Annotated in this window: 481 protein-coding genes, 9 tRNA genes, 3 rRNA genes and 6 pseudogenes (2 of these 499 running past the window's edge); 162 read left to right on the top strand and 337 right to left on the bottom strand. The window is 44.7% G+C overall.

From position 1 onward, the window contains the following. From lepB to ICN45_RS08750, 11 genes are all read right to left on the bottom strand, one after another. Positions 1-376, bottom strand: partial view of a signal peptidase I gene (gene lepB, locus ICN45_RS08800; protein ID WP_216175293.1) — the 5' end (the start) only. The gene continues 431 nt to the left of window position 1, outside the view; 376 of the gene's 807 nt are visible here — the first part of the coding sequence; it begins with the start codon at positions 374-376; its stop codon lies off the left edge, out of view. Next, positions 376-2,181 (bottom strand): translation elongation factor 4, encoded by a 1,806-nt coding sequence (gene lepA / locus ICN45_RS08795; RefSeq protein WP_216175292.1) that lies wholly within the window; start codon positions 2,179-2,181, stop codon positions 376-378. Before lepA ends, lepB begins: the two co-directional genes overlap by 1 nt. Before the next feature lie 137 nt (positions 2,182-2,318). Continuing rightward, the gene (locus ICN45_RS08790; protein ID WP_216175291.1) at positions 2,319-3,770 is read right to left on the bottom strand and encodes a DegQ family serine endoprotease; all 1,452 of its coding nucleotides are present in this window, start codon (positions 3,768-3,770) and stop codon (positions 2,319-2,321) included. 47 nt (positions 3,771-3,817) lie between these two features. Continuing rightward, positions 3,818-5,065, bottom strand: coding sequence for a beta-ketoacyl-ACP synthase II (fabF, locus tag ICN45_RS08785; RefSeq protein WP_216175290.1), 1,248 nt, complete (start codon positions 5,063-5,065; stop codon positions 3,818-3,820). 21 nt (positions 5,066-5,086) lie between these two features. After that, positions 5,087-5,326 carry an acyl carrier protein gene (acpP, locus tag ICN45_RS08780; protein WP_028819177.1) on the bottom strand — a complete coding sequence of 80 codons (240 nt, stop codon included), beginning with the start codon at positions 5,324-5,326 and terminating at the stop codon, positions 5,087-5,089. A gap of 102 nt (positions 5,327-5,428) precedes the next feature. Further along, the gene (gene fabG / locus ICN45_RS08775; protein WP_216175289.1) at positions 5,429-6,172 is read right to left on the bottom strand and encodes a 3-oxoacyl-ACP reductase FabG; all 744 of its coding nucleotides are present in this window, start codon (positions 6,170-6,172) and stop codon (positions 5,429-5,431) included. Between the two features lie 64 nt (positions 6,173-6,236). Then, the gene (gene fabD, locus ICN45_RS08770; protein WP_216175288.1) at positions 6,237-7,172 is read right to left on the bottom strand and encodes an ACP S-malonyltransferase; all 936 of its coding nucleotides are present in this window, start codon (positions 7,170-7,172) and stop codon (positions 6,237-6,239) included. Positions 7,173-7,202: 30 nt separating this feature from the next. Beyond that, a complete protein-coding gene (locus ICN45_RS08765) occupies positions 7,203-8,189 on the bottom strand; it encodes a beta-ketoacyl-ACP synthase III (protein WP_216175287.1) in 987 nt (328 codons plus the stop codon). Further along, entirely contained in the window at positions 8,186-9,199 is a 1,014-nt protein-coding gene (gene plsX, locus ICN45_RS08760; protein ID WP_216175286.1) for a phosphate acyltransferase PlsX, read from the bottom strand. Before plsX ends, ICN45_RS08765 begins: the two co-directional genes overlap by 4 nt. A gap of 84 nt (positions 9,200-9,283) precedes the next feature. After that, positions 9,284-9,463 (bottom strand): 50S ribosomal protein L32, encoded by a 180-nt coding sequence (gene rpmF / locus ICN45_RS08755; RefSeq protein WP_011902241.1) that lies wholly within the window; start codon positions 9,461-9,463, stop codon positions 9,284-9,286. 102 nt (positions 9,464-9,565) lie between these two features. After that, the gene (locus ICN45_RS08750; protein ID WP_216175285.1) at positions 9,566-10,144 is read right to left on the bottom strand and encodes a YceD family protein; all 579 of its coding nucleotides are present in this window, start codon (positions 10,142-10,144) and stop codon (positions 9,566-9,568) included. Between the two features lie 41 nt (positions 10,145-10,185). Here ICN45_RS08750 and ICN45_RS08745 point away from each other — a divergent pair, with 41 nt between their 5' ends. Next, complete coding sequence (locus ICN45_RS08745) at positions 10,186-10,794, top strand: Maf family nucleotide pyrophosphatase (RefSeq protein ID WP_216175284.1); 609 nt, start codon at positions 10,186-10,188, stop codon at positions 10,792-10,794. A gap of 19 nt (positions 10,795-10,813) precedes the next feature. Further along, positions 10,814-11,584, top strand: a complete 771-nt coding sequence (locus ICN45_RS08740; protein ID WP_216175283.1) for an SAM-dependent methyltransferase — start codon at positions 10,814-10,816, stop codon at positions 11,582-11,584. A gap of 23 nt (positions 11,585-11,607) precedes the next feature. On the opposite strand, the gene sppA is transcribed toward ICN45_RS08740, so the two are convergent. Genes sppA through ICN45_RS08725 form a run of 3 tightly spaced genes read right to left on the bottom strand, consistent with a single transcriptional unit; the run spans position 11,608 to position 14,282 of the window. After that, positions 11,608-12,555, bottom strand: coding sequence for a signal peptide peptidase SppA (sppA, locus tag ICN45_RS08735; RefSeq protein WP_216175282.1), 948 nt, complete (start codon positions 12,553-12,555; stop codon positions 11,608-11,610). 32 nt (positions 12,556-12,587) lie between these two features. Next, positions 12,588-13,274 carry an HAD-IA family hydrolase gene (locus ICN45_RS08730; RefSeq protein ID WP_216175281.1) on the bottom strand — a complete coding sequence of 229 codons (687 nt, stop codon included), beginning with the start codon at positions 13,272-13,274 and terminating at the stop codon, positions 12,588-12,590. A 3-nt stretch (positions 13,275-13,277) separates the two neighbouring features. Next, on the bottom strand, positions 13,278-14,282 hold the full coding sequence (locus tag ICN45_RS08725; protein ID WP_216175280.1) for an RluA family pseudouridine synthase: 1,005 nt from the start codon (positions 14,280-14,282) through the stop codon (positions 13,278-13,280). A 464-nt stretch (positions 14,283-14,746) separates the two neighbouring features. On the opposite strand from ICN45_RS08725, the gene ICN45_RS08720 reads away from it, so the two are divergent. The 5 genes from ICN45_RS08720 (at position 14,747) to ICN45_RS08700 (ending at position 20,771) form a co-directional block, all read left to right on the top strand. Continuing rightward, positions 14,747-17,338 (top strand): ribonuclease E/G, encoded by a 2,592-nt coding sequence (locus tag ICN45_RS08720; RefSeq protein ID WP_216175279.1) that lies wholly within the window; start codon positions 14,747-14,749, stop codon positions 17,336-17,338. 93 nt (positions 17,339-17,431) lie between these two features. Next, positions 17,432-18,547, top strand: a complete 1,116-nt coding sequence (gene moaA / locus ICN45_RS08715; protein WP_216175278.1) for a GTP 3',8-cyclase MoaA — start codon at positions 17,432-17,434, stop codon at positions 18,545-18,547. Then, positions 18,547-19,152 (top strand): molybdenum cofactor guanylyltransferase MobA, encoded by a 606-nt coding sequence (mobA, locus tag ICN45_RS08710; RefSeq protein ID WP_216175277.1) that lies wholly within the window; start codon positions 18,547-18,549, stop codon positions 19,150-19,152. Before moaA ends, mobA begins: the two co-directional genes overlap by 1 nt. After that, positions 19,149-20,465 (top strand): molybdopterin molybdotransferase MoeA, encoded by a 1,317-nt coding sequence (gene moeA, locus ICN45_RS08705; RefSeq protein ID WP_216175276.1) that lies wholly within the window; start codon positions 19,149-19,151, stop codon positions 20,463-20,465. The genes mobA and moeA overlap by 4 nt, the downstream gene beginning before the upstream one ends. A gap of 12 nt (positions 20,466-20,477) precedes the next feature. After that, positions 20,478-20,771 (top strand): hypothetical protein, encoded by a 294-nt coding sequence (locus ICN45_RS08700; RefSeq protein ID WP_216175275.1) that lies wholly within the window; start codon positions 20,478-20,480, stop codon positions 20,769-20,771. Between the two features lie 77 nt (positions 20,772-20,848). On the opposite strand, the gene ICN45_RS08695 is transcribed toward ICN45_RS08700, so the two are convergent. Next, positions 20,849-21,841 carry a 2-hydroxyacid dehydrogenase gene (locus ICN45_RS08695; RefSeq protein WP_216175274.1) on the bottom strand — a complete coding sequence of 331 codons (993 nt, stop codon included), beginning with the start codon at positions 21,839-21,841 and terminating at the stop codon, positions 20,849-20,851. Positions 21,842-21,961: 120 nt separating this feature from the next. Here ICN45_RS08695 and fdxA point away from each other — a divergent pair, with 120 nt between their 5' ends. The 4 genes from fdxA to ICN45_RS08675 are packed head-to-tail and all read left to right on the top strand — an operon-like array spanning position 21,962 to position 24,689. After that, positions 21,962-22,285 (top strand): ferredoxin FdxA, encoded by a 324-nt coding sequence (fdxA, locus tag ICN45_RS08690; protein ID WP_216175273.1) that lies wholly within the window; start codon positions 21,962-21,964, stop codon positions 22,283-22,285. A gap of 26 nt (positions 22,286-22,311) precedes the next feature. Next, positions 22,312-23,358 carry an NAD(P)/FAD-dependent oxidoreductase gene (locus tag ICN45_RS08685; protein WP_216175272.1) on the top strand — a complete coding sequence of 349 codons (1,047 nt, stop codon included), beginning with the start codon at positions 22,312-22,314 and terminating at the stop codon, positions 23,356-23,358. A gap of 36 nt (positions 23,359-23,394) precedes the next feature. Further along, positions 23,395-24,189, top strand: coding sequence for a thymidylate synthase (locus tag ICN45_RS08680; RefSeq protein WP_216175271.1), 795 nt, complete (start codon positions 23,395-23,397; stop codon positions 24,187-24,189). An 11-nt stretch (positions 24,190-24,200) separates the two neighbouring features. Beyond that, complete coding sequence (locus ICN45_RS08675) at positions 24,201-24,689, top strand: dihydrofolate reductase (protein WP_216175270.1); 489 nt, start codon at positions 24,201-24,203, stop codon at positions 24,687-24,689. 75 nt (positions 24,690-24,764) lie between these two features. On the opposite strand, the gene ICN45_RS08670 is transcribed toward ICN45_RS08675, so the two are convergent. The 5 genes from ICN45_RS08670 to ICN45_RS08650 all read right to left on the bottom strand — a co-directional run bounded on the left by ICN45_RS08670 (position 24,765) and on the right by ICN45_RS08650 (position 29,502). Beyond that, entirely contained in the window at positions 24,765-25,607 is an 843-nt protein-coding gene (locus tag ICN45_RS08670) for a peptidylprolyl isomerase (protein WP_216175269.1), read from the bottom strand. 133 nt (positions 25,608-25,740) lie between these two features. After that, positions 25,741-25,980, bottom strand: coding sequence for a hypothetical protein (locus tag ICN45_RS08665; protein ID WP_216175268.1), 240 nt, complete (start codon positions 25,978-25,980; stop codon positions 25,741-25,743). A 113-nt stretch (positions 25,981-26,093) separates the two neighbouring features. Continuing rightward, positions 26,094-26,696: a protein-methionine-sulfoxide reductase heme-binding subunit MsrQ gene (msrQ, locus tag ICN45_RS08660; RefSeq protein WP_216175267.1), complete on the bottom strand. Its 603-nt coding sequence runs from the start codon at positions 26,694-26,696 to the stop codon at positions 26,094-26,096. Positions 26,697-26,762: 66 nt separating this feature from the next. Beyond that, complete coding sequence (locus tag ICN45_RS08655) at positions 26,763-28,994, bottom strand: xanthine dehydrogenase family protein molybdopterin-binding subunit (protein WP_216175266.1); 2,232 nt, start codon at positions 28,992-28,994, stop codon at positions 26,763-26,765. Between the two features lie 10 nt (positions 28,995-29,004). Then, positions 29,005-29,502 carry a (2Fe-2S)-binding protein gene (locus tag ICN45_RS08650; protein ID WP_216175265.1) on the bottom strand — a complete coding sequence of 166 codons (498 nt, stop codon included), beginning with the start codon at positions 29,500-29,502 and terminating at the stop codon, positions 29,005-29,007. A gap of 144 nt (positions 29,503-29,646) precedes the next feature. Here ICN45_RS08650 and ICN45_RS08645 point away from each other — a divergent pair, with 144 nt between their 5' ends. Next, entirely contained in the window at positions 29,647-29,862 is a 216-nt protein-coding gene (locus ICN45_RS08645; RefSeq protein WP_216175264.1) for a hypothetical protein, read from the top strand. A gap of 6 nt (positions 29,863-29,868) precedes the next feature. Here ICN45_RS08645 and ICN45_RS08640 read toward each other — a convergent pair whose 3' ends face one another. Further along, positions 29,869-30,168, bottom strand: a complete 300-nt coding sequence (locus ICN45_RS08640) for a 4a-hydroxytetrahydrobiopterin dehydratase (RefSeq protein WP_216175263.1) — start codon at positions 30,166-30,168, stop codon at positions 29,869-29,871. Further along, positions 30,169-30,894, bottom strand: a complete 726-nt coding sequence (locus ICN45_RS08635; RefSeq protein ID WP_216175262.1) for a pseudouridine synthase — start codon at positions 30,892-30,894, stop codon at positions 30,169-30,171. On the opposite strand from ICN45_RS08635, the gene ICN45_RS08630 reads away from it, so the two are divergent. Then, positions 30,888-31,544 (top strand): DUF2889 domain-containing protein, encoded by a 657-nt coding sequence (locus tag ICN45_RS08630; RefSeq protein ID WP_255531128.1) that lies wholly within the window; start codon positions 30,888-30,890, stop codon positions 31,542-31,544. The two genes, ICN45_RS08635 and ICN45_RS08630, sit on opposite strands and share 7 nt — an antisense overlap. Positions 31,545-31,558: 14 nt before the next feature. Here ICN45_RS08630 and ICN45_RS08625 read toward each other — a convergent pair whose 3' ends face one another. Genes ICN45_RS08625 through ICN45_RS08615 form a run of 3 tightly spaced genes read right to left on the bottom strand, consistent with a single transcriptional unit; the run spans position 31,559 to position 33,576 of the window. Then, a complete protein-coding gene (locus ICN45_RS08625; RefSeq protein WP_216175261.1) occupies positions 31,559-32,329 on the bottom strand; it encodes an SDR family oxidoreductase in 771 nt (256 codons plus the stop codon). Between the two features lie 41 nt (positions 32,330-32,370). After that, entirely contained in the window at positions 32,371-32,913 is a 543-nt protein-coding gene (locus tag ICN45_RS08620) for an isochorismatase family protein (protein WP_216175260.1), read from the bottom strand. Between the two features lie 3 nt (positions 32,914-32,916). Next, a complete protein-coding gene (locus tag ICN45_RS08615) occupies positions 32,917-33,576 on the bottom strand; it encodes a TetR/AcrR family transcriptional regulator (protein WP_216175259.1) in 660 nt (219 codons plus the stop codon). Between the two features lie 95 nt (positions 33,577-33,671). On the opposite strand from ICN45_RS08615, the gene ICN45_RS08610 reads away from it, so the two are divergent. Next, positions 33,672-35,261, top strand: coding sequence for a 4-hydroxyphenylacetate 3-hydroxylase family protein (locus tag ICN45_RS08610; RefSeq protein WP_216175258.1), 1,590 nt, complete (start codon positions 33,672-33,674; stop codon positions 35,259-35,261). Here the strand turns inward: ICN45_RS08610 and ICN45_RS08605 are convergent. From ICN45_RS08605 to ICN45_RS08595, 3 genes are all read right to left on the bottom strand, one after another. After that, entirely contained in the window at positions 35,258-35,824 is a 567-nt protein-coding gene (locus tag ICN45_RS08605) for a lipocalin family protein (RefSeq protein WP_216175257.1), read from the bottom strand. The genes ICN45_RS08610 and ICN45_RS08605 overlap by 4 nt on opposite strands. Continuing rightward, complete coding sequence (gene msrP / locus ICN45_RS08600; RefSeq protein ID WP_216175256.1) at positions 35,825-36,787, bottom strand: protein-methionine-sulfoxide reductase catalytic subunit MsrP; 963 nt, start codon at positions 36,785-36,787, stop codon at positions 35,825-35,827. 120 nt (positions 36,788-36,907) lie between these two features. Further along, positions 36,908-39,142 (bottom strand): NADP-dependent isocitrate dehydrogenase, encoded by a 2,235-nt coding sequence (locus tag ICN45_RS08595; protein WP_216175255.1) that lies wholly within the window; start codon positions 39,140-39,142, stop codon positions 36,908-36,910. Positions 39,143-39,378: 236 nt separating this feature from the next. Between ICN45_RS08595 and ICN45_RS08590 the strand changes: the two genes are divergently transcribed. Further along, entirely contained in the window at positions 39,379-40,578 is a 1,200-nt protein-coding gene (locus ICN45_RS08590; RefSeq protein WP_216175254.1) for an MFS transporter, read from the top strand. Positions 40,579-40,585: 7 nt separating this feature from the next. On the opposite strand, the gene ICN45_RS08585 is transcribed toward ICN45_RS08590, so the two are convergent. After that, entirely contained in the window at positions 40,586-41,602 is a 1,017-nt protein-coding gene (locus tag ICN45_RS08585; RefSeq protein ID WP_216175253.1) for a DUF6352 family protein, read from the bottom strand. Positions 41,603-41,689: 87 nt separating this feature from the next. Between ICN45_RS08585 and ICN45_RS08580 the strand changes: the two genes are divergently transcribed. Beyond that, positions 41,690-42,037, top strand: coding sequence for an FKBP-type peptidyl-prolyl cis-trans isomerase (locus tag ICN45_RS08580; protein ID WP_216175252.1), 348 nt, complete (start codon positions 41,690-41,692; stop codon positions 42,035-42,037). Positions 42,038-42,129: 92 nt separating this feature from the next. Here the strand turns inward: ICN45_RS08580 and ICN45_RS08575 are convergent, their stop codons facing one another. Then, positions 42,130-43,116, bottom strand: a complete 987-nt coding sequence (locus tag ICN45_RS08575; RefSeq protein ID WP_216175251.1) for a transglycosylase SLT domain-containing protein — start codon at positions 43,114-43,116, stop codon at positions 42,130-42,132. A 506-nt stretch (positions 43,117-43,622) separates the two neighbouring features. Between ICN45_RS08575 and ICN45_RS08570 the strand changes: the two genes are divergently transcribed. Further along, the gene (locus ICN45_RS08570; RefSeq protein WP_216175250.1) at positions 43,623-44,639 is read left to right on the top strand and encodes a DNA/RNA non-specific endonuclease; all 1,017 of its coding nucleotides are present in this window, start codon (positions 43,623-43,625) and stop codon (positions 44,637-44,639) included. On the opposite strand, the gene ICN45_RS08565 is transcribed toward ICN45_RS08570, so the two are convergent. Further along, positions 44,631-44,873 carry a DUF3820 family protein gene (locus tag ICN45_RS08565; RefSeq protein WP_216175249.1) on the bottom strand — a complete coding sequence of 81 codons (243 nt, stop codon included), beginning with the start codon at positions 44,871-44,873 and terminating at the stop codon, positions 44,631-44,633. The two genes, ICN45_RS08570 and ICN45_RS08565, sit on opposite strands and share 9 nt — an antisense overlap. Before the next feature lie 152 nt (positions 44,874-45,025). Between ICN45_RS08565 and ICN45_RS08560 the strand changes: the two genes are divergently transcribed. From ICN45_RS08560 to ICN45_RS08545, 4 genes are read left to right on the top strand one after another with little or no spacing between them, the layout of a single operon-like run. Beyond that, entirely contained in the window at positions 45,026-45,940 is a 915-nt protein-coding gene (locus ICN45_RS08560) for a DUF6662 family protein (protein WP_216175248.1), read from the top strand. An 18-nt stretch (positions 45,941-45,958) separates the two neighbouring features. After that, positions 45,959-46,492 (top strand): FMN-binding protein, encoded by a 534-nt coding sequence (locus tag ICN45_RS08555; RefSeq protein ID WP_216175247.1) that lies wholly within the window; start codon positions 45,959-45,961, stop codon positions 46,490-46,492. After that, on the top strand, positions 46,489-47,313 hold the full coding sequence (locus ICN45_RS08550; protein WP_216175246.1) for an FAD:protein FMN transferase: 825 nt from the start codon (positions 46,489-46,491) through the stop codon (positions 47,311-47,313). The genes ICN45_RS08555 and ICN45_RS08550 overlap by 4 nt, the downstream gene beginning before the upstream one ends. Further along, a complete protein-coding gene (locus ICN45_RS08545; RefSeq protein ID WP_216175245.1) occupies positions 47,310-47,840 on the top strand; it encodes a hypothetical protein in 531 nt (176 codons plus the stop codon). Before ICN45_RS08550 ends, ICN45_RS08545 begins: the two co-directional genes overlap by 4 nt. Here the strand turns inward: ICN45_RS08545 and ICN45_RS08540 are convergent. From ICN45_RS08540 to ICN45_RS08530, 3 genes are read right to left on the bottom strand one after another with little or no spacing between them, the layout of a single operon-like run. Continuing rightward, positions 47,743-48,270 carry a DUF6803 family protein gene (locus ICN45_RS08540; protein ID WP_216175244.1) on the bottom strand — a complete coding sequence of 176 codons (528 nt, stop codon included), beginning with the start codon at positions 48,268-48,270 and terminating at the stop codon, positions 47,743-47,745. The genes ICN45_RS08545 and ICN45_RS08540 overlap by 98 nt on opposite strands. A 40-nt stretch (positions 48,271-48,310) precedes the next feature. Beyond that, entirely contained in the window at positions 48,311-48,622 is a 312-nt protein-coding gene (locus ICN45_RS08535) for an ArsR/SmtB family transcription factor (RefSeq protein WP_216175683.1), read from the bottom strand. A gap of 7 nt (positions 48,623-48,629) precedes the next feature. Then, entirely contained in the window at positions 48,630-49,502 is an 873-nt protein-coding gene (locus ICN45_RS08530; RefSeq protein WP_216175243.1) for an MBL fold metallo-hydrolase, read from the bottom strand. An 81-nt stretch (positions 49,503-49,583) separates the two neighbouring features. Between ICN45_RS08530 and ICN45_RS08525 the strand changes: the two genes are divergently transcribed. Then, positions 49,584-50,402 carry a sulfite exporter TauE/SafE family protein gene (locus ICN45_RS08525; protein ID WP_216175242.1) on the top strand — a complete coding sequence of 273 codons (819 nt, stop codon included), beginning with the start codon at positions 49,584-49,586 and terminating at the stop codon, positions 50,400-50,402. A gap of 69 nt (positions 50,403-50,471) precedes the next feature. After that, positions 50,472-50,972 (top strand): hypothetical protein, encoded by a 501-nt coding sequence (locus ICN45_RS08520; protein WP_216175241.1) that lies wholly within the window; start codon positions 50,472-50,474, stop codon positions 50,970-50,972. Positions 50,973-51,064: 92 nt separating this feature from the next. On the opposite strand, the gene ICN45_RS08515 is transcribed toward ICN45_RS08520, so the two are convergent. The 6 genes from ICN45_RS08515 to ICN45_RS08490 all read right to left on the bottom strand — a co-directional run bounded on the left by ICN45_RS08515 (position 51,065) and on the right by ICN45_RS08490 (position 58,685). Then, the gene (locus ICN45_RS08515) at positions 51,065-51,793 is read right to left on the bottom strand and encodes an ABC transporter ATP-binding protein (protein ID WP_216175240.1); all 729 of its coding nucleotides are present in this window, start codon (positions 51,791-51,793) and stop codon (positions 51,065-51,067) included. A 30-nt stretch (positions 51,794-51,823) separates the two neighbouring features. After that, entirely contained in the window at positions 51,824-53,752 is a 1,929-nt protein-coding gene (locus ICN45_RS08510; RefSeq protein ID WP_216175682.1) for a branched-chain amino acid ABC transporter ATP-binding protein/permease, read from the bottom strand. A 2-nt stretch (positions 53,753-53,754) separates the two neighbouring features. Continuing rightward, the gene (locus tag ICN45_RS08505; protein WP_216175239.1) at positions 53,755-54,633 is read right to left on the bottom strand and encodes a branched-chain amino acid ABC transporter permease; all 879 of its coding nucleotides are present in this window, start codon (positions 54,631-54,633) and stop codon (positions 53,755-53,757) included. Between the two features lie 144 nt (positions 54,634-54,777). Then, the gene (locus ICN45_RS08500) at positions 54,778-55,965 is read right to left on the bottom strand and encodes an ABC transporter substrate-binding protein (RefSeq protein ID WP_216175238.1); all 1,188 of its coding nucleotides are present in this window, start codon (positions 55,963-55,965) and stop codon (positions 54,778-54,780) included. A gap of 162 nt (positions 55,966-56,127) precedes the next feature. Next, a complete protein-coding gene (locus tag ICN45_RS08495; protein ID WP_216175681.1) occupies positions 56,128-57,030 on the bottom strand; it encodes an EamA family transporter in 903 nt (300 codons plus the stop codon). A gap of 32 nt (positions 57,031-57,062) precedes the next feature. Further along, the gene (locus ICN45_RS08490; protein WP_216175237.1) at positions 57,063-58,685 is read right to left on the bottom strand and encodes a GMC family oxidoreductase; all 1,623 of its coding nucleotides are present in this window, start codon (positions 58,683-58,685) and stop codon (positions 57,063-57,065) included. Positions 58,686-58,799: 114 nt separating this feature from the next. Here ICN45_RS08490 and yjgA point away from each other — a divergent pair, with 114 nt between their 5' ends. Continuing rightward, on the top strand, positions 58,800-59,327 hold the full coding sequence (gene yjgA, locus ICN45_RS08485) for a ribosome biogenesis factor YjgA (RefSeq protein WP_216175236.1): 528 nt from the start codon (positions 58,800-58,802) through the stop codon (positions 59,325-59,327). Between the two features lie 16 nt (positions 59,328-59,343). Here the strand turns inward: yjgA and ICN45_RS08480 are convergent, their stop codons facing one another. The 4 genes from ICN45_RS08480 to pcaD all read right to left on the bottom strand — a co-directional run bounded on the left by ICN45_RS08480 (position 59,344) and on the right by pcaD (position 62,118). Beyond that, the gene (locus ICN45_RS08480) at positions 59,344-60,408 is read right to left on the bottom strand and encodes an acyltransferase family protein (RefSeq protein WP_216175235.1); all 1,065 of its coding nucleotides are present in this window, start codon (positions 60,406-60,408) and stop codon (positions 59,344-59,346) included. 14 nt (positions 60,409-60,422) lie between these two features. After that, positions 60,423-60,605, bottom strand: coding sequence for a hypothetical protein (locus tag ICN45_RS08475; RefSeq protein WP_216175234.1), 183 nt, complete (start codon positions 60,603-60,605; stop codon positions 60,423-60,425). Positions 60,606-60,641: 36 nt separating this feature from the next. Then, positions 60,642-61,232: an HdeD family acid-resistance protein gene (locus ICN45_RS08470; RefSeq protein ID WP_216175233.1), complete on the bottom strand. Its 591-nt coding sequence runs from the start codon at positions 61,230-61,232 to the stop codon at positions 60,642-60,644. A gap of 70 nt (positions 61,233-61,302) precedes the next feature. Next, positions 61,303-62,118, bottom strand: a complete 816-nt coding sequence (gene pcaD, locus ICN45_RS08465) for a 3-oxoadipate enol-lactonase (RefSeq protein WP_216175232.1) — start codon at positions 62,116-62,118, stop codon at positions 61,303-61,305. 108 nt (positions 62,119-62,226) lie between these two features. On the opposite strand from pcaD, the gene ICN45_RS08460 reads away from it, so the two are divergent. Genes ICN45_RS08460 through ICN45_RS08445 form a run of 4 tightly spaced genes read left to right on the top strand, consistent with a single transcriptional unit; the run spans position 62,227 to position 64,833 of the window. Then, entirely contained in the window at positions 62,227-63,231 is a 1,005-nt protein-coding gene (locus ICN45_RS08460; RefSeq protein ID WP_216175231.1) for a Bug family tripartite tricarboxylate transporter substrate binding protein, read from the top strand. Between the two features lie 15 nt (positions 63,232-63,246). Next, positions 63,247-64,167 (top strand): amidohydrolase family protein, encoded by a 921-nt coding sequence (locus ICN45_RS08455; protein ID WP_216175230.1) that lies wholly within the window; start codon positions 63,247-63,249, stop codon positions 64,165-64,167. A 30-nt stretch (positions 64,168-64,197) separates the two neighbouring features. Beyond that, positions 64,198-64,422, top strand: coding sequence for a hypothetical protein (locus ICN45_RS08450; protein WP_216175229.1), 225 nt, complete (start codon positions 64,198-64,200; stop codon positions 64,420-64,422). Positions 64,423-64,461: 39 nt separating this feature from the next. Continuing rightward, positions 64,462-64,833: a hypothetical protein gene (locus ICN45_RS08445; RefSeq protein ID WP_216175228.1), complete on the top strand. Its 372-nt coding sequence runs from the start codon at positions 64,462-64,464 to the stop codon at positions 64,831-64,833. A gap of 135 nt (positions 64,834-64,968) precedes the next feature. Here the strand turns inward: ICN45_RS08445 and ICN45_RS08440 are convergent, their stop codons facing one another. Both ICN45_RS08440 and ICN45_RS08435 read right to left on the bottom strand, forming a co-directional pair. Continuing rightward, entirely contained in the window at positions 64,969-65,463 is a 495-nt protein-coding gene (locus ICN45_RS08440; RefSeq protein WP_216175227.1) for a helix-turn-helix domain-containing protein, read from the bottom strand. Between the two features lie 544 nt (positions 65,464-66,007). After that, positions 66,008-67,297, bottom strand: a complete 1,290-nt coding sequence (locus ICN45_RS08435; RefSeq protein ID WP_216175226.1) for a serine hydrolase domain-containing protein — start codon at positions 67,295-67,297, stop codon at positions 66,008-66,010. Positions 67,298-67,473: 176 nt separating this feature from the next. On the opposite strand from ICN45_RS08435, the gene ICN45_RS08430 reads away from it, so the two are divergent. From ICN45_RS08430 to cobA, 3 genes are read left to right on the top strand one after another with little or no spacing between them, the layout of a single operon-like run. Then, positions 67,474-69,216 carry a nitrite/sulfite reductase gene (locus ICN45_RS08430; protein ID WP_216175225.1) on the top strand — a complete coding sequence of 581 codons (1,743 nt, stop codon included), beginning with the start codon at positions 67,474-67,476 and terminating at the stop codon, positions 69,214-69,216. After that, positions 69,213-69,785 (top strand): DUF934 domain-containing protein, encoded by a 573-nt coding sequence (locus tag ICN45_RS08425; RefSeq protein ID WP_216175224.1) that lies wholly within the window; start codon positions 69,213-69,215, stop codon positions 69,783-69,785. The genes ICN45_RS08430 and ICN45_RS08425 overlap by 4 nt, the downstream gene beginning before the upstream one ends. Positions 69,786-69,832: 47 nt before the next feature. Next, a complete protein-coding gene (gene cobA / locus ICN45_RS08420) occupies positions 69,833-70,636 on the top strand; it encodes a uroporphyrinogen-III C-methyltransferase (RefSeq protein ID WP_216175223.1) in 804 nt (267 codons plus the stop codon). Positions 70,637-70,726: 90 nt separating this feature from the next. Here cobA and ICN45_RS08415 read toward each other — a convergent pair whose 3' ends face one another. The 3 genes from ICN45_RS08415 to ICN45_RS08405 all read right to left on the bottom strand — a co-directional run bounded on the left by ICN45_RS08415 (position 70,727) and on the right by ICN45_RS08405 (position 72,187). After that, a complete protein-coding gene (locus ICN45_RS08415) occupies positions 70,727-71,047 on the bottom strand; it encodes a helix-turn-helix domain-containing protein (protein WP_216175222.1) in 321 nt (106 codons plus the stop codon). Further along, positions 71,044-71,406, bottom strand: coding sequence for a type II toxin-antitoxin system RelE/ParE family toxin (locus tag ICN45_RS08410; protein WP_216175221.1), 363 nt, complete (start codon positions 71,404-71,406; stop codon positions 71,044-71,046). The genes ICN45_RS08415 and ICN45_RS08410 overlap by 4 nt, the downstream gene beginning before the upstream one ends. Before the next feature lie 418 nt (positions 71,407-71,824). Beyond that, the gene (locus tag ICN45_RS08405; protein WP_216175220.1) at positions 71,825-72,187 is read right to left on the bottom strand and encodes a sirohydrochlorin chelatase; all 363 of its coding nucleotides are present in this window, start codon (positions 72,185-72,187) and stop codon (positions 71,825-71,827) included. 82 nt (positions 72,188-72,269) lie between these two features. Here ICN45_RS08405 and ICN45_RS08400 point away from each other — a divergent pair, with 82 nt between their 5' ends. The 5 genes from ICN45_RS08400 (at position 72,270) to ICN45_RS08380 (ending at position 77,962) form a co-directional block, all read left to right on the top strand. Next, on the top strand, positions 72,270-73,298 hold the full coding sequence (locus tag ICN45_RS08400) for a calcium:cation antiporter (protein WP_216175219.1): 1,029 nt from the start codon (positions 72,270-72,272) through the stop codon (positions 73,296-73,298). Between the two features lie 167 nt (positions 73,299-73,465). Then, the gene (locus ICN45_RS08395) at positions 73,466-74,734 is read left to right on the top strand and encodes a hypothetical protein (RefSeq protein WP_216175218.1); all 1,269 of its coding nucleotides are present in this window, start codon (positions 73,466-73,468) and stop codon (positions 74,732-74,734) included. Beyond that, on the top strand, positions 74,731-75,717 hold the full coding sequence (locus ICN45_RS08390; RefSeq protein ID WP_216175217.1) for a glycosyltransferase: 987 nt from the start codon (positions 74,731-74,733) through the stop codon (positions 75,715-75,717). The genes ICN45_RS08395 and ICN45_RS08390 overlap by 4 nt, the downstream gene beginning before the upstream one ends. A gap of 1 nt (position 75,718) precedes the next feature. Then, positions 75,719-76,666, top strand: coding sequence for an NAD-dependent epimerase/dehydratase family protein (locus ICN45_RS08385; RefSeq protein ID WP_216175216.1), 948 nt, complete (start codon positions 75,719-75,721; stop codon positions 76,664-76,666). Positions 76,667-76,867: 201 nt separating this feature from the next. Continuing rightward, positions 76,868-77,962 (top strand): MraY family glycosyltransferase, encoded by a 1,095-nt coding sequence (locus tag ICN45_RS08380; protein WP_216175215.1) that lies wholly within the window; start codon positions 76,868-76,870, stop codon positions 77,960-77,962. A gap of 25 nt (positions 77,963-77,987) precedes the next feature. Here the strand turns inward: ICN45_RS08380 and ICN45_RS08375 are convergent, their stop codons facing one another. The 13 genes from ICN45_RS08375 to ICN45_RS08315 form a co-directional block, all read right to left on the bottom strand. After that, positions 77,988-78,881 (bottom strand): transketolase family protein, encoded by an 894-nt coding sequence (locus ICN45_RS08375; protein ID WP_216175214.1) that lies wholly within the window; start codon positions 78,879-78,881, stop codon positions 77,988-77,990. Beyond that, a complete protein-coding gene (locus tag ICN45_RS08370; protein WP_216175213.1) occupies positions 78,874-79,674 on the bottom strand; it encodes a transketolase in 801 nt (266 codons plus the stop codon). The genes ICN45_RS08375 and ICN45_RS08370 overlap by 8 nt, the downstream gene beginning before the upstream one ends. Next, positions 79,661-80,692, bottom strand: a complete 1,032-nt coding sequence (locus ICN45_RS08365) for an NAD-dependent epimerase/dehydratase family protein (protein WP_216175212.1) — start codon at positions 80,690-80,692, stop codon at positions 79,661-79,663. Before ICN45_RS08365 ends, ICN45_RS08370 begins: the two co-directional genes overlap by 14 nt. Next, positions 80,692-82,035 (bottom strand): lipopolysaccharide biosynthesis protein RfbH, encoded by a 1,344-nt coding sequence (rfbH, locus tag ICN45_RS08360; RefSeq protein WP_216175211.1) that lies wholly within the window; start codon positions 82,033-82,035, stop codon positions 80,692-80,694. Before rfbH ends, ICN45_RS08365 begins: the two co-directional genes overlap by 1 nt. A 40-nt stretch (positions 82,036-82,075) precedes the next feature. After that, positions 82,076-83,182: a CDP-glucose 4,6-dehydratase gene (rfbG, locus tag ICN45_RS08355; RefSeq protein ID WP_216175210.1), complete on the bottom strand. Its 1,107-nt coding sequence runs from the start codon at positions 83,180-83,182 to the stop codon at positions 82,076-82,078. Continuing rightward, complete coding sequence (gene rfbF / locus ICN45_RS08350; RefSeq protein WP_216175209.1) at positions 83,182-83,946, bottom strand: glucose-1-phosphate cytidylyltransferase; 765 nt, start codon at positions 83,944-83,946, stop codon at positions 83,182-83,184. The genes rfbG and rfbF overlap by 1 nt, the downstream gene beginning before the upstream one ends. Positions 83,947-84,083: 137 nt before the next feature. Further along, positions 84,084-84,992: a glycosyltransferase family 4 protein gene (locus ICN45_RS08345; RefSeq protein ID WP_216175208.1), complete on the bottom strand. Its 909-nt coding sequence runs from the start codon at positions 84,990-84,992 to the stop codon at positions 84,084-84,086. Positions 84,993-84,999: 7 nt separating this feature from the next. Then, positions 85,000-85,194, bottom strand: coding sequence for a hypothetical protein (locus ICN45_RS08340; protein ID WP_216175207.1), 195 nt, complete (start codon positions 85,192-85,194; stop codon positions 85,000-85,002). Next, on the bottom strand, positions 85,194-87,137 hold the full coding sequence (asnB, locus tag ICN45_RS08335) for an asparagine synthase (glutamine-hydrolyzing) (protein ID WP_216175206.1): 1,944 nt from the start codon (positions 87,135-87,137) through the stop codon (positions 85,194-85,196). The genes ICN45_RS08340 and asnB overlap by 1 nt, the downstream gene beginning before the upstream one ends. Before the next feature lie 16 nt (positions 87,138-87,153). Further along, positions 87,154-87,930 carry a class I SAM-dependent methyltransferase gene (locus tag ICN45_RS08330; protein ID WP_216175205.1) on the bottom strand — a complete coding sequence of 259 codons (777 nt, stop codon included), beginning with the start codon at positions 87,928-87,930 and terminating at the stop codon, positions 87,154-87,156. Between the two features lie 195 nt (positions 87,931-88,125). Further along, on the bottom strand, positions 88,126-89,133 hold the full coding sequence (locus ICN45_RS08325) for an NAD-dependent epimerase/dehydratase family protein (RefSeq protein WP_216175204.1): 1,008 nt from the start codon (positions 89,131-89,133) through the stop codon (positions 88,126-88,128). Between the two features lie 4 nt (positions 89,134-89,137). Beyond that, positions 89,138-90,175, bottom strand: a complete 1,038-nt coding sequence (locus ICN45_RS08320) for a glycosyltransferase family 4 protein (RefSeq protein ID WP_216175203.1) — start codon at positions 90,173-90,175, stop codon at positions 89,138-89,140. 22 nt (positions 90,176-90,197) lie between these two features. After that, positions 90,198-91,013 carry a glycosyltransferase gene (locus ICN45_RS08315; protein ID WP_216175202.1) on the bottom strand — a complete coding sequence of 272 codons (816 nt, stop codon included), beginning with the start codon at positions 91,011-91,013 and terminating at the stop codon, positions 90,198-90,200. Between the two features lie 89 nt (positions 91,014-91,102). On the opposite strand from ICN45_RS08315, the gene ICN45_RS08310 reads away from it, so the two are divergent. From ICN45_RS08310 to ICN45_RS08300, 3 genes are all read left to right on the top strand, one after another. Further along, positions 91,103-91,900 carry an FkbM family methyltransferase gene (locus ICN45_RS08310; protein WP_216175201.1) on the top strand — a complete coding sequence of 266 codons (798 nt, stop codon included), beginning with the start codon at positions 91,103-91,105 and terminating at the stop codon, positions 91,898-91,900. 244 nt (positions 91,901-92,144) lie between these two features. Then, complete coding sequence (locus tag ICN45_RS08305; RefSeq protein ID WP_216175200.1) at positions 92,145-92,423, top strand: hypothetical protein; 279 nt, start codon at positions 92,145-92,147, stop codon at positions 92,421-92,423. A 39-nt stretch (positions 92,424-92,462) separates the two neighbouring features. Next, positions 92,463-92,918, top strand: coding sequence for a class I SAM-dependent methyltransferase (locus tag ICN45_RS08300; protein WP_216175199.1), 456 nt, complete (start codon positions 92,463-92,465; stop codon positions 92,916-92,918). A gap of 58 nt (positions 92,919-92,976) precedes the next feature. Here ICN45_RS08300 and ICN45_RS08295 read toward each other — a convergent pair whose 3' ends face one another. From ICN45_RS08295 to ICN45_RS08105, 39 genes are all read right to left on the bottom strand, one after another. Next, positions 92,977-94,242, bottom strand: a complete 1,266-nt coding sequence (locus ICN45_RS08295) for an O-antigen ligase family protein (RefSeq protein ID WP_216175198.1) — start codon at positions 94,240-94,242, stop codon at positions 92,977-92,979. A gap of 6 nt (positions 94,243-94,248) precedes the next feature. Further along, positions 94,249-95,028, bottom strand: a complete 780-nt coding sequence (locus ICN45_RS08290; protein ID WP_216175197.1) for a glycosyltransferase — start codon at positions 95,026-95,028, stop codon at positions 94,249-94,251. Between the two features lie 7 nt (positions 95,029-95,035). Next, on the bottom strand, positions 95,036-95,776 hold the full coding sequence (locus ICN45_RS08285) for a hypothetical protein (RefSeq protein WP_216175196.1): 741 nt from the start codon (positions 95,774-95,776) through the stop codon (positions 95,036-95,038). Continuing rightward, positions 95,733-97,013: a hypothetical protein gene (locus ICN45_RS08280; protein ID WP_216175195.1), complete on the bottom strand. Its 1,281-nt coding sequence runs from the start codon at positions 97,011-97,013 to the stop codon at positions 95,733-95,735. The genes ICN45_RS08285 and ICN45_RS08280 overlap by 44 nt, the downstream gene beginning before the upstream one ends. Further along, on the bottom strand, positions 97,006-97,953 hold the full coding sequence (locus ICN45_RS08275; protein WP_216175194.1) for a GDP-mannose 4,6-dehydratase: 948 nt from the start codon (positions 97,951-97,953) through the stop codon (positions 97,006-97,008). The genes ICN45_RS08280 and ICN45_RS08275 overlap by 8 nt, the downstream gene beginning before the upstream one ends. A 6-nt stretch (positions 97,954-97,959) precedes the next feature. Then, positions 97,960-99,192, bottom strand: coding sequence for a class I SAM-dependent methyltransferase (locus ICN45_RS08270; protein ID WP_216175193.1), 1,233 nt, complete (start codon positions 99,190-99,192; stop codon positions 97,960-97,962). Between the two features lie 47 nt (positions 99,193-99,239). Then, positions 99,240-99,911, bottom strand: a complete 672-nt coding sequence (locus ICN45_RS08265; protein WP_216175192.1) for a class I SAM-dependent methyltransferase — start codon at positions 99,909-99,911, stop codon at positions 99,240-99,242. 44 nt (positions 99,912-99,955) lie between these two features. Then, on the bottom strand, positions 99,956-101,125 hold the full coding sequence (locus ICN45_RS08260) for a glycosyltransferase family protein (protein ID WP_216175191.1): 1,170 nt from the start codon (positions 101,123-101,125) through the stop codon (positions 99,956-99,958). Between the two features lie 120 nt (positions 101,126-101,245). Continuing rightward, positions 101,246-102,007 carry a HisA/HisF-related TIM barrel protein gene (locus ICN45_RS08255; protein ID WP_216175190.1) on the bottom strand — a complete coding sequence of 254 codons (762 nt, stop codon included), beginning with the start codon at positions 102,005-102,007 and terminating at the stop codon, positions 101,246-101,248. 16 nt (positions 102,008-102,023) lie between these two features. Then, the gene (hisH, locus tag ICN45_RS08250; RefSeq protein WP_216175189.1) at positions 102,024-102,680 is read right to left on the bottom strand and encodes an imidazole glycerol phosphate synthase subunit HisH; all 657 of its coding nucleotides are present in this window, start codon (positions 102,678-102,680) and stop codon (positions 102,024-102,026) included. A gap of 31 nt (positions 102,681-102,711) precedes the next feature. Continuing rightward, the gene (locus tag ICN45_RS08245; RefSeq protein ID WP_216175188.1) at positions 102,712-103,419 is read right to left on the bottom strand and encodes a phytanoyl-CoA dioxygenase family protein; all 708 of its coding nucleotides are present in this window, start codon (positions 103,417-103,419) and stop codon (positions 102,712-102,714) included. 14 nt (positions 103,420-103,433) lie between these two features. After that, positions 103,434-104,597, bottom strand: coding sequence for an N-acetyl sugar amidotransferase (locus ICN45_RS08240; RefSeq protein WP_216175187.1), 1,164 nt, complete (start codon positions 104,595-104,597; stop codon positions 103,434-103,436). Positions 104,598-104,609: 12 nt separating this feature from the next. After that, positions 104,610-105,278 carry a PIG-L deacetylase family protein gene (locus ICN45_RS08235; protein WP_216175186.1) on the bottom strand — a complete coding sequence of 223 codons (669 nt, stop codon included), beginning with the start codon at positions 105,276-105,278 and terminating at the stop codon, positions 104,610-104,612. A gap of 167 nt (positions 105,279-105,445) precedes the next feature. Continuing rightward, complete coding sequence (locus ICN45_RS08230; RefSeq protein WP_216175185.1) at positions 105,446-106,411, bottom strand: hypothetical protein; 966 nt, start codon at positions 106,409-106,411, stop codon at positions 105,446-105,448. 87 nt (positions 106,412-106,498) lie between these two features. Beyond that, positions 106,499-107,296: an amidohydrolase family protein gene (locus ICN45_RS08225; protein ID WP_216175184.1), complete on the bottom strand. Its 798-nt coding sequence runs from the start codon at positions 107,294-107,296 to the stop codon at positions 106,499-106,501. Further along, positions 107,293-107,952 (bottom strand): methyltransferase domain-containing protein, encoded by a 660-nt coding sequence (locus ICN45_RS08220; protein WP_216175183.1) that lies wholly within the window; start codon positions 107,950-107,952, stop codon positions 107,293-107,295. The genes ICN45_RS08225 and ICN45_RS08220 overlap by 4 nt, the downstream gene beginning before the upstream one ends. After that, positions 107,942-109,144 carry an ATP-grasp domain-containing protein gene (locus ICN45_RS08215; RefSeq protein WP_216175182.1) on the bottom strand — a complete coding sequence of 401 codons (1,203 nt, stop codon included), beginning with the start codon at positions 109,142-109,144 and terminating at the stop codon, positions 107,942-107,944. Before ICN45_RS08215 ends, ICN45_RS08220 begins: the two co-directional genes overlap by 11 nt. A 52-nt stretch (positions 109,145-109,196) precedes the next feature. Beyond that, positions 109,197-110,231, bottom strand: coding sequence for an N-acetylneuraminate synthase family protein (locus ICN45_RS08210; RefSeq protein ID WP_216175181.1), 1,035 nt, complete (start codon positions 110,229-110,231; stop codon positions 109,197-109,199). A 42-nt stretch (positions 110,232-110,273) separates the two neighbouring features. Then, complete coding sequence (locus ICN45_RS08205; RefSeq protein WP_216175180.1) at positions 110,274-111,416, bottom strand: pyridoxal phosphate-dependent aminotransferase; 1,143 nt, start codon at positions 111,414-111,416, stop codon at positions 110,274-110,276. A gap of 80 nt (positions 111,417-111,496) precedes the next feature. Next, positions 111,497-111,952, bottom strand: coding sequence for a GNAT family N-acetyltransferase (locus tag ICN45_RS08200; RefSeq protein WP_216175179.1), 456 nt, complete (start codon positions 111,950-111,952; stop codon positions 111,497-111,499). Between the two features lie 69 nt (positions 111,953-112,021). Continuing rightward, entirely contained in the window at positions 112,022-113,089 is a 1,068-nt protein-coding gene (locus ICN45_RS08195; RefSeq protein WP_216175178.1) for a hypothetical protein, read from the bottom strand. After that, positions 113,082-113,789 (bottom strand): pseudaminic acid cytidylyltransferase, encoded by a 708-nt coding sequence (gene pseF, locus ICN45_RS08190; RefSeq protein ID WP_216175177.1) that lies wholly within the window; start codon positions 113,787-113,789, stop codon positions 113,082-113,084. Before pseF ends, ICN45_RS08195 begins: the two co-directional genes overlap by 8 nt. Continuing rightward, entirely contained in the window at positions 113,786-114,955 is a 1,170-nt protein-coding gene (gene pseC, locus ICN45_RS08185; RefSeq protein ID WP_216175176.1) for a UDP-4-amino-4,6-dideoxy-N-acetyl-beta-L-altrosamine transaminase, read from the bottom strand. The genes pseF and pseC overlap by 4 nt, the downstream gene beginning before the upstream one ends. Continuing rightward, on the bottom strand, positions 114,952-115,953 hold the full coding sequence (gene pseB / locus ICN45_RS08180) for a UDP-N-acetylglucosamine 4,6-dehydratase (inverting) (RefSeq protein ID WP_216175175.1): 1,002 nt from the start codon (positions 115,951-115,953) through the stop codon (positions 114,952-114,954). Before pseB ends, pseC begins: the two co-directional genes overlap by 4 nt. 29 nt (positions 115,954-115,982) lie before the next feature. Continuing rightward, positions 115,983-117,755 carry an ABC transporter ATP-binding protein gene (locus ICN45_RS08175; protein WP_216175174.1) on the bottom strand — a complete coding sequence of 591 codons (1,773 nt, stop codon included), beginning with the start codon at positions 117,753-117,755 and terminating at the stop codon, positions 115,983-115,985. Between the two features lie 57 nt (positions 117,756-117,812). Next, positions 117,813-118,664 (bottom strand): hypothetical protein, encoded by an 852-nt coding sequence (locus tag ICN45_RS08170; protein WP_216175173.1) that lies wholly within the window; start codon positions 118,662-118,664, stop codon positions 117,813-117,815. Between the two features lie 110 nt (positions 118,665-118,774). Then, entirely contained in the window at positions 118,775-120,124 is a 1,350-nt protein-coding gene (locus ICN45_RS08165) for a hypothetical protein (RefSeq protein ID WP_216175172.1), read from the bottom strand. Positions 120,125-120,282: 158 nt separating this feature from the next. Then, a complete protein-coding gene (locus tag ICN45_RS08160; RefSeq protein ID WP_369411469.1) occupies positions 120,283-122,187 on the bottom strand; it encodes a polysaccharide biosynthesis protein in 1,905 nt (634 codons plus the stop codon). Between the two features lie 24 nt (positions 122,188-122,211). Then, the gene (locus ICN45_RS10520; RefSeq protein ID WP_216175171.1) at positions 122,212-123,930 is read right to left on the bottom strand and encodes a sugar transferase; all 1,719 of its coding nucleotides are present in this window, start codon (positions 123,928-123,930) and stop codon (positions 122,212-122,214) included. A 46-nt stretch (positions 123,931-123,976) separates the two neighbouring features. Continuing rightward, complete coding sequence (locus ICN45_RS08150) at positions 123,977-124,795, bottom strand: glycosyltransferase family 2 protein (RefSeq protein ID WP_216175170.1); 819 nt, start codon at positions 124,793-124,795, stop codon at positions 123,977-123,979. Beyond that, on the bottom strand, positions 124,792-125,940 hold the full coding sequence (locus ICN45_RS08145) for a glycosyltransferase family 4 protein (RefSeq protein WP_216175169.1): 1,149 nt from the start codon (positions 125,938-125,940) through the stop codon (positions 124,792-124,794). The genes ICN45_RS08150 and ICN45_RS08145 overlap by 4 nt, the downstream gene beginning before the upstream one ends. Next, positions 125,937-127,448 carry a lipid II flippase MurJ gene (locus ICN45_RS08140; protein WP_216175168.1) on the bottom strand — a complete coding sequence of 504 codons (1,512 nt, stop codon included), beginning with the start codon at positions 127,446-127,448 and terminating at the stop codon, positions 125,937-125,939. Before ICN45_RS08140 ends, ICN45_RS08145 begins: the two co-directional genes overlap by 4 nt. 31 nt (positions 127,449-127,479) lie before the next feature. Next, on the bottom strand, positions 127,480-128,148 hold the full coding sequence (locus ICN45_RS08135; RefSeq protein ID WP_216175167.1) for a class I SAM-dependent methyltransferase: 669 nt from the start codon (positions 128,146-128,148) through the stop codon (positions 127,480-127,482). Between the two features lie 15 nt (positions 128,149-128,163). Further along, the gene (locus ICN45_RS08130; RefSeq protein ID WP_216175166.1) at positions 128,164-128,925 is read right to left on the bottom strand and encodes a glycosyltransferase family 2 protein; all 762 of its coding nucleotides are present in this window, start codon (positions 128,923-128,925) and stop codon (positions 128,164-128,166) included. Between the two features lie 9 nt (positions 128,926-128,934). Then, positions 128,935-129,714, bottom strand: a complete 780-nt coding sequence (locus ICN45_RS08125; protein ID WP_216175165.1) for a hypothetical protein — start codon at positions 129,712-129,714, stop codon at positions 128,935-128,937. A 41-nt stretch (positions 129,715-129,755) separates the two neighbouring features. Next, complete coding sequence (locus tag ICN45_RS08120; protein WP_216175164.1) at positions 129,756-131,162, bottom strand: O-antigen ligase family protein; 1,407 nt, start codon at positions 131,160-131,162, stop codon at positions 129,756-129,758. Between the two features lie 9 nt (positions 131,163-131,171). Beyond that, positions 131,172-132,149, bottom strand: a complete 978-nt coding sequence (gene fcl / locus ICN45_RS08115; RefSeq protein ID WP_216175163.1) for a GDP-L-fucose synthase — start codon at positions 132,147-132,149, stop codon at positions 131,172-131,174. Between the two features lie 39 nt (positions 132,150-132,188). Further along, on the bottom strand, positions 132,189-133,316 hold the full coding sequence (gene gmd, locus ICN45_RS08110; RefSeq protein ID WP_216175162.1) for a GDP-mannose 4,6-dehydratase: 1,128 nt from the start codon (positions 133,314-133,316) through the stop codon (positions 132,189-132,191). Between the two features lie 55 nt (positions 133,317-133,371). After that, on the bottom strand, positions 133,372-134,883 hold the full coding sequence (locus ICN45_RS08105) for a mannose-1-phosphate guanylyltransferase/mannose-6-phosphate isomerase (protein WP_216175161.1): 1,512 nt from the start codon (positions 134,881-134,883) through the stop codon (positions 133,372-133,374). Between the two features lie 152 nt (positions 134,884-135,035). Here ICN45_RS08105 and ICN45_RS08100 point away from each other — a divergent pair, with 152 nt between their 5' ends. Then, on the top strand, positions 135,036-135,176 hold the full coding sequence (locus tag ICN45_RS08100) for a hypothetical protein (RefSeq protein WP_216175160.1): 141 nt from the start codon (positions 135,036-135,038) through the stop codon (positions 135,174-135,176). Positions 135,177-135,193: 17 nt separating this feature from the next. Here the strand turns inward: ICN45_RS08100 and ICN45_RS08095 are convergent, their stop codons facing one another. Beyond that, positions 135,194-135,736: an HPP family protein gene (locus ICN45_RS08095; protein ID WP_216175159.1), complete on the bottom strand. Its 543-nt coding sequence runs from the start codon at positions 135,734-135,736 to the stop codon at positions 135,194-135,196. A 178-nt stretch (positions 135,737-135,914) separates the two neighbouring features. On the opposite strand from ICN45_RS08095, the gene ICN45_RS08090 reads away from it, so the two are divergent. Next, positions 135,915-136,352: a rubrerythrin family protein gene (locus ICN45_RS08090; protein WP_216175158.1), complete on the top strand. Its 438-nt coding sequence runs from the start codon at positions 135,915-135,917 to the stop codon at positions 136,350-136,352. A 108-nt stretch (positions 136,353-136,460) separates the two neighbouring features. On the opposite strand, the gene ICN45_RS08085 is transcribed toward ICN45_RS08090, so the two are convergent. The 9 genes from ICN45_RS08085 to ICN45_RS08045 form a co-directional block, all read right to left on the bottom strand. Next, a complete protein-coding gene (locus tag ICN45_RS08085; RefSeq protein WP_216175157.1) occupies positions 136,461-136,769 on the bottom strand; it encodes a high-potential iron-sulfur protein in 309 nt (102 codons plus the stop codon). A 285-nt stretch (positions 136,770-137,054) separates the two neighbouring features. Beyond that, positions 137,055-137,456 (bottom strand): type II toxin-antitoxin system tRNA(fMet)-specific endonuclease VapC, encoded by a 402-nt coding sequence (vapC, locus tag ICN45_RS08080; protein ID WP_216175156.1) that lies wholly within the window; start codon positions 137,454-137,456, stop codon positions 137,055-137,057. Next, positions 137,456-137,695: a type II toxin-antitoxin system VapB family antitoxin gene (vapB, locus tag ICN45_RS08075; RefSeq protein WP_216861722.1), complete on the bottom strand. Its 240-nt coding sequence runs from the start codon at positions 137,693-137,695 to the stop codon at positions 137,456-137,458. The genes vapC and vapB overlap by 1 nt, the downstream gene beginning before the upstream one ends. Positions 137,696-137,822: 127 nt before the next feature. After that, positions 137,823-138,071 (bottom strand): hypothetical protein, encoded by a 249-nt coding sequence (locus ICN45_RS08070; protein ID WP_216175155.1) that lies wholly within the window; start codon positions 138,069-138,071, stop codon positions 137,823-137,825. A 1-nt stretch (position 138,072) separates the two neighbouring features. Next, positions 138,073-138,936: a GTP cyclohydrolase I gene (gene folE, locus ICN45_RS08065; RefSeq protein ID WP_255531125.1), complete on the bottom strand. Its 864-nt coding sequence runs from the start codon at positions 138,934-138,936 to the stop codon at positions 138,073-138,075. Between the two features lie 58 nt (positions 138,937-138,994). Beyond that, positions 138,995-139,366, bottom strand: coding sequence for an MAPEG family protein (locus ICN45_RS08060; protein ID WP_216175154.1), 372 nt, complete (start codon positions 139,364-139,366; stop codon positions 138,995-138,997). A 21-nt stretch (positions 139,367-139,387) separates the two neighbouring features. Beyond that, a complete protein-coding gene (gene plsY, locus ICN45_RS08055) occupies positions 139,388-140,023 on the bottom strand; it encodes a glycerol-3-phosphate 1-O-acyltransferase PlsY (protein ID WP_216175153.1) in 636 nt (211 codons plus the stop codon). A 28-nt stretch (positions 140,024-140,051) separates the two neighbouring features. Continuing rightward, entirely contained in the window at positions 140,052-140,975 is a 924-nt protein-coding gene (gene xerD / locus ICN45_RS08050) for a site-specific tyrosine recombinase XerD (RefSeq protein ID WP_216175152.1), read from the bottom strand. Beyond that, complete coding sequence (locus ICN45_RS08045; RefSeq protein WP_216175151.1) at positions 140,968-141,453, bottom strand: YajQ family cyclic di-GMP-binding protein; 486 nt, start codon at positions 141,451-141,453, stop codon at positions 140,968-140,970. Before ICN45_RS08045 ends, xerD begins: the two co-directional genes overlap by 8 nt. Before the next feature lie 123 nt (positions 141,454-141,576). Here ICN45_RS08045 and murB point away from each other — a divergent pair, with 123 nt between their 5' ends. Continuing rightward, the gene (murB, locus tag ICN45_RS08040) at positions 141,577-142,614 is read left to right on the top strand and encodes a UDP-N-acetylmuramate dehydrogenase (RefSeq protein ID WP_216175150.1); all 1,038 of its coding nucleotides are present in this window, start codon (positions 141,577-141,579) and stop codon (positions 142,612-142,614) included. A 4-nt stretch (positions 142,615-142,618) separates the two neighbouring features. On the opposite strand, the gene ICN45_RS08035 is transcribed toward murB, so the two are convergent. Beyond that, complete coding sequence (locus tag ICN45_RS08035; protein ID WP_216175149.1) at positions 142,619-143,668, bottom strand: nucleotidyltransferase family protein; 1,050 nt, start codon at positions 143,666-143,668, stop codon at positions 142,619-142,621. Positions 143,669-143,760: 92 nt separating this feature from the next. Next, entirely contained in the window at positions 143,761-144,978 is a 1,218-nt protein-coding gene (gene xseA, locus ICN45_RS08030; protein WP_216175148.1) for an exodeoxyribonuclease VII large subunit, read from the bottom strand. A gap of 313 nt (positions 144,979-145,291) precedes the next feature. On the opposite strand from xseA, the gene ICN45_RS08025 reads away from it, so the two are divergent. The 7 genes from ICN45_RS08025 to ICN45_RS07995 all read left to right on the top strand — a co-directional run bounded on the left by ICN45_RS08025 (position 145,292) and on the right by ICN45_RS07995 (position 149,806). Then, positions 145,292-145,927, top strand: coding sequence for a MotA/TolQ/ExbB proton channel family protein (locus ICN45_RS08025; protein WP_216175147.1), 636 nt, complete (start codon positions 145,292-145,294; stop codon positions 145,925-145,927). Beyond that, positions 145,924-146,391, top strand: a complete 468-nt coding sequence (locus ICN45_RS08020) for an ExbD/TolR family protein (protein WP_216175146.1) — start codon at positions 145,924-145,926, stop codon at positions 146,389-146,391. Before ICN45_RS08025 ends, ICN45_RS08020 begins: the two co-directional genes overlap by 4 nt. A gap of 23 nt (positions 146,392-146,414) precedes the next feature. Next, positions 146,415-147,500, top strand: coding sequence for a tetraacyldisaccharide 4'-kinase (lpxK, locus tag ICN45_RS08015; protein ID WP_216175145.1), 1,086 nt, complete (start codon positions 146,415-146,417; stop codon positions 147,498-147,500). Positions 147,501-147,535: 35 nt separating this feature from the next. Continuing rightward, positions 147,536-147,715, top strand: a complete 180-nt coding sequence (locus tag ICN45_RS08010; RefSeq protein ID WP_216175144.1) for a Trm112 family protein — start codon at positions 147,536-147,538, stop codon at positions 147,713-147,715. A 24-nt stretch (positions 147,716-147,739) separates the two neighbouring features. Further along, positions 147,740-148,504: a 3-deoxy-manno-octulosonate cytidylyltransferase gene (gene kdsB, locus ICN45_RS08005; RefSeq protein WP_216175143.1), complete on the top strand. Its 765-nt coding sequence runs from the start codon at positions 147,740-147,742 to the stop codon at positions 148,502-148,504. Positions 148,505-148,616: 112 nt separating this feature from the next. Further along, complete coding sequence (gene adk / locus ICN45_RS08000) at positions 148,617-149,282, top strand: adenylate kinase (RefSeq protein ID WP_216175142.1); 666 nt, start codon at positions 148,617-148,619, stop codon at positions 149,280-149,282. A gap of 203 nt (positions 149,283-149,485) precedes the next feature. Next, positions 149,486-149,806 (top strand): helix-turn-helix domain-containing protein, encoded by a 321-nt coding sequence (locus ICN45_RS07995; RefSeq protein WP_255531124.1) that lies wholly within the window; start codon positions 149,486-149,488, stop codon positions 149,804-149,806. A gap of 11 nt (positions 149,807-149,817) precedes the next feature. Here the strand turns inward: ICN45_RS07995 and nrdR are convergent, their stop codons facing one another. Then, entirely contained in the window at positions 149,818-150,264 is a 447-nt protein-coding gene (gene nrdR, locus ICN45_RS07990) for a transcriptional regulator NrdR (protein WP_216175141.1), read from the bottom strand. A 27-nt stretch (positions 150,265-150,291) separates the two neighbouring features. Then, positions 150,292-151,536: a serine hydroxymethyltransferase gene (gene glyA / locus ICN45_RS07985; RefSeq protein WP_216175140.1), complete on the bottom strand. Its 1,245-nt coding sequence runs from the start codon at positions 151,534-151,536 to the stop codon at positions 150,292-150,294. A 76-nt stretch (positions 151,537-151,612) separates the two neighbouring features. Between glyA and tolQ the strand changes: the two genes are divergently transcribed. The 7 genes from tolQ (at position 151,613) to queC (ending at position 156,982) form a co-directional block, all read left to right on the top strand. Continuing rightward, on the top strand, positions 151,613-152,269 hold the full coding sequence (gene tolQ, locus ICN45_RS07980; RefSeq protein WP_216175139.1) for a protein TolQ: 657 nt from the start codon (positions 151,613-151,615) through the stop codon (positions 152,267-152,269). 15 nt (positions 152,270-152,284) lie between these two features. Beyond that, positions 152,285-152,704 carry a protein TolR gene (tolR, locus tag ICN45_RS07975; RefSeq protein WP_216175138.1) on the top strand — a complete coding sequence of 140 codons (420 nt, stop codon included), beginning with the start codon at positions 152,285-152,287 and terminating at the stop codon, positions 152,702-152,704. Between the two features lie 35 nt (positions 152,705-152,739). Beyond that, complete coding sequence (locus tag ICN45_RS07970) at positions 152,740-153,549, top strand: energy transducer TonB (RefSeq protein WP_216175137.1); 810 nt, start codon at positions 152,740-152,742, stop codon at positions 153,547-153,549. Between the two features lie 3 nt (positions 153,550-153,552). Next, on the top strand, positions 153,553-154,851 hold the full coding sequence (tolB, locus tag ICN45_RS07965; RefSeq protein ID WP_216175136.1) for a Tol-Pal system beta propeller repeat protein TolB: 1,299 nt from the start codon (positions 153,553-153,555) through the stop codon (positions 154,849-154,851). Positions 154,852-154,994: 143 nt separating this feature from the next. Then, a complete protein-coding gene (pal, locus tag ICN45_RS07960; protein WP_216175135.1) occupies positions 154,995-155,498 on the top strand; it encodes a peptidoglycan-associated lipoprotein Pal in 504 nt (167 codons plus the stop codon). Further along, positions 155,499-156,230, top strand: a complete 732-nt coding sequence (gene ybgF, locus ICN45_RS07955) for a tol-pal system protein YbgF (RefSeq protein ID WP_216175134.1) — start codon at positions 155,499-155,501, stop codon at positions 156,228-156,230. 8 nt (positions 156,231-156,238) lie between these two features. Beyond that, the gene (gene queC / locus ICN45_RS07950; protein ID WP_216175133.1) at positions 156,239-156,982 is read left to right on the top strand and encodes a 7-cyano-7-deazaguanine synthase QueC; all 744 of its coding nucleotides are present in this window, start codon (positions 156,239-156,241) and stop codon (positions 156,980-156,982) included. 10 nt (positions 156,983-156,992) lie between these two features. Here queC and ICN45_RS07945 read toward each other — a convergent pair whose 3' ends face one another. Genes ICN45_RS07945 through ICN45_RS07920 form a run of 6 tightly spaced genes read right to left on the bottom strand, consistent with a single transcriptional unit; the run spans position 156,993 to position 160,558 of the window. Next, positions 156,993-157,622, bottom strand: coding sequence for a riboflavin synthase (locus tag ICN45_RS07945; protein ID WP_216175132.1), 630 nt, complete (start codon positions 157,620-157,622; stop codon positions 156,993-156,995). Between the two features lie 9 nt (positions 157,623-157,631). After that, on the bottom strand, positions 157,632-158,747 hold the full coding sequence (ribD, locus tag ICN45_RS07940) for a bifunctional diaminohydroxyphosphoribosylaminopyrimidine deaminase/5-amino-6-(5-phosphoribosylamino)uracil reductase RibD (protein ID WP_216175131.1): 1,116 nt from the start codon (positions 158,745-158,747) through the stop codon (positions 157,632-157,634). A 16-nt stretch (positions 158,748-158,763) separates the two neighbouring features. After that, positions 158,764-159,345 carry a pilus assembly FimT family protein gene (locus tag ICN45_RS07935; RefSeq protein WP_255531123.1) on the bottom strand — a complete coding sequence of 194 codons (582 nt, stop codon included), beginning with the start codon at positions 159,343-159,345 and terminating at the stop codon, positions 158,764-158,766. Continuing rightward, on the bottom strand, positions 159,338-159,667 hold the full coding sequence (locus tag ICN45_RS07930) for a hypothetical protein (protein ID WP_216175130.1): 330 nt from the start codon (positions 159,665-159,667) through the stop codon (positions 159,338-159,340). The genes ICN45_RS07935 and ICN45_RS07930 overlap by 8 nt, the downstream gene beginning before the upstream one ends. Continuing rightward, the gene (locus tag ICN45_RS07925; RefSeq protein WP_216175129.1) at positions 159,664-160,305 is read right to left on the bottom strand and encodes a hypothetical protein; all 642 of its coding nucleotides are present in this window, start codon (positions 160,303-160,305) and stop codon (positions 159,664-159,666) included. The genes ICN45_RS07930 and ICN45_RS07925 overlap by 4 nt, the downstream gene beginning before the upstream one ends. Then, on the bottom strand, positions 160,229-160,558 hold the full coding sequence (locus ICN45_RS07920; protein ID WP_216175128.1) for a type IV pilus modification PilV family protein: 330 nt from the start codon (positions 160,556-160,558) through the stop codon (positions 160,229-160,231). The genes ICN45_RS07925 and ICN45_RS07920 overlap by 77 nt, the downstream gene beginning before the upstream one ends. Before the next feature lie 123 nt (positions 160,559-160,681). Here ICN45_RS07920 and ribBA point away from each other — a divergent pair, with 123 nt between their 5' ends. From ribBA to nusB, 3 genes are read left to right on the top strand one after another with little or no spacing between them, the layout of a single operon-like run. After that, the gene (gene ribBA / locus ICN45_RS07915) at positions 160,682-161,818 is read left to right on the top strand and encodes a bifunctional 3,4-dihydroxy-2-butanone-4-phosphate synthase/GTP cyclohydrolase II (RefSeq protein WP_216175127.1); all 1,137 of its coding nucleotides are present in this window, start codon (positions 160,682-160,684) and stop codon (positions 161,816-161,818) included. Between the two features lie 31 nt (positions 161,819-161,849). Further along, on the top strand, positions 161,850-162,356 hold the full coding sequence (ribH, locus tag ICN45_RS07910) for a 6,7-dimethyl-8-ribityllumazine synthase (RefSeq protein WP_439650785.1): 507 nt from the start codon (positions 161,850-161,852) through the stop codon (positions 162,354-162,356). 8 nt (positions 162,357-162,364) lie between these two features. Continuing rightward, positions 162,365-162,877, top strand: coding sequence for a transcription antitermination factor NusB (nusB, locus tag ICN45_RS07905; RefSeq protein WP_216175126.1), 513 nt, complete (start codon positions 162,365-162,367; stop codon positions 162,875-162,877). 30 nt (positions 162,878-162,907) lie between these two features. Here nusB and trmB read toward each other — a convergent pair whose 3' ends face one another. From trmB to ICN45_RS07885, 4 genes are read right to left on the bottom strand one after another with little or no spacing between them, the layout of a single operon-like run. Continuing rightward, complete coding sequence (trmB, locus tag ICN45_RS07900) at positions 162,908-163,705, bottom strand: tRNA (guanosine(46)-N7)-methyltransferase TrmB (RefSeq protein WP_216175124.1); 798 nt, start codon at positions 163,703-163,705, stop codon at positions 162,908-162,910. Between the two features lies 1 nt (position 163,706). Further along, entirely contained in the window at positions 163,707-164,642 is a 936-nt protein-coding gene (locus tag ICN45_RS07895) for a UDP-glucuronic acid decarboxylase family protein (RefSeq protein ID WP_216175122.1), read from the bottom strand. Positions 164,643-164,669: 27 nt separating this feature from the next. Further along, positions 164,670-165,128, bottom strand: a complete 459-nt coding sequence (locus ICN45_RS07890; protein WP_216175120.1) for a DUF2721 domain-containing protein — start codon at positions 165,126-165,128, stop codon at positions 164,670-164,672. Positions 165,129-165,177: 49 nt separating this feature from the next. Continuing rightward, positions 165,178-166,023, bottom strand: coding sequence for an undecaprenyl-diphosphate phosphatase (locus tag ICN45_RS07885; protein ID WP_216175119.1), 846 nt, complete (start codon positions 166,021-166,023; stop codon positions 165,178-165,180). Between the two features lie 119 nt (positions 166,024-166,142). On the opposite strand from ICN45_RS07885, the gene ICN45_RS07880 reads away from it, so the two are divergent. Then, on the top strand, positions 166,143-167,765 hold the full coding sequence (locus ICN45_RS07880; protein ID WP_216175117.1) for a TolC family protein: 1,623 nt from the start codon (positions 166,143-166,145) through the stop codon (positions 167,763-167,765). A 6-nt stretch (positions 167,766-167,771) separates the two neighbouring features. On the opposite strand, the gene waaC is transcribed toward ICN45_RS07880, so the two are convergent. From waaC to ICN45_RS07845, 7 genes are read right to left on the bottom strand one after another with little or no spacing between them, the layout of a single operon-like run. Next, entirely contained in the window at positions 167,772-168,821 is a 1,050-nt protein-coding gene (gene waaC / locus ICN45_RS07875; RefSeq protein ID WP_216175115.1) for a lipopolysaccharide heptosyltransferase I, read from the bottom strand. Between the two features lie 29 nt (positions 168,822-168,850). Further along, complete coding sequence (gene rfbC, locus ICN45_RS07870) at positions 168,851-169,417, bottom strand: dTDP-4-dehydrorhamnose 3,5-epimerase (RefSeq protein WP_216175113.1); 567 nt, start codon at positions 169,415-169,417, stop codon at positions 168,851-168,853. After that, positions 169,417-170,343: a glucose-1-phosphate thymidylyltransferase RfbA gene (rfbA, locus tag ICN45_RS07865; protein ID WP_216175111.1), complete on the bottom strand. Its 927-nt coding sequence runs from the start codon at positions 170,341-170,343 to the stop codon at positions 169,417-169,419. Before rfbA ends, rfbC begins: the two co-directional genes overlap by 1 nt. An 11-nt stretch (positions 170,344-170,354) precedes the next feature. Further along, positions 170,355-171,308 (bottom strand): dTDP-4-dehydrorhamnose reductase, encoded by a 954-nt coding sequence (rfbD, locus tag ICN45_RS07860; protein ID WP_216175109.1) that lies wholly within the window; start codon positions 171,306-171,308, stop codon positions 170,355-170,357. 19 nt (positions 171,309-171,327) lie between these two features. Continuing rightward, entirely contained in the window at positions 171,328-172,386 is a 1,059-nt protein-coding gene (gene rfbB / locus ICN45_RS07855; RefSeq protein WP_216175107.1) for a dTDP-glucose 4,6-dehydratase, read from the bottom strand. 48 nt (positions 172,387-172,434) lie between these two features. Next, a complete protein-coding gene (locus ICN45_RS07850; protein ID WP_216175106.1) occupies positions 172,435-173,430 on the bottom strand; it encodes a hypothetical protein in 996 nt (331 codons plus the stop codon). 18 nt (positions 173,431-173,448) lie between these two features. Further along, positions 173,449-174,216: a glycosyltransferase family 2 protein gene (locus ICN45_RS07845; RefSeq protein WP_216175104.1), complete on the bottom strand. Its 768-nt coding sequence runs from the start codon at positions 174,214-174,216 to the stop codon at positions 173,449-173,451. Positions 174,217-174,238: 22 nt separating this feature from the next. Here ICN45_RS07845 and ICN45_RS07840 point away from each other — a divergent pair, with 22 nt between their 5' ends. Together ICN45_RS07840 and ICN45_RS07835 are read left to right on the top strand one after the other, a co-directional pair. After that, entirely contained in the window at positions 174,239-175,183 is a 945-nt protein-coding gene (locus ICN45_RS07840; protein WP_216175102.1) for a glycosyltransferase family 10 domain-containing protein, read from the top strand. A 3-nt stretch (positions 175,184-175,186) separates the two neighbouring features. After that, on the top strand, positions 175,187-176,245 hold the full coding sequence (locus tag ICN45_RS07835) for a hypothetical protein (RefSeq protein ID WP_216175100.1): 1,059 nt from the start codon (positions 175,187-175,189) through the stop codon (positions 176,243-176,245). 26 nt (positions 176,246-176,271) lie between these two features. Here the strand turns inward: ICN45_RS07835 and ICN45_RS07830 are convergent, their stop codons facing one another. The 7 genes from ICN45_RS07830 to ICN45_RS07800 are packed head-to-tail and all read right to left on the bottom strand — an operon-like array spanning position 176,272 to position 181,752. After that, positions 176,272-176,991: a glycosyltransferase family 25 protein gene (locus tag ICN45_RS07830; protein WP_216175098.1), complete on the bottom strand. Its 720-nt coding sequence runs from the start codon at positions 176,989-176,991 to the stop codon at positions 176,272-176,274. Continuing rightward, positions 176,991-177,893 carry a DUF6492 family protein gene (locus tag ICN45_RS07825; protein ID WP_216175096.1) on the bottom strand — a complete coding sequence of 301 codons (903 nt, stop codon included), beginning with the start codon at positions 177,891-177,893 and terminating at the stop codon, positions 176,991-176,993. Before ICN45_RS07825 ends, ICN45_RS07830 begins: the two co-directional genes overlap by 1 nt. 17 nt (positions 177,894-177,910) lie before the next feature. After that, positions 177,911-179,233, bottom strand: coding sequence for a glycosyltransferase (locus ICN45_RS07820; RefSeq protein WP_216175095.1), 1,323 nt, complete (start codon positions 179,231-179,233; stop codon positions 177,911-177,913). 39 nt (positions 179,234-179,272) lie between these two features. Next, entirely contained in the window at positions 179,273-180,229 is a 957-nt protein-coding gene (locus tag ICN45_RS07815) for an aspartate carbamoyltransferase catalytic subunit (protein WP_216175093.1), read from the bottom strand. Further along, entirely contained in the window at positions 180,226-180,729 is a 504-nt protein-coding gene (gene pyrR / locus ICN45_RS07810) for a bifunctional pyr operon transcriptional regulator/uracil phosphoribosyltransferase PyrR (RefSeq protein WP_216175091.1), read from the bottom strand. Before pyrR ends, ICN45_RS07815 begins: the two co-directional genes overlap by 4 nt. A 32-nt stretch (positions 180,730-180,761) precedes the next feature. Next, positions 180,762-181,175, bottom strand: a complete 414-nt coding sequence (ruvX, locus tag ICN45_RS07805; protein ID WP_216175089.1) for a Holliday junction resolvase RuvX — start codon at positions 181,173-181,175, stop codon at positions 180,762-180,764. Then, positions 181,168-181,752: a YqgE/AlgH family protein gene (locus tag ICN45_RS07800; RefSeq protein WP_216175674.1), complete on the bottom strand. Its 585-nt coding sequence runs from the start codon at positions 181,750-181,752 to the stop codon at positions 181,168-181,170. Before ICN45_RS07800 ends, ruvX begins: the two co-directional genes overlap by 8 nt. Positions 181,753-181,880: 128 nt before the next feature. Between ICN45_RS07800 and ICN45_RS07795 the strand changes: the two genes are divergently transcribed. Continuing rightward, complete coding sequence (locus ICN45_RS07795; RefSeq protein WP_216175088.1) at positions 181,881-183,365, top strand: cryptochrome/photolyase family protein; 1,485 nt, start codon at positions 181,881-181,883, stop codon at positions 183,363-183,365. Between the two features lie 24 nt (positions 183,366-183,389). Further along, on the top strand, positions 183,390-184,229 hold the full coding sequence (locus tag ICN45_RS07790; protein ID WP_216175086.1) for a symmetrical bis(5'-nucleosyl)-tetraphosphatase: 840 nt from the start codon (positions 183,390-183,392) through the stop codon (positions 184,227-184,229). 7 nt (positions 184,230-184,236) lie between these two features. Here ICN45_RS07790 and hemL read toward each other — a convergent pair whose 3' ends face one another. From hemL to ICN45_RS07740, 10 genes are all read right to left on the bottom strand, one after another. Next, on the bottom strand, positions 184,237-185,538 hold the full coding sequence (hemL, locus tag ICN45_RS07785; protein WP_216175084.1) for a glutamate-1-semialdehyde 2,1-aminomutase: 1,302 nt from the start codon (positions 185,536-185,538) through the stop codon (positions 184,237-184,239). A 13-nt stretch (positions 185,539-185,551) separates the two neighbouring features. Continuing rightward, a complete protein-coding gene (locus ICN45_RS07780; RefSeq protein WP_216175082.1) occupies positions 185,552-185,722 on the bottom strand; it encodes a rubredoxin in 171 nt (56 codons plus the stop codon). Positions 185,723-185,760: 38 nt separating this feature from the next. Further along, positions 185,761-187,224: a THUMP domain-containing class I SAM-dependent RNA methyltransferase gene (locus ICN45_RS07775; protein WP_216175080.1), complete on the bottom strand. Its 1,464-nt coding sequence runs from the start codon at positions 187,222-187,224 to the stop codon at positions 185,761-185,763. Between the two features lie 54 nt (positions 187,225-187,278). Continuing rightward, positions 187,279-187,704 (bottom strand): CopD family protein, encoded by a 426-nt coding sequence (locus tag ICN45_RS07770; protein WP_216175079.1) that lies wholly within the window; start codon positions 187,702-187,704, stop codon positions 187,279-187,281. A gap of 34 nt (positions 187,705-187,738) precedes the next feature. Further along, entirely contained in the window at positions 187,739-189,016 is a 1,278-nt protein-coding gene (locus tag ICN45_RS07765; RefSeq protein ID WP_216175077.1) for a glutamate-5-semialdehyde dehydrogenase, read from the bottom strand. A 36-nt stretch (positions 189,017-189,052) separates the two neighbouring features. Then, positions 189,053-190,114 carry a DNA polymerase III subunit delta gene (gene holA, locus ICN45_RS07760; protein WP_216175075.1) on the bottom strand — a complete coding sequence of 354 codons (1,062 nt, stop codon included), beginning with the start codon at positions 190,112-190,114 and terminating at the stop codon, positions 189,053-189,055. An 18-nt stretch (positions 190,115-190,132) separates the two neighbouring features. After that, positions 190,133-190,660, bottom strand: a complete 528-nt coding sequence (locus tag ICN45_RS07755; RefSeq protein ID WP_216175073.1) for an LPS-assembly lipoprotein LptE — start codon at positions 190,658-190,660, stop codon at positions 190,133-190,135. Positions 190,661-190,678: 18 nt separating this feature from the next. Then, complete coding sequence (gene leuS, locus ICN45_RS07750) at positions 190,679-193,351, bottom strand: leucine--tRNA ligase (protein WP_216175071.1); 2,673 nt, start codon at positions 193,349-193,351, stop codon at positions 190,679-190,681. A gap of 55 nt (positions 193,352-193,406) precedes the next feature. Beyond that, entirely contained in the window at positions 193,407-194,207 is an 801-nt protein-coding gene (gene dapB, locus ICN45_RS07745) for a 4-hydroxy-tetrahydrodipicolinate reductase (protein WP_216175673.1), read from the bottom strand. 67 nt (positions 194,208-194,274) lie between these two features. Continuing rightward, entirely contained in the window at positions 194,275-194,916 is a 642-nt protein-coding gene (locus tag ICN45_RS07740; protein ID WP_255531122.1) for an outer membrane protein assembly factor BamE, read from the bottom strand. A gap of 130 nt (positions 194,917-195,046) precedes the next feature. Here ICN45_RS07740 and fur point away from each other — a divergent pair, with 130 nt between their 5' ends. Next, entirely contained in the window at positions 195,047-195,496 is a 450-nt protein-coding gene (fur, locus tag ICN45_RS07735; protein WP_216175069.1) for a ferric iron uptake transcriptional regulator, read from the top strand. 110 nt (positions 195,497-195,606) lie between these two features. Here the strand turns inward: fur and gap are convergent, their stop codons facing one another. Both gap and tkt read right to left on the bottom strand, forming a co-directional pair. Beyond that, positions 195,607-196,635: a type I glyceraldehyde-3-phosphate dehydrogenase gene (gene gap / locus ICN45_RS07730; RefSeq protein WP_216175067.1), complete on the bottom strand. Its 1,029-nt coding sequence runs from the start codon at positions 196,633-196,635 to the stop codon at positions 195,607-195,609. Positions 196,636-196,673: 38 nt separating this feature from the next. Beyond that, positions 196,674-198,668, bottom strand: a complete 1,995-nt coding sequence (tkt, locus tag ICN45_RS07725) for a transketolase (protein WP_223146532.1) — start codon at positions 198,666-198,668, stop codon at positions 196,674-196,676. A gap of 44 nt (positions 198,669-198,712) precedes the next feature. Here tkt and ICN45_RS07720 point away from each other — a divergent pair, with 44 nt between their 5' ends. After that, positions 198,713-199,474, top strand: coding sequence for a 16S rRNA (uracil(1498)-N(3))-methyltransferase (locus ICN45_RS07720; protein ID WP_216175065.1), 762 nt, complete (start codon positions 198,713-198,715; stop codon positions 199,472-199,474). Between the two features lie 33 nt (positions 199,475-199,507). Here the strand turns inward: ICN45_RS07720 and ICN45_RS07715 are convergent, their stop codons facing one another. Further along, a complete protein-coding gene (locus ICN45_RS07715) occupies positions 199,508-200,128 on the bottom strand; it encodes a barstar family protein (RefSeq protein ID WP_216175064.1) in 621 nt (206 codons plus the stop codon). Between the two features lie 129 nt (positions 200,129-200,257). Next, the gene (locus tag ICN45_RS07710) at positions 200,258-202,579 is read right to left on the bottom strand and encodes an NADP-dependent malic enzyme (RefSeq protein ID WP_216175062.1); all 2,322 of its coding nucleotides are present in this window, start codon (positions 202,577-202,579) and stop codon (positions 200,258-200,260) included. 84 nt (positions 202,580-202,663) lie between these two features. Between ICN45_RS07710 and thiL the strand changes: the two genes are divergently transcribed. The 3 genes from thiL to ICN45_RS07695 are packed head-to-tail and all read left to right on the top strand — an operon-like array spanning position 202,664 to position 204,743. After that, positions 202,664-203,689, top strand: a complete 1,026-nt coding sequence (thiL, locus tag ICN45_RS07705) for a thiamine-phosphate kinase (RefSeq protein WP_216175060.1) — start codon at positions 202,664-202,666, stop codon at positions 203,687-203,689. Next, complete coding sequence (locus tag ICN45_RS07700) at positions 203,686-204,246, top strand: phosphatidylglycerophosphatase A family protein (protein ID WP_216175058.1); 561 nt, start codon at positions 203,686-203,688, stop codon at positions 204,244-204,246. Before thiL ends, ICN45_RS07700 begins: the two co-directional genes overlap by 4 nt. Next, on the top strand, positions 204,246-204,743 hold the full coding sequence (locus ICN45_RS07695) for a CinA family protein (RefSeq protein WP_216175670.1): 498 nt from the start codon (positions 204,246-204,248) through the stop codon (positions 204,741-204,743). The genes ICN45_RS07700 and ICN45_RS07695 overlap by 1 nt, the downstream gene beginning before the upstream one ends. 15 nt (positions 204,744-204,758) lie before the next feature. Here the strand turns inward: ICN45_RS07695 and corA are convergent, their stop codons facing one another. Beyond that, complete coding sequence (gene corA / locus ICN45_RS07690) at positions 204,759-205,724, bottom strand: magnesium/cobalt transporter CorA (RefSeq protein WP_216175056.1); 966 nt, start codon at positions 205,722-205,724, stop codon at positions 204,759-204,761. Positions 205,725-205,797: 73 nt separating this feature from the next. Between corA and pyrF the strand changes: the two genes are divergently transcribed. Beyond that, positions 205,798-206,637, top strand: coding sequence for an orotidine-5'-phosphate decarboxylase (gene pyrF / locus ICN45_RS07685; RefSeq protein WP_216175054.1), 840 nt, complete (start codon positions 205,798-205,800; stop codon positions 206,635-206,637). Between the two features lie 19 nt (positions 206,638-206,656). Here the strand turns inward: pyrF and mtgA are convergent, their stop codons facing one another. From mtgA to mpl, 6 genes are read right to left on the bottom strand one after another with little or no spacing between them, the layout of a single operon-like run. Next, positions 206,657-207,394 carry a monofunctional biosynthetic peptidoglycan transglycosylase gene (gene mtgA, locus ICN45_RS07680; RefSeq protein WP_216175052.1) on the bottom strand — a complete coding sequence of 246 codons (738 nt, stop codon included), beginning with the start codon at positions 207,392-207,394 and terminating at the stop codon, positions 206,657-206,659. Positions 207,395-207,402: 8 nt separating this feature from the next. Continuing rightward, the gene (gene aroE / locus ICN45_RS07675; RefSeq protein WP_216175050.1) at positions 207,403-208,308 is read right to left on the bottom strand and encodes a shikimate dehydrogenase; all 906 of its coding nucleotides are present in this window, start codon (positions 208,306-208,308) and stop codon (positions 207,403-207,405) included. A 40-nt stretch (positions 208,309-208,348) separates the two neighbouring features. Next, positions 208,349-209,224 carry an energy transducer TonB family protein gene (locus ICN45_RS07670; protein WP_255531121.1) on the bottom strand — a complete coding sequence of 292 codons (876 nt, stop codon included), beginning with the start codon at positions 209,222-209,224 and terminating at the stop codon, positions 208,349-208,351. Continuing rightward, a complete protein-coding gene (locus ICN45_RS07665; protein WP_216175046.1) occupies positions 209,211-211,253 on the bottom strand; it encodes a ribonuclease catalytic domain-containing protein in 2,043 nt (680 codons plus the stop codon). Before ICN45_RS07665 ends, ICN45_RS07670 begins: the two co-directional genes overlap by 14 nt. A 2-nt stretch (positions 211,254-211,255) precedes the next feature. Further along, on the bottom strand, positions 211,256-211,990 hold the full coding sequence (gene fabG, locus ICN45_RS07660; protein WP_216175044.1) for a 3-oxoacyl-ACP reductase FabG: 735 nt from the start codon (positions 211,988-211,990) through the stop codon (positions 211,256-211,258). 22 nt (positions 211,991-212,012) lie between these two features. Then, positions 212,013-213,410 carry a UDP-N-acetylmuramate:L-alanyl-gamma-D-glutamyl-meso-diaminopimelate ligase gene (gene mpl / locus ICN45_RS07655; protein WP_216175042.1) on the bottom strand — a complete coding sequence of 466 codons (1,398 nt, stop codon included), beginning with the start codon at positions 213,408-213,410 and terminating at the stop codon, positions 212,013-212,015. Positions 213,411-213,436: 26 nt separating this feature from the next. On the opposite strand from mpl, the gene ICN45_RS07650 reads away from it, so the two are divergent. The 7 genes and pseudogenes from ICN45_RS07650 to ICN45_RS07625 all read left to right on the top strand — a co-directional run bounded on the left by ICN45_RS07650 (position 213,437) and on the right by ICN45_RS07625 (position 219,155). Continuing rightward, positions 213,437-213,964 carry a TlpA family protein disulfide reductase gene (locus ICN45_RS07650; protein ID WP_216175040.1) on the top strand — a complete coding sequence of 176 codons (528 nt, stop codon included), beginning with the start codon at positions 213,437-213,439 and terminating at the stop codon, positions 213,962-213,964. A 248-nt stretch (positions 213,965-214,212) separates the two neighbouring features. Beyond that, positions 214,213-214,662, top strand: a complete 450-nt coding sequence (aroQ, locus tag ICN45_RS07645) for a type II 3-dehydroquinate dehydratase (RefSeq protein ID WP_216175038.1) — start codon at positions 214,213-214,215, stop codon at positions 214,660-214,662. 36 nt (positions 214,663-214,698) lie between these two features. Beyond that, entirely contained in the window at positions 214,699-215,160 is a 462-nt protein-coding gene (accB, locus tag ICN45_RS07640; protein WP_216175036.1) for an acetyl-CoA carboxylase biotin carboxyl carrier protein, read from the top strand. A gap of 44 nt (positions 215,161-215,204) precedes the next feature. After that, on the top strand, positions 215,205-216,569 hold the full coding sequence (accC, locus tag ICN45_RS07635) for an acetyl-CoA carboxylase biotin carboxylase subunit (RefSeq protein ID WP_216175034.1): 1,365 nt from the start codon (positions 215,205-215,207) through the stop codon (positions 216,567-216,569). Positions 216,570-216,585: 16 nt separating this feature from the next. Continuing rightward, a pseudogene (gene prmA, locus ICN45_RS10430) lies at positions 216,586-217,506 on the top strand (50S ribosomal protein L11 methyltransferase); the annotation flags it as partial. Between the two features lie 105 nt (positions 217,507-217,611). Next, positions 217,612-218,127 (top strand): DUF3426 domain-containing protein, encoded by a 516-nt coding sequence (locus ICN45_RS10425; RefSeq protein ID WP_500797056.1) that lies wholly within the window; start codon positions 217,612-217,614, stop codon positions 218,125-218,127. Positions 218,128-218,195: 68 nt separating this feature from the next. After that, the gene (locus tag ICN45_RS07625) at positions 218,196-219,155 is read left to right on the top strand and encodes a carbohydrate kinase family protein (protein ID WP_216175030.1); all 960 of its coding nucleotides are present in this window, start codon (positions 218,196-218,198) and stop codon (positions 219,153-219,155) included. A 99-nt stretch (positions 219,156-219,254) separates the two neighbouring features. On the opposite strand, the pseudogene ICN45_RS10355 reads toward ICN45_RS07625, so the two are convergent. The 5 genes and pseudogenes from ICN45_RS10355 to ICN45_RS07600 form a co-directional block, all read right to left on the bottom strand. Further along, a pseudogene (locus ICN45_RS10355) lies at positions 219,255-219,646 on the bottom strand (histone); the annotation flags it as partial. A gap of 340 nt (positions 219,647-219,986) precedes the next feature. Further along, on the bottom strand, positions 219,987-221,171 hold the full coding sequence (locus ICN45_RS07615; protein ID WP_216175028.1) for a ribonucleotide-diphosphate reductase subunit beta: 1,185 nt from the start codon (positions 221,169-221,171) through the stop codon (positions 219,987-219,989). Between the two features lie 45 nt (positions 221,172-221,216). Beyond that, positions 221,217-224,141: a ribonucleoside-diphosphate reductase subunit alpha gene (locus tag ICN45_RS07610; RefSeq protein ID WP_439650796.1), complete on the bottom strand. Its 2,925-nt coding sequence runs from the start codon at positions 224,139-224,141 to the stop codon at positions 221,217-221,219. 330 nt (positions 224,142-224,471) lie between these two features. Continuing rightward, positions 224,472-225,272, bottom strand: coding sequence for a 1,6-anhydro-N-acetylmuramyl-L-alanine amidase AmpD (ampD, locus tag ICN45_RS07605; RefSeq protein ID WP_255531168.1), 801 nt, complete (start codon positions 225,270-225,272; stop codon positions 224,472-224,474). A gap of 21 nt (positions 225,273-225,293) precedes the next feature. Next, complete coding sequence (locus tag ICN45_RS07600) at positions 225,294-226,142, bottom strand: cytochrome C assembly family protein (protein WP_216175024.1); 849 nt, start codon at positions 226,140-226,142, stop codon at positions 225,294-225,296. A gap of 20 nt (positions 226,143-226,162) precedes the next feature. On the opposite strand from ICN45_RS07600, the gene ffh reads away from it, so the two are divergent. Then, positions 226,163-227,545, top strand: coding sequence for a signal recognition particle protein (gene ffh / locus ICN45_RS07595; RefSeq protein ID WP_216175022.1), 1,383 nt, complete (start codon positions 226,163-226,165; stop codon positions 227,543-227,545). A gap of 19 nt (positions 227,546-227,564) precedes the next feature. On the opposite strand, the gene ICN45_RS07590 is transcribed toward ffh, so the two are convergent. Further along, positions 227,565-229,307: a proline--tRNA ligase gene (locus ICN45_RS07590; RefSeq protein WP_216175020.1), complete on the bottom strand. Its 1,743-nt coding sequence runs from the start codon at positions 229,305-229,307 to the stop codon at positions 227,565-227,567. A 48-nt stretch (positions 229,308-229,355) separates the two neighbouring features. On the opposite strand from ICN45_RS07590, the gene ICN45_RS07585 reads away from it, so the two are divergent. Together ICN45_RS07585 and ICN45_RS07580 are read left to right on the top strand one after the other, a co-directional pair. Beyond that, complete coding sequence (locus ICN45_RS07585) at positions 229,356-229,955, top strand: RNA pyrophosphohydrolase (RefSeq protein ID WP_216175018.1); 600 nt, start codon at positions 229,356-229,358, stop codon at positions 229,953-229,955. Then, positions 229,952-230,524, top strand: a complete 573-nt coding sequence (locus ICN45_RS07580) for a CNP1-like family protein (protein WP_216175016.1) — start codon at positions 229,952-229,954, stop codon at positions 230,522-230,524. The genes ICN45_RS07585 and ICN45_RS07580 overlap by 4 nt, the downstream gene beginning before the upstream one ends. A gap of 8 nt (positions 230,525-230,532) precedes the next feature. Here ICN45_RS07580 and proB read toward each other — a convergent pair. The 4 genes and pseudogenes from proB to rplU form a co-directional block, all read right to left on the bottom strand. Beyond that, a pseudogene (gene proB, locus ICN45_RS07575) lies at positions 230,533-231,303 on the bottom strand (glutamate 5-kinase); the annotation flags it as partial. Positions 231,304-231,317: 14 nt separating this feature from the next. Then, a complete protein-coding gene (gene obgE, locus ICN45_RS07570; protein WP_216175013.1) occupies positions 231,318-232,406 on the bottom strand; it encodes a GTPase ObgE in 1,089 nt (362 codons plus the stop codon). Between the two features lie 87 nt (positions 232,407-232,493). Continuing rightward, positions 232,494-232,754 carry a 50S ribosomal protein L27 gene (gene rpmA / locus ICN45_RS07565; RefSeq protein WP_216175011.1) on the bottom strand — a complete coding sequence of 87 codons (261 nt, stop codon included), beginning with the start codon at positions 232,752-232,754 and terminating at the stop codon, positions 232,494-232,496. A gap of 19 nt (positions 232,755-232,773) precedes the next feature. Next, positions 232,774-233,085: a 50S ribosomal protein L21 gene (gene rplU / locus ICN45_RS07560; protein ID WP_011902040.1), complete on the bottom strand. Its 312-nt coding sequence runs from the start codon at positions 233,083-233,085 to the stop codon at positions 232,774-232,776. A 75-nt stretch (positions 233,086-233,160) separates the two neighbouring features. On the opposite strand from rplU, the gene ICN45_RS07555 reads away from it, so the two are divergent. Continuing rightward, positions 233,161-234,165 (top strand): polyprenyl synthetase family protein, encoded by a 1,005-nt coding sequence (locus ICN45_RS07555; RefSeq protein WP_216175009.1) that lies wholly within the window; start codon positions 233,161-233,163, stop codon positions 234,163-234,165. On the opposite strand, the gene ICN45_RS07550 is transcribed toward ICN45_RS07555, so the two are convergent. Then, positions 234,162-235,097: a reductase gene (locus tag ICN45_RS07550; protein ID WP_216175007.1), complete on the bottom strand. Its 936-nt coding sequence runs from the start codon at positions 235,095-235,097 to the stop codon at positions 234,162-234,164. The two genes, ICN45_RS07555 and ICN45_RS07550, sit on opposite strands and share 4 nt — an antisense overlap. 56 nt (positions 235,098-235,153) lie before the next feature. On the opposite strand from ICN45_RS07550, the gene ICN45_RS07545 reads away from it, so the two are divergent. Continuing rightward, on the top strand, positions 235,154-235,921 hold the full coding sequence (locus ICN45_RS07545) for a fumarylacetoacetate hydrolase family protein (RefSeq protein WP_216175005.1): 768 nt from the start codon (positions 235,154-235,156) through the stop codon (positions 235,919-235,921). Positions 235,922-235,999: 78 nt separating this feature from the next. Here the strand turns inward: ICN45_RS07545 and ICN45_RS07540 are convergent, their stop codons facing one another. Further along, positions 236,000-237,019: a 2-dehydropantoate 2-reductase gene (locus tag ICN45_RS07540; protein ID WP_216175004.1), complete on the bottom strand. Its 1,020-nt coding sequence runs from the start codon at positions 237,017-237,019 to the stop codon at positions 236,000-236,002. Between the two features lie 105 nt (positions 237,020-237,124). Then, positions 237,125-238,540 (bottom strand): high affinity choline transporter 1, encoded by a 1,416-nt coding sequence (locus ICN45_RS07535; RefSeq protein WP_216175002.1) that lies wholly within the window; start codon positions 238,538-238,540, stop codon positions 237,125-237,127. Positions 238,541-238,659: 119 nt separating this feature from the next. Between ICN45_RS07535 and ICN45_RS07530 the strand changes: the two genes are divergently transcribed. Next, positions 238,660-239,640, top strand: a complete 981-nt coding sequence (locus ICN45_RS07530; protein WP_216175000.1) for a squalene/phytoene synthase family protein — start codon at positions 238,660-238,662, stop codon at positions 239,638-239,640. 5 nt (positions 239,641-239,645) lie between these two features. On the opposite strand, the gene ICN45_RS07525 is transcribed toward ICN45_RS07530, so the two are convergent. Beyond that, a complete protein-coding gene (locus ICN45_RS07525) occupies positions 239,646-240,158 on the bottom strand; it encodes a methylated-DNA--[protein]-cysteine S-methyltransferase (RefSeq protein ID WP_216174999.1) in 513 nt (170 codons plus the stop codon). A 119-nt stretch (positions 240,159-240,277) separates the two neighbouring features. Between ICN45_RS07525 and ICN45_RS07520 the strand changes: the two genes are divergently transcribed. Genes ICN45_RS07520 through zapD form a run of 6 tightly spaced genes read left to right on the top strand, consistent with a single transcriptional unit; the run spans position 240,278 to position 245,582 of the window. Next, positions 240,278-241,567 (top strand): HlyC/CorC family transporter, encoded by a 1,290-nt coding sequence (locus tag ICN45_RS07520; protein ID WP_216174997.1) that lies wholly within the window; start codon positions 240,278-240,280, stop codon positions 241,565-241,567. Further along, on the top strand, positions 241,564-242,640 hold the full coding sequence (locus ICN45_RS07515; protein ID WP_216174995.1) for a GspE/PulE family protein: 1,077 nt from the start codon (positions 241,564-241,566) through the stop codon (positions 242,638-242,640). Before ICN45_RS07520 ends, ICN45_RS07515 begins: the two co-directional genes overlap by 4 nt. Beyond that, positions 242,631-243,677 (top strand): type II secretion system F family protein, encoded by a 1,047-nt coding sequence (locus ICN45_RS07510; protein ID WP_216174993.1) that lies wholly within the window; start codon positions 242,631-242,633, stop codon positions 243,675-243,677. The genes ICN45_RS07515 and ICN45_RS07510 overlap by 10 nt, the downstream gene beginning before the upstream one ends. Further along, entirely contained in the window at positions 243,677-244,177 is a 501-nt protein-coding gene (locus ICN45_RS07505; protein ID WP_216174991.1) for a prepilin peptidase, read from the top strand. Before ICN45_RS07510 ends, ICN45_RS07505 begins: the two co-directional genes overlap by 1 nt. Continuing rightward, positions 244,132-244,818 carry a dephospho-CoA kinase gene (gene coaE / locus ICN45_RS07500; protein ID WP_216174990.1) on the top strand — a complete coding sequence of 229 codons (687 nt, stop codon included), beginning with the start codon at positions 244,132-244,134 and terminating at the stop codon, positions 244,816-244,818. Before ICN45_RS07505 ends, coaE begins: the two co-directional genes overlap by 46 nt. 11 nt (positions 244,819-244,829) lie before the next feature. Then, positions 244,830-245,582, top strand: coding sequence for a cell division protein ZapD (gene zapD, locus ICN45_RS07495; protein ID WP_216174988.1), 753 nt, complete (start codon positions 244,830-244,832; stop codon positions 245,580-245,582). Here zapD and ICN45_RS07490 read toward each other — a convergent pair. The 4 genes from ICN45_RS07490 to secA are packed head-to-tail and all read right to left on the bottom strand — an operon-like array spanning position 245,579 to position 250,943. Continuing rightward, on the bottom strand, positions 245,579-245,995 hold the full coding sequence (locus ICN45_RS07490) for an NUDIX domain-containing protein (protein ID WP_216174986.1): 417 nt from the start codon (positions 245,993-245,995) through the stop codon (positions 245,579-245,581). The genes zapD and ICN45_RS07490 overlap by 4 nt on opposite strands. A gap of 11 nt (positions 245,996-246,006) precedes the next feature. Further along, positions 246,007-246,867: an ATP-binding protein gene (locus ICN45_RS07485; RefSeq protein ID WP_216174984.1), complete on the bottom strand. Its 861-nt coding sequence runs from the start codon at positions 246,865-246,867 to the stop codon at positions 246,007-246,009. A 14-nt stretch (positions 246,868-246,881) separates the two neighbouring features. After that, positions 246,882-248,117, bottom strand: a complete 1,236-nt coding sequence (gene argJ / locus ICN45_RS07480) for a bifunctional glutamate N-acetyltransferase/amino-acid acetyltransferase ArgJ (RefSeq protein ID WP_216174982.1) — start codon at positions 248,115-248,117, stop codon at positions 246,882-246,884. Between the two features lie 60 nt (positions 248,118-248,177). Continuing rightward, positions 248,178-250,943 (bottom strand): preprotein translocase subunit SecA, encoded by a 2,766-nt coding sequence (gene secA / locus ICN45_RS07475; protein WP_216174980.1) that lies wholly within the window; start codon positions 250,941-250,943, stop codon positions 248,178-248,180. 54 nt (positions 250,944-250,997) lie between these two features. On the opposite strand from secA, the gene ICN45_RS07470 reads away from it, so the two are divergent. Next, a complete protein-coding gene (locus tag ICN45_RS07470) occupies positions 250,998-251,501 on the top strand; it encodes a hypothetical protein (RefSeq protein ID WP_216174978.1) in 504 nt (167 codons plus the stop codon). A 22-nt stretch (positions 251,502-251,523) separates the two neighbouring features. Here ICN45_RS07470 and lpxC read toward each other — a convergent pair whose 3' ends face one another. From lpxC to bioB, 19 genes are all read right to left on the bottom strand, one after another. Further along, positions 251,524-252,438, bottom strand: coding sequence for a UDP-3-O-acyl-N-acetylglucosamine deacetylase (lpxC, locus tag ICN45_RS07465; protein WP_216174976.1), 915 nt, complete (start codon positions 252,436-252,438; stop codon positions 251,524-251,526). A 38-nt stretch (positions 252,439-252,476) separates the two neighbouring features. After that, positions 252,477-252,977 carry a peroxiredoxin gene (locus ICN45_RS07460; RefSeq protein ID WP_216174974.1) on the bottom strand — a complete coding sequence of 167 codons (501 nt, stop codon included), beginning with the start codon at positions 252,975-252,977 and terminating at the stop codon, positions 252,477-252,479. Between the two features lie 112 nt (positions 252,978-253,089). Beyond that, positions 253,090-254,427, bottom strand: a complete 1,338-nt coding sequence (gene ftsZ, locus ICN45_RS07455; protein ID WP_216174972.1) for a cell division protein FtsZ — start codon at positions 254,425-254,427, stop codon at positions 253,090-253,092. 48 nt (positions 254,428-254,475) lie between these two features. Continuing rightward, positions 254,476-255,705 carry a cell division protein FtsA gene (ftsA, locus tag ICN45_RS07450; RefSeq protein WP_216174970.1) on the bottom strand — a complete coding sequence of 410 codons (1,230 nt, stop codon included), beginning with the start codon at positions 255,703-255,705 and terminating at the stop codon, positions 254,476-254,478. 9 nt (positions 255,706-255,714) lie between these two features. Next, positions 255,715-256,572 carry a cell division protein FtsQ/DivIB gene (locus ICN45_RS07445; protein WP_216174968.1) on the bottom strand — a complete coding sequence of 286 codons (858 nt, stop codon included), beginning with the start codon at positions 256,570-256,572 and terminating at the stop codon, positions 255,715-255,717. Continuing rightward, on the bottom strand, positions 256,569-257,582 hold the full coding sequence (locus ICN45_RS07440) for a D-alanine--D-alanine ligase (protein WP_216174966.1): 1,014 nt from the start codon (positions 257,580-257,582) through the stop codon (positions 256,569-256,571). Before ICN45_RS07440 ends, ICN45_RS07445 begins: the two co-directional genes overlap by 4 nt. Continuing rightward, positions 257,575-259,011, bottom strand: a complete 1,437-nt coding sequence (gene murC, locus ICN45_RS07435) for a UDP-N-acetylmuramate--L-alanine ligase (RefSeq protein WP_216174965.1) — start codon at positions 259,009-259,011, stop codon at positions 257,575-257,577. The genes ICN45_RS07440 and murC overlap by 8 nt, the downstream gene beginning before the upstream one ends. Further along, entirely contained in the window at positions 259,008-260,081 is a 1,074-nt protein-coding gene (gene murG, locus ICN45_RS07430; RefSeq protein WP_216174963.1) for an undecaprenyldiphospho-muramoylpentapeptide beta-N-acetylglucosaminyltransferase, read from the bottom strand. The genes murC and murG overlap by 4 nt, the downstream gene beginning before the upstream one ends. Further along, entirely contained in the window at positions 260,078-261,349 is a 1,272-nt protein-coding gene (gene ftsW, locus ICN45_RS07425) for a putative lipid II flippase FtsW (RefSeq protein WP_216174961.1), read from the bottom strand. The genes murG and ftsW overlap by 4 nt, the downstream gene beginning before the upstream one ends. Next, positions 261,346-262,929 carry a UDP-N-acetylmuramoyl-L-alanine--D-glutamate ligase gene (murD, locus tag ICN45_RS07420; RefSeq protein WP_255531167.1) on the bottom strand — a complete coding sequence of 528 codons (1,584 nt, stop codon included), beginning with the start codon at positions 262,927-262,929 and terminating at the stop codon, positions 261,346-261,348. Before murD ends, ftsW begins: the two co-directional genes overlap by 4 nt. 52 nt (positions 262,930-262,981) lie before the next feature. Beyond that, positions 262,982-264,151, bottom strand: coding sequence for a phospho-N-acetylmuramoyl-pentapeptide-transferase (gene mraY, locus ICN45_RS07415; RefSeq protein WP_216174957.1), 1,170 nt, complete (start codon positions 264,149-264,151; stop codon positions 262,982-262,984). Next, positions 264,142-265,590, bottom strand: a complete 1,449-nt coding sequence (locus tag ICN45_RS07410) for a UDP-N-acetylmuramoyl-tripeptide--D-alanyl-D-alanine ligase (RefSeq protein WP_216174955.1) — start codon at positions 265,588-265,590, stop codon at positions 264,142-264,144. The genes mraY and ICN45_RS07410 overlap by 10 nt, the downstream gene beginning before the upstream one ends. Then, on the bottom strand, positions 265,590-267,140 hold the full coding sequence (locus ICN45_RS07405) for a UDP-N-acetylmuramoyl-L-alanyl-D-glutamate--2,6-diaminopimelate ligase (RefSeq protein ID WP_216174953.1): 1,551 nt from the start codon (positions 267,138-267,140) through the stop codon (positions 265,590-265,592). The genes ICN45_RS07410 and ICN45_RS07405 overlap by 1 nt, the downstream gene beginning before the upstream one ends. Next, complete coding sequence (locus ICN45_RS07400; RefSeq protein ID WP_216174951.1) at positions 267,137-268,909, bottom strand: peptidoglycan D,D-transpeptidase FtsI family protein; 1,773 nt, start codon at positions 268,907-268,909, stop codon at positions 267,137-267,139. Before ICN45_RS07400 ends, ICN45_RS07405 begins: the two co-directional genes overlap by 4 nt. Further along, complete coding sequence (gene ftsL, locus ICN45_RS07395; RefSeq protein WP_216174949.1) at positions 268,906-269,172, bottom strand: cell division protein FtsL; 267 nt, start codon at positions 269,170-269,172, stop codon at positions 268,906-268,908. The genes ICN45_RS07400 and ftsL overlap by 4 nt, the downstream gene beginning before the upstream one ends. Further along, positions 269,169-270,119, bottom strand: coding sequence for a 16S rRNA (cytosine(1402)-N(4))-methyltransferase RsmH (gene rsmH, locus ICN45_RS07390; protein WP_216174947.1), 951 nt, complete (start codon positions 270,117-270,119; stop codon positions 269,169-269,171). The genes ftsL and rsmH overlap by 4 nt, the downstream gene beginning before the upstream one ends. A 12-nt stretch (positions 270,120-270,131) precedes the next feature. Continuing rightward, entirely contained in the window at positions 270,132-270,560 is a 429-nt protein-coding gene (gene mraZ / locus ICN45_RS07385; protein ID WP_216174946.1) for a division/cell wall cluster transcriptional repressor MraZ, read from the bottom strand. A 303-nt stretch (positions 270,561-270,863) separates the two neighbouring features. Beyond that, positions 270,864-271,493 (bottom strand): 2-polyprenyl-3-methyl-6-methoxy-1,4-benzoquinone monooxygenase, encoded by a 630-nt coding sequence (gene coq7 / locus ICN45_RS07380; RefSeq protein WP_216174944.1) that lies wholly within the window; start codon positions 271,491-271,493, stop codon positions 270,864-270,866. A 10-nt stretch (positions 271,494-271,503) separates the two neighbouring features. Next, entirely contained in the window at positions 271,504-272,541 is a 1,038-nt protein-coding gene (gene bioB, locus ICN45_RS07375) for a biotin synthase BioB (RefSeq protein ID WP_216174942.1), read from the bottom strand. A 90-nt stretch (positions 272,542-272,631) separates the two neighbouring features. Between bioB and bioA the strand changes: the two genes are divergently transcribed. The 4 genes from bioA to ICN45_RS07355 are packed head-to-tail and all read left to right on the top strand — an operon-like array spanning position 272,632 to position 277,182. Continuing rightward, positions 272,632-273,978, top strand: a complete 1,347-nt coding sequence (gene bioA, locus ICN45_RS07370; protein WP_216174940.1) for an adenosylmethionine--8-amino-7-oxononanoate transaminase — start codon at positions 272,632-272,634, stop codon at positions 273,976-273,978. After that, a complete protein-coding gene (locus ICN45_RS07365; protein WP_216174937.1) occupies positions 273,975-275,210 on the top strand; it encodes an 8-amino-7-oxononanoate synthase in 1,236 nt (411 codons plus the stop codon). Before bioA ends, ICN45_RS07365 begins: the two co-directional genes overlap by 4 nt. Continuing rightward, a complete protein-coding gene (gene bioD, locus ICN45_RS07360) occupies positions 275,207-275,926 on the top strand; it encodes a dethiobiotin synthase (RefSeq protein WP_216174935.1) in 720 nt (239 codons plus the stop codon). Before ICN45_RS07365 ends, bioD begins: the two co-directional genes overlap by 4 nt. A 59-nt stretch (positions 275,927-275,985) precedes the next feature. Continuing rightward, a complete protein-coding gene (locus ICN45_RS07355; protein ID WP_216174933.1) occupies positions 275,986-277,182 on the top strand; it encodes a M20 aminoacylase family protein in 1,197 nt (398 codons plus the stop codon). A gap of 4 nt (positions 277,183-277,186) precedes the next feature. Here ICN45_RS07355 and ICN45_RS07350 read toward each other — a convergent pair whose 3' ends face one another. From ICN45_RS07350 to apaG, 3 genes are all read right to left on the bottom strand, one after another. Further along, positions 277,187-277,963, bottom strand: a complete 777-nt coding sequence (locus ICN45_RS07350) for an enoyl-CoA hydratase (RefSeq protein WP_216174931.1) — start codon at positions 277,961-277,963, stop codon at positions 277,187-277,189. Between the two features lie 24 nt (positions 277,964-277,987). Next, a complete protein-coding gene (gene mltA / locus ICN45_RS07345; RefSeq protein WP_216174929.1) occupies positions 277,988-279,097 on the bottom strand; it encodes a murein transglycosylase A in 1,110 nt (369 codons plus the stop codon). Between the two features lie 130 nt (positions 279,098-279,227). Further along, positions 279,228-279,602: a Co2+/Mg2+ efflux facilitator ApaG/CorD gene (gene apaG, locus ICN45_RS07340; protein WP_216174927.1), complete on the bottom strand. Its 375-nt coding sequence runs from the start codon at positions 279,600-279,602 to the stop codon at positions 279,228-279,230. Between the two features lie 49 nt (positions 279,603-279,651). On the opposite strand from apaG, the gene rpe reads away from it, so the two are divergent. From rpe to trpC, 5 genes are read left to right on the top strand one after another with little or no spacing between them, the layout of a single operon-like run. Continuing rightward, positions 279,652-280,377, top strand: coding sequence for a ribulose-phosphate 3-epimerase (gene rpe / locus ICN45_RS07335; protein ID WP_216174926.1), 726 nt, complete (start codon positions 279,652-279,654; stop codon positions 280,375-280,377). Then, entirely contained in the window at positions 280,377-281,882 is a 1,506-nt protein-coding gene (gene trpE, locus ICN45_RS07330) for an anthranilate synthase component I (RefSeq protein ID WP_216174924.1), read from the top strand. Before rpe ends, trpE begins: the two co-directional genes overlap by 1 nt. Beyond that, entirely contained in the window at positions 281,866-282,432 is a 567-nt protein-coding gene (locus tag ICN45_RS07325; protein WP_216174922.1) for an anthranilate synthase component II, read from the top strand. The genes trpE and ICN45_RS07325 overlap by 17 nt, the downstream gene beginning before the upstream one ends. 20 nt (positions 282,433-282,452) lie before the next feature. Then, positions 282,453-283,478 carry an anthranilate phosphoribosyltransferase gene (gene trpD / locus ICN45_RS07320; RefSeq protein WP_216174919.1) on the top strand — a complete coding sequence of 342 codons (1,026 nt, stop codon included), beginning with the start codon at positions 282,453-282,455 and terminating at the stop codon, positions 283,476-283,478. A 10-nt stretch (positions 283,479-283,488) separates the two neighbouring features. Continuing rightward, a complete protein-coding gene (gene trpC / locus ICN45_RS07315; RefSeq protein ID WP_216174917.1) occupies positions 283,489-284,292 on the top strand; it encodes an indole-3-glycerol phosphate synthase TrpC in 804 nt (267 codons plus the stop codon). An 83-nt stretch (positions 284,293-284,375) separates the two neighbouring features. Here trpC and ychF read toward each other — a convergent pair whose 3' ends face one another. After that, a complete protein-coding gene (gene ychF / locus ICN45_RS07310; RefSeq protein WP_216174915.1) occupies positions 284,376-285,470 on the bottom strand; it encodes a redox-regulated ATPase YchF in 1,095 nt (364 codons plus the stop codon). A 40-nt stretch (positions 285,471-285,510) separates the two neighbouring features. On the opposite strand from ychF, the gene ICN45_RS07305 reads away from it, so the two are divergent. The 4 genes from ICN45_RS07305 to ICN45_RS07290 are packed head-to-tail and all read left to right on the top strand — an operon-like array spanning position 285,511 to position 290,068. Beyond that, positions 285,511-286,785, top strand: coding sequence for an FAD-dependent monooxygenase (locus ICN45_RS07305; RefSeq protein ID WP_216174914.1), 1,275 nt, complete (start codon positions 285,511-285,513; stop codon positions 286,783-286,785). Beyond that, positions 286,778-287,494, top strand: coding sequence for a DsbC family protein (locus tag ICN45_RS07300; RefSeq protein WP_216174912.1), 717 nt, complete (start codon positions 286,778-286,780; stop codon positions 287,492-287,494). Before ICN45_RS07305 ends, ICN45_RS07300 begins: the two co-directional genes overlap by 8 nt. A gap of 5 nt (positions 287,495-287,499) precedes the next feature. After that, the gene (locus ICN45_RS07295; protein WP_216174910.1) at positions 287,500-289,275 is read left to right on the top strand and encodes a M61 family metallopeptidase; all 1,776 of its coding nucleotides are present in this window, start codon (positions 287,500-287,502) and stop codon (positions 289,273-289,275) included. After that, on the top strand, positions 289,253-290,068 hold the full coding sequence (locus ICN45_RS07290; protein WP_255531120.1) for a uracil-DNA glycosylase: 816 nt from the start codon (positions 289,253-289,255) through the stop codon (positions 290,066-290,068). The genes ICN45_RS07295 and ICN45_RS07290 overlap by 23 nt, the downstream gene beginning before the upstream one ends. On the opposite strand, the gene ICN45_RS07285 is transcribed toward ICN45_RS07290, so the two are convergent. After that, positions 290,057-290,335 (bottom strand): hypothetical protein, encoded by a 279-nt coding sequence (locus ICN45_RS07285; protein WP_255531166.1) that lies wholly within the window; start codon positions 290,333-290,335, stop codon positions 290,057-290,059. The genes ICN45_RS07290 and ICN45_RS07285 overlap by 12 nt on opposite strands. Positions 290,336-290,354: 19 nt before the next feature. Between ICN45_RS07285 and hemA the strand changes: the two genes are divergently transcribed. The 5 genes from hemA to ICN45_RS07260 all read left to right on the top strand — a co-directional run bounded on the left by hemA (position 290,355) and on the right by ICN45_RS07260 (position 295,307). Further along, entirely contained in the window at positions 290,355-291,671 is a 1,317-nt protein-coding gene (hemA, locus tag ICN45_RS07280) for a glutamyl-tRNA reductase (protein ID WP_216174908.1), read from the top strand. Continuing rightward, on the top strand, positions 291,672-292,751 hold the full coding sequence (prfA, locus tag ICN45_RS07275; RefSeq protein ID WP_216174906.1) for a peptide chain release factor 1: 1,080 nt from the start codon (positions 291,672-291,674) through the stop codon (positions 292,749-292,751). It begins immediately after the preceding gene. Between the two features lie 5 nt (positions 292,752-292,756). Beyond that, on the top strand, positions 292,757-293,608 hold the full coding sequence (gene prmC / locus ICN45_RS07270) for a peptide chain release factor N(5)-glutamine methyltransferase (RefSeq protein ID WP_216174904.1): 852 nt from the start codon (positions 292,757-292,759) through the stop codon (positions 293,606-293,608). A 97-nt stretch (positions 293,609-293,705) separates the two neighbouring features. Beyond that, the gene (gene grxD, locus ICN45_RS07265; RefSeq protein WP_216174902.1) at positions 293,706-294,014 is read left to right on the top strand and encodes a Grx4 family monothiol glutaredoxin; all 309 of its coding nucleotides are present in this window, start codon (positions 293,706-293,708) and stop codon (positions 294,012-294,014) included. Positions 294,015-294,032: 18 nt separating this feature from the next. Beyond that, a complete protein-coding gene (locus ICN45_RS07260; RefSeq protein WP_216174900.1) occupies positions 294,033-295,307 on the top strand; it encodes a DNA recombination protein RmuC in 1,275 nt (424 codons plus the stop codon). 108 nt (positions 295,308-295,415) lie between these two features. On the opposite strand, the gene ICN45_RS07255 is transcribed toward ICN45_RS07260, so the two are convergent. Beyond that, complete coding sequence (locus tag ICN45_RS07255; RefSeq protein WP_216174899.1) at positions 295,416-296,000, bottom strand: phasin family protein; 585 nt, start codon at positions 295,998-296,000, stop codon at positions 295,416-295,418. Positions 296,001-296,166: 166 nt separating this feature from the next. Here ICN45_RS07255 and ICN45_RS07250 point away from each other — a divergent pair, with 166 nt between their 5' ends. After that, the gene (locus ICN45_RS07250) at positions 296,167-297,516 is read left to right on the top strand and encodes an MFS transporter (protein ID WP_216174897.1); all 1,350 of its coding nucleotides are present in this window, start codon (positions 296,167-296,169) and stop codon (positions 297,514-297,516) included. A gap of 40 nt (positions 297,517-297,556) precedes the next feature. Here the strand turns inward: ICN45_RS07250 and ICN45_RS07245 are convergent, their stop codons facing one another. From ICN45_RS07245 to petA, 7 genes are all read right to left on the bottom strand, one after another. After that, the gene (locus ICN45_RS07245) at positions 297,557-298,345 is read right to left on the bottom strand and encodes a CgeB family protein (protein ID WP_216174895.1); all 789 of its coding nucleotides are present in this window, start codon (positions 298,343-298,345) and stop codon (positions 297,557-297,559) included. Positions 298,346-298,475: 130 nt separating this feature from the next. Then, positions 298,476-298,551, bottom strand: a tRNA-Thr gene (locus ICN45_RS07240). An 18-nt stretch (positions 298,552-298,569) separates the two neighbouring features. Beyond that, complete coding sequence (locus ICN45_RS07235; RefSeq protein ID WP_216174893.1) at positions 298,570-298,977, bottom strand: ClpXP protease specificity-enhancing factor; 408 nt, start codon at positions 298,975-298,977, stop codon at positions 298,570-298,572. Positions 298,978-299,006: 29 nt separating this feature from the next. Next, positions 299,007-299,618, bottom strand: a complete 612-nt coding sequence (locus ICN45_RS07230) for a glutathione S-transferase N-terminal domain-containing protein (RefSeq protein WP_216174891.1) — start codon at positions 299,616-299,618, stop codon at positions 299,007-299,009. Between the two features lie 95 nt (positions 299,619-299,713). Continuing rightward, positions 299,714-300,487 carry a cytochrome c1 gene (locus ICN45_RS07225; RefSeq protein WP_439650784.1) on the bottom strand — a complete coding sequence of 258 codons (774 nt, stop codon included), beginning with the start codon at positions 300,485-300,487 and terminating at the stop codon, positions 299,714-299,716. A gap of 41 nt (positions 300,488-300,528) precedes the next feature. Beyond that, positions 300,529-301,929: a cytochrome b gene (locus ICN45_RS07220; protein ID WP_216174889.1), complete on the bottom strand. Its 1,401-nt coding sequence runs from the start codon at positions 301,927-301,929 to the stop codon at positions 300,529-300,531. A gap of 10 nt (positions 301,930-301,939) precedes the next feature. After that, the gene (gene petA / locus ICN45_RS07215) at positions 301,940-302,542 is read right to left on the bottom strand and encodes a ubiquinol-cytochrome c reductase iron-sulfur subunit (protein WP_216174887.1); all 603 of its coding nucleotides are present in this window, start codon (positions 302,540-302,542) and stop codon (positions 301,940-301,942) included. 136 nt (positions 302,543-302,678) lie between these two features. Between petA and mscL the strand changes: the two genes are divergently transcribed. Together mscL and ICN45_RS07205 are read left to right on the top strand one after the other, a co-directional pair. Beyond that, positions 302,679-303,101, top strand: a complete 423-nt coding sequence (gene mscL, locus ICN45_RS07210) for a large conductance mechanosensitive channel protein MscL (protein WP_216174885.1) — start codon at positions 302,679-302,681, stop codon at positions 303,099-303,101. 19 nt (positions 303,102-303,120) lie between these two features. Further along, positions 303,121-304,302, top strand: coding sequence for a Do family serine endopeptidase (locus ICN45_RS07205; RefSeq protein WP_216174883.1), 1,182 nt, complete (start codon positions 303,121-303,123; stop codon positions 304,300-304,302). Between the two features lie 17 nt (positions 304,303-304,319). Here ICN45_RS07205 and ICN45_RS07200 read toward each other — a convergent pair whose 3' ends face one another. Genes ICN45_RS07200 through ICN45_RS07185 form a run of 4 tightly spaced genes read right to left on the bottom strand, consistent with a single transcriptional unit; the run spans position 304,320 to position 307,511 of the window. Continuing rightward, positions 304,320-305,054, bottom strand: coding sequence for an amino acid ABC transporter ATP-binding protein (locus ICN45_RS07200; RefSeq protein ID WP_216174881.1), 735 nt, complete (start codon positions 305,052-305,054; stop codon positions 304,320-304,322). Between the two features lie 41 nt (positions 305,055-305,095). Continuing rightward, positions 305,096-305,764, bottom strand: a complete 669-nt coding sequence (locus tag ICN45_RS07195; RefSeq protein WP_216174879.1) for an amino acid ABC transporter permease — start codon at positions 305,762-305,764, stop codon at positions 305,096-305,098. Positions 305,765-305,775: 11 nt separating this feature from the next. After that, on the bottom strand, positions 305,776-306,567 hold the full coding sequence (locus tag ICN45_RS07190; RefSeq protein WP_216174877.1) for an amino acid ABC transporter permease: 792 nt from the start codon (positions 306,565-306,567) through the stop codon (positions 305,776-305,778). 23 nt (positions 306,568-306,590) lie between these two features. Next, positions 306,591-307,511, bottom strand: coding sequence for an amino acid ABC transporter substrate-binding protein (locus ICN45_RS07185; RefSeq protein ID WP_216174875.1), 921 nt, complete (start codon positions 307,509-307,511; stop codon positions 306,591-306,593). Between the two features lie 192 nt (positions 307,512-307,703). Here ICN45_RS07185 and ICN45_RS07180 point away from each other — a divergent pair, with 192 nt between their 5' ends. Next, the gene (locus ICN45_RS07180; RefSeq protein ID WP_216174873.1) at positions 307,704-309,419 is read left to right on the top strand and encodes a tetratricopeptide repeat protein; all 1,716 of its coding nucleotides are present in this window, start codon (positions 307,704-307,706) and stop codon (positions 309,417-309,419) included. Here the strand turns inward: ICN45_RS07180 and ICN45_RS07175 are convergent. Next, complete coding sequence (locus ICN45_RS07175; protein ID WP_216174871.1) at positions 309,416-311,395, bottom strand: O-linked N-acetylglucosamine transferase, SPINDLY family protein; 1,980 nt, start codon at positions 311,393-311,395, stop codon at positions 309,416-309,418. The genes ICN45_RS07180 and ICN45_RS07175 overlap by 4 nt on opposite strands. 130 nt (positions 311,396-311,525) lie before the next feature. After that, positions 311,526-312,845, bottom strand: coding sequence for a porin (locus tag ICN45_RS07170; RefSeq protein WP_216174870.1), 1,320 nt, complete (start codon positions 312,843-312,845; stop codon positions 311,526-311,528). 208 nt (positions 312,846-313,053) lie between these two features. On the opposite strand from ICN45_RS07170, the gene ICN45_RS07165 reads away from it, so the two are divergent. Continuing rightward, positions 313,054-314,517 carry a tetratricopeptide repeat protein gene (locus ICN45_RS07165; protein WP_216174868.1) on the top strand — a complete coding sequence of 488 codons (1,464 nt, stop codon included), beginning with the start codon at positions 313,054-313,056 and terminating at the stop codon, positions 314,515-314,517. Here the strand turns inward: ICN45_RS07165 and tatC are convergent. From tatC to hisI, 8 genes are all read right to left on the bottom strand, one after another. Beyond that, on the bottom strand, positions 314,493-315,272 hold the full coding sequence (tatC, locus tag ICN45_RS07160) for a twin-arginine translocase subunit TatC (protein WP_216174866.1): 780 nt from the start codon (positions 315,270-315,272) through the stop codon (positions 314,493-314,495). The genes ICN45_RS07165 and tatC overlap by 25 nt on opposite strands. A 30-nt stretch (positions 315,273-315,302) precedes the next feature. Next, positions 315,303-315,779: a Sec-independent protein translocase protein TatB gene (gene tatB / locus ICN45_RS07155; protein ID WP_216174864.1), complete on the bottom strand. Its 477-nt coding sequence runs from the start codon at positions 315,777-315,779 to the stop codon at positions 315,303-315,305. A 37-nt stretch (positions 315,780-315,816) separates the two neighbouring features. Next, positions 315,817-316,056: a Sec-independent protein translocase subunit TatA gene (gene tatA, locus ICN45_RS07150; protein WP_216174862.1), complete on the bottom strand. Its 240-nt coding sequence runs from the start codon at positions 316,054-316,056 to the stop codon at positions 315,817-315,819. 16 nt (positions 316,057-316,072) lie between these two features. Then, positions 316,073-316,429 carry a histidine triad nucleotide-binding protein gene (locus ICN45_RS07145; protein WP_216174860.1) on the bottom strand — a complete coding sequence of 119 codons (357 nt, stop codon included), beginning with the start codon at positions 316,427-316,429 and terminating at the stop codon, positions 316,073-316,075. Between the two features lie 2 nt (positions 316,430-316,431). Then, positions 316,432-316,821 carry a phosphoribosyl-ATP diphosphatase gene (locus tag ICN45_RS07140; RefSeq protein WP_216174858.1) on the bottom strand — a complete coding sequence of 130 codons (390 nt, stop codon included), beginning with the start codon at positions 316,819-316,821 and terminating at the stop codon, positions 316,432-316,434. A gap of 18 nt (positions 316,822-316,839) precedes the next feature. Next, positions 316,840-317,235 carry a type II toxin-antitoxin system VapC family toxin gene (locus tag ICN45_RS07135; protein ID WP_255531119.1) on the bottom strand — a complete coding sequence of 132 codons (396 nt, stop codon included), beginning with the start codon at positions 317,233-317,235 and terminating at the stop codon, positions 316,840-316,842. Next, positions 317,235-317,498: an antitoxin gene (locus tag ICN45_RS07130; RefSeq protein ID WP_439650783.1), complete on the bottom strand. Its 264-nt coding sequence runs from the start codon at positions 317,496-317,498 to the stop codon at positions 317,235-317,237. The genes ICN45_RS07135 and ICN45_RS07130 overlap by 1 nt, the downstream gene beginning before the upstream one ends. An 83-nt stretch (positions 317,499-317,581) precedes the next feature. Next, positions 317,582-317,971 (bottom strand): phosphoribosyl-AMP cyclohydrolase, encoded by a 390-nt coding sequence (hisI, locus tag ICN45_RS07125; protein ID WP_216174856.1) that lies wholly within the window; start codon positions 317,969-317,971, stop codon positions 317,582-317,584. Positions 317,972-318,105: 134 nt separating this feature from the next. On the opposite strand from hisI, the gene ICN45_RS07120 reads away from it, so the two are divergent. Both ICN45_RS07120 and ICN45_RS07115 read left to right on the top strand, forming a co-directional pair. Next, positions 318,106-318,288 carry a type II toxin-antitoxin system HicA family toxin gene (locus ICN45_RS07120; protein ID WP_216174854.1) on the top strand — a complete coding sequence of 61 codons (183 nt, stop codon included), beginning with the start codon at positions 318,106-318,108 and terminating at the stop codon, positions 318,286-318,288. A gap of 10 nt (positions 318,289-318,298) precedes the next feature. Then, positions 318,299-318,691, top strand: a complete 393-nt coding sequence (locus tag ICN45_RS07115) for a type II toxin-antitoxin system HicB family antitoxin (protein ID WP_216174852.1) — start codon at positions 318,299-318,301, stop codon at positions 318,689-318,691. A gap of 8 nt (positions 318,692-318,699) precedes the next feature. On the opposite strand, the gene hisF is transcribed toward ICN45_RS07115, so the two are convergent. The 4 genes from hisF to hisB are packed head-to-tail and all read right to left on the bottom strand — an operon-like array spanning position 318,700 to position 321,536. After that, positions 318,700-319,458, bottom strand: coding sequence for an imidazole glycerol phosphate synthase subunit HisF (gene hisF / locus ICN45_RS07110; RefSeq protein WP_216174851.1), 759 nt, complete (start codon positions 319,456-319,458; stop codon positions 318,700-318,702). Continuing rightward, a complete protein-coding gene (hisA, locus tag ICN45_RS07105; RefSeq protein WP_216174850.1) occupies positions 319,458-320,219 on the bottom strand; it encodes a 1-(5-phosphoribosyl)-5-[(5-phosphoribosylamino)methylideneamino]imidazole-4-carboxamide isomerase in 762 nt (253 codons plus the stop codon). The genes hisF and hisA overlap by 1 nt, the downstream gene beginning before the upstream one ends. 17 nt (positions 320,220-320,236) lie before the next feature. Continuing rightward, complete coding sequence (hisH, locus tag ICN45_RS07100; RefSeq protein WP_216174848.1) at positions 320,237-320,899, bottom strand: imidazole glycerol phosphate synthase subunit HisH; 663 nt, start codon at positions 320,897-320,899, stop codon at positions 320,237-320,239. A gap of 49 nt (positions 320,900-320,948) precedes the next feature. Then, positions 320,949-321,536 carry an imidazoleglycerol-phosphate dehydratase HisB gene (gene hisB, locus ICN45_RS07095; protein WP_216174846.1) on the bottom strand — a complete coding sequence of 196 codons (588 nt, stop codon included), beginning with the start codon at positions 321,534-321,536 and terminating at the stop codon, positions 320,949-320,951. A gap of 116 nt (positions 321,537-321,652) precedes the next feature. Between hisB and hisC the strand changes: the two genes are divergently transcribed. After that, positions 321,653-322,720 (top strand): histidinol-phosphate transaminase, encoded by a 1,068-nt coding sequence (gene hisC / locus ICN45_RS07090; RefSeq protein ID WP_216174844.1) that lies wholly within the window; start codon positions 321,653-321,655, stop codon positions 322,718-322,720. Between the two features lie 26 nt (positions 322,721-322,746). Here hisC and hisD read toward each other — a convergent pair whose 3' ends face one another. The 16 genes from hisD to ICN45_RS07010 form a co-directional block, all read right to left on the bottom strand. Continuing rightward, complete coding sequence (hisD, locus tag ICN45_RS07085; protein WP_216174842.1) at positions 322,747-324,072, bottom strand: histidinol dehydrogenase; 1,326 nt, start codon at positions 324,070-324,072, stop codon at positions 322,747-322,749. Between the two features lie 30 nt (positions 324,073-324,102). Continuing rightward, positions 324,103-324,729, bottom strand: coding sequence for an ATP phosphoribosyltransferase (hisG, locus tag ICN45_RS07080; RefSeq protein ID WP_216174840.1), 627 nt, complete (start codon positions 324,727-324,729; stop codon positions 324,103-324,105). A gap of 20 nt (positions 324,730-324,749) precedes the next feature. After that, complete coding sequence (gene murA / locus ICN45_RS07075; protein WP_216174838.1) at positions 324,750-326,024, bottom strand: UDP-N-acetylglucosamine 1-carboxyvinyltransferase; 1,275 nt, start codon at positions 326,022-326,024, stop codon at positions 324,750-324,752. Between the two features lie 46 nt (positions 326,025-326,070). Further along, entirely contained in the window at positions 326,071-326,319 is a 249-nt protein-coding gene (locus ICN45_RS07070) for a BolA family protein (RefSeq protein WP_216174836.1), read from the bottom strand. Positions 326,320-326,337: 18 nt separating this feature from the next. Next, a complete protein-coding gene (locus ICN45_RS07065; protein ID WP_216174834.1) occupies positions 326,338-327,126 on the bottom strand; it encodes an ABC transporter permease in 789 nt (262 codons plus the stop codon). Beyond that, positions 327,123-327,875 carry an ABC transporter ATP-binding protein gene (locus ICN45_RS07060; RefSeq protein WP_216174832.1) on the bottom strand — a complete coding sequence of 251 codons (753 nt, stop codon included), beginning with the start codon at positions 327,873-327,875 and terminating at the stop codon, positions 327,123-327,125. Before ICN45_RS07060 ends, ICN45_RS07065 begins: the two co-directional genes overlap by 4 nt. A gap of 4 nt (positions 327,876-327,879) precedes the next feature. Further along, positions 327,880-328,137: an STAS domain-containing protein gene (locus ICN45_RS07055; RefSeq protein WP_216174830.1), complete on the bottom strand. Its 258-nt coding sequence runs from the start codon at positions 328,135-328,137 to the stop codon at positions 327,880-327,882. Between the two features lie 15 nt (positions 328,138-328,152). After that, positions 328,153-328,794, bottom strand: a complete 642-nt coding sequence (locus ICN45_RS07050; RefSeq protein WP_216174828.1) for an MlaC/ttg2D family ABC transporter substrate-binding protein — start codon at positions 328,792-328,794, stop codon at positions 328,153-328,155. 60 nt (positions 328,795-328,854) lie between these two features. After that, positions 328,855-329,616: an MlaA family lipoprotein gene (locus ICN45_RS07045; RefSeq protein ID WP_216174826.1), complete on the bottom strand. Its 762-nt coding sequence runs from the start codon at positions 329,614-329,616 to the stop codon at positions 328,855-328,857. Beyond that, positions 329,613-330,095 carry an outer membrane lipid asymmetry maintenance protein MlaD gene (gene mlaD / locus ICN45_RS07040; protein ID WP_216174824.1) on the bottom strand — a complete coding sequence of 161 codons (483 nt, stop codon included), beginning with the start codon at positions 330,093-330,095 and terminating at the stop codon, positions 329,613-329,615. Before mlaD ends, ICN45_RS07045 begins: the two co-directional genes overlap by 4 nt. A gap of 21 nt (positions 330,096-330,116) precedes the next feature. After that, positions 330,117-330,914 carry a lipid asymmetry maintenance ABC transporter permease subunit MlaE gene (gene mlaE, locus ICN45_RS07035; RefSeq protein WP_216174822.1) on the bottom strand — a complete coding sequence of 266 codons (798 nt, stop codon included), beginning with the start codon at positions 330,912-330,914 and terminating at the stop codon, positions 330,117-330,119. Further along, on the bottom strand, positions 330,914-331,765 hold the full coding sequence (locus ICN45_RS07030) for an ABC transporter ATP-binding protein (protein ID WP_216174820.1): 852 nt from the start codon (positions 331,763-331,765) through the stop codon (positions 330,914-330,916). Before ICN45_RS07030 ends, mlaE begins: the two co-directional genes overlap by 1 nt. Positions 331,766-331,775: 10 nt before the next feature. Beyond that, positions 331,776-333,239: a glutamate synthase subunit beta gene (locus ICN45_RS07025; protein ID WP_216174818.1), complete on the bottom strand. Its 1,464-nt coding sequence runs from the start codon at positions 333,237-333,239 to the stop codon at positions 331,776-331,778. Between the two features lie 56 nt (positions 333,240-333,295). Continuing rightward, positions 333,296-338,041: a glutamate synthase-related protein gene (locus ICN45_RS07020; RefSeq protein WP_216174816.1), complete on the bottom strand. Its 4,746-nt coding sequence runs from the start codon at positions 338,039-338,041 to the stop codon at positions 333,296-333,298. A 193-nt stretch (positions 338,042-338,234) separates the two neighbouring features. After that, positions 338,235-338,939, bottom strand: coding sequence for a transposase (locus tag ICN45_RS07015; protein ID WP_216174814.1), 705 nt, complete (start codon positions 338,937-338,939; stop codon positions 338,235-338,237). 12 nt (positions 338,940-338,951) lie between these two features. Next, on the bottom strand, positions 338,952-341,288 hold the full coding sequence (locus ICN45_RS07010; RefSeq protein ID WP_216174812.1) for a penicillin-binding protein 1A: 2,337 nt from the start codon (positions 341,286-341,288) through the stop codon (positions 338,952-338,954). Positions 341,289-341,429: 141 nt separating this feature from the next. Between ICN45_RS07010 and ICN45_RS07005 the strand changes: the two genes are divergently transcribed. The 4 genes from ICN45_RS07005 to aroB all read left to right on the top strand — a co-directional run bounded on the left by ICN45_RS07005 (position 341,430) and on the right by aroB (position 344,862). Then, positions 341,430-342,122 carry a PilN family protein gene (locus ICN45_RS07005; protein ID WP_216174810.1) on the top strand — a complete coding sequence of 231 codons (693 nt, stop codon included), beginning with the start codon at positions 341,430-341,432 and terminating at the stop codon, positions 342,120-342,122. 74 nt (positions 342,123-342,196) lie between these two features. Continuing rightward, entirely contained in the window at positions 342,197-343,237 is a 1,041-nt protein-coding gene (locus ICN45_RS07000; RefSeq protein ID WP_255531118.1) for a secretin GspD/PilQ domain-containing protein, read from the top strand. A gap of 12 nt (positions 343,238-343,249) precedes the next feature. Next, on the top strand, positions 343,250-343,771 hold the full coding sequence (locus ICN45_RS06995) for a shikimate kinase (RefSeq protein ID WP_369411468.1): 522 nt from the start codon (positions 343,250-343,252) through the stop codon (positions 343,769-343,771). Positions 343,772-343,779: 8 nt separating this feature from the next. Then, on the top strand, positions 343,780-344,862 hold the full coding sequence (gene aroB, locus ICN45_RS06990) for a 3-dehydroquinate synthase (RefSeq protein WP_216174806.1): 1,083 nt from the start codon (positions 343,780-343,782) through the stop codon (positions 344,860-344,862). Positions 344,863-344,867: 5 nt separating this feature from the next. Here the strand turns inward: aroB and cyaY are convergent, their stop codons facing one another. After that, the gene (gene cyaY / locus ICN45_RS06985) at positions 344,868-345,251 is read right to left on the bottom strand and encodes an iron donor protein CyaY (RefSeq protein ID WP_216174789.1); all 384 of its coding nucleotides are present in this window, start codon (positions 345,249-345,251) and stop codon (positions 344,868-344,870) included. Between cyaY and ICN45_RS10545 the strand changes: the two are divergent. Then, a pseudogene (locus tag ICN45_RS10545) lies at positions 345,161-345,346 on the top strand (hypothetical protein); the annotation flags it as partial. The gene cyaY and the pseudogene ICN45_RS10545 sit on opposite strands and share 91 nt — an antisense overlap. A 29-nt stretch (positions 345,347-345,375) precedes the next feature. Here the strand turns inward: ICN45_RS10545 and ICN45_RS10420 are convergent. Further along, positions 345,376-345,501, bottom strand: coding sequence for a hypothetical protein (locus tag ICN45_RS10420; RefSeq protein WP_255531176.1), 126 nt, complete (start codon positions 345,499-345,501; stop codon positions 345,376-345,378). On the opposite strand from ICN45_RS10420, the gene lysA reads away from it, so the two are divergent. Further along, positions 345,490-346,788: a diaminopimelate decarboxylase gene (gene lysA, locus ICN45_RS06980; protein ID WP_216174787.1), complete on the top strand. Its 1,299-nt coding sequence runs from the start codon at positions 345,490-345,492 to the stop codon at positions 346,786-346,788. The two genes, ICN45_RS10420 and lysA, sit on opposite strands and share 12 nt — an antisense overlap. 70 nt (positions 346,789-346,858) lie before the next feature. On the opposite strand, the gene ICN45_RS06975 is transcribed toward lysA, so the two are convergent. Continuing rightward, positions 346,859-347,581, bottom strand: a complete 723-nt coding sequence (locus tag ICN45_RS06975; RefSeq protein ID WP_216174785.1) for a c-type cytochrome — start codon at positions 347,579-347,581, stop codon at positions 346,859-346,861. A gap of 115 nt (positions 347,582-347,696) precedes the next feature. On the opposite strand from ICN45_RS06975, the gene yihA reads away from it, so the two are divergent. Both yihA and hemB read left to right on the top strand, forming a co-directional pair. Then, positions 347,697-348,362, top strand: a complete 666-nt coding sequence (gene yihA / locus ICN45_RS06970; protein ID WP_216174783.1) for a ribosome biogenesis GTP-binding protein YihA/YsxC — start codon at positions 347,697-347,699, stop codon at positions 348,360-348,362. Beyond that, positions 348,346-349,365 carry a porphobilinogen synthase gene (gene hemB / locus ICN45_RS06965; protein ID WP_216174781.1) on the top strand — a complete coding sequence of 340 codons (1,020 nt, stop codon included), beginning with the start codon at positions 348,346-348,348 and terminating at the stop codon, positions 349,363-349,365. The genes yihA and hemB overlap by 17 nt, the downstream gene beginning before the upstream one ends. 8 nt (positions 349,366-349,373) lie before the next feature. Here hemB and dsbD read toward each other — a convergent pair whose 3' ends face one another. The 53 genes and pseudogenes from dsbD to ICN45_RS06700 form a co-directional block, all read right to left on the bottom strand. Next, the gene (gene dsbD / locus ICN45_RS06960) at positions 349,374-351,044 is read right to left on the bottom strand and encodes a protein-disulfide reductase DsbD (protein WP_255531116.1); all 1,671 of its coding nucleotides are present in this window, start codon (positions 351,042-351,044) and stop codon (positions 349,374-349,376) included. Positions 351,045-351,046: 2 nt separating this feature from the next. Further along, the gene (cutA, locus tag ICN45_RS06955; RefSeq protein WP_216174778.1) at positions 351,047-351,397 is read right to left on the bottom strand and encodes a divalent-cation tolerance protein CutA; all 351 of its coding nucleotides are present in this window, start codon (positions 351,395-351,397) and stop codon (positions 351,047-351,049) included. Between the two features lie 68 nt (positions 351,398-351,465). After that, positions 351,466-351,861: a 50S ribosomal protein L17 gene (rplQ, locus tag ICN45_RS06950; protein WP_215384400.1), complete on the bottom strand. Its 396-nt coding sequence runs from the start codon at positions 351,859-351,861 to the stop codon at positions 351,466-351,468. Positions 351,862-351,877: 16 nt separating this feature from the next. After that, positions 351,878-352,858 (bottom strand): DNA-directed RNA polymerase subunit alpha, encoded by a 981-nt coding sequence (locus ICN45_RS06945; protein WP_011901925.1) that lies wholly within the window; start codon positions 352,856-352,858, stop codon positions 351,878-351,880. 24 nt (positions 352,859-352,882) lie between these two features. Further along, positions 352,883-353,506: a 30S ribosomal protein S4 gene (gene rpsD / locus ICN45_RS06940; protein WP_216174776.1), complete on the bottom strand. Its 624-nt coding sequence runs from the start codon at positions 353,504-353,506 to the stop codon at positions 352,883-352,885. Positions 353,507-353,622: 116 nt separating this feature from the next. Continuing rightward, positions 353,623-354,030, bottom strand: coding sequence for a 30S ribosomal protein S11 (gene rpsK, locus ICN45_RS06935; protein ID WP_216174774.1), 408 nt, complete (start codon positions 354,028-354,030; stop codon positions 353,623-353,625). Positions 354,031-354,048: 18 nt separating this feature from the next. Further along, positions 354,049-354,414: a 30S ribosomal protein S13 gene (gene rpsM, locus ICN45_RS06930; RefSeq protein WP_088526685.1), complete on the bottom strand. Its 366-nt coding sequence runs from the start codon at positions 354,412-354,414 to the stop codon at positions 354,049-354,051. A 24-nt stretch (positions 354,415-354,438) separates the two neighbouring features. Then, positions 354,439-354,555, bottom strand: coding sequence for a 50S ribosomal protein L36 (gene rpmJ / locus ICN45_RS06925; protein ID WP_012357167.1), 117 nt, complete (start codon positions 354,553-354,555; stop codon positions 354,439-354,441). 38 nt (positions 354,556-354,593) lie between these two features. Beyond that, positions 354,594-354,812 carry a translation initiation factor IF-1 gene (gene infA, locus ICN45_RS06920; RefSeq protein WP_068320132.1) on the bottom strand — a complete coding sequence of 73 codons (219 nt, stop codon included), beginning with the start codon at positions 354,810-354,812 and terminating at the stop codon, positions 354,594-354,596. 4 nt (positions 354,813-354,816) lie between these two features. Beyond that, positions 354,817-356,154, bottom strand: coding sequence for a preprotein translocase subunit SecY (secY, locus tag ICN45_RS06915; RefSeq protein ID WP_216174772.1), 1,338 nt, complete (start codon positions 356,152-356,154; stop codon positions 354,817-354,819). A gap of 18 nt (positions 356,155-356,172) precedes the next feature. Beyond that, positions 356,173-356,613 (bottom strand): 50S ribosomal protein L15, encoded by a 441-nt coding sequence (gene rplO, locus ICN45_RS06910; protein ID WP_216174770.1) that lies wholly within the window; start codon positions 356,611-356,613, stop codon positions 356,173-356,175. Between the two features lie 24 nt (positions 356,614-356,637). Next, on the bottom strand, positions 356,638-356,826 hold the full coding sequence (gene rpmD / locus ICN45_RS06905; RefSeq protein ID WP_216174768.1) for a 50S ribosomal protein L30: 189 nt from the start codon (positions 356,824-356,826) through the stop codon (positions 356,638-356,640). 24 nt (positions 356,827-356,850) lie between these two features. After that, positions 356,851-357,369 (bottom strand): 30S ribosomal protein S5, encoded by a 519-nt coding sequence (gene rpsE / locus ICN45_RS06900; RefSeq protein WP_011901917.1) that lies wholly within the window; start codon positions 357,367-357,369, stop codon positions 356,851-356,853. An 18-nt stretch (positions 357,370-357,387) separates the two neighbouring features. Then, positions 357,388-357,741 carry a 50S ribosomal protein L18 gene (gene rplR / locus ICN45_RS06895; protein WP_216174766.1) on the bottom strand — a complete coding sequence of 118 codons (354 nt, stop codon included), beginning with the start codon at positions 357,739-357,741 and terminating at the stop codon, positions 357,388-357,390. Positions 357,742-357,754: 13 nt separating this feature from the next. After that, positions 357,755-358,288 (bottom strand): 50S ribosomal protein L6, encoded by a 534-nt coding sequence (gene rplF / locus ICN45_RS06890; RefSeq protein WP_216174764.1) that lies wholly within the window; start codon positions 358,286-358,288, stop codon positions 357,755-357,757. Positions 358,289-358,298: 10 nt separating this feature from the next. Next, positions 358,299-358,694 carry a 30S ribosomal protein S8 gene (gene rpsH, locus ICN45_RS06885; RefSeq protein ID WP_216174762.1) on the bottom strand — a complete coding sequence of 132 codons (396 nt, stop codon included), beginning with the start codon at positions 358,692-358,694 and terminating at the stop codon, positions 358,299-358,301. A gap of 24 nt (positions 358,695-358,718) precedes the next feature. Further along, positions 358,719-359,024 (bottom strand): 30S ribosomal protein S14, encoded by a 306-nt coding sequence (rpsN, locus tag ICN45_RS06880; protein ID WP_011901913.1) that lies wholly within the window; start codon positions 359,022-359,024, stop codon positions 358,719-358,721. Between the two features lie 9 nt (positions 359,025-359,033). Further along, the gene (gene rplE, locus ICN45_RS06875; RefSeq protein ID WP_216174760.1) at positions 359,034-359,576 is read right to left on the bottom strand and encodes a 50S ribosomal protein L5; all 543 of its coding nucleotides are present in this window, start codon (positions 359,574-359,576) and stop codon (positions 359,034-359,036) included. A 16-nt stretch (positions 359,577-359,592) separates the two neighbouring features. Then, positions 359,593-359,901 (bottom strand): 50S ribosomal protein L24, encoded by a 309-nt coding sequence (rplX, locus tag ICN45_RS06870; protein WP_011901911.1) that lies wholly within the window; start codon positions 359,899-359,901, stop codon positions 359,593-359,595. A gap of 9 nt (positions 359,902-359,910) precedes the next feature. Next, the gene (gene rplN / locus ICN45_RS06865; protein WP_011901910.1) at positions 359,911-360,279 is read right to left on the bottom strand and encodes a 50S ribosomal protein L14; all 369 of its coding nucleotides are present in this window, start codon (positions 360,277-360,279) and stop codon (positions 359,911-359,913) included. A 185-nt stretch (positions 360,280-360,464) separates the two neighbouring features. Continuing rightward, positions 360,465-360,734, bottom strand: coding sequence for a 30S ribosomal protein S17 (gene rpsQ, locus ICN45_RS06860; protein WP_216174758.1), 270 nt, complete (start codon positions 360,732-360,734; stop codon positions 360,465-360,467). A 12-nt stretch (positions 360,735-360,746) separates the two neighbouring features. Beyond that, complete coding sequence (gene rpmC / locus ICN45_RS06855; protein ID WP_216174756.1) at positions 360,747-360,941, bottom strand: 50S ribosomal protein L29; 195 nt, start codon at positions 360,939-360,941, stop codon at positions 360,747-360,749. 14 nt (positions 360,942-360,955) lie between these two features. After that, positions 360,956-361,369 (bottom strand): 50S ribosomal protein L16, encoded by a 414-nt coding sequence (rplP, locus tag ICN45_RS06850; RefSeq protein ID WP_071464443.1) that lies wholly within the window; start codon positions 361,367-361,369, stop codon positions 360,956-360,958. A gap of 2 nt (positions 361,370-361,371) precedes the next feature. Beyond that, positions 361,372-362,199, bottom strand: coding sequence for a 30S ribosomal protein S3 (rpsC, locus tag ICN45_RS06845; protein ID WP_216174754.1), 828 nt, complete (start codon positions 362,197-362,199; stop codon positions 361,372-361,374). 8 nt (positions 362,200-362,207) lie between these two features. Continuing rightward, the gene (rplV, locus tag ICN45_RS06840) at positions 362,208-362,540 is read right to left on the bottom strand and encodes a 50S ribosomal protein L22 (RefSeq protein ID WP_216175663.1); all 333 of its coding nucleotides are present in this window, start codon (positions 362,538-362,540) and stop codon (positions 362,208-362,210) included. Between the two features lie 7 nt (positions 362,541-362,547). After that, complete coding sequence (rpsS, locus tag ICN45_RS06835; RefSeq protein ID WP_046329379.1) at positions 362,548-362,826, bottom strand: 30S ribosomal protein S19; 279 nt, start codon at positions 362,824-362,826, stop codon at positions 362,548-362,550. Positions 362,827-362,846: 20 nt separating this feature from the next. Further along, on the bottom strand, positions 362,847-363,677 hold the full coding sequence (rplB, locus tag ICN45_RS06830; RefSeq protein ID WP_216174752.1) for a 50S ribosomal protein L2: 831 nt from the start codon (positions 363,675-363,677) through the stop codon (positions 362,847-362,849). Positions 363,678-363,679: 2 nt separating this feature from the next. After that, positions 363,680-363,994, bottom strand: a complete 315-nt coding sequence (rplW, locus tag ICN45_RS06825) for a 50S ribosomal protein L23 (RefSeq protein ID WP_071464440.1) — start codon at positions 363,992-363,994, stop codon at positions 363,680-363,682. Beyond that, complete coding sequence (rplD, locus tag ICN45_RS06820) at positions 363,991-364,611, bottom strand: 50S ribosomal protein L4 (protein WP_216174750.1); 621 nt, start codon at positions 364,609-364,611, stop codon at positions 363,991-363,993. Before rplD ends, rplW begins: the two co-directional genes overlap by 4 nt. Before the next feature lie 11 nt (positions 364,612-364,622). Continuing rightward, positions 364,623-365,279, bottom strand: a complete 657-nt coding sequence (rplC, locus tag ICN45_RS06815) for a 50S ribosomal protein L3 (RefSeq protein ID WP_216175662.1) — start codon at positions 365,277-365,279, stop codon at positions 364,623-364,625. 196 nt (positions 365,280-365,475) lie between these two features. Beyond that, positions 365,476-365,787, bottom strand: a complete 312-nt coding sequence (gene rpsJ, locus ICN45_RS06810; RefSeq protein ID WP_011901899.1) for a 30S ribosomal protein S10 — start codon at positions 365,785-365,787, stop codon at positions 365,476-365,478. A gap of 123 nt (positions 365,788-365,910) precedes the next feature. Beyond that, positions 365,911-367,101 carry an elongation factor Tu gene (gene tuf, locus ICN45_RS06805; RefSeq protein ID WP_216174734.1) on the bottom strand — a complete coding sequence of 397 codons (1,191 nt, stop codon included), beginning with the start codon at positions 367,099-367,101 and terminating at the stop codon, positions 365,911-365,913. Between the two features lie 50 nt (positions 367,102-367,151). Then, complete coding sequence (fusA, locus tag ICN45_RS06800; RefSeq protein ID WP_216174747.1) at positions 367,152-369,254, bottom strand: elongation factor G; 2,103 nt, start codon at positions 369,252-369,254, stop codon at positions 367,152-367,154. Positions 369,255-369,281: 27 nt separating this feature from the next. Next, positions 369,282-369,752, bottom strand: coding sequence for a 30S ribosomal protein S7 (rpsG, locus tag ICN45_RS06795; RefSeq protein ID WP_015420229.1), 471 nt, complete (start codon positions 369,750-369,752; stop codon positions 369,282-369,284). 189 nt (positions 369,753-369,941) lie between these two features. Beyond that, entirely contained in the window at positions 369,942-370,322 is a 381-nt protein-coding gene (rpsL, locus tag ICN45_RS06790) for a 30S ribosomal protein S12 (protein WP_216174745.1), read from the bottom strand. 176 nt (positions 370,323-370,498) lie between these two features. Further along, entirely contained in the window at positions 370,499-374,761 is a 4,263-nt protein-coding gene (rpoC, locus tag ICN45_RS06785; RefSeq protein WP_216175661.1) for a DNA-directed RNA polymerase subunit beta', read from the bottom strand. A gap of 1 nt (position 374,762) precedes the next feature. Continuing rightward, positions 374,763-378,863: a DNA-directed RNA polymerase subunit beta gene (gene rpoB / locus ICN45_RS06780; protein WP_216174744.1), complete on the bottom strand. Its 4,101-nt coding sequence runs from the start codon at positions 378,861-378,863 to the stop codon at positions 374,763-374,765. Between the two features lie 228 nt (positions 378,864-379,091). Beyond that, positions 379,092-379,469 carry a 50S ribosomal protein L7/L12 gene (rplL, locus tag ICN45_RS06775; RefSeq protein WP_216174742.1) on the bottom strand — a complete coding sequence of 126 codons (378 nt, stop codon included), beginning with the start codon at positions 379,467-379,469 and terminating at the stop codon, positions 379,092-379,094. Positions 379,470-379,637: 168 nt separating this feature from the next. Then, positions 379,638-380,156 (bottom strand): annotated as a pseudogene (gene rplJ / locus ICN45_RS06770) (50S ribosomal protein L10); the annotation flags it as partial. 235 nt (positions 380,157-380,391) lie between these two features. After that, on the bottom strand, positions 380,392-381,093 hold the full coding sequence (gene rplA, locus ICN45_RS06765; protein ID WP_216174738.1) for a 50S ribosomal protein L1: 702 nt from the start codon (positions 381,091-381,093) through the stop codon (positions 380,392-380,394). A 2-nt stretch (positions 381,094-381,095) separates the two neighbouring features. Further along, entirely contained in the window at positions 381,096-381,527 is a 432-nt protein-coding gene (rplK, locus tag ICN45_RS06760; RefSeq protein WP_011901890.1) for a 50S ribosomal protein L11, read from the bottom strand. A 148-nt stretch (positions 381,528-381,675) separates the two neighbouring features. Then, positions 381,676-382,248 carry a transcription termination/antitermination protein NusG gene (nusG, locus tag ICN45_RS06755; protein ID WP_255531114.1) on the bottom strand — a complete coding sequence of 191 codons (573 nt, stop codon included), beginning with the start codon at positions 382,246-382,248 and terminating at the stop codon, positions 381,676-381,678. Positions 382,249-382,258: 10 nt separating this feature from the next. After that, positions 382,259-382,636 carry a preprotein translocase subunit SecE gene (gene secE, locus ICN45_RS06750; protein ID WP_216174736.1) on the bottom strand — a complete coding sequence of 126 codons (378 nt, stop codon included), beginning with the start codon at positions 382,634-382,636 and terminating at the stop codon, positions 382,259-382,261. Positions 382,637-382,656: 20 nt separating this feature from the next. After that, positions 382,657-382,732 (bottom strand) — tRNA-Trp (locus ICN45_RS06745). Between the two features lie 26 nt (positions 382,733-382,758). Then, entirely contained in the window at positions 382,759-383,949 is a 1,191-nt protein-coding gene (gene tuf, locus ICN45_RS06740; protein WP_216174734.1) for an elongation factor Tu, read from the bottom strand. A 64-nt stretch (positions 383,950-384,013) separates the two neighbouring features. After that, positions 384,014-384,088, bottom strand: a tRNA-Thr gene (locus tag ICN45_RS06735). A gap of 21 nt (positions 384,089-384,109) precedes the next feature. Next, positions 384,110-384,183: transfer RNA gene (locus ICN45_RS06730), tRNA-Gly, on the bottom strand. 5 nt (positions 384,184-384,188) lie between these two features. Continuing rightward, positions 384,189-384,273: transfer RNA gene (locus ICN45_RS06725), tRNA-Tyr, on the bottom strand. Between the two features lie 105 nt (positions 384,274-384,378). Further along, positions 384,379-384,492, bottom strand: a 5S ribosomal RNA gene (gene rrf / locus ICN45_RS06720). A gap of 105 nt (positions 384,493-384,597) precedes the next feature. Then, positions 384,598-387,471: ribosomal RNA gene (locus ICN45_RS06715) — 23S ribosomal RNA — on the bottom strand. A gap of 268 nt (positions 387,472-387,739) precedes the next feature. After that, positions 387,740-387,815: transfer RNA gene (locus tag ICN45_RS06710), tRNA-Ala, on the bottom strand. Between the two features lie 29 nt (positions 387,816-387,844). Beyond that, positions 387,845-387,921 (bottom strand) — tRNA-Ile (locus ICN45_RS06705). 58 nt (positions 387,922-387,979) lie between these two features. Then, positions 387,980-389,512: ribosomal RNA gene (locus ICN45_RS06700) — 16S ribosomal RNA — on the bottom strand. Together the 16S, 23S and 5S rRNA genes with 5 tRNA genes alongside form the textbook arrangement of a ribosomal RNA operon. A gap of 478 nt (positions 389,513-389,990) precedes the next feature. On the opposite strand from ICN45_RS06700, the gene ICN45_RS06695 reads away from it, so the two are divergent. Then, positions 389,991-390,647 carry a GNAT family N-acetyltransferase gene (locus ICN45_RS06695; protein WP_216174733.1) on the top strand — a complete coding sequence of 219 codons (657 nt, stop codon included), beginning with the start codon at positions 389,991-389,993 and terminating at the stop codon, positions 390,645-390,647. Here ICN45_RS06695 and ICN45_RS06690 read toward each other — a convergent pair. Genes ICN45_RS06690 through ICN45_RS06680 form a run of 3 tightly spaced genes read right to left on the bottom strand, consistent with a single transcriptional unit; the run spans position 390,644 to position 392,296 of the window. Beyond that, positions 390,644-390,994 carry a c-type cytochrome gene (locus tag ICN45_RS06690; protein ID WP_216174731.1) on the bottom strand — a complete coding sequence of 117 codons (351 nt, stop codon included), beginning with the start codon at positions 390,992-390,994 and terminating at the stop codon, positions 390,644-390,646. The genes ICN45_RS06695 and ICN45_RS06690 overlap by 4 nt on opposite strands. 27 nt (positions 390,995-391,021) lie before the next feature. Continuing rightward, positions 391,022-391,669 carry a BON domain-containing protein gene (locus ICN45_RS06685; RefSeq protein ID WP_216174730.1) on the bottom strand — a complete coding sequence of 216 codons (648 nt, stop codon included), beginning with the start codon at positions 391,667-391,669 and terminating at the stop codon, positions 391,022-391,024. A 24-nt stretch (positions 391,670-391,693) separates the two neighbouring features. After that, positions 391,694-392,296 (bottom strand): phosphoheptose isomerase, encoded by a 603-nt coding sequence (locus ICN45_RS06680; RefSeq protein ID WP_216174728.1) that lies wholly within the window; start codon positions 392,294-392,296, stop codon positions 391,694-391,696. 106 nt (positions 392,297-392,402) lie between these two features. Between ICN45_RS06680 and rsmI the strand changes: the two genes are divergently transcribed. Beyond that, positions 392,403-393,308 (top strand): 16S rRNA (cytidine(1402)-2'-O)-methyltransferase, encoded by a 906-nt coding sequence (gene rsmI / locus ICN45_RS06675; protein ID WP_216174726.1) that lies wholly within the window; start codon positions 392,403-392,405, stop codon positions 393,306-393,308. 45 nt (positions 393,309-393,353) lie between these two features. Here the strand turns inward: rsmI and ICN45_RS06670 are convergent, their stop codons facing one another. Beyond that, the gene (locus ICN45_RS06670; RefSeq protein WP_255531113.1) at positions 393,354-393,584 is read right to left on the bottom strand and encodes a hypothetical protein; all 231 of its coding nucleotides are present in this window, start codon (positions 393,582-393,584) and stop codon (positions 393,354-393,356) included. Positions 393,585-393,688: 104 nt separating this feature from the next. On the opposite strand from ICN45_RS06670, the gene ICN45_RS06665 reads away from it, so the two are divergent. The 4 genes from ICN45_RS06665 to gcvH all read left to right on the top strand — a co-directional run bounded on the left by ICN45_RS06665 (position 393,689) and on the right by gcvH (position 395,789). Continuing rightward, positions 393,689-393,764, top strand: a tRNA-Arg gene (locus ICN45_RS06665). 190 nt (positions 393,765-393,954) lie between these two features. Then, positions 393,955-394,989 (top strand): fatty acid desaturase, encoded by a 1,035-nt coding sequence (locus ICN45_RS06660; RefSeq protein WP_216175659.1) that lies wholly within the window; start codon positions 393,955-393,957, stop codon positions 394,987-394,989. A 42-nt stretch (positions 394,990-395,031) separates the two neighbouring features. Continuing rightward, complete coding sequence (locus ICN45_RS06655; protein ID WP_129560400.1) at positions 395,032-395,217, top strand: hypothetical protein; 186 nt, start codon at positions 395,032-395,034, stop codon at positions 395,215-395,217. Between the two features lie 182 nt (positions 395,218-395,399). Continuing rightward, a complete protein-coding gene (gene gcvH / locus ICN45_RS06650) occupies positions 395,400-395,789 on the top strand; it encodes a glycine cleavage system protein GcvH (protein WP_255531112.1) in 390 nt (129 codons plus the stop codon). Between the two features lie 5 nt (positions 395,790-395,794). On the opposite strand, the gene priA is transcribed toward gcvH, so the two are convergent. The 26 genes from priA to dnaA all read right to left on the bottom strand — a co-directional run bounded on the left by priA (position 395,795) and on the right by dnaA (position 422,454). Continuing rightward, positions 395,795-397,927 (bottom strand): replication restart helicase PriA, encoded by a 2,133-nt coding sequence (gene priA / locus ICN45_RS06645; protein ID WP_216174722.1) that lies wholly within the window; start codon positions 397,925-397,927, stop codon positions 395,795-395,797. Between the two features lie 265 nt (positions 397,928-398,192). Beyond that, positions 398,193-399,311, bottom strand: coding sequence for a uroporphyrinogen decarboxylase (gene hemE / locus ICN45_RS06640; RefSeq protein ID WP_216175658.1), 1,119 nt, complete (start codon positions 399,309-399,311; stop codon positions 398,193-398,195). Positions 399,312-399,320: 9 nt separating this feature from the next. Beyond that, positions 399,321-399,737: a F0F1 ATP synthase subunit epsilon gene (locus ICN45_RS06635; RefSeq protein ID WP_216174720.1), complete on the bottom strand. Its 417-nt coding sequence runs from the start codon at positions 399,735-399,737 to the stop codon at positions 399,321-399,323. Positions 399,738-399,758: 21 nt separating this feature from the next. Continuing rightward, positions 399,759-401,159, bottom strand: a complete 1,401-nt coding sequence (atpD, locus tag ICN45_RS06630) for a F0F1 ATP synthase subunit beta (RefSeq protein ID WP_216174718.1) — start codon at positions 401,157-401,159, stop codon at positions 399,759-399,761. Between the two features lie 54 nt (positions 401,160-401,213). Then, entirely contained in the window at positions 401,214-402,083 is an 870-nt protein-coding gene (gene atpG / locus ICN45_RS06625) for a F0F1 ATP synthase subunit gamma (RefSeq protein WP_216174716.1), read from the bottom strand. 17 nt (positions 402,084-402,100) lie between these two features. Next, on the bottom strand, positions 402,101-403,642 hold the full coding sequence (atpA, locus tag ICN45_RS06620; protein WP_216174714.1) for a F0F1 ATP synthase subunit alpha: 1,542 nt from the start codon (positions 403,640-403,642) through the stop codon (positions 402,101-402,103). 45 nt (positions 403,643-403,687) lie between these two features. After that, positions 403,688-404,224, bottom strand: a complete 537-nt coding sequence (locus ICN45_RS06615; RefSeq protein ID WP_216174712.1) for a F0F1 ATP synthase subunit delta — start codon at positions 404,222-404,224, stop codon at positions 403,688-403,690. A gap of 1 nt (position 404,225) precedes the next feature. Then, entirely contained in the window at positions 404,226-404,696 is a 471-nt protein-coding gene (locus ICN45_RS06610; RefSeq protein WP_216174710.1) for a F0F1 ATP synthase subunit B, read from the bottom strand. A 63-nt stretch (positions 404,697-404,759) separates the two neighbouring features. Beyond that, positions 404,760-405,026: a F0F1 ATP synthase subunit C gene (atpE, locus tag ICN45_RS06605; protein WP_028818346.1), complete on the bottom strand. Its 267-nt coding sequence runs from the start codon at positions 405,024-405,026 to the stop codon at positions 404,760-404,762. Between the two features lie 42 nt (positions 405,027-405,068). Beyond that, positions 405,069-405,953, bottom strand: coding sequence for a F0F1 ATP synthase subunit A (gene atpB, locus ICN45_RS06600; protein WP_216174709.1), 885 nt, complete (start codon positions 405,951-405,953; stop codon positions 405,069-405,071). 34 nt (positions 405,954-405,987) lie between these two features. After that, positions 405,988-406,482: an ATP synthase subunit I gene (locus ICN45_RS06595; protein WP_216174707.1), complete on the bottom strand. Its 495-nt coding sequence runs from the start codon at positions 406,480-406,482 to the stop codon at positions 405,988-405,990. Continuing rightward, positions 406,469-407,362, bottom strand: a complete 894-nt coding sequence (locus tag ICN45_RS06590) for a ParB/RepB/Spo0J family partition protein (RefSeq protein WP_216174705.1) — start codon at positions 407,360-407,362, stop codon at positions 406,469-406,471. Before ICN45_RS06590 ends, ICN45_RS06595 begins: the two co-directional genes overlap by 14 nt. Before the next feature lie 21 nt (positions 407,363-407,383). Continuing rightward, positions 407,384-408,154, bottom strand: a complete 771-nt coding sequence (locus ICN45_RS06585; RefSeq protein WP_216174703.1) for a ParA family protein — start codon at positions 408,152-408,154, stop codon at positions 407,384-407,386. Positions 408,155-408,161: 7 nt separating this feature from the next. Further along, positions 408,162-408,842, bottom strand: a complete 681-nt coding sequence (gene rsmG / locus ICN45_RS06580; protein ID WP_216174701.1) for a 16S rRNA (guanine(527)-N(7))-methyltransferase RsmG — start codon at positions 408,840-408,842, stop codon at positions 408,162-408,164. Then, positions 408,839-410,758 carry a tRNA uridine-5-carboxymethylaminomethyl(34) synthesis enzyme MnmG gene (gene mnmG, locus ICN45_RS06575; RefSeq protein WP_216174699.1) on the bottom strand — a complete coding sequence of 640 codons (1,920 nt, stop codon included), beginning with the start codon at positions 410,756-410,758 and terminating at the stop codon, positions 408,839-408,841. The genes rsmG and mnmG overlap by 4 nt, the downstream gene beginning before the upstream one ends. A 106-nt stretch (positions 410,759-410,864) precedes the next feature. After that, the gene (locus tag ICN45_RS06570; RefSeq protein ID WP_216174697.1) at positions 410,865-411,602 is read right to left on the bottom strand and encodes a TSUP family transporter; all 738 of its coding nucleotides are present in this window, start codon (positions 411,600-411,602) and stop codon (positions 410,865-410,867) included. A gap of 115 nt (positions 411,603-411,717) precedes the next feature. Continuing rightward, complete coding sequence (locus tag ICN45_RS06565) at positions 411,718-412,647, bottom strand: branched-chain amino acid ABC transporter permease (protein ID WP_216174695.1); 930 nt, start codon at positions 412,645-412,647, stop codon at positions 411,718-411,720. A gap of 2 nt (positions 412,648-412,649) precedes the next feature. Beyond that, positions 412,650-413,570 carry a branched-chain amino acid ABC transporter permease gene (locus ICN45_RS06560; protein WP_216174693.1) on the bottom strand — a complete coding sequence of 307 codons (921 nt, stop codon included), beginning with the start codon at positions 413,568-413,570 and terminating at the stop codon, positions 412,650-412,652. Between the two features lie 16 nt (positions 413,571-413,586). Beyond that, positions 413,587-414,813, bottom strand: coding sequence for an ABC transporter substrate-binding protein (locus tag ICN45_RS06555; RefSeq protein ID WP_216174691.1), 1,227 nt, complete (start codon positions 414,811-414,813; stop codon positions 413,587-413,589). Positions 414,814-414,835: 22 nt separating this feature from the next. After that, positions 414,836-415,540: an ABC transporter ATP-binding protein gene (locus ICN45_RS06550; protein WP_216174689.1), complete on the bottom strand. Its 705-nt coding sequence runs from the start codon at positions 415,538-415,540 to the stop codon at positions 414,836-414,838. Then, on the bottom strand, positions 415,537-416,298 hold the full coding sequence (locus tag ICN45_RS06545) for an ABC transporter ATP-binding protein (protein ID WP_216174687.1): 762 nt from the start codon (positions 416,296-416,298) through the stop codon (positions 415,537-415,539). The genes ICN45_RS06550 and ICN45_RS06545 overlap by 4 nt, the downstream gene beginning before the upstream one ends. Positions 416,299-416,409: 111 nt before the next feature. After that, positions 416,410-416,625, bottom strand: a complete 216-nt coding sequence (locus tag ICN45_RS06540; RefSeq protein WP_216174685.1) for a DUF3717 domain-containing protein — start codon at positions 416,623-416,625, stop codon at positions 416,410-416,412. Between the two features lie 14 nt (positions 416,626-416,639). Then, the gene (locus ICN45_RS06535) at positions 416,640-417,134 is read right to left on the bottom strand and encodes an SET domain-containing protein (RefSeq protein ID WP_216174683.1); all 495 of its coding nucleotides are present in this window, start codon (positions 417,132-417,134) and stop codon (positions 416,640-416,642) included. A gap of 3 nt (positions 417,135-417,137) precedes the next feature. Further along, entirely contained in the window at positions 417,138-419,636 is a 2,499-nt protein-coding gene (gene gyrB, locus ICN45_RS06530; protein ID WP_216174682.1) for a DNA topoisomerase (ATP-hydrolyzing) subunit B, read from the bottom strand. Between the two features lie 11 nt (positions 419,637-419,647). Next, entirely contained in the window at positions 419,648-420,763 is a 1,116-nt protein-coding gene (gene dnaN, locus ICN45_RS06525; RefSeq protein WP_216174680.1) for a DNA polymerase III subunit beta, read from the bottom strand. Positions 420,764-421,026: 263 nt separating this feature from the next. Then, positions 421,027-422,454, bottom strand: a complete 1,428-nt coding sequence (dnaA, locus tag ICN45_RS06520) for a chromosomal replication initiator protein DnaA (protein ID WP_216174679.1) — start codon at positions 422,452-422,454, stop codon at positions 421,027-421,029. A 222-nt stretch (positions 422,455-422,676) separates the two neighbouring features. Between dnaA and rpmH the strand changes: the two genes are divergently transcribed. From rpmH to mnmC1, 7 genes and pseudogenes are all read left to right on the top strand, one after another. Next, positions 422,677-422,811 carry a 50S ribosomal protein L34 gene (gene rpmH / locus ICN45_RS06515; protein WP_011903922.1) on the top strand — a complete coding sequence of 45 codons (135 nt, stop codon included), beginning with the start codon at positions 422,677-422,679 and terminating at the stop codon, positions 422,809-422,811. Positions 422,812-422,819: 8 nt separating this feature from the next. Beyond that, complete coding sequence (rnpA, locus tag ICN45_RS06510; protein ID WP_216174677.1) at positions 422,820-423,137, top strand: ribonuclease P protein component; 318 nt, start codon at positions 422,820-422,822, stop codon at positions 423,135-423,137. A gap of 1 nt (position 423,138) precedes the next feature. Continuing rightward, positions 423,139-423,372 carry a membrane protein insertion efficiency factor YidD gene (gene yidD, locus ICN45_RS06505; RefSeq protein ID WP_216174675.1) on the top strand — a complete coding sequence of 78 codons (234 nt, stop codon included), beginning with the start codon at positions 423,139-423,141 and terminating at the stop codon, positions 423,370-423,372. A 17-nt stretch (positions 423,373-423,389) separates the two neighbouring features. Next, positions 423,390-425,102, top strand: coding sequence for a membrane protein insertase YidC (gene yidC, locus ICN45_RS06500; RefSeq protein WP_216174673.1), 1,713 nt, complete (start codon positions 423,390-423,392; stop codon positions 425,100-425,102). A 39-nt stretch (positions 425,103-425,141) separates the two neighbouring features. Then, complete coding sequence (mnmE, locus tag ICN45_RS06495; RefSeq protein WP_216175657.1) at positions 425,142-426,503, top strand: tRNA uridine-5-carboxymethylaminomethyl(34) synthesis GTPase MnmE; 1,362 nt, start codon at positions 425,142-425,144, stop codon at positions 426,501-426,503. Positions 426,504-426,591: 88 nt separating this feature from the next. Continuing rightward, complete coding sequence (locus ICN45_RS06490) at positions 426,592-428,448, top strand: phosphoenolpyruvate carboxykinase (GTP) (RefSeq protein ID WP_216174671.1); 1,857 nt, start codon at positions 426,592-426,594, stop codon at positions 428,446-428,448. Positions 428,449-428,479: 31 nt separating this feature from the next. Next, positions 428,480-429,571 (top strand): annotated as a pseudogene (gene mnmC1 / locus ICN45_RS10415) (FAD-dependent 5-carboxymethylaminomethyl-2-thiouridine(34) oxidoreductase MnmC1); the annotation flags it as partial. Here the strand turns inward: mnmC1 and ICN45_RS06485 are convergent. Beyond that, positions 429,541-432,213 (bottom strand): DNA topoisomerase III, encoded by a 2,673-nt coding sequence (locus ICN45_RS06485; protein ID WP_216174669.1) that lies wholly within the window; start codon positions 432,211-432,213, stop codon positions 429,541-429,543. The pseudogene mnmC1 and the gene ICN45_RS06485 sit on opposite strands and share 31 nt — an antisense overlap. 221 nt (positions 432,214-432,434) lie before the next feature. Next, positions 432,435-433,109, bottom strand: coding sequence for a DNA-processing protein DprA (gene dprA / locus ICN45_RS06480; RefSeq protein WP_216174667.1), 675 nt, complete (start codon positions 433,107-433,109; stop codon positions 432,435-432,437). A 71-nt stretch (positions 433,110-433,180) separates the two neighbouring features. Here dprA and def point away from each other — a divergent pair, with 71 nt between their 5' ends. The 13 genes from def (at position 433,181) to ICN45_RS06415 (ending at position 446,609) form a co-directional block, all read left to right on the top strand. Next, positions 433,181-433,696 carry a peptide deformylase gene (gene def / locus ICN45_RS06475; RefSeq protein WP_216174665.1) on the top strand — a complete coding sequence of 172 codons (516 nt, stop codon included), beginning with the start codon at positions 433,181-433,183 and terminating at the stop codon, positions 433,694-433,696. 9 nt (positions 433,697-433,705) lie between these two features. Next, on the top strand, positions 433,706-434,701 hold the full coding sequence (gene fmt / locus ICN45_RS06470; RefSeq protein WP_216174663.1) for a methionyl-tRNA formyltransferase: 996 nt from the start codon (positions 433,706-433,708) through the stop codon (positions 434,699-434,701). Between the two features lie 2 nt (positions 434,702-434,703). Continuing rightward, positions 434,704-435,570 carry a zinc metalloprotease HtpX gene (gene htpX / locus ICN45_RS06465; protein WP_216174661.1) on the top strand — a complete coding sequence of 289 codons (867 nt, stop codon included), beginning with the start codon at positions 434,704-434,706 and terminating at the stop codon, positions 435,568-435,570. 1 nt (position 435,571) lies between these two features. Continuing rightward, on the top strand, positions 435,572-436,888 hold the full coding sequence (rsmB, locus tag ICN45_RS06460) for a 16S rRNA (cytosine(967)-C(5))-methyltransferase RsmB (protein ID WP_216174659.1): 1,317 nt from the start codon (positions 435,572-435,574) through the stop codon (positions 436,886-436,888). Next, a complete protein-coding gene (locus tag ICN45_RS06455) occupies positions 436,885-437,466 on the top strand; it encodes a DUF4390 domain-containing protein (RefSeq protein WP_216174657.1) in 582 nt (193 codons plus the stop codon). The genes rsmB and ICN45_RS06455 overlap by 4 nt, the downstream gene beginning before the upstream one ends. Then, positions 437,463-439,775, top strand: a complete 2,313-nt coding sequence (locus ICN45_RS06450; protein ID WP_216174655.1) for a sensor histidine kinase — start codon at positions 437,463-437,465, stop codon at positions 439,773-439,775. Before ICN45_RS06455 ends, ICN45_RS06450 begins: the two co-directional genes overlap by 4 nt. Before the next feature lie 2 nt (positions 439,776-439,777). Then, positions 439,778-440,461, top strand: a complete 684-nt coding sequence (locus ICN45_RS06445; protein WP_216174653.1) for a response regulator — start codon at positions 439,778-439,780, stop codon at positions 440,459-440,461. Positions 440,462-440,585: 124 nt separating this feature from the next. Then, positions 440,586-442,790, top strand: a complete 2,205-nt coding sequence (locus ICN45_RS06440) for an OsmC domain/YcaO domain-containing protein (protein WP_216174651.1) — start codon at positions 440,586-440,588, stop codon at positions 442,788-442,790. A 197-nt stretch (positions 442,791-442,987) separates the two neighbouring features. Continuing rightward, a complete protein-coding gene (locus ICN45_RS06435; RefSeq protein WP_216174650.1) occupies positions 442,988-443,386 on the top strand; it encodes an EF-hand domain-containing protein in 399 nt (132 codons plus the stop codon). A gap of 62 nt (positions 443,387-443,448) precedes the next feature. Further along, positions 443,449-443,524 (top strand) — tRNA-Phe (locus ICN45_RS06430). 127 nt (positions 443,525-443,651) lie between these two features. Further along, the gene (locus ICN45_RS06425; protein WP_216174649.1) at positions 443,652-444,065 is read left to right on the top strand and encodes a hypothetical protein; all 414 of its coding nucleotides are present in this window, start codon (positions 443,652-443,654) and stop codon (positions 444,063-444,065) included. A gap of 338 nt (positions 444,066-444,403) precedes the next feature. Then, positions 444,404-445,519 carry an SDR family oxidoreductase gene (locus tag ICN45_RS06420; RefSeq protein ID WP_216174648.1) on the top strand — a complete coding sequence of 372 codons (1,116 nt, stop codon included), beginning with the start codon at positions 444,404-444,406 and terminating at the stop codon, positions 445,517-445,519. Positions 445,520-446,135: 616 nt separating this feature from the next. After that, a complete protein-coding gene (locus ICN45_RS06415) occupies positions 446,136-446,609 on the top strand; it encodes a cupin domain-containing protein (RefSeq protein WP_216174647.1) in 474 nt (157 codons plus the stop codon). 158 nt (positions 446,610-446,767) lie between these two features. On the opposite strand, the gene ICN45_RS06410 is transcribed toward ICN45_RS06415, so the two are convergent. Beyond that, a complete protein-coding gene (locus ICN45_RS06410) occupies positions 446,768-448,096 on the bottom strand; it encodes a carbohydrate porin (protein ID WP_216174646.1) in 1,329 nt (442 codons plus the stop codon). Between the two features lie 230 nt (positions 448,097-448,326). On the opposite strand from ICN45_RS06410, the gene ICN45_RS06405 reads away from it, so the two are divergent. The 10 genes from ICN45_RS06405 (at position 448,327) to ICN45_RS06360 (ending at position 455,372) form a co-directional block, all read left to right on the top strand. Continuing rightward, positions 448,327-448,692: a hypothetical protein gene (locus tag ICN45_RS06405; RefSeq protein WP_216174645.1), complete on the top strand. Its 366-nt coding sequence runs from the start codon at positions 448,327-448,329 to the stop codon at positions 448,690-448,692. 82 nt (positions 448,693-448,774) lie between these two features. Beyond that, positions 448,775-449,179, top strand: coding sequence for a hypothetical protein (locus ICN45_RS06400; RefSeq protein ID WP_216174644.1), 405 nt, complete (start codon positions 448,775-448,777; stop codon positions 449,177-449,179). Between the two features lie 250 nt (positions 449,180-449,429). Next, the gene (locus ICN45_RS06395) at positions 449,430-450,098 is read left to right on the top strand and encodes a glycosyltransferase family 2 protein (RefSeq protein ID WP_216174641.1); all 669 of its coding nucleotides are present in this window, start codon (positions 449,430-449,432) and stop codon (positions 450,096-450,098) included. A 145-nt stretch (positions 450,099-450,243) separates the two neighbouring features. Next, on the top strand, positions 450,244-450,528 hold the full coding sequence (locus tag ICN45_RS06390) for a hypothetical protein (protein WP_216174639.1): 285 nt from the start codon (positions 450,244-450,246) through the stop codon (positions 450,526-450,528). 339 nt (positions 450,529-450,867) lie between these two features. Further along, the gene (locus ICN45_RS06385) at positions 450,868-451,293 is read left to right on the top strand and encodes a hypothetical protein (RefSeq protein ID WP_216174638.1); all 426 of its coding nucleotides are present in this window, start codon (positions 450,868-450,870) and stop codon (positions 451,291-451,293) included. A 157-nt stretch (positions 451,294-451,450) separates the two neighbouring features. Beyond that, positions 451,451-451,900: a DUF1134 domain-containing protein gene (locus tag ICN45_RS06380; protein ID WP_216174636.1), complete on the top strand. Its 450-nt coding sequence runs from the start codon at positions 451,451-451,453 to the stop codon at positions 451,898-451,900. A 143-nt stretch (positions 451,901-452,043) separates the two neighbouring features. Then, entirely contained in the window at positions 452,044-452,727 is a 684-nt protein-coding gene (locus ICN45_RS06375; protein WP_216174634.1) for a haloacid dehalogenase type II, read from the top strand. A 159-nt stretch (positions 452,728-452,886) separates the two neighbouring features. Further along, positions 452,887-453,039 carry a hypothetical protein gene (locus ICN45_RS06370; RefSeq protein WP_216174633.1) on the top strand — a complete coding sequence of 51 codons (153 nt, stop codon included), beginning with the start codon at positions 452,887-452,889 and terminating at the stop codon, positions 453,037-453,039. A 1,001-nt stretch (positions 453,040-454,040) separates the two neighbouring features. After that, the gene (locus ICN45_RS06365; protein WP_216174631.1) at positions 454,041-454,613 is read left to right on the top strand and encodes a peroxiredoxin; all 573 of its coding nucleotides are present in this window, start codon (positions 454,041-454,043) and stop codon (positions 454,611-454,613) included. A gap of 18 nt (positions 454,614-454,631) precedes the next feature. After that, a complete protein-coding gene (locus tag ICN45_RS06360; RefSeq protein WP_216174629.1) occupies positions 454,632-455,372 on the top strand; it encodes a sulfite exporter TauE/SafE family protein in 741 nt (246 codons plus the stop codon). A 97-nt stretch (positions 455,373-455,469) separates the two neighbouring features. Here the strand turns inward: ICN45_RS06360 and ICN45_RS06355 are convergent, their stop codons facing one another. Genes ICN45_RS06355 through ICN45_RS06345 form a run of 3 tightly spaced genes read right to left on the bottom strand, consistent with a single transcriptional unit; the run spans position 455,470 to position 457,051 of the window. Beyond that, the gene (locus ICN45_RS06355; protein ID WP_216174627.1) at positions 455,470-456,114 is read right to left on the bottom strand and encodes a histidine phosphatase family protein; all 645 of its coding nucleotides are present in this window, start codon (positions 456,112-456,114) and stop codon (positions 455,470-455,472) included. 21 nt (positions 456,115-456,135) lie between these two features. Next, a complete protein-coding gene (locus tag ICN45_RS06350; RefSeq protein ID WP_216174625.1) occupies positions 456,136-456,531 on the bottom strand; it encodes a GNAT family N-acetyltransferase in 396 nt (131 codons plus the stop codon). Beyond that, positions 456,524-457,051 carry an MOSC domain-containing protein gene (locus tag ICN45_RS06345; protein WP_255531110.1) on the bottom strand — a complete coding sequence of 176 codons (528 nt, stop codon included), beginning with the start codon at positions 457,049-457,051 and terminating at the stop codon, positions 456,524-456,526. Before ICN45_RS06345 ends, ICN45_RS06350 begins: the two co-directional genes overlap by 8 nt. A 61-nt stretch (positions 457,052-457,112) precedes the next feature. Between ICN45_RS06345 and ICN45_RS06340 the strand changes: the two genes are divergently transcribed. Next, complete coding sequence (locus ICN45_RS06340) at positions 457,113-457,985, top strand: DMT family transporter (RefSeq protein ID WP_216174623.1); 873 nt, start codon at positions 457,113-457,115, stop codon at positions 457,983-457,985. A gap of 49 nt (positions 457,986-458,034) precedes the next feature. Here the strand turns inward: ICN45_RS06340 and ICN45_RS06335 are convergent, their stop codons facing one another. Continuing rightward, a complete protein-coding gene (locus ICN45_RS06335; protein WP_216174621.1) occupies positions 458,035-458,217 on the bottom strand; it encodes a hypothetical protein in 183 nt (60 codons plus the stop codon). A gap of 125 nt (positions 458,218-458,342) precedes the next feature. Between ICN45_RS06335 and ICN45_RS06330 the strand changes: the two genes are divergently transcribed. Next, a protein-coding gene (locus ICN45_RS06330) for a DUF2798 domain-containing protein (protein ID WP_216174619.1) crosses the window boundary here: on the top strand, positions 458,343-458,488 show its 5' portion. Its footprint extends 88 nt past the window's final position; only the first 146 of its 234 coding nucleotides appear in the window; it begins with the start codon at positions 458,343-458,345; its stop codon lies beyond the right edge, outside the window.

The raw sequence follows: 458,488 nt of genomic DNA, 5'->3' as shown, positions 1-458,488 counted from the left end.
TAATATAATCAACCGACTCGTCACGTGGATAGCGGAACACGACTACATCACCACGCTTGGGAGAGCCCAAATCCACTACTTTTTGATTGATCACAGGCAAACGAATTCCATAGGTAAATTTATTTACCAAGATGAAATCACCAATCTGTAAAGTAGGAATCATGGATCCTGAGGGGATCTTAAAAGGCTCAACAATAAAAGAGCGTAATACAAATACTGCGCAGATGACTGGGAAAAAACCTGCTGTGTACTCTAACCACAATGGCATCCGCTCAATACCTGCTAGGCGTCTCTGAGGTGCAAAAAACATCTTGTCAGCGATCCAAGCTAGACCCGAGATCACTACTAAGATAAACAGAATCAGTGCAAAGTTCATTAGCCCTCCACCTGCAAGATAGCCAAGAAAGCTTCTTGTGGGATTTCCACATTACCGACTTGTTTCATACGTTTCTTACCTTCTTTTTGCTTCTCTAATAATTTCCGCTTACGAGAGATATCGCCGCCATAACACTTAGCCAACACGTTTTTACGTAAGGCCTTCACGTTTTCACGGGCAACTATATTGCTACCAATCGCCGCCTGAATCGCTACATCAAACATTTGACGTGGGATGATACTGCGCATCTTAGAAACCACTTCGCGTCCACGATGCTGACTATTACTTCTATGAACAATCACCGAGAGCGCATCCACTCGATCACCATTAATCAAAATATCTACCTTGACCACATCCGCTGGACGATATTCTTTAAACTCATAATCCATTGAGGCATAACCACGCGAGATCGACTTAAGACGATCAAAGAAATCCATCACTATTTCTGCCATCGGTAATTCATATGTCAGTTGCACTTGGCGACCAAGATAGTTCATCCCCGTCTGGACTCCCCGCTTACCGACACACAAGGTGATGATGGAGCCTACATATTCTTGCGGCATGTAGAGATTCACCGTAACAATCGGCTCCATGATCGTATCAACCTTACTGGTCTCGGGTAATTTTGCTGGGTTATCCACCATCAAGATAGTGCCGTCAGATTGCTGCACTTGATATACCACGGTCGGAGCGGTGGTAATCAAGTTCATGTTGTACTGGCGCTCTAAGCGCTCTTGCACAATTTCCATGTGGAGTAAACCTAAGAAGCCACAGCGGAACCCAAAACCTAAAGCTTGAGACACTTCTGGCTCATACAAAAGCGAAGCATCATTCAACTTCAGCTTCTCAAGTGACTCTCGTAGTTGATCGTATTCACTAGCTTCTACAGGATACAAACCCGCAAACACCTGAGACTTCACTTCTTTAAATCCAGGCAAAGGCTCGGTTGCTGGAATACGGCCCTGCTGACCAGTTGTATGGGTAACGGTATCCCCTACTTTGGCAGCTTTTAATTCTTTAATGCCGGCAATGATGAAGCCTACTTGGCCAGCACTTAACTCAGGACGATCTACCGATTTGGGGCTAAAGACCCCGACGTGCTCAACCAAATGGCTTGAACCATTAGCCATCAAAGTAATTTTGTCTTTGGGTTTGAGTGTGCCATTCACAACACGGACTAACATCACCACACCAACGTAATTATCAAACCAAGAGTCAATGATTAAACATTGGAGTGGCGCAGTGGCATTCCCCTTTGGCGGCGGTACCCTCCGAATCATTTCTTCAATGACTTCGTGTACACCCAATCCAGTCTTCGCGGAACAAGTCACTGCACCTGTCGCATCAATACCAATAACATCTTCAATTTCTTGGATAGCGCGTTCAGGATCAGCCTGAGGCAAATCAATCTTATTGAGGACAGGAACGACCTCAACACCCAGCTCAATTGCGGTATAGCAATTGGCTACTGTTTGCGCTTCAACACCTTGGCTCGCATCCACTACCAATAAAGCACCTTCGCAAGCCGATAAAGAACGGCTTACTTCATAAGAGAAGTCGACATGTCCTGGGGTATCAATCAGGTTGAGATTGTAAATCTGGCCATCTTTGGCTTTGTAACTCAAAGCGGCTGTTTGAGCCTTAATTGTGATGCCCCGTTCGCGCTCGATATCCATCGAATCGAGAACTTGGGCTTCCATTTCGCGATCAGACAGACCGCCACAAAGTTGAATAATCCGATCTGCGAGCGTCGATTTGCCGTGATCAATGTGGGCGATAATTGAAAAATTGCGGATTAAATCCATAGCGTCTTAATAGGTCATTCAAGAAAACGCCTTGTCAGAACGCACCACAATGATGCGCTGCAAAAAGTCGTCTTAAGGGGATTGTAATGGGTGGCGCCCCAAAGGCGCTGAACCCCATTTTTTAGGCCTTAAATGGCTTATTTAGGCCTTACTGGGATTACCAGAGTGCTGTCAGAACGGCGTACAAAGACCGGAACGGCCTTATTGACATCAAGGCCTTTAATCAGAGCTTCAAATTGCTTTACCCCAGTGATATCGACGTCTGCAACCCGAATAATCACATCCCCAGGACGTACCCCTGCTTTAGCCAAAGACCCATCCCCTAAACCGGTAACCTCAACACCACCTTTGATATTCAGATCCTTCTTCTTGGCATCCGATGGCTCGCTTACTGTCAGCCCAAGTACATTGACTCCACTGCCATTAGCCGCAGGTGCATCGGGTTTTTTATTAGCCGTTTGAGGGGCATCGGTATCAGCAACCGTAACACTTAAATCGCGCGTGCCGCCTTTGCGCCAAACTTGTACTGTAGCGATGGAGCCGGGTTTTGTTTCTCCAACTACCCGAGGTAAATCAGTTGACTTGGGAATCTCGCGTCCGTTAAAACTCAGAATCACATCGCCCGATTCAATTCCACCAGCAGATGCAGGACCGCCAGGGTCGACATTGCGAACATAAGCACCGCGTGGCTTGCCTAAACCTAAACTCTCAGCAACCTCTTTGGTCATCTCGCCTAAGGCAACCCCAATACGACCACGAGTCATTTTTCCATTAGTGCGCAACTGATCTGCAACCCGCATTGCTTCATCAATTGGAATTGCAAATGAAATTCCCATGTAGCCACCCGAGCGACTAAAGATTTGAGAGTTGATACCAATTGCCTGACCTGCCGTGTTTAATAGTGGCCCACCCGAATTACCCGGGTTGACGGCAACGTCAGTCTGGATAAAGGGTAGATAGTCACCGGTATCCCGGCTCTTGGCAGACACAATGCCTGCGGTAACGGTATTCTCGAGTCCAAATGGCGAGCCAATTGCGAGGACCCACTCACCCACCCTGACTTTAGAAGAGTCGCCTAATGGTAATTTCGGCAAGTCTCGCGCTTCAATTTTGACTACTGCGACATCAGTACGCTTATCCAACCCCAATAACTTCGCTTTGAATTCTCGCTTGTCAGTCAATGTGACGTAGATGGTAGTTGCGCCTTCAACAACGTGCGCATTCGTCAGAATCAAACCATTCGATTCAATAATGAAACCAGAGCCTACGCCACGATCCGCTTCTTGAGGTTTGCCAGGATTAGGCTGCGCTTGTTTTGGTCCGTTTGGAATTCCCGGAATCGGAACACCAAAGAAGCGACGAAAGAACTCTGCTTGGTCTTCTGGCATCCCAGGAATACCACCCGGCGTTTGCTGGGTGATTACTTTTTCTGTAGTCCGAATATTCACAACAGCAGGACTTGCACGCTCGACAAGATCGGCAAAATCCGGGATCGTTACCCGAGGATTTTGCGCAGAGGCAGTGGATATGAATGCAGTTTGCCCAAGGCTAAAAATAGCCACGAGCGTAATTAAGTACTTTTTCAACATGCTATTGACCTACTTGGTGAAAACCAACAATGGAGATAAAGAGAATATTAGGTCAGCTTACCAAAAATCAAGGTGCCGTTAGTACCACCAAAGCCAAAGTTGTTTTTAACCGCATGGTCGATCTTCACGTCCCTAGCGGTATTGGCGCAGTAGTCCAAGTCGCATTCAGGATCTTGATTGAAGATATTGATGGTGGGAGGGGATTTCTGGTGATGCAAGGCCAGAATCGTGAAAACGGACTCCAAGCCACCTGCGCCACCCAAAAGGTGGCCAGTCATTGACTTGGTTGAGTTAATTAAAGCCTTCTTGGCATGATCGCCTAAGGCGGCTTTGATGGCTTCGGTTTCGTTCTTATCACCCAGCGGTGTCGAGGTGCCGTGCGCATTCAAATACTGAATTTGATCTGGATTGAGATGGGCATCGCGCATGGCGTTCACCATACAACGACGAGGACCATCCATATTTGGTGCAGTCATGTGATACGCATCGCCACTCATACCAAATCCCAGTAATTCACAATAGATTTTGGCGCCACGTGCTTTAGCGTGCTCATACTCTTCCAGCACTACGACTCCAGAACCCTCGCCGAGAACAAAGCCATCACGGTCTTTATCCCAAGGGCGTGAAGCTGTAGCAGGATCATCATTGCGGGTAGATAGCGCTCTGGCTGATGCAAAGCCACCAACACCTAAAGCGGAAATAGTTGACTCGGCACCGCCAGCCACCATGACATCAGCGTCGCCATACTGAATTAAGCGTGTAGCCAAACCGATGCTATGCAAACCCGTAGTACATGCGGTTACCGCAGCCACGTTTGGCCCTTTTAGACCAAACAAGATACTGAGGTGTCCAGAAATCATATTAATAATGGATCCTGGCACAAAGAAGGGTGAGATGCGACGAGGGCCACGAGCCAGTAACTCAGCTCCAGTTTCCTCAATCATCGGTAAACCACCAATGCCTGAGCCCACCATCACGCCTACGCGCTCCGCGTTTTGCTCAGTGATCTCTAATCCGCTGTCGCGAATCGCCTGCGTGCCTGCAGCAATACCGTAATGGATAAAGGTATCCATATGGCGTGCCTCTTTGGCAGAAACATATTCTTCCACGTTGAAATCTTTCACCTCTCCAGCGAAATGCACGCTAAGCGGAGTGTGGTCAAACTTCGTGATGGTAGCAATGCCTGATTTGCCCGCGAGCAAATTAGACCAAGCTACATCAACTGAATTACCAACAGGTGAGATGAGGCCAAGGCCGGTGACTACAACCCGGCGTCGGCCATTTGATGCTGACACAGTAATACCTAGGCTAGGGAATTAACCCTGAGCTTTTGATTTAGCAAAGTCGATTGCGAGCTGAACAGTGGTGATCTTTTCAGCTTCCTCATCAGGAATTTCGATGCCGAATTCGTCTTCCAAAGCCATTACTAGCTCAACAGTGTCAAGAGAGTCAGCGCCTAAGTCATTCACAAAAGAAGATTCATTTTTGATATCTCCTTCTGCGACGCCTAACTGCTCAGCGACGATCTTCTTAACGCGTTGTTCGATGTTATCCATTAAGTCCCCCAGGGGTTGTAAAAAAACGATGAAAGGATTTTATCAGCTTGGCGGAGCAAATTAGCAAAACCGCCAAAAAATGATGAAATCCTTGCTTTGCCCTTAGGCTAAATAGAGTCCGCCGTTGACGTGTAGGGTATTACCCGTAATATATCCCGCTGCTGGGGAGGCTAAAAATGCCACTGCCTGGGCTACATCTTCTGGGCTGCCAAGGCGGGCTAGCGGAATGTTCGCTTTTAGGGCATTTTGCTGCTCTTCGCTAAGTGCACGAGTCATATCCGTATCAATAAATCCAGGAGCCACGCAGTTTACGGTAATGTTGCGACTACCAATTTCACGAGCAAGGGCACGGGTCATCCCAGAAACGCCCGCTTTAGCAGCGGCGTAATTTGCCTGCCCAGCATTACCCATATGGCCAACGATGGAAGTAATGTTAATGATGCGGCCACCACGCGCTTTCATCATCGGGCGCAACACTGCTTGAGATAAACGGAATATAGAATTTAGATTGGTGTCGATAACCTCACTCCACTCATCCGCTTTCATGCGCATTGCTAAGTTATCGCGTGTAATGCCCGCGTTATTCACCAAAATATGAATGCCCCCATGATCTTTCACAATCTGATCAATGATTTCTTCACAAGCGTTTGGTGCAGTGACATTCAACACTAAGCCACAACCACCCGCAGCCTGCAAGCGCTCATCAATCGCCTTGGCACCAGCAGCAGAAGTGGCAGTGCCAATGACTTTAGCACCGCATTTCGCTAACTCATCTGCAATCGCTTGGCCAATACCGCGCGATGCACCAGTCACTAAGGCAATTTGTCCGCTTAAGTCGAGATTCATATTGGTCTTCCGCTAGATCGAATGGTTTTAATATTGAGTTTGAAATTCAGATTGATCTTGATATTTATTTTAGAGTAGCCAGCACTTCATTAAGACTAGCTTCATCAAATACGGGTAAGCCAGTTACTTGATCGTTAATCCGTTTAGTAAGTCCTGCTAATACCTTGCCCGGACCGCACTCTACCACCTGAACAACGCCTTGTGCAGCCATTGCTTGAATGGTTTCTTGCCAGCGCACGGGCTTAGCAGCTTGACGTACTAAAGCATCTTTAATTGCAATTGGATCATTCAAGATTTCAACATCTACATTATTAATAACTGCAATGGTTGGGGCTTTAAATTCGATATTCGCTAAGTAGTCTTTTAGTTTTTCTGAGGCGGGCTGCAATAAAGAAGAGTGGAATGGTGCAGAAACCGGAAGTGGTAGTGCGCGCTTTGCACCAGCCGCTTTGAGCAGTTCGCATGCTTTAGCCACAGCATCATTAGCACCAGCAATCACTACTTGACCGGGTGCATTGAAATTGACTGCCTCAACCACTCCACCTGAAGCAATGCTAGCTTCAACGCAAATCTGAACTACAGTTGCATCATCTAAGCCTAAAATAGCAGCCATCCCGCCAGTACCAACAGGCACTGCGCTTTGCATCGCTTCAGCACGAAAGCGTACTAAAGGCACGGCATCCTTAAATGCAATCACGCCAGCAGCAACCAAGGCAGAATATTCACCAAGACTATGCCCAGCCATCACCCGAGGAGCGGAACCGCCAGCAGCCAACCAAGCGCGATGAAAAGCAATGCCTGCTGTCAGCATTACAGGCTGGGTATTCGTAGTTAAGGACAATGCTTCGACTGGACCTTCAGTAATGAGTTTTGCCACATCCTCACCCAAAGCTTCTGAAGCTTCTTCCAAAGTTGCACGCACTTCAGGGCGCTCAGAAATGGAGTTGAGCATTCCAACAGATTGAGAGCCTTGACCAGGGAATACGAATGCAAATGTCATGTGAATAAGTCGCTAAAAATAAAAGATTTCTTAGTACTTGAGTGCAACTGCACCCCAAGCAAAGCCACCACCAACGCCTTCTAGTAGAAGATATTGACCACGCTGAATTTGACCAGAACGCACACCCGCATCTAAAGCCAAGGGAATCGATGCGGCTGAAGTATTACCGTGCTCATGCACTGTCACTATCACCTTATCCATAGACATCCCCATTTTCTTGGCAGTACCTTCCATGATGCGGATATTGGCTTGATGGGGCACTAACCAATCAATTTGTTCTGGCTTGAGATTGGCTTTTTCTAATGCTTCATAAGCTACTTGCTCCAAAACCTTCACGGCCAATTTAAATACGGCTGGCCCATCCATGGTCATAAAAGGAGAGCCGTGCACTTCACCGTTACCGGCACGACCGGGGACACAAAGAATATCGCGTTGGCTACCATCAGCGTGTAAAGCCGTTGACAGAATGCCAGCTTCCGAAGAGGCTTCTAAAATAACTGCGCCGGCACCATCGCCAAACAATACGCACGTACCACGATCTTCAAAATTGAGAATACGTGAAAAGGTTTCAGCGCCAATCACCAATACTTTTTTATAAGAGCCGCAACGAATAAAGGCATCGGCTGTTGCTAAAGCGTAAGTAAAGCCAGCGCATACCGCCTGAATATCAAATGCAGCACAGGCTGTATGTGCACCCAACTTATCCTGCACAACACAAGCGGTACTAGGAAAACCCCCTAAATGATCCGGCGTAGAGGTTGACAAAATAATCAGATCTAAATCTTTAGAAGTAATACCAGCACTATCCAAGGCAGCTTGTGCGGCTTTCACAGCCAAATCACTAGTGAGTTCATTTTCAGCGGCAAAATGGCGCGCAGAAATTCCGCTGCGCGTAGTAATCCACTCATCACTGGTCTCTAAGCCCGTTTTAGCAAGCCGTTCAACCAAGTCTTGGTTAGTGAGTCGCAATTCAGGAAGATAACTTCCAGTACCAGCTACTCTTGCAAAGATGCTCATTCTTTTGTCTCCGCCGCAAAGGCTGCAGCAATACGCTCTACCATACGGTTCTTAGCAGCTTCATACGCACGGTCTAAGGCAAAACCAAATGCAAAACGATCGGCAGAGCCATGGCTCTTAATGACGCAACCGCGCAAACCTAATAATACCGCCCCGTTGTAGCGGCGATGGTCAACACGCTTACGCACACGCAGCAATGGCACCATGGCACAAATTGCCATTAACTTGGTCATGAGTGAGCGATTAAATTCTTCACGAATCATCCCACTCATCATTTTTGCTAACCCTTCGCTAGCTTTTAGAACCACGTTGCCAACGAATCCGTCGCAAACCACGATGTCCGTGGTTCCCTTAAAAATATCATTACCTTCTACATTGCCGTAAAAGTTTAAATTGGTTTGACGCAGTAACTCGCTAGTTTGCTTTACTACTTCATTACCCTTGATGACTTCTTCACCAATATTGAGAAGGCCAATGGAAGGGTTCTGTGTACCATCAACCACCTGCACCATGACATTCGCCATCTGTGCAAACTGCACTAAATGCATTGGCTCACAGTCAGCGTTAGCACCCAGATCTAACATGGTCGTGCCGCGCCCTAATTCATTTGGGATGGCAGTGGCAATCGCTGGGCGATCAACACCCTCAAGGGTTTTTAAGACATAGCGTGAGATAGCCATCAGCGCGCCAGTGTTACCGGAGGAGATGACGGCGTCAGCCTTAGCTTCTTTGACCAGCTCAATTGCTACGCGCATTGAGGAATCTTTTTTGCGACGCAAAGCCACTTCGATGGGGTCATCCATCAACACTACTTCGCTTGCAGGAATAATTTGAATGCGCTCCATCAGCGCTTGGGCAGATTGACTCAAGGCCTGCTTGATTACATCCGGATCACCAACCAAAGCAATCTTGACATCGAGATGTTTTTCTAGAAAATCGCAGGCAGCAGGAACCGTAACCACGACTCCATGATCTCCGCCCATGGCATCAATAGCTAGAGTAACGCTCATAAACTCATTGATTGCTGCAAGTGATTTATCCAAGAAAAAAGCGGCTTTTTCTGGAGCCGCTTCTATCTATTTAGACTAAAAAAATTAATCGTTTTTAGTTTTAACAACTTTACGACCACGATAGTAGCCGTTTGGTGAAATGTGGTGGCGCAAATGAGCCTCACCAGTTGTGGCTTCAACAGCCGTAGCAGGTGCGGTCAAAAAGTCGTGCGCACGGTGCATGCCACGTTTGGAAGGTGATTTTTTATTTTGTTGGACGGCCATATTGAACTCCTAAGCAAGGCAATATTCTAGCATGGAAAAGCGTCTAAATGCTTGATTTTTCTGTGGGGCGCACTCAAAACAACAGGACAACTAAGATCTTGATTAAGGACTTTTCTTCATATTTTTCAATATGTTAAAGGGGTTTTCCTGTTTTGCTGACTCTTCTGCACCCTCCACATCCCCAAAAACAGTGGCATGAGGCGCACAGAAGCCCTCTAGGTGCTTTGGAATCAAGGGTAGGGACAATAAAACCTCATCCTCAATGGTTTCTAGAAGACTGAAATGCTGGCTTGCCACCAAAGGCTCCTGCTCTTCATCCTCAATCGGGTAGTCATCAGCCTCGGCCTCTGTCGCAACCAGCACAAAACGGCGTTTTTCATCTAACTCCACAGTACAGTCTTGCAGGCAACGCTGGCAAATCAAATGGAGACGCCCTTTTAGGCCCAATTCCAGAATTTGACGGGGTTCGCCACCAGGGGCATCCTCAAAATGAGTCTCTACGAGCCATGAAAATCCATCGCCCGCCTTGACTGTGGAAGCCTGACCAGCAAGCCTTGGCAAGTCTGAAATCCCTAAAAATCCAGTCCCTTTATAGGAATGGGGGGCACAAAAGTCGACCTTTTTTAAAGCACTAGGCTCGGTCGATAGCTGGACTTGAGGTAAAACTTGATTACGATTCATAACATCAGTCTAAATCAAGGCCTCTTCGAAAGTCAGTAGCAATGAGTAACTTCAGCAATTCATCCCAAAACCCACCCCTAATTCTGGCGTCCACCTCAGTGTATCGCCGCGAACTTCTTGAGCGCCTGCGTATTCCGTTTGATGTTGTTGCACCCAAAGTAGATGAAACACCCCTCACTGGTGAAAGCACTCTCGACTTGGCATTTCGCCTTGCGCAAGCAAAGGCGGCTGCAGTCGCAAAAGAACATCCCCATGCTTGGGTAATTGGCTCTGATCAAGTCGCCGATCTTTGTGGCGCGGCTCTTGGTAAACCCGGTAATTTTGAAAGGGCGCTGGCGCAACTACAACTGATGCGCGGTCAAACAGTGACCTTTCATACTGCGCTCTGTTTAATGAGGGGTGAATCACAAACGACCTTAAGCGTTCCAACTGAAGTACGCTTTCGCAAACTAGCGGATGATATTTTAGAAAGTTATTTACTGGCTGAAGAGCCCTATGATTGCGCGGGTAGCGCCAAGTCTGAAGGCTTAGGCATTAGTCTTCTGGAGTCTATCCAGAGTAATGATCCTACTGCCTTAATTGGCTTGCCGCTTATTGCTCTAAGCGGTTTATTGCGTGACGCGGGTTTTGTCATTCCCTCTAAAACATAGATTGCAATTGAACTCACCAATGACCACACTAGGCGCACTCTACTTAATCCCCAACACTTTAGGTGACGATGATCGCACTGCACAGTTGCCATGGGTACTTCCGAGTGAAACTATTGCACAAGCTGCCAAACTCAAGCATTGGATTGTTGAAGATGCTAAAACTGCTCGTGCTTTACTAAAAGCCATTGATGCGGTTTCTCCCCTGGCTTGCACTATTCAAGAAATGCAGATGAGTGAGTGGCGTGGCGCAGCCCGCAATGCAAAGTATGGTGATTTAGTAAAACCTGCTGATTTACTCAAGCCCCTGCTTGCTGGTAATGATATGGGTCTGATGTCGGAAGCGGGAGTTCCTGGCGTTGCCGATCCTGGGGCTGAATTAGTGCTCGCTGCACATAAACTGGGTGCGCAAGTAAAGCCTTTGGTAGGCCCTAGCTCCATCTTGCTGGGCCTCATGGCAAGCGGTTTGAATGGTCAAAGCTTTGTTTTCCAGGGCTACTTACCTCAAGAGACTCAAGAGCGCAGCGCCAAACTCAAACAACTTGAAGTGGAGTCGAGGAAAGCACAGCAAACGCAAATTTGGATTGAAACACCCTATCGCAATACTGCGATGTTGATGGCTTGCTTGAACGCTTTAGCACCGCAAACCTTATTGTGTTTAGGCGTTGATCTCAGTCTCCCATCCGAAATGATCACCACACTGTCTATTGCAGACTGGCGTAAGCGCTATCCCAGTGAAGCTGCCTGTGCCTCATTACAAAATAGGCCAACCGTATTTCTACTGTTGGCCTAGCAAGCATTATTTAGTAGATATTTTTACTTCAGGTCTGGCGTCTTCACTAAGGCCTTTCCAGCAGCAGCCCCAGCTTCGGCACCAAAGCGCTTAGCGACACGTTCCGCAAAATTTTCTTTCATGGTGTAGTCCAGAATATCGGGTGCTTTAAAGATATCGCGGGCCACCGATTCAACCGTGCCATAGCCATCAACTAAACCAATCTTGACTGCTTGCTCACCATTCCAAATGCGTCCAGAAAATAGATCAGCAGACTCTTTCAAGCGGGTGCCACGACCCTCCCTCACTACAGCAATAAATTGCTGATGAATTTCATCGATCATCGTTTTCACCATTTCAACTTGCTTTGGATCTTCCTTGCTAAACGGATCCATCATGCCTTTATTAGAGCCTGCGGTAATCATGCGACGAGTGACGCCTAATTTATCCATCAGGCCAGTAAAACCAAAGCCTTCCATAATCACCCCAATGGAGCCAACTAAACTGGCTTTATCTACCAAGATCTGATCGGCTGCTACTGCAACGTAGTAACCACCAGAGGCACAAATATCTTCTACCACTACATAAAAAGGCTTATTGGGATACAGCTTACGTAAGCGATGAATTTCATCATTAATCATTCCTGCTTGCACTGGTGAACCACCTGGGCTATTAATTCTTAAAACCACGCCAACGCTTTGTTCATTCTCAAAAGCAGAAGTCAGTGAAGAGTTGATGTCCAATGCATTCGCCATCGAACTCGATGAAATCTCGCCATCCAAGGTCACCATAGCAGTATGCTTTTCGGCGCCCATACCACGTCCTGGAAGATGAAAGTCAAATACTGAAAGCACTACGCCCACTATGACTATTAAAGTCAGCACACGAAATATGGCTTTCCAACGGCGCGCCTTACGAGTCTCTTTCAGATTCTCCAAAAGCAAGTGCTCAAGGGCTTGACGCTCCCAGTTCGAATTGGGGTTATTTTCCATCTTTTAATTCCTTCGTGTTGCTATAAATAGGGTTAGGCCTGTGCAGTTAAATTATCTTTCAGCCACTGTGACAATTGGGCCACATCATCCACATGGGCTAAAGACTGTGAAGTTTTTAAGGTATCCGGGGGATGAGCGCCATACGTCACTGCGATCGCATCCACGCCTGCATTAGCTGCCATATCTAAATCATGCGTGGTGTCCCCAATCATTAATATCCGTCGAGTAGGTACTTGGGTAGCATCAGAGAGTTCTAGCAACATACCAGGATGGGGTTTTGAGAACGACTCATCTGCAGTGCGTGTCTCATGAAAAAGATGACCGATTTGATGATGCTGCAAAGAACGGTCTAAACCGACCCTGGATTTTCCGGTAGCCACACCTAAAAGATATTTATCAGTTCGTAATTTTTCTAACAACTCCCGAATACCAACAAACAAATCGAGTTCATGGTCTTTAGCTAAGTAGTGATAACGAAAACGATCCGTCAATTTTGGAAAGTGGGCTGGATCAATCCAAGGCACCGCCCTGCGCAAAGAGTCATGAATACCCAAGCCAATCACTGAGCTGGCTAAAGCATCATCAGGCTCCTGAAAGCCCAAGTCACGACATGCCTGCTGTATGCAGTCGACGATTGTCGGTGTGGAATCCATGATGGTTCCATCCCAATCCCACACAATCAGGTCGTAGCGACGATCGGAGTTATTTCCTGGGGCCATTGCTTATGCTTCTAAAGGTTCGAAATTCTTCATCATGGCTGCAAACTCTGCAGGTAAGGGCGATTCAATCCGCATTTTTTCACCAGTACGAGGATGTGTAAAGCCCGCAAGATGAGCATGCAAATACAGTCTTTTGGATTTAATGCGTTTATCTTGGTCTTCAAAGCCATATTTATCGTCACCCAAAATGGCATGTCCCAATTTCTGCAAATGCACTCGAATCTGGTGAGTGCGCCCAGTTTTCAATTGAGCTTCAGCCAAGGTGATCGCCATATCCTCACGCTTCATTATCTTAGTCACCCGCAAAGCGGTATGGCTTGGTAAGCCTTCTGGATCAACGCGGACCCGACGCTCCCCGTTCGGCAATAGATATTTATGCAATGGAAATTTGAGTTGCATGACTTGGGTTCCTTGCTGGATTTCCCCATGTGCAAGTAAGTAATAGCGTTTATCCGTTTGACCTTCACGAATTTGACGATGGAGCTCCACTAGTGCGCTGCGCTTTTTGGCCAGCAATAAAACACCTGAAGTATCTCGATCCAAACGATGAACCAATTCTAAAAAATTTAATTCTGGGCGGGTAATACGTAAAGTCTCAATCACACCCAAGGCAATACCAGATCCACCGTGCACCGCTAAACCAGGAGGCTTATCTATGATTAAGAGTGCTTCATCCTCGAAAAGGATCGGCATCTTGTCTGAGTAGCCTCTTGCACGGGATTTAGTTTGTGCTGTGTTTACTGCTGCCATCTGAGATGGTTCAGCGATTCGGACGGGGGGAACTCGAACGACATCCCCCTCAATGAGCCGAGTGGTCGGTTCTGCCCTCTTCTTATTTACCCGCACTTCGCCAGACCGAATAATTCGATAGACGTGACTTTTAGGGACCCCTTTAGCCCAGCGCAGCAAGTAATTGTCCAGCCGCTGTCCCGCCTCTTCTGGGCCTATGGTCTGCAATTGGACTGCAGCAGGGACTGATTTGGGTGTGCTTACTAGATCGGATTTCATGGTTTATCTCTCTTGCCGCCTCGACAGGGGGCGACAAGGGACTCAACAATACCCCATTGTCATTCAACTTGTGCCGTATAATCAACGCTCTAGCCAATTTATTGGCCCGAGACTAAGCTGATTCAGGTTGGAATCGTGGGGCTTGGAGTCGCCCTTTAAAAGACTCCCGGGGTTGCCCCTCCCCCGTTGTAATGAGGCGCAGGGTTGGTGTGCCGTATGCCGCGACCCGCGATTAGAAGACAGTTTTCAGGCGCGCGCCTGCATTGATGACCTAAAGGAGGTCTCTGCGGCGATCGTCAAGTGTGGCACCGATTTAACCAAGAGTTAAGGAGGTGGACTAGGTAAAAGATGCCTAGATTTGCAGGATCCACACTATTCAGCCGCCTTAAGGTTTCGCCTTAAGCGGCATCGAACTTGTCCCCTAACGCAGCGCGCAACGACGCCCTCCCCCATAGGAGAGTGTTATGAAACGCATGTTATTTAATGCAACTCAACAAGAAGAGTTGCGAGTTGCCATCGTTGATGGTCAAAAACTCATTGATATTGATATCGAAGCTGCCGGTCGTGAACAACGTAAAGGCAATATTTACAAAGGTGTTATTACCCGCATTGAACCCTCTCTAGAGGCTTGCTTTGTCAATTACGGTGAAGAACGCCATGGCTTTTTGCCATTTAAGGAAGTAGCCCGCACTTATTTCAAAGAGGGCATAGACGTCCGCAGCGCTTCCATTAAGGATGCTCTGCGCGAAGGTCAAGAGATCATTGTTCAGGTAGAAAAAGAAGAGCGTGGCCAAAAGGGCGCCGCTTTAACCTCATTCGTTTCCCTGGCAGGCCGTTATTTAGTATTAATGCCTAATAACCCCCGTGGGGGTGGCGTATCCCGCCGCATTGAAGGTGAAGACCGTCAAGAACTCCGTGAAGCAATGGGGCAATTAGAAGTGCCTGATGGCATGAGCATCATTGCCCGTACTGCAGGGATCGGTCGCGATGCCACTGAATTGCAATGGGACTTAAGTTATCTCATGCAATTGTGGAAAGCGATTGATGAGGCTGCTAAAGGTAATTCAGCGCCGCTGTTAATTTATCTCGAATCGAGCTTAGTGATACGTGCAATCCGCGATTACTTCCAACCAGATATCGGTGAGATTCTCATTGATACAGATGACATCTATGAACAAGCTGCTGCATTTATGTCAGTAGTGATGCCGGATAATTTGCCAAGAGTGAAGCGTTATCACGACGATGTACCTTTGTTCTCACGCTTTCAAATCGAACACCAAATTGAAACTGCGTACTCACGTACCGTGCCATTGCCATCTGGTGGCGCAATTGTGATCGACCACACTGAAGCTTTGGTTTCGGTAGACGTCAACTCTGCACGCGCGACCCGTGGTTCTGATATTGAAGAAACCGCAACGCGTACCAACTTAGAAGCCGCCGATGAAATCGCCCGTCAAGCACGTTTACGTGACTTGGGCGGTCTGATCGTGATTGACTTCATTGATATGGAATCAAGCAAAGCACAAAAGGATGTTGAGAATCGCTTGCGCGACGCTCTGCGTCATGACCGTGCCCGCGTTCAAATGGGCAAGATTTCCAAGTTTGGTTTGATGGAAATGTCACGCCAACGTTTGCGCCCAGCGCTATCGGAAGGTAGTCATGTCACTTGCCCTCGTTGTAACGGCACGGGCCATATTCGTGATACTGAGTCTTCAGCATTGCAAGTTCTACGCATCATCCAAGAAGAGGCGATGAAAGAAAACACTGCAGCGATTCATACTCAGGTACCAGTCGAAGTGGCTGCATTCCTCTTGAATGAAAAACGTGCTGAGGTGATTAAGATTGAGACCCGCTTCAAAGTCAATGTCTTGATGGTTCCTAATAAGCATTTAGAAACACCCCATTACAAGTTAGAGCGTTTACGTCATGATGATCCGCGTTTGGATGATCAAAAAGCGAGCTATGTCATGGCAGAAGAAGCTGCTCGAGAACTCGAGACCGACACTACAGTGAGTCGTAAAGATGCTGAGGTGAAAGTTCGTCCGGAAGCGGCAGTTAAAGGCATCACCCCAACGCAACCAGCACCGGTTAGTCAGCCACGTCCAGCACGGACTGAAAAAGTAGTTAGCGAAAGCAGCTCTGGTGGCCTCTTTGGTTTTATCAAGAAACTATTCTCTTCATCTCCTGCAGTTGAAGAAAAGCCTGCCCTAAGCAATGCCCGTGGCCGTAATCAAGGCCGCAATGGTAGCAATAGTGGCAATCGTAATCGTGGCCGTCGTGGTGAGCGTAATGACCGCAATGGTGAACGTACTGAACGTCCAGTAGCTAGCGCTACTGAAGCAACAGCAAGCGAAGGGAATAACCCCCGTAACGCTAACCGTAATAACCGCAACCGCAATCAAAATGGTCCAAAGCCTGAGCGTCAAGCAAATCCAGCTGCAGTAACACCCGCAACTGAAGCTGCTCCAGATAGCGATGCTCCAAGCGCTGAAGGTGATGAGCGTCGTGGTCGTGGTCGCAACCGTCGCGGTCGTAGTCGTGGCCAACGTGGCGAACGCACTGAAACAAATGGTGAAACCCTCAATGCAGCTCCTGTAGCAGCGAGTCCATTTACAGGCCCTCCTGTAGGAATGGCTGGCGCATCTGCTTCAATGCCGATTCAGAATATTGTGAACAGCTTTGGTAATGCAAAACCTGCTGTTGCAAAACAGGAACGTGCGCCGCGCGCTCCACGTCAGTCAAACCGTTCTGCACCAGCTGCGCAAACAAGCACACCAATCCCAGTAGCAGTTGTTGCTGCAGTGGAAGTGATTGTTAAACCAATGCCAGAACTTCCAAAAGTGGCCTTCCAGGCGCTTGAAGAAACTCCCTTGCATAGCGTTGTGCAATCCGCTGGCATGATCTGGGTGGCAACTGATGCTTCTAAGCATGCTGAGGCACAAGGCCAAATTCAGGCTGAACCAGCGAATTTGGGTAGAACACCGAAGCCTGCAGCAATATCGTCAGATGGTCCGATGGTTTTAGTTGAAACTGGCGGCCAAGAAAAAACGGTCTAACGCGTACTAAGCTTTTTCTCCAGACCGCCTTTTATCCCACAAGGATATTGGGCGGCTTGGCAGAAACCCCGTTTCACAGCCATAATCGAGGATATGCTTGAAAAAGTCATTCCCATTCGTATCGATGAAGGCAAAGGCCTGACGCCATCTATTAGCGCCCCTTTAATCGAACCCCATGGCCATACTCAAGATGCTCGTGGGCGTACTCTGCGCGATCTCAGAATTTCTGTAACCGATCGCTGTAACTTCCGCTGCACCTATTGCATGCCCAAGGAAGTGTTTGACCAAAATTATCCCTATCTTTCTCACAAAGAGTTACTCAGCTTTGAAGAAATTACCCGCCTGACATCCATCTTTTCCACGCTGGGCGTAGAGAAGATTCGACTGACGGGTGGTGAGCCTTTACTACGTAAGAATTTAGAAATCCTCATCGAGATGCTTTCCCGGGTTCGCACTCCTGAAGGCAAACCTCTTGACCTCACCTTAACTACGAATGGCAGCATCCTGCGTAAAAAAGCTGCCGCACTGAAAGCTGCTGGCTTACAGAGACTCACGGTGAGTCTCGATGGTTTAAATGACACCATCTTTAAGAAAATGAATGATGTTGATTTTCCAGTAGCCGATGTACTCGATGGCATTAAAGCAGCTCAAGAAGCAGGTTTTGAAAACATCAAAGTCAATATGGTGGTGAAAAAGGGGACAAACGATCAGGAGATCGTACCCATGGCCCAGCATTTCAAAGCTAGCGGTGTCATTCTGCGTTTTATTGAATTTATGGATGTAGGAAGTTCAAATGGCTGGAATATGGCAGAGGTGCTGCCCTCTCAAGAAGTCATTGCCAGAATTAATGAAGTCTTTCCTTTGGAGTCGGCGCAAGCGAACTACTCGGGTGAAGTAGCGCAACGCTGGCGCTATGCGGATGGCTCTGGTGAAATTGGAGTGATTTCTAGTGTGACCCAAACTTTCTGCCATGAATGCACGCGTGCCCGTATCTCAACCGATGGCCAAATGTATCTCTGTCTTTTTGCCAACGAAGGTTTCGATTTCAAAACCCTATTGCGCTCCGGAAAAAGTGATTTAGAAATTGCCAATGCAGTCATGAATACTTGGGCGCTACGCGATGATCATTACTCTGAAATTCGTGGCTCTCACACTGCAAAACCATCAACCGGTAATCGTAAGGTTGAGATGTCTTATATCGGTGGTTAATGATTCACGCTGATCAAATTACTGGACTGATTCTGGCCGGCGGTCGTGCACAGCGCATGGGTGGCATTGATAAAGGCCTAATTCCTTTTCATGGCAAGCCCTTAATTGAATTGGCTATTGCCAGACTCCAGAGTCAAGTGGACTCCATCATCATCAATGCAAACCGCAACATCACTAAATATGCTGCTTATGGCTATCCAGTAATAATGGATGAAACGCCTGACTTCTCAGGACCCTTAGCTGGCTTTTCAGTAGGTCTTCAGGTTTGCAAGACCCCTTACCTCCTGACCTCACCGTGCGATTCACCACTACTCCCAATTGACCTAGCTTCTCAGTTAGCAAGTGAAATGGAGTCAGGCGACTACCAACTGGTTTATGCCTCTAGTAAAGAGCCTGATGGCAAGGTCTGGGCCCAACCGGTTTTTTGCTTAATGCGTTCGAACTTACAAGAATCTTTAGAAGCCTTTCTCCAAAAAGGGGATCTGAAAATTGATCGTTGGTTTAAAGAGTTGCGGAGCAGTACAGTCGTATTTGATGATGCCCAAGCATTTGCAAACGTCAATACCCCTGAAGAATTGAAAACTTTAGAAGAGGCCTCGGTATGAAGCATTCTCCTAATAGTCTGATACCCCTCGCCTCCTCACTCCATGTTGATGAAGCACGCAAAGCAATTTCTGAATTGGTTCAAGAACTGATTCAAGAGTCCAACGCGATTGGTGACCCCAGCGATATTGAAATAGTTTCTTTGGATCAGGCTATCGATCGCATCCTAGCCGAGGATTTGCTCTCCCCAATCGACGTTCCTGCTGCGGATAACTCCGCGATGGATGGCTTTGCCTTTGATGGCTCCTGCCTTGATATCAACACTTCCGAAATCACCTTACGAATCGTCGGTACGGCTTTTGCAGGCAAAGCTTTTAATGGCAAGATTCAACCGGGTGAGTGCGTAAAGATTATGACTGGCGCTCTCATGCCTACTGGCTGTGACACCGTCATTCCTCAAGAGATGACTAGCGCAACAGAAGATCTGAAAATTGGATTTCAGCAAAATCAATTAAAGCGAGGCGAGAACCGTCGTCTTCGTGGTGAAGACTTACAGCAAGGGAAGCCGGCTATTGCGGCAGGTCGCTTATTGCGTCCCTCCGATTTAGGTTTAGCAGCGTCACTTGGCATTGCCTCACTTAAAGTAAAACGCAGGCTCAAGGTAGCCATTTTGTCTTCGGGTGATGAATTGCGTTCATTAGGCCAAGCATTGGATGTTGGCAGTATCTATGACAGTAATCGCTATAGCCTCACTGGTTTACTGAATCGCCTGAATCTAGAAATCATTGATTGCGGAATTGTGCGCGATGAACCCGCTTCCTTAAAAGAGGCCTTCTGTGCTGCAGCTATGAAAGCAGATGTGCTGATTTCTTCTGGGGGCGTTTCCGTTGGTGAGGCAGACTTTACCAAGCAAATCATGCAAGAGCTTGGTGATGTAGGCTTCTGGAAAATTGCCATGCGGCCAGGCCGCCCGATGGCCTTTGGGATCTTAAAGCCAGTAGCAGGAAACCATTCCGCTCGTAAAACCTTATTTTTTGGACTGCCCGGCAATCCCGTTGCCGTCATGGTGACTTTTTATCAATTTGTGCGTGCCGCTCTTTTGCAGCTAAATGGTGCCATCCAAACTGAGCCACCACTCATGCAAGCCATTAGTGAAGCGCCCATACGCAAGAAACCAGGTCGCACCGAGTTCCAGCGCGCCATCCTTGGGAGGAGTCCTGACGGCAAGCCCACGGTCAAGCTGACTGGAAGTCAAGGGGCGGGCATTTTGCGCTCCATGAGTGAAGCCAACTGCTTTGTCATTCTTGGCCACGAGCAAGGAAATATTGCCGCTGGAGACTGGGTAGATGTAGCGCTTTTTGATGGACTGCTTTAAGATTGCGTCATTATGAAACTTAGTAAAAAAGAATTGGTCTTCCTCGACCCGATGCACACAGCCAAAACCTTAGTTTTGGTTTATCTCTGCTTCTCAGTTCCGATCGTCTTGTTGGCACTCTTTGTGGCCTTCATTCGTGACGGTGCGATCCCTGGTTTTACGGTGCTATCCGCCTTGATTCTGAATGCCTTACTAGGCTTTGGTTTACTCTGGATTGCTTGCAAAGTGTATAACTGGGTAGCTGGAAAATTTGGTGGAATTGAATTGGCCTTGCGCGAGTTACCTGAAGAGATTGAAGCCGAGTAAAAACAAAACTTCAGTACACCTAAAGTAATAAAGCCGAGCATATACTCGGCTTTATTTTTTACATCCGCAATACTTTATTAACCGGTAAACAATTCCTGGTTAATTAAACTTGGTGGCTTCTTACCATCGAGAGCAGCACGAAGATTTTCTACTGCTAAATCTACCATCGCCCTGCGGGTTTTCTCAGTAGCACTTGCAATGTGCGGCGCCAGAACAACATTACTTAATTTGAGTAAGTCAGGATGTACGTTTGGCTCACCTTCAAATACGTCTAAGCCTGCTGCAAATAGCTTCCCTTCTTTAAGTGCTTTTGCTAAAGCCACATCATCGACGATTCCTCCCCGCGCAATGTTTATCAGGGTTGCAGTCGGTTTCATATGGGCAATTTCTTTTGCACCGATGGTGTGATGATTATTTGCTGTATAGGGTAATACCAAAACTACATGGTCAGCAGTACGCAGTAATTCTTCCTTAGAAACATGCGTAGCACCGCAAGCTTTTTCTTCAGTTTCAGAAAGACGGCTGCGGTTGTAGTAAATTACCTTCATCCCAAAACCCAAGGCCCGCTTTGCAATGCCTTGACCAATGCGCCCCATGCCAATAATGCCTATTGTGCTGTGATGCAAGTCCATACCTAAGGGATTATTCACAATCGACCACTTATCCCAATGACCTGCTCTCAACCAATGCTCAGATTCAGCAATGCGTCGTGCGGTTGCCATTAACAATGCAAAACCAAAATCTGCGGTGGTATCGGTTAATACATCTGGGGTATTGGTAGCCATCACGCCAGAGCTGGTCATTGCAGGCACATCAAAATTGTTGTAGCCCACAGAAATATTGGCGACTACCTTTAAATTCTTTGCCAGCGCTAAGGCATTTGCGTCAATACGCTCACTTCCTGCGACTAATGCCCCTACAACCATAGAGAGTTCTTTCTGCAACTCCGCAGGGGTAAAGATCTGGTCGGCCTGATTAGACCGAACCTCAAAGGATTCCTCTAATTTGGCCAATGCCTCTGGAAAGATCGCTCGGGCGACTAGAATTTTGGGTTTGGGCTGTGTATTCATAGGAGAAACTTTACCTCAAGTAAATTACCCTTTTTGCCTGAAAAATAGGCTATTTCAGCTAAAATTGATCTTTTATAACTTATCAACCCTCAATTTGAGGGCTCTTGAAATAAAACTACCATGACTTACGTTGTTACCGAATCCTGCATCCGCTGTAAATACACTGACTGTGTTGATGTCTGCCCTGTTGATTGCTTTCGCGAAGGGCCTAACTTTTTAGTCATTGATCCGGATGAGTGCATTGACTGCGCTGTCTGTGTTCCTGAGTGTCCTGTGAATGCGATTTATGCAGAAGATGATGTTCCTAGTGATCAACAAGCCTTCATCAAACTGAATGCTGATCTCTCTCCATCTTGGACTTCGATTACCAAGTCTAAGGCTGCTCTTCCAGATGCAGACGAATGGAAAGATGTCAAAGATAAACTTGATCAGCTCGTAAAGTAATTTCTCTATTCCCTTTTCGAGAATTCGTGTTGCACTCACCCACCCAAACCGACGCTGTCATTATTGGCGCTGGTCCTGTGGGCCTCTTTCAAGTCTTTGAACTTGGTCTACTAGAAATCAAAGCACACGTTATAGATTCACTTCCAGAGATTGGTGGTCAATGTATTGAACTGTATCCAGATAAACCGATCTACGACATTCCTGCAATCCCAGTTTGCACTGGTCGCGAGCTAACCAATAATTTACTCAAACAAATTGCACCTTTTGGCGCCCAGTTTCATCTAGGACAAGAGGTGACGAAGCTTGAGCCACAAGCTGACGGCCGCTTTTTGATCAGCACCTCACGAGACCAACATTTTTTAAGTAAAACCGTATTTATTGCTGCTGGTGTTGGGGCTTTCCAGCCCCGTACCCTGCGCCTTGATGGGATTGAGGCTTTTGACGACAAACAGATTTTTTATCACGTCAAGAATCCCGAGCAATTTATCAACAAAAAAATTGTGATTTGTGGAGGTGGTGACTCGGCACTAGATTGGGCCTTGTATTTTGCTGATAAGGTAACCAGTCTTACCCTAATTCATCGACGCGATGACTTTAAAGCCGCACCAAAATCGATTGCCAAGATGCGTGAGCTATGCGCTAACAATCAAATCCAATTATTGATTGGGCAAATTACGGGGTATGAGCTTGCGCAAGATCGAATTTCACAAATAGCGGTTACTGGTATCGACGGCAATACACAATCTATTCCGGTAGATGATCTGTTGATCTTTTTTGGTCTCTCTCCCAAATTAGGACCGATTGCTGATTGGGGCTTGGATATCGAGCGCAAGCAAGTTGTCGTCGATACCGAGAAATTTCAAACTAGCATCCCTGGGATTTATGCGGTGGGCGATATCAATATTTACCCTGGCAAGAAAAAACTGATTCTTTCTGGGTTCCATGAGGCAGCCTTAGCAGCCTTTGCGGCGGCTCAGTACCTGAACCCTGAAAAATCCATTCAACTCCAGTACACCACCACTTCGCCTAAGCTTCACAAAGTCCTTGGGGTAACACCTCCCATATTCGAGTAAGCTATCTCTCAATAACTCATTTTTGCCAATATTCTTATGCGCCAATATCACGATTTAATGAAAGAAGTCCTTGCTAAGGGCGTCCAAAAATCCGATCGGACTGGCACAGGTACCCTCTCTGTATTTGGCCACCAAATGCGATTTAACCTGGCTGATGGCTTCCCCATGGTCACGACCAAAAAGCTTCACCTAAAGTCCATCATTTATGAATTGCTCTGGTTTCTCAAAGGCAGTACGAACAATAACTGGCTTAAAGAACGTGGCGTATCCATCTGGAATGAATGGGCTGCCCCCGATGGTGAATTAGGCCCCATTTATGGATATCAATGGCGTTCTTGGCCAGCACCTAATGGACAGCATATTGATCAGATTACAGAGGTAGTAAATACCATCAAACAGAATCCGGATTCGCGTCGCATCATTGTTTCGGCATGGAATGTGGCGGATATACCTCGCATGGCCTTAGCACCCTGCCACGCGTTTTTCCAGTTCTATGTTGCCGATGGAAAATTGTCTTGCCAACTATATCAACGTAGTGCAGATATCTTCTTGGGCGTGCCTTTTAATATTGCAAGCTATGCCTTGCTTACCCATATGATGGCGCAGCAGTGTAATTTAGAAGTAGGTGACTTCATTTGGACTGGCGGCGATTGCCACCTGTATAGCAACCATTTAGAGCAAGTCGATCTGCAGTTATCTAGAGATTTTCTGCCATTGCCTAAACTCCATATTTTACGTAAGCCTGACTCTATTTTTGACTATGAGTTTGAGGATTTTGAAATCGTTGGTTACGAATCCCATCCACACATTAAAGCGCCAGTAGCTATTTAAGAAAATAATCAATGACACAGCCTGCTATTTCCATAATCGTTGCCCGTTCGCGTAATCATGTCATTGGTCGCGATAACCAAATGCCTTGGAAGATCTCTGCCGATTTACAGTTCTTTAAACGCGTCACTATGGGACACCCTGTAGTGATGGGACGTAAGACCTGGGAATCGATTGGGCGCCCTTTACCTGGACGCCGCAATCTCGTCGTTAGCCGCAATTCCCAATTACAACTGACAGGTGCTGAAGTGGCTGGTTCATTAGATGAAGCATTAGATCGTTTACGTGAGTCACCCCGTGTTTTTGTAATCGGCGGTGAGCAATTATTTAAGCAAGCTTTTGACAAGGCGGATCGCCTCTACATTACCGAGATAGATATGGATGTAGCTGGTGGTGATACCTTCTTTGAAGTTCCTGATAAGGCCTCTTGGAAAGAAACAGAACGTAGCTCAGGATCTGAAGGTGATATTACTTTTCACTTCGTCACTCTCGAACGTCAATAGCGCACAATCAATTTAGCAGTAAATTAAAAGGGCTCCGAGGAGCCCTTTTAATTGAATTAACTGCTTATTTATTGCTTACTGAATCACAATCTTGGATTCTTTCGCAATCTGAGACACAAACTCAAACTGCTTTCTCTGAGCTAAGCCATTACGAATTGCAGGCTTAGCTTGCTCAAAAGTGGGTGGCTTGCTAGATTTTTTATCATCCAGCTTGACTAAATACCAAGCTTGTTGCATCTGAATAGGCGCTGGGGAGACTTGTCCTTTGGCTAAGGTAGTTAAGACAGCAGCAATTGGAGGGGGTACTTGGCCACTCTGCACCCAACCAGCTGCACCGCCCTGAGCCTTATTGGGAGCCAGTGAAACGCTTTGAGCCACTTTATCAAATGGTTCGCCCTTTTTAATTCTGGCTAGCGCAGCTTTTGCATCTGCTTCACTGGCTACGGCGATGTCGCTAATCTTGTATTCCACAATCATTCCTTGTGGCCCTAGACTTCCTAGTTCTTTGTTGTACTCAGCCTGAACATCTGCATCCGTGATTGGATTTTGTGCCATAAACGTAGCCAGCTCAAGATCGGCTAAATAATTTTGGCGGATAAGCATCAATTGCGTATTGGCTTTTTCAGAATTAGCCAAGCCATCTTTTTCAGCCCGCTGAGATAACAACATTACTTCAATGAATTTCTGAATAACTACCTTACGTAACTCAGGAGAGTCTTTCTGTCCTTGAGAAAGAGCCATTTTGATGCCCTGCTCAACCATATCATTAGTAATAATTGCACCATTTACAGAGGCAGCTGCATTGATTGGCAAACCACTCTGTTGGGCGAGTGCAGCACCCACAAAAGGTCCGGATAACAGACTTACAGCAACAATAGGTGCCACGGCAGATTTAAATAAATAGGATGGGAATTTCATGGATAGTCATCTTTCTAAAATATAGGGCTAATATTACCAGCCCCCTTCGTCTGTAGTATTTTGCGGCGGTAAAACAGTCGTATATGCGTTTAATACCTCACTACGGTTCATGCGAACTGGGGAACACTAAGACTTAAAACGTTAATACCGGTTTCATTGGCTGATAGGGCTCGGCAGACTCTGTTTCCAAAGCCTCTGCCTCTTCTTCGCCCGTAGATTGACGATAGTATTTGGCATCTATGGATTGCCTTTGAGCCGCACGCTGTTGTTCAGCGTTAGGGTTGACCGGGCCAAATGGCCCCTCAACTGGCGAGATCGATTGATTATTAAATTCTCTAATCTGTTCGGGGGTATAGGGCGAATACGTTGTCATACCCGAACTAGTCTGCCCCATTGTTGTAAGTGATACGCCCATTAAGAGCAGGAAATAGCTAGATTTGATTGAGTTGAGTTTCATCTACCTATTTTAGAGTACAAAAAAATGGCTTAAATAAAGTGCCTGCGTAAAAGTGATAAGCGCTTCCTGACCATCGGTAGTCGAAATGCTAAAAGCACCAAAATCACTGCGGCATAGATCATGACGGTATCTAAATCATTTTTACCCGCTTTATGCCACCAGTAATGGATTATGGCCGTACACGCAATCACATAAATTAATTTATGCAATGCAGACCAATGCCTTCCAAGCTTTCGTACTGCCCAATGATTTGAACTTAAGGCTAATGGGATAAGCAATACAAATGATGTAAATCCCATCGTAATAAAAGGGCGCTTGATAACATCAGCCCACATTGCCTGTAGATCAAGATTTTGATCCAACCAAAACCAAATTGAAAAATGGATCGCAGCATAGAAAAAACAAAAGAGACCAAACATACGCCGCAATTTGATCCAGGCAGCCCATCCCGTGATGAGCCTTAAAGGGGTCATTGCTAAAGTAATACATAAAAAGATGAGTGCCCAAGTGCCCGTAGATCGGGTAATCCATTCAATCGGATTGGCGCCAAGATCTCCTTGGTAGCCAAACCAGACTAAGCGCCCTAAAGGTAGTAGAGAGAGTAGAAATACAGCGCTTTTTAAATACGTCATAAACGCATATTAAACGACCCATCAAACATCTGATGGGTCGTGACAGGTTTTAACTTAGCCCTAAAGTTAGGCCAAGCTCAAACCTTCTTTGCTAAGCGGAAAGTTTCGAACAGGTCGCCCAATTGCTGCAGAGATGGCATTAGCCACTGCTGGACCCACGACACAGATTGTGGGCTCACCTACCCCTCCCCAGAAATCGTATGTAGGCACTAAGACACTTTCGATTCTTGGGGTGGAGGCTAACTTGAGTAAGGGATAGGTATCCAGATTTTTTTGCTTAATGCGCCCGTTCTCTACAGTAATCTCTGGGTTAAATATGGCGCCTAATGCCATCGCTACTGAACCCTCAATTTGTTCACGCGTCAAATAGGGATTAACAACATGTCCACAATTTAATGCAAAGACTAAACGGCTAATATTGACTACATTATTGTTGACTGAAACCTCAGCTACACAAGCAGAATAACTGGCGTATCCCATGAATTGAGCTACCCCACGGTATGTTCCAGAAGGTAATGGCTTATCCCAGTTTGCCTTCTTAGCGGCTGCATTTAAGACACCCAAATGCTTGGGGTGACTTTGCATGAGTGCCTGCCTAAATTGCACCGGGTCTTTGCCTGCAGCCTTGGCACATTCGTCCATAAAGCATTCCATAAAAATACCGTTTTGATTGGTATTCACACCACGCCACGGACCAACAGGCACATGGGTATTCTTCATGACATATTCTGTCAGCAGCGTTGGGAATGTATAGCCTAATTGTGCATCAGGACCCTTCTCATAAAAGCCCTGTAGCTGACGCTCATCCTTACCGTTCTTAATTGCTGCTGGGGCAAGCGTGGCATTAATAGATTGCCCAGCTACTTTGATATGCATTCCAGTGAGATTGCCAGCAGTATCTAGACCAGCTGTCATTTTGGCCATGGCGATAGGATGGTAAAAGTCGTGCGTCATATCTTCTTCTCGGCTCCAAATCACCTTTACTGGAACGCCGGGATATTTTTGCGCCACTTTAGCTGCATAAGTCGTGAAATCCTGCGTAGACCCGCGACGACCTAAGCCACAACCAGAGTCCAATTTATAGATTTCACAATTCTCTAAAGGAAAACCAGTGGCTTCAGAGAGTGCTGCATGCGAACCCTCACCATTTTGCGTAGGTACCCAAGCCTCTGCACGATCACCACTAATTTTGACGGTGGCATTCATGGGCTCCATAGTGACGTGAGCGCGATAGGGTGTGTAATAAATGGCCTCGACTTTTTTATTGGAGCCACTGATAGCAGCAGGTGCATCACCTTCTTTGCGCTGCCAAAAATCACCTTCTTCATCTAAGCCACTGCGCAGCATTTTATCGATCCCATCCTGAGAAACGGCTGCATCCTTGCCCTCATTCCAAACTATCGGCATTGCATTTAAAGCGGTATTCGCATGCCACCAGGTATCAGCTACTACTGCCAGAGTGCTGTCATTAATCTTGACTACACCCTTAACGCCTTTATAGGTCATCGCATTGGCTTCGTCATAACTTACCAACTTGCCACCAAATACAGGGCAAGACTTCACAGAGGCGCAAAGCATGCCTGGGAGCTGCAAATCAACACCGTACACTTTTGTGCCATTGACCTTATTAGCGGTATCAATCCGCGCATAAGGCTGGCCAGCGACTCTCCAGTCCCTCGGATCCCTCAAGGTGATGGATTTAGGATCGGGTGGAGTTAAGGTGGACGCTAACTCCGCAACTTTTCCATAAGTGGTTTTGCGCCCTGTTGGAATATGGGTAATGACGCCTTTATCTACCTTCAACTCAGCAACAGGCACATTCCATTGTTTGGCCGCAGCTTCCAAAAGCATGATACGAGCTGCTGCTGCACCACGGCGTACATAATCTTCAGAAATCCGAATGCCACGGCTGCCACCAGTGCCGTGCTCGCCCCATACCCGTTTACGCACCAAACTCTGGCCTGGTGTTGCAGACTGGGTTTTCACTTTCCTCCAGTTGCACTCGAGTTCTTCTGTGACCAGTTGCGCTAAACCAGTCCGCGTTCCCTGCCCCATCTCTGAACGAGCAATTCTGATGATCACGGTTTCATCAGGCTTAATACTGACCCAAGCATTTACCTCAGCATCGCCGTATTTTGTGGGGGAATTGTGATCATATTGACTAGCTGTTTGTGCAAAAACTAGATCCGGCATCGCACCCACACCCAACATTAAGCCACCGCCAACCAACGTGCCCTTGATAATAAAATCTCGACGAGAGGTATTTTCCAATTCCTTGTTTTGCGTATTTGATGTCATATTTATCTCCTTAACCGCGTGTCGCGAGAGTGGCGTCATACTGCGCCAGGACATCTGCTAATTTCTTTTGACCCGAGGCGACATGAATGCCATCTCGTATCTTTTGATAAGTACCGCACCGACACACATTTGACATGGCCTGGTCAATATCTGCATCAGTGGGTTTGGGAACTCTTTTTAATAGAGCGGCGGCTGCCATCACTTGCCCTGACTGGCAGTAGCCACATTGCGGAACATCTAGCGCGATCCACGCCTGTTGCACCGGATGCGTATTATTTTTTGACAGTGCCTCAATCGTCGTAATTTTGGCATTGCCAACAACAGAGACTGGCACAGAACATGAGCGAATCGGCTCGCCATTGAGATAGACAGTGCATGATCCGCATTGTCCGACACCACAACCATACTTCGTACCAGTTAAGCCGACAAGCTCACGAATAGCCCACAATAAGGGCATATTGGGTTCAGCTTCAATATTATGTATTTGACCATTGACGTTTAATTGCATGCTGTCTCCTATCTTTTTATTCTCAAAATACTATAAATCATTCTTGGATTTTTGCAGACGCACATGAATTTCATCTAGATCGGGTGCTGGGTCTATCGAATTGAGCGGTAATTTGCTATCCTAAAGCCTCAATTAAGGATAAATATGACTACCGAAGACCAAACCCAGACCGATGAAGATTTTGACTATGGGTGTGAATGCGCGATGACTTTACTCAACGAGCCTACGGAAGATTGTTTGAACGACTTAATTGATGAGCTCGATGAAGATGGCATGATCTCTACCGAGGTTGTTTACGGTCTACTCGCTACCATCTTGATGAGTATCAACGAAGAAGATTACGAGGGTGATGAGCACTAACTGCTCTTAGGATTTTAGCTTTAAGGCAAAAGTATCCATTGCTTTTGCCATTGCAATATCCAACTCACTTAAGCCATTGAAGGAATGGGTAGTGAGTTGCACCATCACCTTATTCCAAGAATTTGACCAGTCAGGATGATGGTCAATCTCTTCGGCGTACTGCGCACATAGGGTCATAAACTCAAAAGCCTGTTTGAAGTTTTCAAATACAAAGTGTTGTGAAATCGTTTTGCGCCCAGAATCGAGCTGCCACAAAGGGATGTTGTTCTGAAAATCGAAGTTTTCCGCTAGTAATGCATTCTTCATTTAGACCTCAATACGCTTTGAAAGTGCTTTTAAATCATCCGGGTAAAGCCAGCGCCACTCACCTTCCGCCAAATCTAGCGGCATCACATAAGCGCCAATCTCTACACGATGCAATTTTGCAACGTGATTACCTACTGCAGCCATCATGCGCTTTACTTGATGATAACGCCCTTCAACTATGGTCATGGCCAAGCAATTTTCTGACAGAAGTTTGCAGGCTGCAGCGAAGCAAGGCTTCGGATCATCTTCTAACATCACGCCTTTTAGCAAATGGTCTATTTGACTTTGCGTAATAGGATCAGGAGTAGTAATTTCGTAAACCTTGCCAATGTTTTTCTTGGGCGTTGTCATTTTGTGGATAAATTGCCCATCGTCAGAAATGAGCAGCAAGCCTGTCGTGTCGTAATCAAGACGCCCAACACACTGCAAACCCCTCTCCACAAATGGTGCGGGTAGCAAACTATATACACTCGGATGATGGGTAGTTTTATGGGAGCACTCATAATTAGCTGGCTTATTAAAGGCAATGTAAGCCTTTTCGTGATACTCCCAATCCTTGCCTTCGACATTTAAAACGAGGCCCTCAGTAGGAATTCGCTCTTCTGGATCAAGTGCTAGAACACCGTTCACCTTGATGAGATCGGCATACACCAGATCACTACAGTAGCGTCGTGTACCAAAGCCTTGACTAAACAGAATCTTTTCTAATGAAATAGGTTTTGCCATATGCAGGAAAGAATACTACAGAGAACAGCTATTTAGCGGCATCCGCACAAGTTCATAAGCAAGCCATTATGATGAAGGCTTACCCCATTCAAACCAATCACCCAGCGATGCTCTCCAATCCTAAAACCCGCACCCAACTACATACCCGTGAAGTTACTTTTAATGGGTACGCACGAGAGGATGGACTATGGGACATTGAGGGCCACCTGGTCGATATCAAGGCGCACCCGTTTACTACTGGCTCTAAAACGTGGAAGCCGGGCGAAGCGATTCATGATATGTGGATACGCGTAACAGTTGACAGTCATCTGCATATTCAAGACATTGAAGTATCTATGGATAGCCACCCTCATCCAGAATGTCCCGCAGTCATTCCGCCTATGGATGCATTGATTGGTGCGCGTATCGGCAAGGGTTGGCGTAAAACTATTGAAACGCATTTAGGCGGAATTAAAGGCTGCACTCATTTACGTGAGCTTTTAAATAATCTTGCGACTGCAGCTTACCAATCCATTCCTGGGGCTCTATTTGATCCAGATGAAAACAAGCCGCCTCTGTATTTGGGAACTTGTAAATCTTGGGATTTTGACGGCTCCGTTGTCATGCGCGTCTATCCCCAGTTTTATCAGTGGAAAAAATCCACTAACTAACAATCATTGCTAGGCTAAAACTCACCTCGGTGAATATTGAATGGGCTAAAAGCCTGCTGCACTGGCATCACTTCCAAAACATTAATGTTCATATGACTTGGCAGGGTTGCTGACCAATAAATCGTTTCAGCTATCTCATCCGCACTCAATGCCTGGACGCCGCTATACACTTTTCCAGCCTTGTCATCATCCCCCTTAAAGCGTACATTGGAAAATTCTGTACCAGCACACATTCCTGGCTCAATACAAGTGACGCGCACTGGAGTGCCAATCAGATCAGCGCGCAAATTCAAACTAAATTGCTTCACAAATGCTTTGGTACCACCATATACATTGCCGCCTGGGTAGGGATAATTTGCAGCCACTGATCCTAGGTTAATGACATGACCGCATTTACGTTCCACCATACCTGGCAAGAAAGCCCTACTCATATGCACTAAGCCCTTGATGTTGGTATCAATCATCCGATCCCAATCATTTAAATACGCTTTATGGGCTGGCTCTAGACCTAATGCTAATCCTGCGTTGTTTACCAAGATGGTGACCTGAGCAAATTCAGCAGGCAATGCCGCTGCTAAGCTATCTACCCTATCGCTATCGCACACATCCACCACCATAGTCAACAGTTTGCTTTGCTGACTTTCCGGTAGTGATGCCCTTAAGGCATTCAGACGCTCAATTCTTCTGCCAACGGCAATCACTTTATGACCATGAGATAAAAAACGACGCGCGGTTGCCTCACCAAATCCAGCAGTTGCACCAGTAACTAAAACGGTATGTTCCATACTTCCTCTTTAAATAACTATTTCTTAATGAATAACTTAGCTTACCTATTCTTGATGTGCTGCAAAATATTCTTAAACTGTGGATGCTCCGAGGTTTTAAGCCACTCAAAGACGAGCATTTCAGCGCCCAGCATAGCTATTTTTTGCTGACTCATACGGTTCATAGCTAGCATCTTATCTTCCACTCTTCTGCTACCAGAGGCCTCTGTTACCACTGCCACCTCATATCCCATGGCCTGCAAACCCAGCACCGTTTGCATCAGACATACATGCGCTTCACAACCAGCCAGTACTACTTGAGTAATAGCAGGATTGATTTTCTTGATAGCGGTCGCCAAGCCATCTGCAGCCCCATTAAAGGAATGCTTCACAATCGTGTGATCACAAAACGCTTTAATCCGTTCAGTATTTGGTCCAAGCCCGTCTGGATTTTGCTCGGTTCCCAAGATCGGAATTTCTAAAGCTTGGGCCACCTTTGCAAGGAAAAGAGCAGCAGCAATAGCTACCTCCCCCTCATGAATACTCGGCATCAGGCGAGTTTGATAATCAACTAAAACGAGCGCACTGGTATCTTGATTAAACATTATTTAATGATTATTTTTCTTAGGCAAACGTAGCTCTAAATTATCCAAGTAGTGCATGATCAATTCATCAGCACCCTTACCAAACATCCGAATACGGCCGGTGTGATTAAGCAATAGCACGCCAACAATGTGCGCAAAAATGGCCGTTAACTCTGTATCTAGATCTTTTTTACTACACCCTAGCTTGATCAAGGCCAACTCTTGGTGTTGCATCGCATCTCGCAAGCGCGCGTTTAACTCTGAGTCCCATTCATTTGTTAAGCCTCTAGGCTTAAGTCCTTGAAAGAGGTAAAAGCCCAAATCTAAATCACGCGGATTGTCGCGGTAAAACTCATAAAAAGCTAATGCACTTTTACGTAGCTCTCTAAAGGCAGACTGATCCTTCTGATCAATGGATCTATCTTCAGCAGCAAGATTCACAAAACTATTTAAACGCTCGAGTGATTCAGCTAGTAAAGCACCATAGATTTCTTCTTTGCTTGCAAAATAGCTGTAGATCGCACCCGCCGTATAACCCGCGCGCTTTGCTATTTCTCGCATGCTCACAGCCTCTAAGCCCAATTCGATAAATACCGCTCTGGCAGCACTCAAAATATGCTCACGCCTAGCATCAGCTAAAGCTTGTTGACGCAAATTTCTTGGAGAGGCAATGGTTTGTTCCATCGTCTAATTATACATATCTCTTATTAATTGAACACTGTTCAATTTTGATGTATTATTTGATGAAATACCAATCTACCAAAATATGAAGGCCTGATATGAGTCAAAGCACCTCTCCATTTATGACGAGCAAAGACTATCAAGACTCTTTACGCTCCTTAAAGCCAGTTGTCTATGTTGATGGGCGCCTGGTCGAATCAGTAGCTGATGAGCCGATGTTAAAGCCTGGGGTACAAGCTTTGGGGGTCACTTATGACATGGTGCATAACCCCGCTTTAGCTCCTTTAATGCTTGCAAGCTCCAATGGCAAAACAGTGCCTAGGATGTTGCACATCAACGAATCCTCTGGCGATCTCTTGAATAAATTAGAGGCTGTTCGAGTTCTATGCCAAGAAACAGGCTGTGCTCAACGGTATCTGGCACACGATGCCTTAAATGCCATTGGGCAGGTATCTGCTCGTATTGATGATGCGCGTGGCAGTAATGATCATCGTGCTAAGTTTCAAGAGTATCTCGCCCATGTACAAAAAAATGATCTGGCATTAGGCATCGCAATGACTGATGCCAAGGGTGATCGATCACTTAGACCGCATGAACAAGCAAACCCCGATACCTATGTACATATTGTTTCTCAGGATGCAAAAGGGGTCGTGATTTCTGGAACAAAAGCCATTGTCACTGGTGCACCGTATATGCATGAGTTCTTAGTGATGCCTGGTCGTAATATGGGCAAAGAAGATGCGGCGTTTGCAATTTGTTGTGCCGTGCCGGTAGATGCTAAAGGTATTACTATCGTTGCACGTCCCGCTGGGCGCCCGGGAGATAAGGTTGAGCATGGCAAGCCCCTCTTTTCTAGTAAGTACGGCCAATCTACCGGCGTAGTGATTTTTGATAAGGTATTTGTACCTTGGGATCGGGTTTTCTACGCAGGTGAATGGGAACACTCTAGCGTTTTAACCTATAGTTACGCAACCCATCACCGTCACAGTTGTATTGCAGCGAGAGCCGGCTTTGGCGACCTCTTAATTGGAGCTGGGGCTCTAATGTGTGAGGCCAACGGATTTGATCCAGAAACCAAATCGAATTTGCGTGACCCCATGGTTGACCTGATTAAGATCACTGAAGGGTTTTATGCTTGTGGTGTTGCTGCAAGTGTGTATGGCACGCAGGACCCTTACAGCAAATCTTTTATGCCTGAACCTGTTTTTTCTAATATCGGGAAATTATTACTGGCAACCCAAATTTATGACATGCATCGTCTTGCTCATGAGGTATCGGGCGGCTTGATTGTGGCTCTACCTGGGCCAGATGAAGACCATAATCCAGCAACTGCAGCTACCTTAGCCGAAGTGCTACGTGCAAACCCAGCTGTACCTTACGATAAGCGTATCGAAGTAGCTCGCTTTATTGAAGATTTGACCGCTTCCTATCAAGGCGGCTGGTACTCAGTCATTAGCCTGCATGGTGGCGGGTCGCCAGCAGCCATGAGAAAAGAAATCTATCGCCAGTATCCTATTGGCAACAAGGTGGAGCTTGTGGAGAGATTGTTAGACCGCGGTGTTCTCACTAGCAATCAAGAGCGCGCCATAACCAAGAATAAGCAACCAGGTCGATGCTGTGATCAGGGCTGTAGTGCACCCGGTCAAGCGGTCATGGTTCCGCTACCAGAACCAGGTAGAAGAACTTAATTTTTGATCGTGGTTTGTTGAGGAGTGATCTCAAGCTTACGGATATCAAATTGCTGAGCCTGTAGACGCTGTAAGAGCTCGTCATATGCCCTCTTGTCCAACTGTGGTGTTCTAGAGAGAATCCACAAGTATTCCCGTCGTGGATCACTCACTGCAGCTACTTGATATTGAGCATCTAAATCGATTACCCAGTAATCCCCCCATACCATTGGTAAGAAAGAAAGCCATACAGGAGCAAATCGTACTTCTAGCTGCGGCGAATCCTTAGCACCTATCTGCCGCGCGGTTCCCTCAGCTTCAGAGATATCACCATCAACCATTTTGCAGCTGTTCATCACTTTAAGCGTGCCTTCTGCTCTCAGTGAATACATTGCCTTCGTATTAGCAGCACACTTCCTTTGAAACCAATTGGGAAATTTAGCGATCTCATACCAAGTGCCTAAGTAACGCGGCACATCTAATGATGGAATAGTTCTCACTGGCGCATCACTAGTTTGACTATTGGCAGGCAAGCCGATAAAGAGAGTGCCAATCGCGAATACAACTGAATGCAGTTTGGCCATTTAATAATATTTCTTCAAATCCATACCGGCATACATGCTAGCAACCTGATCACCATAACCATTAAACATCTGAGTCTTGATCTTAGGGGCAAACATTCCTTTGGTATCACCAATACGACGTTCGCTTGCTTGACTCCAACGCGGATGATCGACTTGTGGATTGACGTTGGAATAAAAACCATATTCCCTGGCATCAAACTGACTCCAACTGGTCTTTGGCATTTCTTCAGTAAACCGAATTTTTACAAGCGACTTGGCACTTTTGAAACCATACTTCCAAGGCACTACGATCCGTACCGGCGCACCATTTTGTTTTGGTAAAACCTCGCCATATAAGCCAAAGGTCAACAGGGTCAATGGATTCATAGCCTCATCCATACGTAGACCTTCGCGATAAGGCCATTGAATGATGTTGCTTTTAATGCCTGGCATTTGCTTAGGGTCAGCCAGTGAGATAAATTCCACATACTTTGCTGAACCAAGCGGCTCCACTTTATTGATCAATTTAGATAAGGAATACCCATCCCAGGGAATTACCATAGACCAACCCTCAACGCAACGCATACGGTAAATACGCTCTTCCATCGGGGCAAGCTTTACTAAAGTATCAATATCCAAAGTGAGGGGCTTTTTAATCAAGCCCTCAATAGAGATAGTCCACGGACGCGTTTGCAAGCTATCAGCATGGGCCGCAGGATCCGCTTTGTCAGTGCCAAATTCATAAAAGTTGTTATAGCTAGTGACGTACTTATAAGGCGTTAGCTCTTCTTTAGAAGCATAAGCAGAATTGTGTACTGCGTTGATTTTTTCAGGTGTCGCTGCTAAGGCTTCTCTTGAAAACCATGGGGCTAGGGCCATACCAAAGCTACCCGCTGCCGCAGCTTTAATTAAATTACGCCGGTTTTCAAAAATCGCTTTAGGGGTGATATCTCCCGCCAGAATCGTCTTATCGATAAAACGCATACAGCCCCCTTAATAAAAGTAGTCTGCCCATTTTGCTACCGATAGTATTTTATTGCTTGGGACAAAAAAATCAGGCAAACCCGAGGGTTTGCCTGATTAGTCATATGCTCGTTGGGCTATTTAAACTCTAGCTGCTTTCAAAGCAGCATTGAAAGTTGGGCTAGGACGCATAACTAGCTTGCACTTCTCTGGGTCAGCTACAAAGTAACCCCCGATATCTACAGGCTTGCCTTGAACTGCTTTGAATTCAGCGATGATTTTCTGCTCATTCTCAGACAAGGATTTAAATAAAGGCGCAAAGAAAGCTTGCAACTCTTTATCGTCAGTTTGATTTGCCAAAGCTTCGGCCCAATACAGCGCTAAATAGAACTGACTACCGCGATTATCTAACTCGCCGGTACGTGGAGAAGGAGACTTATTATTCTCTAACAATTTACCAGTTGCCTCATCCAAGGTGCGAGCCAAGATTTTCACTTTAGGATTACCCGTCTTATCGCTAATATCCTCTAAAGATACTGCTAAAGCCAAGAACTCACCTAGCGAGTCCCAACGCAAATGGTTTTCTTCTACCAACTGTTGAACGTGCTTTGGAGCAGAACCACCAGCACCCGTTTCAAAGAGACCGCCCCCAGCCATTAAAGGCACAATCGATAACATCTTTGCACTAGTACCTAATTCCATAATAGGGAACAAGTCAGTGAGGTAATCACGCAAGATATTTCCGGTTACCGAAATAGTATCTTTGCCACGAATCACACGCTCTAAGGTGTAACGCATGGCGCGAGTCTGCGACATGATCTGAATATCAACATCCTTGAGATCGTAGTCTTTGAGATAAGTATTCACCTTCTTAATTAATTCGGCTTCGTGTGGACGATACTCATCCAACCAAAATACTGCTGGAGTATTCGAGAGACGGGCACGATTAACAGCTAACTTAACCCAGTCACGAATCGGTGCGTCTTTCACCTGGCACATACGCCAGATATCACCCTCTTCCACATTTTGTTCAAGCAATACAGTGCCGTCATCAGCGACTATACGCGCTACGCCAGCTTCTGAAATTTCAAAAGTCTTGTCATGCGAGCCGTATTCTTCAGCTTGTTGAGCCATTAAGCCGACGTTGGGAACGGTACCCATCGTGGTTGGATCAAAGTTACCATGGGTCTTACAGAAATTAATCATTTCTTGGTAGATACGCGCAAAGGTACTTTCTGGAATCACTGCCTTGGTGTCATGCAAACGACCATCAGCGCCCCACATCTTACCGCCTACCCGAATCATCGCTGGCATAGATGCATCCACAATCACATCGCTTGGGGAGTGCAGATTGGTAATGCCCTTAGCAGAATCCACCATCGCTAATGCAGGACGATGTTCGTGGCAAGCATGCAAATCATGAATGATTTCTTCACGCTTAGACTCGGGCAAAGTTTTAATCTTGTCATAGAGACTGCTCATACCATTATTGGCATTCACGCCCAACTCTTCAAATAACTTTGCGTGTTTAGCAAAAGCATCTTTATAGAAAATCTTGACGGCATGACCGAAGACGATGGGATGAGATATCTTCATCATGGTGGCCTTCACGTGCAAGGACAACATCATGCCACTCTTGTAAGCATCTTCGATTTCTTGTTCATAGAATTCACAAAGTGCTTTTTTACTCATATACATGCTGTCGATAATTTCGCCAGCCAATAAGGAGACTTTGGGTTTGAGCACAATCGTTTTGCCGCTCTTCGTTACCAAATCCATCTTCACATCACAGTCCTTAGTCAGCGTCATTGACTTCTCGCCGGCGTAGAAGTCACCGCCATGCATATGAGATACGTGAGTACGGGAAGCTTGACTCCACTCGCCCATAGAGTGCGGATTCTTACGGGCATAACGCTTCACCGCATTCGGCGCACGACGATCTGAGTTCCCTTCACGCAATACTGGGTTTACTGCACTTCCTAAGCATTTGGAATAGCGAGCACGAATGGCTTTTTCTTCATCACTCTTCGGATCATCTGGAAAATTGGGGATTTTGTAGCCTTTGGCTTGTAACTCTTTAATGGCTAAGAGCAACTGTGGAACGGAAGCACTGATGTTCGGCAACTTAATAATGTTGGTATCCGGCATCAAGGTCATTTTGCCAAGTTCAGCTAAGTTATCAGGAACTTGTTGTTCAGGCGTAAGGCAATCAGAAAACTCGGACAAAATACGACCGGCAACAGAAATGTCGCTTTTCACAATCTCCACGCCAGCGGGTGCTGTAAAGACACGAATAATTGGCAGAAATGCACAAGTCGCCAATAAGGGCGCTTCGTCTGTCAGCGTGTAAATAATCTTTGATTTCTTTGAAGCCATGAATATTTCCTCAATATTGAACAAGTTACAGTGTCAGGTTTTTATCCTGCCACTCTCGCATCCGCATTCAGGTGAGTCGCTTTTAGCGCACCTTTTGCTAATGGGGCGAGTCTTCTATTTTAAATCATCGGGGTTAGCAAAACTGCTAGATTTACCCCTCAAACTAGCTCTAACGCCCAATTTAAGGGAATCCACTAACAGAACTAAAGCCCTTAATTACTCGTAAACTGCGAGACATGACTAGCAAGCACCCTTTACTCAATAAAAACCTCGTGCTGCTCATCATTTGCCAGGGTCTATTCCTAACGAATAACGTCACCTTTATTGCCATCAACGGACTAGTAGGGCTCAGCTTGGCCCCTGTCGGATGGATGGCCACCCTCCCCGTCATGGGATATGTTGTGGGTGGCGCATTCTCGACCTCGATTGTGGCTAAATCTCAAAATCACTTTGGCCGCAAGATCTCTTTTCAGCTGGGTTTATTGGTAGCAATGCTCTCAGCCCTCTTATGCGCCTATGCGGCTGTCAGCAGAAACTTTTGGCTTTTGGTGGCGGGAACCTTTATTGCCGGCTACTACAGCGCCAATGGACAGCTCTACCGCTTTGCTGCTGCTGAGCTGACTGAAGTAAGTCAGCGCGACAAAGCCGTTTCCTGGGTATTGGCAGGCGGCATTCTCGGGGCAGTGATTGGGCCCAACTTGGCCTCTTGGACTCGAGACCTATTTGATACTGCCTTTCTGGGGGCTTACCTCACACTCTCTATCGCTGCTCTGATCGGTATCTTGGTCATGCAGTACATTCACTTTCCAGAAGAATATAAGACAAAGCATTCCCTTGCAGATGGACGCCCTCTAAAAGCCATCTTGGAGCAACCCGTCTTTATGGTTGCCATCATTGGTGCTGCTCTCGGGTATGGCGTCATGAATTTGCTCATGGCTGCAACCCCCTTAGCAATGCAGATCTGCGGGCTGCCTTTTTCAGATACAGCCTTGGTCTTGGAGTGGCACGTCATTGGCATGTTTGCACCGGGATTTTTCACAGGCTCCCTCATTCAGCGTTTTGGCACTCTGAAAATAATGGGTGTTGGAGTGATCCTCAACCTGATTTGTATTGTGATTGCACTGACCGGAACGGATCTGCATCAATTCTTAATTGCCCTATTCTTGCTGGGGGTTGGTTGGAACTTTTTATTTACCGGTTCTACCTCTTTAGCCATGACTGCTTACAAACCCAATGAGCGAGATAAGGCACAGGCCTCCATTAACTTCTTTGTTTTTGGCACGATGGCATTTACTTCCTTCGGATCCGGTGCTCTGATTACTTCACAAGGGTGGAACATTCTGAATATCGGCTCACTCATTCCGGTCATTGTGACGGCGCTAGCGCTGATTTGGCTTGCAAGCCAAAACAAAAAACTTCGTAAATGGTCTTCCTAAGAAATACTTAAGAAGACTTGGCTAGCGGCAAATTGAATAATAGGTTCTGGGGTTTTAATTTCAGTTGCTGCTGTTCATTCATCGCAATCGCCAGATAGACTGGCTTACCTGCTTGGGCCTTTGCGACCGCAGCCTCATCAATGAAGTCCAGGCGAAATAGGCAAATGACCTTCTCGAGCTCGTCCGCCTCCACCAAGTCTTTGTTGTAAAGCTTATTCAGTATTTCGGTAGCTGAAGCATCTAAGCCCACATGCCAGGACCACTTAGGATCACTAATTTGCTGCATAGGAGTAATGCGCACCTTAGCACCCAAGAAATGCTCAATCCATTTTTCTAGGACACGGCAAAATCGGTTAATCGGTTCGTGCCCAAAGTTCAGCTGCACTGCGAAATCAAAGTCTTCACTACGCTCCCAATAGGTATTGGCATTTTCTTCATGCAATACATCTAAGTCCGTAGATTTCATCGACATCGATTTACCCTTGAGTAAATCCATAATGTTTCCGGTATCACTTGCCTGAGCATTCCGCGTAACCACTTCATCATCCGCGCCCATCACTATGGCATCCTCAAGAATAGTAATTTTTTGAGTTCTGAAAAATAGTTCACTCATACGCACATCCAGAGGGTCTGCGTCATCTCCCAAAATATGTTGCACAAAGATTTGCGCAAGCTGGGCCACAAATAAAGGCGGGACGTCAACACCCTCCCCTTTAAATAAGCTCATATAGAAGCCCTCTAAAGAGCTAGCAGCTAATATACGCTTCCGGTAACGCAACCAAATTCGATAGTTTTCTTGAATATCCTTATCAGCCATGGAGGTAATGTCATCCTCCGCAATATCCGCACGCGGGTTTGCGCTTAAGCGCTGATGCAAGGCCCGTTCATTAGGACAGGATTCGGGAACCAAACTCAACTCTGGTCTATGCATATACGTACGTAAAAAGTCGTCCGTCACCAACAGTTGTTGATCAGGACTGACTGCTAGGGTGTGATAGGCAGAATTAGGCCAATAATTTGTCATACGATTCAGTTAAATTCAGCTCAGCATTAGGATTGATAGAGCTCAGAATATACTAGCCATCCAATTTGCGTGAAATAGGAAACCATCATGACTGAACTCAAAAAAATCGATACCGTTGTAGGTGACGGAAAAGAAGCATCCGCCGGCAATCATGTCGACGTCCATTACACAGGCTGGCTATATGATGAAAATGCCCCTGACCATAAAGGCCAGAAGTTTGATAGCTCATTAGACCGTGGTCAACTCTTCAGCTTCCCCTTGGGTGCCGGTAACGTGATTAAAGGCTGGGATGAAGGTGTTGCTGGCATGAAAATTGGTGGGAAGCGTACCCTAATCATTCCATCTGAAATGGGCTATGGTGCCCGTGGTGCAGGTGGTGTCATTCCACCGAATGCCACTCTGGTATTTGATGTTGAATTGCATGGCGTAAATTAATGCTTATCCCTTTTATCCCTTAATGGGGGCATATAGGAAAGGCCACCCGCGGGTGGCCTTTTTACTAAGCTTCTTTAAGAGCTATAGGTTAATTAAGAGCGTAAATCTTTACCATTCACGGTTAGGCGGTTGGTGGATCGATTTTGGCAAAGGCCAATTAAACGATTTCTCTCTGCTATCACCTTATCGGCATAACCACCATCATCTTCTGCATTGGCAGCACCAACGTAATACTTCAAACCATTACGCAATGAACCTCCGGTGGCAATTAGGTATTTCAAAATATAGGCACCAACACGGATATTGACCTCTGGCTTTACCGCTTCGGCTATACCACCATATAGCTCGTATTTATCTTTGTGTACTGCAGTCATCACTTGCATCAGACCTTCGGCTCCAGCGTGACTCTTTATGTTTGGGTTGAAGTTGGACTCAACTGAAATCACAGCTAGGAGCAGTACTGGATCAATATTGACTTCTTTCGAAATCAAAATTGTTTTAGAAACGTACTCCTCTATCTTGGTGCGATCCAGGTTGTATTTCTTCTCAAAGAAATCAGCAACAGCGCGTTGATTCTGAATCGAGCCCATTAAATTACCGTCTAATGCCTGCGGATCAATCTTTGATGTGGGGATGCGATCAGCCAAATGGGAGATCGACTTTACTTGCAACTGGGCTACCGATGGCATCAACAAAGCAACCGCCTGATGCTTTGTGGCATTGTTAGCAAGAGAGCCAGGGATTGATTTACCGAAGATAACGGAAGTGATTTCAGTACTGGCAACTGTATTGCTATCTTCGTTTGCAGCTCTATATTGCTCGAGCATGCTAAAACCATTGCTCCACACCATATGGCGAGCCTCATCAGGAACCAGGATACGGGCAAGATCAAAAGGTCCCGCATTGGTACCATTACCAGAAAGCCAGAAGCCCACCACCATGAAGACGCATACAGCAAGCAAGCCATGGATGACGCGGTAAACCGGAACCATAGCACGTGCAAGCAGATCTTTAGCAGCCAGGATAGCTGCTTCCCCGCTCTGCAACTCATTCAAATAATTTGTTAAATATTTACTCATTCATCTTTTCACGCCACCCCAAAAATCGATACTCTGATTTATGTTGCAACGCAATATATAAAAAACATGAGTCATCCTAAGAAGGTTCTTATATCAAGTCAAGAATAAGCAATGCAATTTCCATAACTTTTAGGTCTAGAAATACGGGGCTTACCATATAAGCTATGTAATATTCTTAATTAATACAATTAAATCAATTACTTACAGATGTTAGGGGGCACTAATTTCATAGTGTAAAAAAATGACTTATTGGTGACTTTTTTTTGATTTGGCGGGAAAAATATCCTCCAAAAACCATACATCTAGTATTTGAGGTGGCTTGAATTTCTACCGGTAGTAGCTTTCATAAAATTGTCACAGGGCATTCATTTCACTGGGATTGGGAGTTTAAAGGGGAAGTCTTCCAGAAAAGAGGACCCAATTTAGCCGAGATTCTTACTAGCCCCAGAGCGAACACGCTGCTGAAAGTGACTCCTTTTTAGTAGGAGGTCCTAAACTGGGGAGCCATGAAAATTCTTCGCCAGATTCTGCTTCTGATAGCGCTTCTTAGCCCGTTAAGCGCCTTTGCCCTATTCGAAGACTGCAGAGATCTTTTTCCCAGTCAGCAAATTCCCTCTACATCCCAAGCCGGACGTGATCTGTGCTTTGATAGTTTTGCTATTTATTACTCTCCGCAGGATAGAAAGCCTATCTATACAGTGGAGAAACTGAGTCGAGAGCAGTTGCTAGTCCCTCACCCCCGTAGAAGCAATCAGTTTTATGAGGAGGCCAGACTGCCCTTCTCGGAGCGCTCGCTACTCTCAGACTACCGAGGTAGTGGCTATGATCGGGGTCACAATGCCCCAGCAGGTGATATGAGCAATGAAAGGTCAATGGCCCAGTCATTCTCCTTAGCCAATATGATGCCCCAGGCGCGACAAAATAATCAGGGCATTTGGGCCAAGAACGTAGAAGAGCCAACCAGGCTCTACGTCAAAAGAGTCGCTGGGGATATCTACGTCTTTACTGGATCTACCGGAAATAGTGGCAGCATTGGTAATGGCCGCGTTACCATTCCGAGCCATTTGTATAAATTAGTTTACGACTCCAATAAAAATCTTGCCTGGGCTTATTGGATTGAGAACACCAACGAAGCCAGCATGAGTCCACCGATTACTTACCAAGACTTAATGCAAAAAACAGGGATTGACTTTCATTTACCTGTGAATGGCGAATCAACCATTTCCCCACAAGCGCCGATAAAGCCTAAGCCAAATAAAACTCTCGTGGGTGGGTGGTATCCAGTTTTCTTTGATGATGTCGCACCTGCAAAGATGGACCAAATTATTAAGAACATTCAAGCAGGTCGAGTCGCAAGCATTCAGATTCAATACGACCGCAATAGTGATTTAGCCAAGAAAATTGCGGCTCAGATTCAATCTCAAACCTCAGTCATTCCCAGCCTGCTGCAAAGCAGTCCGCCTGATTCCCCATCGGTTACTTATGAGCGTAATCGCGTCACTCTGATTGTGCGTTCAAAGTAATTTCGATCTGGCTTCTAAGCCATGTGCGCGCTGAATAGGCGCTAATAAACCACGCAATCCATTGTGATCAAGGGTGTGCATTAACTCCAATAGCTGTCCGAGCTCGCTCTTCGGAAATCCCTCGCGCGCAAACCAGGCTAAATAGTTTCCTGGTAAGTCTGCTAAAGCACGCCCCGCATATTTGCCAAAGGGCATCTTTATTAAAACGAGTTTTTCTAATGCTTCTGCATTCATCAGAGAAATCTTACAAGCAAAGTGAATAAGCCTTAAACATTACGCCACTTTTATGAAGATGGTCATATCTTGCAATTGAGAATCATTCGCATTTGATGCTATATTGAGAACTATTCTCATTTAGACTTTCCAACCACCAACTAGATATGACTATGAAATTAACTATTAAAAGATTGATCGCTTTTAGCTGCTTGCTTGCTGCTGCTCTCCATTTTTCTTTTGCCCAGGCGGGTGAAGGCGTGTTTGGTTGGATCTATACCCTAGATCTTCAACCCAAAGGCAAGCTTGAATTTGAGCAACGCCTCCAACTGAATAAAGCACAAGCTGCTGGTACTTACGATGCATGGACGGCCAGGACTGAACTCGAATATGGCTTAACCAATGATTTACAAGTTGCTGGTTATATCAATTCGTATTACACCAATGCGGACCAGAATTACACCAACCCAGAGGCATGTGGTGATTCGCCAAGCTGTACTGGTGGATATGGCGTACCTTCTTCACATGATCCATCAACGGCTTATTCAAAAAGCGGGATCGAAGGTGGATCTTTAGAGGCAATCTATCGAATCACAAACCCAGTCACTTCCCCTGTCGGTGTTGGTCTTTATCTTGAGCCAACCTGGGGCCGTAATAAAGATGAGCTGGAAGCACGACTCCTCTTGCAATCAAACTTTATTGATGACCGATTGGTTTTGGCTGGAAATATCGTCGTGGCAAATGAGCGGCTCAAGTTTATTGAGAACGGTAATGTTCCTGAATCCATGCTGGATATCCTAGTTGGTGCGAGCTATCGCTTCGCCCCAAGATGGTCCGCCGGAGTAGAAGCGCGTTTTCATAACGATTATTCAGAGCTCAATCTGCGCAATCAGGTGCAAAGGGCAACATTTGTAGGTCCTAATATGCACTATGCCGCTAAAGATTGGTGGGTCACGGGAGCTTGGCGTTATCAATTAGCAGGCGGGACCTGCATGGGTGGTGGTGAAGCTGAATGTTCAGATGCACGGGTTTGGGACAGTCATTCTGTAAACGAATTCATTGTCAAAGTTGGCTTTCCACTAAATTAAAAATCATCAAGAAAATACATGAACTGGAAACCAAACCCTTTTGCAATTGCTGGACTAGCAATGATGAGCATTCCCATCATTGCTCAGGCAAAAATATATACGTCTGTTGAGCAGGCGCAAAAAATATTATTTCCCAATAAGCAATTAAGCAAATCACCAATCCTCATTACAGACGATCTGCAGGAAAGGATGAGGCAGGCATCGAGCATTCGCCACCCCTTTCAAGGGGATCGTATTTGGAAAACTGCTGACGGAAGTTGGCTCATTGTGGATGAAGTGGTTGGTAAACATGAAATGATTACCTATGCCGTTGGCATTAACTCCAAGGGCAGCATCTTAGGGGTCGAGATACTGGAATATGTGGAATCTTATGGATATGAGGTCGCTGAAGCGCAATGGCGTAAGCAATTCATAGGTAAATCTGCTATCGACCCAATCAAGCTCAATCAGGATATTCAGAATATTGGAGGAGCTACCCTCTCCTGCAAGCACCTCACTGATGGTGTAAAGCGAGTCACGGTTTTATTTGAAGCGGCGCTAAAAGCGAAATGACGACACGCTGCCAAGCCCTTCTGGGGACATTTGTCGAGATCTCGATTGATCAAGATGAACACCCCAGTGCAATTGATAAGGCCTTTGCCACCATTAAGCAAATCCAAGACCTCATGAGTTTTCATAATCCCCTAAGTGAACTCAATGCCATTAACCAAAGATCACACCTTACAGAAATTGCAATCCATCCTTGGACTGCACAGATACTCCATATTGCTCAAGAGATTTACACACAATCTAATGGTTTGTTTAATTGTGGGATTGGCCATCTACTGGTAGCAGTAGGCTTATTACCGCAGCATCTCGATCTTACGCAATATCAGTTTGGCGGTATCGAAGATATCAACTTCATCACCCCCAAGCTGATTTCATCATCCAAGCCCCTCTGCCTTGACCTCGGCGGCATTGCTAAAGGCTTTGCTGTAGATCAAGCTGTGGAAGTATTGAGACTAAATGGAGTGGAGTCTGGATGTGTCAATGCCGGTGGTGATCTTCGGGTATTTGGCGGCTCTTCAAGGCCGGTTCATATTCGTAACCCGAAAAGTCCAGGCCATTTAATTGCAATCGGTAGCATCCATAATGCCGCGATTGCCACTAGTAGTTTGTACTTTTCTAAAAGAGATCGCAAACATAGTCATATCATCAATCCTCTGGCCAAGAGTGAATCTGATATTCATGCAGATTTTGTGGAGTCTTTCTCTATCGTGGCAGATCAATGTGTTTATGCCGATGCGCTTACCAAGGTATTCGCCTTAGCTAAGAATCATGATCACCCCTGCTTCAAGCACTTTTCCGCCCAAGCCGTCAGGATTAAGGCATGAGCCGCCTAGGAAAGATGCCAGCTTGGCAAAGATCATTTGTGATTGGCGGTATGCTTGCCTGCTCTATTACTGGAAGTCTCTATTTACTTGGCCATGAATTTCAGATTCAACGATCAACTCTCGGGGATCATAATATTTTGGCACTTCATGGTATTACCGCCATGCTAGCAACTATCGCTCTCGGAACGGTGCTTCCCTTTCACCTCAAGTCAGGCATCAAATCTGGACGCAAAATGATTAGCGGCTTTGGTCAACTGATTTTCTTACTGACTTTGTTAATTACGGGGGCTTTGCTGTACTACGGACCTCAAGAAATACGTGACAATGTCATTAGCATCCATTGGATAGTAGGGCTAGTCTTTTTTGCCATCTTCTTGCTGCATGGTGTTGCAAAACTAGAAGGGCTTAGCAGGCTGGACCTCTTTAAATCTACTGGTGCCCGTGGCCAGCAGGCATTGGCACAGGTTTATCGACGGCATGGGCAGGGCCTTGATAACCCAGCAGACCAGGGTCCAACATGCCGCTAATCATTGCAATGTGGCCAAATACTAAAAACAAGGCGACACAGATTGCATGAATTTTTAATTTACCTTCTTTGTTAAGACGCTTATTCACTAAACCAAATTCTTGTAGCGCAATCCAAATTAAAGGAAGGCCGCCGATTAGATAAGAGCCTACCGCTACTACATCGATCACCGTTCTCCATTCACCAGCTTGGGTAATTGGAATCACCGCTGTCGTCATCAGATAAATAATGACGCCAATAAAGTACATCCCTACTGCCGCACCCGCAAAACGATTCAGACCCCAAACCAATCCATAAAATCTTCTAGTAAATAAGATATAGAGCTCGGTAATTGCTAGGGTTTCAGCAAGCACAATCGGGATCGCCATGAATATCAGTAGATTCCAGGGTTGCTTATCAGCCAACAGCTGCATGTAGTGAGTCATATTCATGTTGAACCTCTGTTTGTAATAAAAGTAGAATGGTTTGTTCTTATTTTTTGCAGTAGTACTTATAGAGCAGACCCATTACTGCTACCGCTACCTGGCTTGCGAGGGAGTAATAAATCTGCTTTCCCTCTCTGCGCGTCTTCACCAAGCCCTCCTTACGCAATACCGTTAATTGCTGCGAGAGTGTTGGTTGATGAATATCTAAAGCTATCTCAAGTTCTCCTACACACTTTTCACCTTGCCCGATCTCACATAACAACATCATGCGATCTCGGTTGGAGAGTGCCCTCATGAGTTTGCAGGCTTCTTCAGCTGATGCTTGTATCTTTTTCAATTCAGCTTTTGATAGGGGCATATTCATATTAGAGGACATTGAGTGGAATTTTGAGATATGAACTACCGTTTTCCTCAGGCTCGGGGAAATGTCCGGCACGGATATTCACCTGAATTGAAGGCAGAATTAAATTCGGCATTTCTAGAGTTGCGTCACGCTCAGTACGCATCTTCACAAATTGCTCCTCAGTAATATCTTGGTGCACATGAATATTTGCCATCCTTTCATCGCCGACTGTCGTGCAGTGCTCTACAGACCGATCATTTGGCGGGTAGTCGTGGCACATATAGAGCCGAGTCTCCTCAGGATAAGCCAAGATCTTTTGGATAGACCGATATAAAGTCTTCGCATCTCCCCCAGGAAAATCACACCGTGCAGTCCCCACGTCAGGCATAAAGAGGGTATCGCCTACAAAGAGAGCGCTACCAATTGCATAAGCCATACAAGCTGGTGTATGTCCAGGGACATACAACGCTTTTAAAGAAAGGTCTCCGAAAGTTAATTCCTCTCCATCCTCGAGCAAATGATCAAACTGGGATCCATCAATTGCAAAACGTGCATCCAAATTAAATACACCCTTAAATACATTTTGTACATCGGTAATGTGATTACCAATTACAATTTTCCCTCCCAAGCTACTTTGCAGATAAGGTGCTGCAGTCAGATGATCTGCATGGGCATGTGTTTCTAAAATCCAAGCAAGCTTTAATTGTTGCCCTGAAATAAATTCGATGACTTTATCGGCAGATTTTGTCGTAGTTCGACCGGATTTTGGGTCATAGTCTAAAACCGAGTCGATCACAACACAGGCACTACCCGCGCCCGCATACACTACATAGGTAAATGTCCAGGTTTCTGAATCAAAAAAAGCTTTAATGTCAGGATTTACTTTCGAGTTCACAATAGTCTTTCAGAAGTATGCATTTGGGATGAATAAATAATATATACATTTATATAATATATTAATATAAAATAAATTGCAATGGACTACTCGCTACTCATCAGCCCCGCATTAGGTATCTTGGTAGGCCTTCTCATGGGGCTCACTGGGGCCGGGGGTGGAATATTGTCTGTCCCCCTTCTGGTCTTCGCCCTGCATTTGACAGTAGCTGAAGCAGCGCCAATCGCTTTATCTGCCATTGCCCTAGCTGCCGGCGTAGGTGCCTTAATGGGCTTAAGAAACAAAATTTTGCGTTACAAAGCGGCTGGATTTATGGCGCTCTTTGGCTTAATACTCTCCCCGTTTGGGCTATGGTTAGCACAACGCATTCCTAATAGCCCTTTGTTAATCGTTTTTGGCTGCGTCCTTTTGTATACCTCTCTTCGCCTATTTAGACAGGCAAGTAGAGAAATATTGGGAATACCTGAAGCTGCACGCAAACCTCCACCCTGCCTTTTAGACCCATCAAACGGAAAACTCCACTGGAATATTCCGTGTGCTAGAGCGCTCTTATTTTCGGGTGGCTTAGCTGGCTTTTTATCTGGACTGCTTGGTGTGGGAGGTGGTTTTGTCATTGTCCCTGCATTAAAGCGTTATACCGATTTACCAGTGCGCTCCATCGTGGCCACTTCATTGGGCGTACTAGCCATTATTGCTACTGGAGGAACTGTATTTTCTGCCATTACCGGAAACTTTGATTTACTCATAGCGGCGCCATTTTCTTTAGGGGCTCTGGGCGGCCTGCTCATTGGCATGAGATTTGGTAAAAAAATAAGTGGCCCTCGATTGCAGCAACTCTTTTCTTTGTTAACATTTACTGTAGCAATTAGTCTAATCTTTAAAGGACTTTTTAATTATTAGCAGCTCATGAGACGACCTGCCCTCTCTCTCCTTTTTATCCTCAGTCTTAGCTTTTTAGGAGTTCTGCTGATGTCCGTCACTAAACCAAGCAACTTTTTATCAGGCTCCATTAGCGCCATCTCTGGAACGGTTAGTAATCTCAATAATCAGCTTTTGGAATACGTGAATCCTGAAAAGCCTACGCATGACCATTCATCGGTGTATTACCAACGTTTTTATATCTCTCAATTTAATTTGGACGGTAAAGCTATCGAGGCTAAATTCTCTGCTCCCATGAAAATCGCCGATGGCGATCAGGTAGTCGTATCGGGCTACCTCAAAGGGAATACTCTGCAAGTTCTGGCTTACTCCAATCAAACCCAACAACTCAGCGGTAATGAAAATTGGATTGTGCTCTGCCTAGGCGCCCTATTCTTTTTTGCAGTAGCAATCGGCTTGCTCAATAGTCAATTAGTGATTGATGGTGAGCTCATACCTAAGCTCTTCCTATTTGGCTTTACCTTAATTGGTATCTACATGGGATATCGGGCTTTATTGATTCGAGAAGCACTCAAGCTCATCTCTAGTTAAAAATAGGTAGAGCTAGAAAAGAAAAAGCCCTTAGCGATAAGGGCTTTTTACTTTGGCGCAAGATAAGCATATTTCGTGACTCTTGGTGATTCTTAATGACTGCTAGCACCACCCAGGTAAGCGGCTTTCACAGCAGGATCATCCTTGAGCTTAGCAGCTGGGCCATGGGTTGCGATCTTGCCATTCTCCAGAACATAACCATAGTCAGCTACGTTCAATGCTGCAGCCGCAAACTGCTCAACCAACAACATGGTTACACCTTGTGACTTCAGATTAGAGATGATCTTAAATACTTCTTCAACCAAGATTGGTGCTAGACCCATCGATGGCTCATCTAATAGAATGATGTCTGGGTTTAGCATCACCGCACGAGCCATTGCTAGCATTTGTTGCTCACCGCCCGACAAAGTACCCGCCAATTGATTACGACGCTCTTTCAAACGCGGGAACATTTCTAATGACTTTTCAAGGTCATCCTTGATATCTCCCTTAGGACGGCTACCCGTAAAACGGGGAAAGGCACCTAGCAATAGATTGTCCGTTACAGACATCGTTGTAAAGACGCGGCGACCCTCTGGGCTATGTGCTAAACCGAGGCGAGCGATTTTATGAGAATCGTAACCGTCAATTTTTTCACCACTCAAAGTAACTTCGCCACCTGTTGGCTTAATCATGCCAGTAATAGCACGCATCGTCGTTGTTTTGCCGGCACCGTTAGAGCCAATCAACGTAATGACTTGTCCTTTAGGAACATCAATATTGATGCCATGGAGGACTTTAACTTTGCCGTAGCCTGCTTCAAGATTCTTAATAGATAACATGGTATTTACCGATTCAATATGTTCGTGTGATTAAGTACCCAAGTAGGCATGAATCACCTTCTCGTCTGCCTGAACTTCAGCTGGTTTACCTTCTGCAATCTTCTGACCGAAGTCCAAGACCGAAACGGTATCGCACACTGACATCACCACATCCATATGATGCTCAATCAGGATGAAAGTAATACCGCTATCGCGGATCTTGCGAATAATACTTAAGAGCTCTTTAATATCCGGAGCGGTTAAGCCAGCTGCTGGCTCATCCAACAAGAGCAATTCTGGGTCAAGCGCCAATGCACGGGCTATTTCCAAAAGGCGTTGCTTACCGTACGGCAAGTTACGCGCTTCCTCGTTGGCCAGATCATCCAAGCCAACGAATTTCAGAAGTGCTAATGCGCGCGCATGCGCTTCTGCCTCTTCCTTCTTATAGCGTGGCAAATGTAAGGCAATTTCTATCATGTTGGACTTGAAGGTATGGTGCAAGCCCACCAAAATATTTTGGATCGCTGTCATTTCACCGAAAAGCTGCACGTTTTGGAAGGTACGAGCAATACCTGATAAAGCAATATCAGATGAAGTCTTACCAACGACACTCTCACCAGCATACAAAACACTACCCGCGGTGGGTACATAAATACCCGTCAACACGTTCATCATGGTGCTCTTACCGGAGCCGTTGGGACCAATCAAACCATGAATGGTGCCGCGCTTGACACTGAGATCAACATTATTCAATGCTTTCAGACCACCGAACTGCATTAATAATGAATCCACTTTAAGAAGCTCAGCCCCAGAGTTCTGCTTACCAACGGCGCTAATGAAGCTGATAGAGTCATCTACCACTTCAGCATCTTCACCACGAGTAGTTTTTGCTTTACCAACCATCGATTGGTAGAAGCTCTTAGCAAAACCAACGATACCGTTCTGCAAGTAGTAAACCACCAACAAAATCATGAAGCCAAAAATACTGAGGCGCCAGTCAGAAATACTATTCAACCAGAAGGAAAATGCTGCCAAACCAACTACACCTGCTACTGGAATAGCTACACGTCTTGGGGTAGTAAGTTGTTTGGATAAAGCCATTGCAGCACCAGCTACGACTACGACTGCAATAATCGAAGCAACGATGCGGAAAAGATAAATATCATCCAAGAGTTTTGGTAACAACACAATAATGGCTGCACCAATCACTGCACCCAGGCGTGACTTACGTCCACCCATGATGATGCCGAGCAAGAACAGCACAGCGAGTTCATTGTTATAGGTGTTTGGTGAGATGTATTGTTCGGAGTAGGCATACAAGCAACCAGCTAGGCCAGCAAAGCCCGCACTAATCACAAAGGCAATCACCTTAAAGCGATAAACAGAGACACCCATACAGTCACAAGCAATTGGGCTATCACGCAAAGCCTCGAAAGCCCGGCCAATTTGTGATTTCACAAAACGATCCACGATGATCATGGAAATAATCAAGATCGCCGACACCAGCCAGAAGTATTCTGCCTTAGTCATTGGCACGCCCATGAGTTCAGGCTTTGGAATCTTGATACCTAGTGGGCCTTCGGTCAACCAAGTCATTTCATTAATCAGAATCTGAGCAATCGTACCGAATGCCAAGGTCACCATCGCAAGATAAGGTCCAATCACCTTCAGGGCTGGTAATGCCAAGATACCGCCAAAGAATGCAGTGATGATGATTGATGCAGGAATAGTTCCCCAAATGGTCCAGCCAAAGTGGAAGTACAAAACACCAGCCGTATACGAACCAATTCCAAAAAGCGCTGCATGCCCTAAAGACACTTGACCGATATAACCCACCACGATATCCAATCCAAACAACAGGATGGTGTAGATCAGAATAGTTTCAGCTAAGTGGATGTAATAGGGATTATGAATTACTAGCGGCAAACAAAATAGGCCAACTATCGCAATTAATAGAGGTAATAGAGACTTCAATTTCATCATTAAACTTTCTTAATTGCAGATTTGCCGAAGAGGCCAGAGGGTTTGTATGCCAATACCAGCAATAACAAGATCAAACCAGGCACATCTTTATAACCAGTGGAGATATAAAAACCAGTGGCGGTCTCCACAATTCCCAAAATCAAGCCACCCACAATAATCCCCATACCGCTAGACAAGCCACCAATAATCGCAACTGCGAAAGCTTTTAAACCTAAGGCACCGCCCATCGTTGCACCAGTTAAAGTCAAAGGTGCAATCAACACACCAGCAAAAGCTGCGGTAAGTGATGAGAGTGCATAAGAGAAGGTAATGACCATGCTGGTGTTAATGCCCATCAGACCAGCAGCATCGCGGTCATTGGCTGTGGCTACTACCGCTTTACCGTAAATCGTCTTCCGGTTAAAGAATTCAACCAAGAGCATCATTGCTAAAGCACCAAACACCACCAAAATTTCCATTGGCAAAATATTCGCACCCAAGATGGTCATCGGCTCCATAGGCAAAGGTGATGGGAATGGCAATGCATCGCGACCCCAGACATTTTCAGCAACGTTTTTGAAAATGATCCCCAGAGCGATGGTGGACATAATCCAACCAAACTCCGATTTAATTTTGATGGCAGGGCGGACACCGATCAGCTCAACAAAGCTACCTTGAATCATGCCGAATAAACACACCACTGGAATCATTACCCAATAGTTCATGCCGAAGGTGTCAACGCAGGTTAGGCCTACCAGAGCACCCAACATGAGGGCCTCCCCTTGGCCGAAATTCAATGTACCCGAGGTGGCAAAAGTGAGCTGGAAACCGAAAGCGATGACCGCGTAGATCATCCCCACCGCTATACCACTCGAGAGGATTTGTGCAAACATGTCCATGTGATTGGCCTAAATATACTTAAAACTGTTTTATTAACGAATCCGACATTGTAAGCAAAACGCCGCTTTAGAGGCGGCGTTTTGATTTACTAATGGTGCAGTGCAAAATAGGCCATTAATTTGCCCATTTCTTAAGCTACATTATTATTTCTTAGCGCCCTTAGTTGCATCTTCAGCATTTAAGAACTCAACGCGACCGTTTTCAACTACGCCCACCACGACGTCTTTTGCCTTAATTGCGTCATGATCAGTTGCAGAGAATGGCTTGTTGTAAGTCATAACTACGCCATTTACTGGAGTCTTAAGATCTTGCAAAGCCGCAACAATCTTTGGACCTTCAGTGCTGTTAGCTTGTTTAATAGCCGCCGCCAAAAGATAAACAGAGTCGTATCCTTGAGCTGCTGAAACAGGGGAGGCGATGTTGTTATTTTTTGGCTTGAACTCTTTTACATAAGCTTCTTGGAAAGCCTTACGTTTAGGTGTTGTAGATGGGGACTGAATATAAGTCTGCGGCATTGTTGCACCATCGCCGTTTTTACCAGCGGTATCAATGAAGCTAGCCATAGACAATGTCCAACTACCAATCATGGGTTTTTTCCAACCCAACTTTGCCATACCGTTAGCAATTTGTGCCAACTCAGGTCCAATTGCGTAAGTCAAAATGACATCAGCGCCCGCATTTTTTGCTTTCAATAATTGTGAAGTCATGTCAACGTCACCAATATTGAATTTCTCAACAGCCACAGGTGTTACGCCATATCCCTTGAGGGCCTTTTCCAAGTCTTCACGGCCTAACTGACCATAGTTTGTGGAATCAGCCAAAATAGCCACTTTCTTCAAACCACGCTTTTCAACCGCTTCTTTAGCGATCATTGGCGCCTGAATATTGTCAGGAGCGCCATTACGGAAGATGTAGTTTTCTGGGGCATTAGGAAATTGCTTGGTCAAGATAGAGCCCGTAGCAACGTTGTTCATTACTGGAATTTTGGCATCTTGATAGAAGCGCTGTGAAGCTAATGCAACACCAGTATTGATGTAACCCAAAGTAGCAACTACTTTTTCGTTATTGATCAACTCTTGGGCAATTTGCACGCCACGTTCGTTTTTCGCTTCATCGTCACGCTCAACCAATACGATCATATTGCCATTAATGCCGCCAGCAGCATTAATTTCTTTTGTCGCAAGACGAACGCCATCACGCATGCTCACACCCATTGAGGATGAGCCGCCAGTAAATGGGCCTGAAACTCCAAGCTTGATATCGGCAGCATAGGCTCCGCTTGCAAGCATTGCAGAAGCTGCAACTGTAAAAATGTGATGACGAATATTCATAAAGTCTCCATGACTAAAAATGCTAATTAAATAAATACTTTTTTTTATGGGAAATACACAATCCAATAGCTATCTTACTGTTAATACAAAGGTAAAAAAAGGGCTTTGCATTAGGGTTTTACATTAGTCATGATCGCTGGCAATACAGACTTTAAACCTTCACTAACTCTTGCTGAGGCTACGTTTGAGGTTTGGCCAAAATAGATTGATCAACAAGCCAATAATCACCAAACCCGCAGCCGATATTTTCCAAAGTGGTAAAGATTCACTTAAAAAGATGGCCGAAGCCCCCATTCCAAAAATGGGTACCAATAATGGGGCTGGTGCTACTACTGCAGCGGAATGCTTAGACAGGAGCCAACCCCAAGCCGCATATCCAAAAAGGGTATTGGCCCATGATTGCCAGAGGACGCCAGCCCACGCCCCTATTGGAGCGGAAACTATTGATGTACTCATCTGCTGCCACCCTCCCTCAAACACTAAAGAGATTACTAGGAGTGGTGGAATTGAAAATGCACTGGCCCAAATGACATAAGAAAACATATTGATTGAGCCAGCACGGCGGCTCACTGTATTCGCTACACCCCAAGAAAATCCAGAGAACACGACCAAAGCTAAACCGAGGAAGGTGGTGTTGGCATCATTGTGCAGTGCAATAATTCCTAAGCCAGTCAATGCTACTGCGACTGCGACTGCTTGATACAGCCTCAAACGCTCATTGGCAAAAAACATAGCAAAGCCAATAGTGAAAAATACCTGCGTCTGAATTACTAAAGAAGCCAAACCTGGAGAGATTCGACCATCCACAGCGAAATACAGCACACCAAACTGCCCTACCCCTACTGCAACCCCATATATACAGAGATTCCACCAGGGCACCTTTGGCTTAGGAAAGAAAAATACCAAGGGCAACAAGGCAAAAATATACCGCAGCGCAGCAAACAAAAATGGGGGAAATGAGCCTAGAGACAGCTTGATCACCACAAAGTTAGTACCCCAAACTGCCACAATAGCTAGGGCTAAGAGCAGATGGCTTGCAGGAAGCTGGTTACGATGAGTATTGATGGTTGTATTTTATGCTGATGGCTGCTTACTACTTAACGCGTGAGCAACTCGGCTACTCGCTCAGCAATCATCATCGTCGGAGCAGCGGTGTTACCCGAAGTAATATTCGGGATGGCCGAGGCATCGACTACGCGAAGATGATGAATACCCTTCACCCGCAATTGAGAATCCAACACTGCCATCGGATCATCAGCGCGTCCCATCTTGCATGTCCCCACCGGATGAAAAATAGTGGTGCCAATATCACCAGCTGCTTTGGCCAATTCTTCATCCGTTTGATATTGGGCCCCCGGTTTGTATTCTTCGGGGGAATAAGGGGCAAGTGCAGCTTGCTGCACAATATTGCGTGTCAAGCGCAAACATTCAGCAGCCACTTTTCGATCTTCCGCGGTCGATAAATAATTCGGATGAATGAGGGGTGGCGCCTCTGGATCTAATGAATTGATGTGAACACTACCGCGTGAGGTAGGTCGTAAATTGCAAACACTCGCAGTAAATGCATTAAAAGAATGTAAATCTTCACCAAACTTTTCTAAAGATAAAGGTTGAACGTGGTACTCCACATTCGCACTCCGTTGTTCTGGAGAGCTAAAGGCAAATGCGCCTAACTGAGAAGGTGCCATGGACATCGGGCCAGAGCGCTTCAAGAGATACTCCAAGCCAATCATCAGCTTGCCAAACAGGCTATTGGCTTTGGTATTCAGGGTTTTAATACCATCGACCTTAAAGATCATGCGTAACTGCAAATGATCTTGTAAATTCTCACCAACCCCAGGGAGATCGGCAATTACCGGAATACCCAAAGAGCTTAGAACTGCTGTAGAGCCAATGCCTGAGCGCTCCAATATTTGTACGCTACCAATGGAACCAGCACTTAATAACACTTCGCCATCATCATCGATGTTGCAGAGAGCCTCAGATGCAATACCGTCTTTGAGGTATTCCACTCCGTAACAATTTTTAGTAACAGGATCAATCTTCAACTTACTTACTACAGCTTCAGTGATCACCGTCAAATTGCTTCGTTTCGCTGCATCCCGCAAAAATGCTTTGGAAGAATTTAATCTCCAGCCGGCACGCTGATTGACATCAAAATACCCTACGCCAAAGTTATCACCGCGATTAAAGTCTTCTGATGCCGGAATGCCTGCCTCTACTGCGGCCTCTTTAAACCGATCCATGATGGGCCAGCGCAAGCGTTGCTTAGAAACGGTCCACTCACCGCCTTTGCCATGCCACTGATTGGCATCGCCGTGATAGTCCTCGAATTGCTTGTAGCGCTTTAATGCATTTTCCCAGGACCACGAGTCATCACCGGTGGCCTGAACCCAAGATGCGTAATCACCCGCTTGACCCCGCATATAGATCATGCCGTTGATTGAAGAACATCCGCCTAGAACACGACCACGGGGATAGAGTAATGAACGGCCATTGAGGCCCTTTTCAGCGACCGTTCTAAAGCGCCAATCTGCCCGTGGGTTATCAATACAGTAGAGATAACCTACTGGAATATGAATCCAGATGTAGTGATCGTTTTTACCTGCCTCAATCAGAAGGACCTTTTTATTGGAATTTTCTGTCAAGCGCTTAGCCAACATGCAGCCAGCGCTGCCTGCCCCAATAATGATGTAGTCGTAGGTGTTGGATTGAGTCATATTCTCTAAGTTAGATAAAACTGCATTTACTCACTTTGATCACTCTATTATTTACCAAATGTGGGAATTGGGCACTCAATCGGAAAAGTTTCAATACCCGTCTAAAATGGCGCAATGCATATTAATGAGAAGAATCGCACACCAAAGATAGCGGAGCCTGATGATGGGCCTAGCAAGTCTGAGTTAAAACGCCAAATGACTGAACGCCAGAAATTGGCAGAAGTCTTGGCTGCCCTCAGCAGCGATGCTCTCAAAACCATTCCCTTAGATGAAGCAATCAAAACAGCGATCGCCGAAACAAACAAAATCAAAAGTTTTGAAGCAATTCGCCGTCATAAGCAATACCTTGGTAAATTGATGCGCTTTCTAGATGATGAGGAATTGGATGTCATCCAAAAACGGCTTGATGCTATTCAAGGGGTCAGCAAAGCAGAAACAGCTAAGCTGCATTATTTAGAGAGTTATCGCGATCGGCTGATTGCGAATGATGAGACCTTCACTAAAATGATCGAGCAATATCCTGATATGGATATTCAGAATATGCGTACCTTAATTCGCAATGCTCGCAGAGAGAAAGAGCTCAACAAACCACCGAAGGCTTATCGAGAAATCTTCCGCGTCCTAAAGGATATGGGGCTGTAAGTTTTCTAAAGTCTTGCTAAACCTTTAGCTTCATCGCCGGAACTTCAATCCAGCGGTACAAATAATTCGCAGCGATGGTGCTGCACCCCACTACCCCAAGCATTAAAGCAATAGCGAGTAAGCCACTTTCATGGGCATGCAGATTAGTGGCGATGTACAGCGTATTTGCTAGCAAGATAAAGGCAAAGTGGATTAGGAAAGCGCTGTAGGACCGCTGACTAGCCCAAGCGATAGCTTTCAAAAAAGAATTGGGTTTTGCCTGCTGGGGCGGGTAAGGTCTATTACCCCAGAAGAATAATGCGATTGCTACAAACCAAGCCAAGAAATTTCTCAACCAGATTTGGTGAAAGCTAGAAATGACAATAATCGCGCCAATAACGAATAAGGCTGCTCTTGCTAAGCGATTTACGCTCTGGTTTTGAAAGCCTTTGGCCAAGTACGCTAGAACTCCTAATCCATAAGAGCCAATGAAATAAATAAAGTAAGCCTCATAAGTGCCAGAGCGATTAAAGAAGAGCAAAGAGCTGACCACTAAAACACTGATGGTCCAAATGATTGACTGATACCGCGGAAAGGAAATCAGCAGTATCGCCAATACTGAATACAACTGCCAATCAATCGCAATATACCAAGCGCCAGCTGAAATAGAGTCTAGGCCTAAGATCCCCTGAATCAAAAAGAGATGGGCTAAAAATTGAGAGAGGGTCTCAGATTCGCCCACGAACTCATCGCTCACCCAAAAGCGTGCGATATAGGCACAAGCAATCGTCAAGATTAATGCGACTGCATAAGGAGCAAAGAGACGCAAATAGCGATTGAGGATTACCTTTAATAAACCATGCACACCAACTTTGTCATCAGCGTAGCGGCTTAAAGATTGAGTGGCTAAATAGCCTGCCATTACTAAGAATATTTGTACTGCATACCGCCCATATTCAAACAGCCAAGTCATTAGTCCAGGCAGGACTTTGCGTGCATCTTCTGCAATCTGCCCGTAACTAGAAAGATGGTGAAGAATGATTAAAAGGGCTGCAAATACCTTGAGAAAATCAATCAGAAGTAATGGCGAAGATTGCTTCAAACTTTACTTCGCCATTACTTTGATTTTGGTTTGGCCTTACCCATTAAAGAAGCTAGTAAAGGATTTGCCTCTGCCAGCTCTTTTTTAGTTTTAGCCTTATCTACCGCCCCAAACTTAGGTGTCTTTGCGTCATTCTTCATGCGCTGAGCAGTCGCTAGGGCTAAATTTTTATACAGGTCGGTTTTTTTCATTGACATCAGATGTATGCTTTACGCTGACCGCTTCAAATTGACTTATTTAGTTACAGACTTGGCAACTGAGAGTGCGGCAAAACCCAAGAACAATAAAGACCAGCCTTGCAGCAATAATTCGATCGCAATCAATAAACCGGGTAACCATAAGCTAGATGCTGGGTAACTATTCATGATAAGAACACCCATCAAAATAGAGAGTCCTGCTGACAGTAACAACCAGATCCATTCACCAAAATGACGGTGTTGGAATGCCGAGATTAAGCGCAGTACACCAGTCACAAAAAAGATTGCCGCCATCCATAAGGTAATGACTTCAAGCGCTGGAATCGGGAATGCCCACACATACACTGCGGCAACTATATATAGGACTGCAAAAATCAGTTGCACACTAACGCTCTTCCATCCAGATGACTGAAAGGCATGTGCACCCTGCAAGAGACCGCCAGCAAATAGAAAGATGCCTAAAATATTGACTGATACGAATGAAAAGAATACTTGGCCAGCAATTCCAATGAGGCCCAGTGCAATAAATAAGATGCCAAGGCCGAGGAGAGCACCAGGAACTTTGGCAGCTGCTCCTAGTACTTTGGTACGGATTTCTTGAATTTGAGTGCTAGATAGTTCAGTCATGGGGTACTTTCGGTTTAAGTTAAATGTTGCAGATAAAAATTGAAATACGTTCTTCTTAAAGCACAACTACCTATAAAGTGTTATCTACAGAATCAATGAAATCTCGTACTGTACGGTTAAACACCGCGGTTTGTTCAATATTAGACAAATGCGCTGCATCCTCCAAAACTACCATCTGAGAACCTTCAATAAGACGATGCAGTACTATGCCCTGCTCTACTGTACACGCTGGATCATATCGCCCTGAAAGGACTAGGGTTGGAGTTTTGATTTTGAGCAACATCGTACTTTGTGCCATATCACGCACTGCGCTGCCACAGGCCATATAGCCATTGACATCAGTACCCAAAATCATTTGACGTACTTTTTCAATATCTTGGGGTGCCCGCTCAATAAAAGGAGCGGTAAACCAACGCTTGATAGTGCCATCCACTAAGCCTGCAATTCCTTGGGTGCGAGCGATTTCAAAACGCTCCTCCCACAGACTGCGTGGCGGCATTTCTGATGCCGTATTGCACAGCGATAAAGAATATAGTCGTTCAGGATAGCGCGCACCCAATTGCTGACCAATCATGCCGCCAATCGATAGGCCCATGAAATGTGCTTTTTCAATTCCTAATGCATCTAATAGTCCCACTGCATCATCTGCGAGTTGAGCAATGCTGTACGGGCCAGCAGTGACTCCAGAATCACCGTGACCACGCTTGTCATAGCGCAATACGCGATAACGATCAGCGAATGCAGGGACATTCCACTCCCACATACTGCTGTTGGCCATCAAGCTATTCGCAACAAGAAGAACACGGCCCTCTTTGGGACCATCAAAACGATAGGCTATATCTACGCCATTCGCCTTGACGGTTTGCTTATCTTGCATTTGCGTCATTTATTTCTACCTTTAACTAATTTTTTAATCTTTATTTATCTATTCTTAAGAGCATGTTAGATTATCCGATGAAACAAGAAAAAACTATAAAAATACCAAGGAGACAAGATGAGCACCTCATCTAAACAGGGGCAACGCGCCCCAAATACCCCCATTCTGGGCAGTCTTATGCTCGCTCTTAGCCTGTGCTTTGGAGCAACTCTTGTTCAGGCCCAAAACTACCCCAATCGTACTGTCAAAATGGTAGTTCCTTTAACTACGGGTTCGGGTGCTGATATTGCAGGACGCGTCGTTGCCAAGAGCCTCTCCGAAACCTGGAAGCAATCGGTCATTATTGAAAACCGTCCTGGTGCCGGCGGACTCATTGGTACTGGAGTAGTCGTGAACTCTGAGCCCGATGGTTACACACTACTAGTTCAGTCAGCATCGTATGCAGCCAATCCGGCGATTTTTAAAAAGCTGCCTTATGACCCACTCAAAAGTCTGGTTGATGTGGCTATTCTTGGGCAAACGCCTTATGTGATGATTACTGCGGCTGATGGTCCTTATCAAACCATTCGAGATTTAGTGATTGCTGCTAAATCCAAACCCGGTGAAATCACTTTCGCCTCAGCTGGTGTTGGTAGTTCTACCCACCTAGCTGCCGAATACTTTAATCAAGTCATGGGCATCAAACTCATTCATGTGCCATACAAAGGTTCACCCGAGGCTATTTCTGACACGATGTCAGGACGCACTGCTTTTTACATGGCGCCACTGGACACTGCCATTGGCCAGCTTAAGGGCGGTAAAGTACGCGCCCTAGGATTAACTAGCAAAACTCGCAATGCCGCAGTACCGGATATACCGAGCATTGCAGAGCAAGGTTATCCCAACTTTGAGATTGGTTTGTGGTTCGGTGTTTGGGCACCCGCTGCTACTCCGCCAGCGATTGTGAAAAAGATTAATCTAGACATTAATCAAGCAATGCAAGACCCTGAAGTAAAAACGGCTTATGAAAGCAAAGGAATTAAGCCAACCCCAATGAATCCTGCAGAGTTTAGTAAATTTGTCCGTGAAGAAATGGCAAAGTACAAAAAGATTGCTACTGAAGCCAACATCGAGCCACAATAAATATAGCAACCTACTTTGATTCAAGATCTTTCAGCGCCACTGTGCCAAGCCCCTGATTCAGAGATTCGATCACCTTCGATCCCATTTCCGGCAGGGGCTGTGGATTGTCATGCCCATGTATGCGGTCCTGCTAATCTATTTCCTTACGCATCAGAGCGCATCTACACTCCGCCGGATGCTACTTTAGAAAACTACCAAGCCCTATTAGCGATGTTGGGAATCAACCGCGCAGTACTAGTGCAACCTAGTGTGTATGGTACCGATAATCGGGCGCTACTGGCCGCCCTTAAATCCTATCCCAAGCAATTTCGGGGGGTTGCTGTAATCCCTCACAATCTAGAAGATGTCAGTGAACAGTACTTGCAAGAATTCCATGATGCCGGCGTGCGCGGCGTGCGTTGCAATATTGTGGATGTTGCTGATAAAACTGCCGGACTACCAATCCAAACCTTAAAAGCTGTAGCAGAGCGGATTAAACCTTTTGGCTGGCATCTAGAACTACTCATGCACGTAAATGAATATCCTAATCTAGCGAAAGTGTTTGAAAACTTCCCAGTCAATTTAGTGTTTGGACATTTTGGTTACACCCATGCAAAGCATGGTGTAAATGACAAAGGCTTTCAAGGTTTGCTGGAACTCATGCGCAATGAACAGGCTTGGGTCAAAATGACTGGGCCCTACCGCATCTGTGATGGCAATCTTCCTTATATCGATATGCGCCCATTCAATGATGCGGTCATTGAGGCAAATCCTAAGCGGCTGGTCTGGGGAAGCGACTGGCCACACGTCATGGTCAAAAAGCACATGCCCCATGATGCTGACCTTTGTGAGCTCTTCGCTAGCTGGGTAGCTGATTCTTCCCTTAGAAAGACCATCTTGGTTGATAACCCCTGTATCCTGTATGACTTTCCGGCATTTAATACAGTCGGTCGTTAAGCAAGGTCAGCAAGAAAGAAATGATTCTCAATGGATAACACTCTCACCGTCATTCTTGGCATCGTTGCCATGATCCTGCCACTAGTAGTAGGTCGACTGGTATGGAAACGCTTTGATCAATACTTTGGTCGCAATGATGAGGCGTATATGGATAGTCTTGAATACTTTCTTAAGAAAATTGGCTTTACGATCCTGGTGGCTTTTGTACTGTTATGGATAGGCATCAGCTTGGTCTTTAATGGTAGTGCTTCATAAAAGAAACATAAAAAAATACAAACAAAATAATCAAACCGCATGAACGATCAACTTAAAGCCATCCTCATCAAATCAAAGTTGAACTTTGCGATCTTGGCTGCCATTTTGCTCTTTGCTGTCATCGGAAAATTGACCTATCCAGAATTTACTAACACGGTTTTTGTGACCGCTGATCAGCTAGTATCCGATCTTTATATCGTGTTTATTGCTATTACCCTGGGTGCTTTTATTCCGAACTTTAAGCTCGTCGCATTTGGATCGATTGGTGCTTTTATAGGCCTAGCAATTCTGATCCAGTTAGGAATCTTTACCTACCTCACGATCGACTACCTATTTGCCGTCCTGATTGTGATTTTGGGCTTTGCATCCATTGCCAATCTCTATAGGTACTATCGGGAATTTCGGTTTTAAAGAGATAGGCGATTACTTTTCTTTAAGATGGGCCAAAATATGGTCAATATCTTTTAAATTTTGATCAAGCTGCTTATTTAAGATCGCCAAGTGAGCTGCCCTAGTACATTTGCAATATTTTGATGGTGTTCTCGTTTATACAATCAATTGCTCCATACTATTGTTCTTGACCAATCTTTGCATAAGCGCCCTCTCACGATCATCAATATGATCTAAATCCAAGAAGCGTTTATTACGCTCATAGATTGACATTGCTTGGGCATCTGTCAAATACTCCTCTTCATTAAGTTGCCAAGATAAGGCTTTTAATTGCGGGTAGTCTTTAATGCAGATGTGTGGCATATCAGGATCTTCACTGAGATTCGGGTGATTTTCTGGAGCCTCCTGAAGACCTAGGGGTAGTAAAGCTAAATGCAATCCCAGCGCTTCACATACCTGTAAATAAGCTCCCATATTTACTGATGGCTCACCTTTTTCAATACGATGAAGGGTCACTCTAGAAATATTTGCAGCCCCCGCACAAGATTGCGCCCGAACCCGCAACACCTTTCTTCTAGCCGTGATTTGAGCGCCCAATCGCACCAAATAAGGCGGGTTTGGAGTGCTCAACTGGTTTATGGTCTTTTCCATTATGTTTCTTATTATATACTTTATTTATAATTTGTAAACTATAAGAAACATATATTATAGAAAATCAACAAAATACCCACTCACCACCATGACCAATTTGCATCGTGCCTATGGCGCGCCTCAAACAAAGGATCAGCCAAACCCTTAAGCCAAAGCCTCATTACCCTGTTATTTCTTGTGCGGCGTCTGTGCTCAAATGCCTTTCGATACCAACGAGGCGCTGAACTAGCCATGGTGACCTGTGCATCTGAATGAAAGACGGCAATTGCCTTTCGCCCAGCAGCAGAATTAGGGCTATGAAATATAGTGGGCCCGCCATTAAAAAATACATCCCAGTTTTTTAATACCCAGACATATTCATGCTGTTGATTTTTGCGTCTGAATGTTCTCGACATAACAAATTCCTCATACTGTTATTAATTAGTTACATCATGTCGATCTCCTTGAAAAAAATTTAAGAATAAAAAAACGCAGTCATATTTAGTGACTGCGTTTATTTTAAAGAGCAGAAAAACCATACTCTAATAATGAGTACTTACCTTAACTATTTTTCTAGCGCCCCATAAATCACAGCATTGAGCTGCTCACGGTGTACCTTGCGGATTTCTCCCGGTGCCACACCCATCATGACAACCACCATCTGTTCTTTTGGATCAGCCCAGAAAATCGTTCCATAGGCGCCATTCCATGTGAAATCCCCGACGTTACCGTTGATAGCTGAAAGACCCCTATCAGTGCGTACCGCTACACCCAAACCAAATCCATAACCCATACGGCCTGGCTCAGTGCCGCTCACATTATTTTTAATGTCTTTGTTGAGATGGTTTGATGTCATAAAGGCAACTGTTTGCGGACCCAATACTCTTTTACCTTCTAGGCTTCCACCATTGAGCAACATTTGACCAAAGCGAATGTAATCGCCAGCTGTTGAGTACGCACATGATCCGCCGCAATCAAACTTTACTTTCTGCGTATGGATATCGACCTTCTGTGGCTTACCTGTCAATGGATCTATTGGTAATGGTTGCGCTAAACGTGGACGATCTTTTTCCGCAAGGTCAAAAGTAGTGTTCGGCATCCCCACTTTATTCCAGATGCGCTCTTGCATTACTGCACCCAAGGGTTTGCCGGCTATCTTCTCTTCAATAATGCCGAGCACATCGAGGCCAAATCCATAGTCCCAAGCAGTGCCTGGTTCATAGAGCAAGGGGTTGCTAGCCAATTTGTCTATAAATTCTTGTGCGGTGTATTGCACTGCTGCTGGCGCAGAACCTGCCGGATATGTCTTATGCACTGGAGTAGCGCCGCGGCCGCCATAAGTTAAGCCATTGGTATGGCGCATCAAGTCTTGGACGGTGATTGGATTTTTTGCAGGAACTAAATTGAGCTTTCCATCGGCATCTACTTGGCCGACCTTCATATCCTTAAATTGTGGCAACCAATTGGAGATCGGTGCATTTAATGGAAGTTTGCCTTCTTCATAAAAAGTGAGGGCACTCACTGAAGCCATTACCTTGGTCATTGATGCCAAATTAAAAATGGCATCTGTTGTCATGAGTTTGTTATTGGCCTTATCAAGATAGCCGTATGGCTTATAGATTACCAACTTGCCATTTTTAGATACCGCCAATACTGCGCCAGCCATATTATTGCCAGCGATTTGATCGGCAAAGAAAGTATCAATTCTTTTGAGGCCATCTTGGCTAAATCCTTGGCCTAAAGGAGCACTTAGCGGTAACGGTGCTTTTGATATATCGGCCGCAAAGAGCGGTGAGCAGAGAAGCAAGCAAGCACCTAGGGCGATGGATAGGTTAATCAGCGGTAATTTCTTCATGTTGTCTCCAAAATTTTTTATTTTCTATGGGGCTCGTCTTGGTGTGGACCCTTTAAAGGTATTGAAGCAGACTTTTGAAGTACAAATTCACTTTCTATTCTATATAGCTAAAGGTTATATAGAGCCGACTTTTGAGTATTTGTAGCAATATTGAAAATCCGTGACAATCGTGGGCTATGTATAAATACGACCATATTGACCAAACCCTGGTAGACCAACGGGTTGCCCAATTTCGAGATCAAGTTGCCCGCCGCCTTAATGGTACTTTGGCCGAAGAAGAGTTTCGTCCCCTACGTCTACAAAATGGTCTTTATCACCAGCGCCATGCCTACATGCTGCGGGTTGCCATTCCTTATGGTCTTTTAAGTTCAAAGCAACTGCGAACCTTAGCAAATATTTCTGAGAAATACGATCGGGGTTATGGGCATTTCACTACCCGTCAAAATATCCAGTTCAACTGGATCACTCTTGAAGACACTCCCAACATTTTGGCTGACCTTGCTATAGTAGAAATGCATGCCATTCAAACATCAGGCAACTGCATTCGCAATATTACAAGTGATGCTTTTGCAGGCGTTGCTGGAGATGAGTATGTAGATACCCGCCCCGTTTGTGAATTACTGCGCCAATGGTCCACCCTTCATCCTGAATTCGCCCACCTACCACGCAAGTTTAAGTTTGCAGTCAATGGTGCCAAAGAAGATCGTACCGTTTTACTTTGCCATGACGTAGGTATTGAGCTCCAGAAAAATAAGGATGTAAATCCTGGTGAACTCACAAATGGGTTAACAGCAAACATCTATGCCGGTGGTGGTATGGGGCGTACACCTATCTTAGGATCCTTGATTAAACAAGGCCTACCTTGGCAATTGCTCCCAAGCTACCTTACTGCTCTATTGCGTGTGTACAACCGCTTTGGCAGAAGAGATAATATTTATAAGGCCCGTATCAAGATCTTGGTAAAAGCTTTAGGCCCAGAAGAATTCGCCCGCCAGGTTGAAGGTGAGTGGTTACAGATTCAGAATAGTGATGATAATTTCACGAAAGTAGAATGGGATCGTGTCGCTCAGCACTTTACTAAGCCTGCGTATCAAACTCTGCCTTCACTGAGTAATGAAGAAGTACTTACGAGCGCAACTAAAACAGAAAAAACAGCATTTTCTCGCTGGTTAGAGCGCAATGTGAAGCCCCATCAAGTATCAGGATATGCTAGCGTGATTCTGTCCCTTAAACCGCATGGCACTGTTGCTCCAGGCGATGCCACCACGGCTCAGATGAATGCCATTGCTGATTTGGCAGATCAATATAGCTTTGGTGAACTACGGGTTACTCATGAGCAAAACCTCGTTCTCGCTGATGTTGAGCAGGCGAAATTATTTGAACTCTGGCAAGCAGCCAAGCAGCAACATGTAGCCCTGCCAAACATTGGCTTGCTGACTGATATTATCGCCTGCCCTGGGGGTGACTTCTGCTCACTCGCTAATGCCAAATCTTTACCAATTGCTAAAGCGATTCAAGAGCGCTTTGATGATCTTGATTACTTATTTGATCTTGGTGATATCTCTTTAAATATTTCGGGTTGTATTAATTCTTGCGGGCATCATCACGTGGGCAATATTGGCGTGCTGGGTGTCGATAAAGACGGTGAAGAGTGGTATCAAATTACCTTAGGCGGTGAGCAAGGCAACGATGCGGCTATTGGCAAAGTCATTGGCCCCTCCTTCTACGCCGATGAAATCCCTGATGTCATCACCAATGTCATTGATACCTACGTCAGTAATCGCGGTGAGGATGAATCTTTTATCCAAGCCTATCATCGTTTAGGTGTGGTCCCGTTTAAAGAGGCTGCATACAAGAATAAGGGCGAGAACACTAAGAATAAAGACCAAGCTGAAAAATCACTTGGGACTGCATCATGAGCGCACAACAGCATATCTTGCACTTTCCTTTAGGTGGCAAGATCTGTCTTGCTCCCAATGAATGGCAGGTCTGGAGCAGCCAAGACGATGGTGCAAATTCTACGCCCCCTGATCTAGACCATGGCTCACATAAGGTCTTAGTACCATTTACCTGGTGGCGCAGTCATTTTCATGCGCACCAACCAAACTCCAATGTACTGACAAAAGCTAAAAATGGGGAGATTGGTGTTTGGTTTGCTGCCGATGAGGATGTTCTAAAACATGCTGATCTGATTGAAGAAGGTAAAGAGTATTGGCCTTTAGTAGCAGCGCACTTTCCTATTTTTAGGGACGGCAGAAGCTTTAGCACTGCCGCGATCTTGCGTGATCGCCTTTGCTGGAATAAAGAAATCCGCATGATTGGTGATGTATTGATTGATCAACTGTTGCAAGGTGCCCGAGTGGGTTTTGATAGCTTTGAGTTACGCCAAGATCAAGATTTGGCTGTAGCGCAAAAGCAATTCGATCTCTTTAGTGTGACTACACAAAACAGTTGGCGTGATAAGCGTACTGTAATGAGCGTACTGTAATAAGCACACATTAATCAGCACTCTTAAATCAAAACAAATTATTCATCATGAAACCTTCTTCAATTCTCGGTAAAGTCTATTTGGTTGGTGCTGGTCCTGGCGCTGCTGATCTGATTACCGTGCGTGGCGCTAAGTTACTTGAGCAAGCAGACATTGTGTTTCATGATGCTTTGGTGGAACCCGAGATGTTGGAACTTTGTAAACACGCAGTGAAAGTGCCTGTAGGTAAGCGTTGTGGCAAGCTTTCTTCTGCTCAGCGCTTTATTAATAAGCGTTTAATCGATGCGGCCCAGCAGTACAAAATAGTCGTGCGCCTTAAGGGTGGGGACCCAATGCTCTTTGGCAGAGCCGATGAAGAGATCCAAGCTCTTAAAAATGCGGGAATTGCAGTAGAAGTGGTTCCCGGAATCACTGCTGCATTAGCTGGTGCAGCGAGCATTCAGCAGTCGCTTACCTTAAGGGGTATTTCAAGAAGTGTGGCGTTTATTACTTTGGCGCAAGCTACTGAAAATGAAAGTGGAGACCAAATCCAACCCATGAGTAATCCAACTGCGGATACTCTGGTGTATTACATGGGCCGTAAAGATGCCACCAAGATTGCACAACAACTCATTGAGCAAAGCCCCAATCAAACAACAAATACACCAGTACAAATTTTAGAAGCAGTCAGCACACCGCGTGAGCGTCAGTGGTCTAGTACTTTAGGTGAGCTCGCTCTTGGCAAAGCAGATCAATGGTTTGATAGCAGCTCGCCAGCCCTAATTATGGTTGGCGAAGCTTTGAGTAATGCAAGCACTAAAGAAGGTGAATTGAGCTTCTCTGTGCAAGGTCTGAAATTAGCCGCCTCTTAATATAGTTATAGAGGCTTTTTCAATCCCGCCTATAAGCACTTGAGATCAGTCTGTAATTACCCATAGTAAGACTCAGTTAATGCTAATAAATTAGGCAAACACCACGCTGGTATGCCCACTGACTTGAGAGCGCGATCGTCTACGAATCACAATTTGCACATCTCTGCCTAATCGATTTAGGCATTCGAGCATTTTTGTTTCGCTCGCACCTCTAAATTGACCACGCAATAAACCAGAGAGCTTAGGTTGAGTAAGCCCCAAAAGCTCAGCAGCCTGAATCTGAGTTAAGTGGCGTTGCTTAATGATTTCACCAATCTTAAAAGCCAGGCGGGCTTTGACCAACATTTCATCTGCTTCGGCATCACCCAGATCAACATAGACGTTACCACTACTAATTTCAATTGCATTCATTTTGTACTGCCTTTCGCATGCTCTTGAGCAACCTTTAGGCGCTCATAAATTAAATCCATATCCGGTTTTGGGGTGGCAATACCGCTGGTCGATTTCTTTTGAAAACAATGCAACACATACACCCCATCTGCTAGCCTTACCGTATAGAACGCTCGATAGGTATTACCAAGATAGTCTTCAACTACCTCCAAAACCCCTGCGCCCCCAAACCCTTTTAAAGGCTTAGCTTGAACATGTTTTTTTTCATCTTGCGATAAGTGCAAGGCATAGCAAACAATATCCCTAACCAATTCTGGTAAAGATATTAAGTCCTTCTTAGAAGAGCCAATCCAATACAGTGGTTTTAAAGAGTTCGACATATTATACCTATATAGGTATAAAGTAAACCCTCTATTAAAACTTTATCTCTTCATCCAAGAGGGGTTGAAGAGTCGTCAGCGGGAGATGATCTGGCACAAATACCCATCTCAATGCTTTAATAATTTATTGAAGGAAAGTAGGCTAAGCCCCACCTTCGACTAAAAAAGCTTACTTGAACTTTGCTGCCCTGAGTCGTTGGGCTGAGTTAAATCTTCCTCAAGCAATAAAAGACTTCGGGCTTCGGAGAGAACCATCAACGCCTCATGTGGGTCTTTAAACGAAAACGTGACTGACTGATTGAATGGCTCACCATGGTCACTTTTTTTGAGCGGCCTTTCTGGCGCGCTCAAAGAAATCCTCAACCCTATCGGTGCGAATAATTACTTTTATCATTTTTCTTTTATTGAATATTTAATACTATGTTTTTCTAGCCCCAAAATCCACAATAGCCTGCAAGACGGCCAAATCCTCGCCAACAGCTGGCGTCGCGCTTAAGGTCACTGCAGGGAACTTTGCCCTGCAGGCATCTAGTAGTACTGGAAAGTCATTGCGTAGATGTCCGCCCTGTCCAAAAAAAACAGGTACTACCGTAATCTGAGTAGCGCCCTGAGTGCTTAAGCTGGCTACCGCTTCCTCTAGTGAAGGCTGCATCATCTCTAAAAAGGCAAGTTCTACTGGTGTCTCAGCATGTTGTTGACGCCATAATTCAGCCAGTCTGTCAAAGGGCTCACGCCACCGAGGATCTCTAGCGCCATGCCCAAATAAGATGATTGCCTTCATTTTTTCCAAATTCCTTTTAATGCCTTGATAATTAGCTAATATTAATAGCATTCATGAATCAACACTTTACATAAGCTCATCCATGTCAAATCTCACTCAGCTTACTAGTCAAACTTGGGTTATTGCTCTCATGGCAGTAATGCTCATTGGCGGCGTTCTTTCAGCAGTTCATCATGCTGAAGTGGTTGCCCACAAAACAGGAGAGCCTTATGGAACTCTAGTGCTAGCCATGTGTATTACCGTCATTGAAGTGTCCTTAATTATTTCTATGATGATGACAGGCCATGAAGGCTCAGAATTTATTGCAAGAGATGCTGTATTTGCTACTGTAATGATTGTGATTAATGGTGTGATTGGTTTGTGCATCTTTATTGGCGGCCTCAAGCATCATGAAATGACTTTCCGTAATGAAGGTACAAACTCTGCTCTAGCAGTCCTCACTGCCTTAGCTACTTTCATTTTAGTTATGCCCATAGTCACCATCAGCACCCCAGGACCAGATTTCACTAAGAGTCAGCTTGCCTTTGCTGGTATTGCCTCTTTTGCCCTGTATATGGCTTTTCTGTTTTTTCAAACAATTACCCATCGTGACTACTACCTGCCTAAAGCGCAGGATAAGAAAACCGATATCAACTTTCATGCGCAAAAGCCAAGTAATGCCAAAACTGCCATAAGCGTGGTTTTACTATTACTCTCATTGATTGTTGTGGTGGCGATGGCAGAGCTGCTGAGTCCAGCAATTGAGTCAGGCGTTGCCGCATTAGGAGCCCCAAAGACGATTGTAGGTATTGCGATTGCCATGCTGGTACTTCTACCAGAGGGCTACGCTGCAGTAAGAGCAGCCAGAGCCAATCGCCTACAAAGCAGTTTGAACTTAGCGCTAGGCTCAGCCCTAGCCAGTATTGGACTATCCATTCCGGTGATTGCTGCGATTGCGATTGTCTTTCAACTACCCTTAACTCTAGGCATCAGTGAACTCAATATGACACTGATGTATTTAACCTTCTTCATTGGGGCTTTAACACTAGCGATTGGTAGAACCACCCTATTGCAAGGTGTAGTGCATCTGATTATCTTCTTCGAGTACTTATTTTTGAGTTTGGTGCCTTAAGAACAGGAACCAAATAGGGGCTTAGCGACCATAGACCTTCAAAAGAAAGTTAACTACCTTTTGAAGAATAGGGGCCCTAGGGAATGAATTTGCTAGGGTTGATGTCTATATGGCGGGCGCTTGGGTAATAGCACTTGAGGCTACATTGGCAACAATATAATGGAAAAATGATCGCAAGCCTGACCCACTATCGCCCACGCTCCATCTATCTTTGGTGTGCCATAGGGTTCTCGCTATTTGCTACCGCCATTCATTTGTACATCATTCACCGATACTCTAGTGGAATGCCCTATCGGGATGATTTTGATGCCATTTTTGGTTTTTTAAATCCACTGCCTGATCTCACTTTCCCGCAACAATTTCTGCACTTATTTAATCAAAATAATGAGCACAGAATCCTTTTGGATAATGTGATTAGCCTGTTGATGGTTTTACTCACAGGAAAGTTTGATTTTGTTTGGATGATTTGGATTGGCAATATTGGCTGGTTTCTCATCGTGTTTCTTTTCTGGAAATATGCCAAAAAGAATCAAGTGAGTTTTGTCGAGTTTTCACCAATCCTGATTGGAATGATGTGTCTATCGCATTACGAGTTAATGACGATGGCAATGGCGGGTGTGCAACACTACTTCCAAGTATTCTTTTGCGTCTTATCGATTTATTACTTAGTCTCTGGAAGTATTACTCTGACACTCAGCTTTTTTACTTGTGCCATTTTTTCTGCTGGAGGCGGAATTTGTGTTGTGCCAGTGATCTTCCTCTACTACCTCTCCAAAAAAGAGTGGCGCAATCTACTGATTAGCGTATTAGTAGTGGGAACTGTTTTTATTATCTACTTTCCACTATTAGGTTATGTTCAACCGGCAACTCATCCGAACGTCTTTCTGGCCTTGCAGTCTCCGCTGTATTTGATTACATATGCGATGGGGTTTTTAGGAAATATTGGCAACACCTATAAATTCTCCATTGGGCTGGGAATTGCCTTTACTGCTTTTCTTCTCTTTAAATGGAAATTTTTATACTCCAAATATCCTTTCTTGTTCTGGCTAACAGTCTATCTTCTCGTTACCGCAATGACGAATGCGATTACTCGGGGAGCTATTGGTATTCGCACTGGGCAAGGTAGTCGCTACACCACTTACTCACTGATATTTACCTCGATTGTGTATTTAACTTGTTTGTTTAGTGCATCATCTATAAAGATGAGGATGCGTTCACTCGGAGTTGGCTTCTTTCTTTCATTAGTCATTTTTTCCTACTGGTTTTCTCATGGACAAGAAAACATTGCCGCACGCTATGAAGATTTAGAAAGCGGTGTTTTGCAGCATCCCTCTTTAGAGTATGCTGTAACTACTCTCAAACGTGCGACAGAAATAGGTTATTACTACCCCACCAAGACACCCAATCCCCCGATCGACCTCAAGGTACCTCAATGAATTCATCAATCGCCCCTTCTGCTTTAACTGTATCGGTAGTCATACCGGTCTATCGCGGGGAAAAGAGCTTGCCTGGACTGATAAAAGAGATTTCAGCCTTTGCAAATGGCCCGCATCTATCGCCGAATGGGACTGCCTTCACTATTAAAGAAGTATTACTGGTACACGATAGCGGCCCCGATCGCTCTGATCGCACTCTTGAAGATCTTGCATCTGAGTATGATTTTGTTAAACCCATTTGGTTGTCTCGTAACTTTGGTCAGCATGCCGCCACCTTAGCGGGTATGGCAAGTACCGCTGCTAGCTGGGTAGTGACGATGGATGAAGATGGTCAACAAGATCCAAAAGAAATCGGGGCTATGTTAGATATTGCCTTAGCCGGTAATTACCAAATTGTTTATGCCCAACCTACCAATGCAGCCCCGCATGGAATGTTTAGAAACTTCTGCAGTAAGTTTGCTAAAAAGTTAGCGGTCCAATTTTTGGGAACGCAGTACCGAAGTGGCGTTTTTAATAGTTTTCGTTTAATTGAGGGTGAGATCGCCAGAATCCTGGCTGCTTATTGCGGCAATGGTGTGTACTTAGATGTGGCTTTATTTTGGATTGCCAATCGCGTAGGTTATGCACCAATGCTGCTCAGAGGAGAAGAAAGGCCTTCGAGCTATTCTTTTGGCATGCTACTAAACCATTTTTGGAGAATGGTACTGACCTCAGGCACTAGACCCCTACGACTCATCACCATCATGGGTGGCGTCTCTTTTCTGCTTGCACTCTTTTTATCGGGGTACGCACTCTATTCCAAATTTGTTGAATCCACTCCTATTCAGGGATGGACCTCTTTGCTCATCATTATTTCTTTCTTCTCTGGCCTTATCATGCTATCGCTTGGTGTTGTGGCCGAATATCTAGCCCTCACTACCGCCATTGTGATGGGCAAGCCACTCTATGTGGTGACATCAAAGCCCACGAGACCTGCTAAATAAAATGGCTTTAGTCTGGGTGATTGGTAAAGGAGGCTTATTAGGTAGCGCCCTTTACCAAGAGTTATCACAACACCCACATAATCTGTTTGATCCTCAAACCCGATTTAGTTGGGATGACAAAGAGCTTGCTTGTGCACAATTTAAAAAGGCAGTAAGCGCTTTTGCATCACAAGCCCAGCATGGGGAATGGAAAATCTATTGGGCTGCAGGTATTGGCACCATGCATAGTACTGCAGAAGAGCTGCAAGATGAAACCGATATTCTGCAAGCAGTCGTAACTGATTTACTAAAAAATGAAAGGCTGACTCTACATGCTGGAACCTTTGTATTTGCAAGCTCAGCAGGTGCTATTTATGCAGGAAAACACGATGATCCAATTAATGAATCAACCCAACCTTCCCCTATCAATGCATATGGACACACCAAATTAGCACAAGAATCCATTGTTAACGTATTGAATCAAATGGGCACTACTGTCATATCTTGTCGCATTACGACACTCTATGGCTTCAAACAAAAGAACGGCAAACAACAAGGCTTACTGGCAGAGATGGTACGTAGAGCGCTATCTAATGAAGTCATTCATATCTATGTACCTCTAGAAACAATGCGCGACTATACCAGCGCCAAAGTTGCTGCCCAAGAAATCATCTACTCAGTAAGTCATCTCGAGAAAACCTCTGGCATATATATCAAGATCATTGCCTCAGGTATATCAACATCCATAGCGCAAATCATCTCTATTCTGCGAAGAATATCAAAACGCAACTTACGAATCGTTACTCAAGCGGATGTGAAGAGCGCTCAATATCAACGAGTGGTGCAGTTCAAGTCGGAACTAGGACCAACTACCTCATCCGGTAGCCAAACAAACCTCATCGAGGGAATCGCAGGGCTTCTCTTGTTAATCCAACAAGATAAAGTGAACGTAATCAATAATCCTCAATAAGCACCCCAGCATCTTATAAACATCTATACAAATCCAATAAGCCCCAATGAAATACCTCAATTAGAGCTGTTTTAGTATTTATAATGACTTTATGCTCAGTAAATTGATAGTCTTTTTTAGCATCCCCTATCAAATAAGAATTACTTAATCGATACACTAAAATAGTCCCATGTATATGAAAACATACTTTATCTAGAAATTATGAGCGTTTTAGCCATATCTTTTCTAGTTTCACTTCTGACCACCCTGTGGATCGCGCGCAATAATCACATACATGGCAAATTTAGCGCAGACTCAGATATCAATGGAATTCAAAAATTCCATACTCGCGTAGTCCCCAGAATTGGCGGTCTTGGCATATTATTCGGACTCTTGTCCGCCTTGCTTGCTCGCCGCTTTGAAAATGAAGCTGTAGGTAATTTTGGGCTCTTGCTATTTGTTTCTGCATTACCAGTATTTTTATCTGGATTTTTAGAAGACGTTACCAAGAAAATTGGAGTCAAGTTTCGTTTAATTGCCAGCTTTATTGCAGCCGGAATTGCAGGGCACCTACTGGGAGGATGGCTTACATCAGTTCAGCTTTTTGGCATTGATAACTTAATGCTTGCTTATCCAGTTTTTGCAATTGGTATCACCTGCTTTGCGGTGGCAGGAGTTGCAAATGCCTTTAATATTATCGACGGTTACAACGGCCTCTCCAGCATGGTAGCCATTATTATTCTATGCGGACTTACCTATGTAGCCTTTCAAGTTGGCGATCACCAAATCATGATTGCAGCCTTAGCTTTGATTGGTGCAATCCTCGGATTTTTAGTGTGGAACTATCCTAGAGGTCTTATTTTCCTAGGTGATGGTGGGGCTTACCTAATTGGCTTTTGGATTGCCGAACTCTCAGTACTGCTTACTGCCAGGCATGCGGAAGTATCAAAATGGTTCCCTCTGCTTTTGTGTATCTACCCCATTTTTGAAACTCTGTTCACGATCTATCGACGAGTGATTCTAAAAAGATCACACCCTGGTATGCCAGATGCCTCTCATTTACATCAACTTATTTATCGACGTGTTGTACGCTGGGGCGACAATGGATCGGATACCCAGAAGCAAACATATAGAAATTCAATGACATCGCCTTACTTGTGGTTGCTATGTCTATTTGCAGTTATTCCGGCGGTACTGTTTTGGAGATACCACCTAATCCTTAAAGGCTTTGTGCTTCTTTTTGCAATAACCTATGCATGGATATATTGGTCGATAGTACGGCACAAAGTGCCTGCCTTCCTAATATCCAGAAAATAAATGCTAGAAGAGGGTGGAGTAAGCCCTACCTTAAAATCCCTAGACCGCCTAGACGGTGTAATTCCTTCTGACTAGCAACCACACTACAGACATTATCCGTCAATGCTCTCGGACGGACCCTTGATATGAGATTTGGATACTGTATTAATGATTCGAGAATCCAGGAAGAAAAGCCGCCATCCAGCAAATGATCTTCTACGGTGTAAAGTTCATTGCAGTCAGGGATCTGATTGGCCTGAAGTGATTTAACGGACATGCCCCATAATGGTAACGTATATAAGTCACAGCCAGGCTCTTTAATGCCGTCCAGCATTGGAGCTGAAATCTGCAGGCCATTGCCTGTGGTTAGAAAAATTTCACCATTGGACTGATCGGCTTTAAATATATTGGTCCAAATGCCTGGCTCAAGCTCAGGTATTTTATTGTGAAAAATCCTTTCCCCCGCTTTACCAAGCCTCAGATATGAAGGCTGGGGATTAGCAGCCAAATATCTCAAGCAACCACGAACTTCAAATGGATCGCCTGGGGCTGCAATCAATATATTTGGCATCACTCTCATCAAAGCATAATCCTGGACTGCATGATGAGAATATCCCAAATTACCATAGGCAAGCCCACCTCCAACAGAAACTATAGTCACGGGGAGCTTATGATAATCAACGTCATTTCTAATTTGTTCAGCGCATCTAAAAGTTGGGAAATTTGCTATTGAATACACAAATACATGGCAACCCTCGGACGCTAATCCCGCAGCCATTCCCATCATATTTTGCTCAGCAATTCCAGCGTTTATAAACCGATCTGGAAATAAATCTTGAAAAGGCTCTACGACAGAAAAACCCAAATCTCCAACCATTAAAACAATATTAGGATTAATGGCTGCCAATGCCACCAACTCATCAATAAAGGCATTACGCATTAATTATCTCCGTTATAGCATCTTTGAGCTGTTCCTCACTGGGAGACCTGTAATGCCAAAGCACTTGATTTTCCATAAAACTAACACCCTTACCTTTAATGGTATGAGCAATAATTACTTTAGGTTGATTGGCCCTTTCCTTAAAAGCATGAAGTAACTCTTGATGGGAGTGTCCATCAACCTCCAAAACCATTGCACCAAATGCTTTTAGTTTATCCGCCAAAGGCTCAATTGATAGGGTTTCTTCAATCGTAGTAAGACTTTGCAGCTTGTTATAGTCAATAATTGCAGTTAGGTTACTTAATCGATGATGGGCAGCAAACATTAGCGCCTCCCAATTACTGCCCTCGTCCATCTCACCATCGCCCAAGATTACAAAAGTTTGCCACTTTTCATGATGTTTCTTTGCATAAAACGCTTTCCCTGCACCAAAAGGTAGACCATGCCCCAAGGATCCGGTTGAAAACTCAACCCCAGGCACTTTATGACTAATATGATTCATTAGGAAGGAATAGTCCTGCCCATAACTCTCCAGATCTGCCGCAGGGAAAAAGCCTTTATTAGCTAGGACCGCATAAATTGCTACACATGCATGCCCCTTACTTAAAATTAATCTATCTCTAGTTTGACTGATGGGACTTTTTGAATCAACATTTAAAATATTCTCATAAAGAACGGCGACAATATCAGCTATTGAAAGCGCGCTACCTATATGCGATGCCCCAGCCCGAGCAACCATCTTAAGAGAATCTATTCTTACTTTTTTTGCTAATTCCCAACTAGTACTTACCATATCGCTTATTCCAATCAGCTGTTTTCTGGATGGCTTGCCGAAGGTTAATTCTTGGAGCAAGTCCCATATCAATCGATACCTTCCGAATATCAGGAATATAACGATGAGGATTTCCAGAGGGTAATTGACAAACCTGCACACCTACATTTGGGTTAATTAATTCAGCCACCATAAGAGCTAAATCTGCAATAGAGATTACTTCATCACCGCCAATATTCCATACGCCGCCATTTTCACCATCTAGCAATATATTGAGTAGCCAAATGAATAAGTCTGAGGTATATAAATAGGTCCTAGATGCCAATCCATCACCCAATATCTTAATATCCTCACCTGAAATCGCGTTACGTATAAAATTGCCAACTGCAAAATGTTGATCTAAAGGCAAATATGGGCCAACAAAAGCAAAGCATCTCGCTATTTTCACCTCCATCTCATTTCTTGCCTGCTGAGTCAACCATTCAGAACCTTGTTTACCGAGTGCATAAGCAGATCCAGAAGAACTCAAATTGATTGCACCTTCATATGATTCTGGAATCCCCTCTAAATCAATCGGTTGCCGACCATATACTGCACCCGAACTTAATAACAAAAAATTTTTACATTTATTTTTGATTGCAAGATTTAAAACGTTAGAAGTCCCATTGATACATGTACCGAAAAGATCGCTTGATTCGACTTTACCAACAACATCTGTAGCCGCATGAATTACAAAATCAATTGCAATACCAGAAAATGAAATATCTCTGTCGCGAATATCTCCAAAGAGTAAATAAAATTCAGAGTATTCCCGAAAGTGAGGGTACTCACAAAAAAATTTCTCTGGATTTCTAGAGACTGAATGAATTGATAAATTTAATCCTTTGGATCTATTTAGCCATACTAGACCCTCGACTAGGCATTTACCTATAAAGCCTGTAGCCCCGCTTAAAAAAATAGTCTTATTTTGAAGTTGCTCTACTAGAGAACCCAAGTGGGTTTCTATATCTTTAAGATCTTCAGCGGGTGAGAGGAACATTAAAAATTTATACCGAGATAAGTTTCAATTTTCAAAGCTGCATATTCAAGCATTTCCTTGGTTAATGCAGGCTGCACCCCTATCCAAAAAGTATTATTCATAACGATATCGGTATTAGTCAGATCTCCAGCAACACGATATTTAGCATTAGCCATATAAGGCTGCCTTGTAAGATTGCCAGCAAAAAGCAAGCGAGTTCCAACCTTTTGTTGATCTAAATAGGCTGTCAAATCAACTCTTGAGACTGGGCAATCTTCTTTCAATGTAATTGGGAAGCCAAACCAAGATGGATCGGAACCTTCAGTTGCTTCTGGAAGTTGTAAAAAATCTTCGCAACTTTTTAAGCGCTCTTTTAAGAAGATAAAATTATCTTTTCGAGCTTGTATAAATACCGGTGCTTTTTCCAGCTGCGCCAAAGCACAGGCGGCCTGCATATCAGTAATTTTTAGATTAAATCCCAAATGACTATAGGTATACTTGTGATCATAGCCAAAAGGTAGATCGCCCAACTGCCACGCAAAACGTTTTGAGCAAGTGTTATCTTTACCTGGGGGGCAATAACAATCCCTGCCCCAATCTCTAAAGCTCTCAGCAATTTGTTTGAGCTGATGGTTGTTGGTAAAAACAGCACCCCCTTCGCCCATAGTAATGTGATGTGCAGGATAAAAACTTAAGGTTCCAATATCACCAAAAGTACCCACCATTTGGCCTTTATAAGTTGTACCCAATGCATCGCAACAATCTTCAATTAACCAAAGGTTGTACTTTCTACAAAGTGCCGTAACAACATCTAAATTAAATGGGTTCCCCAATGAATGGGCCAGCATAATGGCTTTAGTTTTGGAGCTAATAGCTGCTTCAATTTTGGAGGCGTCGATATTGTGAGTAAGCGGGTCAACATCCACAAAAACGGGCACTGCACCAAATTGAATGATGGGATTTACCGTTGTAGGAAATCCTGCTGCAACGCCAATAACCTCATCGCCTTGTTTGATTGCACGCTCTCCCAATTTAGGTGATGTCAGTGCAGAAAAAGCTACTAAATTCGCAGACGAGCCAGAATTGACTGTAATAGCATACTTAACGCCAATAAACTGCGCTAATTTTTTCTCAAATAAGTCATTGAAGCGCCCTGTAGTTAGCCAGCCATCCAAAGAGGCTTCCACCATATTCTGCAACTCAGCAGTACCTATCATTTTCCCAGAGGGCGGTACAACTGTTTGCCCTGGGATAAAAGCTTTGGGAGCAAATTCTAGATCAGAGTATTCTTTAACCAAATCTAGTATTTGTTTACGAATTTTGTCTTTAGCAAATTGATTGGTAGGAAAAGTGGTTTCGGCCATAAATTTAATTACTTAGAAAATGATTGAAATAAGAGCTCAATTAGATAGAGCGTCCTGAATGGCAATAGTCGTTAATCTGCAACTGCATCATTGAGCGAACGTCGCCTTCCCCTCGATAGACTGCTTGCCACTGCACGATTGCCTTGATAGCCTTCTCTAATCTCCAGCGAGCAGTCCATGCTAATTCTTCACGAGCTTTTGAGCAATCGAGCTTCAAAGATTGCGCCTCATGTGGCGCAGGGCAACCATCTTGCTTCCAAGCGGCGGCTCCATCCCATTGATCAATAAGCAGCTCAATAACCTCCTTAACCGATCGTGTATCTGCATCGATTGGCCCAAAGTTCCAAGCGTTACCATATATAGCACCTTGCTCATATAAAGCTTGTGCCAGGACCAAGTAGCCCGATAAAGGCTCCAAAACATGCTGCCAAGGACGGGTAGCCAAAGGATTTCGAATCATTAAAGGCTTTCCGGATTCAAATGCGGTGATAGCATCAGGTACCAGTCGATCTAACGACCAATCTCCGCCGCCAATTACATTGCCAGCGCGCACCGATGCAATAGCAACGCCATGCTTAACATAGTCCTTTTCTGGGAAAAAGGACTGGCGATAGCTTGAAGTTACTAACTCTGCGCAGCCCTTACTGTTGCTGTATGGATCATAGCCGCCCATAGGCTCATTCTCACGATAGCCCCAAACCCATTCTTTGTTTTCGTAACATTTATCAGTGGTAACGATCACTACCGACTTAACAGATTTGCAGGAACGTATGGCCTCTAATACATGCACCGTACCCATCACATTAGTTTCATAGGTTTGGACTGGATTGCTATAAGAGTAGCGCACCAAAGGTTGGGCCGCCATATGAATCACAATGTCAGGACCAGCTGTCAACATCGCATTGCGTAAATCATCAAGATGACGAATATCACCAATATGGGATTTCACACACAAGGAAGCTATCCCTGCCACTTCAAAAAGATTGGGATCGGTATTTGGCGCAAGAGAAAAACCAGTTATCTTTGCACCCATTGAAGAGAGCCACACACTGATCCAGCCACCTTTGAAGCCTGTATGGCCAGTCAAAAAGACGCTTTTGCCGGACCAAAATTGCGGATTAACCTCTCCACGCGAACTTAAACTCATTACCAAGTTTTCCATGGAGCGTTGCCACTGGCCCACAACTGCTCAAGATAGGTTTTATCGCGCAAAGTATCCATGGGCTGCCAAAAGCCCGGGTGAAAATATGCTTGGAGTTGATCCTCTTTTGCCAAGGCCTCTAATGGCCCCCTCTCCCAGATAGTCTCGTCAGACTCAAGAAGATCAATCACTTTTGGATTAAGTACAAAAAAACCACCATTAATCCAACTACCATCACCTTGCGGCTTTTCATTAAAAGTTTTAATAGCAGTTGCATCAAGATCCAACGCGCCGAACCGCCCTGGAGGCTGAACAGCCGTCATTGTTGCCAATCTTCCATGCTGTCTATGAAATGCAATAGAAGCCGATATATCCACTGATCCGATCCCATCTCCATAGGTCATACAAAAATCTTCAGATAAATATTGAGCCACCCGCTTAAGACGACCACCTGTCTGAGTGTCTTGCCCAGTATCAACAAGAGTAATTTTCCAGGGCTCAGCCTTTCTATGGTGCACTTCTATAGAATTGTGACTCATGTCAATCGTTACATCTGACATATGTAAAAAATAGTTAGCAAAATATTCTTTGATCATATAGCCCTTATAACCACAGCATATGACAAAGTCGTGTATTTCATGAAATGAATAAATCTTTAGAACATGCCATAGTATCGGCATACCACCAATCTCAATCATAGGCTTCGGACGAATAATGCTTTCTTCACTAATCCTAGTACCAAGACCGCCCGCTAAAATTACTGCCTTCATGATTTACCCTCAATTTAAACTTACGATCTCAGATTTCTTCATACAAGTTAAAAAGAAATATGCGCAATCTACAAGAAAGAATATTTATATATAAATAACAATACCTACCTGAGTAGTCCAAAAGAAAACTGATTGTTTTACTTAGTGTAAAGCAATAGTGTCTGACCAATAATTAGCTCATCCGAAAACTCTCTAATAGCTTTTTCTCTCCCGTTTGAACCCATTAATTCCCTTAAATTTTTATGCATCACTAATTTCCTAATGCTTTTAGCAAGAGCATTCTCATCCCTAGGCGGTATGAGAATGCCATTAAATCCATCTTGAACTACTTCTTTGCAGCCCGGGGTATTTGTAGTGATTAGCGGTAAACCAGCTGCCGCCCCCTCGAGTAAAACCTTGGGTACACCCTCACCATAATATGATGGAAGACACAAAATATCAGCATCTCTAAGAACCTCAGGGATATCAGACCTTTTCCCCCACCATTCAAATCCATCTCGCTTACTCCAGCTCTCAAGCTCTTTAATTGGAACGGATGTGGGATTCCCTAAATCAATGCCACCAACTAAAATAAATCGGGCATCAATATTTTCATTCATTAAAATTTTTGCTGCTAACATGAATTCATGCACTCCTTTTGCCCAAAGCATTCTGGATACCATGACCACATTAACTGTGTCTAGTTTTTTAACAGAGGGGATAAATTTATTAATATCAACTCCAGCACCCCGAATGAGTGTTAGCGAATTCTGAGGTACGCCAGCAGCTACCAGCAAAGAGCCATCTTCTGGATTTTGTACTATATTTTTACTACGCGGGTTGGAAAGCAAGTGACTGAAGAGGGGTATAAATAATAATCTGATAGCTCCAGCCAATATTCCGGTAGAGGTAAATAACCAGCCCAATCCAGAAACTGCGTTAACAATTTTAGGAACTTTTGTAATTATTGCAGCAATAGAACCATAAAATACTGGAATTAATGCCACTTGATGAACAATATCCGGGGAAACTCTTGAATACAAACTCACCAATTTCCATATTTCCAAAACTGGATTACCCCCCCCTTCTAGATAACTTTAAGGGGATTAATTCGAGGTCATGCGACTTTATCAGTTCACCATAAGCCCCTACATTTGTAGCAACTAAAACTTCAAAACCTACTTTTTTAGCGGCAATAGCCAAAGAAAGGCGATGACTAACAAAGTACCAGTCTTCGGTTACCACAAACAAAATCTTTTGTCTTGACATCAATTTTCTTCCAGCCACGCCTGGAACATGAGCACAGTCCACAAACAATCTTGCCAATTACGCCTACCAGATAAGTGCTCTAGCCATTTTTCTCTTATTGGCTCCGCTTGGAAGAAGCCTTCTCGTCGCAATCTAGTTTCATCAAGCAGCTCCGATGCCCACTCTTTAAGTGGACCACGTAGCCATTCAGAAATTGGAACACCAAACCCCATTTTCGGACGATCGATTAAATCTCTTGGCATATATTTTTCGAGCACTTTACGAAGAATCCATTTGCCTTCGCCGTTTTTAAATTTAAGCACTAACGGCAAAGATAACGCAAACTCTACTACTCGATGGTCTAAATATGGAGATCTACCTTCAAGCGATGCAGCCATAGTCGCACGATCAAACTTTACTAAAACATCATCGGGCAAATAAGACTTAATATCAGAAATCATCATTCGCTCTAAACCACTGTGAGAATCTAAGATAGCCTCATCGTAAGATTTTAGAATCGGTTCGCGCCCATTTATTACCAAAGATTCAGGATTCTTCCATCGAGACATCGCTTCAATTTGAAGACTTTTTATGTCTTCGCAGGCCAGAACATTGGCCCCTTTATGAATCAAGGGGCCCTTATTCGCACCCTTCAAAAAAGTCGGCGCTATCCAGTTCAGAGAAGCTATTATAGAATCCCACCTATCTGGGCTTGCACTCAAAAGCAAATTAGCAACTAGTCGACGACTTTCGACTGGAAAGATTGATATCCACCTCCAAAATCTCTGTGTAAACAAATACCTATTGTAGCCCCCAAATAACTCATCTCCGCCGTCACCAGAAAGCGCAACCGAAACTTTTTTTCTTGCAAATTTGGCCAGTAAATATGTAGGGATTTGAGAAGGGTCAGAAAATGGCTCGGAAAAAATTTTTGCCATAGATGGAACGGTATCCAATGCTTGCCTTGATGTGACGTACAACTCCTCATGTGAAGTACCCAAATATTTTGCAATACAAGCAGCAGAATCTGCTTCATTAAATCCAGCCTCTTCAAACCCCACTGTAAATGTATTAATAGGCATAGCGGTTTGAGACTGTAAAATCGCAGCGATAGCAGATGAATCTATCCCACCCGATAGAAAAACCCCAATAGGAACATCGGCAATTGATTCTTGACTTATTGTAATATTCAGCAATGAATCTAGTCTTTCAACCGCCTTACAAGAATCTACTGGAGATACGCGATTGTCTCTTGATGTTTCAATAAAGTCTGGTGACCAATACTGCTCAGAATATTGATGTAAATTAGATTTGGTAATTGTTATTAAAGTTCCAGGGTTTAATTTTTTTATACCCTGGTAAATAGAATATGGCGAAGGAATATATCCATAACGCATAAATAAACACAAAGCATCCCTGTCAACTTCCGCGTTAAACATTGGGTGCGATTTAAGTGACCTTAAATCTGAAGCAAACAGGAATAAATTAAAACCATTGCGACTTAGCAAGCCATAATAAAGCGGCTTCTCACCAATACGGTCACGACCCAAGGTTAGGCATTCTAAGTAACTATCCCAAACTGCAAAAGCAAACATACCAACGCACTTTTTAATAGTCTCGACAATGCCCCAAGCTTCGAATCCAGCCAGCAAAGTTTCAGTGTCAGATGACCCCCTCCAAGTAGATGGCAATTTTTTACGTAACTCTAAATGGTTGTATATTTCTCCATTGAATACAATCTGATAGCGCCCGCTAACAGAGCCCATTGGCTGATGACCTAAAGAAGATAAATCTAAAATTGATAATCTAGCATGACCAATTCCAATCAATTGGCCACTATCAAACCAAAGCCCCTGGTCATCAGGGCCCCGATGACGAATTGCATCTATCATGCCACTAAGAGCCTCTTTGGCATCACCAAAAAGCTCTTGATTAGAAGATAGAAAACCGACGATTCCACACATCAGATATTTATATCCTTTATTTTATGGCTATCAAGTCAAAAACTTGAACCCTTAAATCTTCGACCGGTAAGGAAGAAAAAGATTGATCCATAGAAATACGAGCTGTTGGCAAATGTTCCCAGTTTTTTTTATTCTCAACTCTAACTAAAAAACCAGCTTGCTCAAAAAACTTTAACATCTCGCCAAAACGGATGCGGTTAGTATAAAAACCAGAACTAGCAAACAAGGAGCTCTCCCAAGTAGCTTCTGTAAAGCGGAGATTATTAAGCGCGCCCCCTAAGTGGTCTCTCAGATCAACTCTGTGCACGCAAATCCCCCCAGGCTTTAGCAAACGATAAAGTTCGGTAATGGTTCTATAAAAGTCTTTTTTTTGAACATGCTCTAGAACAGCATTTGAGAAGCAATAATCAATTGAGCCATCTGGAATACTTATAAGCGAGTTCAGGCCTTGTGTTAAATACTCACAGTTGCAAATTTGCAAATATTCACTCAATGAAACATTTGTTACACCGAATAGAGGATCAGATAAATTTTGAGCTCTAAGAGCAGTGCTCATACTTGAATTATCCACTTCATAGCCGGCAAAATTTCCTGCATCAACCAGCCAAATTTTTTTAGCATCCAAAGATTTTGCAATAACTGCTGAGATTAGGGAGTCTCCAGGGCCAAGTTCTAATACCGTAAGATAATTTTTGAACTTTAGATCGCCAGATCCTATATCAGTAGACTCCAAAATACTAGCAGTGCTGGCATGCTCAAGAAATTGGGTAATTGCTTTATGGAAATTATTCATATCCCCGTGTTCAAAAATCCCTATTTTTTTCCAAAATGAATAAGGGAACGGTAGTCTAGATAAGATAATTTTTATTAATAATCGGAGCCTCCAAGGAAGACTAAGCCAATTAGCTCTCATAAACAATATGCCTTGATGAAAAACATATCATCGTGATAATTAAGTATTCAATATGCAAAAATAGGGAGGCAGGCATTATTTATTCATGTAACCTAAATACCACTCAGAAAAGATCTTAACCCCCTCCTCCACATGAGTTTTAGGCATAAATCCAAAATCCTTAAAAAAGCTTGCATTGTCTGAAAAGGTTTCATGCAAATCTCCTGCTTGCATGGGCAAATACTCCTTTTTCGCCTCAATCCCGAGAGCCAGCTCAAGTGCAGCCACATATTTATTTAATTCCACAGGATTACCACTTCCTAGATTATAAATCCTCCAAGGGGCTACACTTGAGCTTGGATCCGGATCCCGAGAGTTCCATGAGCCGTCAGAAGTTGCAGGTTGACCCAAGACTTTGATAATCCCCTCAACCACGTCATCAATATAAGTGAAGTCTCTTCTATGTTGCCCATAGTTATACAATTGAATGGGGTTTCCAGTCATCATGGCATCAGCAAATTTACATAGCGCCATATCAGGTCTCGACCATGGGCCATAAACTGTAAATAATCTCAAACCAGTAGTAGGTAGGCCATAGAGGCTGCTATATGAATGAGCCATTAGTTCATTAGATTTTTTACTTGCCGCATAAAAGCTTAAGGGATGATTGGCATTATTTCGCTCAGAAAAAGGCATAAAGGTATTTGCCCCGTAGATACTTGAGCTACTTGCGTATACCAAATGACTTACCTCGTGATGACGACATGACTCAAGAATATTTAAAAAGCCAACAATATTGCTATTTAAGTAAGCATAAGGATTCTCCACAGAATAACGAACTCCTGCCTGGGCAGCGAGATTTACTACGATATTTGGCCTATGGTCTATAAAACATTTCTCCAATAATCCTGCATCAGAAATGTCGAATCGCAAATGGGTATAGTTAGCGTGATCTTTATGCCTTGCGAGTCTATCCTCCTTTAATTTCGGATCATAATATGAATTGTGATTATCAATCCCAATTACTACATTTCCTCGAGACAGCAATTTTAGAGCTAAGGCTGACCCGATAAAACCTGCTGCTCCAGTTATAAGTATTTTCACAATTTCAACCAGTTTTCTCTAATAATTTTGCAATTTTCTCACATGCAGCAATCATTGCCTCAGAATAAATCTGGTGATTCTTCCAAGTAGTAACTGAGTTTTGGCTTAAGGCATGGTAAATATCAACATTCTCTATAGCAAATAAAACATCTTTAAGGGAGTTCTTGTTGTTGAGAAAAACTGAGTTATAGCCATCCTTACAATAGGAGGCAATCTGTCCCACTGGAGTAACAACCGGAACTAGACCCAACTGCATAGCTTCAACAACAGACATACCCATGCCCTCATAATGGCTTGCCTGAAGATAAAAAGATGCCATACTCGCGCGCTTAACTATCTCTGAACTTGATAAAGGGCCAGAGAAAATCACGGAAGACTCCAGCTTCAAACTTTTTACTTGTGTTTTAAGGGAGCTTAAAACTCCGCAATCCGGGCCAATAATTAAAAAGCTTGCATATTCATAATTTCTATAAATTGTATAAAAAAAATCTATTGCAATATCTAATCCCTTTTCTTTACTTAAGCGACCCCAAAAGATGAAGGATGGAGTGGCATTTTTTGACAGAGAATTAGAGTATCTATTTATTACAAAAGATACTATATCAACCCTAGTCGAAGAAAGCCAAGGAAGGCGTTGAAGTATCGTAGCGGCTGAATCAGAAAAAATACGAAAAGAAAATAAAACTGAAATACGTGTTAGAAGATAATCAACGAAATGAACATCATTACAGGAATGTAAAAAAGTAATAAGTTTTATTTTAGGATTGAATAGCTTTATTAATAACCCGCACAAACAAGAACGCCAGAGTGAGACAATAATAACGTTTACATCACCCTTAGAAATTTTTCTTGCTAAACATATTATTTTTAAATACCTAAACAATGAAAAAAAAATATCGGATCTTAATTCAGGGTAATCATAAATATATTTAACTGAATATTTAAAAATATCATTTTCAAAAAATGGAAAAGATTTAGCAGCAACTTCTACGCCACCCACCCTATCCTCAGGAATAAGATGAATAAATCTTAATTTATTCATACTGGTTTAGCAGTATCGGCAATCATTTACTAATTGACCCTCTGTAAATATCAATAAATTTTCGCGTGATTTTTTTAATATTTTTTGGCACAATCAAATTGTAGCAATAAATAATAATCCAGCTAATGTCAGATACAAAAAGGTGATAAATTGGTACTTGTATTTTTAATTGCTTACATATTTCTCTGATTTCATTTCTTGCTAAAAATATATTTCTATGACTATTGCTGATCCCTCCACCTATCATCTTAGTAACATTAAGATTGATATGCTCAAATTTACCCACCCTCAAAGCCTCAAGAAGAAATTTAGTATCTCCAGCAATTTTTAAGGAATCATCAAATGTTTTTTGGCTGCCCTTAAATAAACTATTACTATGAAAAACTCCTTGATGGTTGGGAAGAATTGGTCTTCCATATTTGAATTTTTCTAGGTTCTTTAGAGAATCGATGTATCTTATTTCACCCATCTCATTGAGAACCTCAACATTTCCATAAATTGCAATAATATCAATGGATATACTTTTTAAAAATTGACTAAATTCAGTCAATACATTACCGTTCACAAAAGTATCGCCCGCCCCCAAAAAAATAACCCAATCCCCGGCAATATAATCACATGCTTTATTCCAAGCATCGTAGACGCCATTATCAACTTCTTGTATGAGTACAGAGATTAAATCTTTATTTAAATTTATGTGATAGCTTGTTTCATCTGTCGACATACCGTCAACAACAATCCATTGAAAATTTTTATTATTTTGCATGCGTATTGAATCAGCAGTAAAGCCAATTAGATTGCCGCAGTTATATGTTGAGGTGATAATGGTAATTTTCATGCTAGTATTACATTATGCTTTCTTAATACTTATTTTTGGCTGGCAAGCTTCAAAATTTTTTCTTAACTTACAAACATAAAAATTATAAAATGTTGTCACCTAAAATTTATATCAAAAAATTTTTTGCCTTATTTGGAGTCGCTATTATAAACATTAAAACTCTTGAGCTTTTAATGGAGACCAAAAGAAATGTCAGCGATATAAAAATTATCAAAGCTTTGCCAGAGTCCCACACATCACGAATATTAAAAATTTTAGATGATTCTAAATCTCAATTAAGGCAAGATATATTTGTTTTATCTCACCTAGAATTTAAACGTAATGGGTATTTTGTAGAGTTTGGTGGGTCGGATGGCATAACCTACTCAAATACCTACATTTTAGAAAAACACTTTGGCTGGACTGGAATCATCGCAGAACCTGCACATGTATGGCACAAAAGCATTAGAAGCAATAGGAATGTAGACATTGAGACTATGGCAGTTTGGAGTGAAAGTGGTTCAAACATAACATTCAGAGAAACCTCAATTGCAGAATTGTCGACCATTAAAGATTTTGCTGATTGCGACTCACATCAGAACCACAGACTAAACTACAAAGATTACCAGGTAAAAACAATTTCGCTGGTAGACCTCCTCGAGAAATATGATGCTCCATCTACAATTGATTATATGTCCATTGATACCGAAGGAAGTGAATTTGAAATACTTTCAAAGTTCGACTTTACGAAATACACTTTTCGTGTGATTTCTTGCGAACACAACTTTAACGATGATGCGAGAGAGAATATTTATAAATTGCTAAAAAATAATGGTTACAAACGAGTTCACCAAGATTTATCACTTTTTGATGATTGGTACATAAAAGACTACGCTAATCCTCTCTAGATTAGACATTTTAAAAAATGTAGACTTATATTTGCACAGTTTAAAACATGGCTATATGAATGAATATGCAATCAAAGTCTGCCGCTAGTACCACATTGTTTTTTAAAAATCTCTTCTGCGCATAGGTTATTATAAATTTAACACGCCATTAGCCTACAACTTATGCTGATAAGAAAATACCATAGTGAAGCAACTAAGCCAAATTAGAATAGATACATAAACAACCAACTTAAAAGCAACGGCAATGCCAAAAGAGAGCAAAGCCTTAGCCATTCCTAATGGCCCATACGAAGGCAGACATAGTGCAAAAGACAAAAATGCTTACAGCTTGGCGGAGCAAGCATTTGAAAAATCAAATATCTCATTTTTAGATAAGCTGGAAAGCTTTCCTCGCTTTTCTATTAAACGTTCATTAGCATGCTTCATCGCGAAAGAAAATCTTTTTGAACAAATACTTCATACTAACGGCATAATCGTAGAATTCGGTGTTTTCAACGGAGCAGGCTTATTTACTTGGGAATAGTTATCTAACATTTATGAACTCACAAACTACAACAGAAAAATGGTTGGATTTGATACATTTGAAGGCTTCCCAAGCGTTAATAGCGCAGACAACACTGGCGTCTTAGTTAGCAAAGAAGGTGACTTAAAGGGTAGCAGCATTGAAGAAATAGAACTGTCTATCGAAAAATATAACAGTGAAAGACATTTGTCACACATTAAAAATGTGAGTCTTGTAAAAGGAGGCTTTAATGTAACTGCTGAGCAATACTTGAAAAGCAATCAGCATACAATTATTTCACTGCTCTACCTCGACTTTGACTTGTATGAGCCAACAAAAAGGGCCCCTGAATTATTCTTACCTCGTATGCCAAAAGGCGCAATAGTGGCATTCGACGAAATCAACTGCGAATCATTTCCTGGCGAGACACTTGCTCTTCACGAGATTATAGGAATAAACAAATACATAATAAATAGGTTTCTGTTTGATCCTTGGATTTCATACATAGTTTTGTAGGAATTAAATCAATTCGACCGCTGCTTTCATTAACAATTCAAATTGAACAGTAACATCGCTACCACGTCATCCGCAAATTTTTAATATTCGCATATCTCCATCTAGTTGCATCAACTAAGAATATGAAGTAAAGGGTGCCAAAGGAGCCGGCATTAAAACCAGGTCTCTGCAATAAGTTTAAAGTCACAACCAGCCAGCATAAAAGAACAACTTTATCAAGAGGCTTTGTTTTAAATACAAGAATAGACCAATAAATAAATATGGAAAAAAATATAGCTACGCCCACCACTCCCTCAGTTGCAAATGGGTGCAAAGGATTGCAGCAAAGCTTTCCAAAGTATTCAATTTTTTCATTGGTATGGGCACTCATTCCATAGCCAAAAAAAGGAGCGTCTAAAAATGCTCGGTATGCATTAGATAAGTTTGCGCTTCTGTTATCCCCCTGAACAAAAGAATCAGACTGTGTTGCAATTTCGAACCTCTGAAAAGTTAACTCATAAACTCCATGCACCAAAACTGACTCATCTTTGTAAGCATAGATAATTAAATGTACCGCAAATACCATTACCAATATAAATAAAATTTTCAGATAATTTTTCTTAAAAAGAAGAATACTAAAAAAGTAAACTGAAACTATTATCATATACGCCATAGATAATGTTGAAAAACCAGTTATTATTAGAATCTTTTCCATATTTTTGGAGTACAAATATAGTCTATTTAATAATATTGCTAACAATACATAAGTTGCCATTGTCCCCGGCTCATCAAAATATCCAGCTGATCTTATAATAGAGAATGATTCGAAATTTGAAATGCTAGAAGAAAATGTTAATCCATAGTTAAAAATATCCCTATGACCCTCTAGCAATGATTTTGAAAAAGGTTGAATATTAATCGTAATACCCAATATTAATACAAGACATCCAAAAATTGACATGATTGATACTATATATATTATCGATATTGCCAGCGGCCTATTTAATTTATACAAACATATAAAATGATAGAGAATAAATACTACTGAAAGTTGAATAGTTAAATTAAGGTAAATACCTAAATCATTGAATTGATATTCATCAAACGAAATTAAATGTATTAAAACTGTGAGAAGACTATAGATAATCTGTATTATTAATAGCGCAAAAATAATACCGCCACTATTGTAAAAATTTTTTTTAAACGAAAAATATAAAATTAGCAATGAGCTGATTGCTGCTAGAACTTTGTAAGGATGATTCGGAATAATCGAATAAAATTCAAATGGTGCTGTGCTTGTAAATAATACCCAGATCAGGGCAATATATAAATAATCTTTTTTCATTCAATGCTAAATATTTTTATTGCTACGTAGCTTAAACCATACACTTAACAATCTATTAAAAAAATAAGAGACATACGCTAAGCTCATTACGAATCCATCCCTCCCTCGATAAATTGATCTTCTTTTAATTGATACAAACGCTATTGATCTAAGGAAGTCTACAAGAGCATACCGATAAGCTTTGTCTCCATGCTCACTAATAAATTGGTCTGACTCAAGGGAAATATAACGAAGATGCTTGCTAAAAAATTCATCTAAATTCTGGTGGGTATTATGATGAAATCTTCCATCTGTAGACTGTACTTCAATAACTCCAATCCTATCTCCCGTCCATGAAAATTCTTGATGTAACTTACTACTTACTACAAGAGAGGCTTTTCTAATAAGTCCATATTTGTATTTTGCCCCCCATGGTGAACACTTGTTACTTAAACCAAAGACAGTCATTTTATATGGTAGCCCAATTGCATCATACTCAAATTCTCCACTAGTTTTTTCCACCACCATAGGCACTAAAGAATCATCCATAGCACTGGAAGCAGTACAAAATAAAATCCACTCATTCCAGGTGTGAGAATTAATATTAGATATTAAATTTTCATTTCCATCACAATAATCAACCTCATAAACATGTGTAGCAAATTGTTTAGCAATTTCAAGAGTGTCATCATCAGACTTCTTAACAAAAATAACAATTTGATCCGCCCATTGAAACGAAGATAAACATTTTTGGAGTCTATGAGCTTCGTTATATACCTCTAAATAAATAGAAATTTTATTTTTCATTACCTAACTACCTAAACCTAGTAAAGTCGCCATCAGGAGGCAGAGATACCAGTTTCTGCAAGCGAGTTGTTCCAATTTGAATAAACAACTCTTTAGGGAACCCATTAATTGCATTAGAGGCGACAAAAAAATCAGCAGCCTGATTCATCCTGGATTTAAATATAAAGCCCTTATTGGCTAAATAAGTCCGTATCTGATTATTGCCAGTCGAGAATAACCCCTCATTGTTATTTAACAAAAGAATATAGTACGAGTTTAAAAATGAAACATTCTCAAGGACTTCAATCAGCTGGGGATGATAATGCAATATAACCAAAGGATAGCTACTTGCAGGCAAAAGAAGATGTTCACACAATTCAGCATGAGATTTAAATTTCAATGAAGATAAATTCTGCCTTTGATCACTACCGAACAATCCAGCGGTAGGATTGTTTGATCTGATTTTTGTAGCTAGATCAATATCAACAAGTCTAAGAGTGCTAAAAAAAAAATTAGCTATATGGACTTCATGAGCAAAGCCGCCGCTTACAAGATTATTAGCAATCAAGTCTTTTTCAAAGCTTGAATTTATAATTTCTAGTGTTTTAAAATTCTTATTCTTAAGCGAAAATGCTTCCAGATTATTTTCCAGAAAAAATAAGTATTTACATTTATATGAGTATGAATAATCAGGATCTATTAATTCAAGAAGCGGCCACCTATATTTAAGAATAAGATTTTTTATTCCTAAATTTATCCCATTCAGCATACTTCTCAAATCCCCTATGAATATAAAACATAATTTTCCATAAGAATTTATCTATGCCAGTAAATCGGAATACTAAAAAATTATGGACCAAAGAAAATGGCTCAGCAATCATAAGATTGATCTTACCCCCTGATAAATCTCGCATCCACTCATTATTATATATATATTTTATGTCCGTATTACCATAAATTTCAATAGGTTTATCAAGTAAAATGGCATCCAATGCTATAGTAGACAAATCAGTAACAATGAGAGAGCTATTTTGTATGAGCATATGAGAATCAATCCTCTCATTAGGGCCTATCAAATCAACATTAGCCCCAGATCTCTCTAAAAAAAGCTCTAACTGCTTAAATAATCTAGGCCAATTTGGATCTAATTCTGAATTTGGATGACATCTAATTACATAAGTTTTACTTAATCCATATTTTCCAAATACAGATTCACAAAATTTAATATTACCCCTCCACTCAACCCCACAGATTTCCGTATCTACTGCTGTATATTCAAAATCCGATCCTAAAAAAACACAAATATCATAATTTTTTTTCGTCTCTAATTTATTTTTCTTTGCATAAGGAGAGTTTAGTTTTTCACCAATAAGACTTCGTGAAGCTTTGTAAAGATTTTCGATTGAATATATTCCATATCTATAATAATTAAGCATCAACACTCCAATGCGCATTGATGCATGTGGAGGCACGGGAAATAATCTAAACCCATTAGCATGACCAGCATACTCAATGTATAAAATATTTATATTATTTTTTACACAATATTTTGTAATCAAATAACTAGATGCCGTTCTACCATTAAAAATAAATATATTAGAAAAATTATTTTTCTGAACATAAGAAATAATGTCCTTTGCCCCAAGAACTAATTTTTTAAGCTGGTAATAAATATCTGGATGACTATGTTCAGAAGAATTGGAATCTTGGGTAATAGAATAGAGAGATGACTGTAAACCCATATCTCCATCATTTATATTCAATTCATTTGCAACAGTTTTGATTATTTTAAGATCTGTAAAAATCAAAAGGAGGTATTTTAGAAAAATTTTCCATGCTAAATGTGTATGATCTGCGTACTCTTTGTTTTCAAAAATACTCTCATGCGCCACCAAAACTGCATTATCAACTAAGTATCTCAGCTTAATTGATGAAATTACTGGTGTCGCTCTTAGGTCGTTAAGTACAATTAAATTCTTTTTAGAATTATTAGTGTTTTTATGCACTTTGCAACTCACTTATTAGTCTAATGACAAAATCATTAAAGTTTGAACTCGGACGCCATCCAGTGTCGCGCATTAGCTTCCTCACATCTCCTACTCTAGCTGGCGGATTTCTGGTCAAAATACTTTGATTGACAACTACGTTTGAAGCAATATCTATCCCTAAATATTTAAAAACAATGTCAATAAATTCACGTACCGAGTGCCCTTCACCAGAAGCAACTATATATTCTCCAGATTTATCTAGCTTTAATATTTGTTGATACGCCTCGACATAATCCGCTGCATGTCCCCAATCAACTACAGCATCTAAATTTCCAACCACTAATTTTTCATTTGATCCTTTTAAAATTCTAAGTGCTGTTTTAATAATTTTGATAGGAAGAAATTTTTCAGATCTGAACTTTGATTCATGATTGTACAGAATGCCAGAAGATGCAAATATATGATGCTTGGTCCGAAATTCTTTGCAGAGTAATATGCCTTGCATTTTAGTCATCCCATAAATCCCCTGAGGATCAAAGGCAGTCATCTCGTCTTGAGTTGCAGAATTGGCATCACCAAACACTAGAGATGATGAAGCATAGAAAAGCTTGCTACTTGCACAAACTTTTAGCATCCCGTCCAAAAAATTCAGCAGTCCGATAACATGGGTAGAGTTAGATCTAATGTATTCATCGTATATATTTAAGGAGTTTTTACCCTCCTCAGATGATACGTGATGCGCCGCTAGATAATATATTTCATCAGGGTTAAAGTCACTCAATAAGTCTTTAACCTGCTCAGCACAGCTTATATTAATTGAATTACCGTAATCACATAAGCCATTTTTTTTGACGCTATTTCTTCCGATTCCCAAAACATCTGAGCAACTATCTATTAGGCTATTTGTAAGTAATCTGCCATCTTGACCCTCACTTCCAATGATTATTACCTTGGGCATATTTCGTCAAACTATCTCAATCTCTGGCATTGGGAAAATTAGCTTTCCACCTGAAGCCAAATACTCCGCCTCTCTTCTAATAATATGATCTCTAAAATGCCATGGCATTACAAGCAAATAATCTGGCTTCATTCTTTTAACTTCGCTTTCACTCATAATTGGAATTTTAGATCCAGGCGTAAAGCTTCCAAATTTATCTTGATTTACTTCTGCAATACACGAAATATCATTTGATGTAAATCCACAAAACTGCAACAAAACATTGCCCTTGGTAGAGGCTCCATACCCCATCACTTTTTTGCCGTCAGAATTTAAATCCCTTATTAGTTGTACTAAATTTTGCCTATGCTCAAATACTCTTTCCTCAAATTGCCTAAAAGGACGGGGCGTATGAAGTCCCATTCTATCTTCCTGGTCCAGCATCCAATTAATGACAGCATCGTTTGATTTTAATTTTGATGCGCGCTTAACTGCTGTAACAGCAAAACTACCGCCATTAATTGAGTTCATATGTACATCAATTATTCTCATCCCGCAATTTTCAAGGAGCTTTTTTACTACACTGAGCGAGTAATACTCGAGGTGCTCGTGGCAAATTGTGTCATATGAATTCATACGCAACATTGTAGGCATATAGCTTTGCTCAAAATGCCAAACGCCTTCATCATGTAATATTTTGCTTATGTCAAGCACAAATTCCATTGGCGCCTCAAGATCGTAAAACATTGAGATTGATGTAATTATTTTTGGCTTTTTATCAAATCTCTTAAAATATGCAGATGAAGAAAAAAATTCTGGTATTAACTCTAATCCATTATCGTAAAACTGCTTAAACTTCTCGCCCGTTGGATCAATGCCAATCCTTTTAACGCCCTGACAATCATATGCTTTTAATAAAGTTGCATCATTACTGCCAATATCAAGAACAAAGTCGCCTGATGTAGCGGGACAAATCTTTTGTAAAAATCTTACTTTTTGCTGTAAATGCTGCACCATAGATGCGTTAAGCCCAGACCGATAACCATAGTTATCACCATACATCTCAGCCAAGTCATAAGTGTGATTCAGTTGCAGTAATCCACTATCTGGGCATAAAACTAATCTCAACGGGCCCGCTGTAATTTGATCAGATTCAGCTTTAGGGAAGACGCCTGTTAGCGATTGAATACCTAAATCAAGCACCGGAATAAGATGTTGACTACCGCTGATTCTACATCTATCTATTTGTGAATATTTCATTTTTTTCCAGAGTTAACGTATTAATCCTAATGCCTATTAAATTTTTACTAATTACAAAATATTGAACTAAATTCAGCGTCTTCAGATTGATACGGCATCCAAATTGAATCAGCAACGATCTTTGGATCAACCCACCAATCTTCAAATGCCCTACCGAAACATTTCACATTTTTTGCCACCAATCTATAACCCCTATCTTTCAGGAATTTTCTTGATAAGTTTGCATACGCATCTCCACTAGAGTATGCATCATGCTCGTAAGTAATTACAGAAAATCTATATTGATTAAATGGACATTTTATAAGTGCTGCATAAGTATTCTCTGCTGGATCAATATCTACTGAGAGATAATCAATTTGACTTGGAAAATGAAGTAGCTTAGCTTGGGCTTCATAATCAAATATTGTGGCATCAGCAGAGATACAAATATTATTTCGGAGCTTGCTGTATTTAGCTGATAGCTCAGCATTAAATTCTATAGAAAATCCAGTCCAACCAAAAACTGACTCGAGCAAAAATGTATTGTTTGAGTCAAAAGGGTCAGCCCCCCCTATCTCCAAATAAGTCCCATTTTCTTTATTATTTAGCATGGCAAGAACAAATAAATCTTGACCGGCTTGAGAGAAATAGTTTTTAACTCCAATAGTTCTTATGTTCTTTGAAAAAGAACTATAGTTTTTATTTCTTCTTAGTTTGTCAAGAACTATAGTGTTGCTCATAATTAATGTGTATTATTTAAGTTTTTATTAATACTACTATATATTCAGAAGATTGAGTGCTTTCGAAGATGTGAATCAATCAGCAACCAAAAGCTTCTTGATTTAATTAGTGCTTCCGCTTTTTTTAGACCGGCATATGCAATTTTTTGCCTCTCAGCTTTATTTAAATTAAAATATGAGATTCTTTCTACAGCCTCTTCAACTGTAACAAAAGGTATAAAGTGCTCCCAGGGAGTAAAGTAACGCTCTACACCTGGCACCTCAGACGCCACAAGCAAAGTTCCGCAAGCAGTAGCCTCTAGAAATCGGTAGATCAACTGCGGCACATCCACTCGGTCCGCGCCACTGAAAATCAATCTACCTGATGAAGTCTTATGTTGAAACCCTTGCTGTGTTGTTGTAACAATTATGTCTGCGTGAGCTAGCTTCTTCCAATATTCGTTATCATCGACTCTTTTCTCGCCAGGCAACCTTCCCTTGACATCAAAAGAGTAACCATTGGACTCCAAGCCACACTTTATCCCCTCTAAAATGCTTGTCCTAGGCTCATATAGAGCTCCTATGAAAATAGTTTCACAGTCATTTGAATCTGGCTTTGACTCTCTTATTTGCCTTAGATTCTTTAGTGTTTTTATTGAAAAGGGCATCAGACTAGGCGCAATCATACGTTCATGCGGAAATATTTTTTGAGCTTCTTTTGCCGACATGAAACAAATTGCCACCCCAGTAAAAGGGGTTACCACTGCACCCTGCAATCTTGGGATCCTTAAAGAAATATCCGTCAAAATTACTATTGGAATTATTCCTTGACTAATTAGAAGAGAGGCCAACAAAAAGGACTGATAAACCTTAAGAAAAGGGCCTCCCGACATACTTCTAGGATCATGCATGTAGTGTGTCGGCTTAGTTTTTTTTATAGTCTGTACAACTTGATGCAAGTATTTTTCATCATGATGGATAACTAGTTTAATTACATTATCGACTCCAAAATACTCAACCGCAGACTGGTACATCTCCTTAAACTCAATTGACTCCCAACCCTTCTCTCCAGCCTCAATACAAACTATCGAATTAAGTACGCTTCTTTTTCTGAAATATTTCTTTAATAAAGACAAGATATACGTGGGCCATAAAATTACTTTTAGAATAAAGTAAGGAACAAATATTGTTTTCGGAAGCACCCAATCAAAATAAAATTTTCTCAACAGTCTCATCAGTTCACCATATAAAATTATTTATTCCTGTTGGCGCTTAATAAAGGCATATATTTAAAGGAAAGCATAAACTATGAAATTTTATATTTGCATATTAATATATGTAATACAAATACATCTCTAATGCCTCTTCATGGAAATGCAGCTATTCAGACAGAATTTTCTCAAGGTTGAGGGAGTATTTTCAGTAAATGCAAAAATTGAACCTCCTGCGGCAGCCATCAAGTAGTCATGCTTAAGGACTTCAACGAAATGTTCTGGGCTGCCTCCACCTCCAGCTATTATCACCGGCACTGATGGCTTAATTAAATCTAATAAATTCAAAATACGTAAATCAAATCCGGATAAGGAACCATCCTTGTCGACTGAAGTGATCATAATCTCACCCACTCCAGCTTTAATTAATTTTGGAATGTGATCAGTTAGTTTTATATCTAAACTACTTGATGTTCGATAATCATATAAAAAAGCCACATCGTCTATGAATGAGATATTAAGGGAGCCAACTACCGCTTGAGCCCCAAGACTTTCTGAAATACTTTCTACCAAAGATAAATTATCTATACATGCAGAGCAAAGTGAAACCTTATCAGCGCCCGATGAGATGTAATCCCTAGCTATATCCAAAGTACTAATTCCGCCTCCAACAGTCAATGGAATCTTTAAATTCTGGGAAATTTTATGTAATAAACGAAGGTCAATACTGTTGGCAGATTTTGAAGCATTAACATCAAGAATAATGATCTCATCGGCGCCCCGTGAATCATGCAGCCTTAACGACTGCATAATCACCCCAACAGTTCTCCATGGATTAAATTTTTTGCTGGTAACAATCTGCCCACCTGAGCCCATCAGCATGATTGGAATAATTCTTTTTTTCATAATAATAACAGCAGCATCAAGCCATAACCTGATTCAATATATTGTCTAGGAGTAGATAGCCACCCTCCCCGCTTTTTTCTGGATGAAATTGCAACCCAATTATATTTCCCGACTCTATAGAGGCACAATAAAGCTGCTTATCATACTCAAACCAGCTTGAAACATCCTCAGGTTTTGATGTTTGACAATAGTAAGAGTGAACAAAATAATAGTCGTAAAAAGATTTGGAGGGGTAATCACAATCTGATGCTATCAATGATCTTTCATAGGAGTAGGTCTTGGAATTACTACTTATCAACAACTCATCCCAGCCCACCCGTGGAATTCGTTCGCTCAAAGATGGTGGGAGTAGTTTGACTGCACCATTAATTAATCCCAACCCCTCAATTCCCGGGCTCTCTTGGCTAGACTCGAGTAATAACTGCATGCCAAGACAAATTCCCAAAATATGTCCCCCAGAAAGACCAAATCTTTTAATAACATCAACTAGACCGGATAGCACCAATGCATTCATTCCAGACTTAAAAGTACCTACACCAGGTAAAAGAATTACATCCCGACCCACCTCCAAAAAAACATCTTTCTTGAGAAATTCATAATCATGCCCACCAAAATCGAGATATCTCTTTACACTTGATAAATTACTTAGGTTTGATGGTGGAATATATATCATCTATATAATTAAGATACTTCTAGATCTAAGATTAGTACTCTCTAGAAAATGTCAATTTTCTAGAGAGGTATTCGTCATGTGCAAGATCGTTATATCTTAGCTGCAAAGAAAATCTAATTTTTTCACTTCGGTTAAATCCTGATTTATGTATTAGAAACTGCGAAAAACACAGAATCTCCCCCAAGGCTATAGGAGCCGATTCATAATTTATATCGGGGAATTGCTCTATTATTTCGTTATTTTTTTCTGGAAGTAACCCGAGCTTATTTGATCCTTTAATCACTTGTAAACACCCCATATCCTCGCCAGTATCCTGAAATGGCACCCATAGTGTCACTGAGTTAAGCGATCCTTTATTAAAAGGATAGTCTTGATGCGGAGGGAATCTCCATGGATCATCAAACGGCATATCAGCACGAACGATGCACTGGGCGCCGATATGAGGGGACACTAATCCAGCATTATTTAAAATATCAAGAATGATTTTAGAGGACGCAATCTCAAATACTTTGGGGTGAAATCTTAATTGGTTATAAGCCGCAACCCATAGCGAATGGTTATTTTCATATAGTCTACAGACATCAGCATCATTATGAACAGCTCCACAGCCATGGTGTTGAGATATTCGATTAAATAATTGAATAAAGTCAGACCTCATTGCCTCTAATAAGGAAGATATTTCAGTTTTGATGACAGCAAATCCTTCCGAATGGATGAGATTGAGATTACTTTTAGCCATTATTTTTAGTCTACTTATTCAATATGATTTTTATACTGGTTAAAGTTGGAAATTAAAGATGGAGATCCATCACTACGCCTAACCAATTCACCGGCAGGCGTTCTTTTAAATAAACTATAGTCTGTATAGTCATCACAAATCTCATGAAATTCATCTGAAGTAACAGAATAATAATTCAATATTTCTTGTAAACTTTTATCTAAGTACTCAGAGGGGTACACACCATCATTCTTTGCAACAAGGAATATCGCATCCTCGCGCGTTAGCAATTTTCTTCTAATTAGATTACAAGCAATATCTGTTGAGCGGCTAAATCCAAACTTTAAATATTTAAAATAGTCATGGATTCCATGAACGTAATTATCTAAATTTTCATAATTACTGATTGTTCCAACAATGTTATTCGGGGATACCTCAAATCCAAGTGCTTGAGATATGACGACATTTGTAATTCCGTGCCATTCAAAATAGTTATCCAAATAAATTCCCTTTAATCCCAGCCCCTCAACTGTGTCAGGCTCAGGGTACTCATAAAAATACAAGTCCTTAGAAGAGACTCCGGGAATTGACAATAAATCGCTAACCCTTTGCCCATTTAGACTTCCATACTCCTCCAATACTCGGCGATCAAATAGAACCATTTTTGCATCCTCTGGTCTACCTGCACCATATTCTCGTTGCCCGCACTCTCCCCAAACGATTATTGGAATATTAAAATTAACGGCAATATGGACTGGGACTGTGTATATCAAAACATGTTCAGACCACTGTATGTCTCCAACCGAACGCAATGAATACTTTGCAATTTTCTTTCTGACATCCCTATTAACTGATACCTCAATATAATCAACGCCCAAATTCTTAAGATTTTCAATATTTCTTCTGCCTAGAGGCGTTAAAAAATCAGTTGGGGCTGTTACACATAACGGGTTATAACCTTCCGCCAACATTCTCCACACTTGGTAGGTGCTGTCTTTTCCACCAGAAACAGGCACAATGCAATCATATTTTGGATTTTTTTTATTTTCTCGCATCAGTTTGTGGAATTGATTTTTTGCATCACTCCAATCATAACTTCCGCGAGTTTCATAAGAATGACAGGCGCCACAGACACCTTCTTCAGTAAACCATAAGTCTGGCTTAGTTGACGGATATAAGCATTTTTTACAGTAATACATTGAACCACCTTTTTATTTAAGTACCCTATACACCTCAAATGCTTCTGCTGCATTTGTGCCTACTGAATAACCTCTATGTCGGGCAAGAATTTCTATATGCTCAACACTTCTTGAATGAGGCGCAGCAATCATCTCGCTGTTATATGCACCCGCTGCCAGCAACTTGGTTTTTAAATGACTGCTGATATCAATAAATAGAGATGGGGAGAATGGAATCACAGAGTTAGATTTCCACTCTGTGCTTGAGAGCACTTCAAAGCCATAAATTTCCTTAACGCTGGCGTTGGGAATAGGTCTGCATGCCGTCATTACCGCCTGTTGTGTAATTCTGTGATCAATATTTAGATCACCATAATGATGTGTATACACAACTGATGGCTTAAGCATATGAATAATATCCTCAAGCGATTTAATTATTTGCAACAAAGGAAATTCATCCATCATATTATCTGAATACCCCAAATTCACGACACTTGAAATACCAAGTATTTCTTTAGCCCTTAATGTTGCAGATTTACGACCATGAGCACTAGAAAAAGAAGCTGATTCTCGAGAAGTCTCACCATCAGCCATGAGAACCAAGTGGACATCATCACCCCCTTCTACATGACGACAAATTGTTCCACCACAGCCAAGAACTTCATCATCTGGATGCGCAGCTACAACAAGAATTTTTTTCAATTAATTGTCCTTTTGTACACTCTTTAGCTGGCCAATGTTTTTTAGTAAATTTAATTCTTTATGGGCAATAATGTGGTCGATTATACAAGCTATATTTTATGTAAATAAAGATGGCATCCACGAGATTTGTTAATAGGGCGTTATTAATGGGCGCCACTCTTTAAAATTTAATCTTTATTTTTTAATAAATTAGAAATACGATTTGCACCCAAACCATCAACAATGCCCCTACCCAATCTAGAAGCCTCAACCCGCAGAGATAAATCCCTCATTCTACTTATTTCCGCTAATAATAATGTCCTAAACTGTGGGTCTTTTGCATACAAATGTCTACCTGTTACTAAATTTTGCACGTATCCCTCAATATTCCAGTACTGGTCCATACCAGTTTCAACTGCAATAAATGGTATCCCCAAAAATGCCAATTCATTTAGAGTTTGACCTCCTGCACTGATAGCTAAATCGATATCCAAAAATAATTTTGCAACTTCATAAGAATTCAATCTACCTAAAATATTAAATTTATTGCTACGAAATTTTGAGCGAAGAAAGGATGCCTTCTCATTATCACCAGTGAGCACATGAATATTCAAATCCAATGCCTCCAATATTGGAAGCGTAAGATTCAGGATGGGGCTAGTATCCCCACCTCCAAATGTAACTAATAAACTTTTTAGCTCCCCATGCTTTTGCTTTGGTTTACTAAACCTAATGTCTTCTCGTAGAATTATGAATTCAGACCCTTTAAAAATCTTTGCGCACTGCTGACTGTAATTCGGACCTAATAAGGAGGGATTTATTATGCTGTCACATGGGTAAGGCATGCGATCAAAGTCATCTATTACAGCTAAATAATTTACCGATTTACGTAAATAATTAATACAGTCTATATCAGCATTATAGGAATCTATCAACACTGTGTTTGGCCATTTACCACCATTTAAATCTGGAAGCTCCGCAGGATTTCTAATCCAATTTGAAACTCTTGAGTTATTCTCGAAGGTCATTTCCTCTGAAGAGGTCAATACAAGCCCTGCTTCTCCACTTAAGGCTTGTGTGATTCCCAAGCAGCGAGAAATATGACCATACCCAACCGATCCACCAGCCTCAGTTAATATTAAAATATTATTCATTTATTAGGAACTTCATCACTAGAGATAATCGGAGGGAAGCCGTAGAAATGCAAAGATCCCCCCCCCAGTTAAATTTTTGAGGTTTAACTATATAAATTTGAATACCTTCCGTGCAGATCCTCCAAAGATTAATTTTCTTGTAGATTCATCAAATCCGTGCTTTTCAAAAAATGTAATGTGGTCACCAATTGCATTTTTAAGTGGTAAAAATGGTGAATCAGAACCAAACATAAACCTTTTTGCGCCAATTTTTCGTATTGAAAAAGCAATATCTAAATCAATGCTGCTATTTAGCCAATAACTTAAGCTAAAGGAAGTCTCAAGAAATAAATTAGGCCACATTTCACATAACAAAAGCGCCTCCAAAATTCGGGCGCCGCCACTATGGTAAAGGACGAGAGGATAATCTCCTGACTGCTTTAAGATTTCAACAGCCAAAGGCAAGCTCTCAAAATCATAAATCCCTTTTCCCCCAAATGCTGTGCATAAACCTGCAAACATCCCAATCGAATTGGCATAATTAATAATGCTCACTACTCTTGAATAATCGCAAGGTTTAATTTCCTGAAGATAGCTATGAAATGTAATCCCCTTGAAACCTGCATCCGCAGCCATCTTAATACTACGCAATGGATCGTCAGCACGAAAGTTGACCATAAGAGTAAACCATAATCGTTTTGAACTATGAGAGACCTCTAGATGTTTGCAAAAATCCCTGTTCCAAAGAACCCTATCATCCATAATACAAACGCCTGATGCTCTAACGCCATTTTCATCCATAGATCTCAGTGTTATGCCAACCCAGTCATCCCAACAGATATGAGATAGATCGAAAAGCATATGCTCACGCGCATTGGAAAGCGGATGTATGAACATATCTATCATGATGAAGGATGCCTATGAAGTACCAGCATCATCTCCCTCTGCGGTAAGGACTGATAGTCATGTCTGAGCGTTACATGAGGAGTGAGAGTTAAAGCAAATTTCAGAATTTCACAAGGATCATAATAATAAACAAAATCCTCTTCTGGATATTTTAAATCTTTAACAGCAGTTAAAAAGTCCACAACTACAGATTCTCTACATATGGTAAAAGCCTTAGAAATCATTTGTCGAGCAAAATCCATATTATCAAATTCTTTAAAGCGGAAATTTAGGACTCCAAATAAGGTAACAATATCGTACGAAGTGTCGCTGATATCGTCTACAAGAATATTAGCTAAATAAAAATTGTCCATTGGCCATCTATTTTTGCAATACCCCAATAACTCAGGATTAATATCACACCCCGCATAAACGGCTGGCACTATATCTTTGAGTTTTAAGAACGCCCTAAAATCTGCGAGTCCGCAGCCAATATCTAAAATTTTTCGGCCATTAAAATCGACAATTTTCATCGCAATTTCAAAGCGGCTATATTGATTATTTTGATTATCCCAACCAAGAGTACGGGCATCACCCCCAAATTTGCGCAATCGATTGCTATAGCGTTCTATCAGTTTTTCATCTGCAATTTTTAGAGCTAAACTGTCAATTTTCATATTCTATTTTAATTAACTTTCTTATTAATTTCTTTAAGCTTTCAAGCTCCTCATAACTACTCCCAATATATATAGCAAATCCATGGCGTTCAGCCCCTGATGATGGCTTTCCCAAGAAATCGCCTTCTTTTATCATCATTTTGAGATGAAGAATTTTAGGGTGTTCCGATGCCTCTAAAACTCCTTCAATTTTCGACACTAATCCTGTTGGGAAGATCAAAAAATCCAACATGGCAAATAAAGATTTGCTCCATGGAGTCACGTCATAGGGCCTGCCTAATGCCTCTAGAACCAAGATTTCAGATAGATTAACTCCGGATATTGCTGGAATGATAACTCCAGATGTTAAAACTCCACCCCCTCGATTTGCCATCTCGACAAGATAACAGCCCCCATGTGAGTCAACAATGTATTCTGAGTGTGTAAGGCCACGCTTAATCTCCAGCGCCTTCACAACATTATTATTAATATTGAAAATATTTTTCATTAACCCGTCATCAATATTATTTGCTGGGTATAGAACTTCTACGATTATTGGAATTTCATCAGATGTAATTTTTTTAGATGCAATACCTAAGTTTATATGCTTCCCATCTGAATCTACACAACCATCTACGGTTATATGGATGCCAGATATGTACTCCTCAACTAAGACTTCACGAGAGTGAGCATTCATTAATGCATGCAAAAAAGCATCCTGAAGATCGCTAAATTTAGCAACACGTGTAACGCCAAATGAGCCACGATTATCCGAAGGCTTAATAATTAAAGGGTAACCAATACTTTCGGAAGCCTTGCAAACTTCGAAATAACTTCGGCAGATTTCAAAACGAGGTTGCAGCACCCCCTCTTCGGCACATTTGTTCCGCATCCAATGTTTATTTGTTGTGAACTGAACTGCATTCATGCCAAAATTATGCAATCCCATCTTATTTCTCAGGAACATGGCAGCGTAATTTGAATAATCACAGCTATCTGAGGTTACCGCATCAACTGAATATTTTTCTGCGATTTTGACAATAGCATTTAAATCTCGAGGATCCAAAATCTCAGAGTAATCGGCATAAGCAAATCCTTCGGAGTTTGATGAAGAAGAGGTTGCAATAACCTCGCACCCCATATTTTTTGCTGCCCTAATTAAAGGAACCTGCTCCCAGGTTGCCCCTATCACCATCAATCTATTTATTATCATATTATTTTTTATGGGTGGAGTTTCGGTCTTGACCTAGTAGATAAATTCAGCTTTAAATTTGGGAACGCTCCACAAATTCCCACGTAATCCATGAGCCTGCTTGTATATCCTTCTTTGCTATAAATATTTCTCTTTTTTCATATACAGTCCAAGCATCAATGCCAACAGAATCATTTCCCCTCATTAGATCACTATTGTTTTGATCGATTATCTGACCTGAAAGTATTTCCCTAGTTGCAACAAGATTGTGTTGAATACGATTTTTGAACGCCAGCTCATCAAACTCTAAACTATCACGGGGTAAATTTCTACAAATTAATTCAGCCTCACGAATTGATGAGACAAAATTTCTAAACTCTTGAGGCTCAAGAGAAAGCTCTGCATCCGGAGAGTCAATTTTTTTGCTTATCGTAAAGTGCCTTTCTATTACAGCCGCACCCATTGCTACTGAAGCTATAGAAGCAACATCAGAAACTGTGTGATCAGAAAACCCAACTGCACAAGAAAATCGTTTTTGATAGCCCAACATACGAGGCAAGTGAACTATGTCTGGATTTGCAGGATACACACTATTGCAATGCAAGATAATGAACTTTTCATTCCCTACCTTATGAAATATATCAACCACTCGAGATAACTCGTTCTCTGTTGCTAAACCACTAGAAATGACCACCGGCTTACCTAGAGCTGCTACTCGCTCTATCAATTGAGGATAGACAGCGACTTGAGCTGATGCAATCTTATACAACTCCACCCCAACTGACTCCAGGAGTCCGACTGCCGACAAATATGTTGGGGAAGATAAAAAAACTAGTCCGAGCTTGTCGCATTCTGACTTCAGCTTTTTATACCAACTTTCGGGGAAATCAATTTTTTTATGTAGATTACGGACATCGATATTTGGATTGTGGTAAAGCGCATCTATATTAATTGACTGAAACTTTACTGCGTCCGCGCCCGCCCAATGAGCCCTTTCAATACTTTCAATAGCAATATCCAGCGAAGAAGCATGATTTGAACCAACTTCAGCTATAAGAAAAACTTTCCCGTTTCCCAGCTCTTTATCGCCAATTCTGATGAATTTCATAATAAATCCTATGATTATGGGGCATCGTACATATAAACACAATTAGTCATTAAGTGCAGAATGAAGGCGTGTTAATGCGAGTTCAATTCTATCAATTGGCTCTATTGCAAAAGATAACCTTAAAAATCCTGAGGTACTCTCCCCATAAGCACCCCCCGGAATTAAGGAAACATTTGATTTTTCTAAAAATTCTACTGCGAACTGTTTAGTATCGTTCACCTTATGAGATACATCGATAAATACATAAAAAGTGGATGATCCAGATAAATATTTAAATCCAAACTTTTGGAGCAAGTCAATTACATCACTCCTCTTTGAATTAAGTGCCTTGAGCTGCGGACCAATTTCAGCACGTAAGGTACTTAACTTGCCAACAAGATCCAATTGCAAGCAAGTAGGGGCACAAGTAATTAAATGCTGATTAAATTTATTAAGTCTATTTATAAAATCCTCACTTCCGACACAATACCCAATTCGCCAGCCTGATAAGCCAAAATTTTTAGAGATTGAATTAAATACCACTACATTTGGAAAATCTTTTATTAAAATAATACCGCTATAAAAGTCTTCATCAATCACGAAATCAGAATAGCTTTCATCTATCGCTAGTACAATATTTTTGTCAGCGCAAAAATTCGCCAACCACCTTAATTCTTTCTCACTATAAACATAACCTCTTGGATTATTAGGATTATTAAGGTATATAAGTTTTGTATTGGGATGAGACTTATAAAGATCCTCAAAATCATAGACAGATCGGGTGTAATCTAGAAAGGTGGTGCTAGCCTGATTGAGTTTGGCATGTTCCTGATAGCTTACCCAAGAAGGCTCGTGTAGCATTATGTTGTCACCAGGATTTAACAGTGCTTGAGCAATAAAATAACTGATGATCTTCGAACCTGCTGATACAAGTATATTTTTTTCCCAAGATATCTCTACATCAGTCACATCCTTGATGTATTTCGCAATTTCCTGGCGGAATTCTGGCACACCCTTTCCTTCGGAATAATGACACCCCCTCTCCCAATCGCTCTCCTTGCTTAAGATTGGGCTAATTTTGAAAGGGGCTTCACCATAGGAGAGAATAATGGGATCTCCGCCTTCTCTGCGTTTTTTATAAACAAGCTCATTTTGCTCAATTGAGCTTGCAACCCCAATTTCCTGTGATTTTTTACTATAAAGCACGTATATTCCTTTTTATTAATTTAAACTCGCTCGTTTATGGATTCATGAGGCTCTATAAACAGCTTAAGAAGTTTAAATTTTTATTTGCCGTGGGATCTCCATATTACAAAATCTGCTTTAATCTCCGCTACAAATCCGAGTTTTTCGAATACTTTTGATGAAGGCGTATTGCCTTTCTTGACATATCCAACGAAACATGATTCAGGATAATTGTATTTCATTTTTTTAAGGGCTATATTTAATACCAATTCACCAAGCCCTCTTGATCGAAAATCTTTATCTATTGAATAGTCAATCTCCCAAATTGGGCCTTTTTTTTCAAATCTAACCTGACCAAGGGCAACAACACCCTCCTCTTCAGCTATAAAAATTTGGCATCTGGAACATTCATTTAATCGACCGTAAAGCCATTCATGATGTGCTGCGGGCGTTATGAATTGTGAATTAAAGGCATTCTCACGTACAGTCGAATCATTCGCCCAACTCAACAACAACATCTCATCATTTAAATTTGCATGCCTAATTTTGATTTTCAAGATTGGTGCCTTTTTATAAGAAATATAAAATTAGTCATATTAGGTACTGTGGTTCAAGTAATTATCTCTTTAGATCATTCCTGTCATCCACCAAATTGGAAGATATTGACCCGGAGAGCCTCTTCCACACCTTCTCATGCTTCCAATATCTTGAAACTCGTAAAATCCATTTTGCTTATCGTACATACTCATTATCCAACCAGCAATATCTTGATATTGTTCACTGTTCTGATACTCACATGAATTGGTATAAATATCATAAAATCTCATTGCGATAGCCGCTCCACATGCGCTTCTTATATGAGCCTCATCTAAAACTATCCCACGTTGACCATCACGGTGTCCATAGGCTCCCTTTATGTTGGCAATACGGAATTTGCTACTTAATCCGAGGTGCTCATCAATGCGTGGCTTAATGAACTCCTTCAGGTATGAGAGTGGCATTGCCTGACAGAGAATTGCTGCATGCAACCCATAAACAAGAGGCATCGTGCTTCCGTCATAACTCTCAAATGTATCTACTATGTAACTCAATAATCTATCAACAATCGCATCAGAATCATTTACGCACTTATCTTTCCAAGCCTTCATACCAAGATAACTAAACAATTGGTAACTCCTGGGGTTTGATCTTAGGGACTGTAAAACTGGATTAGTCTCTTCAACAAAACATCCATCTTTATCGCTCCATTTTCTTATTAAATATTTGTAGGCCTTCTCACCAACATCAAGAAATCTATTGCTACCAGTTATGCATTCATAATCAGCAACAACTTTTAGAGTTGCAATAGTTGGGGGAACATCCTCTATTGTTGACGTAGCAAAAGCCACGTCATTTGTCACTTTAAATCTTAGGCCATCACCGTATCTTCCAAGGTGAATACCTAATCCACCACTGTCCATTTGAAGTGATTTTATTTCCCCTAAAATTACCTCAACAGCACTGAGAAGCTTCTGCTCTCTAGTCAGCTTATATATTGATAAAAGCGCGTATGCAGATTCCGAAAGATATAATGTTCCCTCAGGGCCCCAACTCTCATTCACCATATACTTACCGCTGTTCTGGAGATAAATATCCGCCATTTTCATCGCAGTATCGCGAGCAAAATTATAATTTTTTGGCGATAAGTCACTCATAAGAAACGGCTCCAATATTCACTAAATATTTCATCTCAGCCATTTGCCAGTCTTCGGGAGAGTCTATATCCTGAACCTCGGAATCATCGAGAACAATTACTCCTTTACTTAATCCAAATGTATTTTTATTTTTTAGTTTAAAAAAATTCTGTGTTCTAAAAAAATAAAATTGACCTGCATCATAATACGCATCAGGGAGATCCTGCGAACGAGATATTTCATACTCAGGGAAATTCATTGCGACAGATGAGTCGGCCAACATACGATATGAGCGAAAAATAGTTGGTCTAAATTTAGCAACCGGAAATATCACATCAAATGTTGAAATTTGTAACTCTGCAAATGCCTGCTTAATCCTATCCTCTGTAACAAATGGAGCGGTAGGATAAAGACAGCAAGCAACAGAGAAATATTTACCCACCTCCTCGTACTTTTTTAAGACCTCATTAAGAGCATCCCCAGTCCCAGAGTAGTCATCAGAATTAGCTGCACTCCTTAAAAAGGGGACAGAAGCGCCATATTTAATACTGATCTCTGCTATCTCAGGATCATCAGTGGAAACCATCACTTCATCAAATAAATTAGATTTAATTGCCGATTGAATGGAATATGAAATTATCGGATGTCCATGAAAATTTTTTATATTTTTTTGGGGGATTCTTTTACTCCCACCCCGCGCAGGTATTATGCAAATATTCATATTACGGTAGCTTTTTTTACGGCATCAATAACATAGTCTTGGTCTTCATGACTAAGCGCAGGGAAAATAGGTAAGCTAATAGCTTGGTGATAATAATTTTCAGCCTCAGGACAATACCCGGCAAAAAATCCTCTGCTGGCATAAAAAGGTTGGCGATAAACTGGTATGTAATGTAGGTTCACGCCAATCCCACTCCTTCTCAGCTCGTCGTAAATCTCTCTCTGATTTTTTTCACCAAACGGCGCTTTAATGCGAATTGGATAAAGATGATAACTAGAATTACTATCTTGATGCTGCCAGGGTGTAATCAGTGGGAGATCAACTAGTGCCTCGTCATATCGTGATGCAATGTTATTGCGACATTCAACAAAATAATTCAATCGATCCATTTGACTCAAACCTAATGCAGCCTGCAAATCAGTCATCCGATAGTTAAAACCTAACTCAATTTGCTCATAATTCCAGATCTCGTTATTTAAGTGATGCGCCTTATCGGACAACGCTCTGATACCATGACTTCGAAAGAGTTGCATACGCTTTGCCAGCGATTCGCTATTAGTTGTCGCCATGCCACCCTCGCCAGTTGTGATAATTTTGACGGGATGGAAACTAAAAACAGTGATGTCGCTATACCTGCCGCTACCAATTGGTTCACCTTTATATTTAGCGCCGATGGCATGCGATGCATCCTCAATTATCTTAAAACCGTATTTAAGACTTAATTCATATATCTTAGCCATGTCACAGCTCTGACCACACAAATGAACTGGAATTAAAACTTTAGGCAATTGACCTATTTTTTCGGCCTCGGCAAGCTTGTCGGCCAATAAAGAAGCATTTAAATTATAAGTGAACGGGTCAATATCGATAAAGTCTATCTCGGCACCACAATACAGTGCACAATTAGCGCTAGCCACAAAAGTTATTGGGGTTGTCCAGACAATGTCACCCTCACCCACACCCAGAGCCAAGCAAGCAATGTGCAAAGCACTGGTAGCGCTATTAACAGCTACGGCATATTTTGCACCACAAAACTGAGCAACAGAATTTTCAAAAGAAGGTACTACTGGTCCTTGCGTCAAAAAATCAGACCGCAAAACAGCCACAACCTCATCAATATCGTCTTGGCTTATGTCTTGGCGCCCGTAGGGAATGGCAATTGTCATATTTTGCCTATGCTTTTTTGATTTAGTTTTACCCAACTCTGTAAGTCTGAGATGCTCATCCACTCTAAGTTATTATCTGAAGAATAAGTAAAATCTGCGTCTACGGGCTTACCTTCACCAATACGCACTGGATCACTACTCCATTCATGAATAGCGGGTAAGATTTTATAGTATTCAGGATATTCAAATGTATGAGGCGCATCTTCTGGACCTATCATTTGCTCATGTAATTTCTCGCCCGGTCTAATGCCAATTATTTTATGAGTAGCATTAGGCACCAGAGCTGATGCTACATCCGCTATTTTCATTGATGGTATTTTTTTTACGTAAATCTCACCACCAATCATATCTTCAAAAGCACGCCAAACAAGCTCAACCCCTTGCTGCAGCGTAATCATAAAACGAGTCATACGTAAATCTGTTATTGGTAAATTTTCTTTGTCAACTAAGCTCATAAAGTAGGGGATCACAGACCCCCTAGAGCCCATAACATTCCCATATCTAACAACTGCAAAGCGAGTATCATCATCGCGCGATACATAAGCATTACCAGCAATAAATAACTTATCTGAAGTAAGCTTCGTTGCACCATATAAGTTAGCCGGGCTACTTGCCTTATCAGTAGAAAGCGCCACTACTCTTTTAACGCGCTGATCAATACAGGCATCTATTAAATTCATTGCACCAAATACATTAGTTTTTACGCACTCAAATGGATTATATTCGGCAGTGGGGACGATCTTAGTGGCAGCGGCATGAATAACGTAATCAATGCCATTTAATGCCCTAGAAAGGCGGTCCTTATCCCGAACGTCGCCAATAAAAAAGCGCACTCTGTCATCATTGGAATATTGCTTAGCCATCTCCCACTGCTTCATCTCATCACGTGAATAGATTACTAAACGTCGAGGATTATATTTAGACAAGGTCATTGGTACAAAAGCATTCCCAAATGATCCCGTTCCACCAGTGATTAAAATAGATGAATTTTTTAACACGCGCAACCTTCCCAATCTTTTATAAAAAATTATTGTTGATGCAAAACATCTTGGTAATTACAGCAACGTCGTATATCGCCATTGCTTAACTCAATAATTTGGGTACAATTTTTAAGTGTTGTTAAACGATGTGCAATAATAATTAAAGTAAGATTCTTGTTAAGGCTATTGATGGCATTCATGACTGCTTCTTCAGTTTTTCCATCTAAGGCACTAGTTGCTTCATCAAAAATAATTACATCTGCTCGCTTATAAAGCGCACGCGCAATTCCGATTCGTTGCCGCTGACCACCAGAGAGACGAATCCCGCGTTCACCAACAAAAGTTTGATATTGCTTAGGCCAGCTTTCAATGCTGTCGGCAATTTGCGCCTGTCTCGCCGCCTCTCTAACTCGAGAATGATCAATCTGGTCAACAGGAATTCCGAAAGCTATGTTTTCCTCAATAGTACTGTCTGCCAAAAAAATTACTTGGGGTACATGGGCAATATGCGATTGCCAAGCGCGTTGATTGGCGAGAGTAATTGGTTGTCCATCAATCATGAGCACGCCATCGGTAGGCTGAAGTAAACCCATAACTATGTCAATCAAAGTACTTTTTCCCCCACCAGTTGCTCCAATAATTCCTATACGACTACCCTTGGTTATTGTTAGGTCTATGTGATTTATCACATCGGGACCTTCCTCTCCATAGCGAAATTTGAGCTTACTAATGGTAATAGCTTGGTTGAATGGTAACCGTGGAACAGGATTTGTAACGTAACTCGGTATTGGTTGATCAAGTAATTCAAGAGTATCTTTTAAGGAGGCTCGCCCACTATTTATTTGAGTCCAAGATCCATAAGCCTGCTGTAAGACTGGTAGCATGCGCTGTGCGCCAAGAGCCAAAGCCCCCAAAATTGGCAGAGCTTCAGCAATACCATCTTCCTGCTGAGCAAGAGAATACGCAAGTGCAGAAATAAGAAGCATTCCCAATGCCTCCATGCCGTACCGTGGACTTGCACCAATAAAGACAATATTGCTTTGTGCGCGACGAAGCGAGGCATCAGCATCTCTATAAATTTTACAATACGCCTCCTGACTACCATCTATTAAAACATCACGAATACCTCCCAGCCCCTCCTGAAGAGACTTGATTACATGAGAAGATTCTCGTGCAACACATTTACTATCAACCATTAATTGCTTTCGGGTCAATCGAATAATAACTATATAAATGAAACCGAAACCTCCAAAAGTTATTAATGCTATCAAAGGCTGCACCATTAAGAGCACAATCAATATGGCAATGAGCAATATACAAGAGCCTATAACAGTCAAAATCGGAAAAATAATACTGTAAATAACTCCGTTGGCTTTAGCAGAAATTCCATCAATTACCTCGCTACTATTTCGATCGCAATGCACTGTAAATGGTTGATAAAGTGTGCGTCGGTAGATATCAATACTCAGATCAGTACCTGTAGCAAAAGATAATCTTGTAGTTAGCCAAAGCAATAAAAGGCGCATTACACCAGCAATCAATGCTGCCAAACCAAATGCAACAGTAAACGGAAGCAGTAGCTGTTTTGGATCTGTTAGCCTAAAGTTTTCAACAATGGGCTGTACATGGGGCATCTTAAAAATACGCTCGGGGTCAGTTAATATTCCTAAAAATGGTAGCACTGCCCCAATACTCAGAATTTCCGTAAATGAAACGAACGACATCATAATCAATAAAATTAAAAACTGATGCCGACGATTTGGACTGATGTGACGCCAAAGACGATTTAAAAGTGAATTAATAGAAGGGTTCGGATTCATAACGTTAGAGTAATAAGTCGAAAATAATCGACTTCCACTAATTCGCATTTTGATACATTAGGTACATCGTGACCCATTAGATTGAGATCTGTTACGTAGGAATAATTTTTTTATGAAGGCAATAATAAGACCCAAGAAAACTCCTCCTATAATTCCTGTGGCAAGAATTAAACTTTTCTGTGGGCCAATAGGCGTATCTGAGCTGTTTATAGGGAACAAAAGGCGAGTGACGTGATTTTGATTAAAGTTGATCATATTTTTCAAAAGCCTAATTTCACCTATTGACTGGCGCATCTCATTATATTCAAAGATATAAGCTGCGGACATAGCTTGATTCCCCATCTTTTCAACCCTCAGAACAAATTCTTTCGATTTCTGCAGGCGTCCTTCCTCAAAGGCGAGCCTACTTTCAGCTTCATCAGTAACTGGCGCAACAAGCGCGGACTGAGTAGCTTTAATGAACTCAAAAATGGCGAGTCCGCACTCCTTGGCCAATTCGGGCGTTGGACGCAAGACCTTGAACTCCAGCGCATTTGTAACCCCCTTAGGGAGCGTGAAATGACTTGACTGACCGAGTAACTGGCCAGCATTTGGCTGATCCTGAAGGCCACAGGCTGCAGAGACTTGAGGTGTAAAACTATTTGGATGGGACAGACGCCAAATCAAGGCTGATGGTTCCTCGACATTCATAGCCTTAGGATTAATAACATCCATAGGCATAAGTTGTGCCATGAATATTTGACCTCCAGCCTCAAATTTCTTTGGGGCCTTAGTTATAAAAATAATCGACAGAACTAATCCCGCAACTCCGAATAATAGAATCTCTTTCCAAGCGCCTCTAACAAAGAAAAAAATGCTGAGAATAGACATATCTAAATTTTCATCATAATTAAAATCACGGGTTTTCATTTAGCCACCCGCTTTGAGCTTTAATCATTCAATCCCCTTACTAAATTTATTACTTAATAGATAGATTAAAATCTAAAAACGTTTAATGCAATTAAATGCATAATTAAGCCCTACGTTGATACCCTAGGCCTTCTAGAAAAGCATACCTCTGGTTTTTTGGGATTGCAACCAATCCAGAACCCCAAATAAAAACTTCCTGCCAGGGTGGGGAATTGATTGGTTAATATATCCAAAATACATAATGCAATAATTATCGCTGACCCTATTCTTAAGCCTATCTCTTCAGGATGATCTCTGAATAATTGAATAATTTTAAAAATGGTATATATAATTAAACTATAAAATAGGATGACCAATATTAGACCGCCCTTCAAATAAAGCCAAAGAGGCTGCGAATGAACATAATTTCCAAAATTTTGGGTGGCCGGACTAAAGCATAAAGCCCCGCTTCCTAGGCCGCTTAGCCAATTGTCATTCACGCAAGCAATAACTTCTAGATATTCAGCCATTTTTAAAGCCACCGATCTTGAATTTAATGCTGGTATGTAGTTACTCGCCATCCTGTCTATTAGATCGCCATTCAAGAACCCCCACCCATTATCAGCCAAAATATCCATCCCATGATAGACAATAAAAGAGTCAGCGGGATTTGTAGGTATTTTGTCGCGGCCAATAAAGAGATGGAGGGTAAAGAAAAATGTCCCCAATAATATAGTTACGTAAGCAACTTTTTTGAAGTACACCTTCGGAACCTGCAATACAAGGAAGATACAACTTGGGATGATTCCGAAATAAATAGAGCGCACGCCACTAATTACAATCATACCCATGGTCAATAAAAATATTAATGTTAACCCTATAATCTCTAAAGCATTATTTTTACGTAACAGAAGAATTCCTGTAACGAGTATAAACATGGCAATTAGAAAAGGATTTTGACCGCGTAGAATAATTTTTGGGAGAGAGCTATAGCTTGCGAATCCAATAAAAAAACCGTAGCCCTCATTTAATGCGGGAGTTTGATTTAGCCACATCCATATAATCTTTCCTGAAAACAATACCAGGATAATGGTCATTACAACGACTAACTCCTTCAAAGTTAATTTGGATGCAATTTTTTTTCCGAAGAATATCCCAAAAAATAGAGTGCAAAATATCCCGAGATCGAGATAAATATAGTACGCGGAATATTGGCCAAAATGCGGCAAAGTAATTAATACGCAATAAAGCGTGATTAATAACCACCAAAATTGTGTAGCATTTTTTTCAAAAATAAAATTCTTAAACTGCCTCCAATACATGAGAGCAAGGATGATGGCAAGTAGAATGAATCCCGAGGGATTTTTGAAATATAGGCGAAACGATTCCCCAAAAAATGGAGCGTAGCCTAAAAAAATCAACGTCAGAATTTGCGGCGAAAATCGCTTTAACACGTCTACAATCGAATTAAAAATTCTCACAGCGATCTTAAAAGTTAAAATAATATTATATATGGTTAATATAACCACCTAGTTTTTATAAGATTGGCCGACTTTAAATTTTGAAATTTAACTAACATAAACAAAAATTCAAATTAGTAAATGCAATATCTAAAAGCACTTTAAAGCTATCTTGGTTTTTATTTCTTGATATCTGGCTGATAGTCCCTTACCAGAGAGCGCAACACCGTCTTAACTTGATTTGCATCTTGGCCGATAGCAAGTTTTAATACCCCCAACTGCTCCTCTAGCTCAGCCAAGAATAAAAACTCTTCATGCGCCTTCAAAATTCGGGGGTGTGTAGTTGCAACTGGGTTATCCCCTATGAGCAACTCTTCATAGAGCTTCTCTCCAGGGCGCAAACCAGTGATAGCAATTTCTATATCCCCTGCAGGATTATCTTCATCAAGGACTTCCAGGCCAGATAGTTCAATCATATGCCGCGCCAAATCGATAATTTTTACCGACTCTCCCATGTCAAGCACAAAAACATCACCACCGCTAGCCATTGCACTAGCTTGCAAGACAAGTTGAGCCGCTTCAGGGATAGTCATGAAATAGCGGGTTACCTCAGGATGAGTCAACGTGATTGGACCACCATCACGAATTTGCTGCCTGAATAACGGCACTACAGAGCCAGAGGAATCCAACACATTACCAAAGCGAACCATAGAGAAAATTGTTCGGGCACTTTGCTGCTTATCTTCACCATCAAAGCTTATTGCCTGCAAAATCATTTCTGCTATACGCTTTGTCGCCCCCATCACATTCGTTGGTCGAACCGCCTTGTCTGTACTGATGAAAACAAAATAAGGCACACCCAATTTCTCAGCAAGCTTGGCACAAACTAATGTTCCAAAAACATTGTTCTCAATTCCTTCGGCAATATTTTCCTCAACCAATGGCACATGCTTATATGCAGCAGCATGAAAGACAATGTGGGGTTTCCAGGTTACGAATATTTGTTCAATTAAGTCGCTATTTCTGACTGATGCCAAGATAGAAATAACCTGAGTAGCCAAGCCTGGCTGACTTTCCAATTGTTTTTGAAGGTCCTGCTGTATGGCGTACAGGGCAAACTCGTTCTGCTCAACTAATACTAGGGTTGTGGGGTGGCATTTCAATGCTTGACGACACAACTCACTACCAATCGATCCTCCGGCACCCGTTACCAAAACTACTTTGTTTTCAATATTCTTTGCCAACAAATTCATATCCGGGGCAACAGGCTCCCTACCCAATAAGTCCTCAATATCTAAGTCACGCAGATCGGCCGTCTTTACCTTGCCCGAAGCTAATTCAGTAATGCTGGGCAAGGTTTGAACAGAAACCTTGGATTGAGAGATCCGCTTTAAAATTTGATTTCTATTTTTTCTACCAAGCGATGGTAAAGCCAGCAATACATCGCTAATGGCCAATGTTGTTACTAAATTGGGTAAGTCATTTGGGTTATAGATAGGAATATTATTTAGAACCCGACCTTGTAAACTTGGATCATCATCCAAGAATCCCACAACTCGCATTTGTCTGCTATTTCTTAATGCAGCAGATAATTCTCTTCCAGCTGATCCAGCGCCATAGATCAATACGCGGGGTAAGGAGCCAATCCGTAATTGCTGGCGATAAGAGTCACCCAGCCAATGACTTGCAACTACTCTCGAAATGCCAATGGCAATCATTAGCAAGATGGGCTGGATTAATCCGAGAGTTCGCGGCACCCCCTGAAAACCCATTGCAGCGATAAAAATCGCATAGAAAAAACCATATAAAGCCACAGCCTTTAGAGCTGCTAATAAAGTTGGCCAGCCAGAGTGACGAAAAATTACTCGGTACAACCCGCTGACAGCAAAGATGGGTAAGGCTAAGGCAAGCGAAGATAAAACAGCAACCATAGGCTCACCACGCAATGAAACCCAATAGCCCATACGCAAATAGTAGGCAAGCCAAATTGTAAAAATACATAAAAATGCATCTACACCAAAAACAATAATTCTCTTAAGTGGCCTTGGCATACCCAAGATTGGCATGATGAATTGATTAAACACTATAGGGTGCCTTGGCTAAATTGATTAATGGGATACCCCATCCCACCGAATGACTTTTAAAAAGGTTAACCACATTATATAAATATCAAATGGCGTTGACTGTCTATTGAGGTACTCTTGGTCATAGCCCACTTTTTCCGATAAACCCAGCTCATCTCTGCCATTCACTTGCGCCCACCCAGTAAGGCCAGGCTTAAGTAGATCTATACCCAATGCTGAACGCATCTCTATTAAATCGGTCTGATTAAATAATGCAGGTCTAGGCCCTACAAAACTCATCGTACCAACCAAGATACACCACAATTGCGGTAATTCATCCAAGCTCGTTTTACGCAGAAATCCACCTAAAACTGTGAGGTGCGAACTAGGGTCATGCAGTAAATGGGTTGCCAATGCAGGGGTATTCGCTCTCATCGAACGAAATTTTGGCATCTGGAATGTTTCATTATTTTTACCAATACGATTAGACCAATAAAGAACAGGCCTACCGGAAGTGATCAGAACACAAAGTCCAACTAAGAGAATTGGTAAAGCAAAAACAACTATTGCAAACACCGTAAGCACCAAGTCAACAACACGTTTGAGCAACTGACGATGTAATTGCTTTCTTGTTTTTACTTTTCGATAAAAATCTAGCCAAGCCTGGGTAACAAGAATGCTAGAAAATTTTTCCTGTGCATGAATTTGGGCCTGCACTCCCAGACGAATTCGGGCGGATTTGTCGGTAAGCATAAACAACATGGCTTTATATAATTCCTCCACACTGCCTACAGAGCAAAGTAATCCAGTCTGCTGATTATTCACTGCATCAATGACACCAGGAATACGATAGGCAATAGCTGGCACTCGACACGCGGCGGCTTCAATAATGACTGAGCCAAAACCCTCGCGGTAACTTGGCAAAACCAGTACGTCAGCTGCTGTCATATATCGCTCAGGCGAAAAAGTAGGACCCATCCAAACAATATTAGGACTGCCTAAATCTGTGTTTTGGCTAACCTGAGCTTCGATCCCCTCCTCATCTGGGCCCACTATCCATAATGCGACCTTGCCCGACTCTTGATCAATTTTTTTAAAAGCCTGAAGTAAATCCAAGATGCCTTTATCTTTGCATAAACGTCCAACAAACAAGTAAACACAAGTATCTTCATTAGTACCATACTCACTGCGTAACTGATGACGTACCTGAGAGTCACTTTTAAATCGCGCCAGATTCACGCCAGATATCGAACCTGAGCCCAATATAGAAATCCCATTTTGCTTATCAACTGATTGCTCTACTAAATAGCTAATTTGAGAAGGGCTATCTGCAAAGGTCTGGCTACTAGCCAAAACAATTAGGCGATCAATTTTTTTAAAGAAGGCTCTACGTAATCCTTCGTAATTTGCCCAAACTTGTCCCGTAAAGGTGTGGAAACGATTTGGCGTACCAGAAGCTAGAGCTGCGATCATGGCCAATAAACCCGCCTTAGGTGTAATACTATGAATAGCATCGAATCGATTTTTGATGAAAACCCAATAAAGAATCCAAAAAGCTTTTATATCAGCAAATAAAGAGATCTTGCGCTCTAAAGGAACATCAATTATTCGAATCTTATATGTTGCCAAAGCGGGAGAGCAATCATAAAGACTCAAGTTCATGCAAAGTGTTACTTCATGTTCTTTGGATAGCTCTCTCAAATGATCCAATAGGAATCCATTGACTGTAAATGGAGTGGCAACAACAAAACAAATGGAGCTCATAAAGCATCTCCATAGCCTTCAATCACCAAACTCATTATTAAAAACATTAAGCCTTACTCCTTCTAAGGCCTACTAAAGCCTGACGGCGCAAATGTTTTACATATGCCATGGCAATATAAAAAGAGTAACTCCAAAAGGAAAGCTGACCTGCCGACCATAGCTTACGATAAGTATCCTTAACGCCCAAAAAGGACTCCTCAAGGTTGGCATTAAGCCCAGCCGAGCCAAAGTCAGCCTTATAAGAGAATGCAAGAGGAGCATTAATCAGGAAGATGGGTTCACCAGTTAAGGCAATTTGTAACCAAAGCAAATAGTCTTCTGCCTGGCGCTTACCTTTAAAGAATCGTTCAGTTACTTCCGCCTTTAACATCACCGATCGCGTTGGTAAGCAATTGCTCAACAATAAAGAGTTTAGGCTGATTTTTTGAATACTTATATTGTCAGCAACCGGAAGATCACCTTCTTTCAGCAATACCTTACTTAAATGGCCAGAGAGTACAGCCTCTGGATGAGATTTCATCCAGCCATACTGAATTTCTATTTTTTTAGGATGCCAACTGTCATCTGCATCTAAAAACGCAATATAGGGCTGAGTTGCAACACGCCATCCCAAATTTCGCGAGCTGCCAGGCCCATCGTTCTCCTCCATCTCCAGCACCACAATCTTGATTTCATTCTGATATTGGTCTTGAATTTTCTTTAGCTTTGCAACTGTCAAACCCTCATCATTACTGCAATCGTCCACTAGAATGATTTCTGCTGGTAGTAAGGTTTGCGACAAGATAGACTCCACTGCGCGCCCAATAGTGGAGGCACAGCAAAAGCAAGGGATGATTACTGAAACGGGGGCCCTAGACTTCATCATTGCAAATCATTCAAAGAAAGGGAAGTATCCCTTACCCGATTCAACACCTGAGTAATTTCATTGATGAATTTAGCTCTTACATTACTAGAGGTAAATTCTTCTTTTAATACTACAGGCTGGGGGCCCAGATTAGCTGCTGTCATAATCGCATCTGCAATTGCCTGAGAATCATGGGGATTAAAGTAAACTGGGTAATCACCTGCAACCTCTCGCAAAACTGCAAGGTCAGAGCAAGCTAACGGAGTACCGCATCCCATGGCCTCCAAACATACTCTGCCAAATCCCTCGCTAAACGTAGGATAGATCACAGCATCCACCGAGCTGTAAGCTAAACGTAAATCAGCTTGCGATAAACGACCCAGAAAAAGAATCTTGCCAGATTCAACCAACTCCTTTGGTATAGATCCTAGGAATTGTTCGCTAGGCTCTCCAGTAATCAATAGAGTAAATTGACTTTCCCGACTCCAGATAATTCCTAAAGCAGCTATTAATCCCGAAATATTCTTACGATATTCAATGCCGCCGGGATATAACAAGAGCTTCTCATTTCCACTGGGATCTATTTTTTCTCGCCAAGTCCTTGTTGCATCCGAGGATGGCTTAGTCTCTAGAAAAATCTCATCCAAAGCGTTAGGGATCACGGAAATTTTTTCAGCAGAAACTCCCAGCACTTTAATGAGCTGCAAGCGAGTGGTGTTTGAGACGGTTATGACATGGCTAGCATGGGCCAAATTAACCCGCATCATATATAAGTAATAATTTCTGAGATGGCTGGGATATAGATGCCCCACCTCAATAAAGCAAAGATCATGAATAGTGATAGCGTAAGGAACATTTGGAGGCATACGCACATCAAAATAAGGAGAAAAAATAAAATCTGGCTTTATTTTTTTAATGGCCTTGGGAAAAATCCAATTGTCATAGACGGGATGACGCAATTGCCTAGGGATGCCAAGAGGCCATCGACAGTCCACCATCTGGGCCCCAGCAATGTCGACTTTCTTTAGACCCTCACCGCGAGGAGTTATCAATGAAAAATGATCCTCTGGTGAACTTGCAATCCATGCGGGTAAAAATTCAGATACCCAGTGAGATATACCACCACCGTATAGTGCTAAATTTTTGGCGTCTATTGCAATCTTCATTTTATTTTCAAGATACCAATCTTCAGCGGCGGAAGAAGTCTTGCTCCCCATGCTATCAATAGATATAAAAAGCCGTATGCCAGCGCCATCAGAAATAAGCCTATCAAACCAAGAGACTCAATATAGATTGATTCCCCAAGGAATCCCCATAAAATCATCATAAAAGTTAAGGATATGATAAATCTACCGATCCACCAGAAATCACTTAAATAGTTTGAAAAATGCAATTTAATTACCCGTCCAAATACCAAGGCGGAGACAATACAACCAATAATATTTGCTACTAACCAATGATGTATTGCTAAATTAATACTCTCGATTTGATAAGCCAACTTTAATGTGATTGCCCCACTGATCGCAATCGATAAACCAACGAACATGATGGCCTTAGAGGATCTCAAGGAGATTAAGACTCTTCCGAGCAGTGTAATGATTGCTATTGGAAGTGCAGTGAAAATCGTGGCCTGGAGCATTTCAGCAGTTTTTAGTGCTGCATCCTGATTAAATGCCCCTCGAACAAAAATAATGCTCACAATCGGACTTGCGCAAAGATAGGCAAAACTGCAAACACCTCCAAGTGCTATCAAACTAATTTTGATGGCCAAAGCAACTTCTTTATATAGGCTATTAAGGTCATCCTGTTGAACATATGCCATAAATCGAGGCCAAAATACGCTAGCAAGTGATCCAGCAAGAATAGCAATGACCACATTAGTCAGACTTACCCCATACTGAAAAGAAGAAATAATGCCGGTGCCAAAGTCAGCAAATACTGCTTTTTCATACAGCAAATAAAGTTGTGTAGCTAATGCACTGATCAAAAGAGTACAACATAAGTAAAAGAAGCCTTGGCCTAAATCTCTTGGCCAGCTAGGCTTGAAAACAATGTGCATCTTTAGGAAAACAACGACCAACACGAGCGACATTACTAATTGGCCAAAGAGGAAGCTGATGGACAAGGCATTAATTCCAATCCAGCCGCTAAAAATGCCAATACACATTAAAGAAGTACTTGCCGCTAAAATCCTCGAGACCATCTGAAAAATGACCTTATGGAAAGAAGTTAGAAGAGCGCCTAAGGTTTCGCTAATGGCAAGCAAGAGAATTCCTGGAGCCAACCAGTGAAGTTGCCACATCACTAAGTCTTCAATCGCGCTGGATGAAGTACCGCCCAACATAAGGATGCTAAGACTTGAACCAAATAACCAAGCAACAATTACACCTACCGCAGCGACTATAAGTACTAGGGACATCCCCTGTGAAAAGTAGGCGGATGCTTTACGGGGATCGGATTGCCCATGTTGATGCACACCTGGCACCAAGGCCTCCTTTAAAGAGGCTAAAGGAAATGCCAGTAAATTCATTAAAGCAAAAGCAACCCAATAAGAGTCTAATTCGGCTGAAGTACCAAAAAAATACGAAATAATAATTTGGCTAGCAAAGCTTAAAACAAAGCCAGCTATCGATAGTAATGTGGTCCAGCCAATCTTTTTTTTCAGAGAATTCAAAGCGGGAATATATTCATGATTTACGAAGAGCCTATCGAAGCGCTAATTTTGAATTTTTATGGGCCCGGATCAAAAACTGGCAAACCTCCAGATCGGGGCTCATCATCCGAAATGGCGCAGTAACAATTCTTCGAAAAATAGAGTATTTATCCCGGTTGTATCCCCAACACTCAATATCCAGCCCAGCCTCATTAAATAACTTTTCGATCTCAGATCTTGTAAAAAATCGAAGGTGGGTCTTATCCAATAAACCCCCGTCAGGAAGGTAGGTCCATTCCCCACGAATGATTAGCTTCAGCAAAAGATTGAGATTGCGGACATTTGGGATGCTAGCAATAATAGTTCCATGCGTATTTAAGCGAGCCGCATAGTGGGCTAGCGTTCCCCATGGATCTACTAGGTGCTCCAAAACATCTGAAAAAATAATGCAATCAAACCCAGGCACATCCTCCGGAATTCTCACTTCCTCAACACTCCCAATCCAATGTTGATGATATAAATTTTCTAAATAAGGAGTGGCCTCTGGATTGAGCTCAATACCGTATAGCTGGGCCTTATGGGTTTTGGCTAGTAATCGACCAATCCCTCCATAACCACAGCCAATATCCAGTACAGATCGAGCATATAAGGGAACAAGACTAGCCACATCATGACGTTCTCCGCCGTAATACACAGAATCAACTTTTGGTATTTCGCTCATATGATCTTTTTATTATTATGGAAAAATGTTTTGCCATTTTTTTCTAAAATAGGCCGTATTGCGCTCATGGAGTGTAAGGGTGTCAATTGTTTTACCCAAATACCGAATATCAACCTTATAAGCGCTAACTCCATGATGATGAAAGTGCTTAATAGGCGCCTGAGTATCAACAACACACCTTAATCCAGCAGCTCGAATGCGGTAACTCATATCAATTTCTTCGCATCCTGCTGGAGAATAATTTACATCAAAACCCCCTAGATCATGGAATGTTGATGAGCGCATTAAAAAACAGAAGCCTAATACCGCATCAACATCAATTGGCTTATCACCTTCTGCATATTCATAGTGAGCGCAATCCTGCCAAAAAGAGCCTGATGGGCCAATTTCACCAATCTTAGGATCAGCCAATAACTGCTCATATAGACTTTCAAGAGCCCCGACGCCGATAGAGACATCATCGTTTAGATAACAAAGTACTTTGGAGTCAGCTAATTGAGCACCCATATTCCAAGAACGTGCAACGCCCACATTTTCACTATTGATGCAATAACGAGTTACTTGTGGGTGAGACATCACAAATTGCTTTAATTCAGGATCATCTCCATTGCACACGATGATAATTTCATGGGGTATGCGTACATTCTTTTCGATATCTGCCAAGGTATCTTTAATTGTTTGTCGTGGCATAAAAAATCGCTTGGGATTAATTGGGCGCGATAAATTAAGAACCGGAATAATGATGCTAATGAGAGGGGTTTCGTTTGCGATATTCATGTTGATTAATTACCTCATAAAATCTGAATAGAAATTTTCTGGCAACGTATCTTTTTGCAGATGCGCAGAAAATGAATTTAAAGGCACCCCCAATGTTCGCCTTGGACTAAGCAAAGCATGCATTCTTGATAATAATTGGGCGGCAAAAATGGTTTTTGCAGTTCTTAAGGAAAATTCTTTTGGCCCCGTTAAATAAATCCATGCATGAAAATCTCTTGGAGTGTTAAAGCCTGTATTTACCAGCTTCCAAATCCATGAATCCATGCGCATGGTTCTAGCATGAACTCCAAAAGTCATAGTAGTAGAGTTGGTGGTTCTCCAAATAGTGCTGGCGCCTCTAAAGATTTGGGTTACCTCTGATAGAGGTCCTTTGGATACAAGTGGGTTAGTGTTGGGAGAATTAATACCATACTTATCGGGATGATCGTACAAAGTAACGTAGTTAAAATGCTTTAATCCCTCCTCTAGAGCCTGGGCAGAGCCTGCTCTATGCAAATAGTCATCCTCAACAAAATAAATTAAATCATCATCCGCCAAAGAGGGGAGCTCGTTATTTAACAAATATTTAAAAGACCCACAATTACCCAAGCTAGTACGCACCAATTTATAGAAATTTTTCTTTTCTAAAATCTCGTAAATCAGATCATCGCAATTATCGGCAACACAGATCATCCTGTAATCAGGAAAATAGTCTAAGAGATTATCCAAACAATCCATCTTAGAAAACCCATCAAGCCTAGGCTTGTCATTTGATTTGCTGGTAATTCGATAGAAAAGGTATTTATTCATAGGTTATGTTCTGAATATCGAGCAAAGATATCTCTGCGCTATTACTCAGTTACCAGCTTTGGTGAGACAGTTTTAATTGAAGTATCAGCAATCAAGCCACCTGCCAAGCAAATCCAAAAGATAAGCGCTGAAAAAGTAACTGTAGCCGATACTTCAGTGGTGCACCATAAAAGTAAATTGGCTAACAAAGGCCAAAATGCCAGCAGGGATCCGCACTCCCCTCTGAGGAGATATGAATTTTTAATTGCTAGCAATAGCGCCCCAAGGATCAAGAAAAATCCAGGAAAACCAATTGCCAAAATAATATCCAACCAACCGCTATGGCTATGGGAAAGGCTAGAGCCCACATCTGGCCAGCGAACTTTTGCTAATTTTGCAAATGAATCCTCCACTAGGCCATAGCCCATAGGATTTTCAATCGCTAACTTGATACCAGCATATGCCCACGCAGCCCTTTGATAATTAGTTGCAGAAACCATTACTCCGTTTTCATTTAAAGGAAAGTTATATTTAATTTCATCCTTCCAATTCGGATATTTTTCTATTTGCAGCCCAATCTTAGTATCAGAAACTAGTGTTCCCCAAGAATCATTCTTATTCACATTTACAATAATTCCTAAAATGAGAATTGCAAATGCAATCAAAATTCCAGCAATTTTTTTCCACGTTAGCCTTGAAAGATGTCTTACGCAAAAAATCATCCCGAAAATAATAAATAACAATGCTGCATACACCATGCCATTCTTAATATTTTGAGCTGCAAATAAGAACAGTGTTCCGCTGATAATTAAAATCTGGGCAACAAGATTTAACAAATCCTTTAAACGCCAAGAGCCTTCAATATCGGACAGCCGAATTAAAGAACCCAGAGCAACTGAAAATGCGGGCAGGCAGAAAGCTACATAGTCTGTTTTGGGAACATAAAATGGTCGGGAGGAGTCATAAACTTGCATCGCAGCAGGTATATCCAGACCATAAGCATGGCCGGACCAGGTAAGCGCGTATTTGACGAGGTAAATGATGAAAGGCGCACATAAACCAAAATAGATTGCGTACCAATAATGAGTCGATTGAGCACGCGTTAACGATAGCCCCAAACCAGTAGCCATCACTGCTCCCAGCGCAGAGTACTTCCAAATACGAAAATACTCAATGTATTGGAGCGAAAAGTTTGACCCAATGAATACCAGATGAAAAGTAGCCCATATAAACAAGGCAATAATCAACCAAATTGGTATTGCAGCTTTTTGAAGAAGTGATTTTCTGTATTTATAAATAGAATAGGTGCCGAATAGAGATCCCACTACTAAGGCAGTATTCCGAAAACCTACAATTTCAGGCAATATCCAAACCGCATACAGCACTACAAAAGCCATACATTGCACCCATGTCACCCAACTAGGAATTTTGGATTCCATTTGAGCAGACTGAGTAATGGATCCTGTCATTAGTCGGATTTATTTAGATTGGGTTTTCTGAAAATCCGCATAAGCCAAAGCAAGGCCTTTATCTAAATGAAACTTTGCCCGCCAACCCAAGCGATTTAATCGACTAGAATCCATCCACTTCCGCGGTGAACCATCTGGCTTAGTCGGATCAAAGCTGATATTGCCTTGATAGTCGGTTGCTTTTGCTACAGCATGGGCTAGCTCATTAATGGTGACATCACTACCAAAACCCACATTAATATGACTTTGCATTGGCTCTGTTTGACTATCGTAAGTTTCTTTATCTAACTGCATCACAAATACTGAGGCGGCAGCCATGTCATCAACATACAAAAACTCTCTTTTTGGTGTTCCTGTCCCCCAAATAACTACTTCAGGACTGTTAGCCACCTTCGCCTCATGGAATCGCCTAATCAAAGCTGGAATCACATGACTGTTCTCTGGGTGATAGTTATCACCAGGGCCATAGAGATTGGTTGGCATTACTGAGCGGTAGTCAATGCCATGGGATTGGCCATACTGGCGGTTATAGCTTTCACACATCTTGATGCCAGCAATTTTGGCAATGGCATAAGGCTCATTGGTGGGTTCTAACTTGCCGGTCAGAAGTGCATCTTCACTCATGGGTTGTGGCGCTAATTGAGGATAAATACAGCTTGACCCTAAAAATAACAATTTTTTGACACGACCTATAAAAGCTTGATGGATCACATTGTTTTGCACCATCAAGTTGTCGTAAATAAATTCGGCTGGGTAGGTATTGTTGGCATGGATACCCCCTACTTTTGCAGCAGCCAAATAGACCTGATCAGGCTTTTCAGTTTCAAAGAATGTTTTAACAGCCTGTTGATTTGTCAGATCTAATTCTGCATAAGTACGAGTCACAATATTGGTGTAGCCCTGAGCCTGAAGATTTCGGACAATAGCAGACCCCACCATGCCTCGATGACCAGCAACATAAATCTTTTGAGTTAAATCATGACTCACTAGGATAGTTTTTCTTTTTTATCTGCTATTTAATAATGACTAATTCTCTTTACCAACCGCAACACTAAAGCCATGCTTACTTAATAAAGCGTGTTGCTTAGCTTGATCTAGGTCGTTAGCCACCATCTCCACAATCATTTGATCAAGGGTGATTTCAGGAACCCAACCCAGTTTCTCTTTGGCTTTAGTGGGATCACCCAAGAGCGTCTCCACTTCTGTTGGCCGGTAGTAGCGCGGATCAATTTGGACAATCACATCACCCACTTTGAGTGCCGGGGCCTTATCCCCATCAATAGCTGCAACAATCGCTTTTTCATTTTCAGCAATCCCTTCGAATTTGAGGGTGATGCCTAATTGAGCTGCACTACGGGTAATAAATTCACGAACGGTAAACTGCACGCCAGTAGCAATCACATAATCTTCTGGCTTGTCTTGTTGCAACATCAACCATTGCATGCGGACATAGTCTTTAGCATGACCCCAGTCACGCAAAGCATCGATATTACCCATGTATAAGCACTGCTCTAAACCTTGAGCGATATTGGCTAAGCCACGCGTCACTTTTCTGGTAACGAAGGTCTCACCACGTCGTTTGGATTCATGATTAAAGAGGATACCGTTACAAGCATAGATGCCATAAGCTTCACGATAGTTCACAGTAATCCAATAGGCATACATCTTGGCTACTGCATAAGGACTTCTGGGGTAAAAGGGTGTCGTTTCTTTTTGGGGAATTTCCTGCACCAAACCATAAAGCTCAGAAGTAGAGGCTTGGTAAAAGCGGGTTTTCTTTTCTAAACTCAGAATACGAATCGCTTCCAGCATTCTGAGCGGACCCATTGCATCAACGTCTGCGGTGTACTCTGGGGATTCAAAAGAAACGGCTACGTGCGACTGCGCGCCCAGGTTATAAATCTCGTCAGGCTGGCACTCTTGAATAATGCGTACCAAGTTACTGGTATCGGTTAAATCGCCGTAATGCAGGATGAGATCACGATGGTTTACATGGGGATCTTGGTAGAGATGATCAATACGATCGGTATTAAAAGAAGAGGCACGGCGTTTGATGCCATGAACAATGTAACCCTTTTCCAATAAGAACTCGGCAAGGTAAGAGCCATCTTGACCGGTGATACCGGTGATGAGGGCGACTTTTTGGTTTTTCATTTCTTTATTCATAGGTATTTTATTTTTATAAACGTATTTTTTATAAACTTTCTACTTAACTTCGCCCATAGGTATCTTCAAAACGCACAATATCATCCTCACCCAAATAACTACCCGATTGCACTTCAATAATTTCGAGTGGCGTTTTTCCTGGATTAGCTAAACGGTGAGTTTGTCCTTGAGGTATGTAGGTACTTTGATTTTCAGTCAGGGTAATGACTTGATCGCCATTAGTAATCTCAGCAACCCCTTTGACCACAATCCAATGCTCAGCGCGATGATGATGCATTTGTAAAGATAAGCTGGCACCTGGTTTAACCTGAATGCGCTTGACTTTAAAGCGCTCGCCTTCATCCACGCTGTCATACCAGCCCCAAGGTCTAGCTACCTTGCGATGCAGGTTTTTTTCTTCGCGCTTTTGAGACTCTAATTGATTAACAATATGTTTAACGTCTTGACTATTTTTTCTGTCAGCGACCATCACTGCATCTGCAGTCTCAATAATGATGAGGTTTTCGACACCTACGGCACTAACTAAACGACTACTTGCATGCACTAATGAGTTTTTAGAATTGGAGAGCAAGGTATCGCCACTAGTCACGTTCCCATCTTCATCTTGTTTACCGACTTGCCATACTGCATCCCAGGCACCGAGGTCATTCCACCCAGCATCTAACTCCACCATCTTGATGGGAAATGGTGATTGTGGGCACTTTTCAATCACGGCATAGTCAATGGATTCACTGGGAATAGCCTTAAATTCTTCCTTACCTGGACGTATAAACCCAACACCATCAGCACTGTCTTCAGTCTTTGCCTGCCACGCCTTTTGCGAAGCCTCAAAAATATCCCCTCGAAACTCTTTTAGAGCGGCCAGCCAAGTACTTGCTCTGAGCACAAACATGCCGCTATTCCAAAGGTAACTGCCTTCTGCCAGGTAGTCTTGGGCTGTTTTACCATCAGGCTTTTCGACAAAGCGATCCACTACATAGGCGTTGTTCTGATCTTTTACACCTGAGCGCTGAATGTAGCCATAGCCAGTTTCAGGGGCGGTTGGCGTGATACCTAAAATTGCAATGGAATTAGGGCTTCCCTCAACTGTCTGTATGCAATCTTGTAAGGCTTGTGTAAATGCGCTTTGATTTTGAATCGTTTGGTCAGCAGGTGTAATCACTAAAATTGGATCTTGGTCCTTAGCTAATTGCTGGGCGCAAAAAGCAGCCATACTTAATGCAGGCGCAGTATTGCGCCCAATAGGTTCAAGCAAGAGAGTGGCACTCAGACTCTTGACCTCGCTCTTAGAGTCACTCTGGGACTCACTCTTTAATTCACGCAGTTGATCTAGCACTAAGAAACGATGGTCTTCATTAGTTACTACCAACGTATTCCCGAGTGTGATCTTGGAATTGGCTACCGAGTGAATTCTCTTTACCGCTTGCTGAAAAAGACTTTCGGAAGATCCATCGCCTGACAAAACCAAAAATTGTTTTGGGAAACCTGAGCGAGACAGGGGCCAAAGGCGTGTTCCTGAACCACCACAAAGAATCACGGGAATTACTAATGCCATCAAAGTTCCAAAGCAATTTAGATGCTTTTATCCATTTAAACGCTGATATTAATGGATTTACCCTCTCTTTAGCAAAGTATTAAGATACCTTTCAGCAGTCCTCAAGCGCACAATAGAGCTGTATTTCAAACAATTATTCACGGAGCTAAAATATGAGCAATATCCCTAAAATCAAATTGCGCAATTCCTTAACCGAATGCGGTCAGTCTATCCGCAAGGAAAACGCTGGCAAATATCAAAACTATGCGATTAAAGACTGCATCGTTTCGATTGCTGCAACCAAGATCAAATAAGCAGTAGCCTCCCCTGCTTATCTTGGAGGCTGATTGGGGTATGGCTTACCAGTCAAATTGCTGTAAGCCGCCCCAGCCAAGATCAACAAGACTGAATCAACCATGACCGGGAAAAAAGCATAGCGGTAGCTAGCGATATGTCCCAAAACGGCAATAAGCGCCACTGCGGCCGCAGGCGGATGCAAACAGCGCAAGATAAACATCCCCAAAATAGATAGCGCAGCTGCTGTGGGCACTGCTATTAGCGGCTCGCCAATCAGATGAAAACAGCTCACCCCAACTAAGGCTGAGAGGGTGTTTCCAGCAACCACGGCCCAGGGCTGGGCCATGGGACTACCCGGCAAGGCAAAGACTAGAAGTGCACTCGCACCCAATGACGCCATCAGCCATTCATCAATACCACTTCGCTCACCAAGGAACTTAGCGGTAGTGATCACTAACATTAAACCTATAAATGCCCCTAGAACTGTACGCATTCTTTCTAGCCAACCCACGGGGGGCTGATCACCGCCTAAATAAAAGGCACACCGCTTCAGAAACTGCTTGGATGACTGATTCATGAGGATATCTAATTAGTTTTAATCAATTAATAATCTATTCTTGGTTGTTTTTAGCTATCAAGACAATACAAAAATACGATTATTCAAATAGGGTAATTTGTCCATAATAAGCTCGTGGTGATGCATCGGCTTTGATGTATTCACCCTATTCCAAATAACTAGTTTTAGGAGTCCCAAAATGGCTAAATCTGTAAAAGGTTCAAAGACCGAGCAGTCTTTGAAAGAAGCATTTGCTGGCGAATCACAAGCAAACCGTCGTTACCTGTATTTCGCGAACCAAGCTGATATTGCTGGTGCCAATGATGTTGCAGCAGTATTCCGCTCAACCGCTGAAGGCGAAACTGGCCACGCACATGGTCACATGGAGTATTTGATCGAAGGCGGTGCAGGCGAGCCAGGTACTGGCATGCCAGCAAAGACTGTTGCTGAAGCATTGCAAGCGGCTATCGCAGGCGAAACCCATGAGTACACCGATATGTACCCAGGTATGGCTAAGACAGCCCGCGATGAAGGCTTTGATGAAATCGCTGACTGGTTTGAAACATTGGCAAAGGCTGAACGTAGCCACGCTAATAAGTTTACTAAGACCTTAGAAGCACACTTGGCAAACGTTTAATATTTTTACTTTGTAATTTGCTTGTGTTGTACCCAATAAAAAAGACTGCCAAGGCAGTCTTTTTTATTTACCGAAGTCACTCGGTGAAGAAGTCATTCGTATCTTGAATTAAGCCTTCTTAGCGTAAGCAGAGCACCAGCCTTTGCCATGCACTTGTTTACCAGCAAACAAAGCGCATCCACCAGCAGCAGAGCCTGCTGCACCTTGATACAAAGCGCAGTTATCACATACTTGTCCAGCAGCGTACTTAGGGTATTTCGCTTTGTCTACTGCAGTGGCATTGGCTTTGTAACCTAAAGCAGAAGCTTGTGGGTCAGTTTCTGCAACCATTGCTTGAGCTTGAACTTTACCGTTCAAGGCTAAGGTGCAAGCACCAGCAGCAGACAAAATCATAAATTGGCGACGACTATTTTTCATGGGTTCTCCAAAAAAATAAAACAGTAAACGATGTGCAAGCCATCTGCACTCCTAAATCCAAAAGACATCATAGTGGAGAAGAATTTGATGTGCTTGCGAGTGCGTAAGCCAATGATTTATATAGAAATATAGTTGAGAACTATTCTCATGCAAGCAAAGGGCCGGTAACACCGGCAATCTCAACCTGTCAATCGAGCTCATCAGCTACCTTGTGATAAGCAGTCCATTGATCTAAGGGTTCACAAAGCAAATTTGAGCTTCTTCAATTTTTATAATTACCCCTAATTACAATACCCAATTTTCCAGCGCTAGATTTGGAACTCTTTTGAACTCTCGCAAATTGTTGGTCACCAGAATCAAGCCCTGGCCAATAGCATGGGCTGCAATATGAATATCATTCTCACCAATGATTTTCCCCTTCTTCTCCAGGGCTGCTTTAATTTGACCATAATGTTGCGATGCTTTGACGTTATAAGGAAGCACCTCAAGATGACTGATGAACTCTTCAATCGCTTCTAAATTTTTATCCACGTTTGCACTTTTTTCTGCGCCGTAAATTAACTCAGATAAGGTAATACTAGAAATCGCCATGCGACTGGCATTCGTATTAAAAATTTCCAGCACTTCCTTAGGTCTGCGCTTGAGTACATAAATGACAATGTTGGTATCAAGTAAATACTTGAGCATTACAAGCTTTCCCTCTCAACTGGTTTTTGTTCTCCTCGCTCATTCATAAAGTCATCAGATACCGCTGGACCATTTAAGAAAAAGTTGTCCCACGTATTTTCAATCGGTGTAATGATGCGTTCGCGACCACGAATACGCACAATCACCTTTTTCACTTCATCAGGCAAACGCGCCTCAGCAGGCATTCTGACTGCCTGGCTTCGATTGTTGGTAAACACCGTTGTAATCGCTATTGTCATCACTTACTCCCATGTATATAGCATAAGTATATAGCATGTCACATAATGTCGGCATATATTTATAAAAACGGACAATTCGTACCAAAATAACACCCGATACACGTGCTTAGCGTTCTACTTAGCGCCCTTACTTCCAACCCTTTATTTCCAAACAAGTAATACGTCGCTTGAGGTAAACACCATCAGGAGTCTCGGGATAGGATTGAGCGCAATCCTTGAGGTCAGCTTTGTAATTTGCTGGTGTATTTTTTGCAGGATCCGGATGCGTAGTCGGAAATCCTCCACATGCCGAAAGAATTGATGTCATTAAGCCAAGAACAAATACTCTTGCCGTACTTGCAGAAATCATTTTCTGAGTGCCAATATCCGCGATCAATCTAGCGCTTCTCAAGCAAAGATAAAAACTCGCGACGTAGATTAGGATCTTTTAGAAAGGCGCCGCGCATTACGCTATTGACCATCTTCGAATCCCGATCCTTAACACCGCGCCACTGCATACAGAAGTGATCTGCATCCATCACGATGGCAACACCAATGGGTTTAATTTTCTTCTCGAGCATATCCGCTAATTCCACTACGGCCTCTTCCTGAATTTGCGGTCTGCACATGACCCACTCCGTTAAACGCGAGTACTTGGATAAACCAATTAATGCCGACTCTTTATTTGGCAATACCCCAATCCAGATACGACCCATGATGGGGCATAGATGATGGGAGCATGCGCTTCGAATGGTGATGGGACCAACAATCATGAGCTCATTTAAGCGACTGACATTGGGGAATTTGGTCAAAGTAGGCTGCACTACATAACGGCCATTAAAGACCTCTTGCACAAACATCTTGGCCACACGTTGACTGGTATTTTTGGTGTTGTGATCGCTCTTTGTATCAATCACGAGGCTCTCAAGCACTGCTTGCATTTTTTCAGCTACTTCATTTACTAAGCCCTCCAACTCTCCAGGCCTAATAAATTGAGCAATATTGTCATTTGCATGAAAGCGTGCCTTTTGGGCCTCGATGCGCCTTCGAATTACGACAGATAAAGGTAAGCCAGCACCTTCTTTTTTACTTACTGTCTTAGTTACTGCCTTAGTTGCTGCCTTAGTTGCTGCCTTAGTTGCTGTCTTAGCTGGTACCTTAGTTGCCGTTTTGGCTGTTGTTTTAGCAGTTGTTTTACTGACTGCTTTAGTGGCCACTTTTTTTGTTGGTATTTTCTTCAAGGGTAATTTTTTGGTCGGCATGGGAAATGAATTATCTCGGGTTATTTTTTATTGCTATTGATGATAAATGCTGACTAGATTAAATCTGGAAAAAGAGGGTGACTACACAAACTAAACCTAGCAACCAGACGATTGATCTCGCTGTTGGCCAATTAGCAAGGTAGCAGACTAAATAGGCAATGCGCGCCGCTACAAATCCCAAGGCTAGCAAATCGATTCTCGCTTGTGGGGCATTGGCAATCTGGGCGATGATGACTACCGCAAAGAAAAGAGGTAGGGATTCAAATAAGTTGGCTTGCGCTGCATTGGCCCTCGCCCTAAAGCCCGTTTGTTTGGCTAGCCATTGCCTGGGCATGCTGTTGTCATAATCCTCGAAACCTTTTTTGGCAATTCCAGCAGCTACATACGGAAATAGCCCCATAAAGAGAAGGCATGCATAAGCAATAGTCATAGTCGGTAGCTTTTAAGGGGTTTAGTTACTACGTAGTTTTTTAGAACCGATACGACTTTCGGTGCCATTCATCAAATTGCCAATATTGCTGCGGTGGCGCCAAATCAGCAAAAGACAAACGATCAGTAATGCAATGCCCATCGGCTGAAAGCCAAACAAGAAAACAAAATAGATCGGGCCAAATATGGCTGCTGCTAAGGCAGCCAAGGAGGAGTAACGCATAAACGTAGCAACGATGATCCAGGTAGCCAATGTAGCCATACCTAAAATGACATTCACACCAAACAATATCCCGCAGGCAGTAGCAACGCCTTTGCCCCCTTTGAATCTATGAAACACCGGAAATACATGTCCTAAAAATACTGCGATGACAACACCACATAAAACCCAAGAGCTCATGGTAGAGCTTAATGATTGGTCACCCAGCATGATACGAGCAAGCATCACCGCAAAATATCCCTTCAGTGCATCACCAATTAAGGTCAAGACAGCTGCCAATTTATTACCAGTACGCAATACGTTGGTCGCACCTGGATTGCCTGAACCATAGGTATGGGGATCCGGTAAGCGCATGCATTTGCTAACTACTACCGCAAAAGAGACAGAACCAATCAAATAGGCAAGCGGAATCAGTAAAAGGTCGAGGGTGAAAGTCATAACGCTATCTTAAACACTTATTGAGTTTTCATGAGCCACGGGGATGGTGCTGCTGATGAATCGATTTCAGGCGCTCTCTCGCCACATGGGTATAAATTTGTGTTGTAGATATATCAGCATGACCCAAAAGTAGTTGCACCACTCTTAAATCAGCGCCGTGATTGAGTAAATGGGTCGCAAAGGCATGTCGTAAGGTATGCGGGGATAAGGCCACGGGAATATTGGCAATGGTGGCATAGCGCTTAATTAAAGCCCAAAATGCCTGCCGCGTAAGCCCGGTACCCGTATGACGACCAACGAACACCGCATCCGTCGTATTACCCTCTAGTAATGGGGTGCGAGCATCCGCTAAATATCGTCTTAACCATTGCCCTGCTTCACCACCAAACGGCACCAAGCGTTCTTTACCACCCTTACCGTTCACTACCCGAACTACACCTTCATTCAAACCTAAGGCTACTGTTTTTAAAGAAACAATTTCTGAAACACGTAGACCACTGGCATACATCAGTTCAAGCATCGTGCGATCCCGCAGACCCAAAGGCGTATCAATATCGGGAGCATTGAGTAAAGCCGTTACTTGGTCCTCACTTAAGGTCTTTGGAAATCGTAATGCTTGTTTAGCGGCGCGCAAACCAATACAAGGATCACTTCTGACTAAATTAATACGCAGTGCATGACGATAGAAACGTTTAAATACTGTCAGGCGGCGATTAGCAGTAGTGGCTTTGTCTGCACGACGATGGGCAATATAAGCAGTGAGGTCTTTTTCCGTCACGCCGTAGAGGTCAGCGCCGGAGTTCTTAAAGAGCCATTGGGCTAGGAGCAATAAATCTCTGCGGTAGGCTGCAAGGCTATTTTGTGCCAGCCCATCTTCTAGCCAGCAAGCATCACAGAAGCGCTCAATGGCCTCTTGGCTTGCTAGTGCTATTTCAGGGGCAACATCAGTCACGGAAATTATTAAAGCCCAATGGAGCTTCGGTGACTTCCTTGCGCAAGAGCGTCATGACTTCCTGCAAATCATCGCGCTTAGCCCCGGTCACGCGCACTGCATCACCCTGAATACTGGCCTGCACTTTGATTTTGCTGTCTTTAATAATGCGCACTACTTTTTTTGAAAGATCTGAAGTGATACCCTTCTGAATCTTCATGGTTTGCTTGCGCTTATCACTACCAATCGTTTCTGTTTTGTCATCCTTCAGATAACGCACATCCACATTGCGTTTAGCCATCTTGCCAATCAATACATCGCGTACTTGACCCAATTTAAAGTCATCATCGCCATATAAAATGAGTGCCTCATCTTTTTGCTCAACGCGACTATCTGAACCCTTAAAGTCAAAGCGGTTGCTAATTTCTTTATTAGACTGTTCGATGGCATTTTTGAGCTCCACCATATCAGGCTCGCAAACTACGTCAAATGTGGGCATATCTACTCCTTGTTGATATTCTGATCATCTTCTCTGTTTACTGCACCAGCTGATGAATGCGGTATTTTCAAGCCATTCTTACAGAAAGACTGTCAAAAACCGATTTCCGAATAAGATTGTGGCATGAACTCTCGGCAAAATGCGCCTATCTCTGCAAAATTGATCCTCAATTTAGGCCTCAAGGATCGCAATACCTTTGGCTTGGATGCTGTTGCAGATTTCGCCTACGAAATTACTGCCGCCAATCAGATACCAGGGGTCATGAGCAACATTGCCGAAAAGAATCTCGCTTGGCGCGTTTTGGGGAGCGGCAGTAATGTTATTTTGCCGGCCGTTTTGCCGGGGGCAACCTTGCTTATCAATATTGCAGGGCAAGAAATTGTTTCCTCTGACCAGACTCACACCTTAGTTGAGGTAGGTGCTGGCGTGAACTGGCATGAATTTGTAGCTTGGACCTTAGAAAATAATTTACCTAGCCTAGAAAATTTAGCCCTCATACCAGGCACGGTTGGCGCAGCACCGATTCAGAATATCGGCGCGTACGGTGTTGAACTCGCTGACTACATTGAGAGCATCGAAGCGTTTGATACTAAGACCCATGACTTTGTCACCCTTCCAACACAGGCTTGCCAATTTGCTTATCGCAATAGTTACTTCAAACAAAATCCCCATCGATTTATTGTGACAAAGGTCGTTTTTAGAATCCCCAAAAACTGGGAAGCGCGCATTCATTACGCAGACTTGGCAAAGCAATTTATCGATAACCCCAAGCCTAGCCCGGAAGAAATATTTCTGGCTGTATGTAAAATTCGTACTCATAAATTACCTGACCCTAAAGTCATTGGCAACGCTGGTAGCTTCTTTCAGAACCCAGTCATACCCAATGAGCAATACGAAACCTTACTGCGGAAGCATTCCGGCTTAGTTTCTTATCCCGATGTCCCTGGTAAGCGCAAGCTAGCTGCTGGATGGCTGATTGATCAATGCGGCTTTAGAGGTCAGCGGATGGGGGAAGTAGGCGTATATGAGAATCAGGCTCTGGTTCTTGTGAACCATGGCAAAGGTACCGCACAAGATATTTTGGAGCTCGCACAGTGCATTCAGAATAAAGTGCACGAAGAGTTTGGGGTGAGCTTAGAGATTGAACCCAATATCTTCTAATTATTTAGGCATTACCCAACTCTACTAATTCTGGATATCTTTTAAGCAAAGCCATCTTCCCCTGATTTAATCTCTTGACCCAACCCGGTCCACGAGAAAGCGCATCAGCCCAGGCATTTCTAACTAGATCTTCATTGCCAGCGTCAAATAGAACTTTAAATATTGCAGCTGCCTGAGCTATATCCTTGTTTGATTTTGCGCGCTCACTCGTAGGTCGCTCGCCATAAATAATTAACTTATGAACTGCATATCGCTCGGGGGCTGGGATATTTACAATACAAGCCCCTTCTGTGGATAACAAAACCGCCTGGGTGGTGCCTACCAATGAAAATTCCATAAATTTTAAGCACTCCAAAGCCAAACCTAATTCAGGCAGAACAACAGGGCCACCACTCCTGGTTTGGGGGGTGACAAAATCTAGGCGTAATTCAGGATCTTTGGGGTTTCGATATTGCGCTCCAGTTTTTCCAGAAAACTGAGTAATCGGTAAAAGGCCCATTTCTAAAGAATTCAGTGCATCGTGCACTGAGATTTTGACGTTCGCACCCAAAGCAATAGAGACATTTTTACCTGCATGAGCAAAATCCACATCCATAGTCAAATTGGAAGATAGCCATTTCACACCCAACATATTGCCCATTGCAAGAAACGCGTGAGTGCCAATTAAAATGCCGCCCGCCCCAAAAAAACCATATTGCTCGAGGCGATTGACTACCCTAAAGTGCTTTGTCAGGGTGCATGCACATCCAAGTGCCTCGGCTGATCTGGCTAGACCTCTAATGTTTTGAGTTAAATCATCTAACTTGAGTTCTTGGTATTTTTTGATTAATTCAGTTACGCGCTGATCCTCAGGGCCGACATAAGCCATTCGACCAGCGCCATCCAAATCACGATATCCGTAATAAATATAAGACCTTCCCTTTTGGGTTTGCTTATGAAAGGCGCCAGGTAAAGTCCGTAAGCGATCAATATTTTGGATGCGTAACTGATCTTGCAGTTCAGCATAAGCTGTCTGCGCCGACATAGAGAGTGGTTGATATAAGGGACCGTTCATTTAGTTATTATACATAAATTTATTTGTATAATAACCGTAATGAGATCATTTCTTAACCATGCTGGCAGAATATTTTGTCTATGCTCAAAACATCATTGACGCTGTTGTTCTACCTCTGAGAATTGGACCTCAGCCTGACCTTCTGCCAGACGCACCTGAAATACATTTTCTGTATTGAGCTCATTTGGTTTACGCACTGCATGCAGTTGGTCTTCTTGCTTACTCAGAATGACTGCGTAGCCGCGCTCTAAGGTTCTCTGTGGATTGAGCATTTCTAATTGCAACTGATGATGTGATTGATTGCGTTTCCAATTTTCCATGCGAACTGACCAGGCTTGATTTAAGCGCTGTTGCCAGCTAGTGATTTGCTCACGCATCCGATGAGGGTTAGGTAGCGCATGACTTAAGCGCAAGGCTAGTTGATCTAATGTTTGAGCTTCACGTTCTACGCGTTGAATGACTCGCTGCAGCAGGGCTTGCTTGATGGCCTCTAACTCCTGCAACATCTGGTCTTTGCGTGGTGCAGCAAGCTCAGCAGCGCCTGTAGGCGTAGGCGCCCTCAGGTCTGCAACAAAATCCGCAATTGTAAAATCCGTTTCGTGACCTACACCACTCACTACCGGAATAGGTGATTGCGCAATGGCATAAGCTAACTGTTCATCATTAAATGCCCAAAGGTCTTCGATGCTGCCGCCACCTCGCACTAACAAAATGACATCGACCACATTTTCTTTTGCAGCGGCTTTGAGAGCAGCAATCATTCCCGATGGTGCATCCGGTCCTTGCACTAAGGTGGGATAAATCACAATGGGGATATGGGGTGCCCGTCTAGCCAAAGTACTCAAGACATCTTTTAAGGCTGCTGCTTGGGGTGAGGTAATGATGCCGATTGAACGCGGATGAGACGGAATCTCACGCTTACGCTCTTCATCAAACAAACCTTCTTTTGCTAACTTAGCCTTGAGCTTGAGAAAAGCTTCATACAAACCACCCATGCCAGCACGACGCAAGGTTTGAATGGTGAGCTGAATATCGCCTCTCGGCACATACAGACCCAAACTCGCACTCACCTCAACCAAGTCGCCTGACTGCGGCATGAAGCCAACCTGACCATTACGACCGCGGAACATGACGCAGCGAATTTGCCCCTCTTCATCCTTTAAGGAGAAATACCAATGCCCGCTGTCATATGCCTTGAAATTGGAAATCTCCCCGCTAACCCAAACGGTGTCAAAGCGCTCCTCTAAAGAGGCGGCAATGGCGCGGTTTAGATCGCCAACACTGAGTATTTCCCTTGATATTTCCAACATATTTTCTCTTTTTCTACAGGGCCATCTGGCTTAGACGGCGATAAATATCCACAGAAGCTTATTCGCTATGGGTCTAGTAGTAAAAGTAAGTAATTACTGACCCAAAACGTCTCATAAATCCAACAACAGAAAAATAAGTCATTGATTTATATGGCTAATTTTTCAATCTCTCAACACGCTATGTAAGACAGATCCTAGCTCTTTCACCATCAATCAAGGACTTACAGGGTAATAGTAAAAAAGTTTTGCACAGAGTTATCCACAGGCTAGCTTTCTGAAAATGGCTTTGTAATTCAGCTAAAGTACTGAGCTTATGTACTCAATCTTACTATCCGCTGGCTGGCCTATTTGGCCTCTCTTAATTATTTCCATTATTGGCTTGGCTATTGTCCTGGAGCGGTCTTGGTATCTACGCCAAATCAACATCTTCCCTAAGGACAGCCTAGAAACCGCTTTTGGCCTTTCCAATCAACTACTGAATCAAAAAGGGCTAACAGAGGCTCAAATTAAGGATTTGAGCCAACTCTCACCAGCAAGCCCCCTATTTGCCTGCGTTTTGAGAGAAAAGCTAAACGGCAGCAGCGCTGAGGGTGCGCTTGAAGAGCTCCAGGCAGTAGCCCAAACAACCTGGTTCAAGCTCGACCGCTATTTAGGTATCTTAGCCACCATCGCCACCGTTGCCCCTTTATTAGGTCTATTTGGGACTGTAGTCGGAATGATTGAGATTTTTGGCAGCCAGGGCGCAATCAGTGGAGCTGGTAATCCACAACAACTGGCTCATGGAATTTCCGTGGCGCTTTACAACACGGCTTTTGGTTTGTTAATTGCTATCCCCGCACTTGCCGCTTGGAGAGGCTTACGCGCAGTTGCGAATCAACGCCAACGGGAGTGTGAAGAATTCACACGTCAGTTATTTAAAAAACTTTACCCAACAGAATCTACCAAATGAGTTGGCTCAGCATGCATTCCCATTCCAAGAGCGCGTTTTCTCTCGGCATCAAAACAGAATCTGCTGAACCCGAAATTAATCTGATTCCGTTTATTGATGTCTTGTTGGTGGTACTGATTTTCTTAATGATCTCCACAACTTTCACACGCTATCAAGAGTTAGCGATCACCCTACCGACAGCGAATGGCACAGAGAGTCAAGCGGATAATAAGCAAATTCATATTGCCGTCAGTCGCGATGGTCGTTTTGCTATTAACGGTAAAGTAACTGATCGCTCACAACTGAGTAGCGCATTAAACCAACTCGCTAATCAGGGTGGGACTACCAAGGATAGCGCTAGCAATATGCAAGTCAATATCGATGCTGATGCCAGAGCCCCACACCAATCAGTCATGAGCGCATTGGAAGCCGCGCGAGATGCCAACCTTTCAAATATCGTATTTAGCAGTCAAACTAAGAAATAAAAAAGAAGATCAGTAAACACGCCATGTCCTCTTCCTTATTTCGTAAAGCACCTCAGTTTTGGGAAAGGCGTGGCCCCACTAGCATCCTACTCTGGCCTTTGTCATGGGTTTATGGCAGCGTCATACGCGTTCGTAAACTCATTCAAGATCTTGGCATTAGCAACAGTCATTCTGCACCAGTACCGATCATCATCGTTGGCAATATTCGTGTAGGTGGCACCGGTAAGACACCGATTGTGATTGCGCTTGCAGAGCGTTTATCTCAACTGGGATGGAAGCCAGGGATTATTAGCAGAGGGTATGGATCGGCAGCTCAACTCTATCCTCTCCAAGTCCATAGCGACTCTGATCCGCTATTAGTTGGAGACGAACCGGTACTGATTGCTCAGCGCACTCATAATCAAATTCCGATTTGGGTTTTTCCAAAACGCCAAAAGAGCATCAAAGCCTTACTCAAGCACTCTCCCGAAGTCAATGTCATTATTAGTGATGACGGTTTACAACACGGCGGCTTAGCTCGCTGGCCTGCGCGTGAAGGCGGTCGCGACATTGAGTTTGTTGTACGTGATGCGCGCGGTGAAGGCAATGGTTTCTTATTGCCCGCCGGGCCGCTACGCGAACCTGCCAGTAGGGATCGGGATGCAACTCTCTTTACCGAAAAGACAAGCGATATAAAGAGTGGCTTGCTTGATGAATACTATAAAGGTCGGCGTGCTTTTACTTTAGAAGGCAAGTTAGGCGCAACTTATCAACTCATCAATCCCTCCAATACCCAAACTCTTGTACAAATTGCAGATCAATTTTTACCCAACAAAATTACTGCAGTTGCCGCCATTGGGAATCCACAGCGTTTCTTCAAGAGCCTCCAAAATGCGGGTATTGCTGGCAAATGCCTACCACTTCCAGACCATGCAACTTTCACACCAGAATTTTTTACTGGAATTAATGCCCAGTGCATCCTGATTACTGAAAAAGATGCCGTGAAGTGCTCTGCAATTGAGGATGAGCGGATTTGGGTAGTACCCTTGTCGCTTGATCTCCCAGATAGCCTTGCAGATTGGCTGCAATCCATCTTGCAAAGACCCGATCCACAGCGCTATACCTTATAGCGCTAAACTGATTGAATTGAACACAATAGAAAATTATGGATAAACGTCTTCTCGATATTTTGGTTTGCCCTTTATGTAAAAGTACTTTGCATTTAGATGCCAATCAGCATGAACTCATTTGCAAAGCAGATCGTCTGGCTTATCCCATTCGGGATGATGTGCCTGTCATGCTGGTAGATGAAGCACGCACACTAAGTGCCGATGAAATTCTGTAATTCTTTTTTTGGCCAAATGCTTGCATGAGCGCTACACCCAATACTCTAGACTTTTTGGTAGTCATCCCTGCAAGATTAGGTTCAACCCGACTACCGCGAAAACCATTGGCAGATATTGGTGGCAAGCCAATGATTATTCGCGTTGCTGAGCGCGCTAAACAGTCACTTGCGCACAGTGTTGTCGTGGCTACTGACTCACTAGAAATTCAAGCAGTTTGCAATGAATATCAGGTTGAATGTTTGCTTACCAGCTCAGAGCATCCCACGGGTACAGACCGCATTGCTGAAGTTGCCCAGTTACTCAAACTACCGAATAACGCTTTAGTAGTCAATGTGCAAGGTGATGAGCCCCTCATTCCACCAGAGCTGATTAATCAAGTTGCGCAGACCTTGGCCGCTCACAGTAATTGCGCCATCTCGACTGTTGCCGTACCCATCTTTGATCAAACTGAAATGAATAACCCAAATGTTGTCAAAGTGGTTCTTAATCGAGATCATGAAGCGATGTACTTTTCGAGAGCCCCAATTCCTTATGTCAGAGATGCGCAAACAGGGATATCGGTAGAGCACCTGCGTCATTTGGGTATCTACGCCTACCGAGCTAACTTTTTACAGGCTTACGCCCGATTAGAACCAGCACCTCCCGAGCAAGCGGAGGCCCTTGAACAGCTCCGCGCCCTCTGGAATGGCTATCGCATCGCGGTCTATACGGCCAGTGAAGCGCCTCCAGCTGGTGTCGATACCCCAGAGGACCTCGAGCGCGTTAGGCGATTGCTAGGTCATTCTTAGGCGTAATAAGACATCAAAAGCCCCTAAGCCATCTCGGGGATAATCCTAGTCAACAGGTCTAAAGGATCCCAACAAAATACGGGACAATGACAGCTCTTCTAAGGGGAAAAAAATGCGGTTGATCCTACTCGGTGCACCTGGTGCTGGTAAAGGTACTCAAGCTCAGTTCATTTGCGAAAAATTTGCTATTCCACAAATTTCTACCGGCGACATGTTGCGCGCTGCTGTAAAAGCGGGAACAGAATTGGGTGTTGCTGCCAAAAAAATTATGGACGCTGGTGGGCTCGTATCTGACGACATCATCATTGGTCTTGTAAAGGATCGGTTAACTCAACCTGATTGCAGTAAAGGTTATTTGTTTGATGGTTTCCCTAGAACCATTCCACAAGCACAAGCTATGAAAGATGCTGGTGTTCCTATCGACTACGTTTTAGAAATCGATGTGCCATTTGATGCCATCATTGATCGCATGAGTGGACGACGTGTTCATCCAGCATCAGGTCGCACTTATCACATTCAATTCAACCCTCCAAAGGTTGAGGGTAAAGATGATGTCACTGGTGACCCACTCATTCAGCGTGATGATGATAAAGAAGAGACCGTGCGCAAACGCTTACAAGTCTATGATGATCAAACACGTCCATTGGTGGAGTACTACTCTTCTTGGGCAACCCAAGCAAACCCAACTGATAAAGTAAAGGCCCCCGCCTATCGCAAAGTGAATGGCACTGGAAATGTTGATGACATCACTACCTCTATCTTTGCTGTATTGAAGTAAAGCATTATTTTCTTTCTTTTAAAGGGGCTGCAATTGCAGCCCCTTTTACATTGTCAGGATATAAGGTAATATCTACCTGTACCACTAGGTGGTATAGTTTTGCATGATCAAAAAGCTGCAAGAGGTGGCAAAAAGATTGTTAAATTTATCAGATAACGCCATTGATATTGCAATTAGTGCAAACGAATTGAAGGAGGTGAAAAATGATGAAGAATAATCAGAAAAGTCGCATCATTCAGGAGATGCGAGAAACCATGGCGGGTTTGCATCGGTCAGGAATAATTACAAAAAAGAGTATGGCTGAATTCCAAGCCCTGCAAAACCTGGATGTCGCCCCAATGACTCCAACACGCATTAAGCGCTTGCGTACTCAAACTCGCTTAAGTCAGGCGGTATTCGCACTGACCATCAATACAAGCTTATCTACCATCCAAAAATGGGAAGCTGGTGATAAAAGTCCAAGCGGGACATCCCTTAAGTTACTATCCCTGATTGAGCGTAAAGGCTTAGAAGTCGTTCTCTAACGCTATTCCGATTACTTCAGCTCTTTGAGTGCACTCTCAAAGGATTCAATATCCGCAAAACTTCGGTACACAGATGCGAATCGGATATAGGCGACCTTATCTAAGCGCTTCAGTTCACGCATAACCAATTCACCTACCCGCTCACTAGGGATCTCTTTTTCACCCAGGCTGAGCAATTTTTCCTCAATGCGGGCAATGGCTTCATCTACGGAATCAGAGGAAACAGGGCGTTTTCTCAGGGCCAGCTTGAGGGAGCTTGCTAACTTGTCGTGGCTGTACTCAACACGACTGCCATTTTTCTTCACAATTGCAGGCAGAACCAACTCCACTCGCTCATAAGTCGTAAAGCGCTTGTCGCACTTGGCACAACGGCGGCGACGGCGAATGGTATCGCCCTCATCAGACACCCGAGTGTCCAGCACCTGGGTGTCATCGTTATGGCAAAAAGGACAGCGCAAAGTAGGCTTTCTTTAAGTGGCCAGTAATTAGCCGTAAACCGGAAAGCGCTTAGTCAACTCTGAAACCTGAGCGCGCACCTTGGCAATATTGTCAGCATCATTTGGATTGTCTAAAACATCCGCAATGAAATTACCCACCTGTCTTGCCTCAGCTTCTTTAAAACCCCGTGTCGTCATCGCAGGTGAACCTAAACGAATACCACTAGTTACCATCGGTTTTTCTGGATCGTTCGGAATACCGTTTTTATTACAAGTGATATGGGCTTCTCCCAACACGCGCTCAGCTTCTTTGCCAGTCATTTTCTTAGCACGCAAATCTACCAACATCACATGTGAATCTGTACCGCCAGACACAATCCGCAAGCCTCGAGAGATCAATGTCTCTGCTAAGGCTTGTGCATTCAATACCACTTGCTTTTGATAATCCTTGAAGCCAGGCTCTTGTGCCTCTTTAAATGCAACTGCTTTAGCAGCGATGACATGCATTAAGGGACCGCCCTGCAGGCCAGGGAATACCGCAGAATTAATCGCCTTCTCGTGCTCTGCCTTCATCAAGATAATACCGCCACGGGGACCACGCAAGCTCTTATGAGTAGTAGACGTAACAATGTCAGCATGTGGCACTGGATTTGGATAAACGCCCGCTGCGATAAGACCAGCATAGTGCGCCATGTCGACCAAGAAAATTGCGCCGACTTCTTTAGCCAATTTTCCAATGCGCTCAAAATCAATTTTTCTGGAGTATGCAGATGCTCCGGCAATTATGAGTTTGGGTTTGTGCTCACGCGCTAAGCGTTCCATTTGCTCGTAATCAATTTCTTCGTTTTTGTCGAGACCGTATGCAATTGGGTTGAACCACTTACCACTCATGTTCAAGGCCATACCGTGAGTCAAGTGACCGCCTTCAGCCAAACTCATTCCCATAAAGGTATCGCCTGGTTTTAAAAAAGCCAAAAAGACTGCTTGGTTTGCAGAAGCGCCACAATGGGGTTGCACGTTTGCCGCTTCAGCACCAAACAATGCTTTGACACGATCGATCGCCAATTGCTCAGCAACGTCGACAAATTCACATCCACCGTAGTAGCGCTTTCCTGGATAGCCTTCAGCGTACTTATTGGTAAGTTGGGAGCCTTGGGCGGCCATAACTGCTGGTGAGGTGTAATTTTCAGAGGCAATAAGCTCAATATGGTCTTCTTGACGCTTATTTTCGTTCTGAATGGCTGCCCACAAGTCTGGGTCGGTTTTGGCTAAGGTATTTTGACGGTCAAACATGGTAATAATCCTGAAGAAGTTGGATTGCTGAGTGAATTAACTTAGTAAAATCAACCTACATCATACAAAATCCACCATGAACCCTACACAAGACCTCTCCTTTCTCTCTCTAGTCCTCAATGCCAGCCTATTAGTCCAGTTAGTAATGTTGTTATTACTCGGGATGTCGGTAGCCTCTTGGGCCATCATTTTTAAGAAAACTGCCGTTTTACGAGGGGTGAGGCGAGATACCGAGCGCTTTGAGCGTGACTTTTGGTCGGGGGGTGATCTCAATACCCTTTTGGAGTCCGCTCAGCGCAATACGCGGAGCGATGCCGTCCTCGAACATATTTTTGAAGCGGGTATGCAGGAATTCATGAAAGTACGGGAAATTGATGCTGCCCGCCGTGCCATGAAAGCGACCTACCAGCGCGAAATGGACATCCTGGAAGCCAATCTCCCTTTCCTGGCCTCGGTAGGCTCTGTATCACCTTATATAGGCCTCTTTGGCACCGTGTGGGGCATCATGCACGCCTTCCGTGGTCTAGCGAATGTGCAAAACGCCACACTAGCTGCAGTTGCCCCGGGAATTGCCGAAGCACTGGTAGCGACTGCCATCGGTTTATTTGCTGCGATTCCTGCTGTGGTTGCTTACAACCGAGCAGCCACCGATGTGGATCGTCTCGCAATTCGCTTTGAAACCTTTATCGAAGAATTTACCAACATCTTGCAACGTCAAACTGCAGGTCGCTAAGCGAAACGATTAGTTATGGCCGGATCTTCTTTGCGCAAAAATAAACGTCGGGCAATGTCCGATATTAATGTCGTTCCCTATATCGATGTGATGTTGGTACTGCTGGTGATCTTTATGGTCACTGCGCCAATGGTCAATCCTGGCGTCGTGAACTTACCCACGGTTGGTGGGGCAAAAGTTCAAGCCTTACCACCGGTCTTTTTAACCATCGACGCAAACGAAAATGTGATCGTGCGCAAAGATGGTGAGCCCGTTCAAACACTCAATAAATTTGAGTTAGGTACATTTGCAAGAACACAGGCAGAAAAATCAGCTGAGCAACCAATCGTGATTGCTGCAGATAAGTCGATTAAATATGAAACAGTCATGGATGTGATGTCCAAACTAAAAGAGAACGGTGTCAAACGCGTTGGTCTTGCTGTCAAGAGTCAATAAGGACTTAGTTTTCTTTTTATCCTTTTTATTTAGTTATGAATAGCGCACAAACATTTCCATCTCCCCACTCCCCATTTAAACGGGGAAGACTTACCAAAGAAGAAAGTACGAAACGCGCCTTTACCTTTTCATTGATAGCGCACCTAGGACTACTTGCTTTTTTGATGATTGGTATTAGTTGGAATAACAGCACACCTGCTGGAGTGGAAGTAGAGCTTTGGGATTCGGCACCTCAAGTGGAGACGCCACCTGTGCCCGAGTTAAAGACAGAGCTTAAGGAAGAGGCTGCCGACATTGCAGTCAAGAAAAAGAAGATAGAAATAGAGCCTCCAAAAAAAGAGGTAGTGAAAGAAACGCCTAAGGTGGTCAAGCCTCCTCCACCTAAGGAGAAAGAAAAAGAGCCACCTAAAAAAGCAGAAGCGCCTAAGACGCTCTCTCCAGCTGAAGTAAAAGCAAATGCCGCAGCTGAAAAAGCGCGTGCCGATCAATTGGCGCGTCTGCGGGCTGCAGCGGGTGCTGAAGGTGGTAGTGGAGGTGCTGTCGGTAGCGGTGTTGGCGCTGGTGGCAATGCACCTGCGGGATGGACAGATAAAGTCATCAAAAAAGTGAAGCCCCTGATCGTGTTTAATCCTGAATCAGTGAGTGGTAACCCTGCGGCAGTAATACAGGTGAACTTAGCACCAGATGGTGCCATCCTAAGTACCAGTATTTTAAGTTCTAGCGGTAATCCTAGTTGGGACCGAGCTGTGTTGCTGGCTTTATCCCGCGCAGAAAGTCTGCCAAAAGACGACAATGGCAAAATTCCTCAACGCGAAGTTAAGCTGACCTTTAAACCCAAGGACTAAAGCATGTTGCAATTGGTAAAGAAGTTCCATTTTTTAGTAGCACTGCTATTTGCAATTGGTGTGAGTGTAGCAACCCCCGCAGTAGCGCAGATGAATATTGAGATTACTGGTGTAGGCCAATCGCTTTATCCAATTGCAGTGATGCGCTTTAAGGAAGAAAATAAATTACCCACTAGCGTTACCGAAATTATTCGTCAAGATTTAGCTCGCAGTGGTTACTTCAAAAATACCGAGAACGGCAATGCCACTGAAAGTGATGAAGGCACACCGAACTACAAATCCTGGACAGCACGGGGTGCTGATGCCTTAGTAGTGGGCTCCGTTGTGCAAACTGGTCCTACTCAGTTTGAGATTCACTACAAATTATTTGATGTGCGTAAATCACAAAGCCTGGGTGGTCTAAACCTGAACTCCAGCGCCGATAATTTGCGCGCTGTTGCCCATAAGATTGCTGATGACATCATCTATAAATTACTTGGTGAGCGCGGTATATTTTCTACGCGCCTGTCCTATGTCATCAAGGATGGTAAACGCTACCGCCTGGTGATCTCCGATGCCGATGGTCAAAATATTCGGAATGCCATGAACAGCAGCGAACCAATTATTTCTCCCTCATGGTCACCGGATGGTAAAAAGGTGGCTTATGTATCCTTTGAAGACCGTAAGCCTGTAATTTATGTTCACGAACTAGCTACTGGTCGGCGCATTTCTCTCTCCAATCAAAAAGGAAATAACAGCGCGCCAGCTTGGTCACCCGATGGCAAAAAATTGGCTATTTCACTTTCGAAAGATGGCAATACGCAAATCTATGGCATTAACGCTGACGGCACTGGATTACATCGCTTAACTCGTGGTAGCACCATTGATACAGAGCCCCAGTATTCAGCTGATGGCCGTTACATCTACTTCACCAGTGATCGTGGCGGTAATCCCCAAATCTATCGTATGAGTGCAGAAGGTGAACAAGTGGAAGGCGCCAAAAGGGTTAGCTACAAACAGGGTTTTGTAACTTCGCCAAGAATCTCTCCAGATGGAAAATACTTGGCTTACATTGCCAATATTGGCGGAGCTTATCGTCTGTATATTCTGAATCTAGCAACCGGGGATGCCCAAGCCCTGACGGATGGGACAAGTGATGAATCGCCCTCTTTTGCTGCAAATGGTCGTTATGTTCTCTACTCCACAAAAGTGGGTGGGAAGCGTGTACTAGCTGCAGTTTCTGTGGATGGAAATTCGAAGCAGGTATTAAGCATTCCAGGATCTGATGTCCGTCAGCCGTCCTGGGGTCCATTCATGGACTGAGCCCAACTCAATCCCATCATTTTTTTGATATGCCCTTGTTTAGGGCGAATTACTCACTTTGATGGCGCTTGGGGGCATAATATTGTCTATAAGCTCAGTAATTTACTGATCTGCTTAGACAGTTTGTATGAAAAGGAAAGACCATGAAGATCTCTATCGCACGCCGCGCAGCGACACTTGCCCTGATCGGCGCAACTGCACTTTTAATGGCAGCATGCTCTAGCGTGAAGCTCGATGACGTTGATAGCGCCAATGGCAGTAGTGGTAGCGGTAATTTTGGTTCACAGCCATGGAATGATCCTAAGAGCCCTCTCTTTGAGAAAAGTGTGTACTTTGGCTTTGATGAATACACTGTTCAGACTAAATATCAAAAAATGTTGTCTGCACACGCAAGCTACTTAAAAGCCAATCCAAAACAGAAAATCATCATTCAAGGTAATACCGATGAACGCGGCACTGCTGAATACAACCTGGCATTGGGTCAACGTCGTTCTGATGCTGTACGTAAATCCCTCAACTTGATGGGGGTTTCTGATGATCAGATGGAAGCCGTCAGCTTTGGTAAAGAAAAACCCAAAGCGGAAGGTGACACTGAAGCCGCTTGGGCAGAGAACCGCCGTGCTGATATTGTTTACATTACGAACTAAATGAGGATGCCTTCAATCCCTGTAAAACAAACGCTCTCACGAGCGTTTTGTTTAAGTGCAGCACTCTTTTGCTTGGCTGCTTCTAGCAGTGCCTGGGCACTCTTTTCTGATGATGAGGCGCGCAAAGCGATTCTGGACTTGCGCAAGACTCTAGCCACTACCCAGCTTGAGTTGCAGGGTCAGATTGATAAGCTCAAAACTGACAATGCAGAACTCCGCGGCAAAATTGAAGACCTCGAGAAGCAAGGCGAAGACATCAACTCAAGTCAAAAGACTTACTACCAAGATCTAGATACCCGTTTAGGTAATTTTGAGCCTCGCACTATCACCATTGAAGGGGTGAGCGGCATCGTTCAGCCAGGTGAGAAAAAAGCCTATGACGATGCTTTGAAGGCTTTTCAGGCGGGTAGTCTCAAGAAAGCGGATGAGGGCTTTTCTGCATTTGCAATCAAGTACCCCAAAAGCCCCTATTTACCTTTAGCACTTTACTGGGGTGGCAACAGTAAGTACGCCAACAAAGATTACTCCGGAGCCATTAATCAACTACAAAACCTGATTAAGAAATATCCTAACCATCCACGCATTCCAGCGGCGATGGTGACATTGGGTAATGCGCAATTGGAGAGTGGTAACAAAGCGGCCGCCAAGAAAACCTTTAGCGAAATTATTACTAAGTATCCCGATACTGAAGCCGCTAAAGATGCTCAGCAACTCTTAGCTTCTACCAAGTAATCCATCTCATGTCTCAGCTGTCCGCAGCATTTCAGAATCTAGCGCCCCGCAAAACCGGTGCGCCAGCAGTGATCCTATTTTCTGGTGGATTGGATTCCACTACTATTCTCGCGCTAGCAAAAGACTTAGGCTACACACCTTACGCACTATCAGTCGCTTATGGCCAGCGCCATTCCTCAGAACTAGCTGCAGCAAAACATATTGCCAAGCAAATTGGTGTGGTTCGTCATGAAGTGGTTAATTTAGATCTCACCCGCTTTGGTGGTTCCGCCTTAACTGATTCCTCAATAGCCGTTCCGACTACGCCCGGTAAAGATCAAGAAATCCCCATTACCTATGTACCCGCACGCAATACGATATTGTTGTCACTAGCCTTGGGTTGGGCAGAGTCCTTAGGCGGTTTAGATGTTTTTTATGGCGCTAATGCAGTCGATTACTCTGGATATCCTGATTGTCGCCCCGAGTATGTCGCCTCTTTTGAGCACATGGCTAACTTAGCAACCAAAGCGGGTGTAGAAGCCATCAATAATGAAAATCGCTTTCGGGTCCACGCCCCCATCATCAGCCTGACTAAAGCCGAGATCATTCAACTGGGGAGTACTCTAGGTGTGGACTACTCGCAAACAGTATCTTGCTATCAAGCAAATGACTTAGGCGAGGCTTGTGGTGAATGCGAGTCCTGTCGTCTCCGCCAGGTAGGCTTTAAGCAAGCTAATGTGAGTGACCCTACTCGCTACAGAAAAAACAAATAAGAAATTGCTTTTATTTAGCTGGTGATTTGGCTTGGGCTTCAAGCATCCTAGCTACATAACGCGCAATCAAATCTACCTCAAGGTTGACAGCATTACCCTGCTGCAAATGACCCAAGGTGGTATTTTGCAAGGTATGGGGAATAACATTGATATTCACAATGCAAGAGTTTGCAGTGTCTTCTGTTTGATTCACCGTTAGTGAAACCCCATTCACAACAATTGATCCTTTGTATGCCAAAAAGAGAGCTAACTCCTTCGGAGCTTCAATGCGCAAAAGCCAAGAACCGTAAGCGTCATTGGCCACTTGCGAAAAGTGCGCAACTTTGCCAAACCCATCAACATGCCCGCTGACCAAATGGCCCCCTAGGCGATCTTGTAATCGCAGTGCCTTTTCGAGATTGACGGGTCCAGGTTGATCTAAGCCTACTGTTTTATTGAGCGATTCACGTGAGATATCGAGAGAAAAGGTATTGCCCTCAAATTGAGTAGCAGTCATACACGCGCCTTGGATAGCAATACTGTCACCCATCACTACATCATCCAAGTACCCCGTAGGCACTTGCACCACCAAATGCAGACCATCACCCTTTGCTTGAGCGCTCTGAATTTGACCAATGGCAGTAATAATTCCAGTAAACATAGAGTAATTTTAGTTCTTAATGTATCTGAGTCTGACATCGGGGCCAAAAAGACTGTGATCAATTACTTGCCAATCTTTTCTCAAATCCAATGAGGGTAACGTGGGTACATTAGCCATACCAATGCCATCACCGATAAAAAATGGTGCGTAGTAAAGCAGCAGCTCATCAACGCAATTTTCCCTCAACATCGATCCATTGAGCTTAAAGCCTGACTCAATATGAATCTCGTTCATTTCACGGTCTTTGGCAAGATAGGCAAACAGCGCTGGTAAGTCGACTTTGCCAAATGCATTTGGCATGGCAAGTACTTCAACTCCAAGCGCTTCAAAAGCCCGTACCTTTTCTTGGCTAGCAGGTGAATCTCGTTCTGCGCAAATCATCATGACACCCAATTGCTCAATATTTCTCAAGATCTTTGAATTGAGTGGAGTCTCTAACTTCGAGTCAATGATGATGCGCCACGGTTGCCGCTCGGTAATGACCTCTCTGACATTGAGAGAAGGATCATCCTCTTTTACGGTACCAGCACCTGTGATGATGGCGCATGCTTGAGCACGCCAGTGATGGCCATCAGCACGAGCGAGTGGGCCAGTAATCCACTGACTTTGACCATCGGGCAAAGCAGTTTTGCCGTCAAGACTGGCAGCGATTTTCATACGAACCCAGGGCACGCCACGTGTCATTCTAGAAATAAAGCCACGATTAAGTGCTTGCGCCTCTGCTGCTAATAAACCAGAGTGCACTTCAATACCGGCAGCATGCAACCGCCCCAATCCTTTACCCGCAACCAAGGGATTGGGGTCACTCATAGCGGCGATCACTTTTGCAGGCTTGATCGCAATCAGCGCATCCACACAGGGAGGAGTTCGACCAGTATGGTTGCATGGCTCTAAAGTGACATACACTATCGCACCTTCAAGAGAATTCCCTTTGGATTTAGCGTCAGCAATAGCCTGAACTTCTGCATGGGCCTGGCCTACTTTTTGAGTAAAACCACGTCCGATCACTTCTCCTGCTTTGACAATGACACAACCTACCCGCGGATTAGGATTAGCTAAATAAAGGGCTTTTTGAGCTTCGGCTAATGCCTCACTCATAAACTGATGGTCAACTGCGCTGTACATGGGTCTATTAAACCATTCAATGACAGCGTTTTACATCCCTAGCGGGATTACAGATACGCCAACGCCCGCCACTGCCCAAAATAAGCTGACGCTCAAGTTCAGGAGCCCTGCGGTGACCCAAGATTAAACGGTTGGCAACAAAGCCACCTTGGCCAGTTTTAGCTGCACCAGCGGCATTAAATAAAATACCCTTTTTGCCAGAGTGCGGATCCTGAAACTGCTTGCCACCGCCCTTAAAGTAAATCGGGTCTATAGCACTTTGGGAGAACCAATACTTAGGAATGCAGTTAGGTTTAGCTATTTTCGTCAGACAGCCACTCTGAATAAGCCACCCCCAATCCCAACTCTCTGAGCTATTGGGTATTGGTCTATCCATAGAAACAGGGCTTATCAAAACTGCTTCGCCCAAATGTAATGCTTGCTGTCTCGCTAAATGGGCATGAGCGATAAACCGCCTAGCAATGAAATCAATTTCTCGGGCTGCAACCTGATCTCGCAAAAGGGGCATGGAGATGATTGTCATGATGGCGACAATACACAATACCGCCATCAACTCCAGTAGGGTTGCACCAGATTGTTGGTGAAACTGTTTACTCAAAAACTTGGCGCCAATTTAAGCGAGTGGCAATACCCGATTTTTCATCTAGAAATACATGCACTTGTATTGCAGGTGTTGACTTGCTCGTAATTAACCAATGATTTTTGGCAATCGATTGAATAAAACAAGCGCTCTCATTCAAGGCAGAAAGGTTGGAGAGATTTTTCTCACAAGTAAGCACAGATTTTTCTGCTTCAATAAATCCTTGTTGAGCTATAGCAATGGTTTTGACTTCCACCATTCGTAAAGCAGTGAGGCGCTCTAAGCAAACCAATAAGGAAGAACAGAGAAGCAGTAAGGAGGCAACCCACGCCAAAATCATGGCAGATTCCGAGTGCTAAAAGTACGTTCAAGCCTGATATTGAGTGCTACGCCATCAGTCATCTGAAGCTCTACCTTATATAACTTCTGTCCTAATTCAGCTGATTGCATTGAGCTATTTAGCTCCTCTATTAACAAGCTATTTACCCCATTCATGAGAGTAGTATTTTGCTTTCGACCTTCACGATCGAGTGACTGACAAACTAATGATCCACCATTCACCTTCACACCTTTCGGAATGCCTGCTTGTCTATCCACCAAAAAACCTTGATATGCCAATTGATTTTTAGTTCGATCCTTACTAAGAACATTGCCGATGCAATCTAAATCAATTCCATTGGATAATTCATGTCGAATGACTATCGCGTCAGATCCGCGATAGCCCGTTTTTTTCTGAACGTCTAGGTAAGTATTCTTTGAAGCATTTTTCGTAGGCTGCTGACTAGAGTTAATGTTGCGATAACCCGCCATTCGAATCGCACGGCCAATGAGTTCAAAAGCACGTTCAGCCTCAGAAATTAGTGCCTGTGTTTTTTCATGCTGGACTTGCTTCGCCAGCAAATCAGCGCTTGTTTTTAATAGTGGATTTAACAGCGCCATGCTGATTGCGAGTGCGACTAGGCATTCGAGGAGATTCATTTATGAGGCCTTTAATAGCAAAGTCATCATTTGCTCTAAGGTGCTCGCTAATCTCAAAAGCATCTAATTCCTTTCTGAGTTGAATTCTTGTGTTTTCTTCTTGAGTAATGCGTAGCGTCAGGTTTTGATAAGTTCCCAACATGGTCATCCAAGACCCCAAAATGAGGCTCATGGCCAGTAAAACCTCCAGCAAGACAAAGCCGTTGGATTTATCTAGCGGCTTTTTGGGTAAAACTTGCTCTGCGAAGTACATGCCAGTATTTTCAGGGGGTCGTGCAGACCTTCAAACACTTTGCCTAGGCTCTTACTGTCAGAAAGCTGGGATATTCCTGTAGTACTCAACCGTATTCGCGTCCTCAGCTTAAAATAGAGGGCTATGCCAAATACCCTCGCCTCCACAGAAGAAATCATCGCCGAACTGCGTGCCGGCAAGATGGTCATTCTCGTCGACGAAGAAGATCGTGAAAACGAGGGGGATCTCGTTTTAGCTGCCGATCACGTCACCGCCGAGGCTGTTAATTTCATGGCAAAGCATGGCCGTGGTCTGATTTGCCTCACCTTAACTCGGGAGCGTTGCCAACAACTCAACCTCCCCCTGATGGTCCGTGATAACGGTGCAGCTATGGGGACGAATTTCACAGTTTCTATTGAGGCCGCTACTGGTGTCACTACTGGCATCTCTGCTGCTGACCGAGCATTAACTATTCAGACTGCTGTAGCTCCGAATGCAAAGCCAAGCGACTTGGTCCAACCTGGTCATATCTTTCCTTTGATGGCGCAACCCGGTGGCGTCTTAATTCGTTCAGGACATACTGAAGCGGGTTGCGATCTTGCTGCGATGGCAGGTTGCTCCCCAACTGCGGTGATTTGCGAAATCATGAAAGACGACGGCAGCATGGCACGCCTGCCAGATTTGCTCGAGTTTGCAAAAGAACATCAATTAAAAATTGGTAGCATCGCAAACCTCATTCAGTACCGCAGCCAAAATGAAAGCATTGTGGTGCGAGAAGGTAAACGGGAATTCGTAACCCCTTGGGGCAAATTCGAGGGCATTATTTATCGCGATACTCCCAGCTCATGCGTACATATTGCCTTAGTGCATGGCAAGCCAACAGAAGCTCAAGAAACCCTAGTGCGAGTTCATGAGCCAGTTACTGTCTTGGATTTCTTGGACTCTAATGTCAGTAACCATTCTTGGCCGCTAGGACAAGCGCTACAGCAAATTGCTGCTGCTCCAGCGGGTGTCGTAGTGTTATTAAATGCTGCAGGTATTGCCGCCCCGAATGATGCAGATTGGTTAGCGCAGTTTCAGAAACTCAATCAAGCCAAAGGTGAAGTCAAAAAACCTTTGGCACGCAAAACTGACTTTAGAAGCTATGGTATTGGCGCCCAAATTCTGAAAGATATTGGCGTAGGCAAGATGCGCTTACTGGCCAATCCAAGTCCTGTTCCCAGTTTGTCTGGCTACCAATTAGAAGTGACTGGCTATCAACCATATAGCCCTCAATCTTAAATTCACATTCTTTATATAGAAAACGATCATCATGATGAACAATGACTTTGTCGGCGTATTAGAAGCAGACCTCAATGGTCAAGACCTGCGCGTTGGCATTGTGCAAGCACGCTTCAATGAAGAACACTGTGTTGCCTTAACAAAAGCATGCATCACTGAATTAATTGCACTAGGGGTTTCGCAAGCGGATATTAAATTAGTCACTGTACCTGGCGCACTAGAAATCCCCTTTGCATTGCAAAAACTCGCTGAGACTGGTGAGTTTGATGGCCTCGTTGCCTTGGGTGCTGTGATTCGTGGAGAAACCTACCACTTTGAACTTGTCTCGAATGAGTCCGCTGCAGGTGTAACTCGCGTTTCCATTGATTCAGGCCTGCCAATTGCTAATGGCATTTTGACTTGCGATACTGATGAGCAGGCAAAAGCCCGCGTGGTAGTGAAAGGCGCAGACTGTGCCAAGGCTGTAGTGGAAATGGCCAACCTGGCTTTAGCACTGACTCCCGATATTGATATCGAAATCAATTCTAGTGAAGAGTAATTATTGAAATGACTAAACCTACTCTCAGCCCAGCGGATCCTCAAGTAAAGAAAGATGCTAAATCAGCGGCGCCTAAACGCTCACTGACACCACGTCGTCGTGCTCGTGAGTACGCACTTCAAGGCGTATATCAAAGCTTGGTGTTACGTCGTGCCGGAAGCATTCCAAATGGTTCAGCGATTGCCAAACAATTAGCGGAAGACCCCGCCTTTCGTCGTTGCCAATTAGAACTGTTTCAAGGAATTTTTGAAGGCGTCCTAGATCGCACCGATGAATTAGAAGCCCTCATTACACCAGCCTTAGATCGCCCTATTAATGAACTTTCTCCAGTAGAGCATGCGGCTTTACTGATTGGCTCTTATGAGCTTGCCATGGACCTCTCAGTCCCTTATAAAGTAGCAATCAATGAGGCTGTTGAGCTTGCGAAAACCTTTGGTGGTACTGATGGTTACAAGTACGTCAATGGAGTATTGGATTTGCTGGCACAAACACTACGCAGCACTGAAATCCAAGCGGGGTAAGTCTGTACTTATTAAGCTCTTAGTAAGCTCTTACTTTTTTAGATAAACCAAGTCCCAAATACCGTGGCCTAACTTAAGGCCGCGGTTCTCAAATTTAGTGACTGGCCGATAGGATGGTCTCTGAACATATCCTGCTTGCCCCGCCTTCAATTGCTCTAGTGTGGGCTTAAATTCATTTGAGGTTTTGCCAGGGCTAGCAATATCTGCTTCGCTAAACGTTTTCACCTGAATTTGATCGTCAGAAGTATTTTGTAATTCTGGCTCAGCATTTAATACCAACAACATTTGTTCGGCATAGTTATGCCAATCTGTAGCCAGATGCAAATAGGCGCCCGGCTTTAACCTAGATACCAGCAAACACACAAACTCAGCCTGTATAAGACGGCGCTTATGGTGACGCTTCTTGTGCCAAGGATCAGCAAAATAAATATGAATGCCGTCCAAAGAATTCGGAGCAATCATCTTTTCTAAAACTTCCACGGCATCATGTCGAATGAGACGTAAATTGGTGAGACGATTTTCCCCAATGAGTTTTAATAAAGCCCCAACCCCTGGGAGATGTACTTCAATTGCTAGAAAGTCATCACTACTTCTCAGGGCAGCGATTTGGGCACTGGTCTCACCCATACCAAAACCAATTTCCAAAATCTTGGGATTGCTTGAGCCCTGGAATGCCTCAACTAAGTCGAGTATTTTTTCCTGAAACGGAAGAAGGTATTGAGGGCCAAGTTCATCAATCGCTCGCTGTTGTCCGGCAGTTGTTCTACCTGCCCTTAATACAAAGGAGCGAATACGGTCAAAGCGTTTTTCTGCTGCCAGAGACGTCAACTTATGCCACTACTTTCCTAAAGTAGGCAATCGTCTCTTTCAGGCCATCTTCTAAATTGACCTTTGGTTGCCAACCCAGCTTGGCCTGAGCTAAATCGATATTTGGCTGGCGTTGCTTTGGATCATCCGATGGTAAGGGCTGGTGAATAATCTTGGATTTACTGCCCGAGAGCTTAAGAATTGTCTCAGCCAACTGCAACATCGTGAACTCGCCTGGATTACCAACATTAACTGGGCCTGTGAAACCCTCTTCAGAGTTCATCATCTTGACCATGGCATCAATTAAGTCATCGACATAGCAAAAGCTGCGGGTTTGCTGACCATCACCATAAATCGTAATGTCTTTACCCTGCAGGGCCTGGACAATAAAGTTACTCACCACCCGCCCATCATTCGGATGCATGCGCGGACCATAGGTATTGAAAATACGCACTACTTTGATATCGAGATTGTGTTGACGGTAATAGTCAAAAAAGAGGGTTTCAGCGCAACGCTTACCCTCGTCATAACAAGAACGAATACCGATGGGATTAACCTTGCCCCAATATTCCTCTGGCTGTGGATGCACTTCTGGATCGCCATAGACCTCGCTAGTAGAGGCTTGCAAAATTCTAGCGCGCGTTCTCTTTGCAAGGCCCAGCATGTTAATTGCCCCATGTACGCTGGTTTTGGTTGTTTGTACTGGATCGTATTGATAGTGCACTGGAGAAGCTGGGCAAGCTAAGTTATAGATCTGGTCAGTCTCAACATAGAGTGGAAAGGTCACATCGTGACGCATCAGCTCTAGCTTTGGATTGGGTAATAAATGCGCTAGGTTTTCTTTAGTGCCCGTAAAGTAGTTATCGACTACCAATACGTCATTACCCTCTTTGAGAAGCTTCTCGGTTAAGTGAGAACCCAAGAAGCCAGCGCCGCCGGTGATGAGGATTTTGTTCATTTTATTTAGATAGCAATTCCAACAGTATTAATAATGTTTAGGAGAATTCCAGCCAGCTGAACGGTATGCATAAACTACTTCAGCTAAAACAATCGATAGCGATGTCATAAAGAATATCAGACCTAATACAAAGGTCCAAACAACATAGTCTGTTTGCAATGAGCGGACCGCGCCTGCTTGAAAGAAAAAGAGCTCTAAGACCGTTAAAGAAATAAAAACGCCACTCAAGACAACAAAGAAAATAGCTACTGTACATAAACGGCCACGAGTCTTAGCTTCATCTGCTTCCTTTGCCATATATCGAATCGTTTCTTCATCCTTCACATCACCTCGATGGATGACCTGCTGTATTGCACGCATGCGATCCACTGATCGGGCAAGACGAGAGGAGATGGCATTAATGAGGGTCGCAACCGCAGTCAATAAAAAGACTGGCGCTAATGCCAATTGAATATTATTCGTAATCGCGTCAATTGATGAATCCATATTAATTTCTAAACCTTTTCTTATGTATATCTCTAATCACTTTATTTCGTTAATGCGACCAGGCGATAAGGCCGGTGTAGGAGGTAATTAAAACCAGCAGACCAAATACAATTCGGTACCATGCAAAAGGAATGAAGTTATGGTGAGCCACATAATGAATCAACCATCGCACGCAAACAAAGGCGGAGATGAATGCAGCAATAAAACCCACCACAATCGCTAGCGTAAATTCTCCTGAGAAAGCTACCGGTGCTTTCCAAAGCTTGAGCAGCTCATAGGCAGTTGCGCCGCCAATAACTGGAATGGCTAAGAAAAAAGAGAACTCGGTTGCTACTGCACGAGGCAGACCAAATAACATTCCGCCAATAATGGTTGCGCCCGAGCGAGACGTACCCGGAATTAAGGCGGCGCACTGCGCCAAACCCACTTTTAACGCATCTAAATAAGTGAGGTCATCTACCGAATGAATGTGATTGCGCGAGCTCGAGATTTTTTCTTGGCGACGCTCTGCCCAAAAAATGATTAAGGCTCCCACTATGAAAGCACTGGCCACTGGTATCGGCGAAAACAATACTGCCTTAATGTATTTACCAAACACGAACGCCAAACCCATTGCCGGAATAGATGCGATCAGCAAGTTCAAAACAAAACGACGGGAATTAGCATTCTGAGTAAAAGATGAGGCTACCTTTAAAAGCTTGGCCCTAAACTCCCAGCAGACCGCCAAAATAGCGCCAAACTGGATAATGACCTCAAAGGCTTTTCCCCTGTCGTCATTAAAGTCTAATAAATCGCCGACCAAGATAAGGTGACCGGTGCTGGAGATTGGCAAAAATTCCGTTAAGCCCTCCACTACCCCCAGAATGACTGCCTTGAGTAACAAAATAAGATCCATCGGCAAATTTTATAGGCAAGCCAAGCAAACGCAGACTATTTGGCAAAATAGTCGCTAAATAAGCATTCTGGATGAATAAGCCTTAAACTTCATGGCACATTGAAAAGTATCCGATTTAGATGACTCACACCCGCTTTCGCCGCTCACGAACCACCATACTTGGTTTAATCCTGAGCCAGGCGCTCGGCCTCAATTCGTGGTCACCCCCTGTTTTTGCCCAAAGTCCCAAGGACACTGCAAGACCTGCGTTACCGACACCGGTCAGCGCGTCCTCATTGCTTGGCCTCGAGCAACCCCCATTATTTGTTCCGCCGCCCAAAGCCGCCCTCCCAACTAGCTCTGCGCCATCTAATGTGACCGGCAATATAGCCACTGATAACAAAGCACAGTTCAATAATTTGATCCAGCTTTATCAAGAAGCAGCCTTTAGCGACCCCGTATTAAACGCGGCGCGCTTTAATTACCAAGCGAGCAAAGAACTCTTTTGGCAAGGTTTGTCGCTCTTGCTTCCACAGGCTAATGCTACGCCTACCGGTACACGCTATTACCAACATGGGGCAAGTACAACCTTAGTGTCTAGAGATCCAGGAAATTCTCGGGTATTTGATCAAAAGAGTTATACGGTTACCTTAACCCAGCCCGTATTTAACGTTGCAGCTCTTGAAGCTTTTAAGCAGGGTGACCTCAATACTAAGATTGCAGATATGCGGTTTTATTTAGCGCAACAAGATTTAATTATCCGCGTATCTCAAGCGTATTTCGATGCGCTCACTAGTCAGGATAATGTTGAGCTCTATCGCAATAAAAAGGGTTTAATCAAACAGCAACTTGATGTCGCACAAGCCAAATTTGATGCAGGACTGGCTACCATTGTTGACGTCAATACAGCACAGGCTGCACTTGATTTAGCAAACTCACAAGAAATTGCAGCTCAAGCAGACCTGATCGTTAAAAAAGGTGCCTTAGAACAATTGGTTGGTCGCCCAGTGGGACTCCTACTGCCCTTAGTAAAGGATGCCAAGATAGATGGCGTCCTGAGGGATCCTCGATCCAAAACGAAAGATGGCAAGGGGTATCCCATCGCTGATAGCGTCAACCCAATACTGCCACCAGGTCAAACATTGGATGACTGGATCAATCAGGCCGAAGCAGCGAACTTCAACGTGTTAGTTGGGCAACTTTCCGTCAGTTTGGCTGAGAGCAGCTTTCGGGCGGCCCAGGCCACAAACTATCCTTCAGTGAATTTTGTAGGAACAAGTGGCTATAACACTTCAAACGGAACGCCAAATAGTTATACGCCGAATAATACGAATGTCTATAACAATACTATTGCCTTACAAATGAGTATTCCTTTGGTGTCTGGTGGCTACAATAGTTCTGTCATTAGACAGAATGCAGCTTTACTTGATGCCGCTAAAGCAAACTATGACAATGCGCGACGCACAGCCGCTCAAAGTACTCGTGCCGCTTTCACTGGTTTTTATGGTGGATTGGCTAGTGTGAAGGCTTATGAGGCTGCAGAAAAATCTACAAGTTCGGCTCTTGAATCCAGCAAACTGGGATTTCAGGTGGGTACTTTAATCAATATCGATGTCTTGATCGCTCTGGATACTCTCATCACCACAAGATCACAACTTCTACAAGCGCGTTACAGCACCATTCTGAATGCAATCAAATTGAAAGCACATGTTGCAGCTTTAACGGATGAAGATTTAATCGCAATTAATAGCTTGTTGCGCTAAAACGAATTAGGGCAATAAATCCAAAGAGGCATTAATCACCTCTAGTGCGCTGGGTGGGGATTTTATATCCCCTACGTTGTAAATAGTATTAGCCCAATACCCTTCGGTTTTCCACCTTGGGGAATCGCAATAAATTTCTACGGTAGGTTTTCCCAAAACGGCAGCCAGATGGGTCAATCCTGTATCTACCCCTACTGTTAGATCTGCACCAGCAATCACAGAAAATGCCTCTTCAATAGAAAAAGCGGGGGGGACAAGTGCATCTGGGACATTTGTGGCTAACTCTTGGCTAAGCTGCTTTTCAGCAGCATTTCCCCATGGGAAGACGACTTGATATCCGCGTCCAGCCAATTCTTTTCCAAGGGCAATCCAATTCTGATTAGACCAACGCTTAGCCTCTCTCGCAGTAGAGTGAAAGCAAAGAACATAGGGCTTTTGCAAGCCCATGATGGACTTCTCAAGCAAAGACTGGGTAAAGGTCTCTGGATAAAACCGTGGGGCGTTCGCTCGATCGATTAATGGCCAAGCTAAAGCGGAACTCATGACCCAGCGAGAACGATCCACTGCATGACAATCTGCCGAGACTTGAACGCACTGATTATAAAAAATTCGTGCTACTGGCTCATATCCAGAATACTGGGTAGCATTAGCCAGGCCTGCCACTACTGTATTAGGTGACTTCTTAGCTAATGCACAGACCAAGGCGGACTTTAATAAACCCTGAGTCTCTATTACGTAATCGTACTGAACTGACTGCAAGACTTTCTTGAATGCAAAAAATTGTTTCCAAGTAGCCAACTTGAAAAGATTCTTTTTCCAGCGGCGTAAGCCAAAGGGAATGATGCAATCAATCCCCTTAAATTCTGTATTAGACACAAGGGGTGTTAGCAGATGAACATAGGCCTCTTCCACAACCCAATCAATTTGGGCATTTGGTAGACGCGCGCGTAAATCCCAAACAATTGGCAAATTGTGAAGCACATCTCCTAAGGAGGAGAGCTTCACCAAGAGAATTTTGGGATTTGAATGATCTTGCTGGGCAGATAAATTGCTCATAGGAGCATTATCTTATCTTTTAGGAAATCCTAGAACTTCGGTGCGGCATCCCACAACAAACCCGCACTATCTTTGGCATTCATATTGGGCGCTATACCTGCTGGTAATGGCCATTCAATACCTACATCAGAGTCATTCCAAGCAAGGCAAGCCTCGCTTTGGGGGTGGTAATAATCTGTTGTCTTATATAGGAACTCAGCAGTTTCAGAGAGGACCAAAAACCCATGGGCTAATTTTGGAGGAATCCACATTTGTTTATGATTCTGGGCGCTTAACTCGACACCAACCCACTTTCCATAAGTGGGAGAATCTTTACGAATATCTACCGCCACATCAAAAACGCTGCCAGCCACAACCCTCACCAATTTACCCTGGGTCTTTTCTAATTGGTAATGCAATCCCCGCAAAGTCCACTGACGAGAAAACGAGTGATTGTCTTGTACAAACTCGATATCTAAACCGGTCGCCTTTGAAAAATCTTCGGCATTAAATGACTCCGTAAACCAGCCACGCTCATCGCCAAATACTTTGGGCTCAATCACAAAAACATCATGAATTGCAGTAGGCGTTACTAACAACTTGGAGTTCGAGCTCATCAGGTGGTCTTTTTCGCAGAAAGAGAAATAGGCTGTGCAGAAGTGTTGAGCTCGTTCACAATTTTACTGAGGTACTGACCATAACTATTTTTACTCAGCTGGGAGGCCACCTTGAGAACGGCTTCAGCGCTAATCCATCCTTGACGGTAGGCAATCTCTTCTGGACAGGCAACCATTAAACCCTGACGCTTTTGCAGAGTAGCAATAAAGCCAGCGGCATCCAACAAAGAATCATGCGTACCCGTATCCAACCAGGCAAAGCCACGACCCATGATTTCTACGCTCAGCTCGTTGTTATCTAAGTAAACCCGATTGACATCGGTAATTTCGAGCTCGCCGCGTGCACTGGGCCTAATGGAGGTAGCGATATCACAAACTTGGTTATCATAGAAATATAAGCCTGTTACTGCGTAATTACTTCTGGGGTTTAAGGGCTTCTCTTCAATCGAAAGTGCCTTGTAATCTTTATCAAACTCCACTACACCATAGCGCTCGGGGTCGTTCACGTGATAGGCAAATACTGTTGCCCCAATACTTCTATCGTCTGCACTATTGAGCTGATTAACCAACTCATGGCCATAGAAAATATTGTCCCCAAGCACTAAAGCGCTGGGATGGTTGCCAACGAAATTTTTTCCTAGTGTGAAGGCTTGTGCCAGGCCATCAGGAGAAGGCTGAACGCAATACTCAATATTTAATCCCCACTGAGAACCGTCACCCAAGAGCTCAGAAAAACGCGGGGTATCGTGCGGCGTGGAGATCAATAAAATATCCCGAATACCTGCCAGCATTAAGGTGCTCAATGGGTAATACACCATTGGCTTATCGTAGACCGGCATCAATTGTTTAGAGACTGCTTGAGTAACGGGATAAAGACGGGTGCCAGAGCCCCCAGCCAAAATAATTCCCTTGCGATTTACAGCCATACTTTTACCTTTTAAATAAGCCCATCTTTGGCAAGCTTGCTAACGTAAGACTGAACTTGCAGATCCCAGGCCTCGTTCCAATGCTGCAATTTTGACATATCGCCGCTCTGCTCTAAGGCAAGCTGTAGCTTAGCATTACCCATCCGTGAATTCATGGGTCTAGGGGCTGGTAATGGGTACTCTATGGCCAAAATAGGCTTGATCGCTTCTGGGCTAACTTTCAGCATAATACCGGCGTCTATGGCCGCCTGAGCGGCTACTTTTGCTAAGCCATGCCAGCTTGTTTCCCCAGTAGGTACCGCATGATAGATGCCTGAAGAAAATATTCTGAGCTGCATTTGCTGATCTAGAGACAAATCTAAGCTGACCCGAGCTAACCAATCCGCACCCGTTGGAACCCCATGCTGATCGTGGATCACTTTCAATTCTTCGCGCTCCTTTGCTAAGCGCAAGATCGTGCGGATGAAATTGCCACCCTCACCATAAACCCAACTCGTACGGAAAATAGCAAACTCTCCAGATGACGAACTTGCAAAAGCACTCTCAACCGCTTCTTCGCCTGCTGCCTTGCTCTGGCCATAAATACCCAGAGGGTTACGAAGATCGTCTTCAAGATAAACACCTTCTTTATTCCCATCAAAAACATAATCGGTGGAGTAATGCAAAAAAGTGGCGCTATGTGCTGCGGCATAGAGCGCCATCAACTCAGGTGCTTTCGAATTGATGGCGTAAGCTAGCTCAACTTCAGATTCGGCTTTATCTACTGCGGTGTAGGCAGCGGCATTAATAATCAGATCTGGTTTTGATTGAGTTAGCAGATTGCTAAGATCGATAGGATTACTTAAGTCGCATTGAGCTCGTCCAATATAGTGAACTTGATTTTTCGCAGAAAAATACTCACCCTCAAAAAGGCCTTGAAATGCCTTTCCGAGTTGGCCATCCTTGCCAAATACGAGGATATTCATTGATGTCGCTCTGAATAGCTTAGTTGTATTGCTTTTGAAGCCAGTCGCGATAAGAGCCGCTCACTACGCCCTCAATCCAAACGGGATTATCTAGATACCACTGAACTGTTTTACGAACTCCGGTATCAAAAGTCTCTGTCGGACGCCAGCCAAGCTCTCGCTCAACTTTACTTGCGTCAATGGCATAACGGCGATCATGGCCGGGGCGATCTTTAACGTAAGTAATTTGCTCAGCATAGGACTTGCCATCCACGCGCGGCTTTAATTCATCCAGAATACGGCAAATAGCATTTACCACTTCTATGTTGGCCTTTTCATTCCAGCCGCCAATGTTGTAGGTCTCACCCAATTTTCCTGCTTCGAGTACTTTGCGTATAGCTGAGCAATGATCTCCAACATAAAGCCAATCCCGCACTTGCTGACCATCACCATAAATGGGTAATGGTTTGCCATTTAGCGCATTCAAAATCACTAAAGGAATTAACTTCTCGGGGAAGTGATAGGGGCCATAGTTATTAGAGCAATTAGTAGTGACAACTGGAAAGCCATAGGTATGGAACCAAGCGCGCACTAAATGATCAGATGCTGCTTTTGATGCGGAGTAAGGGCTGTTAGGCTCGTATGCGTTTTTTTCAGTAAACGCAGGATCAGTGACCGTCAAGGAGCCATAAACCTCGTCAGTGGATACATGATGAAAACGAAATTTGTCCTTCGCTACACCCTCAAGGCTATTCCAATATTCCCGCGCGCACTCGAGTAGATTAAAAGTGCCCACAATATTAGTTTGTACAAACTCGGCAGGCCCATGAATAGATCGGTCTACATGGCTTTCAGCGGCAAAATTAACGATTGCGCGGGGCTTGTATTCTTGAAGTAACTTACTAACCAACTCTTTATCACCAATATCGCCATGAACAAAGATATGGCGAGAATCGTTCTTTAATGAGTCTAGGGTTTCGAGATTACCAGCATAGGTTAATTTATCCAGGTTAATAATGCCTTCAGTAGCAGCATCGGATAACCAATCCAAAACAAAATTGCCGCCAATAAAGCCTGCGCCCCCTGTTACTAAAATCATTTAAACCCCATTCTTAATCTGTAAGTAACTAAATTATCTCTCATAAAACTAATTATTGGCATTCATTTGAGTAATAGCTCTTTTCATAGCTAATGCATTGCATCTTTCGATACGCTTCATTCTCCTAATAAATGGAGAGTCTATAACACCATCACCAAAAATATGCGCATGCACTTCTTCATAATTTTTTTCAACATCAATCACCAAATGAGGTAATTCCTCTAAGGAACCCCATATGATGAATTTGGAATACGCTGTTTTTTCCACATAAGGGGCGGTCTCACAAATCACAATGGCACCACTACGCAATGCCGGCAAAACTCGAAGCTCTTCAAGAGTGTCATAACTATCGGTTTGACGAATATTAATAACTATCTTTGTCTTCTGATAAATTTTATCAATCCCAAAATATACATCTCGTATATTTTTACTAATAATACGGTGCTTTTTTAAATCTTCTAAGAATAATTTTCTTCTGGAAAGATCGGGGTTACCAAATAAAGTGATCACCCCATTTCGGCCATGAGAGTTGATAGAAAGCGGATATAAACTCGGACTAATACAAAAAGATTTTCTTAAATAAGCCTTTAGCTTAGGTGCTGACCGAATATTGAATAAATTGATCCTACTGTAATCAAAAATAATATCTGCACTAGTCAATTTTTCTATTTCTGCAATTCGGACTAAGTACTTTTTTTCATACCCTGGAACTGTCAGGCCATCTGGAATTCCCAGAGATAAAACATTGTTTCTTGGGTTAAACAGGGTATGTTCAATTTGCAAAAAAATATTCGTAGACGGCATCAATAATTTAAGGAGCTTAAAGCCAGGGCACTCATAAAAAACAAGTCCTCTTTTTTTTATTTTCCCTAGATTCTGAATGAGTAAATTTTGAACATAGAAGTAGTAATCATGGATGACTATCTCAGGATTACTGCGGAAAATAAAAATAGTCCAATTAATACGACAAGCACTGTATTTTTTGCTAGAGAAAGGATTTCTCAAATAAACAGCAAGTGCGATGAATGGAAATAGAAAATACATTAGTTGAATACTGGTAACTTAGAGGTTTTTTTTATTTTCGAGATAAAAAAGTTCATATGGATATTGCTTCTCATCCTCAAGAACTTGATTTACTTTTTTATCAAACATTCCACGATAGCCACCCAACAAGGTAGTTTTATATTTCTCATTTTGAATAAAATCACGATTAAATTTAGAAGCCGTCCGAATACCCTTGGTATATCCTTCGTCAGCTAGATCGGATTGAACATTATCAATGAGAGCAACATCTGCACTGGCAATCTCTTTTTTATACTTCTTATAGAAGCGCCAAAAAAAGTCTCCATCCTCCTCCCCCAATCCAAGCAAACGCTCATCGAAAAATCCAACCTCTATTAATTCCCGTTTATCTAGAATGAAGTGAGAAAAGCTACCGTTAATCTTAAAAGTTCCAGGGTGCTCGGCCATTGCCTCTTCCAAAGCATCAAAAAAACAAATCCCATTTTCGGATCTCAGCTCGAGATCATCATTCAAAATCAGAGCGCGGTTATGGCTCGCAGTCAATGCGCCACGGTTCCATAGCTTTGCCAAAGACTGAAAACTCGGAAACATGGTTGGGAATACTTTCGGAAAACGCGCAAGATAAGACAAGATGTTGGCACGATAAACCTCATCAAATGCACCCTTGGCTGGGCCATTAATTACTACAATCACTTCTATATTCGGACGTTGTGTCTTAATTTGAGCAAGTAATGGCACCATATAGGTGTCAAACCGCTTATCAAAGGTGGTGATCACTACCGAGTAAGGGGCTGAATGCTCAGACATAAAAATAAATTAGTATTGAGGAATGAGAAGTGTACGTATTTCAACTGCTGGATGCCCTAGCGATTATTCACAAGGCCTGCTTCCAATTATCGCTCAAAGCCTTGGGTATAAGCTCGACTGGGTAAAGCCCAACCAAGCAGATCTCCTCATCATGGGCCCCTTCATGAATCACCATGCTAAGAAGCTCAAATGGTGTCCTAAGCCACTTCGCCCAGCTGCTCAGACGCTATTTAACTCATTCTCTTCCCGAACAGATTTACCGCTTAGGGTTTTCCATAGCGCAGAAAATCTTCGTCATGACACCATCCCGGCCGACTACAGCATTTCTTTCGATCTCAACATCAACTCCCCTACCCACTTCCGCCTTCCTTATTGGATGGAGATGATCAATTGGTCGCATGAGGGCATCGTAGGCAATAAAAATCCTCGGTATGGTCAGTTAATGAATATCGAGCGCTTAATGGAGCCCCTTGGTATGCATTTTTTAGATCGAACAAAAGCTGCCGCTTTTTTGAGCTCTCATCTTCGTGAGCCTAGAAAAACACTATTTGAAGCAGTACAAAACGTCATGCCTGTATCTGGCTTTGGTGCTCATTTTGATCAAAATATTCAATCTCACCATGCGAGTGGGTTTCTCAAACAAGACATCCTCAAAGAATTTGCCTTCAATCTTTGCCCAGAAAATGGCATGTACCCAGGCTACTACACTGAAAAAATTCCCGAAGCCTTCTTTGCCGGTTGTTTGCCTATTACCTGGACAGATCAAAATGTGCGGGTCGACTTCAACCCCAATGCATTTATTAATCTTGCTCCGATGGCCTGGTGCAACTTTGATCCGCTTGCAGAAATCGTAAACTCCCCCCCACATCTGGAGGCTTATGCATCAGAAGCCTTACTTCTCAATGCTCCGAGCATTTTGCCATTTAGGGATTTTGTGAAACGCATTATGGAAGATGTAACCTCTTAAGCCATGAAGATTGGTTTTCATACAAATGGATTATCGCTCCGCGGTACTGAAATTGCTCTTTACGATTACGCCAACCATAACCAACAGCTACTAGGTAATGAGTCTGTTATCTTTTATCGTAAAAATAATCAGGTCATTCCATCGGTATTGGAAAAATTTTCCAATCAATTTAAGTTATGTCCCTATGATGGCCAAGCGGAATTAAATCGCCTCATTGAGAAAGAAAAAATTGACCTAACCTACTTTATTAAGTCAGGTGAGCGGGACGATGCTATTTGTGAGAGCTCGCCCGCTCTCATTCATGCAGTCTTTCCAACTAAGCCAGAAGAATTTCATGGGGACAAATACGCCTTTGTTTCACAATGGCTTTCAAAAGAATATTCCAACAATAAAATTCCATTTGTTCCCCATATGATTGAGTTACCAGACTATGATGGCAACCTCAGATCTGAACTTGGAATACCTGAGAGAGCAACCGTTCTTGGATGGTATGGGGGTTCAGACAGCTTCAATCTCGAGTTTGTAAAGAAAGTGATCCTTGAGGTCATTGAAAAGCGCCAGGATCTCTATTTTTTATTCATGAATATGGAGCCCTTTGCTAAGCATTCAAAGCTCATCTTTCTACCCGGCAACTCCGATCTAATTTACAAGGTGAAATTTATTAACACGTGTGATGGAATGTTGCACGCGCGGGGTATTGGTGAAAGTTTTGGTTTAGCCTGTGGAGAGTTCTCCATCAAAGGAAAACCGGTTATTACTTATGCTCTATCGCCACAACGCAGTCATATTGATATCTTGGGTGATAAAGCAATTCTCTATAAAGGTAAAACGGATTTAGCCGAAATATTCCAAACATTTACTCGCCAAGTGCAGCACGAAAAAAATTGGGATGCCTACTCGCAAGATTTTTCCCCTGAAGAAGTCATGCGTCAATTTGACGCCATTTTTCTGCGCGGCAAAAATCTATCAGAGATCAGCGTTTCAGCGCTCGATCGAATGGTGATCCAAAAATACCGTTTTGAACGCAAATTACGGAACTTACAAAAAAAGCGCTACTTATAGGCGCTTGTATGTAGATTGAAGTTGAGCTAGCTTGGAAACCAAGGGTTCTTAGAGAAGCAACGATCTACAGCGCGTGAGACTGAACGTTTTAGCTTTGCTAATCCCCGGATAGGCAGCCTTCCAGGCCTATCTGCTATGGTGGTCTGAACTCCAGTGATATCAACTGGATAAGGATTGATAGCTAAAAATTCTAGGTGATGTTTTTGGTAATGCTCTAAAAAATGATCTAGGGGCTCGTAAATATCTGCTGAGGCGGCAATGAGTATTTTGGCGGCTTCTGGTTTGATCAGGTAGGCAGTTGCTCCAACTGCATCCCCAATATTTCTCACTAAATGGATATCTTCGTTGTCCTGAAGTTTCTCTTGCGGGACTTCACTCAAACCCTGCAGCCTGACGGCACTCCATTCCTTGCACCCTGTCATTAAAAAATGAATTGTTTTTTCGAAGTGCGGGAGCAAGAAAAAGTCATCTTCAAAAACAATTGTTGCCATATTTTTGTCTACACATTCTTGCCAGGCTTTCTTATGCGACAGGAAACAGCCAAGCTCATTCGGGGTTAATTCAAAACCTAATAATCTTTTTACCTTTTCAGGTTTGTATTCTTTAGGATTATCTTTTAGTTCAGTCCCTCTAACCGCATCTACGAAATGCCATGGCAAGCTCGTCTTGTTAAGCTCAGATCGAACCTTTTGTTGCCGGGCATCAGATCCGGCTAATGAGATTACTAAAGCATGTATATCCTGCATTAGAGATAACTCTGTAAATAACGTAAAGATCTCTTCACGCTTTTCAATATGCGTGAAGGTAGAGATTTCTGATCATTACCATCATTCAGACCTGATTCCCAGTTTGACTGATATAGGACGCCAAGATAGTTGGACTTGAGTTTTTCCTCGGTCTCACCTAATCGTTTCATCATGAAATATTGCCAGTCATAGTGATAGACCCTAAATAGTGGCTCGATTGCAAGCAATGGAATGGCTTGGTATTTTAATAAGGCCTCACCATAGATCAAAGTCTCTGGATATTGAGGGGTCACTAAATCCCAAAGCGTAATGCCTTTGGGTATCAAATATTCCCGATCTAAAGATTCCCATACCTTAGCCGACCAGATAAAAGGTGCAGGTGCGCAATAAAACTCAGGACCCTGCCGCTCAAATAGGGCTTGGACTCTTTGGGCCTCTGCACGAAGATTAGCTGCTATCTTCGCCTGCCCACGGTTGATGGCTAGTTGAAAAAATTCTTTATTTTGATGGAGTACCGTAAAAGGAATTCCATCACTAGTCAGAAAATCAGCCTTAGAAAAAGGCCGAATAAATACGCAATCAGAATCTAGGCAAAGATAATTTTCAGAAATTTTTAAACGCCAAAACTCAGATTTAACAATTGCTTGGGACAAACCGCCAGGCATTGCCTTGTATTTTTCAAATACCGCCTTTGGATTAGTGGCGACTATATCCTCGTCAGCTATCCAAATATAGGATGCTTTGTTTCCGAGAACTTCATCCAGGAGTCCTTTATCAGCTAAAGGAGAAGAAATATAAAAGGGAATTTGATCAACGTTGTATTGCTCAATTGAAGAAAGCAATCTTCGAAGACGCAAGAAGTCATTGCGATAAGACTTGCAGTAGAGGACGAGATCTTTCAATTAGTTCCTTATGATTTCTATTGAATTTCAGTCAGAATTTGCTGCACTGCTTGATCCACTCCTAATGGCAACCATTTTGGCTCAATCAAGCTGCGCGCTTGCCAGTCTAACCAAATTCTCTCCAGAGCCATGGATATTTCCGCTTTATCACCCTCTAAACTGAGATAGGCGCCCCGCTCTTCCAGCATGTGATCTAGTTGTGGGTTGCGATGGGTAATGCCCCATATAGGACGTCCAGTCCACAGGTATTCATAGAACTTGGATGGGATGTATTCGGCACACCACTCATCATTACCATGAAGCAAAATCAATACATCAGACTCTTGCATCTTTTCAACCACTCGCTCACGCCCCGACTTACCTGTATAGGGATCTTTTTCAAGACGTCCGTGCGCAAGGAGTACATCATTCATATCCAAATGCTTCAATGCTTCAATCGTTAGGTCATCTAATGGAGCACCATATGCATGAATGCGTATCCGCTCTCTAGCCTCAGGGTATTTTTGGAATAAGGGGACCAAGGCATTGAGGATAGTTGACAATGAACGGTCCTTTGCAAGAGAACCAAAATGGCATAAATTTAATTTTTCAGAATATTCATGGGGCTTAGCAGCGCCCAGACTACCTGGAGGTTCTGCCCCCGGAATCACCATAAATCCCTGCGCATTGCCTGGTGTATTCAAATTCGTATTGCGCGCTTTAGCGTAATGTAAAGCACCCTCAGTAAACCACCATACAAAATCAGCATGGTGAATGATGCTCTTTTCTAAAGATTGCCGAAATTGTGCATCCCGATTACTTGGTTTATCAGACCCTTCATCAGCAGGGCTTTTACGAATAACCAATGGATCATGCACTTCAACGATCCAATTCACTCCCGTTGCCTTCTTTAGCCATAAACCAGCCAAATGAGCAGACCATGCGCCACCAGTGGAATACACCACATCTACCTTACCAGCGCGAATCAATTGAACGCCATGTATAAAGGCTGGCATGGCCCAAGACCATTGACTTGAATACCCCAGAAATAGTTTTTCTAAACCAACAAATGGCGCCAAGAGAATTGACACTGTCCTAGTTAAGACTTTATAGATAAAACCGCGGCCGTAGTGATTGGCAATCCAATGGCGGAAATCAAACCGAAAGGCAGCAGGCCCCCATGCTAGGAGCTGGCGATGTGGGAAGCGCTGATCTTTAATTCCAGTGATAGCGCTAAAAACAATGGGTTTAATTCCCTCATTAAGCAAGTAAGGGATTTTGTCGGTAATGGTTTGGCTTGATGCGCGACCATCCATATTGAATCCATGGGACAAAATCAACCACGATTTTTTTGCAGGCATTGCGCTGATATTTTTAGTCAAACTCAGTGTTACTCAGCTTTAATTACCGGCAACAATTGACATGACTGCCATACGCACTGCAATTCCAAAAGTAACTTGATTAAGGATGACTGACTGTGGGCCATCGGCGACTATAGAGTCAATTTCTACACCACGATTCATGGGGCCAGGATGCATCACGATGGAATCTGATTTTGCTAAAGCCAAGCGTGCAGGAGTTAGGCCATATTGCGTAAAGAAGGCGTCGCCTTCCGGTACTTGACCCGCTTCCATGCGCTCCTTCTGAATACGGAGCGTCATTACTACATCCACATCCTTTAAGCCCTCTTCCATGCTATGGAAAACCTTCACACCCAGCATGTTGAGATCGCTTGGCAGAAGACTTTCAGGGCCAATGACGCGGATTTCTTCACATCCTAAAGTCGTTAATGCGTGAATATTAGATTTGGCTACACGACTATGAACAATGTCACCCACAATCGCTACTTTTAAGCCTTTGAAATTCTGTTTAAAGTGACGCATCGTATACATATCCAACAAACCTTGGGTTGGATGCTGATGACTACCATCGCCTGCATTGATCACATGGACATGTGCAGGGACATGGTTAGCAATTTCAATCGGCGCTTTAGAAATACCATGACGCACTACAAATATATCGGCCTGCATCGCCACCAAATTATCAATCGTATCTAGCAAACTCTCTCCTTTGGCGGTAGAGGATGTAGATATATCCAAATTAATGACATCCGCAGATAATCGTTTCGCTGCAATTTCAAAAGTAGTTCGGGTGCGTGTCGAATTTTCAAAGAAGAGATTGAAGACACTCTTACCTCGCAGCAGGGGAACTTTTTTGACTTCACGTGAAGGGTCGGTAATACTGACAAACTGCTTTGCAGTGTCCAAAATATGGAGAATCTGCTCTTTTGGAAGACCTTCAAGAGTAAGAAGGTGCGTTAACTCGCCAGCCGGATTGAATTGGTTCACTAAGTTCATTCTTCACGCCCCTCAAGCTCAAAGCTAAACTTGCCAGCATTATCTTTTTCTAATACCAGTATTTTGTCTTCTGGTATCTGAAGCTCTTCACCTACAAAATTAGCACTAACTGGCAGCTCGCGACTACCTCGATCTGCTAGGACCATTAAATCCACTTGTGCTGGTCTACCAAAATCAAATAACTCATTAAGCGCTGCTCTTACTGTTCTACCAGTAAATAAGACGTCGTCAATCAGGATCACGTGGGCACCATTGACATCAAAAGGCAAATCAGTAGACATTGCACTAGCTGTTCGTAAGGCAGTCATACCCTTCTCAGCATAATCATCTCGATGAAAGGCCACATTGATCACACCGTAATGAGGCAAACCTAAATCTTGAGCCAAACGCTGAGCAATCCAAGCGCCTCCCATGGCTAGGCCAACAAGCTCAAAAGAGCCGGACTGGAGTCTTTGGTGCAACTTATCCAATAGCTTGATGTATGAGGATTCAGCATTCATTCTTCAGTTCCGATGTCCATTGATTTCAATTTCTAGTCGATCGTCTTTACCGCAAGCTCTGCAAAATATTGCTCCAAAATTAATGCTGCAGAATGCGCATCTAGATTGTCATGCATATCAGCATCACCTTCTAAAACCACCGAGCTATAGCGCTCATCTACCCAATTAACGGGTAAATTGAAGCGTCCCTGGAGTTGATTGCCAAAACGCCTTGATTTAGCAGTCATCTCATGTTCAGCACCATCGGGGTGCGTCGGTAGCCCAACTACGAGTTGATTCGGCTGCCATTCAATAAGAAGACCTTCAATTTCTTGGAAAAGGGCATCGGCATTTACCGCAGCAATTGTCTTTAATGCTTGCCCTGCCCTTGTTATTGAATTACCGACCGCCACACCTACTCGGCGAGTTCCATAATCAAATGCCATTACCATCTCGGCTTTAGGCATGCCCCGCCTCGCCTGATAAATGCGATAGATCAAAACCTAGGCGGCTCATCGCCCTCTCATATCGCTGACTAGATGGAGTATCAAAAATGATATCGGCCATTTGCTGACGCGAGAGGGGTACATTCATCCAGCCATTTAAAGTGATCTCTTCTTCAAGCTGTCCAGCACCCCATCCCGCATAACCTAAAGTCATCAGAAACTTTTTAGGTCCAGTCCCCGAAGCGACGGCCTCAAGAACATCTTTAGAGGTGGTCATTGTTAATCCACCGGGGATCACCAAGGAGGAGCTATAAGCGGCGTTTGGTTCAGGCTCATGCAAAACAAAGCCGCGCTCAACTTGCACTGGCCCCCCAAAATATACTGGCTGCTCCAGTAATGGAGCAATTTCTAATTTGAGCTCAATTTTGTCAAAGAGGGTTGCTAAATCAACCTCAGTTGGCCTATTCACGACCAAGCCCATTGCCCCTCTTTCAGTGTGCTCAAACAGATAAATCACTGCACCTGCAAAATTGGGGTCCACCATTCCGGGCATCGCTATCAGGAATTGATTTGCCAGGTGATCTGCTGAAAAAGAAATTGAAGACTCTGGCACAGACCCTAGGTCTGAAGCGGGGGGCGCTTTATTAGCCGATGTCATATGGGCTTATTTTACAGAAAATATGCCCTAGTTAAGCGCTTTTTACCAATAAACCATATGATAGTGGCATGAAAAAAGCCTTAGTTTGGCTCCGCCGCGACCTTCGTCTCTATGACAATGCCGCCCTCCATTACGCCCTAAAAGAGGCGGAGCAAGTATGGCTCGCCTTTATTTTTGATGTCGAGATTCTTAAACCCTTACTCAAGGGTGAGTTAGATACCAATGGTCTCAAGCACGATCGACGGGTTGATTTCATATGGCAAGGTTTAAAACAGATTGATGATGAGCTACGCACTTTAGGTGGGGGTCTGATAGTTCGCTTTGGAAATCCGACTGCATATATTCCAGAGATCGCGAAAGAGCTTGGTGTCAATGCAGTTTTTACTAATCATGACTACGAGCCTTCTGCGATCGAGCGAGATGCCACTGTTACGACCGTCTTAGGAAAGCTTGGTATTGAGTTGAATACCTTTAAAGATCAAGTCATCTTTGAAAAGAAAGAAATTCTGACTAATTCCAATACGGTATTTTCTATCTTCACTCCCTATAAGAATAATTGGCTAAAGACACTGCAAGAAAAAGATTTGGTCGCCTATGAATGCGATCCAAAGCCTGGGCAATTTGCAGCCATTCCAAAAAAATTAGATCTCAATTTCCCTTCACTTGAGTCTATGGGCTTTTGTGCCACAGGCATTGAAACCTACTTACCCCCTGGCTCTGCGGGTGGGCAAGCCTTTCTTGAAAACTTCCTTCCACGAATTGATCAATACCAAATTGGCAGAGACTTTCCGGCCATCAAAGGAGTGAGTTACCTATCGACTCACTTACGCTTTGGCATGCTTTCGATTCGGGGTTTAGTGCGTGAGGCACACCGCCGTATGCTGGCCGGTAGTATGGGTGCCACCATCTGGTTGAGCGAATTGATTTGGCGTGATTTTTATTTCATGATTCTGGCTAACCACCCACGCCTAGCAAAAGGTGCCTCTTTCAAACCAGACTATGACAATATCGCCTGGGAAAGCGGTGCCAATGCCAAGAAGCTTTTCAATGCTTGGTGTGAAGGAAAGACAGGCTATCCCCTGGTTGACGCAGCAATGCATCAACTCAACCAAAGTGGCTATATGCATAATCGCTTACGCATGGTGGTGGCGAGTTTCCTGACTAAAGACCTCGGCATTGACTGGCGCTGGGGGGAGGCTTACTTTGCGGAGCACCTCAATGATTTCGAACTCTCCTCAAATAATGGCGGTTGGCAGTGGGCCTCATCATCTGGCTGTGACGCTCAACCCTACTTCCGCATCTTCAATCCGATTACCCAATCCGAAAAGTTTGATTCTGAGGGTAAATTTATTCGCCGCTACCTTCCTCAACTTGAAAAACTCTCCAAGAAATCAATCCATGCTCCTTGGCAAGCAGGTCATATCGAGCTTGAAGCAGCTGGAGTTGTTTTAGGTAGAGACTATCCCCTACCAGTAGTAGATCACGATGAAGCCCGTAAAAAAACCTTGCTTCGCTACAGCGTAGTCAAAAAAATGACTGAGTCCCCCGCATAGAGCTGAAACGCTTTAAGATAGGTCATGAGTAAGATCTACGCAGTGGGCGACATCCAAGGATGTGCGCCATCACTCAAAACCCTCGTTAAAAAATTACCTAAAAAATCTAAAATGATTTTTTTAGGGGATTTAGTCAATCGTGGCCCCGACTCTTTGGGAGCCTTAAGGCAACTCAAATCCTTACAAGAATCTGGTCGCGCCGAATGCATCTTAGGTAATCATGACCTGCATCTATTGGCTATCGATGCGGGTTTACGTAAAACCAAGGGTCTGGATACTGTTGAGAGCATCTTAAAAGCACCTGATCGCGCCGAACTGATCCACTGGATTCGTAATCGACCTATGGCACTGAGCGATGGCAATGTGCTTACCGTGCATGCAGGCGTCCTTCCTCAATGGGATCTGCAGCAAACCATTGAGTGCGCTCATGAAGTTGAAAAAGCATTGCGCGGAAAATCCTACAAAAACTTTTTAGCAAACATGTATGGCAATACTCCCAATAAATGGAATAAATCATTAAAAGGGGATGAGCGCTTGCGGGTCATCACCAATGCCTTAACCAGAATGCGCTTTTGTACTTCAGGTGGCACCATGGAATTTGCAAGCAAAGAGGGTCTTGAAAACGGCCCAAAGGGCTATATGCCTTGGTTCACAGTCCCCAAAAGAAAAACGGCGGGCACCTTAATTTATTTTGGTCACTGGTCTACCCTAGGCTTACTGCGACGCCACAATGTTATCGGTCTGGATACTGGCTGTGTCTGGGGCGGGAAATTGACTGCTATGGAAATCGCTACTAGCAGGAAAGACTCTAAGGGTTTAGAAATCATCCAAGTGGCTGGCTATGACCACCCACTCAGAATGTAATTACATTTCAGAGTTTTTTAAACGAGTTCTCAGCGGCAAGAATGATGGCATCCAGCACTTCATTGTCATGCGCAATCGAGGTAAAACCAGCCTCATAAGCTGAAGGTGCAAGATAAACACCTTCATCGAGCATGAAATGAAAGAACTTCTTAAACGTTTCAATATCAGACTTCGTCACAGCCTCATAAGACCTTGGAACCTCATTGGCAAAGTAGAAGCCAAACATGCCACCTACGCTATCTACTGAAAATGGCACTTTAGCCTTATCTGCTGCAAGCTTGAGGCCTGCCATTAATTTTTGGGTTTGACCAGTTAAGCACTCAAAGAACCCTTCACGAGAAATGATCTCAAGAGTCTTTAGGCCAGCTGCCACAGCCACTGGATTGCCTGATAAAGTACCCGCTTGATAGACATTTCCTAAAGGGGCTAGCTTAGACATGATTTCTTTTTTACCGCCAAAGGCAGCCATTGGCATTCCACCGCCCATGACTTTGCCTAAGCATGTTAAATCTGGAGTAATTCCTTGTAGGGATTGCGCACCACCCAATGCAACCCTAAAACCCGTCATCACCTCATCATAAATTAGTACACTGCCGTATTTCGTAGTCAGATTACGAATAGCAGCTAAAAACTCTTTAGATGGCTGAATCAAATTCATATTGCCCACAATGGGTTCTATGATGACTGCTGCAATTTCATCGCCCTGCTGTTTAAACACCTCTTCAATGGCGGCCACATCGTTATAAGGCAACACTAAGGTGTGCTTCACCAAGTCTTTGGGAACGCCGCCAGAGGATGGCGCATTTTGAGTGGAGTCTGCAAAGGTCAGCAAGCCTGATCCTGCTTTAACCAACAGGCTATCTGCATGCCCGTGATAACAACCTTCAAACTTAATAATTAAGTCACGGCCGGTATAACCACGCGCTAAACGTAATGCACTCATAGTCGCTTCTGTACCGCTGGATACCATGCGTACTTGCTCAACACTGGGCATTAGCTCGCAAATGCGCTCGGCAAGCTCTATCTCGCCTTCGGTTGGGGCTCCATAGCTAAAGCTAGTTTCTGCTGCTTTCTGAACTGCTGCCACCACTTCAGGGTGTGCATGCCCCACAATCATGGGGCCCCAAGACATAATTAAATCGATATAACGCTTATTCTCTGCATCCCAAAAATAAGGGCCTTTGGCTTTTGTAATAAAACGGGGTGTACCACCGACCTGACGAAAAGCCCGTACCGGAGAATTAACCCCACCCGGAATGGTCTTTTGCGCCCGTTCGAATAAAACCGCGTTTTGATCTACTTTCGTCACTGTGAGTTCCTAATTAAATCGCCATCATTTCAAAATCTTCTTTACGAGCACCACACTCTGGACAGGTCCAATTCATTGGCACATCATTCCACAGAGTTCCTGGTGCGATTCCTTCATCAGGTAAACCAGCGGCTTCGTCATAAACCCAGCCGCAAATCAGGCACATGTAAGTCTTCAATTCCATTTACTTAATCTCCGTAACGTAACTTCATTTTAAAGCGCTCAATCCTCTTCCGGTGCTGTTGTGGCGGGACGTTTCGCATGCATTTCAAATTTAAATAAACGGCACTCCAGGGGGCCATTAAATAAAGGGGTACGTTTCGATTCTTTAATGCGTAACTGCCCCGGTAAGGCCATATCTGCAGTTAATACAAAGATGTTCCATCCGCCAAAAGTATCTTTCAGGTGTTGGCCGAATTGACGCAAGAACTCCACAAACTTAGGATCCTGCTCTTCTTGAGCCTGCAATTTTTTTAAAGATTCACGGCTAGAGCGCTTTGCACTCTGACGACCAGTTTCCAGATTCAGCTCAAACCGATTTTCGGGCTCTGGACTATAGTCTTCATCCTCAGATTCCCTTGAGTCCCGATCTTGCCCACGCCCACCTTTGATGACCAGACGTTCTCCATAGGGTGGATTGAGTAACATCACCCCTTCGTGAGTATTTCCAGGAGGCTTACTTGCCAAGGCATCTACTTGACGAACTACTGGTTGATCAGGCAACTGTGCTCTTTGCCAATTGCCTCTATACATTGATACTAACTTTTCATTAATATCTCCGCCGCTAATTCTTAAGGAATCAACATTAGGATACTGTTGACGCTTCTCTAACATTTGCGCAAGAGAGGCATCCTTTAAATTGCTCCAGCGCTGTTGCTCTGCAGCTTCATTAAAAGGCTTCAATCTCTGAAAACCAAATCCATGAGCAGAAGTAATTAATGGGCGATAAGCGAATCTACTGGGCTTGACATCATCACCATACATGCCCGCCCGAATCGCCCCCGGTGGAATAGCAAGCGCCATTTGCGCCGCTTCGATCAAGAACGTTCCGCTTCCGCACATAGGATCAAATAAGGTCTGGCCTGGCTTCCAGCCCGTGACTGACAAAATACCAGCGGCTAAATTTTCTTTTAAAGGAGCATCACCTTTTTCATCACGCCAGCCCCGCTTAAATAGTGCCTCACCAGAGGTATCTAAGTAAATCGTTATTTGGGTAGCAGTTAAATGGGCTTGCACACGTACATCCGGAAAAGCAGTGTCGATACTTGGTCGATCCCCAGTGACATCTCGCAAGCGATCAACGATGGCATCCTTAATCTTGAGGGTCGCAAAATTTAAGCTCTTCAATGGAGAGCGATGTGCAGTGACATCTACCCGTAAAGTTTGTTTTGAGGTAAACCAATCTTCCCAGGCTAGACCGCTAGCAAGCTTATATAAATCTTCTTCCTGCCTGTAAGGTGCTTGAGCCAATTGCAACAAAACACGGCTAGCAATACGGGAATGTAAATTTAATGCCATCGCCCCTGAAATGGGTGCAGCAAGACCAATACCGCCAGTCGGACTCGTCGGTGTTGGATCAATTACCCAAGCTCCAAGTACCTTGGAGTCAGGACGCTGCGCAATCTCTGCTAGCTCCTGTGCAAGCGGTACTTCTAAACCGCCTGGGCAAACTACAAAAAATCTCATGGGGCTAACAGTCTAAAAAAGGGGTAAGGTAAAAAGGAAATAAGAAGGTCGTGCTTAGGGCTTAAAAATAACTAGAGCAACAATGATTACCAGAAGGATTACCGGAACCTCATTGAACCAGCGGTACCAAACACCGGATTTGGTATTTAGGCCAGCGCGAAACTTCTTGAGCAAGATCAAACAGGCATGATGGTAACCAATCACTAAAACGACAAATCCTAATTTGGCGTGCATCCATAGATCACCCGCCCCAATACCAAAGTAAAGCCAGAGTATTAATCCAAGCACCACTGCAGGAATAGCCAAAATAGTCATAAAGCGAAAGAGTCGATCAGCCATTCCCAAAAGGCGAGTGTTTGCCTCTGGATTTTTTTCATCGGCCAAGTTCACAAAAATACGCGGTAAATAAAATAAACCGGCAAACCAAGAAGTGATCAACACAATATGAAATGTTTTAATCCAGAGATAGGAATTCGCCATGATCTAAAGGTTCTCGCTTTGCTCTGAATTATTTTTAACTACGAATCTCGCCATGACCCATGACGATGTATTTAAGAGAAGTAAGGCCATCGAGCCCTACAGGGCCACGGGCATGCAACTTGTCATTCGAGATACCAATCTCTGCGCCTAAACCGTACTCAAAACCATCAGCAAAACGAGTACTCGCATTCACCATCACACTTGCACTATCCACTTCTCGCAAGAAACGATCTGCTTTAGCTTGATTATTCGTAATGATGGCATCAGTATGCTTACTACCGTAGTGCTCAATATGATTCATAGCCTCATCTATATCAGCAACTGTTTTAATCGACAGAATAGGAGCCAGATATTCTGTGTGCCAATCTTCCTCAGTAGCATCCACTAAGCCCTTAAATCCAGCAGACTCAAGCGTTTGGCGCGTCAAATCGTCTACCCGTAATTCCACGCCTTTATCTTGATAAATCTTGCAAAGACTTGGTAATACTTTTGGAGCAATTTCTTTATTTACCAAAAGCGTTTCCATGGCATTGCATGGGGCATAGCGTTGAGTTTTGGCGTTATCACAAACCTTGATCGCCATAGCCATATCCGCATCTGCATCAATATAGGTATGACATATGCCATCGAGATGTTTAATCATAGGGACGCGCGCCTCAGCCATCAAGCGCGCAATCAGACTTTTACCCCCACGAGGTACGATCACATCGATATATTGAGTCATGGTGATCATTTCACCAACAGCGCTCCGATCCGTTGTGGTGACTACCTGCACGGCATCCTTCGGAAGATTTGCCGCAGCCAAACCCTCTTGGATGATTTGAGCCAATAAAGTATTGGAGTCAATGGCTTCTGAGCCACCACGCAAAATCACTGCATTGCCAGATTTAAGACAAAGTGCTGCAGCATCAATCGTGACATTCGGACGAGATTCATAAATGATGCCGATCACACCAAGGGGCACACGCATCTGAGCGATGTTAATGCCTGAACTTTGTTTTTTAAAGGCAGAAATTTTTCCAATAGGATCGTCTAGAGAAACAATTTGCTCTAGACCTAAAGCCATTGTTTCAATGGTCTTTGGAGTCATAGTGAGGCGATCTACAAAAGCGGCATCATGTCCATTCGCTTTTGCACGTTCGACGTCAATCAGATTAATCGTCTGAATTTCATCCGCCCTTTGACGAATTCCTTTTGCAATCTGGAGGAGCGCTTGATTTTTTTGCTCACTAGATGCACGTGCCATCGCACGCGATGCGCTACGTGCCCGCTCGCCAATATCCTGCATCATGTCTTGAATCGCCGTACTCATATTTCTAACCTTCTAAAACGCTCACTTGCGTCCTGCTTATCGCAATAAATTTCCAACTAAGCGCAAACCGTCCCAAGGATCAGCTGGCAGCTCAGCCGCATGTAGGCCCTTCGACTGCCGATCCAATCCCGCTGCCAACTGCATTGCTCTACGCAATTTCATGGGCTGCACTCGTCTAATTGCCGCTGGATACAGGCGCTCTTTATTGCCCCAAATCCGATTGGCCCGCATGAGCTGTTGAAGCGACTCACCAGCATCACTTGCAGCCTTCAATTTAGATAGTAGCCGAAGCTCCTCGGTTACGCTCCATAGAATTAAAACTAGTGGCTCACCTTCGCCCTTGAGGCCATATAACATGCGGTTTAGTCTTGGTAAATCGCCTGCAAGCATGGCTTCGGTCAATTCAAACACGTTATAACGGGCTACTTTTAAGATTGAGGAGCGAATTTGCTCTTCAGTTAACTTTCCGGCTGGATATAACAAGCCTAATTTCAAAATTTCCTGATGGGCTGCAATCAAATTGCCTTCTACCTGATCTGCGATGAACTCCAGAGCCCTTTGACCCTCGGGCCCAGACTCAATCTCTTGATTTTGTTTTTTCAGGCGTCCAGCAATCCATTGGGGCAAATGACTTCGATCTAAGGTATCTACCTGGATTGCCATACTAGCTTCATCAAGGGCACTAAACCATGCAGAGGTCTTGGTCTTTACATCCAATCTTGGTAAAACAATACATACCACTGTATCAGGCCCATCTACACCCTCTTGTTGCGAGGCAATTTGTGCGGCAAATTGTTTTAAAGCATCCGCACCATCACGACCAGGTCTACCCGTCGGAATACGCAACTCAACCCAGCGCTTATCCCCAAACAATGACATAGTTTGACCTGCATTCATGAGGACACTCCAATCAAACCCTCGCTCCTGAACCAGGACCTCGCGATCAGTAAAGTGCAGTTTCTTTGCAGCTAAACGCAATTGATCCATCGCCTCCATCATTAATAGGGGCTCATCTCCGCTAAAGACATAGAGGGGGAGCATCGCTCCACCCGCATTCAATGATTTGAGGTGTACATGCAAGGCATCCACTTTAACCATACTAGTCTCGATCTTTATCTAGAACGATTTAGATTGTGGATTTTTTGCTGCAGCTGCAATGCGTCGCAGAATCTGAACCGCTAAGTCCTTACGCATCAAGGCTATAAATTGTTGCTGCTGAGCATCTGTCGCCAAAACCGTGGTGTTAGAGAAATCCTGATCTCGGGTGATATAGATTTCACTATCAGGAACAAGCTCTGCACCCCCCTTATCATACGACCTAAAAATCACCCGGATCGTTAAGCGATAAGCAGAAACTTGACCAGTCGAACTATAGGCCAAAATTTCTCGGCCATTGGTCTCATTGATAATGTCCAAGATCAAATCGGCATCTTTTGGATTGATGGCTACCTGTACATCCGTACCAGTCAAAATCGCAGTTTGTAAGTCAGCCCGCAAAGGTGGAGACGGGCTACCGGTAATGGCAATAGCCTTAAAAGGTAAATCTACCATGCCACGCAGGCGATACCCGCAGGCGATTAACCCACTCAAGGGTGAAAATACTATTAAGCCGAGCACTGCACGACGAAGAGAATTTACGCTCATGTATATAGTCTCAGTAGGTTAAGCAACAATATTCACTAAGCGACCCGGCACCACAATAATCTTCTTGGGCACTCCGCCATTAAGCGCTTTGGTTACTGGATCACTTTGTAAGGCTAATGCCTCAATCTGTTCTTTTCCAGCGTCTGCTGGAACCCGAATATCCCCACGCAACTTACCATTAATTTGGAGCATCAACGTAATTTCAGTTTGAACTAGCGCTGATTCATCAACAGCCGGCCAAGCAGCATCCAGCATCAAGCCAAATGTCTTTTCGTAACCTAGTTGTTTCCAAAGCGCATGGGTTAAATGGGGAACCACTGGGTAAAGTATGCGCAACAAAATACCTAAGCACTCACGCAGAACTGAAGCGCTGATATTAGTATTCTGATCTAACTTAATAGGTTCGAGTGCATTTAGCATCTTCATCGCGGCAGAAACGACTGTGTTGTATTGGCGACGCTGGTAGTCAAAATTAGCCTGCTTCAAAATGCTATGCACTTCACGACGCAATTCTTTCTCCGCATCGCTCAATTTACCTGGCAGGACATCTTTTGCATCACGGATAGCTTTTGCTTGACTACTAGAGTACATCCAGACTCTGCGTAAGAAACGGGAAGCGCCTTCAACACCCGCTCCAGACCATTCCAACTGCTGTTCTGGTGGCGCCGCAAACATCACAAACAAACGGGCAGTATCAGCGCCATATTGATCAATCAAAGCCTGTGGATCAACGCCATTATTCTTACTCTTAGCCATCTTCTCTACACCCCCAACAACTACAAGAGCATGAGATGAATCACCTTTTAACTTGGCGCCTGTTGGACGACCTTTTTCATCAAGTTCTAGCTCAACATCCAAAGGATTAAGCCAAGTTTTTTTACCAGCGGCATCTTCAGAGTAGTAGGTTTCATTTAGAACCATACCTTGAGTCAATAAATTCTGAAATGGCTCATCAAAATGAATCAAATTCAAATCACGCATGACCTTAGTCCAAAAGCGTGCATAGAGTAAATGCAAGATGGCATGTTCAATACCGCCAATGTATTGATCCATTGGCATCCAGTATTCGTTACGTCCATCGACCATTGTTTTGGCATCAGGTCCGGTATAGCGCATGAAATACCAAGATGAATCCACGAATGTATCCATTGTGTCAGTCTCGCGACGGGCTGGCTTGCCGCACTTTGGACACTCCACGTTCAAGAAATCCACTCGCTTGTTTAACGGATTGCCACTGCCATCCGGTACACAGTCTTCAGGCAACACCACAGGTAAATCTGCTTCAGGCACAGGTACAGCACCACAGCCTGGATTTCCATCATCACCGCAATGAATGATCGGAATCGGGGTACCCCAATAACGTTGACGAGAAATTCCCCAGTCACGTAAACGATAAGTGGTCTTCATTTCACCAATGCCCAATTGCTCAAGCTCTTTGGCAACGGCATTGACGGCTTCTTCATGAGATAGACCATCAAACTTACCGCTATTGAAACAAACCACTCCTTCTTTTTGCGCATACCAATCTTCCCAACGAGTGGTATTAAAGATCGGCGATTCACTTTTGAGCGCAATGACTTGCTTAATGGGTAATTCGTATTTGAGCGCAAATGCAAAATCCCGCTCATCATGTGCGGGAACCCCCATCACAGCACCATCGCCGTAGGACATCAAGACATAATTACCAACCCATACTGGGAGCGGCTCATTGCTTAAGGGATGCGTTACATATAAACCTGTAAACATACCTTCTTTTTCTTGAGTGGCTAAGTCTGCCTCAATCACGCTACCGGTTTTGCATTTCTCAATGAACGCCGCAAGCGCAGGATTATTTTCAGCAGCTTTTGTTGCTAATGGATGTTCCGCTGCAACCGCGCAGAAGGTAACTCCCATGATGGTGTCAGCGCGGGTCGTGAAGACATATAAAAGGCCGTCTTGAATAAAATTACCATGCGCGTCAGCAATTTCATGTTTAAAAGCAAAACGGACCCCACGGCTTTTACCAATCCAGTTCTGCTGCATTGTTTTGACGCGCTCCGGCCAACCTAAATCATCCAAACCTGAAAGTAATTGCTCCGCATAGGCCGTGATATTGAAGTAATACCCAGGGATCTCTCGTTTCTCAACTAGAGCACCGGAACGCCAGCCACGGCCATCGATAACCTGCTCATTTGCCAGAACTGTTTGATCAATTGGATCCCAATTCACTACTTGAGTCTTGCGATACGCAATGCCCTTTTCTAACATCTTTAAGAAAATCCATTGGTTCCAGCAGTAATAATCAGGGTTGCAGGTTGCTATTTCACGTGACCAATCTATTGCCAAACCCATCGCAACCATTTGCTTCTTCATGTAAGCAATATTGTCGTAAGTCCATTTGGCCGGAGGAACTTTATTCTGAATCGCTGCATTTTCCGCAGGCATACCAAAAGCATCCCAACCCATTGGCATCAATACGTTATAGCCCTGCATGCGAAGTTGACGGGCCATCACATCGTTAATGGTGTAATTGCGTACATGCCCCATATGCAACTTGCCTGATGGGTATGGCAACATCGAGCATGCGTAATATTTTGGCTTTTGCTTGCCAGTAAGATCGACTGCATTTTCAGTTACTTGATAGACTTGCGCACTTTCCCAATCAGCTTGCGCTGCCGCTTCAATACTGCGGTAGTCGTAATCCTTACTCATTTAAGACAACTCTTTTCTTTTATTTTTATTGATTGGTAGACCCGCGTTTTACTAATTATTTACGCAAACCCAAAACATCTTGCATATCGTATAAACCAGATTTTTGGTTTTGCAAAAAACGTGCAGCGCGTAATGCACCTTGTGCATAAGACTGTCTGCTAGAGGACTTATGGCTAATCTCAATGCGCTCACCATCACCGGCAAATAGAACGGTGTGATCACCAACGATATCTCCGCCACGAATCGTTGCAAAACCAATAGACCCTTCTTTACGCTCACCGGTATAACCTTCACGCGCATACACGGCAAGGTCATCCAACTTTTCACCTAAAGCATCTGCAATGACTTCGCCCATCTTCAGGGCAGTCCCTGAAGGCGCATCTACTTTGTGACGATGATGTGCTTCAATAATTTCAATGTCGTAACCTTGATTGAGCATCTTGGCAGCTATCTCCAGTAACTTGAATGTAGCATTGACGCCAACGCTCATATTAGGAGCAAAAACAATTGCTAAGTTCTCTGCTGCTTTCTGAAAGCTATTAATTTGCTCAGTACTCAAACCGGTGGTGCCAATAATCATTTTGGTGGCCGTTTTTTCAGCCACAGCCAAATGCGCCATCGTACCTTCGGGTCTGGTGAAATCAATTAAGAATTCTGCATTTGCGAGCACTTGAGCAACATCAGCAGAAATCAATACCCCTGTCTTTTTACCCAAAAACGCGCCCGCATCTTCACCAAGTTGCGGGCAGGAAGTATGTTCGAGCGCCCCAACTAATTGGGCATCAGCGGTATTGAGCACAGTCTCAATCAGCATCTTACCCATGCGACCAGTTGCTCCAGCGATTGCAATCTTCATCATGTATTCATCACTTATTTTTAAGGGTACCTACTTCATTTACTTTAGGATCAATGCAAATATAGTTTTACTGTTTAGTTTCTGTAGTTACAGGGATATTCATAGCACCAGGACCCAAGGTCTCAGGCTGAGTACTTCCATCTGTTTTCGAAGTGCTAAAAAAATCCCAGAATGAACTGCTCGTTGAAGCGGGAACTGCAGGTATAGCCGCACCGGCAGGTAAGTTATCGGTTCGACTGGGAACTAATACCTCTGGCTGCTGTAATGGTGGTGTTACTGGTGGCTTATTGGAGCCAGTCAGCACGTCCCAAAATGAACGTCTAGTTTTGGCATAGTTATCTATCTCAGCCACCAATTCAATTTCAGTTGGCAGTGCATCGCCCTCAAACTTAACCACTTTATCGCCGTTGAAAAATACTGTGACAAGACGTTCTTTCCCAACAGTTTTACCGGCACGCTTAAATTCAAAAACATAGTCCCAACGATTAGCGTGGAAATAGCTGGCTAATAAAGGTGTCCCTAAAATTTGACGCACCTGCTCACGACTCTGCCCCACTTGCAATTTGGAATATTGCTCACTAGAAATGAAGTTTCCCTGAACCGTATCCGGAACATAGGGTCTAAAAATTTTATTAGCCCATGCACGTTGCGTCTCGTCAACAGCCGAAGTGCATCCGCTCAATCCCAAAAAACCAATTAGAGCGATCATTAAAAATCCAAGCCGAGCGGCGGGAACCCTCCTAGAAACAGGGGTCAAAAAACGACTAAAAAGTTCAAGGCAATTTTGCATAGCTGGCCGTATCATTAAGACATTGATTTTAGCTTGCAAAGCCATAAATATGACCCAAAACCCTACTCCTGCAGATTTGCGTGATATCGGCCTCAAAGCCACTGGCCCGCGTATGAAAATTCTGGATTTTTTCCACCAAAATGGGGGGACCCACTTTAGTGCGGAAGACGTCTTTATGGCTTTAGCCAAAGATGATCAGGAAATTGGGCTGGCCACGGTTTACCGTGTGCTTACCCAATTTGAGCAAGCTGGGCTTCTATTGCGCAGTCACTTTGAATCCAGCAAAGGGGACAGCAGGGCCATCTATGAGCTTAATGAGGGCCAGCACCATGACCATCTCGTTTGCCTAGATTGTGGTCATGTGGAGGAGTTTGTCGATGAGGCTATAGAAAAAAGACAGCGGGATATTGCTAAAAACCTCGGATTCAAGCTTCAAGAGCATTCCCTAGCAATGTATGGTCACTGCCAGAAGAAAAACTGTCGCAATAAGCAAAAATAGGCATTTTTGGGTGTTTTAGCCAATAATTAGGGCTCAGAATAGCTAAAAAGACCTCAAATTGAGGTCTTTTTGCTTTTTCACATCTTTTAAGTGCTTTTGATACGTTTAGATCACTTCGCAGCCATCAATGCCTCAGCGGCATTGAGCATTTGCACTGAATAACCCCACTCATTGTCATACCAAGCCAATACTTTAACTAACTTACCATCAGCAGAAACGCGGGTTTGAGAGGCATCATAAATACTTGGGCGAGGATCATGATTAAAGTCGATTGATACCAGTGGCAAAGTATTAAAGCCCAAAATACCTTTGAGCTCACCTTCGCTAGCAGCCTTCAAGATGGAATTTACTTCATCGACGCTGGTGGCACGACTGGCTGCAAAAGTTAAATCCACTACAGACACGTTAATCACTGGCACTCGCATTGCGAAACCATCAAAACGCCCTGCCAAAGCTGGTAACACTAAGCCTATCGCTTTTGCAGCGCCAGTCTTCGTTGGAATCATGCTGTTAACAGCTGAACGTGCGCGCCGCATATCCTTGTGATACACGTCTGTAAGTACCTGGTCGTTAGTAAAAGCATGAATTGTTGTCATCAAGCCAGACTCAATGCCAATTTTTTCTAGCAAAGGCTTAACTAAAGGTGCCAAACAGTTGGTTGTACAGCTAGCATTGGATACAACTACATCACTTGCCTTTAATATATTTTGGTTAACGCCATACACGATGGTCGCGTCAACATCTTTTTCACCAGGGGCAGAAATTAATACCTTCTTTGCGCCCTGCTGAATATGCACTAGCGCTTTTTCTTTGGAGGTAAATTTCCCTGAGCACTCCAACACTAAATCTACTCCCAAATCACCCCATGGGGTCTCCAACGGATTACGTGTAGAAAACATTTGGATACGATCACCATTGACCACCATGCAATCGCCATCAACCTTGACCTCAGCAGGAAAGCGGCCATGAGCAGAATCATATTGAGTGAGGTGGGCATTGATATCGATATCTCCCATGGCATTAATCGCCACAATCTTGATATCCCGTCTCGGTTTGCCGTTTAGCTGATCTTCATATAAGGCACGCAACACCATGCGACCGATACGACCATATCCATTAATTGCGACCCGAATTGTCATTGATTTCCCCTAACTAATATTGAATTTCGTACTTTGCTTTATTTATTGGCGATACATTGTTTAGCTGTCTTTGAAATTTGGTCGACTGTTAAACCAAAGTATTCATAAAGTTGTGGTGCAGGCGCTGACTCACCGAAGGTATCAACACCGTGTACGGCTGCACAACCATACTTCCACCAGAAATCACTCACCCCTGCTTCAACAGCAATTCGCGGAATATTGGCTGGCAGGACTTTTGCTTTATAAGCAGAATCTTGTTGATCAAAAACAGTAGTTGATGGCATCGAGACTACCCGAATACCCAAACCATTTTTTTCTAACTGCTCTGCCGTTTGCAGCGCGAGGGCAATTTCAGAACCAGTCGCAATAATGACTGCATCTATCTTTCCAAATTGTGACTCACGCAATACATAGCCGCCACGAGCAATATCTTGAATTTGTTGATTATTGCGTGTAACAAAAGGGCAATTTTGCCGGCTAAAGATGAGGGCGCTGGGGCCATTCTTGCGCTTAATGGCTGCTCCCCAGGCCACGGCACTCTCGGTGGTATCACATGGACGCCAAACCATCAGGTTCGGGATCAGGCGTAAGCTGGCTACATGCTCAACAGCTTGATGGGTTGGACCATCTTCACCAAGACCAATAGAGTCATGGGTAAAGACAAAGATGCTACGCAACTTCATTAAGGCTGCCATCCGCAAAGCATTGCGGCTGTAGTCTGAGAAGGTTAAGAATGTTCCGCCAAATGGAATGTAGCCACCATGCAAAGCAATCCCATTCATGATCGCACTCATACCAAACTCACGCACACCATAATTAATGTGGTTGCCCCATTGATTACTGCGAACGGGTTTGCAACTTGACCAATTGGTTAAATTCGATCCTGTTAAGTCAGCAGAGCCACCCATAAATTCTGGTAAAGCAGGTGCTAATGCTTCAATTGCATTTTGACTTGCTTTACGGGTTGCAATTGTCTCTGCCTTAGTTTGGCAAGTTTCCAAATACGACTTTAGGGTCGTTGAAAAATCTTCTGGTAAATCACCTTGCATACGACGTTGCAATTCAGAGGCGAGTTCTGGATATTGAGTTTTATATTCTTGGAATTCTTCATGCCATTCATGCTCGGCAGCTTGGCCCCGTTTTTTAAAATCCCACGCTGCATAAATATCTTGCGGAATTTCAAATGGCGGATAAGGCCAGTTCAAAGCAAGGCGGGTTTCTGCAATTTCAGCAGCGCCTAGCGGAGAACCATGGACTTTATCGCTGCCGGCCATATTCGGCGAGCCTTTGCCAATGGCGGTCTTGCAGCAGATTAAGCTTGGTTTATCACTCTTTTTTGCCTTAGCGATGGCAGCTGATACTGCCTCAGCATCGTGGCCATCTATATCACGAAGCACATTCCAGTGATAAGCCTCAAAGCGCTTCGGCGTATCTTCGTTAAACCACGAAATCACTTTGCCATCAATTGAGATGCCATTGTCGTCCCAGAACGCAATCAATTTATTCAGCTGTAAAGTTCCAGCTAATGAACAAACTTCATGGCTAATACCCTCCATCAAACAACCATCGCCTAAAAAAGCATAGGTGTAGTGATCAACAATTTTATGACCCGGACGATTAAATTCTTCTGCGAGTAATTTCTCCGCGAGCGCCATGCCTACCGCATTGGCAATTCCTTGGCCCAATGGACCTGTGGTCGTTTCAACACCAGGTGTAATTCCATACTCTGGATGACCAGGTGTTTTGCTATGCAATTGTCGGAATTTTTTTAACTCCTCAATGGGCAAGTCGTATCCTGAAAGATGCAAGAGTGAATACAGCAACATCGAGCCATGGCCATTGGATAAAACAAAACGATCACGATTAATCCAAAGCGGATCATTCGGGTTATGTTTTAAATGCTCGCCCCAAAGTGCAACGGCAATATCGGCCATTCCCATTGGCATACCCGGATGACCAGAGTTGGCCTGTTGAACCGCATCCATGGATAAGTGACGTATGGCATCCGCCATGCGAATTTGAAGATTTGACATTGTAAATTTGGTCTCGAGAAAAATAAATCGGCTACATTTCAGTAATGCCTCAATTTTATCTTCCCAGCCCATGGGAATCCCAAAAGCCAACCTCCCTCACCCCTGAGGCAGCCCATCACCTGCGCGTGCGACGCATCAAGATTGGGGAATTCTTCCCCGTGTTTGACGGAAAAGGCCAGGTAGCCCAGGCAGAACTGCTCTCACTTAACGGAAAAATAGGCCAAGTCCAATTAAATGACATCCGCAGAGATACTCATCGTGAGACCGCTTATGCCATTACTTTGGCCCAAGGCTTGGCTGGTGGCGACAAAATGGATTGGATTATTGAAAAAGCCGTTGAAACTGGCGCCCAGAACATCGTACCTCTGCAATGTGAACGCTCTATTTTGAAGCTCACTCGCGGAAGTGACCATGATCGGGCTCAAAAGCGCCTAGCCCATTGGGAAGGAATTATCCAAGCGGCTTGCGAACAATGTGATCGAACTGTATTTGCTGCCATTGAACCCATTCACACTTTTGAGTCCTACCTCAAAGCCAATCCCGAGCAGGCCTTAAAGCTTCTCCTCAGTCCAGATGCCTCAAAAACGATGCACTCTGTTTTAATAGAGAGTACTCCCCAAGATATTGTTCTGATGATTGGGCCTGAAGGTGGGCATTCTCCAGAAGAGGAGGCCTTAGCGGAAGCAGCAGGCTTTCAAATCGTTTCCTTAGGTGAGCGAGTTCTTAGAACAGAAACAGCTGGCATCGTCGCTATTACGACCGTACACAGTATCTGGAATCCTGAAATGCAAAATCGCCTCAAGTAGAGGCGATTTAAGGAGCTTCTAAAACTTTAGCAATCAAGCAAAAGAGTAGAAGACACGATAAGGAGTGCGGCGCTCAGCCCAGAAATCGACTGCATCACGGAAAACATCTAACAGCGTTTCGCGTGCTTCTTTGTCAAACTTCTGAGTGCAAGGTAAACCTTCAAGTACCACAACAAATCCAGATTGCGGGCCTGTCTTATCAATGGTTGTCGTCAAAGCGTCTAACAAAGGATCAAAATTCTTTGCTTGTTGCTTTGTAAATGAGTAGGCAATCGCAATAGACTCCAGAACTTCACCTTTAGTCATCGCATTTGCACAGTTTGCATAAATGAAATGTTGGCCAAGTTCAGTTGCCGCTTCCTGTAAGTCAGGAGTACGGAAAGCACGGATCGATTGCACGATGTTAGTGCGCACACTGCGCAACATTGCCGGCGGTCCGGCATCACGAACGGCCAAAGCGGCACGCCAAGAAGCAGTCACTTTTTTCCCCGAAACTTGATTTGCTGCATAGGTTTGTAAACGAGATAAACCGCCCTGAGCATAAATATTGGCAGCGGACGATTCGGTTTCAAGTCGGTCATTACTATCCCAACTTTCAGGACGGCTGTGTTCTTCAAAGCCTGCTGTACTGTTGTTTTCAGAGCGATTATTCATGATGGGTGCTAGGTTACCCTTAACGCGCCATCAAATCAAGCCCAAATACAGTGCATTTTATATAAACTGTTGATTTATATAGAAATAATAAATGTTAGTTATCACTAACTTATATTTATCACTGGATCCTTAAGAGATTCCCCTCGCATTACTAGCAGCCTCAACCACCGCCAAAGTAGTCACATTCACGATCCGACGAACCGTAGCCGCTGGAGTCAGAATATGGATCGGCTTAGCAACACCTAACAAAAGTGGTCCGATTGCGATACCGTTACCTGCTGCAGTTTTTAACAAGTTATAAGAAATGTTGGCTGCATCAATATTAGGCAATACCAACAAGTTTGCGTCACCCTTTAATGGTGAGCTTGTCACCGCTCCAGCCCGAATAGTTTCATCCAAAGCGCTATCACCATGCATTTCACCATCAACTTCTAAAGTTGGATCGGCCTTTTGAATTAAGGCTAAGACTTCGCGCATTTTGATCGCAGATGGCGCATTGCTTGAACCAAAATTAGAATGTGAGAGGAGGGCTACTTTTGGTACTAATCCTAACTTGCGCATTTCACTAGCAGCCATCAAAGTCAATTCAGCTAACTCGCAAGCGCTTGGATCAATGTTGATATGGGTATCGACTAAAAATACTTGGCGGCCTGGAAGTATGAGACCTGACATAGCGCCATATACATTCGCTCCAGCCTCATGACCAACCACTTCGTCAACGTATTTCAAATGCGTTGCTGCATTACCAATAGTTCCACAAATCATGCCATCGGCCATACCTTTAATAATCATGATTGAACCAATCAAGCTATTGCGACGGCGCATCTCCAACTTGGCAAAAGACGCTGTAACACCCTTGCGTTCAGTCAGACCCAAATAGGTTTGCCAGAAATCACGGAAGCGCGTGTCATTTTCTGGATTGACGATCTCAAAATCATCTTCCGCCTTCATGCGCAAGCCAAACTTGTCAATACGGTACTCAATCACGGCTGGGCGACCAATTAAGATTGGAGTGGCAAGCTGCTCATCAATAATGATTTGCACCGCGCGCAATACGCGCTCATCTTCACCTTCGGCAAATACAATTCGCTTTTGATTTGCTGGTACGCGCTTAGCAATACTAAAGAGCGGTTTCATCAATGTACCGGAGTGGTACACAAATTGCTGCAACTGATTGCGATAAGCATCAAAATCTTTTATCGGACGAGTGGCAACGCCATCTTCCATCGCTGCTCTAGCAACTGCAGGGGCAATGACTGTGATTAAGCGCGGGTCAAATGGTTTCGGTATTAAATACTCTGGACCAAAGGATAAATTCTCGATGCCATAAACAGAGGCCACTACTTCGCTTTGCTCTGCTTGTGCTAATTCCGCTACAGCCTTCACTGCAGCCACTTCCATGCCACGAGTGATTGTTGTCGCACCCACATCTAAAGCGCCACGGAAGATAAAGGGGAAACACAATACGTTATTCACTTGATTGGGGTAATCAGTTCGACCCGTTGCCATTACTGCGTCTGGACGAACCGCTTTCACTTCTTCAGGAAGAATCTCTGGGGTTGGATTTGCTAATGCATAGACCAATGGATTAAGAGCCATTTTCTTCACCATGTCTTGCTTCAGCACACCACCAGCAGAGAGACCCAAGAAAATATCAGCGCCTTCAATTGCCTGATCTAAAGTACGCAGTTCAGTTTCTTGACAAAATGGCTCCTTCTCTGGATCCATCAATTCTTTACGACCCTTATATGCAACGCCTGCTAAATCCGTCACCCAAATGTTTTTACGGGAAATACCCAGCTCAACTAGCAAGTCCAAGCATGCCAAAGCCGCAGCGCCTGCACCAGAGGTCACCAACTTCACATTCCCTACATCCTTACCAACCACCTTCAAACCATTCAGAATTGCTGCTGCAACCACAATGGCGGTGCCGTGTTGATCGTCATGGAAGACCGGAATCTTCATACGGGCCTGTAACTTACGCTCGACTACAAAGCAGTCTGGCGCCTTAATATCTTCTAAATTAATACCACCAAAAGTGGGTTCTAGTGCTGCAATAATTTCGACCAACTTGTCAGGGTCGTTTTCGTTTATTTCGATATCGAACACATCAATACCGGCGAATTTTTTAAAGAGAACAGCTTTCCCCTCCATCACTGGCTTACTAGCTAATGGCCCAATATTTCCCAAACCAAGAACTGCTGTACCGTTGGTAATGACGCCGACCAAATTCCCACGCGCGGTGTATTTGAATGCATTGGCGGGGTCTTTAACAATCTCTTCGCAAGGGGCTGCAACACCAGGGGTGTAAGCAAGTGCTAAATCGCGTTGATTTGTCAGTTGTTTAGTGGGGGCAATCTCAATCTTGCCAGGAGTTGGAAACTCGTGATACTGGAGTGCGGCCTCTCTTAGGGCTGCAATTTGTTGCTCTTTATTATTTTCTTTGCTCATCAGCGTACTCTTTGGTAAGGCCTATTGAAGACTCTAATTCTATTCCTCTCGAGCACTAGTCTGCTAAGAGCCATAAAATGGCGCATGCATTCAGAATCTGACTCTCTTGGGGAATTTGCTGTCATTCAGCGTTTTTTTAAAACGGGCGCGCAGGCTATGCACTCAAATAAGGATCAAAACATCACTTTAGGTATCGGTGATGATTGCGCCCTTCTCAAACCAGTCGTAGGGGAAGAAATTGCCATTACTAGCGATATGCTGGTGGAGGGCAGGCACTTTTTCTCAAATGCTAACCCAGCACTCTTGGGACGCAAAGCCCTAGCAGTTAACCTCTCAGACCTAGCGGCAATGGGGGCAAGGCCATTGGGATTCACCTTAGCCATTGCTCTCCCGCGACCAGACGTCATTTGGCTTGAAGCCTTTTGTGAAGGTCTTTTTGCAATCGCAAATGAATTTTCATGCCCATTGATTGGGGGCGATACGACCGCTGGACCACTCACCATTTCCATTACGGCATTTGGGAGCATTCCAGCTGAAAAAGCGATTCGTAGATCAGGGGCAAAACCTGGAGAAGATATTTGGATTTCCGGAACAACAGGAGACGCGAGACTTACTCTTGCTGCACTGCGTCATGAAATCCTAATTCCTGAAGATGATCTAAAGCAGATTGAATCTCGTATGCATGATCCCATCCCAAGAGTGAATCTGGGATTAAGACTGCGAGATATTGCGAGCGCTGCACTGGATGTTTCTGATGGTCTATTGGGAGATCTTCAGCATATCCTGGAGCAATCCCAAGTCAGTGCAGAAATATTTTTAGAGCTCATTCCAAAATCTCTCATCCTTAGAAAACAAGCTGAGGATATTCAACATCAATTTGCAGCTTGCGGTGGGGATGATTATGAAATTTGTTTTACAGCTCCAGTTGCACAACGACAGGTCATCAAGGCCATTAGCAAGGATTTGAATCTACCTATCACCCATATTGGTCAAATTACAAAGATGAGCAATGCGCAAGCAATCGTTCGCTTACTTGATGCAGATGGCAAGCTCATTAGCGATACTGAAGCTGCAGCACTTCTCAAATCTTTTGACCACTTTGCATCATGAGTAATCTCGATCAATCGACGCAGGCAATTCCCACCTTTAAATGGGTAAGGCAAACTGCCACTCGCACTATCGCCTTTGGGTTTGGCAGTGGCCTAAGCCCTTTAGCGCCTGGGACTGTTGGAACGCTATGGGCCTGGGCAGCCTTTCTGATAGGAGAGTATTTCTTATCAACCGAAGACTTTATATGGATCATTAGTGGTGGCTTCGTGTTGGGTTGCTGGATCTGTGGGCACGTCAGTGAGGAGTTGGGCAAGAAAGATTTTGGCGGCATCGTATGGGATGAAATCATCGCCTTTTGGCTAATACTCCTCGTGATCATGCCTACCAATATTTGGATGCAAGCAATTGCCTTCGGCCTCTTTCGCTTTTTTGATGCTGTTAAGCCTGGCCCCATTGGATTGATTGATCGCCACTTTAAAAATCTGGAGGAAGAGAATCAAGCGCCCTCAAGCCTATTTCAAATTGTCTGGGGTGGCTTCGGGATTATGATCGACGACCTTGCAGCAGCCTTCTTCACATTATTAGTGGTGGCATTAATACAAATGATTATTCAATGATGAGCTTAGCCGATCAAACTCAGACAATTGCCAAACTCTTCATTTCTAAGGGCTGGACAATTGCACTCGCAGAATCTTGCACTGGTGGACTTGTTTGTGCTGCTTTGACTGAATTACCAGGCTCGAGCGATTGGTTTGAGCGTGGCTATATCGCCTATAGCAATCAAGCTAAATCTGAGTGCTTAGGAGTTCCGGTGGAGCTCATAGAGTCCTTTGGGGCAGTGAGCGAGCCAGTGGCGAAAGCCATGGCTGAAGGTGCACAGCGCAATGCCGGTGCAAATGTGGGCGCTTCCATTACGGGCATTGCGGGACCTACTGGCGGGTCACCAGGCAAACCGGTTGGTACTGTTTGTTTTAGCTGGACTATACCCAGTGGCGCAGGTGAGTTTGTCACACACACCAAAACCAAACTATTTAGCGGAGATAGGCGAGCAGTACGCCAGCAAGCAACTGAATATGTCTTAACGGAGTTGCTTGCACTACTGAATGATCACTAGCACTCAGTCTTGAAATTACTTCATCCAGCCTTTGTGATAGAAGTAAAACAATGGGATGATCGCTGAAATAATCATGACGCCAATTGCCATTGGGTAGCCCCAACTGAAATCCAGTTCAGGCATATATTTATAATTCATACCCCAAATACTTGCTAACAAAGTAGGTGGCATCAAGGCAACCGATACCACCGAGAAGATCTTGATAATCTTGGATTGATTCAAGTTAATAAAACCAACCGTCGCATCCATCAAGAAGTTGATCTTATCGAATAAGAATGCTGTGTGGTTTTCTAAAGAATCGATATCGCGCAAAATTTGACGCGCCTCTTCCTGTTGCTCATCGGATAATAACTTGCTACGCATTAGGAAAGATAGGGCTCTGCGAGTGTCCATGACATTGCGACGAATGCGTCCGTTGGTGTCTTCTTCTTTTGCGATTGTCTCTAAAACTTCAGCGGCATCAGCATCATTAATACTGTCAGAAAGCACGCGCTTACCTGCTTGTTCAAGGTTTTCATAAACCTCTTCCAAAGCATCGGCCGAATACTCAGCATCAGTAGAATATAAATCGAGCAATACATCCTTTGCATTGCTTACTGAACCAGGACGCAAACGTGCCCGCAGACGAACCAAACGGAACACGGGTAAATCTTCATCATGAATCGAAAATAGCACTTGCTTAGTAAGAACAAATGCGACTCGCACGTTGCGGGAAGTTTCTTCTTCATCCAATAAGAAATCGGTCCGAATATGGAGGTGGCCATCATCCGCCTCAAAATAACGCGCAGAAGCCTCTAAGTCACCCAGGTCATCCAACTCGGGCAAAAGCACGCCAAATGCCTCTTTAATCCAAATAAGCTCTTCTTCTTCTGGATCAACAACATCAATCCATATAGGATTAGCGTATTGCAACAATTCATTGCGATCTTCGACTTGCTCTTGAGAGAGGCGGCCATTTTGTAGGACGAACAAGTTGATCATGGTGAACTCCTAAGGAATGTGCGCTAGTTTATCCTATAGAACATGATAGTTTCAGTAAAATAAGCCAAACCCAATGAACTCAAGCTCAAATACCTTTACCCAGCAACTCCAGTCTGCGTGGGCTTCCCAAGGCAGTATGCTGTGCGTTGGCTTTGACCCCGATCCTAAGCGCTTACCTACGGTCCTGCAAGGGAAGCCTGAGGGGATTTTTGAGTTCTGCCGTGACATCGCTGATGCTACTGCGGATTTAGTGTGCTCGTTCAAACCCCAGTTTGCTTACTTCGCGTCACAAAGGGCTGAGGCCCAATTAGAAAAGCTGATCAAGCATCTAAAGGATCGTTATCCACATATCCCTGTTATTTTGGACTCAAAGCGTGGAGATATTGGTAGCACTGCCGATCACTACGCTCTAGAGGCTTTTGAGCGCTATGGCGCCGATGCCATCACCGTAAACCCATACATGGGCTTTGACACGATTGAGCCCTACTTAAAACATCCCGGCAAAGGCGTCATCGTACTTTGCCGCACCTCCAATCCCGGTGGTTCCGATTTGCAATTTCTGAATGTTGGGCCCAAGGGAGAACCGCTGTATTTGCATATTGCCCAACTAGCTGCACAGCAGTGGAATAGCTCCGGTCAGATTGGTCTAGTGGTAGGCGCCACATTCCCAGAAGAAATATCGAAGGTTCGTGCGATCGTCGGTGATATGCCTTTACTCATCCCTGGTATTGGTGCTCAAGGCGGTGATATTGAGGCCACTGTGAAAGCCGGCGGCATCGCTGGTGCACCTGGTACAGGAATGATCATCAATTCCTCGAGAGCGATCTTATACGCCAGCTCTGGCAATAATTTTGCACAAGCTGCACGCTTGGTGGCGCAACGCACTCGCGATGCCCTCAGAGCTGCTGCTTAGGACTACTAATTTAAGACTGCTACTTAGAACTCTTGGGATTGGGAGCCAAAGCAACTCGATCCATGTTTTCTAAGATGAAATCTTGGCGAGTTGGGAAGTGAATATTAGCCTTACGGCAGTATTGCGGCTTATCAAAACATTTAGGGGCAGGTAATGCAGAAGCCAGAGCGGCAGCTTGCTCTCGGTCTAATGATGCTGGAGTGCTTGCGTAGTAATAATGGGAGGCTGCACCAACTCCAAAAATACCCTCACCCCACTCAACCGAATTGAGATAAATCTCAAAAAGTCTTTGCTTAGAAAGTGCTAATTCCAAAAGTCCTGTAATGATGAGCTCTTGGCCTTTGCGCAAATAATTTTGCTCGGAAGAAAGAAATAAATTCTTAGCCAATTGTTGAGTAATTGTTGAACCCCCACGTAAAGCTGTCTTTGATTTGTTGCCAGATTGATTTTTTTGTTGATTCTTTTCCCAGGCCTTTTGCATATCCTCAACTCGCACACCTTTGTGCTGGAAAAAGATATCGTCTTCACTCACCAAGACAGCGCGCTTGAGATTATTCGAAATCTTGCTATAGGGGACCCATTCTGAATAAACAGGACAAGACCAGTGCCAAGTGCATAAACGCCATCGCTCAGCCCTCTGAAATGCCGTACTTGATGGATCTAAAGTAGTCCATAAGCCTATCTGAATCGCAAAGAAAGCCTGCATTGCCAGAAAACCACAAAGCAAACATTTGACTACGTAAATAAGCCAACGCATAGCAAAGATTAGCTGCGTAACTGGGCTAATATCGCGCGCGGGTCTATGGCTGCAGCTAACTCTGATCCTCGCCATAACAAAAATGCATCCGCTGCTTGCTCTACCAACATACCCAAGCCATCACTCACTCGGGCGCCTCTTTGTAAGGCTTGTTGCATGAGTGGTGTTGTTTTCCCATACACCATGTCATAGGCAAATGAACTGGGTACAAAAATATTGCTCACTGCTTTTGCAGTTAAAGGGGAGACATCTTCAAGCCCAGCAGCGGTAGCATTAATAACCAAATCAAAAGGGTGTGGTGTTACAACTGAATCCTCTAAGTCCAACAGGGTGCGGGATTCTAGGGCAACTTCTTGGGCGGCAGCCAAATCGGCGTATAGGCTTACCAGCTCATCTGCCTTTGTACTTGAGCGGTTGGCAATTACTAAACATTTCGGCGCTTGCTCCAGCAATGGGCCAATCACCCCACGCGCCGCCCCACCCGCTCCCAAAAGCAAAATTCTAGACTCATGTAGGGCAATGCCTTGTGCCAATAAATCTCGAACTAGTCCAGCGCCGTCTGTATTGTCACCATGGATCTTGCCATCTTTAATCCAGAGCGTATTGACTGCACCAGCCAATTGAGCGCGGCTTGTTAATACCTCTGCAAAGTTGCGTGCATCCAACTTGAATGGAATTGTCACATTCATACCCTTGCCGCCAGCAGCAAAAAATGCCTTCGCAGTCTGGGCAAAAGAAGGTAATTCAGCTTGCAAACGGCCATAGTGCATTTTTTGCTTTGCCTGTGCCGCAAAAGCTTGGTGAATGAAAGGAGACTTGCTATGAGAAATAGGGTTACCCGCAACAGCGTATACATCCACGCCAGCATGAAGGCGGGGGTCGGTATGGAGTTCTGGAGAAATAGACGAGTTCATGATGACTACAGAATAAGCGAATTCATAGATTTCAAAAAAATTATTGCTTTAGCTCGAGGCGGTCAGCACTATCCCGGGTGAACTCAAAAGTAGAGATCCAATCGAGCACGTCTATTTGCTTGCGCATCTCAGAAGGAAATGGGCCAAACGGAGCTGATGCGCGCACAATTGCCAGCGCCTGTCGATCTAACTCGGGATTACCGGAGCTGCGACCAATGGAAAGGCCGTCCTTACCCTGCGCACTACTAGTAATGCGACCTTGAGCGTCTACGCTGACTACGATCACTAAGCTGCCATATAAGGGGCGCCCATTGGCTCGAGGGAAAAAAGCGCTCCCATAGGCTTCAATCTTTTGGCGCATGGCATCGTAATAATGGGCAAAGCTCACTGCTTTTGTATTGGTGCCCGTTAATATCTTCCGACGTGGCTCGCGTCCATTAACCTGCAAACGCTTTGCTAACTCGGCCTCTAAAGAATTGAGTTGAGGGGCAATTTTTTGCTCTTCCCCACTTTTGCGCCCACCTGCACGAGCTCGCTGCTCATCGAGTTTGGCCAACATTTGTTTTTGTTGCTTCTCTAAGACTTCAAGACGTGCTTCCGCACCCAATCTTGCTCGGTGCAAAGCAGTGGCATCTTGGTCCTCTGTTTTACCGCCACCCTGTAAGTCAGCTTGCGCTAATTTGTTTGCTTGCTTAGGTGGTAGTGTGTTGCTGGCGTTCACCAGCACCACACTTAAAGGGGTGTTGAGGCGGCGATTCTGAATCTCACCAAATCCCCAACGAATAGAGAGAAAAAGGGCGTGAATGAAAAGTGATACGCACAGCGCCAACCAAAAAGGATGGCGACGCCAAGTTTTTGGAATGTAGGCAATAGCTTTACCTAATTTTTCAGGCGGGGCCATTTCATTTGACTTCATTTGCGCTGCCATCTTCTTCGGCGCCCTCCGAAGGTATAAGACCATCTTCAGCGACTTTCTCAGGCGATTCAATCTTTGTTTCAATCTCAAGCACTCTGACTGCTGCGCTCAATTGCAATAAATCAATATCGGCAACTACTACTTCAGCACGCGTCATGCGGGGATGGCTGGCCAACTCTGGAATGGGTAGATGCAATGGAATCAACTCCAGTCTAGACATGCCTTCTTTTAGATGACACACAAACACATTCTTAGAGTCACCGTCTTGAGAAATCCAACGCAAGCACCAGTATTTCTCTAATCTATCCTGGTACTCTCCATAAGTTTGATAACAAGCTTCAAAGTCAGCAGCAATGCCCATCAGAGTGGCATCGCGCGGTGGGAATGGTGCGACCATCTTGGCCGTAACACCATGCTTTGCCAAAGCAATCAGTTGCCACTGGTTCACCAAATCAGAGTAGCGCCGTAGCGGCGAGGTACACCAAGCGTAGTAATCCAAACCTAGGCCCTCATGAGGTCCTGGAGTGGTTTGCATCCGTGTGCGCAAAGGACCCCATCCTTTCTGAGTTCTAAACAGACCAGGCAAGCCATGATCAGCCAATAATTGACCAGAAGCACTATTACAAAAAATCATCCACTCCGCAACAATCGTATCGAGAATAGAACCCCGTTGACGCGGGACGATCTCCACACGTACAGCTCCATCCAGATCTTGTATCTGAAAATGAAAGTCTCTTGCGAGGGCATTCGGGTCAATTAACCCCAGTTGCTCAGCACGAAGTCCATTTGCAATGCGCTTTTCTTGTCGTCCAGCATGAAGCTGTTTTGCGGCTTTCCATAAAATAGCTAACTCTTTGCGATACGAATAGCTCGCAGACTCATCGGCAAGACTTTCTTCGCTCACCAGATGCTCAATATCCTCAAGTCGGAGATTGGCCACCATTGGCACCATCTCGGCACGCATCTGCAAGGACTCTCGATCCAGCACCCCTTCGACATCAATATCCACATAGATTGAAAGAGCCGGACGTGCAACACCCTCATCCAAGGAAAACTGTTCAATCACTGAATCAGGCAACATCGTAATTTTGTCGCCCGGAAAATATACGGTAGACATGCGACTACGCGCCACCTGATCCAAAGGATCATCCTTGTTAATTGCTAATCCAGGCGCAGCAATATGAATGCCGATTCGATGTCCGCCAGCAGGCAAATCCGTGACCGATAAAGCATCATCAATCTCGGTAGTGCCGGAGTCATCGATAGAAAAGGCTTGCACTTCTGCTATTGAGAGTTCTGCAATCGCAGCAGCATAAGCATCTGGGTCAACTCCGATGCCCTCATTGTGGGCAGCTCCACCAGGGAAGTGAGTCTTTAAAAACATGCCTTGGTGATAGGCCAATGGAGAATCAATCGCACCACAACGAATCATTAGCTGGGCTGGAGATTCACCTGTCTCAGTACAAGCAGCGCTCAAAGCCTTGTATGCGGAGGTATTTTTATCTGGAGAAAATAAGAGTTGTGAGGCAGATGACTTGAGAGCTTCAGGGAAAGTGCCTATGACCAATTCTTTTTGCCAATCGGCCTGCTGCTCTAATTCTTTTTGTTTACGCTCTAATGCAACCAACCCTGCCTGTAACTGCTCAAGGGGAGCTCGTTGAAAGCGGCCGCGACCCTTGCGGCGAAAAAATACTGGGGCACCTTGTAAAGCAATCGCTAAGGCAAGCTGCTGTGCAATGCTTGCCTGCGCACCAAAATATTCCAACGACACCTCAACCAAACCAAACTCTTCATCTGGAGCGCAATCCCAAAGCAACTGTAGATCAATCTCTTTCGATAAGATATTGGCTTCATCCATTACTGCTTGTGCCTCTGGTTTTTCAAAGCGCAACCAAACTTCCTTCGCCTTTAGTTTGATTTTCTTGCCTGAAAGACTAGTTGCTTGCCATGACTCCGTATCGCCCGAACCAGATGCAGACTGCACTGTGGCGATTTTGATATCGCCGCCCTCTTCGTATAAAAGATTCATACTTAGAGCGAGATCCCGCCGCTAGCCTCTAAAGCAACTCCATTGACGTAGCTAGCCTCATCGCTGGCCAGAAATAAATAGACATTGGCCATTTCTTCAGGGGTACCAAGTCTGCCAAGCCAACTGCGCCTCTCGATATCCTGCAAAATATTTTCTGGCATGGCTTTTACCATCTCGGTCGCAATAAATCCTGGGCAAACGGCGTTTACGCGAATGCCTTTGGACCCGAGCTCACGCGCCCAAGTTTTGGTAAAACCAATCACGCCAAACTTCGTAGCTGAGTAATTGGTTTGACCAAAATTACCGTAAATTCCAACAACGCTTGAGGCATTAACGATAGCACCCGATCCTGCTTCGAGCATATGAGGAACGACCAACTGCGTGCAGTTGAAAACCCCTTTTAGATTGACATCGATCACGCTATCAAACTGCGCCTCAGTCATCTTTACTAAACGCGCATCCTGAGTAATACCAGCGTTATTAATCAAGATGTCGATGCGGCCATGTTTTTGCATTACTTCATCTACTACCGCCTGAATACTGACGCGATCAGTCACGTCCATTGCATAAGCTTCCGCATTCGGAACCTGCGCGGCAGCATCTTTTACAGCCTCAAGATTGATACCAGCAATGATCACTTTTGCACCCTCTTGCCCAAAACGCTGTGCCGTGGCAAAGCCAATTCCCTTGGCAGCGCCTGTAATGATTGCCACTTTGTCTTTTAATCTGTTACTCATTTTTTCCCTCTATTTACGTCTATTAGACCGCAATGGCCTGTAATATTTTTTGATGTACCCCGCCAAATCCGCCATTACTCATCACTAGGATGTGATCACCAGGCTTTGCCTCCTTAGATACAGCCTTGACTAAAGCCTCCAGATCATCAAAAGCTTGCGCCTTAGCTTGCTCTTGAGCATTGAGTGGTGACAACACTTCCTGCAAATCCCAGCCTAAAAATTCTTTACCAGCGTTGGCACCGTAGGCAAATACCTTATCCGCTGCTTGCAGGCTTGCCGGTAATTGGGCTTTCATCACCCCAAGCTTCATCGTATTGGAACGAGGCTCCAAGATGGCCAAAATTCGGGCATTACCTACGTGACGACGCAAACCATCTAGCGTAGTAGTAATGGCAGTTGGATGATGCGCAAAATCGTCATACACCGTAATGTTATTAGCAACGCCAATTGTCTCTAAGCGGCGTTTGACATTCTTAAATTGAGCTAATGCCCTTGCTGAATCTAGAGGAGAAATGCCAATGTGATTTGCTGAAGCGATGGCAGCTAAGGCATTGAGTTGATTGTGGCGTCCCATCACCCCAGAATCTACAGCCCACTTCACATTCGCTACCTCTTTGCCAGACTTGCGCACAATGAAACCATCTCCTTCTTGAGCAATTAACGACCATTCATTTGCAACTTCGTGCCCAAAACGCTCAACTGGCGCCCAAGCACCGCGTGTGACTACCCGCTCCAAAGCAGGCTCCTCAGCATTCACAACCAACAGACCATCGCTAGGTACGGTGCGAACTAAATGATGGAATTGAGTTTCTATTACCGCGAGATCGGCAAAAATATCGGCATGGTCAAATTCCAAATTGTTGAGCAAAGCAGTGCGGGGTCTGTAGTGAACAAACTTACTGCGCTTATCAAAAAACGCCGTATCGTATTCATCAGCTTCAATCACAAAATATTGACTCTCACCTAAGCGTGCCGATACGGTGAAATTCAGAGGCACGCCACCAATCAAATAACCTGGTTTGTAGCCATTCAATTCTAAAATCCATGTGAGCATGGCCGCTGTGGTGGTCTTACCATGCGTGCCAGCAACTGCTAAGACGTGTCGACCGTATAAAACTTGTTCGCCTAGCCACTGCGGTCCAGAAATATAAGACAGACCTTGATTCAGAATGGCCTCCATCAATAGATTACCCCGAGAAACCACATTTCCGATAACAAATAAATCAGGCATCGTCTCAAACTGCAATAATTGGTCTGGTGAAAATCCTTCAATCAGTTCGATGCCTTGAGCCTCAAGCTGAGTACTCATTGGCGGATAGACGTTAGCGTCGCAACCAGTAACACGATGTCCGGCCTGCCGAGCAATTGCGGCTATGCCGCCCATGAAAGTACCGCAAATGCCCAAGATATGTATATGCATCTGCGAATTTTAGCGAAGGAGTTGCAATGAACCGAAGACAATGGCTCATCATCGTCGTAATTAGTCTACTGGCATTGCTTGGGGGCACCCTTACTTCGCAGTGGATTTCCAAAACAGGGCTTGCGAGCGAGCCCTCCATCAAAGCCTTTTTTGCCAATGCTTGGCAATCACCCGATGGAAAGCCCATAAATTCGGTTGAATGGCAGGGAAAAGTCTTGGTGGTGAACTTTTGGGCCTCCTGGTGCCCTCCTTGCGTCGAGGAAATGCCTACTTTAGATCTGCTTCAGCAAGAATTTTTGCAGCAAAATGTCGTATTTGTCGGCATCGGTATTGATTCACCCTCTAATATTCGCGAATTCCTGAAAAGCACCCCTGTCTCCTACCCAATTGTGATTGGCGGCCTGGAGGGTAGCAGCCTGTCAAAACAAATGGGAAATACTCAAGGAGCCCTACCTTACACAGTGATCATCAGCGCCAAAGGAAAAGCCGTCTACACAAAATTAGGAAAGATAAACGAAGAAGAGCTCAGAAAATCAATTAAATCTGCTTTATAAGATATTTTGTTGAATTTTAGAAATTAAGCTATTGTTTTAAATTGCTTAACTTTTAGGCAATTAGTTGGATTATTTTTGATATTCGTCTACCTAAATAGAGAAAAATCTGCATTTGCATCTGTTTTTAATCTTTTAGCCCCGCTAGGAATGTATACTGCCTTCCTTAACAGTTGATGTAAATCAATGGCCAGGTTAGCTAAAGCCCAATTAAGCAATTAACTCCTAACTGCCTCTAAAAATAGGGATCTATGTCAAAAAAAGCTTCAATTCTCGTAATTCAGGGTCCAAACCTTAATCTATTGGGAAGCCGTGAACCAGAGGTTTATGGAAAAACTACACTCGAAGAGATCCATAGAAAGTTAGAAGATCTGGCTAAAGCCCAATCTGTGGATTTGAGTACCTATCAAAGTAATCATGAAGGCGAACTGATTGATCGCATTCAAAAAGCAAAACAAGATGGGGTTGATTTCATCATCATCAATCCCGGAGCATTTACCCATACCAGCGTTGCACTACGTGATGTTTTGGCTGGAGTGGCAATCCCTTTTGTGGAAATCCATCTATCCAACATTCACCAGCGTGAAGAATTCCGCAAACATTCCTATTTATCCGATATTGCTACAGGCGTGATCTGTGGTCTCGGAGCAATCGGTTATGAATTGGCGCTGCAAGCAGCTATTGCCCGTCTACAAAAATAAGCTTCATTAAAGAATTACAAGAGAGGAAGTACTCGCATGGATCTGAGAAAATTAAAAACCTTGATCGACCTAGTCTCTGAGTCGGGCATTTCTGAATTAGAGGTTAATGAAGGTGAAGACCGTGTTCGCATTGTTAATGCCGGATCTTCAGCGCCAACTGGGCAAGTGGTTTATGCAACTCAACCAGCACCAATTATGCAAGCTCCGCCGGCCACCAATCCAGAGTCTGCTCCCTCAAGTACTGAGACACTAAGTACTGATACCGGTTTTGTTGCACGCTCTCCGATGGTTGGTACTTTCTATCGCGCGGCAAATCCAGAGTCACCAAACTTTGTCAATATTGGTGATACGGTAAAAGTAGGCCAAACACTTTGCATTATTGAAGCCATGAAGTTGCTCAATGAGATTGAATCCGAACAAGCTGGCGTAATTAAAGAGATTCTTTGTGAAAATGGTCAAGGGGTCGAGTTTGATCAACCTCTGTTCATCATTGCTTAATTCATCAAGCCCTCTAATCCATTTTTACTTAACTTAGAGCTGCCATGTTCGATAAGATTCTGATTGCCAATCGGGGGGAAATTGCTCTCCGCATCCAGCGGGCCTGCCGCGAGTTAGGAATTAAAACTGTAGTGGTCTACTCCACTGCAGATAAAGAAGCCAAATATGTAAAGCTCGCTGATGAAGCAGTATGTATAGGACCTGCTCCATCGCCGTTAAGCTATCTCAATATGCCAGCCATTATTTCGGCTGCTGAAGTAACCGATGCTGAAGCAATTCACCCCGGCTATGGCTTCCTCTCTGAGAATGCTGACTTTGCTGAACGCGTTGAAAAATCAGGCTTTGCCTTCATTGGACCGACTGCAGCATCAATTCGCCTGATGGGCGACAAGGTATCCGCAAAACGCGCCATGATTAAAGCGGGTGTGCCTTGCGTGCCCGGTTCTGAGGGCGCCTTACCCGATGACCCAAAAGAAATTATTGCTACGGCTAAAAAAGTAGGGTATCCAGTCATCATCAAAGCCGCTGGTGGCGGTGGTGGACGTGGCATGCGTGTTGTGCACACAGAAGCCGCACTCCTAAATGCCGTCAATATGACGCGTGAAGAAGCGGGACGTGCTTTTGGTAATCCAGAAGTCTATATGGAGAAGTTTTTAGAAAAACCTCGCCACGTAGAGATTCAAATTCTGGCGGATACGCATGGCAGCGCAATCTGGTTAGGCGAACGTGACTGCTCAATGCAGCGTCGCCATCAAAAAGTTATTGAAGAAGCGCCCGCACCTGGTATTGATCGTCGCTTGATTGCGAAGATTGGCGAGCGCTGTGCAGAAGCCTGCCGTAGGATTGGCTACCGTGGTGCAGGAACCTTTGAGTTTCTTTATGAGAATAACGAGTTCTTCTTTATCGAGATGAATACCCGCGTTCAGGTTGAACACCCTGTAACTGAAATGATTACTGGTGTCGATATCGTTCAAGAACAGATTCGGATTGCTGCTGGCCTGAAACTAGCCTATCGCCAAAAAGACATTGTGTTCCGTGGGCATGCCATTGAATGCCGCTTAAATGCGGAAGATCCTTTCAAGTTCACTCCAAGCCCAGGCAAAATAGGGTCCTTCCATATGCCAGGTGGCCCCGGAATTCGTGTGGATTCACATGCCTACAGTGGCTATGTTGTGCCTTCAAATTATGACTCGATGATTGGTAAGTTAATCTCTTACGGCAATACTCGCGAACAAGCGATCCGCCGCATGCAAATTGCTCTCTCAGAGATGGTCATTGATGGCATTACGACTAACGTACCTTTGCACCGTGAACTCATGTTGGATCCGAACTTCATAGAAGGTGGTACCAGCATTCATTACCTAGAGCATCGGCTAGAAGAGCAAGCCGCTAGTCGCGGAAAACCTTAATTCATGCGAGTGCCTTATGTCTTATCGTGAACTCGTATTCACGGTAGCGGCTGAAACTGCAGAACCTTTAGGTGATGTGCTGTTGGAATTGGGCGCCCTTTCCGTCACCGTAGAAGATGATGCTGCCGGTGGATACGATGAAAACCCCTTGTATGGAGAGCCTGGCCTGTCTCCAGAAGTTCAAGCATGGGATAGATCTTCGGTTACCGCCCTCTTTAATCCAGAGATAGATGCTTCTGCTAGCGCAGAATTTATTCCAGAGTTATTGACCTCCCTAAAAGAGTCTGGCTTTCACTTATCTACGCCACAAGAAAACATTGTTGAAGAGCAAGATTGGGTGCGGCTTACCCAAAGTCAGTTTGCCCCGATTCAGATTGGAAAACGCATTTGGGTGGTTCCATCTTGGCACGAAGCCCCAAGCGATCCAAACGCTATTTGTTTAGCAGTCGATCCAGGTTTGGCTTTTGGTACTGGCAGTCATCCAACTACCCACTTATGTTTACTTTGGCTGGAAGAACATTCTGGGCTTCACAATCAAAGCCTGCTTGACTACGGATGTGGCTCAGGAATCTTGGCCATTGCAGCGGCCAAATTGGGCTGCAAACCAGTGATTGGTACCGATATCGACCCGCAAGCGATGGTAGCAGCGCGCAGCAATGCAGAAATTAATCACACCGAGATTCAGTTCGTTCTGCCTAACGAAGATGCGCAAGAACTTGCTGCAGAAACTAAATATGACATTGTGATGGCCAATATTCTGGCGAATCCACTGCAAGTGCTTGCTCCCGCATTGGTTAATAAAATGCGTTTAGGCGGTCAGATTGTTCTCTCTGGAGTGTTGGCTCGTCAGGCCGAAGAGGTGATGGCGACCTATAGCCAATGGCTAGAACTCTCCGTCTGGAAAGAAAGTGAAGGTTGGGTTTGCCTGCATGGCACTCTCAGTAAAGAGTGGTGGAGTACTAAAGAGACTCGTTTTGCTGCACCTGCGCAAAAAAAAAGAATTCGGTTAGCACTACTTAGCTTTTTTTTAGTCTTACTTCTTGTGTTTGCAGAGCACCTCTCCAGAAATACACTGCTTCCATCACTAGCTCCACGTGTTGATGGCACATCGAATGCTTTTGCAGTCACTGCATTTTCTGCATTACAGCGGGTTGATGAGAAATTATGTAGTGCACTAGGATGCTTCAATCGCCCTGTGAGGGATTTTTCTGCTTGGAAAATAACTTCTGCCACCCTATCTCCTGAAAACGCGCGAGAGGGGCTTAAAAGCCCCACAAATCAATCGATACTACAAGTTGCAATACAAAATCGTCTTGCGCTTGCTGTTTTAGCTCCTAATTTAGAAATTTCTCTTACTGATGCAGAAGAGTCTGAGATCAAATCAATCCAATTAACACCAAAAGAATGGCTACCTATCACCTGGCAAGAATCTCATACTGATTTTTTACGTAACGGCATTGCCTCAGGCGAACAAATCCAAACTGATTTACCTCTTTCGTTGCCAGCAAATGCTGCAGGCTTTCGAGTGAGGGTGTTTTACCCCCAAACGCAACCCTAAATTCGCTTGAGCTTTATTCTTACTATTATTCACTTTTATTCGTTTTCACTATTTACAGAAAGTAATACATGGCTAGCTTGATCTGTGGCTCTATCGCCTACGACACCATCATGAACTTTGAAGGCAAATTCGCTGATCAAATCTTGCCTGAGCAGATCCACATTCTGAACGTCGCCTTTTTAGTCCCCACAATGCGCCGAGAGTTTGGTGGTTGCGCTGGCAATATTGCTTACAACCTGAACCTTTTAGGCGGCGATCCCATCATCATGGCCACTGTTGGTGGTGATGCAGCCCCTTACCTAAATCGTCTAAAAGAACTGAATATCGACGCTAGCCACATTCGTCAAATCGATGAAGCATTTACTGCGCAGGCCATGATCACCACTGATCAAGCCAATAATCAAATCACCGCATTTCATCCTGGTGCCATGGGTGAATCACACTTAAATAAAGTTTCTGCAGTAGTAGCGGAGCGCAGTAAAAACAGCAAGGGCTCAGCTAAGTTAGGGATCGTGGCCCCAGATGGTCGCCAAGGAATGTGGGATCACTGTCATCAATTAGCCGATGCGAACATTCCCTTTATTTTTGATCCCGGCCAAGGCTTACCCATGTTTAATGGTCCCGAGCTCCTTGAGCTGGTTGATATCGCGAGTTATTTAGCTGTCAATGACTATGAGGGAGAAATGCTCGCCCAAAGAACGGGGCTTACCCTGACAAAAGTAGCTGAGCGTGTAAAGGCATTGATTGTTACTAAAGGTGCTGAAGGCGCAGATATCTATTCTGGTGGTAAGTGCATTGCCATTCCACCAGTACCAGCAGCAAGAGTAGTAGACCCAACAGGATGTGGCGATGCTTTCCGCGGTGGATTGCTTTTTGGATTGGAGAGCGACATGGATTGGGAAATTACTGGTCGCCTAGCAAGTTTGTTGGGTTCAATCAAAATTACCCACCAAGGACCACAAAATCACCAATTAAGCAAAGATGAGATAGCAGTTCAATTCAAATCCGCGTTTGGCTTCAGTTTCTAGCCCGGATCACTCTCTGTGGGCTTTTGCCCAAACTATCAACAAAAAGTAAGCAATAAAAAAGGGGTCTCGTGAGAGACCCCTTCGAGTAACACCCGTCTGTTAAGGACGTGTGCCAGTTGGGAAGGGCCAAGCAGCAGCAGGATTCAACGCACTAGTCGCTGGTGCAGCTTTCTTAGCCGCGGGCTTTTTTACAGCAGGGCCCGCTTTCTTCGCAGTAGGCTTAATTACTTTTTTTTTGCAGCTGGACGCTTTTTAGCAGCTGGACGCTTTTTAGCGGCTGGCTTCTTTGCGGCAGCTTTTTTAGCAGCTGGGCGCTTCTTAGCAGCAGGACGCTTTTTAGCAGCAGGACGCTTTTTAGCGGCAGCTTTTTTAGCAGCTGGACGCTTCTTAGCGGCAGGCTTCTTTTTAGCTACTTTTTTAGCAGCTGGTTTCTTAGCAGCTACTTTTTTCTTAGCAGCTGGTTTTTTTGCAGCAGGTTTTTTCTTGGCGATTGCCATAGTATTGCTCCTTCACGTGAGGATTAGTACAAACTTCCGATTAAGAAGACCCGACCATTCATTTCCGCCTGGTTTTGCAACCACTTGGATCTGACGAGCGAGCCATTCATCGGCGCGCGGCTTGATGCTAAGTGCTGCACGCTAATGAATCTTGGAAAAAAAGCCGTGACCCCAAAAGGTAACGGCTTCTTAAATATGCTGGAAAAAATTGAGGGAATAGTACAGGCACCCTTAAACAAGGGTTTTCGGATTTGAGTCTGGTTTTGCTGACTTCTAAAACTATCCAACCGTCTAATCTCCTATTTAGCCAGTTGTGCGCTTTCTTATTACTTTGTTACTCCCAATTCAGCGCACCACCGGTTTGATACTCAATAACGCGTGTCTCAAAAAAGTTTCGTTCTTTTTTCAGATCAATCATTTCTGACATCCATGGAAATGGATTCTCTTCATTTGGGAACATCGCGTCAAGTCCTATTTGCAAACATCTGCGATTACAGATGTATCTTAGGTACCCTTTGAACATCGGAGCGTTCAATCCGAGCACTCCTCGAGGCATCGTATCTTCGGCATAACGGTACTCTAATTCGACCGCTTTTTCGAAGATCGATTTGATCTCGTCTTTGAACGCGGAAGTCCATAACTGCGGGTTCTCCAGCTTAATTTGATTAATTAAATCGATGCCAAAATTACAGTGCATTGACTCGTCGCGAAGGATGTATTGATACTGCTCAGCAGCACCCGTCATTTTGTTTTGACGACCCATTGCAAGTATTTGCGTAAAACCAACATAAAAGAATAATCCTTCCATTACGCAGGCAAAAACGATGAGCGAACGCAGTAATGTTTGGTCAGTTTCTAATGTGCCAGTCTTAAAATTTGGATTAGTAAGCACATCAATGTAAGGAATTAAGAACTCATCTTTAGCGCGAATCGAGTCAATCTCGTGATACGCATTGAAGATTTCACTCTGGTCTAAGCCCAAGGATTCCACAATATATTGGTATGCATGGGTATGAATTGCCTCTTCAAAAGCCTGACGTAATAGGTATTGACGGCACTCTGGCGCAGTAATGTGGCGGTAAGTACCCAAAACAATATTGTTGGCCGCCAACGAATCGGCAGTGGTAAAGAAACCGAGGTTGCGTTTAATAATGCGGCGCTCATCCTCTGTTAAACCATTCGGATCCTTCCAAAGCGCAATATCGCGGTTCATATTGATCTCTTGTGGCATCCAATGGTTTGCGCAACCAGCTAAATACTTCTCCCACGCCCACTTATATTTAAATGGTACCAACTGATTCACGTCAGTCTTGGCATTAATAACGCGCTTATCAGCTGCATTCACACGCAAGGCTACGCCACCAGATAAATTGGCGACCTCTACCGGCGCAGGCGCTACGGTTTGTGCTGCCATCGCAACTTGATCTGGCTGCGGACGTTGTGGCTCCACTGCAAGCGGCTGCGGTACAAAGGCAGCTTTCGTTAGTGCTGGAGCAACTTCCTCATCCCAATTCAACATAACTCTCTCCTCAATTCTTCTATTTCTAGCCAATAAGCAAATCGCTTATTGGCAAGCTTCACATTCTTCGAAACCAGCATCGCCTGGACGCATTGTGCAAACCGGGCCGTCAGCTTCAACTCCGCCAGCAGCACTTGCAGCAGCTGCGTCGGTACCATTAACACCGCCACCGCTAGAAACGGAATTCAGCTGGCCGCTAGTAACAGTCGACTTCTCAACGTGCGTTGCGGCCATAGTGCGGAGGTAGTAGGTTGTCTTCAAACCACGCAACCAGGCTAATTTATAAGTGTCATCCAATTTCTTACCAGATGCACCGCCCATGTAGATATTCAAGGACTGTGCTTGGTCAATCCACTTCTGACGACGGGAAGCAGCCTCAACCAACCAGCTTGGCTCAACTTCAAAGGCAGTCGCGTACAAATCTCGCAAATCCTGTGGAATACGATCGATCTTCGACAAAGTACCATCAAAGTACTTCAAATCGGCAATCATTACTTCATCCCAAAGGCCGCGATCCTTCAAATCACGCACCAGGTACTCGTTCACCACTGTGAACTCACCAGAAAGGTTTGATTTCACAAACAGGTTCTGGAATGTTGGTTCGATACAAGCAGAAACGCCGATGATGTTCGAAATCGTTGCAGTTGGGGCAATCGCTACACAATTGGAGTTACGCATGCCATGTTGCTTGATGCGAGCACGTAAACCACTCCAATCCATTGCGGAAGAGTTGTCTACCTCTAGATAACCGCCGCGCTCAGCTGCCAACAACGCCACTGAATCTTGTGGAAGGATGCCTCGGTCCCATAAAGAACCTTTGTAAGTGCTATAAACGCCCCGCTCTTCTGCCAATTCGCATGAAGCTTGGTAAGCGTAGTAGCAAACTGCTTCCATAGAGGAATCCGCAAATTTCACAGCTTCGTCGCTAGCGTAAGGAATGCGCTGCATATGCAAGCAGTCCTGGAAGCCCATAATGCCCATACCAACTGGACGATGCTTCAGATTAGAGTTGCGTGCTTTTACAACAGCGTAGTAGTTAATGTCGATGACGTTGTCGAGCATACGCATTGCAGTGCGTACAGTCTTCTGGAGCTTCTCGTGGTCCAAAATCATCTTGCCACTAGCGTCGGTAGTCATATGCGCTGTTAAGTTCACAGAACCCAAGTTACATACGGCAATCTCGGTCTCGTTCGTGTTCAGAGTGATCTCTGTGCACAAATTAGAAGAGTGAACCACCCCAACGTGCTGTTGTGGGCTACGAATGTTACAAGGATCTTTAAACGTAATCCAAGGATGACCTGTTTCAAACAACATGCCAAGCATCTTGCGCCATAACTGCTGTGCGGGGATCCTGCGGAATGGCTTTAACTCACCACGGTCTGCTTTTTGCTCATAGGCTACATAAGCTTCTTCGAAGGCCTTACCGTACTTGTCATGCAAGTCAGGGGTATTGGATGGGGAGAACAAAGTCCAATCGCCATTTTCCATGACGCGCTTCATAAACAAGTCAGGAATCCAGTTGGAGGTGTTCATATCATGGGTACGACGACGGTCATCACCAGTGTTCTTGCGCAACTCCAAGAATTCTTCAATATCTAAATGCCATGTTTCCAAATAGGCGCAAACAGCACCCTTGCGCTTGCCACCCTGATTCACGGCAACCGCAGTGTCGTTCACCACTTTTAAGAATGGCACGACGCCCTGGGATTTACCGTTGGTACCTTTGATATGACTTCCTAGTGCGCGAACGTTTGTCCAATCGTTACCCAAACCACCGGCAAACTTCGATAACAGCGCATTCTCTTTTAATGCTTCGTAGATACCATCAAGGTCATCATCTACAGTCGTCAAATAGCAGCTTGAGAGCTGTGGACGTGTTGTCGCTGAGTTGAATAATGTAGGCGTGCTGGACATGAAATCGAATGTTGAAAGGATTTCATAGAATTCAATCGCACGCCGCTCACGGTCAAGCTCATTTAAAGACAAGCCCATTGCCACACGCATAAAGAAAGCCTGTGGCATCTCAATACGACGCTCTTCAATGTGCAAGAAGTAGCGGTCATACAAGGTTTGCAAACCAAGATAGTTGAACTGCAAGTCACGGCTAGCATTTAATGCTGCAGCCAAACGTGGCAAGTCAAATTCACGCATCCGTGGATCTAATAACTCAGCAGCAATACCTTCGTTGATGTATTTCGCAAAGTAAGTACCGTATTCAGCCTGCATATTGCCTTGCAATACCTCATGGCCCAAAATTTCTTTCCGAATCACATGCATCAAGATGCGGGCTGTTGCCTGGCTGTAAGCAGGATCTTTTTCAATCAAGGTACGGGAAGCCAAGATAGCTGAGTCATAAACTTGAGCCATTGGTACACCATCGTACAAATTCTTGATAGTTTCAGTAATGATTGGCGTGGCATCGATTTGATTACCCAAGCCTTCACAAGCTGCTTCTATCACTGTGCGCAAAGCAGCCATATCAAGCCACTTCTCTTGGCCCTCATCGGTAACCTTGATACCAGATTCACCAGCTTGATTAGCTACTTGAGTATCTTGAGATGATTCTTGTTGAGCCGCACGCTCTTGATTCCGTTTTTCACGATAGAGCACATAGGCGCGGGCAACGTTGTGCTCGCCACTGCGCATCAAAGCCAATTCAACTTGGTCTTGAATATCCTCAATATGGAAAGTGCCCCCATTTGGACGGCTACGCAATAAAGCACGCACAACGGAATTGGTTAATTGTTCAACCTGCTCACGCACGCGTGCAGAGGCAGCTCCCTGGCCACCATTAACCGCTAAAAATGCTTTGGTTACTGCAATGGCAATTTTGGATGGCTCAAATGCAACAACAGAGCCATTACGGCGAATAATTTTGTAGTCAGACAATTGTGTTGCCTGCGTGCCACCAACACCACCAGCCACAAAACCAGCAGAAGGGGCTTGATTGATCTCCCCCGCAGGACCCATTCCTGGGTTATTCGCTCCAGTTGGCTGGCCTGCCGTTAGTGGATTTGCGTATGTCATGTTGCTCCTGCTTATATATAGTTATTTGGACAAATTATCGTTAAAAAACAATAGGGTATTACGGGGTTTAAACACTACATCTAGTGTCATTAACTGCATTGGGTACTAAGTATAGGGAAATATTCAGTCTTTTGTAAGTTATTTATGACAAATTTTTGTCAGTACTTTCACTAGGTTTTCATCTTTTTTTAAGGTCAAGTTGGTGCTGAATTTTTAGACCTTTTAAGTAAAAGGCTAAACAAGTGAGCATATGCTCACATGAAACCATTTTCTCTAGCGTGAAACCACGCCGTAAGGCATTTTTTCTGGCGCAATAGCCGTCTCTTTTTGGAACCTTTCCCAATCAAAATATTTTCCTGGGTCTGTTTTTCGATCGGGCGCGATATCGCTATGCCCTGCAAATTGAAGATTTGGATAACTACTTAATAATTTTTGAACTAGTTGAGTTAATGATTTGTACTGAGTCTCAGTAAAAGGAGTATTGCCATCCCCTTCTAATTCAACGCCGATAGAAAAATTATTGCACTTTTCCCTGCCCATAAATGAGGATGAGCCTGCGTGCCAGGCTCTATTTTGGGTCGGTACAAACTGAACTAATTCACCTGTGCGAGTAATCAGAAAATGACTGGAAACTTTTTGGTCTGCTATTTCAGCAAAATACGGATGCTTATTAGGATCAAGTGTATTTTGAAAAAAATCCACAATATGGCGACTAGAGTCTTGGTTTTTAAATTCACCCGGCGGAAGACTGATGTGATGAATAACAAGTAAGTCAGGCTGCATATTTTCCAATCTAACATCTTGATTAGGGGAGACACGCCAAGACGCAGAACCGATCCAGCCCCGCTCATCCAGCGCTTGAAGATGCTCTTTTGAACAATAAAAGCGTCCATCATTTACCATCGCATCTGCTTGAGGTAGATGAACTTTGCAATATTGACATTGAACCATTGTTTGCGGCTTTACCGCTGCTGGAGCCTTATTGGCATTGGGCTTGACCATATTTTTTTGTTTAGTTTTGAGTTGCTTCTGACCCTTAAACCAAAGGTAAAAAACACCAACACCTAAAAACAATAGAATCCACTTAAGCAAGGGTCATACTCTCTGAAGGATTACTTCCAGCACGAAACGACTGCCGACATAAGCCAAAAGTAAAGCAGTGTATGCGCTTAATACCCAACGAATCGCAGCTCTGCCGCGCAAGCCCACTCGCCAACGCGCGATTAGTAAGCCTGCAAATAAGAACCAAGAAACTAATGCAAAAATCGTTTTGTGATCAAAGACCAAAGGCTTTCCAAATAGCGCTTGAGAAAACAACAAACCAGAGAACACCGTTAAGCTCAAAAGCGCAAAACCAACGTAAAGCAAATTAAATAGCAGGCTTTCCATTGTCATTAACGGTGGCAAGTCTTCGAGCCAATGGGCGATACGACTATTGGGGACAATGGCTAATTGACGGTGTAATGCGCGATCCTGCACGCTCATCAGCATGGCGTGCATAGCCGCCAAACTCAACAGGCCAACTGAAATGGTTGCCACAATAAAGTGTCCCTTGAACCATGGGTCAGCAACTGCCTTAGGTGAGATTAAGGTTCCTGGAAATAGATTTGGCAACAAGGTGCAAGCAAAGGCAAACAGCAAAGCCATCCAACGCAAACTGGAAATGGGCATAAACCAAGACTGAAACCAGTAAAAGGCAAGTCCAACCCAGGCAATGAGCGATAAATCTTGGGCAAAGCCAAAGACAAACCCTTCAGAAGTGAAGACTGAGTCATGCAGCTCAATGGCATGCACCAATAAAGCCAAGAAAATGCCTACCTGTATAAGCCCAGCGTACAAGGGAGACTCCACGCTACCCTTAGCTCTTGAGCCCAAAATGAGCAAAAGAATCAAGTAAAGCGCGGAAGGGAGCCAACCCGAACTTGAGTAACCTAAAATATCCATCTGGAAAGTCTAATCGATAAATGCTAGAGAACCTCACCGACCGTCTATCCCGTGTTGTGAAAACAATGCGGGGACAAGCCCGGCTTACTGAAGCCAACACCGCAGAAATGCTGCGGGAGATCCGTTTGGCCTTACTGGAGGCCGACGTAGCGCTACCAGTAGTGAAGTCACTACTAGAACAAATTAAATTTAAAGCCCTTGGCGAAGAAGTGGTTGGCAGCCTTAGCCCTGGTCAAGCCCTGGTTGCTGTAGTTCAGCGTGAACTTGCCCAAGTCATGATGGGCGACACTCAGCAAAGTGGCGAGCTGAATTTAGCAACCCAGCCTCCCGCGGTCATTTTGATGGCAGGTTTGCAAGGTGCGGGTAAAACTACCTCCGTTGGCAAGCTAGCAAAGTGGTTGCAAGAAAAAAAGAAAAAGAAGGTTCTGACTGTTTCTTGTGACGTATATCGTCCAGCCGCTATCGAGCAGCTAGAAACGGTTACCAAGCAGGTTGGTGCGGAATTTTTTCCGAGCAACATCAATCAAAAACCAAACGATATCGCTCTAGCAGCTCTAGACTGGGCACGCCGTCATTATTTTGATGTAGTAATAGTAGATACCGCAGGTCGTTTGGGTATTGATGAAGCACTCATGCAAGAAATTAAAACCTTACATGCAAGCTTAAATCCGATTGAAACCTTATTTGTAGTGGACGCCATGCTGGGCCAGGATGCCGTCAACACCGCAAAAGCCTTCCATGAGGCCCTACCCCTTACCGGCATCATCCTAACGAAGTTAGATGGTGATTCCCGCGGTGGTGCAGCCCTTTCTGTTCGCCAGGTAACAGGAGTACCGCTCAAGTTTATTGGTGTGGCCGAAAAAATGGATGGCCTTGAGGCCTTTGATGCCGTGCGCATGGCTAACCGCATTTTGGGCATGGGCGATATTCTGGCCTTGGTTGAACAAGCGCAGCAACATGTTGATGTTGCCAAAGCTGAAAAGCTGGCAAGCAAAATTTCAAAGGGTGGGTTTGATCTCGGAGATTTTCGGGATCAACTCATGCAAATGCAAAAGATGGGTGGCATGGCAAGCTTGATGGATAAACTTCCGAATCAAGTCGCTCAAGCGGCATCCAAAACCAACCTGAGTAATGCTGACAAACAAACCACCCGCATGCGCGGCATTATTGACAGCATGACCCCACGCGAACGTAGCAAACCAGAGCTCCTCAAAGCCAGTCGCAAACGTCGCATTGCGGCAGGGGCTGGCGTCGAGGTTCAAGAGGTCAACCGCCTACTTGCTCAATTCGAACAAATGCAAACCATGATGAAGCAATTCAAAGGTGGAAAAATGGCGCGCACTATGGCAACCATGGCTGCGAAAGGAGCCACCAAAGGTATTGGCGGGCTCTTTAAGAAATGAACTTCAAGACTAACTTGAATTAACTAATTGCGTTTTTGGCAGCTTGAACAGCCGCAATCACTTTTGCTTTGATTTCAGCCAGTGGAATATTTTCAGACTCAGCATCAGTACGACCTTTAAATTCCACTTGAGAATCTGCCAGACCGCGATCCCCAATCACTACGCGGAATGGTGCGCCAATTAATTCCCAATCGGCAAACATCGCCCCTGGGCGCTCATTACGATCGTCTAAAATCACATCGATGCCAGCAGCAAGCAACTCATCATGGAGTTGATCGCAGGCTAGCTTTACTTGCTCAGATTTATCGTAACCCATTGGACAAATCACCACTTCAAATGGCGCCATTGAGATTGGCCAAATAATACCGCGCTCATCATGCCCTTGTTCAATCGCTGCGCCAAGCAGACGAGTAACCCCAATGCCATAACAACCCATGACCATCGGCTGTGCTTTGCCTTGTTGGTCTAAGTAAGTGCATCGCATTGCTTCAGAATAGCGCGTTCCCAGTTGGAATACATGGCCAACTTCAATACCACGGCAGATATCCACCACCCCTTTTCCATCTGGAGAAGGATCACCAATCACTGCATTGCGAATATCTAACACTAAAGGCTCAGGTAAATCACGGCCCCAATTGACACCAGTCAAGTGATGCCCTGCATCATTCGCGCCGCAAACAAAATCTGCCATATTGGCAACCGTACGATCAGCGACCACTGTGACATTAGCACTCACACCAACAGGCCCCAGATAACCAGCGGGTGCATTACAAGCTTGCTTAATTTCTGCTTCAGTAGCAAAGCGAGATTCAGTCATACCGGGAACTTTACTCGCCTTCACTTCGTTGAGCTCATGATCACCACGCACTAGCAACATAAAGAGTTTGGCTGGGCCTTTTTCTTGATCAACTGCTAACAACAATGACTTCACTGTTGATTCAATAGGAATAGCTAAGAACTTCGCAACCTCTGCGCAATTAGTCTTGTCTGGTGTTGGAACCTTAGCCATAGCGTTATTCGCTGCAGCTCTTGCGGCTATCAATGCCAAAGATTCGGCTGCTTCTAAATTAGCTGCGTAGTCTGAGCTTGGACAATACACAATCGCGTCTTCACCAGTATCGGCGATCACATGAAACTCCTGACTACCAGAGCCACCAATAGCGCCATTATCTGCTGTGACTGCACGGAACTTAAGCCCCATACGCTTGAAGATACGAGTGTAGGCATCAAACATGATTTGATAGGACTTCTTTAAACCTTCAGTATCTCGATCGAATGAGTAAGCATCTTTCATAATGAATTCACGACCACGCATGATTCCAAAACGAGGGCGGCGCTCATCGCGAAACTTCGTTTGGATCTGATAAAAATTGATCGGTAACTGCTTATAACTCTTAATCTCATTACGTGCCAAATCAGTCACTACCTCTTCTGAAGTTGGCTGAATTAAAAAGTCGCGATCATGGCGATCTTTGATGCGTAATAGTTCAGGTCCCATCTTTTCCCAACGACCTGTTTCTTGCCAAAGCTCCGCAGGTTGAATCATCGGCATGAGCAGCTCAATTGCACCAGCACGATTCATTTCTTCGCGAATGATGTTTTCCACCTTGCGAATTACTTTCAAACCCAGTGGCAAATAGTTATAGATGCCAGCACTCAGCTTGCGAATTAAACCAGCCCGCACCATGAGTTTGTGCGAAACCACCTCAGCGTCAGAGGGGGCTTCTTTGAGCGTTGCGAGAAATGATTGTGAAGCTTTCATGTATGGATATAATCAAATCGTTGATTTTAAAGGATTTGAGGCACGATCATGCTTGACCGTGAAGGGTATCGCCCCAATGTCGGCATTGTCCTCCTCAATAGCCATAACGAGGTTTTCTGGGGAAAACGCGTTGGGCAGCATTCGTGGCAGTTCCCACAGGGTGGAATTCAGCATGGCGAGAGCCCTGAGCAGGCGATGTACCGCGAATTGCAGGAGGAAGTTGGCTTGCTGCCAGAACATGTCCAAATTATTGGACGGACTAGGGATTGGCTTCGTTATGACGTCCCTGAGGAGTATTTGCGCCGTCAAAATGCAACCCGCATCCACCGCACGGCCTATCGAGGTCAAAAACAGATCTGGTTTCTATTGCGCCTGGTTGGCTTAGATAGCGATATTCAGTTACGCGCCTCTGAGCACCCGGAATTTGATGCTTGGCGCTGGGTGCCCTTCTGGATTCAATTGGATGCTGTGATTGACTTCAAGCGGGATGTTTATCAATTAGCACTGTCTGAACTAGCTAGATATCTTTCTCGCGGACTCCGCCTGCAACAGCTCGCTTGGGGTAGCCCACTTGATGTATTCCAGTCGTTTTATGAAGGCAATCAAGAGCAAAACAATTCAACCCCAACATCGGATAAAGAAAAATGAATGCCTCATTACGCAAAATTAGCGCCTATGCAATTGGCATTTCAATAGCTAGCATGATCATTTCTTGCGCAGGAGACCCCATGCAAAGTGGTTTAGACCCATTTGCACCAATGATCTTCAAGGAAGGCTCTACTGAAATGCCCCTTGACCCTCCAAATAAATCAACCCTTCAGCCCTTTTATGTTTCTCAAACTACTGTTTTTAAATTCGCCATTGACACCAGTTCGATTTTGATAGGAGCAGATGGTGTGACACGTTACATTGTTGTAATGACAAATCCAAGCGGGGGTGAGCAGGCCCAGTATGAGGGCATTCGTTGTGACTCATATCAATGGAAGTTATATGGTAATTTTGAGAACACCAAGTGGGTTAAAAATCCACTGAGTTCATGGAATACCATCAATACCAAAGTCGCTAATCGATATCAAGCAGCACTTGCCTCTGGGGCACTATGCAATTTTAATAATCAAGAAAAAAGTATGAATTCGGTGTTGAAATCTTTAAATCCCAATACCTTTACTGGTGACACTAAACCCAGCAACTCCATGGGTGTGGTCATCGGCTACTAAAGTAAGTCAAGGCGCGTGCCTATTAACTCGCCACTCAGGAGGCGAGTAATAACATCAGACTCATGCCCCGAAGCGATTATGGTACTGGCTCCAGTCTGAGATGCTAATTTAGCCGCCATTACTTTAGTGAGCATGCCACCCTTGCTGAGCTCACTACCAGCGCCACCTGCCATTTTTTCCAAAGCAGGATCGCCAGCAGTCGCATGACTTAATAACATTGCCTCGGAGTTTTGGCGAGGATCGGCGGTGTATAAACCACCTTGATCGGTCAAAATAATTAATAAATCAGCATGAATTAAATTTACTACTAAAGCTGCAAGATTATCGTTATCGCCAAACTTAATCTCGTCGGTAACTACTGTATCGTTCTCATTAATGATTGGAACAACGCTCAACTGTAACAAGGTATCTAAGGTAGCCTTGGCATTGGCATTGCGTTCTGCATTAGCCAAATCGGAGTTTGTCAACAGAATCTGAGCACTACGCAAATTAAAACGGGCAAAACAACTTTCATAAACTTGAACCAGTCCCATTTGCCCGACTGCTGCAGCTGCTTGAAGTTGATGAATTTCTTGAGGCCGCTTAGTCCACCCTAAACGTTGCATACCTTCCGCAATTGCACCAGAGCTAACCATCAAAACCTCATGTCCAGCAGTCAATAAGGTAGCCATTTGTTCAGCCCACCTCGCAATAGCAGCGTGATCCAGACCTTCACCATTATTGGTGACAAGACTAGATCCTACTTTGACCACTATTCGTTTTGTTTGTTTATCGTTCATAGCAAATAGCAAATTTAATCTGCTTGTTTATCGTCAGATTGATCTTGATAACGTGGATCCGCAGCACGTTCCTCAGCATCATCCCGATCACGACGCACCGAATCCAAATAATCTTGCAAGGAATAGCACAGTTTATCGCAGCCAAGGCCAGTTAAAGCGGAGATCTCAAAAACAGGGCCCTTCCACTTGAACTTTTTCACAAAGTCAGTCACTACCTTTTGCCGGTCTTCCTCGGGAATCATGTCTACTTTATTCAGTACCAACCAACGTGGTTTCTCAACTAAAGCTTCATCGTACTTGCGCAACTCATTAACGATGGCATTGGCATCAGCTACTGGGTCTACGTTTTCATCAAATGGAGCAACGTCGACTAAATGCAAAAGTACACCCGTTCTTTGTAGGTGGCGTAAAAATCGATGGCCTAAACCAGCACCTTCGGCAGCGCCTTCAATCAAGCCGGGAATATCCGCAATCACAAAGCTGCGTTCGTTACCGACACGCACAACACCTAAATTGGGATGCAGAGTTGTAAAAGGGTAATCAGCAATCTTCGGACGCGCATTCGATACAGCCGTAATCAAAGTGGATTTACCAGCATTAGGCATGCCTAACAAGCCTACGTCTGCTAAAACCTTCAATTCCAGTTTCAGCTTGCGACGTTCGCCTTCTTTGCCATTCGTCTTTTGACGTGGCGCCCTGTTCGTACTGCTCTTAAAGTGAATATTGCCCCACCCCCCAACACCCCCTTGTGCCAAGCAAAGACGCTCACCATGAGTAGTTAAATCAGCGATTGGCTCACCTGTGTCATAGTCGGCAATTATTGTGCCGACCGGCATACGCAATTCAATATCGTCACCGGCACGACCATAACAATCTGCACCTCGACCAGGTTCACCATTTTTGGCGGTGTGTGTTTTGGCATAACGGTAATCAATTAAGGTATTGATATTGCGATCAGCAATAGCCCAGACGCTTCCGCCCTTTCCGCCATCGCCACCGTCAGGTCCACCGAACTCAATAAACTTTTCGCGGCGCATAGAAGCGCTTCCGGCGCCACCTTGGCCGGCAATCACTTCAATACGTGCTTCGTCTATAAATTTCATAAATAAAAAAGGCCTCGCTTAGCGAGGCCTGTTCCTAAGGGTTAAATTCGGAATCAATCTGAATCAAACGTGTCTCAGTCAGGCGCCTTATGAACGAGGCAAGACTGAAACTTGGGCCTTCTTCAAAGCACCCTTTACGCCGAATTCCACTTGACCGTCAATTAAGGCGAACAAAGTGTGATCCTTACCAATACCAACATTAGTACCTGGATGAACCTTAGTACCACGTTGACGAATAATGATGCTGCCAGCATTGATTTGCTCGCCGCCAAATACCTTAACGCCTAAGCGTTTCGATTCTGAGTCACGGCCATTTCGTGTTGAGCCGCCGCCTTTTTTCTGTGCCATATCTTTCTCCTACCCTGAATTAGGCTTTAATCGTGTTGATCAAAATTTCAGTGAAATTCTGACGATGGCCTTGGTGCTTTTGGTAATGCTTGCGACGGCGCATCTTAAAGATTGTCACTTTATCGTGACGTCCCTGGGAGACGACAGTGGCCATCACAGCTGCACCATTAACCAATGGATCACCTAATTTCAGTGAAGCGCCTTCGCCAACGGCGAGGACTTGGTCAAGAGTGATTTCGCTGCCGATTTCCGCTGGTATCTGTTCTATTTTCAATTTTTCGCCTGCAGCAACTTTATATTGTTTGCCACCGGTTTTTATGACCGCGTACATGGTTTGAAACCTCAATTAATATCTACATTTAAGCTAATCCACCCTGGAGAAGCTAAGCCCATTATTATATCTTGCATGACGAGCACTGTCAAAATCAATGACTTAAGCCAGATTCTGGCCCCAATTACCTTGGATTTCAAGGCCTTAGATGGGCTTATTCGTCTGCGATTGGCCTCAAAAGTCGCCTTAATTGACCAAATTTCCACCTACATCATCCAGGCCGGGGGGAAACGGGTCAGGCCAGCCTTATTAATGCTGGTGGCAAAGGCTCTAGCCAATGGCAAGGAAACACCCCATGCCCTTGAAATGGCTGCAGTCGTGGAATTTATTCATACCGCCACCCTCTTGCATGACGATGTCGTGGACGAATCCACACTCAGAAGGGGTCGTGAAACCGCAAATGCGGCTTTTGGCAATGCCGCCAGTGTGTTAGTCGGTGATTTTCTGTATTCCAGAGCCTTCCAAATGATGGTGGGTCCAAATGACTTAAGAGTGATGCAAATTTTGTCTGACGCAACTAATACCATTGCTGAAGGCGAAGTACTTCAGCTTTTGAATATGAATGATCCAGAAGTAGATGAAGCCAGCTACTTGCAAGTCATTCGCTATAAAACTGCTAAATTGTTTGAAGCCTCTACCGAACTTGGTGCGATCCTTGCTGAGGCAAGCGATGTACAGCGTGAAGCAGCCGCTGCATTTGGACGTCACATTGGCACTGCATTCCAGTTAATGGACGATCTTCTCGATTACACAGCGAATGCAAGCCAAATGGGGAAAAATGCTGGCGATGATTTACGTGAAGGCAAGCCCACATTGCCACTCATCTACCTACTTGAAAATGGCAGCGCCGAAGAGCGCTTACTAGTCCGTGCGGCTATTGTGCAAAACCAAGATTTGCCAGATGATGTATTTGCTCAAATCTTAAGTGCTGTACAAAGCTCAGGGGCATTGGACTATACCCAGGCCGCGGCGAAGAGGGAATCTGATTTAGCCTTAGCCTGCCTAACAGGCTTCCCAGAGAACGAGGCAAGCCTAGCTTTGCATGCCCTATGCGAATACTCTCTGGCTAGAGAAACCTAAGTCCCAACACTGCTTACTCTGAGTTCACGAGCCGTAATACGTGCCCTTTCAGCCTCATCTCGCAAGCGCGTAATCTCTTGCTCAGACAATTTTTCTAGGTTTGCATAATCCAATTTCCAAGCAGGATCTACTGACCAGATCAACGGTGACTGCACCGTGGTGCGGCCAGCAGGGGCAGATTCTAGGAGGCGTAATACCAATTCAAAATTGAGTATTTGTGAACTGAGATCATTTGGTTTTGCTGCTGCATTCCCCAAGGGGAAATCGCTAAATAAAAATCGCGGTACTCCGCAATACTCAACAATATCTTTGGCTGCGCCCATCACCACTGTAGGGATCCCGGCTGCCTCTAAATATCTCGCCAATAAACTTTGACTCTGATGGCAGATGGGGCAATTCGGAATTAATACGGCAACATCTGCTTTATCTTCACGCAGCATTTCCAATATTAAGGGTGCGTCTATCTCTAAGGTATGCCGTTGACTACGATTCGTTGGCAAGCCATAAAAATGGGGTGAGAGTGCTTTTATTCTTCCATTTTCCACAGCTTTTTTTGCTGCGGCCATTGGAAACCAGCAATTGCTGTCTTCCATGTCGGCATTTTGACGATCAATACCAACGTGAGCAATTCTTAAATCAATCTCTCCATTCATTGCTTGCTGATAGGGCTGATAAAACTTTGCAGCAGCGTTGTAGGGTGCTCCCGGTCCTTGCGGCCCATTTTCGGCCTTAAAAGGGACGGCAGTAGTTATCAAACCCAAGGTCGACTGATTTAGTAATTTCTTCAGAGGACTAAATGGCACCTCAAGATAATGCGCCCATACATAGGGTGTTTCGTAACCCAATCCCAGGTAATAACTTCGAGTACGGTCCATATAAGGAATTGGCTGATCCAATTCTGACGCAAAAGCGAACTCAGAAGTCTTAACCATCAATTCATCCCTGTAAGATATTGCTTATCAAATAATTAACTTCATAGGAACTGATTATGGCTCAATGGCTTAGATTTCAGCATCAAGGAAAGAGTGGTTTAGGACAAGTCCAAGGCGACGAGATTGCGGTGTACTCAGGTGATTTATTTCAACAGCCCAAAGCAACTGGTGAAACCCTCAAATTAGCCGATGTCACGCTAGATATCCCCTGTACGCCCTCCAAAATGGTAGCCATGGTGGATAACTTTCACGCACTAGTGACTAAGCTTGAGCATGCTATTCCTGCTGAGCCCTTGTATTTCTTGAAAGGTAATAATTCATTCTTGGCCGCCAATCAAGTTATTCGCACCCCCAAGTCTTATGCTGGCAAAGTAGTCTATGAAGGCGAGCTGGGAATCGTCATTGGTAAAGCCTGTTATGAAGTAGATGAAAGCGAAGCAGCAAGAGCCATTTTTGGTTACACCTGTATCAATGATGTCACTGCAATTGAAATTCTCAATCGTGATCCAGGCTATGCGCAGTGGACTCGCTCTAAAAGTTTCAATACCTTCGGCGTATTTGGCCCCTACATCACTACTGATGTTGATCCAAACTCATTAAGCATCAAGACTATTCTGAATGATCAAGAGCGTCAAAACTACCCTGTAGCAGATATGATTTTCCCACCTGCTAAATTAGTGAGCTTGATCTCACAAGATGTCCCGCTGGAGGCGGGAGATATTATTGCTTGCGGTACTTCAGTTGGTGTGGGCTCAATGAAGCCAGGTAGTAATGTCAGCATCATCATCGAAGGCGTTGGTCGCCTAGATAATCGTTTCGAGTAAATTTACTAAAAACAAAACACCTTGCTATGTTGAGTAGCAAGGTGTTTTTCATTACTGAAGTTGGTTTTACTACTGCACTTAGTAACCCGATACCGATGGCAATGCCAAGTTACCATTAGAAGCTTGCACGTTCTCATCTAAATATTTCGTCAAAGCAAAAACGGTATTTAAACAAGGTGTAGGCGTCTGGGTAATCTTGCCCAGCTCAATCACTGAACCCAAGAGCGCATCGATCTCTAAGCTACGGCCCGCTTCCAAATCTTGCAGCATAGATGTCTTGTGCTTACCCACTTTTTCTGCACCAGCAATACGACGCTCAATATCCACCCGGAAAGTAACGCCCAGCTTTTCAGCAACGGTTTGCGCTTCAGCCATCATGTTGCGCGCTAACTCTTTCGTCAATGGATGCTGACAGATTCCCTCTAGCGTGCCGTGAGTCAAAGCGCTGATCGGGTTAAAGGTCATATTGCCCCAAAGTTTGAGCCAAATCTCAGAGCGGATGTCATCCAAAATCGGAGACTTAAATCCAGCCGCACTCATCATCTCTGAGATCTTTTGAATACGCTCAGTGGACATGCCGTCCAACTCACCTAAGGGGAAGCGATTGCCTTCCACGTGACGAATCACACCAGGAGCTTGAGTAAAGGTTGCTGGGTATACAACGCAACCAATGATGTTGTTTGGACTAATCGCTTTTTTAGCCGCGCCTCCGGCATCTACTGTTTCAACAGAGTGATCTTGGTACTCGCCAGCAAGCTTTTGAAAATACCACCAAGGAATACCGTTTTGCATGGGAATCAAAATCGTTTCGGGGCCTATGATGGCTGCTAAGTCATCAATGATTGGCTCAACTTGATGCGCCTTCACCGCCAGAATGACTACATCTGGAGTTTCAGCATCAGCAATTTTTTCAACTGCTTTGACTTCTGCTACCAGTGGCTCAGGCTGGTCATCCATAATTAATGCAAGACCACGCTCTTTGATTGCAGCCAATGTAGCGCCGCGCGCGACAACAGTGACTTCATTACCCGCTCGAGCCAACATAACAGCTAGGTAGCCGCCAATAGCGCCACCCCCGCCAATCACACAGATTTTCATAGGAACTCCAGAAGAATAAAAAGTTTCAAATTAGTGTCATATTAGAGGAGAATATTTTGCAGTGCTACAAATTATTGGCTGCCTAATTTTTAGGCAAAATAGTCATTAAACAGCCTTCAATGAATCTTTTGGCACCAGGCTACCCAATATCATCGCCACAATGCTTGCAAATAAACCGGCTAGTTGAGGCGGCAATATGGCTTTAGGGGCCAAAATTTCACAACTGATCCAAACGGTGAGGCCACACACCACCGCCAGCAATCCGCCCAAAGAATTGGCTTTCGGCCAGTAGACCCCAAACGCCAGGGGCACAAACGCAGCCACCAGGGTCACCTTGTAAGCACTTTCGACCATCTTAAAAATAGATAGCTCAGAGTTCACGGCGAAAAAAGTAACCACCACGGCAAAACAGAGGACCGTAATGCGCATAATTTTGAGTAAATCAGAATCCGAGAGGTGCTTAAAAAATCCTCTGATGATATTTTCTGCAAACGTAACTGACGGGGCTAGCAAAGTCGCACTGGCACAGCTCTTAATGGCCGAAAGCAAAGCACCAAAGAACATCACCTGTGCAAATACTGGAGCATGATTCAGTATCAGCTTTGGCAGAATCATCTGTGGGTCGGTATTGAGATATTTTGCTACCAAGTCAGGATTAATTAATGTAGCCGAATAAGCTAAGTACATTGGAACAAAGGCAAAAATAAAATACAGCACACCACCTAGAAGGGCAGCCTGCACGGCAATATTGACGTTCTTAGAGGAGGTAATGCGCTGGAAAACATCTTGCTGTGGAATTGAGCCCAACATCATTGTGCATAAGGCAGCCACAAAGCCCAGTATTGAAGCGAGGTTCATGTCGGGCCAGAAATTGCTGAATTGACCAGCTGCAGCTGCATGCTCAATGACTACGCCGATGCCGCCGGTCTGCGTGGTCATCTCACTGCCAATATAGAGCATGCCAATCACAATAATGATCATCTGAATAAAGTCAGTAATAGCAACCGACCACATACCGCCAAACAAGGTATAAATCAAGACACTTCCCGCTCCAATCAGCATTCCTCCCGTTTGCGAAATACTGCCTTCTGAAACTACATTGAATACGAGTCCCAGTGCTTTAATTTGTGCTGCTACCCAACCCAAGTAAGACACAACGATACAAAGGGTTACTAAGACTTCAACAGTGCGGCCATATTTTTCTCTAAAAAAATCACCGATCGTCAACATTCGACGGTTATACAAATGGCGTGCAAAAAAGAGTCCCACCAAAATTAAGCAGAGCGATGATCCAAAAGGGTCTGATACGACCCCGCCCAAACCCTCCTTCAGGAAAGTGGCTGGAATACCTAAAACGGTTTCTGAACCAAACCAGGTGGCAAACACCGTGGCAGTCACAATCGGAAGTGGCAGGCTATGTCCTGCGGCTGCAAAGTCTGCAGTATCTTTAACGCGCAGGGCTGCCCATAAACCAATACCGATCGATACAACCCAGTAAATGATGACGAACCAAATCAGCACGCCCTATTCCCCCTCCAATAATTTGGTGAAATTATATGGCTTTGTCACTTTTGGCATTAAGGGAAGAAGTACTAATTTAGGGCGTTAGGGGATGTACTCCACTCTGACATAATTCAAGTGTGAGCAATCCTCCAAAACACCCGAGCGAAAACCCAAGCACTGATTTGGTCTATCAAAAAGCCATTCTAAGTTCAGTCTCAAGAACCTTTGCCCTCACCATTCCCCTCCTTCCTCCCGCGATTGAAAAGGTGGTGGGCAATACCTATCTGCTTTGTCGCATTGTTGACACCATCGAAGATGCAGCAGATTTAAATCCAGAAACTAAACAACATCTATCTGCGCTTTTCTTAAATGCCGTCCTAGAAAAATCTTCAGTAAGCTCTTTTGTGGAACCTTGTCTAAGGGCGCTGGCTGATTACGGCAATCAAGATGAATTAGACTTAATTGCCCACACCCCAACCGTCCTCCGAATTCTGCATACCTGCTCCAAAGAGGATCAACAGGCAGTGAGTCGTTGCGTCTCCATCATGTCTGAAGGGATGTCGCGCTTTCATGGCAAACAAACTGAGGCTGGCCTTCAAGATTTAAATGAGTTCGAACAGTATTGCTATGTTGTTGCCGGGGTAGTAGGCGAACTCCTGACTACTATCTTTAGTAAGCATTCACCAAAATTTGCAAAAAATATTCGAGGGCAAGAAGCTTTGGCCATTGCTTTTGGTCAGGCCTTACAGATGACCAATATCCTTAAGGATTCCCCGGAGGATAAAGCGCGCGGAGTCTCCTGGAAGCCTGCAAATATGAGGCAGGAACAGCTTTTAAAGATTGCCTATCAAAAGTTGCAGGACTCGTTGCGCTACATCCTCCTAATTCCAAAGCAGGATAAGGGAATAAGGCGTTTTTGCTTTTTGGCTTTCGGGCTGGCAGTCATGACACTTTCAAAAATTGCTAAGCAAGAAGATTTCAGCAATAAAAATGAAGTCAAGTTAAGCAGAAATACAGTGATGGCTTTTTATGCTTTCACTCAATTTGCTGTGCGTAGCGATACACTCATGAACGTCTTTTTCCATATTGCATCTCAGGCCTTGAGGAAAGAGGTTTAAAAAAACTAAAGAACGCCCTCGTGCTTTAAAAGCCAGATCTTAATTTGGCGATATAAGCCAGGTGCATTTTCTTTCATAAAACCCCCAATGCCCTGTGCTGAAATCACTCGATGACAAGGGGCTATTAAGGGATAGGGATTTGCACCACAGGCCGTACCAACAGCACGAGCGCCACTCTTCACCCTCAGGGCAATTTCACCATAGGTATTAGTTTTACCAACTGGTATCGCTTGTATGCTGGACCAAACCTTTTTCTGATGTTCGGTCCCGGCAGATTTGATCGGCAGATCAAACTCCCAGTGGGGATCCTTAAAGTAGGCTTTGCACTGCCTAGCAACTTCCTTGGCTAAATCGTTCTGTGGGGCAATTAAAGCGGTAACAGCAGGTAAATAGTCGATTTTGGACAACATCAAACTACCGTCCACCAATTCAGTCGCAATCCCAAGGCATCCAAAAGGGGCTGGAATAACACTATAGCTAGACCCCTCAGGAGCTACTTTATTTTTTGAATTTGTCATTAGGAGCAATTCTCACATAAATAAACAGGAAAGATGACACCCATTTACACCTTAGCTATGGCATGCGAAATGCCACTTTGCTATATTGACTCATCCTTACTTTTTTGCAGGCAAACCTCATGGACACTTTTTTTGACGATTGGCCCTTTTATGGTCAAGTTGCTCTAGTCCTTTTTTTACTCGCGCTTTCTGGCTTTTTCTCTATGGCAGAAACCAGCATGCTGTCTTCAAATCGCCATCGTCTGCGCGCCATGGCAACCGGCGGAAATGCTGGCGCTGCTCTAGCGGAAAGACTTCTCAAGCGGATTGATTCACTGTTATCGGTGCTATTGATTTCGAATAATCTGATTAATACCATCTTGCCTATTTTGGTTACAGGCATCGCTTTACATATTTTTGGCGATAGCGGTCTTGTTCTAACGATTGCCACATTGGTCGTTGCTTTGCTCATCATCATTTTTAGCGAAATTACCCCTAAAGTCATTGGCGCAGCATTTCCAGAAAAAATCGCCTCTCGAGTTGGGTGGTTTATTTTGCCGCTGACCTTTGTTCTGAAGCCACTACTCTGGTTTATTAATAGCTTCGTATCAGGGCTCATGAAAGTCTCAGGACTGCAGTCCTCAGCTGATAGCAGATCAATGAGTAAGGAAGAGTTGCGTAGCTTGGTTCTAGAGTCCAATCGCTTCGTATCTAACCATCACCGCAATATTCTTTTGAATCTATTTAATCTCGAAAATATTACTGTTGATGATGTAATGACCCCAAGGTCTAAGATTGAAGTTCTAGACCTATCTCGACCAATTGATGAAGTAGTACAGCAATTAGAGACTTGCTATCACAATAAATTACCAGTATGCGATGGTGACTCTGAGCGTATTGTTGGCATCCTTTCCGTCAAAAAAGCATTATCCCTTTTAGGTGCTACTGATCTTCAACATGAAGACTTCAAATCATTGCTTAATGAACCTTACTTCATTCCCAGTGGCACTCCTGTGCTCCAGCAGATGCAGTTCTTTCAAGATAATCAGCAACGTTTAAGCTTGGTCGTAAATGAATATGGCGAGGTCCTTGGCCTGGTGACCTTTGAAGATATTGTGGAAGAGCTGATTGGTGAGTTCACCACATCCTTTTCAAACCTATCTACTGATCCCCATTGGCTTGCTGATGGTACTTACCTAGCAAGTGGTAGCGCCACATTAAGAGATCTCAATCGACTTCTCAACATCAATCTGCCCTTAGATGGTCCGCGTACCTTAAATGGCTTAATACTTGAAAAACTCGAAGCTATTCCAGACCATGACGTCAGCGTTCGAATAGCAAACATTGTTATGGAGATTGTGCAGTTCGATGACCAAGGAGTAAAGACCGTCAAACTTCATCGGCCCGCATTGATCCAAGAGCAAGATTGACCAATAGCCATGATGACTCACTTATTATTCGCACCTGGTATGAAATCGCTGTTAATGCGCTTGAGTCTAGAGCGAGTGATATTCATATTGAGGCCGGGCTTCAAGGAACACTAGTTCGCATTCGAGTAGATGGGCTACTCCATGTACAGTCGCAATTCCGTATTGAGTTACATGAACGTTTAATCACGCGCATTAAAATCTTAGCGAGATTGGATATCGCCGAAAAACGCCTCCCGCAAGACGGGCGCCTTCTCATTGGTCAAGATTTTGCTAAACCCAGTATTGACTGCCGTGTTTCAATCGTACCCACACTGTATGGTGAAAAAGCTGTTGTTCGCATCCTACCAAACTGCCTTGATGAACTTGGTCTTGAGCAACTTGGTTTGTTACCAGAGCAATTGGAGATTTTTCAAAAGGCCTTAAGCAAACCAGATGGATTGATCTTGGTTACTGGCCCGACTGGTAGCGGTAAGACCCGGACTCTCTATAGCTGTCTTCAAGAACTCAATCGCAGCCATCGCAATCTTTGCTCCATAGAAGATCCGATTGAGATTCGGCTATCAGGGGTAAATCAAGTGGCCTATCACCCTCGAGCCGGCTTAGATTTCCCCACTATTATTCGCGCCCTTTTACGGCAAGATCCTGACATCATCATGATTGGCGAAATTCGGGATAGCGCCACTGCGCAGCTTGCCATACAGGCGGCACAAACTGGCCATCTTGTTTTGAGCACCTTACACACACGCAATGCCAGAGGTGCTATCAGTAGACTGAAGAGCCTGGGAATTGATGAAGAGTCTTTGCAATCCTGCTTACATAGTGTGAGTTCGCAAAGGTTGGTTCGAAAGATTTGTCCGCACTGCATGGGTAAGGGAAATCCAGAAAGGCACTGCCCTGCTTGCAAGGGTACAGGGCTACATGGTCGTCTTGGGGTTCATGAGGTACTCAGCACTAAGCATTTATTCGATCCATCTTTAAAATACCCCACCATGCATGATGCTGGACTGAGCCATGTTAACAATGGGTTGATTAGGCAAATCGATCTAGACTCAGAGGTAAATGCATGGCACTAAGCAAGCAAGATCAACTTAATTTTGCTCAGCAACTGTTGACTCTTCTCAATGCTGGTCTTCCACTTCTCAATGCCATCCAGTTGATCTATTCATCGAGTCCTAAAAATTGGCAAAGATGGTTGGGGGATTTATGTAATCGACTCAAGAGTGGGAATAGTTTTTCTCAAAGTCTGCTAGCTCAAAAAGGCCAATTCTCTGCTGAGTTCATTAACCTGATTCGCGTCAGTGAACGCTCCGGTAATATTGATCTAGCACTCAGTACTATTTGCGATCAACTCGAAGCGCAAATTGAATTGCGCCGCAAAGTCCAGCAAGCACTCAGCTATCCAGTCATCACCCTAGCCAGCTCTTTTCTATTGATTATTGTCATGATGGTCTGGGTTGTGCCCGTCTTTAAGGATGTATTTAGTCATTTTCAAGCAGAATTGCCGGCCCCCACAAAAGTACTTATTCAGATTTCTGAATTCATTGAGGGCTATTTTCTAGAAATCCTAATAGCCCTAGCTGTAGCCGGGGCGGTGCTTTTGTTTGCTTGGATCAAAATACCCCGTTTACAAAAGAAATGTGATCAACTGAGTTTTCGCATACCTATACTTGGCCGATTATTTCGTTTAGCGACACTGACCTATTGGTGCCGAACTTTAGGGCATCTTCTGGAGTCTGGCTTGGCACTACCGGATGCATTACGAGTGACAGCACAGTCATCCAATCACTGGCTTAGCCATGATCTAAGTGCAGAAATATTTAAGCATCTCACCAGAGGCTGGCCGCTTGGAGAAGCACTCATGCGGGCCGATCCAATTCATCATTTATTTGATATCGAGACTCAACAATTACTTCGCATCGCTTCTGAAAGCGGTTCACTTCCTGAGATGCTGAAAAAACGTGCAAATGCTTTAGGCTCTCAACTAAGTGGCAGCTTAAATGCCCTTAGTCAGAGCTTGGAGCCCTTACTCATCATCACCGTCGGCATCGTCATAGGCGGCCTTGTCATAATCCTCTATCTGCCGATATTTAACCTGGGACAGATTGTTTAATGCATGCACTAGCCATTTTTGACCTCGTTCGTATTTTGTTAATTTTGATATTGGCCTATTTAGCCTATATCGACTTGCGTACCTTTCGGCTGCCCGACGCTATCACCATTCCGCTAATCATTTTAGGAATGTATTTCAATAGTTTTCAAAGCATTCAATTTGTAGCGCTATCAGATTCCATTCTTGGCGCTCTTGTTGGGTACTCCCTACTTTGGCTATTAAACCGCCTCTATCGGCACTTTAAAAAACGAGATGGCATAGGTATGGGTGATGCTAAGCTATTGGCTGCTCTTGGTGCTTGGTTGGGCTGGGGAGCGCTTCCTAGCATTCTGTTCCTAGCCTCTGTGACTGGACTTATTGGCGGTATGGTTTGGCTTAAGCTAAATAAACAAAGTCCTGGGTCAGCATTTCCTTTTGGACCATTTTTGGTTATTGCTGGCATCATTGAGTTGTTATGGCCACAGCTTCTTCAAAATCTATTTCTGATCAGCCCGACTTAAGCTTTTTAAAGGGGCAACTTCCCCTGATTGGCTTAACTGGTGGCATTGGTTCCGGAAAAACAGCTGTAAGCGACCAGCTAGCTAAATTTGGTGCCGGCATTGTCGATACCGACTTAATTGCACATCTCATTACCGCGCCCAAGGGGATTGCCGTCCCTCTGATTGAGCAGCAATTTGGCTCTGAATTTATCAGCGCTGACGGATCCCTCAATCGAAGCAAGATGCGAAGCCTGGTCTTTGAAAATCCCGAAGCCAGGAAAATCTTAGAGGCAATCACCCATCCGCTGATTCGGCAAGAAACCAATAGGCAGGCAATACAGCTGGCTAAAGAGGGGGTACCTTATCTCGTATTTGTAGTGCCCTTGCTGATAGAGTCAGCCAGTTGGCTCGGCTCAATTGACTATCTGGTAGTCGTGGATTGTCCCAAAGAGATGCAAATTGAAAGGGTGATGCACCGCAGCAATTTAACCCAATATGAGGTTGAAAACATGATTGCCACCCAGGCCAGCAGAGAAGATCGTCTAAGACATGCAGATATCGTGATTAAAAACCAGGGCAGTATTGTGGACTTGCAAACCGAAGTACAAAGCTTGCACCAAAAAATATTGCAGATTCAGAAAGATAAGACAAGTTCGTCATAGAATATGGGCTTGTGATTGTCTACGAATACCCCTTCAATGAATTAGTTCGAAGCATGCTTCGTCTGGAGTATTTGTTCGCGCGCTTCAATCATTTTATTCGCTCCGATGATCCAGAACTTCATCACAACGCGATCTCCATCTTGTTTGATCTTGGTGATATTGGTGCACGTGGAGACATCAAGTCTTTATTGCTTAAAGAATTTGAACGTCAAAAATATACCCTCAATGGTCTAAAGTCATCGCAAAAAGTTGATCAAGAAGCCTTGTCGCACACTCTTGCAGATATCGATTCAGTTGCCAGTCGCATCAATCTTTCGACAGGCCGACCAAACTCATTAATTACTGAAAGTGAATGGCTTAATGCGATTCGCACTCGGTTGAACATTCCTGGCGGTACTAGTCCAATTGATTTACCAAGTTATCACGCATGGAAAAATAGCCCCTCGACTGAACGCCGAAAACTCCTGGAAAATTATGTGAGCCCCCTTCTGCCATGGCAAGAAGCATGTCAATTATTTTTAAGGCTATTAAGACAGTCTGGCGAAGCGAAAGATGTCCTTGCTCATAACGGCTCGTTCCAACAAGCCCCCTCTGGCAAGGTGTATCAGCTAATGCGTATTTCAGTAGAAGATGACTCTCTCTTCTCTGAGATCAGCGCCAATAAATACCTTCTCTCCATTCGTTTCTTAAAGTCGGATCGGGATAAAAAAGCGCAGCTTGCTAATGTAGATGTACCATTCAAATTGACGCTCTGTCAGTTCTAAGCTAAAAACCTTCTAAGGCACTCCAGCATTGGCCAAGCGGCCGGTAACAAGGGCTCCACACTCGGGGTTTCGGATGCAATCAATTCCCAAGATAAAGCCTGACCTTCGCAACCCATTGGGGTGCCAGTCCAGTCACGGATGATGCTGACGTATAAGCGAACAAAAGCGTGCGGATAGTCATGTTCCAACACAGTTAACTCTTCACTAGACTGAATATCAATTCCTAACTCTTCCTGCAATTCACGCTGAAGCGCCTGAAAAATGGTTTCACCTGTTTCAACTTTTCCGCCAGGTACTTCCCAGTAACCGGCATATGGTTTTCCTGCTGGCCTTTGTCCTAAGAGATATCGCCCTTCTGAATCCAATAAAATTCCTGCTGCAACGACAGTGATCGGGCGCTCGATTTCACTCATGAAAACAAATCCTATTTAGCGTGTGAACCTGCCCAATGCTTCGCAAATTGCCAAGCCACACGTCCTGAGCGAGAACCTCGCTCTAGCGCCCAAACTAATGCCTCGGAGCGAGCAGCCTCAATTTGTGCGGTGCTTAAACCAAAATGATTTAACCAATGCGCAACAATTGCCAAATACTCATCTTGTTTGGGGGGATAAAACGAAAGCCATAATCCGAAACGCTCCGACAAGGAAATTTTTTCCTCTACTACCTCACCAGGATGAATCTCGCCATCATCGCTATAAGAATAGCCCTCGTTGTCCTTCATATACTCGGGCAATAAGTGGCGGCGGTTTGAAGTGGCATAAATCAAAATATTGTCGACTTGAGCTGAAACTGACCCGTCCAGGGCAGATTTCATTGCCTTATACCCTGATTCACCCTCGTCAAAGGACAAATCATCACAAAAAACAATAAAACGTTCTGGTCGTTCAGCCAAGATATCGGCGATATCAGCTAAATCCGCTAAGTGCTCTTTTTCCACCTCAACTAAACGCAGCCCTTGGCTAGCAAACTCATGCAAGCTAGCTTTAATTAATGAGGACTTCCCAGTCCCCCTAGCGCCAGTCAACAAAATATTATTCGCTGGCTTTTTCTGAATGAAATGATTGGTATTGTCTCGAATAGCATCCCGCTGGCGATCAATATTCTTTAGGTCATCAAAAGTAATATCAGAGATATGTTTCACTGGCTGCATAAAACCAATACTGCCGAAAATACTGTCACGTCTACGCCATCTAAACGCAGTAGAAGATTGCCACTCTGTCTCAGTTAAAGGCTTAGGCAGGAAAGTTTCTAGGTGATTTAAAAGTTGCTCTAATTTTTCATTCATCTTGATGCCAGTCTTTAAGAGCGATAGTCTGCATTGATAGACACATATTCGTGGGATAGGTCACAAGTCCACAGGGTTTGGGTGGCTGTACCGCGCCCCAAATCAACCTTGATAGTAATCTCTTCGTCCTGCATTACCCTTTGGCCATCAGCCTCGTGATAACTTGGGTTACGTCCACCATCTTTGGCAACCCAAACATCTCCTAGCCACATTTGGACTCGACTGACATCCAAGTCGGTAATGCCTGCATAACCAATGGCCGCCAAGATACGGCCCAAGTTTGGATCGCTAGCAAAAAAAGCGGTTTTTACTAAAGGGGAATGGGCTACAGCCTTTGCCACTAAGAGGCACTCTGCCCAAGTTTTGCCCCCCAACACCTCTATCGTTATGAACTTGGTAGCACCTTCGCCATCACGGACGATCATTTGTGCTAACTGCCGGGCCAAGGCAATAAGTGCTTCACGGACAACACCATAGCTTGGATCTGTCACAGATTGAATCTGCACTGAGGATTGTCCTGTCGCCATCACGATAAAAGAATCATTCGTGGAAGTATCACCATCTATGGTGATGGCGTTAAAAGAAAGGTCTGCGATTTCACGGGTGAGATTGCTCAATAGGCCAGGTGCAAAACCCGCATCGGTAGCCACAAATCCCAACATCGTCGCCATATTCGGATGAATCATCCCAGCGCCTTTAGAGATCCCAGTGATGGTTACTAGTCCTGCAGGAGTGGATACTGTGATTGACGCCGCCTTAGGCTGGGTATCGGTTGTCATGATGGCCTGCGCAGCATCAAGCCAATTGTCTTCGCTTAAATTGGCGATTGCTTTTGGCAAAGCATGAATAATTTTTTCCACTGGGAGGGGCTCCAAAATCACGCCCGTGGAGAACGGCAGAACTTGCTGTGGATGAAGATGGAGATCCTTCGCGAGGGCAGCGCAAGTTTCTAAAGCATGTTTCATGCCAGATTCACCTGTACCAGCATTAGCATTGCCGGTATTCACCACCAGGGCACGTATTTCTCCATTGCCCCCTTCTTGCGCTAAATGCTCACGACAGACCTGGACTGGCGCAGCGCAAAAGCGGTTGAGGGTAAAAACACCGGCGACCTGAGATCCAGGCGCCAAAGTCATGACCAACACATCTTTACGATTGGCTTTTTTGATTCCAGCTTCAGTAATGCCCATCTCAAAACCTTTGATTGGTTTGAGATCGGCTTTTTGGGGGAGTGGTAGATTAACTGTCATAGTCTGACAATTGTAGATGAGGGAATAAAGGGGGGTTAGTTAGCCCCTTTAAATTGATGCCTAGCTTAAAGCCCCACAGCAGTTCTTGTACTTCTTGCCGCTACCGCAAGTACATGGATCATTACGACCGATCTTTGGTCCCGAACGAACTGGTGCTGGAATAATATCTATCGCAGCTCCGCGGTCACCAGTAGATCCAGCCACTTCTTTATCGGGATCGGCATGTTGATACTGCAGATCAGCCAATTTAGCTAAATCCTCATTCATCGACTCAGAAGCCTGATCTAACTCACTGGCACTCCGAATTTGCACCGTCATGATGCTTTTCACAACATCATTCTTAATCACATTCAGAAGTTCACCATACAACTCAAAAGCTTCGCGACGATATTCTTGCTTTGGATCTTTTTGAGCGTAACCCCGTAAATGGATACCTTGGCGTAAATGATCTAAAGCCGCCAAATGTTCACGCCAGTGGCTATCTAAGCTATAGAGCAGAACCGAGCGCTCAAATCCCGCAAAAGATGCTCGGCCAGATAACTCAACCTTGGTGTCGTATGCATCTTTAGCCGCCTGCATGACTCTATCTACGATCTCAGAGTCTTCAACAGTATCAGCGCTTTCAACCCAATTGCGTAAATCAACAGTAAGGCCCCACTCACTTGCAAGAACATTCTCAAGTCCAACCAAGTCCCACTGCTCTTCCATAGACTCGAGTGGTACATAAATTGAGCAAACAGTGCGGAGTACATCCTCACGGAGATTGGCAATCAAATCGCCTATATCGCTACTCTCAAGAACTTCATTTCTTAAGCGGTAAGTTTCTTTACGCTGATCATTAGCAACGTCGTCATACTCCAACAATTGCTTACGAATATCAAAGTTACGCCCCTCAACCTTGCGCTGAGCAGATTCAATAGAGCGCGTCACCATACCCGCCTCAATAGGTTCACCATCAGGCATCTTCAGGCGCTCCATCACGGCACGCATACGATCACCAGCAAAAATACGTAGCAATGAATCATCTAAAGAAAGATAAAAACGGGAAGATCCTGGATCACCTTGACGACCAGATCTGCCTCTCAACTGATTATCAATCCGGCGGCTCTCGTGGCGTTCTGTGCCAATGATATGAAGACCACCAGCTGTAAGCACCTGTTCATGAATACCCTGCCACTCGTCTTGAAGGGCCTTAATCCTACTTGCTTTTTCAGCATCAGAAAATGCAGCATCAGCCTCAATGTGAGTGGACTGCTTACCTACGTTTCCGCCGAGCACAATATCTGTTCCACGACCAGCCATATTGGTAGCAATCGTGATCATCTTTGGTCGGCCAGCCTGCGCAATGATTTCTGCTTCACGCGCATGCTGTTTTGCATTCAGTACTTGATGCGGTAATTTGCGTTGATCAAGCAAGCTAGAAATTAGCTCCGAATTCTCAATGGATGTTGTTCCCACGAGAACTGGCTGACCACGCGCATAGCAATCTTCAATATCTTTAACTACCGCATCGTATCGTTCGCGTGATGACTTATAAATTTGATCTTGCTTATCTTTTCTTTGGCTAATCCGATTTGGCGGAATAACCACTGTTTCAAGGTTATATATTTCCTTAAATTCGTATGCTTCAGTATCAGCAGTACCCGTCATACCAGCCAACTTACCGTACATACGGAAGTAGTTCTGGAAAGTAATCGTCGCTAAGGTCTGATTCTCATTCTGAATCGGGACCCCCTCTTTAGCCTCTACCGCTTGATGCAAGCCATCAGACCAACGACGCCCTTGCATCAATCGTCCCGTGAACTCATCAACAATGATGACTTCATTATTCTGGACCACGTATTGCTGATCGCGGTTATACAAGGTATGGGCTCGTAATGCAGCATACACATGATGCATTAAGGTAATGTTTTGTGGAGCATATAAAGATGCGCCGTCAGTTAACGCGCCTAACTGCACCAAAATCTCTTCCGCTTTATCGTGCCCTTGCTCAGTCAAATAGACTTGCTGAGACTTCTCGTCTACCCAATAGTCACCCGGTTTCTCAACACCAGTGCCATCGGATTTTTCTTCACCGATTTGGCGCTCTAAGTAAGAAGGCAGTGCATTAATTTTGACGTAGAGCTCAGTATGATCTTCCGCTTGTCCGGAAATAATTAATGGTGTACGTGCTTCGTCTATTAGGATCGAATCTACTTCATCAACAATGGCGTAGGATAAGCCGCGTTGAACACGCTGACCCAAGTCTTGAACCATGTTGTCACGCAAATAATCAAAACCAAACTCATTATTTGTACCGTAAGTAATATCAGCAGCATAGGCTTCTTGTTTGGTAGTGTGGTCCATCTGCGAGAGGTTCACGCCAACCTGCATACCCAAGAAGTTATAAAGTGTTGACATCCACTCAGCATCTCGCTGAGCTAAGTAATCATTTACTGTTACAACATGCACACCCTTAGCACTCAAAGCATTTAAATACACTGGCAGGGTTGCTGTTAAGGTTTTTCCCTCACCAGTGCCCATCTCAGCAATCTTGCCTTGGTGTAAGGCAAAGCCACCCATGATCTGCGCATCAAAGTGACGCATTTTCATAACGCGGACGCTCGCCTCACGAACCACGGCAAATGCTTCAGCTGCGATATCGTCTAAAGACTCTCCCGCTGCAAGGCGTGATTTGAATTCTGCAGTTTTAGCTGCAAGGGCGGCATCATCCAGAGCTTGCAGGTTCGCTTCAAAAGCGGCGACCTTAGCAACGACTTTGCGATACTGCTTTAAGAGGCGGTCGTTACGACTGCCGACCAGGGTTTTAAGAAGACCGATTACCATGGGATATTGAAGAAAATGAAGTCTTTAAGTTTATCACCCGTAGCCCTATTTTTTATGAACTTTCCCCACAAGCCCCCTCCTAAACGCACAGCCCATGATTGGAAGGATTACCTTCAGGAGTCAGATGGTTTGGGGGGCATTTTGGCTAAAACAGAAAACCTGGCCAAACTCAAGACAACCCTCCATTTGGCCTTAGTGGCGCTTGAGCAAGGTCACCTCAGTCCTAAAATTGATGCCGGGTGGCGGTCTGGAGCCCAGGACGAACTTTTTTTACTAGTCGGTAGCGCCAGTATTGGAGCTCGCCTACAACAGATTTTACCCAGTTTAATCAATGAGTTAGCTAAAAATGGCCTATATTGCAAAGCGATTAAAGTACGCGTAAAGCCAGCGCCTCCAGCATGGGAAATCAAACCACGGGATGAGGCCAAAAAGTATGTGGGGCCTAAAGGTTTTAACGAAGTAGCTAAAAAATCATGGCAAGAACTCTTGGAAAAACTAGCCCCAGACTCAGGACTGCGTAAAGCAGTAGAGCGACTTCTGCAAAATAAATCTAAGTAAAGCGGATATTTTTCAGGTCCCTCTAGAAAAAGAGCGGCTGACTTTCTTGAGAATAAGCTTCGGGAGCTTTATTTTCAGCAAAAGAGCTGATTTCATAAGAACTTGGGTCTTCTAAGAGTTTGCGTAAGAGTGCGTTATTGAGGGCGTGACCTGATTTTTCAGCAACATAAGACCCCACAATCGGATGCCCAACTAAATAAAGATCGCCAATCGCATCCAAAATTTTGTGCCGTACGAATTCATCTTCATAACGTAACTCTTCGTTATTTAAGATGCGATGCTCGTCTAAAACAATCGCGTTATCTAAACTACCGCCGCGAGCTAAACCCATCTCCCTCAATGCTTCGACTTCATGAGCAAAACCAAAGGTACGGGCTCGCCCAATTTCACTACGATAGGCATGCTCAGCAAAATCAACCACAAATCGCTGGCCTGTTTTATCTACTGCCGGATGTTTAAAGTCAATGGTGAAATCCAACTTAAACCCAAAGAAAGGTTCAAGTCGAGCAAGCTTGTCGCCATCACGCACTTCCACAGTTTTTTTAATAATCACAAACTCACGTGGTGCATCTTGTTCAATGATGCCTGCAGATTCAATTAAAAATAAGAATGAGGCAGCACTGCCATCCATGATGGGCACTTCTTCACCATCAAGTTCAATCAATAAATTATCTAAACCTAGGCCAGCGCAGGCAGATAGTAAATGCTCAACTGTAGAGACTCGAACGCCATCTTTTTGAATAACTGAGGCGAGTCGGGTATCGCATACAGCCAAAGCAGTTGCCGGGACTACCGACTGCTCTGGTGTATCCACTCGCACAAACTGAACCCCTGAATTTACCGGCGCTGGCTTAATCGATATCGTCACCTTGCGGCCAGAGTGCAAACCAATTCCCACGGTCTTAACCGGAGTGGCAATGGTTCTTTGTTTCATCATAGATGTCTCTAAATTCAGGGGGTATTAGCTAATCAGAATTACAGCTTTTTCAAGATTGAAGCAGCATCGCTCACTTCAAACTTTCCTGGAGCTTCGCGATCTAAAGACTTCACTACACCATCTTCAACAATCATGGCATAACGGTCTGAACGAACTCCTAAACCACGTTCCATCAAATCCAACTCGATGCCCATTTTTTTAGTGAACTCGCCGCTGCCATCACCCATCATACGAATTTTTTTACCTACTTTTTGATCACGGCCCCAAGCGCCCATGACAAAAGGGTCATTAACAGAAACACACCAAATCTCATCAACACCTTTTGCCTTAATAGCATCATAGTGCTCAACATATCCAGGCACATGCTTTGCAGAACAAGTTGGTGTAAATGCACCAGGTACAGCAAATATCACAATCTTTTTGCCAGCAACAAGCTTGTCTACTTCAAAAGCATTTGGTCCTATGGCGCAGCCTTCACTCTCTTCGTTAAAAAATTCGTAAAGGGTGGCGTTTGGTAATTTTTGTCCAACAGCAATCATGACATCTCCAATAAGTAGTTGTTAGTAAGTATGCCAACGCTAGCGCGGGATTCGTCGTCCGGAGGGGCGCCGCGCTGGCATTTCGCAATTACCTATTGTATTAAGCAGTTGATTAATCTGCTTGCTTACGTAAAAAGGCTGGGATCTCATAGTAATCAGCCCCTTTATCCAACATGGTTTTTGCCTGTGGGGAGCTATCTGCACCTAAAGCAGGGGCAGAACTCGCCTCACGGGAGCTACGGAATACCCGTGGCAAATCATATTGGCTGTAATCAACACTAGTACTAGCTGATTTAGTTGCCATTAATGGGCTCGCCGAACCAGTTAAAGCCATCCCTGCGCTGGTGCTTAATGCAGAATCTAAGCCTACCTTGCTCATTGCTGCCGATGCACTAGAAGGAGCAAAGGTATTGAGATCGGCCATCGTTGGCATTGCATCACTGGTGCCAGTAGCTTGTCTCCAAACTACTTCTGGCTGATGATTTTGGCGAGCCTGAGGATTATTCAGACCCGTCGCAACCACAGTTACACGCAATGCATCACCCAAGCTTTCGTCATATACCGTACCGAAGATTACCGTTGCGTCATCGGCAGCGTAACCCCGAATTGCAGCCATGACTTCACGAGTCTCAGATAACTTCAATGAACGATTAGCAGTGATATTTACTAATACGCCACGCGCACCAGACAAATCAACACCTTCGAGTAATGGAGATGCAACTGCCGCTTCAGCAGCCAAGCGTGCACGGTCCATACCAGAAACCGTTGCCGTTCCCATCATGGCTTTACCTTGCTCACCCATCACGGTTTTTACGTCTTCGAAGTCAACGTTGATCAAACCTTGAACATTGATGATTTCTGCAATACCAGAAACTGCGTTATGCAATACATCATCAGCGCATGCAAATGCCTTATCAAACTCGGCATCCTCACCCATGACTTCAAAGAGTTTTTCATTGAGAACCACAATCAATGAATCAACATAAGACTCAAGCTCTGCAGCGCCATTCTCTGCAACCTTCAAGCGCTTTACGCCCTCGAAATCAAATGGCTTACTAATCACGCCTACTGTCAAAATGCCCATCTCTTTTGCTACTTGAGCAACGATTGGGGCTGCGCCTGTTCCTGTGCCACCACCCATACCAGCAGTAATGAATACCATATGCGCACCTTGCAATGTATCTGCAATTCGAGCCCGCGCTTCTTCTGCTGAAGCAGCACCGATTTCTGGTTTCGCACCTGCACCTAATCCGCTAGAGCCTAATTGCAAATTCACAGATGCTTCTGAACGCTGTAAGGCGCCAGCATCGGTGTTCATGCAAATAAACTCTACGCCGTTAACTCCACGACGAATCATGTGCTGGACAGCATTACCACCAGCGCCACCGACACCAACCACTTTAATAATGGTTTTGCCAGCTGTTTCTTGATCTAACATTTCAAATTCCATATACCCTCCTAGGTAAATTACTTACTACTTTGACGACGACAAAAAAATTTAAAAATTTCCTGCAAACCATTCCTTCATACGCGAGATGACACTTTGTAACGCGCCAGATTGAGAAACACGACGACCACGCAATAATTGCGCTTGGCCTTCCATTAACAAACCAATGCTGGTCGCATATCGGGGACTGCGTAAGACTTCATGTAAATGGCCACGGTATTCAGGGGTACCGATACGGGCTGGTCTCAAGAACACCTGCTCGGCTAACTCAACCATGCCTGGCATTAAGGAAGTACCCCCAGTGAGAACAATTCCTGAAGAGACCATGTCTTCGTAGCCCGAATCACGCACCACACCCCTGACTAAGGTGAATAATTCTTCTACGCGCGGCTCAATCACTGCGGCCAGCGCCTGTTTAGACATGGGGCGTGGCTCCCGATCACCCACACCAGGGACATCAATCATGGCGGCTGGATCTGCCATTTCTTGACGTGCAATACCATGGGCAATCTTTAAATCTTCTGCCTCTATGGTTGGCGTTCGTAATGCCATGGCAATGTCATTGGTAATTTGATCGCCTGCAATTGGAATGACGGCGGTATGACGTATAGATCCTTGGCAATAGATGGCGATATCAGTCGTGCCACCACCAATATCCACCAAAACCACTCCCAATTCTTTTTCATCATCGGTTAATACCGCTAAGCTAGAAGCGAGTGGCTGCAAGATCAAGTCGTTTACCTCAAGACCACAACGACGCACACATTTGACGATGTTTTGTGCAGCACTAACAGCACCAGTAACAATGTGCACCTTGACCTCTAAGCGCAAGCCACTCATCCCAATTGGCTCGCGAACATCTTCCTGGCCATCAATAATGAATTCTTGAACAAGGATATGTAATATCTGTTGATCAGTTGGTATGTTGATTGCTTTAGCGGTCTCCAGTACACGCTCAACATCACCTTCCCCTACTTCCTTGTCCCGAATCGCTACCATGCCACTTGAGTTAAAGCTCACAATGTGGTTACCTGCAATTCCTGTAAAGACTTGAACAATCTGGCGATCGGCCATCACTTCAGCCTCTTCAAGCGCTTTCTGAATCGACTGTACAGTTGCCTCGATATTGACAACGACACCTTTCTTCAGCCCCTTAGAGGCAGTTTGTCCCACTCCCACTACATTGAATTGGCCGTCAGGGGCGAGCTCAGCCACCAGGGCCACTACCTTGGACGTGCCAATATCTAAACCCACTAATAGATCGCGATTATCTTTACTCATTCACATTCCTCATTGCTTCAGCTCGCTTTTTTTGCCATCTACTTCATTCTTTTTCAAACTTGCAGAAGCAAGATGAACTGCAAAACCATTTGCATAACGCAGATCGACTGCATCAATTCGATTTGCCCACTTCTCTTGAACTTGTGGCCAGTATTTAAATAAACGGGCAACCCGTTCTTCTGTTAAGTTTTTATCCGAACTCTCTTCGTCGCGACCAAACTCTACTTTCATGCCATTGGAGAGCTTTACATGCCATGCGTAACGCTCAGTCAGCGCCAAACTAGTTACCTCAAGTCCCCAAGGCTTAAACCAATTATTCGCTTTCTCATAAAGGCTCATGACCTCTTTTCCGGCATCATCTGGTCCAGAAAAATCCAGCAACTTTGGGTCATCAACTAGCTCTGAAACACGGCCAGCAAATAGCTCTCCATAGGTGTTCATCAGGGTTTGGCTATCCGATCCATCCCAAGTAGCAAATGGTTTTTGCTCTTCAATATTGACAACTAAGCCGTTAGGCCAAACGCGGCGCACATTGGCATGACGCACCCAAGGCATACTCTCAAAACCCCGTTTGACATCTTCCAAACGAACGCTAAAGAAGTTGCCCTGCACGGTTTCCATCACTTGGCGCTTCACAAGCGATTTATTAATGTGTTTCAGGGTTTGACCTGCTACAGGCTCAACCTGAATTTGTTTCAAACTGAAGACCGGTCTCTGGCTCAACCAAACCAAAATTCCAACTACCAACATCACAGTGAAGCAGCGCATCAAGAAACGACTGACTTTTTGCATCCGCTCTGGATGATTCCAAAGGGGAGACATGATGATGGAAAAGATATCTCCGAACCGATCTAAAAGAGTGTTCATCTAGTAGCGCCCTCTTTTTGCTGCAAGGTTTGGCTCAGCAACCACAGTACCAAATCGGCATAATTCACCCCTGCGGCTTTAGCTGCCATAGGCACCAAAGAATGTGAAGTCATGCCAGGAGAGGTATTCATCTCCAATAAATAGGGTTCGCCCGTTTTCTGATCTAACATCACATCAGCGCGACCCCATGTCCGGCAACCCAATGTCTTGTAGGCTGCTAAAGCCAAATTCTGAACCCGAGCATTTACCTCAGGAGCAAGTCCTGTTGGGCATAAGTACTGCGTCTCATCTGAGAAATACTTATTATGAAAATCGTAGTTTGCTTGTGGAGGAATAATTTTGATGACAGGCAAAGCTTCTGCCGTATCACCTTGACCTACTAGTGGGCAAGTCAACTCATCGCCCACAATGCAAGTTTCAGCAATCACTTTTTTATCTAGACCAGCAGCCAGTTGATAAGCAGCTGGCAATTCATCGACTGATTTCACTTTAGTGAGGCCAAGCGAGGAGCCTTCATGTGCTGGCTTCACAATCAATGGCAGACCTAAATGCTGAACTACCGTATTCCAATCGCTGGTCGCTGTCAGCTCTTCAAATTCAGGGGTCGATAAACCGTTGCTCAACCAGATTTGTTTCGTTGCGATCTTGTCAATTGCTAAAGCAGAGGCTAAAACACCGCTGCCGGTGTATGGCAGATTTAGTAACTCCAATAAACCTTGGATTGTTCCATCCTCACCAAATCGGCCATGCAGCGAAATAAATACGCGATCAAATTTTTCTTTGGCTAATTCAGTAGGGCAGCGCAGGCCAGTGTCAAACCCATGGGCATCAACCCCTTTAGAGCACAAAGCATCTAAAACCCCATTACCGGACAGCAAGGATATTTCTCGCTCCCCTGAACGTCCACCTAATAAAACGCCGACACGTCCTAGCGTCTTCACATTGAGACTAGCTAACTGTGAGTTCACCCGATCGCCCCACAAGCTCATGTTCACCTCTTGCTTAGACATTCTTCGCCTCCACTAATGAATGTGGCAAAGCAGAGATTGATCCCGCGCCCATCGTAATTAAGACATCGCCATCTTTTAATATTTGACCCAATTTTTCAGGCATCTCAGTAACACTGGCTGCAAATGCGACGGCTGCAGGGTCTAAAGATCCCTTTGCGTTTTTATCTTCTGCAAGGGCGGCCTTCATTAAGCTCTTACCATCTGCTCCTGGAATTTTTGCTTCACCCGCTGGATATACCTCAGTTAATACCAAGGCATCAAAGTTTTTGAGGACTTGTACAAACTCACCAAAACAATCACGGGTTCTAGTAAATCGATGGGGCTGGAATGCCAATACCAAACGGCGGTCTGGGTAAGCGCCTCTAGCTGCCTCTAAGGTTGCAGCCATTTCTACAGGGTGGTGGCCATAATCATCAATCAATGTGAAACTGCCACCGGATGCCAGGGCAAGCTCCCCATAGCGCTGGAAACGACGTCCAACACCGCTAAATTTAGACAAGGCTGTTGTAATTGCTTCGTCACTTACACCTAACTCTGTAGCAATGCCAATGGCTGCTAAAGCATTTTGCACATTGTGCAAACCAGGTAAATTCAATGTCACGTCTAGTGGCCCTGGTTTATTACCATGCCTCCGCACTGTGCGTCGATCTACCGTAAAGTGCATCTGCGTGCCATCGGCACGCACATTGCTGGCGCGGATATCTGCATCGTCAGAAAGTCCATAACGTAATACCGGCTGTGAGACGAATGGAATAATGTCGCGTACGTTTGCATCATCAATGCACAACACCGCCACGCCATAAAAGGGCATACGTTGAATAAATTGCACAAATGCCTGTTTCAAACGAGCCATATCATGCTGATACGTATCCATATGATCAGCATCAATATTGGTAACTACTTCCATCGCGGGGAACAGCTGCAAGAAAGAAGCGTCTGACTCGTCAGCCTCAACCACAATAAAGTCGCCCTGCCCTAAGCGGGCATTGGCACCAGCAGAATTGAGCTTGCCACCAATCACAAAGGTGGGATCTAAGCCCCCCTCAGCCAATACGGAAGCCACCAAACTGGTTGTTGTCGTTTTGCCATGAGTTCCAGCAATAGCAATACCCTGTTTTAAGCGCATTAATTCACCCAACATCACTGCGCGCTGAATTACTGGAATCTTTGCTGCGCGAGCGGCAAGCACTTCAGGATTATTTCCAGCAACTGCTGTAGAAATAACAACCGCCTCAGCAGTACCAATATTTTTTGGGTCATGGCCAATATGAATCAATGCGCCCAACTCTTTGAGGCGCTTCGTTACGGGACCTTCAGCCAAATCAGAGCCAGAGACTTGGTAGCCCAGGTTCAAAAGCACCTCGGCAATACCGCTCATGCCTGCGCCACCGATACCGATGAAATGAATTTGCTGAACGATATGCTTCATATGCCTACTCCCGCACAATCAGCGCAAACCTCAGCAACACGCTGAGTTGCATCTGGTTTTGCTAATGCATGCGCACGTAAGGCCATTTCTTTTAGGTCCGCACGACTCAAGTTTTGAATCATTAACGCTAAATCTTGTGGATTGAGATATTGCTGTGGCAAAAGAATTGCTGCATCTGCATCAGATAAAAATTGAGCGTTGGCTGTTTGGTGATCATCAATAGCAAAAGGAAATGGTATTAAGCAAGATGCCACGCCGCAAGCAGCTAACTCAGAAACGGTCATTGCACCAGAGCGACAGATCACTAAATCCGCTTGTGCATACGCTGCTGGCATATCGTCGATGAAAGGACGAATATCAGCAGTAACGCCTGCATCTGCATAACGCTGTTGCAGTTCATCTAAATGCTTATCACCAGCCTGATGGATGATGTGAGGACGAGAGTCTTCGGGAATAAATGCCAAAGCAGCAGGAATATTTTCATTCAACGCTGCAGCCCCTAAACTACCACCTACGACCAAAATAGATAAAGGCCCCTGGCGTTGCTCGTAGCGCAATGCAGGCGCAGGAATATGATCAAACTCTGCGCGAATAGGATTACCTACCCACTCGGCATGTGCCATCGTATTTGGGAAGCCAGTTAATGTGCGCATGGCAATTTTCGCAAGTGCACGATTTGCGCTACCGGCAATAGAATTAGACTCATGTAAAACTAATGGGCGCTTCAATAACTTGGTGACTAATCCACCGGGGAAAGTAATGTAACCGCCCATCCCCAAGACCACAGATGGTTTTATGCGGCGCAGGATCTTCCAGCTTTGAAAGCAAGCACGCATTAAATTAAATGGCAGCATTGCTTTCGCTTTGAGCCCCTTACCACGCAGCCCCCCAAACTCGATTGCCTCAAAGGGAAAATTGCATGACTTCACAAGACGGTATTCCATACCATGTTGGTTGCCTAGCCATGACACATTCCACCCGCAGATTCGCAAATATTCAGCAACGGCAAGACCCGGGAAGATATGCCCACCAGTACCCCCAGCCATCACCAGAATTGAGGGTCTCGTCACAGTTTCCCTCCACGCATCAAGATGCGATTCTCGTAATCAATCCGCAGCAGCATCGCAATCGCAATAGTATTCATTAGAATGCCGGAGCCACCATAACTTACTAGCGGCAAAGTCAATCCTTTGGTTGGTAGCAAACCTAAGTTCACACCCATATTGATAAAGGCTTGCCAGCCGATCCAGATTGCTACGCCTTTAGCGGCAAGACCGGCAAAACTACGGTCTAGTTGCAAAGCAGTACGGCCGATGATGAATGCGCGACGCACGATCCAATAGAACAGGAAGATCATGACGACTACGCCAACAAAGCCAAGCTCTTCACCAATCACCGCCATAATGAAATCGGTATGTGCTTCTGGTAGATAATGCAATTTTTCTACGCTGCCACCAAGCCCCAAACCAAACCACTCGCCACGGCCAAATGCCATTAGAGAATGGGTGAGCTGATATCCCTTGTTTGCTGCGTTATCCACCTGCCAAGGATCCATAAATGCCAGCATGCGGCCACGACGAAATGGAGAGAGCGCAATCATCGTAGCGCCACTCATCAAACCAACCGCTATCAAGCCCCCAAATAATTTCGCGTTGATGCCACCCAAAAACAGAATACCAAAGGCTATTAAGGCAACCACTACGAAGGCGCCCATATCCGGCTCAGCCATTAAGAGGCCGCCAACCAAAGCAACTGCAATGCCCATTGGCAACATGCCCTTCATAAAAGAGTGCAAATACTCTTGGCGCTGCACGGTATAGCTTGCAGCAAAAATAACTGCCGCAAATTTCATTAGCTCAGAAGGCTGAAAGTTCATTAGGCCCAATGGAATCCAACGTTTAGCCCCATTCACGCCCTTACCTATTCCAGGAATGAGCACTGCAATTAATAACAAGACAGTAAATCCGAATATGAGTGGTGAGTAGCGATCCCATATTTTGGTTGGTATCTTGAAAACCCAAATACCTACTCCAACTGCAATCGCCAAAGAAATAACATGGCGAAGTAAGAAAAAGTTACTACTGTAATTAGCGTACTTAGGGCCATCTGCTAAGGTAATTGATGCTGAATACACCATCACCAAACCAATGAGCATGAGGGACAAGACTGCCCATACCAGTAATTGGTCGTATTCCATCATGCGTGATCGAGTTTGTTCAACTCCAGATACTGCATCTCTTAAGCCAGTACGGAAGTTATCAATACCACCTCTAGAGAAATTCCAGAAGCGATCTAAGCCCAAGCGACTATCAGGAAATAGCTTCTCTTTTAAATTCATACTTGAACCCCCTCGCAGCGCATTCCCAATTCCTCAACTTCACTAGCAAATGCCTGTGCGCGGGCAACATAATCCTTGAACTGATCGAAGCTTGCGCAAGCTGGAGAAAGTAAAACTAAATCGCCTGTTTGTGCCTGCTGAGCTGCAGCCTTAACAGCTTCCTCCAGGTTACCGCTTATAGTGCAAGGAACATTCACACCAAGAGTTTGGCCAATAATGGCGGCATCTTTACCAATCAAGAAAACACCTTTAACGAACCGCAAAGCAGGCTCACGTAATGGACTGAAATCTTGGCCCTTGCCATCACCTCCAGCAATCAACCAAATTCTTTTACCTGATTCATTACTACCCAAACCATTTAATGCCGCTACAGTGGCGCCTACATTGGTACCTTTGCTGTCATCGATGTATTCAATATCGTTCACGATTGCAATGCTCTGAACCCGATGTGGCTCGCCATGGTAATCACGGAGTCCATGTAGGAGAGCATTCATTGGTAAGTTAGCAGCCTTTGCCAATGCAAGCGCAGCTAATGCATTCAATGCATTGTGTCGGCCACGTATTCTTAATGCATCGGCTGGGATTAAGCGCTTGAGACGCAATGGCTCAGCTTCGGCAATTACTATAGATTTGCGACGACGCTTTGGTTTTGACTCAACCGCTTCATCCACTTCAGCCCATACTAACCAGTCAATACCGCCCGCGCGCAAATCATGCTCAATACCAAATGCGCCTTGCTCATCTGGCGTACTAGAGCCAAATGTCATAATCGTTTTTTCTTGTTTTTGCTCTTCAGAAAGTAATCCCATCACCAAGGAATCGTCTCTATTCAAAATACAAATTGAATCTGTACCAAATATTTTTGCCTTTGCCTCAGCGTAAGCTTGCATGTCGCCATGCCAATCTAAATGATCTTGGGTGATATTGAGCACGGTTGCTGCTGTTGCATTTAAGGTATGGGTATAGACCAACTGAAAGCTGGATAACTCTAGCACCCAAATATCTGGCATATCCTCAATTTGATCTGCCTCATTAAGACTGCTCATTAATTTCTCTAAAGCAGCGGGGCTAATATTTCCTGCAACAGCCACCTTCTTTCCAGCTCGCTCACATAACTGACCGGTTAAAGCGGTAGTAGTGGTCTTACCATTGGTCCCAGTGACTGCGAGTACTCTAGTTGCATAAGTGGATGCACCCGCTAGAGCCATACGATCGAGAGCAGCAAGGGCACGGGCAAAAAATTCAATCTCACCCCAAACATCAATTCTGGCTTTTCTAGCTTTTACTAAAAAGGATTCAATCGGCTCTTGGATGGGTGATAAGCCCGGGCTAATTCCGATTACCTCTATGTTAGCTAATAGATCATCATTCAATGGGCCAAATTGAATATCTGTCAAACCAGCCGTTCTTAATTCCTCAAGCCAAGCATGTTGCTGCTCAGAGAATTGAGACTGTCCACGAGTATCTGCAAGGCGAACAATGGCGCCATTACGCAAACACCACTTAGCCATGGCAACGCCAGACTCGCCTAGACCCATGATCAAAAAGCGATTTGGGGCCTCATAGCCTATATCGGCCATGAAAGTATTGTTTGCAAAGGTATTTTCTATATTCAGCATATTGACTTTTGGCTCACCGTAATTTCAAGCTAGATAAACCAACCAACACTAATAGGATGGTGATGATCCAGAAACGGACAACCACTTGGGTTTCTTTCCAGCCACCTAATTCAAAATGATGGTGGAGTGGCGCCATGCGGAATATGCGACGGCCCTCACCAAAATATTTTTTTGTTAATTTGAACCAAAGAACTTGCAGCATTACCGAGAGAGTTTCCGCAACAAAGATTCCGCCCATAACAAAGAGCACAATCTCTTGGCGCACAATGACAGCAATGGTTCCAAGTGCACCGCCTAAAGCAAGCGCACCAACATCCCCCATAAATACTTGCGCTGGATGTGTGTTGTACCAAAGAAAAGCAAGTCCCGCTCCACCCATAGCCCCGCAGAAGATCATTAACTCACCAGCACCCGGAATGTAGGGGAACAATAAATACTTTGCATAAATGGCATTACCCATGACATAGGCAAATGCGCCTAATGCGGCCCCTACCAAAATTACGGGCATGATTACCAGCCCATCTAGTCCATCTGTCAAATTGACGGCATTACTACTACCAACAATGACTAAATAACTCAGAATGATGAAGCCCATCATTCCTAAGGGGTAACTCACTTCTTTAATAAAGGGCAGGAGTAAGTTAGTTTTAGCAGGCAGATCCAATGCAAAACCACTCCTTAACCACTCGTAAAAAAGTTGAAGTACCTTTAGATTATTTACCTCAGAAACTGAGAACGCTAAGTAGATGGCAGCAAACAAACCAATTAATGTTTGCCAAAAGAATTTTTCTCTTGAAGCCATTCCCTTTGGATCTTTGCGAGCAACCTTACGATAGTCATCTACCCAACCAATTGCACCAAATCCAAAAGTCACAATCATCACAATCCAAATGAAACGGTTGCTTAAGTCTGCCCACAATATGCATGAAACAAAAATACCAATCAAAATCAGAACTCCACCCATGGTAGGAGTACCAGTCTTTACTAAATGGGTTTGCGGGCCATCAGAACGAACAGCTTGCCCCATCTTCAAGGCAGTCAGTTTACGAATAACCCATGGTCCTGCTGCTAGGCCAATCAGTAACGCAGTTAATGTTGCCATCACCGCTCTAAAAGTGATGTAGTTGAAGACTCGGAAAAACCCAAAATCATCTTGTAGCCATTGCGCCAAAATTAAGAGCATGTTTTAGCCTCCTCCATCAAGGCTTGCACTACACGCTCCATGCGCATAAAACGTGAACCTTTAACCAAAATATTCAAATGCTCATTGCTGCCAGTGGACTGAGCATGTAATGCGTCTCTCAACTGCAAAATCAGACTATCCATATCTGAGAAATGTTTTGCACTAGAGGTGAGTTGCTCCACTTTCTTAGTCTCTTCGAATCCTTCAAGGGCGAATGCACATTGCTCGCCAAGCGCAAATAATTTTGAGATACCTTGCTCAGCAGCATAGGATCCCACTTCCCGATGAAATTCTGGACCTTGATTACCAACTTCACCCATATCACCTAAGACTAACCAGGACATATTGCCCGACTGCTTTAATGCCTCAATTGCAGCCCTGACTGAATCAGGATTAGCGTTATAGCTGTCATCAATTAGGGTGTGATTTGGATCAATTTTTTTGGCTTGCATACGCCCATTTACTGGGGCAAACGCCTCAAGACCTTGCTTGATTTTTTCAAGGCTTACTCCAGCAGCTATAGCAACAGCGCTAGCTGCTAATGCGTTTCGAACATTATGACTACCCAAGGCATTTAATTGAACCTCAACTGAGCCCAACTCGGTTTGGACTTGTACATGGCCATTACTGAGCAGACGACCCGTCACTCCAGCCTGGAGCTCTGATTGTCCAGACAGCAGAGCAAAATCAATGACTTTGCGACCAGCGGCTGCCTGATGCCAGAGGTCTGCAAATTCAGATTCAGCTGGAAAGACGGCAATACCATCCGTAGGTAATGCTTGAATTGCATCAGAATGCTCTTCGGCAACTGCAACCACAGTGGCCATGAACTCTTGATGCTCACGTTGGGCATTGTTAATTAATACAATATTGGCTTGGGCTATGGCGGCTAACTGTGCAGTTTCACCTGGATGATTCATCCCAAGCTCTATTACGGCAAGACGATCGCTTGAACGCAATTTCAAGAGGGTCAGTGGCAAACCAATATCATTATTGAGGTTGCCTTTAGTTACAAGAGTGTGCTCTTCACCAACCGCAGCCTTAAAGATAGAAGCAATCATTTCTTTGACTGTGGTCTTTCCATTACTGCCTGTGACAAGGGCTAATGGGATAGGGTGAGTTGCGCGCCATGCTTTTGCTAATTCACCTAAGCTGATTCTTGTATCTGCTACCCGAATTGCTACAAGATTTTCTGGGCACTTATCTTGATTACTGATGAGCGCCCCCGCAGCACCAGCTCTAGCCACATCAACTAAAAAATCATGCGCATCAAAGCGCTCGCCCGTCAACGCTATAAATAGCTCGCCATCATCAACTTGACGACTGTCTGTACCTACCCGAGTTATCTGTAGTGCTTGTGCATCCTGTATAGAAACGTTAATCATGCTACTTCCAGGTAGCATGGCATGTACTTGGGCTAGCGTTGTCATTGCAGACATTAAGCTATACCCCCTGCAGCTAAAAGAATGTGCTCTTGGTCTGAGAAATCAAACTTCTTGCCCTTAATTTCTTGAGAGGTTTCATGGCCTTTGCCAGCCACTAATACGATATCGCACCCACTAGCATTGCGCACAGCAGCCATAATCGCCGCTGCACGATCAACAATCGTCTGTACGTTCGCCGCCTCTGGGCCTATACCGCTGCGAATCATTTGAATAATTGCCTGCGGATCCTCAGTGCGGGGGTTATCACTAGTGATAATAATTTGGTCGGCATGTTTCTGAGCAACAGCACCCATTTGTGGACGCTTACCAATATCTCGATCACCGCCACAACCAAAAACACACCAAATTTTTCCGCCCCGTTTCTCAGCGATAGGGCGCAGGGCTTGTAATGTCTTTTCTAAAGCATCAGGGGTATGGGCATAATCAACAATAGTCAATACACCATCAGATTTTTGATGCCTACCAACTTGAATTAACTCCATACGACCAATGACTGGACGGAGTTGACTCACCCGTTTACTAGCCTCATCGCAGGTATACCCTTGAGTAAGTAATGCAGTCCACACAGCTAGTGCATTACTTAAATTAAAGTCGCCCAATAAAGGAATATGCAGTGTATTAGCGCCAACTCCCTCATGTGTAAATAATGAGTCGTATCCAAGGCCATTTAAAACGCTATCTTTTGCATAAATACGTTGTAGACAATTGCCAAATTTTTCAAAGCCTTTAAGCACTTCTTGTCTTAGTGTGTATGCCCAAACCTGAATATCACCTTTAGCCAAAAGCTTTGCAGCTAATTCGCGTCCAAATGCATCATCTACATTAATCACAGCATGTTCCAAACCTGCTTGCTGAAATAGCTTGGCTTTTGCTTGTGCGTAGTCAGCCATAGTGCCGTGATAATCCAAATGATCTTGTGTCAGATTGGTAAATACAGCACAATTAAATTGGGTACCTGCTATTCGGTCCTGATCTAAGGCGTGCGAGGATACTTCCATGGCAACTTGCTTGGCACCAGCCTCCAGTAATTCTTTAAGCTGTGTCTGTAATTTAGGTGCATCAGGAGTGGTATAGCCCGTTTGTACCAACGCACCTGGAAAGCCAGTTCCAAGAGTGCCCAGCACTGCTGTTCGATGATTCGGTTCATCTAAAGCTTGGGCCAACCACTGCGTAATGCTAGTCTTGCCATTAGTGCCGGTTACACCGACGATCTTTAATTGACGACTTGGGTAGTCATACCATTTTGCACAGAGATCTCCAGCTATTGCTGCAAGCTGATCAATCGCAATGCACTGTGGATGGTCCAGATATTGAGCACCAGAATCCGCGGGGTCAAAAACCACTGCTGCTGCGCCACTTTCTAATGCTGCTTCAATGAATGGACGTCCGTCGCGCAATACCTTCCCATGACCAACAGGATAGGCAAAAAAGATATCGCCAGCTTGGATCTGGCGACTATCTACACTTACCTTAGCAGCACTTTTCGCTATGGTGTGTAAGTAGTCAATCAAGTGATTGGGTTCTATTTTCAATGCCACACTCATCTTTTCAAAACCACATGCTGAGTCTGTATATTTGCAGTACGAATCTCATCCAGATTCTTGTCTTGCAAAACCATTTGCTTCACTTTGCTATCTGGCAAAACATTCAGGGTGTTTAGTGTTTCACTCACAATGGTTGAGAAGACCGGTGCTGCAACATCGCCGCCATAGTGACTGCCGCCTGTTGGCTCATCAATCATGACTGCCACCACAATTCGAGGGGCGCTAATTGGTGCCAGCCCAGCAAAGTAAGCCCGATACTTATTGCCATAGCCTTTACCAACCAATTTATGAGCTGTACCTGTCTTACCGCCGACCCTAAAGCCTTCAGCCTGCGCCTTGATTGCGGTACCACCAGGCTCAGTAACCGTTTCAAGCATGGTGCGCATTTCAATCGCAGTTTTTGCAGAAAGCACTCTAGTACCGGGTTTGAATTCGGGGCTACGCTCAATGGTAAGGGGTACTAATTCACCATCACGTGCAAATACCGTATAAGCACGCGCCACCTGAAATAGCGATGCGGAAATTCCGTAACCAAACGCAATACGTGCTTGATCAGTTGGCATCCACTTTTTAAATGGGTGCACAGTTCCAGCCACAGCGCCAGGGAATCCTATTTTCGGTGATTGCCCGAAACCAACTGCGGTATAGAAATCCCACATTTCCTCTGCAGAAAGATTATTCATAGCAATTTTTGCAGTGCCGATATTGCTTGATTTCTGAATGACCTGTGCAACAGTCAGACTATCGTACGGATGAGTATCAGTAATCGGCTTGGGGCCGATAAGATATTTAGCACCAATCACCATATTGCTATCTGGCTTAATGGCGCCCTTTTCTAAAGCAATCGCGATAGTGAAAGGTTTCATCGTTGAGCCTGGCTCAAAAGTATCGGTCAACACACGATTACGCAACTGCTCGCCAGTAAGGTATTTACGATCATTCGGGTTGTAGCTTGGATAATTTGCTAGAGCTAAAATCTCGCCAGTTTGCGTATCTAAAACGACAGCGCCACCAGCCTTAGCATGATGCTTCTCAACCGCATCCTTCACTGCGTTGTAAGCCAAATATTGAATCTTGCTATCAATAGAAAGGTTTAAATCTTTACCGTTTTGTGGCAACTGGAGAATAGCCATCTCCTCAACAACACGACCTAAGCGATCAACCACTACACGTCTTTGCCCTGGATGACCAGCAAGCTCATTCTCTCTAGAAAGCTCCATACCCTCTTGACCGCGATCTTCCACATTGGTAAATCCAACGACGTGCGCCATTGCTTCACCTTCTGGGTAGAATCGGCGATATTCATTGTTTAAGCCAATACCGGGGATTTCTAATTGCTTAATTTCCTGAGCAACCGCTGGCTCGACCTGACGCTTTAAGAAAATCTGTTTGCGCTCCTCCTTCAACTTCTTACGCAGTTCAGACTCACTCATTTGCAAAAGACTCGCAAGTTTTTTTACCTTATCGGCTGCCAAATCATCCGGTACCGTATCGTTATAGGCAATAACCGACTTTGCTTCCAAGCTAGTCGCAATGACTTGACCATTGCGATCCAAAATTTTTCCACGGCTTGCAGGTAGCTCTAATTCACGCTGGGTGCCACGAATACCTTTAGCTTCATAGAACGCATTTCCTGGACCCTGAATCCAGAAAGCCCGAATTAAAAGCAACATGAATACGAAAAATAAAAGAAACAGCATTAAGCGCGACCGCCACATTGGCAGACGCAAAACTAAATTTGGCGAGGTAGAAAAACCAACTGGCCTCATTTAGCCTCCTTCAAGTACAAAGTACGCTCAGGAGAAATCGGAGACATATGTAACTGCTTCAGTGCCACATCCCGAATACGTGCTGACTTCGATAAATTGCGTTGCTCATATTCCAGGCGAAGCCAATCTTGATTTAATTTACGCTCTTCAATCTGAGCTCGCTCTTGGGCAATAAATAATTTACGCGCACGCTGCTGCGCCGCTACCAAAGATAAAGCGCAGATGAGGAGCAAGGCAAGTAAGGTCAAGGTCGCACGATTCATGCCAGAGACCCCATACGCTTTTCTGCTATCCGCATAATTGCCGAACGGGCGCGCGGGTTTTCTAACACTTCAACGTCGCTTGGCTTAACACGTCCTATAATTTCTAGAACGCTTTGCGGTAAATCTTTTTCGCGTACCGGTAAGCCACGCGGTACCACTACTTTTGCATGGGCTTGCAAAAATTGCTTTACGATGCGATCTTCCAGAGAGTGAAAGCTAATGACTGCAAGTCTTGCGCCAGGCTTTAATAAATGTAGCGCTGCTTTTAAGCCCAGTTCCAAATCTTCTAACTCGCGATTGATAAAAATACGTAATGCCTGGAAAGTTCTAGTAGCTGGATCTTGACCAGCCTCGCGGGTTCGAACTACGCTTGCAACCAAACTGGCGAGTTGGGTTGTCGTTTTTGGAGACAAACCCTCTTCTCGCTTTGCCACAATGGCTTTAGCGATTTGAAATGCAAAACGCTCTTCTCCGTAAGTCTTAATCACGTGCGTGATCTCCTCCTGCGGTGCTTGCTCCATCCATTCTGCTACAGTCAAACCGTGCTTGGTATTCATTCGCATATCGAGTGGACCTTCGCGACGAAAAGAAAAACCTCGATGTGCCTCGTCCACTTGCGGTGAACTGATTCCTAAATCCAACAAAATTCCATCGACAGATTCCGCTTCTGCATACTGATCCATCTGCGCAAAACTGTCGTGCACGATCGTTAAGCGGGGATCGTTGATCTTCTCTGCTACGGCAATCGCGTCCAAATCTTTGTCGAACGCCATCATCCGCGCGGAAGAAGAAAGTTGCTTGAGTAATGCTTGCGTATGACCGCCGCGACCAAAGGTTCCGTCGATCACTAAAATATTTTTTGCTGTGTCTTGCTTCTGAATGAGCGGACCACTGATTAGCGCCGTCACCGCCTCGGCCAGTAACACTGGGCGATGAGTTATGTTCATGGCACCCTGTCATCAAAAATTAAATTGTTTGAGTGCTTCAGGCATACCTTGAGCAATTGCAGCCTGTTCTTTTGCAGCATATATAGCTGCATCCCACAACTCCAAATGACTTCCCATACCGAGCAAGATCACTTCTTTTTCAATTCCTGCTGCCGAGCGTAATTCCGGGCTCACCAAAATTCGGCCAGCGCTATCCAAATCGATCTCTGCTGCGTTGCCCAAGAAAATTCTGCGCCACCAATGTGCATCCATCGGCAGTTGTGCAACTCGCGCTCTAAACGTTTCCCATTCAGGCCTAGGGAAGAGAAGAAGGCAGCCGTCGGGGTGTTTTGTCAGCGTGATACGACCTTCGCCTTGTACCAACAAGGCGTCACGATGCTTGGCCGGTACAGACATTCGGCCTTTTGCATCTAAATTGAGAGCTGACGCACCTTGAAACACTAATTTCCCCACTTTTTCACACTTCCTCCCACTTTAGAGGATCGTACTAAGAGGGTCAAGTGTTTTTAGGGATTTTTTTAGGAATTTCTCTAGTGTTTACAAACACTTAGCGTCATGTGTTCACAAAATGCTGTTATTAAAATAGCTACTTGAAACAACGGCTTGGAAAATATACTTAAGAATAGGTCTTAGCTATTTCTCTAGATAATGCCTAAATATACTGTATTTAAAAACAGTAGTACTGAAAAAATATATCAAAATTAATCTGAAACGAATTTTCTGAATTTAATCTCAATATCAGTATTAAATTTTATAAGCAGTGGATGTCATTACCTTGGATATGGATTGCATCATTTTCTGAATTGGTTTTGGTAAATCAACTCCACCGGCATGCAATGCCGCTTGTCCATGCTCAATTTCATCAATGCGCATTTGATCAACAATAGCGCGAGAACGATGATCTTCTTCAGGCAATGTTTTGAGATGACTTTCTAAATGATTTTCAACTTGTTTTTCAGTTTCAGCGACAAAACCTAAACTCCACTTATCGCCCGCTAAGCCTGCTATCAAGCCGATTGCGAAGGATCCTGCATACCAAAATGGATTGAGATAACTCGTATGTGAGCCGAGCTCTTTGAGCCGCGTTTCACACCACGCCAAGTGATCCATTTCCTCTTGACCTGAGTGTGCAAGCATCTCTTGAATTTGGGGGTTTCGTGCCACCAATTTTTGCGATTGATAGAGCGCTTGTGCACACACTTCACCCACATGATTTACACGCATTAATCCTGCAGCGTGCTTTCGCTCGGTGGCATCTAAGGTTGAATGTGCCCCAGATTCCGATCCGGGAGTGGGACGTTGGGCATTTGCTCCGCCTACTACTGAGCGAAGTGCAGTATCAAACTCAATAATGAAGCGATCTATTGGGGTCATAAGTCAAAAGTTAGATTAAAACCTCGGCTTTACAGCTTTGCTTAGTCTTCAATCCTAGCTCGGCCAAGAGCTCACGGTCTTGCTCTGCCTCAGGGTTACCGGTAGTGAGTAGTTGCTCACCATAGAAAATAGAATTGGCACCAGCCATGAAGCACATAGCCTGAACGGCTCTTCCCAATTCTTGACGGCCAGCAGATAAACGCACACGAGCCTTGGGCATAGTAATTCGAGCAACCGCAATGGTTCTAACAAATTCAAGGGGATCCAAGGGCTTTTGATCAGCTAAAGGGGTGCCCGCTACTGGCACTAGGTGATTAATAGGCACCGACTCTGGATAAGGGTTTAAATTCGCCAAGCGCGCCAAGAAAGCAGCACGTTGCTCGCGCGTCTCACCCATACCCACAATACCTCCACAGCAAACCGACATCCCTGCTGCACGCACATTCGAAATGGTGTCTAGGCGATCTTGATAGCCACGGGTAGAGATCACTGAGCGGTAAAAATCTTCACTGGTATCGAGGTTGTGATTGTAAAAATCTAAGCCGGCCTCCTGCAAAGCCTGGGCTTGACCCGCCTCCAGCATACCTAAGGTGGCGCAAGTCTCCAGGCCCAAAGCTTTAACACCTTTAATCATCGCGGTCACTTTTTCAATATCGCGATCCTTGGGTTCGCGCCAAGCCGCCCCCATACAGAACCGATTAGAACCAGCTGCTTTAGCGGCCTTAGCCGCTTCTAAGACCTCTTCTAGCCCCATTAACTTCTCTGCCTTAACGTCGGTGTCATAACGCGCCGCTTGCGGACAATAAGCGCAATCCTCAGGGCAGCCACCCGTCTTAATGGACAGTAAAGTTGCTAATTCCACATCACCCTCAGGGAAATTGGCTTTATGAGCCTCTTGCGCCTTCAGCATTAATGCATTGAAAGGCAGTGCAAACAAAGCTTCAATCTGAGCTACCGTCCAATCGCCAGAGGCATCGACCTCTTTACGTAAATTAGCCTTAGATTTAACTAAGGTAAGCGGTTTTTGAGCAGTTTGGGCTTCCAACATGGGTAAATATCCAGGTAATAGATCAATTCAAGTCATTAACATAACAGATACAGCCCGGAATTTCGAAAAACTAGTGGTCAAATACCAAACATGAAGGTTATTTCTGATCTAAATCAACCCACCCTCGTTGATCGCAGCTTAGCGGCTGTTTGGCACCCCTGCACTCAGATGAAGCACCATGAGTCTTTTCCCCTCATCGCCATTACCAAAGGTAAAGGGGCGTGGCTTTACGATGAAAATGGGAATGCATTACTCGACTGCATTAGCTCTTGGTGGACTAATTTATTTGGCCACTCTAATGATCGTATCAATCAAGCCATCATCGAGCAACTGCAAAAAATTGAACATGTGATGCTCGCGGGTTTTACTCATCAACCCGTTGTGGAGCTTTCTGAAAAACTATCCGCATTAACTCATCATCATTTAGGACATGTTTTCTACGCATCGGATGGCGCATCCGCAGTAGAAATTGCGCTGAAGATGAGTCACCACTTTTGGCAACTCAAGGGTAAGCCCCAAAAGAAAAAATTTGTTTGTTTAGAAAATGGCTATCACGGCGAAACGCTTGGTGCCTTAGCCGTAACCGATGTTGCAATTTTCCGCGAAGCCTATGGCTCTCTATTACAAGATGTTTATACAGTTCGCTCACCAGATGCACGTCAAGCGCAAGCCGGTGAGAGTGCAGAAGACGTAGCTAAACAAGCTGCCAAAGAGCTCGAGCAACTATTTGAAAAAAAGCATGAGCATATCGCCGCTATTATCGTTGAGCCATTAGTTCAGTGCGCGGGACACATGGCGATGTATTCACCAGAATATCTCCGCCTCGTTCGAGATCTTTGCGATCGCTATGAGATCCATCTCATCGCGGATGAAATTGCTGTAGGTTGCGGGCGCAGTGGCAGATTTTTTGCCTGCGAGCATGCAGGCATCTGGCCAGACTTTTTAACCTTATCTAAGGGTATCAGCGGTGGCTACCTCCCGCTCTCCCTGTGCCTGACTACCGAGATGATTTACCGTACTTTTTATAGTGATCAAACGCAACAAGGCTTCCTGCATTCACATTCCTATACCGGTAATCCGCTAGCATGCGCTGCCGCACTTGCTTGTCTAGAAATTTTTGAGACTGAACAAGTTCTAGAAAAAAATCAACTGCGATCACAAGACTTAGCTAACGCATTTGCCTGGGCGAAAGCAGATGAACGACTAGAGCACTGGCGTCAGCAGGGTATGATTTTGGCTTTTGATATCCAAAAAAGTTATCTCAAAAATGCAAGTGCTTTTCCTCGAGAAATGTTTGCCAAAAGTTTAGAGGAAGGCATTCTCATTAGACCCATTGGCAATACGATTTATGTCATGCCGCCCTACATCTTGTCTACCGAAGAAACTTTGCAAATGGGTAAGTCTGTACAACGCGCACTTGAAAAGGTGCTGGCATGACAGGAGCCTTTAATGCATTGAAGTTGGCGCAAGATCAGATTGCCGATTTAGAGAAACAACTTCTGAAACGCAAACTTCGCGTCACCCAATCTCCTTGTGACGTACAAGCAATTGTGAGCGACAGACAGCTCAAAGCGTTTTGTAGCAATGACTATCTTGGTCTTGCCAACCATTCTGAGCTGATTAATGCCTTAGCTGAAGGTGGAAAAAAATATGGGGTTGGTAGTGGCGCCTCCCATTTAATTAGCGGGCATAGTGTCGCCCATGAACTCCTGGAGACTAAGCTGGCATCCTTTCAGGAGCCTCATATCCCCAAGGCGCGTGCACTGTTTTTTAGCACTGGTTACCTAGCAAATCTCACCGCCATTACGGGCCTAGCTAAGTTAGCGCCCCCTAGCTGTACAAGTATTTATGCCGCCAGACTCAATCACGCCTCTCTCATTGATGGCGCTCGTCTCGCTGCCACCCAAAATGGTGCAGTAATTAGCCTCTTCGACCACAGGCAACTCGATTCTTTAACCGAAACGTTAAAGCAGGATGCAAAGTTACTCAAAATCATTGTGACGGATGGTGTCTTTAGCATGGATGGTGATCTAGCACCCGTTCAAGAATTAATTCGTATTGCCGAGCAATACGATGCACTGCTCTTAGTAGACGATGCACATGGTTTTGGCGTTTTAGGTAAACAAGGTCATGGCATTTTGGAGCAGGTAGCTATTCAATCGGATCGGGTCATCTATATTGGTACTTTAGGAAAAGCTGCTGGTGTCAGCGGTGCTTTTATTTGCGCACAAGATTCCTTTATTGAATGGCTCATTCAGAAGGGACGTCCTTATATTTACAGTACTGCAACACCACCAGCGCTTGCACATACCTTGCTAAAAAGTTTAGAAATTATTGATGGCGAAGAGGGCAAGAAACGACGCGCCCATTTGAACCAACTCATCAAAGTTTGGCAGGATGAAATGTCCTTTTCTATCTGGGAGAAAGTGTCTTCCTGCACTCCAATACAACCCATCATCATGGGTAGCAATGCCAATGCCTTATTGGCTGCCAAATTACTAGATGAAGCCGGTTATTGGATTCCAGCAATTCGTCCACCAACCGTCCCTAGCGGTAGCGCGCGTTTGCGAATTACCTTTTCAGCAAACCATCGGGTTGATGATGTGCGCGAACTCATCCGCACCTTAAAAAGTATTGAACAAAAAACGCTTGAAACAATTTCTGCATGAGTAAGACATCCGGATTCTTTGTTGTTGGTACCGATACCGAGGTTGGTAAAACCTTAGCGAGTGCTGCATTCATTCTGAAGCTGCGTGAACAAGGACTGAATGCCATTGGATTTAAGCCGGTAGTCGCTGGTACATACCAAAATAGCGACGGCGCCATTCTGAACGAAGATATCGAGACCTTGCGGATTGCTTCTGAAGTAAAGCCTGGGCAACTGGAGTTATGTCCATACGTCTTAGATATCCCTGCAGCCCCACATGTAGTTGCCGCGAATCAAGGCATTCGCCTTGAGCTCAATAACATCTTGCAAGCCTTCAAGCAGATTCAAAGCCAAAGCGACTTTATTGTTGTAGAGGGTGCTGGCGGATTTCTGGTCCCGCTAAATGATCAAGAAGATCTGGGTCATCTTGCCCAGAAAATGGATTTGCCGGTGATCTTGGTGGTGGGTATGAAATTAGGCTGCATCAATCATGCCCTTCTTACTTGTGAGGCTATTCAGTCCCGTAAATTAAAGATTGCTGGTTGGCTCGCCAATACCCTTTCTATTGAAATGCCTTTATTAAAGGAAAATATTTCAACGCTGCAATCAAGAATTACTGCGCCTTTCTTAGGACTAATCCCTGCTTTGCCAAAAGAACTTCTAAAACCCAATAACAGCCCCTATTCGATTAAAGCCTTGGGTTTTGCTGCGCAGCACATTCAACTGCCAAGCCTCTAAATCATTTAAAAGTCGCCTCTAAAACTGCGTTCGAGAGGACTTTCGGATAAGATGAAGGCATGCATTTACTCCCTGAAATCATAGATTCTGCAGAAGCAGTTCAAGAAATTCGACGCGATATTCATGCTCATCCTGAATTGCGTTTCGAAGAAAACCGCACAGCCGATCTAGTTGCAGAAGCACTTTCAAGTTGGGGTATTACTGTTTACAGGGGTATGGCTAAAACTGGGGTTGTCGGCCGAATAGACGGTGAGCTTGGTCCCGGCAAAATGATTGGCCTGCGTGCTGATATGGATGCATTGCCATTGCAAGAACACAATAATTTTGCTCATACATCCCGCAATCCTGGAAAAATGCATGCCTGTGGCCACGACGGTCACACTGCAATGTTGCTGGGTGCTGCGCAATACTTATCAAATCATCGCGATTTCAAGGGTACAGTGATCTTCATTTTTCAACCTGCTGAAGAGGGCGGCGCTGGCGCTAATGAAATGATTAAAGACGGTCTCTTTAAGGAGTTTCCTTGTGATGCCGTCTTTGGACTTCATAACTGGCCAGGATTAGCCGAAGGTGCTTTTGGTGTTACTGCTGGGCCCATGATGGCTTCTAGCAATACTTTTGAAATCACCATCAAAGGCAAAGGTGGTCACGCTGCATTACCCCACAATAGCGCCGATCCGGTATTGACTGGAGCGCAAGTCGTGTTGGCTTTGCAGAGCATCATTACTCGCAATAAGCGGCCTGTAGATGCTGCCGTTCTTTCAGTTACCCAATTTCATGCTGGTGAGACAAGTAATGTCATTCCCGATAGCGCATTTATTGGGGGTACTATCCGCACATTTACGCTTGAAGTATTGGACTTGATGGAGCAACGTCTGCGAGAAATTTCCCACAGTGTTGCGAGCGCCTTTGATTGCCAAGCAGAAATTGAATTCTCCAGAAAATATCCACCACTAATCAACCATGCCAATGAAGTGCAATTTGCGAGTGAAGTAATGAGCGAATTGGTAGGCAAGCAAAATGTCGATACTGCAATTGACCCAACAATGGGTGCCGAAGATTTTGCGTTTATGTTGCTAGAGAAACCAGGATGCTACGTTTTTCTGGGTAATGGCGATGGCGATCATCGCTCTGTAGGTCACGGCATGGGACCCTGCCACCTACACAATCCTTCATATGACTTCAATGATGCTTTGATACCCGTGGGCGTGAGCTATTGGGTCAAACTAGCTCAGCGCTACCTAGAAAAGAATTAAGTCCTTAAGAGTTAGTAAATTTAGCGGGACGTTTTTCGATGAATGCTGCCATACCTTCTTTTTGATCATTTGTTCCAAAACAGGTATGGAACAAGCGCCGTTCGAAATGAATACCTTGTGAAAGAGTCGTTTCGTAAGCGGTGTTGACTGCTTCCTTAACCATCATGCTTGTCAATAAGGGCATGTCAGCAATTTCTTTAGCGATGGCTTTGACTTCTTTCAATAAATCAGCCTTAGGGAAGATGCGGGATACCAAGCCTGCACGTTCAGCCTCAACAGCATCCATCATGCGACCCGTTAAGGCTAGATCCATTGCCTTGGCTTTGGATACTGCCCGCGGCAAACGCTGAGTCCCCCCAGCGCCTGGGATGATTCCCAACTTAATTTCTGGCTGCGCAAACTTGGCATTGTCGGCGGCCATGATGGTGTCGCACATCATTGCTAGCTCACATCCACCTCCTAGTGCATAGCCCGATACTGCAGCAATCACAGGTTTACGAACTTTTTGCATGTGCTCCCAATTACGGGAAATAAAATTATGGCGATATACCTCTTGCAGGTTCCGCTTTGCCATTGAGGCAATATCAGCGCCGGCAGCAAATGCCTTCTCACTGCCCGTCACAATGATGCAGCCAATATTGTCATCTGCATCATATGCAAGCAATGCCTCGCCGAGTTCATCCATTAATTGGTCGTTCAGCGCATTTAGCACCTCAGGACGATTTAAGGTGATAGTGGCAACCTTGCCGTCCACTTCAGTCAAAATTGTTTTGTAGCTCATAGATTTCTTCCTGTCTGTAATCAATTAACGCGGCAACAATAGCCACATCTTGCCATTTTGTTTCATACGACCCGCCATTTCTCCTGCAGCCTCACCAGATCCCCAATAGTAATCAGCCCTGACGCCCCCCACAATGGCTTTACCAGTATCCTGAGCCAGCACCAACTTCTGCAAGGGTTCAGAACTCAAAGGTTTGGTGGTCACCAGAAATACCGGGGCACCCAAGGGCATTGCTTGAGGATCAATCGCAATACTGCGCTCACCGGTTAATGAAACTCCAAGGGCACCGACAGTACCCGAAGTCTCTTTAAAAAAGACAAAACGGGGATTGGCATTAAGCATTTCATTCACACGCTCAGGATTACGCTTAGCCCATTGCGAAATACCCTGCATAGTCGCCTCTTTGCTGGTAATTTCTTTGCGATCAAGCAACCATTGTGCTGAAGATTTAAAGGGCTGCTCATTTGTACCAGCGAATCCCAACTGCAATATTCTGCCGTTCTCGAGCCGAATTTTTCCTGAGCCCTGAATTTGCATGGAGGCAGCTTCAACAGGATCTTGCACCCAAGCAATTTCTGATCCTTTTAAAACTCCTGAACCCATCAACTCTGCACGGGTTGGGCCTGGGTTCGGCTTAGAATTTCGCCATGCGTTGGGATAGGCATAAAGCGGCACGCTGTAAGTGCTGGTGCGCGTTTGTGAGCCATTCATCACAGGTTCGTAGTAACCCGTAATCAAACCTGTTTCGCTGCCAGAGTGGTTGCGGATTTCATATGCCTGAAAATAAGTCTCGAAATATTTTCGAATGGCTGAGGAGTCTTGAGCAGAAACACTTCCAGCTTGAGCACACACTTGGCGCCAATTCACCTCTCCAGCGCGCTTACGTAATACGTCACAACTTTTAAGCCATGCAGGCCAAGCCTGTGTCAAGTTATCTTCTTGCCAACCAGGCAATGCCTGCCATGAAACAGCACTGAAGTTAGCTATTGATGAGTTATAAGTTGAGGGCGCAGCGCCAGAACTGCCAGAGCGATAACCAGTTCCTCGCGTTGGCGGAGTTGAGCAAGCAACAATTAAGCTAGCAAGCAATATAGCGAATACACTTAGATGGAATAATTTAAATTTAGAAATCATGATTGCCAATTTACTTGATGAATACCCCATGCTGCTCTTTGTTATTGAAGGCGCTATTGCTTTAGGACTTTTATTATTTATTGTCCTCTGGACGGGCAAAGGGAAAAAATAGCATTTTTACTACTTTGCATTAATGCAGGGTACGTGGCATTACTAGTGCAAATTCTGGGATTGGGGCCTGAAAAAACTGTGCCTCCTCTGTCACACAGAAGTACTCGCCTCGCATAGTGCCCGCCGGGGTGGGTAAGGTAGCCCAACTGGTGTATTCAAACTGCTCCCCAGAGCGCAATAGGGGTTGCTGACCCACTACCCCCAAGCCCCGCACTTCTTGGACATCATTATCCCCATCAGTAATGAACCAATGGCGGGCAATCAGCTGAATACTGGCTGCGCCAGTATTGCGAATGGTGACCGTATAGGCAAAGGCAAATTGACGGTTATCGGGGTCAGATTGCTCTGGAAGGTACTGGGCTTTGACCGCAATAGTAATTTCGTGGGGATTCATGCACGAATTCTGCTCCATCCTAAGGCCAACTGCAAGCTAGAATCTAGGGATGGAAAGCCAAAAAACACTACCAAATCCCCAATTTGTTATTGCCCCCTCCATTTTGTCGGCTGATTTTGCCTGCCTAGGTAAAGAAGTCCAAGATGTTCTCGCAGCGGGTGCTGATTGGATCCACTTTGATGTGATGGATAACCACTTTGTTCCGAACCTGACAATTGGTCCGCTTGTTTGCGAGGCCATTCGTCCGCATGCAAATAAAAACGGCAAGGCCGCCATGATAGATGTGCATTTAATGATCGAGCCGGTAGATCGGATCGTCCCCGATTTTGCCAAGGCTGGCGCAAATTTAATTAGCTTTCATCCGGAAGCTAGCCCTCATGTAAACCGCACTCTCGATTTAATCCGTGATCAAGGTTGTCAAGCAGGTCTCGTACTCAATCCTGCGACACCACTAGATCATTTAGACCATACCCTCGAATTGCTTGACTTGGTTTTACTCATGTCTGTTAATCCAGGCTTTGGCGGTCAATCTTTTATTCCAAGCACTCTCCATAAAATTACTCAAGTACGCGAACGCTTGGATCGATATCAAGCAGAGACGGGGCGCCATATTCGTCTTGAAGTAGATGGCGGTATTAAGGTGGATAACATTGCAGAGGTTGCGCAAGCGGGTGCCGATACTTTTGTAGCTGGCTCTGCTATTTTCGGCAAAGAAAATTACACCCAAGTCATAGCAGCAATGCACGCTGAATTAGGGAAGCTAGGAAAAGCCTAATGCAACGTGAAGAATTTAATACTCTGGCAAAACAGGGTTTCAACCGCATTCCGATTGTTAAAGAGGTCTTATCTGATCTAGAGACGCCGCTGTCACTTTACGTCAAGCTCAGTCAAACGTTTGGTAACAAAAATACTTGTTTACTGGAATCCGTCTTAGGTGGTGAGCGCTTCGGCCGCTTCTCCTTTATTGGCCTACCCGCAAAGACTGTTATTAGAACAGTAGGGACTCCGTCTGCGCCTATCAATGAAGTAGTCACAGGTGACAAAGTCCTTGAAAGCAATACCGATAACCCACTGGATTTTGTAGACGCTTATTTCAAACGCTTCAAGGTTGCGGTCCATTCAGGCCTACCTCGCTTTTGCGGTGGACTCGCTGGTTACTTTGGATATGACACTGTTCGCTATATTGAATCTCGTTTAGCTCAACACGGTCTACCAGACGAGCTAGGTGTTCCGGATATACAGCTCATGCTTACTGAAGAGTTAGCGGTCATTGACAACATTGCAGGAAAAATTTATTTCATCGTCTATGCAGATCCAAGTGGGGTTGATGGCTTTGATAAAGCGCAGGCTCGTTTAAAGGAATTGCTTGCCTGTCTTGGCAAACCAGCGAACATGCCTGCATCACTACCAAGCGCCAAGACTGAACTCGTCCGTAAATTCAAAGCAGCAGATTTTGAAGATGCAGTACGAAAAACCAAAGAATATATTTTGGCTGGCGATTGTATGCAGGTCGTTATTGGTCAACGCATCAGCAAACCATTTACAGATTCTCCATTAGCTCTTTACAGAGCACTTCGCTCTTTAAATCCTTCGCCATACATGTACTTCTATGATTTTGGCGACATGCAAATTGTTGGATCCTCCCCAGAAATCTTGGTGCGCCAAGAACAATTGGCCGCAGAAAAGATTGTGACGATTCGCCCGCTTGCTGGAACACGTCCGCGTGGTGTTACACCTGAAGAAGATGAGCGCTTGGCTGCCGAACTCTTGGCTGATCCCAAAGAAATTGCCGAGCATGTCATGTTGATCGATCTGGCCCGTAATGATGTGGGCCGAATCGCTAAGACCGGGTCAGTAAAAGTTACTGACTCCATGTCGATTGAAAAGTATTCTCATGTGCAGCATATTGTGAGCTCAGTTGAAGGGCATCTTTTAGATAATATGAGCAATATGGACGTACTGAGAGCCACTTTCCCTGCAGGAACCTTATCGGGAGCGCCAAAAATACGGGCAATGGAAATCATTGATGAGATGGAAATCGTAAAACGTTGTGTTTACGGTGGAGCAGTTGGCTATCTTTCTTTCTCGGGAGACATGGATGTCGCTATTGCTATTCGTACAGGGGTGATTCGCGATGGCGTACTGCACTCACAAGCTGGTGCTGGTGTGGTTGCTGATTCAGATCCCACAGCCGAATGGAAAGAAACGGAAGCCAAGGCTCGCGCCGTATTAACGGCCGCTGAATTAGTGCAAGGAGGACTTGATGCTCCTCATGATTGATAACTACGATTCGTTTACCTATAACCTCGTGCAATATTTTGCTGAGCTGGGTGAAGAGGTCAAAGTCTTTCGTAACGATGAGATCTCCGTTGAGGATATTGCGTCCCTCAATCCTGCACGGATTTGTATTTCTCCGGGACCATGTAGTCCAGCAGAGGCAGGCATCTCGGTTGAAACAATCAAACACTACGCCGGAAAAATTCCGATTTTAGGTGTTTGCCTTGGTCACCAAGCTATTGGCGAAGCCTTTGGCGGTAATGTGATTCGGGCTCAAAAGGTCATGCATGGCAAAACGGACTTGATTCATCACACTGGTGTTGGCGTTTTTAAAGACTTACCGAATCCATTCAAGGTCACCCGCTATCACTCTTTAGCAATTGAAAACAATTCCTTACCAGCAGTATTAGAGGTGACCGCAACCTCATCTGATGGCGAGATTATGGGTGTGCGTCATCGCGAATTGGCTGTTGAAGGGGTTCAATTTCATCCTGAATCCATTCTTTCCGAGCATGGACATGCTCTGCTCAAGAATTTTTTACTAAATACATAAGCAATCTGATAAAAAGCGCTATGCCAATCACTCCTCAAGAAGCCTTACAACGCTGCATTGAACATCGCGAACTCTTTCATGATGAAATGACTGCGATGATGCGACTCATCATGAGTGGTGAAATGTCACCGGAACTCGTCGCTGGCCTATTAGTCGCCTTACGTACTAAAAAAGAAACTGTTGGAGAGATTGCCGCAGCCGCCAAGGTCATGCGTGAATTTGCAACTCCTGTACAGGTTGACGATCGCAGCAATTTAGTTGATGTAGTAGGTACTGGTGGGGATGGAGCACATACTTTCAACATTTCTACTGCTGCAATGTTTGTAGCGGCGGCAGCTGGAGCAAAAATTGCTAAGCACGGCAATCGCAGTGTTAGCAGCAAATCCGGCAGCGCAGATGTATTGGAAGCCCTAGGCGTCAATCTGGGACTTTCAGCAGAACAAGTTGCGAAATGTATTGCTACAGTAGGTGCCGGCTTTATGTTTGCCCCAAATCATCACCCCGCCATGAAAAATGTCGCGCCTATCCGAAAGCAATTGGGTGTGCGAACGATTTTTAATATCCTGGGCCCTCTTACTAACCCTGCTGATGCGAAACGAATTTTGATGGGCGTATTCCATTCAGACCTAGTTGGCATTCAAGCACGCGTTCTCCAAGCGCTTGATATGGATCATGCTTTGGTTGTTTATGGTCGCGATGGTTTAGACGAAATTTCTCTTGAAGGCCCAACCTTGGTTGGTGAACTGAAAAATGGGGTGGTGCGTGAATATGAAATTCATCCAAAAGACTTTGGCTTAAATATCGCACCCAGTAATACTTTCAAAGTGGCTAATGCGGAAGAGTCTAAAAAAATAGTTTTGGACGTGATTGACAATAAACCTGGGGCTGCAAGCGATATTGTCTGCCTCAATGCAGGTGCAACCCTCTATGTTGCCGGAGTTGCTAAAGATATTGCCTCAGGTCTTGCAATGGCTAAGGCCGCTATTGCTTCTGGTGCAGCTCGTAAAAAGTTAGATGCATTTGTTGCTGCAACCCAATCTAAATAACTGATTATTTATGAGTGATATTCTCGATAAAATTGTTGCGACAAAAAAGATTGAAGTTTCAAGCAGTTTAAAACGCACTTCTCTTGCCAATCAACGTGAGATTGCTGAGGCAAACAAGCAAGATCCCCTTTTGAAGCCACGTGGCTTCATACAGGCTATTGAAAACCAAATTGCCACTGGCAAAGCGGGCGTCATTGCTGAAATCAAAAAAGCCAGTCCTAGCAAAGGCATACTGCGCGAGAATTTCAAGCCTGCAGAAATCGCGCAGTCTTATGAAAAACATGGCGCCGCCTGTTTATCCGTCCTCACTGATCTTGATTATTTCCAGGGTTGTAATGCCTATTTGCAAGAAGCTCGGGCAGCGTGTCGCATTCCCGTATTGCGTAAGGATTTCACGATCGATCCCTATCAAGTCTATGAAGCACGCGCAATTGGAGCGGATGCCATTCTGTTAATTGTTGCCTGCTTAGAACTAAATCAAATGAAGGATCTTGAAGCCTGCGCTCATGATCTCGGTCTTGATGTGTTGGTTGAAGTACATAATGCCCCTGAGCTAGAGCAAGCCTTAGAACTAAAGACGCCTTTATTAGGCATCAATAATCGTAACCTCAAGACCTTTGAAGTAACGCTGCAAACCACACTTTCACTTCTGTCAATGGTTCCCAGCAATAAAATCTTAGTGACAGAGTCTGGGATATTGAACCGTTCTGATGTTCAATTAATGCGCGAGAATCAAATCAACGCATTCTTAGTTGGTGAAGCGTTTATGCGTGCAGCAGATCCAGGCACAGCGCTTAGCGAACTATTCTCCTAATCTTTTTAAAAGACCTAGGTTGCAGCAGAAAACCGCCAGTGTTATAAGGTTGCTTAAGTAGTATTCGTCTTTGATTTAGCTATTTAGACGTTAAACAAGAAATTCAATACATCTCCATCTTTAACAACATACTCCTTGCCTTCAGCACGCATCTTGCCAGCTTCTTTAGCGCCTGACTCACCCTTAAACTGGATAAAGTCATCATAAGCAATAGTTTGAGCACGAATAAAGCCCCGCTCAAAATCTGTATGAATCACGCCCGCCGCTTGCGGTGCTGTATCACCTAGATGAATTGTCCAAGCACGCACTTCTTTTACACCAGCAGTGAAATACGTTTGCAAACCAAGCAAGGTATAGCCTGCGCGAATCACGCGATCCAATCCCGGCTCTTCCATACCCAAGTCTGCTAAAAATTCAATCTTGTCAGCATCCTCCAAGTCGGCAATTTCTGCTTCAATCGCTGCACAGACTGCAACTACTGGCGCCTGTTCTTTTGCAGCATGTTGCTTTACCGCTTCAAGATGCGGGTTATTTGTAAAGCCATCTTCTTTGACATTCGCAACATACATCGCCGGCTTGGCAGTAATTAAACATAATGGCTTAATCAATAGCAACTCTTCTTCATTCAAATTCAGGCTACGTACTGGCAAGGCTAAATCCAAATGCGCTTGGACTTTAGTGAGAACGGCGACTAAAGCAGCAGCTTCTTTATCATTACCTGACTTCGCGGCCTTACTGGAGCGATTGAGGGTTTTTTCAACGGTAGCCAAGTCTGAGAGTGCTAACTCAGTGTCAATGACGCCAATATCAGCGATAGGGTCAATCTTGCCTGCCACATGTATGACATTAGGATCTTCAAAGCAACGAACAACGTGCGTAATTGCGTCAGTTTCTCGAATATTGGCTAGAAATTGGTTACCCAAGCCCTCACCCTTAGATGCGCCCGCAACTAAACCCGCAATATCGACAAATTCGACAGCTGCGGGCAGGATGCGCTCCGGCTTAACGATCTCAGCCAAAGCGGCTAGACGAGGGTCAGGGACCTCAACAATGCCCACATTAGGCTCAATCGTGCAGAAAGGATAGTTTTCCGCTGCGATCCCAGCCTTGGTAAGCGCATTAAAGAGGGTAGATTTGCCGACGTTAGGCAGGCCGACGATGCCACATTTTAAAGACATGCCTTTATTGTAAAGGCGCTGGTTTCGATATCATCAAGGTATGTCAGAAGTTCAGCGAAATCACCCACCCAAATCCCTTTTGCAGTCCGGCAAAATCCGCACCGCAGACGTAGTCGTAGTCGGCGGAGGTATTGCTGGCAAGGCTTGCGCCTTAGGCTTAGCCCAAATGGGACTACAAACCCTTGAAATTGCCCCAGATCTGGAGCAAACAGTCCCTGCTCCTAGTGGGCCTCAATTGGGTCAGCGAATTTATGCTTTTTCTTCAGGGACCCAAAAATTGCTGGCTCATCTGCAGATATGGGATGCCATCGATCACACCAGAATGCAAGCCGTTCGCGACATGCGGATTTATGGTGATCGCGGCGAAAAAAATGATCAACTCCATCTTTCCGCTTTCGAAGCAGGCACTCCTCAATTAGCTTGGATCGGAGAATCCAATGTCATTGAGCACACCCTCGATCAGGCATCACGCTTTCAAAATAAATTGGAGCGCATCGCTGATGCCGTTGAAAAAATTGAGTTTGATGCCGATGGAAATACGCTGCACTTAAGAAGCGGTGGCATAGTTCGGGCGCAATTGATCATTGCTGCGGATGGCGCGAACTCTCCTATTCGTTCTGAGCTAGGTATTACGACGAGCGAAGAAAGCTACTCACAAAGTGCTGTGGTTGCTAACTGGCTTTGCACCTATCCGCATCTTGATACTGCGTTTCAATGGTTCTTGCCTGGTGGCGACATCATTGCAATGCTTCCTTTGCCTGAAAAACAAGTCTCAATGGTATGGTCAACCTCACCCGAACACGCAGCTGAATTATTAAAGCTCGATCAAACACAATGGCTTGACCAATTTTCAACAATTGCCAATGGCGCGATTAGCAAACAACTAGGTGAGTTGACGCTGAATTCAGTGCCGGCCGCGTTTCCACTCAGAAAAATTCGGGCTCAGCGCTTTATTGGTCCCGAGTTATTCCCAAGAGTTGTACTCATTGGCGATGCAGCCCATGTAATGCACCCGCTGGCAGGGCAAGGTCTCAACCTGGGTCTGCGAGATGTAGCGGTGCTACTCAATATTCTGGGAAAACGTGAATCATTTCGCTCGCCTAGCGATAGGGTGCTTCTGCGTCGCTATGAGCGTCAACGTCAAGGCGATACTAGCGCGCTGTTATGGGTTACAGATAGACTCAAGAAACTATTCTCTGCCAGTAGCAATACAGAAAGGCAACTTCGTAATTGGGGCCTTGGTCTAGTAAATAAAAGTCACTTCATGAAACAGCGCCTCATTGAGCGCGCATTAGGAGAAATTGATTTTGAATAAATTGTTATCTGCAATAGCACTTCTCTGCGCGACCCTATTCTTTTCTGGGTATGTGCACGCTCAAGCAGAGCAGCAAGTGAAAACTGAGATCCAGAAAAAGTTGGGCTCCAACGCAAAGGTGAGAAGCGTCACTGCATCACCCGTTTCCGGTTTATATGAAGTTCTTGTGGGAAATGAAATTTTTTATACCGATACTTCTGGAAAGTATCTGATTCAAGGTGAAATTATTGAATTAGCGAGTGGCAAAAATCTTACCGAACTAAGACAGGCAGATTTAAACCGTATTAAGTGGGCAGACTTGAGTCAGGCAAATGCTATCAAAACTGTTCGTGGCAATGGCAGTCGCCAATTGGCAGTGTTTTCTGATCCAAATTGCGGCTATTGCAAACGACTCGAGAAATCTTTACAACAGCTAGACAATGTCACGGTCTATACCTACCTCATCCCCATCCTGTCGCCTGACTCTGCCCAGAAATCAAAGCAAATTTGGTGTTCTTCAGACCCTTACAAGACATATATTGACTGGATGATCAATGGGATTAGTCCAAGCGGTAAAAGTGATTGCACTACCCCCTTAGATAAAAATATGGCATTTGCTAAAACCTATGGAATCACTGGTACTCCAACCCTCTTCTTTACAGACGGTAGCCGCTTTCCTGGCGCAGTACAGATTGCCGATATCGAAAAGAAATTTAGCGCGCTGAAATAAATACGATGAATACAGCAGATCTACCAGCGATCCAGTACACAGTTTGGCCAGCAGACCTTCATGGCCATCGCTTTCAGGTGAAATTACATATTGCAGCACCAGATCCAGACGGGCAAATACTGCAAATGCCTGCATGGATCCCGGGAAGTTATTTGATTCGAGACTTTAGTAAGCAGATTGAATCAATTGAGGCTCATTCAATTGGTTTTAAGAAGCAAAAACTTTCCCCTGAAAGAATCAATAACGATCAATGGCGCTTACCCAAAGTAAGTGGCCCAGTTGAAGTGCTGACAACGGTATACGCATATGACCCCTCTGTACGCGCTGCCTATCTGGATACCGAGCGCGCTTTCTTTAATGCAAGCAGCTTATGTCTAGCGGTATTGGGGCAGGAAGATTTACCCTGTTCGCTTGCTATCGTCCCACCGGATGCGGGATTTGCCGATCATTGGTCGGTAGTAAGCAGTTTACGAGTTGCGAAAGTGGATGAAAGAGGATTTGGTTTTTATCTTGCCCACAATTACGATGACCTGTTGGATCATCCATTCGCTTTGGGTGAGTTTCAACTGGTTCACTGGAAATCGAATGGTGTAGCCCACAGTATGGCTATTCAAGGATGCATTCATCCAGTAGATGCAAAAAGACTTGCTCAAGATCTACAGGCAATCTGCGCTTGTACCATCAATCTATTTGAGCCCAACAGCAAACATGCACCATTTACCAGCTATCTCTTTTTAGTAAACGCCGTTTTGAATGGCTATGGCGGTCTTGAGCATCGCAGTAGTACAGCATTACTCTGCCGTCGTGATCAAATTCCGCAACTAAATACACCGCTAGATGATTCTGCTTATCGTGAGTTTCTAGGTCTATGCAGTCATGAGTACTTTCATGCATGGCTTGTGAAGAGAATTCAGCCAAAAGCATTTCAGCCTTACGACCTCAGTAAAAGAAATCACACACGCCTACTGTGGCTGTTTGAAGGCTTTACTAGCTACTATGATGATCTCCAACTATTCCGCAGTAAACGTATTGATCTCAAAACCTATTTGAAATTAGTCACCGACAGTTGGAATGGCATCTTAAGGGGGCCAGGAAGACAAAAGCAAAGCCTAGCAGATAGCTCATTTGATGCTTGGACAAAGTACTATCAGACTGATGAAAACACGCCCAATGCCGTTGTCAGCTATTACGGTAAAGGCGCCCTACTTGCTCTAGGGCTTGATTTACAAATTCGGGCTTTCTCGAAAAATAAAAAATCACTAGACGACCTCATGCGCCTCATCTGGCAAAGACATGGCATTACCCTCGATGGTATTGCCGAGGATGGTCTAGATAAATTAATCCATGCGCTACTGGGTTCTGGCTTTAATAAGATCTGGAATGACATGAAGTCGCGTTATATTTTTGGCACTGAAGATATCCCCATTCAAAAGTGGATTGGCTCCAAACTCATTTCAGTTACACCAAAAACTCAATCACAGTTAGAAAAAATCAAATTGCAATTTGGTATGCGTCATACCGAAGTTAACGGATGGTTGAAGATAACTCATGTCTTAGATGGTGGCTTTGCCCAATTGGCTGGCCTAGCACCAGGTGACCTGCTTGCCAGCATCAACGGCCAGCGCATTACCAACAGTCGTTGGGATAAAGTCCTAGGCAGTCTTAGCGAAGGACAAAACATTCATATCTGTTTTTATAGAGACGACTTAGAACATGAGCGGATGGCGACCCTACAAACGAATCAACTGCCAATCCAGTATGAGCTCAGCCCAGCTCGCTAATTCACAATACAGATTGATGCACTCTTTTTCTCAAGACGATATTCCGGAAGATTGGCGTGCGTTATTGGGTGACTATTTTGAATCTGATGCTTGGAAAACATTAGAGGCTAATTTACGAGTAGCTTTAAAAACCAATCCAGGGCTGATTCGTCCAGAGCCGTATCTTTTTTTTAAGGCACTCACACTCACCCCTCTGGCATCAGTCAAATTGGTAATCCTCGGTCAAGATCCCTATCACTCACCCAGCCTTGCACAAGGTCTAGCATTTTCAATTCCCGCTAGCGTTCCATGTAAGTCTCGAGAATTTCCCAGTTCGTTGCGTAATATCAGTAAAGCACTGGCGCTTGAGGGGTTTGGTGAACTCCCAAACGGAGATCTTCAATCCTGGGCTGAGCAAGGAGTGCTGCTTCTAAATACCGCACTGAGTGTTAGACTGGGTGAAGCAGGCAGTCATGCCAACTTGGGATGGAAAAGTCTGATTGACCGCCTCATTTCTGCGCTTACGCTGCAAAGACCCCATCTAGTCTGGATACTTTGGGGAGGGCACGCTCAATCTAAATTGCCTTTGATTGAAGCCGGCAAGGATCAATTGATATTGCAATCGTCGCATCCGTCTGGTCTGGGAGTATATAAAACCAATAAACCATTTTTAGAACCCGGTGCTAAGGCAAGCTGTGGCCACTTTACTCAAACCAATCAGTGGCTTATCAACCATGGCATGGACCCAATTGAATGGGTTAATCAAGCTCAAATGAATTCAAAAATGGATTCTCAAGCAGACTTATTTAGCTAAAGCGGTAAAAACACAGCCAGCTAGGCAAGAGGCAAAGATTGCGCTTAGCCATTCCAGCATTTGCCCGGATTGAAAAAATCCCAAGTATTGACCGATAAAGGAGCTTGCAGCAGCCGCAAGAAAGCCTAGAAACGCGGCCACAAGGAACTTTCCTGGATTTGATCCATTGGATTGACCGGGGTAAAAAATCCAAGCAGAAGCCCCAGAAATACCGCCAATAAGCAGAAAAGCCAAAAACCCCATTGTTACCCCCATTAATGCTGTCATCAAATCTATAATTACCATTATGAAGTTGTTGACACTCGGCATCAATCATCACACAGCGCCGGTCGCCATTCGGGAAAAGGTCGCCTTTGACCCTGAATTTCTTCAAGAAGCGTTGCACGATCTGCGCCAACATTTAGTTGGCGCGAATCAGGCTGGGCTGCCAGAAGCCACTATTTTGTCGACCTGCAATCGCACTGAGGTGTACTGCGCTGCTAATGACGCTAGTGCTGCCGGGGTTTTGCACGAAGTGACTTTTGACTGGCTTGCTAAAACTCAAAAACTGGCCCCTAGTAGTCTTGAGCCCCACATTTATTCCCTACCGCAATCCGATGCCGTTCGTCATGCTTTCAGAGTGGCCTGTGGTTTAGATTCAATGGTAATTGGCGAGACCCAAATTTTGGGACAAATGAAAGATGCTGTTCGCACCGCCAATGATGCGGGTGTTTTAGGAACCTACCTCAATCAGCTCTTCCAGAAAACATTTGCCGTTGCCAAAGAAGTTCGCGGGTCTACAGAAATTGGTGCACATTCAATTTCTATGGCAGCAGCATCCGTCCGTCTTTCTGAACGCATCTTTGAAAAGATTGCTGATCAGCGTATTTTGTTTATCGGTGCAGGTGACATGATCACCTTATGTGCAACTCATTTTGTAGCGCGCAAACCAAGGCATGTGGCGATTGCAAATCGTACTATCGAACGCGGACAAGAATTGGCGGATTCTATTTCATTGCAGGACATAGAAGCGGAATCTTTCAAGCTATCCGAGCTTCCAGGGCGTCTGCACGAATTCGATATCGTTGTGTCTAGTACTGCTTCATCACTACCCATCATCGGGCTTGGTATGGTTGAAAGTGCTCTCAAGCAGCGTCGCCATAAACCGATGGTCATGATTGATCTGGCTGTGCCACGTGATTTTGAACCAGAAATATCTAGGCTAGATGATGTCTATCTCTACTCTGTAGATGATCTAGGTGTGATGGTTCAAACTGGCTCAAAATTAAGACACGCAGCAGTAAGTCAAGCAGAAGCGATTATTGAAGATCGTGTTGGTAATTTTATGCATTGGATGCAAGGACGGAATTCTGTTCCAATCATTCAAGATATTCAGCAACAAGGCGAGCGCTTAAGACAGCTTGAGTTAGAGCGGGCCATGAAACGCCTCATGCGCGGCGATGACCCACAAGAAGTTCTCAATGCAATGGCACAAGGCCTCACCAATAAGTTTTTGCATGGCTCACTGCATGCATTGCAACACTCTAATGGCGCTGAGCGTGACGCCCTGATTAAGTTGTTACCTAAATTATTCGCCTCGCATTCCAAGCCAGAAGACCATTAAATGAAGCCCAGCATGCGGGCTAAGCTTGACCACCTCGATACACGCTTAGCCGAACTCAATTCCCTTTTAACCTTAGAAGAGGCAACCAAAGATATGGATGCCTATCGGAAACTCACGCGTGAACATTCTGATATTGCTACCGTTGTTGAGCAATTTGGCTTATATAAACAAGCTGAAGCTGATGCTAAAGCAGCTGAAGAGATGCGTAAAGATCCTGATATGAAGGATTTTGCTGATGAAGAGCAACAGCAAGCATTGGCTACGATGGAAGAGCTCGCAGGCGTGCTACAGAAATTATTACTACCCAAAGATGAGAATGATGAGCGTAATGTCTTCTTAGAAATCAGAGCAGGAACTGGTGGCGATGAGAGCGCACTTTTTGCAGGTGACCTGTTGCGCATGTATACGCGCTTTGCTGAGCGCCAAGGCTGGAAAGTAGAGGTAGTTAGCGCTGCTGAATCGGATCTCGGTGGATATAAAGAGGTTGTCTTGCGCCTCGTAGGTCAATCAGTCTATTCCCGCCTCAAATTTGAATCTGGTGGTCATCGTGTACAACGCGTTCCCCAGACTGAAACGCAAGGCCGTATACACACATCGGCATGCACTGTTGCTGTCATGCCAGAGGCAGATGAATTAGAGGCTGTCAAAATCAATCCCGCTGAGTTGCGAATCGATACCTTCCGTGCTTCTGGCGCTGGCGGACAACATATTAATAAGACTGATTCCGCTGTGCGTATTACCCACTTGCCAACTGGTACGGTAGTTGAGTGCCAGGACGATCGCAGCCAACACCGCAATCGTGAGCAGGCCATGAAAGTATTAGTTTCGCGAATTATGGATGCTCGTGAGCGCGAGAAGCATCAGCTCGAAGCGCAAACTAGGAAATCACTTGTTGGCTCTGGCGATCGCAGTGATCGCATTCGCACCTATAACTTTCCTCAAGGACGTATCACTGACCATCGTATTAACCTAACGCTTTATAAAATTGATGCCATGATGGATGGGGATATTGATGATCTATGTAATGCTCTGGCTTCGGAACATCAGGCTGAACTACTTGCGGCCTTAGGCGATAACTAAAAACGATGAGCCCAGATTTGAGCTTGCGTTCATTATTAGGCAGCTCGCTACTTCCATCTAATGAAGCCCGTTTATTGATGGCTTATGTGCTCGAGAAGCATTATCAACTGCCTCGCTCAGCCCTAATTTCAAAGGATTCTATGGCGCTTGATCCAGGGGCCCTTGCAGAATGGCAAAGTCTCGAGACTAAAAGATCTAATGGGGAACCCATTGCCTACCTGATTGGAAAAAGAGGGTTTCACAATATCGAACTGTATGTTGCTCCCGGCGTATTGATCCCACGACCCGAAACTGAGCTACTGGTAGAAATCGGCTTGCATGAAATTACGCGGCTCAAACAAGCATCTGATACTCAAGCCAAATTATTAGACCTAGGAACAGGCTCAGGCGCAATTGCCCTCGCTATTGCTTACGCAGCACCGCAGGCACTGATTACAGCTACTGACCAATCAGCAGAAGCTATAAAAATTGCCAAAAGAAATGTAAAAGAATTAGGCCTTGAAAAACGGGTTGAATTGATTCAGGGCAGTTGGTACGAGCCTTTGGATCAACAGAGCTTTGACATCATTTTGAGTAACCCTCCCTATATTGCCAAGCAAGATCCCCACCTTAATCAGGGCGATCTTCGTTTTGAGCCTACTTCCGCCCTGACCGACCATGCAACTGGCTTAACATGCTTAGAGTCCATTATTTCAGGCGCAAGAGAGCATCTGCATCCAAATGGCTTCATTGCGGTAGAACATGGTTTCGATCAATCAGGGGCCGTCATGAACCTCATGATTGCTGCCGGACTTCGGGAGGTGAAAGCCTATCTGGATTTAGCAGGACATCATCGCGTAGCCTCAGGCAGAAAATAAGCTTGTAAATAACCTTTTTTTACATAAAGTCTTAAAATCTATTACAGATGTAATTCAAATCATTTTTATAGAAGCAACGCTCGTCAAGAAAGAATTTATGGATACACAAACTCAAATCAAAGAAATCGTTACTAGCCATCCCGTTGTTTTATTCATGAAGGGTACTGCCCAGTTTCCTCAGTGCGGCTTTTCTGGAAATGTAATTAATATCCTGAAAGCAAGTGGTGTTGAGAAGCTCCATACAGTAAACGTATTGGAAGATGAAGGTATTCGCCAAGGCATTAAAGAATTCGCAAATTGGCCAACCATTCCCCAGCTTTATATCAATGGTGAATTCATTGGCGGATCAGACATCATTACTGAAATGTTCCAGTCTGGTGAGTTACAAAAATTAGTTAAAGCCTAATTCAGTAGCTTTAACTCTGTGACTTTTGATCTAAGCTCACTTCTTTTATTTGGCCTGCCCTTTGCTGTATGCGCAGGCCTTTTAGTTTATGCATTGAACTTACGCTCTGCGCTAAGACGCACAGAATCCCAGGTACAAACCGAAGCAGATCTCACAATCAGCCTTCGCACCGAACGCGATCAGGCCTTACAAAGTGCGATTCGCCTTGAGGCAGAGCTTGATTCTGAACGTAAGCAAGGCCTCGGCCGCATTGAATCACTTAATGAGGCCAAAGAGGCTTTGACGAACCAATTTAAAAATCTCGCCAATGAGATATTAGAAGACAAGTCCAAGCGCTTTACTGAGCAAAATGCGGCTAGCTTAGATGCGCTTCTTAAACCTTTGCAAACTAAGCTTACTGAATTCAAAGAGCAGGTGAGCAACTCGTATGGCAATGAAGCCCGTGAACGCCATGCCCTCAAAAGTGAAATAGAACGTCTCGCTAATCTCAACCTGCGTATGTCAGACGAGACGCGCTCTTTAACTCAGGCATTAAAGGGTGACTCAAAAGTACAAGGTAACTGGGGTGAGTTAGTACTGGAGTCCATCCTAGAATCCTCAGGCCTACGCAAAGGTGAAGAATACTTAGTGCAAGATAGCCACACTCAAGACGATGGCTCACGCCTGCAGCCTGACGTCGTGATTAAGCTACCCGAAGGTAGAAGTCTGGTTGTCGACAGCAAAGTATCTATTACAGCTTATGCCAGACATGCTGAAAGCACTGATCCAGCCATAGCAGAACTGGAACTGGCAGCCCATATCCAGTCACTACGCCAGCACATTCAAGGGCTCTCCGGAAAGAATTACAGCGCCCTATACGGCGCAGGATCAGTTGATTTTGTTTTAATGTTTGTACCGATTGAACCAGCATTTTTATTGGCCCTGAAGACTGCGCCCAACCTCTACCAAGAGGCTCTAGCGAAAAATATTGTCTTAGTGTGCCCAAGTACTTTGATGGCTACTCTGCGAACTGTTGCTCACTTATGGAGACAAGATCACCAAAATCGCAATGCACTTGAGATCGCAAAACAGTGCGGCAGTCTTTATGACAAGTTTGTTGGTTTTGTTGAGGATCTTGAAAAGCTTGGTCAACGCTTAGAACAAGCGCAATCCAGCTACCACGATGCTTTCAATAAACTCAAAACGGGTAAAGGCAATCTCATTCGCTCAGCAGAAAAAGTTCGTGAGCTAGGTGTAAAGCCCAGTAAAAATTTACCTTCACTCTTGATCGAGCCCTCTTCAGATCCCGAATAAGTATTTAAATAGGCATTATTTAGATAAAGAAAAACCCCGCTCAGTTCGCACTAGCGGGGTTTTTTAATGCTTGGTAAATCTAAACTAAATAGCTAACTTAGCAGCTAATTAAGCAGCTTTACGGCTACGTGATGCAGGTGTAGCAGCTTTCTTCACTTGAGCAATTTGACCTTGAACTGTTTCGAGTGCTTGATCAGCAGTTTTTTCTGCAGTTGCAAAAGCTTCTTTGCTTGCAGCGCGGAACTGTTCAAAACCTTGCAATGCGCTACCGTATGTAGTCTTGAAAGAAGACAAAAATACGTCAGAACCAGCAGGTGCATTAGCAGCAACCGTGTTGATCCAATCTTGGAAACCATCTTGCAACTGGTCAATGCTTGCATCAACCACGTTTACAAACTCTTGATTGCCATCACGCAATACTTTGCTTACTTTCTTTTGGTAAGCAGCGGCTTGGATACCTACTGCTTGAAAAATTTCTGCGTTCAGCAGCTCAGTAACTTGTTTTGGGTCTTTAGCAGTCAATACTTGTTGAATACCGTCTTGAACATTTACTAAAGCATCTTTAGATGCGGCGTAGTTTAATTCAGCCAATTTCTGAGCATTTTCCAAAGCAGCTTCGCTCAAAGAAAATGAAGTCTCTAGGCCTTTGCTGTTGATTTGGGACAATTTAGTGGTGATTTGTTCTTGGTTCATGTATTTCTCCATAAATTAAGTGGTACAACTAGATAATTAAGTGCATTTAAGGAGAATTGCATTTCCTTAAATATTGCACTGCACCATGAAACTGTAACTGAAGAAATATGACAAATCAAGAATTATTTGCTGCTATGCAACATATATTGACCAATAAAGAATTAAATTGAATAAAATCAACATCTTAGAAAATAAAGAAGCTGCAAAATCCTACCGAAGAGTAGCAGTAGCAGCCTGTTTTGGCACATTTTTGGAGTGGTATGACTTTCTGACTTTTGCCACTCTTGCGATTATTTTTGCTCCTCTATTTTTTCCATCAAGCGATCCAAGCGCTGGTCTGCTGGCGAGTTTAGCGACGTTTGGCGCGGGAATGGTGGTCAGGCCTATTGGCGCTGCCGTCTTTGGCTCTATGGGCGATCGCATAGGCCGCAAACCTGTTTTTATGATTACGATTGCTTTAATGGGGCTAGCAACCTTTTGCGTAGGATTTTTGCCGACCTATGCCCAAATAGGAATCTGGGCGCCCATTCTTTTGGTCAGCCTAAGGCTACTCCAAGGCTTATCAGCTGGGGGTGAGATTGGCGGAAGTGCTGTTTATCTTACTGAACATGCCGGCGAAAAACATAGGGGATTTAAAACCAGCTTTTTACAATTAATGGGACCTTTGGGAATACTGGTCTCAACTATGCAAGTTACATTCCTACAAAGTTGGCTTACAGCCGATGAATTTATGTCCTGGGGTTGGCGAGTGCCCTTTTGGGTTTCGCTTATTTTGCTACTGGTCGCCGTCAAAGCAAGAATAGCGTTAAAAGAAACGCCGATCTTTTTAGATCTGGATAAGAGATCCGCCCGATCAAAGAGTCCATTACGAGATAACTTTAAAGACCGTCAAACCCGTAAGCATATGTTTCTACTATTTTTCTGTATCTCTGCTGGTGGAGCAGTTCTTTTCTTTTGCATTCAGGTCTACACCTCGATCTTTTTGAAAACCTCCGTAAAACTACCACCTCAACTAGTCGATCAACTGACCATCTATGCCACGCTTGCTTTATTACCGCTCACTGTATTTGCGGGATGGCTCTCAGACAAAGTCGGCAGAAAACCAGTAATTGTATGTGGATTAGCATTAGGGGCTGTACTTATTTTGCCATCGTTTCATTTACTTGAATATCTTGGAAAGGAGATTTCTCAGTCAAATCAGAACGGCAATCAAATAATAATGATCGCATCAATACTGATTGGTCTATCAACGATACTTGCCTTAGTTGTTGGTCCTCAAACTGCATTATTAGCAGAATTGTTTTCTGCAAGGAATAGAAATAGCGCTGCTACCCTGCCGCATAACTTAGCTGCTGGGTGGATTGGTGGCATGCTCCCCTTTATTATTACTTGGCTAAATAAAAAGTGGGCAAGCGATATTGCAGGGCTATGGTATCCAACGATTTTCTTGGCATGTGCTTTTATCCTTGCCCTACTGTACCTTCCAGAAACTCGAAAAACACAGCTTAGCGATTAAGAAAAACATGCCCTATAAAATTCGAGGTAACAGTAACCAATTATGAAAGATGCAAATTAATTAATGCTTTTTCAACCGAGTTTTTCATATCAATTTTTCTAATTGCAGCATAGCCATCAGCCGAGCGTTTCTGTAAACTCTCTTCATTAGATAAAACATGGGCGCAATAATCTAATAGCTCATCATATTTTGCATACCCAATTGCTCCTTCGTATGGGTCATGATCTGAGGCTTCAGAAATAACTACAGCACCATTGGTTAATAAGTAAGAAATTCTTACTGTTTCGAGGGTATTGAGGTCCTCAAAACAATGCACATTAACAAGTATTTTAGAGCCAGCAATCAGCTGGTCTCTTTTAATGCCAAAAGCCTCGTTATTTTCAGTGACGGCTCCGACTTTATATCCCCTTTTAACAAGCCTCTCCAAGAAAATTGCTCGTCTTGGGCTTAATGACCCAATAAACAGAAAATCAAACTGATGCTCAGAATTCCGCCGAGCCAATTTTTCACTTATAGAATGGTACCCAGGCGGAACAAACTCCACATTTTGAAGACCTTTCGATTGCAGATAATTAAAATTCTTTGGTGAGTAATCCCAAACTGAGAGTGCTCGAGATAAAAATTCTAGATACTTGGGATAATTTTTGAGATGCCCCAGTTCATCATCCAAAATCTCTAATTGATAAACGATGTAAGGCTGAGTTAAAGCAGTTGAAAGTAAGCTGTCACTAAACATGATCGAGCCAATCAATATATTGACTGTATTAGGCTTAATCTCATTTGAACTCACTGTACATTGATGCCCAAGGTCTTTTAATGAGGCACTCAAAGTCGACACTAGATCATCAAAAAGATGATGTAATTCATTAATCTGGATCTTGCAAATATTAAAAGTTACCATTTTTCGATCACCTCAAAAGAAAAGGCTCACTTGCTAGTAAACAGTGAGCCTGATGTTCTGGTGCCCCTTGTCCGACTCGAACAGACCACCTACTGATTACAAATCAGTTGCTCTACCAGATGAGCTAAAGGGGCAACGGTTGATATTTTAGCCTATTTCACAATCTTTAAGGATGGCCTGCTAGTTTTTGGCTTTTCAGGGCCCTCGTCAGAAGCATCTGCTATGTGTAAATCCCTTGCTTGAGATGGGTCGAATGGGAATGACATGCCTTGTCCGTTTTCTCTGGCGTAGATTGCAAGCACATGACTCACTGGAACCATGATCTTTCTGGGGATTCCCCCAAATCGCGCCTGAAAGCTAATCCAGTCGTTTTCCATTTGGAGCTGATGGCAAGCTTCAAGAGAGAGATTTAAAACAATCTCATCTTTCTTCACAAACTCCATGGGTACCTCCACCCTGGCATCTACAAAAACAGCGATGAAAGGTGTAAAACCAAAATCCGTGCACCACTGGTGTAGAGCACGGATGAGATAGGGCTTATTGCTTGGAATGTCAGACATGCTGACCAGAAATGAACCGCTAGATGATCTTAGCGGCGCATCACCTTTTCAGAAGGGGTCAAGGCTTCAATATAAGCAGGTCTGCTAAAAATACGCTCAGCGTACTTTAATAGAGCTGCAGCATTACGTGAAAGATCAATACCGTAGTGCTCAAGACGCCATAACAATGGAGCAATGGCCACATCCAGCATAGAGAACTCATCGCCAAGCATGTACTTATTCTTAACAAAAATAGGTGCCAACTGTGTCAAACGATCACGAATTGCTAAACGCGCTTTCTCGTGATTCTTTTCAGCTGCCTTGCCCTTTTCATTTTCTAGGGCGGCTACATGCACAAACAGCTCTTTCTCAAAATTAAAAAGGAAGAGGCGTGCGCGTGCACGCGCGACTGGATCAGGCGGCATTAATTGTGGATGAGGAAAACGCTCATCAATGTATTCATTGATGATATTTGATTCATACAAAATCAAGTCACGCTCTACTAAGATAGGAACTTGGCCGTAGGGGTTCATCACCGAAATGTCTTCAGGCTTGTTAAACAAGTCGACATCGCGGATTTCAAAATCCATGCCCTTTTCAAAAAGCACCAAGCGGCAGCGTTGCGAGAATGGGCAGTTAGTGCCCGAGTACAACACCATCATAAATTGATTTCCTTAAATTTCTACTTCAATGCAACAAACGCACAACAAACTGCGGCTTTAAATCTTTCCAACTAATTGAGTCCTCCAGAACTCAATTAGTGAATATCTTTCCAATACGCTTTGTTCAAGCGCCATGCAAACAAGGTAAAGATGGCTAAGAACAGGAGCACTATAACGCCAAGACGTTTACGCTCCAATTGCACTGGCTCAGCCATCCAAGATAAGAACGAAACCAAGTCAGCAATATTGTCGTCATACTCTTGCGACTTCATCGTGCCGGGAGTCAACTGCTCAAAGCCTACGAATACTTTTTCTGTTCTGCTCTCATCATGCGGATCTTTACGTTCCTCAAACTTAGCAGCACGCTCACCCTGCAACTGCCAAAGCACATGCGGCATACCTACATTTGGATACACCAAATTATTCCAACCGGTTTGGGTTGTATCGTCTTTATAGAATGTGCGGAAGTAGGTATAGAGCCAATCAGTACCACGAGCACGAGCTTCAACGGAGAGATCTGGCGGAGTCTTACCAAAGTAAGCCTTACCCTCTTTTGCCGTCATCGAGATCGTCATGAGATCGCCAACTTTGGCATCCGTCAAAATCAGGTTATCTTTGATTTGTTGGTCGGTCAAGCCAATATCACGTAGACGGTTATAACGCATGCTAGAAGCTGCATGGCAGTTTAAGCAATAGTTCACAAATATCTTAGCGCCATTTTGCAATGAGGCATTGTTACTGACGCGGTTAGGTGCTGCGTCGAGCGGGAAGCCACCTTCATTGGCGTTGGCATTCACACCAAAGCTAAGGACAGCAACTAAAGTAGCTGCCTGGCAGATGCCCATCAAAGTTTGCAGAATTCGTTTCATACTAGATCCTAATTTCTCTTTGCTGATATCTCAGATGTGAATTAATGGGACTTAAAAGTAACGCGTGTTGGAACTGGCTTGAAGGTACCAAGCGTGCTCCAGAACGGCATTGCCAAGAAGAAGCCCAGATAATAAATAGTGCATACCTGAGAAATCTTTTCAAACACGGGTGATGGTGGCTGGATACCTAAGTAACCTAAGATCACGAAACTCACTACGAACACGCCATAAATATATTTATGGAACTGTGGACGATAGCGAATGGATTTCACTGGAGAATGATCAAGCCAAGGTAAGAAGAACAGGATGATGACTGAACCGCCCATGATCACAACTCCCCAAAACTTCGCATCAAACAGGTAAAAACCACCGGCCAATATGAGAGCGATCGCTGCACAAACACCTTTGACCTTGAGATCTTTGGAAGTCTTAGCAAACATTCCAAGAATGACAGCTAAGAAGATCCATAATGGTAGTAAGAAGTTGGTAGTTGTTGCACGCAACATGGAATAGAACGGCGTGAAATACCAAACTGGTGCAATGTGGGTTGGCGTTACAAACGGATTTGCAGGAATAAAGTTATTTGCTTCTAAGAAATAGCCGCCCATCTCTGGTGCAAAGAAAACAATCGACGCAAAAATAATTAAGAAACCGCCGAGATACATGATGTCGTGGACACTGTAAAAAGGATGGAATGGAATGCCATCAACAGGGTGGCCTTGTGCATCAAGATTATTTTTGATTTCTACACCGTCTGGATTATTTGAGCCCACTTCATGCAATGCCAGAATATGAGCCACAACCAAACCAATTAATACCAGCGGAATGGCAATCACGTGGAAAGCGAAGAAGCGGTTGAGAGTTGCATCGCCCACAACATAATCACCGCGCAGCCACAAAGATAGGTCTGGCCCAATCAATGGAATTGCGGAGAATAAGTTCACAATGACTTGAGCACCCCAGTAGGACATTTGACCCCATGGGAGCAAGTAGCCAAAGAACGCTTCACCCATCAAGCACAAGAAAATCGCACAGCCGAAGATCCAGATCAATTCACGTGGTTTGCGATAGGATCCGTAGATTAAGCCGCGGAACATATGCATATAGACCACGACGAAGAACATAGAAGCGCCGGTTGAGTGCATATAGCGAATCATCCAGCCCCATGGCACCTCTCGCATAATGTACTCAACTGACTCAAAAGCCTTGGCAGCATCCGGCTTGTAGTTCATTGTCAAGAAAATACCTGTAACGATCTGCATGGCAAGTACTACGATAGCCAATGCGCCAAAAATATAGAAAAAGTTAAGATTCTTAGGAGCGTAATACTCGCTCATATGCCGCTTAAATGCTTCTGTAACAGGCAGGCGCGAGTCAACCCAGGCCATTAGCTTCTGGGCTGAAGATGCGTCCGCTGGGACTTCTTTTTCGTGAAATGCCATTTATCTCTCCTTAGGCCTTCTTATCGTCGCCGATCAGAATCTTGGTGTCGCTCATGTACATATGTGGCGGCACTTCAAGGTTATCTGGGGCTGGTTTGTTCTTAAATACACGGCCTGCCATATCAAATGTGGATCCATGACATGGGCAAAGGAAACCGCCTGGCCAAGTATTTGGCAAGGATGGCTGGGCTCCAGACTCGAATTTTGGAGTTGGAGAGCAACCTAAATGCGTGCAAATACCGACTACTACGAGGTATTCAGGCTTAATCGAGCGCCACTGATTCTGGGCATAAGGGGGTGTAAATTGGGCTGGATCGCGCAAAGAATCAGGGTCAGCCAATTCGCCATCAATCTTTGACAACTCGGCTACCTGCTCGGGGGTGCGACGCACCACCCAGACTGGCTTACCGCGCCACTCCACCATTCGCATCTCATCAGGCTGCATACCCGTGATATCGATTTCAACAGCTGCTCCAGCGGCTTTAGCGCGCTCGGAAGGCTCAAAACTATCCACAAAAGGGTACAGGGCTGCGGCTACTCCTACACCACCAACCGCCGAAGTGGCGATCAACCAATTACGGCGATCCTTGTCCATACTGGGCTTGTCACTCATTTACAAAATTCCTAGAAGGGTATTTATGGGTAAAAATTGCTTAAAGGTAGGATTTTAAAGTAAAAAGTGGGGTAAGCAAGAAAGTTATGGGGTTAATCTCGAGTTAATCAGTATCCAGACAAAAAGGAAGGCATTTATGAGCGTTTTAAAGGAGTTTCGGGACTTCGCCGTCAAAGGCAATGTGATCGACTTGGCGGTGGGTGTGATTATTGGTGGCGCCTTCGGAAAAATTGTTGATTCCCTTGTCAACGACATCGTCATGCCGGTCATTTCGACCCTTTTGGGGGGTCATATCGACTTTACGAACTTATTTCTGGTCTTAGGCAGTGTTCCAGAAGGTGTGCCGAGGACTTTTGATGCCCTTAAAAAGGCAGGTATACCAATCTTCGCCTATGGTAATTTCATCACCATCTCCATCAACTTCATTCTCTTAGCTTTTGTCATTTTTCAAATGGTCAAGATTGTTAATAAAATACGTTTAATGGATGCGCCACCAGCTCCACCTACCCCTGAAGATGTTGTACTCCTTCGTGAAATTCGCGATAGTCTCAAAAAATAATTTTTTATAAAGCAAAAAAATGATGAATCGATTTTGGTTACTTTTTGCGCAAACAGTAACCATTCTTTTGGCGGTATGGTTTATTGTCGCTACGCTAAAACCGAGTTGGTTGTCAAATGCACAAATGAATTCCATCGTAGAGAATGTCACTTTAAAAGAGGGCGCCTATGATGGTAATGCGATTAGCCCCGGTTCGTATCATGACGCAGTCAAGAAATCGATGCCAGCGGTTGTCAATATATTTACTAGTAAAACTTCAGCAAAGCCCAAGACTCGCAAAGGTAGCGATAGTAAGCCTTCAGACCCTTTGTTTAAATTCTTTTTTGGCGATCAACCACCGCAAGAAGAGCCTACATCCAGCCTTGGTTCGGGAGTATTGGTAAGCCCTGAAGGAGTAATTTTGACCAATCATCATGTGATTAGCGATGCTGATGATATTGATGTTGCCCTAGCTGACGGCAGGAAAGTAAAGGCAAAAGTTATTGGTAGCGATCCTGAAACCGATATTGCTGTTTTGAAAATCGATGCAAAGCAACTGCCTTCACCGATAAGCCTTGGGAAAATTGAATCGGTTCGCGTAGGAGATGTGGTTCTCGCAATTGGTAATCCCTTTGGTGTTGGGCAAACGGTAACTTCCGGCATCGTTTCTGCAATGGGGCGTGATCATGTCGGTATTAATACTTTTGAAAACTTCATCCAAACCGATGCTGCAATTAATCCTGGAAATTCAGGTGGTGCTTTAGTCGATACGCGCGGCAATCTTATTGGTATTAATACCGCTATTTATTCCAATAATGGCGGTTCAATGGGCATCGGATTTGCAATCCCTATCAATCTGGCTAAGCAAATTATGGAGTCCATCCTAGCCAACGGTAGCGTAACAAGGGGTTGGGTTGGGGTAGAACCCCAAAACCTCTCTAAAGAGCTCTCAGAGTCACTAGGGTTACCTGGCAATACTACCGGCGTACTCATATCTGGCGTGCTTGAAGGTGGCCCCGCTGCACGAGGGGGAGTCAAGCCAGGGGACGTTTTGCTCGCCGTCAATGGCAATTCCATTCAGGACGTGCGTGGACTGCTTAATGGTATTGCTCAAATTAGCCCTGGTAACCAAGCTAAATTAACTGTTCTACGCAAAGGCAAGGAAATGGAGTTAACAGTCCAAACTGGAACGCGACCCAAACCCAAGAAACAGATTAATTAAGGCGCTTAATTTAAGGCTTAATGGGCCAAAATTTTTGACAGAAACTCCTTTGCTCTTGGCGAGCGAGTCTCGGGATTATCAAAAAATTCTGACTTGATGCAATCCTCAACTATTCGTCCTTGATCCATAAAAATCACGCGATGACCCACTTTTCTAGCAAAACCCATCTCATGGGTAACGCAACACATGGTCATACCTTCATTAGCTAAACTCACCATGACATCCAGCACTTCACCAACCATTTCTGGATCTAATGCTGAAGTAGGCTCATCAAACAGCATCACAATCGGATCCATGCTTAATGCTCTTGCAATGGCCACACGTTGTTGCTGTCCACCAGAAAGCTGGCCTGGGAATTTATCTTTTTGTGCAATCAAACCAACGCGCTCAAGATATTTCAAGCCATGCACCTTAGCTTCATCGCTAGAGCGATCCAATACTTTCATTTGAGCAAGCGTCAGATTCTCAGTAATACTTAGGTGGGGGAAAAGCTCAAAGTTCTGAAATACCATTCCTACCCGTGCGCGTAATTTAGGCAGGTTTGTTTTTGGATCATGCAAATCAATTCCATCAACAGATATTGCTCCAGCCTGAAACGGCTCTAAAGCGTTGATCGTCTTGATCAAAGTGGATTTACCCGATCCTGAGGGGCCACAAATCACAACAACCTCACCTTTTTTGATCGACGTTGTGCAATCAGTTAAAACCTGAAATGAGCCATACCATTTAGAAACGTTTTGAAGTTCAATCATGATGGTCTATGTATTTAAGCGATAAGTAAATGAAAAGTGGCTCAGTGAATAAGCGCCACTTTTGCGTGGATTTTTCGGACAACTTTAGAAAGCGAGAAGCAGATTACAAAATAGGTAGCAGCAGCCAAAATATAGGTCTCAATGGGGCGTCCGTAATTCTTACCGGCAATCTCAAAACCTTTGAGCAGGTCATAAGCTCCAATTGCATAGACCAAAGAAGTATCTTGAAACAAAATAATCGTTTGGGTCATAAATACTGGAATCATGTTCCTAAATGCTTGCGGCAAAACAATCAAGCGCATATTTTGACCATAAGTCATACCTAAAGCTTCGCCGGCATAGACTTGACCTTTAGGGACTGATTGAATACCAGCCCTAACGATTTCTGAAAAGAAGGCGGCCTCGAATGCAATGAAGGTAATCGTAGCTGATAAGTCTGCCCCAATAGGTCTTCCAATCAGCATCGGGATTAGCAAGAAAAACCACAAAATGACCATGACCAAGGGAATAGACCGCATGGTATTGACATAAAAAGTAGCTGGATTGACTAATAAAGGCTTTCCAGACAGCCTCATGAGCGCGAGGAATGTGCCCACTACGATTCCGCCGATAGTTGCAATGACTGTTAACTGAACACTAAATAACAATCCTTTAAGTATGTAACTGGTAAACAGCTCCCAATTGTAAAAACTCAGATCAAGGCTCAACATATGATTCCCATCTAGTGAGCCAAGCTAGCATCATTTGATGCAGTAATAAAACCGGGAATACGGCTGCGCTTCTCAATCAATGCCATCACGCGGTTTACTGCGAATGCTGATAAGGCATAAAGCAGGGTGACTGCTAAATAAATTTCAACGCCATGTGAAGTCTCTTCTTGGGCTTGCATCGCAAATAAAGTAAGCTCTGGTACAGACACAGCAAATGCTACTGAAGAGTTTTTAATAGCATTCATGCTTTCTGAAGTCAGCGGTGGAATAACAATACGTAGTGCCATTGGTAACAGCACGTAACGATAAGTTTGAGCAGTACTCAACCCTAAAGCGGTAGCAGCTGCGCGTTGCCCACTAGGTAAAGACTGAATTCCTGCCCTTACCTGTTCCGCAATCCGTGCTGAAGTGAAGAATCCGAGGGCAATGCTGACCAACCAATAGGAAGGCACCGCTTTAAGTGGAGGGAAAAAAGCGGGGATGACGTGATACCAGAGAAAAACTTGGACTAAGACGGGAATGTTTCGAAATAACTCTACCCATGCAGTAGATAAACGCACCAATAATCTACTAGTTCTACCGGTATCAGGCAGGGTTCTGAGGGTTCCCATAATAGCGCCTACGATTAAAGCAATTGTCAGACCAAGCCCTGCTACCGCTAAAGTCCATCCCCATGCCTTCATCAACCAGTCTAGATAACTAGGGTCTGCGTTTTGGCCAAGCCAAAAAATTGAGGAGAAGCAGTGGTCGACTGCTTCTCCATCTAAGGTGCTTTTACAAAAGACACCTAGATCTAATGCCATATTAGGAACTTATTTTTCTTAGATTACTTCTTGTTATAGTCTTCTGCTGGCTTGTCGTTCAAATTGGCCCAAGCATTTTTAGTGGCTGGAGACAACTCAAGACCAACGACAATATTTTTTGGTGGAATTGGTGCTAAGAACCATTTGTTCCACAGACCAGGCATTTTGCCATTTGCGACTATATTGGCAATAGCCGCATTTACTGCGGCCTTAAACTCAGGATCATTCTTCGGAACCATGATTGCAATTGGCTCAGTAGCAAGCACTTCACCAACAATTTTATAATCTTTTGGATTCTTAGAGTTAGCGATGTTGCCCGCTAAGATTGAACCATCCATCACGAATGCATCAGCACGACCAGACTCCAGGAGCAAGAAACTATCGGCATGGTCTTTACCAAATACTTCATCAAAATTCACGCCATTGGCTTTTTCATGCTTACGCAATAACTGAACGGAGGTTGTGCCAGTAGTTGTAGCTACCTTTTTACCGGCCAATTGAGAGATGGAGGTAATTCCAGAGCTTGCTTTTACGGCAATACGGACTTCCTCAACATACAAGGTATTGGCAAAGCCAACGTCTTTTGCACGAGCAGTATTGTTAGTGGTGGTACCGCACTCAATATCCACTGTCCCGTTTTGGACCAAGGGAACCCGGTTTTGAGAGGTAACAGGCTGATAATTAATACGGAGCGTGCTCATACCCAGCTTATCTTTAATATCGCCCAAAATCATGCGACAAATTTCGACGTGGTAACCATCAAATCGGCTATCGCCAGTAGTGTAGGACATCGGGATCGAGGATTCGCGCACACCCATTGTTACTGCACCGCTGGACTTGATCTTATCCATAGTTGCGCTCGCGCCATAACAGGCGCTAGACAATAAAAGTCCTGAAACTAATGCGGAGGTAGCAAAAACAGTGGAAATTTTTTGAATTTTCATGTGGCGTCTCTTCCTTAAGGTAATTTTTAGTTGACTCAGCTTCATGTATAAAGCTATTTGTACCAAACTATAGCTTATTTATACAGTGTAATATCACCTAAATAATGCTCTAACTAGGGTTTAGCCTTAGAACCACAACAATCATCGAGATATGTAACAACATGCATACGCCATCTAAACCCAGTCCAGATTATGGATAAGTTTTCAGAACAAATACAAATTGCAGAGCATTGGCTTAAATGCGGAGATCTAGCGCAGGCACAGTCTTTATTGGAATCAATCGTTAGAGAGAGCCCCAAATCTGTTCCGGCGACTAAACTTTTGGCGTCAATTTTGGCTTATGAAGGCAAATTACAGGAAGCGACTGATCTCCTCTTAAAACTAGTAAGGCATCCAGACTGTTCTGCTTCCATTAAAATTGCCCTGGGAGACCTCTATCTTGAGCAAGGAAATTTTGAGCATGCAGCTTACCATTACACATCTGCGCTAGAAATAGTAGAACCATTTTTTGAAGTTTTGCATAATCTTGGCCTCGCCTACGCCAAATTATTTCTTTTTAAGGAATCCGTTGAACAGTTTAAAAAAGCTAGGCTAATAAACCCTGGCTCATTTGAACTCCAAATTAATTTGGGGGCGGCACTTAAAAATTTAGGTCAATATAGGGAGTCGCTTGAACATCTGCTTGAGGCGGAAAAAATAAGGCCCCATGATCCGCGGGTATGGCTGAACAAAGGAGTCACCTTAGAGGCGCTAGATCGACAGAGTGAAGCTCTTGCCTGCTACCAAACTGCTATCGATCTAGATCCAAGCTATCTTGAGGCCCATTGCAATAAGGCTAATTCCTTTATGGTGACTGGGGAATATGAAGAGGCACTAAAAGCTTTCCATCAAGCCCTTACACTTAAGCCCGATGATCCTGATACTTTATACAATCTCTCGTTTCTTCAGCTTTCTCAGGGAAATTACGCAGATGGCTGGCAGAACTATGAGTATCGTTGGCGTAGAGAAAATGCGCCAAAAAAACCATTTAATCACATCGCCGCACTAATTAATTTGGATGACCTTACTAATAAAAATATTCTGGTTTGGTCTGAACAGGGTCTTGGTGACAGCCTTCAATTTTGTCGCTATATCCCCGAACTCATTGATATGGGTGCTGTCATCACCGTTGCTACTCAACCCCAACTAATCGAGGTTCTTAAAACTTTAAAGGGAGTCAAAAGGGTTATTTCTATTAGCGAAAGATCGCCAGCTGAATGTGATTCTCAAGTTTCAATGCTCAGCCTTCCGTTTCTTTTTGAGCAAGCGCTAATTGCTTCACCATCCAAAGTGCCCTACCTCTTTGCCAACCCAAATAAAACACAGGTGTGGCATAAGCGACTGAAGAATCTGGTGGGCATCAAAGTTGGCTTAGTGTGGAATGGTGGCTTTAGAGCCGACCAACCTGAACTCTGGGCTATCAATGCGCGCCGCAATATCCCATTGGCTACTATCGCAAAACTAAAGGACATTGCAGGAATAAAATTTTTTAGTCTGCAAAAAGGTGAGCCCGCTGAATCTGAATTATTGCAACAAAAAATAACTATTTGGCCAAATGAAAATCTCTCTATTTTTACGCCAGCGCTCGAAACATTTGAAGATACTGCTGCTCTCATTGAAAATCTGGATCTTGTGATCACGGTAGATACTTCAACAGCCCATTTAGCCGGCGCACTTGGCAAGCCTATTTGGATTTTAAACCGTTATGACGCCTGCTGGCGCTGGTTAATCAATCAAGAAACGTCTCACTGGTACCCAAGTGCCAGATTATTTAATCAGCCTACCCCAGGAAATTGGGATGCTGTAATGGAAATGGTGGGAGTAGCGTTGCGAAACTGGGTTTCTTCACACCCCACAAACTGTAACTAGGAAATATATAGGTGATCGGGCAATAATCTTGCCTGATATCGCTCATATGCCATGAGATACCCCTGCTCAATATGCTTAGTAAATAGCGGGGTATCAAAAAGTGGTGTTGTTAGGCGATTTATCATCAGTCTATCTTTTATAGCTCTAAGTTCATGCCGATTTTTGGCTAAGCTTATTGCCTTTTGCTCATATTCTTCTAGAGTATCAGTAATTAAATCAGGCAACCCAACCGCATTTAAGAGGCTGGCAGCCACTCGTGCAGCAAATGACCTGCCAATCAAAGTTAATACTGGCAATCCGGCCCATAGCGCATCACTAGCAGTGGTATGCGCGTTACAGGGACTCGTATCTAGAAATAAATCAGCTAATTCGTATCTAGCAAGATGATCAGCCTGATCCACGCGCCCTGCAAATACCAATCTCGCAGAATCTAAACCCCTTGCCCGAGCTTCTTTTTTTAAATTCTCGATTGCGTATGGGTTATCGCCAAATAGCCAAAGAACGCTACCCTCAACGGCATTCAGAATTCGAACCCAACCATCAAAAACAGTCGGGGTAATCTTATAGTTATTGTTAAAGCAACAGAAAACAAATCCTACTGATGGTAGGCAAAAATCATCGCGTGTTTTTTTATTCTTTGATATGACTCGATGCCTATCATTTACTTGATAGCTATTTGGCATATAGATAATTTTTTCAACTATCCCATTTTGATCTTCTGGAGGTATCAAGATAGGGTCAGCTACGATATAGTCAAAACAGGTTAATCCCATCGTGCCAGGAAACGCCAAGTAACTCACCTGAATTGGCGCGGCACCATACATAAAAATTTGAGGGCGCCCTTCTTGCGTGAACCCCTTCAAATCAATCGCAATATCTATCTCCATCTCACGCGACAAGGCAGCAATCTCTTGATCTGTAAGATGGTCTACCTCGATAAACTGGTCGAAGGCCTTCAGCAATCTCATTCGCATTTCATCTGGTTGATTGCGCCCAAATGCGAAACCTATCACCTCAAACTGTGTTTTGTTATGGCATTCAAATAACTCCGCCATTAAATAGGTTGTGGGATGATTATGAAAGTCGGCTGAAAAATAGCCTAGGCGAATTTTTTTATGTTCAACAGCTTTTAATGGAATGACCCTCTTAATATCTTGTTGGATACTGTGGGCATAAATTCCAATGGCTTTTCTGATCAACAACGGATCATCTAATAGGGTAATCACGTTATATGGCAAAGCCACTTTGCGCCCCTCCCTAATCCCCCGTAATAACTGATCTACTTCATTTGATAAATTGCTCCAATTGCACATTTGTAAGGTGGTTTGCAATAGGGTGCCCAATATAAACATGATCTCTGGGTCTATTTGATAAGCTCTTTCCAGGGTCTGATATGCCAAATCAAAGCGCTTATCCTCCAAATAAATATCGCCTTTACTTAGCAGAGCCTGCAAATGATTGGGATTTAGTTTTAATATTTGCTCATATGCGGCAACTGCTTTTTCATAATCTTTTACAAGAAAATACGTTGTCCCCACTTCTTGCCAGCCCTCTATACTTTCTGGTTGTAATTTGACAGCGCGCTCACTACAAGCGATTGAATGCCCATACTTGTGTAGAAAATTTAATATCTGGGCAGCATTACATAATGTACTGATATCGTCAGGATTAATTAAGAGCGCTTTTTCATAGGAAGAGAGCGCATCTTCATGGCGCCCCAACTCTTTTAGAATATTGCCTCGATTGCTGTGACTTAAATCATTGCTTGGGTTAATTTCAATACTTAAATCAATAAACGCCAGCGCCTTATCCCACTCTTGATTAAAGGCTGCAACTATCCCAAGATAGCGTAATGCTTCTGGATGATTTTTTTCTACTAACAGTGCCTCTAACAATCTGTTTTTAGCTGACGCAAGCCTATTTTGTTGAATTTCTTCAATTGCACCCTGGAGTAGTTTTGCAAATGTGGGACCCATCTCTTGATCTTAATCGAAGTCGTCTGCCAAACAATAATTTCCGTTGATGCAAATAAAAAACCCACCGTGCTACCACGGTGGGTTAATTTACTTACAAACTGATTATTAACTAGCTTACGCTAGCGTCAAATTAGAAAGTATGACGAATACCAACAGCATAGTTGCTGAGGTTAGTAGAGCTTGGGTTAGTTGATGCAGAAGCAGTGGTACCGTTCAAAGTTGTTGGCAATGAAGTATTTGAGGTACCAGTTTGGCCATAGATCGCGTACAAGTTTGTACGCTTGCTGAGCCAGTAGTTCGAACCAATCTGCCATGCAGTCAAGTTAGCAGAGTTAGCACCGTAACCTGTGTAACGTCCCAAACCACCAGAAGCCCAAGCTTCGATTGTTGGAGTGATGTAGCTACGAACACCGATCTGCTGGCCAGTACGCTTCAAGTAGAAGTTGGCGTTTTGTTGAGCATCAACTTTACGAGAGATGTACTGAGCATAGGCCTTCAAGATACCGAAGTCATAAGTTGCAGCAGCGTAGAACTGGTTATCTTGAACGTTTGTACCAGGAGCAGAAGAGCCACCTGCATAACCAACTGTTGGGAAACCAGGAGCAGCTAATGCAGCATCAGCAGTAGTTACGCCAGTAGTTGGCTTGAGTGAGTATGTAGCTACAGAGCTGAACGGTTGCTTAGAAGTCAAAGCTTGGTAGTTAGCAGTTGCATACAACTTATTCCATGTGTAATTAGCACCTAAGCCCCAACCGTTTTGATTGTTGACACCACCAGTTGTATTTGTAGAGGAAAGATTTGTTCCAGTACCAGATGCAACTGTTGTTGTTTGGTTTGTGTTCTTGTTGTTCATCACCCACATTGCATTTACTTGGAAACCAGCAAATGTGTCTGAGTTCAATGACAGTTGGTTGTTCGTACGAACAGCGTATGCAGCACCAGTTGAGTTTTCTTGTGAACCAGCACCTTCAGTAACCGCTGGGTAAACGATGTTACCAGCGATGTTGTTTGCATTACCTGGATCGGTAGCTGCAACAGCGTTATGAATAACAGTGTACTGAGTACCAACAGCGAATTGGCCGATACCGCTCTTTTTCAAACCAACAAAAGTTTGACGGTTTTGTGTGCCGCCAGTATTAACGGCTTGTTGACCTTGTGGTGCTAAACCGAGCTCAACAGTGAAGAATCCAGAAAGACCACCACCTAAATCCTCAGTACCTTTGAAGCCCAAACGTGATGTGGACTCTGCAGATGATGAAAATGCGTTACCTGTAGTTTTGTTAACTGTGCCAGACAATGCACCTGTACTGGCTGAAGGTAAGTTTGCAGCACGTGTGTTGTAACCAACATAACCCATATCCAAGATACCGTATACGGTTACGCTGGACTGAGCTTGAGCAGCAGATGCAAAAGCACCCATAGCTGCAACTGCTAATAGCGATTTTTTCATTCTTTAAATCTCCAAAAATTAAAAGTAATGCCCAAATAAAACCGGGACCTATGAATTTTGCTTGTTTTGCTTCACGAGACTGGTGGTAAGGGTATTTAGGAGTTCTTTTTGCTTGTCAAAAGGTAGTTTTTTGGTTTTCTTCGTTGTATCTCGGCAACAAGCCCTTGGTTTTCCGCCTTCAACCCCCTTTGAATGCGAGAATTGTTAGATGGCAAGTCGCGAATTCTTAAAAATCCTCGGTTCAGCACGCTTAGGTGATGTTTCTGCACAACAAAAATTGGCAAATGCCTATTTGACTGGTGCCTTTAAAACCCCTATACAGCCTTCTAATGCACTTATTTGGCTAGAGAAATCCTATTCATCCATTACAAATCAAGCACTTAAAGATCAATTTTCAAGTCCTGCTGAAATTTATGGAGTTTTAGAACAAATTACCCAAATTCCCCTCTCCGAAACCTTTAACTCACCCGCCTTTGGGTTTGGCTGGGACTCCTTTTGGCAGTTGGCAGAATCAAAAGAGGCGCTTGAATTCAAATTCGCCGCCAAATGGCAAATCGTTGACTTACTGGTAAATCCTCTGAATCAAGAAATGCGGTCTGAGTTAGAGAGTTGGCTAAAGAAAAGATCGAACACCGTCTCCATAGAAAAACTAGCTAAGCTAAATATGAGTGATTTCCAAAAATTAGCAAAAGAGTATTTAGTTGAAATAGCTAATTCGGAAAATCCATTTACGGCCCTGGCCAAAGAATTGCTCATGAAGTTACAACCCAAAAATGAGGCTCTATCTTCTCTATGGAAGACTTGGCTTGAAGAGCAAAATGAAGATGCCTTAATTTCAGCTGCAGAACTTGGATTAACTGCCGCAAAACTCGCCTTAGGTTTGCGCCTTGCACAACTTGATGGAAATGTTCAATCAAAATCAAACGCCTCTCTTAAAAAAGCAGCACACTGGTTAGAGCTTGCTGCGAAGGATGGAGACCGTGATGCTTGGTATGCCTTAGGTGAGATTTATCGACGCCCCCAGTTTTCGGGATACAACGCCTCTGAAAGTGATCGCTGCTTTGATCGCGCCGCAGACCTTGGGCATCCAGAGGCGCAACTCCGCAAGGGTGCCAACCTCTGGCGTAAACGTGAAAAGTCTGATGAGAAAGTGCGCGGACTCCAGGCTTCTTATTGGGTATGGCATGCGCAGCAACAAGGTGTAATAGAAGCAAAAGAATTGCTCAGCAAAATTTTAGAAAGCTGCCAGATCCCATCAAAGAATGCCTGGTTTGAGCTGGCTCATTCAGCAGAGCAAGCAGTCAATCATCATGCAGAACATAAATTAGATGAAGATTGGTTATTGCTTTGTCATCGCATCATTATTGCCAACCAATTTAATTTCACCAAGGCAGAGTTATTGCTTTGCGAGGTTGGGCAGCTGCAACATGAACATTGTGTGGTGGTCGATATTCGTTGGGAACTACCAAAGATATTGCCAAGATTAATTCAGATTGAAACAATTCAGCAACGCCGTGCATTGTTGGCTGCCGGTAAAGCGTTTGCCGGATCTGAGTTAAGTCTAGAAGGTAATCTACGTCAAAGACGCTATCGTTTTGATCAAGTCACTAATTGGTTAGTTGCGACGTTTACTAGCAAACTCAAAAATCAAACGGATGCTGAGCTGGCTTGATCATCCTCAGATGGTTTTGGCACATAGAAGCGTGCAATTAATAAACCCAATTCATACAGCAGTGTCATAGGAACTGCTAAAAGCAGCTGAGATAGGACATCTGGCGGGGTAACTACTGCTGAAATTACAAATGCGCCCACAATCACATAAGGGCGAATTTCTTTCAGCTTAGCCAAGGGCACCATTCCCATTCGAACCAAAACTACCACCACCACTGGTACCTCGAAAGTAATACCAAAAGCCAAGAAGGTAGTCATGGCAAAGCTCAGATAATTATCAATGTCAGTCGACATCTCCGCGCCTAATGGCGCGTTGTAACTCGCCATAAAGTTGAACACGGTGGGGAAAACTAAAAAGTAGGCAAATGCCATGCCAATAATGAATAAAGAATAGCTACTGACAACTAAAGGCAAAATTAACTTGCGCTCATGCATATACAAGCCGGGGGCAATAAATGCCCACAACTGATACATCACCACTGGCAATGCAATGATGAATGCCACTAGCATCGTGACCTTCATTGGCACAAAGAAAGAACCTGTAACGTCAGTCACGATCATCTTGCCGCCTGCAGGCAAGGCTTTTAGCAAAGGTTGCGCAAACAGATGAAATATATCTGGCGCCCAGTAGACCAAGCAAACGAACACCACAATAATTGCTAATGCTGACTTAATGACGCGATCGCGCAATTCAAATAGATGCGAAAGAAAAGATTCTTGCAAGCCGGAATCTTCGGCGGAATTATTTTGCGTCATGCGGAAATGTTTTGAGTGCTTCTATTGATTTTATTTATTCGCAGCATGATGAAAGCGCTTCATTCTGGCTGCTCCCGATTGCACACGGGTGCGAATACCGGCTGAGCGCTTAAACCAGACTGGCCTTGCCGCCCGCCTTACGCCCCAACTATTACGTCCTTGACGCTTCGACTTCAGCAATACCTCTTTTGCATCCAGTGGTGGCTTCTCAAAACTGGTTTCGAAAATATCTGCTTGATCACTTAAGTTGGCCTGCGCTTCTTGAACTGTTGAGTTGATGCTGTTCTCAACCTCTTTTAAGGCAGAGGTACTTTCTTCACGAAATTTTTTGAATTCGTCAATCTCCATCTGACGATTGACTTCAGACTTCACTTCAGCCATATATCGCTGGGCACGGCCAAATAAGTTACCAATCATTCGCGCTACTTTTGGCAAGCGCTCTGGGCCAACTACTACTAAGGCAACTACTGCGATAAGCGCAAGTTTTGAAACACCAAGATCAATCATTTAAACCTGCACGAATTTCTATTTGCACTTTCAATAATTACTTATTGACGTCTTTAGCTTGCACATCAACGGTTTTTTCTGCAGTTGCAGATGCCTGCTGAATTTGCTCTGCAGTTTGCTCTTTATCTTTAGATTCTTCAGGTACTTTCATACCGTCTTTGAAGCCCTTTACGGCACCACCCAAATCTTGGCCAATATTACGTAATTTCTTAGTTCCAAAAACCAGCATCACGATAACCAAAACAATTAACCAGTGCCAAATGCTAAATGAACCCATTCTTAATCTCCTTGGATTATTTTTTCCAGGGACGTGGACCGCCCATCACATGCAAATGCAAGTGATAAACCTCCTGCCCGCCATCTGCACCATTATTCACCATCAACCTAAAGCCACCATCCTTACCGGGACGACAGCCTTGCTCTTTGGCAAGACGCGGTGCTAATTCCATCATTCTACCCAGCAAAGGGGTATCAGTGCTATCCGCAGACTCCAACATAGGGATATGTTTTTTAGGAATTAACAGGAAATGCACTGGTGCAGCGGGGTTAATGTCTTTAAATGCGAAGATTTCTTCATCTTCATAAACCTTCTGAGATGGGATTAAACCTTGAGAAATCTTACAAAACAGGCAATTTGGGTCGTGCAACATCGTCACTCCTTGCCAGATGCTTTTCTGGCTGCCTTCTCTTCGATACCCGAGGTTCCCAGACGACGATCTAATTCTTCAATCACATCCTCTGGACGCAGGTTGAATTGGGATAGCGCTATTAAGCAATGAAACCAAAGATCTGCCATCTCACCCACAAGCAGCTTTTGTTGCTCAACGGCCAAGTTGGCAGTGCGTACATCCTTTGCCGCCATCACTGTTTCAGTCGCCTCTTCACCTATCTTTTTCAAAATTGCATCATCGCCCTTAGAAAAGAGCAATGCAGTATAAGAAGTTTTAGGGTCAGCTTGGCCTGCCTTAAATGCATCGCGGCGTTGATCCACCACATCAGCTAAATGGGCAAATGCAGAGTCTAAATTTTTAATGTTGTCCATGGATACGCTTTAATGGGACTATATCGTCCAGTCCTCTACTTTTAATTTCCGCACTCTTTTAAAGGCTTGATCATTTGTTACGAGCACTGCTCCAAGCTGCGAGGCATGTGCTGCAATTTGCATATCCAGAGGCCCTAGCTTATTACCAGCGCCCTCTAGCTCCGCCCTTAAAAACCCATAATGCATAGCCACATCGCTATTCCACACCAGTACATCTACTCGCCTCAAAAACTCTTGTACTACTTTATGAAGTTTCTTGGCATTCGGCTTTTTAGCCAAGCCATATAGAAGCTCTCCTTCAGAGATTACCGATAAGCATAGTCTATCCATTGGCAGGCTTGCTATTCTCTTACTTACAAGTGGATTTTCCTTGAGGAGACTGCTAACTGTATTGGTATCCAGCATATATCTCATTACTCATTGACCCCGTCAAAAGGGTCTCGGTTTTGGAGTCCTTGATTTCGCTCCTCGGGACTCAAAAAATCTGCTGGAACGTCGGCACCCTGTAGTGCCGAGAAAAAACCATCCCAATTTTCAGGCTTTCTAGACAAAATTAAATCCCCTGTATTCACATCACGGCGAATGAACACCTCTTTTTCTTCAAAACGGAATGCGGCTGGTAGGCGAATTGCTTGACTACGCCCGTTCATAAACACTTTTGCTGTTTGGCTCATCATCTTGACTCCATGATATATATCAAAGTATATATCATTCTAAATCATAACAAAGTAAAAATAAAGCCTCAAAATAATTACTTGAGTCAGGTTTTGCTGATCTTGAGCCAACTTGAGCTTACTGAATCCCATTGCAGAAAGAAGCAACTATGCTCGCCAGTGTGACAAGCAATGCCATCTTTTTGCTCAACCAGCAACAAAATGGTATCGCCATCGCAATCCAAGCGAATTTCTTTGACCTTTTGAGTATGCCCAGATTCTTCGCCTTTATGCCACAGCTTTTGGCGTGAGCGCGTCCAGTAGACTGCCTCACCCAAACGTATGGTTTCCAAAAGAGCCTCGCGATTCATCCAGGCCATCATCAAGACGTCGTTGCTGCCAACCTCTTGTGCAATCACTGGTACCAGGCCCCGCTCATTCCAGGCAACAGACTCTAAAAAAGCTATATTTTGGGTTTTTGTATTTGAATCAGACATTGCCCCAATTTTGACAGAATTACGTAGCCATAAGCAAATAAGCACTCGGCTCGACCTTCTGCAATACCCTGTCTCGTGTCATGGACACAGCCCTATTTTGTGTGTATGATGTGTATGGTATTTATAATTTGGTAATGAATAGCAAAGAACTGATCAAAGTATTAGAAAAAGATGGGTGGGTATTGCGTGGCATAAAAGGCTCACATCATGTTTTTAATCACCCCTCTAGATCTGGCCATATAACCGTTCCCCACCCCAAAAAGGATCTGGGAATTGGATTGGTTCAAAAGCTACTCAAACAAGCAGGAATTCAATAGAGGAGTCATGATGAAATATCCAATTGCAATTGAACCGGGTGGCGATAAGCTGGCATGGGGTGTAATCGTCCCTGATTTACCGGGATGCTTCTCGGCAGCGGATAGCGGAATTGATGAAGCCATTGAGAATGCCAAAGAAGCAATCGAGCTTTGGATTGAAGCAGCATTAGATGCAGGTAAAGACATACCTAAAGCCAGCTCTATTACTGATCTGCAAAAAGAGGGAGGCTTCAAAGGATACATTTGGGCAATTGCTGAGATTGACCCAGCCTTGCTGTCGGACGATATCGAAAGAGTCAATATTTCCTTGCCGAAAAGAGTACTAGCAAGATTGGATGCAAAAGCCAAGTCAGCTGGTGAAAATCGTTCTGCTTTCATCGCGCATCTGACGATTAGCGCATAAAAGACTGGCTACAGTCTTACGGGAATCCCCTGGGACGCCATATATTCTTTTGCTTGCTGCACAGTGTATTCACCATAGTGAAAAATACTGGCGGCCAAGACTGCATCAGCATGACCTTTGGTAATGCCATCAACCAAATGCTGCAAATTACCGACGCCACCCGAAGCAATCACCGGAATAGAAACGGCATCGCTGACTGCCGCCGTTAACGCCAAATCGAAACCATCTTTACTGCCATCTCGATTCATACTCGTCAATAGAATCTCACCTGCGCCACGTTTTGCGACTTCACTAGCCCATGCCACCACATCAATCCCAGTAGCTGTTCTGCCACCATGGGTAAATACTTCCCAATTACCTGCAGCTGTTTGCTTAGCGTCAATGGCGACCACAATACATTGAGAGCCGTAATAGGCGGCAGCATCAGATACTAAATCTGGATTAGCCACTGCGGAAGAATTCATACTCACTTTATCTGCACCAGCATTTAACAAGCGACGCACATCAGCAACAGCGCGCACGCCACCACCAACAGTGAGCGGGATAAAGACCTGAGATGCCACATCCTCAATGATGTGCAAAATGAGGTCGCGCTCATCAGAGGTGGCAGTGATGTCTAAAAAAGTGAGTTCGTCGGCGCCTTGCGTATCGTAACGTTTAGCAATCTCAACAGGATCGCCTGCATCGCGTAGTCCAACAAAGTTCACACCCTTAACAACGCGCCCTGCAGTAACATCGAGACAAGGAATAATTCTCTTGGTTAACACTAGATCATTTTCTTTGCGTATTTAAGCGTTAATTCGTCAGCATATTTTTGAGCGGCAGCTAAATCCAGATCGCCAGCATAAATAGAGCGCCCAGCAATCACACCCATCACGCCTTCTTCTTCAGCCTTACAGAGCGCTTCAATATCTTGATTGTTCGAGAGGCCGCCACTGGCGATAACGGGAATACGGATAGCCTGCGCCAACTTAATAGTTGCTTCAATATTCACACCCTTCAGCATGCCATCGCGACCAATATCAGTATAGATAATGGCTTCTACGCCCCAATCTTCAAACTTCTTGGCTAAATCAAGCACTTCATGGCCGGTAATCTTGCTCCAGCCGTCCGTTGCTACTTTGCCATCGCGGGCATCTAGACCAACCATGACATGACCAGGAAAAGCTGTACAAGCATCTTGTACGAAACCAGGGTTTTTCACAGCAGCAGTTCCAATAATGACGGTGCTGATACCATCATCTAATAAACGCTCAATCGTTTCTAGATCACGAATCCCGCCACCCAATTGAACCGGGATTTCATCTCCCACAGCTTTGAGAATCGATTTAATGGCTGATTCATTTTTAAGCTTGCCTGCAAATGCCCCATTGAGGTCGACCAAGTGCAAGCGACGGGCCCCTTTGCTAATCCAATGCGCCGCCATGGCACCGGGGTCTTCAGAGAAAACCGTGGCCTTATCCATATCACCTTGTTCGAGTCGAACACAGTGGCCATCTTTCAGGTCAATTGCAGGAATCAGCAGCATAACTAAAGGTTAAAGTATTAAGGTTGCCAAGAAACAAAATTTTGATAAAGCCGTAATCCGTATTCTGCACTTTTTTCTGGATGAAATTGTGTCGCAAAAATATTATCTCGCGCCACCGCAGAAGTAAACCAATCTCCATACTCCGTCGAACCAGCTATATCTTCTATGCGCTGCGGTACAACATAGTAGCTATGTACAAAATAAAAGCTGGTTAGGTCCGGAATGCCCTCCCAAAGTGGGTGCTGACGATCTTGCCGCACTTGATTCCATCCCATATGGGGCACTTTATAGACCGATCCATCTGCCTGCTTCTTGCCTGCCAGATCAAAACGGCACACCTCACCCGGAATCACACCCAAACAGGGAGTCCATTGATTATTTCCATTTGCACGCACTTCCGCACTTTGATCAAATAACATTTGCTCACCTACACATACTCCGAGTAGGGGTTTATTTTTGGAGGCTTCTAGTAGAGCTTCTAAAAGCCCAGACTCTTGTAGATGCTTCATGCAGTCTGGCATGGCGCCTTGACCAGGCAATACCACGCGATCTGCAGAATAAATTTCTTCTGGTGTATGCGCAATCAACACATTGTCATCGGGCGCAACATGATGAAACGCTTGATATACGGAGCGAAGGTTGCCCATTCCATAATCAACGATCGCAATGGTTTGCGCCAATTTAGTCTGTCTTTCGCCGTTGTCTTCTAAGCAACTATGGAATGTCTAGTTAGAGACTGCCTTTAGTTGAAGGGACTGTGCCAGATGCTCGTGGATCAATGGTCAGAGCCATGCGTAAAGCGCGGCCAAAAGCCTTGAACACGGTTTCAATCTGATGGTGCGCATTGATACCACGCAGATTATCAATATGCAGCGTTACTCCTGCATGATTTACAAAACCACGGAAGAACTCAATACTCAAGTCAACATCAAAATCCCCTACCCGAGCACGAGTAAATGGAACATTGAATTCCAGGCCAGGGCGACCAGAAAAATCAATCACTACGCGGGATAGGGTTTCATCCAAAGGAACATAAGAGTGGCCATAACGGGTGATCCCCGCCTTATCGCCCACCGCTTTAGCAAATGCCTGACCCAAAGTAATGCCCACATCCTCAACGGTGTGGTGATCATCAATATGGGTATCGCCTTTTGCGACCACCTTCAGATCAATCATGCCGTGACGGGCAATCTGATCAAGCATGTGATCGAGAAAAGGCACTCCAGAGGCTAGCTCAGCCTTACCGCTTCCATCTAAATTGATAGAAATCTGAATTTTGGTTTCCGAAGTATCTCGGGTAACGTCGGCTTGCCGCATGCTTCATTGCGCCGCGAGGCGAAGTGTTGATTGAAGCCTCATAATATCATTCCTAGAAGCAATATAAATACCGATATTGATGCACTTTCTTTTTGATTTTTGACCTGAGAACCCTCATGAGCCGTTTTTGGAGCCCTGTTGTTCAAACACTAACCCCTTACGTTCCAGGGGAACAACCGCAAATGCAGCGGCTCGTCAAACTTAATACCAACGAGAGTCCTTATGGCCCCTCTCCTAAGGCGCTTGCTGCAATTCAGGAACAAAACAATGCGGATTTGCGCCTTTACCCAGATCCCGAAGGCAAAGCCCTCAAACAAGCGATAGCCAAATTACACGGCCTTAATCCCAATCAAGTCTTCTTAGGAAATGGTTCAGATGAGGTATTGGCCCATGTTTTCGCTGGTTTATTAAAACAAGCTAGACCCGTTCATTTTCCAGATATTACGTATAGTTTTTACCCTGTCTATTGCAAGCTATTGGGGATCGAATATCAAACCGTACCCCTTGGCGAACACTTTGAAATTGAAGTTTCAGACTACAAAGTTCCCAATGGTGGAATTATTTTTCCTAATCCCAATGCGCCAACGGGTAGGGCGGTCCCTCCCTCAGAAATTGAAAAACTGCTTTCACGAAATACCGATTCGGTAGTCGTGATTGACGAAGCCTATGTGGATTATGGAACCGAGTCTTGTATTCCACTTCTGCGGGGTGCCACTTGTCCTGAAAATCTTCTAGTAGTTCATACGCTCTCTAAATCACGCGCACTTGCCGGTCTTCGTGTCGGCTTTGCTGTTGGTCATCCAGCCCTCATCGAAGGATTAGAGCGGGTAAAAAATAGCTTTAACTCCTACCCCCTGGGACGTCTTGCGCAAGCGGGTGCGGTTGCAGCGATTGAAGATCAGGCACATCTAGAAGAATCATCAGCGAAAGTCATTCACACTCGAACCAAGTTAGTCGCAGAATTGACTGCGCTTGGATTCGACACACTACCTTCTACCGCGAATTTTATTTTTACGCGCCATCCCAAGCACAGCGGTGAAAAGCTTTATCAAGCTCTACGAGATCGCGGCATTATCGTGCGTCACTTCAAGTCTCCTCGGATTGAAAACTTCTTACGCATTACGATTGGCACAGATGAACAAAGCGGCGAACTTGTCGCCGCCTTAAAAGAAATCCTTACTTAGTTTTAATTCTGTATTCATTTCTGTATTTATTTTTTCAGGCGCATCTCAGCCGCACGGGCGTGGGCTTGCAAACCTTCCCCATGGGCCAGCGTGCTTGCTACAGCACCTAAAGTTTGAGCGCCTGCTTCACTCACTTCAATCATGCTAGAGCGCTTAATAAAATCATACACTCCCAGTGGCGAGGAGAAGCGTGCCGTACGTGCTGTAGGTAAGACGTGATTCGGACCAGCGCAATAATCTCCAAGCGCTTCACTGGTGTAGTTGCCCATAAAGATTGCACCCGCATGGCGGATCTGTTCAGCCCATTTACGTGGATCAGCTGCACAAATCTCTAAGTGTTCTGCAGCAATAGCGTTCGCTATCTCACAGGCTTCATTCATATCCCGCACCTGAATTAACAGGGCACGATTGGTCAAAGACGCTTCAATCACCTTGGCTCTGGGCATTTCTGGAAGTAATTGATTGATGCTTGCTTGAACTTGCTCAATAAAGGCGGAATCTGGACAGAGCAAAATAGATTGGGCTTGCTCATCATGTTCTGCTTGAGAAAACAGGTCCATTGCAATCCAATCCGGATTACTAGAACCGTCACAAAGGACCAAAATTTCTGAGGGACCGGCGATCATATCAATCCCTACCGTGCCAAATACCCTGCGCTTTGCAGCAGCTACATACGCATTGCCTGGGCCCACAATCTTATCTACAGAGGGAATTGTTTGGGTACCATAAGCTAAGGCGCCAATAGCCTGAGCGCCACCAATCGTGAAGACTCGATCTACTCCAGCCAAATAAGCCGCAGCCAATACCAAAGGATTACGAGCCCCATCCGGTGTTGGCACCACCATGATCACTTCAGCTACACCAGCTACTTTTGCTGGAATTGCATTCATCAAGACTGAAGAGGGATAAGCTGCCTTACCGCCCGGAACATAAATTCCAACACGATCTAATGCAGTGACTTTTTGACCTAAGCGTGTGCCATCAGCCTCTTCATACTCCCAAGAGTGGCAACCTGCCTCCTGCTTTTGTTTTTCATGGTACTCACGCACTCTGTGTGCGGCTATGTCCAAAGCGGATTTTTGTTCAATCGATAAAGACTGATAAGCCTGCTCTAAATCTTTGCGAGGAATCTCTAATTCAGAAACGCTGGCAACATTGAGGCGATCGAACTGTTTGGTAAAGCTTAAAACCGCTGTATCCCCTTTATCTTTAACTGCTGCCAAGATCTGAACTACGGTAGCATCAATCGCCTCATCATCACCCATGGGCAAGGAAAGGCTAGCCAGTAGGATTTCTTTGAAACCTACCTCTTGGCTATTGAGGCGCTTAACGTTGATTTGTGCTGAAGGCATTTGAGTAAGGAGGAGTAATGCTTCTGTTAATTACTTCAGCAAGTCAAAAATCGGTTGCAGCTGGGCACGCTTACGTTTGTAAGATGCTTGATTGACTATTAAGCGCGCACTAATATCGGCTATTGGCTCCACTTCTACCAAGCCATTTGCGCGCAGGGTATTTCCTGTAGACACTAAATCCACAATCGCATCAGCTAAACCGACCAAGGGCGCTAACTCCATAGAACCATAGAGTTGAATCGTATCGATATGTACGCCCTTATTTGCAAAGTGCTCGCGAGCGCAATTAACATACTTGGTTGCCACTTTAAGGCGCGAACCTTGCTTCACCGCAGTGGCGTAGTCAAAGCCCTCGCGTACTGCAACAGACATTCTGCATTTGGCAATATTCAAGTCAAAAGGAACATATAAGCCATCTGTACCTTTTTCCAGCAAAATATCTAAGCCCGCTACACCGAAATCCGCACCACCAAATTGAACGTAAGTTGGTACATCAGAAGCACGAACAATGATTAAACGAACATCCGGATTGGAGGTCTCAATAATGAGTTTGCGTGACTTTTCTGGATCTTCCAGCGGCACGATACCGACCCTGGATAGGATCTCAGCCGTCTCTTCGAAGATGCGCCCTTTGGAGAGGGCTAAAGTCAGTTTCATGGACTAATTATCCATCAGGCTTACTTTATGCGCTCAATCTTTGCACCTAAGAGCGTTAATTTCTGTTCCATACGGTCATATCCGCGATCAAGGTGATAGATCCGATCAACCTGGGTTTCCCCTTGAGCAGCTAAACCTGCTATTACCAAACTCGCAGAAGCACGTAAATCGGTTGCCATCACTACAGCGCCTGATAGCTTCTCAACGCCCTGTGCAATCGCCGTATTTCCCTCAATTGCTATATCGGCACCCAAGCGATTTAATTCTTGTACATGCATGAAGCGATTTTCAAAAATAGTTTCCGTGATGGTTGAGCTTCCACCAGCAACTGCATTTACTGCCATTAATTGCGCCTGCATATCAGTTGGGAATGCCGGGTATTCAGAGGTACGGAAACTCACTGCCTTGGGACGCCCTTGCATAGAAGCCTTGATCCAATCAGGACCGACTTCCATTTGCAAGCCAGCCTCTTTTAGTTTCGCAATCACTGCATCCAAAGTTTCGGGGCGGCAATGTTTTACTAAGATCTCACCACCAGCAGCGGCAACTGCACACAAGAAAGTGCCAGCCTCAATACGGTCCGGAATTACTGAATGCTCAGCACCATGCAACTTTTCAATTCCTTCAATCACGAGACGATCGCTACCAATTCCAGAAATCTTTGCACCCATCTTTACCAATAATTCAGCTAGATCACCCACTTCTGGTTCGCGCGCTGCATTTTCCAAAATCGTCGTGCCAGACGCTAGAGTCGCCGCCATGAGCAAATTCTCAGTGCCGGTAACCGTAATCATGTCCGTCAAAATCGATGCGCCCTTTAAGCGATCTGTTGTTGGATTTGTCTCCGCTTCGATATAGCCACTCTTAATGTGGATACTCGCCCCCATCGCCTTTAGGCCCTTGATATGCTGGTCTACAGGACGAGCCCCGATGGCGCAACCTCCTGGTAAAGAGACCCTGGCGTTATGCATTCTGGATAAAAGCGGGCCCAGCACCAAAATAGAAGCGCGCATGGTTTTTACCATCTCATACGTTGCCTCTGAACTCTTGATGACTGCAGCACTCAGAACTAAGTGGCTAGGATCAGCGGGATCTGGAAAATTCACCGTCACGCCAATCTCTTGCAACAGCTTGAGCATGGTCCGCACATCCTGCAAATCCGGGACATTACGCAGCACGACTGGCTGATCTGTTAGCAAACAAGCACACAGAATTGGTAAGGCAGCATTCTTAGCGCCCGCGATGACTACCTCACCATTAAGAGGAGTACCACCAAGCATTCGTAATTTATCCATGAAACGATTCCAGTAAATACTTTTTAATGAGAGTTAAATGCGGTTGTTATGAAACTGAGTTCTGCGCAAACTCTTCCGGTGTAAATGCTTTAATGGATAAAGCATGTACCTCAGCCTTCATGCGGTCGCCCATGGCGCCATACACTAGCTGATGACGTTGTATCAAACGCTTACCTTCAAATTCAGGACTCACAATAGTGGCAAAGAAATGTTGGCCGTCGCCATCCACCTTCACGTGGGTGCATTGAATTCCCTGCTGAATATAGTCCTCAATTTGTTCTGGGGTTGGCAACATCTTTTTCTCCTTTAAAACTTAATATCTGAGCTTATAGCCCTTTTGTAACAAGCGTAAAGCAATCACTGAAACCACAATAAAGAAAAAGACCACGATTGCTAAGCTATTCCAAGGCGAGATGTCAGAAACCCCAAAGAAACCATAACGGAAGCCATCAATCATGTAAAAAAATGGATTGAAATGGGATACAACTTGCCAAGCTGGTGGCAGAGAATGAATTGAGTAGAAAACGCCCGATAGCATAGTAGCCGGCATGATGATGAAGTTTTGAAAGGCGGCCAACTGATCATATTTATCAGCCCAGATGCCAGCAATGAGACCAAGACTGCCTAAAATACCGGCCCCCAAGAAGGCGAATGCCAAAATCCATAAGGGGTATTCCAAGGACGGTAAGGCGAACCAAGCAGTGATTAAAAATACGCCTAAGCCCACAACGATGCCACGAAATACTGCCGCCAAAATATAGGCTGAATAAAATTCAAAGTGGCTTAAGGGCGCTAATAAAACAAATACCAAGTTGCCTGTCACCTTTGACTGTATTAAAGAAGAGGAAGTATTTGCGAAAGCATTTTGCAAAACACTCATCATCACTAATCCTGGAATTAAGAACGCCGTATAGCTCAGTCGCCCATATACCTCTTTACCTTCAAGCACATGACCAAAAATCATGAGGTATAGCACTGCGGTAAGCACTGGTGCAGCCACCGTCTGAAAGGCTACTTTATAAAAACGCTTTACTTCCTTAAATAGCAAAGTAGGAAAACCACTGCCGTATTCTAGTGGGGGTGTATTCAGTCCATGTTTCATAAAGCCCCTCCGGACATGATGTTGACAAAGACCTCTTCTAAATCGGTTTTACCTTCGCCATCTTTTTTTACAGAACCATAGCGGGTTAACAAATTTTCCGTGGTATCTAAAGCAACGATCTTGCCCTGCTTCAGCATCGCAATACGCTGACATAAGGCCTCGGCTTCTTCTAAGTAGTGTGTAGTCAACACAATCGTATGGCCATCCTGATTGAGTCGACTAATGAATTGCCATAAAGACTGGCGCAACTCCACATCTACACCAGCAGTTGGTTCATCCAAAATAATGACTGGGGGTCTGTGTACCAGTGCTTGAGCAACTAAGACACGGCGTTTCATACCACCAGATAAGGCCCGCATATTGCTATCTGCCTTTGAGGTCAGATCCACGTTGGCCAAGATCTCATCAATCCACGCATCGTTATTTCGAATTCCGAAGTAGCCCGATTGAAAGCGCAGCGTTTCTCGGACTGTAAAAAAAGGGTCGAAGACTAACTCTTGCGGTACAACGCCCAACATGCGGCGTGCTTCACGAAATGATTTCTGTACATCGGCACCCATGATGGCAGCATGGCCTTGGCTAGCCCTAACCAGACCAGCCAGAATAGAAATTAAGGTAGTTTTGCCAGCACCGTTTGGCCCGAGTAAGCCAAAAAATTCACCGGCCTCAATCGTTAAAGAAACATCATCTAAAGCTTGCAGTGCTCCGTATTGTTTAGATATATTTTTAATTGAAATTGCAGGCTGCATGCTATTACAAACCCAGCAATGCAGAAACACCGTAGACACCAGCTAATACTTTTAACTTTTCTGGAGCATGCTCAATAGAAATAGATTGTCCTTCAATCTGAAGCTTTTTCTGCCAGGCTAATAAAATCGTTAACACTGTGGAATCAAAATCTGCGAGTGAAGAGCAGTCCACTGTACTTAAATTCGCCACATTCAATAAGCCTTCTTTTTGTAACTGCAAGGCATTAACTTGATTTACTGTCCTGGGTAAAGAAAAAGGCATCTTCAAATATCTAAATTAATTAGCAGGCTTAGCGGTTGCCAATTGCTTGTTACGTTCTTGCAAAAACTTCACAAGACCTTCAACACCATTTTGACTAATCTGATTGGCGAACTGGTTGCGGTAAGCCTCAACCAGCCAAACGCCCATGATGTTCATATCGTAGACTTTCCAGCCATTGGTGGTCTTCTCCAGACGATAATCGAGGGGGACAGGATCACCACGACCAATCACTACAGTCTTAACAATTACTTCCTTATCATCAGGGGCGGCACGCAGGGCTTTGAATTGAACTGTTTGATCTCGGAGCTGACTTAGGGCACCCGAGTATGTCCGAATCAATAAATTTTTAAACTCCGTTATCAGTTGTGCTTGTTGCTCAGGGGTGGCTTTCTTCCAATTGGGACCCATTGCCATTTCTGTAGTACGACGCATATCGGTGTACGGAACAATTTTCTTTTCGACCAAATCTACGATCTTCGGGATATTCCCTTTTTGAATATCCGGATCCGCCTTTACTGAAGTCATCACGTCTGTAACAACCATTTTGATCAACGCGTCTGGAGCTGTTGCTTGATCAGGTGTTTGAGCAAAAATAGCGCTCGAGACTAAGAGCAAACCCGCCGCTAAGCACTGAATAAATCTTTTATCGCTGTTCATATCCCGTTATCTCGTATTTCTAAGGTTGAGGCTAATTTTAGCCCCTTCTGTCCAAATGATTTATTGGTAAGGATTTTCATAAACTGGCATGAGAGGCTCTTCATCATCACGCCCCTCATTAATCTGATATTCGCGTCTTTGAATATAAGCATCACGCATAAAGCTGTACTTATCAATTGCTGCGCCATCCAATAAATCGCCTGCTTCGTAATAGGTATTTCGGGCGTTCACTACACGCAAACCAGTAATACTGTTTCTTAAAGCGACATTGGGCATGATGCTAAATAGGTAATCGGACTCTAAGTCTGCAACCGTACCGAAAGTATCTCGAACATTGCTTGGGCCAAAGAAAGGCAAGACAACATAGGGCCCAGCTGGTACACCCCAAACCCCTAATGTTTGTCCCCAATCCTCTTTGTGCTTTTCAAGTCCACCAGGGGTCGCCAAATCAATCAAACCACCTAGACCCATGGTCGTATTGACCACCACTCGCATCAAGTCATTGAATGCATAGTCCGGCTTGCCTTGTAATAAATTAAAGAGGGCCGTATAGATATCACTATAGTTACTGAAGAAGTTATAAATTCCCTCGCGCACGAACTCGGGCAATATAAAGCGATATACAGCGACCGCTGGCTTTAGCAAATAAGCATCTAGGCCTTCATTAAATTCAAAGACAGAGCGGTTAAAAGGCTCCCATGGATCGTGGGGGGAAGGTTCAACCCCTGCAGGAATTGATGCACAGCCCATCAACACAGCGGCACAGCTAAGCAAAGTCAATTGCTTTATTTGCCTTTTGAGCTTAGCTACCCACAAAATCATTTTGCTTGGCCCTTTTCTTGGCCGCTATCAGCTGCTTTGTTATAGAGAAACTGACTAATCAGATTTTCCAAAACAATGGCTGATTGGGTCTGGGTAATTTTTCCACCATCAGCTAAGAAGTCATCAGAGCCGCCAGCCTCAAGCCCAATATATTGCTCGCCCAGCAAACCTGAGGTCAAAATTTTGGCTGCGGAATCTGTTGGGAATTTATAAGACTCTTCAATAGTCATCACAACCGTTGCTTGGTAGGTTTTATCGTCAAAAGAAATATTTGCGATGCGCCCAACCACTACTCCCGCGCTCTTTACTGGAGCACGTGGTTTTAAGCCGCCAATATTATCAAAGCGTGCAGAAACTTTATAGGTTGGCGCAAATGAGACTGCATTCATATTACCGACTTTTAATGCGAGAAATAAAGCGGCCAATAAACCAATGGCAACAAAAATTCCTACCCAAATGTCAATTGCGCTTTTTCTCATAAGAGCCCCAGTTTATTCTTTCTAATTTGAAAACATCATTGCGGTTAGCAAGAAATCTAATGCTAAAACCGATAAAGAAGAGATCACTACCGTCCTGGTAGTGGCTTGTGAGACGCCCTCAGGTGTTGGTTTCGCTTCATAACCTTGGTAGAGAGCAATAAATGTGACTGCGACACCAAACACCATACTTTTAATGAGGCCATTTCCAATATCTGAAAAGAGATCAACCCCGCCCTGCATTTGTGACCAAAATGCACCAGAGTCCACCCCAATTAAGGGAACACCTACCAAATAGCCCCCCATCACGCCTACTGCTGTAAAAATAGTGGCCAAAATCGGCATAGAAATAATGCCCGCCCAAAGTCTTGGTGCGATTACGCGGCTAAGGGGGTCTACCGCCATCATTTCCATAGCGCTTAATTGCTCACCGGCTTTCATCAAACCGATTTCTGCAGTTAATGAAGTTCCAGCGCGCCCAGCAAATAAAAGAGCTGTGATTACTGGGCCAAGTTCACGAGTCAATGACAAGGCAACCAAGAGTCCAAGCGCTTGCTCTGAACCATAACGATTCAAAGTGTAATAACCCTGTAAGCCCAATACAAAACCGACGAATAATCCAGAGATGGCAATGATGACAAATGAATGGTTACCAACAAATAGAATTTGATCGATCACTAAGCGTGGGCGTTTCAATAAAAAACCAGAACGCAAAACTACTGCGGCAAACATCCGCGCAGCTAATCCCAGACTCATCAGATTACGACGTACAAAAAATCCAAGATCGCCAAATAAATTAAGGGCTCTATTAAGGATGGTCATTAAACTCTTACTCCAAAATCTTCTTCCAAGCTCTGGCCTGGGTAGTGAAAAGGCACGGGCCCATCCGGAGCTGCATCTAAAAACTGTCTGACAAAAGGATCTATGGAGTGACTTAATTCTTCAGGAGTACCTTCGGCACCAATACGCCCATTGGCAATAAAGTAAACATAGTCTGCTATTGCAAAAGTTTCCTCTACATCATGCGTGACTATCAAGCTAGTGGCCCCGAGTGCATTGTTTAAATCGCGTATCAATCGCGCCGTAATCCCCAAAGAGATTGGATCTAAGCCTGCAAAGGGCTCGTCATACATGATCAAAGGAGGGTCTAGAGCAATGGCTCTAGCCAGTGCGACTCGTCTTGCCATACCCCCAGAAATTTGTGAAGGCATCAAATCGCGCGCACCACGCAAACCCACTGCATTTAATTTCATGAGCACCAGGGAGCGCAATAGTTCTTCGCTTAAATCAGTATGTTCACGTAATGGGAAGGCCACATTTTCAAAGACACTTAAGTCGGTAAACAAAGCGCCAAACTGAAAAAGCATCCCCATACGTCGGCGAGCAGCCATTAGCTTAGCACCGCTCATCTTGCCAATATCTTGGCCTTCAAATAAGACCTGGCCAGATTGAGCGGTAAATTGTCCGCCGATTAAACGCAGAATGGTGGTCTTACCACAACCAGACCCGCCCATTACAGCAACGACTTGGCCGCGACGAAACTCCATATTGAGTCCAGATAAGATTTGTCTTTCGCCTGGAGCATAGGAGAAGTTGACGTCCTGAATTGAAACAACAACTTCGCCTGCAAATGGCTTGATTGCATCCAAGGAGTTGAGCTGGCTACTATTCATATCCTCGATATTATCGAGGTAAAACAGATGACCCCATTAAATACTGGTCTACTGCTTGAGCACATTGGCGACCTTCGCGAATTGCCCAGACAACTAAAGATTGTCCGCGGCGCATATCACCAGCTGCAAAAACCTTAGAAACGTTGGTTTGATAGGCATTTTGGCCATCTACAGTCGCTTTGGCATTGCCACGAGCATCTTTTTCAATACCAAATGCATTGAGAACCTGCTGCACTGGAGATACAAAACCCATGGCTAAAAGGACTAAATCTGCTTTGATTTCAAATTCAGTATTTGGAACTTCTGCCATTTTTCCGTCTTTCCACTCCAAACGGACGCCAATCAGTTTTTCAACTTTGCCGTTTTTACCTTCAAAACGCTTAGTGCCAACCGACCAGTCCCGCTCACAACCTTCTTCATGAGAAGACGATGTACGTAACTTGGTTGGCCAATAAGGCCATACCAAAGGCTTGTTTTCGACTTCAGGTGGCTGTGGAAGCAACTCAAACTGCGTAATTTTTGTAGCACCATGGCGATTGGAGGTGCCAACACAATCTGAGCCAGTGTCGCCACCACCAATAACCACGACATGTTTATCTGTTGCTCGGATTTCGTTTTTGAAATCGCCTGCATTCTCTTTATTCTGGGGAATTAAAAAATCCAATGCATAGTGAACACCAGATAGTTCGCGACCTGGAACAGGAAGATCGCGTGGCTGCTCAGCGCCACCAGTAATCACTACAGCATCAAAATCTTTCATTAACTGCTCAGGCGAAACGGTTTTAGTGGAGTAATTTTTTACTTCGATCCCCATCGCCTCTTTGCCAACAAAAACGCCAGTTTCAAATTTCACGCCTTCAACCTGCATCTGCTCGACACGGCGATCAATAAGCCACTTCTCCATTTTGAAATCAGGGATGCCATAACGGAGTAAGCCGCCAACGCGATCATTCTTTTCGAATACCGTCACATCATGTCCAACGCGCGCCAATTGTTGGGCTGCCGCCATACCTGCAGGACCGCCGCCAACAATTGCCACCTTTTTCCCAGTCTTGGTTTTGGGTGGTTGAGGCTTAACCCAGCCGCTTTCCCAGCCTTTATCAATAATGGCGTGCTCGATTGACTTGATACCAACGGCATCACTATTAATAGCTAGAGTGCAAGCAGCCTCGCAAGGTGCGGGGCAAATACGGCCCGTGAACTCTGGAAAGTTATTAGTTGATTGCAATACATCTAAAGCATTCTTCCAGTCATCATGGAAAACCAAATCATTGAAATCGGGAATGATGTTATTGACTGGGCAACCGCTATTACAGAACGGAATACCACAATCCATGCAGCGCGCACCTTGCACCTTAGCCTCTTCATCGGTTAAAGCGGCAACAAACTCTTTGTAGTGGTGGAGGCGTTTAACGGGCGCTTCATATGTTTCATCAACCCGTTCAAACTCCATAAATCCAGTGACCTTACCCATATCTAATCCTTAGTATCTTTTCTTAATATCTGTATTCATTAAGTAGCTCAATCAGCTTAAGCAGCAATGGTATTTTTCTGAGCCTTGTCCCACAACTCCCCTAAAGCACGCTTGTACTCGGTTGGCAGAACTTTCACAAAACGGCCGCGGGCGTTTTCCCAATCAGCCAAGAGTGCTTTAGCGCGTTCTGAGCCGGTGTAGCGGAAATGACGCTCGATTAAGCTCTTTAGGATCTGCTCATCCGTTAAACGCTCGCCACCATCTTTTACATCTACCGGGGCATGCCAAGCCGACTGAGGAATCTGGGCGATCTGTTCTGCAGAAGGCAGTACTTTTTCTAAGCTAGCCATGCTGGTATTGCAACGCTTCTCGAACAAGCCATCTTCGTCATATACATAGGCAATACCGCCGCTCATACCTGCGGCAAAGTTACGGCCGGTCGTACCCAACACCACTACAGTGCCACCTGTCATGTACTCACAACCGTGGTCACCAGTACCCTCAACCACCGTAGTTGCACCAGAGTTACGAACTGCAAATCGCTCACCAGCTACCCCGTTAAAGAAGGCTTCACCAGCAATACCGCCATACAAGACTGTATTACCAACAATAATGTTCTGAGCAGTATCGCCACGGAACTCATGCGGGGCACGCACAATCACACGACCTCCTGACAAACCTTTACCTACATAGTCATTACCATCGCCAACTAAATCCAAGGTAATGCCTTGCGCCAAGAAGGCTGCAAAGCTTTGGCCAGCGGTACCATTCAGTTGAATATGGATAGTGTCATCAGGTAAGCCTGCGTGACCATAACGTTGTGCCACTTCACCTGAAAGCATGGCGCCAACTGTACGGTTCACGTTCTTCACCGGAACAATGAAAGAGACTTTTTCACCACGCTCAAGAGCGGGCTCACTCTTTTCGATCAAGATATTGTCGAGTGCACTTGCCAGGCCGTGATCCTGTGTCAGGACTTGATAGCGAGGAACATCTGCTGCTACTTGGGGAGCTGCAAAAATCTTGCTGAAGTCCAAGCCGTGGACTTTCCAGTTATCAATCCCTTTGCGGGTATCTAACAAATCAACGCGGCCGATCAAATCATCAAACTTACGAATACCCAGCTGCGCCATGATTTCACGAGCTTCTTCTGCAATAAAGAAGAAGAAGTTCACTACATGCTCAGGCTTACCAGAAAACTTCTTACGCAATTCCGGGTCTTGAGTAGCAACGCCTACTGGGCAGGTATTCAAATGGCACTTGCGCATCATGATGCAACCTTCAACTACCAATGGCGCTGTTGCAAAACCGAACTCATCTGCGCCCAACAATGCACCGATTACGACGTCGCGACCGGTTTTCATTTGGCCATCAGCCTGAACCCGAATACGGCTACGTAAGCCATTGAGAACTAAAGTTTGCTGTGTTTCAGCCAAACCCAATTCCCATGGTGAACCAGCATGCTTAATAGATGAGAGTGGGGATGCACCAGTACCGCCATCGTGGCCAGCGATCACAACGTGATCTGCTTTTGCCTTAGCAACACCAGCAGCAACTGTACCCACTCCCACTTCAGATACCAACTTCACAGAAATGTCCGCCTTTGGATTGACGTTCTTCAAGTCATGAATTAACTGAGCAATATCTTCAATGGAATAAATATCATGATGTGGAGGTGGAGAAATCAAACCAACACCTGGTACTGAAAAACGCAACTTACCAATGTAATCCGATACTTTCCCACCAGGCAATTGACCGCCCTCACCAGGCTTAGCACCCTGCGCCATCTTGATTTGAATCTGATCTGCAGAACGCAAATATTGTGTGGTAACACCGAATCGACCGGAAGCAACTTGCTTAATTTTGGAGCGTAATGAGTCCCCATCAAGCAGTGGAATATTGGCTTCTACTACATCGCTACCTAAGACGCTGGCAAGAGTCTCGCCCTTCTTAATGGGAATGCCTTTGAGCTCGTTGACATAGCGATTTGGATCTTCACCGCCCTCACCGGTATTGGACTTGCCGCCAATGCGGTTCATCGCAATCGCCAAGGTAGCGTGTGCTTCAGTAGAGATTGAACCCAAAGACATCGCGCCCGTTGCAAAACGTTTGACAATTTCTTTGGCGGACTCTACTTCATCCAATGGGATTGCTTTTGCTGGATCAACTTTGAATTCAAACAAACCACGTAGAGTCATTTGACGTTTGGTTTGATCATTAACAATATTGGCATACTCTTTATAAGTTTGATAACCCTTCTCGGCACCAATACGAGTAGAGTGCTGCAACTTTGCAATCGTGTCCGGAGTCCACATGTGGTCTTCGCCACGGATACGGAAGGCATATTCACCGCCAGCATCCAACATGTGGCTCAATACCGGATCATTACCGAAAGCTGCGGTATGCGTGCGTATTGCCTCTTCAGCCACTTCAAACACACCAATACCACCGACATTAGATGGGGTGCCCTTGAAGTACTGATCAATCACTTCATGATTTAGTCCAATAGCTTCAAAAATCTGTGAGCCGGTATAAGACATATAGGTAGAGATGCCCATTTTGGACATCACTTTTTGTAAGCCCTTACCAACTGCCTTGATAAAGTTTTTAACTGCTTTCTCACTAGATAAATCACCTGATAAATCTTTAGCCATTTCAGCCAAAGTTTCCATCGCCAAATACGGATGAATTGCTTCAGCGCCATAGCCTGCCAAGAGCGCAAAGTGATGGGTTTCACGCGCGCTACCGGTCTCTACCACTAGCCCAACGCTAGTACGTAAACCTTTTTCAACCAAGTGCTGATGAATTGCTGAAGTTGCTAGCAAAGCTGGGATAGCCACATGCTGCTCGTCAACCTGACGATCGCTCACAATCAAGATGTTGTAACCGGAGCGCACCGCATCCGCAGCCTCAGCACATAAAGATGCTAAGCGCGCTTCAATTCCAGCTTTACCCCAAACCACTGGATAACAAATATCGAGCTCATATGAGCGGAATTTGCCATTGGTGTAATGGCCAATATGACGAATTTTAGTGATGTCGTCAAAATCTAAAATTGGCTGACTCACTTCCAAACGCATTGGAGGATTGATGTTATTAGTATCCAATAAATTGGGTTTAGGCCCAATGAATGACACTAATGACATCACCATATTCTCGCGAATAGAATCAATTGGGGGATTAGTAACCTGAGCAAATAATTGCTTGAAGTAGTTATACAAAGGCTTGTTCTTATTTGAAAGAACAGCTAACGGACTGTCGTTACCCATAGAGCCAATCGCCTCTTCACCATTCATCGCCATGGGAGCCATGAGGTACTTAATATCTTCTTGGGTATAAGCAAACGCCTGTTGGCGATCGAGTAATTTAGCAGCTGGGCGAATCGTCATTTTTTCATCTACTAGATCGGCCTTACTAGCATCCACTTCGTCTAACTTGATGCGTACCGCATCAATCCAGCTCTTGTATGGCTTGGCTTTTGATACGGCGTCCTTGAGCTCAACGTCATCAATAATGCGACCTTGTTCCATGTCGATCATGAACATCTTGCCTGGTTGCAAGCGCCATTTTTGAACAATCTTGCTTTCAGGAATGGTTAATACGCCAGCCTCTGAAGCCATAATGACTAGATCATCATCAGTAACGTAATAGCGCGCTGGACGCAAACCATTGCGATCTAGAGTGGCACCAATTTGGCGGCCATCGGTAAATGCCATGGCCGCGGGACCATCCCATGGTTCCATCATGGCAGCGTGATATTCATAGAAAGCGCGGCGGTTGTCATCCATCAACGTATGCTGTTCCCATGCCTCTGGAATCATCATCATCATGGCTTGCGCCAATGGATAACCAGACATCACCAACAACTCTAAACAGTTATCAAAACAAGCAGTATCTGATTGACCTGGATAAATTAATGGCCATAGTTTTTTTAAATCATCGCCAAGTACCGGGGAACTAATTGCGCCCTCGCGCGCATTCACCCAATTGACGTTTCCTTTAACGGTATTAATCTCGCCGTTGTGCGCAATCATGCGATACGGGTGAGCTAACTCCCAAGCCGGGAAAGTATTAGTAGAAAAGCGCTGATGTACAAGGGCAAGCGCTGAAACGGTACGGGGGTCTGTTAAGTCTTGGTAATAAGCGCCCACTTGATTTGCCAAGAGCAAACCTTTGTAAACAATCGTTCTGGCAGACATCGATGCAACGAAATATTCCTTACCGTGCTTTAGATGTAAATCCTGAATCGCATGACTAGCTGTTTTACGTATGACATACAACTTACGCTCAAGCGCATCCGTAGTCATGATGTCCCGACCGCGACCAATAAAAATCTGACGAATAAATGGCTCGGTCATTCGCACTGTCGGCGACATCGGTAGTTTCACATCGATCGGAACATCTCTCCAACCTAAAATAACTTGACCTTCTAAACGCACTGTGCGCTCTAATTCTTGCTCGCAGGCCAAACGTGAAGCATGCTCTTTAGGCAAGAAAATCATGCCAACACCATACTCACCTAATGGCGGCAAAGTGATGCCTTGCTTAGCCATCTCTTCGCGATACAAAGTGTCGGGAATTTGAATCAAAATGCCTGCGCCATCGCCCATGAGCGGATCAGCACCTACTGCTCCACGGTGATCTAAATTCTCTAAAATCTGCAATCCTTGGGAAACAATCTCGTGAGATTTTTTGCCCTTGATGTGCGCAACGAATCCGACGCCACAAGCATCATGCTCGTTTCTAGGGTCATATAAACCTTGAGCCAATGGGCGAAGGTCAGTATTCAGTAGTGAAGTCATAGTATTTTCGTGTGGCAGCTTTGGCCTGAAATCTTTTTGGATTACCAATATAGGTGAATACCCATACTGATGCAATAGAAATAAAATGAGTCTGTCCCATTTAAAATGATACTGCACCAAAATGATTTACTTAATTAGGGACAGAGTCAATAGCTAACAGAACTGGATTTAAACTCATGGTGATTCATACAGTCTAAGCTATTGAATTTAATGAGTTAATTTTCTTTGGTCGCCCACGATGCCGAATTTGAGTAAGCTCAGGAGTGTCTTTAAAAAGTTTTTGGGCATAAATATCACTTACCCATGGTTTAGACCGAATTAAAGATTCGGTTATTTGCTTGTCCTCCCAGTGTGGCGCCCCTTCTTTTACAAAGTTAGCCCAGTTGCTTTGTCTTTCAAAGGGGGTATTACCTAACTTCCAAAAGTGCTTATGGTCAACTAGCCAGGGATCTGCATTCCCTCCAATGTGCGTTGCAAAGCTAGTCCAAGCAGAGTCTTGAGGATTTGATTCATATCCAGCCCGAACCGGATTTAACTCAATGTAACGCTGACATCGTAAAAAATAATCTGGGTCAATGAGGGATGAGCGATAGCGCCCCTCCCAAATTGTTCCAGAACGGTGATGCTGTTGATTAAAGTACTGAGCGTAACGCCTGCCTAAAGACTGCATCGTTTTTGCCAGTGAATCTGCATTTTGCGGCGTGAGGAGTAAATGAACATGATTTGGCATCAAGGCAAATGCATGCACTGTGCAATCAAATTGTCGAGCCGCTTCACGCAACCACTCTAAGTAAATGCGACGATCTTCGGGGCCAAAGAAAATGGTTTCCCGATTATTGCCCCGCACCATCACATGCATGGCTTGGCCAGGAATTACAGTGCGCGCTTGGCGAGCCATTGTGCAAATGACCTATTGCAGTTCGCGAACGCCGCCATTACGAGAGAACTCAGGCACAAACCAATCACCGTCAAATTGCGTTACACCTTCTGGGACTACGCGAGATTCCTGAGGGCTATCTTTTAAAGCAGTGACCATGTACGAAATCCACATTGGCAATGCAAGGCCGCCGCCCGTTTCTCTATCACCCAAACTAGTTGGCTTATCAAAGCCGATCCATGCAATCGCAACCACCTTAGGGTTGTAACCAGCAAACCAAGCATCGTGAGACTCATTGGTAGTGCCTGTTTTGCCAGCAATATCATTACGACCCAACTTCGCTCTCGCTGAAGCAGCAGTTCCGGTCTTGGTGACTTCCTGCAACATGCTGTCCATTACAAATGCAGTCCGCGCGTCTAACACCCGGGTAGCATCTTCCCGCGCATAAGTTGGTTTTGCTTCAAATAAAACGACGCCCTTGGCATCAATCATCTTATCGATTAAGTATGGGTCAACCCGGTACCCCCCATTTGCAAATACGCTATAAGCTGCTGCCATTTGTAATGGAGTAACCGAACCGGCACCAAGCGCCATCGTTAAATAAGGAGGATGTTTTTCAGGCTCAAAGCCAAAACGCTGAATATATTCTTGGGCATAAGAGGGGCCGATTGCACGAATGATGCGCACAGACACCAAGTTCTTCGATTTGGCCAAAGCATTACGCAAGCGCATCATGCCATCATATTTACCATCGTAGTTTTTGGGCTCCCAAGCCTGACTTCCAGTCTCCATACTGCCTATCGATAAAGGAGCATCGTTCACCATAGTGCTTGGTGAAAACCCTTTTTCAATCGCCGCTGCATAGATGAAGGGCTTAAAGGAAGATCCTGGCTGACGCAAGGCTTGAGTGACGTGATTGAATTGATTACGACGGAAATCAAATCCACCAACCAAGGAAAGAATTGCCCCCGTCTCTGCATTCATAGAGACAAAGGCAGCTTCCACCTGGGGTAACTGGGCCAGTTTCCAGACCCCTCCATCCAAAAGTAATCTCACTACTGCACCTGGACGCAGACGCTTTTTGGGTTGAGTGCTGTCGGTGATCGAGGCAGCGGCCAACTTCATTCCCTCACCTTTTAGGATAATCGTATCGCCAGTTGCAATCATGACCTGCATTTCTTTTGGCTTCACGTCGAGGACAACCCCTGACTGCAAATCATCCAACTGTGGATAAGCAAGTAAAGCCTCATCAATTGCGCGTTGGCGCTTAACTGGATCCTCTGGAAGATCAATAAAACCTTCTGGTCCACGATAAGCATGACGTAGATCATATTCAAAAATTCCACGGCGCACTGCTTTATAGGCAGCCTCTTGATCTGCCTTCAGAATGGTTGTGTAGACATCAATGCCCTGAGAGTAGATTGCTTCACCGTACTGTGTAAAGAGTAATTGTCGAACCATTTCTGCAGGGAAATCAGCGCGTACTGCAAATTCATTACCTAGCCCCCGAATACGTAGCTCCTCGGTCATTGCTTTTTGATAATCCTCTGCAGAGATGTAACCAAGATCGCGCATGCGCTGCAAGATATATTCCTGGCGAATCTTTGCCCGTCGAAAATTGCTAACAGGGTTATAGGCAGAAGGGGCTTTTGGTAGTCCAGCCAACATGGCAGATTCTGCAATCGTGATGTCCTTTAGCTCTTTGCCAAAGTAAATCTGGGCAGCACTAGAAAATCCATATGCTCTTTGACCCAAGAAAATTTGATTCATGTAGATTTCGAGAATCTTGTCTTTAGTTAATTGAGACTCGATTTCCCAGGCCAAGAGAACTTCATATATTTTTCGACTGAAGGTTTTTTCATTACTTAAGAAGAAGTTTCTGGCAACCTGCATAGTGATCGTTGAAGCCCCTTGAGAAAGGTTTCCACGTAAATTAGTCACAGCGGCTCTTAAAATGCCAACATAGTCCACACCGCCATGAGAATAAAAACGATCATCCTCAATCGATAAGACTGCATTACGCATACTGAGCGGGATTTCGTTTAATGGAATCACTTTGCGGCGCTCTTCCCCAAATTCGCCAATCAACACTTTGTCAGCTGTATAGATGCGCAGAGGTGTCTTCGGGTTGTAATCAGTTAAAGCAGATATTTTGGGTAGGTTTGGCTTTGCCACCAAAAATGCATAGCCCATGAGAAGCGTCACTACTACGGCAAAAACCATACCAATAATGAGCAAGGCCTTAATTAGGGGATTGCTAGATGAGTTGCGAGTATGCCCAGGCTGTAATCGGGATTGCTGAGGGCGTCGGTCAGGTCGACGGATTGGCCGCTGGGATTGCGTCGGCTTGTCTTTTGGGGGGAAGGCCATATTTCTAAATTATAGGGTGCTTATGTAATTTGCTAGAAAGCACAAAAACCCCTGTTCTACCGCTTTTTCTAATCCAATTCCTGACAATCGATTCAAGATAAGCCGATGGATTTTGCAAAGCAAAACCCAAAGAATATAGGCATGCCATCACGCCAAATTTCCCCCCAGTCCTTCGATGAGATTTTGAGTGATCTTGGTGACGACCCCGCTATCCCAGACCCCCATGGAATACGCAAAACTCCAAGCTCAAAACCCCCCAGCCCAACACCTCATAGCGAGTCCAATAAAAACGCTAATCTGGCATTTTTAAAGGGTATGGATCTTTCTTTACAAACTCAAAAACTGGGTGGGCCCCTGCTTATTTGTGCCTGCTTATTAGGGGTCTGCGGCGGCTTATATCTTGTCTATGAGTCCTTTATTAGCCATACTCAATTGATTGCCCAGAGCTCTCAAAAGGAAATTTCTGCCCTCCAAAAAGAATGGAGTTTACTGCGTGAAGAATTACAGCAAGAACAAGAAAGTCTTTACGAAGCAATTGACATATTAGAAGTAAGCGTTCACTCTTTTAAAGAAAATAGGCCGATATCCAAGCCGCCAGTCAAACCTAAAGTACTGCTGCATGAAGGTGAACTGAGCCGTTGGCGTTACTTAGGTAATAGCCAAAAGGGGGCTACCCATCAAGCGATTTTTCACACAGGCAAGCAAAGTGAAATGTTTGACAAGGGGTCTATCGTTCTGGGAGAGTGGCGACTGAGTCAGATTGAAAAAGAGGCGGCCATCCTCACCCATTCTCATGGCAGAACCCTCGTTCTAAAGCCATCTAAATCTGAATGAACTCAAACCTTAAATGCATGACTAAATACCTAAAAAAATGGAGTGTCTGGCCAATTCTTTTGGGGGCAATTTTTATGAGCCCAATTTATGCAAATGCACCTAGCCAAAACCCTCTAGATCCTCCGATTAGTCTGCAATTTGTCGATATCGAAGTAGTTGAACTTTTGCAAGTTCTTGCCAAGCTTGGTAGCACCAACTTTTTACTCAGCGAATCCATTAAAGGCAAGATCACTGTAGATCTGCGCAATACCCCATGGCAGACTGCCCTGCACTCTATTCTAGCTAGCAGGGGTTTGAGGCTCATCAGAAATGGGGATATCTACTGGATTGGGCCTTATGCAGAAATCCATGCTTTTCAAAAACACCGGCGTGAAGATGCTGCGCTTCCTTTTGGAGGCGACCACATTAACAGCCCACGACAAATCCTAATTGAAGCCCGTATCGTAGAAGCAGATGAGCGCTTTGCACGTGAACTCGGGATAAAGCTGGGTTACCAAGCAAATTCCTTGGGTAATCTCGATCAAAAATTCTCCGGTAATTATGATTTAGGAGGCTCAGGGTTAAATGGTTTCAATCCCGCAACAGTCGCTGCAACACTGGTTTCCCGAAATGCCAGTCGACTCTTACAAATGGAGCTTTCTGCCCTTGAGTCAGAGGGGCAAGGGAAAATTCTCTCTAACCCCCGCATCATGACTGGAGATCAAGTAAAGGCAACCATTGAACAAGGGACAGAACTACCCTATCAAACCACCTCTCAAAATGGCAGCAAACTCCAGTTCAGAAAAGCCAACTTACGCTTAGAGGTGCTACCCAAAATTCATCCGGATGGCAAAATTTCGATGCTGGTGGGCATCAATAAAGACACTATCGGTATGAAAACCGAACAGGGCTACGCGATCGATACCAAGAGTCTTAGTTCAGAGGTCACCGTAGAAAATGGGGGCACTGCCATTATTGGTGGAATCTTTCAGACTACCGAGAGAGAAGATGAAGTGAAAATCCCTTTACTAGGTGATATCCCCTTAATTGGCCATTTATTTCGTCATAAATCTAAATTACAAGATAAAACTGAGCTTCTGGTCTTCTTAACCCCGACCGTTCTAGATAAACCCTAATAAAATCGAAGGGTGAACTCTTCGACAAACAATATTTTTCTGATCGGCCTTATGGGCGCCGGAAAGTCGACCGTTGGTAAAGTGCTTGCCAAAAAATTAGGGCGCCGCTTTTTAGATGCCGACCATGTCATTGAAGATCGATGCGGTGTAAAGATTCCTGTCATTTTTGAAATGGAAGGAGAGGAAGGCTTTCGCAAACGAGAGGCGCAAGCCATTCGAGACATTACTTCTGAGCAAGACATTATTTTAGCTACTGGCGGAGGCGCAGTTTTGCTACCTGAAAATCGGGATGCCCTTAAAAATCGTGGCACCGTAATTTATTTGCACGCCAATCCCATTGAACTTTGGTATCGCACTAAAGGTGGGGAAGGGCGGCCTCTTCTTCAGAATGGAGATGCCAAAAAAATTCTAGAAAATTTGTATACGGTTCGCGATCCCCTCTATCGTGAAATTGCTGATCACGTTATTGAAACTGGTAAGCCCAGCGTCAATCAATTGGTCAATACCTTAATCATGCAGCTTGAACTTGCTTGAAAACAATGATGAAAACACTTGAAGTAGACCTAGGTAATCGTAGCTATCCCATTCATATAGGTACAGACCTCATTGATCAACCCAGCCTATTTAGCGCTTGTGAAACAGCGACCTCAATCTATATTGTTAGCAACACTACTGTTGCCCCACTATATGCAGAGCGCCTCACACACACTTTAGAAAAATTGGGTAAACCTGTTAGAACCATCATCTTGCCCGATGGTGAGTCCTATAAAGACTGGAAAAATCTCCAACTCATTTTTGATGACCTTCTAAAATTTGGCGCAGATCGTCAAACGATGCTGGTCGCCCTCGGTGGCGGCGTCATTGGTGATATGACGGGTTTTGCTGCCGCCAGCTTTATGCGCGGCATCCGTTTTATCCAAGTTCCTACAACCCTACTAGCGCAAGTTGATTCATCCGTTGGTGGCAAAACTGGCATCAATCATCCATTAGGTAAAAACATGATTGGGGCATTTCATCAGCCTGTTGTGGTGATTGCCGATCTCAATACACTTAAAACATTACCTCCACGCGAATTGTCTGCAGGTCTTGCGGAAGTAGTGAAACATGGTGCCATTGCTGATGCTCAATTTTTAGACTGGATTGAAGCAAATGCTTCTGCATTATTAGCTTGCGATACAAATGCTATGGCGCATGCGGTTCTGCGCTCATGCGAAATTAAATCTGCAGTAGTTTCTGCTGATGAAAGAGAGGGCGGTATTCGCGCCACTCTAAATTTTGGTCACACATTTGGACACGCTATTGAAGCCGGCATGGGATATGGAGAATGGTTGCATGGAGAGGCTGTGGGCTGCGGAATGGTCATGGCTGCCGACTTATCCTGCCGTTTAAAGCACATTAGCAACACCGAATTCGAGCGTCTCACCAAAATTATCAAGTCAATGAATCTGCCGATCGTGCCCCCCAAATTTGGTGCAGGGCGTTATATGGAGTTAATGCAGGTTGATAAAAAAACCGAGGGTGGGCAAATTCGTTATGTGGTCTTAGAAAAGATTGGTCAGGCACAGATCAAGAGCGTTCCTGATGCCCAAGTCATTGAAACCTTAACCGCTACTGGAGCTGCCTAGTACTACTAGGTTTTAATTAATCCAATCTTGAGGGTCTGTCCAGCTTGTGCGCTCGCAAATTGAGATAAATCGCTCAAAAGCTCTTTCCCAGTTTTGGTATCTAACCATAAAGGTTGAGTCGTAGTTCCAGCCCAACGATAGTGATAGCCGCCCGATTTGGCAGCTACCCAAATTTCATGCAGCGGTGGCTGTGTATTCACCACAATCACGCTTTTATCCTTAAAGCGGATATTAATCACATTGCCACCCTGGCGCTCTACATCTAAATCAAGATCAAATTCATCGTCAGCAGCTTCTAATGCTACCTCGATGGACTGCAATAAATTGCTTCCCAGCTGATAAAACTGCTTGTCATCAATGGTTTCTACGCCTGAATTATTTGGATTCATTCCCGAGTCCTGCATGCTATATTCAATCATTCGTTTTAGAGACATTCATGATAGCGATTCTAAACAGAGCACTTGGTATTACCCTCCTAATAGCCCTTTTTGGATGTGGGGTTAGGGGTCCTCTCTATTTGCCCACTGTTCCACCAGTTCCGCCTGCTCCTACAGAGCCTGAGCCTAAGGGCACTCTATATCCACCACAAAATCCTGCTGCTACCAGCAGCCCATCATCGGCCAAGTAATGACTAGTCAAGCAATTCCACTTCCTAAGCTGTCTGGATTCACTGAACGGGATGGCAACTGGTATGCCGAAGAAGTACCGCTTGCAGATTTAGCAAAAGAATTTGGTACGCCACTCTATGTGTACAGCAAAAAGGCTTTGACTGAGGCTTATCAAGCTTATGACAAAGCCTGTGTAGATAGCAAAGGTAAGCGTCGCGCCCGCGTGCACTACGCTATGAAAGCCAATAGCAATTTAGCGGTAATAGATTGCTTTAAAAAACTGGGGGCTGGCTTTGATTTGGTTAGCGGTGGTGAGTTAGCCCGCGCTTTAGCCATTGGCGCAGATCCTTCCAGCTTAGTATTCGCAGGCGTTGGTAAATCTGCAACTGAAATTGCTGCAGCCTTAACAGCGGGCGTCAAATGTATTAACGTGGAGTCGATCGCCGAGCTCCATAAGATTAATCGAGTAGCGACTAAATTAAACTGCCGTGCTCCAATCTCATTACGCGTCAATCCCGATGTTGATGCGCAAACTCATCCTTATATTTCTACTGGCTTAAAAGGAAATAAATTTGGTATTGCGTATCACGAGGTTTTAAAAACTTATCGTGCAGCAACTCAGCTTTCACAAATTGATGTGGTGGGTATTGATTGCCATATTGGTTCGCAAATTACTTCTACTGCGCCCTACCTAGATGCCTTAGATAAAGTGTTAGATTTGGTTGAGCACCTTAAAAGAGAGGGTATCGTGATTCACCATCTCGATTTGGGTGGTGGCCTGGGTATTTCCTATGGCGATGAGAACCCGCCCGATATTACCGATTTCACCAATTCACTTTTGAACCATGTGGCAGATCGAGGATTTGCCCATCTGGATATCGTTCTTGAACCCGGAAGATCCTTGGTGGGTAATGCAGGTGTACTACTTACAACGGTTGAATACCTCAAGCCGGGTGCAGAAAAAAACTTCTGCATTGTTGACGCTGCCATGACTGAGCTTTTGCGCCCTGCCTTATATGAAGCCCATCATGGCATTATTCCTGTTCAAGCAAAATCTGCTAAAAGTTTGACTTATGACGTGGTTGGTCCTGTTTGTGAATCTGCTGATTGGCTAGGAAGAGACCGCCAGCTCGCTGTTGAAGAAGGTGATCTCCTAGCAATTCTATCTACCGGTGCGTATGGTTTTGTGATGGCGTCTAACTACAACACGCGCCCAAAACCTGCAGAAATTATGGTTGATGGAACAAATGTTTATGTCATACGTAGTCGTGAAAATACTTCAGACTTGTTTGCTAGCGAAACAATCTTGCCCGGCTAATTTTCTAAAGTATTTAGATAATAAAAAACCCCGCTACATGAACGGGGTTTTGTTTTTCTTACGCACTCAATTAATGCAAACCAGCCATGTAATCAGAAACAGCTTTCATTTCTTGATCAGAGAGCTTTGTGGCAATCATATTCATCTGAGTATTTTTGCGAGTACCTTCACGAAATAACATTAATTGAGTGTTAGAGTACTCAGCCCATTGACCACCCTGACGAGGATACTGCGCAGGAATTCCAGCGCCGTTCGGGCTATGGCATCCAGCGCAAGCTGGAACATTCTTAGCCGATATTCCCCCACGGTAAATACTTTTACCCAACTCAATGGTATCTTTGTTTTGAGCAACACCTTGAGAGGGCTGCTGTTGGGACAAATAAGCAGCAATATTATTCATATCTTGATCGGTTAATGCAGCAGACATACCCATCATAATTGCGTTAACGCGAATCCCTTCCTTGTAGTTCTTTAACTGTCGGGCAAGATAAGTCGGGTGTTGGGCAGCCAATTTAGGCCATGTACCTACTGCACTTTGGCCTTTAGGCCCGTGGCAAGTAATGCAGGCAATCACACCACGCGTTGCATCGCCAGCAGAATATAAGGCCTCACCAGCAGCCGCATCGACCTTTGGCTTAACTGGAGCCGCAGCCTTTGCTTCTGCAGCGGGGGCCATAGGTGCTGGATCGGCAGCCAAAGCCTGAGGCGCAAGACCGCTTAGAGCGAAAATAGAGAAAGCCGCAAAACCAGCACGTACGCTAGTTAATTTGGAGATTTGGGAGGTTTGACGCATTATGTTTACCTTGGCAAAAATTCCTAAAAGTGTTTGGGCCCAGCATTTACAACCTTTTTACCCAACACCATGAGATATTTCATGATTTTGCGTGATTTTACAATAGCTTCAGGACATGTCTAAACTCTTTCAAGCCCGATTCGCCACCACAGTCAATGACACCCATTGCCTACCTGCCACTCCCCTCCGGGAAGTAGCCTTTGCTGGTCGCTCAAATGCGGGTAAATCCAGCGCCATAAATGTCCTGTGTAATCAAAAAAGACTCGCTTTTGCCAGTAAAACGCCGGGGCGCACCCAACATATCAACTATTTTGGTCTTTTTTCTAAAGACGATCTTTTAGCCTATCTGGTCGACTTACCTGGCTATGGCTATGCTGCCGTCAATCATGAGACTAAATATCACTGGAATGCCCTTCTAAGCGACTATCTGCAGGAGCGTGAGCAGTTGGTAGGCATGGTGTTAATTGTGGATGCTAGACGAGGAATTACGGACCTGGATGAACAAATGATTCAATGGTTTGTGCCTACTGGTAAACCGATCCATATTTTGCTTAGCAAGTGCGACAAACTAAATAAGAGTGAGTGCAAACACGCTCTGGAGGCTGTTCAGAAACAACTGCAGCAATATGACCCGGCCCTCCCTGACGGTACAGGCGACTCCAAGCAACTTACGGCACAATTATTTTCTAGCACTAAGCGTATTGGGCTGGAAGAGGCCGATAATTTAGTGATTAAATGGCTATTTGAAGCAGAAACTCAAGAAGATGAAATCACCAGCTAACTCCTTGCTCAGTTTTCCAGGGCACCGTCCCCGCCGCATGCGTCGTGATGATTGGTCACGTCGCCTCATGCAAGAAAACCATATTTCTCCAAATGATTTGATCTATCCCGTTTTTCTTCTTGAAGGCGAAGGAAAATCTGAAGCGGTTGCTTCCATGCCCGGTGTTAATCGCATTTCATTGGACTTGCTATTTCCAGTTGCACAAGAGTGCATTGATTTAGGCATCCCAGTGTTAGCTTTGTTTCCGGTAATTGACGCTGCCCTTAAAACACCTGATGGCAAAGAAGCTTGCAATCCAAACGGCTTAGTACCAACAGCGGTTCGCGAACTCAAAAAACGGTTTCCTAATTTGGGCATCATGACCGATGTTGCGCTCGATCCTTATACAAGTCATGGTCAAGATGGCATCCTCGATGAACAAGGTCGCATCCTCAATGATGAGACTACTGCCATCTTGGTACAGCAAGCGGTCACTCAAGCAGAGGCTGGCGTAGATATCGTGGCACCATCAGACATGATGGATGGTCGCATCGGAAAAATTCGTGATGCACTTGAACAAAAGAAATTGATTCATACGCGAATCATGGCTTATTCAGCTAAATATGCCTCTGCTTTTTATGGCCCATTTAGAGATGCAGTGGGTTCTTCAAAGAACCTAGGTAAGGCAGATAAAAAAACGTATCAAATGGATTGCGCCAATGGTGACGAGGCTTTGCGGGAGGTTGCACTGGATATTAGTGAAGGCGCGGATATGGTCATGGTCAAGCCCGGAATGCCTTATTTAGACATCGTGCGTCGCGTTAGAGAAGAGTTTGATTACCCCACATATGCCTATCAAGTGAGCGGTGAATACGCGATGCTCAAAGCTGCTGCACAAAATGGTTGGCTCGATCACAATGCTGTCATGATGGAATCTTTGCTCGCATTTAAACGTGCTGGCGCTGATGGCGTTCTCACTTACTTTGCACTTGAGGCAGCACGCTTACTTAAAGCAGCAAAGTAAACAGCAATCTATTTAGCTTCAGTAGCTTTCTTCAAGCGCTCAATAAAGCGCTGAGGTGGCATATAGCCAATGACACGTTGGTCTGGTTGCTCTTGTGACTCCAGATTAAAAAATAAAATGCCAGGCGGCCCAAATAAACCAAAACGCTTGAGTAGTGCCTGGTTATCACGGCTATTGGCAGTAACGTCGGCCTGTAGCAATACAAATTGCTTTAACTCCTTACTCACTTCCGGATTGGCAAAAGTATTTACTTCCATTTCTTTGCAACTAATGCACCAATCAGCATAAAAATCGAGTAGTACTAATTTTTTATCCTGCCTGGCTTTAATTAGCAATGCATCAAGCTCAGCTTGCGAATGAATCACCGTAAAAGATAGGTCACCAACTTGATGGAGCTTCTGCCCGTTAATTGTTGTTACAGAGCCGGGAGGATCATTTTTTTGTAGCAATGGGGATGCAATCCAAGCTGCAGTCGCCACCAATAAAACTCCCAAGGTTCGCTGCAACCACACCATCCAGATGCCAGTTGAGGGTATCAAAATACGCGCTTCAATGGCAATCAAGAGCAGTGGCAGACCCATTCCTAGAGCCATCACGAAGAGTAAACCCGCACCCAAGCTCATAGAACCCGTTTGGGCAATAAAGGCTAAAACCCCTGCTAAAGGGGCCGTAATACAAGGACTGGCCACCAAAGTAGAAATACCACCCAAGGCAAAAGCACCAAAGACGCTACCCCCTTTTTGCCGCCCTGCCAGCCGATCAATATGTTGATGCCATGCCTGAGGTAAACGCAGGTCATAGAGGCCAAATAGGCTGCCAGAGAGGGCCAAAAGTAAAAGAGCAAATGCAGCAAGTGCGATTGGGCTTTGCAGTGCTCTTTGCACGCTGCCTCCTAAAGCCGCCATCAGGACGCCAGCTATTGCGTAAATCAAGGCCATACCCAAGATATATGAAACCGCTAGAAGACTGGCTCGACTTTTCGAGATTGTTTTCCCACCTTGGGAACCAAATATCACACTCGACAAAATTGGTAGCATTGGTAAAACGCAGGGCGTAAATGCTAAGGCCAGACCTAAAACAAAGAAAGCTAAGAACAAATAAGCAGTGGAAGTATTCGCTAAAAAGCGACTAATAGCATTGACGTCATCTCGTTCACGCCATAAATCAGCCAAACTAAATTCCGCTTGGGGATTTACTGAAACCTGCATACCATCAAGCACTTCAGGAATTGGTGCAGCCCTTACTCCGGGGGCAGCCAACAAAAACTTGAGCGTCATTGGTGGATAGCAAATACCTGCCTCTGCACAACCCTGCAGACTCACCTCAACATGTATAGGCTTGCCAAGATCGGGCTTGATGTCAAGCAAAACCATAAAGGGCTGCTTATAAACTTGTAACTTTTTCTGAAAGGTCTCATCAAACTTTTCTATCCCAAGTGGCAATACAGGCTTTATTTTATATAGCTTCCCAGCTTCTGGACCAGCTTCAAATTGAAGTGATTCTTGATAGAGGTAATAGCCTTTAGCAGGGATAAAATCTATCTCAATTTGATTAGAATTTTCTAACCAGGTCGCTTCTATACGAAAGGCTTTTTCTGGAGGTAAAAAATCTTGCGTAGCAAACGCTTGCACCGATATCAGCATCAGTAATGTGAAAACTGTTTTTAGAAGTGATTGCATTTTCATGCTTTTGAATTTACCTCAGAGCTAACCCACTCGCCATATTGCTGATCATATTGCTCTGGGGAAAAAGCCAATATCTCCGGAAGGTCATAAGGATGACTTTCTTTAATGAAACTGCAAATTTCTTCCCACTGATGAGAAACTGTTTTTGCTGACAGCATCACTTCCTGCGCTTCGCAGACCTTACCTTCCCACCGGTACACCGAATAAACTCCTTCGCTAAGCTGAACGCAAGCAGCTAAGTGACTTTCCACCAGGCTCTTTGCCAAGGCTGTAGCGGCCTCCATATTAGGGAGACTGGTTACAACAAGCAAAAGATTGTCGGGTTTAGTGAGTGAGTTTTGAGACATATTGTATTTATAACCGCATAAATGAAAAAAGCCAGGCCGAAGCCTGGCTTTTTTTCTAACTGCGAGACTTAAGCCTCTTCAGCTACAGCTGCTGTTTCTTCAACTTCAGGACGATCCACCAACTCTACCAATGCCATAGGTGCATTGTCGCCGTGACGGAAGCCAAACTTCAAAATACGAAGATAGCCACCTGGTCGTGTTGCGTAACGTGGGCCAAGCTCTGTGAAGAGTTTAGTCACGATATCGCGATCACGAGTGCGATTGAATGCCAAGCGACGATTTGCTAAGTTATCTTTTTTACCTAAGGTAATTAAAGGCTCAACAACCATGCGTAATTCTTTTGCTTTTGGCAAAGTGGTTTTAATCACTTCATGCTCCAAAAGAGAATTAGACATATTGCGCAGCATCGCCAAGCGATGTGATGAAGTTCTGTTTAGTTTGCGTAAGCCGTTTCCGTGACGCATGATGCTTCCTTTCTAATTATTTCTCGAGGTTAGCTGGAGGCCAGCTTTCGAGTTTCATGCCAAGGCTTAAGCCACGAGCCGCTAATACATCCTTGATTTCATTCAAGGACTTACGGCCTAGATTAGGCGTCTTCAACAATTCATTCTCTGTACGTTGAATCAAGTCACCGATGTAGTAAATGTTCTCAGCCTTCAAACAGTTTGCAGAGCGAACTGTGAGCTCAAGATCATCAACCGGACGCATCAACATTGGATCAACCATTGAAGAGCGGCTTGGTGCAAGATCACCAGAAACTTCGCTGCTCTCCAGAGCCGCGAATACAACCAATTGATCAACTAAGATGCTAGCAGCTTGACGAATCGCCTCTTCAGGGGACAGCACGCCGTTTGTTTCGATAGTCATTACGAGACGATCAAGGTCGGTACGCTGTTCTACACGAGCAGATTCAACAGCATAGCTAACGCGGCTTACCGGGCTAAATGAAGCATCCAATACGATACGACCAATGATCTTGGTAGTTTCGTCGTTATATTGACGCACGTTACCAGGCACATAGCCGCGACCTTTTTCGACCTTGATCTGCATATCTAACTTGCCACCAGCTGACAAGTGAGCGATGACGTGATCAGGATTCATGATTTCGACATCATGCGGTAAATCAATATCTTTTGCAGTAACAACGCCTGGGCCTTCTTTACGCAAATTGATCGTAACTTCATCACGTGATTGCAACTTGAATACAATCCCTTTGAGGTTCAACAAGAGATTTACTACGTCCTCTTGAACACCATCCAAAGTGGAGTACTCATGAACAACCCCAGCAATAGCTACTTCAGTTGGTGCATAACCAACCATTGAGGACAAGAGTACGCGACGCAATGCATTTCCGAGTGTGTGGCCATAACCACGCTCGAACGGCTCCATAACAACCTTAGCTTGGTTGGCGGTAAGCGCTTCAACAGAAATAATTTTTGGTTTGAGCAAATTTGTTTGCATATTTTTTTCCTTGGGAGTGCCTAATTAGCGTGAATACAATTCGACGATCAAACTTTCATTAATTTCACCGCTAATATCTTCGCGGTCGGGCACTTGCTTGAATGTTCCTTCCAACTTAGTTGCATCAACTGATACCCAGGTGACTGCAGACATTTGCTGAACTAGATTGAGTGATTCTGCAATACGCGTTTGCTTCTTCGCTTTTTCACGAATAGCAACTACATCGCCAGGTTTAACCTGAATAGATGGGATATTGACTGGGCTACCATTGAGCAAAATTGCGCAATGAGAAACCAGCTGGCGTGCTTCAGCGCGTGTTGAACCAAAGCCCATACGATAGACCACGTTATCGAGACGTGACTCTAACAACTGGAGCAATGTTTCACCCGTATTGCCCTTACGACGCTCAGCTTCTGCGAAGTAACGACGGAATTGACGCTCTAATACGCCATAGATACGTTTAACCTTTTGCTTTTCACGCAATTGATTACCGTAATCCGATGTTCTTGAGCCAGATGTGCGACCATGTTGACCAGGCTTAGTATCTAACTTGCACTTGTCTGACAGGGCGCGACGTGCGCTCTTTAAAAATAAGTCGGTACCTTCCCGACGTGCTAATTTGGCCTTAGGCCCTAAGTAACGTGCCACGATGCTTTCCTTTCTTTGCCGCAGTCTTACGACCGGCGGTGAGTTCACCCTTTAAATCAGATGAACAGTGGGCTTTTATAAAAAACTACTAAAACTTATACTGCCAACTTCCCAGCTTAAATACGACGACGCTTAGGAGGACGGCAACCATTATGTGGAACTGGAGTAACGTCTTGAATCTCAGTGATCTTGATACCTAATGAGTTCAACGCCCGAACTGCTGATTCACGACCTGGGCCTGGGCCTTTGATCTGAACTTCCAAATTTTTGATACCGCATTCAACAGCCGCTTTACCAGCAACCTCTGCAGCTACCTGAGCAGCAAAAGGTGTCGATTTACGTGAGCCCTTGAAGCCCTGGCCGCCAGAAGTTGCCCATGAAAGCGTATTTCCTTGACGATCAGTAATCGTAATAATGGTGTTATTAAAAGAAGCGTGAACGTGTGCAATACCGTCAGCAACGTTCTTTTTAACCTTCTTACGTGCGCGCTGTGAAGCTGCAGAAGCGGATTGTTGTTTTGCCATGTCAATAAACTTTCTTGATTATTTCTTGAGTTGCACGCCAGACTTACGTGGGCCCTTGCGGGTACGCGCATTCGTCTTAGTACGTTGACCACGTACAGGCAAGCCCTTACGATGACGCACGCCACGATAGCAACCTAAGTCCATCAAACGCTTGATGCTCATAGTTACTTCACGACGAAGGTCACCTTCAGTAATGAATTTACCCACTTCATCACGCAACTTTTCCAAGTCACCGTCAGTAAGGTCCTTAACTTTTTTATCAATAGCAACACCTGTGGTCTGGCAAATTTTGCGAGCACGAGTTGTGCCAATGCCAAAAATTGCTGTTAAACCGATAACAGTATGTTGATGATTTGGGATATTTACCCCAGCGATACGTGCCATGAGATTTCCTCTTAATTAACCAGATCAGCCTTGACGCTGCTTATGACGTGCGTCTGAAGAACAGATCACGCGCACAACGCGTTTGCGCTTAATGATCTTGCAATTTCTGCAAATACATTTAACGGATGCTAAAACTTTCATAACTCACCTCTTAAAAATAGGTACTACTTAATCTTTACTTACTTCGCTCGGAAAATGATTCTGGCTCTTGTCAGGTCGTAAGGAGTCATCTCCACCGTCACCTTATCTCCCGGCAAAATACGAATGTAGTGCATCCGCATCTTTCCGGAAATGTGCCCTAGAACCACATGTCCATTTTCTAGCTTCACGCGAAACATCGCATTCGGCAAATTCTCTACAACTTCCCCCGCCATCTGAATGACATCGTCTTTAGACATTCAGTTAAGCGCCCATCTTAAAGTTGGCTTTTTTCATCAAAGAGCCGTACTGCTGCTGCATTACATAGGACTGAACTTGTGACATGAAATCCATTGCAACAACAACAATAATCAGCAATGAAGTACCACCAAAATAAAACGGCACGTTGTACTTCAATACTAAGAATTCTGGCAACAAGCAAACCAAAACCATATAAATTGCGCCAGCCAAAGTTAAACGCACCAAAATCTTATCGATATATCGTGCTGTTTGATCACCCGGGCGAATGCCTGGTACAAATGCGCCACTCTTCTTCAAGTTCTCAGCTGTATCACGACTGTTAAATATCAAAGCGGTATAGAAGAAGCAGAAGAAAATAATTGCCGCTGCGTACAAAATGGTATACACAGGTTGACCTGGGGCCAAAGTAGCAGCTAAATCTTTAATAATTCTGCTAAACATATTGCTTGGTTCGCCCGATGTAAACCAACCAGCAATAGTTGCAGGGAACAAAATAATAGATGAAGCAAAAATAGGAGGAATAACCCCTGCCATATTTAACTTCAACGGGAAATAAGAGGATTGGCCGCCATATATCTTGTTGCCAACTTGACGCTTAGCGTAGTTCACCAGGATACGGCGTTGGCCACGCTCCACAAACACCACAAAATAAGTCACTGCTATACAGATCACAACAATCAGCAGTGCGGAAACAATATTCATTGAGCCAGTACGAACCAACTCAAGCAAGCTACCAATAGCAGAAGGAAGTCCAGAGACGATGCCGCCGAAAATAATGATGGAAATCCCGTTGCCAAGGCCACGTTCTGTAATTTGCTCACCCAACCACATCAAGAACATCGTTCCAGTTACTAAAGTAACTACGGTATTGAGTTCAAAAATCAAACCTGGGTTCAACACTAGACCTGGTTGAGCTTGTAATGCAACAGAGATTCCTAAGGCCTGGAAAGTTGCTAAGAATACAGTGCCATAACGGGTGTACTGAGTAATCTTACGCTGACCAGCTTGACCTTCTTTTTTCAATGATTCTAGAGAAGGAACAACAATCGTCATTAACTGCATGATGATGGATGCAGAGATGTAAGGCATGATTCCCAAGGCAAAAACCGTAAAGCGGGATAAAGCGCCGCCTGAGAACAAGTTAAACATGCCCAAGATCCCATCCTTCTGACCAGCAAATAACTGTGCCAATTGGTCTGGATCAATACCAGGTACAGGGATATGAGCACCCAAACGGAACACGATCAAAGCCAGCACCAAGAAAATCAAGCGTTGACGTAATTCGCCAAACTTGCCTCCTGCTGCTGCTGTGCCTGCGTTATTGGTAGGTGCTAATGCCATGTTTACTGTATAGACCTATTAAGCTGCTTCAACTAATTTGCCGCCAGCCGCTTCAATCGCTGCTTTTGCGCCGGCAGTTGCAGTAATACCCTTAAGGGTTACAGCAATCTTCAGTTCGCCAGTTTTAACGACCTTAACTGCATTGATTTGCTCACCGGCAAAGCCGTGAGCCTTCAATACCAATAAATCCACTTCAGGTAAGTTGATTTTTGCTAAGTCGTTCAAAGTAATTTGACCAACGTGACGACGTGTCAAAGACACGAAACCGCGTTTTGGTAAACGACGATACATCGGCATCTGACCGCCCTCGAATCCAACTTTGTGGAATCCGCCGGAACGTGACTTTTGACCTTTGTGACCGCGACCAGCAGTTTTACCAAGTCCAGAACCAATGCCGCGACCTACGCGACGACGGTTTTTCTTGGAGCCCTCTGCGGGCTTGAGTGTATTGAGTTCCATATTCTTCGCCTATTTACTTGCTAGTTAGCTAACAACTTTAACTAGATAAGAAACTTTATTAATCATGCCGCGTACAGCTGGTGTGTCTTCTAATTCAGATACTGAATTGATACGACCGAGGCCTAAGCCACGAACAGTTGCACGATGGCTTTCACGGGTACCGATCAAGCTGCGCACTAATTGCAGTTTGACTTTGGAGTTAGATGTTGTCATTTATAGATTCCTAATCTTGTGGTCTTAGCCGAGAATCTCTTCGACTGATTTGCCGCGCTTAGCAGCAATCTCAGCAGGAGTACTCATCTTGCTCAAACCATCAATCGTTGCACGAACTAAGTTGTATGGATTTGTAGAACCGAGTGACTTAGCAACCACGTTAGTTACACCCATAACGTCGAAAATCGCACGCATTGGGCCACCAGCAATAATTCCAGTACCGTCTTTAGCTGGAGAAATCAAAACGCGTGAGGCGCCATGTTGACCAGTAACAGTGTGCTGCAAAGTACCTTTACGCAAAGTTACCTTGATCATCTTGCGACGAGCTTCATCCATTGCTTTTTGAACAGCAACTGGAACTTCTTTTGATTTACCTTTACCCATACCGATGCGGCCATCACCATCGCCAACTACAGTCAGTGCAGCGAAGCCGAGAATACGACCACCCTTTACCACTTTAGTTACACGATTAACCGCGATCATCTTCTCGCGAAGACCGTCATCACGCTCTTCGTTTTGCATCTTAGTTTGCATTTTTGCCATGTTTTTTCCTAAACCCTATTAGAACTTCAGGCCGGCTTCACGCGCAGCTTCAGCTAAGGCCTTAATTCGGCCGTGGTAACGATGCCCGGAACGATCAAAAGCAACATCAACAACACCTGCTTTAACAGCACGCTCAGCAACTAATTTGCCAATTTGTTTTGCAGCCTCAGCGTTGCCGCCATTTTTGATCGCTTGGCGCAATTCTTTTTCCATTGTTGAAGCAGCTGCCACAACCTTGGTTCCACATGGGCTGTATACCTGTGCAGAAATATGCGTATTGCTACGGATAACTGTTAAGCGATTTGCCAATGCTTCGGCAATGCGAATACGAGTCTGCCGAGCGCGTCTTTGTCTGGATTCGTCTTTATTCATTTTTTAATCTCGCTTACTTCTTCTTGGTTTCTTTCAGATGCACAACTTCGTCTACGTAGCGAACGCCCTTGCCTTTGTATGGCTCTGGTGAACGATATGCGCGAACTTCAGCTGCGACCTGGCCAACTTGCTGCTTGTTGGAGCCTTTAATAATGATTTCAGTTTGTGTTGGAGTCTCAGCCTTTACGCCCTTTGGTAGGTTGTAAATAATGTCGTGTGAGAAACCTAACTGCAATTTCAATGTTTCACCTTGAGCAGCAGCACGATAACCAACGCCTACCAAGCTGAGCTTACGCTCAAAGCCTGTAGTAACGCCAACAACCATGTTGTTTACTAAAGCACGTGCCGTACCAGACTGAGCACCAGCCTCTGGGGAGTCACTATTTAAAATCACTGTTAATACGCCATCTTCTTGTTTCAAACCAACAGTTGGATGCAAGTTATGTGTCAGTGTGCCCAATGGGCCCTTAACAGTCACGTTTGCACCATTGATGCTGATTTCAGCGCCCTTAGGAACTGTAATTGGTGATTTACCTACGCGGGACATATTGCTCTCCTTAGGCTACGTAGCAAATAACTTCGCCACCCACGCCAGTAGCGCGAGCTTTGCGGTCAGTCATTAAGCCTTGAGGGGTTGAAATAATTGCAATGCCCAGACCATTCATCACTTCTGGAATGTCGTGACGGCCTTTGTAGATACGCAAACTTGGTGTGGATACACGGTCAATGCGCTCAATAACAGGACGGCCTGCATAGTATTTGAGGTCAATGTGAAGTACTGGCTTAGCTGCTTCACCTTTGATTTCAAAACTTTCGATATAGCCTTCGTCCTGCAAAACCTTTGCAATGGCTACTTTAACTTTTGACGACGGCATTGTGACTAACGGCTTTTGCACTGCTTGCGCATTGCGGATCCGGGTCAACATGTCGGCGATTGGATCGCTGATACTCATGAGTTCTCCTAATTCTTTCGCCGCTTACCAGCTGGCCTTGGTTAAACCGGGGATTTCGCCACGGAAGGCGATTTCGCGAATCTTGCTACGCGCCAAACCGAACTTGCGGAATGTGCCACGTGGGCGACCGGTTAATGAACAACGATTTCTTTGACGAATCGGGCTTGCATTACGTGGAAGTGCCTGTAGTTTCAAGCGAGCTTCATAGCGCTCTTCATCGCTGCGTGATTGATCAGCAATGATCGCTTTGAGTTCGGCACGCTTTACAGCGTACTTCTCTACAGTTTTTGCGCGCTTATTCTCGCGCTCAATCAGGGATAGTTTTGCCACGTTAGCCTCTTAATTGCGGAAAGGGAATTTGAACGCTGCCAACAAAGCTTTTGCTTCTTCGTCGGTATTAGCGGTCGTCGTAATACTGATATTGAGACCACGGAGGGCGTCAATCTTGTCGTATTCAATTTCAGGAAAAATGATCTGTTCTTTAACGCCGATGTTGTAGTTACCACGGCCATCAAATGCTTTACCGGAGATTCCACGGAAGTCACGTACGCGTGGCAATGCAACAGTAACGAAACGATCCAAGAACTCGTACATGCGTTGACCACGCAATGTCACCATGGCACCGATTGGGTAGCCTTGACGAATTTTGAAACCTGCAATCGCTTTTTTCGCTTTAGTTACTACTGGCTTTTGGCCCGCAACTTTAGTTAAATCGCCGACTGCATTTTCGATAATTTTCTTGTCGTTCACTGCATCGCCTAAACCCATATTCAGGGTTACTTTGGTGATGCGTGGAACTTCCATTACAGATTTGTAACCAAACTTGGTAATCAAATCAGCAACCACTTTTTGTTGATAGTGTTCTTGAAAACGTGTGCTCATAATTTCTCCGTGACCCTTATGCGCTTAATGTTGCGCCAGTGGTTTTGAGGAAGCGCTGTTTTTTACCATCAACGAGTTTGATACCAACACGTGATGGCTTGCCATTTCCGTCAACCACAGCCACATTAGAAATGTGAACAGGCATCGTCTTATCAATCATGCCGCCAGTAACACCGGCTGCTGGATTAGGTTTAACGCTCTTTTTGTAAATATTCACGCCTTCGATCACTAATTTGTTCTCGAGAACGGCCGTTACAGTTCCTTGCTTGCCTTTATCACGGCCAGTCAACAAAACTACGGAATCACCTTTACGAATCTTTTTCATATCAGCCTCTTAAATCACTTCGGGGGCGAGAGAAACGATCTTCATGAACTTTTCAGTACGCAATTCGCGTGTAACTGGTCCAAAGATACGTGTGCCAATTGGCTCTAACTTAGCGTTGAGCAATACTGCAGCGTTTGCATCGAACTTAATCAATGAACCGTCTGGACGGCGAACGCCCTTAGCAGTTCTCACTACTACGGCGTTATAAATGTCACCTTTTTTTACACGGCCTCGTGGAGCAGCGGATTTCACGCTGACTTTGATAACATCACCGATACTGGCGTAACGACGCTTAGAGCCGCCCAATACCTTGATGCACAAAACTTCACTGGCGCCTGTGTTGTCGGCAACCTGTAATCTACTTTCGGTTTGTATCATTTCTAATCCCCAACTTATTGGCCAAAGGCAAACAGTCTTGGTTCCGTCTATGGGTTTTAACGAAAGTTAAAACCCGGAATTAATGAAAAACACTTCTTCTCTCAATAAAACCAGAGAAGCCTTCTATATTACTACGTAAAACAGGGATTTGGCAATAAACTTAGCCCAAAATCCCAAAATATTTCTTAAATGCCCTTTGATTCCTGAACTAAACGGGTCACAACCCAAGATTTGGTGCGTGAAATTGGTCTAGATTCAGCAATTTCAACGGTATCGCCCATCTTGTAGGTGCCGGCTTCATCATGAGCGTGGTACTTTTTGGATTGGCCAACATACTTACCAATCACTGGATGCTTAACTTGACGCTCAACGAGCACCGTCACAGTTTTTTGCATTTTGTCACTAACTACGCGTCCCACTAGGGTGCGGCGCAAGGGTTTTGATAATTCTGTCATATCCCTTTTTCCTTATTTCTGTGCAGTCTTTTGGGTAATAAAAGTCTTCACACGAGCGATGTCGCGCTTATTTTTACCCAATTGGCTTGTATTTGTGAGTTGCTGAGTGCCTTTTTGCATACGGAGTTTAAAACCGGTCTTTAAGAGTTCGGTCAACTCAGTATTCAAAGCAGTCAGATCTTTTGATGCTAGTTCTGTATTTTTCATAATATCTATCCCGATCAACCTAGATGGCGAATCACGAAAGTGGTCTGCAGAGGTAATTTAGCGGCAGCAAGCTTAAAAGCTTCGCGCGCCAAAGTCTCATCAACACCATCCATCTCGTAAAGCACTTTACCTGGTTGAATTTCTGCTACGTAATACTCTGGATTACCTTTACCGTTACCCATACGTACTTCAGCAGGTTTCTGTGAAATCGGCTTATCTGGGAAAATGCGGATCCAGATACGGCCACCACGTTTAATGTGACGGGTCATTGCGCGACGTGCTGACTCGATTTGACGAGCAGTCAGACGTCCACGGCCAACGGCCTTCAATCCAAAGTCACCAAAGGCTACAGAACTACCGCGTGTTGCCACGCCAGTGTTGCGGCCTTTTTGTTCCTTACGATACTTGCGACGCTTTGGTTGTAGCATGCTTACTCTCCTGACTTCTGTGTATCTGCGACAGGTGCTTCAACCTTACGCACACGCTTTACTGCCGGCTTAGCAGTAACTAATGGCTTGTCTGTAGCAGCAGCTGGTTTACGAGCTGTTGTCTTACTTGGGGCACGACGGGTTTTCTTTTCTTCGGCAGCGGGTTCAGCAGATGGAGCGGCGACTTGAGCTTCAGTACCGCGACCTAATGTATCGCCTTTGTAAACCCATACTTTTACACCGATGATGCCGTAGGTTGTTTCGGCCTCTGACGTTGCGTAATCAATATCGGCCTTCAATGTATGAAGTGGAACACGACCTTCACGGTACCATTCACGACGAGCAATTTCAGCACCGTTTAAACGACCAGATGACATGATCTTGATACCTTGTGCTCCAAGACGCATTGCACTTTGCATGGCACGCTTCATTGCGCGACGGAACATGATGCGCTTCTCTAACTGCTGAGTAATAGAGTCAGCAATCAATTGTGCATCTACTTCTGGCTTACGAATTTCTTCGATATTTACGTGAACAGGTACGCCCATACGCTTTTGTAATTCGCGACGGAGCACTTCAATGTCTTCGCCTTTTTTACCAATCACAACGCCTGGACGTGAGCTATAGATAGTGATGCGGGCATTCTTTGCAGGACGCTCAATCACAACTTTACTAACAGATGCATTTTTCAACTTCTTCTTTAAATAGATGCGGACATCAACGTCCTCTTTCAGCATCTTTGCAAAATCAGTATTATTTGCATACCAACGTGATGTCCAATTCTTCGTTACCGCGAGTCGGAATCCGGTTGGGTTTATCTTTTGGCCCATATATTTCCTTAGTTACTCAAGGTCACGCTAATGTGACAAGTTTGTTTTTCAATTTGATTACCACGACCCTTAGCGCGTGCAGTAAAGCGCTTCAAGGAGGTGCCTTTATCAATAATAATTGTTGAAACCTTGAGCTCATCAATATCAGCGCCCTTATTGTGTTCAGCATTTGCAATCGCTGATTCAACTACTTTTTTCACAATGAAGGCAGCTTTCTTGGGGCTGAAATTCAAAATGTTTAATGCGCGAGCAATCGGCAAACCACGAATTTGGTCGGCGACCAAACGTGTCTTTTGCGCTGAAATGCGGGCGCTCTTGTGAATAGCTTTAACTTCCATCATCATCCCCTTACTTCTTCGTTACTTTCTTGTCAGCGGCGTGACCTTTGAAAGTACGGGTCAAGGCAAATTCGCCTAACTTGTGACCCACCATATTTTCTGATACATAAACCGGAACGTGTTGACGGCCGTTGTGAACAGCAATTGTCAGACCAATAAAGTCTGGCAGAATCGTTGAACGGCGTGACCAAGTTTTGATCGGCTTTTTGTCTTTGTTGGCTTGTGCGACTTCAACTTTGTTTACCAAGCTGGCTTCGCAAAATGGGCCTTTTTTAGCTGAACGTGTCATATCTATTTTTCCTTAATCGCTTAGCGCTTTTGACGGCGTTGAACGATCATCGATGTTGTACGCTTGTTACGACGTGTACGATAACCTTTGGTTGGAGTACCCCATGGAGATACAGGTACGCGGCCTTCGCCAGTCTTACCTTCACCACCACCGTGTGGGTGATCTACTGGGTTCATTGCCACACCGCGGACGGTTGGACGAATACCACGCCAGCGATTTGCACCAGCTTTACCGATAACGCGCAGACTATGTTCTTCATTACCAACTTCGCCAATAGTGGCGCGGCACTCAATCAGAACACGGCGAACTTCACCGGAGCGCAAACGCACTTGAGCGTATACGCCTTCACGAGCCAGCAATACAGCGGAGCCGCCAGCAGAACGGGCAATCTGTGCGCCTTTACCCGGCATGATTTCTACACAGTGAATCGTGCTACCCACTGGGATATTACGAATCGGTAAATTATTACCCGATTTAATTGCTGCTTCTGAACCATTCATAATTGCTTGGCCAACAGTCATACCTTTAGCAGCAGGAATATAGCGACGCTCACCATCGACAAACATGATCAATGCAATATTGGCACTGCGGTTTGGATCGTATTCCAAGCGTTCCACTTTTGCCGGAATGCCATCTTTGTCATTGCGTTTGAAATCAATAACACGATAGTGATGCTTATGACCACCACCTTTATGACGGGTAGTGATGTGACCATTGTTGTTACGACCCGCTTTTTGGAATTGTGGCTCCACTAACGCTGCAAAAGGTTTACCTTTATGCAGGTCGGGATTAACCACCTTGACCATTGAACGACGACCTGGTGAGGTCGGTTTTGTCTTCATCAAAGGCATGATTAATTCGCCTCCGCTTCAAAGTTAATTTCTTGACCTGGCTTCAAATTCACATAGGCCTTCTTAGTGTGGTCACGACGACCCTCAAAACGGCCATAGCGCTTAGGCTTACCCTTTTGATTCACGATTTGAACTGAGTCAACTTGCACTTTGAAGAGCAATTCAACTGCTTGTTTTACATCGAGTTTGTTTGCGTCGCGCGCTACCTGGAAAACTACTTGTTCGTTTTTCTCTGCAACCATAGTGGCTTTTTCAGAGATAACCGGTCCAAGCAGAACCTTCATCAGGTTGTGATCATTTTTACGGACTTGGCTCATTTCAGCAACTCCTCAATTTTTGCAATCGCGGCTTTACTTACCAATACTTTTTTGTATTGAACCAAAGCCAATGGATCAGCGTGCTGTGGCTCGCACACAGCAACTTTATGCAAGTTGCGTGATGCCAAGAACAAATTCTCGCTAACCTGATCAACAATGATCAAGACTGAATCCAAGCCCATTGCTTTAACTTTGTCAGCTAATTCTTTAGTCTTGGGTGCATCGAGATTGAATTGATCAACCACATTCAAACGACCTTCGCGGGCTAACTGAGACAAAATTGATCTCATACCGGCGCGATACATTTTCTTGTTTACTTTTTGGCTGAAATTCTCTTCTGGAGAATTTGGGAATATACGACCACCTCCACGCCACAGCGGGGAAGAACTCATACCAGCACGAGCACGACCAGTACCTTTTTGACGCCAAGGTTTCTTAGTAGAGTGCTTAACTTGCTCACGGTCTTTTTGCGCACGGTTACCGCTACGCGCATTTGCTTGATAAGCAACTACAACTTGGTGCACCAATGCTTCGTTATATTCACGTTCGAATACTTCTGGTGAAGCTTGGAAGCCCGCACCTAAAGTACCGTTATCTTGGAGAAGCTTAAGTTCCATATTCGCTCTCCTTATTTCTTCTTCAACGGTGTCTTCACCGCTGGAGTAACAATTACTTTACCGCCTGGGGCACCTGGAATAGCGCCCTTAACCATGATGAGATTACGTTCTGCATCAATGCGTGCGATGACTAAATTTTGAACTGTTTTGGTAACGTCACCAAGGTGGCCTGTCATGCGCTTACCTGGGAAAACGCGGCCTGGATCTTGCGCCATACCAATGGAGCCTGGTACGTTATGTGAACGTGAGTTACCGTGCGATGCGCGACCAGAAGCGAAGTGATAACGCTTGATAGTACCTGCGTAACCTTTACCGATAGACACGCCTTGTACATCCACTTTTTGACCAGCAGTAAATGCAGCTTCAGCAGGAATTACTTGACCTGGTGTCATTTCTGCGATTTTTGCTGCGTCTAATTGAAATTCGTTGAGACCGTTACCAGCCATCACCCCTGCTTTAGCGAAGTGACCAGCCATTGCTTTGGTAACGCGAGTAGCTCTACGTGTGCCATGTGCCAACTGGATAGCATCATAGCCATCAGTTGCCTGGGTCTTGATTTGAGCGATTCTATTGTCGCTCACGTCGATTACGGTCACAGGAATTGATTCCCCTTCGTCCGTAAAAAGACGCGTCATGCCGACCTTGCGGCCGATTAAGCCTAAGCTCATATTCATGCTCCACGCCGACTGCGATTGGTCGGCAAAATTAATTTAAGTGATTTACAAGTAAAAATACTTCTAAATCAATAACTTACAACATTTATAATGCAGATAAAACCTTAAATTTCGCCCAAATAATCGAGCGAAGCCTTAGATTCTATCCTGAAAGTCCAGTCTTGGCAAGTGCCCAGACTGGAATTATTCCTTACTGCAACTTAATTTCGACGTCCACACCTGCTGGAAGGTCTAATTTCATCAAAGCATCTACTGTTTTCTCTGTAGGATCAACGATATCCATCAAACGAAGGTGCGTACGGATCTCTAATTGATCACGGGATGTCTTATTCACGTGTGGTGAACGCAAGATATCAAAACGCTCAATACGGGTTGGCAAAGGTACTGGACCCTTAACAACCGCACCAGTACGCTTAGCTGTATCAACGATTTCAGCTGCAGACTGGTCGATTAAACGGTAATCAAATGCTTTAAGGCGAATACGAATTTTTTGGTTTTGCATATTAATTCCAAAGAGCGGTGTGGTGCTGCCACGTTATACATCTAAAGAGCACGGTGACGTCAGCAGCACTGATGTCACCGGTTAGCAAACCGCTAATTATAATTACTAGTTACTACCTACCACTTAAGCCAAAATCTTTGCAACCACGCCGGCGCCAACGGTACGGCCACCCTCACGGATTGCAAAACGTAAACCTTCTTCCATCGCAATTGGCGCGATGAGTTTGACGGTAATCGTGACGTTATCACCTGGCATTACCATTTCTTTGTCTTTTGGCAACTCGATTGACCCTGTTACGTCTGTAGTACGGAAGTAAAACTGGGGACGATAGTTGTTAAAGAATGGCGTATGACGACCACCTTCATCTTTACCCAAGATATACACCTCGGCTGTAAAGTGTGTATGGGGGGTAATGGAACCTGGTTTGGCCAATACTTGGCCACGCTCCACTTCTTCCCGTTTAGTGCCGCGTAACAAGATACCGACGTTATCGCCAGCTTGTCCTTGGTCGAGCAATTTGCGGAACATTTCCACACCAGTACAAGTGGTCTTCAAAGTGGGTTTGATACCGATAATTTCGATCTCTTCACCCACCTTAACAACACCGCGCTCGATACGACCGGTCACTACAGTACCGCGACCAGAGATCGAGAACACATCTTCTACTGGCATCAAGAAGGCACCATCAATCGCGCGCTCTGGAGTAGGGATATACGTATCTAAAGCATCAGCCAATTTCATAATGGCTTCTTTACCCATTGGGCCTTCGTCGCCTTCAAGGGCTAACTTTGCAGAGCCTTGAATAATTGGGGTGTCATCGCCTGGGAAGTCATACTTAGACAAAAGCTCACGCACTTCCATTTCGACTAACTCGAGCAATTCAGCATCGTCCACCATATCGCACTTGTTTAAAAACACGACGATGTAAGGAACACCGACTTGGCGTGCCAAGAGGATGTGCTCACGGGTTTGGGGCATTGGGCCATCTGCTGCAGAGCACACCAAAATAGCGCCGTCCATCTGGGCAGCACCAGTAATCATGTTCTTCACATAGTCAGCATGTCCTGGGCAATCAACGTGCGCGTAGTGACGGTTAGCAGTCTCATACTCAACGTGCGCAGTATTAATCGTAATACCACGGGCCTTTTCTTCAGGAGCAGCATCGATCTGATCGTATGCTTTTGCTTCGCCACCGAATTGCTTTGAGAGCACGGTTGCAATTGCTGCTGTCAAGGTAGTCTTACCGTGGTCAACGTGACCGATAGTGCCTACGTTTACGTGCGGTTTTGTCCGCTCGAACTTTTCTTTTGCCATTTTTTGTCTGCCTTCTTTAGCTAGTCAATATTCAAAATAATGTGGATAAATTACTTCGCTTTAGCAGCCATGACTGCTTCAGCTACGTTTTTAGGTGCTTCTGTGTAATGCTTAAATTCCATGGTGTAGGTAGCACGACCTTGGGTCAACGAGCGCAAGCCAGTTGAGTAACCAAACATCTCGGCCAGTGGCACCTCAGCGCGTACGATCTTTCCGCCGCCTGGAATGTCATCCATACCTTGCAAAATTCCGCGACGTGATGAGAGGTCACCCATTACGTTACCCATGAAATCTTCTGGTGTTTCAACTTCTACGGCCATCATTGGCTCAAGTAATACTGGAGATGCTTTGCGCATACCATCTTTGAATGCCATCGAACCCGCCATCTTAAATGCGTTTTCATTGGAGTCAACATCATGGTATGAACCGAAGAACAATGTTGCCTTGATATCAACCACTGGGTAACCAGCCAAAATACCAGAGTTCAATGTTTCACGGATTCCTTTTTCTACTGCAGGGATGTATTCACGTGGAACTACACCGCCCTTAATAGCGTCAATGAATTCAAAACCTTTGCCTGGTTCCTGTGGCTCAAGCTTCAAAACTACGTGGCCATATTGACCGCGTCCACCGGACTGCTTTACAAACTTGCCTTCGATCTCTTCGCAAACTTTACGAATCGTTTCGCGGTAGGCAACTTGTGGCTTACCAACCGTTGCCTCAACGCCAAACTCACGGCGCATACGATCAACCAAGATTTCTAAATGGAGCTCGCCCATACCGGAAATAATCGTCTGCCCTGATTCTTCATCAGTCTTCACACGGAAAGAGGGATCTTCTTGTGCCAAGCGATTCAAAGCAAGGCCCATTTTCTCTTGGTCTGGCTTTGTCTTAGGCTCAACCGCCTGTGAGATCACTGGCTCTGGGAATACCATGCGCTCCAGGATCACAATGCTATCTGGATCGCATAAGGTTTCACCAGTAGTTGCATCCTTCAAGCCAACTGCTGCAGCGATATCACCCGCATGAACTTCTTTAATTTCTTCTCGTTGGTTTGCATGCATTTGCAGCAAACGACCAACACGCTCTTTCTTGCCCTTAATAGGGTTGTAGATCGTATCGCCAGACTTCATGACGCCCGAATAAACACGGAAGAAAATAAGCTGCCCAACGAATGGGTCAGTCATGATCTTAAATGCCAATGCGGAGAATTTCTCATCATCAGCAGCTTTACGGGTTGTAGGAGTTCCATCTTCCAATTCGCAAGGAACAGGAGGAACATCTAATGGGGATGGCAACAATTCAACCACTGCATCCAACATTGCCTGAACGCCCTTATTTTTGAAAGCCGTTCCGCACAACATTGGCACGATTTCATTGGCGATAGTACGTTGACGCAATGCACCTTTAATTTCTTCTTCGGTCAATGCTTCACCGCCTAGGTACTTTTCCATCAACTCTTCTGAGCTTTCTGCGGCAGCCTCAAGCATTTTTTCACGCCACTCTTCAGCAGATGCTTGTAACTCAGCAGGAATTTCTTCATAGCTGAACTTAGTACCTTGTGAAGCCTCATCCCAATAGATGGCTTTCATTTTGACCAAGTCAACAACGCCTTTAAAATTTTCTTCAGCGCCAATAGGAATTTGAATCAAGATAGGGTTCGCTTTAAGACGCATCTTCATTTGGTCATAAACCTTGAAGAAATTTGCGCCAGTACGGTCCATCTTGTTTACGAAGGCTAGGCGGGGAACTTGATACTTGTTCGCTTGACGCCAAACAGTTTCAGATTGTGGCTGCACACCACCAACCGCACAATAAACCATGCAAGCGCCATCAAGGACGCGCATTGAACGTTCAACTTCAATAGTAAAGTCTACGTGTCCTGGGGTATCAATAATATTGATGCGGTGCTCAGCAAAATTACCAGCCATACCCTTCCAGAAGGTAGTGGTAGCAGCAGAGGTAATCGTGATACCACGTTCTTGCTCTTGCTCCATCCAGTCCATAGTAGCTGCGCCATCATGCACTTCACCAATTTTGTGATTAACACCGGTGTAGAACAAAACACGTTCTGTAGTTGTGGTTTTACCTGCGTCAATATGCGCAGAGATACCAATATTGCGGTATCTATCGATTGGGGTTTTACGTGCCACTGTTGGTGCCTTTTCTTTGCTATTTAATTAGAAGCGGAAATGTGAGAAAGCTTTATTAGCTTCTGCCATACGGTGTACTTCTTCACGCTTCTTCATTGCTCCGCCGCGACCTTCTGCAGCTTCTAATAATTCGTTAGCCAAACGTTGTGCCATGGATTTTTCACCGCGTTTTTTAGCAGCTTCGCGCACCCAGCGCATTGCCAAAGCAGAACGGCGTGATGGACGAACTTCAACAGGAACCTGGTAGTTCGCACCACCAACACGACGACTCTTCACCTCAACCATTGGCTTAACGTTGCCCATGGCTGTTGAAAAAACTTCAAGTGGCTCTTTGTTTGCTTTTTTCTCGATGTGATCAAAGGCACCGTAAACGATACGCTCTGCAACCGATTTCTTGCCGTCCAACATCAGGACGTTCATGAATTTAGCGACTTCTACATTACCGAATTTTGGATCCGGCAAAATTTCCCGTTTGGGAACTTCACGACGACGTGGCATAACTACTCCTTCAGTTCAGTTAGGGGTGGCCCACATGGATCACCCGCTCCGGTTGTCCTACTATTTATCAATTGAAATACATCAACTTCTAAACGGAACAACCACTTACTTGTCTTTTAAGTCTGACAAAAATTGACTCTTACTGCGAATAACTTATTGCAAAAACTTCAACTACTGAATTATTAAACCTTAAGCAGCTTTCTTAGCGCGCTTAGCGCCGTACTTGGAACGTGACTGCTTACGGTCTTTAACACCTTGCAAGTCAAGTGAGCCACGAACGATGTGGTAACGCACACCCGGTAAATCCTTTACACGACCACCGCGGATTAATACTACTGAGTGTTCCTGGAGGTTATGGCCTTCACCACCAATGTATGAAATGACTTCAAAACCATTGGTTAGGCGAACTTTGGCTACTTTACGCAGCGCAGAGTTCGGTTTTTTAGGAGTGGTTGTGTACACACGTGTACATACACCACGGCGCTGCGGGCTGTTTTGCAGCGCAGGGCTCTTGCTTTTAACGGTAAGCCTTGATCGTGGCTTGCGTATTAATTGATTAATTGTTGGCATAAAATAGCTCGGTTAGTACTTCTTTGTTGCTTTCTTTAAGAAAATCAATGACTTAGAGATTTCAAGGTCAAAAAGACCTTCTTCTGAATCAGTAGAACTCAGCATTCTAGCCTGACCAGCCTTTTCCGTCAACCAAATGGGGAAAAAACTGGCCATTTCTGGCCAGAAATACCAAATTAGCTTGGATCAGCCTCCCCAGCAGGAGCAACGACTTCAGCCTCAACCTCTATAGGCATATTGGCCATTGCTTCTTCCTCGGCAGCAATCATCTGTGCGCGGTCACGCTCAAATTGCTCTCTGACCTTACGTGCACGGCGGTAAGACAAGCCAGTACCAGCAGGGATCAGGCGACCAATAATGACGTTTTCCTTGAGGCCACGGAGTGTATCGGTCTTGCCCATAATTGCAGCTTCGGTCAATACACGGGTGGTTTCTTGGAAAGAAGCCGCTGAAATGAAGCTATCTGTCGACAAGGATGCCTTGGTAATACCCAATAAGACGTTTTCGAACTGAGCTGGGCGCTTACCTGCAGCAATCACTAAATCATTCGCATCGTAGAGTTTTGAACGCTCAACCTGTTCACCAGTGATGTAAGCGGTATCGCCGCCATCAGTAATTTGCACGCGACGTAACATTTGACGCACGATCACTTCAATGTGCTTGTCATTAATCTTCACGCCTTGCAAGCGGTAAACGTCTTGAACTTCGTCCACGATGTATATAGCTAACTCCTCAATACCTCTAAGCGTCAAGATATCGTGTGGATCGGCTGGGCCTTCCACAATCATCTCGCCCTTGTTCACAACTTGACCGTCATGAACGAGAACTTGCTTCTCTTTAGGAATCAAGAATTCATTTGCTTCACCATCCATATCGGTAATCACCAGACGCTGTTTGCCTTTGGTTTCTTTACCGAAGGAAACTGTTCCAGTTACTTTAGCCAAGACGGCGGCATCTTTTGGTGAACGTGCTTCGAACAATTCTGCAACGCGTGGCAAACCACCGGTAATATCGCGAGTCTTCTGTGATTCGATTGGAATACGCGCCAATACTTCACCGACTTCAACCTTCTGGCCATCTTTAACAGTAATCAAAGCGCCAACTTGCAGGCCAATATTTACTGGATGGTCAGTACCAGCGATCAATACTTCTTCGCCTTTGGCATCGATCAAATTAATGAATGGACGAACGCCCTTGCTAGCAGCGCTACGGCGCTTACCATCAATTACCACGAGGGTAGAGAGTCCAGTTACCTCATCAACCTGCTTAGCTACTGTCACACCTTCTTCAACGTTGTCGAAGCGGGCGATACCAGCGTATTCAGAAATGATTGGACGAGTTAATGGATCCCATGTCGCCAAGCTTGCGCCGGCCTTGACTGCTGCATCTTCTTTTAGCAAGAGAGTGGCACCGTAAGGTACTTTATGACGCTCGCGCTCACGACCATTGTCATCCACGATCACAGCTTCGCCAGAACGTGAAATCACGATCTGCTCGCCCTTCGCGTTCTTCACAACACGCATCGTGCCAGAGAACTTCAACGCACCATTTGACTTGGCTTCAATATTACTTGCAACCAAAGCACGTGATGCCGCACCACCAATGTGGAAGGTACGCATGGTCAACTGTGTGCCTGGCTCACCGATAGACTGAGCAGCAATCACGCCTACTGCTTCGCCAACGTTGACCAAACCACCGCGACCCAAATCACGGCCATAGCACTTAGCGCACAAACCAAAGCGGGTTAAGCATGACAATACTGTGCGGACCTTCACTTCATCAATACCTAGGGCAACGATTTGATCAACATGATCTTCGTCGAGCAAGGTGTCATGAGGAACGATGACTTCCTGCGTGTCTGGGTGAACGACATCATCGATACACACACGACCCAAGATACGGTCACGCAATGCTTCGATAATTTCGCCGCCCTCAACCAGCGCCTTCATGGTTACACCAGAAGTTGCTCCACAATCATCTTCGATCACGACGAGATCTTGAGTAACGTCACACAAACGACGTGTCAAGTAACCTGAGTTAGCAGTCTTGAGCGCAGTATCGGCCAAACCTTTACGAGCACCGTGGGTTGAGATGAAGTACTGCAATACATTCAAACCTTCACGGAAATTCGCTGTAATTGGGGTTTCAATGATGGAGCCATCAGGCTTAGCCATCAAACCACGCATACCAGCTAACTGACGAATCTGCGCTGCAGATCCACGTGCACCAGAATCCGCCATCATGTAAATGGAGTTAAACGATTCTTGACGCACTGTTTTACCGTTACGATCGATCACGTCAACATGTGACAGCTCGTCCATCATTGCCTTACCAACCTGGTCACCAGCGGCACCCCAAATATCAACTACGTTGTTATAACGTTCTTGATTGGTTACAAGACCTGACATGAACTGCTTGTCATATTCTTTAACCTTATTAGAAGCTTCAGTGATGATGCGCTCTTTAGAGCTAGGAATCAGCATATCGTCGATCGCAACCGAGATACCGGCATTAGTCGCCAAGCGGAAACCAGACTGTAAGAGGCGGTCAGCAAAAATAACGGTTTCACGCAGACCACACTTACGGAATGAAGTATTGATCAAACGAGAAATTTCTTTTTTCTTCAGAGGCTTGTTAATTTCCTCAAAGGTCATGCCTTTAGGCAAGATCTCAGACAAAATTGCGCGGCCAACTGAGGTTTGATAAATCGAGGTCTTTTCAGCAAAACGGGCATCGCCCTCTGCTTTTTTGTCTACGATTTCATGCTCAGTAATCCGCACCGCAACGCGGGAAGCCAATTCAACTTGGCCAGCCTCGTATGCACGGACTACTTCGGTAATGTTAGCGAAGACCATGCCTTCACCCTTACCGTTGATCTTGTCACGGGTAGCGTAGTACAGACCCAACACCACGTCCTGGGAAGGAACGATTGATGGCTCGCCGTTGGCTGGGAACAATACATTGTTCGAAGCCAACATCAAGGTACGTGCTTCCATTTGCGCTTCGAGCGACAAAGGAACGTGAACTGCCATTTGGTCACCGTCAAAGTCGGCATTAAAAGCTGCGCAGACTAATGGGTGCAATTGGATTGCTTTACCTTCAATCAGCATTGGCTCAAAAGCCTGAATACCAAGACGGTGCAATGTAGGCGCACGATTCAACATGATTGGATGTTCACGAATCACTTCTTCGAGAATGTCCCAAACGATTGGCGTCTGGCTTTCAACCTCTTTCTTTGCAGCCTTGATGGTGGTTGCAATTCCCAAAGTTTCGAGCTTGTTGAAAATAAATGGCTTGAATAATTCCAAAGCCATCAATTTTGGTAAGCCACACTGATGTAACTTCAAGGTAGGGCCAACCACGATGACTGAACGACCAGAGTAGTCAACACGTTTACCCAACAAGTTTTGACGGAAACGACCGCTCTTACCTTTAATCATCTCAGCCAAGGACTTGAGAGGACGCTTGTTAGCGCCAGTCATAGCCTTGCCACGACGACCGTTATCGAGCAATGAGTCAACCGCTTCTTGCAACATCCGTTTTTCGTTACGAACGATGATCTCTGGTGCGCGCAACTCTAACAAACGCTTTAAACGATTGTTACGGTTAATTACGCGACGATAAAGGTCGTTCAAATCAGAGGTAGCAAAGCGACCGCCATCCAATGGCACCAATGGGCGCAATTCAGGTGGCAACACTGGCAATACTTCCATGATCATCCAGTCAGGCTTAATACCTGAAGTCTGGAACGCCTCGAGCACTTTTAAGCGCTTAGCGTATTTTTTGATCTTGGCATCGCTGCCAGTAGCTTTTAAGTCGGCACGAATGGTTTCTACTTCACGATCGATATCAATCGAACGCAGGAGATCACGAATACCTTCCGCGCCCATGATGGCAGTGAATGCACCATCACCATACTCTTCAGTCTTAGCAATGTATTCATCTTCAGACATGATCTGACCGCGCTTCATTGCGCCTTCAGGAGTCATGCCAGGATCAACCACTACATATGCCTCAAAGTAGAGAACGCGCTCGATATCACGCAATGTCATATCGAGAACCATACCCAAACGGGATGGCAAGGACTTCAAGAACCAGATGTGCGCTACAGGGGCTGCCAACTCAATGTGGCCCATGCGCTCACGACGTACCTTAGCGAGAGTAACTTCAACACCGCACTTCTCGCAGATAACTCCACGGAACTTTAAGCGCTTGTACTTACCGCATAAGCACTCGTAGTCTTTGGTTGGTCCAAAAATCTTGGCGCAGAACAAACCATCGCGCTCGGGCTTAAAAGTCCGATAGTTTATGGTTTCTGGTTTGCGTACTTCACCAAAAGACCATGAGCGAATTTTCTCAGGAGATGCGAGACCAATTTTGATGACATCAAACTGCTCTTCGCCCTGTGTCTGCTTAAATAAATCGAGCAATGCTTTCATATCAGTTGCGCTCCATGTCAATGTCAATACCCAACGAACGGATTTCTTTTACCAGTACGTTGAACGATTCGGGCATGCCAGCATCAATCGTGTGCTCACCCTTGACGATGTTTTCGTAAACCTTGGTACGGCCTGCGACGTCATCGGACTTCACTGTCAGCATTTCCTGCAAGACATATGAAGCACCGTATGCTTCGAGGGCCCAAACTTCCATCTCACCAAAGCGCTGACCACCAAACTGAGCTTTACCACCCAATGGTTGTTGCGTTACTAATGAGTAAGGTCCGGTAGAACGTGCGTGCATCTTGTCGTCAACCAAATGGTGGAGTTTCAAGACGTGCATTACGCCAACAGTCACTGGACGCTCAAACTGATCACCAGTTCGGCCGTCACACAGAATCATTTGCTGACGTGATGGGGTCATCTTCAAAGATTTAGCTACATCTTCTGGATAAGCCAACTCGAGCATGCGACTGATTTCTGCCTCTGTAGCACCGTCAAATACTGGGGTTGCAAATGGCAAGCCTTGGCGGAGATTCTCAGCCAAAACTGTGATCTGCTCATCAGTGAAATTATCGATGTCTTCAATGCGGCCAGTCTCGTTGTAAAGCTGCTTCAAGAACTTACGCAGTTCAGCTTGCTTAGCCTGTTCACGAACCATCTCATCAATACGCTTACCAATACCTTGAGCTGCCCAACCTAAGTGGGTTTCCAAGATTTGGCCTACGTTCATACGAGAAGGAACACCCAATGGGTTCAAGACGATGTCAACAGGGCGTCCGTCAGCCATAAATGGCATGTCTTCTGCAGGAGCGATTTTAGAAACCACCCCTTTGTTACCGTGACGTCCGGCCATCTTGTCACCAGGTTGCAGGCGACGCTTCACTGCCAAATACACCTTAACCATCTTCGTTACGCCAGGCTGCAAATCATCGCCTTGGGTAAGCTTAGTGCGCTTCTCTTCAAAAGCTTCGTCAAACTGTTTACGTTTCGCTTCTATAGAAGACTTGATTGCTTCGACTTGTGAGGCAACCTCATCATCCGCTGGACGAATATCAAACCAATGGAATTTATCTAAATCGGCAAGGTAATCCTTGTCGATTTTGCTGCCTTTAGCTAATTTCTTAGGACCGCCATTGACAACTTTACCGATCAACATCTTTTCTAAACGCATGAAGGCATCGCCCTCAACAATCCGCAACTGGTCATTTAAGTCCAAACGATAGCGTTGTAATTCTTCTTGAATAATTGCCTGTGCACGAGCATCGCGCTCAATACCTTCACGGGTGAAGACTTGAACATCGATAACGGTACCAATCATTCCGGAAGGTACACGCAAAGAAGTATCTTTAACATCAGACGCTTTTTCACCGAAGATCGCACGGAGGAGCTTCTCTTCAGGAGTGAGCGTCGTCTCACCCTTTGGAGTTACCTTACCAACCAATACGTCACCAGCTTCAACTTCGGCTCCGATATAAACAATACCGCTCTCATCCAAACGGGAGAGTTGTGACTCTGCCAAATTGGAGATATCGCGAGTAATTTCTTCTGAACCAAGCTTGGTATCACGAGCAACAACCGATAACTCTTCAATATGGATTGAGGTGTAACGATCGTCGGCAACAATTTTCTCAGAGATCAAGATGGAATCTTCGAAGTTGTAGCCGTTCCATGGCATAAATGCTACGGTCATATTTTGACCTAAGGCCAATTCACCTAAATCAGTAGATGCACCGTCGCCAACTACGTCACCACGTGCAACCCGATCGCCAACCTGAACGATTGGGCGCTGATTAATATTGGTATTTTGGTTTGAACGGGTGTACTTGATGAGGTTATAAATATCCACACCAACTTCACCAGCCGCGGTTTCGTCATCATTCACACGAATCACAACACGGTTTGCATCAACGTAGTCCACGATACCGCCGCGGTTAGCTAATACAACAGTACCGGAGTCAACTGCAACAATACGTTCTAAACCCGTACCAACCAATGGCTTATCTGGACGCAAACAAGGAACTGCTTGACGCTGCATATTCGCACCCATCAAGGCGCGGTTCGCATCATCGTGCTCTAAGAATGGTACAAGCGAAGCAGCCGCTGAAACGATCTGGCTAGGAGCAACGTCGATGAAATCGATGCGCTCTGGGCTCACCATCATGGTTTCACCAGCTTGGCGAGCAGAAACTAACTCATCAGCCAACTTACCATTCTTGTCAATTGTTGCATTGGCCTGAGCAATCACGTACTTCGCTTCTTCAATTGCTGAGAGGTAAACCACTTCATCGCTTACCTTGCTATTAGCAACCTTACGATATGGCGTCTCAAGGAAACCATGCTCATTCAAACGTGCAAATAAGGCGAGTGAGTTGATCAAACCAATGTTTGGTCCTTCTGGAGTTTCGATTGGGCAAACACGTCCGTAGTGGGTTGGGTGCACGTCACGCACTTCAAAGCCTGCGCGCTCGCGAGTCAAACCACCAGGTCCCAATGCAGAAATACGACGCTTGTGCGTGATTTCTGAGAGTGGGTTGGTTTGGTCCATAAACTGGGACAACTGTGAAGAACCGAAAAACTCACGAATTGCAGAAGAGATTGGCTTACTGTTAATCAAGTCATGTGGCATGAGGTTTTCAGTTTCGGCTTGACCGAGACGTTCTTTAACCGCACGCTCAACACGTGATAAACCAGCACGGAATTGGTTTTCAGCCAATTCGCCAACGCAACGTACACGGCGATTACCTAAGTGATCGATATCGTCTACTTCGCCCTTACCATTACGCAAATCTACGAGCAACTTAATAGTGTCAAGAATATCTTCGTTAGACAAGACCATGAGGCCTTCCATCTCAGCGCGGCCGAGACGGCTATTCACCTTCATACGCCCAACGCGGGATAAATCGTAGCTATCTTCGTTGTAGAACAAGCGTTGGAACAAGGCTTCAACGGCATCTTCTGTTGGCGGCTCGCCAGGACGCATCATGCGATAGATAGCGATACGAGCAGCCATCTGATCGGCAGTTTCATCAGTACGTAATGTCTGAGAAATATAAGCGCCTGAATCTAAATCATTGGTGTAAATGGTTTCCAGTTGCTTGATACCAGCATCGCGCAATGTAGCCAGCAACTCTTCAGTGATTTCATCGTTGGCATAAGCCAAGATTTCACCAGAATCTGGATCAACAATATTGCGTGCAACCACACGACCAACTAAATAGTCGTCTGGTACAGCGATTGTTTTTGTTTTAGCAGCTTCGAGTTCACGAATATGCTTAGCATTGATGCGCTTGTCTTTTTGAATGACAACTACGCCATTCTTGTCGAGCACATCAAAGTTAGCCAATTGGCCACGCAAACGCTCTGGAACAAATTCCATAGAAGCGCCATTCGCGGTCAAGGCAAAATGATCAAAATTGAAGAAGTTTGCAAGAATCTGTTCGTTGTTTAGGCCAATTGCTTTGAGCAAAATGGTGACAGGCATCTTACGACGACGGTCAACGCGGAAATACAGAATATCTTTTGGATCAAACTCGAAATCGAGCCATGAACCACGGTAAGGAATGATGCGTGCAGAGAACAGCAACTTACCGGAACTGTGGGTTTTGCCCTTATCGTGCTCGAAGAACACGCCTGGGGAACGGTGTAACTGAGAAACGATGACGCGCTCAGTGCCGTTGATCACAAAAGAGCCATTTTCAGTCATGAGTGGAATTTCACCCATGTAGACTTCGCTCTCTTTTACTTCTTTAACCTTAGTAGGCGCTTCGCGATCATAAATAATCAAGCGAACTTTTGCGCGTAAGGCAGAGTGGTATGTGTAACCACGTTGTTGACATTCTTTGACGTCAAACGGTGGTTGTGATAACTGGTAAGACACGTATTCCATACGTGCATAGCCGTTGTTAGACACAATTGGGAATGCTGATGTAAAGGCAGCTTGAAGTCCCTCAGTAAGACGAGACATTGCCGGCTTATCAGCCTGTAAAAATTTAGCGTAGGATTCCAGCTGCGTTGCGATCAGGTACGGAACCTGGTGGTTATTGACTCGCTTAGCAAAGCTTTTACGGACTCGCTTGCGTTCGGTGAAGCTATAGTTCATTTCATCTCCGAATTCAGCGACTGTACAAAGATTTGGCGATTGGCCACTACCAATCACTGGCGGACAACACTAAATCCTTAAGATCTAGTGTCCGACCAAACTTGCATTCTGCAGTCGTATCAGAAGGCAAACCCGATTTCAATCAGAAATGAAATCGGGTTTGACCACTAATGGTCAAACCCAACATGGCTAACGCTCCTTTTTGAGAAGCGCTAGCTGAGTTTTGTATTACTTAATTTCTGACTTAGCGCCAGCGTCATCAAGCTTTTTCTTGGCTTCTTCAGCTGTCTTCTTGTCTACAGCTTCTTTGATTGGCTTCGGTGCGCCATCAACCAAGTCTTTAGCTTCTTTCAAACCAAGGCCAGTAATTTCGCGAACTGCCTTAATTACTGAAACTTTGTTTGCACCAGCTTCGAGCAAGTTCACAGTGAATTCTGTTTGCTCTTCAGCAGCAGCTCCGCCACCGCCAGCACCAGCAGGACCAGCAACAGCCATGGCTGCAGCTGAAACGCCAAACTTCTCTTCGAACGCTTTAACCAAATCGTTCAAATCCATAACGGACATGCTACCTACTGCTTCAATGATTTCTTCTTTAGTAATCGCCATTTTTAGCTCCTAATACTTAAATAGTTAATCTGTCGCTTATTCAGCGGCAGGGGTTTCGTTTGCTTCTGTTCCAGCTTCTGGGGCTGCGGCTGCAGGCTCTGCACTTGCTTGTGGAGCGGCTGTTTCAGCAACTACCTCAGCTGGGGCTGCTACAACTTCAGCAACTTCGGCTACAGGTGCCGCAACTGGAGCGGGTGCTCCTGCTGCCTTTTGTGCTGCTACTGCGCCCAATACGCGAGCCATTGCAGAAACTGGGGCCAACATCACACCCAACAACTGCGATAACAACTCATCGCGGCTTGGAATAGACGCAAGGGATTTAACGCCCGCTACATCTAACAGCTTGCCGTTATATAAGCCGGCAGTAATAACTAGCTTGTCTTGAGTCTTAGCAAAGTTCTGCAATACTTTTGCGGAAGCAATCGGATCAGCAGAGATGCCATAGATCAAGGGGCCAACCATCGAATCAGCTAGGGGCTCAAACTGTGTGCCTTGTGCAGCACGACGTGCCAATGTGTTCTTCAAAACGCGAAGATAGACACCTTGGTCACGTGCGCTAGCACGTAGCTTTGTCAACTGCTCTACTGGAATACCACGGTATTCAGCGAGCACGACAGTTTGGGCTCCAGCCAATTGAGCGCCGACAACAGCAACAATCGCTTTTTTGTCTTGTACATTCAAAGGCACGGTTTAACTCCATAAAAACCAACTGTTTCCAGTTGGGGTTACACACCAGCGTCTGATCATTTGTTCACAAAAACTCTTGTGAAAATCTTTTCAGGGTCGCCATCTGCGCTGGCCATTACTTTCGTAAGGATTAAGAATTAACTCTTTACAAGCAACTAATTCGCCAACGGTCTTTGATGTTCGACTCCCGCCCAAAGAGCAGGAGTCGACCCAAAGTTCTTTTTTGTTACAAGCTTTAAGCAGCTGCCTGTAACGATGCTTGGTCCACACGTACGCCTGCACCCATAGTGCTGCTTACGGCAACCTTCTTTAAATAAATTCCCTTAGATGCAGGAGGTCTTGCTTTATTCAAGGCCTCAAGCAATGCGAGTAAGTTCGATTTCAATGCAGTTGGCTCGAATGAACGACGGCCAATACTTGCGTGCACGATACCGGCCTTGTCAACGCGGAACTGAACTTGACCTGCTTTTGCATTTTTCACTGCAGTAGCGACGTCAGGAGTCACTGTTCCTACTTTTGGATTTGGCATCAAACCCCGTGGGCCCAATACTTGACCTAAGGTACCCACAATTTTCATGGTGTCAGGAGATGCGATCAAAATATCGAAATCAATTTTGCCGCCTTTAATTTGTTCGGCAAGCTCTTCCATGCCTACGATTTCTGCGCCAGCGGCTTTAGCTTGCTCAGCCTTCTCGCCTTGAGCAAAAACCGCTACACGAACATGCTTACCTGTACCAGCTGGGAGCACTACTGCGCCACGCACAACTTGGTCAGATTTCTTAGCATCAATACCCAACTGAACAGCAACGTCGATAGACTCATCAAACTTGGCGGTTGCACACTCTTTAACGAGGTTCAATGCATCGTCTAATGAATAGAATTTGTTGCGATCAACTTTAGATTGCATCGCTTTAACGCGTTTAGATAACTTAGTCATGATTAGAGACCTTCCACTGTGATGCCCATGGAGCGGGCGCTACCAGCGATAGTTCTGACAGCTGCGTCCATATCAGCTGCTGTCAAGTCTGGCATTTTTGCTTTAGCGATTTCTTCTGCTTGAGCACGAGTAATTTTTCCTACCTTGTCGGTATGCGGACGTGGAGATCCTTTTTCGATCTTCGCAGCCTTCTTAATCATGATGGTTGCCGGAGGAGTCTTCATGATGAACGTGAAGCTCTTATCGGCGAAAGCTGTAATCACAACTGGAATTGGTAGACCTGGCTCCATGCTCTGAGTTTGAGCATTGAACGCCTTACAGAATTCCATAATGTTAAGGCCGCGTTGACCCAATGCTGGACCTACGGGTGGTGATGGATTTGCTTTACCTGCAGGTATCTGCAGTTTAATAAAGCCAATAATCTTCTTTGCCATGTGTTGCTCCTGAAAGCGCGCCTAACCATATAAGGAAAGACCGCTGTTGAGTAAACGCTTTGCTAGTTTTTGGCTTTCTAGCGCCGCTCCTCGGTTATTACTAACCTCTTCACTGCTAACTTCTGAAACCAGGACTAAGTCCTTGTTTTTACATCTTTTCTACTTGGCCGAACTCCAGTTCAACTGGGGTACCGCGACCAAATATTGTAACAGAAACGCGTAATCTTGACTTCTCATAATTGACTTCTTCAATATTTCCGTTGAAATCAATAAATGGACCTTCTTTAACGCGCACAATCTCACCAACCTCAAATAGGGTCTTAGGCTTGGGTTTATCAACCCCCGCCTGCATTTGATCCATGATTTTTGCCACTTCAGCCGTAGAAATAGGGCTTGGACGATTACGCACGCCGCCGACAAAACCGGTCACTTTTGGCGTATTTTTCACCAAATGCCAGCTCTCATCGGTCATTTCCATCTCAATCAGGACGTATCCTGGGAAAAAACGACGCTCAGTGACTGTTTTTGTGCCGGATTTGATTTCCACAACTTCTTCGGAGGGTACCAAAATACGGCCAAATTTTTCAGGCATGCCTGAGCGTGCAATACGCTCTTCAAGGCCCTTTTTGACACTTTTTTCCATTCCGGAATAAGCATGAATAACGTACCAGCGCATGCTGCCGGTAGCTTGTGGGTTTACGGCCAATTCGGAATCAGTCATTTTTTCTTACTCACTTCCAGCCTAAGAAGACTGAAAAAACTAGCCATTCAATCAATTTGTCTGCAAGCCATAGAAACAGGGACATGATCAGAACAAAGCCAAATACGACCAGAGTCATCTGGTTCGTCTCTTTACGACTTGGCCAAACAACCTTTTTTACTTCATACCAAGAATCTTTTGCATAGGCAATAAAACGACGCCCATCCGGTGAAATCGCCACAATTAAAACTGCTGCAGCAATGCCGCCAAACAAGACAGCCAAACGCAACCATAAAGATTGGTCGGCCAGCGTGTAATAGAGCACCAACGCAGCAACGACGATTAAAGCAGCGAGTCCGGAGACCCAGCTACTCTTTTCTTCAGATTGACTTACTGTTTGTTGTGACATATTGCTTTCAGTTCAAATCGTGGCAGGGGCGGAGGGCATCGAACCCCCAACCTTTGGTTTTGGAGACCAACGCTCTGCCAATTGAGCTACACCCCTTTATAAAAACTCATTGCAACTAACTACTAAGCCAAAATCTTTGCAACCACGCCGGCGCCAACGGTACGGCCACCCTCACGGATTGCAAAACGTAAACCTTCTTCCATCGCAATTGGCGCGATGAGTTTGACGGTAATCGTGACGTTATCACCTGGCATTACCATTTCTTTGTCTTTTGGCAACTCGATTGACCCTGTTACGTCTGTAGTACGGAAGTAAAACTGGGGACGATAGTTGTTAAAGAATGGCGTATGACGACCACCTTCATCTTTACCCAAGATATACACCTCGGCTGTAAAGTGTGTATGGGGGGTAATGGAACCTGGTTTGGCCAATACTTGGCCACGCTCCACTTCTTCCCGTTTAGTGCCGCGTAACAAGATACCGACGTTATCGCCAGCTTGTCCTTGGTCGAGCAATTTGCGGAACATTTCCACACCAGTACAAGTGGTCTTCAAAGTGGGTTTGATACCGATAATTTCGATCTCTTCACCCACCTTAACAACACCGCGCTCGATACGACCGGTCACTACAGTACCGCGACCAGAGATCGAGAACACATCTTCTACTGGCATCAAGAAGGCACCATCAATCGCGCGCTCTGGAGTAGGGATATACGTATCTAAAGCATCAGCCAATTTCATAATGGCTTCTTTACCCATTGGGCCTTCGTCGCCTTCAAGGGCTAACTTTGCAGAGCCTTGAATAATTGGGGTGTCATCGCCTGGGAAGTCATACTTAGACAAAAGCTCACGCACTTCCATTTCGACTAACTCGAGCAATTCAGCATCGTCCACCATATCGCACTTGTTTAAAAACACGACGATGTAAGGAACACCGACTTGGCGTGCCAAGAGGATGTGCTCACGGGTTTGGGGCATTGGGCCATCTGCTGCAGAGCACACCAAAATAGCGCCGTCCATCTGGGCAGCACCAGTAATCATGTTCTTCACATAGTCAGCATGTCCTGGGCAATCAACGTGCGCGTAGTGACGGTTAGCAGTCTCATACTCAACGTGCGCAGTATTAATCGTAATACCACGGGCCTTTTCTTCAGGAGCAGCATCGATCTGATCGTATGCTTTTGCTTCGCCACCGAATTGCTTTGAGAGCACGGTTGCAATTGCTGCTGTCAAGGTAGTCTTACCGTGGTCAACGTGACCGATAGTGCCTACGTTTACGTGCGGTTTTGTCCGCTCGAACTTTTCTTTTGCCATTTTTTGTCTGCCTTTAGTTAACTCTTAAACCAAAATCACAAATACACAATTAATAAACCAAACATGGTGCCCATGGGCAGGATCGAACTGCCGACCTCTCCCTTACCAAGGGAGTGCTCTACCACTGAGCCACATGGGCGAAATCTAATGCTGCAAATACTGGAGCGGGATAAGAGAATCGAACTCTTGACCGAAGATTGGAAATCTGCTGTTTTACCATTAAACTAATCCCGCACATCTGGTGGAGGGGGTAGGATTCGAACCTACGTAGGCATAGCCAACAGATTTACAGTCTGCCTCCTTTAGCCGCTCGGACACCCCTCCGCGAACCCAATATTCTGACTCCAAATGGAGCATCTGTCAATCACTCTAAACGCTTTGCACAAGTAAAAACGCCCAGACCTAAAAGGGTCTGGGCGTCGCATTGGTGCCCGGCAGTTACCTACTTTCACACGGGTAATCCGCACTATCATCGGCGTAGAATCGTTTCACTGTCCTGTTCGGGATGGGAAGGAGTGGTTCCAATTCGCTATGGTCACCGGGCGTAGAGGGTCGAGTTGCTGATAAATCAACAACTCTATTTGAGTAAGCATGTAATAAGGATGCAGATTAAATCTGGCAAACATCCAACACAATAGTGCTGGTTATAGGATCAAGCCTAACGGGCAATTAGTATCGGTTAGCTTAATGCATTACTGCACTTCTACACCCGACCTATCAACGTTGTGGTCTTCAACGACCCTTTATGTAGGTTAAACCTACGGGAGATCTCATCTTCAGGCAAGTTTCCCGCTTAGATGCTTTCAGCGGTTATCTCTTCCATTCATAGCTACCCTGCGATGCTTCTGGCGAAACAACAGGTACACCAGCGGAATGTCCACTCCGGTCCTCTCGTACTAGGAGCAGCCCCCGTCAAATCTCCAACGCCCATGGCAGATAGGGACCAAACTGTCTCACGACGTTTTAAACCCAGCTCACGTACCTCTTTAAATGGCGAACAGCCATACCCTTGGGACCGGCTACAGCCCCAGGATGAGATGAGCCGACATCGAGGTGCCAAACACCGCCGTCGATATGAACTCTTGGGCGGTATCAGCCTGTTATCCCCAGAGTACCTTTTATCCGTTGAGCGATGGCCCTTCCATACAGAACCACCGGATCACTATGACCTGCTTTCGCACCTGCTCGACTTGTCGGTCTCGCAGTTAAGCACGCTTTTGCCATTGCACTTTAGGTACGATGTCCGACCGTACCAAGCGTACCTTCGTACTCCTCCGTTACACTTTGGGAGGAGACCGCCCCAGTCAAACTGCCTACCATGCACTGTTCCCGACCCGGATAACGGGCCAAGGTTAGAACCTCAAATAAATCAGGGTGGTATTTCAAGGTTGGCTCCAACAGGACTAGCATCCTGCTATCAACGCCTCCCACCTATCCTACACAGACCGATTCAAAGTCCAATGCAAAGCTACAGTAAAGGTTCATGGGGTCTTTCCGTCTAGCCACGGGTAGATTGCATCATCACAAACATTTCAACTTCGCTGAGTCTCAGGAGGAGACAGTGTGGCCATCGTTACGCCATTCGTGCAGGTCGGAACTTACCCGACAAGGAATTTCGCTACCTTAGGACCGTTATAGTTACGGCCGCCGTTTACTGGGACTTCAATCAAGAGCTTGCACCCCATCATTTAATCTTCCAGCACCGGGCAGGCGTCACACCCTATACGTCCACTTTCGTGTTTGCAGAGTGCTGTGTTTTTATTAAACAGTCGCAGCCACCTTTTTATTGCAACCCTTTCGTCCTCCCCTTGTACAGAGTCAAACTACCAGGGCGTACCTTATCCCGAAGTTACGGTACAAATTTGCCGAGTTCCTTCTCCTGAGTTCTCTCAAGCGCCTTAGAATACTCATCTCGCCCACCTGTGTCGGTTTGCGGTACGGTCTTGTTAGACTGAAGCTTAGAGGCTTTTCTTGGAACCACTTCCAATTGCTTCGTGAATAAATTCACTCGTCTCACGCCCTTGAATTACGCTACCGGATTTACCTAATAGCCATCTCCAACGCAAGAACCGGGACTTCCAACACCCGGACAACTTTCCGCGATCCGTCCCCCCATCGCATCTAACAATGGTCAAGGAATATTAACCTTGTTCCCATCAGCTACGCATCTCTGCCTCGCCTTAGGGGCCGACTCACCCTGTTCCGATGAACGTTGAACAGGAAACCTTGGGCTTACGGCGAGGGGGCTTTTCACCCCCTTTATCGCTACTCATGTCAGCATTCGCACTTCTGATACCTCCAGCATCCTTTACAAGACACCTTCACAGGCTTACAGAACGCTCTCCTACCATCACATTGCTGTGATCCGCAGCTTCGGTTATATGCTTAGCCCCGTTACATCTTCCGCGCAGGACGACTCGATCAGTGAGCTATTACGCTTTCTTTAAAGGATGGCTGCTTCTAAGCCAACCTCCTGACTGTTTTAGCCTTCCCACTTCGTTTCCCACTTAGCATATATTAGGGACCTTAGCTGGCGGTCTGGGTTGTTTCCCTCTTGACACCGGACGTTAGCACCCGATGTCTGTCTCCCGTGCTTGCACTTGTAGGTATTCGGAGTTTGCTATGGCGCAGTAATCCGCAATGGACCCCACTACCATGACAGTGCTCTACCCCCTACAGTGATACACGAGGCACTACCTAAATAGTTTTCGGAGAGAACCAGCTATTTCCAGTTTTGTTTAGCCTTTCACCCCTATCCACAGCTCATCCCCTAACTTTTCAACGTTAGTGGGTTCGGTCCTCCAGTACGTGTTACCGCACCTTCAACCTGGCCATGGATAGATCAACTGGTTTCGGGTCTACACCCAGCAACTAGCGCCCTATTCGGACTCGCTTTCGCTACGCCTTCCCTATTCGGTTAAGCTTGCTACTGAATGTAAGTCGCTGACCCATTATACAAAAGGTACGCAGTCACCCCTTACGAGGCTCCTACTGTTTGTATGCACACAATTTCAGGATCTATTTCACTCCCCTCCCGGGGTTCTTTTCGCCTTTCCCTCACGGTACTTGTTCACTATCGGTCGATTACGAGTATTTAGCCTTGGAGGATGGTCCCCCCATATTCAGACAGGATTTCTCGTGTCCCGCCCTACTTGTCTCTAGCCTAGTACCACTCAATAATTTTCACATACGGGACTATCACCCTTTATTGTTGGACTTTCCATTCCATTCTGTTAATTACTGAGATATCACTAGAAGGCTCTTCCCATTTCGCTCGCCACTACTTTGGGAATCTCGGTTGATGTCTTTTCCTCTTGCTACTTAGATGTTTCAGTTCACAAGGTTCGCTTCTCATACCCTATGTATTCAGGTATGGATACCACAAAAGTGGTGGGTTTCCCCATTCAGAAATCCCCGGATCAAAGCTTATTTACCAGCTCCCCGGGGCTTATCGCAGGTTATAACGTCTTTCGTCGCCTGTAATCGCCAAGGCATCCATCATGTGCACTTATTCACTTGATCCTATAACGAGCACCATTGCTAGTACCTGTTACAGGTTTTACTTCTACTTCTGACATGTTTGCCGTAATCCAAACTGTAAGTACTTTGTTAAGAACTTGGTAAAACTCGTTTGTATTACTGATTGATGATTCAATCTTTACCCTTATTACATTGTCAAATGTCCTCTCAAAGAAACATTTGACACTTTGCTTACTCAAATTTTTAAAGAACAGCCATAAATGGCAAAACTAAACGATTAGGAAATCGCTTAGTTTTGACATTTAGATGATGGTGGAGGATGACGGGATCGAACCGACGACCCCCTGCTTGCAAAGCAGGTGCTCTCCCAGCTGAGCTAATCCCCCAACGTCCCACTAAGAATGTTTCTGGCTGGTGGTGGGTCTGGTAGGACTTGAACCTACGACCCCTGCGTTATCAACACAGTGCTCTAACCAGCTGAGCTACAGACCCGTGGCTTTTATTGTCAACCGATAAGTGTGGGCACTATAGCTCCAGCATCTTTCTCTAGAAAGGAGGTGATCCAGCCGCACCTTCCGATACGGCTACCTTGTTACGACTTTACCCCAGTCATGAACCCTGCCGTGGCAGTCGCCCTCCTTGCGGTTAGGCTAACGGCTTCTGGCAAAACCCACTCCCATGGTATGACGGGCGGTGTGTACAAGACCCGGGAACGTATTCACCGCGACATTCTGATCCGCGATTACTAGCGATTCCAGCTTCACGTAGTCGAGTTGCAGACTACGATCCGGACTACGATGCATTTTCTGAGATTAGCTCCCCCTCGCGGGTTGGCAACCCTCTGTATGCACCATTGTATGACGTGTGAAGCCCTACCCATAAGGGCCATGAGGACTTGACGTCATCCCCACCTTCCTCCGGTTTGTCACCGGCAGTCTCTTTAGAGTGCTCTTGCGTAGCAACTAAAGACAAGGGTTGCGCTCGTTGCGGGACTTAACCCAACATCTCACGACACGAGCTGACGACAGCCATGCAGCACCTGTGTTCACTTTCTCTTACGAGCACCTAATGTATCTCTACTTCGTTAGTGACATGTCAAGGGTAGGTAAGGTTTTTCGCGTTGCATCGAATTAATCCACATCATCCACCGCTTGTGCGGGTCCCCGTCAATTCCTTTGAGTTTTAATCTTGCGACCGTACTCCCCAGGCGGCTGACTTCACGCGTTAGCTACGTTACTCAGGATGAAAATCCCGAACAACTAGTCAGCATCGTTTAGGGCGTGGACTACCAGGGTATCTAATCCTGTTTGCTCCCCACGCTTTCGTGCATGAGCGTCAGTGTTATCCCAGGGGGCTGCCTTCGCCATTGGTATTCCTCCACATATCTACGCATTTCACTGCTACACGTGGAATTCTACCCCCCTCTGACACACTCTAGCTATACAGTCACAGGCGCCATTCCCAGGTTAAGCCCGGGGATTTCACGCCTGTCTTGTATAACCGCCTGCGCACGCTTTACGCCCAGTAATTCCGATTAACGCTCGCACCCTACGTATTACCGCGGCTGCTGGCACGTAGTTAGCCGGTGCTTATTCTTCAGGTACCGTCATTCCCGGACTGTGTTAGAGCCGGTGTTTCTTCCCTGACAAAAGAGCTTTACAACCCGAAGGCCTTCTTCACTCACGCGGCATTGCTGGATCAGGGTTTCCCCCATTGTCCAAAATTCCCCACTGCTGCCTCCCGTAGGAGTCTGGGCCGTGTCTCAGTCCCAGTGTGGCTGATCGTCCTCTCAGACCAGCTATTGATCGTCGCCTTGGTGGGCTTTTACCCCACCAACAAGCTAATCAAGCATCGGCCGCTCTAATCGCGCGAGGTCTTTCGATCCCCCGCTTTCCCCCTCAGGGCGTATGCGGTATTAGCACAGCTTTCGCTGCGTTATCCCCCACGATAAGGTACGTTCCGATGTATTACTCACCCGTTCGCCACTCGCCACCAGGTGCAAGCACCCGTGCTGCCGTTCGACTTGCATGTGTAAGGCATGCCGCCAGCGTTCAATCTGAGCCAGGATCAAACTCTTCAGTTCAATTCCTGTGATCCTTGCGGATCGTCGCACTCATTCAAGAAATTGACTTGGTAATAAAACCAAATCTTTTTACTGTCTATGAGTACTATTTGTTTACATCTGTCCCGAAGGACTGGATGCTTTCGCCTAGTACCCACAATTATCGGTTGACTAATTTTTAAAGAGGGCTGACTTGTTTGAAATAACATTCAGCAGAGAGGTGAGACTATAGCGTACTTATGAGGGGTCGTCAACACCTTTCGTAGTCTTTTTCTTAAAAAGAGCGAGGTTTTTACTGATTCTAAAAATAAAATGAATGAAATCAACGGCATGTCTTTTTGAAAAAAATTGAATTTTTTTCAATTTCTCTTGTTTTTACATAATTTTGAGCTCGGGTAGACCCTAGCAAGCTGCATTTTTGATGCTTTTTTCGCACATTGGCTGCATATTAATTAGGGAAAACCCTGTGATTTACATATAACCCTGCTACTATGTTTGCATGAACAATGAATTAGTAAATAACCGCTTGTCCAGAGCCCCCTATACGGCTGGACAAGCAGTTCCTGTAAGAGAGCTCCATGCCGGACATAGAGAAGAAATTCTTCAGCATCTATTGCAGCTTGGTGAGGACGACCGGCGCCTTCGATTTGGTACTCAAACACCAGATGAGGTCATTCAGCATTACGTAGAACGGCTGGACTTCAATAGGGACGCCATCTTTGGCGTCTTTGATTTGAATTTAAAGCTCGTTGGGATGGCGCATTTGGCTTATTTACCTGAAGTGAAGGGCAAAGCCCATGCCGCTGAATTTGGTGTATCCGTATTGCCAGAAGGGCGCGCGCAGGGCATTGGTACGGCCTTATTGCAGCGTTCAGCCGTTCATTCCCGCAATACCAACATCCAAACCCTATTTGTTCACTGCCTAGCCAACAATAAAGCGATGATGCATTTGGCACAAAAGGCTGGCATGTCGGTTGAATACGCCTATGGCGATGCTGATGCCTACCTAAAGCTGCCGCCAGCAAGTCCAGCCACTATTGTGGAAGAGGCTGCTAAAGAACAATGGGCTGATATGGATTACGCGCTGAAAGAAAATCTAAAGCGCTCAAATCAAGCTTGGTGGTGGTTCCTAGGCAGACCTGGACTGGCCCCTTAATTCTCATTTGGCGCGCCACGCAGGATCCAGCCCGCCAGTAGAGATAAATCTGCTTCGCTTAACTTAGCATTCGCAGGCATAGGCACAACCCCCCAAGAACCTGACCCACCTTTGGCAATTTTATTTTTCAAAAAAGTTTGCGCGTTACTGTCATTTTTATATTTCTGTGCAACGGATTGAAAGCTAGGCCCAACAATTTTTTTATTGTTTGCATGACAACCTAGGCACGCGTTTTGTTTTGCAATAGCAAATGCTTTTTGATCTTCGCTCCTTGCTTGCACATTCGGAAGATGCAATGCAAGCAGGGCAAATAAAAAAACTATCTTTACCGCTCTACATAAAGCCATTACTAACAATCTTGTCTAAAAAAATAATTAATTCTTTGGGGGGCTATCTGGCTGCGATTGATCCGCTTTGCCTTGCTTTTCAAGGCGCACTTTCTCAGCATCAGAAATAATGTCAAAGTAAACATACACATCTTTCACACCACTGGTATTGCTTGCGATTTTCTTTGCAAGATCAGCTTCGCTTTGCGTCAAGATGCCCATCAAATAAATACTGCTACCTTCAGCAACAATAGCCATTGAATTCGATGGCAACTGCTCAGTAAAAATCATTTGCGTTTTGATCTTCGACTCTAAATAAGAATCGTTAGCGCGTGATGTATAGCTGCTGTTGGGGCCAATAATCAATTCGTTAAACACGGAACGCGCATTCTTCATTGCCTTTGCATATGCCCCTGCCTCGCCTTTAATGTCAGCATCTTTTACTTCACCGGTAAGCAATACTTTTTGATTAAACGAAGTTACGTTGATATGTGCGTTGTCGCCAAATTTTTTGGCAAGCGCATTATTGGCCTCTAGCTCAATACCCTTATCGATAGCTTGTACTCCAGGGGTGCGACGATCCGCCATAATGGCTGCGCCAGCTGCAACACCACCAACGGCCACTACTGCACAAGATGAGAGTTGCAATACAGCAAGTGCAACTATTGCTAACTTACCTAGAGAATGAATTCGCATTGGGTATTTTCTTTATAAGATTGTTTAGTCGTACAACACGTGATCAACTCCATCGCATAAGGCGTGGAGTAAAACCAAATGGGTTTCTTGAATACGGGCAGTGCGAGTGGAGGGTGCACAAAGATGAATATCCTCTTGATCCAACAAGGTGGCAATCTTGCCGCCGTCATTACCCGTGAACGCAATAATTTTGATGCCCATCTTTTTTGCAGCTTCTATTGCTTTGACGACATTTTTAGAATTACCAGATGTAGAAATTCCTAAAAGGATGTCGCCTTTTTTTCCAAGGCCCCGCACTTGCTTACTAAAAATTTCATCGTAGCTGTAATCGTTGCCAACAGCAGTAAGGATTGAAGTATCTGTAGTAAGCGCAATTGCCGCCAGTTCTTCACGCTCACGCTCAAATCTACCAATCAGCTCTGCTGCAAAGTGCTGAGCATCGGCTGCAGAACCGCCGTTACCGCAAGCCATTACTTTGCCGCCAGCCCGCAAACATTTAACCATTGCCAGTATCCCAAGCGCTACGGAATCTGGAAGAACTTTCTCAGCCTCTTGCTTTACTGCAATGCTGTCTAAAAAATGTTGCGATGCGCGCTTGCGCAAACGTTCGATAGTGTCTTTATCCATGTCAATATTATGCGCCAAAGCTGCCATATTTTCTAATGCGGCCAGCTAAAGCAAAAGCAACGTATCCTCTTGTTTATTGAACATTCTTAGGTAAAAGATACCCTTCATGGATTTAGGCTCATTTGATTTTCTAAAACAACAGGATTTACCGCTTGGTTCCCTGTATATGATTGCCACGCCTATAGGCAACCTGGGCGACATTACTTTGCGCGCGCTACACGTACTTAATGCAGTAGACGGCATTGCCTGTGAAGATACGCGACATAGTGCGTCTCTTTTGCAGCAATTTGGTATTCACAAAAAATGTTTAGCACTTCATGAACATAATGAAGTGGGCGGGGCCCAGACTGTTATTCAACACCTAGCCAACAATGAGCGCTGGGCCTATATATCGGACGCTGGCACCCCTGGCGTTTCTGACCCGGGGGCAAGATTGGTTTATGAAGTTCAAAAAGCAGGTTTTCGAGTAATTCCTGTGCCTGGCGCAAGCGCTGTGTCTTGCGCGATCTCTGCTGCTGGTAAGGTCATGATGAACGCGGAAGGGCGCTTTCAGTTTTTAGGCTTTTGGCCGAATAAAACCAAAGAGCGCGATGCTTTGATACAAGATATTTGTAACAGTAAAAAAACCAGTATCTTTTTTGAGTCACCCCATCACATCCGTGAAACCCTACTTTTTTTAGCTAAGGCTTTAGAGTCAGATCGTCACATATTTATTTGTCGGGAGTTAACCAAAAAATTTGAACAGCTTGTTTCTCTTCAAGTCGCGGAGATTGCCGCATGGCTAGAAACTACCGAAAGCCTCAAGGGCGAGTTTGTTATTCTAGTCGCACCCCGCCAGGCTAAGTCTGATGAGGCTCCAGAGCATGCCACGCTCTTAGGGTGGGCAAATGCATTAAGCCCCTATCTCGGTAGCAAAGAAATTGCTGCAGTTTTATCGCAAGCATTAGGGCTAACTAAAAAAGAAGCCTATCAAATTGCATTGGATGCCAAAGATGAAAGTTCTGAGAAATAAAAAAGCTGGCATATAGCCAGCTTTTTTACTGAATGCTAAATATCTTTACTTCGCATCTGGTGCTTTACCATCCGCCGGAATGCTGGAATCTTGGAAATTGAGCTGTGCAACCGGCTTAATTAATTGCTCAGCAGAAGCTGAGCTGTCGCCGCGCTTGCCATTGTTTACAAACACCAATAGCAACAAAATAATGATGAGGGGCACAAAAAAACTGGCAAAAACTATGATGATCAGCTGTTTTGGGGTTTTAATTAGATTTCCGTGCTCGTTGCTCATAGGAATTTCTTATTTGGCGGGTTTTAGAGTTGATTTGCAAAGATTATAACTAGAGAGCAGGGGTATAGACACTTACAATAGCGAAGTTGCCAGTTTTTGCTCTGGCGCCCGTAGCTCAGTGGATAGAGTATTGGCCTCCGAAGCCAAGGGTCGCAGGTTCGATTCCTGCCGGGCGCGCCAAAACAAAGGGGGTTTTTGACCTACATCATGCACAGAAAAACAAAAACCACTATCATTTGCGTCTAACTTATTGATTCTTATCGTGTCTACAAATCTAAATTCAGCCCTTTCAGAGCCCTCTCTGACAAACCCCTTGTCCCCTGAGGCACCATTACCTCACCGAAAAATCATTCGGAGCTGGTTAATCCCCATGGCGCAGGGCGAAACTGGGCGTGCAATTATGCTTCTCTTCATTGATGCTGCTTTATGGCTTGCCTGTATTGCTGGCACGATCTTTGTTGAAAATATTCTGCTCAAAATAATATTTGGCTTAGTAGCCGGCTTTGTGACTGGACGCATTTTCATTCTGGGCCATGACGCATGCCATCAAAGCTTCACCCCCAATCGTGAACTCAATAAAATATTGGGGCGCATTGCATTTTTACCTTCACTTACCCCCTATAGCTTATGGGACGTAGGTCATAACGTAGTGCATCACGGGCAAACAAACCTCAAAGGATTTGATTTCGTTTGGGCGCCTTTATCTAAAGAAGAATTTGACGCCTTACCCACATGGCGTAAGGCTCTAGAGCATCTTTATCGTAGTGGCTGGGGTCCTGTCTTCTACTACCTCATTGAGATTTGGTGGAGACGTGAGTACTTCCCAAATGCTAAAAACAAGCCTGGCGATCGCCCGATTTTCTTAAAAGACAACTTGTTAGTTACGGGTTTTGCAATTGTGTGGATTGCTTGCCTTGTTGCTGGCGCCATTACTACTGGTCAATCCATTTGGCTTGGTTTAATTACTGGCTTTGTTGTGCCCTTCCTGTTTTGGAACGGCATGATTGGATTTGTGGTTTATGTTCACCACACCCATCCATCTGTTTCTTGGTATGACAAAAAATCTGAGTGGTTGCGTGCGCAGCCCTTTGTGTCAACCACAGTTCACCTGACTTTTAACTGGATTTGGGGCTCTTTGATGCATCACATCATGGAGCACACTGCCCATCACGTTGATATGAGCGTGCCTTTGTATCGCCTGCAGGAAGCCCAAAATACCCTTGAAACCATCCTGCCAGATCGTATTTTTGTGCAAAAGTTCTCCTGGAACTGGTATTTCGATACGGCCCGCAAATGTAAGCTCTATGACTTTGAAAACAAGGCTTGGCTTGATTTTGATGGCAATAAGACTGCTGATTCTGTCCGAGTTGTCCTAAGCCCAGCCCCAGTGGGACAAAACGGGTAAAATAGATCTTCTGTACATAGATTTGCCTTACCCGGATTGCCCATGACTACATCGACTCCAGCCGCTACCCAAGACACCTCTCAGAGCCTCAAGTTTTGCTCTTCTTGCAGTCGCGAAAAACGACTCGAGGGTGGTACATGGATTCCAACTAGCAATCGCAAGCAACGCTGGATTTGCGCCAGCTGTTTATATAACCGTACGCACCGTACTGGTTCAGCAAAAACCTAGATTACAGTTTTAAATCCGAGGGTAAAAATACTTCGGCATCATTACGGACCTAGGCTCTAGCCCATGTCCAAAATCAAAGCGTATTGTTTGCTCATGGTTATGAGATAGGCAGATTAATTCACATTTTGAATAAGCGCTAGTTGTATGTCAGTCAACATAGAATGCACCTTGAGGATAAAACCATGAATAGCCAAGATACATTTAAATTTGCTGAAACACATGAGTGGGCCGACATAGAATGCGATGGCTTAGTTTGGGTCGGCATTAGCAACCATGCTCAAGAGGCACTGGGCGATGTCATGTTCTTTCAAGCGCCGAAACTTGGCCAACAAGTAAAGCAGGGTGAAGCCATTGCCGCAATTGAATCTGTAAAGGCGGCCAGTGACATTCATGCGCCTATTAGCGGAGAAATTGTTGCCCTGAATGAAGCAATGGATGCCACACCTGAATTAGTAAATGAAAAACCTTATGGTGTCTGGTTATTCAAAATCAAACCTCATGAGGGTAATCTTGCTGCTGAACTAGCTCAATTAATGGATCTAGACAAATACAATTCTACTGCAGGTGGATAAGAAAATTAGATGTTGATTGGATCGCGTTCGATCAACCAACGCACACGCGTTTCTTTGCTAATGCGTCCTTGAGATTTTTCCCGTAAGTCAGCATCAATCGCCTCGAGTACTTCTTGCAACTGCTTGCGGCTGTCAGATTCAATCACAAGCTGTGCGCGCTCCGTTCCAGCCACGCGCATTACCGCCTTTGGCACTGGGTCATAAATCCTTAGTCCTTTATTAATAAGGCTCTTGGTCTTAAGGCGCCCTTTAAGGTCGCTTAGAAATTGAATTGACCGGTCTAAACTCTTCGATTCTGCATGCACTAAAGCCTGGTATGAAAACGGGGGCAGTCCAGCCTCTTCTCTCTCCTTGGCGGTATGAGATAGAAACCCATCAACATCATGACGAAGCAGGTACTGGAATACAGCCGACTCTGGATATTGAGTTTCGATATAAATTTCGCCACCCGCTTGACCATCCTTACCCGATCGCCCAGCGCGCCCAGCGACCTGAACCAATTGTGCAAATAAACGCTCTGCAGCCCGGAAATCCTGAGAGAACAATCTGCTATCTGCATCCAAAACACCAACCAATCCAATGTTTTGATAATCATGGCCCTTAGCAATCATTTGGGTACCAACGACAATATCTACCTTGCCTTCATGAATTTCCTGAAATAACTCTTCAGCGCCCTTGCTGCTTCTGCTTGCATCTGTATCCACTCGTAGCACTTTGGCATCAGGCCACATCCCCTCCAAGGTATCTTCAATTTTTTGTGTTCCTTGGCCCAATGTTTTGAGATCTGCATTTCCACAATCTGGGCAGTGGCTAGGAATTGCCTTAACCAAACCACAATGATGACAACTTAATACGGGCTTTTTTCCTAAAGCGCCTGCCTTATGCATCACCATATATGAGCTACATTGTTGACATTTGGATAACCATGTACAGGCCCCGCAACTGAGCACTGGCGCATAGCCCCTGCGGTTAATGAGTATTAAACTTTGTTTTTTATTGCTGAAGTTTTTACTAATTGCATGGGCTAAGGTTTTGCTAACGAGGATTTTTTCTTTTGGCTTATCCAAATCGCCAGGGCTATATTGATTTCGAGGATCTCGCGTATTAATAAGATGTACGGTGGGCAGATGAGCGCCCTGAGCTCTTTGATCTAAGCGTAGATACTCATAACGGCCGGCCTTTGCTGCTGACCAGGTTTCAAGAGAGGGTGTCGCGGAAGAAAGCAAGATTGGTATCTTCACATCATGTGCGCGCCAGATTGCAAGGTCCCTGGCAGAATACCGAATTCCGTCTTGTTGTTTATATGAAGGGTCGTGCTCTTCATCAACAACGATTGCGCGTAAATTTGGTAGTGGCACTAAAGCGGCTAATCTTGTCCCTAAAATAATTTGGGCGCTTCCGGTAACAGCTTCGTACCAAGCAATGCCTCGCTCTTTCTCAGTTACTCCACTATGAAGGACGGCCATTTTTTTCTCAGGAAAATAGGCTCTAACGCGTCGCTCTAACTGCGGTGTTAAATTAATTTCGGGGACCAGCAATAAGACTTGCGATGTGCTGTTCTCTAAAATCTTCCTCAACCAATTTAGGAAGACTGCAGTCTTACCGCTGCCGGTTTGTCCCTGCAAAAGAAAGGGCTTGAACTCTGCTTCATTGCTGCTGCATTGGCGTAATTTATCTAGCGCAGATTTTTGCTCTTCATTGAGAGCGGCTTCTCCAATAAAGCCATCGCTAGGAAGCGCCTGACTATTTTTCTTTTTTTTCTCTATTGCAGCCGCTAATTTTTTAGGGATCTTTTCCCAATCAAGCCACTTTTTCCACATCAGTGGAATGGTTGGAATAATAGTTTCCCCAAGGGCGTGGATGTAATACTGGCTTGCAAAATTCATTAGCCTTAAAGCTGCTGGATCCATCGGTGGAAGAGGGGCCACCTGGTTTACTGACTTCAGCTTATCTATTTCAAAATCAGAGTGAGTGCTTACTTTAATTACCACCCCGACCAATGAAGAACTTCCAAAGGGCACTTCCACAATATGTCCAAGCACAGGAGCAAGCCCTAACTTTTCAAGATCCCACAAGTAATCGAAGCCCTGGGTCAAGGGCTTATCAACCACTACTTGGACCACAACTGGTAAGGGCATTATTTACATCAATCTTCTGTTTTGCTTGTGGATAAGTCTGTGGATATCATCTAAGGATTTTGATTTATAAGCTAATTTATCAGCTAAGGGCTGATGCACCAGTTTCGAGCTTATTTTAAAATTTATCATATAAATCAGTAGCTTATAAGCAACTTCGAAAGTTAATGTTTATATTTATTCGCAATCTTCATGAATTTTGACTTGAGCGCCTATCTGTGCATAACTTTCGTCATCATTTTAAAACCAAGTTAGCGCCCACTTATCTTTACTGCTTTGATCTAAGGGCTCTAGATCGTTGGATCACCGTTTCCGCCAATGCATTAACACTTTCAGGCGGGGTAAATTGCGATATTCCATGTCCCAAATTGAAGACATGTCCATCTAATGGATGAAGACCTGGTTTGAGGGCCGGCGCACTGGCCAAATCCTCAAGAAGGAGATTTGCCTGCTCTGCAATTTGCTCTGGTTCAGAGAACAGAATCAGGGGATCTAAATTACCCTGTATTGCCAAAGGCTTATTTAATGCAAGCAACTGTTTTCGCGCCCGACTCAGTGACATCGTCCAGTCAATTGCAATGACATCGGCGCCTACTTGCGCCATATCGTTTAGCCAAATTGCACCGCCCTTGGTAAACATAATCACGGGGATCTTTCTGCCTTCGTGCTCACGTGGCAATAAAGCAATCACCTTTTGCATGGAGGCTAAAGACATCTTTTGGTACCAGCCATCTGGAAGCATTCCGCCCCAGGTATCAAAAATCATCAGCGCTTGTGCACCTGCTTTTACTTGTTCAATTAAGTAGGCCGCCACAGATTGTGCATTGATATCCAGAATATGTTGCAACAAATCAGGACGGCTAAACATCATGGTCTTAGCATGACGAAAATCGTCGGAACTTGAGCCATCAATCATGTAGCAAGCTAAAGTCCATGGGCTTCCAGAAAAACCAATCAAGGGGACCCGCTGTTTACCATCCTGCATTAGCGCTTTGCGAATTTCTGAAACAGCATCAAATACATATTGGAGCTGACTCATGTCGGCTACGCGTAATTTTTTAACCGCCGTCTCATCACGTAGCGGATGATCAAAACTGGGGCCCTCACCAGCCGTAAATTTGAGGCCCAATCCCATGGCATCCGGGATAGTCAAAATATCAGAGAACAAAATCGCCGCATCCAATGGATAACGATCCAAAGGCTGAAGTGTTACTTCAGTAGCGTATGCAGGATTTTTTGCTAGCCCAAGAAAACTTCCAGCTTTTGCACGTGTGGCGTTGTACTCTGGGAGATATCGACCGGCTTGACGCATGAGCCAAAGCGGAGTTTGATCAACCGCTTCGCCCAGGCAGGCCCTTAAAAACCGATCATTTAACAGCAAGGAGATGGCCGGTAATTACTTTTTACGACGGAAGCGGGCAATTGCAGCAAGCTGTGCAGCCGCCATGGCAAACTCGGACTGAGCCAAAGCCAAATCAAAGTCGGTACCACGGTTTTGCATCGCCTCTTCTGCGCGTTTTTTTGCTTCCAATGCTTTTGCTTCATCAAGATCGTGCCCACGAATAGCAGTATCAGCCAATACTGTGACGCGATCTGGCTGAACCTCTAAGTAGCCGCCAGCAACAAACACAAACTCTTCCTCGCCATCAGCCTTTTCAATGCGAACAGAGCCCGGACGAATGCGTGTAATCAATGGAGTATGGCCACGCAAGATGCCGAGCTCACCACCTTCGCCTGGAAGGGCTACAAATTTAGCCTCTCCACAGAAAATGGACTTCTCGGCACTCACTACGTCGACATGGATGTTTGACATAATTTCCTTAGATGAGTTCGATTAAAGCTTCTTAGCTTTCTCAATGGCTTCATCAATTGAACCCACCATGTAGAACGCTTGCTCAGGCAAGTGATCCAATTCACCGCTACAAATCATCTTGAAGCCGCGGATGGTTTCTTTCAATGGTACGTATTTACCTGGTGAACCAGTAAACACTTCGGCAACGTGGAAAGGTTGTGACAAGAAGCGCTGAATCTTACGCGCACGTGATACAGCCAATTTGTCTTCTGGTGACAATTCGTCCATGCCCAAAATTGCAATAATGTCGCGCAATTCTTTGTAACGTTGCAATGTCATCTGTACATCACGGGCTACTTCATAATGCTCTTGACCAACCACTTGTGGGTCAAGCTGACGGCTAGTGGAGTCCAATGGATCAACCGCTGGATAGATACCCAAAGCAGCGATGTCGCGTGACAACACCACGGTGGAGTCTAAGTGCAAGAAGGTTGTCGCTGGTGACGGGTCGGTCAAGTCATCTGCTGGAACATAAACAGCCTGAATAGAGGTAACAGAACCCGTCTTGGTTGAGGTAATGCGCTCTTGCAATTTACCCATCTCTTCAGCCAATGTAGGCTGATAACCCACAGCAGAAGGCATACGACCAAGCAAGGCAGAAACCTCAGTACCCGCCAATGTGTAACGGTAAATATTGTCAACGAAGAATAAAATATCACGGCCTTCGTCACGGAATGCTTCAGCCATGGTCAAACCAGTCAACGCAACGCGCAAACGGTTGCCTGGAGGCTCATTCATCTGACCAAACACCATCGCTACTTTGTCGATAACGTTAGATTCTTTCATCTCGTGGTAGAAGTCATTACCTTCACGAGTACGCTCACCAACACCAGCAAACACGGATAAACCAGAGTGTTGCTTAGCGATGTTGTTAATCAATTCCATCATATTCACAGTCTTACCGACACCGGCACCACCGAACAAACCAACCTTACCGCCTTTGGCAAATGGGCAAACGAGGTCAATCACCTTAATACCGGTTTCGAGCAAGTCAACGGAAGGAGAAAGTTCATCGAACTTTGGTGCTGGCTGGTGAATCGCGCGACGCTCTTCGGTAGCAATCGGACCTGCGTCATCAATTGGGCGACCCAAAACGTCCATGATGCGACCCAAAGTTGCAGGACCAACCGGAACAGAAATTGGCTTACCAGTAGATTTCACTTCCATGCCACGACGCAAACCATCGCTTGCACCCATGGCAATTGCGCGAACTACACCATCACCGATTTGTTGCTGAACTTCAAAGGTCAAACCTTTTTCAGCAAATGATTTTTCACCACTATCAACTAATGTCAGCGCATCGTAGATGCTTGGCATTTTGTCGCGTGGAAACTGAATGTCCACCACTGGACCGATACATTGCACGATATTTCCGTTACTCATCGCTATCTCCGCTTTTAATTCCTGAATTCTTTCATAGTCCTAAATGCTGACCGCTTAAACCGCAGCCGCTCCGCCAACAATTTCAGACAGCTCTTTAGTAATAGCAGCTTGTCGTGTTTTGTTGTAATCCAATTGCAATTCGCCGATCACATTCTTCGCGTTATCTGAAGCGGCCTTCATTGAGACCATGCGAGCAGATTGCTCAGAAGCCATATTTTCGGCAACCGCTTGATAAATCATTGCTTCAACATAACGCTTTAATAGACCATTCAAAATGGACTCTGCGTCAGGTTCGTAGATGTAATCCCAAGATGGGCCTGCTTTGTCTTCAGGGGTCAGATGGGATGGCTCCAAAGGCAAAAGCCTCTCCAAAACCGGCTCTTGTTTCATTGCGTTTACAAAGCGGGTATATGCCAAATAAACAGCATCAATCTCACCACGCTCAAACGCTTCCAATTGGGCAGCAATTGCGCCAATCAAAACGTCTAAATGCGGGGTATCGCCGATTTGAATTGTTTGAGAAAGGAGCTTTGCTTTAGAGCGGTTCAAAAACTGCAGGCCTTTTGAACCAATTGCGGTATACACAATCTCAATATTATTTTCCTGCAAATCGCGCACTTGGTTAGCAATTAAACGCAAGACGTTGGTATTTAAACCGCCGCACAAGCCTTTGTCTGTTGTAACCAAAATGGTGCCAGCCCTTTTCACTTCACGAGTAGCCATGTAGGCAGGGCGGAACTCCGGATTAGCTTTGGAAAGATTGGCAACAATCTCACGAATTTTCTCGGCATAAGGGCGCGCATTACGCATGCGCTCCTGGGCGCGACGCATCTTGGATGCGGCAACCATCTCCATTGCCTTCGTGATCTTGCGCGTGTTTTGCACGCTCTTGATCTTTGATCGTATCTCTTTTGTGCTTGCCATGATTTATACGGGTCCTCTTAGAAAGAGGCTGAACGCTTGTAGTCCTCAATTGCAGCACGCAAAGCAACTTCGTCATCTTTGCTCAGATCTTTGGTTTCTTCAATACGGCCTACTAAATCAGCGTATTTAGATTTCAAGTGATCTTGCAAACCTTTTTCGAATGGCAATACGTTCTTCACTTCGATGTCATCGAAAAAGCCATTGTTCACCGCATAGAGTGAAGCGGCCATTTCCCAAACTTGAAGTGGCTTGTACTGCGCTTGCTTACACAACTCTGTAACGCGACGACCACGCTCGAGCTGCTTACGAGTTGCTTCGTCAAGGTCAGAGGCGAACTGAGCAAACGCTGCTAATTCACGATACTGCGCTAAGTCGGTACGAATACCGCCAGACAATTTTTTGATGACTTTAGTTTGTGCAGCGCCACCAACACGAGATACAGAAATACCGGCGTTGATCGCAGGGCGCACACCAGCGTTGAACAAGTCAGTCTCCAAGAAGATCTGACCATCGGTAATCGAAATCACGTTGGTTGGAACGAATGCAGAAACGTCACCAGCTTGAGTTTCAATAATTGGCAGTGCAGTTAAAGAACCTGTTTTGCCTTTTACTGCGCCGTTAGTAAACTTCTCAACATACTCAGCATTTACACGAGCAGCACGCTCGAGCAAGCGTGAGTGGAGGTAGAACACGTCGCCAGGATAAGCTTCGCGGCCTGGAGGGCGACGGAGCAACAAGGAGATTTGACGGTAAGCAACTGCTTGCTTGGTCAAGTCATCGTAAACAATCAATGCATCTTCACCACGATCGCGGAAGTATTCGCCCATAGTACAACCGGCGTATGCAGAGAGGTATTGCATTGCTGCAGATTCAGAAGCGCTTGCTGCAACAACTACAGTGAACTCCATCGCGCCCAATTCGGTGAGCTTACGAACCACGTTAGCAATAGTGGAAGCTTTTTGGCCAATCGCAACGTAAACGCAATAAACGCCTTTACCTTTTTGATTAATGATCGCGTCAACCGCAACCGCAGTCTTACCAGTTTGACGATCGCCAATGATCAACTCACGCTGACCACGGCCAATAGGAACCATTGCATCAATCGCCTTCAAGCCTGTTTGTAGTGGCTGGCTAACAGATTGACGTGCAATAACACCTGGAGCAACCTTTTCGATAAAATCAGTTAACTTGGTATTGATTGGGCCTTTGCCATCAATGGGTTGACCGAGTGCATTTACAACACGGCCAAGCAATTCTGGGCCCACTGGCACTTCCAAAATACGTCCCGTACATTTAACTGGATCGCCTTCTTTAATGTGGGTGTATTCACCCAACACCACAGCGCCAACTGAATCACGCTCAAGGTTCAAAGCGAGGCCAATAGTATTGTTCGGAAACTCCAACATTTCGCCCTGCATAACGCCTGATAAGCCGTGTACGCGGCAAATACCGTCAGTCACTGAAATGACAGTGCCTTCGTTACGAGACTGGGTGTCAACACCCATTTCGCTAATTCGGCTTTTGATCAGCTCGCTGATCTCGGAAGGATTGAGTTGCATTACTTACTCCTGGGTCTTATTTCGTATGTTCTTAATAGGGATAACTTATGCGCCAAGACTTGCTTGCATTTGAGCTAACCGTGCTTTAACTGAACTATCCATCACTTCATCGCCAACCTGAATGCGAACTCCGCCAATCAGTGTTGGGTCAACTTGAATAGTTGGGCGCAATTCTTTACCCCCAAAGCGCTTCTTCAAACTTGACAACAAATCATTTAACGCAGAACCCTCTAAAGGGAATGCGCTGGTAATCATTACTTCTGCTGCACCTTCGCTCTTATTCTTCATTGCCTCAAATTGGCTAGCAATTTCAGGAACTGCGGACAAGCGGTGGCTTTGATTCACAAGATTCAAAAAACTGGCTACCCTGGGATCCAACTTGGTTTTAACCATGCCGGAAAGCAATTTACTTAAATCATCGGCGGATACTTTTGGGTTATTGGATAAGCTAGCAAGCTCTGGCAAAGCGGCAAGCTGTGCCAACTCATTTAGCTGCTCCAAATATCCCGCAAGTTCAGCAGGCTTGGCACTTTGAAAAAGTGCTTCAGCATAAGGACGGGCAATAGTGGCTAATTCAGCCATATCAAAGTTCTGCCTTTAGTTGGTCAAGTAATTGGCCATGCGCCTTTGCATCAACTTCACGACGCAAAATTTGCTCAGCGCCTTTCACAGCAAGTACAGCCACTTCAGCACGCAACACCTCGCGGGCACGAGTCACTTGCTGGTCTGCGTCTTGCTTAGCTTGCGAAATGATTCGAGCGGCTTCTGCTTGTGCATTTGCACGAATTTCTTCGGCTGACATTTGTGCACGTTTTTCTGCTTCAGCAACTCTTTGCACGCCTTCTTGACGCGCTTTGGTTAGTTCTTGCTCTGCTTCATTGCTGGCCAATGCAAGCGCTTCTTTGCCGCGCTCAGCAGAAGCTAAGCCATCAGCAATTTTGCTTGAACGCTCATCTAACGCCTTAACTAGTGGTGGCCACACGAAGCGTGCAACAACCCACCATAAGACGAAGAAAACGATCATTTGCGCGAATAGGGTCGCGTTCAGATTCACGATATTCCTTTCAGTATTGTTGAGAACAGTAGGATGACCCGATGGTCATCCACATCAAAACAATTACTTAATAACAGCGAGCAGTGGGTTTGCGAAAGCAAACAACATTGCCACACCAACGCCGATCAAAAACGCAGCGTCAATCAAACCAGCCAAAAGAAACATTTTGGTTTGTAATTCATTGATCAATTCTGGTTGACGGGCCGCGCCCTCAATGAACTTACCACCCATTAGGCCAATGCCCAAACAGGCTCCTAATGCGCCGAGGCCGATGATGAGGCCAATACCGATAGCGGTTAGTCCTTGAATGTTGGCTAAGAATGCTTGCATGTTTACTCCTAAGTATTGAAGGTGAGGTTAAAAATAAAAAAGTTAATGGTGACTATGGGCTTGCCCAATGTAAACCAGTGTCAACATCATGAAAATAAATGCTTGTAACAAAATCACTAAGATGTGGAAGATTGCCCAAGCCGAGCCAGCAATCACATTGCCAACGAAGCCAAGCATGTACAAATCGAAGTTAAAGGTCCACATACTTCCCAAAAGGGCAATGAGCAAAAAGAGTAGTTCGCCAGCATACATATTGCCGAACAGTCGCATGCCAAGGGAAACGCCTTTAGCAATGTATTCGATGATGTTCAAAATCAGGTTGAAGGGCGCCAAGTACCACTTTGCACCAAAGGGTGCCGAGACCAGCTCATGCATAAAGCCCCCAAAACCCTTCACTTTGAAGCTATAGAAGAACACTAATAGGAGAACTGAAAATGATAAGCCGAAAGTGGCATTCAAATCGGTAGTCGGAACTATCTTGTGATGTGGAACATGAACTCCGAAACTACCAATAAATTGATTTACGCCGAAGATCCAATCTACCGGAACCAAGTCCAAGGTATTTAAAAGAATAATCCAGCAAAAAACAAAAAGGGCTAGCGGCGCAATAAAGCTTCGATCGCCATGAACAATGCTCTTAGTTTGGTTATCAACCATCTCCACCAGCATCTCAACTAAACATTGAAAGCGGCCAGGTACACCTGGGGATGCTTTACGCGCAGCCAGAACCAATAGAAAAACCGTGATCAACCCCATTAAGGAGGTCCAAAAGATGGTGTCTAAATTAATGATGCTGAAATCAATAACTGAGGTTTGCGCACCGCCAATGTTATTGAGGTTTTGCAAGTGCTCAGCAATATAAGCAGTAGGGGTAAGCGGTTCGCTAGCCACCTGATGGGCTGCTGCTGCGTTGACTTCGCTAGACATCTCTAAACTTGTCCTTATCTATATTTACCGCCTGTTACTTCCAAAACCACACTAGCAAATAACACTTGAGCGTAGCTAAATAAGTGACAAGCAATGGAATCCATTTCAAATCAGGTTGCTTCAGGGCAAAACCAATAAATAGGAGAACAGTTACTAGGATTTTTAAAAATTCACCAGAAACCACCGCTGCTAGATATCCGCCAGGGTTTGATTTGACATTCTTTTTCGCGACCTCTAAGCGCACCAAAAACAACGCTGAGGGCAAAAACCCAATCAAACCACCCACCAAAGCCGAGTAAGTATAAACGACTCTTTCGGACGATTCAGAAAAAAAGTAACAAAAACTGCCAATGATGAGAGTAAGCACTCCCTGACTGGCAACAATGCGCCATCCATTGATTGAAGCAAAGCTTTTGGGCTTTGCCTGTCGCAAAGCATCCATCTCCGCCTTACTGAGCGCCTGATATGAATCGTCACTTTGATCATCCCAATTAACTGCTTGGATAGGGCGCTCTTTATTCAAGGCCAATACCCAACTTTTTTAATAAGGAATCTAATTCATCAAACTGGCTAAACTGAATTGTGAGTACGCCGCCTTTGCCTTTGAACTTAAATTGGGCACTTAAACCAATCACATCTGCAATATCTTGGGTTAAACGGCGCATATCTGGATCCCGACTTGGCTCAATGGCAGCCGTCGTCGTTTTGGACTTTTTGTCCCCAATCTGACCACCAGCAATTGCTAAGGCGGCTGACATTCTCTCTGCCTCTCGAACAGATAGCCCTTGAGCGGCAATCCTTTGCGCAAGGGCAACTTGGCTAGCCCCTGGCAATGGCAGTAAGGCGCGGGCGTGCCCCATATCGATATCGCCTGCAAGGAGCATGGCTTGCACTGGCTTTGCAAGCTGAGCTAAGCGCAATAAATTTGAAATGGCGCTTCGAGACTTTCCTACTGCTTTTGCAGCCTGCTCATGAGTAAAACCGAATTCTTCAATTAATCTTGCTAGACCCTGTGACTCTTCAAGAGGGTTTAAATCCTCGCGCTGCATATTCTCCACCAGCGCCATTGCGGCTGCGGCTTGATCATCTGCCCCAGAAACCAAAACCGGAATCTCTGTGAGACCAGCAAGCATTGCTGCACGAAAACGTCGCTCACCGGCAATGATTTCATATTTACCAGCGCCAACTAAGCGCACTAACAATGGCTGCATCACACCTTGCTCTCGAATACTTTCAGCCAATTCTTGTAAGGCACTCGCATCCATCTTTTGGCGCGGCTGGTACTTGCCGGCTTGTAGCGCAGTCAATGGCAAGCGATTGATTTCAGAAGAGGCATTTTCATTCTGCACTTTATCTCCAAGCAGAGCCTCTAATCCCCTACCTAAACCTTTTTTCTTTATAGCAACCATCTTTTGTATTCTTCCAAAAAATTACATTTGTTTAATGCGCTCAACCATCTCGGCACCAAACTCTAAATACGCTTTTGCCCCACGCGATGCCCCATCAAAGGCTACCCCAGGAAGTCCGTAAGACGGTGCTTCTGCTAGGCGTACATTACGCGGAATAATTGTTTTAAATACCTTATCGCCAAAGTGCTCAAGCAGTTGATCTGAAACTTGTTGTTGCAAGGTCATGCGCGGATCAAACATCACACGCAACAAACCAATAATGACAAGATCGGGATTTAAATTGGCATGCACTTGTTTGATCGTGTTCACCAAATCAGACAAGCCCTCTAAAGCAAAATATTCACACTGCATCGGAACGATCACGCCGTTTGCTGCACATAAACCATTGAGGGTTAATAAAGACAAAGCAGGAGGGCAGTCAATCAAAATGAAGTCGTAATCATTTGCAACTTGTGCAAGCGCTTCTTTCAAACGCAACTCGCGTGAATCTAAATCCACTAATTCGATCTCTGCGCCTGCTAAGTCACGGTTTGCTGGCAACACGTCATATCCAGAACTCTCACAAGGTTGAGCACAATCTTTTACAGCAGCAAGACCGATCAATACTTGGTAAACACTGGACTTTAATTTCGCCTTTTCAACACCTGAGCCCATCGTTGCATTACCTTGCGGATCTAAGTCCACCAGCAAAACACGCTGCTCAAGCCCCGCTAAGCCAGCGGCCAAATTAACAGCCGTAGTGGTTTTACCAACCCCGCCTTTTTGATTTGCAATACAAAATATTTTTGCCATAGCTAATTTATGATTTTTCTGATGGGGAAGGGATATATTTTCTCATGGGGGTGAGGACCAAAAGCCGTCTCTCCACCGCCAGATTGGGTATATGTAAGGGTTCATCAGCCAATAATCGCCAATCATCCATGCACACTGCTTGCATCTCTTCGTCTGCCCGCTTGGCTTTCATTGCAAAAACCAGTCCGCCTGGCTTCAATAGGGGTAAAGAAAGCTCTAAAAAGCGTGCAAGACTAGTAAAGGCTCTAGAAATTACTGCGTCAAATTGGCCTGCTTGTTGCAATGCAATATATTCAACTCGCTCGCTTAAAACATCAATGTTCTTTAATTTCAACTTGCCGCGCACATGCTGTAAAAAAGCAGTCTTTTTTTTAACTGACTCAATTAAGCTTAAGTGCCATACTGACTGAACAATCGCAATAGGAATGGCTGGCAAGCCACCGCCTGAACCTAAGTCCGCAATTTTAGGGTTAGGATCCTTTAGAAATTGCCTTAGAACTGGTAAAACTGCAATGGAATCAATGAGATGCAGGCGTATAGAGTCCTTCTCGCCCTCTATGGCCGTTAGATTATGGACCTGGTTCCAGCGGCTCATTTCCTGCAAAAAGAGCTCTAAATCAGCAATATTGGCTTCACTCAAATTCAAGCCAAAATCCTGAATACCTAAAGAAAGCAGGCTCTCGCTCATGAGGTTTCATGGGTGCGTCCCAAACCTTTTTTAAGATGCACCAAAAGCAAAGAAAGGGCTGCCGGAGTAACGCCAGAAATTCTGCCAGCTTGGCCCAGAGTCCCGGGTTTGTGTAAGTTGAGCTTTTGCTGAACCTCTTTAGATAGGCCTACCACTTGTGTGTAATCTAATACCTCAGGCAAGGGGTATGTTTCGTTGTGCTCCTGGCGGGCAATTTCAGCAGCCTGGCGCTCAATATAGCCTTGATATTTCACTGAGATCTCAACTTGATCACTAATTTGGGATGCTAAACCAATGTCATCATCCAAACTATCCGCTGACCACAAGCCGTCGCCAAGGCTAGTAATAGCCTCATAGGTAACGCCTGGGCGCCTTAAAAGCTCAGCTAGAGTGCACTCATGGGTAAGATCCTGACCCAGTAATTGCGAAACCAGGGGGGCTGCCGCATGTTTTGGCCCAATCCAAATATCTTGCAAGCGAGATGTTTCACGTGAAACAGCCTCTTGTTTTCTGCAAAATACTTCCCAGCGATAGTCGTCTACTAGGCCTAAATCACGGCCAATAGCAGTTAAACGCATGTCGGCATTGTCTTCTCGTAAGCTTAGGCGATACTCTGCGCGGCTGGTAAACATACGATAGGGCTCTTGAACGCCGCGGGTAATCAGGTCATCAACCAATACCCCGATATACGACTCGCTGCGCTTGGGCAGCCAAGCCGCCTTGCCTTTGGAGGCTAAGCCAGCGTTAATACCAGCCAGCATCCCTTGGGCAGCAGCTTCTTCATAGCCAGTGGTGCCATTAATCTGCCCAGCAAAATAGAGCCCGCCAATCACTTTTGTCTCTAGGCTATGGCGCAACTGGCGTGGATCAAAGAAATCGTACTCAATCGCATAGCCAGGACGCACAATCACAGCAGACTCTAAACCCCGAATGCTGCGCACCAAATCCCACTGAACATCAAAGGGGAGACTGGTGGAGATTCCGTTAGGATAAAACTCGTTCGTAGTTAAGCCTTCCGGCTCCAAAAAAATCTGATGGCTATTTCTAGAGGCAAAACGATGAATTTTGTCTTCGATAGAAGGGCAGTAGCGCGGACCAACACCCTCAATCACACCTGTATACATCGGGGAACGGTCTAAGCCGCCACGAATAATGTCATGGGTTTGCTCATTTGTATGCGAAATCCAACAGGGAACCTGTCTTGGATGTTGCTCTGGACGGCCTAAATAGGAAAAAACGGGAACTGGATCAAGGTCACCGGGCTGCTCTAACATGACTGAAAAATCAATTGTGCGGCCATCAATGCGGGGTGGCGTCCCTGTTTTTAATCTTCCCTGGGGAAGTTTTAGCTCTTTTAAACGGGCAGATAGCGATACAGCCGCTGGATCACCGGCTCGTCCGCCAGCATAATTATTTAAGCCTACATGAATCTTTCCATCTAAAAAGGTCCCCGCGGTTAACACCACCTTTTTGGACATAAGCTCCAGACCCATTTGGGTAACCACACCCTGAACCTCGTCCCCCTTTACCAGAAGGTCATCAACCGCAGCCTGAAACAGGCTTAAGTTAGGCTGGTTTTCTAGACGGCGTCGAATGGCTGCTTTATATAAAACCCGATCCCCCTGAGCGCGGGTGGCACGAACCGCCGGCCCCTTGCTTGAATTGAGAATACGAAACTGAATACCAGCCTCATCGGTAGCGGCGGCCATTGCGCCGCCCATGGCATCAATCTCTTTAACCAAGTGGCCTTTACCAATGCCACCAATGGAAGGATTGCAGCTCATTGCGCCCAAATTTTCAATACTATGCGTAATTAATAGCGTGTCGCAACCCATGCGCGCTGAGGCGAGAGCGGCTTCGGTCCCAGCATGACCGCCGCCAACTACGATGACATCGAAACTTTTGGAATAACGCATGATTTGCCTCTGATAGGGCGATGATCATAGCATTTTGTTTGTTTCACGTGAAACAAAAAATCATAAAAACTAGATGGGATAAAGTGTTGCGCTCTAAGTGACTGATTTAATTGATGAAATACGCGTTCCAAGCAGACTTGAGAATGAGCGCGGACACAATAAGCAAGAAGGCTTTTCTAACAAAGCTGCTGCCGTGCTGAATTGCTAGACGACTTCCAAATTGACTGCCAGCAATATTAGCAAGCATCATGGCAAAACCAAGTAGCCAATTAATTTGCCCTAGGCTAGCAAGCATAAGGATTGCTGCCAAATTAGTGGCAACATTTACCAGCTTGGTTGCAGCAGACGCGTGTAGAAAATCAAAGCCAAAGAAGCGCACGAAACCAAATAATAAAAAGCTGCCAGTGCCAGGGCCAAAGAAACCGTCATAAAAACCAATGGTTAAACCAAGAACAACTCCTTTGACTTGTTGATAACGCCCAACTGTATTGGGCGCATGCGCCTCGCCAAGCGATGGCTGAAACCAGGTGTACAGCAACAAAAATAATAAAACAAATGGCAAGGCCTTACGTAAGGGCTCTGCTGGGAAATTGCTAACTGCATTTGCGCCCAACAAAGAACCGATAAAGCCAGCAACAATTGCGGGTCCAACAACAGCCCAAGGTAAAGAGACATGACGTAAATATCTACGGGCAGCGTTTAGAGTGCCGCCCACTCCAGCCAATTTATTAGTAGCAAGCAGTGAAGCTGGGGGGGCATCGGGATAGGCAGCAAACAGAGCGGGCACCTGAATGAGGCCGCCACCGCCAGCTACCGCATCAACCAGGCCGGCGAAAAAAGCCATCCCTAAAAGCAAGGGCCAAATGTAGATTGAAAATTCGATGGGGATCTCTTTTAATTAGAGGAGTGCAGCGCTATTAAAAAGTCGCAGCGCACTAGAAACAAATAATAAAAGGAAATTAATTTTTGTTTTTGAAGTGCGCAGCAATTTCACCAACCACGCCGCGACGAAATGCTAAAACACAAATTACAAAAATAAAGCCGGTGGCAATCGTGCTCCAAGAACCAATGTTAGCCAAATAGTTCTGTAGGCCCACAACAATCCCTGCACCAACGACTGGCCCAAGAATCGTTCCCATACCACCAAGCAAAGTCATCAACACAACTTCGCCAGACATATGCCAATGAACATCGGTCAGAGTTGCCAACTGAAACACCAAGGACTTCATTGATCCGGCTAAACCTGAAAGGGCGGCAGAGATTACAAATGACATTAACTTAAAACGATCAACCTTGTAGCCAAGAGAAATTGCGCGCGGCTCATTTTCCCGAATGGCTTTGAGAACCTGTCCAAATGGCGAATGTACAGCACGCATGATGAGTGCAAAACCAAATAAGAAAACCGCCAATACAAAGTAATACATCGCAACGTCATTTTTCAAGTCAATAAAACCAAACAACATACCGCGAGGCACCCCCTGAATTCCATCCTCACCACCAGTAAACGGAAGTTGAACCGCCAAGAAATAAACCATTTGCGAAAGGGCTAAAGTCACCATCGCAAAATAAATACCTTGGCGACGAATTGCGAGCGAACCAATTAAAAAACCAAGAGCGCCCGAACCTACTACCCCTAAAATAATTCCCATCTCAGGAGAAAAACCGGCTTCCTTACATAAATAGGCAGTGATATAAGCGGCGGTGCCAAAAAAAGCTGCGTGGCCAAAGGACAACAATCCAGTAAAGCCAAGCAACAAATTAAATGCGCAAGCAAAAAGTGCGAAGCACAAAACCTTCATTGCAAACACTAAGTAAATAAAATTTTGGAAAGGCAGTAACAGGGCAATGAGAATCAAGATCCCATATAACAGTTTAACTTTTGAACTCATGATTACTTTTCCCGCCCAAACAGCCCAGCAGGACGAATCAATAAAACAATTGCCATAATCACAAAAATCACAACGCCCGAAGCTTCTGGATAAAAGACTTTGGTGAGGCCCTCGATTAGGCCCAAACCTAAACCCGTTAAGATGGCGCCCATAATTGAGCCCATGCCGCCAATTACCACCACAGCAAAAACAACAATAATGAGGTTAGAGCCCATCAGCGGGTTCACTTGAAAAATAGGGGCTGCCAACACTCCAGCAAATCCCGCAAGACCAACACCGTAAGCGTAAGCCAAAGAAATCATTAAAGGCACGTTGACGCCAAACGCTTGAAGTAATTTAGGGTTTTCAGTACCCGCGCGCAAATAAGCGCCCAACTTAGTTCTCTCGATCACGTACCAAGTTGAGAAACAAACTGTTAAAGAAATTACCACTACCCAAACACGGTACTTTGGCAAGATGATGTCAAGGGACTCTAATGGAATCGCGCCTTGCAGCAATTCTGGGGCGGGATAGCTCTCTCCAGAAATCCCATACCAATGGCGGAACATGCCCTCAATAATTAAAGCCAAACCAAAAGTTAGTAGCAGGCCATATAAATGGTCGAGGTGATAAAGACGGCGCAACATCGTGCGCTCCAAAATTAAACCAAATCCGGCCATTACCAGAGGCACAACAATTAAAGCAAACCAGTAGTTAATGGTTAGCTCAGGAAAGCCAAGCCATTGACTAATTTGAGTCAACCCAATCCAGGCAACAAAAGCGCCCATGGTGTACTGCGCACCATGTGCAAAATTAATAATATTGAGAAGGCCAAAAATAATGGCCAATCCCAAACTCAAAATGGCATAGAACGAGCCGTTAATCAAGCCCACCAAGAGCTGGGCAACCAGCCCTTGAGGGGTAATTCCAAGAAGTTCAAACATGCTTGTGAAGAATCAATTACTTGTTAGTAACCAACTTGCATCGCGACAATGAAAGTGGTTGAGTTGCCTCAGCAGCAGGAATCACTGCACGAACGTTGTAATAATCCCATGGGCTTGTAGACTCAGAAGGTTTTTTCACTTCGAGCAGATACATGTCGTGCTCAAACTTTCCATCTGCACGAATCTTGCCTTTAAAGAGGCCATCATCAATGTTGGTGGACTTCAGGGCCTTCATTACCGCTTGTGTATCAACAGTGCCGGCCTTTTGTACCGCACTTAAGTAAGCCAGAACTGAAGAGTAAACGCCTGCCTGAACGCTGGTAGGCATACGCTTATGTTGCAAAATGAAGCGCTTAGAAAATGCACGGGTTTTATCGTCTTTATCCCAGTAGAAACCTTCTGTGAGATACATGCCCTGAGCAGCATTTAAGCCCAAAGAATGCACATCGGAGATAAACATGAGGAGCGGAACAACAGTTTGCTTTTTATTAACCCCAAACTCTGAAGCCTGTTTCACACTGTTAATAGTGTCTTGACCGGCATTTGCAAGTGCAACCACGTCTGCACCACTGGCCTGGGCCTTTAGGAGGTAGGAAGAAAAGTCGCTATTAGGAAAAGGGTGTTTGCTTGTACCTAAAACTTTGCCGCCGTTAGCTGTAACCACGTTGGTTGAGTCTTTTTCTAAGGCTGCCCCAAACGCATAATCGGCGGTGATGAAGTACCAGTTCTTTTTGCCCTGCTTCACTACTGCCTTAGCTGTGCCATTGGAAAGCGCATAGGTGTCATAAGTCCAATGTACGTTATTGGCTGTACATTTTTCATTGGTGATTGGCAAAGAGGCTGCGCCAGAGACCAAAGTAATTTTGTTCTTTTGTTCAGCCACTTCCATTACAGCCAAAGCAACGTTGGTAGAAACCAACTCAACAATCACATCAACACCATCTTTGTCGTACCACTCGCGCGCTTTGTTCGCAGCAATATCGGCCTTGTTTTGGTGATCGGCACTAACAAGTTCAATCTTTTTGCCAATAACAGTGCCGTCTTTAGAAAAATCGGCAATTGCCATTTTTGCTGCAATAACTGCGCCAGGACCCGCCAAATCAGAGTAAGTTGAAGAAAGGTCGGTCAATACACCAATCTTGACAACGCCACCACTTGCTTTAGATCCGCTTTGTGCAAAAACTGGATTTGAACCAAATATGGTCGCCGCAACCAGACATGCGGTAATTTGCTTTAACTTCATTTCTATCTCCTATCGAAAACTACTAAACACCAAGATACTCATTTAACAAGGATGCTTTTTCAGCAAGTTCATTTTGCTTCACTACCTCAACAACATTTCCATGCTCAACCACATAATGACGATCGGCTAAAGGGGCCGCAAAGCGGAAGTTTTGCTCAACCAACACAATAGTGAAGCCCTTGTTCCGCAGGCTGGTAACTACTTCGCCAAGCTTTTGCACAATGACCGGGGCCAAGCCCTCGGTAATTTCATCAAGCAACAATAATTTAGCGCCCGTTCTTAGAATACGAGCCATTGCCAGCATTTGTTGCTCACCGCCAGATAGCCTGGTTCCCGGGCTGTTCCGTCTTTCATAAAGATTGGGGAACATTTCATAAATCTCATCCAGACCCATGCCGCTAGGACCAATCTCTGGTAATAACAAGAGGTTTTCTTCGGCGCTTAAGCTGGCAAAAATACCTCTTTCTTCTGGGCAAAACCCAACACCCAGACGAGCAATTCTGTAGGTTGGCATAGAGATCGTCTGGCGACCATAAATCTCCACCGAACCCGTTCTCTTGCTTGTTAATCCCAAAATCGTTTTAAGGATTGTGCTGCGACCCGCACCATTTCTGCCTAGCAAGGTAACCACCTCGCCATCGCGCACAGCAAAGTTCACACCATGCAAAATGTGTGACTCTCCATACCAAGACTCTAGGTTTTTAACTTCCAATGCCATGGTGCTCATAAGTTATCGCCCCCATGACTACCCATGTACGCCTCAACCACCAAAGGGTTATTTGAAACCTCGTGATAAGAGCCTTCTGCCAAAACTGAGCCGCGCTGCAATACCGTAATACGGTCAGCAATCGAGGACACCACTTTCATATTGTGCTCAACCATCAAGATCGTGCGGCCCTTAGCTACGCGATCAATCAACTCGGTTACGCGCTCTACATCCTCGTGCCCCATGCCTTGGGTGGGCTCGTCCAAGAGCATTAGCTCTGGCTCCATAGCCAAGGTGGTCGCGATTTCAAGCGCCCTTTTGCGTCCATAAGCCAAGTTTAGGGTGTCCTCATGGGCAAAATCCTCCAGGCCTACTTCATGCAACAGTTGCATCGCGCGCTCATTCAGAACATTCAATGAGTTGCCGGATTTCCAAAAGTGAAACTCGGTGCCCAATCCTCGCTGCAGTGCAACACGGACATTTTCTAAAACAGTTAAATGGGGGAAAACAGCTGAAATCTGGAAAGAGCGAATCACCCCACGTCTGGCAATTTGCGCTGGGGCCTCATTGGTAATATCAAAACCATTAAATAAGATTTGCCCACTGCTTGGCACCAAGAATTTAGTCAGCAAATTAAAGCAAGTGGTTTTGCCGGCCCCATTGGGGCCAATCAGCGCGTGAATAGTTCCCCTGGTAACGTCCAAATTAACGTCAGTAACCGCAGAAAAGCCCTTGAAGGATTTTCCCAGCCCAAGTGTTTTTAATATTATTTCTTGCAATCTCACACCCTCTACCCCCTACTTGGGAGCAAGAATATGAGGATAACCCAAGATGCCTTGGCTATATATAGCGATAACCCTAAACAAAGCCGGGGGTAATGTAGAAAAAACTTAAGAGATTTTTTTGAATTGATGAATTGCGCTTTGAGCAATCTCATCCAGAACATCTAATGGCACCCGCTGTGCACCTTGGACAATCATCAAGGCATACGGTTTTGCAAGCGCCGAAGCCTCCGGGCACAAGCGCAACTCCTCGCCCTCGGCTGGCGACTGGCCGCGCCAATAATTAATTGCAGCCTCAAGCTCTAGGATGGTTACATACAGCATTAGGGATTGGGGGTTTATTTGCTCTTAACAGCCAACATGGTGCCGCGGCATTTCTTAGCGCCACAGCGGCACTCGTAATCTTTTTTCATTTGCTTTGTTACGCGGCCCTCAACATCAAGGGAGTAGTCATAAAACAATTCTTCGCCAACCTTGAGGGCGCGCTTCGCATAGATGTAGACGCGTGGCTTTCCATCGTAACTATCTTCACGTGTTTCACAACTTGGTTTGCATGAGTGGTTAATCCAGCGGGCCGCATTGCCGCCATATTTAGCATCAATGACGCGGCCATCATCCAAAGAAAAGTAAAAGGTGTGGTTAGGATCTTTCTTATCATGCGGGTGGCGCTTTTCAGCAAGCTTCCAACTAATGCGCTCCCCTTTGTATTCGATAATTACTTGGCCTTTTTTAATCGGCTTTGCAACAAACACCCCTTTGCCATGGATTGGCGAGGATTTAACAACAATGGCTGATCGGTCCACTTTGGGTGGTTTTAATTTTTTTGATGGCATAAATTAAACGTCTAGGTTGCGGGCAATAAGCGCGTTCTTTTCAATAAACGCGCGACGGGGCTCAACCTCGTCACCCATGAGGGTTGTGAAAACCTGGTCTGCAGCAATCGCATCTTCAATCCTTACCTGTAACAAGGTTCTAGAGTTTGCGTCCATTGTTGTTTCCCATAGCTGGGACGGATTCATCTCGCCAAGGCCCTTATATCGCTGTCGACTGAGAACGCGCTCAGCCTCAGATAGCAACCACGAGAAGGCTGCCCTAAAGTCATGAATGGTTTGCTCTTTGGGGTTCTTGTCTGGATCGCCGCGCCGCACTTTTGATCCGGGGAGCACCCTACCAGACAAAACGGCGGCGGCATTAGCCAGGCTTTGATAGTCATCGCCATGAACAAAATCAGAATTGATAGAGGACAACTTCAGGTTTCCATGAATTCGACGGGAAAGCAACAATCTAAAGCGCTCGGTGCGATCCTCTTTTTGCACAATGATTTCGGGTGGCAAAGCCAAAGGATTCAGAGACTCAGCCAAGGCTTTTCTCAAACGATCCGCAGACTCGTTTGCTGCTGCTTCGGTATCTAGATTGAGTTGTGTTCCAGAGGCAATGGCCCGCAAAGCATCCTCATCAATAGTGCGTGACAAGCGGTCAACAATTGATTGAATTACTTGGTAGTGCTTCGCAAGCTCATTTAGGGCTGCGCCCTCAACAACCTCGCCCGAGGGGGTTTGTAAAGACGCGGTTTCTAATGCGATCTTTAACAGCAGTTGATTAAGCTCTGCATCGTCCTTGATGTATTGCTCGTTCTTGCCAAACTTCACCTTGTAGAGGGGTGGTTGGGCAATATAAATATGGCCACGCTCAATTAACTCAGGCATCTGTCTATAAAAGAAAGTGAGTAGTAGTGTGCGAATATGGCTACCATCAACGTCCGCATCGGTCATGATGATGATGCGGTGATAACGAAGTTTGTCTGCCTTATATTCTTCAATACCAATCCCGGTTCCAAGAACGGTAATTAAGGTAACCACCTCTTGGCTTGCCAGCATTTTGTCAAAGCGCGCCTTCTCCACGTTCAGAATTTTTCCTTTCAGAGGAAGAATTGCTTGAAAGCGTCGATCCCGACCCTGTTTTGCAGAGCCGCCCGCTGAGTCGCCCTCGACAATAAACAACTCCGATTTGGTTGGGTCCTTTTCTTGGCAATCGGCCAACTTTCCAGGTAGGCCGAGGCCATCCAAAACACCTTTGCGGCGCGTCATATCGCGCGCTTTGCGTGCAGCTTCGCGCGCACGCGCGGCATCGACGATCTTTCCACACAAAATCTTTGCGTCTGCTGGGCGCTCTTGCAGATACGCGCTTAAGGCCTCAGCAACAATCTCTTCAACCGGACCGCGAACCTCGCTAGAAACCAGTTTATCTTTGGTTTGGCTAGAGAATTTGGGTTCTGGCACTTTAACCGACAACACACATGCCAAACCTTCGCGCATATCGTCTCCGGAGATTTCTACTTTTGCTTTTTTCGCTACTTCGTGTTCGTCGATATATTTATTAATAACGCGAGTCATCGCCGCACGCAATCCGGTGAGGTGAGTGCCCCCGTCGCGCTGCGGAATGTTATTGGTAAAACAAAGGACTTGCTCGCTAAAGCTGTCATTCCACTGCATCGACACTTCGGCGGTAATGTTTCCACCTAGGTCTGAAGGGCGCATGCCTTCAGCATAAAAAATATTGGGATGTAAAACAGTTTTATTTTGGTTGATGTATTCAACAAAACCCTTAACGCCGCCAGAGAAGGCAAAATCCTCCTCTTGGCCTGTGCGCTGATCAATCAGCTTAATGTGAACGCCATTGTTTAAAAAAGAAAGCTCCCGAATCCGCTTTACCAGAATCTCGTAATGAAACTCAACATTCCCAAACACTGTTTCATCGGCCAAAAAGTGAACTTCAGTGCCCGAGAGTTCTGTGTCGCCAGTAATGGTGATGGGGGAGGTGGCTACGCCATTCTCATCTTGAATGTTGCGGTTTTGAATAACGCCACGGGCAAACTCCATGTAATGGGTTTTACCATCACGTCGAATGGTGAGTTTCAACCATTTTGATAGAGCGTTTACACAACTAACGCCTACGCCATGTAATCCACCGGAAACTTTGTAGCTGTTTTGATCAAATTTACCGCCAGCGTGCAGCTCGGTCATTACGATTTCTGCAGCGCTTCTTTTGGGTTCGTGTTTGTCGTCATACTTAATGCCGGTTGGCACGCCCCGTCCGTTATCGACTATTGAGATGGAGTTGTCTGTCTGAATAACTACGGTAATTTCCGAACAGTGGCCAGCTAAGGCCTCATCAATTGAGTTGTCTAAAACCTCAAAGACCAGATGATGTAAACCCGTACCATCGGAGGTGTCTCCAATATACATACCTGGACGCTTACGAACAGCTTCAAGACCCTCTAAAATTTGAATCGATGATGCGCCGTACTGCTCTACTACTTTTTTTTCTTCAGTCATTTTTTTCTAAGTTAAATACGCATTGGCATCACAACATACTTGAAGTTCTCTGAGCCAGGCAGAGTAATCACGGCGCTACTGTTTGCATCGCCCAAACTAATTTGGATTTTTTCATTTTTTAGGTTTGCTAAAACATCCAATAAGTAGCTTACGTTAAAACCAATCTCAACCGCGTCACCGCTATATTCAGTCTCAATTTCTTCTTGCGCTTCTTCTTGCTCAGCATTGGTTGATTGGATAGTAATGCGATCCGGTGATAGAGAAAAACGAACTCCTTTAAATTTATCAGTAGTTAAGATCGCAGCTCGTTGTAGCGCTGCTTGTAGGGCCTCACGACCAACTACCAATGAGTTTTTATGTCCTTTTGGAATCACTCTTTGAAAGTCGGGGAACTTGCCTTCAACTAGTTTTGAAATTAACTCAATATCACCAAACGCAAACTTAACTTGATTTGCAGTAAGGCTGATCTCAAGCTGCTCTTCTGAGTCTTCCAATAAATGCTGGCACTCTAAAATTGTTTTACGGGGAATGATGATTTCCTGTCTTTGGCCCGACCCTGATGGCGCCTCTGTCAACTCAACCTGGGAATAGGCAAGACGATGACCATCAGTGGCAACAGCAACAACCTCTTTACCCTCAACAACCAACAACATACCATTAAGGTAATAACGAATGTCTTGTTGCGCCATAGAGAAATGCACTTGGCTAATTAGTTGACGAAAACTCTTTTGCGACATTTTCCAGGCTGCCGTTACTTCACCAACACTTTGCATTACAGGGAACTCTGCTGCAGATAGGGTTTGCAAAGAGAAGCGGCTCTTCCCACTTTGTACAACCATTCGATTGTCTTTGAGGTTTAGGGATACGGGCCCTTCTGGAAGTGCCCGCAAAATATCTAATAATTTTCTGGCAGCAACTGTGGTTGTAGCGTCTTCAGAGCCAACGCCAAAGTTTGCATTGGTGGTTATTTGAATTTCAATGTCAGTGGAAATAAAAGAAACCTTCTCGCCAACCTTTTTAAACAAGAGGTTCGCCAAAATTGGTAAGGTATGCCTACGTTCAACAATCCCACTGACAACCTGAAGGGGTTTTAGTAAATTATCGCGAGAAGTGTTTACGAGTTGCATTGCTTTTAAATCCTTGTATATATCTTAGTAGTAATAGTAATAAGGCTTCATATTTCGGTGGATAAGTCAAAAACCCCAAATAAATCAAAACATTAACAGTCAAAAAAACTGTGGAAAACCCCTGTATAAACGCTGCATAAAAAGGGGATAACCTTTTTTCAACGCTCTATTTTTGCATGAAGCGGACTCTTTCCACAATTTATCCACATACAATCCCTAAACTTATCCTAAGGGTTATTCACAGCCTTATCCACAGACAAAAATTAAGCCTTGAGGGTTTGCTCAATCACATGGATCTCATGGTTTAACTGCCCATCATGAGAGCGCTCCTCAGCGACCTTACGGACAGCATGCAGGACGGTCGTATGGTCGCGTCCACCAAACAGCTCCCCAATCTCCGGAAGGCTCTTTTGAGTCAATTCTTTGGCCATAAACATCGCGATTTGCCGTGGTCTGGCAATATTGGCGGGCCGCCTCTTGGAATACATGTCGGCCACCTTGATGCTATAAAAATCAGCAACTGCTTTTTGGATGTTTTCTACAGAAATTTGCCGATTTTGTATGGAAAGCAGGTCTTTAAGGGCGGTTTTAGCGACATCAATAGTGACCTCGCGGTCATGAAAGCGCACAAACGCCAAAATCTTCCTTAGTGCTCCCTCAAGCTCACGGACGTTAGAGCGCAGGTGTTTGGCCACAAAGAACGCCACATCCTCACTCATTGGGATGCCCTCACTAACCGCTTTTTTCATTAAAATTGCAACCCGCATTTCAAGCTCTGGGGGCTCAATCGCCACTGTTAAGCCAGAATCAAAGCGAGAGATAAGGCGGTCATCAATCCCGGCCATCTCTTTAGGGTAGGTGTCGCTAGTAATGATGACCTGCGCTTTATTGCTTAATAGGGCCTCGAAAGCGTAAAAAAACTCCTCTTGAGTGCGGGATTTGCCGCTGAAAAATTGAATGTCATCAATCAACAAAAGATCAAGCGAGTGGTAATAGCGTTTGAAGCGGTCGAAAGCCTTCTGCTGGTATGCGCGTACAACATCAGATACATATTGTTCGGCATGAATATAGCGGATCCTTGCGTTTGGCTTTTCTTTTAATAGGTGGTTGCCTATGGCATGAATAAGATGGGTTTTTCCGAGCCCAACGCCACCATATAAAAACATGGGGTTGTATGAACTACCAGGGTTGTGTGCAACCTGTATTGAGGCGGCCCTTGCCAATTGATTGGCTTTACCAGTAACAAAGGTTTCAAATGTGAGGTTTGGGTTTAATTTTGAGTGGTCTTCAATCTCAAAAGCGCTTTCCTCAAAGGAGGCGCTTATTTCGGGCGCGCTGCTGATTTGGGCGTCGAGGTTTAGCTCTTTCGGTTTTTCTGGGGTGGCGACCAAGGGCGCAATCACGTCCACAGCAAGGACAAAATTGATATTAATAGGAAGGCCAAAGTACGCAGCGGCCAGCTCTTGAAAGCGGTCTGCAAAAGTCTTTTTAATCCAATCAAGCTTAAACCGGTTTGGGGCGCCAACAGTAAGTAAGTGACCACTTTCATCAAAAGATATGAAGGTTAATGGCTGTATCCAGGTTTTAAACTGCTGGGGAGATAGCTCGCGGGATAGGGCGCCAATAGCCCCATCCCAAAAAGTGATGGGATTGGGGGAGTTCAAGGCGGCGGGATTTTGTAAGTTGCTCATATTTTTAGAGGATCCATTGTAGCCAGACCTTAAAGTTATCCACAAGCAAGAAAATCGTGGAAAAACTGTGGATAACTTGTGTACAAAGGAAAAATCTCCAATTAAATTAGTAATTTAGATAAAAATCAAACAAAAATAGAGAAAAACACCTATATATTCGTCAAGATGGATTGACCTTTTGCCCTGCAACAAGGAAAATACTTGGTTTTCCCAGGATCTATCATGAAAAGAACATACCAACCCTCAGTAACGCGCCGTAAGCGTACCCACGGATTCCGCATTCGTATGAAAACCAAGAGTGGACGCGCCGTATTAAACGCACGTCGTGCAAAAGGTCGCAAGCGTTTGGCCGTTTAATTTCGCCATTGAACAGCGCAAGGATTTCCGAATTACTTAAAGTACGCCCCAAGACAAGTTTGTATTGGGGTATTTTTGTTGCGCCGCCTCAAGAGGGCGTTAAGCCAGACTTGGGTGTGGCGGTAGCGAAGAAATTAGCAAAAAGGGCGGTTGACCGTAATCGCCTAAAAAGAATGATCCGCGAATTGGTATGGTCAGCACAAGCCACTGCATTAAATAAAGACGTGGTGGTTAAGCTTAAAAAACCCATCGGTCGCGAAACCCGGGGCAGACTTAGAAAAAAAGAAAAAGATCTTCTGCGTACTCAAATTGCGGGGTTAATTTAACGTGCAGGTATTGAACAGTGCCGCAATTAAATTGGTAAAAGCCTATCAATTAATATTAAGCCCCTATGTGGGCATGCAGTGTAAATACGAGCCAAGTTGCTCCCAATACGCCTGTGACTGCTTTAATCATTATGGTTTTATCAAAGGCTTCAGCCTAATGGTCTGGCGCATTCTGCGCTGCAACCCATGGTCACGAGGCGGTTATGATCCTGCGGTAAAACAAACATCTCATTAATACTTAAGTGAATGCAAATGGACTTTAAAAAAACAATTCTTTGGGCAGTGTTCTCGATGTCGGGTCTCATGCTTTACAACAATTGGCAGGTTCATGAGGGTAAGCCATCCTTATTTGGTGGCGCCCCCGCAACTACCCCCGCCGTAGCCGATAAAGCAGTTGCGGGCAGCAAAATAGATGTTCCTACCCAAATTTCTGGGGCGCCAACAATCGCTGCCGCACAAATAGTCAGCCCTGCCGCAATCGAAGCCGCCGAAAAATTTGTGCTGCAAAATGATGTGCTGGTCTTGGAGATAAGCGCTAACGGCGCCAATGTTATTGATGCAAAGCTAATAAAGGCTTTAACTGCTGAAAATAAGCCAGTGGAGCTGTTCCAGTACAACCCAAATCACAAATACTTTGCTCGTTCAGGCTTGATTGCGCTAAACAATAACGACTTGCCAAATCACACCAGTACCTTTAAGTTGGTTCAATCTGGAAAAGATGGGTCGGGCAGACCATTTGTGACGCTTGTTAGCGAACGCAGTGGGGTTAAATTAGAAAAAACCTTCTCCCTTAGTCCAGGCAGTTATGTTGTGGATGTGGGTCATCGCGTTACGCAGTCGGGCGCAAATGCTGTGCCATTGGTTCTCTATACGGAGTTGGTACGAGACGGCAGCCAAGAGCAAAAAATTGGCCCATTTGATGGCGCATTCTCTGCCAGCACCTTTACAGGCCCAGCGGCATATACAGATAAAGAGAAATTTAATAAGCTGGAATTTACAGCGATTGATAAAAATAAAATTACCATTCCAACTCAGGTAGCTGCTGGTGAGCCCGCTTGGATTGCAATTGTGCAACATTACTTTGCTAGCGCATGGATTCCGGGCGACAAATTTGCACGTGATATTTATGCCAACAAAATTGATAATGGCCTGTATCGCATTGGTATGCAAACACCACTTGGGGTTGTTGCTCAAGGGTCCACGGTTGTCGAAAAATCACGGCTCTTCGTAGGACCACAAGAGGAAAAGGTTTTAGAAACGATTGCCCCTGGCTTTGAGTTGCTAAAAGATTATGGGTACTTAACCATTTTGGCAAAACCTATTTTCTGGCTACTGGAAAAGATTCATGGCTATGTTGGCAACTGGGGTTGGGCCATTATTCTTCTGACCGTTTTGATTAAGCTGGTGTTCTTCCCACTCTCAGCCGCAAGTTACAAATCCATGGCTCGCATGAAGGAAGTCCAGCCGCGTTTAATGGTTATGAAAGAGCAATACAAGGGTGAGCCACAAAAACTGAATCAAGCAATGATGGAGATGTATCGCAAAGAGAAGATCAACCCATTGGGCGGGTGTTTGCCGGTGGTCATTCAGATTCCCGTGTTCATCTCTTTGTATTGGGTGTTGTTATCATCAGTGGAGTTACGTGGCGCCCCTTGGATTTTGTGGGTGCATGATTTATCTCTACCAGATACCTCAATTAGCGATATATTGGGCTTGACACAGTTCTTTCCAATTGGGATTTTGCCAATCGTCATGGCGATTTCGATGTTTGTTCAAACCAAACTCAACCCAACTCCTCCAGATCCAATTCAGGCAAAAATAATGATGTACATGCCGATTGTTTTTTCGATCATGTTCTTTTTCTTCCCGGCTGGTTTGGTTTTGTATTGGGTGGTTAACAACCTATTGTCCATTGCACAACAATGGCAAATCAATGTCCTGTTTGGAAAAAAGACGGCCAAGTAATTTCTTGATGGCATAACTACAAAACAGTGAACAGCAATGATGACTAGAAAGCTACCCATCATTGCTGTTGCTACGGCGCCCGGTAAGGCGGGTGTGGGCGTGATTCGAATAAGTGGACAACACTTAGGCGTATTTGCTAAAACCCTGTTTCAAACCCCCTTATCTGCTCGACAGGCAAACTTACTGACACTTCGTGATGCTGACGGACAGGCCATCGATCAATTAATTGCAATTTACTTTTCTGCCCCAGCCTCATTTACTGGTGAGGATATCTTAGAGCTGCAGTGTCATGGCGGCCCCCAACTTCTTGAGTTGGTGATGAAGCGTTGCCTGGAGTTGGGCAAAGAGATGGGCTTAGTCATTGCCGAACCGGGCGAATTTACTCTGCGCGCTTATCTCAACAATAAAATCGACCTAGCGCAAGCGGAGGCTATAGCAGATTTAATTGATGCACAGAGCGAGCATGCAGTGCGTGGAGCAGCCCGCTCCTTGCAGGGTGAATTTTCAGCCAACATTAATGAGCTCATCGAAGAAATTACGCAATTGCGCATCTTGGTCGAGTCGACCTTGGATTTCCCCGAAGAAGAAATTGAGTTTCTTGAAAATGCCCAAGCACGTGAGCGCCTGGCTGCAGTAAAGGCAAAGCTTCTATCCCTACGCGAAGGCGCAAAACAGGGAAAAATTTTGCGCGACGGTATCCAGTTGGTGTTGGCTGGAGCCCCCAATGTGGGTAAAAGCTCGCTGCTAAATAGGCTGGCTGGTGAAGAGGTGGCGATTGTGACCCCAGTTGCTGGCACGACGCGCGATCGGGTGAAAGAGAGCATTACGATCGAAGGTGTGCCAATGCATATCATTGACACCGCTGGTTTGCGCGACACAAGCGATGAGGTGGAGGCAAAGGGAATCGAGCGATCTTGGGATGCGATACGCCTAGCAGATTTGGTGATCTTTATGGCCGACCTTGATTCGAGTGCGGAGGATAGGGGGCTAAAGGATAAAATCCTGGTGGCGCTACCGCCCAAATGCCCGGCCATTCTAGTGATAAACAAGTCAGACCTATTGTCTGCAAATGCACCATTGATACCTGCAGGGGCAATTCTGATCTCTGCCAAAACTGGCGATGGTATTTCTGCCCTTAAGCAGAAAATTTTAGAGGCGGTGGGTTGGAATGGCCCTCAAGAGGGGGCAATTGTTGCACGCAGAAGGCATTTAGACTGCCTAGAGCGGGCTTCTGAACATATCGCAAAATCGGAACAATTCGCAGCAAATGGCAATAATTCACTAGAGTTGTTTGCAGAAGAGCTATCTTTAGCACAAAACCATCTCGGACAAATCACCGGAAGACTGCTTCCTGACGACCTTTTGGGAAAAATCTTCAGCCAATTCTGTATTGGTAAGTAAAGGGTTTGCTCTCTAAGTGGAGAATGCTACAAATGTGGCCAAAATGTTAAAATCGAAGGATTAAAAAATAATCATCATAGGGAAATACATGAGCACCGACACTATTGATCTGAATGCACCAGCATATGTAAAAAACACACGTTTAATTGAGTGGGTAGAAGAAGTTGCCTCTCTGACAAAGCCGGATGCTATTCATTGGTGTGATGGCTCTCAGGCGGAATATGACGAGCTTTGTGAGCTCTTAGTAAAGGCGGGCGTATTTAAGCGCCTCAACCCAGCAAAGCGCAAAAACTCATTTTTAGCCCTTTCTGATCCAGATGATGTTGCTCGTGTAGAAGACCGTACCTATATTTGCTCGGCTAAACAAGACGATGCAGGCCCAACGAATAACTGGGTAGAGCCAAGCGAAATGCGCGCCACCCTTCAACCTTTGTTTGATGGCTCTATGCGTGGCAGGACAATGTATGTAGTGCCATTCTCTATGGGCCCGATTGGCTCACCGATTGCACACATTGGTGTTGAGCTGTCCGATAGCCCTTATGTTGCAATCAATATGCGCCTTATGACGCGCATGGGCAAGGCGGTGATTGATCAGTTGGGTACGGACGGCCAATTCGTTCCCTGTATTCACACCGTAGGCAAGCCTTTAAGCCCTGGCGAAAAAGACATGGCTTGGCCAAACAACAAAACGAAGTACATTGTTCACTATCCAGAAACCCGTGAGATTTGGTCATTCGGTTCTGGTTATGGCGGCAATGCCTTATTAGGAAAAAAATGTTTTGCTTTGCGCATTGCATCCAATATGGGGCGCGAACAAGGTTGGCTTGCCGAACACATGTTGATTCTGGGCGTAACTTCACCTGAAGGCAAAAAATATCACGTGGCCGCAGCGTTTCCCTCAGCCTGTGGAAAAACCAATTTCTCCATGATGATTCCTCCAGCAGGATTTGACGGCTGGAAAGTAACAACGATTGGTGACGATATTGCCTGGATCAAACCACGCAAAGACGCAGTTACTGGAAAAACCCGCCTATTTGCCATCAATCCTGAATCTGGATATTTTGGCGTTGCACCTGGTACAAACCGCCTAACAAATCCAAACTGCATCGATTCACTAAATCAAGACGTTATCTTCACTAACGTTGGATTAACGGATGATGGTGACGTGTGGTGGGAAGGATTAACTGAAACACCTCCAGCGCATTTGATCGATTGGCAAGGAAAAGACTGGACTCCAGCAGATGGCGCTGCCGGACGCAAGGCCGCACATGCCAATTCACGCTTTACGATGGCCGCTACAAATAATCCTGCTGTTGATCCTAAATGGGATGATCCCGAGGGCGTTCCAATCGATGCGTTTTTGTTCGGCGGACGTCGTTCAACTACTGTGCCTTTGGTTAGCGAGGCGCGCGACTGGGTTGAAGGCGTTTATATGGCGGCAACAATGGGCTCAGAGACAACGGCTGCAATTACAGGTCAGGTTGGTGTCGTGCGTCGCGATCCGTTTGCGATGATTGCATTTGCTGGTTACAACATGAGTGATTATTTCCAGCATTGGCTTAATATTGGCAAAAAATTAGAAACAGAAGGCGCTGTATTGCCAAAGATCTACTGTGTGAACTGGTTCCGCAAGGACGACAGTGGCAAGTTTGTTTGGCCTGGTTATGGTGAAAACATGCGTGTACTTTCTTGGATTTTGGGCCGTGTTGACGGCACTGCAAACGGTGTTGAAACCGTATTTGGCATCTCACCTGAGCACACTGATTTGAATTGGCAGGGCTTGGATTTCTCCGTAGAAAAATTTAACACGGTGATTACGGCCAAGGTCGACGATTGGAAAAACGAGCTCAAGTTGCATACAGAGTTATTCGAACACCTTGGCGATCGTTTGCCTAAGGAGTTGTTGGAAATGCGCGCAAAGATCGAAAAGCGTTTGAACGCTTAAGTATCGCCAAACACTTCCTTAGATTTATTTAATGACCAAACCCCAACACCATGAAATAGTGGTGATTGGGGCAGGCATTTGCGGAGCAACGATCGCTAATGAGCTGCTTGAGCGCGGCAAGTCTGTTTGCATTGTCGATGCCGCCCCTTCCCCTGCTACCGCCTGTTCAAGTCACGCTTATGCGATTGCCCATCCCCATATTGGCAAGGGCTCACCCCGCTTACTACGCTTAACCCGCCTTGCTTTTTTGTTGGCCGAAGCCAGGTGGGGTGGTGAATGGAGGCGGCACGGCATTTTTCAGCCCACCAAAAAAGAAAAGACCTTTAATCAACTAGAAGTGACTGAGCATTTGCGTTCATTAGGGCTCGCAGAAAATATTGCAATAGCACTGGATGCCCACGAAGCAGAAAAAATTTGTGGCATTAAGCAAAGCGGTGTTTGGCTTCCAAGAGGGGCATCATTAAATTTATTTGAGGCTAGCAACAATTTGTTGAAGGCGCACGAGGGTTTAACTTGTCTTTGGAATACTCAAGTTGCTAGTCTAGAAGAATCTCATGGCAGATGGAGTTTGTTGAATAAGGCCAAGGAGCCCATTCTGGTCGCGGACAAAGTTGTGGTGGCGATAGCGATGGAAAGCAAGGCGCTGATGAGCACCATTGGTATTCGTTTGCCATTGAAACCCGTGCGCGGACAACTCAGCATTTTCTCGATCAAGCCAAATACAGCTTGGGTAAAAAAGTTGCCAAAAGTGGGGATATCAGGCGATGGCTATTGTCTGCCAGCAGAAAAGCTAGAAGATGGCAGCTATCGCTGGATGGTAGGCTCTAGCTTTGATGAAGGTGAGGACGATCTGGGATCCAGGGATAGCAGCGATGCATTTAATCGCAAGCAAGCCCAAGGCTTGGTCGACTTTTCTGAGGGCGACCCACGAGATTTATTGAAGGATGGTGATTTTGTTGGTGTCCGCTGCGTGGCAGGCGACCGCTTACCCATCATTGGAGCGCTTGTGCAGCGCCCAGGAATTTACTTGGCAACCGCTTTGGGCTCAAGAGGAATTTTGTGGTCTGCTCTAGCGGCTAAGCTAATTACCGCTCAGCTACTAGAGGATGATTTTGCTTTGCTTACCCGTTTTGGCTTTGCCGCAGATTTGGTCGCTGCACTGGCTCCAGCCCGCTTCTTCGCAGGAGCCTTGGTAGCACCTTCGGCTTTAGGGGCCTTAGCCTCAAATTCAAAACCAATTTTTCCATCAGCACCCAAGGCTAAATAGGCTTTAAAGCCACGCCCAGTCCGGTTTGACTTAAAATTCGTTAAGAGATCGGTTTTACCCTCTTTGAGTAATTTTTGCACTTGCTCAGGCAAAATCTCTTGCTGTAAAACTACTTTACCGGTTTTGAAATCGCAAGTTTTGTTTGGGCCGGTATTGTTCTCGCAGACGTAGCGCATGCCGTCTTCATACACTGCGCCGGAGCATTTTGGGCAGACCCCTAAAGCTAGGCGACCTGTGAAATCCACAGCTTCTGTTTCTTCATCTTGGGCGTTGCCAAAGTCAAATTCAAGTTTGAAACCAGCATTTGGATAGTCGGCATCATCTTCAGGAATTTCACTTAATTTAATAATGGCTGCAAACGGGCGACCTATTTTGCTGCGAAAGCCCTGTAGAGGCCCAATCGTTTTCTCGCGCAGTAACTCTTCTACCTCGGGGTATTCAAATGCGCGCCCACCGGGGGTTTTGCTGATTGTAAAGCCGCACTTTTCACAAGCAAAGCGACGATAGTTCTCTTTGACTGGACCCTTGCAGTGTGGGCATGGGGTAGTCATGATGGCGTAATCACCCGGTATGGTATCGCTGTCGTATTCTTTGGCGCGCTTAACAATGCGCTGAGTCATCTGTGCAATTTCTTGCATGAAGGTATCGCGATTCATCTTGCCCTGCTCAATTAATGAGAGCTTGTTTTCCCAGCTACCAGTTAAGTCAGGACGAGTTAACTCTTCTACATCTAAGCCGCGCAATAAGGTCATCAACTGAAAAGCTTTTGCGGTTGGAATCAGTTCGCGCGCTTCACGAACCATGTATCTTTCAGCCAGCAATCCTTCAATAATTGCCGCACGTGTTGCCGGTGTACCAAGACCTTTCTCCGCCATGGCTTCGCGCATGTCATCATCATCCACCCATTTGCCGGCGCTTTCCATTGCTGAAAGTAGGGTAGCTTCTGTATAGCGCGCAGGTGGCTTAGTTTTTAATGGCACAACAACTACAGACTCAGTCTGAACTGTCTCGCCTTCTTGAACGGGCACTAGCTCGTCATCTGCTTGACCGGATTTGCCATAAACAGTAAGCCAGCCGGGATATACGAGAACACGCCCTTCGGTTTTAAAGTGGTGTCCCAATGCCTCAGTAATACGGGTAGTGACGCGGAATTCAGCAGCAGGGTAAAACACCGCCAAGAAACGGCGCACCACCAAATCGTATAACTTTGCTTCGGGTTCACTTAAGCTCTTAGGCGTTTCTAGTGTTGGAATAATCGCAAAGTGATCTGAGATTTTAGAGTTATCAAAAATCCGTTTGTTCGGTTTAATCCAGCCATATCCTGCTTTGGCTTTGGGATCTCTTGGATCACCCTGCAGAATTTGTTTTGCAAAGGAACGATATTCTTGCGAATTTTCAGCAATCGTTTCCATCGTTTGCTTAACAGTATCTAAATAGTCTTCGGGAAGTGCTTTCGCATCTGTACGGGGATAGGTTAAAACCTTATGGCGCTCATAAAGTGCTTGTGCAAGCCCCAAAGTATTTTTTGCAGAAAAGCCAAACCGAGCATTTGCTTCGCGTTGTAAGCTAGTTAAGTCAAACAACTGTGGCGCAAGTTGGGTAGCAGGCTTTGCCTCCTCCGTAACCGTTGCCTTTTTTCCACGACAAGCGGCCACAATACTTTGAGCCGCAGCCTCGCTCCAAAGGCGATTTTCACGCGCATCTGGTTCGGCAGTATCCTTCTTAAATTTTGGATCAAACCAGCGACCTTCGTAGATTCCAGCCGAGGCAATAAATTCTGCTTTGACTTCCCAATAATCCTTAGAGACAAACTTGCGAATCAGTTCTTCGCGTTCAACCACAATGGAAAGTGTTGGTGTTTGAACTCGGCCTACCGTTGTTAAGAAAAATCCGCCACTTTTGCTGTTAAACGCAGTCATGGCACGAGTGCCGTTAATGCCAACTAACCAGTCTGCTTCGGAGCGGCAACGGGCCGCATCAGCAAGCGGCTGCATTTCAACATCAGTACGCAAGTTTGCAAAGCCATCACGAATCGCTGCTGGAGTCATCGACTGCAGCCACAAGCGTTGAACTGATTGAGAAGCTTTTGCATGTTGTGCGATTAAGCGGAAAATGAGTTCGCCCTCACGCCCCGCATCACAGGCATTAATCAGGGCGTTAATGTCTTTGCGCTTGATGAGTTTTTGTAGAACCTTTAAGCGAGATTCTGTTTTTGCAATTGGGCGCAAATCAAAATACGGAGGTACTACGGGGAGGTTAGCAAATGACCACTTACCGCGCTTGACATCAAATTCCTCCGGAGCAGCTATTTCTAAAAGATGGCCAACGGCTGAAGAAATGACAAATTGATCATTTTCAAAATAGTCTTCATGTTTAGTAAAGCCCCCTAAAGCCTTGGCGATATCGTTGGCAACCGAAGGCTTCTCGGCAATGATGAGCGCCTTAGGGTTGTCGACGGAAGGGGTCTTGGAACTGGTTTTGGTAGATGCTTTAGCCACGCGTTTGCCTAATTTGAGCCTGAAATGCTGTTTTTAATAGAGGAAAAGGATGATCAATTTAAACCAAATCAGGGTCTGGTCCATTACTCATCCCTTTTTTATTATTAACCGATAAATTAAGAAAAGTCCAAAAGGCCCTGTTTTTTGATATCGAAGACCGCTAGGGCAAACCTATTTTTCATTAAAAAACCACATTGAATGGCTTTTAAAGAGGGCTTTTATTAAAAAATGAGCTCTTCGAGGACATCTTTTGGGTTTCTTACTAGTTTTGCGCCTTGCTGGATGAGGAGATGGCAACCTGCAGATAGCGGGTTTTGGATTGATCCAGGAACCGCGAAAATCTCCCTCCCCAATTCAGCAGAAAGCCGCGCGGTGATTAAGGAGCCCGATCGTTCGGCTGCCTCCACCACCACCACTCCCAAGGAGAGGGCCGCAATAATTCGGTTTCTTCTGGGAAAATGGCTTGATTTTGGTTCCTCGCCAAGAGGTAACTCAGAGATCAATAGCCCTTGTTGACGAATGCATTTAGCCAGCCCCAAATGTTCTTTGGGGTAAATCACATCTACGCCGGCCCCACAGACGGCCATGGTGAAGTGATTAGGGCCTTGATTTAGGGTGGCTTGATGGGCTGCACCATCAACACCCCGTGCGAGCCCTGAGACAACAAGTAAACCCGCATGAGAGAGTCCTTGCGCAAAGAGGGCTGCGTTTTTTAGGCCCTCAGCACTGGCTTTGCGGGCGCCAACAATTGCGATCATAGGCATTTGGAGTAACTCAATATCCCCATCTATATAGATATGTTTGGGCGGATCATGCAAATCATTGAGGCGCGGAGGGTATTTTTTGTCACCGCGTTTAATCCGGGTGATGCTGCTTGGTGTTAGAAAGGGGCGCATTAAAAGATTGTGATCTTTGGGGATATAGGAACAATCGGGACAGACTGATTGCTCTGTTGGATAATTCCTACATGGCTTTATTAAATGTCCTTTGCTATCCAGACCCTCGTCTGCACAAGATTGCCAAACCGGTGGCGCAGGTAGACGCACGCATCAAAAAAATAGTGGCCGACATGGCTGACACTATGTATGAAGCGCCTGGTGTTGGATTGGCGGCGACTCAGGTAGATATTCATGAGCGGATTTTGGTGATTGATTTGTCTGATGAGCAAAATGAATTAATGGTTTTTATTAACCCAGAAATTACTTGGGCAAGCGCTGAGAAAAAATCTTGGCGCGAAGGATGTCTTTCAGTTCCCGAGTTTTACGATGAGGTTGAGAGGCCCGCTGAAATTCGAATCAAGGCTTTGGATATTGAGGGCAAGGAATTTGAGTTGGAGGCTGACGGCCTTTTAGCGGTTTGTTTACAGCACGAGTTAGATCACTTGCAAGGCAAAGTGTTTGTTGAGTATTTATCTTTACTCAAAAGAACCCGAATCTCACAAAAATTAAAGAAGCGCAGCAAAGAGTTAGAAGGTGAGCGCTAAGCGCCTCTAATGAAAATTGTTTTTGCTGGGACTCCTGAGTTTGCTGCGCAAGCAATGCGCGCAATCGTTGAGGCAGGACATGAAATCGTCTTGGCCTTAACCCAGCCTGATCGTCGTGCAGGTAGGGGCATGCATTTACAGGCTAGCCCAGTTAAAGAGTTTGCTTTAGAAATAAATATTCCGGTTCTGCAACCAGAAACATTGAAGTGCAATAGCGTTGATCCACTAAGGCAAGCGCAGGCACAAGAGGCCTACCAAAGATTATCCGCAATCGAATTTGATGCCATGGTGGTGGTGGCATACGGCCTCATCTTGCCCCAAGAGATTCTGGACATTGCGCAGCGCCCCGGTAGGCGCGGTAGCTTTAATATTCATGCTTCTTTATTGCCGCGTTGGCGTGGCGCAGCCCCGATTCAGCGCGCGATTGAGGCGGGTGATAAAAACACAGGCGTTTGCATTATGCAAATGGATGCTGGCCTGGATACGGGCGACATAGTCCTCCTAAGAGCGCTTGAAATTGCGCCGGATGAAACTAGTGCTACTTTGCATCATCGTTTAGGTGCATTAGGTGCCGAGTCTATTGTTGAGGCACTTCAACTTTTAGTAGAGGGGCGCTGCCCTCGGGTGCCGCAAGAGAGTGCTGGCATTACCTACGCTGAAAAAATCTTAAAGAGTGAGGCAGATATCGATTGGAATTTAAGCGCCATCCAAATTGATCATCGAATTCGTGCTTTTAACCCCTTTCCGGGCGCCACCAGTTGCATCAATGACGAACAGATGAAGCTATGGAATTCTCGTATTCCTTCGGCGGACTCGTATAGTGAGACTGGGCGAGCTGGCGAGGTATTGGGGTTTAGTAATGAGGGTATTTATGTTCAGTGTGGCATAGGAGTAGTAGAAGTTTTGGAGATGCAAAAGCCTGGCGGAAAAAAAATGCCTGCAAAGAGGTGCTTACAGGCACTCGGACTCCCAGAAAAATTATTCCGCTTTCATGCAAAGGAGTAGATATGTTTAATTTTGCAAAGACTGCTGTTTTGATGGCGGCGATTACTGCATTGTTTGTGGTTGTGGGTGGCATGCTGGGTGGCGAACAAGGCATGATCATGGCCTTACTAGTAGCAGTGGGCATGAACTTTTTTAGCTATTGGTTTTCTGACACGATGGTTCTGAAGATGACCAATGCCCAGCAAGTAGATGAGCGGTCTGCCCCTCAGTTTTATGCACTCGTAAAGGAGCTTTCAGAAAAGGCAGGCTTGCCCATGCCAAAAGTTTTCTTGATTGATGAGGATGCGCCGAATGCGTTTGCAACCGGACGCAATCCAGATAACGCTTCTGTAGCCGCAACCACGGGAATTTTAAAAATCCTTTCGAACCGTGAATTGCGCGGAGTGATGGCGCACGAGTTAGCCCATGTACAACATCGCGATATTTTGATTTCTACGGTTGCCGCAACCATGGCCGGCGCTATTTCTGCACTGGCCAATTTCGCCCTGTTTTTTGGCGGGCGTAACTCGGAGGGTAGACCAAGCAATCCGATTGCGGGATTATTGGTAGCGATTCTTGCGCCGATTGCTGCTGGCTTGATTCAAATGAGTATTTCACGTGCCAGGGAGTACGAGGCGGATCGTGGCGGTGCTGAGATCAGCGCCGATCCAGAGGCTTTGGCTCATGCCTTGGAAAAGATTCATCACTATGCGCAGGGCATTCCATTTCCAGCGGTAGAGCAGCATCCAGAGACGGCGCAAATGATGATTCTGAACCCCTTAAGCGCTGGTGGGCTTGCACAATTATTCTCCACTCACCCTCCAACAGAGGAGCGGGTGGCTCGCCTCATGGCCATGGCAAAAAACGGGGCATACCCCGGAGCAAATTAGTTTGACTGATAAAAAAACGTCGCAAAGTCTCCCACTTTCTGAAGCCATCTGTATCGCTGCACAAGCCATTGGTGAAGTAATGAGCGGCAGATCGCTTACTGAAGTTTTGGAACAACTCGACGCGCATGAGCGGCCGATTGTACAAAGCCTCAGCTTTGATGCTTTGCGTAAATGGGTTCGATCACATGAGTTGATTAAACAATTTATTCCAAAGACGCCACCGCCAGAGGTAGATCATTTATTGAGCGTGGCTATTGCTCTGTTTTTGCAAGAACCCACAGAAGGCAAAGGTTATCCCGCCCATACCATTGTGGATCAAGCTGTTAAGGCTTGTGGAGAATATGACCCCACTATGTATGCCAAAGGTTTGGTGAATGCGGTCTTGCGCAAAGTCAGCCTTACGGTAGAGCCACTGCCAGGTGAGAAGTCATATCCGCCTGATCCAATACCGATGTTTGTTCCAGCGTGGTGGCGCGCGAATTTAAAGCGCCATTATTCTAAGGACTGGCAATCGATTCTGTTTGCACAAGCAAAACGAGCCCCATTAATTTTGCGAGTAAATCAAAAGCAATATTCACGAGAGCAATATCAGACTTTATTAAGCGAAGCCGGAATTACATCAAACCCTGTTAAAGAGCTTGCAGGCATAAAGTTACCATCCGCATTACTCCTTTCCAATCCAGTTCCAGTTTCAGATTTGCCCGGGTTTTATAGTGGCGCTGTTTCAGTTCAGGATGCGGGAGCTCAGTTGGCTGCTGTTCTATTGAATCCCCAGCCAGGCGAGAGAATCTTGGATGCCTGTTCTGCGCCGGGCGGGAAAGCTGCCCACATACTAGAGTTGGCTGATTGTGAGATGGTGGCTTTAGAGCTGGATGGCGAACGGATTGGAAAAATCAGTGGCAATCTAGATCGATTGCGGCTGCATTCTGACAAAGTGAGCGTCCTGAGGGGAGATGCCTCAAAGGCTTCCTGGTGGGATGGCGTACCCTTTGACAAAATATTGCTTGATGCCCCCTGTTCGGCATCAGGCATTGTGGCGCGGCATCCAGACATTCCTTTTTTAAGACGCGAGGCCGATGTCAAGTCTTTGCAGCAAAAACAGCTCGGTATTCTAGAGCAGGCATGGAAAATGTTGAAACCAGAGGGGCTGCTGCTCTACGTTACCTGCTCAGTTTTTCCTGAAGAAGGGGAGGATCAGGCAATCCAGTTTGCTGCAGAGCATAGCAATGCGTTACGATTAAGCGCCCCAGGGCAGATTCTGCCAAGTGAGGTGAGCGATGGTTTTTACTATGCCTTGTTTAAGAAAAATGGGCCATGAGCCAAAGAATTAAACAATTCATCTTTTTATGCTTGATGGTTTTGTGTGCTTTTGCGACGCCAGCAAGTGCAGAGGGAATCAAAATCAAATCCTTTGAGCTGGAGAGGGTGGATAACGACTGGCTTTTGAATGCAAGTTTCCAAATTGAACTTTCACCGGGCCTTGAGGATGCAGTAAAAAAAGGCGTGGTGCTCTATTTTCAGACCGAGTTTGATTTAACGCGCTCCAGATGGTATTGGTTTGATGAGAAGCCTATAGTTGCCCAAAGACAAACCCGCTTGTCCTACCAACCGCTTACACAGCAATTTCGCATTGCTTCGGAAGGCTTTACCTTCTCTGCAAAAACGATTTCTGAGGCCTTACAAGCAGTTGGGTCCATCGGCGGTTGGGACGTGATTGATAATAATCAACTCGATCCAAGCAAGCTCTATACCGCTGGCTTTCGAATGAATTTAGATCTAAGCAAACTACCCAAGCCCTTTCAGGTAAATGCCTTGAATAACCGCGACTGGAATGTTTCTAGCGATTGGATCCGCTTTCCCTTACAGCCGAATGGCCCCAGTCTGATTAAACGATGAATGTACCAATAGATCCTCTTAAGGCTTCGTTCTTTACATCGAAAGCCTGGCAAAAAAAAGTAATTCCTATTGCTATAGGCGCTATTGGCCTATTTGCTTTGCTGTTATTGGTTCTACTTTTTGTCGCATCGTCTAATACCGAGTTTTTTGAGAATTACTTTATTTGGCTTTATGCAGCAAACGTAGTCATCGGGATCTGTCTTACCCTAGTCATCCTATCTTTGATTACGGTTATTGGAGTTCGATGGTATCGGGGTCATTTTGGCACTCGCCTAATTGCGAAGTTAGCAATGATTTTTGCTTTAGTTGGAATTGTTCCCGGCTTAATTTTGTATGGCGTCTCACTGCAGTTCGTTTCCCGCAGTATTGAAACTTGGTTTGATGTCAAGGTCGAGTCAGCACTGAACTCGGGATTAGAGTTAGGCCGCGTTACCTTGCGAGTGGCTCAAGAAGAGATTTTGGCTGAGGGAAATTTCATCGCAGAACAGATCATCCTGGCGCCGCCGGGTTCAACCACTGAGCAGGTCGCACCCATGGTGATGAAGATCCGTAATCAATTTGGCATTCAGGAAGTTAGCCTTTTTAATATGCAGCGCAATTTGCTCTTAAGCAGTGAGGTAGCCCCTAAAAAATATTTGCCCCCGCCCAGTACCGATGTGATTGCAGAGGCATTTAAAAAGAAGGGCCTTACCTTTTTAGAGCAAGTCGAAATGGAAGGGGGTCAGCTCGGATATCGAGTCAGGGCAATTGTGCCGATCGTGCGGAAAAAAGCCTTACAAAGCAAATTAGAGTCTGGCAAAGTAGTGGAGGATAAATATTTTTTACAATTAGTGCGCTTTATTCCAGCGCCATTAGCTAAAAATATTTACGCAGTCGAGACTGCTTATAGCGAATATCAAGAGAAGTCATTGGGGCGCAGTGGCTTGCGGAAGATGTTTGTTGGGACGCTAACGCTCACTTTATTTTTCGCGGTATTTGTGGCAATTACTTTAGCCCTGATGTTGGGGCGCCAATTGGCTCGTCCACTCTTGATGTTATTAAAAGGCACGCAGGCGGTTGCAGAGGGTGATTTATCTCCCAAACCGGAGCTAGATACCGGGGATGAGTTGGGCATGCTGACCCGCCAATTTAATGTCATGACAAGACAGCTGGCAGATACCCGTAACTCCTTACAAGAATCAAAAGCGTTTTTGGAAAAGGTCCTTGGTAGCTTAACAGCAGGCGTTTGTATCTTCGACAAAAACTACAATGTGGTATCTAGTAACGCCGGTGCCGACCGAATTTTTGGACAAGACCTTACTTACTTGGATGGAAAGCCTTTAAGTACCAGCCCGGCTCTCGCAGAGTTTGAGGAGGCCATTCAAAGTGGCTTTGCTACCATGAAGCTTACGGTGGCAGGGGGGGATAGCAAGCCTCTTAAACAGCTTAGCCATCAGAATATTCCTGTATGGCAAAAACAAATTCAATTGCACACCACCAATGAGTTTGACAACGAATTAGGCGTTACCTTGTTTGTGCGGGGTACTGAGCTCACAGCAGATCTACGCATGGTGGTGTTTGACGACATTACAGACGTGGTTAGCGCCCAAAGATCAATCGCTTGGAGCGAGGTGGCTAGACGCCTTGCTCATGAAATTAAAAATCCGCTTACCCCGATTCAGTTATCTGCTGAACGCTTGCAGCACAGGCTTGCAGGTAAGCTCAGCGCAGAGCAAGAAGAGATGATCAATCGCAGTACGGAAACGATTATTGGTCAGGTGCAGGCGATGAAGGAGATGGTGAATGACTTTAGAGACTTTGCAAAAACCCCCACGCCCCAATTAAGACCGGTTTCTATCAATGCACTCACCACAGAAATTTTAGGTCTTTATGAGGGTAGCCCCCTGCGCACTCAGCTTGATTTGCAGTGCCCGGATATTATGGGGGACCCTACTCAGTTAAGACAGGTTATCCATAATTTGCTTCAAAATGCTCAAGACGCTACTTTAGAGGGCAGTCATCCAGGTGAGCCGGTTGAAGTAAAAACAGAGTTGGTGCCTTATGGCGAGCACAATGGTGTAGTCCAAAATGCAGTGCGCTTAACAATAAGCGATTGTGGAATTGGATTTCCAGCTAAGATATTGGCAAGAGCATTTGAGCCGTACATAACAACAAAGAGTAAAGGCACTGGTTTGGGTCTAGCAGTCGTGAAAAAAATTATTGATGACCACTATGCCAAAATTGAAATACGAAATCGTATGCAAGGAGAAGAAGTGATCGGTGCGCAGGTATCAATATTGTTTATGAATCTAGCAAAAGAGGCGGCCTAAATATGGCTAATATTTTGGTTGTTGATGACGAGATGGGTATTCGTGAACTTCTCAATGAGATTCTGACGGATGAAGGCCATACGGTCTATGCGGCAGAAAGCGCCAACCAGGCCCGCACGATTCGTGAGCAGATGCGTCCTGATCTTGTCTTATTGGATATCTGGATGCCAGACACCGATGGCATCACGTTGCTAAAAGAATGGTCCAAAACAGGTCAGCTCACTATGCCGGTGGTGATGATGTCAGGTCACGCCACAATTGATACGGCCGTAGAGGCCACCCGTATTGGCGCTTTGAATTTCTTAGAAAAACCAATTGCCTTGCAAAAGCTTTTAAAGACGGTAAGCAAAGCCCTAGAGAGTTCGCCCAAATATGTTGAGCCTGAAGAAGAGAGGGCTGTTCAGGCCAGCGCAAACACTGCTGCTGCAAAGTCTTTATCGAATGAGTCTGCTGCCAGCCCCATTGCTGAGGGAGAATTCATCAGTGGAATTGCCAAATCCTATTTTGATCTTCCTCTAAGGGAAGCAAGAGACCTTTTTGAGAAAGCCTACTTTGAGCATCAGATGCAAATCATGGGTGGAAGTATGACGAAAATTTCAGAGTACACAGGCCTAGAGAGAACCCATTTGTACCGCAAGCTCAAAGCCTTGGGGATCGATACCTCTCGCAATAAGGGCGAGCAATAAGATCTGCAGCGAATCATTTGCCAGCAGCAGTATTTGTTGAAAACATTGGTACATGACCCAGCATCAGCATTACGACAGATAATGGTTTCACACTATTTGTCCATCATTTTCGGAATTCTTCCCCATGGAAATTAAGGTCAACTTTCTCGATAAGCTCCGCCTTGAAGCCAAGTTTGATGACTTCACGGTGATTGCTGACCAGCCTATCCGCTATAAGGGCGATGGCTCAGCCCCGGGACCCTTCGACTACTTTCTGGCTTCATCGGCCTTATGTGCCGCTTATTTTGTGAAGTTGTACTGCGACACTCGCAATATCCCCACAGAAAATATTCGTCTTTCCCAAAATAATATTGTTGATCCGGAAAACCGTTATCAACAGATTTTTAAGATTCAGGTTGAATTACCAGACGACATCTCGGCCATTGATCGCCAAGGTATTTTGCGCTCCATTGAACGTTGCACAGTTAAGAAGGTAGTTCAAGCTGGGCCAGAGTTTGTGATTGAAGAAGTAAAAAACTTGGACGCAGATGCGCAGACTTTGTTGACCTTGAAGTCAACATCTGATGCTAGCACCTATATTGCAGGTAAAGACTTGCCGCTTGAGCAAACGATTGCCAACATGTCTGGCGTATTGGCAAACCTAGGAATCAAGATTGAAATTGCCTCATGGCGCAACCTCATTCCTAATGTCTGGTCCTTACACATTCGTGATGCACACTCGCCGATGTGTTTTACCAATGGCAAGGGATCAACAAAAGAAAGCGCCCTGGCATCGGCTTTGGGCGAGTATATCGAGCGATTGAGTAATAACCATTTTTATGCCGGTGCATTCTGGGGTGAAGATGTTGCTGGCGGTGCATTTGTGCATTATCCGCACGAGCGTTGGTTTAAGCCGGGCAGTAAAGATGCACTGCCAACGGAAATTCTAGATGAGTATTGCTTGAAAATCTTTAATCCGGATGGTGAGTTACGCGCCTCACACCTGCTGGATACTAATTCTGGCAATGTGGAGCGTGGTATTTGTTCATTGCCTTATGTGCGCCAGTCTGATGGCGAGACCATCTACTTTCCGTCAAACTTGATTGAAAATTTGTATGTCAGTAATGGTATGAGTGCTGGCAATACGCTTGCTGAAGCGCAGGTGCAATGCCTCTCAGAGATTTTTGAACGGGCAGTCAAACGAGAAATTCTCGAAGGGGAAATTGCTCTGCCAGATGTACCTCAAGAAGTGCTCGTAAAATACCCTGGCATTTTGGCTGGTATTCGGGGGTTAGAAGAGCAGGGCTTTCCGGTATTGGTAAAGGACGCTTCGCTAGGGGGAACTTATCCAGTGATGTGTGTCACCTTGATGAACCCACGAACAGGTGGCGTGTTTGCCTCCTTCGGTGCGCACCCAAGCTTAGAGGTCGCATTAGAGCGAAGTTTGACTGAGTTACTACAGGGCCGAAGTTTAGAGGGCTTGAACGACTTGCCCCCGCCGACTTTTGCAAGTGAAGCAGTGACTGAACCCAATAATTTTGTTGAACACTTTATTGATTCGAGCGGTATCGTGTCGTGGCGCTTTTTTAGCGCAAAGGCAGATTACGACTTTGTTGAGTGGGATTTCTCTGGCCACGGTGAAGATTCCAACGCCCAAGAAGCAGCAACCTTATTTGGCATTCTTAAAGCCATGGGCAAAGAAGCCTATATGGCGGTGTACGATCAGCTCGGCGCGACTGCTTGCCGAATTCTGGTGCCCGGTTACTCTGAGATTTACCCAATAGAAGATCTGGTTTGGGATAACACGAATAAAGCGTTGTTATTCCGTGAGGATATTTTGAATCTGCATCGTCTAGATGAGGCAAGCCTAAGCGTCTTACTTGAGCGCTTAGAGAATAACGAGTTAGACGAGTACGGTGATATCGCCACATTGATCGGTATCGAATTTGACGAGAATACCCCTTGGGGCCAATTAACTGTCCTGGAGCTAAAGCTATTAATTCTTCTTGTGTTAAAGCGTTTTGATGAGGCGCATGAGCTAGTCGGCTCTTTTCTTCAATATAACGACAACACTGCTGAGCGCAGATTGTTTTATCAGGCATTAAATACAGTATTAGATATTGCGCTGGATGGTGACCTGAAAATCGACGACTACCTAGTCAACTTACGAAAGATATTTGGCGACAAGAGAATGGATGCTGTATTAGGATCAGTAGATGGTAGTGTGCGCTTTTATGACTTGACTCCAACCAGTATGAAATTAGAGGGATTAGATAGGCATCACCGACTCATTGATAGCTACCGAAAATTGCATGTTGCTCGTAGCAAAAATGCCTCTATAGCTACTTAGGGTTCGTAGCTGTAGCTCCAAAAAGGCGGTCTGCAGCTGCAGTACCCAGGAAATTAATAGGCTGAGCCACGGCTTGGCAATTTGTTAACTTTAATGAAGATTTTATGCGTTAGTATTTGCATAAGTTAGTTGCCCTAATAAGGCGCCGTATAGTTAAAGGCCGTTTTTGCCTAACCAATGATTCCTAGGAGATAAAAATGAAATTAATCTACTGCTTATTGTTCTCTGCTGCATTGTTACCCGTGACCGCCTTTTCTCAAAGCACTACCCCTAAAATCGTATCCATTTCTACTCTTGATGCTAATAACGATCAGATTATTAGCAAAGATGAAGCGCTTAAAGCTGGCATGCCAGAGGCTACCTTCAAAAAAATTGATAAAGATAATAGCGGTCAAATTACTAAGGCTGAACTTGATGCCTATAGATCTCAGAATAATTCGTTTAGCGCTATAGACACTGACAAAGATGGAAAGATTAGCAAGGCTGAAGCCATGAAAATGGGCATGTCAGCTCAAGAATTTAGAATATTAGATAAAGACAATAACGGGTATATCACTCAAGCTGAGTGGGATACTGGAAATTGGATTATTTGGTAAGTAAGCTCCAGCCAACCGATTTTCCAGGCTAAAAGACAGTTTCATTTATAATTCCCAGTCTTGGCCTGGTAGCTCAGTCGGTAGAGCAGAGGATTGAAAATCCTTGTGTCGGTGGTTCGATTCCGCCCCGGGCCACCAAGATTTAAATAATGCCCTGCTTTACGCGGGGCATTTTCTTTTGGTCGGGATGTGTAATGCATCGATGTTAAGCTTTGAAAGCAGTAGGTATGTATTTCTTTCAACAGCAAGCCATAAGGAAAAATAAATGAGATTCAAACTTGTAATTGCAGCTTTGGCTTTACTGCCAGCATTAGTATCGGCACAGAACGCCCCAAATATGATTGGCACTTGGACAGGCACATTCAATGCTACTGTTATGGGATCTGCAGCACACCATATCGTACCGAATAAAAAGGATAAGGAAATTTACTTTAATAAAATACCGTTTGCTCTTGAGATTGACCGCCAAGAAGGAATCAATTTTTCTGGGTTATTGACCTCTAAAAATCGTAAAGAAGTTATTCTTGGGGCTATTACCCCCGACTTCCAAGGTGGGGTAATGGTAGACGAGGATGGTACTCATACTTTTAAAATCATTGATCCGACTACTATTCAAAACTGTTATGTGCAAATCTCAAAACCTAAGGTTGCTGCTTGTTGGATTGGCAAAAAACAGTAGTAATTAGTTTTCAGAATCCATACCTCTTTTAATAATGGAGGCATGAATCTTAAATGGTTTAGGCATCCTCGGCCCTGGTTCGATTCCGCCCCGGGCCACCAAGAAACACTAAAACCACCTTCGGGTGGTTTTTATTTGGGCTCGGCGGATCAAGCTCCGTACTAATCAGTGTTGCTTAATAAGACGCGTAGCGAAAATATTTACTGGTGTGATATGCCTTACGATAATCGCTGTAAGCCGCCAATAAGATTTGACATCCTTGTGGTGGTCAAGCGTCGATTTAAACGACTTTTGAGCTACCCATTAGAATCAATGGATTCTATTAGATAGTCGCACTAATGATTTTCCAACCTAAAACACTAATTACTGGAGCAAATGGCTTTATTGGCGGAGCTTTGACGGCCAAGCTTTTTGCTCGTGGTGAAGTTGAGGACGCGATTTTTCTAATTCGCTCATCAAAACCTGAAGAGGGCATGGTGAGGTTAGTTAACACACTCAGAAGTCATGGCATTAAAACAGATCAGTTATTAAAACTTAGGTTAGAGCAGATTCTGTGCGGTGATTTAAATGTTGTGAATCGTTGGATTGATGACCCACGCCTGAACTCCATTGAAAATGTTGTTAGCTCTGCCGCAGTAGCCTCTTTTGGCAATCACCCCTCTATCTGGCCAACGAATGTAGATGGGGTTTTAAATATGGCCCATGGCCTAAGTCATCGGTGTAAGTTAAAAAGATTTCTTCACATTGGTACCGCAATGGCTTGTGGGTTGGATTCACCAAATCCCGTTCCTGAGGGCTATAACCGCGGTAAAAAAACTCAGCATTTTTTAGAGTACACACATAGCAAATATGAAGTTGAGCAACGCCTAAAGGAAGAACTGCCTGATTTACCCTTGGTCATTGCTAGGCCATCCATTGTTGTCGGACATACCAAGCTAGGCTGTAAGCCGTCGGGAAGTATCTTTTGGGTTTTTAGAATGGCGTTGGCACTAAAAGCATTCCCTTGTGCCTTAGATCAGAAGATTGATGTTGTTCCAGTAGACTATTGTGCCGATGCTCTTTATTTGCTTTTAACCAAGCCAAAGCTAAAGCATGACTCGTACCATATCTCAGCGGGAGAAAAGTATTCCTCAAGTTTTGCTGAAATTGATGAAGCCATAACTAAGGCAACAGGTTTGCCTCCGCTGACGAATTATCAGCAAAAGTCATACGAACAAATCCTTAAGATGAAAGATCAATTTAAAACGCTTCTTGGTGAATGTAATCGACGCATTGTGGCTAAAGCAATTAAAACTTATGGAAACTTTTCAACCCTTGAACTTGCTTTTGATAATCAAAGATTGATTGAAGAGGGAATGGGTGGGCCCACTCCATTGGCAAAGTACGCGGGACTTTGTGAGCTAACCAGTAAAGATATTTTGATTTCTGAGCAAATGAAGTTTGATTACAAATAACTAAGACTACTTAATGCCCAAGAAGCAATGTCCTTTAAAAAGACACTTCATGTAGCGGTGGCGAGCACTCCAAGGATGTTCCATCCCTGTGCCAGTCAAGCCTCATGACCGACGCATTAACTACCGAACTCCTTGTGTCGGTCAAATACTTCTTCCAAATCAATCCCATACAAAGGGCATGTTGATTTTGTGAACAAAGTTTTCACATGGTGGGAGAACCAGATGATTTAAAAGCGAAACCGGTCTAGCTGAACGGGTTGAAAATCCTTGTGTCGGTGGTTCGATTCCGCCCCGGGCCACCAAGAATCTCTATAGCCCACTTGTTGGGCTATTTTCTTTTGGGGCTTGGCAGGATTAACTGCCATTAGCCTCGGATATCCCCATCATGAAGCGTCCTTTAAAAGGACACTTCAATTATTCATCCTTGTGTTGGTAATGCCGTTTAAAACGACAATTCATATTGTGCTCAAGGGTTAGTCCTAGCTATATTCCATAGCACTTGGCACTATCTTTAATGGTCGTATAAAAAGCTAATTCAAGATAGTTATCGGTTGGAGTAGACATTAACCACCTTTTGGGTAATTTTTCATTTAAGGTAAAAGACAGGGAGTTCGTTATGAAAATATTGTTAGCCACGCTGTTTACATTTTTATTCTCCGCAACAGTTTATGCAGAGAATTTACCCGGTGGATTTATTACAGTTAAAGAAGATCAGATTGTTTGGAAGACCAATGAAAATGGGGTCAAGCAAGCCACCCTATACGGAGATCCTAGCAAGCCAGGAATTTATGTGGTCCGCAATATTTTTCCTGCGGGAGTAATGAGCGCACCCCATTCTCACGATCAAGATCGATTTGTTACGGTAATCAGTGGGGTTTGGTATGCAGGCATGGGCCCTGAGTGGGATCCAAAAAAGAATATTCCAATGCCAGCAGGTAGTCTGATGTTTCATCCGGCTAACGGCGTACATTTTGATGGCGCCATGGCGGCTGATACCCAAGTGCAAATCATTGGTATGGGGCCAGTGAAGACAGACTGGATTTATCCTAAGGAAGACCGTTTTGGAAAACCGCATAAGTTAAGCCAGTAGGAAGAAATCCTCGGCCCTGGTTCGATTCCGCCCCGGGCCACCAAGAAACACCAAAACCACCTTCGGGTGGTTTTTTATTGCCCCTTTTTATCAACTGTCCTTTAAAAGGACGCACCAGCTTCCCGTCCCTATGTCTGTAGGTGTCGTTTAAAACGACATTACATTTCTATATGGGCTCTTAAGCCAAAGAAATTAACTGGACCACGAGCTGAGTTGTAGGCTGGATTAGCAATCCGTTGATAGTCGGCAGATATGAACAGCTCCTTATAAACCTTTGCGCTATAGAAAGTTTCCAATATTTGTTCTTTCTTATAGCTAAGTGCGCCATCACCAATAAATGCGGCCATACCGCCTTGTTGAAGGTAGGCAATCTGCGATGAAGAGATTCCATTGACTGCATAACCTATGCCCAGCGTATCTTTGGGGCGCGACCAGCTTGAGCCCTTAATGCTTACACCACCTGATAATGACCTACTGATATCTACAGTCTGAGTTTCTGTAGTTCCGGGATTCCAGCTCCAACGACCAAAGACTCCAACATCATCATTGATGGCCTGCTCAATATTGAAGCCATAGCCCCATGAGCTCTGCGCCCCCCTGCGTACGCCAGTTACATCAGGAGTGCCACCAGTCTGCTGAGCCTGATTAATCGCATTTTGGTAGTTGCCCATATAGGCATGTTGTTGGTAATACAGGGCCCTTACTGCGCCAGGCTTACCCCATAGCTCATGTTCATGAGTTAATTCAATTTGATTGCCGTAGTCTTGGCTCATGCTGTAGTCAAGCTGAGCGGTATTCGGAATAGTTGGCATCGCTAATCTTGCCGCCTTCAAAATCCAGTCATCTTGATACCACTCTGCTACAACACCATAGGTATAGCCTTTGCTATCAGCCGCATATCCATAGGCGCCCATAGAGAAAAGAGCAAAGTTCTGAAACTGTGTACGAGGATCGTGACTGTAACTATTTTGATCAAAGAAATCTAATGTTGCGAACTTACCGTAGGTCACCACGATTCTATTTTTATCGAGATTGCCCGCAAGCTGATTAGGCCCACCTTCAATATGTTCTTTGCCGCCGCCCAAGCCAAAGGTTTGACGAATAAACGCACGAGCGGTGTAGTAAATAGGTGGGGCATATGAGCCTTTTTGTAGCTCGCCATTCTGAAATCCACCTAGACCAACAAGCTGTCCATTAAAAGGTGTTCCCTCGAACATCTCTGGGTTCCAATAAACTTCAGCGCCTTCCCAAAGTCTTGCTCCTAAGAACGCTGTAGCACTTAATGTGTAGCTCTTGCCACCACCGCCTTCAGATTTATTGAGAAGGCTGTTTTGTCCATAGTAAGGCGACTTGAAATTATTTTTCTGTTGAACAATATAAGTTGATTGCCCATGAATGCTCCACTGCTCAGTTTCGCCCTCTACAGAAACTGAGCTATCAACCTTAGGTGAGTCACTTACGGGCGATTCAGCCAAAACAGTGGGCATGTCACTAACTGGCGCCTCTGCTCTTACAGCACAAGATAGAGCCCCCAAATAAAGGGCACTAATTAGGCCTATAAAGGCTGTGCGGTTTGTATTAAATGAGAAAAATATCAGAAATGCCAAATATGCTTAATGAGAATTGTTCTCATCTTAGCATACAATTGAGAATGACTCTCAATTGGAAAAATACCCATTAGATGTGGCTTAAACGCCAAATACCTTAGAATCAGCCAATGCGTTTGCTTTCTATTGCTACCTTCATCTTTATATTCAATACAGCTTTTATGCCTACATTGGGGGCGGCTCATGAGCAATCACATCAGACTCAGGAGGGCGTAGTCCAAATTACTTGGAATGATGATCAATCTAGTAATGGCTTATTTCAAATAGTCCACGATGATCACCATGGACAAGCAGGCTCCGGTAACCCAGACCATCATGATGACGACCATCAGTGCCATCACATTTCAGTAGTTGGTATGGTGGGGTCTAGCAATACTTCAGTAGCTCGGGATCTCAAAAGCTACAACGCCATTGAGACACCCCTATCTTTAGAATTTTTCCCTGCTCAAATCGAGTATCCGCCTAGAAACTCTTAAACAAATAGTCCTGGACTCAATCTCTTGCGATTGAGCAGTCCAAATTTGTTTAAGGTTATATATGAAAGCGATAAGAGTTGCTTTGTTTGCTTTAGCTTTTGCTCTAAGTTCTCATAGCTCGGCAGTAAGGTCAGAAGAATCTATTGATGATCATTCGTTAATTTTGTTGGTAGGCACCGCAATGGAGAAAAATACAGTCGATGGTTCTAAAGCCTATGGCACTTCATTGGCTTTAGAATTTACGGCAATTGAACATCAACTAGAAATTGAGATAGGAGGTCAGTATCTGAGCACCTCAAATCCAAAAGAGCTCGGCGGCCAAATCATCTTTAAAAAACCATTTGAGTTCGCGTCAGATATAGAGCTTGGCGTAGGCTTAGGGCCTGCTATCTGGAGGAAAACAAGCTCCCCCAGTAGCGGCCTTCAATCAGGAGTTGCCTTCGTCGCAGATTTTATGTTTTGGACAACAAAGAAAGTCGGGTGGTAACTAAGTCCTAGTTATACCTACGGCATGAGTAGTGGTGCCGAGAGGGTAATCGGGCTTTCAGTGGGATTATTGTTTTCAATGTAAGGATTGGATCAGTCATCCTAGGCCCTGGTCGATTCCGCCCCGGGCTACCAAATTCAAATAATGCCCTGCTTTATATGGGGTATTTTCATTTGGCCTAGATGGGGAATTCCCAGCTTAGATCTTATGAGCACGAATGTCATAGTTTCGTGCTCTAATGCCACTCAATATGATTACTGTCGTTATTGCCTCCTATAAATACGGACACCTTGCAGCCCATTGCATAGAGTCGTTGCTTTCTCAAACAATTCAACCTGCAAGAATTCTATTTGTGGATGATGGCGGTTTTGATTGCAATCATTTGCCAAGCCTTTATCCAGATATTGAATATCTATTAAGACAGGAAAATTTGGGAGTTGTAGCAAACTTTCAAGACATACTGTCCAAGATAAATACAGAGTATGTACTATTTATTGGCGCTGATAATTGGTTGCGTTCAGACGCCATAGAGCGTTTATCAAATGCGAGTACTGATATCGTTACGTACGATATAGTTGTTACTGGCGAATTAAAAGAAGAAATCTTGCTACGGGTTCCTGGTGAGACGCAACCGTATCAGGGCGATTTGTATTGGGATCGCCAAGAACAGCACCACGGATCCATGATGTATCGCACAGCTTTTGGGCAAAAAATTGGCTATCAAAAGAGGTATGAAGATGGTGCTCATCCCCAAGAGGATTGGAATCTCTGGGACAAGATGATTGAACAAGGCGCTACAGTAGCAAGCCTAAAAGAGGGGCTTTTATTCTACAGAAGACACCGTGAAAATTTTTTGAAATATCCTCATGAAACTCTACAGCCACAGAAATTAGATTTAAGTTACGCATTTGAAGAATGAGTAGATAGACAGGGCTGGTCACGAACTCCTGGTCTGATTCTGCCTCGGGTATCAGGCAAGACTAGACCGCCTTTGGGTAACTTTTTCATTTATTCGTTAATATCTGCAAATATCTAGTGACTTATTTTCCCAAGAGGAGCGGTTGATGAAAAAAGTTCTAATCACCTTTTGTATGTTTTTTGTGTTTTCCTCTGCCAATGCGCATCCCCAAGATAGCCTCACTCCAGAGGGGCTTTTGACTTACTATATTAAAGTTTTTAATGAGGAGAATACCGCCGCCCTAGAAGATGTTTATCATTTTCCTAACGTCAAAATCCAAAGCGGTAAATTAGTTGTACAGGAAAGCAAGGGCGTACCGATTGACTATGAAGCCTTAAAAAAATCAGGCTGGAAATATTCGAAAGTTAAAAGTATTAAGCCCTATCCATAGGAGCCAACTCCGCCCTATTAGAGATGGAGTACTCTCGTTATGATGCTAATGGTCAGGAATTTCTTCGCTTAACGGGCTTTTATGTGCTGACAAAGAATGCCGGCTATTGGCAAATCCTGAGCTTCACTAATATCGGCGCTCCAGTTAGAGACACGCCAACGCGGTAAGACAGAGCATCCTCGGATCAAGCTTCTTCCACCCAAGGCTGTCAAGATTCACAATAGCCCACTTGGGAGAGTATTTTATTTTGGCCCTTGAGGAAGATACGAAAGGCCTATGTTAGGATTTGTAAGGAAGCTATTTTTTCTATCCCACCCCAACGGCAAGGATCATCAGAATATGAAACTCTTATTTGCTTTATTAAGCTTTTTAGTATTTTCATCAGCAATGGCACAGCAAGCCCCGAATGTAATTGGGACATGGGTTGGTGAAACCAATGATGCCGTCATTGGGGCCGGCACTCATTATCCAGGCGGCAAAGCAGGTGAAATTCGGTTTTTAAAAGAAAAGGTGAGTTATAAATTTGATAGACAAGAAAATCGAACTTTTTCAGGAATGCTGACAATCCAAGGAAGAAATATTCCTATCGTAGGGTCATTTGCCGGCGATCTTATGAGTGGCGCAATGGCAGACAAAGACGGTATTTATTCATTTAAGTTGACGGATGCCAATAAGATCAGCCTTTGCTTTGCAACAACGTCGGTAAACCCTGCAAATAAGGCAAGCGGCCCTGTAGCAGATTGTCATGATGTAGTTAGAAAATAGAACCTATACATAGACGTCCCAGACCACTAAGAATCACCAAAACCACCTTCGGGTGGTTTTTATTTGTGTTGCCTAAATAACCGGAGTAAGCTTAAGCGAGCAATTTTGCTAATTTTGTAACCCTATTATTTGTGGCTATAGCCAATGGAGAAGTTATATGACAAGCATTCGTAAAATTCTTTCGTTTCTCATTTTGGGATTATCTATTTTAAGTTTTGGTGCTGGCGCCGCAGATGCTCCTAAAAAGCCATCAGGTACAGTAAGCATTAATGAAACCCAGTTTGCTTTAATTGTGGGTGGTAGTACTGGTGGCGGTGTGCTCACTTATCAAGGGAAAAAGTACCCATTCAAAATTAGTGGAATGAGTCTTGGGGCGAATGTAGGTGTATCTAAGTTATCCGCAAGCGGTGAGGTATATGACTTAGCTGACCTGGCTAAGTTTCCTGGAACATTTACTAAGCTCGAAAGTAGCATTACTTTGGGAGGCGGTGTTGGAGGAACAGTTCTGAAGAATGAGAATGGCGTCATTATGCGATTAACAAGCACTTCCGAGGGTCTGCAATTAAACCTCAGCGCTAGTGGCGTCACTGTAAAGCTCGATAAGTAATTAGGGATAAATATCCCTATCCTAGGGAGAGTCCGTCCTGGGTCAAGAGGAAACAAAAATGCCCCGTTAAATACGGGGTATTTTCTTTGGGCTTGATCGCTTTAAATGACAATAGAAATGCAGAATAAAAAGTCGGAGATAGTATGTATAAGCTAATTGCATTTGATGCCTATGGAACATTGTTTGATGTGTATTCCATGGGTCAACTCGCAGAAGAGTTATTTCCTGGGAATGGTCAGTCATTTGCCTTAATGTGGCGTGATCGTCAAATTGAGTACACGCGCCTGGTAACCATGAGCGATCCAAATCCAAATGGAAGTCAATACTACCTTCCATTTTGGGAGCTCACTATTCGTTCCTTACGTTATGTCTGTAAGCGGATGGGTTTAGCACTCACTGCAGAATATGAGAAGCGACTGATGGATCAATATGCCAAGCTTATAGGTTTTGAAGATAGCCTAAGCGTTCTTAAAGCTATTAAAGATAAAGGAATCTCTACAGCCATCCTGTCTAACGGAAGTAAAGAAATGTTAGCTACAGTGGTTGAGAGTAATGGCTTGCAACCTTACCTAGACAAAGTAGTCACTGTTGAAGATGTTCGTCTGTTTAAAACCGCACCTCAGGCTTACGAGCTCTTGTTAAAGGCATTCCCCGTCAAAAAAGAAGAGATTCTTTTTGTTTCTAGCAATGCTTGGGATGCCCTGGCCGCTAAGTGGTTCGGCTTTGATGTATTTTGGGTGAATAGACTGGGACACCCTTTTGAGGAGATCGGTAGTAGACCCGATTACGAAGGTAATGCACTTGGGAAGGTGCTGGAGGTCATTTGAGGAGTACTTTATTGGCCCGGGTTTTATATAAATTAACTTAATTAGAAATGATATTTGAGAGTTGAGTTATTTAGATTTAAAATGACCCTTTATAAGAACCTTCCAGATTTAGTCCTAATACCCTGGCTAAGACTGGCTAGCCAATAAAGGATTGTTAGAATGAAAAAAATTAACCTAGCCTTCTTACTATTTACGGTAACTATTTTGTTGGGGGCATGCGCTGGAGCAAGCACTATGTCTCCAGTTGGCGTTAATTGTTTGACTGGGATACCTGTCCAAGATAAAAATCCTGACTGTACTGGTGGGGGGTGATGGTTTAGATATTGGATGTTTAATGTCTGTATGCGAGAATATATGGCGAAAACTTTTTGGAGCGCGAGTATGAAAAAAATATTGAGGCTTACTTCCATAGCATTACTGGTGGCAGCCCTGAATGGATGCTTAGCCAGCACATATTCACCGGTTGGGGTTAACTGTGACTTCAGTAAGGAAAAGCCCATTTCAGAGATGCCATTAGACTGTCAGGGTCGATAAGGGGCAGTTCCATTTTCTAAAACCACCTTCGGGTGGTTTTTATTTGCGGAGCACCATTTTTTTGTGAGCCGTTCTAAGACTTGCATATTTTTGAATTAGCAAATTGTGCTAAAAGATTTTTCCGAACATCCAATTCAAAGCCAGGCGATACAGCCAAACTCATAAAGCTGAATGAAGCTTGATTTACTGGTTCAGCTACAAACCAAGTGCTTACTGAAATGGGATCCTGCAAAATTTTTGAGTTTAAGCCCAGCGGAATACCTTTAAGAGATATTTTTCATTGCCAAAAAGGGGATTAATAAATCGCAGCCTTGGTCAAACAGCTAATTTTGATCGGATTTAATTCTGTGCCAAGATGAGAAATCATCACCTAGAAGAAGGTAGTACATGCTACTGTAGGTACTCTTGTCAAAACTTTTCACTCTTAATAATGGCCTTGAATCGATACATTTCTTTATAAAAGCCACCATCAGGATGCGCTTCCAGTCCGGGTCGTTAATAATTGAGTGAATTTCTAGTGCATGCTCTTAGGATATATAGATGAGATTGTGAAGTAGTGCGTATATCCATTCTATATTTATCAAGGTTAAAATTTGGGATGCCTAAGGGGGTTTTATAAATCTAAAAGAACCATCTTTTGCCAAGAATGACATTAATTGCGCTTATGAGGGCGTAAAGTTAGACATCTTGAAGACATTAGATCAATTAAAGAAACTCTATCCGAGGCAGGCTTGTCCGGGGATGCTTTTAAATAGTCGTAAGAGTACCGAAGGAAAGTAATGACCAACTTAAATCAACTCCCTACAGATCTTCCTATTCCAGAGGATGATGGCTCTACCGCTCATTTAAGAGGCATGAAACTTCCAGATATTTCATTGACCGCTACGAGTGGCAAGACAATCAATCTGGCTAATATCAAAGGAAAGCTGGTTATTTATTGTTACCCAATGACGGGCCAACCCAATATTGCGCTCCCAGACGGCTGGGATCAGATTCCTGGGGCAAGGGGATGCACGCCTCAGAGTTGTTCATTTAGGGATCACTATCAGGAGCTACAGGCGCTGGGTGCAGAAGTGATTGGCCTTAGTGTACAAACTACTGATTATCAAAAAGAGATGGCCGATAGACTGCATTTACCATTTCCGGTGGTGAGCGATGCCGATTATCAATTTCAAAAAGCATTAAATATGCCTACATTCCTTGCTGCTGGCATGAAGCTGCTAAAGCGAGTTACCTTGATTGCGCATAATGGGGTGATTGAAGCGATTCATTACCCTATTTTTCCTAGCGATAGTGATCCGGCATGGGTAATTGACTACTTGAATACTCACAATTCAAAAGATAAAGATTAGAGCGCTCATTTTTTAAGCATGATTCTTTCAGATCTTTTGCTTCAGGCCTTGGTATTAGGCTTTCTAGGCCTTGGCGCTGGCGTTCTGGGTGGGGTAATTGGTTTTGGCACCACGATTATCTTGATGCCGGCGCTGGTATATTTCTATGGGCCTATTCAGGCAATTCCAGTAATTGCTTTAGTAGCAACCGTCGCAAACCTCTCCCGTATTTTTCTCTGGTGGAGCGCAATTAATTGGAAGGTTTGTTTTGTTTATAGCCTTACTGCAATCCCTGCAGTGATATTGGGCGTAAATACTTTAGTGACACTAAATGATCAGCTTGTTGAAATTACCCTCGGACTTTTTCTAATCCTATTAATTCCGATTCGCAGATGGATGCGCAGAAAAAACTTTTATTTAAAGTTATGGCAGATGAGCTTGGTGGGTGCTGGCATTGGTTACCTAACCGGGATTGTTGCCACGACGGGGGCAATTAATACCCCATTCTTCTTGGCTTATGGACTCACCAAGGGTGCCTTTTTAGGCACAGAAGCAGCTAGCACGCTATCCATATTATTTACCAAGGGCATTACCTTTCATCAGCTTGGATTCTTAAACACAACTGCCATTATTCAGGGCTTGTTGATTGGCAGTTGTGTAATGGTCGGTTCTATATTTTCTAAGAAGATTGTTTTAGCCTTGCCAGAAAAAAGATTTCTATTGTTGATGGAGCTGGTGATGCTGATTTCTGGCATATCTATTCTAGTCATGGCTATCTAGAGGTATTCGCCTAAGCCATTGGCTAAACTACCAAGTTCGTAGCGACTGTTTTGAGAAGAAGGGCGAGTGTAAATCCGCAGCAGGTACAAATGCTCTTTTATAGATCTATATTATCCAAGGCGAGATCTTTGAGGTGGCGAGTGTCTGCCCAAGCGTTAACTTTCCAGCCAGCTCCATCGTGGCTAATCCAATTGAGCGATGCATTTGGAACGGTGACGGCTTTTTCAGTATCCAAGGCCTGATTGCTCGCAACGCGATACATCATCTCTAGCGTACCACCATGGCTTACTAACAAAATAGTTTTACCAATGTGCTGTTGACGAATTTCTTCAAGCGCCATTTGAACACGCTGAGCAAATTGCAGAATACTCTCTCCACCACGCAAGTCTTGATGAATATCTCTGTTGAGATGGCTTTGCCAAAGCTCTGGTTCATGCTGTGGAGCCTCATCCGTAGTAAGCCCTTGAAGGATGCCGAAGTGGCGCTCTCTTAGGGCGCTGTGAACTATTGCTGTAGTTGAATAAAGTACTTCAATCGCGTGCGCTGTTTGTTTAGCGCGCTGAAGGTCGCTTGTATAAAGAACATCAAACTGAAGATTGGTGGCCTTCAGTGCATACGCCATTTGCTTGGCCTGCACTAAGCCACGAGCATTTAGATTGATATCAGTATGACCCTGAAGACGACGCGCAGCATTCCAGTCAGTCTCCCCATGGCGTACTAAGCAAAATCGAGTTGTAGTCATACGACCCTCCCAAAGACGTAATTATTTTTTCAGGGTCCACGCGCGTGGGTTATGTTCAAAGCCCAAGTGCTCGTAATACGCATTTGCCTTAGGGGCTGCTAGAAGCACAATCATACATTCAGGACCAAGGCGTGCTTTGGTTTCTTCGATGAGTTGTTTACCAATACCGGTTCGTTGATATTGTTCATCTACTGCCAAATCCGCTAGGTAGGCGACATAAGCAAAATCAGTTAAGGAGCGGGATATTCCGATTAATTTATCGTCATCCCATGCCGTAACGATGAGATTAGCATTTTTGAGCATTAACTCAAACGTAGTCACATTATTAATAGGCCGTCGCTCACCTAAGGTAGACCGTTCGTATAAATCGATGGCCTGTTTTGCAGTAATGGGAGCCTGATCGCTATAACTAATCATTAGAGCGCTGATGATTCATGAGTAATGCATCTCCAGTTGAGAGAAGTCCAGAGCTGAGGATCTCGGCACGTATTCCGCCTCGCCCATCAAACGCATCCATAAAGCCTGGTTTACCTACTAGTTCTCCAGGTCGCACACAAGGTGCACAAAGTTCAGTTCCCTTTAAAGAAATATCGCCTAACTGAAACGCTTGCCCAACCAAGGCATTTAGTTCGCTTGGTGATATGCCGTCAAGCACCACATTGCGACGCGTTTCAGAATCAGTAAAAGGAGTTTCATTACTACCCTCAAGCCACAGCTTGGCAATAGCGATGCCGGTGCTGGCGATTAAGCTGATGTGCCTAATCTTGGGGGGCTGGTTATCGGAAAAGGCACCTAGTCCAGAGGCATAGCGATCCCCTTTAATACCAAGCCCCACCTCTACCTCAACAGTTGTCTTGGCTTGCATCGGGGCCCCTGCGTTTGAGGAAATATAGAGGGCTTGTATATGAATTTTCGTTTGCATAATAGATATCTGCATATTACAACTCGATCCTGGAGTTTGTTAATACAATCAATTCATTAATAGCAAAAAGGCCTTAGTGAACAAAGAAACCAAAGGAATGCTGATTGGATTTATTGGCATTCTGATTTTTAGCTTAACTTTGCCTGTAAGTAAGATTGCGGTCTTAAGCTTTAACCCCTACTTTATTGCCTTTGGGAGGGCTACCTTTGCCGGCTTAGTGGCTTTAGCCTATCTTGCTTACAAAAAGGAAGCCTTACCAAGCAAGATTGATTTTGGTAAATATGTCGTCATTGCTTTGGGCGTAGTTTTTGGCTTCCCCATCTTTACTACCGTGGCTATGACGCAAGGCTCTTCTTCACACGGCGCGGTCATTTTGGGCATGATGCCTTTGGCTACGACGGTAATAGGCGTCATTCGCTTTAAGGAGCAACCCTCTTTAGGCTTTTGGTTAGTTTCCTTAATGGGGGCTGCGCTGGTAGTGATCTATGCGCTACTAAAAAACTCCGGAAGTTTTACTTATATCGATGGCTTGTTGGTGCTCGGTGGAATCTGTGCCTGCGTGGGATATGTCGAAGGTGGTGAACTTTCTAGAAGAATGAATCCCCGTGCAGTGATCTCCTGGGCGCTCGTGATTTCTTTACCTGTCAATATAGTGGCAAGCTTTTTGACGTTTAATCCTGAATACATCAACGCTGGTGGCGTGGCGTGGATTAGTTTTGTCTACTTAAGTCTATTCCCCATGTTCTTAGGATTCTTCTTTTGGTACGAAGGTCTTGCTATTGGAGGTATTGCACGTGTGAGTCAAGTGCAGCTCATTCAGCCGTTTTGTACTTTGCTTGCTGCCAGCGTTTTGTTAGGGGATCCAATGACAGCAATGAATTTAGTGTTTGCAGTGCTGGTTGTGTCAACAGTAATTTTAGGAAAAAGAATGTTGGTTAAACGGCACTAATACTTGAGCTCAGCCAATAAAAAAGCCCCGTTACATTGGGGCTTGGTATTTAGGCTGCAACAATAGTTTGCTTATTGATCGCTCGCAAAATCTTACTTTTTTCTTTTGGTTTATTGCTTGCTTCTAATAATTTATTGAGCTGTGCTACGTTTAGTGGCCCAAGGCGGGGTTTGCCTGTTTTGGTGAGCATGGGGTCGTTTTTTCTGTTTCTTTGGTTTTGGCCTGCAGCCATAGTTTTCCTAGGGAAAATGAGTGATGAATCGTAGAGGCTAGCTCATCAGACCCCCCTATTTAGGGCGCACAATAGTGATCACCAATCAGAATACCAGTTTAAAAGTACAGACGCTATGATTAGGCATGATTAATCTCTCAAAACTTATCTTCTCCCTCATCATGGGCTGCTTGATGTCATTAAGCATCACGCTGGCAACTACGTTTGCACGCCTTGGGGCCGTAGACAATTTCTTTGCAGCATGGATGGAGGTCTGGTTTGTAGCCTATCC

It is taken from the genome of Polynucleobacter alcilacus, from assembly GCF_018881545.1.
GTDB lineage: Bacteria > Pseudomonadota > Gammaproteobacteria > Burkholderiales > Burkholderiaceae > Polynucleobacter > Polynucleobacter alcilacus.
Note: the sequence above shows the minus strand (reverse complement) of the source record. Positions and strands in the feature narration are given on the sequence as shown.

What these genes read in the sequence shown, in the direction of transcription:
- lepA (WP_216175292.1), bottom strand. Translation starts at nt 2,181, where the DNA reads ATGGATTTAATCCGCAATTTTTCAATTATCGCCCACATTGATCACGGC.
- ICN45_RS08790 (WP_216175291.1), bottom strand. Translation starts at nt 3,770, where the DNA reads ATGTTGAAAAAGTACTTAATTACGCTCGTGGCTATTTTTAGCCTTGGG.
- acpP (WP_028819177.1), bottom strand. Translation starts at nt 5,326, where the DNA reads ATGGATAACATCGAACAACGCGTTAAGAAGATCGTCGCTGAGCAGTTA.
- fabG (WP_216175289.1), bottom strand. Translation starts at nt 6,172, where the DNA reads ATGAATCTCGACTTAAGCGGACAAATTGCCTTAGTGACTGGTGCATCG.
- fabD (WP_216175288.1), bottom strand. Translation starts at nt 7,172, where the DNA reads ATGACATTTGCATTCGTATTCCCTGGTCAAGGCTCTCAATCTGTTGGA.
- ICN45_RS08765 (WP_216175287.1), bottom strand. Translation starts at nt 8,189, where the DNA reads ATGAGCATCTTTGCAAGAGTAGCTGGTACTGGAAGTTATCTTCCTGAA.
- plsX (WP_216175286.1), bottom strand. Translation starts at nt 9,199, where the DNA reads ATGAGCGTTACTCTAGCTATTGATGCCATGGGCGGAGATCATGGAGTC.
- rpmF (WP_011902241.1), bottom strand. Translation starts at nt 9,463, where the DNA reads ATGGCCGTCCAACAAAATAAAAAATCACCTTCCAAACGTGGCATGCAC.
- ICN45_RS08750 (WP_216175285.1), bottom strand. Translation starts at nt 10,144, where the DNA reads ATGAATCGTAATCAAGTTTTACCTCAAGTCCAGCTATCGACCGAGCCT.
- ICN45_RS08745 (WP_216175284.1), top strand. Translation starts at nt 10,186, where the DNA reads ATGAGTAACTTCAGCAATTCATCCCAAAACCCACCCCTAATTCTGGCG.
- ICN45_RS08740 (WP_216175283.1), top strand. Translation starts at nt 10,814, where the DNA reads ATGACCACACTAGGCGCACTCTACTTAATCCCCAACACTTTAGGTGAC.
- sppA (WP_216175282.1), bottom strand. Translation starts at nt 12,555, where the DNA reads ATGGAAAATAACCCCAATTCGAACTGGGAGCGTCAAGCCCTTGAGCAC.
- ICN45_RS08730 (WP_216175281.1), bottom strand. Translation starts at nt 13,274, where the DNA reads ATGGCCCCAGGAAATAACTCCGATCGTCGCTACGACCTGATTGTGTGG.
- ICN45_RS08725 (WP_216175280.1), bottom strand. Translation starts at nt 14,282, where the DNA reads ATGAAATCCGATCTAGTAAGCACACCCAAATCAGTCCCTGCTGCAGTC.
- ICN45_RS08720 (WP_216175279.1), top strand. Translation starts at nt 14,747, where the DNA reads ATGAAACGCATGTTATTTAATGCAACTCAACAAGAAGAGTTGCGAGTT.
- moaA (WP_216175278.1), top strand. Translation starts at nt 17,432, where the DNA reads ATGCTTGAAAAAGTCATTCCCATTCGTATCGATGAAGGCAAAGGCCTG.
- mobA (WP_216175277.1), top strand. Translation starts at nt 18,547, where the DNA reads ATGATTCACGCTGATCAAATTACTGGACTGATTCTGGCCGGCGGTCGT.
- moeA (WP_216175276.1), top strand. Translation starts at nt 19,149, where the DNA reads ATGAAGCATTCTCCTAATAGTCTGATACCCCTCGCCTCCTCACTCCAT.
- ICN45_RS08700 (WP_216175275.1), top strand. Translation starts at nt 20,478, where the DNA reads ATGAAACTTAGTAAAAAAGAATTGGTCTTCCTCGACCCGATGCACACA.
- ICN45_RS08695 (WP_216175274.1), bottom strand. Translation starts at nt 21,841, where the DNA reads ATGAATACACAGCCCAAACCCAAAATTCTAGTCGCCCGAGCGATCTTT.
- fdxA (WP_216175273.1), top strand. Translation starts at nt 21,962, where the DNA reads ATGACTTACGTTGTTACCGAATCCTGCATCCGCTGTAAATACACTGAC.
- ICN45_RS08680 (WP_216175271.1), top strand. Translation starts at nt 23,395, where the DNA reads ATGCGCCAATATCACGATTTAATGAAAGAAGTCCTTGCTAAGGGCGTC.
- ICN45_RS08675 (WP_216175270.1), top strand. Translation starts at nt 24,201, where the DNA reads ATGACACAGCCTGCTATTTCCATAATCGTTGCCCGTTCGCGTAATCAT.
- ICN45_RS08670 (WP_216175269.1), bottom strand. Translation starts at nt 25,607, where the DNA reads ATGAAATTCCCATCCTATTTATTTAAATCTGCCGTGGCACCTATTGTT.
- ICN45_RS08665 (WP_216175268.1), bottom strand. Translation starts at nt 25,980, where the DNA reads ATGACAACGTATTCGCCCTATACCCCCGAACAGATTAGAGAATTTAAT.
- msrQ (WP_216175267.1), bottom strand. Translation starts at nt 26,696, where the DNA reads ATGACGTATTTAAAAAGCGCTGTATTTCTACTCTCTCTACTACCTTTA.
- ICN45_RS08655 (WP_216175266.1), bottom strand. Translation starts at nt 28,994, where the DNA reads ATGACATCAAATACGCAAAACAAGGAATTGGAAAATACCTCTCGTCGA.
- ICN45_RS08650 (WP_216175265.1), bottom strand. Translation starts at nt 29,502, where the DNA reads ATGCAATTAAACGTCAATGGTCAAATACATAATATTGAAGCTGAACCC.
- ICN45_RS08645 (WP_216175264.1), top strand. Translation starts at nt 29,647, where the DNA reads ATGACTACCGAAGACCAAACCCAGACCGATGAAGATTTTGACTATGGG.
- ICN45_RS08640 (WP_216175263.1), bottom strand. Translation starts at nt 30,168, where the DNA reads ATGAAGAATGCATTACTAGCGGAAAACTTCGATTTTCAGAACAACATC.
- ICN45_RS08635 (WP_216175262.1), bottom strand. Translation starts at nt 30,894, where the DNA reads ATGGCAAAACCTATTTCATTAGAAAAGATTCTGTTTAGTCAAGGCTTT.
- ICN45_RS08625 (WP_216175261.1), bottom strand. Translation starts at nt 32,329, where the DNA reads ATGGAACATACCGTTTTAGTTACTGGTGCAACTGCTGGATTTGGTGAG.
- ICN45_RS08620 (WP_216175260.1), bottom strand. Translation starts at nt 32,913, where the DNA reads ATGTTTAATCAAGATACCAGTGCGCTCGTTTTAGTTGATTATCAAACT.
- ICN45_RS08615 (WP_216175259.1), bottom strand. Translation starts at nt 33,576, where the DNA reads ATGGAACAAACCATTGCCTCTCCAAGAAATTTGCGTCAACAAGCTTTA.
- ICN45_RS08610 (WP_216175258.1), top strand. Translation starts at nt 33,672, where the DNA reads ATGAGTCAAAGCACCTCTCCATTTATGACGAGCAAAGACTATCAAGAC.
- ICN45_RS08605 (WP_216175257.1), bottom strand. Translation starts at nt 35,824, where the DNA reads ATGGCCAAACTGCATTCAGTTGTATTCGCGATTGGCACTCTCTTTATC.
- msrP (WP_216175256.1), bottom strand. Translation starts at nt 36,787, where the DNA reads ATGCGTTTTATCGATAAGACGATTCTGGCGGGAGATATCACCCCTAAA.
- ICN45_RS08595 (WP_216175255.1), bottom strand. Translation starts at nt 39,142, where the DNA reads ATGGCTTCAAAGAAATCAAAGATTATTTACACGCTGACAGACGAAGCG.
- ICN45_RS08590 (WP_216175254.1), top strand. Translation starts at nt 39,379, where the DNA reads ATGACTAGCAAGCACCCTTTACTCAATAAAAACCTCGTGCTGCTCATC.
- ICN45_RS08585 (WP_216175253.1), bottom strand. Translation starts at nt 41,602, where the DNA reads ATGACAAATTATTGGCCTAATTCTGCCTATCACACCCTAGCAGTCAGT.
- ICN45_RS08580 (WP_216175252.1), top strand. Translation starts at nt 41,690, where the DNA reads ATGACTGAACTCAAAAAAATCGATACCGTTGTAGGTGACGGAAAAGAA.
- ICN45_RS08575 (WP_216175251.1), bottom strand. Translation starts at nt 43,116, where the DNA reads ATGAGTAAATATTTAACAAATTATTTGAATGAGTTGCAGAGCGGGGAA.
- ICN45_RS08570 (WP_216175250.1), top strand. Translation starts at nt 43,623, where the DNA reads ATGAAAATTCTTCGCCAGATTCTGCTTCTGATAGCGCTTCTTAGCCCG.
- ICN45_RS08565 (WP_216175249.1), bottom strand. Translation starts at nt 44,873, where the DNA reads ATGAATGCAGAAGCATTAGAAAAACTCGTTTTAATAAAGATGCCCTTT.
- ICN45_RS08560 (WP_216175248.1), top strand. Translation starts at nt 45,026, where the DNA reads ATGAAATTAACTATTAAAAGATTGATCGCTTTTAGCTGCTTGCTTGCT.
- ICN45_RS08555 (WP_216175247.1), top strand. Translation starts at nt 45,959, where the DNA reads ATGAACTGGAAACCAAACCCTTTTGCAATTGCTGGACTAGCAATGATG.
- ICN45_RS08550 (WP_216175246.1), top strand. Translation starts at nt 46,489, where the DNA reads ATGACGACACGCTGCCAAGCCCTTCTGGGGACATTTGTCGAGATCTCG.
- ICN45_RS08545 (WP_216175245.1), top strand. Translation starts at nt 47,310, where the DNA reads ATGAGCCGCCTAGGAAAGATGCCAGCTTGGCAAAGATCATTTGTGATT.
- ICN45_RS08540 (WP_216175244.1), bottom strand. Translation starts at nt 48,270, where the DNA reads ATGAATATGACTCACTACATGCAGCTGTTGGCTGATAAGCAACCCTGG.
- ICN45_RS08535 (WP_216175683.1), bottom strand. Translation starts at nt 48,622, where the DNA reads ATGCCCCTATCAAAAGCTGAATTGAAAAAGATACAAGCATCAGCTGAA.
- ICN45_RS08525 (WP_216175242.1), top strand. Translation starts at nt 49,584, where the DNA reads ATGGACTACTCGCTACTCATCAGCCCCGCATTAGGTATCTTGGTAGGC.
- ICN45_RS08520 (WP_216175241.1), top strand. Translation starts at nt 50,472, where the DNA reads ATGTCCGTCACTAAACCAAGCAACTTTTTATCAGGCTCCATTAGCGCC.
- ICN45_RS08515 (WP_216175240.1), bottom strand. Translation starts at nt 51,793, where the DNA reads ATGTTATCTATTAAGAATCTTGAAGCAGGCTACGGCAAAGTTAAAGTC.
- ICN45_RS08510 (WP_216175682.1), bottom strand. Translation starts at nt 53,752, where the DNA reads ATGAAATTGAAGTCTCTATTACCTCTATTAATTGCGATAGTTGGCCTA.
- ICN45_RS08505 (WP_216175239.1), bottom strand. Translation starts at nt 54,633, where the DNA reads ATGGACATGTTTGCACAAATCCTCTCGAGTGGTATAGCGGTGGGGATG.
- ICN45_RS08500 (WP_216175238.1), bottom strand. Translation starts at nt 55,965, where the DNA reads ATGAATATTCGTCATCACATTTTTACAGTTGCAGCTTCTGCAATGCTT.
- ICN45_RS08490 (WP_216175237.1), bottom strand. Translation starts at nt 58,685, where the DNA reads ATGACTCAATCCAACACCTACGACTACATCATTATTGGGGCAGGCAGC.
- yjgA (WP_216175236.1), top strand. Translation starts at nt 58,800, where the DNA reads ATGCATATTAATGAGAAGAATCGCACACCAAAGATAGCGGAGCCTGAT.
- ICN45_RS08475 (WP_216175234.1), bottom strand. Translation starts at nt 60,605, where the DNA reads ATGTCAATGAAAAAAACCGACCTGTATAAAAATTTAGCCCTAGCGACT.
- ICN45_RS08470 (WP_216175233.1), bottom strand. Translation starts at nt 61,232, where the DNA reads ATGACTGAACTATCTAGCACTCAAATTCAAGAAATCCGTACCAAAGTA.
- pcaD (WP_216175232.1), bottom strand. Translation starts at nt 62,118, where the DNA reads ATGACGCAAATGCAAGATAAGCAAACCGTCAAGGCGAATGGCGTAGAT.
- ICN45_RS08460 (WP_216175231.1), top strand. Translation starts at nt 62,227, where the DNA reads ATGAGCACCTCATCTAAACAGGGGCAACGCGCCCCAAATACCCCCATT.
- ICN45_RS08450 (WP_216175229.1), top strand. Translation starts at nt 64,198, where the DNA reads ATGGATAACACTCTCACCGTCATTCTTGGCATCGTTGCCATGATCCTG.
- ICN45_RS08445 (WP_216175228.1), top strand. Translation starts at nt 64,462, where the DNA reads ATGAACGATCAACTTAAAGCCATCCTCATCAAATCAAAGTTGAACTTT.
- ICN45_RS08440 (WP_216175227.1), bottom strand. Translation starts at nt 65,463, where the DNA reads ATGGAAAAGACCATAAACCAGTTGAGCACTCCAAACCCGCCTTATTTG.
- ICN45_RS08435 (WP_216175226.1), bottom strand. Translation starts at nt 67,297, where the DNA reads ATGAAGAAATTACCGCTGATTAACCTATCCATCGCCCTAGGTGCTTGC.
- ICN45_RS08430 (WP_216175225.1), top strand. Translation starts at nt 67,474, where the DNA reads ATGTATAAATACGACCATATTGACCAAACCCTGGTAGACCAACGGGTT.
- ICN45_RS08425 (WP_216175224.1), top strand. Translation starts at nt 69,213, where the DNA reads ATGAGCGCACAACAGCATATCTTGCACTTTCCTTTAGGTGGCAAGATC.
- cobA (WP_216175223.1), top strand. Translation starts at nt 69,833, where the DNA reads ATGAAACCTTCTTCAATTCTCGGTAAAGTCTATTTGGTTGGTGCTGGT.
- ICN45_RS08415 (WP_216175222.1), bottom strand. Translation starts at nt 71,047, where the DNA reads ATGAATGCAATTGAAATTAGTAGTGGTAACGTCTATGTTGATCTGGGT.
- ICN45_RS08410 (WP_216175221.1), bottom strand. Translation starts at nt 71,406, where the DNA reads ATGTCGAACTCTTTAAAACCACTGTATTGGATTGGCTCTTCTAAGAAG.
- ICN45_RS08405 (WP_216175220.1), bottom strand. Translation starts at nt 72,187, where the DNA reads ATGAAGGCAATCATCTTATTTGGGCATGGCGCTAGAGATCCTCGGTGG.
- ICN45_RS08400 (WP_216175219.1), top strand. Translation starts at nt 72,270, where the DNA reads ATGTCAAATCTCACTCAGCTTACTAGTCAAACTTGGGTTATTGCTCTC.
- ICN45_RS08395 (WP_216175218.1), top strand. Translation starts at nt 73,466, where the DNA reads ATGATCGCAAGCCTGACCCACTATCGCCCACGCTCCATCTATCTTTGG.
- ICN45_RS08390 (WP_216175217.1), top strand. Translation starts at nt 74,731, where the DNA reads ATGAATTCATCAATCGCCCCTTCTGCTTTAACTGTATCGGTAGTCATA.
- ICN45_RS08385 (WP_216175216.1), top strand. Translation starts at nt 75,719, where the DNA reads ATGGCTTTAGTCTGGGTGATTGGTAAAGGAGGCTTATTAGGTAGCGCC.
- ICN45_RS08380 (WP_216175215.1), top strand. Translation starts at nt 76,868, where the DNA reads ATGAGCGTTTTAGCCATATCTTTTCTAGTTTCACTTCTGACCACCCTG.
- ICN45_RS08375 (WP_216175214.1), bottom strand. Translation starts at nt 78,881, where the DNA reads ATGCGTAATGCCTTTATTGATGAGTTGGTGGCATTGGCAGCCATTAAT.
- ICN45_RS08370 (WP_216175213.1), bottom strand. Translation starts at nt 79,674, where the DNA reads ATGGTAAGTACTAGTTGGGAATTAGCAAAAAAAGTAAGAATAGATTCT.
- ICN45_RS08365 (WP_216175212.1), bottom strand. Translation starts at nt 80,692, where the DNA reads ATGTTCCTCTCACCCGCTGAAGATCTTAAAGATATAGAAACCCACTTG.
- rfbH (WP_216175211.1), bottom strand. Translation starts at nt 82,035, where the DNA reads ATGGCCGAAACCACTTTTCCTACCAATCAATTTGCTAAAGACAAAATT.
- rfbG (WP_216175210.1), bottom strand. Translation starts at nt 83,182, where the DNA reads ATGAGTTTAAGTTCGCGTGGAGAGGTTAATCCGCAATTTTGGTCCGGC.
- rfbF (WP_216175209.1), bottom strand. Translation starts at nt 83,946, where the DNA reads ATGAAGGCAGTAATTTTAGCGGGCGGTCTTGGTACTAGGATTAGTGAA.
- ICN45_RS08340 (WP_216175207.1), bottom strand. Translation starts at nt 85,194, where the DNA reads ATGTCAAGACAAAAGATTTTGTTTGTGGTAACCGAAGACTGGTACTTT.
- asnB (WP_216175206.1), bottom strand. Translation starts at nt 87,137, where the DNA reads ATGTGTGGAATCGTCGGTTTTCTATCTTCTAATCAAGAGCTTTTTGGT.
- ICN45_RS08330 (WP_216175205.1), bottom strand. Translation starts at nt 87,930, where the DNA reads ATGAATAATTTCCATAAAGCAATTACCCAATTTCTTGAGCATGCCAGC.
- ICN45_RS08320 (WP_216175203.1), bottom strand. Translation starts at nt 90,175, where the DNA reads ATGAATAAATTAAGATTTATTCATCTTATTCCTGAGGATAGGGTGGGT.
- ICN45_RS08315 (WP_216175202.1), bottom strand. Translation starts at nt 91,013, where the DNA reads ATGAAAATTACCATTATCACCTCAACATATAACTGCGGCAATCTAATT.
- ICN45_RS08310 (WP_216175201.1), top strand. Translation starts at nt 91,103, where the DNA reads ATGTTGTCACCTAAAATTTATATCAAAAAATTTTTTGCCTTATTTGGA.
- ICN45_RS08305 (WP_216175200.1), top strand. Translation starts at nt 92,145, where the DNA reads ATGCCAAAAGAGAGCAAAGCCTTAGCCATTCCTAATGGCCCATACGAA.
- ICN45_RS08300 (WP_216175199.1), top strand. Translation starts at nt 92,463, where the DNA reads ATGGTTGGATTTGATACATTTGAAGGCTTCCCAAGCGTTAATAGCGCA.
- ICN45_RS08295 (WP_216175198.1), bottom strand. Translation starts at nt 94,242, where the DNA reads ATGAAAAAAGATTATTTATATATTGCCCTGATCTGGGTATTATTTACA.
- ICN45_RS08290 (WP_216175197.1), bottom strand. Translation starts at nt 95,028, where the DNA reads ATGAAAAATAAAATTTCTATTTATTTAGAGGTATATAACGAAGCTCAT.
- ICN45_RS08285 (WP_216175196.1), bottom strand. Translation starts at nt 95,776, where the DNA reads ATGCTGAATGGGATAAATTTAGGAATAAAAAATCTTATTCTTAAATAT.
- ICN45_RS08275 (WP_216175194.1), bottom strand. Translation starts at nt 97,953, where the DNA reads ATGCCCAAGGTAATAATCATTGGAAGTGAGGGTCAAGATGGCAGATTA.
- ICN45_RS08270 (WP_216175193.1), bottom strand. Translation starts at nt 99,192, where the DNA reads ATGAAATATTCACAAATAGATAGATGTAGAATCAGCGGTAGTCAACAT.
- ICN45_RS08265 (WP_216175192.1), bottom strand. Translation starts at nt 99,911, where the DNA reads ATGAGCAACACTATAGTTCTTGACAAACTAAGAAGAAATAAAAACTAT.
- ICN45_RS08260 (WP_216175191.1), bottom strand. Translation starts at nt 101,125, where the DNA reads ATGAGACTGTTGAGAAAATTTTATTTTGATTGGGTGCTTCCGAAAACA.
- ICN45_RS08255 (WP_216175190.1), bottom strand. Translation starts at nt 102,007, where the DNA reads ATGAAAAAAAGAATTATTCCAATCATGCTGATGGGCTCAGGTGGGCAG.
- hisH (WP_216175189.1), bottom strand. Translation starts at nt 102,680, where the DNA reads ATGATATATATTCCACCATCAAACCTAAGTAATTTATCAAGTGTAAAG.
- ICN45_RS08245 (WP_216175188.1), bottom strand. Translation starts at nt 103,419, where the DNA reads ATGGCTAAAAGTAATCTCAATCTCATCCATTCGGAAGGATTTGCTGTC.
- ICN45_RS08240 (WP_216175187.1), bottom strand. Translation starts at nt 104,597, where the DNA reads ATGTATTACTGTAAAAAATGCTTATATCCGTCAACTAAGCCAGACTTA.
- ICN45_RS08230 (WP_216175185.1), bottom strand. Translation starts at nt 106,411, where the DNA reads ATGAATAATATTTTAATATTAACTGAGGCTGGTGGATCGGTTGGGTAT.
- ICN45_RS08225 (WP_216175184.1), bottom strand. Translation starts at nt 107,296, where the DNA reads ATGATAGATATGTTCATACATCCGCTTTCCAATGCGCGTGAGCATATG.
- ICN45_RS08220 (WP_216175183.1), bottom strand. Translation starts at nt 107,952, where the DNA reads ATGAAAATTGACAGTTTAGCTCTAAAAATTGCAGATGAAAAACTGATA.
- ICN45_RS08215 (WP_216175182.1), bottom strand. Translation starts at nt 109,144, where the DNA reads ATGATAATAAATAGATTGATGGTGATAGGGGCAACCTGGGAGCAGGTT.
- ICN45_RS08210 (WP_216175181.1), bottom strand. Translation starts at nt 110,231, where the DNA reads ATGAAATTCATCAGAATTGGCGATAAAGAGCTGGGAAACGGGAAAGTT.
- ICN45_RS08195 (WP_216175178.1), bottom strand. Translation starts at nt 113,089, where the DNA reads ATGAGTGACTTATCGCCAAAAAATTATAATTTTGCTCGCGATACTGCG.
- pseF (WP_216175177.1), bottom strand. Translation starts at nt 113,789, where the DNA reads ATGAATATTTGCATAATACCTGCGCGGGGTGGGAGTAAAAGAATCCCC.
- pseC (WP_216175176.1), bottom strand. Translation starts at nt 114,955, where the DNA reads ATGACAATTGCCATTCCCTACGGGCGCCAAGACATAAGCCAAGACGAT.
- ICN45_RS08175 (WP_216175174.1), bottom strand. Translation starts at nt 117,755, where the DNA reads ATGAATCCGAACCCTTCTATTAATTCACTTTTAAATCGTCTTTGGCGT.
- ICN45_RS08170 (WP_216175173.1), bottom strand. Translation starts at nt 118,664, where the DNA reads ATGAAAACCCGTGATTTTAATTATGATGAAAATTTAGATATGTCTATT.
- ICN45_RS10520 (WP_216175171.1), bottom strand. Translation starts at nt 123,930, where the DNA reads ATGAGCTCCATTTGTTTTGTTGTTGCCACTCCATTTACAGTCAATGGA.
- ICN45_RS08150 (WP_216175170.1), bottom strand. Translation starts at nt 124,795, where the DNA reads ATGATGAAGTCTAGGGCCCCCGTTTCAGTAATCATCCCTTGCTTTTGC.
- ICN45_RS08145 (WP_216175169.1), bottom strand. Translation starts at nt 125,940, where the DNA reads ATGAAGATTGCAATAGACGCCAAAAATTTAGCACTATACGGTGGTGGT.
- ICN45_RS08135 (WP_216175167.1), bottom strand. Translation starts at nt 128,148, where the DNA reads ATGAGCGAAATACCAAAAGTTGATTCTGTGTATTACGGCGGAGAACGT.
- ICN45_RS08130 (WP_216175166.1), bottom strand. Translation starts at nt 128,925, where the DNA reads ATGAATATCGCAAACGAAACCCCTCTCATTAGCATCATTATTCCGGTT.
- ICN45_RS08125 (WP_216175165.1), bottom strand. Translation starts at nt 129,714, where the DNA reads ATGAATAAATACCTTTTCTATCGAATTACCAGCAAATCAAATGACAAG.
- ICN45_RS08120 (WP_216175164.1), bottom strand. Translation starts at nt 131,162, where the DNA reads ATGACAGGATCCATTACTCAGTCTGCTCAAATGGAATCCAAAATTCCT.
- gmd (WP_216175162.1), bottom strand. Translation starts at nt 133,316, where the DNA reads ATGAAAAACCAAAAAGTCGCCCTCATCACCGGTATCACCGGTCAAGAT.
- ICN45_RS08105 (WP_216175161.1), bottom strand. Translation starts at nt 134,883, where the DNA reads ATGGCATTAGTAATTCCCGTGATTCTTTGTGGTGGTTCAGGAACACGC.
- ICN45_RS08100 (WP_216175160.1), top strand. Translation starts at nt 135,036, where the DNA reads ATGAGCAATATCCCTAAAATCAAATTGCGCAATTCCTTAACCGAATGC.
- ICN45_RS08095 (WP_216175159.1), bottom strand. Translation starts at nt 135,736, where the DNA reads ATGAATCAGTCATCCAAGCAGTTTCTGAAGCGGTGTGCCTTTTATTTA.
- ICN45_RS08090 (WP_216175158.1), top strand. Translation starts at nt 135,915, where the DNA reads ATGGCTAAATCTGTAAAAGGTTCAAAGACCGAGCAGTCTTTGAAAGAA.
- ICN45_RS08085 (WP_216175157.1), bottom strand. Translation starts at nt 136,769, where the DNA reads ATGAAAAATAGTCGTCGCCAATTTATGATTTTGTCTGCTGCTGGTGCT.
- vapC (WP_216175156.1), bottom strand. Translation starts at nt 137,456, where the DNA reads ATGCTCAAGTATTTACTTGATACCAACATTGTCATTTATGTACTCAAG.
- vapB (WP_216861722.1), bottom strand. Translation starts at nt 137,695, where the DNA reads ATGACAATAGCGATTACAACGGTGTTTACCAACAATCGAAGCCAGGCA.
- folE (WP_255531125.1), bottom strand. Translation starts at nt 138,936, where the DNA reads ATGCCGACCAAAAAATTACCCTTGAAGAAAATACCAACAAAAAAAGTG.
- ICN45_RS08060 (WP_216175154.1), bottom strand. Translation starts at nt 139,366, where the DNA reads ATGACTATTGCTTATGCATGCCTTCTCTTTATGGGGCTATTTCCGTAT.
- plsY (WP_216175153.1), bottom strand. Translation starts at nt 140,023, where the DNA reads ATGACTTTCACCCTCGACCTTTTACTGATTCCGCTTGCCTATTTGATT.
- ICN45_RS08045 (WP_216175151.1), bottom strand. Translation starts at nt 141,453, where the DNA reads ATGCCCACATTTGACGTAGTTTGCGAGCCTGATATGGTGGAGCTCAAA.
- murB (WP_216175150.1), top strand. Translation starts at nt 141,577, where the DNA reads ATGAACTCTCGGCAAAATGCGCCTATCTCTGCAAAATTGATCCTCAAT.
- ICN45_RS08035 (WP_216175149.1), bottom strand. Translation starts at nt 143,668, where the DNA reads ATGAACGGTCCCTTATATCAACCACTCTCTATGTCGGCGCAGACAGCT.
- xseA (WP_216175148.1), bottom strand. Translation starts at nt 144,978, where the DNA reads ATGTTGGAAATATCAAGGGAAATACTCAGTGTTGGCGATCTAAACCGC.
- ICN45_RS08025 (WP_216175147.1), top strand. Translation starts at nt 145,292, where the DNA reads ATGTACTCAATCTTACTATCCGCTGGCTGGCCTATTTGGCCTCTCTTA.
- ICN45_RS08020 (WP_216175146.1), top strand. Translation starts at nt 145,924, where the DNA reads ATGAGTTGGCTCAGCATGCATTCCCATTCCAAGAGCGCGTTTTCTCTC.
- lpxK (WP_216175145.1), top strand. Translation starts at nt 146,415, where the DNA reads ATGTCCTCTTCCTTATTTCGTAAAGCACCTCAGTTTTGGGAAAGGCGT.
- ICN45_RS08010 (WP_216175144.1), top strand. Translation starts at nt 147,536, where the DNA reads ATGGATAAACGTCTTCTCGATATTTTGGTTTGCCCTTTATGTAAAAGT.
- kdsB (WP_216175143.1), top strand. Translation starts at nt 147,740, where the DNA reads ATGAGCGCTACACCCAATACTCTAGACTTTTTGGTAGTCATCCCTGCA.
- adk (WP_216175142.1), top strand. Translation starts at nt 148,617, where the DNA reads ATGCGGTTGATCCTACTCGGTGCACCTGGTGCTGGTAAAGGTACTCAA.
- ICN45_RS07995 (WP_255531124.1), top strand. Translation starts at nt 149,486, where the DNA reads ATGATGAAGAATAATCAGAAAAGTCGCATCATTCAGGAGATGCGAGAA.
- glyA (WP_216175140.1), bottom strand. Translation starts at nt 151,536, where the DNA reads ATGTTTGACCGTCAAAATACCTTAGCCAAAACCGACCCAGACTTGTGG.
- tolQ (WP_216175139.1), top strand. Translation starts at nt 151,613, where the DNA reads ATGAACCCTACACAAGACCTCTCCTTTCTCTCTCTAGTCCTCAATGCC.
- tolR (WP_216175138.1), top strand. Translation starts at nt 152,285, where the DNA reads ATGGCCGGATCTTCTTTGCGCAAAAATAAACGTCGGGCAATGTCCGAT.
- ICN45_RS07970 (WP_216175137.1), top strand. Translation starts at nt 152,740, where the DNA reads ATGAATAGCGCACAAACATTTCCATCTCCCCACTCCCCATTTAAACGG.
- tolB (WP_216175136.1), top strand. Translation starts at nt 153,553, where the DNA reads ATGTTGCAATTGGTAAAGAAGTTCCATTTTTTAGTAGCACTGCTATTT.
- pal (WP_216175135.1), top strand. Translation starts at nt 154,995, where the DNA reads ATGAAGATCTCTATCGCACGCCGCGCAGCGACACTTGCCCTGATCGGC.
- ybgF (WP_216175134.1), top strand. Translation starts at nt 155,499, where the DNA reads ATGAGGATGCCTTCAATCCCTGTAAAACAAACGCTCTCACGAGCGTTT.
- queC (WP_216175133.1), top strand. Translation starts at nt 156,239, where the DNA reads ATGTCTCAGCTGTCCGCAGCATTTCAGAATCTAGCGCCCCGCAAAACC.
- ICN45_RS07945 (WP_216175132.1), bottom strand. Translation starts at nt 157,622, where the DNA reads ATGTTTACTGGAATTATTACTGCCATTGGTCAAATTCAGAGCGCTCAA.
- ribD (WP_216175131.1), bottom strand. Translation starts at nt 158,747, where the DNA reads ATGTACAGCGCAGTTGACCATCAGTTTATGAGTGAGGCATTAGCCGAA.
- ICN45_RS07930 (WP_216175130.1), bottom strand. Translation starts at nt 159,667, where the DNA reads ATGATTTTGGCGTGGGTTGCCTCCTTACTGCTTCTCTGTTCTTCCTTA.
- ICN45_RS07925 (WP_216175129.1), bottom strand. Translation starts at nt 160,305, where the DNA reads ATGAATCTCCTCGAATGCCTAGTCGCACTCGCAATCAGCATGGCGCTG.
- ICN45_RS07920 (WP_216175128.1), bottom strand. Translation starts at nt 160,558, where the DNA reads ATGTACTTCGCAGAGCAAGTTTTACCCAAAAAGCCGCTAGATAAATCC.
- ribBA (WP_216175127.1), top strand. Translation starts at nt 160,682, where the DNA reads ATGCCAAATACCCTCGCCTCCACAGAAGAAATCATCGCCGAACTGCGT.
- ribH (WP_439650785.1), top strand. Translation starts at nt 161,850, where the DNA reads ATGATGAACAATGACTTTGTCGGCGTATTAGAAGCAGACCTCAATGGT.
- nusB (WP_216175126.1), top strand. Translation starts at nt 162,365, where the DNA reads ATGACTAAACCTACTCTCAGCCCAGCGGATCCTCAAGTAAAGAAAGAT.
- ICN45_RS07895 (WP_216175122.1), bottom strand. Translation starts at nt 164,642, where the DNA reads ATGAACAAAATCCTCATCACCGGCGGCGCTGGCTTCTTGGGTTCTCAC.
- ICN45_RS07890 (WP_216175120.1), bottom strand. Translation starts at nt 165,128, where the DNA reads ATGGATTCATCAATTGACGCGATTACGAATAATATTCAATTGGCATTA.
- ICN45_RS07885 (WP_216175119.1), bottom strand. Translation starts at nt 166,023, where the DNA reads ATGGATCTTATTTTGTTACTCAAGGCAGTCATTCTGGGGGTAGTGGAG.
- ICN45_RS07880 (WP_216175117.1), top strand. Translation starts at nt 166,143, where the DNA reads ATGACTCACACCCGCTTTCGCCGCTCACGAACCACCATACTTGGTTTA.
- waaC (WP_216175115.1), bottom strand. Translation starts at nt 168,821, where the DNA reads ATGAGCAATTTATCTGCCCAGCAAGATCATTCAAATCCCAAAATTCTC.
- rfbC (WP_216175113.1), bottom strand. Translation starts at nt 169,417, where the DNA reads ATGAGCTCGAACTCCAAGTTGTTAGTAACGCCTACTGCAATTCATGAT.
- rfbA (WP_216175111.1), bottom strand. Translation starts at nt 170,343, where the DNA reads ATGGCTGTAAATCGCAAGGGAATTATTTTGGCTGGGGGCTCTGGCACC.
- rfbD (WP_216175109.1), bottom strand. Translation starts at nt 171,308, where the DNA reads ATGAATATCCTCGTATTTGGCAAGGATGGCCAACTCGGAAAGGCATTT.
- rfbB (WP_216175107.1), bottom strand. Translation starts at nt 172,386, where the DNA reads ATGATTTTAGTAACAGGGGGCGCAGGCTTTATTGGCGGCAATTTTGTT.
- ICN45_RS07850 (WP_216175106.1), bottom strand. Translation starts at nt 173,430, where the DNA reads ATGTATTTTCTATTTCCATTCATCGCACTTGCTGTTTATTTGAGAAAT.
- ICN45_RS07845 (WP_216175104.1), bottom strand. Translation starts at nt 174,216, where the DNA reads ATGTCTGAGCATTCAGCCCCTTACTCGGTAGTGATCACCACCTTTGAT.
- ICN45_RS07840 (WP_216175102.1), top strand. Translation starts at nt 174,239, where the DNA reads ATGAGAAGTGTACGTATTTCAACTGCTGGATGCCCTAGCGATTATTCA.
- ICN45_RS07835 (WP_216175100.1), top strand. Translation starts at nt 175,187, where the DNA reads ATGAAGATTGGTTTTCATACAAATGGATTATCGCTCCGCGGTACTGAA.
- ICN45_RS07830 (WP_216175098.1), bottom strand. Translation starts at nt 176,991, where the DNA reads ATGCAGGATATACATGCTTTAGTAATCTCATTAGCCGGATCTGATGCC.
- ICN45_RS07820 (WP_216175095.1), bottom strand. Translation starts at nt 179,233, where the DNA reads ATGCCTGCAAAAAAATCGTGGTTGATTTTGTCCCATGGATTCAATATG.
- ICN45_RS07815 (WP_216175093.1), bottom strand. Translation starts at nt 180,229, where the DNA reads ATGAACTTAGTGAACCAATTCAATCCGGCTGGCGAGTTAACGCACCTT.
- pyrR (WP_216175091.1), bottom strand. Translation starts at nt 180,729, where the DNA reads ATGAATGCTGAATCCTCATACATCAAGCTATTGGATAAGTTGCACCAA.
- ruvX (WP_216175089.1), bottom strand. Translation starts at nt 181,175, where the DNA reads ATGCCTAAAGCCGAGATGGTAATGGCATTTGATTATGGAACTCGCCGA.
- ICN45_RS07795 (WP_216175088.1), top strand. Translation starts at nt 181,881, where the DNA reads ATGAAAAAAGCCTTAGTTTGGCTCCGCCGCGACCTTCGTCTCTATGAC.
- ICN45_RS07790 (WP_216175086.1), top strand. Translation starts at nt 183,390, where the DNA reads ATGAGTAAGATCTACGCAGTGGGCGACATCCAAGGATGTGCGCCATCA.
- ICN45_RS07780 (WP_216175082.1), bottom strand. Translation starts at nt 185,722, where the DNA reads ATGGAATTGAAGACTTACATGTGCCTGATTTGCGGCTGGGTTTATGAC.
- ICN45_RS07775 (WP_216175080.1), bottom strand. Translation starts at nt 187,224, where the DNA reads ATGAGATTTTTTGTAGTTTGCCCAGGCGGTTTAGAAGTACCGCTTGCA.
- ICN45_RS07770 (WP_216175079.1), bottom strand. Translation starts at nt 187,704, where the DNA reads ATGGCGAATTCCTATCTCTGGATTAAAACATTTCATATTGTGTTGATC.
- ICN45_RS07765 (WP_216175077.1), bottom strand. Translation starts at nt 189,016, where the DNA reads ATGAGTACGGCGATTCAAGACATGATGCAGGATATTGGCGAGCGGGCA.
- holA (WP_216175075.1), bottom strand. Translation starts at nt 190,114, where the DNA reads ATGGTTAAAGTGGATGCCTTGCATGTACACCTCAAATCATTGAATGCG.
- ICN45_RS07755 (WP_216175073.1), bottom strand. Translation starts at nt 190,660, where the DNA reads ATGAGCGTAAATTCTCTTCGTCGTGCAGTGCTCGGCTTAATAGTATTT.
- leuS (WP_216175071.1), bottom strand. Translation starts at nt 193,351, where the DNA reads ATGAGTAAGGATTACGACTACCGCAGTATTGAAGCGGCAGCGCAAGCT.
- dapB (WP_216175673.1), bottom strand. Translation starts at nt 194,207, where the DNA reads ATGAAGATTGCAATCGCTGGAGCAACTGGTCGCATGGGTAAGATGCTG.
- ICN45_RS07740 (WP_255531122.1), bottom strand. Translation starts at nt 194,916, where the DNA reads ATGATCGCTCTAATTGGTTTTTTGGGATTGAGCGGATGCACTTCGGCT.
- fur (WP_216175069.1), top strand. Translation starts at nt 195,047, where the DNA reads ATGACCCAAAACCCTACTCCTGCAGATTTGCGTGATATCGGCCTCAAA.
- gap (WP_216175067.1), bottom strand. Translation starts at nt 196,635, where the DNA reads ATGACAATTCGGGTCGCAATTAATGGATATGGTCGTATCGGTCGCATG.
- tkt (WP_223146532.1), bottom strand. Translation starts at nt 198,668, where the DNA reads ATGTCAAATCTTCAAATTCGCATGGCGGATGCCATACGTCACTTATCC.
- ICN45_RS07720 (WP_216175065.1), top strand. Translation starts at nt 198,713, where the DNA reads ATGCCTCAATTTTATCTTCCCAGCCCATGGGAATCCCAAAAGCCAACC.
- ICN45_RS07715 (WP_216175064.1), bottom strand. Translation starts at nt 200,128, where the DNA reads ATGAATAATCGCTCTGAAAACAACAGTACAGCAGGCTTTGAAGAACAC.
- ICN45_RS07710 (WP_216175062.1), bottom strand. Translation starts at nt 202,579, where the DNA reads ATGAGCAAAGAAAATAATAAAGAGCAACAAATTGCAGCCCTAAGAGAG.
- thiL (WP_216175060.1), top strand. Translation starts at nt 202,664, where the DNA reads ATGCATTCAGAATCTGACTCTCTTGGGGAATTTGCTGTCATTCAGCGT.
- ICN45_RS07700 (WP_216175058.1), top strand. Translation starts at nt 203,686, where the DNA reads ATGAGTAATCTCGATCAATCGACGCAGGCAATTCCCACCTTTAAATGG.
- ICN45_RS07695 (WP_216175670.1), top strand. Translation starts at nt 204,246, where the DNA reads ATGAGCTTAGCCGATCAAACTCAGACAATTGCCAAACTCTTCATTTCT.
- corA (WP_216175056.1), bottom strand. Translation starts at nt 205,724, where the DNA reads ATGATCAACTTGTTCGTCCTACAAAATGGCCGCCTCTCTCAAGAGCAA.
- pyrF (WP_216175054.1), top strand. Translation starts at nt 205,798, where the DNA reads ATGAACTCAAGCTCAAATACCTTTACCCAGCAACTCCAGTCTGCGTGG.
- mtgA (WP_216175052.1), bottom strand. Translation starts at nt 207,394, where the DNA reads ATGCGTTGGCTTATTTACGTAGTCAAATGTTTGCTTTGTGGTTTTCTG.
- aroE (WP_216175050.1), bottom strand. Translation starts at nt 208,308, where the DNA reads ATGAACTCGTCTATTTCTCCAGAACTCCATACCGACCCCCGCCTTCAT.
- ICN45_RS07670 (WP_255531121.1), bottom strand. Translation starts at nt 209,224, where the DNA reads ATGAAGTCAAATGAAATGGCCCCGCCTGAAAAATTAGGTAAAGCTATT.
- ICN45_RS07665 (WP_216175046.1), bottom strand. Translation starts at nt 211,253, where the DNA reads ATGAATCTTTTATACGAAGAGGGCGGCGATATCAAAATCGCCACAGTG.
- fabG (WP_216175044.1), bottom strand. Translation starts at nt 211,990, where the DNA reads ATGAGTAACAGATTAAAAGACAAAGTGGCAATCATTACAGGCGCTGCC.
- mpl (WP_216175042.1), bottom strand. Translation starts at nt 213,410, where the DNA reads ATGCATATACATATCTTGGGCATTTGCGGTACTTTCATGGGCGGCATA.
- ICN45_RS07650 (WP_216175040.1), top strand. Translation starts at nt 213,437, where the DNA reads ATGAACCGAAGACAATGGCTCATCATCGTCGTAATTAGTCTACTGGCA.
- aroQ (WP_216175038.1), top strand. Translation starts at nt 214,213, where the DNA reads ATGTCAAAAAAAGCTTCAATTCTCGTAATTCAGGGTCCAAACCTTAAT.
- accB (WP_216175036.1), top strand. Translation starts at nt 214,699, where the DNA reads ATGGATCTGAGAAAATTAAAAACCTTGATCGACCTAGTCTCTGAGTCG.
- accC (WP_216175034.1), top strand. Translation starts at nt 215,205, where the DNA reads ATGTTCGATAAGATTCTGATTGCCAATCGGGGGGAAATTGCTCTCCGC.
- ICN45_RS07625 (WP_216175030.1), top strand. Translation starts at nt 218,196, where the DNA reads ATGGCTAGCTTGATCTGTGGCTCTATCGCCTACGACACCATCATGAAC.
- ICN45_RS07615 (WP_216175028.1), bottom strand. Translation starts at nt 221,171, where the DNA reads ATGTTGAATTGGGATGAGGAAGTTGCTCCAGCACTAACGAAAGCTGCC.
- ICN45_RS07610 (WP_439650796.1), bottom strand. Translation starts at nt 224,141, where the DNA reads ATGGGTCCTGCGGGGGAGATCAATCAAGCCCCTTCTGCTGGTTTTGTG.
- ICN45_RS07600 (WP_216175024.1), bottom strand. Translation starts at nt 226,142, where the DNA reads ATGGATATTTTAGGTTACTCAAGTTCGGGTTGGCTCCCTTCCGCGCTT.
- ffh (WP_216175022.1), top strand. Translation starts at nt 226,163, where the DNA reads ATGCTAGAGAACCTCACCGACCGTCTATCCCGTGTTGTGAAAACAATG.
- ICN45_RS07590 (WP_216175020.1), bottom strand. Translation starts at nt 229,307, where the DNA reads ATGAAAGCTTCACAATCATTTCTCGCAACGCTCAAAGAAGCCCCCTCT.
- ICN45_RS07585 (WP_216175018.1), top strand. Translation starts at nt 229,356, where the DNA reads ATGCTTGACCGTGAAGGGTATCGCCCCAATGTCGGCATTGTCCTCCTC.
- ICN45_RS07580 (WP_216175016.1), top strand. Translation starts at nt 229,952, where the DNA reads ATGAATGCCTCATTACGCAAAATTAGCGCCTATGCAATTGGCATTTCA.
- obgE (WP_216175013.1), bottom strand. Translation starts at nt 232,406, where the DNA reads ATGAAATTTATAGACGAAGCACGTATTGAAGTGATTGCCGGCCAAGGT.
- rpmA (WP_216175011.1), bottom strand. Translation starts at nt 232,754, where the DNA reads ATGGCACAGAAAAAAGGCGGCGGCTCAACACGAAATGGCCGTGACTCA.
- rplU (WP_011902040.1), bottom strand. Translation starts at nt 233,085, where the DNA reads ATGTACGCGGTCATAAAAACCGGTGGCAAACAATATAAAGTTGCTGCA.
- ICN45_RS07555 (WP_216175009.1), top strand. Translation starts at nt 233,161, where the DNA reads ATGACGAGCACTGTCAAAATCAATGACTTAAGCCAGATTCTGGCCCCA.
- ICN45_RS07550 (WP_216175007.1), bottom strand. Translation starts at nt 235,097, where the DNA reads ATGGTTAAGACTTCTGAGTTCGCTTTTGCGTCAGAATTGGATCAGCCA.
- ICN45_RS07545 (WP_216175005.1), top strand. Translation starts at nt 235,154, where the DNA reads ATGGCTCAATGGCTTAGATTTCAGCATCAAGGAAAGAGTGGTTTAGGA.
- ICN45_RS07540 (WP_216175004.1), bottom strand. Translation starts at nt 237,019, where the DNA reads ATGAAAATCTGTGTGATTGGCGGGGGTGGCGCTATTGGCGGCTACCTA.
- ICN45_RS07525 (WP_216174999.1), bottom strand. Translation starts at nt 240,158, where the DNA reads ATGACAAATTCAAAAAATAAAGTAGCTCCTGAGGGGTCTAGCTATAGT.
- ICN45_RS07520 (WP_216174997.1), top strand. Translation starts at nt 240,278, where the DNA reads ATGGACACTTTTTTTGACGATTGGCCCTTTTATGGTCAAGTTGCTCTA.
- ICN45_RS07510 (WP_216174993.1), top strand. Translation starts at nt 242,631, where the DNA reads ATGGCACTAAGCAAGCAAGATCAACTTAATTTTGCTCAGCAACTGTTG.
- ICN45_RS07505 (WP_216174991.1), top strand. Translation starts at nt 243,677, where the DNA reads ATGCATGCACTAGCCATTTTTGACCTCGTTCGTATTTTGTTAATTTTG.
- coaE (WP_216174990.1), top strand. Translation starts at nt 244,132, where the DNA reads ATGGCCACAGCTTCTTCAAAATCTATTTCTGATCAGCCCGACTTAAGC.
- ICN45_RS07490 (WP_216174986.1), bottom strand. Translation starts at nt 245,995, where the DNA reads ATGAGTGAAATCGAGCGCCCGATCACTGTCGTTGCAGCAGGAATTTTA.
- ICN45_RS07485 (WP_216174984.1), bottom strand. Translation starts at nt 246,867, where the DNA reads ATGAATGAAAAATTAGAGCAACTTTTAAATCACCTAGAAACTTTCCTG.
- argJ (WP_216174982.1), bottom strand. Translation starts at nt 248,117, where the DNA reads ATGACAGTTAATCTACCACTCCCCCAAAAAGCCGATCTCAAACCAATC.
- secA (WP_216174980.1), bottom strand. Translation starts at nt 250,943, where the DNA reads ATGGTAATCGGTCTTCTTAAAACCCTGGTCGGCAGTCGTAACGACCGC.
- ICN45_RS07470 (WP_216174978.1), top strand. Translation starts at nt 250,998, where the DNA reads ATGAACTTTCCCCACAAGCCCCCTCCTAAACGCACAGCCCATGATTGG.
- lpxC (WP_216174976.1), bottom strand. Translation starts at nt 252,438, where the DNA reads ATGATGAAACAAAGAACCATTGCCACTCCGGTTAAGACCGTGGGAATT.
- ICN45_RS07460 (WP_216174974.1), bottom strand. Translation starts at nt 252,977, where the DNA reads ATGATTGCTGTTGGACAAAAATTACCAAACGCCACCCTTTACGAATTT.
- ftsZ (WP_216174972.1), bottom strand. Translation starts at nt 254,427, where the DNA reads ATGGAATTTGAAATGTTAGATCAAGAAACAGCTGGCAAAACCATTATT.
- ftsA (WP_216174970.1), bottom strand. Translation starts at nt 255,705, where the DNA reads ATGAGTAAAGATAATCGCGATCTATTAGTGGGTTTAGATATTGGCACG.
- ICN45_RS07445 (WP_216174968.1), bottom strand. Translation starts at nt 256,572, where the DNA reads ATGAACACTCTTTTAGATCGGTTCGGAGATATCTTTTCCATCATCATG.
- ICN45_RS07440 (WP_216174966.1), bottom strand. Translation starts at nt 257,582, where the DNA reads ATGTCTAAGCAAGAGGTGAACATGAGCTTGTGGGGCGATCGGGTGAAC.
- murC (WP_216174965.1), bottom strand. Translation starts at nt 259,011, where the DNA reads ATGAAGCATATCGTTCAGCAAATTCATTTCATCGGTATCGGTGGCGCA.
- ftsW (WP_216174961.1), bottom strand. Translation starts at nt 261,349, where the DNA reads ATGAATTTAAAAGAGAAGCTATTTCCTGATAGTCGCTTGGGCTTAGAT.
- murD (WP_255531167.1), bottom strand. Translation starts at nt 262,929, where the DNA reads ATGGCCGATATAGGCTATGAGGCCCCAAATCGCTTTTTGATCATGGGT.
- mraY (WP_216174957.1), bottom strand. Translation starts at nt 264,151, where the DNA reads ATGCTCTTAATTTTGGCGCAATGGCTACAAGATGATTTTGGGTTTTTC.
- ICN45_RS07410 (WP_216174955.1), bottom strand. Translation starts at nt 265,590, where the DNA reads ATGTCTGCAATGACAACGCTAGCCCAAGTACATGCCATGCTACCTGGA.
- ICN45_RS07405 (WP_216174953.1), bottom strand. Translation starts at nt 267,140, where the DNA reads ATGAGTGTGGCATTGAAAATAGAACCCAATCACTTGATTGACTACTTA.
- ICN45_RS07400 (WP_216174951.1), bottom strand. Translation starts at nt 268,909, where the DNA reads ATGAGGCCAGTTGGTTTTTCTACCTCGCCAAATTTAGTTTTGCGTCTG.
- ftsL (WP_216174949.1), bottom strand. Translation starts at nt 269,172, where the DNA reads ATGAATCGTGCGACCTTGACCTTACTTGCCTTGCTCCTCATCTGCGCT.
- rsmH (WP_216174947.1), bottom strand. Translation starts at nt 270,119, where the DNA reads ATGAACATAACTCATCGCCCAGTGTTACTGGCCGAGGCGGTGACGGCG.
- coq7 (WP_216174944.1), bottom strand. Translation starts at nt 271,493, where the DNA reads ATGACCCCAATAGATCGCTTCATTATTGAGTTTGATACTGCACTTCGC.
- bioB (WP_216174942.1), bottom strand. Translation starts at nt 272,541, where the DNA reads ATGTTGGAAGCCCAAACTGCTCAAAAACCGCTTACCTTAGTTAAATCT.
- bioA (WP_216174940.1), top strand. Translation starts at nt 272,632, where the DNA reads ATGAAGGTTATTTCTGATCTAAATCAACCCACCCTCGTTGATCGCAGC.
- ICN45_RS07365 (WP_216174937.1), top strand. Translation starts at nt 273,975, where the DNA reads ATGACAGGAGCCTTTAATGCATTGAAGTTGGCGCAAGATCAGATTGCC.
- bioD (WP_216174935.1), top strand. Translation starts at nt 275,207, where the DNA reads ATGAGTAAGACATCCGGATTCTTTGTTGTTGGTACCGATACCGAGGTT.
- ICN45_RS07355 (WP_216174933.1), top strand. Translation starts at nt 275,986, where the DNA reads ATGCATTTACTCCCTGAAATCATAGATTCTGCAGAAGCAGTTCAAGAA.
- ICN45_RS07350 (WP_216174931.1), bottom strand. Translation starts at nt 277,963, where the DNA reads ATGAGCTACAAAACAATTTTGACTGAAGTGGACGGCAAGGTTGCCACT.
- mltA (WP_216174929.1), bottom strand. Translation starts at nt 279,097, where the DNA reads ATGATTTCTAAATTTAAATTATTCCATCTAAGTGTATTCGCTATATTG.
- apaG (WP_216174927.1), bottom strand. Translation starts at nt 279,602, where the DNA reads ATGAATCCCCACGAAATTACTATTGCGGTCAAAGCCCAGTACCTTCCA.
- rpe (WP_216174926.1), top strand. Translation starts at nt 279,652, where the DNA reads ATGGAAAGCCAAAAAACACTACCAAATCCCCAATTTGTTATTGCCCCC.
- trpE (WP_216174924.1), top strand. Translation starts at nt 280,377, where the DNA reads ATGCAACGTGAAGAATTTAATACTCTGGCAAAACAGGGTTTCAACCGC.
- ICN45_RS07325 (WP_216174922.1), top strand. Translation starts at nt 281,866, where the DNA reads ATGCTCCTCATGATTGATAACTACGATTCGTTTACCTATAACCTCGTG.
- trpD (WP_216174919.1), top strand. Translation starts at nt 282,453, where the DNA reads ATGCCAATCACTCCTCAAGAAGCCTTACAACGCTGCATTGAACATCGC.
- trpC (WP_216174917.1), top strand. Translation starts at nt 283,489, where the DNA reads ATGAGTGATATTCTCGATAAAATTGTTGCGACAAAAAAGATTGAAGTT.
- ychF (WP_216174915.1), bottom strand. Translation starts at nt 285,470, where the DNA reads ATGTCTTTAAAATGTGGCATCGTCGGCCTGCCTAACGTCGGCAAATCT.
- ICN45_RS07305 (WP_216174914.1), top strand. Translation starts at nt 285,511, where the DNA reads ATGTCAGAAGTTCAGCGAAATCACCCACCCAAATCCCTTTTGCAGTCC.
- ICN45_RS07295 (WP_216174910.1), top strand. Translation starts at nt 287,500, where the DNA reads ATGAATACAGCAGATCTACCAGCGATCCAGTACACAGTTTGGCCAGCA.
- ICN45_RS07290 (WP_255531120.1), top strand. Translation starts at nt 289,253, where the DNA reads ATGAGCTCAGCCCAGCTCGCTAATTCACAATACAGATTGATGCACTCT.
- ICN45_RS07285 (WP_255531166.1), bottom strand. Translation starts at nt 290,335, where the DNA reads ATGACAGCATTAATGGGGGTAACAATGGGGTTTTTGGCTTTTCTGCTT.
- hemA (WP_216174908.1), top strand. Translation starts at nt 290,355, where the DNA reads ATGAAGTTGTTGACACTCGGCATCAATCATCACACAGCGCCGGTCGCC.
- prfA (WP_216174906.1), top strand. Translation starts at nt 291,672, where the DNA reads ATGAAGCCCAGCATGCGGGCTAAGCTTGACCACCTCGATACACGCTTA.
- prmC (WP_216174904.1), top strand. Translation starts at nt 292,757, where the DNA reads ATGAGCCCAGATTTGAGCTTGCGTTCATTATTAGGCAGCTCGCTACTT.
- grxD (WP_216174902.1), top strand. Translation starts at nt 293,706, where the DNA reads ATGGATACACAAACTCAAATCAAAGAAATCGTTACTAGCCATCCCGTT.
- ICN45_RS07255 (WP_216174899.1), bottom strand. Translation starts at nt 296,000, where the DNA reads ATGAACCAAGAACAAATCACCACTAAATTGTCCCAAATCAACAGCAAA.
- ICN45_RS07235 (WP_216174893.1), bottom strand. Translation starts at nt 298,977, where the DNA reads ATGTCTGACATTCCAAGCAATAAGCCCTATCTCATCCGTGCTCTACAC.
- ICN45_RS07230 (WP_216174891.1), bottom strand. Translation starts at nt 299,618, where the DNA reads ATGATGGTGTTGTACTCGGGCACTAACTGCCCATTCTCGCAACGCTGC.
- ICN45_RS07225 (WP_439650784.1), bottom strand. Translation starts at nt 300,487, where the DNA reads ATGAAACGAATTCTGCAAACTTTGATGGGCATCTGCCAGGCAGCTACT.
- ICN45_RS07220 (WP_216174889.1), bottom strand. Translation starts at nt 301,929, where the DNA reads ATGGCATTTCACGAAAAAGAAGTCCCAGCGGACGCATCTTCAGCCCAG.
- petA (WP_216174887.1), bottom strand. Translation starts at nt 302,542, where the DNA reads ATGAGTGACAAGCCCAGTATGGACAAGGATCGCCGTAATTGGTTGATC.
- mscL (WP_216174885.1), top strand. Translation starts at nt 302,679, where the DNA reads ATGAGCGTTTTAAAGGAGTTTCGGGACTTCGCCGTCAAAGGCAATGTG.
- ICN45_RS07205 (WP_216174883.1), top strand. Translation starts at nt 303,121, where the DNA reads ATGATGAATCGATTTTGGTTACTTTTTGCGCAAACAGTAACCATTCTT.
- ICN45_RS07200 (WP_216174881.1), bottom strand. Translation starts at nt 305,054, where the DNA reads ATGATTGAACTTCAAAACGTTTCTAAATGGTATGGCTCATTTCAGGTT.
- ICN45_RS07195 (WP_216174879.1), bottom strand. Translation starts at nt 305,764, where the DNA reads ATGTTGAGCCTTGATCTGAGTTTTTACAATTGGGAGCTGTTTACCAGT.
- ICN45_RS07190 (WP_216174877.1), bottom strand. Translation starts at nt 306,567, where the DNA reads ATGGCATTAGATCTAGGTGTCTTTTGTAAAAGCACCTTAGATGGAGAA.
- ICN45_RS07185 (WP_216174875.1), bottom strand. Translation starts at nt 307,511, where the DNA reads ATGAAAATTCAAAAAATTTCCACTGTTTTTGCTACCTCCGCATTAGTT.
- ICN45_RS07180 (WP_216174873.1), top strand. Translation starts at nt 307,704, where the DNA reads ATGGATAAGTTTTCAGAACAAATACAAATTGCAGAGCATTGGCTTAAA.
- ICN45_RS07175 (WP_216174871.1), bottom strand. Translation starts at nt 311,395, where the DNA reads ATGGGTCCCACATTTGCAAAACTACTCCAGGGTGCAATTGAAGAAATT.
- ICN45_RS07170 (WP_216174870.1), bottom strand. Translation starts at nt 312,845, where the DNA reads ATGAAAAAATCGCTATTAGCAGTTGCAGCTATGGGTGCTTTTGCATCT.
- ICN45_RS07165 (WP_216174868.1), top strand. Translation starts at nt 313,054, where the DNA reads ATGGCAAGTCGCGAATTCTTAAAAATCCTCGGTTCAGCACGCTTAGGT.
- tatC (WP_216174866.1), bottom strand. Translation starts at nt 315,272, where the DNA reads ATGACGCAAAATAATTCCGCCGAAGATTCCGGCTTGCAAGAATCTTTT.
- tatB (WP_216174864.1), bottom strand. Translation starts at nt 315,779, where the DNA reads ATGATTGATCTTGGTGTTTCAAAACTTGCGCTTATCGCAGTAGTTGCC.
- tatA (WP_216174862.1), bottom strand. Translation starts at nt 316,056, where the DNA reads ATGGGTTCATTTAGCATTTGGCACTGGTTAATTGTTTTGGTTATCGTG.
- ICN45_RS07145 (WP_216174860.1), bottom strand. Translation starts at nt 316,429, where the DNA reads ATGTTGCACGACCCAAATTGCCTGTTTTGTAAGATTTCTCAAGGTTTA.
- ICN45_RS07140 (WP_216174858.1), bottom strand. Translation starts at nt 316,821, where the DNA reads ATGGACAACATTAAAAATTTAGACTCTGCATTTGCCCATTTAGCTGAT.
- ICN45_RS07135 (WP_255531119.1), bottom strand. Translation starts at nt 317,235, where the DNA reads ATGAGATATATGCTGGATACCAATACAGTTAGCAGTCTCCTCAAGGAA.
- ICN45_RS07130 (WP_439650783.1), bottom strand. Translation starts at nt 317,498, where the DNA reads ATGATGAGCCAAACAGCAAAAGTGTTTATGAACGGGCGTAGTCAAGCA.
- hisI (WP_216174856.1), bottom strand. Translation starts at nt 317,971, where the DNA reads ATGTCTGATTCAAATACAAAAACCCAAAATATAGCTTTTTTAGAGTCT.
- ICN45_RS07120 (WP_216174854.1), top strand. Translation starts at nt 318,106, where the DNA reads ATGAATAGCAAAGAACTGATCAAAGTATTAGAAAAAGATGGGTGGGTA.
- ICN45_RS07115 (WP_216174852.1), top strand. Translation starts at nt 318,299, where the DNA reads ATGAAATATCCAATTGCAATTGAACCGGGTGGCGATAAGCTGGCATGG.
- hisA (WP_216174850.1), bottom strand. Translation starts at nt 320,219, where the DNA reads ATGCTGCTGATTCCTGCAATTGACCTGAAAGATGGCCACTGTGTTCGA.
- hisB (WP_216174846.1), bottom strand. Translation starts at nt 321,536, where the DNA reads ATGCGGCAAGCCGACGTTACCCGAGATACTTCGGAAACCAAAATTCAG.
- hisC (WP_216174844.1), top strand. Translation starts at nt 321,653, where the DNA reads ATGAGCCGTTTTTGGAGCCCTGTTGTTCAAACACTAACCCCTTACGTT.
- hisD (WP_216174842.1), bottom strand. Translation starts at nt 324,072, where the DNA reads ATGCCTTCAGCACAAATCAACGTTAAGCGCCTCAATAGCCAAGAGGTA.
- hisG (WP_216174840.1), bottom strand. Translation starts at nt 324,729, where the DNA reads ATGAAACTGACTTTAGCCCTCTCCAAAGGGCGCATCTTCGAAGAGACG.
- murA (WP_216174838.1), bottom strand. Translation starts at nt 326,024, where the DNA reads ATGGATAAATTACGAATGCTTGGTGGTACTCCTCTTAATGGTGAGGTA.
- ICN45_RS07070 (WP_216174836.1), bottom strand. Translation starts at nt 326,319, where the DNA reads ATGTTGCCAACCCCAGAACAAATTGAGGACTATATTCAGCAGGGAATT.
- ICN45_RS07065 (WP_216174834.1), bottom strand. Translation starts at nt 327,126, where the DNA reads ATGAAACATGGACTGAATACACCCCCACTAGAATACGGCAGTGGTTTT.
- ICN45_RS07060 (WP_216174832.1), bottom strand. Translation starts at nt 327,875, where the DNA reads ATGCAGCCTGCAATTTCAATTAAAAATATATCTAAACAATACGGAGCA.
- ICN45_RS07055 (WP_216174830.1), bottom strand. Translation starts at nt 328,137, where the DNA reads ATGCCTTTTTCTTTACCCAGGACAGTAAATCAAGTTAATGCCTTGCAG.
- ICN45_RS07050 (WP_216174828.1), bottom strand. Translation starts at nt 328,794, where the DNA reads ATGAACAGCGATAAAAGATTTATTCAGTGCTTAGCGGCGGGTTTGCTC.
- ICN45_RS07045 (WP_216174826.1), bottom strand. Translation starts at nt 329,616, where the DNA reads ATGATTTTGTGGGTAGCTAAGCTCAAAAGGCAAATAAAGCAATTGACT.
- mlaD (WP_216174824.1), bottom strand. Translation starts at nt 330,095, where the DNA reads ATGAGAAAAAGCGCAATTGACATTTGGGTAGGAATTTTTGTTGCCATT.
- mlaE (WP_216174822.1), bottom strand. Translation starts at nt 330,914, where the DNA reads ATGACCATCCTTAATAGAGCCCTTAATTTATTTGGCGATCTTGGATTT.
- ICN45_RS07030 (WP_216174820.1), bottom strand. Translation starts at nt 331,765, where the DNA reads ATGAATAGTAGCCAGCTCAACTCCTTGGATGCAATCAAGCCATTTGCA.
- ICN45_RS07025 (WP_216174818.1), bottom strand. Translation starts at nt 333,239, where the DNA reads ATGGGTAAGGTCACTGGATTTATGGAGTTTGAACGGGTTGATGAAACA.
- ICN45_RS07020 (WP_216174816.1), bottom strand. Translation starts at nt 338,041, where the DNA reads ATGACTTCACTACTGAATACTGACCTTCGCCCATTGGCTCAAGGTTTA.
- ICN45_RS07015 (WP_216174814.1), bottom strand. Translation starts at nt 338,939, where the DNA reads ATGGCTCGCCAAGCGCGCACTGTAATTCCTGGCCAAGCCATGCATGTG.
- ICN45_RS07010 (WP_216174812.1), bottom strand. Translation starts at nt 341,288, where the DNA reads ATGGCCTTCCCCCCAAAAGACAAGCCGACGCAATCCCAGCGGCCAATC.
- ICN45_RS07005 (WP_216174810.1), top strand. Translation starts at nt 341,430, where the DNA reads ATGCCATCACGCCAAATTTCCCCCCAGTCCTTCGATGAGATTTTGAGT.
- ICN45_RS07000 (WP_255531118.1), top strand. Translation starts at nt 342,197, where the DNA reads ATGAGCCCAATTTATGCAAATGCACCTAGCCAAAACCCTCTAGATCCT.
- aroB (WP_216174806.1), top strand. Translation starts at nt 343,780, where the DNA reads ATGAAAACACTTGAAGTAGACCTAGGTAATCGTAGCTATCCCATTCAT.
- cyaY (WP_216174789.1), bottom strand. Translation starts at nt 345,251, where the DNA reads ATGAATCCAAATAATTCAGGCGTAGAAACCATTGATGACAAGCAGTTT.
- lysA (WP_216174787.1), top strand. Translation starts at nt 345,490, where the DNA reads ATGACTAGTCAAGCAATTCCACTTCCTAAGCTGTCTGGATTCACTGAA.
- ICN45_RS06975 (WP_216174785.1), bottom strand. Translation starts at nt 347,581, where the DNA reads ATGCGTCAAACCTCCCAAATCTCCAAATTAACTAGCGTACGTGCTGGT.
- yihA (WP_216174783.1), top strand. Translation starts at nt 347,697, where the DNA reads ATGTCTAAACTCTTTCAAGCCCGATTCGCCACCACAGTCAATGACACC.
- hemB (WP_216174781.1), top strand. Translation starts at nt 348,346, where the DNA reads ATGAAATCACCAGCTAACTCCTTGCTCAGTTTTCCAGGGCACCGTCCC.
- dsbD (WP_255531116.1), bottom strand. Translation starts at nt 351,044, where the DNA reads ATGCAATCACTTCTAAAAACAGTTTTCACATTACTGATGCTGATATCG.
- cutA (WP_216174778.1), bottom strand. Translation starts at nt 351,397, where the DNA reads ATGTCTCAAAACTCACTCACTAAACCCGACAATCTTTTGCTTGTTGTA.
- rplQ (WP_215384400.1), bottom strand. Translation starts at nt 351,861, where the DNA reads ATGCGTCACGGAAACGGCTTACGCAAACTAAACAGAACTTCATCACAT.
- ICN45_RS06945 (WP_011901925.1), bottom strand. Translation starts at nt 352,858, where the DNA reads ATGCAAACAAATTTGCTCAAACCAAAAATTATTTCTGTTGAAGCGCTT.
- rpsK (WP_216174774.1), bottom strand. Translation starts at nt 354,030, where the DNA reads ATGGCAAAACAACAATCCGCTTCTGCAGCTTCACAGCGCGCACGTAAG.
- rpsM (WP_088526685.1), bottom strand. Translation starts at nt 354,414, where the DNA reads ATGGCACGTATCGCTGGGGTAAATATCCCAAATCATCAACATACTGTT.
- rpmJ (WP_012357167.1), bottom strand. Translation starts at nt 354,555, where the DNA reads ATGAAAGTTTTAGCATCCGTTAAATGTATTTGCAGAAATTGCAAGATC.
- infA (WP_068320132.1), bottom strand. Translation starts at nt 354,812, where the DNA reads ATGTCTAAAGACGATGTCATTCAGATGGCGGGGGAAGTTGTAGAGAAT.
- secY (WP_216174772.1), bottom strand. Translation starts at nt 356,154, where the DNA reads ATGGCATTAGCACCTACCAATAACGCAGGCACAGCAGCAGCAGGAGGC.
- rplO (WP_216174770.1), bottom strand. Translation starts at nt 356,613, where the DNA reads ATGGAACTCAATACACTCAAGCCCGCAGAGGGCTCCAAGAAAAACCGT.
- rpmD (WP_216174768.1), bottom strand. Translation starts at nt 356,826, where the DNA reads ATGACAACATCTAACTCCAAAGTCAAACTGCAATTAGTGCGCAGCTTG.
- rpsE (WP_011901917.1), bottom strand. Translation starts at nt 357,369, where the DNA reads ATGGCAAAAATGCAAACTAAGATGCAAAACGAAGAGCGTGATGACGGT.
- rplR (WP_216174766.1), bottom strand. Translation starts at nt 357,741, where the DNA reads ATGAATAAAGACGAATCCAGACAAAGACGCGCTCGGCAGACTCGTATT.
- rplF (WP_216174764.1), bottom strand. Translation starts at nt 358,288, where the DNA reads ATGTCCCGCGTAGGTAAATCACCAATTACAGTTCCTAAGGGCGCTGAA.
- rpsH (WP_216174762.1), bottom strand. Translation starts at nt 358,694, where the DNA reads ATGAGTATCAGCGATCCAATCGCCGACATGTTGACCCGGATCCGCAAT.
- rplE (WP_216174760.1), bottom strand. Translation starts at nt 359,576, where the DNA reads ATGAGCACACGTTTTCAAGAACACTATCAACAAAAAGTGGTTGCTGAT.
- rplX (WP_011901911.1), bottom strand. Translation starts at nt 359,901, where the DNA reads ATGAAAAAGATTCGTAAAGGTGATTCCGTAGTTTTGTTGACTGGCCGT.
- rplN (WP_011901910.1), bottom strand. Translation starts at nt 360,279, where the DNA reads ATGATACAAACCGAAAGTAGATTACAGGTTGCCGACAACACAGGCGCC.
- rpsQ (WP_216174758.1), bottom strand. Translation starts at nt 360,734, where the DNA reads ATGACAGAATTATCAAAACCCTTGCGCCGCACCCTAGTGGGACGCGTA.
- rpmC (WP_216174756.1), bottom strand. Translation starts at nt 360,941, where the DNA reads ATGAAAAATACAGAACTAGCATCAAAAGATCTGACTGCTTTGAATACT.
- rplP (WP_071464443.1), bottom strand. Translation starts at nt 361,369, where the DNA reads ATGCTACAACCAAAGCGTCGCAAGTATCGTAAGGAACAAAAAGGCCGC.
- rpsC (WP_216174754.1), bottom strand. Translation starts at nt 362,199, where the DNA reads ATGGGCCAAAAGATAAACCCAACCGGATTCCGACTCGCGGTAACGAAG.
- rplV (WP_216175663.1), bottom strand. Translation starts at nt 362,540, where the DNA reads ATGATGGAAGTTAAAGCTATTCACAAGAGCGCCCGCATTTCAGCGCAA.
- rpsS (WP_046329379.1), bottom strand. Translation starts at nt 362,826, where the DNA reads ATGACACGTTCAGCTAAAAAAGGCCCATTTTGCGAAGCCAGCTTGGTA.
- rplB (WP_216174752.1), bottom strand. Translation starts at nt 363,677, where the DNA reads ATGCCTTTGATGAAGACAAAACCGACCTCACCAGGTCGTCGTTCAATG.
- rplW (WP_071464440.1), bottom strand. Translation starts at nt 363,994, where the DNA reads ATGAGCCAAGTCCGTAAAAATGATCACAACCTGATGAAGGTTCTGCTT.
- rplD (WP_216174750.1), bottom strand. Translation starts at nt 364,611, where the DNA reads ATGGAACTTAAGCTTCTCCAAGATAACGGTACTTTAGGTGCGGGCTTC.
- rplC (WP_216175662.1), bottom strand. Translation starts at nt 365,279, where the DNA reads ATGAGCTTAGGCTTAATCGGCCGCAAGGTCGGCATGACGCGTCTTTTT.
- rpsJ (WP_011901899.1), bottom strand. Translation starts at nt 365,787, where the DNA reads ATGCAAAACCAAAAAATTCGTATTCGCCTTAAAGCATTTGATTACCGT.
- tuf (WP_216174734.1), bottom strand. Translation starts at nt 367,101, where the DNA reads ATGGCAAAAGAAAAGTTCGAGCGGACAAAACCGCACGTAAACGTAGGC.
- rpsG (WP_015420229.1), bottom strand. Translation starts at nt 369,752, where the DNA reads ATGCCACGTCGTCGTGAAGTTCCCAAACGGGAAATTTTGCCGGATCCA.
- rpsL (WP_216174745.1), bottom strand. Translation starts at nt 370,322, where the DNA reads ATGCCAACAATTAATCAATTAATACGCAAGCCACGATCAAGGCTTACC.
- rpoC (WP_216175661.1), bottom strand. Translation starts at nt 374,761, where the DNA reads ATGAAAGCATTGCTCGATTTATTTAAGCAGACACAGGGCGAAGAGCAG.
- rpoB (WP_216174744.1), bottom strand. Translation starts at nt 378,863, where the DNA reads ATGAACTATAGCTTCACCGAACGCAAGCGAGTCCGTAAAAGCTTTGCT.
- rplL (WP_216174742.1), bottom strand. Translation starts at nt 379,469, where the DNA reads ATGGCGATTACTAAAGAAGAAATCATTGAAGCAGTAGGTAGCATGTCC.
- rplA (WP_216174738.1), bottom strand. Translation starts at nt 381,093, where the DNA reads ATGACTAAGTTATCTAAACGCGTTAAAGCGATGCAATCTAAAGTTGAT.
- rplK (WP_011901890.1), bottom strand. Translation starts at nt 381,527, where the DNA reads ATGGCAAAGAAGATTATTGGCTTTATTAAACTGCAGATACCTGCAGGT.
- nusG (WP_255531114.1), bottom strand. Translation starts at nt 382,248, where the DNA reads ATGACTGATTCCGAATTGGCCGTAAACCCACAAGCTACCGGCAGCATG.
- secE (WP_216174736.1), bottom strand. Translation starts at nt 382,636, where the DNA reads ATGTCACAACAAACAGTAAGTCAATCTGAAGAAAAGAGTAGCTGGGTC.
- tuf (WP_216174734.1), bottom strand. Translation starts at nt 383,949, where the DNA reads ATGGCAAAAGAAAAGTTCGAGCGGACAAAACCGCACGTAAACGTAGGC.
- ICN45_RS06695 (WP_216174733.1), top strand. Translation starts at nt 389,991, where the DNA reads ATGAACAATGAATTAGTAAATAACCGCTTGTCCAGAGCCCCCTATACG.
- ICN45_RS06690 (WP_216174731.1), bottom strand. Translation starts at nt 390,994, where the DNA reads ATGGCTTTATGTAGAGCGGTAAAGATAGTTTTTTTATTTGCCCTGCTT.
- ICN45_RS06685 (WP_216174730.1), bottom strand. Translation starts at nt 391,669, where the DNA reads ATGCGAATTCATTCTCTAGGTAAGTTAGCAATAGTTGCACTTGCTGTA.
- ICN45_RS06680 (WP_216174728.1), bottom strand. Translation starts at nt 392,296, where the DNA reads ATGGATAAAGACACTATCGAACGTTTGCGCAAGCGCGCATCGCAACAT.
- rsmI (WP_216174726.1), top strand. Translation starts at nt 392,403, where the DNA reads ATGGATTTAGGCTCATTTGATTTTCTAAAACAACAGGATTTACCGCTT.
- ICN45_RS06670 (WP_255531113.1), bottom strand. Translation starts at nt 393,584, where the DNA reads ATGAGCAACGAGCACGGAAATCTAATTAAAACCCCAAAACAGCTGATC.
- ICN45_RS06660 (WP_216175659.1), top strand. Translation starts at nt 393,955, where the DNA reads ATGGCGCAGGGCGAAACTGGGCGTGCAATTATGCTTCTCTTCATTGAT.
- ICN45_RS06655 (WP_129560400.1), top strand. Translation starts at nt 395,032, where the DNA reads ATGACTACATCGACTCCAGCCGCTACCCAAGACACCTCTCAGAGCCTC.
- gcvH (WP_255531112.1), top strand. Translation starts at nt 395,400, where the DNA reads ATGAATAGCCAAGATACATTTAAATTTGCTGAAACACATGAGTGGGCC.
- priA (WP_216174722.1), bottom strand. Translation starts at nt 397,927, where the DNA reads ATGCCCTTACCAGTTGTGGTCCAAGTAGTGGTTGATAAGCCCTTGACC.
- ICN45_RS06635 (WP_216174720.1), bottom strand. Translation starts at nt 399,737, where the DNA reads ATGTCAAACATCCATGTCGACGTAGTGAGTGCCGAGAAGTCCATTTTC.
- atpD (WP_216174718.1), bottom strand. Translation starts at nt 401,159, where the DNA reads ATGAGTAACGGAAATATCGTGCAATGTATCGGTCCAGTGGTGGACATT.
- atpG (WP_216174716.1), bottom strand. Translation starts at nt 402,083, where the DNA reads ATGGCAAGCACAAAAGAGATACGATCAAAGATCAAGAGCGTGCAAAAC.
- atpA (WP_216174714.1), bottom strand. Translation starts at nt 403,642, where the DNA reads ATGCAACTCAATCCTTCCGAGATCAGCGAGCTGATCAAAAGCCGAATT.
- ICN45_RS06615 (WP_216174712.1), bottom strand. Translation starts at nt 404,224, where the DNA reads ATGGCTGAATTAGCCACTATTGCCCGTCCTTATGCTGAAGCACTTTTT.
- atpE (WP_028818346.1), bottom strand. Translation starts at nt 405,026, where the DNA reads ATGCAAGCATTCTTAGCCAACATTCAAGGACTAACCGCTATCGGTATT.
- atpB (WP_216174709.1), bottom strand. Translation starts at nt 405,953, where the DNA reads ATGTCTAGCGAAGTCAACGCAGCAGCAGCCCATCAGGTGGCTAGCGAA.
- ICN45_RS06590 (WP_216174705.1), bottom strand. Translation starts at nt 407,362, where the DNA reads ATGGTTGCTATAAAGAAAAAAGGTTTAGGTAGGGGATTAGAGGCTCTG.
- ICN45_RS06585 (WP_216174703.1), bottom strand. Translation starts at nt 408,154, where the DNA reads ATGGCAAAAATATTTTGTATTGCAAATCAAAAAGGCGGGGTTGGTAAA.
- rsmG (WP_216174701.1), bottom strand. Translation starts at nt 408,842, where the DNA reads ATGAGCGAGAGCCTGCTTTCTTTAGGTATTCAGGATTTTGGCTTGAAT.
- mnmG (WP_216174699.1), bottom strand. Translation starts at nt 410,758, where the DNA reads ATGCGTTATTCCAAAAGTTTCGATGTCATCGTAGTTGGCGGCGGTCAT.
- ICN45_RS06570 (WP_216174697.1), bottom strand. Translation starts at nt 411,602, where the DNA reads ATGGCTTTTTTCGCCGGCCTGGTTGATGCGGTAGCTGGCGGTGGCGGC.
- ICN45_RS06565 (WP_216174695.1), bottom strand. Translation starts at nt 412,647, where the DNA reads ATGAGTTCAAAAGTTAAACTGTTATATGGGATCTTGATTCTCATTGCC.
- ICN45_RS06560 (WP_216174693.1), bottom strand. Translation starts at nt 413,570, where the DNA reads ATGTTTGAACTTCTTGGAATTACCCCTCAAGGGCTGGTTGCCCAGCTC.
- ICN45_RS06555 (WP_216174691.1), bottom strand. Translation starts at nt 414,813, where the DNA reads ATGAAGTTAAAGCAAATTACCGCATGTCTGGTTGCGGCGACCATATTT.
- ICN45_RS06550 (WP_216174689.1), bottom strand. Translation starts at nt 415,540, where the DNA reads ATGAGCACCATGGCATTGGAAGTTAAAAACCTAGAGTCTTGGTATGGA.
- ICN45_RS06540 (WP_216174685.1), bottom strand. Translation starts at nt 416,625, where the DNA reads ATGCTGTATGTAACCATCCTAGAGCTTGAGGCTGCAATTAATTATTGG.
- ICN45_RS06535 (WP_216174683.1), bottom strand. Translation starts at nt 417,134, where the DNA reads ATGCCATCAAAAAAATTAAAACCACCCAAAGTGGACCGATCAGCCATT.
- gyrB (WP_216174682.1), bottom strand. Translation starts at nt 419,636, where the DNA reads ATGACTGAAGAAAAAAAAGTAGTAGAGCAGTACGGCGCATCATCGATT.
- dnaN (WP_216174680.1), bottom strand. Translation starts at nt 420,763, where the DNA reads ATGCAACTCGTAAACACTTCTCGCGATAATTTACTAAAACCCCTTCAG.
- dnaA (WP_216174679.1), bottom strand. Translation starts at nt 422,454, where the DNA reads ATGAGCAACTTACAAAATCCCGCCGCCTTGAACTCCCCCAATCCCATC.
- rpmH (WP_011903922.1), top strand. Translation starts at nt 422,677, where the DNA reads ATGAAAAGAACATACCAACCCTCAGTAACGCGCCGTAAGCGTACCCAC.
- yidC (WP_216174673.1), top strand. Translation starts at nt 423,390, where the DNA reads ATGGACTTTAAAAAAACAATTCTTTGGGCAGTGTTCTCGATGTCGGGT.
- mnmE (WP_216175657.1), top strand. Translation starts at nt 425,142, where the DNA reads ATGACTAGAAAGCTACCCATCATTGCTGTTGCTACGGCGCCCGGTAAG.
- ICN45_RS06490 (WP_216174671.1), top strand. Translation starts at nt 426,592, where the DNA reads ATGAGCACCGACACTATTGATCTGAATGCACCAGCATATGTAAAAAAC.
- dprA (WP_216174667.1), bottom strand. Translation starts at nt 433,109, where the DNA reads ATGCGCCCCTTTCTAACACCAAGCAGCATCACCCGGATTAAACGCGGT.
- def (WP_216174665.1), top strand. Translation starts at nt 433,181, where the DNA reads ATGGCTTTATTAAATGTCCTTTGCTATCCAGACCCTCGTCTGCACAAG.
- fmt (WP_216174663.1), top strand. Translation starts at nt 433,706, where the DNA reads ATGAAAATTGTTTTTGCTGGGACTCCTGAGTTTGCTGCGCAAGCAATG.
- htpX (WP_216174661.1), top strand. Translation starts at nt 434,704, where the DNA reads ATGTTTAATTTTGCAAAGACTGCTGTTTTGATGGCGGCGATTACTGCA.
- ICN45_RS06455 (WP_216174657.1), top strand. Translation starts at nt 436,885, where the DNA reads ATGAGCCAAAGAATTAAACAATTCATCTTTTTATGCTTGATGGTTTTG.
- ICN45_RS06450 (WP_216174655.1), top strand. Translation starts at nt 437,463, where the DNA reads ATGAATGTACCAATAGATCCTCTTAAGGCTTCGTTCTTTACATCGAAA.
- ICN45_RS06445 (WP_216174653.1), top strand. Translation starts at nt 439,778, where the DNA reads ATGGCTAATATTTTGGTTGTTGATGACGAGATGGGTATTCGTGAACTT.
- ICN45_RS06440 (WP_216174651.1), top strand. Translation starts at nt 440,586, where the DNA reads ATGGAAATTAAGGTCAACTTTCTCGATAAGCTCCGCCTTGAAGCCAAG.
- ICN45_RS06435 (WP_216174650.1), top strand. Translation starts at nt 442,988, where the DNA reads ATGAAATTAATCTACTGCTTATTGTTCTCTGCTGCATTGTTACCCGTG.
- ICN45_RS06425 (WP_216174649.1), top strand. Translation starts at nt 443,652, where the DNA reads ATGAGATTCAAACTTGTAATTGCAGCTTTGGCTTTACTGCCAGCATTA.
- ICN45_RS06420 (WP_216174648.1), top strand. Translation starts at nt 444,404, where the DNA reads ATGATTTTCCAACCTAAAACACTAATTACTGGAGCAAATGGCTTTATT.
- ICN45_RS06415 (WP_216174647.1), top strand. Translation starts at nt 446,136, where the DNA reads ATGAAAATATTGTTAGCCACGCTGTTTACATTTTTATTCTCCGCAACA.
- ICN45_RS06410 (WP_216174646.1), bottom strand. Translation starts at nt 448,096, where the DNA reads ATGCCCACTGTTTTGGCTGAATCGCCCGTAAGTGACTCACCTAAGGTT.
- ICN45_RS06405 (WP_216174645.1), top strand. Translation starts at nt 448,327, where the DNA reads ATGCGTTTGCTTTCTATTGCTACCTTCATCTTTATATTCAATACAGCT.
- ICN45_RS06395 (WP_216174641.1), top strand. Translation starts at nt 449,430, where the DNA reads ATGATTACTGTCGTTATTGCCTCCTATAAATACGGACACCTTGCAGCC.
- ICN45_RS06390 (WP_216174639.1), top strand. Translation starts at nt 450,244, where the DNA reads ATGAAAAAAGTTCTAATCACCTTTTGTATGTTTTTTGTGTTTTCCTCT.
- ICN45_RS06385 (WP_216174638.1), top strand. Translation starts at nt 450,868, where the DNA reads ATGAAACTCTTATTTGCTTTATTAAGCTTTTTAGTATTTTCATCAGCA.
- ICN45_RS06380 (WP_216174636.1), top strand. Translation starts at nt 451,451, where the DNA reads ATGACAAGCATTCGTAAAATTCTTTCGTTTCTCATTTTGGGATTATCT.
- ICN45_RS06375 (WP_216174634.1), top strand. Translation starts at nt 452,044, where the DNA reads ATGTATAAGCTAATTGCATTTGATGCCTATGGAACATTGTTTGATGTG.
- ICN45_RS06370 (WP_216174633.1), top strand. Translation starts at nt 452,887, where the DNA reads ATGAAAAAAATTAACCTAGCCTTCTTACTATTTACGGTAACTATTTTG.
- ICN45_RS06365 (WP_216174631.1), top strand. Translation starts at nt 454,041, where the DNA reads ATGACCAACTTAAATCAACTCCCTACAGATCTTCCTATTCCAGAGGAT.
- ICN45_RS06360 (WP_216174629.1), top strand. Translation starts at nt 454,632, where the DNA reads ATGATTCTTTCAGATCTTTTGCTTCAGGCCTTGGTATTAGGCTTTCTA.
- ICN45_RS06355 (WP_216174627.1), bottom strand. Translation starts at nt 456,114, where the DNA reads ATGACTACAACTCGATTTTGCTTAGTACGCCATGGGGAGACTGACTGG.
- ICN45_RS06350 (WP_216174625.1), bottom strand. Translation starts at nt 456,531, where the DNA reads ATGATTAGTTATAGCGATCAGGCTCCCATTACTGCAAAACAGGCCATC.
- ICN45_RS06345 (WP_255531110.1), bottom strand. Translation starts at nt 457,051, where the DNA reads ATGCAGATATCTATTATGCAAACGAAAATTCATATACAAGCCCTCTAT.
- ICN45_RS06335 (WP_216174621.1), bottom strand. Translation starts at nt 458,217, where the DNA reads ATGGCTGCAGGCCAAAACCAAAGAAACAGAAAAAACGACCCCATGCTC.